Source organism: Achromobacter sp. ACM02 (assembly GCF_014851605.1).
GTDB classification, from domain to species: Bacteria; Pseudomonadota; Gammaproteobacteria; order Burkholderiales; family Burkholderiaceae_B; genus Achromobacter; species Achromobacter aegrifaciens.
Genome location: NZ_JACUZY010000005.1, coordinates 113,033 through 563,908, shown reverse-complemented (window position 1 = coordinate 563,908; position 450,876 = coordinate 113,033). Strand labels below are relative to the sequence as shown.

Genomic DNA, 450,876 nt, shown 5'->3' with positions numbered 1-450,876 from the left:
CAGCTCCAGTCCGGTAGCGCCGGGCTCGGCCAACGGAAACGGCACGGCTTTGGCGGCGTCGTCGATCGGATTGTGATCGGAGCACAGCGCATCGACAGTGCCGTCGGCCAACGCGGCCTGGATCGCGTCGCGATCGCGCTGGCCGCGCAGCGGCGGGTTCAGGCGGAAGTCCGTGTTGAAGAAGCCGATGTCCACGTCAGTCAGGTGCAGACTGTGGACGGACACGTCGGCCGTGACCGGCAAGCCCTCGCGCCGGGCGGCGCGCAGCAGTTCCAGGCCAGCGGCCGAGGACAGCCGCGTCAGGTGCACGCGCGCGCCGGTGGCGCGCTGCAGTTCAAAAATGGTGTGCAGGGCCACGGTTTCCGCCTGCGGCGGCAGCCCTTCGAGGCCCAGGCGCTCGGCGTAGGCGCCGCTTGCGGCGACAGCCCCGCGCGCGAGCCACGGATCCTGTGGTCGCAGCCACAGCGCCAGGCCCATGCCGCTGGCGTAGCGCATCGCGCCCCAGAGCACGCGCGTATCGGCGATGCCTTGTTCGCCGTGCGTGTAGGCGAGGCAGCCCGCCTGCGCCAGCAGGCCCATCTCGGCCAGCGTTTCGCCGGCCAGTCCCACCGTCATCGCGCCCAAGGGATGGACGCGGCATTGCCCGGCCTCGGCGTGGCGCATCAAGGCCTCGGCCTTGCCGGGTTCATCCAGCGGCGCGCCAGGGTCCGGTGGCAGCACCAGCCGGGTGACGCCACCGGCAAGCGCCGCGCGCAGTTCGGCAGCGGCGAAGGCCGCCGCGCCCGGTTGCGTGACGCGCGCGGACAGATCGATCAGGCCCGGCAACACCACCAGCCCGCTGGCGTCCAGCGAGCGATCCGCTTGAAAACCGTCGGGCGCGCGGCCCACGGCGACGACGTGGCCGTCGGCGATGTAGAGGTCGTGCTGTCCGTCCACCGCGTTGGCGGGATCGATCAGCCGACCATTGGCGATATGCAGCCTCACGACGCGTCTCCGGTCAGCAATTCCAAGGCGGCCAGACGCAGATGCTGCTCGATATCCTCCAGCCGCGCCTCGATGGGCGCCAGGCTGGCCGACACATCGCCGTCGACCTCGATGCCGGGCGTCAACACGCCCGCCGGCAGCAGCAGGGCATCGGAGCGGGCCGCGGCCAGGGCATCCGGCGTCAGGCCGTAGGCCTGCGCGTATTCGCGTGCGGAAGGGAGTTGCGCGCCGCTGATGCCTTCCACTTGCAAGGGCAGCGCGATGATGACGTCTGCATCCTGCAAGCCCTCGCGCAGCGAGGCGCAGGCGCGCACGCCGAGCTGCGGCAGTCCGTCGGGCAACAGGGTGCGCGGCGCGGCGGCGCGGACTTCGGGCACGCCCAGCGTGGTCATGGCATGGATGACGGAACGCGCCACGCGCGAGTGGCGGATGTCGCCCACCAGCGTCACGGCCAGGTTGGTCAGGTCCTGCCGCGCGTCGAGCATGGCTTGCACCAGCGCCAGCGCGGGCAAGGGATCGGCGTGGCAGCCGTCGCCTGCGTTGAGGATGCGCAGGCCCGGCGCCGCGTGCGCGGCCGCGCAATGCGCCGCGCCGCTGGCGCCATGGCGCAGCACCAGCAGGCCCGGGGCTAGGCGCGAGACGGTTGCGGCCAGCGCGTCGCCGGCCTGCGGATCCAGCATGACCGCAGACAGCGACACGCGCTGCGCGGCGGCGGCAAAGGCATCGCGGTCTTGCGTGGACTCATCGGGCAGGCACAGGAATACCGGCATCGCGGACGACGGGCCGGCTGGCGCCTCTCCCGTTGTATCGCCGCGCGCCGCCCACGCGCGCGCCGCGTCCAGCAGCCGTTCGACGTGCCTGCGGGGCAGCCCTTCGGTGGTCAACAGATGTATCAGTTCGCCGCGGCGATCGAGTTGCGGATTGAGCATAGGCAGTCCGGACCGCGTGCATCAAGCCGCAGGCAGGGTGTCCAGGTATCGTTGCAGGATAACAGCCGCCGCCATCGCGTCGTCCGCCGCATGGGTGCCCAGCAGGCGCTGCGCCTCCATGCTGGAACCGCGTTCGTCGACCAGTTCGACGGCGAGGCCGAAGCGGCCGTGCAATTGATTGGCAAAGCGGCGGCAGCGCGCGGTGGCGGGTTGCTCGCCGCCGTCGGCGTCCAGGGCCAGACCCACCACGACACGGTGGGGCTGCCACTCCTGCAAGAGCGCCGCGATGCGGCCGAAGCGCGCCTCGCGGACTTCGCTGAAGATGATTTCCAGCGGACGCGCCTGGCGCGTCAGCGTATTGCCGATGGCGATGCCGATCTTCTTCTCGCCGAAATCGAAGGCAAGCAGGGTCTCTTCAGGCATGTCCGGCATCGCCCGCCAGCATCACCGGATCGATGCCCAGCAGCTTCAGCGCGGCCGGATAGCGTTCCTCGGGGGGCACGTCGAAAATGATGTCGTCGTCAGCGCCCACGCTGAGCCAGGCGTTCTGCGCCATCTCGCTCTCGAGCTGGCCCGCGCCCCAACCGGCATAACCCAGCGTGACCAGCATGCGGGCCGGCCCCTTGCCGTCGGCCACGGCCTGCAGCACGTCGCGCGAGGTGGTCAGCGCCATGTCGCCCAGCTTGATGCTGGAGCTGTAGTCGCCGGCCGGCGCGTGCAGCACGAAACCGCGGTCGGTCTGCACCGGACCGCCAAAGAAGACCAGGGTGTCCTTCACGGGACCGATCTCGAGCGTCAGGTCGATGCGCTCGAACAAGGTGCCCAGCGTCAGGTCGGTGGGCCGGTTGATGACCAGGCCCAGCGCGCCACGTTCGGTGTGTTCGCAGACATAGATGACCGAACCCGCCAGGCTGCCTTCCACCATGCCGGGCATGGCGATCAGGAACTGGTTGGCAAAATTGGCTGCCTGCGTCGCGGCGTCTTCGTGATGTTTTTCCGTCATGGCAACCCCTACATGGGTAATCTGAAAGAACCGTGGGGAGGCCGCGCGTATCCAGCAAGCATCATGCCTGGCGGCAGTCGGGTCCACGGTTGCGAGGGATGGGGCCTAGCCCCATCTTACGAGCCTTGGCGGAATATGTCGGCGCTATGGCCTCAGATTTCCATCAATTCGAAGTCCTCTTTGCGGGCGCCGCATTCAGGACAGACCCAGTTCGGGGGCACGTCTTCCCAGCGGGTGCCGGGCGCAATGCCTTCGTCGGGCAGGCCGGCCTCTTCGTCATAGACCCAGCCGCAAATCAAACACATCCAAGTACGCATAGTTCTCTCTTACATCAATCCAGGCCCTTGCCCGGCATCAGGGCAAAGGTGAGGGGCTTCCATTAGAATGGGGACAATCTTACCGAAACCCAATAGGGGTTCCCCTGATTCACCGCAAATGAGTCCGGGCGCCCCCCCACTCTAACGCTGTCCAAGTGGCCCCCGTTACTCCCCCTCTCGTTTTGGTCTTCGGTCCGCTCGATCCCTCGGGTTCCGACGGCTTGCCGGCAGATGCCGTCACTTGTGCCGGCCTGGGTTGCCATGGCCTCGCGGCCGTGACCGCGCTGACCGTGCGGGATACCGCCGGCATCGAAGAAATCCATCCCGTTACACCCGACCTGCTGGACGATCAGGCGCGCTGCCTGCTCGAAGACATGTCCGTGCAGGCCATCAAGGTGGGCGGACTATACACCGCGGAAACCGCCAGCGTCGCAGCGCAGATCGCCGCCGATTACAGCCAGGTGCCGCTGGTCCTGCATCTGGGCCAGCGCGCCCAGCCGCCGGCCGACGCCGCTGACGAGGACGATGCCGACGACCTGCTGGCCGCCACCCTGGAGCTGGTGCTGCCGCAGACGGACCTGCTGATCATCGAGCACCTGCGCCTGGCGCAGTGGCACGCCGACGGCGACATTGATATCGGGGACGCACCGACACCCATGCACGCCCTGCTGGCGGCGGGCGCGGAATGGGTCCTGGTTCTGGGCAGCCCGCAGCGGCCCGGCCACTACGCCAACATGCTGCTAGGCCCCAACGGTCAGACCGCCACCCTGCCCTGGCAGGCGCCCCCGGACCGCAACGGCGACGCCGGCGGCGTGGCCGCCACTGCCATCGCGGCCATGCTGGCTCGCGGCCTGGAAATGCCGGAAGCCGTGCGCCAGGGGCTGGCGCACGCCGACGCGGCACTCGCCGCCAGCTTCCTGCCGGGCATGGGCCGACGCATTCCCAACCGGATTCCCTCCCAATGAAAGCGCTGCGCTTCCCCACTGGCCTGTATGGCGTCACCCCCGAATGGGACGACACCGATCGCCTGCTGCTGGCGGTGCGCCAGGCCGCCGCGGGCGGCATGCGCTCGCTGCAGCTGCGCCGCAAGAACGTGCCTGACGCCGTGCGCGCCGCCCAGGCCCGCGCACTGGCGCCGCTGTGCCGCGAGCTGAGCGTAGTCTTCCTGATCAACGACGACTGGCGCCTGGCGCTGGAAGTGGGCGCCGACGGCGCGCACGTCGGCCGCGAGGACGAAAGCCTGGCGCGCATCCGCGCCGAGGCCGGTCCCGACCTGATCCTGGGCGGCTCCAGCTACGACGACCTGGGCCGCGCGCAGGAACTGCTGGCCGCGGGCGCCGATTACATCGCCTTCGGCGCCATGTATGCCTCCACCGTCAAGCCCGACACCGTGCGCGCGCCGCTGTCTGTGCTGACCGAAGCCCGCCGCCTGACGGACACCTGCGACGCCCCCCGGCCCGCGGTCGTCGCCATCGGCGGCATCACGCCCGACAACGCGCCGTTGGTGGCCCAAGCGGGCGCCGACGCCATCGCCGTCATCACCGCGCTATTCGAAGCGCCCAGCATCCGCGCCGCCGCGGCCGCATGCTCCGCGCCCTATTCCGCAAACCCCAACCGCAAGCCTTGAACGCCATGTCCAGTAACGCTCAGCTTTTCGAACGCGCCTGCCGCAGCATCCCCGGCGGCGTCAACTCGCCCGTGCGCGCCTTCCGCTCCGTGGGCGGCACGCCGCGCTTCATCAAGCGCGCGCAGGGCCCGTACGTGTGGGACGCGGAAGACAAGCAGTACATCGACTACGTCGGTTCCTGGGGCCCGGCCATCCTCGGCCATTCGCATCCTGAAGTGGTGCGCGCCGTGCAGGACGCGGCGGTCAACGGCCTGTCCTTCGGCGCTCCCACCGAAGCGGAAATCGAGCTGGCCGAAGTGCTGATCTCGCGCCTGCCCTCGCTGGAGCAGGTGCGCCTGGTCAGCTCGGGCACCGAAGCGACCATGACGGCCATCCGCCTGGCCCGCGGCGCCACCGGCCGCGCCAAGATCGTGAAGTTCGAAGGCTGCTACCACGGCCATTCGGACAGCCTGCTGGTGAAGGCGGGCTCGGGCCTGCTGACCTTCGGCAACCCCAGCTCGGCCGGCGTGCCGCCGGAATTCGTTTCGCACACGCTGACCCTGGAATACAACAACCTGGACGCCGTGCGCGAGGCTTTCGCCCAGCATGGCGCCGACATCGCCTGCATCATCGTCGAGCCGGTCGCCGGCAACATGAACCTGATCAAGCCGGCCCCTGGCTTCCTGGAAGGCCTGCGCGAGGTCTGCACGCAGCACGGCGCGCTGCTGATCTTCGACGAAGTCATGACCGGTTTCCGCGTCGGCCCGCAAGGCGTGCAAGGCCTGACCGGCGTCAAGCCCGACATCACCACGCTGGCCAAGGTGATCGGCGGCGGCATGCCGGTGGGCGCCTTCGGCGGCAGCGCCGAGATCATGAAGCACATCGCCCCGCTGGGCGGCGTCTATCAGGCCGGCACGCTGTCGGGCAACCCGGTGGCCGTGGCCGCGGGCCTGGCCACGATGCGCCTGATCGCCGCTCCGGGCTTCTACGACAAGCTGTCGGCCCAGACCGCCAAGCTGGCCCAGGGCCTGCAGGAACGCGCCCGCGCCGCGGGCCTGGCCTTCTCGGCCGACTCGGTGGGCGGCATGTTCGGCATCTACTTCAGCGATAAGGTCCCGACCTCGTTCGCCGAAGTCTCGGCCTGCGACACGGCGGCGTTCAATCGCTTCTTCCATGCCATGCTGGACCACGGCGTGCACTTCGCGCCGTCCGCCTTCGAAGCGGGCTTTGTCTCGGCCACGCACGACGACGCGGTGATCAAGTCCACCCTGGACATCGCCGAAAAGGTCTTCGCGTCCATGTAACGACGCCGGGGAGCCGGCCCGCGGCCGCTCCCCTTCAAGGCGCCTTGTAGTGCTCGTACAAGGCGGTCACATCCCGCACGTACGCCTGGGTCTCCGCATAGGGCGGCACGGCGTCATATTTGCGCACCGCCCCTTCCCCCGCGTTATAGGCCGCCAGCGCCAGATCCAGCCGGCCCGGATACTGGTCGATCAGCCGGCGCAGATGGCGCGAGCCCGCGTTCACATTGGTCGCCGGATCCACCAGCGCCGTCTCCACGTCAGCCACTGAAAGCAGCGGCGCCGCGGTGGCAGGCATCAACTGCATCAGGCCCAACGCCCCCTTGGGCGAACGCGCATCGCTGCGAAAGCCCGATTCGATTGCGATCACGGCCCTGAGCAAGGCCTGGTCCACGCCCGACTCCCGGGCCGCCCGGGCAATCAGCCCGTCATGCGCCTGCGGCACCTTCAGGTCTTCCCAACGCTGCGCGCGCGAGGCAGAGGCCAGCGTCACCAGGCGCGCGCCATCGCCGGACTTGGGCTCGCAGTCCAGACAGACCTTCATGCCGCTGCCGCGCCAGGCGGTCCTGGCCTGCGCCCGCTTGTAATACTTGGCGTAACCCGTGGGCACCTTCATCGACCGCCACACGCCATAGGGATCCTTGTAGCGATAGATGTCGGCCGCCTGGGCGGAACCGGCGGGCGCCAGGGCCAGAACGCCGCTCACCAGGGCCGCCAGCGCCGCCATGCCCGCGGCGCGCGCCGCGAAGGCGCGCAGGGCCGGCAGGACGGGACAGGGATGGCGGTGCATGGGCGGCTCCGGCGGCGTCCGAAGACGCGGAATCGAGCTCCTATGCTGCTGCGGCAACGCCCTTTTGTCGCTAGTACCGACGCCCTAGTCCTGCCCGGACGGTCGCCATCCCAGGGGCAAACAGGGGCAGAACTAGGGCATGCGGCGGAATTTGCCTCACCTACTTTCCAGTAGCCTATAACGCTTGGGATAGAATATGACTTAATATTTCCTATGATTACCAAATAATTTCACCTGGCAGAAACACCAGGCTGGAGAGAGGCAAGATGGACGCAGAAAACACGCTCCGGCTGACGCTGGACGCCACGACCAACGTCCTGACGGCGGTCTACACGCCGCCCGCGCGTCCCGACTCGGCGGATTCCGCCCTGGCGCCCGCCTCGCCAGCCGAGACAGACGGCGCAACCGCCCTGGACACCGAGGTCAGCGTCGCGGTCGACGACGACGAACCGCGTCCCAACGTCAATGCCGACCTGCCCAGCTGGGACACCCTGGCAGCGGCGGCCGTCGCTCAGGGCTGGGGTGCCGAGGCGCTGGACAGCCAGGCCGTCCTGACCTTCATCGACCTGTGCCGCCACGCCAACGAAACCGTGAAGGCCCCGGTCGGCCAGGTCATCGACGGCTCACTAGAGCTGGAACTGGACGCCGAGCGCATGTCCGCCCTGCTGACCCTGCTCCCGCCCAAGGGCGGCAAGCCCGTCACGTTGGAAGCCGTGCGCCAGGTGCTGGCCGAACGCGGCATTGTCCACGGCATCCTGGAACAGGAGCTGATCGACGCCGTCACGCAGGGCCGGCGCGAAACCACGCAGATCGCCCGCGGCACGCCGCCCACCCGCGGCACCCCGACGCGCTTCGAAAGCCTGCTGGACCGCCTCAAGCCCCGCGGCCAGGATATCGACGAACTGGCCCAGGTCGACTACCGCGACCTCGGCAGCCTGCTGCTGGTCACGCCCGGCATGCCACTGATGCGGCGCACGCCGCCCCTGCCCGGCGTGGACGGCAGCACCGTGCTGGGCGAACCGATCCTGCCCAACGAACTGCCTGACACGCCGTTCGCCAGCGACCTGTCCGGCGCCGCCGTCGACCCGGAAGATCCGCTGCTGCTGCGCGCCACCATCGCCGGTACGCCCACCCTGGTCAGCCACGGCGTGCAGGTCAATCCGCTGGTCGAAGTCGACGCCGTCAACCTCAGCACCGGCAACATCCATTTCGAAGGCTCGCTGCTGGTGCGCGGCGACATCGCCGCCACCATGGAAGTCCACGTGACGGGCGACGTGATGGTCAACGGCACCATGGAAGCTGCGCTGGTCGAGGCCGGCGGCAACGTCACGGTCAAGGGTGGCATCATCGGCCTGGCCGAAGCCCTGCAAGACGCCACCGCCGCCGCGCGCACCGCGCGCGTCGTCTGTGGCGGCGCACTGCGCGCCAAGTTCATCGAAAACGCCGTCATCAGTGCAGGCAAGGACGTAGACGTAGAGCGCGAAATCCGCCAGAGCAGCATCGCGGCCGGCGGCAGCGTCAACGTCGGCCCGCCCAACACCCAGCAAAGCGCCATCACCGGCGGCCAGACCCGCGCCATGCAGGCCGTACGCGCCGGCACCATTGGTTCGCCCTCGGGCATCCCGACGCTGGTGCAGGCCGGCCTGGATCCGCATGCCGACATCAAGCGTTCGGCATTGGCGCGCAAGCGCCAGAAGATGCACGAGGAAAAATCCAAGCTGGAGCAACTGCTGATGTTCCTGAAGGCCAATCCTCAACGCGCCCCGGGCGACGTAGCCGACCGCGCCCGCAACACCCACGTCAAGCTCAGCCAGGACCTGCTGGCGCTGGACGCGGAGGAAGCCCAGCTGGTGCTGGACCTGCAGCCCCTGGCCAGCGCCACCATCCAGGCCGCGCGCCGCTTCTGCGGCGGCGCGACGATTCAGGTGGGCAACAAGGTGCAGGAATTCCTGGAAGACCAGATCGGCGGCAAGGCCGCCGTCGAAGAAGGGCAGATCGTCATCCGCTGACCCTGCCCGCTGGCGCCCTCAGGGCGCCAGTTCCTTGAACCAGGCGCGCGGCGAAATGCCGCGGTCCGGCCCCAGGATGGAAAAGCCGCCGTCCACGGGTATGTCCACCCCCGTCATCCACGAGGCCGCGTCGGAGCAGGCGAAGCACACCGCCGCGGCGATCTCCTCGCCCGACCCTACCCGCCCCAGCGGATGGAAATGCGCTCCCACCGCGTCCGCCGCCGGACGCGAACCGCCCGACAACTGTTCCACCGACGGCGACCAGGTCCAGGCCGGCGACACCGCCAGCACGCGCACGCCGGCCGGCGCCAGCTCCACCGCGAAGTTCTTGGTGATCTGCAGCAGCGCCGCCTTGGACGCCGGATAAAGCGCGCGCCCGGCCGCGCCGAACTTGCCGCCGGTGCTGCCCATGTTCACCACCACGCCGCCGCGCGGCAGCAGCGGCGCAGCCAGTTGCGTGAAGATGGCCGCCGACACCAGGTTGGTGTCCAGCGTGTTGTGCCATTCCTCGCGCGACGAGGCCAGGCCCCGGTCCGCGTACTGGCAAGCGTTGTTGACCAGGATATCCAGCCGTCCGAAACGCGCCACGGCAGCATCGATGCAGCGCTGTATCTGCGCGTCCTGCCCGATGTCGGTTTCGCAGTACAGCGCACGGCCGTCCAGCTCGTCTTCGAGCTTGCGGCCGGCCTCGGCGTTGCGCCCGACCAGCACCACGTTGACGCCAGCCGCGGCCAGGCCGCGCGCGATGTCCGCGCCCAGTCCCTGGGTGCTGCCAGTGACGATGGCGGTCTTGCCGGCCAGCCCGGGAAAGCCTGTGAAATCCATGATGAATCCTTGATCAATGAGGCGCGGCGGCCCAGCGCACAGCTTCCGCCACCGGCCCGGTTTGCGCAATCAGGCGCATGCTGGCCAGCGACGCGTCGTGCACCGCCGGGTCGGCGGACGCGCAGGCGTCCTGCGCCACCATGACCTCGAAGCCGATGTCGGCCGCATGGCGCACCGTGCCCTCCACCACCGAATGCGTGGCGACGCCTGCCACCACCAGCCGACGCGCGCCCAAGAGCCGCAGGGTCTCTTCCAGCGGCGTGCCGTAGAAGGCGCTGATGCGGGTGTGCTTCACCACGAACTCGCGCGCGCTGCCGGCCAGCGGCTGCAGCCCCTCGTAAAACGCGCTGCCCCACTGCCCCTCCGGCACCGCGCCGATGGCGGCCACGTTGCGGAAGATGGGGCAATTGGCCATCAGGTCGGCGTAATCGGGCCGGAATGCGATGCGCACGTGCACGATGGGCAGATCATGCGCCCGCGCCCCCGCCAGCAGGGCCGCCGCGTTGTCCAGCAGGCGCTGGCGCGCCCCGCTGTCCGCATCCAGGCCGACACGGATCTTGCCCTCGGGATGCAGCACGTCGTTCTGGAAGTGCAGCGCCAGCACCGCGGCGTCGGTCGCAGTCACACGAACACCTCGAACACGTCGTGCACGTCGTCGCAATTGACCAGATCCACCCGCTTCATGCGGATACGCCAGCTGTCGCCCTCGGCGGCCAGCTTGTGGGTATAGCGGCCCGCCAATTGGCGCGGCTGGCGCTTGCGCCATTCGGTCATCTGGAAGGTGGAATGCACCACCAGATTGCCGCCGGCGTCCACGCCCTCGATCTCCACCGCGCCCACCAGCCGCGCGCTGCGCGTGGGCGGCTGCTGCGACCAGTTGCGCGGATGCTCCAGCCGGCGGATGCGCACGTCGCGCAGCATGCGGTCTTCCCAGAACAGCGAGATGTGGTCGTAGGGGCTCTGCTGGCCCGGCGTGCGCGGCATCCAGTACATGCCGTCGGCGGTCCACAGCGCCTGCCAGTCGTCGTAGCGGCGTTCGTCCAGCAGGCGGGCCTCGCGGTACAGGAACTGCGCGATGCGGTGATAGGCGTCGGCCGGGACCTCGGCCGGCGACAGGCCTTCCGTGCTCACGTCGAAATCAAGGTCTAGCAGCATGAGCGGTCTCCGGTGGCGGCTTCGGCGGCGGCGGGGCCGGCTTCCATATAGGTCTTCCAGGCGTCGAACTGGTTGCGCATGGGCAGCTCGCTGGTGCCGTTGACCGACACCAGGCCTTCGCTATCGCTGCGGTCGCTGCCGTGGTAGCGGTGCATGCTGACCCATTCACCGCCACGCGTGGCGTTACCTTCCTGGCAGCGGTTGTAGAGTTCGATGTCGTCCGGCATGACGTTGGACGAAGGCGAGTTGATGACGTTGGCGTACAGCATGGCGCGCTTGAAAACGCCGTCCGGCGCGCCCTTGCAGCGGAAGGTCTGGATCTCGATCATGGTGCGGTCGACGGCGATGGGTCGGATCACGCGGAACTGCTGGAACACCGTGTGGGGCGAGCCGCTGCCGTAGATCACCGTGTTGTGGCGGTTCATGCCCAGGATCTCGCGGGCGCGCGTCTCGCCATAGGCGGCGGTCAGGGTTTCGAAATGCGCCCGCGACACCGGGTCGCGCTCGGCCGCGCCCGGATTGAAGATGCCTTCCATGTAGCCGTGGCCGTTGGGATAGGCGCGCAGCTCCAGCTTTTCCCAGAATTCGTAGGGTTCGCCGTTGCCGTCCATGATGTGCAGCTCCAGCGGCATCTCGCCCATTTCCTTGGCTTCGTCGCGGGCCGCGGCATACGACGATTCATGCGTGACGCGGGCATGCATGGTGTCGTGCAGGTTCTCGTAGAACACCTTCCAGTTGGAACGCTGCATGACGCGGAAGATGCCACCGGCCACTTCCACCTCGCCCACCGGCGAACGGTCGCAGAGATTGTCGATCGACGAGCGCACGCCGCCCAGGAAGTCTTCCAGCGCCGGGCCGTCCTTGGCCTGGCTGGCGAACACGAAGCCGCGATAGCTTTCCACGCGCGCCACCCGGCGCATCGAAAAGGACGGATCGGCGGGATCGTAGGCCGTACCCTCCAGCCCCTGCTTCAACGGCACGCCCAGATGGCTGCCATCCAGCTTGAAGGTCCAGGCGTGGTAGGGGCAGCGGAAGAACTTGCCGACGCAGCCCTCGCCGTCGGCCACTACCTTGGCGCCCTTGTGCGGGCAGCGGTTGTACAGCACATGCACGCGGCCGTCGGTGGCGCGCACCATCAGCACGTCCTGGTCGCCCAGGCGCGTGGTGTGGTAGTCGCCCGTCTTGGGCACCTGGCTTTCGTGCCCCACGTAGATCCAGGCGCGGCCATAGATCCGCTGCATCTCCAGGTCGAAGATGGCGGGGTCGGTGTAGACGCCGCGGTGCACGCTGTCGCCGCGCACCATCGCGGCCAATTGCTCTTCGGTGTATGACATGTCCGGCTCCTACTTGTTCTCGCTTTCTTTCCAGCGCGCCATCAACGTGTTCGACGGCAGGGTCTCGTCCAGCAGCTTGGCCGCGGTCTCGCGACCGGCCACGGGCAGGCCCTTGGGGTCCAGCAGGCCCACCTGCACCAGCACGCTGGCCTGGTCCCAATAGATGTGCTCGTGATAGAGCTTGTCGCCGCGGAACTTGACGATGGCGATCAGCGGAATCTCCACGTACTTGCCCGTGGGCTTCACGCCCGGCAGCAGCCAGTCGATCTCGGTGGTGTGCGTGAAGCAGAACAGCAGCTCGTCCACGATCTGCGTCGCGCCCACCGTGCGCGACAGCGGCACCAGGCGCGTATCCGGCGGATTGCTGTTGACGAAGTGATGCTGGTAGAAGCGGCTGAGCTCCTTGTGGCCCACGCCCCCGGTCATGGTGGGGATGTGGTTAACGTAGGGTTCGGCGACCATGGTCGCCATGGTCGCCGCCACATCGCGCGTGCCGAATTCGTACTCGCAGTGCTTGTCCCACAAGTACGAATAGTCGAACTCCGGCCCGATGGCGCGCTGCAAGGCCGCCATGCTGCGCTGATGCGCCATCAGCGCCGAAGGCTTGTCGTAATGGTCCCCGCCCGTGCGCGCGAACGCATGGTCCATGCCCGGGTAGACGTAGATCTGCACCCCGGGCTTGTTGCCCAGCGCTTCCAGGATGCGCTGACGCGCCTCGGGCGGACAGAAGCCGTCCTGCTCGGCGATGTGCAGCACCAGCCGGCCGCGCAGTTGCGCCGCTTCGTCCAGGCTGTTCTCGATGCCTACGCCGTAGTAGCCGATGGCCACGTCCACGTCGGTGCGGCAGGCGGCCAGGTAGGCCAGCTTGCCGCCCAGGCAGTAGCCCAGCACGCCCACCCCGCCCTGCTGTTCAGGCAGCCCGCGCAGCGCGGCGATGGTGGACGCGATGTCCTTCAGGCCCAGCTCTACGTCGAATTTCTGGTAAAGCTCGAAGGCGCGCGGCATGTCGGCCGGGCCATCGGTCAGCTGGATGCCCGGCTGCTGGCGCCAGAACAGGTCCGGCACCAGCACCACATAACCTTCCTCGGCCAGCAGCTGCGCCGCGCGGCGCATGAAATCGTTCACGCCGAAGATCTCCTGGCACAGCACCAGGCCCGGGCCATGCCCGGACGCCGGCACGGCCAGATAGGCGCCGAAGGACTTGCCGTCATGCGAGGCCACCGTCACTTCGCGCGTCGTAATGTTCTGGGTCATACGTATCTCCTTGTTGCGGATGTCCGCCCTACTTCATCTGGCAGGCTGCGGCGAAAGGGTCCTGATACTGGGTCAGCACCGTGCCCGACAGCTTATTGGACAACTTGCCCCCCGCCCCGGCCTCGACGATGCGCAGGTAATAGTTCTGCACCGGATATTGGTTGCGGTTGAACTTGAAATCGCCGCGCACCGACTTGAAGTCCGCGCGCCGCAGCGCCGGACGCAGCGCGTCCGCCTCCAGCTTGCCGCCGGTCTGGCGCACCGCGCTGTCCAGCAACATGGCCGCGTCATAGCCCTGCGAGGCATACAGCGTGGGACTGCGGTTGTAGGTCTTCCGGAAGTCCTCGACGAACTTGCGGTTGGCGGGGTTGTCCAGGTCCGAGGCCCACTGCGAGGTATTGCGCATGCCCTCGATGGGCGCGCCCACCGCCGCGATGGTGTCCTCGTCGCCCGAGAAGCCCGGCGCCAGCAGCGCGATCTCCTTGGACAGGCCGGCGCCGTTGAACTGCTTGATGAAATTCACGCCCATGCCGCCGGGCAGAAAGAAGAACACCGCGTCCGGCTTGCTGGCGCGCAGGCGCGTGATCTCCACGCCATAATCCAACTGCCCCAGCTGGGTGTAGATCTCTTCGGACAGCCCGCCCTTGTACAGGCGCTTGAAACCGTTGAGCGATTCGCGTCCGCCCGGATAATCCGGCGCGATCAGCGCCACGCTCTTGTAGCCCTGGTCTGTGGCGTACTTGCCCATCGCGGCCGGGATGTCCTCGTTCTGCCATGCCACCGCGAAGAAATTCGGATTACAGCCTGCGCCCGCATAGTTCTCCGGGCCAGTATTGGTGCTCAGGTAGATGGTGCCCGACTGCAGGATGGCCGGCATCACCGGCAGCAGCACATTCGAGAACACGATGCCCGTCATGACGTTCACGCGGTCGCGCTTCAACAGCCGCTCCACCGCCTGGCGGCCCGTGTCCGCCTTCTGCTGGTCGTCCGCCACCACGACTTCCGCCGGCAAGCCGCCGAGCTTGCCGCCCGTATGTTGCAGCGCCAGGTTGAAGCCGTCGCGGATCTCGTTGCCCAGCGCCGCGCCCGGCCCCGACAGCGTGGTCAGCAAGCCGACCTTGACCTTGTCCGCCGCCGTCGCGCCCGCCGCCGCCGTCATGCACACCAGCGCAGCCAGCGCGCGCCGGCTCCATAGATTCCGATTCATGAGCCACCCCGTTATCCCCGCCTGGCCATGCCGGCGGAAAGCTGACAGAACCCGTCTGCCGTCGGTTAACGCATGCTGCCGAACAACGCCGCCAGCTTACGCGCCGCGGCGGCGCCCTCCAACCTGCACGCGAAGGGCCTGCCGGCTAGATTAGGCCGCGCCAGGGGGCCGCTCTATCCGGATTCCGTCAGCCTTATCCGGGAATCACTTAATTCCAAGTCCTTGACGTTTAAATTACCCTCGGCAGTGACACGGGAGCGTTCCCGTCCCGGAGGCATCCATGCACGGCTGGTCCCGACTTACGCTTGCGCCGCTGTTCAAGCGGCGCGTCTTCAGCTCCACCCAGCAGGACGAGACGCGCACCCTCGTATCTGAAGCCCTGAAGGAACACCGTCTCACCTGGAAGGGTGGCCGCGTCGATGCCGAACTGAACCGGGGCCGCTTCGGGTCGCTGACGGTCTGTACGCTGCGCTACGGCGCCGAAGTCCACATCGAACCCGACCGCCTGCAGGATTTCATGCTGGTCCAGGTCCCCCTGAGCGGCCGCGCCTGTATCGAATGCGGCAACGACCGCGTCGACGCCGACCCCGACTGCGCCGCGGTCATCGCCCCCAACCGCCCGCTCAAGCTGCACTGGGAAGCCGGCTGCGAACAACTGCTGCTCAAGATCCCCCGCGGCAAGCTCGAAGCCATCGGGCAGCGCGCATTCGGCGAAGCCGCCACCAGGCCGCTGGATTTCAGCCCCGCCCTGCGCCTGGACAATCCCGTGGGCGCCGTCTGGCGCAGCATGGTCGAAAGTCTGATCCACCTGCTGCCCACCCTGGACGACGGCGCCCCCCGTCCGCCCGCGGCCTGGCTGGAGCACCTGGAAGACACGCTGGTGCTGCACCTGCTCTACAACCAGCCCAACAGCTGGCAGGCGCACGCTGGCATCGCCCCCGCCGTCCCGCGCCGCCTGAGCGCCGCCGAAGCCTATATGCGCGACCGCCTCGCTGCTCCGCTCACCCTGGCCGACATCGCCCGTCACGCCGGCGCCAGCGCCAGCGCGCTGACGCGCCTGTTCCAGGAACACCGCAACACCACGCCCATGAATGCGCTGCGGGCGCTGCGGCTGGACGAAGCCAGAAACCGGTTGCGCACGCAGACAGGCGCCAGCGTCACCGAAGTGGCGCTGGGCGTAGGGTTCGGACATCTGGGGAGGTTCTCGGAGTATTACCGGGAACGTTTCGGGGAACTGCCGCGCGAGACGCGGCGGGTCATGGAGTGACGGGTGATGGAGTAACTCAAGCCACCCGCGCTCCTCCGATGGAAACCACCGTCGCGCTGAAGTCCTTCAGCAACGTCTCCCTGCGCGCCGCCACGCTCTCCATCGCGGCCTCCTTCACATGCCCGTACCCCCGGATGTCCTCGGGCAAGCTCGCCAGCGCCACCGCACGATCCAGATTCCCGCGATTCAATTTCGACAGGATCGCCGTGATCGTCTCCCGGTACTCGCGGATCAGTTCGCGTTCGGCGCGGCGCTCGGCCGTGTAACCGAACGGGTCCAGTTTCGTGCCGCGCAATCTCCGCATCCGCGCCAGCACCCGGAACACGCGCAACATCCCCGGGCCATAGCTGCGCTTGATCAGGCGGCCTTCCTGGTCGCGCCGCGCGAATAGCGGCGGCGCCAGGTGGAAACGCAGCTTCCAGTCGCCTTCGAACTGCGCTTGCACCCGTTTGAGGAACTCTCCGTCCGAATACAGCCGCGCGACTTCGTACTCGTCCTTGTAGGCCATCAGCTTGAAGTAGTAGCGTGCCACCGCCAGCGCCAGCCGGTTGGTGCCCGTGGCCTCGCGCTCGGCGCGCGCCACCTTGTCCACCAGTTCGGTGTATTGCAGGGCGTAAGCCTGGTTCTGGTAGTCGGTCAGGAAAGCCTTGCGCACCGCCACCACCCGCTCCAGTTCGCCGGTCGGCTTCTTCAGTTCCATCACCGGACTGGCGGCGCGCGGGCGCTTGAGTTCGATGATGCCTTCCGGCCGCGACGGCGCGCCGCCGTTGGCGATCAGGCGCTTCACGTCCGCCAGGTCGTGCGCGGCGCGGCGGCCCCAGGCAAAGGCTGCCAGGTTGTTCGGCACCTGCTGGCCGTTCAGTTCGATGGCGCGCAAGAGCGCCTGCTGCGACAGCGGGATCCAGCCCTTCTGGTAGGCGTAGCCCATCATCAGCGGATTCGAGTAGATCGCGTCGCCCAGCAAGCCCAGGGCCAATGCGGCGGCATCGACGGTGGCCAGGTGCTCCTTGCCGCAGGCGGACGCCAGGTCTGCAGTCAGGTTGGCGCCCGGCAGCGTCCAGTCCGGATTGCCGACGAAGGCCGCGGTCGGCGCGGTGTCGCTGTTGAGCAGCACGCGGGTGCGCTCCGGATTCACCCGCGCCATGGATTCGGCGCTGGTGGCCACGACCAGATCGCCTGCCAGCAGCAGGTCGGCCTCGCCCATGGCGACCCGCGTATTCAGCAGGCGGTCCGGCGTCTGCGCCAGCACCACGTGCGAGTACACCGCGCCGCCCTTTTGCGCCAGGCCCGCCATGTCCAGCACCGAACAGCCCTTGCCTTCCAGGTGCGCGGCCATGCCCAGCAACTGGCCTATGGTGACCACGCCCGTGCCGCCCACGCCAGCGATGAAGACGCCGTAGGGCTGATGCAGTTCGCGCGCCGCCGGATGCGGCACGTCGTCGTCGATGGCGCCGTCCTGCGCCAGGGCGTCCGGCTTCTTGAGCTTGCCGCCTTCCACCGTCACGAAGCTGGGGCAAAAACCCTTCAGACAGGAGAAATCCTTGTTGCAGCTGGACTGGTTGATCGTGCGCTTGCGGCCGAACTCGGTGTCCAGCGGTTCCACCGACAGGCAGTGCGATTTCTGTGAACAATCGCCGCAGCCTTCGCACACGCGCTCGTTGATGAGCACGCGGCGGGCCGGATCCGGGTAGGCATTGCGCTTGCGGCGGCGGCGCTTCTCGGTGGCGCAGGTCTGGTCATAGATCAGCACCGATACCGCGGGATGCTCGCGCAGTTCGCGCATGACCGCGTCGAGTTCGTCGCGATGCCGCACCGGCACGCCTGGGGCCAGTCCCTCGACATGCTTGTACTTGTCGGGATCGTCGGTGACGACGATGATTTTCTCGATGCCCTCGGCCGCCACCTGGCTGCTGATCATGGGCACGCTCAAGGGGCCGTCCACCGGCTGCCCGCCCGTCATCGCCACCGCGTCGTTGAACAGGATCTTGTAGGTAATGGGCACCTTGGCCGCCACCGCCGCGCGTATGGCCAGCAAGCCCGAATGGAAATAGGTACCGTCGCCCAGGTTGGCGAACACGTGCTTTTCCTCGGTGAACGGAGCCTGTCCCACCCAGGGCACGCCCTCGCCGCCCATCTGTGTAAAGACATCGGTGCTGCGGTCCATCCAGCGGACCATGTAGTGGCAGCCTATGCCTGCCATCCCGCGCGAACCTTCCGGCAGGCGGGTCGAGGTGTTGTGCGGACAGCCCGAACAGAACCAGGGCTTGCGCTCTTCGACCACGCGCGGGCGCGCCAGCGCCTGTTCGCGGCCGCTGATGAAGGCCAGGCGCGCCTCGATGCCGGCGCGCACGTCCTCGGGCAGTTCGAAGCGCAGCAGGCGCGCGGCGATGGCGCGCGCGACCATCGCGGGCGAGAACTCGTAGTGCGCCGGCAGCAGCCAGTTGCCCTGCGGCACCGACCATTCGCCGCCGTCCTTGTCGTCGAACTTGCCGACCACGCGCGGAATCTTCTTGCCGCTGCCGATCCAGCTGAACAGTTCTTCCTTCAGCTGGTACTCCAGCACCTGGCGCTTTTCCTCGACCACCAGGATCTCGTCCAGGCCTTCGGCGAAATGCTGCATGCCGGTGGATTCCAGCGGCCAGACCATGCCGACCTTGAACAACCGCAGGCCGATGCGCTGGCATACGGACTCGGACAGCCCCAGGTCGGACAGCGCCTGGCGCGTGTCCAGATAAGCCTTGCCCGAGGTCATGATGCCGAAGCGCGCATCGCGCTGCGGCACGTGCCAGAGTTCGCGGTTGAGCTTGTTGGCGCGGGCATAGGCCAGCGCGGCATAGAGCTTGTAGTCCAGCAGGCGGGCTTCCTGCTGTAGCGGCGTGTCGGGCAGCCGGATGTTCAGGCCGTCGGCCGGCAGCAAAAAGTCCTGCGGCAGCAGGATCTCCACGCGATGGGGATCCACGTCCACGGAAGCCGAGACTTCGACGATGTCGGTGATGCACTTCATGCCCACCCAGACGCCCGCGTAGCGGCTCATCGCCCATCCATGCAGGCCGTAGTCCAGCACTTCCTGCACGCTGGACGGAAACAGCGCGGGAATCATGCAGGCCTTGAGGATGTGGTCGCTCTGGTGCGGCAGGGTCGAAGACTTTGCGGGGTGGTCATCGCCCGCCACCACCAGCACGCCGCCGTGGCGCGAGGTGCCGGCCGCGTTCGCGTGCTTGAAGACGTCGCCGCAGCGGTCCACGCCAGGCCCCTTGCCGTACCACATGCCAAACACGCCGTCGTACTTGGCGCCGGGGAACAGGTTGACCTGCTGCGAACCCCACACCGCGGTGGCGGCCAGGTCTTCGTTGATGCCCGGCTGGAACTCGACGTGATGCGCCTTCAGGTACTTGGCCGCCTTCCACATGTTCTGGTCCACGCCGCCCAGCGGAGAGCCGCGATAACCCGACACGAAGCCCGCCGTATTCAGGCCGGCGCGCGCATCGCGCACGCGTTGCATCATGGGCAGGCGGACCAGGGCATGGATGCCGCTCATCCAGGCGCGCCCGGATTCCAGGGTGTACTTGTCGTCCAGCTGGACGGATTCAAGCGCGGCACGCAAGGCGGGCGAAACAGGAGCGTTCATGTCGACTCCAAGGGATCCAGGAACCCCGGCCGGCTACGCGCGACACCCTCTTGAAGCGCACGCGGGCGAGCAAGGGACGTGAATTGCGGGCGCTGGCGCGCTTCTGTTTCCATTGTTTGTAACCGCTAGCCCCAACCCGGGCAATAGGGCGATGCGATAATTGCCGCCATGGACTTCGCCCCTCGTATCGTCGACTGGCAGCGCCGCCACGGCCGCCACGATCTCCCCTGGCAAAACACCTGGGATCCTTACCGCATCTGGCTCTCCGAGATCATGCTGCAGCAGACGCAGGTGGCGACGGTCATTCCCTACTACGAACGCTTCCTGCAGCGCTTTCCGGACGTCGCCGCGCTGGCGGCGGCCGCGCAGGAAGACGTGATGCCCTACTGGGCCGGACTGGGCTACTACGCCCGCGCCCGCAACCTGCACCGCTGCGCGCAAGAAATCGCGCGCGACTGGGGCGGAAGTTTCCCGCCCACGGCCGAAGCCATCGCCACGCTGCCTGGCATCGGCCGCTCCACCGCCGCCGCTATCGCCGCGTTCGCCTACGGCGAGCGCTCGCCCATCCTGGACGGCAACGTCAAACGCGTATTCACGCGGCACTTCGGCATCGCCGGCGATCCCGCCAAGCGTGAAGTCGAACAGAGGCTATGGGCGCTGGCCGATGCGCAGGTCGAGGCCGCGCCCGGCCTGGACATGGCCGCCTACACGCAGGGACTGATGGACCTGGGCGCCACGCTGTGCACGCGCGGCAAGCCCGCCTGCGAGGCCTGTCCCGTGGCGGACAGCTGCGTGGCCAAGCGCGAGGGCCGCCAGGCCGAACTGCCCACGCCCAAGGCGCGCAAGGCGATCCCCGAACGCGAGACCTGTATGCTGGTCCTGCGGCACCAAGGCGCCTTCCTGCTGCAGCAGCGGCCCGAACCCGGCATCTGGGGCGGACTGTGGAGCCTGCCCGAGTTCGACGTGTCGCAAGACCCCGACAGCGCTTCCCGCGCGCTGGGCCTGGAGCCCGAACACCGCTTCGAGCTGGCGGCCTTCGCCCACACCTTTACGCACTACCGCCTGCACATCCGGCCCTGGCTGGTGCCGGTGCGCGCAGCCGGGCTGCGCGAGTCCGCAAGGCCGGAGCGCTGGGTGCCGGCGGATGAACTGCCGTCGATGGCGCTGCCGGCGCCGGTGAAAAAACTGCTGCAAGGACTGGTCGACGCCGGGATGCAGGACAGCCTGTTCAAGGGCTGATCTTTCAGGGCTGCGCGCCCCCGCCCAACAAGATCACCAGCTTCAGGTCCGGATGCGTCGCCAGCCGGAACGTGATCTGCTGGTAAGCCAGCTTGCCGCGGCCCGGATGCTGGAACTCACGCAGGCCGCCTTCGCGCTCGACCACCGCGTGGCGCGTCCACCAGTGGGCGAACACCGGGCTTTGCCGGTTCAGGTTGTCCAAGAGCGCCAGCACGGCCGGCTCGTCCAGATGCGCGCCGGCATCGGCGCGGAATTCCGCCACCACGCGGCGAGCGCGCTGGTCCCAATCCACCACCAGCTCGCGGGCGGCGGGGTCCAGGAAGATATAGCGCAGCAGGTTGGGCTCGGCATCGCGCACCGGCCAGTTGTCGAACAGGTCGCGCAGCGGCTCGTTGTAGGCCAGCACGTTCCAGGCCCGGTCCAGCACATAAGCCGGAGCGTTGACCGCATTGACGCATTCCTGCAAGGGCCCCGGCGCGCCGGCGTCGTCGCGGCCGTGCTGCGGATCGGCACAGTCGGCCAGGTCGAACAGGTAGGCGCGTTCGGCGCGGGCCAGTTGCAGCACGCCCGCGATGCGCGACCAGACCGAGGGCGATACCGACACTTCCCGCCCCTGTTCGATCCAGGTGTACCAGGTGACGCTGATGCCGCAAAGCTGGGCGACTTCCTCGCGCCGCAGTCCGGGGGTGCGGCGGCGCATGCCTTCGGGCAGGCCGGCCATCTGGGGCGTGATGCGGGAGCGGGCGCTGCGCACGAATTCGCCCAGCGCCTGGCGGCGCAGGGGGGAGCCTTCGTGACCGGCGGCGCCGGCTTGGGGGGAAGTAGTCATACCAGGATGAGCAATGGACTTGTACGTGTATGGGCGGCCGCCTATCTTAGCGCCTGGGCCGCCGCTTCCAAATGCTTTCCGCCCCTGTACCGGCCCCAGCCACCCAAGGATTCCCATGACCGCCAGTACCCATGACGCCGCCGTCGACCGCCAATTCAGCCCGCGCGCGACCGCCTATCTGACCAGCGCCGTACACGCCCAGGGCGAAGACCTGCTGCAGATGGCCGACATCGCCGCGCAGCATCCCGAAGCCCGGCTGCTGGACCTGGGCTGTGGCGGCGGCCACGTGAGCTTTCACGTGGCGCCGCAGGTCAAACACGTCACCGCCTATGACCTGTCGCAGCAGATGCTGGACGTGGTCGCCGGCGAGGCCGCCAAGCGCGGGCTGGCCAATCTGGCCACCCGCCAGGGCAAGGCGGAGTACCTGCCCTTCGGCGACGGCGAGTTCGACCTGGTGATGTCGCGCTACTCCACCCACCACTGGCAGGACGCCGGGCGCGGCCTGCGGGAAGCCTTCCGCGTGCTGAAGCCGGGCGGCATCGCCGTGTTCGCCGACGTGGTGTCGCCGGGCGAGCCGCTCCTGGATACCTGGCTGCAGACCATCGAGGTGCTGCGCGACACCTCGCACGTGCGCGACTACTCGGTCGCCGAGTGGACCCGCATGCTGACCGAGGCCGGCTTCACCCTGCAGGGTCTGACGCCGCGCCGCCTGCCGCTGGAGTTCCAGTCCTGGGTTGTGCGCATGCGCACCCCGGAGACGCTGGTGGCGGCGCTGCGCCACATGTTCGGCATCGCGCCGGACGTGGTGCGCGCGCACTTCGAGGTGCAGGACGACGCATCCTTCACCAGCGACACGGCGACCATCGTGGTGAGAAAGCCGGGCTGATTCCTGCAGCGGCGGCGGGACCTGCTCGACAGCGCCCGCTTCCCCCTGTATAGGTACGGATTCGACAGAATCCCGCACAGGTAAGGAAGCGTCATGTCCGATACGTCCAAACAGTCATTGCCCGCCGCGTCCCCTGCGGACCTGACCGTCACCGAGGCCGCGGCCCTGATCCGGCAGGGCCGCCTCACCAGCGTTGCGCTGACCCAGGCCTGCCTGGACCGCATCGAGGCGCGCGCCGATCTCAACGCCTATCACCGTGGACCGCGCAGGCGCGCTGGCCCAGGCCCGCGCCCGGGATGCCGCCCGCGGCCAGGCGGACCAGGCCGCGCTGCCGCTGGCGGGCGTGCCCATCGCCATCAAGGACAACATCCACGTTGCCGGCCTGCCCAACACGGCCGGCACGCCCGCTTTGAAGAATTTCCGTCCGGCCGAGGACGCGCCGGTGGTGCGCCGCCTGCGCGAGGCGGGCGCCGTCATCGTGGGCAAGACCAACATGCATGAACTAGCCTTCGGCGTGTCGGGGTACAACACCGCCTTTCCCGGCGCGCACGGCGAGGGCACGCGCAATGCCTATGACGCGCGCCTGATCGCTGGCGGCTCGTCCTCGGGCAGCGGCGCGGCGGTGGGCGCGCACCTGACGCCGGCCGCGCTGGGTACGGACACGGGCGCCTCGGTGCGCCTGCCTGCGGCGGTGAACGGCGCGGTGGGCTTTCGCCCGTCGGTGGGCCGCTACGACGGCGCCGGCATCACGCCGATCTCGCACACCCGCGATACGCCGGGGCCCATCGCCAACAGCATGGACGACATCGTGCTGCTGGACGCGGTGCTGACGGGCGACCGCCAGCCCTTGTCCGCCCTGCCGCCTGCCGGCATGCGCCTGGGCCTGTGCGACTACTTCTGGAAGGACCTGGATCCGCAGGTGCAGGCCGTCACGGATGCCGCGCTGGCCAAGCTGCGCGCGGCCGGCGTGCAACTGGTCGAACTGGAAATGCCGGGCCTGGAAGCCAGCAACGCCGCGGTCGGCATGCCGGTCTGCCTGTACGAACAGAAGGGCGACCTGACCGACTATCTCAGCCGCTACGGCACGGGCCTCAGCTTCGGACAGGTGGTGGCGCAAATTTCCAGCCCGGACGTCAAAGGAATTTTCGACGGCCTCATCGTGCCTGGCGTGCTGCCCCTGCCCTCCGGCGAGGCGCTGCCTCTGCAGCCGCTTTATGAACGCGCCATGGCGACGCACCGCGACGAGCTCATCGGCGTGTACCGCCGCGCGTTCCAGGAGCATGCGCTGGACGGCCTGCTGTTTCCCACCGTGCCGATCCCGCCGATGGCCGCCACGCCCGAGGCCAGCAGCTTCGAGAGCTTCGGCCGCCTGGCGCGCAACGTCGATCCGGGCAGCAACGCCGGCCTGCCGGGGCTGAGCGTGCCTGCGGGCTTGGCAGCGGACGGACTGCCGGTGGGATTGGAAGTCGACGGGCTGCCGGGCGAGGACCGCAAGGTGCTGGCGGTCGGGTTGGCGCTGGAAAGCGTGCTGGGGCGCTTGCAGGGGCCGGGACGTTCCGGCGGCTGAGAGGCGCCTCATGCAAAAAAAATCGCCAGCCGGTTCACGGGCTGGCGATTTTCTTCGCGAGATGACGCGTGGCGTCGGAATCAGCCTTTCAGGCAGGTGCTCATGAAGGTCTTGCGCTTGTCGCCGGTCAGTTGCTGCGAGGTGGCCTTGGCGTTGCAGTCCTTCATCTTCTGCTGCTGCGGCGTAAGCTCCTTGGCGGGCGCGGCGGTTTCGCCCTTCAGGCAGCTGCTCATGTAGGCCTTGCGGTCGTCGCCCTTCTTGCCTTCAGCGGACTTGTTGCAGTCGGCCATGCGCTGCTGTTGCGGCGTAGGCGTCTTGGCGGTGGCGGGAGCTGCGGGGGTCTGGGCAAGGGCTGCGCCAGCAAAACAAGCGGTCAACAGAAAGGCCGAGGCCAACTGGCTGGTACGGGAAAGCATGGGTTCCTCCCTTGGCGCCCGCGCGCCTGGACTCAGTCGCAAAGGCGGGCCGCACGATCCGCCGGCCCAATCGCCGGCCCGGTCATGATCGAACAAACCCGAACCCTGCGCAAGAGTGCGGAAAGTCAAGAATCGCCAAGGCCTTACATGCCCCTGAAACCACCGGCCGCTTCCCTCGTGGACAGGCCATCCACGCAGGCGAATTTGCGACCAATCCAAGCACCCTGTTACCCATTCATCCCTTTGCCCCGTTGTGTACACGGCGGGAAAGGTGTGAGATAAGCATGCCCCCAAGGTAGAGGAGGCATTGACCGCCCTGCGGACCCGAACGGCGTCCGACTGCGCGGCTGCACAGGAGACCATGATGAAACTTGCCCTTGCTTCGTTCGCGCTGCTTGCCGGCCTGTCCGGCGCCGCCGGCGCGCAGAGCCTGGTCTACGGCGTCACGCTGGGCAATGTCCAGGCCGTGCGCGACGTCAACCAGAACGTGTCGGCCATCACCGGCCTGCTGTCCAACCAGTCGGCGCGGCACATCAACAGCGCCATGCTGACCTTCGTGCTGTACGACTCGCAGGGCCGCGAGATCGGCCGCGTTCGCGACGACGTCATCGGCCCGCTGGCGCCCGGCCAGATCAAGCAGATCCGGGCCGTCACGCCGCTGCAATTCGCCCGCGTCACCGCGCTGGACGTCGACGCCCGCTAGGCGCCCGGCAGGCGCCCGTTATGGCCCGCCTGCCGGAAAAAACCCTGATTACTTCAGGGTTTAGACAGCGTGGCGCAAGGTCAAATATGGGAAAATTCCGTTCGTCGACTCAATAAAAGGGGCTTCCACACGAAGCCCCTTGTTGCGTGCGCCGACGCGCCAGCACGCCTGGCTCCAGCTACGAGGAAGAAAAGATCATGTTTCCAAAAAGACTTACCGAAGGCTATCAATCTTTCCTGGGGGGCCGTTTCCCTTCGGAAAGCAGCCGATACCAGAAGCTGGCCGAATCGGGGCAAAACCCGGAAATCCTGATCATCGGGTGCTGCGACTCCCGCGTGTCGCCTGAAGTCATCTTCGACGCCGGCCCCGGCGAAATGTTTGTCGTGCGCAACGTCGCAAACCTGGTCCCGCCCTGTGACCCTGACTCGGAATCCTCGTACCACGGCACCAGCGCCGCGATCGAATTCGCGGTCAACGGCCTGAACGTCAAGCACATCGTGGTGCTGGGCCATGCTTCCTGCGGCGGCATCCGCTCGTTCTTCGACGACGCCAAGCCCCTGACCAAAGGCGATTTCATCGGCAAGTGGATGTCGCAGATCGAACCCGTGGCCGAACGCCTGGGCCCCGGCACCGGCGACCGCCAGGCCAACCTGAAGCGCCTGGAACTGGCCGTGGTCGAGCACAGCCTGAACAACCTGATGACCTTCCCCTCCATCCGCCGCCGCGTCGAAAAGGGCGAACTGGAACTGCACGGCACCTACTTCGGCGTGGCCACCGGCCTGCTGTACCTGCGCGACCCCGCCACCGGCGAATTCAATCCCTGCCTCGAGGCGCCTGCGGCCGCAGCCTGAGGTTGGACCGCGGGCGGGCCTTACACCCGGTACGCCTGCGCCAGCCTCTCGTAGTTGTTCTTCAGGATGATGCCCGCGTAGTACACGTGTTCGCGCATCAGGTCCTCGGCCCGCGCGCCGTCGCGGGCGATGATCGCATTGACGATGCGGTGATGGTCGTCATGCGATCGCAGGATGATCCCGTGGTCTTCCCACAGGATGATCCGGTCCGAGGCGTAGGGGATAGCCTGCGCCTGCGTCGCGAAGCGCCGCACCCAGGGGTTGCCCGCCGCTTCCAGGATGCCGTTATGCAAGGTGATGTTCACCTGCTGATACGGCAGATGATCCTCGGCCAGCAAGACCCCCTTTCCCAGGATCCGGTCCCCTTCGTCCAGGCAATTCTTCAGCACCGCCACGGCGTCGTTCGATAGCCCGCGCAAGGCCGCCTGCCGGCAGGCCAGCCCTTCCAGCGCCGCGCGCACCTCGTAGGCCGCCACGATTTCGCCGATGTCGTAGGCGCGCACCGTGTAGCCGCGCTTGGGCAGATGCTCCAGCAAACCTTCATTGCCCAGCGTCGCCAGCGCCGCGCGCACCGGCGTGCGCGACACCCCCAGTTTTTCCGCCAGCGGGATTTCTTCCAGGCGGGCGCCAGGGCTGAACTTGCCGTGCAGCACCCAGTCCCGCAGCGTGTCGGTAACGTGTTGAGATAGCGTGTCCATAGCCGCATTGTATACATGAAGAATACATAGGGCGTCATACGCCTTATTAGTTTTCGGAACATCTCCGTAAAACACGATGTAAATCAAGCAACACTCCGGGTAAGCCCCTATACCTGCGAATCATCCATGTATACATAATCGCAAAAAATTCAAACCAGCGGCCAGGTCCCACCCTAGGCGGACAGCACGCTACCAGGAGACAGCATGTCCAATGTATCCACGCCGGCCGGCAAGGGCCCGGCTCCCCGTCTTGCGCTCGTCACGGGCGGCGGCGGCGGCATAGGCGCCCGCATCTGCCAGGAACTGGCCAGCGCCGGCTTGCGCGTCGTCGTCTCGGACGTGGACGCCGGGCGCGCCCGCCGCGTGGCCGACGAGCTGGGCGCGCCGCACGCGTCGCTCGCCTTCGACGTCAGCGATGAGTCCTCGGTCGAAAACGCGTTCGAACAGATCGAAGCGCAGCACGGCCCCATCGCCGTGCTCGTCAGCGCCGCCGGCCTGCTGCTGTTCCAGGAAAACGGCGAACGCCCGCTCATCAAGGACACCTCGCTGGACATCTGGGAACGCAGCTTCGCCGTCAACGCCCGCGGCGTGTTCCTGTGCGGCCGCGCCTACCTGCGCCGGCGCGAGGCCGCGCCGCTGGCGCACGGCCGCATCGTCACGTTCACCTCGGTTGCGGCGCAGCTGGGCGGCTACCGCTCCAGCGCGTCTTACATCGCGGCCAAGTCCGCGGTGCTGGGCCTGACCAAGGCCATGGCGCGCGAATCCGCGCACCTGGGCGTGACGGTCAACGGCATTGCCCCCGGCCTCATCGACACCGACATGCTGCGCAGCACCGTCACAAGCAGCGGCGCGCTGGCCGCCGCGGCGCAGGCCATTCCGCTGGGCCGCATCGGCACCGTGGACGATGTCGCGGCCGCCGTGCGCTTCCTGGCGTCCGAAGAAGCCGGCTACATCACCGGCAGCGTCATCGACGTCAACGGCGGCTACCGCATGCAGTAAGGCATTCCGGCGGCCAGGCCGGCAACGCAGCAAAGCGCCACACCCAAACAAAGGCGCGCAACAAAAAAGAACGGGAGACAAAGATGAAGAAAAGCAGTCGCTACGCAGCCGCCGCCGCGCTATGCGCATGGGCGCTGAGCACGGGCGCGCAGGCGCAGCAGGAACCGGGCATCACCGACAAGACCATCAAGATCGGTCTGTTCGCGCCCTTGTCCGGCAGCGGCATGGCCTACGGCTTTGACGTGCTGAACGCCGCCAAGATGTGGTACGCCAAGGTCAACAAGGAAGGCGGCGTGCACGGCCGCCAGATCGAACTGGTGATCGAGGACGACCGCTGCAACGCCAACGACCTGGTCGCCGCGGTGAAGAAGCTGAACGAACAGGACAAGGTGTTCCTGCTGAACGGCGGTTCCTGCTCGGCCGCGGTGGTGGCCTCGCGCGAATACGTGGAACGCGAAAAGGTGCCGCTGGTCATGCTCAACGCCTCGGGCGACGGCGCGCTGTATCCGCCGTCCAAGTACATCTACGGCGCCTTCTCCATCTCCCAGCACGCCGTGGGCGGCTCGATGGTGCAGTTCGCCGCCGAGCACCTTAAGGCCAAGAAGATCGGCTACATCAACCATGACGACGCCTACGGCGGCTGGAACCTGGAGGCCGCGCAGGCCCAGGTCAAGCAGCTGGGCGACGCATCGCTGCAAGTCCAGTCGGTGAACCCGAACATCACCGACGTGACCGCGCCCATGCTGAAGATCCGCGCCGCCAACGCCGACGTGCTTCTGCTGACGACATACGCCCGCCCCGCCGCGCTCATCATCAAGAAGGCACAGGAACTGGGCTGGAACAAGCCTATCGTCCTGGCGGTGAACGGCACGGCCGACCTGAAGCAACTGGTGGAAAACGTGGGCAACAAGGACGCCTTCAAGAACGTCTACATCCAGGAAGTGCTGTCCGACGTGCCGGGCGGCGCCAAGCTGACCTGGGTGTACGACATGTACAAGCAGGCCTACCCAGACCTGGCCGCCAAGCCGGGCCATCCGCAGACCTACATGCCTTACGGCCTGCCGCCCGCGATGGCGGTGGTCAACGCGCTCAAGGCCGCCGGCCCGCAGCCCACCCGCGAAAAAGTGCTGCAGGCGCTGGAAACCATGAAGTTCGACTCCGGCGTCATGGCCGGTCCGATCGAGTTCGGCCCGAACGACCGCGCGGCGCAGGAATCCGCCATCTACATCAAGTTCGACGGCACCAACATGTCGCTCGTGCCCGGCGCCTTCAAGAGCGTCTGGCAGTACCAGAAGTAAATCAGCGGCCCGCCTGGGGCCTGGCCCGCGCGCTGGCGCAGCAGCGCGCGGGCTGCCGGAGAACATCATGAGCTTTGCCGATATCTGGCTGTTCCTGCAGCAGGGGGTGCTGTCGGGACTGGTGACGGGCAGCGTGTACGCGCTGCTGGCGGTCGCCGTAGTGATCATTTTCAAGACCACCGACGTGCCCAATTTCGCCCAGGGCGAGATCTTCATGGTCGGCGGCTACATCGCCCTGTTCCTCACCCTGGTGATGGGCTGGCCTTATCTCGTCGTCATTCCCATCACGCTCGCCGCCGTGGCCATCCTGTCCGGCCTGTTCCAGCGCGTCGTGATGGAGCGCGTCATCGCCTCCAAGGGCGTAGGCGTGCAGATGGTGATCGCCACGCTGGGCCTGGCCTATGCGCTCAAGGGCCTGGTGCGCCAGACCGGCCTGGGCGACACGCCGCGCTCGTTGCCGCCGCTGGCATCAACCGACGCCATCATCATCGGCGACGCGGTGCTGACCCAGCTGGACCTGGTGATCTTCGCGGTCGCCGTGACGGTGATGCTGCTGCTTTTCGGCATGTTCACCTATACCCGGGTCGGCCGCGCCATGCGCGCCGTGGGTATGAATCCCAAGGCCGCCCGGCTGGTGGGCGTGAACCTGACCCGCATCCGCATGCTGGTGTGGGCGCTGGCCGGCCTGATATCGGCGGTCGCGGCGCTGCTCATCACGCCCAAGATCCTGATCACCCCCGACATCGGCCACATCGCCATCCTGGCCTACGCCGCGGCCATCGTGGGCGGCATCACCAGCCTGCCTGGCGCGGTGGTCGGCGGCTTCGTGATCGGTGTGGCCGAGAACCTGGTGGGGCTGTTCATTTCGACCAATGCCATCGTGGTTGCGCCTTTCGTGGCCATCATGGTCGTGCTGCTGCTGCGTCCGCAAGGGCTCTTGGGCGGCAAACTGCAGGTGAAGAAAGTATGAGCAAGAAAATAGACCATGCGCTGCTGGCGCTGATGGCCATCGTGCTGGCGATCCTGCCCTTCGCGGCCAGCGGCTATGTCATCTACGTGGTGAACCTGCTGATGGTGTTCGTGGTGTTGGCGCTGGGCCTGCATCTGGTCATCGGCGAAACCGGACAGTTCGCGCTATCGCACGCCGCCTTCTACGGCGTGGGCATCTATACCGCGGGCCTCATCAACAATCTGTGGCATCCGCCCTTCTTCATTTCGATCATCGCGGGCGGGCTGCTGGCCGCCGTGCTCGGCTATGTGATCGGCGCGCTGGCGCTGCGCATGCGCGACATCTACCTGGCGCTGTCCACCTTCGCCTTCGGCGAAGCGATGCAGTGGGTGTTCCTGAACTGGCAATCGGTCACCAACGGCTCGAACGGCTTCCGGATCTCGCCGGCCACGCTGTTCGGCTACGAACTGGTGTCGGACGCCAAGGCCTATCCCTTCGTGGTGCTGATCGCCGCGCTGTTGCTGTGGGCCACCATTGCGCTGTCGCGCTCGCAACTGGGCTCGGCCTTTCGCGCCGTGCGCGAGAGCGACGTGGCGGCCCAGGCCATGGGCGTGAACGTCAACGCCATCAAGCGCACGGCCTTCACGTTGTCCGCGGCCTATGCCGGCATCGCCGGCGGCATGTACACGACCTTCGCCTCGTTCATCCACCCGGAGAGCCTGGGCTTTCAGACCACCATCCTGATCCTGACGATGGTGGTGGTTGGCGGCATCGGGTCGGTGCGCGGCGCCATCGCGGGCGCGTTGGCCTTCGGCCTGATCTCCGAGCTGCTGCGCCAGGCACTGTCGTTCCAGGAAATCATCTACGGCGTCATTCTGATGGGCTTCATGATGTTCGCGCCCAAGGGCTTGTTCGCCGGCCGCGGCGCGCGCGGGCGGGCACCGGCGCCGGCTGCGCCCTTGCCTTCCGCCATGCGCCCGGCTGCGGCCAAACCGACCCAAAGGAGCGCCGCATGAGCAGCCATCCCTATCTGGACGTGCAAGGCCTGACCGTCAAGTTCGGCGGCCTCACCGCCATCAACGGCCTGTCCATGCAGGTCGAGCGCGGCCGCATCCACGCGCTGATCGGCCCCAACGGCGCGGGCAAGTCCACCACCTTCAATTGCATCTCGCGCTATTACCGTCCCAGCAGCGGCAGCATCCGGTTCGACGGCGCGGACATCACCCGCAAGAAGCCGCATGAAATGGCGGCGCTGGGCGTGGCCCGCACCTTCCAGAACCTGGAGCTGTTCGGCGCGCTGAGCGTGCGCGAAAACGCCCTGCTGGGCACCTATGCGCATGGCGCCGACAGCGCAGGCAAGCTGCTGCGCCCCGCTGCCGCGCAGACGCGCGAGCGCGTCGAGCACCTGCTGGAGCGCGTCGGACTGGCCGACTTCCTGGACACGCCGGCGTGCAGCCTGGACTTCGGCCGCCAGAAGATGCTGGAGCTGGCGCGCGCCCTGGCCATATCGCCCAAGCTGCTGTTGCTGGACGAACCGGCGGCCGGCCTGCGCAACCGCGAAATCGAAACGCTGGACCGCCTGCTGACCGAACTGTGCGAACGCGACGGCATCACGGTGCTGCTGGTGGAGCACGTCATGCAGCTGGTGATGTCGATCTCGCATCGCATCACCGTCATGTCCTTTGGCGAGAAGATCGCCGAAGGCACGCCTGCCGAGGTGCGCAGCAACCCGCGGGTCATTGAAGCCTATCTGGGCAAGGGAGCGGCCGGTGGCTGATTATTTGCTTGAAGTCGATGCGGTATCGGCCGCCTACGGCAATATCCGCGCGCTGCAGGACGTATCGCTGAAAGTGCCGCAGGGCGCCATCGTGGCGCTGCTGGGCGCCAACGGCGCGGGCAAGTCCACCACGCTGAACGTGATCTCGCGCCTGGTCGCGCCCACCGCGGGTAGCGTGCGCTTTGCGGGCGAACCCATACACCGCCTGGCAGCGGACGCCATCGTCGGACGCGGCATCGTGCAGGTGCCGGAAGGCCGCGAGATCTTCCGCGAAATGAGCGTGCGCGAGAACCTGGAGATGGGCGCCTACCTGCGCACCGACCGGGCCGCGGTGCGGCAGGACCTGGACATGGTGTGCGACACCTTCCCGCGCCTGCGCGAACGCTACGAACAGAAAGCCGCGACGCTGTCCGGCGGCGAACAGCAGATGCTGGCCACGGGCCGCGCCATGATGGCGCGCCCGCGCATGATCTTGCTGGACGAACCCTCGATGGGTCTGTCGCCGCTGGTGGTCGAACAGATCTTCGACATCGTGCTGCGGCTGAACCGCGAGCAAGGCATCACCATCCTGCTGGTGGAGCAGAACGTGAAGCTGGCGCTGTCGGTGTCCAGCTACGCGTACATCCTCGAAAACGGCGAGATCGCGCTGGAAGGCGAGTCCGCCGCGCTCGCCAGCGACGAAGGCGTGCAGCGCGCCTATCTGGGCGCCTGACGCGCCGAAAGGACCGACCATGATATCGATGCAAGACAAGCGGGTGCTCGTGACGGGCGCGGGCCGCGGCCTGGGCGCGGCCATCGCACAAGGCTTCGCCAGGCAAGGCGCTGCCGTCATCGTCGCAGATGTGGATGCGGCGCTGGCCGCAGCCACGGTGCAAGCCATCCGCGCCGCGGGCGGCAAGGCCGCCGACGCGGTGCTGGACGTGACGGATGCCGCCGCCGTGCGCGACTTTGCGCAACGGTCCGCCACCGAACACGGCAATCTGGACATCCTGATCAACAACGCCGGGATTTCGGCGCGCGCCCCGTTCGACGATCCCAAGACGCCCGAGATCTGGGACCGTCTGATGAGCGTGAACCTGCAAGGCACGTTCAACGTCACCCACGCCTTCGTCGAACAGCTGAAAGCCACGCGCGGCGCCATCGTCAATCTGTGCTCCATCGTGGCCTACGGCTGCAGCATCTCGACCGCCGGCTATGTGGTGTCCAAGGGCGGCGTGCGCTCGTTCACCGAGGTACTGGCGCGCGACCTCGCGCCGCATGGCGTGCGCGTGAACGCCGTGGCTCCCGGCCTGATGGAAACCGAGATGACGGCGGGCCAGCGCGCGCAGGCGCAGGGCACGGACTGGTACATGCAGCGCGCGCCCATGGCCCGCGCGGGGCGGGCCGACGAGATCGTGGGTCCGGTCCTTTTCCTGGCCTCGGACATGGCCAGCTACGTGAACGGCGTGGTGCTGCCCGTGGACGGCGGCTACCTGGCCGTGTGAGGAAACATCATGAATCTGGGCACGGCATTGGTTACGGGCGGCGCTAGCGGCATGGGTCTTGCGATCGTGGAGCGGCTGGCGCGCGATGGCTTTCGCGTCGTGATGGCCGACCGCAACGCGGAACTGGCCGAAAAGGAGGCCGACGCGCTGCGGGCGCAAGGGCTGGACGTGGAACACCGCGTGGTGGACCTGACGGACGAAGCCGCCACGCGCGCGCTGGCGCGTTCGCTTGCGCCGCTGGCCGCGCTGGTCAACAACGCGGGGCTCTTCGACGAGCGCAAGTTCTTTGAGGTGGACAGCGCCGACTACCGCCGCGCCTTTGACGTCAACCTGCTGGCGGTCGCGACCTTGACGCAGGAGGCCGCGCGCGACATGGCGCCGGGCGCCAAGATCGTCAACATCGCCTCGCGCGCCTACCTGGGCGCAAAGAACCACCCGCACTACGTGGCCTCGAAAGCGGCCTTGGTCGGCTACACGCGCGCTTCGGCCATGGAACTGGCCCCGCGCGGCATCCTGGTCAACGCCATCGCCCCCGGCCTCATCGACACCCCGCTCTTGCGCAACCTCACGCCCGAACGCCTTGCGGCGCAACTGGCCCTGCAGCCCACCGGCCGCGCGGGCCAGCCGCAAGACATCGCCTATGCCGTGTCCTTCCTGGCCGCGCCGCACATGGACTTCATCACCGGCCAGGTCATCTTCGTGGACGGCGGAAAATCGCTGGGCGGCTCGGGAGCATAGGCAGCATGGAAGGCATTACTTGGGACAAGGAAGTCGACGCGCTGGTCGTCGGCTCGGGCGCGGGCGGCATGGCCGCGGCGCTGACGGCGCGCGAGGAAGGACTGGACGTGCTGCTGGTGGAAAAGACCGGCCGCATCGGCGGTTCCACCGCGATCTCAGGCGGCGCGCTGTGGATACCGCTGAACGCGCAGACAGAAGCCGCCGGCCATCCGGACAGTTTTGAAAAGGTCTGGACCTATCTGGAACAGACCGTGGGCGCGGCGGCCCCCGACGACATGAAGCGCGCCTATCTCGAAGCCGGCCCGCGCATGATGGATTACCTGGTGTCGCGCGGCATCCTGGATCTGGCGGCGCGCACGGCCTCGCCCGATTACTACCCCGACCTGCCCGGCGCCGCGATGGGCGGCCGTTCGCTCGACCCGCTGGAGTTCGACGGCCGCAAGCTCGGCGGCGATTTCCGTTTCCTGCGGGATCCCCTGAAGGAATTCACGGTGCTGGGCGGCATGATGGTCAACATCACCGACGTGCGCCATCTGCTGCGCGCCACGCGTTCGTTCGCGGCCTGGCGCCACAGCATGAAGCTGGTGCTGCGCTATGCCGCCGACCGCGCGCGCGGCTATCGCCGCGGCACCCGGCTGCTGCTGGGCAATGCGCTGGCCGCGCAGCTGTTCCACGGCATGCTGGCTCGCAAGATCGAATACTGGCTGGACACGCCGGCGCTGGCGCTGCACCGCGATGCAGCGGGCCGCGTGCTGGGCGCCGCGGTCCGGCGCAATGGCAAGTCGTTGAACATCCGCGCGCGCCGCGGCGTGGTGATGGCCACGGGCGGCTTTCCCTGGGATCCGGCGCGCCGCGCGCAGAGCTATCCTCAGCCCACGGGTCTGTGGTCCATGTCGCCGCGAGACAACGCCGGCGACGGCATCCGCCTGTCGGAAGCCGCCGGCGCCGCGCTCGGCTCGGGCCACGCCAGCCCCGCGTTCTGGGCGCCGGTCTCGCTGCTGGAATCCGCGGACGGCAAGCCCCTGCATTACCCGCACCTGGTGTGGGACCGGGCCAAGCCGGGCCTCATCGCGGTCAATGGCGCGGGCCGGCGTTTCGTGAACGAATCCGCCTCGTACCATGAGTTCGTGCAGGCCATGTACCGCAGCCATGGCACGACGCCCAGCATTCCCGCTTTCCTGATCTGCGACCAGCGCTTCATCGACACCTGGGGCCTGGGCCTGGCGCTGCCAGGGGGCCGGCCGCGCCAGCATCTGATCGACGCCGGCTACCTGCTGCAAGCCGACACGCTGGCGGCCCTGGCGGCCCGGCTGGGCGTGCCCGCCGATGCGCTGCAGGCCACGGTGGAACGCTACAACACCCACGCCGCCCAAGGCCAGGACCCGGACTTCGGCAAGGGATCGACCGCCTACAACCGCTACCTGGGCGATCCGGAACACGCTCCCAATCCCTGCCTCGCGCCGCTGGCGGCGGGCCCCTACTACGCCGTCAAGGTCTATCCCGGCGACATCGGCACCGCTTGCGGCATCGCCGCCAATCCGCATGCCCAGGCCCTGGACGCCACGGGCGCGCCCATTGCGGGCCTCTACGTGGCCGGCAACGACATGCAGTCGGTGATGGGCGGCGCCTATCCCGGCCCCGGCATCACGCTTGGTCCCGCCCTGACCTTCGGCTGGATCGCTGGACAACATCTGGCCCATGCACAACACTGACGCCTCTCCACCGACAAGGATCCCCATGAAAATCTTCTACTCGCCCGCCTCGCCCTTCGTGCGCAAATGCATGGTCATCGCCCATGAGCTCGGCCTGGCCGACCGCATCGAGAAGCTTCCGAGCGCGGCCGGCCCCGTGGCCCGCGACCAGACCATCATCCCCACCAATCCGCTGGGCCAGGTACCCACCTTCATCACGGATGACGGCCAGGCGCTGTACGACAGCCGCGTGGTCTGCGAATACCTGAACGACCTGGGCGGCGGTTCGCTGTTCCCGTCGGGCAAGACCCGCTGGCAGGTGCTGACGGAACAGTCCATGGCCGACGGCATGCTGGGCGCGGCACTGCTGGCCCGCTACGAAACCGTGCTGCGTCCGGAAGCGCTGCGCTGGGACGGCTGGGTCGAGGGCCAGCTGGGCAAGGTCCGCGACGGCCTCGCGCTGGTGGAAAAGAACGCCGCCGCGCTGGCAGGCCGCCTGGACATCGGCACCATCACCATCGGCTGCGCGCTGGGCTATCTGGACTTCCGCTTCCCCGACCTGGACTGGCGCGCCGAACATCCGGCCACCGCCGCCTGGTACGAGACCTTCAGCCAGCGTCCGTCCATGCAGGCCACCAAGCCCTGATCCGGTTTGGGCGGGCGCAGGGCCGGGAGAACCCGCCGGGCTCCCTGGCCATCACCTGCCCTGGTACGGCGCGGCCCCGAGCCGCGTCGCTAGGCCCCTGACGCGTGCAGGGGCCTTTTTTTCGCCCGGATCGCCCCCAGCTGTTACAGTGAAGTCGGCAGGCGGGCCGATCCGCCGGCCATCACCAGAAGGGGCCCAGCATGAACGTCGCTGCGATCTCCGCCATCCACCGGGCTGATGCGCCCTATCCCGCGCGCTCGGCCGCGCTGGACGCCACCCGCGCATTTCCCGAAACCCAACGCGTGGCCCACGTCCACGCGGCCCGGGCAACGGCTGCCGCCCACGCGCTGCGCGTCGAACGCGACCGCGACAGTCTGCCATTGGCGCTGGCCGTCTTTGACGCCTCGAATGCGGACGCGCTACGCGACCTGCACGCTGCATCGCGCATGCGCCGCGCCGTTGAGGATTTTGCCGCGCAGCCCGACCCCGCGGCCCAGCGCGCCGGCTCCGCCAACGACCTGGGCACCATCGAAGGCCTGATGCCGCTGCAGGCCTACCGCGTCGCGATGGGCAATCCGCAAGTGCAGGAACTGCAGACCGCAGTCGCCATGAAGGCGGCGGGCCTGGGCGTTCCCAAGGTCGCCAACATCGGCGCGACCGAGAATGTCACTGACAACGCGCGCTACCGACCAGGTTTCGCGCCCTGACCAAAAAAAACCGCCTGACGCATCAGGCGGTTCTTGATTCGGGAACGAACGGCGATCAGTGGAAGAATTCCGCGATCATGGTCGCGCCCAGGAAGGTGCCGGCGTTGGCGGCCAGGGACACCACCACGATCTTCCAGCCCAGCTTGCGGAACGCCGGCAGGTCCTTGAGGATCGACAGGCCGGCCATGGCCAGGATCACGGTCGTGAACGGCAGGAAGTTCACCTTGCCTACCATGGCGATGATCTGGTCCGAGTACGGCAGCACGCCGGGGCAGCCCGCGGTCATGGCGATCAGCGACAGCACGAACACGGCGGGCAACTTGGGCACCACGCGCAGCACCAGGTCGGTGATGACGACCAGCAGGATGATGATGCCCATGCCCGGCAAGGCGTCGGCAAACGGCACGTTGTAGCCCAGGCGGTTGCCCACCAGCGCGAACAGGCCGCAGATGACATAGGCGGTCAGGCGATCGCCGAAGCCCATCTTGACGCCGTGCGCGGGCGCGTCCTGCGTGACCTCGTCATCAGCGGCGACGGTCTCGGCCTTGCCGCGCGAGAAGCGGCCCAGCACCGGTTCCAGCTTGCCGTACAGGAAGATGGTGGTCGGCAGCGAAATGAACAGCGTGAAGTACACGCCCACCACCGTGGTCAGCAGATTGGCGGCGGCGGCCAGCGCGGCCACCTGGTGCGCGACTTCGGGCGTCTGCTGGGATGCGATCGCGCCCACGCCGGCGGCCATCATGCTGCCCGAGCCCACCCCGGCGCCCATGGCGAGCGAGCGCGGATCGAAGATGTTCAGGCTGGTGATGAAGCCGGCCATCAACGCCACGAACAGCGCGCCGATCACGGTGCCGGTGATGTACTCGGCCATCACGCCGCGGCCTTCGGGCGAGTTCATGCCGTAGCGTTCGCCGATGATGGCCAGGCTGGGCTCGCGGCCCACCGAGAAAGTGGCGCCGATGGCCTCGCGCTTGATGCCCAGCAGCAGCGCCAGCGGCAGGCCGACGGCCATGGTGCCGAAGAAGTGGCCGAATTCCTGGAACACCAGGGCCCAGCCGGCTTCGCGCACCTGCGGCAAGGCGCCGCCCACCATCAGGCCCAGCTTGGCCAGGAAGGGCAGCAGCGCGTATTGCAGATAGCCGCTGATGCGGGTCTGCATGGCGGTGTCGATGTTCAGGCCCGCCGGCAGGCGCTGGCCCAAGGCGGCCACGATGGCGCCGATGAAGATGGCCCACAGCATCGGCTGCAGGATGATCTTGCCCGGGCCTACGTTGAAGGTGGCGCTGCCGATCGCCTCCGAAACGACGACCACCAGCAAAATGGCGGCGAGCATGCGGATGCGCCCGGATAGCGGCATGGAGGGCGCGGCCAGGCTTGCGCTGGCATGAGACATCGGATTCCCCTGATGAACGTGAATAGTCGTCGTGGCTGCCCGCCGCAATCCCGGCCGGCCGGCGCCCGTAATGGGCGTCGCAGCGCGGCGGCGGCGACGGCGCGCGCAGCAGGGCCGATTTTCGCCGGGGGCCCGGCGCGCAACCATGACAGGGCTGGCGCATAAACGTTGCGTAAAATGCAACGGACAGGCTTTTCCAGGGAAAATTTTGCATGATCTCGATTCATGCAAGGGTAAACCCTAGATTGTATCTGTGGATCTGCCGCCGCACTCCCCGCCACGGAGCCCCGCCATGGACGAAAAACTCGACGCCCGCCGCACCCACTATTTCATGCAGGTCATGAGCCGCGGCTCGGTGCGCGGCGCCGCCGAAGTGCTGGACATGGACCCGTCCGCCGTCAGCCGCGCCATAGCCGCCCTGGAACGCGACTGCGGCATCGCCCTGTTCGAACGCCGCGGACGGGGCGTAGTGCCGACCGACGCGGGCCACATCCTGGCGCGCTACATCAAGCGCCAGCAGGACATCCAGGAGAGCTTCTTCTCCGAGATCGACAGCTTGCGCAAGGCCGAACGGGGACACATAGACCTGGTGCTGGGCGAGGGCTTCGTGGAGCTGATGTTCGAACGCGTGCTGCCGGACTACTGGCGCAGCCACCCGGAGGTCACGCTGGACATCGACGTCGCGCGCACCTCGGAGATCGTGCAGCGCATCGTCGATGACCGCGCCTACATAGGGCTGGTGTTCCAACCGCCCAACGACGCGCGCCTGCGCACCCATTATTCGCGGCCCGAACCCATCCGCGCCATCGTGCGCGAGGACCACCCGCTGACGCTGCTGCGCCGTCCCCTGCTGCTGACCGACCTGGCCGAGTATCCCGGCGCGTCCATGCAGGAGGGGTTCGGCGTGCGCCAGCACATCCAGGCCGCCGAAATCAGCGAACAGGTCAGGCTGCGCAACGTGCTCACCACTTCGTCCTTCAAGGCACTGTGGCAATTCGCCGCCGCCGGCATCGGCTATGCGCTGACGCCGCCCATCGCGGTCACGGCCGACCTGCGCGCCCAGCGCCTGGCCAGCCTGCCGCTGGCCAATCCCATCCTCAATCAAGGCAGCCTGCACGTACTGAGCCGCGCCGGCCGCCATGTGTCCCCCGCCGCGCGCGAACTGCTGGACCACATCGTGCGCGGCATCGGCGCCCCGGCCGGTTCGGCGTCTGATACGGTCAGGTAAGGCGGATCTGCATCTGTTTCCCCGACGTCCGGCAGCCTACATTGGCGCTATCCGCCACGACGCCAGGAGAGACAACATGCTGAGTTTCTTGCGCACGGTCAAATCCGTGCTGTGGGGATTCTTCGGCGTGCGCCGCGGACGGGGCTACGATGCCGACATCGCCAACAACAAGCCGGCGCCATTGATATTGACCGGGCTGCTGATGGCGGCTTGTCTGGTGGTCATTCTGGTGCTGGTCGCGCGCTGGGCGGTGAACGCCGCGTTGTAAATCCACCGTCCCGCAAAAATGGCCGTCCCGCCGCCGGGCCGTCCCAAGGCGGGACAGCCCCCTCGGGGGGCAGCAAGCGCGCGCAAGCGCGTGCAGCGTGGGGGCCCCATTACCTTATTACCAGAATGACTTAGACGGTCGCGGCGGCTGCCTGTTACGGTTATGAACCCCTTTCTCCTGCCGCATTGCGCCGGGCGACCGCCGGGATCCAGACCGAGAAGACTTCAAGGGCAGTAGACATGTACGTGTATGACCCCGTCGACCAGCAGCTAGTCGAGCAACGCGTGGCGCAATTCTCCGACCAGACGCGCCGCTTTCTCGATGGCCAACTAACGGAAGATGAATTCCGCGTTTTGCGCCTGCAGAACGGCCTGTACATCCAGCGCCACGCGCCCATGCTGCGCGTCGCCATTCCCTACGGCATCCTGGCGTCGCGCCAATTGCGCACGCTGGCGCACATCGCCCGCAAATGGGACCGCGGCTACGGCCATTTCAGCACCCGCCAGAACATCCAGTTCAACTGGCCCAAGCTGGAAGACGTGCCGGCCATCCTGGCCGAACTTGCCACGGTGCAGATGCATGCCATCCAGACCAGCGGCAACTGCATCCGCAACACCACCACCGACCACTTCGCCGGCGTCGCGCCGGACGAGCTGGTGGATCCGCTGGTTTGGTGCGAGATCATCCGCCAGTGGTCCACGCTGCACCCGGAGTTCGCCTTCCTGCCGCGCAAGTTCAAGATCGCGGTCAGCGGCGCCGTGCAGGACCGCGCGGCCGTGGGCGTGCACGACATCGGCCTGCAAGCCGTCGAACGCGACGGCAAGCTGGGCTTTCGCGTCTGGGTGGGCGGCGGGCTGGGCCGCACGCCCATCGTCGGCAAGCTGATCAATCCCTTCGTCGAATGGCAGGACCTGCTGACCTATCTGCAGGCCGCGCTGCGGGTCTACAACCTGCACGGCCGCCGCGACAACAAGTACAAGGCGCGCATCAAGATCCTGGTCAAGGACCTGACGCCGGAAGTCTATGCGCAGCAGGTGGACGAACAGTGGCAGCTCATCAAGGGCGGCCCGGACACCATCACCCAGGAATTCGTCGACAGCATCAAGGCCCGTTTCGTCTGGCCGCAATACGATGCCGCTGCCGCGCAGGACGTGGACAACACCGCCGCGCTGGCCGCCACCGATCCGCGCTTTGCGCGCTGGCTGCGCACCAACGTGCACCCGCACAAGGTGGCCGGCTATGCCGCAGTCACCGTGTCGCTCAAGCCCACCGGCGTGCCCCCGGGCGACATCACCGCCGACCAGATGGACGCGGTGGCCGACCTGGCCGATAACTATGGCTTCGGCGAACTGCGCGTCTCGCACGAGCAGAACCTGATCCTGGCCGACGTGCGCCGCGCGCGCCTGCACGATCTCTGGACCACGTTGCAGGCGCTGAACCTGGCCACGCCCAACATCGGCCTGCTGACCAACATCATCGCCTGTCCGGGCGGGGATTTCTGCGCGCTGGCCAATGCCGTCTCCATCCCCGTGGCCGAAGCCATCCAGCGCCAGTTCGACAACCTCGACTACCTGTTCGAGATCGGCGAGCTGGACCTGAACATCTCGGGCTGCATCAACTCCTGCGGCCACCATCACGTGGGCCACATCGGCATCCTCGGGGTCGATAAGGCCGGCGAAGAGTGGTATCAGGTCACCATCGGCGGACGCCAGAACGGCGCCGCCAAACCGTTGCCCGATATCGAATCCACGCGCGGCGGCGGCGCCGCCATCGGCCGCATCATCGGCCCGTCGTTCGCACGCGAGCAGGTCGCTGGCGTGGTGGACCGCCTGATCCGCACTTACCTGGGCCTGCGCGACAGCGAAGAGGAACGCTTCATCGACGTGGTGGACCGGGTCGGCATCGACCCCTTCAAGCAGGACGTCTACTCCGATCCCGCCTTCGCCAAACCCGCGCAGCAAGCCGAGGCCGCCCATGTCTGAAATCTATCCGCACGACGCCCCCGGCCCGCACCTGATCCGCAACGGCCGCCTGGAAGCCGACGCCTCGCGCGTCTTCACGCCTGAACCCGAGGTCCCCGCCGAAGGCCAAGTGCCTGGCGACGCGCCGGGCTGGATCGTGCCGCTTTCCGTCTGGAAGACCTCGCGCGCCACCTTGCGCCGCCACCAGCATCCGGTCGCGGTACTGCTTGACCCCGACGCCGACCTGCGCGACCTGGCAGAAGCCGACGGCACGCTGGACCCCGCCGGCATCGCCTTCATCGCCGTCGACTTCCCGGTCTACACCGATGGCCGAGGCTATTCGCTGGCGCAGCTGCTGCGCACGCGCTACCAATGGCAAGGCGAACTGCGCGCGGTCGGCGACGTGATGATCGATACCATCCACTACCAGGCGCGCGTCGGCTTCGACAGCTTCCTGGTCAAGCCCGGCCACGATCCGCACAAGGCCCTGGACGCGTTCAAGACCTTCACGGTGCATTACCAGAAGACCTACCGCGTGCCGACGCCGGCAGCCGCCTAAGCCGCGGGAAACCCCGGCAGCGCCCAGCGCTGCGTCCTGACCTCATCCTGCGCCAACTGGGCGCGGATCAGGTCGGCGATATTGCGCTGGCGCGCCGCCTGCATGCGGCCGATCAGGCTGGACACGCTGACGGCCAGGCGCGGATATCCGCCCGCGTCGCACAAGGCCACGCCCACCCCCAACACGCCCGGCACCGCCGCGTTGCCCACCACCGACCAGCCGCGCCCGCGCGTATTCTCCACCAGGCGCCGCATCTGCGCCACCGTCATGCCGCCGTAGGCGCGCAGCGCCTGCTCGTTCTGCGCAATCACCTCTTCCGACTCGTCCGGCGGCAGCGCGGCCAATAGCGCCAGCCCGGCCGCCCCCACGCCCAGCGGCTGGCGGTGACCCACCGTGACCGCCAGCACCTGCACGGGATAATTGCCCACTTCACGGTGCAGGCAAAGCGAATCGTTGCCCGCGCGGCAGATGAGAAAAGCGGAATCGCCGCTGACGTCGCTGATCTGGCGCAGCACCGGCCGCAGGTCGCGCACAGCCTGCGCATGCGGATCGCCCGCCATCATCACGCCCAGCTCGGCCACGCGCCAGCGCGGCGCCTCGGACTCGCGCAAGGCGTAGCCCTCCTGCACCAGAACGTCGAGATAGCGATAGGCCGTGGTCCGCTGCATGCCCGCAGCGCGCGCGATGTCGACCACGTGCATGCCCGCCGCCCCCGCCTGCCGCAGCACGCCCAGCACGCGCAGCCCGCGGCGCAATACGCGCGGCCCCGAGCCTTCGGATTCTGGTTTGTTCATTTTTTGGACAGCTTGCGTTGATGAGGCCCCTATCAAAGCCCAATATGGATCCGGGCAGACGCAGAGCTGTCCAAATATTAGACAAACAGGACGGAGACAACAATGAAGATGCAAAGCAAGCGGTGGGCCGCCGCGGCGGCCGCCCTGGGTGCGCTGCTCGCGGCCCCGGCCCTGGCGGCCAAGCCCTATCCCGAGCGTCCCGTGACGCTGGTCGTCGGCTACGCGGCGGGCGGCGCCACCGACATCGTGGCGCGCCTGATGGCGAAGTCCCTCTCGGAAGAATTGGGCCAGACCATCGTGGTGGAGAACAAGACCGGCGCCAACAGCAACATAGGCGCGGAAATCGTCTCGCGCGCCGCGCCAGACGGCTACACGCTGTATGTGGGTTCCATCGCCAACACCATCAACCGCACGCTGTACAGCCAGCTCAACTATGACTTCGTGAAGGGCTTCGAGCCCGTGGGCCTGCTGGCGACCATTCCGAACATCCTGGTCGTCAACCCCAAGCTGCCGGTCAAGACCGTGCAGGAATACGTGGCCTACGCGAAGAAGAATCCGGGCAAGCTGACCTGCGCCTCTTCCGGCAGCGGCTCGTCCATCCACCTGTCGTGCGAGCTGTTCAAGATGCAGACCGGCACCGACATCCTGCACGTGCCGTACCGCGGCAGCGGCCCGGCCGTGGCCGACCTGCTGGGCGGCCAGGTGGATTCCATGTTCGACAACCTGCCCTCGTCGCTGCCGCACGTGCAGGCCGGCAAGCTGCGCGCCATCGGCGTGACCTCGCCGCAGCGCCTGCCCTCCGCGCCCGACACGCCCACGCTGGCCGAATCCGGCCTGCCCGGCTTCGAGGTGGAATCCTGGTTCGGCGTGATGGCGCCGGCTGGCACCCCCAAACCCGTCGTCGAGCGCTTGAACCAGGCCATCAACAAGGCGCTGGCCAGCCCGGCGCTGCAGGCGTCCTACCAGCAATCCGGCTTCTACGCGCCGCAGCAGCCCAACACCCCCGAGACCTACGCCCAGAAGATCGCCAGCGAGATCGACAAATGGGGCAAGGTCGTCAAGAGCGCCAACCTCAAAGCCAACTAGGAACACCAGGATGTACCCGATAGATTTCTTCTTCCGCGCCGCCGAGCAGTATCCGGAGCGCATCGCGCTGGACGGTCCCGAAGGCCAGGTCACTTACTCGCAATTGGCCGCCGATACGCGGGCGCTGGCCGCGGCCTTGCAAGAACTGGATCCCGCGCCGCAGACGCGGGTGGCGATCTGCGCCGGCAACTCCGCGCGGCACATCCTGGCGCTGCTGGCCGTGCTGGCCAGCGGCAAGGTGTGGGTGCCGCTCAACTACCGCAGCACGGAACGCGAGATCGGGCGCATCCTGGACGCCACCGAGCCGTCCATCGTGATCGTGGACGGCGTGGGCGCGCCGCTGGCGCCTCCGGCCCAGGCGCCGCAAGGCCGCCGCCACATCCATCTGGACGACGCATCGGCGCCGCTGGCGCTGGATGAGCTGCTGGCCCGCTGCGCCGGACGCGAGCCGCAGCGCCACGCGCTACCGCGCGACGCCACCCAGGCCATCAAGTTCACAGGCGGCACCACCGGCCTGCCCAAGGGCGTGATGCAGCCCTACCACGCGTGGAACGCGGGCATCATCAACCAGATCATGAGCTGGGGCCTGACCCACGAAGACCGCTATGTGGTGGCCGCCCCCATCACGCACGGCACCGGCACATACCTCTTGCCGGTGCTGGCGCGCGGCGGCGCCCATCTGCTGTTGGATGGCGTCACGCCGGCCAGCATAACCGCCGCCTTCCGCGAGCGCGGCGGCACGCTGAGCTTCATGCCGCCTACCCTGATCTACATGATCATGGCGCAGCCCGGCGTCTCGCGCGCCGACTTCCCGCGGCTGCGCAACCTGATCTACGGCGGCGCGCCCATGCCCGTGGAAAAGATCGATCGGGCGCGCGAATTCTTCGGCCCTGTGCTGGGCACCACCTACGGCCAGACCGAGGCGCCGCAGATCATGACGGTGCTGCGCCCCGCCGACCTGGAAGCGCCGGAGAACCGCGCCTCGGTCGGACGCGTCACCTGGCTCAGCGACGTGGCTATCATGTCGCCCGACGGCGCGCTGCTGCCGCGCGGCGAGATCGGCGAGGTCGTGGTGCAGGGCGACCTGGTCATGTCGGGCTACTGGCGCCTGCCCGAAAAAACCGCCGAAACGGTGGTGGACGGCTGGCTGCATACCGGCGACACCGGCCTGATCGATGCGCGCGGCTATCTGTTCCTGAAGGACCGGCTGCGCGACGTGATCATCACCGGCGGCTTCAACATCTACCCGGTGGACGTGGAGAACGCGCTGTCCGCGCATCCCGCCGTCTACGAGTGCTCGGTGTTCGGACTGCCCGACGACAAGTGGGGCGAAGCGGTCCACGCCGCCGTGCAGTTCCATCCCGGCGCGCAGGCCAGCGCGGACGAGTTGAAGGCGCACGTGCGCGCCCTGCTCGGCCCCGTGGCCACGCCCAAGCAATTCCACATCCATGACAGCCTGCCGCGCTCCAGCGTGGGCAAGGTACTGAAAAACGCCGTGCGCGACGCGGCCCTGAAGGAGACCTCATGAAAACGCCCGAAACCCGCCTCTGCGCGCATCACCTTACCGGCATGTCCTACCGCGACGTGGATCTGGTCGAAGACCTGATCGGCAAGAAGACCTTCACCGAAGTCATGATCATGCAGATCCTGGGCCGCGAGGCGCGCCCGGTGGACCTGCGCATCGTCGACGCGGTGCTGGTCACGCTGATGGAGCATGGCCTGACGCCCAGCGCCATCGCCACCCGGCTGATCTACATGAGCGCGCCGGAAAACCTGCAGGGCGCGGTGGCGTCCGGCCTCATGGCGGTAGGCAGCCAGTTCGTCGGCACCATGGAAAACTGCTCGCGCCTGCTGGACCGCATCCGCCAGGCCGACGACGGCCGCGCAGAAGCCCTGGCGATCGCCCGCGAGTTCCGCGAATCGCGCAGCGCCCTGCCGGGCTTCGGCCACCATCTGCACAAGCCCGACGACCCGCGCTCGATCAAGCTGCTGGCGCTGGCCGAGGCCGAACCGGAACTCAAGGGCGACTCGCTCAAGGCGCTGCGCCTGCTCTCGGCCGCGATCGACGAGACCTACGGCAAGCACATCACCATCAACGCCACCGGCGCGGTGGCCGCGTTGCTCAGCGAGATCGGCGTGCCGACCGAACTGATGCGCGGCTTCGCCGTCATTTCGCGCGCGGCCGGCCTGGTGTCGCACGTGGCCGAGGAACAGCAAAGTCCATCGGGACGCTACATCTGGGAAACCATAGACCAGGCCATTCCCTATGTGGGCAAAGGCAAGACGCATCAAGACGGAGAGCAGGCGTAACGGCGCAGCCGCATGGACGGGGGAATGGCCAGCGAGTACGCCTGACCGCTCCCCCCGCAGCGCTCAACCCAGGTTCGGCGCCAGGGTACGCTTCAGGTCTTCGATGCTGCGGCCACTGCGGGCGGCGTAGTCCTGCAACTGGTCTTCGCCGATCACGCCCACGTTGAAGTACTGCGACTGCGGGTGGCTGAAGTAGAAGCCGGACACGCTGGAGGCCGGGTACATGGCATAGCTGTCGGTCAGCATCATGCCGATATCGGCGCCGTCCAGCACGCGGAACATGTCGGTCTTGATGACGTGTTCGGGGCAGGCCGGGTAGCCGGGCGCGGGGCGGATGCCCACGTACTTCTCAGCGATCATGTCGTCATTGGACAGGGCTTCGTCGGGCGCATAGCCCCACAGATCCTGGCGCACGCGGGCATGCAGGCATTCGGCGAAGCCTTCGGCCAGGCGGTCGGCCAGCGACTTCAGCATGATGCTGGAGTAGTCGTCCAGCGCCTTTTCGAATTCCGCTTCCTTCTTTTCGATGCCCAGGCCCGCCGTGACGGCGAACATGCCGATGTAGTCCAGCTTGCCGCTGGACTTGGGCGCGATGAAATCGGACAGGCACTTGTTGCTGACGCCTTCGCGCTTGGCGCCCTGCTGGCGCAGATTGCGGTAGGTGAACAGCACCTCGCTGCGGGTCTCGTCCTTGTAGACCTCGATGTCTTCGTCGTTGATGCTGTTGGCCGGATAGAAGCCCACCACGCCGTTGGCGGTGAGCCAGCGGCCTTCGATGATGCGCTTCATCATGGCCAGGCCGTCGGCGTAGACCTTGCGCGCCTGCTCGCCCACGACCTTGTCGTCCAGGATGGCGGGGAACGGGCCGAACAGGCTCCAGGTCTGGAAGAACGGACCCCAGTCCACGTACTTGGCGATTTCGGCCAGGTCGTAGCTCTTGAAGGTGCGGCGGCCGATGAACTTCGGGCGCGGCGGCGTGTAGTTGTCCCAGTCGATCGCGGGGCGCGAGGCGCGCGCGTCCGCCAGCGGCAGGATGGGCGTGGCCTTGCGGTTGGCGTGGCGGCGGCGCACCTCTTCGTATTCCTCGGCCAACTCCGCCAGATACGTTGCCGACTGGTCCGACATCAGGTTCGTCGCCACGCCCACGGAACGGCTGGCGTCCGGCACGTAGATCACCGGGCCTTCGTAGTTGGGCGCGATTTTGACGGCGGTGTGCACGCGGCTGGTGGTGGCGCCGCCTATCATCAGCGGCAGTTTGCGGCTGCGGAAGTACTCGTCGCGCTGCATCTCGCTGGCCACATAGGCCATTTCTTCCAGGCTGGGCGTGATCAGGCCGGACAGGCCGACGATGTCGGCGTTCTCTTCCTTGGCCTTTTCCAGGATCTGGGCGCAGGGCACCATCACGCCCATGTTCACGACTTCGAAGTTATTGCACTGCAGGACCACCGATACGATGTTCTTGCCGATGTCGTGCACGTCGCCCTTGACGGTGGCGATGACGATCTTGCCCTTGGCGCGCACGTCGCCGCCCGCGGCCGCGATCTGGCGCTTTTCTTCCTCGATGAAGGGAATCAGGTGGGCCACGGCCTGCTTCATGACGCGGGCCGACTTCACCACCTGCGGCAGGAACATCTTGCCTTCGCCGAACAGGTCGCCCACCACGTTCATGCCGTCCATCAGCGGGCCTTCGATCACTTCGATCGGACGGCCGCCGCGCGCGGCGATCTTCTGGCGCACTTCCTCGGTGTCCTCGACGATGAAGGCGGTGATGCCGTGCACCAGCGCATGCGACAGGCGCGCCTCGACCTCGGCATTACGCCAGGTCAGGTCCTCTTCCTTCTTGGCGCCAGAGCCCTTCACGCTGTCGGCGAACTGCACCAGGCGCTCGGTCGGGGTGCGCTCGTCGTCGGCTTCCGTCTTGCCCACGGGCTCGGCGCGGTCCAGCACCACGTCCTCGACCAGGTCGCGCAGCTTGGGATCCAGGTCGGCGTACACGCCCAGCTGGCCGGCGTTGACGATGCCCATCGTCATGCCTTCCTTGACGGCGTAATAGAGGAACACCGTGTGGATGGCCTCGCGCATGGGCTCATTGCCGCGGAACGAGAAGCTGACGTTGGACACGCCGCCCGAGATGCGGGCGTAGGGCAGGTTCTCGCGGATCCAGCGCGTGCCTTCGATGAAGTCCACGGCGTAGTGGTTGTGTTCGTCGATGCCGGTGGCGACCGCGAAGACGTTGGGATCGAAGATGATGTCTTCCGGCGGGAAGCCTTCTTCCTCGACCAGGATCTTGTAGGCGCGGCCGCAGATTTCCTTGCGGCGCTCCAGCGTGTCGGCCTGGCCCTGTTCGTCGAACGCCATCACCACCACGGCCGCGCCGTAGCGGCGGCACAGGCGCGCATGGTGGCGGAAGGGCTCCAGCCCTTCCTTCATGGAGATCGAGTTCACCACGGGCTTGCCCTGCACGCACTTCAGGCCTTCTTCGATGACTTCCCACTTGGAGCTGTCGATCATGATCGGCACGCGCGCGATGTCGGGCTCGGAGGCGATCAGGTTGAGGAAGCGCCGCATGCAGGCCACCGAATCCAGCATGGCCTCGTCCATGTTGATGTCGATGATCTGCGCGCCATTCTCGACCTGCTGGCGGGCCACGGCCAGCGCCTCGTCGTATTTCTCTTCGCGGATCAGGCGGGCGAACATCTTGCTGCCCGTCACGTTGGTGCGTTCACCGACGTTGACGTACAGCGTGTCTTCGTCGATGTTCAGCGGCTCCAGGCCCGACAGGCGGGTCTTGACCGGAATGTCCGGCACGGCGCGCGGAGTCAACGACATGACCTTGGCCGCGATCTCGCGGATGTGGTCCGGGGTGGTGCCGCAACAGCCGCCCGACATGTTGACCAGCCCGGCGCGGGCGAATTCCTCCAGCAGCGCCGAGGTATCGGCCGGGGTTTCGTCAAAGCCGGTCTCGGCCATGGGATTGGGCAGGCCGGCGTTCGGATAGACGCAGACGTAGGTGTCGCAGATGCGGGCAAGCTCGGCCACGTAGGGCCGCATCAGCGCCGCGCCCAGCGCGCAGTTCAGGCCGATGGTGATGGGGCGCGCGTGGCGCACCGAGTTCCAGAAGGCTTCCACGGTCTGGCCGGAAAGGATGCGCCCGGACGCGTCGGTCACCGTGCCCGAGATCATCACGGGCAGGCGCACGCCGCGCGCCTCGAACACTTCCTCGGTAGCGAAGATGGCCGCCTTGGCGTTCAGGGTGTCGAAGATGGTTTCGATCAGGACGATGTCGATGCCGCCGTCCAGCAGGCCGTTGAGCTGCTCCACATAGGCGACGCGCAGTTCCTCGAAGGTGACGTTGCGCGCGCCCGGATCGTTCACGTCCGGCGAGATCGACGCGGTCTTGGGCTGCGGACCCAGCGCGCCGGCCACGAAGCGCGGCCGCTCGGGCGTGCTGTAGGCGTCACAGGCCTCGCGCGCCAGGCGCGCGGACACCAGGTTCAGTTCGTAGGCCAGTTCCGGCAGTTCATAGTCGCCCTGCGCGATGGTGGTGGCGCCGAAGGTGTTGGTCTCGATGACGTCGGCTCCGGCTTCCAGGTACTGGCGATGGATCTCGGAGATCACGTCCGGACGCACCAGCGACAGCAGCTCGTTGTTGCCCTTGACGTCCTTGCCGTGGCCGGCGAAGCGCTCGCCGCGGAAATCCGCCTCGCCCAGCTTGTAGCGCTGGATCATGGTGCCCATGGCGCCATCCAGGATCAGGATGCGCTTGCCCAGCAGGCGGGCGAATTCGCTGCCGTGGGTATAGGCTTCGGGCGGGTAAGGCAGGCGGGGATACGACACGGGCAGGTCCGGATGGAGTTGGCGATGGCGGCGCTATGTGGCGAAAAAGCGAAAAACGCCGCAAAAACAAGCCCTGATCGTAACAAAATGGGCCTATCCGCGCCTCCCGGTGATACAGTTTCGGCCCCGAACCGGTGCTTTCGGCGCACTAGGCAGGCAAGAACGCAACACTTGCCAGCCGCGCGCGAAAGGTAAACGGGAAACAGGAAGAACCTCCCAGGACTGCCGCCCCACAAGGCGCCGGCAAACCCTGGCTCCAGCCTGTGCTGCCCCCGCAACGGTCCCCATGCGCGCAATGCGCCCATGGCAGCCCGATACCGGCCTGTTCGATCGCCAGGAAGTCCATGCATTGCCGCCAGGCCTACACCGGCCCGCCGCGGCTTGGGCATCCTCCCCATCGTGAATGGCCTGCGGGGTCGCGGGTCGCATCGAGGTTACGTAGATGAAAACCCGCTCCATCCGGCGCTATGCCGGCGCCCTGCTCTGCTCCGCCCCGGCCATCGCCGCCGCCCAGCAAGCCGCCCCCGACACTCCCCAGTTCGACGCCATCACGGTCACCGCCCAGCGCGTGCCCACCGACGGCCGCACGCTGCCGGTGTCGATCTCGATCATCACCGCCGAGGACATCGCCGCGTCCAGCGCCCGCACCATGCAGGATGTGCTGTCGACCCAGGCCGGCATCCACCTGATCAACACCAGCAGCTCCAGCGACAACTCCATCGTCGACCTGCGCGGCTTCGGCATCACCGGCGCCAGCAACACGCTGATCCTGATCGACGGCGTGAAGCAGAACACCAATGACCTGTCGGCCCCCAGCCTGGGCGTGGTGCCGCTGGACCAGGTCGAGCGCATTGAAATCGTGCGCGGCAGCGGTTCGGTGCAATATGGCGGCGGCACCACCGGCGGCGTGATCAACATCATCACGCGCCCTGATTTCGCCAAGGAACCGGTAAGCGCCCGCGCCACCGCCACCTTCGGCAGCTACGGCCTGCGCCAGTATGACGCCGCCGTGGCCATGAACAATGAAAAGGTCGGCGTCGACGCCTACATGCAGTCGCTGCACAGCGACGGCTACCGCGATCACAGCGGCGAGCGGCGCGAGGGCGGCGGCGGCGGCATCACCTTCCGCCATGACGACGGCTCGATCCGCCTGTACGGCCGCACCACCACCCAGAAGCTGGAACTGCCCGGCCCGCGCACGATCAACCCCAAGACCGGCCTGAACGAATACCAGGACGATCCGCGCGGCTCGAAGAACGACGTCGATTACGTCAAGACCACCACCACCACCTTCGGCCTGCAGCTCGAGCAGGCCATCGGCGCCGGCACCTTGTACGCCGACCTGTCGACCCGCGAAAAGAAGCTCGATGGCCTGACCTACGACGGCTTCGGCGACATCCTGCGCGACCAGAAGCTGGAAGAGAACATCGCCAGCGTGCGCTACCGCCTGCCGATCAATGGCGGCCACAGCATCGTCTTCGGCGCCGACGGCCAGGAAGCCAAGACCACCGCCAACCAGAACGCCTACTACGACTTCCAGCCCTCGAAGTGGCAGTCGCGCCAGCACCAGTACGGCCTGTTCGCCGAAGGCCAGGTACGCGCCACCGATACCACCTACGTGACGGCCGGCGTGCGCCGCCAGTACGCCTCCGACGACCTCGACGTGATTTCCGGCTCGGGCACGGCGTCGGACCGCAGCAACCACCTGACCGCCTGGCAGCTGGGCGTGCGCCAGGACCTGCCCGCCGGCTTCGGCGTGTATGGCAAGGTCGGCCGCAGCTTCCGCCTGCCCAACGCCGATGAACTGCTGTCGGTGCAGACCCCGCTGGCGCCGCAGACCTCCACCGACAAGGAAATCGGCGTGACCTGGCAATCGGCCAGCAGCAGCGCCCGCCTGTCGTACTTCCGCTATGACCTGACCAACGAGATCCAGTACAACCCGCTGGCCGACGGCATCTGGGGCCCGGGCACGGGCGCCAACACCAACCTGGATCCGACCCGCCGCCAAGGCATCGAACTGGAAGGCCACACCGCCATTTCCAGCAGCGTGTCGCTGGACGCCAACCTGACCTGGATGGAAGCGCAATTCCGCTCCGGCACCTACGCCGGCGTGGACCTGGCTGGCAAGACCGTGCCGCTGGCGCCCAAGTGGCTGGCCAACGCCGGCGTGACCTGGCGTCCCACCGATGCGTTCCTGTGGAACGTGACGGCGCAATACGTGGGCAAGTCGCGCATGGACAACGACCAGGCCAACCAGTTCGCCAAGGAACTGGACGCCTACGTACTGTTCAACACCAAGGTGGCGTACAAGTTCACGCGCAACATCGAAGGCGCCATCGGCGTGAACAACATCTTCGACCGCCAGTACGCCACGTACGGCATCCGCGGCGGCAATGCTTCGTTCGAGATGCTGGGCCCGGTCGCCAACTACAGCCTGTACCCCGCGCCTGGCCGCAACTTCTACGCGTCGCTCACGCTGCGCTACTGATCGCGGCATTCCGATATAGTCGGCGTTCCCCGCTGGCTATATCGGTCTCCTGCATGACCCGCGCACGCACCCTCCCTCGCATCGCTCCGGGGCTGTTCCTGGCCCTGGGCGCGCTGCTGTCTGCGGGACCCGCCGCGGCAAGTTCCCTGGCAGGTCCGGCAACCCGTGCCGCGGCCGGCGCGGCCATCCAGGTCCGCGACGACCAGGGACGCCAGGTCTCGCTGGCCGCCCCCGCGCAACGCGCCGTCACCCTGGCCCCGCACGCCACCGAACTCGTCTTTGCCGCCGGCGCGGGCGACCGGCTCATCGCCACCATCCGCGGCAGCGACTATCCGCCCGCCGCTCGCCAGCTGCCCGTCATCGGCGACGGCACCCAGCCCGATCCCGAACGCGTGGCGGCCGTGCGCCCGGACCTGCTGATCGCCTGGCAGCCCGCCGCCGCCGCGCCGCTGGCGCGGGTGATGGACAAGCTGGGCGTGCCGGTGTTCTACAGCGATCCGCAGACCCTGGCCGCCATCCCCGATGCAGTCGAACGCATGGGTGCCCTGTTCGGCACCGAAGCGCAGGCGCGGCCCGCGGCCCAGGCCCTGCGCGCGCGGCTGGACGCCCTGGCCGCCCGCTATGCCGGCCGCCGCCCCGTGCGCGTCTTCGTGCAGGCGGGGCTGGATCCCATCTACACCCTGAACGACAGCAGCATCGTCAGTGACGCCCTGCGCGTCTGCGGCGGCGTCAATGTCTTCGGCCAGGCCCCCGTGGTGGCGCCCCAGGTCACGCTGGAAAGCGTGCTGGCGGCGCGGCCCGAGGCCGTGCTGGCCGGCACGTCCCGACCCGAGGACGGCGCCCGCAACCTGGCAGCCTGGCAGGCGCTGGGGCTGCCCGCCGCGCGGCTGGGGCGCGTGTACGGCGTGGACGCCGACGCCCTGTACCGCCCGGGTCCGCGCCTGATCGACGCCGCCGAGGCGATCTGCGCCGATCTGGACCGCCTGCGCTGAACCGCGTCCGCGCCGCGATCTGCAAATAGTGGAACGCTACATTTCACCGGACGGGTCTGCCGCGCGGCGCCGTGCTTTATCATTCGTCCAACGAATCGCCAGTCCCCGCGGGTCTCGCATCGTGCGCACCCGCCCTTTGAACCTCCGCCATGACCACTCAAGACACCCTCACCATCGCCGGCCGCGCCTACTCGTCGCGCCTGCTCGTCGGCACCGGCAAGTACAAGGACTTCGAACAGACCCGCGCGGCGTTGGACGCCAGCGGCACCGAGATCGTCACCGTCGCCATCCGCCGCACCAATATCGGCCAGAACGCCGGTGAACCGAATCTGCTGGACTACGTCCCTCCGTCCAAATTCACGCTGCTGCCCAACACCGCCGGCTGCTACAGCGCCGACGAGGCCGTGCGCACGCTGCGCCTGGCGCGCGAACTGCTGGACGGCCATGACCTCGTGAAGCTGGAGGTGCTGGGCGACCCGCAGACCCTGTTCCCCAACATGCCGGAGACGCTCAAGGCCACCAAGACCCTGGTGGACGAAGGCTTCAAGGTCATGGTGTATTGCACCGACGATCCCATCCAGTGCCGCATGCTGGAAGACCTGGGCGCGGTCGCCGTGATGCCGCTGGCCTCGCTGATCGGCTCGGGCATGGGTATCCTGAATCCCTGGAACCTGCGCCTGATCATCGAACAGGCCCGCGTGCCCATCGTGGTGGACGCCGGCGTGGGTACCGCGTCGGACGCCGCCATCGCCATGGAACTGGGCTGCGACGCCGTCCTGATGAACACCGCCATCGCCGGCGCGCGCGATCCCATCCTGATGGCCAGCGCCATGAAGAAAGGCGTGGAAGCCGGCCGCGAGGCCTTCCTGGCCGGCCGCATGCCCAAGAAGCTGTACAGCGGCGCTCCCAGCTCGCCCAACGAAGGCCTGATCACGGCAGGCGCCCCCAAATGAACGGTCGCCAGCAGGCCGCCAGCGGCCGTCCCATCCCCAACGCGTTGACCATCGCCGGCGTCGACCCGTCCGGCGGCGCCGGCATCCTGGCCGACGTGAAGGCCATGAGCGCGCTGGGCGCCTACGGCTGCGCGGTGATCGCCGCGCTGACGGCGCAGAACACCCAGGGCGTCACCGGCATCTCTGCGGTGCCGCCCGCTTTCGTCGGCCAGCAGATCGACACGCTGTTCGCGGACGTGCGCATCGACGCGGTCAAGATCGGCATGCTGGGCCAGCAGCCGGTGATCCAGGTGGTGGCCGAGAAGCTCGCCAAGTGGACCCCCGCCCACGTGGTGCTGGACCCGGTCATGGTGGCCAAGAGCGGCGACCTGCTCCTGGAGCGCGACGCCGTGGGCGCCATGCGCGAAGCCCTGCTGCCGCAGTCCACCCTGCTGACGCCCAACCTGCCCGAAGCCGGCGTGCTGCTGGAAGAGCGCCCGGTCGAGACGGTCAAGGAAATGCGGCGCGTGGCCGAACGCCTGCGCAACAAGCTGGCCCATTCGGGCGAGCGCTGGGTGCTGGTCAAGGGCGGCCACCTGCCCGGCAACGAGACCATCGACCTGCTGCACGACGGCGACCGCATGATCGAGCTGCCCGGCCACCGCATCGAAACCGCCAATACCCACGGCACCGGCTGCACGCTGTCGGCGGCGCTGGCCGCCCTGCTGCCGCAAACCGGGGACGTGCCCGAGGCGGCGCGTCGCGCCAAGGCCTACCTCACGGAGGCCATCCGCCACGCCGAGCGCCTGTCGGTGGGGTCGGGCCACGGCCCGGTGCACCACTTCCACGCCTGGTGGTAGATCCGGACGTCTGAAACATCTGTCGGCGGGGCCGGGCGTCACAGTACGCTACGAATCGGTACAATGGTCTGTTGATTCCTCTGTTTTTTCTGACCGTCATGAACGCTTCGACCCTGCCCGACGTAGAACAAGCCCGCTTCAACATGGTGGAACAGCAGATCCGCCCGTGGGACGTTCTGGACGCCAACGTGCTGCAAGCGCTGTTCGATGTGCGCCGCGAACAATTCGTTCCGCCGGCCCTGCGAGCGCTGGCGTTTTCCGACCTGGAACTGCCGCTTGAGATCAACGCGGTCAACACCCGCCAGAACATGCTGGCGCCCAAGGTGGAAGCCCGCCTGGCGCAAGAGCTGCAGTTGACCAAGTCCGACTGCGTGCTGGAGATCGGCACCGGCTCCGGCTACCAGGCCGCGCTGCTGGGCTACCTGGCGCAGCAGGTCACCTCGGTCGAAATCGATAGCCGCCTGGTGACGTTCGCGCAGCAGAACCTGCAGATGAACAACGTCACCAACGTCAAGGTCGAAACCGGCGACGCCCGCAACGGCTGGGGCTCCACCGAATACGACGCCATCCTCGTCACGGGTTCCGTGCCGACCGTCCCCGACGCGCTGAAGTACCAGCTGCGCGTGGGTGGCCGCCTGGTCGTGATCGTGGGCCAGGCGCCCGTCATGACGGCCTGTCGCATCACCCGCACCACCGCGGCCAGCTTCGAAACGGTGAACCTGTTCGAAACCGTCATCAAGCCGCTGCGCGGCGTCACGGTCTCCCAGTTCAAGTTCTGATCCCCAACCCTGCCGCCCGGCGCCTGCCTCCTTGACGGGGCCGCCGCGCCCCGGGCGGCCCGGCGTATCGTTGACCACCATGCGTTTCCGATTGCTAACGGCTTTACTGGTTTTTACCTGCGCCGCAAGCGTCGGCCCGACGCTTGCCCGCGCGCAGAACCTGATCCAGATCTGGCAATCGGCGCTGGGCAATGACCCGATCTACGCCGCAGCGCGCGCCAACTATCGCGCCGGCCTGGAAAAAGAGCCCCAGGCCCGTTCGCTGCTCCTGCCCTTGATTTCCGCCGAAGCCGGCGGCGCCTACCAGGAAACCCGCAGCACTCGCGGCATGGGCATCGCCTATAGCGGCGGCCGCGGCGTCTGGGATTTGTCCCTGACCCAGCCGCTGTTCGACTGGGGCCGCTGGCAGAACTTCGAGCAGTCCAAGCTGATCGTCGCCGACGTCGAAGTGCAGCTGCAACAGGCTTACCAGGACTTGCTGCTGCGCGTGGCCGATGCCTATTTCAACGTGCTCTACGCCCAGGACACGCTGACCGCCACCGAGGCCGAGAAGGCCGCCGTGGCCGGGCAGCTGGAATCCGCCAAGCGCAACTTCGAACTCGGCAACGCCACCATCACCGACACCTACGAGGCGCAGGCGCGCTACGACCTGGTGGTGGCGCAGGAACTGCGCCTGCAGAACGATCTGGAAGTCCGCCGCGATGAACTGGCCAAGATCATCGGCACGCCGCCCGGCGCCTTGTCCGAACTGCCCTATGGCGTGCAACTGCCCGCGCCGCAGCCCGCCCGCGTGGCCGACTGGAGCAACCAGGCCGAGTCCTCCAGCCTGGACGTGCTGCGCGCGCAGCTTCTGACGCGCATCGCCGGCCGCGAGATCCAGATCGCCAAAAGCGGCCACTATCCCACCCTGAACCTGCGCGCCAGCAGCGGCAGCGCCAGCGACGCCGTGATGCGCAATGCCGCGCCCGGCAAGCCCATCGACAGCACCATCGGCGTGGTGCTGTCGATCCCGCTGTACTCGGGCGGCGGGGTGTCGTCGCAAGTGACCGAAAAGGTCCAGCTGGAACAGAAGGCGCGCCATGACTATGAGGCAGCGCGCCGCCAGGCCGTGCAGGCCGCGCGCCAGTACTACACCGGCGTCACCAGCGGCCTGGCCCGCATCCAGGCGCTGGAGGCAGGCGAAAAATCCAGCCGCGCCGCGGTCGAGGCCAACCGCACCGGCTACGAGGTCGGCGTGCGCATCAACCTGGACGTGCTCAACGCCCAGCAGCAGCTCTATGCCACCCAGCGCGACCTGGCGCTGGCGCGCTACAGCACGGTGCTCGCCAGCCTGCGCCTGAAGGCCACCAGCGGCATCCTGGCCGAAGCGGACCTGGAAGCAATCAACCGCCTGCTGCGGGAACCGCGCTGAGCCGCTACGGGGCCCGGTTTACTTGTTCTGGATTTTCTTCACGAGCGCCGTGGTCGAGCGCTCGAACTCGAATGGAATCGCCACCGCGCGGCCGCCCCAGCTCTTGACCAGGGCGGTCTCGGGCAGCTTTTCCATGTCGTAGTCGCCGCCCTTGACGATCAGGTCAGGCTTGAGCTGGCCGATCAGGGCTTCGGGCGTGTCTTCATGGAAGGACGTGACCACGGTCACGAAGCCCAGCGCCGCCAGCAAGGCGGCGCGGTCTTCCATGCGATTCAGCGGACGCTCGGCGCCCTTGCCCAGGCGCCGCACCGACTCGTCGGTGTTCACCGCCACCACCAGGGTCGCGCCCAGTTGGGCGGCCTGGTCGAGGTAGGTCGCGTGGCCCCGGTGCAGGATGTCGAAGACGCCGTTGGTGAACACCAGCGGCCGCGGATAGCGGCCGTCGGCGACGGCAGCGACGCATTCGTCGCGGGACAGGACCTTGGATTCGAAACGGGCGGCAGGCATGCGGCGATTGTATCGCCCCGGCTCAGGCGCCGCCCAGGATGATCTGCTTTTCCTTGGGCACGATCAGGGCCGTCATTTCCTTGCGGTAGCGGTTCAGGTCCTTCACCGTTTCGAAGCTGCGGTCCATCAGCTTGGACAGGATGTGCAGGATACGGGTGGCGACCTTCTGCTCCCACACGCCGTCAAAGCGGATCTGCGTGTCCAGCCAGTGCTCCAGCCAGCCGGGTTCCGGCAGGCGCGACTGCACCGTGTCGTTGGGGAACAGGTCCTTGTTCACGTGCAGGTTGGTCGGATGCAGGGCCTGCTGCGTGCGGCCGGCCGACGCCATCAGCACGCCGATCTTGGAGAACGCCAGGCGCGCCTGCTCGCTCGTGTCCTGGCCGCGGTCGTGCAGCGCGCGGCGCATGTACTGCAGGTAGGCGCCGGCGTGGCGGGCCTCGTCCTGGGCCACGGTCTTGTAGATGGCCTTGATGACCGGTTCCGTGTGCCATTCGGCGGCGCGGCGGTACCAGTGGTTCAAACGGACTTCGCCGCAGAAATGCAGCATCAGGGTTTCGAGTTCGGGCGCGGCGTCGAACTCGAAGCGCACGTTGTGCAGCTCTTCCTCGGTGGGCACCAGGTCCGGACGGAAGCGGCGCAGGTATTCGATCAGCACCAGCGAATGCTTCTGCTCTTCAAAGAACCACACCGACATGAACGCGCAGAAATCGCTGTCGCCGCGGTTGTCGCGCAGGAACATTTCGGTGGCCGGCAAGGCGGCCCATTCCGTGATGGCGTTCATCTTGATCGTGTGTGCCTGCTCGTCCGAGAGCTTGCTGCGATCGAAGTCGCCCCAGGGAATGTCATGCGCCATGTTCCAGCGCACGGCTTCCATGGTCTTGAAGAGTTCAGGATAAAGCATGGTCTGCCCTTGTATTCGTCCCGCTAGTGGGGCTATAGATATAGAGATTAAGAATGGCGCGCGCGCTGCCGGCGAGGGCGCTGCATTCATCCACCGCAGCGCTATTTTTCGCCGTGTACCGCGAAGCTATGATGACCGTTTCATGAATGAAACATGACAGATACCGTCTAGATCATCGCGCCGCCTATCGGGTCAAGGCCCATATCGCGACCCCGATGGCAACCGCGGCCACCCCAACCAGCGCTGCAACCAGCCGGTTGTTCTGTTCCTGGGCCCGCCGCAACTGGATCATCTCGGCCAGCAAGGCGGGCGAGACGTTGGGACGGCTCAGGTGGTCATGGACCAGCCTGGGCAAAGCAGGCAGCATTTGCGACCACTGCGCGGCTTCTTTTTCCAGGCTCTGCCGCAGCCCCTTGAATCCGACGCGCTGACGCATCCAGCGTTCCAGATAGGGCTTGGCGGTCTTCCAGAGATCCAGGTTGGGATCGAGCTGGCGGCCCAATCCTTCAACGTTCAGCAGGGTCTTCTGCAACAGGACCAGCTGCGGCTGGATCTCCACATTGAACCGGCGCGAGGTCTGGAACAGCCGCAAGAGCACCTGCCCCAGCGAGATCTCCGACAATGGCCGGTCAAAGTACGGTTCGCAGACGGCGCGCACGGCGCCCTCCAGTTCTTCTTCGCGCGTATCGGGCGGCACCCAGCCCGATTCAATGTGCAGTTGCGCCACGCGGCGGTAATCGCGGTGGAAGAAGGCCAGGAAATTCTGCGCCAGGTAATTCTTGTCGAACTCGGACAGCGAGCCCACGATGCCGAAGTCCAGGGCGATGTAGCTGCCCAGCGTTTCCGGACGGTCGGACACGTAGATGTTGCCCGGGTGCATGTCGGCGTGGAAGAAGCCGTCGGTGAAGACCTGGGTGAAGAAGATCTCCACGCCGGTGCGCGCCAGCGTCGGGATGTCGATGCCGGCCTCGCGCATGCGCTCCACCTGGCCCACCGGCATGCCGTACATGCGCTGCATGGTGAAGACCGTGGATGCCGTGTATTCCCAGATCACCTCGGGCACGATCAGCATGTCGCCGCGGCCGGACTCGGGGCCGAAGTTGCGGCGCAACTGGCTGCAATTGGACGCTTCTCGCACCAGGTCCAGCTCGTCGTGCAGGTACTTGTCGAATTCGGCCACCACTTCGCGCGGTTTCAGGCGGCGGCCGTCGGCGCCCAGGCGCTCGATGATGCGCGCCACCACTTTCAGCAGCGACAGGTCTTTCTCGATGATGCTGAGCATGCCCGGGCGCAGCACCTTGACCGCGACCTCGCGGCCGTCGTGCAGCACGGCAAAGTGCACCTGCGCGATCGAGGCCGAGGCCACCGGATCCACTTCGAACTGCGCGAACAGCTTCTCGGGCGGCGCGCCCAGCGCCGCCTCGATGCAGGCCGCGGCCTGCGCCGAGGGGAACGGCGGCACGCGGTCCTGCAAGAGCGCCAGTTCGTCGGCGATATCGGCGGGGATCAGGTCGCGGCGGGTGGACAGCACCTGTCCGAACTTCACGAAGATGGGGCCCAGCGACTCCAGCGCCAGGCGCAGCCTCAAGCCGCGCGGCTTGCGCGGACGCGTGCCCAGGCGGATGACGCGCAGCAGGCAGGTGGCCAGCGGATGGTTCAGGCTGGAGAGCACCAGCTCATCCAGGCCATAGCGCAGCGAAACCAGAATGATGCGGAAAAGGCGCAGCAGGGGAAACATGTATCAGGCGCCCCGCTTTGCGCTGGCGGATGCCAGGCGGGTTTGCAGCGCGGCGGCCGAACGGGCCAGCGCCTCGGCGCGGGCGTTCAGCTCGGCCAGGTCCAGCCGCCACTGTTCCAGCGCCGGTCGGCTGGCCAGCATGCCGCTTTCCTCGGACAGGTACTCGGACACGTTCTCGGCCAGTCTCAGGCTGGCCGTGCGCGCGCCGCCGCCGGCCGCGCGCGCCCCGCCCACCAGGCGCAGCGCGGCGATGTCGCCCACCACCCGGGCCAGCGCGTCCTCCGGATCCCAGCGCAGCTGCTTGGACAGGTCCGACACCACCTGCGCCAGCGCCGCGTCGCCTGAGATATGGGTGGCCTCGGCGAAATCGGGGCGCTCGCGGTCCGCGCCCAGGCGCGGCAGCGGCAGTTTTTCAGGCGCGACCGTCAGGGTCACGTCGGGCACCACGGCCGCATCGGCCTGGGCCGCCAGGCCTTCGCTATCGATGGTAAGGCCCAGGCTGAAGCCGCCCAGCGCGAAACGCACCGTCTTGCCCGCATGCCGGACCAGGCGCGCGCGCGCCCAGTCCTCGCGCCGCAACAGGGCGTTGAGCGCGCTTACAGCCAGTCGCGAGGGGGTGGGCAGGAACGGAAGAGGCAGCATGGCGGTCTGCAACGGCCCCGATTGCGGGGGTTGCGGAAGTTAATGGGTAAATCGGGAGTGTAACGGGTTAGATGGCTGGGTGTTTTGCGCAAGCACATGGAAAAACCGGCCCTGTAAGGGCCGGTTCAAACAGATGCCTTGCGGCATCCGCAACGGAGGTGGGGATCGGCCCCGGCCGGCCAGGCTTAGCTGGCGAGATCCACCGGGATCTGCTGGATGCCTGCCAGCAGCCAGCCGCCATTGGCGGGCTTGAACAGGTTCCAGACTTCCTCGAAGCGGAAGGCCTCGGCGCCCGGCGCTTCGCGCAGCATGCCGGAGAAGCGCACGCTGGCCAGGTGGCCGTCGGACACGGTTTCGATGCCCAGCATTTCAGCGTTCAGCAGGACCACTTCGGTCTTGTTGGGCGCCGCGCCGCGCTCGGCCAGCTGCGGCTTGAGCTCGGTGATCAGGTCGTCGGTCAGGAACTCGCGCAGGCCATCGGTGCTGCCGCTGTCCCAGACGGCCTGGATGCGCACGAACTGCTCCTTGGCCTGCTTCAGGAAGTTGGGCGTATCGAAGTCACCCGGCACGAACCAGTTGTTGTCGTCGCCCATCTTGGGCATGGCGGCCGGCGCCGCGGCGGCGGCAACCGGAGCCGCTGCCGCAGGAGCCGCCGGCTTCAGCGTTTCACGCCACATCGGCTGCTGTTGCTGCTGGCCCGGCGCGTTGTTGGCGCCACCGAACGCGCCCTGCGTGGCAGTGCGCGGACCGGCGCCGCGCAGGCGGCGGATGATGAACATGACGGCGAACACGACCGCGGCGATCAGCAGCGCGGAGCCGAGGAACTCGGCGAAAGCGCCCGACAGGCCCATGCTGGAGAGCAGCGCGGCGATACCCAGGCCAGCGGCGATGCCGGCGATGGGGCCGAGCCAGCGCGAAGCGCCGCTCTTGGCGGCGGCGCCCGCAGTGGCAGCGCCGGCCGTGGCCGCGCCGGCGGCTGCCGGAGCGGCGGTAGCGCCCGCCGTGTTGCTGGCGGCGGTCGGCGGCGTGGTCGCCTGGCGCTGCTGGGTCACGTTGGAGGATTGTCGGCCGACGCTGCTGCCGCCGCCCGCACGGCGGGCTTCGGCGTCAAACGACGCCGTCACCAGTGCCGCGCCGGAAACGGCGATCAGCGCCGCGGCGACAAACCGCGAAAGACAGAATTTGGACATAGGTTTGCTCCCTCGTACTCGCGCTCCTGCCGCCCCGAGCAGCAGGAAGTCCCACGGACCGCGGGACCTTCGTCGCGACTTTTCTTACATTAATCTGAATACCGTAAGAATAACGGACAAGACGCCGCCCCACAAGTTCCCGCAGGGCGGCGAAAAATCCGGATGGCCGGGGCGGATCAGCCCAGCTTCACGCCTTCGTGCAGAGCGGCGATGCCGGCGGTCAGGTTGAAGTACTGCACCCGTTCCAGCCCGGCCGTGCGCAGCATGTCCGCCAGGGTTTCCTGGTCGGGGTGCATGCGGATGGATTCGGCCAGATAGCGGTAGCTGGCTTCGTCCTTGGCAACCTTCTTGCCCAGCCAGGGCAGCACATTGAAGGAATACCAGTCGTAGGCGGGGGCCAGCGGCTTGGCCACGCGCGAAAATTCCAGCACCAGCAGCTTGCCGCCCGGCTTCAGCACCCGGGTCATTTCAGCCAGGGCGCGGTCCTTGTGGGTCATGTTGCGCAGGCCGAAAGCCACGCTGACGCGGTCGAAATGGCCGGTGGGGAACGGCAGGCGCTCGGCGTCGCACACGGCGGTGGGGACCAGCAGGCCGGCATCGGTCAGGCGGTCGCGGCCCACGCGCAGCATGGAGTCGTTGATGTCCGTGAGCCAGACCTCGCCCGTGGGGCCGGCGCGCTTGGCGAAGGCCTTTGCCAGATCGCCCGTGCCGCCCGCAATGTCCAGCACCTTCATGCCGGGGCGGATGGCGGCGCGGCCGATGGTGAACGCCTTCCAGACGCGGTGCAGCCCGGCCGACATGAAATCGTTCATGACGTCGTAGCGCTGGGCGACCGAATGGAAGACTTCGGCGACTTTGCGGGCCTTTTCGCCTTCCGGCACCGTCTGGAAGCCGAAATGGGTCGATTGCGAGGCGGAATCCGCGGAATGTTGCGATTCGGAGGGGTTTTGCATGGTGAATTCCCGATATATCGTTCAATGGTAGCCTATCGGGCTCCCGCGGGCGGCCGGCGGACGCGGACGATGACGCCCGGCGGTCACATACCTGAAATATTGCGGCCATACTATCGCAATGTTCGCGCCGCGCCGGCGCTCAGAAGTGTGCCCAATCCGCCATGTCCAGCACCATCCTCGTTGTCGAAGACGAACCCGCCATCCAGGAACTGATCGCCGTCAACCTGTCCTTCGCCGGACACAAGGTGCTGCGCGCCTTCGACGCCGACCAGGCCCAGACTCTGATCCGCGCCGAACTTCCCGACCTGATCCTGCTGGACTGGATGCTGCCCGGCACCTCCGGCCTGGCCATGGCGCGCAAACTGCGCAACGACGAGCGCACCCGCGCCGTGCCGGTCATCATGCTGACCGCCAAGGGTTCCGAGCAGGACAAAGTCGACGGCCTGGAAGCCGGCGCCGACGACTACATTACCAAGCCCTTCTCGCCCAAGGAGCTGATGGCGCGCATCAAGGCCGTGCTGCGCCGCCGCGCCCCCCAGCTGACCGACGACGTGATCGACGTGGGCGGCCTGAAGCTGGATCCGGTGACGCATCGCCTGTCGGGCAACAGCCAGTCGCTGCAGATCGGCCCCACCGAATTCCGCCTGCTGCACTTTTTCATGACGCACCCCGAACGCGTGTTCTCGCGTTCCCAGCTGCTGGATCAGGTCTGGGGCGACCACGTCTTCGTGGAAGAGCGCACGGTCGACGTACACATCCGCCGCCTGCGCAAGGCGCTGGAACCCAGCGGCCACGACGCGCACGTGGAAACGGTCCGCGGCAGCGGCTACCGGTTTACTGCCCAGCTCCCGACGCGGTAAAAACTCCCGCACGATGATCTGGCTGCGCACTCTTTTCCTGGTCGCCCTGTGGGCGGTTGCCGCATTACTGGCCCAATGGCTCATAGGAGACCCGGCGGGCTGGATACTGTTTTCCTTCGCGCTGGCCGCCATGCTGCTCTGGCGCAGCTGGCGCCTGCACCTGGTGTCCCACTGGGCCAACCACCCCGATACCTCGCCGCCCGCTTCGGTCGGTCCCTGGGACGACATCCTCGCGCCGCTGTACCGCTACACCCGCGCCCGGGCCCGCGAACTGAACGAAACCCAGAACACCATGCAGGGCATGCTGGCCGCGGCGCAAGCGCTGCCGGACGGCGCGGTGACGCTGAACGAGGATTTCCAGATCGACTGGTGCAACCGCATGGCGCGCCAGCACCTGGGCCTGCGCCTGCCGGCCGACCGCGGCCATAACCTGCTGAACCTGCTGCGCGCGCCCGAATTCGTCGAATATGCGCACCGTCCGTCCTGGCCCGAGCCCATACTGGTGCGCCTGGGCCAGCAAGGCCAGGAGCGGCTGATGATGATGCAACTGACGGCCTACGCCAGCAACCAGCGCCTGCTGATCACGCGCGACGTCACCCAGATCGAACGCCTGGAAACCACGCGCCGCGACTTCGTGGCCAATGTCTCGCACGAATTGCGCACGCCTCTGACGGTACTGGCGGGTTTTCTGGAAACCCTGCGCGACATGCCCGCCGACGCCCTGCCCGCCGAACAACGCGAGCAGTACATCGACATGATGCACGAGCAGGCCCAGCGCATGCAGGCCATCGTCGAAGACTTGCTGACCCTGTCCACGCTGGAATCCTCGCCGGGCAGCGACCCGCGCGCGGTCAACATGGGCGCGCTGCTGCAGAAGGCGCGCCAGCAGATCGAGGCCCTGTCGGGCGGCCGCCACGTGCTGGAGTGGCACATCGATGAATCCCTGGACGTGCTGGGCGCCGAAACCGAACTGACCTCGGCCCTGTCCAACCTGCTGACCAACGCGGTGCGCTACACGCCGGACGGCGGCACCATCACCGTGCGCTGGGAGCGCGAGGAAGACGGCGGCGCGCGCTACAGCGTGCAGGACACCGGCATCGGCATCCCCGCGCGCCACCTGCCCCGCCTGACCGAGCGTTTCTACCGCGTGGACCGCGGCCGTTCGCGCGCGGTGGGCGGCACCGGCCTGGGGCTGGCGATCACCAAGCACATCGCCATGCGCCACGACGCCGAACTGCTGATCACCAGCGAACCCGGCAAGGGCAGCGTGTTCGCCCTGCGCTTTCCGCCCGACCGCATCGCCATCGACAGCCCGGCCTGAGCCGTCCGCCGGACCTGACGCAGCGCGGATGGTAAATTTCCTGCCATGCGCATCCTGGTCATCGAAGACGAACCCAAACTGGCCGACTACCTCAAGAAGGGCCTGTCGGAGCAAAGCCACGTCGTGGACCTGGCTCGCGACGGCGTGGACGGCCTGCATCTGGCGCTGGAAGGCGTCTACGACCTGATCGTGCTGGACGTGATGCTGCCGGGCGTGGATGGCTTCGGCGTGCTGGCCGCGGTGCGCGAACAGAAGGACACGCCCATCCTGATGCTGACCGCGCGCGACGCCGTCGAGGACCGCGTGCGCGGATTGGAAGGCGGCGCCGACGACTACCTGGTCAAGCCTTTCGCCTTTTCGGAACTGCTCGCGCGGGTGCAGGCGCTGCTACGCCGCGGACGCTCTCAGGAACCCACCCTGCTGCGCCTGGCCGACCTGGAACTGGACCTGGCCCGCCGGCGCGCCCAACGCGGCGGCCGCCGCCTGGACCTGACCGCCAAGGAATTCAATCTGCTGGCCCTGCTGCTGCGCCGCCAGGGCCAGGTGCTGTCGCGCACCACCCTGGCCGAGCAGGTCTGGGACATGAACTTCGACAGCGACACCAACGTCATCGACGTGGCGGTGCGGCGGCTGCGCAGCAAGCTGGACGACCCCTACGACACCAAGTTGCTGCATACAGTGCGCGGCATGGGCTACGTGCTGGAATCGCGCCCCGCGGATAGCCGCCCGGCATGAAGCCGCTGCGCATGCGTTCCATGCAGGCGCGGCTGACGCTGCTGCTGGGCGCCATCGCCCTGCTTGTGTCCAGCCTGGCGGGAGCCACGCTGTTCTGGGCGCTCAAGCGCGAAGTGGAACGGCAGGAAATCACCGAAGTCAGCGGCAAGCTGGAATTGATCGATCACCTGATCGACATGCAGAACAACGCCCGCGGCCTGAAAGACCTGGCCGCCACCTTCGACGAGATGCGCGCGGGCGAAGGCCAGCTGGGCATCTGGATCGTGGATGCGCACGGCCACTCCGTGTACGGCGGCCCCGCTCCCGAAACGCTGGCGACCGGCGACGGCAGGCAGGTCGTGCTGCAGACCGCCGACGGCGGCCGCATGCGCGGCCTGCGGGTCGCCATGAACGACCGCATCCTGCCCGGCGCGCAACTGACCGTGGCGGTCAGCACGCGCACCAGTTCGCAGTTCCTGTATGCCTATGGCACCGCGCTGGTGCTGATCTGCGCGCTGTGGGTCGGCGCGACCGTGGTGTTGGCGGCCTGGGCCGTCAGGCGCAGCATGGCGCCGGCGCGCAGGCTGTCCGAGCAGGCGGCCAGCATCCAGCCCGACAATCTGGCGCGGCGCCTGCCGCTGGAAGACACCGACCGCGAATTGCACGAGCTGGTCCGTTCCTTCAACCGCACGCTGGAACGCCTGCAGGCCGCCTACCAGCAGATGGAAGGCTTCAATGCCGACGTGGCGCACGAGCTGCGCACGCCGCTGGCCACGCTGATCAACGGCACGCAGGTCATGCTGTCGTCGCCGCGCGACGCGGCAGAACTGCGCGATGCGCTGGAATCCAACCTTGAAGAGCTGGAAGACCTGAAGACCCTGGTCAACGACATGCTGTTCCTGGCGCGCGCCGACCGCGGCGAACGGGCCGCGGACCTGGCGCCAGTATCGCTGGCCGCCGAAGCGCGACGCGTGGCCGAATACTACGAAGCCACGCTGGAAGAAAGCGGCGTGCATCTGCGCTGCGCAGGCGACGCCACCGTGGCCGCCAACGCCGGGTTGGTGCGGCGCGCGCTGGCGAACCTGATTTCCAACGCCATCAAGGCCACGCCCCGGGGCGGCGAAATCGTGCTGACCTGCTCGGCTTCGCCCGCGGGCGCGCGGGTGGAAGTGCGCAACCCAGGCCCGCCCATCCCGCCGACGGACCTGCCCCGCATCTTCGACCGCTTCTTCCGCTCCAGCCAGGCGCGCGCGCCGCGCAGCGAAGGCCACGGCCTGGGCCTGGCCATCGTGCGCGCCATCGCGCGCATGCATGGCGGCGAGGTCGACGCGGCCTCGGGCGCGCATGGCACCGTGGTCGGCATCACGCTGCGCGCGCCGGAGGGCCATGCCACCGCGGACAACATTACAAAATCGTAATGTGCGGGACAGAATGGGGTCACCCCCGTTCCTCTACAGTACGCTTGCAATCACATCGTCCCGCAACGGAGCATCATGAACCTTTCCCGTCTTACGCGCCGCCTGGCCCTTGCCGCGGCCCTGTGCGCGCCCGTTTTCGCCACCGCCCAGACGCCCGTCAAGGTCGAGGTCTGGAAGACCCCGACCTGCGGCTGCTGTGAAGACTGGGTCAAGCACATGCGCGACAACGGCTTCGCCGTCACCACCCACGACGTCCAGGACACTGGCCCCATCCGCCGCAACGCCGGCATGGCCAACTACGGTTCGTGCCACACCGCGGCCGTCGAAGGCTACGCGATCGAAGGCCACGTCCCGGCCAGCGACGTGCGCCGCCTGCTGCTCGAAAAGCCCGACGCAGCCGGCCTGGCCGCGCCAGGCATGCCGCTGGGCTCCCCCGGCATGGACGGCCCCGAATACGGCGGCCGCAAGACGCCGCATGACGTGGTCCTGGTGGACAAGCAGGGCGGCGCCAAGGTGTTCCAGGCCTACCGTTAACGCGCGAACCTTCAGGTTCTGTCCGGGCATCGCTCTTTGTGGCGATGCCCGTATCGTTTGTGCGCCTGAAACAATTCATCCATGCCGCCTCAATGGCTACTCCTTGCACTGCAGCAAAAATGGGCCACAATCAATAAAACGGATTCCTCACCCACCCCTCAGGCTGTCATGGCACAAATCGTCCTGTTCGAGAACATCCACCCGAGCGCCCGCGCTGTTTTTGAAGCCGCCGGCTACTCCGACATCGTCACGCATGCGGCCGCCTTGCCGGCGTCGCAATTGAGCGACGCCCTGCGCGGCGCTCAGGTGGCGGGGATCCGTTCTCGCACTCACCTGGATGCCGCCCTGCTGTCCGGCAACCCCGACCTGCGCGTCGTGGGCTGCTTCTGCATCGGCACCAACCAGGTCGACCTGGATGCGGCCATGCAGCGCGGCATCCCGGTGTTCAACGCACCGTTCTCGAACACCCGCTCGGTGGCCGAACTGGTGCTGGGCGAAGCCATCCTGCTGCTGCGCCGCATTCCCGAAAAGAACGCCCGCGTGCACCTGGGCCACTGGGACAAGAGCGCCGCGGGCGCATTCGAGACCCGCGGCAAGACGCTGGGCATCGTGGGCTACGGCAACATCGGCTCGCAGATCAGCACGCTGGCCGAAGGCCTGGGCATGCGCGTCGTCTATCACGACGTCGAAGCCAAGCTGCCGCTGGGCAATGCCCGGCCCGCCGCCACGCTCAACGAGCTGCTGGAGCAGGCCGACGTGGTGACCCTGCACGTGCCGGGCGGCAAGACCACCGAAAAGATCATGAACGCGGAAACCATCGGCCGCATGCGCCGTGGCGCCATCCTGATCAACGCCTCGCGCGGCACGGTGGTGGATATCGACGCGCTGCATGCGGCGCTGAAATCCGGCCATCTGGCCGGCGCCGCGCTGGACGTGTTCCCGACCGAGCCCAAGGGCGCGGACGAGCCGCTGGCCAGCCCGCTGATCGGCCTGCCCAACGTGATCCTGACCCCGCACATCGGCGGCAGCACGCAGGAATCGCAAGAGAACATCGGCCGGGAAGTGGCCGAGAAGCTGGTGCGCTTCCTGCAGGCCGGCACCACCAAGGGCGCGGTCAACTTCCCCGAGCTGCCGTATCTGGAGCCCGCCGGCGGCACGCGCATCCTGCACGTGCACCGCAACGCCCCGGGCGCGCTGGGCACGCTGGACAACCTGATGGCGCAGCATGGCCTGAACATCGTCAGCCAGACCCTGCAGACCCGCGGCCAGATCGGCTATGTGATCACCGACGTGGAAGGCGAAGTCAACGACGTCGTGATGTCCACGCTGCGCAGCCACCCCATCACGGTCCGCTGCGACCGGCTGTAAGCCACCGCCGCCATGGCGGGCAGCGCGTCATGCGCCGCCCGCCAAACGGCTCAAGACTCTGCCGCGGCGGCCGCCAGGCATTCCGCCATCTTCTCCTGCACGCTGCCGGCATCGAACGGCAGCCGGCCTATCAGGCCGATCTCGCGGTGGAACGCCGCCTCCCCCAGCGGCAACAGCCGCAAGCCGGTCATGTCCAGCCGCCGCAGCTGCGGCAACAGCGCCACGCCCAGCCCCAACCGCACCATGTTGGCGATGGCGTCGATCTCGTCCAGCTCCACAGCCTCGCGCACCGGGATGCGCTGCTTCTTCAGGAACAGGTCCACCACGCGCCCGCCGAATGACGCGCGGTCGTAGCGGATGAAGGGCTGGCTTGCCAGCAGCTCGCGCCAGGGCGCGATGGGCATGGAAGCAGGCATGGCCAGCATCACCGGTTCACGCAGCAGGGGCTGCCAGCCGAGTTCGGGCGGCAGAGCGAAGGGCGGCTTGATCAGCATGGCCATGTCCACCTCGCCCGCATCCACCTGCCCCAGGAGCGACAGGGACACGCCTGGCACGATGCGCACCCGCACATCCGGATAGACCGCGCGAAATCCGCCCAGCGCGCGCGCCAGCAGGTCCTGCTGCACCGACGCGATGGCGCCGATGCGCAGCAAGCCGCTGACATGGCCCGCCCCGCCAGCGGTAATCATCCGCTCGGCCATGGCGACCAGTTCTTCCGCCTGCGGCAGCACTTCGCGGCCGTGCGCATTCAGCACCGCGGCGCGCGCGCTACGGTCGAACAGCGGCCCGCCCAGGTAATCCTCCAGGCGCTTGATCTGGGCGCTGACGGCAGACTGGGTCAGGCCCAGCCGGGCGCCGGCGCCGGTAAAGGTGCCGTCCCGCGCCACGGCGATGAAGGTCTTGAACTCTTTGATCACGATCAATTATTTCGATGCTAAGTAGCAAAAAATATCGTTTTTCAATCAAAAAAACAATACCTAAACTACCCATCGATGCTAGGCCGTCCAAGCTTGCGATGGCTCGCAATCTGACTGATCATTTTTTCTTTGCCTGACCCGGAGCCTTCCATGACCGCTCAAACCAACCTGCCGCCGTTCCACCTCGCCTTCCCGGTCCGCGACCTGGCCGAAGCCCGCGCCTTCTATGGCGAAAAACTGGGCTGTCCGGAGGGCCGCAGCTCGCCCGAATGGATCGACTTCAACTTCTACGGCCACCAGATCGTCGCCCACCTGGCTCCCGGCGAATGCGGCCACAAGGCCACCAGCGCCGTGGACTCGCACAATGTGCCGGTGCGCCATTTCGGCGCGGTGCTTTCCATGGAACAATGGGAAGCGATGGCGAAGCGTCTGACCGACGCCGGCACCGAATTCGTCATCGAGCCCTACATCCGCTTCAAGGGTGAAGTGGGCGAACAAGCCACCATGTTCTTCCTGGATCCGTCGGGCAACGCGCTGGAATTCAAGGCGTTCAAGAACCTGGATTCCCTGTTCGCCAAGTAATCCGTCTCTACAGGTTTCGTGTCGTTGAACGCAAATTCAGAACCTCCTTCTCCGGCCGAAACCTCCTGGCGCATCCTGCCCCAGGGTGACCGCTGCCTGATCGTTTCCTTTGGCGACCAGATCGACGCCGATGTCGGCAGGACCTGTCTGGCCGCGGCCGGCAAGCTGCGCGACGCGCGGCTTGCCGGCGTGACCGATGTGGTGCCTTCCTTCGTCGCGGTGGCGGTGCATTACCGCCCCGGCGCCAGCGGCGGCCCCACCTACCCGCAACTGGCCGAGCGCATCGGACAACTATTGTCCGAAGGCATCGCCGCGGACGCCCTGGGCGGACGCGAGATCGACATCCCGGTCTGCTACGGCGGCGAACATGGCCCCGACCTCGCCGAAGTGGCCGACGCCGCCGGCCTCACTCCCGAAGGCGTCATCCAGCTGCACAGCCAGCCGCGCAGCATGGTCTTCATGCTGGGCTTCGCGCCCGGCCACGCCTATCTGGGCGTGCACGACGAAAAACTGAATATCCCGCGCCGCGCCTCGCCGCGCACCGCGGTGCCGCCCGGCGCCGTGGCGGTCGCCAACCGGCAGACCGTGATCTACCCGAACCGCCTGCCCGGCGGCTGGAACATCATCGGCGCCACGCCGCTCACCATGTTCGACCCGGCCCGCGAACCCGCCGCCCTGCTGCAACCCGGCGACTCGGTCCGCTTCGTGCCCATCAGCCCCGAAGAATTCAACCGCATCCGGGGAACCCGGCCATGAGCGTGACCGTGATCAAGCCCGGCATGCTGTCCAGCTTCCAGGACCGCGGCCGCGAGGGCTACCAGCATCAGGGCATCCCCGCCGCGGGCGCCATGGACGAGCGCGCGCACCGGCTGGCCAACGCGCTGGCCGGCAATCAAGACGAACACGCCACGCTGGAAATAACCCTGACGGGTCCTACCCTGCGCTTTGACGCCGCGGCCTGCTTCGCGCTGGCTGGCGCCGACCTTGGCGCCACGCTCAACGGCCAGGACATTCCCGTCCACCGCCCGCTGGTGGCGCGGACGGGCGACACCCTGGCCTTCGGCGCCAGGCCGGCCGTGGGCGTGCGCGGCTATCTCGCGGTGCACGGCGGCTTTGCGCTGCCGCGCGTCATGGGCAGCGAAAGCACCTACCTGCGCAGCGGCTTCGGCGGCTTCCAGGGACGCGCGCTGGCCAAGGGCGACCAGGTGCCATTGCATGCGCCGCTGGCCGCTGGCCGCGACCTCGACGCCTTGCAGGAAGCGCTGTGGAACCAGCGCGTCTACCTGCCGGCGGCGCTGGGCGCCAAGCGCCGCGAGTTCATCCGTTTCCTGCCCGGCATGCACTGGGAGGAATTCTCCGAGGCCACCCGCCAGGCCTTTGGCGGCGGCGCGGAGTTCCGCATCAGCCCGCAGTCCGACCGCATGGGCTACCGCCTGCTGGGCCCCGCGCTGGCCATGAGCCAGCCGCGTCAGATGCTGTCGGAAGCCGCGTGTTTCGGCACCGTGCAGGTGCCTTCGGGCGGCGAGGCCATCATCCTCATGGCCGACCGGCAGACCACCGGCGGCTACCCCAAGATCGCGCAGATCGCCACGGTGGACCTGCCCGTCCTGGCGCAGTGCGCACCGGGCCAGACGCTGCGCTTCCAGCTGATCGAACTGGAAGAAGCGCAGCGCCTGGACGGCGAACGCGAGCGCGCCTTCACGCAATTGCAGGACGCGCTGGCGCCGTTGCGCGCGCTCCTCGCCTAGAAAGGAATTTGCCATGACCACCCGCATCGACATGAACTGCGACATGGGCGAAAGCTATGGCGCCTGGACCATGGGCAACGACGCCGCGGTGCTGCAGTTCGTCAGCTCCGCCAATATCGCCTGTGGCTTCCATGGCGGCGACCCGGCCACCATGCGCAAGACCGTGGCGGCCGCGCTGGCGCGCGGCGTGGCGCTGGGCGCGCACCCCAGCCTGCAGGATCTGGCCGGATTCGGACGCCGCGTCATCCAGATCAGCCCCGACGAAGCCTACGACATCGTGGTCTACCAGATCGGCGCCTTGGCCGGCGTGGCCGCCTCGCAAGGCGCGCGGCTGCACCATGTGAAAGCGCACGGCGCGCTTTACAACATGGCCGCCAAGGACGAAGGGCTGGCGCGCGCGATCTGCCAGGCCGTCAAGGACGTGGACGCCTCGCTGATCCTGTACGGACTGGCCGGCAGCAAACTGATCGACGCGGCCCGTTCCATCGGCCTGGCCGCCGCCAACGAGGTCTTCGCCGACCGCTCCTACCAGGACGACGGCTCGCTCACGCCGCGCAGCCGCGCCGGCGCGATGATCGAAGACCTGGATCAGGCGGTGGCGCAGGTGGTGCGCATGGTGCGCGAAGGCAAGGTGCGTTCGGTGGACGGCAAGGACGTGGCGGTGCAGGCCGACACGCTGTGCATCCATGGCGACCAGCCGAACGCGCTGATCTTCGCCGACGGCATCCGCAAGGCGCTGGAACAGGCCGGCATAGAAGTCCGCACCCCACCGAGGGAATAGGCGCGGCTGGCTAGGCGCGGCCGGCGAGGCGCGGCCGGCTCAGGCGCGTGCGTAGCGCGGCTGCGGTTCTTCCGCGTCCTGCAGCGCGGCCTGGCGATACGCCTGCGCCACGCTGGGCAGCACGTCCGCCAGATAGCTGCGCGTCAGATTGGCAGCACGCTCGACGTCGCGGCCGGCCAATGCTTCGATGACGCCGCTGGTGCAGGCCTGGATGCCGGTGAACGGCAGCGCCTGCCTGGCCAACAGGTAGCGCAACGGTTCGATCTGCTCGTAAAGCTTGCTGAGCATGCCCGCAAGCGGGGTATTGCCCGTGCTGCGGGCCGCAGCCAGATAGAACGCGCAGGCCGAGGCAATGGCGGCGCGCCCATCGCCCGACGCCAATGCCGCCCCGATGGCGGCGTCATGAAGGCGCAGCTCGGCCAGCAGCGGCGCCTGGTCGGCCGCTTCCGCCGCCTGGCGGATGCAATAGGCCTCGAGTTCGGCGCGCAGTTGGTACAGATGACGGATTTGCGCCTCGGTGTACAGGGTGACCCTGAAACCCTTGCGCTGGATATGGGTGACCAGGCCGCTCAGCTCCAGCAGGCGCAGCGCTTCGCGGATCGGGCTGCGGCTGGTGCCGAAACGCTGCTCCAGCTCCTGTTCGCGCAGCGGCTGGCCGGGACGGATGGTGCCGTCCACGATCAATTCACGAATCTGTTCCTGCAGGAAATACGGAATCGTGGCGGGCGCTTTGACGTCCAATCGGCTCCCCTTGTACTGCGCAATGCATGGTATGAGACTTCGTGAAGATACTAGAAATCTCTTGAAACATAAATAAGAAAATTGTTGCAGAGCGCCCTGCCGCCCTGCTTCAGTCCCAGTCGTCCCGATACACGAACTTCGGCATCTGCCAATTGAAGCGCAGGGCCAGCAGGCGCACCGCCAGGCCCGCGGCCAGCGCGATCGGCACCGCGGCGTTGGCGGACAGGCCCAAGGCCTGCGAGCCCAGGTACAGCCCGCCGGTCACGAAGGACACGCTGGCATAGAGCTCCTTGCGGAACAGCAGCGGCACCTCGTTGCACAGCACATCGCGCAGCACCCCGCCGGCGCAGCCGGTGATCATGCCGCTGATCAGCACCACGGTGATCGGCAGCTGCATCAGCTGCGCCACCTGGCAGCCGATGACCGTGAACGCCACCAGGCCCAGCGCATCGGCCAGCAGGAACAGGCTGCGCAGGCGCCGCATGACGGGCGCGATCAGGGCCGTAAAGATCGCCGCGCCCGCTGTCATCCAGAGATACTCGGGATGGACCACCCAGGTCAGCGGGTAATGCCCCAGCAGCACGTCGCGCAGGGAACCGCCGCCCAGGGCCGTCACGCAGGCAATGATGCAGACGCCCATCCAGTCCATGTCGCGCCTGCCGGCCGAAAGCGCCGCGGTCATCGCTTCCGCCACGATGGCGACAAGATACAGCGTGTGCAGCAAGGCGGGAGACAGATCCGGAAACATGGGCAGGCAGGGAGTTGAACTGGCCCCATTGTATTAAGGCGGCGGGGTAGCGGACGGCCATTGCCTGCGCGCCCGCCATCCCTTACCCTCGACTTTGCGTTGATATCTATCAAGTCCCCTTCCGCGCAGCCGCGCGAGAATGGGGATAAGGCCCGCGAGGGCGGAACGGCTGGAGCGACGCACGCGGGAGTCGGCGGTCCAACCACAACCGGGAGAGAACGTATGACACAGCAAACTGGCCCCATCCTGTTGGCGACCGACCTGAGCGCGCGCGGCGACCGCGCCCTGGACCGCGCGCTGCAGCTGGCCAAGGAACTCAACACCAAGCTCATCGTCCTGCATGTCATGGAATCCCATGCCACGCCGGCTCGCCTGACCACGCCCGTGTGGCGGCGCCTGTCGACGGACCACAAGGCGCTGGCCGAGCGCGAGCTGGCCGAGGACCTGGCCGCCGCCGACGTGGCGACCGAAGTGGTGGTGGTCAGCGGCGATCCGCTGGTCCGCATCATGGAAACCGCCGACAGCTACGGCTGCTCGCTGATCGTCACCGGCACCGCGCGCGATGAAACCCTGGGCCGCCTGCTGCTGGGCACCACGGTCGAAAAGCTGGCCCGCCAGGCACGCCAGCCCGTACTGGTGGTCAAGACCCGTCCGCGCCGGCCCTACCGCGACGTGCTGGTCGCCACGGACTTCTCCGCCGGCTCGCGCCAGGCGCTGCGCGCCGCGCTGCACCTGGTGCCGAACGCGGACCTGACCTTGTTCCACTCCTACGACGTCCCCTTCCAGGGCAAGAACACGCCGGATGACGCCATCACGCGCAGCTTCTACAAGGCGGCCGAGCAGAGCGCCCAGGACTTCATCGCCGAAACGCCCGAACTCGCCCAGGTCGCCGCACCCAAGGTGGTGCTGGAATGCGGCCAGCCGGAAACCGTGCTGTCGGAATACTCCTTCAACCACCGTTCCGATCTGGTCGTGACGGGCACCCATGGCCGCACCGGCATCCTGCGCACCGCCATCGGCAGCGTGGCCGAACGGCTGCTGGAGTCGCTGCCCAGCGACGTGCTGATCGTCAGGTTGCTCGGCGAGGAATAAACCCCGGTCCGGCCATGAAAAAACGGCGCCTCGGCGCCGTTTTTTTTTGGACCCGCCGGCTTCAAGCCGGGGCCTGATCGCCCTGCTTCTCCATGGTTTCTATCGTGCCGCGCAGCAGATGCAGCAGCACCAGGCCCGGCAACGCGATGGCCACGGTCAGCAGGAAGAAACCCGGCCAGCCCATGGCTTCCACCAGCGGCGGCGTGAGAGGGCCGGCCAGGTAGGTCCGGCCCACCGCCGACAGCGCCGACAGCAGCGCGAACTGGGTCGCCGAAAACTGCTGGCGGCACAACGCCATTAGCAGGCCAACGAAGGACGCCGTGCCCAGGCCGCCGCACAGGTTCTCGATTCCCACGCCCGCGGCCATCAGCCAGAGGTTCTTGGGACTGACGGCGATCAGCCAGTACGCCAGATTCGACACCGCCTGCAGCAGCCCGAACGCCATCAGCGACCGGTACAGGCCCCAGCGCGACATGAGCGACCCGCCCGCCAGTGCGCCGATGATGGTGGCGGCCAGCCCCAGCACCTTGTTCACCGTACCCACTTCCGTCGGCGTGAAGCCCGCGCCGCGGATCAGGAAGGTGGTGGACAAAGCCCCCGCGAACGCGTCGCCCAGCTTGTACAGCACGATCAGCAGCAACACCGCCAGCGCGCCGCGCCGCGTGAAGAATTCCCGCAAAGGCTCGCCCACGGCCTCGCGCAGCGTACGCGGCGGTCGGGCGACGTGCTCGGGTTCGGGCGCCCAGAAGGTCGCCAACGCGCACAACAGCATCAGCCCGCCCATCAGCACATAGGTGTTGCCCCAGCCTATCCACTGGTCCGCCAGGATCAGCGCCAGCCCGCCCGACACGATCATCGCCAGCCGGTAGCCCATGACCTTGATGGCCGCGCCGGCGCCGCGCTCATCCTTGCGCAGCACGTCCGTGCAATAGGCGTCGAAAGCAATGTCCTGCGTGGCCGACAGAAACGCTACCAGCACGGCCAGCAGAGCCAGCGTCTGCAAGGCGGACGAAGGCGACAAGGCGCCCATCGCCATGATGGCCACGGCCAGCAGCAACTGCGTCAGCAACATCCAGCCGCGCCGCCGCCCCAGCAAGGGCGGCGCATAGCGGTCCACCAAGGGAGCCCACAGGAACTTGAGGGTATAGGCGCTGCCCACCAGGGTCAGGAAACCGATCTGCTGCAGCGGCACGTTTTCCACCGTGGCCCAGGCCTGCAAGGTGCCGCTGGTCAGGGCCAGAGGCAATCCGCTGGCGAATCCCAGGACCAGCAAGGGGGCCACGCGGGGGCTGGTATAGACGTTGGATGCAGCGGTAATGACGGTCTCCTAAAACAACGCGCCAGCGCACCGCTGGCGGCCGCAGGCTTGCGGCATTTTAGGGCCTATGCGCCCGCGCCGCAGGCAGCAGGCGTGTCGGAATGTCAGGGCGACGCGAAGCGGTACACCGCCAGGGTGCTGCGCCAGCTGGGCAGCAGCTTGACCTCGCGTCCTTCGTTGAAGGTGGCGCGTTCCAGGATGGACAGGCGCAATTCGCCGGCCAGCTGCTCGAAGTCGCGCAGCGTGCACAAGTGAATGTTCGGCGTGTTGTACCACTGGTAGGGCATCTGGCCCGTCACCGGCATGCGGCCGCGCAGGATGGCCCAGCCGTGCGGCCAGTAACCGAAGTTGGGAAACGACACCACGCCGTAGCGCGCCACCCGCGCCATTTCGCGCAGGATGTGCTCGGTGCGGTGCATCGATTGCAGGGTCTGCGACAGCACCACGGTATCGAACTGCTTGTCGTCGAACAGCGCCAGCCCGTCTTCCAGGTTCTGCTGGATCACTTCAACGCCGCGCCGCACGCAGGCGATGACGCAGTTGTCGTCCAGTTCCACGCCCGCGCCCCGCACCTGCCGGTGGTCGCGCAGATGCGCCAGCAGCGCGCCGTCGCCGCAGCCCAGGTCCAGGACGCGGCTGCCGGGCTCGATCCAGCTGGCGATGCGCGCCAGGTCGGGCCGCAAGACGCTGTGCGCGGGTCGGGGAGTCACGGGAGTCATGCGGAACGTCCTTCGGTCTGGGCGGCAACGCCGAGCCCGAGCTCGCGCGCGATGCGTTCGTAATAGCCGCGAACCACGGCATGGTAGCGCGCGTCTTCCAGCAGGAAGGCGTCGTGGCCGTGCGGCGCGTCGATCTCGGCGTAGGTCACGGGGCTGGCGTTCTTCAGCAGCGCCCGCACGATTTCGCGCGAACGCTCCGGCGGGAAGCGCCAGTCGGTCGAGAACGACACCAGCAGGAAATCGGCCTTGGCCGGAGCCAGCGCGCGGGCCAAATCGCCGCCGGTGGTGCGCGCCGGGTCGAAGTAGTCCAGCGCGCGCGTAATCAGCAGATAGGTGTTGGCGTCGAAATAACGGGTGAATTTCTCGCCCTGATAGCGCAGGTACGACTCCACCTCGAACTCGACGTCGTAGCCGTAGTGGTACGCGCCGTTCTCGGCCGGCGCGCGCTGGGCGCGGCCGAACTTCTCGGCCATGTCGTCGTCGGACAGGTAGGTGATGTGGCCAAGCATGCGCGCCACCGACAGGCCGCGGCGCGGCACGGTGTCCTGCGCGTAGTAGTCGCCGCCGTGGAAATCCGGATCGGTGATGATGGCGCGGCGCGCCACCTCGTTAAAGCCGATGTTCTGCGCCGACAGGCGCGGCGTGCTGGCGATGACCACGCAATTGGCCACGCGGTCGGGCAACGTAATGGCCCAGCTGAGCGCCTGCATGCCGCCCAGCGATCCGCCCATCACGGCGGCGAAACGTTCGATGCCGAAGTGGTCCGCGACCCTGGCCTGCGCCCTTACCCAGTCCTCGACGGTCAGCACCGGAAAAGCGGCGCCCCAGGGCTTGCCGGTTTCCGGATTGATACTGGCCGGGCCGGTCGAGCCGAAGCAGGAGCCCAGGTTGTTGACGCCGATGACGAAGAAGACGTTGGTGTCCACCGCTTTGCCGGGCCCCACCATGTTGTCCCACCACCCCACGTCGCTGGGATTGTCGGCCGCCTGCCCCGCCACGTGGTGCGAAGCGTTCAGCGCGTGGCAGATCAGCACCGCGTTGCTGCGCTGGGCATTGAGCGTGCCGTAGGTTTCGACCGCCAGTTCGTAGGCAGCCAGCGACTGGCCGCTCTGCAGGGACAGGGGCTCATCGAAACGGATGAAGGTGGGGGCAACGAGACCGACCGAACCGGGATCAGCGGAAGCGGAAGTCGTGACGGTTGCGGGTACGAACCCGCTGGCCGAATCACCGGCCAAATTTTGGGCAGGAGTGGTCATACGGACCTCTTTAGCTGGATTTATTGGAAGGCGCCCGCAAGCGGATCAGGCAAATCGGCGCCGAAAAATTTTGTACTGCGGCAGGAATTCTAGCACTGCTGACGCGCGCCGCAACGGCGGGCGGCCCATCCGGCCCGCCTGGCGCGCGCGGCGGCCATTCAGGCGCCAGCCTCCCAGGGCTCCTGGCCCAGGTACTCGTAGCGTTCGGTGTTGACGCGCGAGATGCGCCATTCCACCGCCTGCCGCTTGTAGGAAAACGCCACGCGGCGGATCTCCAGCAAGGGGCTGCCTTCGGCCACGCCCAGCGCCCGCGCCTGCGTGCGTTCGGCCACGCAGGTGCGCAGCCGCTCGTCGGTGGCGATCACATTGACGCCGAATACGTCCTGGTACAGCGCATACAGCGTGCTGGCGCGGTCGCGCAGGTGCGCTTCGGTCATGCCCGGAAAGCATGCTTCCGGCAGGCAGATCTCATCCATCATCACCACGTCGCCGTTGAGCGACAACAGGTTGAGGAACTCGAACACCATGGCGCCAGCGGGCAGGTTCAGCTTCTCGCGCGCGATGGCCGAGGCCCGCACGCGGCGAAATCGCAGCAGCTCGGTCGCGGGATAGGACTTGTCGCCGTCCTGCCGCACGATGCGGAAGAACTTGAAGAAATGGTGGTTGCGCGTGTGCACGGCCACAAAGGTGCCGCGGCCCTGATGCCGCACCAGGATGTTCTCCGCAGCCAGTTCGTCGATGGCCTTGCGCAAGGTGCCGATGGAGACACCGAAGCGTTCCGCCAGCAGCTTCTCGGGCGGGATCGCCTCGCCCTGCTTCCATTCGCCCTGCGCCAGCGCGGCCAGCACGGCCTGCTTGACCTGCGCGTACAGAGGACTGCCCAAAGGCACGGTCGAGGACAGGCTGGTGTTCATGGGTGCATCGCAAAAATCAGGAGCCCACAGTGTAGCGGCGGGGACGGAACCTGCTCAAGTCATACAATTCATATATATGATTTAGTTGACACACATGAAGCACGGTCCTAAGATTTCCTGGCCGTAGCGATCCGCGCCCTGCCGCCGCACCAGCCGGGCGCCCCCAAGCCCAAGAGAGGAAGACAAATGATTCACGCCGTATTGCACGATGCCAAGGACACGGTGGCGGTCGCCGTCGTGGAAGGAGTCACCGCCGGAACGGAACTGAACGCCTGGATCATGGATGAAGACAAGATCATCCACGTGCGCGCATCGCAGGACATCCCCATCGGACACAAGGTGGCGATGAAGGACATGGCCGTGGGCGACACCGTCTTCAAGTACGGCGTCGACATCGGCCGCGTGGTGGAGCCCATCAAGGCCGGCCAGCACGCCCATGTGCACAACATCAAGACCAAGCGCTGGTAAGCCCCCCACCCCGCACAGGAATCCGCCATGTCCATCATCACCGCCTCGACCACCTTCCAGGGCTACCGCCGCGACAACGGCCGCGTCGGCGTCCGCAACCACGTCATCGTCCTGCCCGTGGACGATATTTCGAATGCCGCAGCCGAAGCCGTGGCCAACAACATCAAGGGCACGATGGCCCTGCCTCATCCCTATGGCCGACTGCAATTCGGCGAGGACCTGGAGCTGCACTTCCGCACCCTGATCGGCACCGGCTGCAATCCCAACGTCGCCGCAGTGGTGGTAATCGGTATCGAGGAAGGCTGGACCAAGCGCGTGGTGGACGGCATCGCCGCCACCGGCAAGCCGGTCATGGGCTTCAGCATCGAACTGCACGGCGACCACGACACCATCATGCGCGCCTCGCGCTGCGCCAAGGAATTCGTGCACTACGCCACGGCCCTGACGCGCAGCGAATGCCCCATCGCCGACCTGTGGGTGTCGACCAAATGCGGCGAATCCGACACCACCTCCGGCTGTGGCGCCAACCCCACCGTGGGCAACGCTTTCGACAAGCTGTACGCGCTGGGCTCCACGCTGGTCTTCGGTGAAACCTCGGAACTCACCGGCGGCGAACACATCGTGGCCGAGCGCTGCGCCAACGACGCGGTGCGCGAGCGCTTCATGTTCATGTTCAACCGCTACCAGGCCATGATCGACCGCTGGAAGACCAGCGACCTGTCCGAATCCCAGCCCACCAAGGGCAACATCGCGGGCGGACTGACCACCATCGAGGAAAAGGCGCTGGGCAACATCCAGAAGATCGGCAAGCAATGCCGCGTGGACGGCGTGATCGACAAGGCCGAGATCCCGGACGGCCCGGGCCTGTGGTTCATGGACTCGTCCTCCGCCGCGGCCGAAATGGTGACCTTGTGCGCGGCCTCGGGCTACGCCGTGCACTTCTTCCCCACCGGCCAGGGCAACGTCATCGGCAACCCGATACTGCCGGTCATCAAGATCTGCGCCAATCCGCGCACGGTGCGCACCATGTCCGAACACATCGACGTGGACACCAGCGGCCTGCTGCAGCGTGAAATCGACCTGAACCAGGCCGGCGACAAGCTGCTGGAATGCATGCTGGCCACCGCCAACGGCCGCTGGACCGCGGCCGAAGCGCTGGGCCACCGCGAATTCGTCCTGACCCGCATCTTCGAAAGCGCTTAATCGCGCCTGTCGTCCCTGGCAACGGCGCGTCCGCAAGCAGGATTGCGGACGCGCCGTCCTGCCGCCAGCATTTCCCCGCAGCATCGTCTCAGAACCACACCAGCAGACCCGGGCGACATCCGCCACGGCAGCACAGGCGGTTGCATTCCTACCCGGGCGTCCCCCAAGGAGGAAGACAGATGAACAGCGAACACGATCACCATCCCGACGCCGCGCAACGCCGGCGCCTGCTTGCCGCCCTGGGCGCCGCCGGCCTCTGTGCCCTGGCGCCCTGGCAGCGCGCGCTGGCGCAGAAAGCCTGGCCCGAACGTCCGATCAATTACGTGGTGCCCTTTCCGCCCGGCGGCCTGACCGACGTGGCCGCGCGCCAGGTCGGCAAAGCGCTAAGCGACGCCGAGCGCTGGAACGTGGTAGTGGAAAACAAGCCCGGCGGCAGCGCCAACATCGGCGCCGCCCACGTTTCCCATGCCGCTCCGGACGGCTACACCTGGCTGGCGATCACGCTGTCGCACGCCGCCAACGCGACGCTCTTTGCCGGCAAGGCGGGCTACGACCTGACGCGCGACCTCACGCCGCTGGCCGGCCTGGCTTCCTCGCCCATCATGGTGGTGGTCAACGCCAAGAGCGACATCAAGAGCATGGCCGATCTGGCCAAGGCCGCCCGCTCGAAATCGCTGTCGGCCGGCTCCAGCGGCAACGGCACGCCGCCGCACCTCACCCTGGCGCTGTACCAGAAGCTCACCGGCGTACCGATGATGCACATTCCCTACAAGGGCGGCGCGCCGTCCCTCACCGACCTGATAGGCGGCCACCTGGACGTGGTGTTCTCCAACTATCCGGAATCGCTCTCGCACGTGAAGAACGGCTCGTTGCGGGCGCTGGCCATCACCACCCGCGAACGCAGCGCGGACCTGCCCGACGTGCCCACCGTGAAGGAAGCCGGCCTGCCGGACCTGATCGTCGAGAACTTCACCGGCGTGCTGGCACCCGCGGGCACGCCGCCGGAGCTGGTGCAGCGCATCGGCGACGCCATCGTGCGCCAGGTCTCGCAGCCCGCCATGAAGCAGGCGCTGCTGCAGCTGGGCTTCGTGCCGCAGCCGCGCGGCCCCGCGGAGTTCGGCGCCTACCTGAAGTCCGAGGTCGACCGCTGGGCCAAGATCATCCGCGACGCCAACATCCAGATCGCCTGAGCACCGTGGAGTCCCAACCGATGCATATCCTCATTTCCGAGTTCATGGACGCGCCCGCGGTCGACGCGCTGCGCCAGCGGTTCAAGGTGCGGTACGAGCCCGAACTGGTGGAGCAGCGCGATGCCTTGCTGGCCGCGGCGGCCGACGCCGACGCCCTCATCGTGCGCAACCGCAGCAAGGTCGACGCCGCCCTGCTGCAGGCGGCCCCGCGGCTGCGGGCCGTGGGCCGCCTGGGCGTAGGGCTGGACAACATCGACCTGGACGGTTGCGCCGCGCGCAACATCGCGGTGATACCGGCCACCGGCGCCAACGCGCGCGCTGTCGCCGAGTACGTCGTGGGCGCCATGCTGATGCTGCTGCGCGGCGCCTACGGGTCGACGGCCGAGGTCGCGGCGGGCGCATGGCCGCGCAACGCGCTCTCGCAGGGGTTGGAGGCGCACAACCGCATGCTGGGCATCGTGGGCTTCGGCGGCATAGGCCGGCTGACCGCAAGCCTGGCGCAAGGACTGGGCATGCGCGTGGCCGGCTGCGACGCCGCGCTGCCGCCAGACCATCCCGCGTGGCGGGAGACCGGCGTCACCGCCCTGCCGCTGGACGAGCTGCTGGCCCAGGCCGATGCCATCACCCTGCACCTGCCGCTCACGCCCGGCACGCGGCGGTTGATGGACGCCGGCCGCATCGCGCGCATGCGGCCCGGCGCCGTGTTGATCAACACCTCGCGCGGCGGCATCGTGGACGAGGCCGCGCTGGCGGATGCCCTGCGCACGGGCCATCTGCGCGGCGCGGCGCTGGACGTGTTCGAACAGGAACCCCTGCCCGCCGGCAGCCCGCTGGCGGGCGCGCCCAACCTGATCCTGACGCCGCATATCGCCGGGCTGACGCAGGAAGCCAACACCCGGGTTTCCGACATGGTGGCCGCCGGGGTGACAATGGCGCTTACCGGCGGCGACCGATGAAGCCACACGGCCCGGCGCGCGCCCTTGAAGAGAAGGATATGGCTCACATCTATCTGGACGAACTGCAACTCCTGGCCGCGGCCGGCCTGGCCGCCGCTGGCGCCAACCCGGCCATGGCCGACAGCACGGCGCGTGCGCTGGTCTTCGCCGAAAGCCAGGGACTCAGCTCCCACGGCCTGTCGCGCGTGCCTTTCTATGCCGGACACCTGCGCGCCGGCCGCGCCATCGGTACGGCGGTGCCGCGCATCGTGCATGAGCGCGGCGGCGCCGCGCTGATCGATGCCGGGTCCGGCCTGGCCTTTCCCGCCTGCGCCATGGCGATCGAACAGGCCGGCCTGCGCGCCCGCGAGCATGGCGTAGCCTTCATCGGCGTGGCCAACAGCCACCACTTCGGCGAAGCCGGCTACCACCTGGAAGCCCTGGCCGACCTCGGGCTGGTAGGACTGGCGCTGAGCAACTCGCCCGCCGCCATGCCCGCCTGGGGCGGCAAGCGTCCGTTATTCGGCACCAACCCCATCGCCGCGGTCTTTCCGCGACGCGGCGGCGCGCGCCTGGTGATCGATCTGTCGCTGTCTCAGGTCGCGCGCGGCAAGCTCATGATCGCGGCCCGCGACAACCAGCCCATCCCCCTGGGCTGGGCGCTGGACGCCGACGGCCAGCCGACCACCGATCCCAAGGCCGGCCTGGCGGGCAGCATGCTGCCCGCGGGCGGCGTCAAGGGCGCGATGCTGGCGCTGATCATCGAACTGCTGGCTTGCGCGCTGACCGGCTCGCACTTCGGTTTCGAGACCGAGTCCTTCTTTGTCGACGAAGGCGGCCCGGCGCGGCTGGGCCAGGCCTTCATGGCGATCGACCCCGGCGCCCTGGCGGGCAACAACGCCTATCTGGATCGCGTCGAGGTCCTGGTCGACGCCATGCTGGAAGATGAAGGCGTGCGCCTGCCGGGTGATCGCCGCCGCAAGCTGCGCGACGAAGCGCTCAAGCATGGCGTGGAGATTCCCGATGCGTTGATGGCGCAATTGCGCGCGATGTCGGGCGCGGGGTAGGTCAAACCCCGCGGCTGAACCAAAGTATCACCGGGGCCAGCAACAGGAACGCCACGGTCGACACCAGCACCGCGCCAGCCGCGGTATCGCCCTGCGTCGTGTAGCGCTTGACGTACATGTAGCTCACCACGGCGCAGGGCATGGCCATCTGCAGGCTCAGCGCCCCGGCCAGCACCGGTTCCAGATCCAGCGCCCACACCACCGCCAGCCCCGCGCCCAGGCCCACGGCCAGGCGGATGGCGGCGACCTTGGCGCCGTCGCGCAAGCCGTTGGACGGAATCAAGGCCAGCGCGTGACCCAGGCTCAGCAGCATCAGCGGCACGGTTACCGCGCCCAGCATGCGCGAGGTCTCGATCAGCCATGCGGGCACCGGCACGTGCATGAGACGCAGGGCCACGGCGACCAGCGAAGCCAGCAAAATCGGACTCTTCCAGCTGCCCTTGGTGTTGACGCCCGGCAACAGGCGCACCGCGATGGTGTGCATGACAAAGGAACTGACCGCGAAGAACGCGACCGCCACCGACAGGCCCGCGTCGCCAAAGGCCATCTGCGAAATCGGCAGCCCGAGGTTTCCGGCGTTGGGCAGGAAGGCCGTGGGCAGCAGCGTACGCACGGGCAGCTTCCATGCCTTCAGCAACAACGCGCACACCAGGGCACACAGCAGCAGCGCCAGCAGGGTCGCCACCGCCACGTCGGCCAACGCGCGGTCGTCCAGGTGGGTGGTGACGAAAGTGTGGAACACCAGGGCCGGCGTGGTCACCGACGTCACCAGCATGGTGATGAAGGAACCGCCGAACGGCAGGTCCCGCTTGCCCCAATACACCCCTATGCCCGCGCAAAAGAGCAAAGGCAGCATCAGCACGATCGATGAAAAATAGAACTGCACGACGGCAGACATGCGCTTATTCCGTTAGAGATAAGAGGTTTGATGCATGAAGGCATCATCGCTTGCCGGGCAACGCGCCCGGGCGGCAGCATGGAGCAACTCGTCAATCGCCGGGCTTCTGCCCCCAACCGCCATGTCAGCCACCGCACATTCCGCCACGCCCCCGCATCTGGCCACACACGTGGCCACAAACCCGGCCGCGAATCCCACCTTGAACGCCGCGTCTGGTCCGGCCCGGCCCATCAAACCCCTGTCGGAACGCCAGGCCAGCTGCCTGCACTGGGCCGCCATGGGCAAGACCAGCTGGGAAACCGCCCGCATCCTGGGCGTCAGCGAAAGCACGGTGAATTTCCATCTGTGCAACGCCTGCGAAAAGCTCGGCGTGCGCGGCCGCCGCGCCGCAGTGGTCGCGGCATTGAGACTGGGCCTGATCGCGCCCGTCACGGCTTGATGACAACGGAACGCAGGAACTCATGCGCCCGCTCGGCCGGCAGGCTTTCCACGGTGCCGGCTGCCACGGCCTCGATCAACATGGTGTCGGTCACCCAGACCCTGGCGCGCAGCCAGCCCGGCTTGCCCATGGCCTTGCCCTGGACCTCGATGTCCTGCCCGTAGGCAGGCCATTCATTGGGCGGCGGCGATTGCATGTTGGCGTAGAGCGAATGCATCAGCGCCATGCCCAGCGCCTGCTTGGCGGCCGGATCCTTCGCGATGTCGGGCGGCAGCGGCGCCGATCCCACGGCGAAGACCGCCTCGCCCACGGTGGCGCTGGCCAGGGTAAAACGCAAGGTATGGGTATCCAGCTTCAGGTCGCGGGTGTCGGTCGTAACCCGGTCCGGAAACGCGGCGCGCGCGTGGCCGTCGGCCACGTCGACTTCGCGCCAGTTGTAACTGGGCGAGCAGGCCGTGATCAGCAGGGCCAGCGCGACAATTGCGCCGGCTTTCTTGAACATGAAACGAAACAGCGATGAAATCGTCATTACCCGAGGACCTGGACTGTCTATTCATTTCGAGGAAGCCAGAAATTGTCGCCGATTTCGATGACCCCCGCGCCCGACGGCACGCCACTGGCCAACTATGTGTGGCCAGCCGCGCCCAACGTGCCCCCGCCGATCGCCGGCCTGGGCACCCCCAGTATCTACCTGCTGCACGGACTTAGCGAGCATGCCGGGCGCTATGACCGCCTGGCGCGCTGGCTGACCGCGCGCGGCTGGACGGTGGGCGCCCATGACCACCGCGGCCATGGCCGCTCCGGCGGGCGGCCCGCCACCCTGAACCATGAGGACGATCTGGTCGTCGATGCGGTCGACCGCCTGCGGGCCTGGACCGCGGCCCATGGACGCCCGCCCATCCTGCTGGGCCACAGCCTGGGCGCGCTGGTCGCGGTGCGGATCGCTCTGCGCCGCCTGGCCGAGATCGACGGCCTGGTGCTCAGTTCGCCGCCGTTCGTGGTGCACGTGCCGCCGTGGGTGCGGCGCACCCTGACCTGGATGTCGCTGCATGCGCCCGACCTGCGCGTGCCCCACGGCCTGGCGCCCGCCCGCATTTCCCACGACCCGGCCGTGGTCAAGGCCTACCGCAGCGATCCGCTGGTGCGGCGCCAAATGACAGGACGCCTGGCGCGCTTCGTGGACGAAGGCGGCCGCGAGTCCCTGCGTGAAGCCCCGCTGCTGGCCTGCCGCACCCTGCTGATGGTGGCGGGCGACGATTCCATCGTCGCTGCCGAAGGCAGCCGCCAGTTCGCCCAGCGCGCACCCGCCGAACTGCTGACGCTGCGCTGGTACGACACCGCCTGGCACGAGATTTTCAATGAAACCGCCCCCATCGCCGATCCGGTCTACGCAGACCTGGACGAGTGGCTGGCGCGCACCGCTCAGGCATTGTCCCTGTCCCCAGTATTGACTCCCTCGGCACAGGAGGCCGGCACCCCGTAAAATCCGGCGACAGACCCAAACGAGAAGAACCCGTGACTGATACTGCCGCCAACCGCCTCTCCCGCCTGGAGGCCAACCGATCGCTGCTGACCCAGACCCTGCGGGGCATCGAAAAGGAAGGCCTGCGCGTGGACGAACAGGGTGTCCTGTCCCGCAAGCCGCACCCCGCCGGCCTGGGATCGGCGCTGACCAACGAACACGTCACCACCGACTACTCCGAATCCCTGCTTGAACTCATCACAGGCACGCACAAGGACGTCGACGCGCTGCTGGCCGAACTGACCAACACCCATCGCCACGTCTACAGCGTGCTGGACCATGAACTGATCTGGAATCAGTCCATGCCCGCCACGCTGCCGCCCGAAGCCGACATCCCCATCGCCTGGTACGGCAAGTCCAACACCGGCATGCTCAAGCACGTGTACCGCCGCGGCCTGGCCGTGCGCTACGGCAAGACCATGCAATGCATCGCCGGCGTGCACTACAACTTCTCGCTGGCCGAAGACCTGTGGTCCGTGCTGGACACGCAGCCGGGTAGCCCCCAGGACCGCCGTTCGCGCGGCTACATCGGCCTGATCCGCAATTTCACGCGCTATTCCTGGCTGCTGATGTACCTGTTCGGCGCCGCCCCGGCCTTGTCCAGCGACTTCCTGCGCGGGCGCGAACATCCGCTGAAAAAGCTGGATGACAGCACGCTGTACCTGCCCTACGCCACCAGCCTGCGCATGAGCGACCTGGGTTACCAGAACAAGGCGCAGTCGCAGCTCAAGCTCTGCTACAACGACCTGGACACGTTCCTGGGCCGCTTGTACGACGCCGTCAGCCAGCCCTGGCCCGACTACCAGAAGATCGGCACGCACCGCGACGGCGAATGGATCCAGCTCAACACCAACGTGCTGCAGATCGAAAACGAGTACTACTCCAGCATCCGCCCCAAGCGCGCCACCGGCCGCTGCGAACGCCCGATCACGGCGCTGGCGGAACGCGGCGTGCAGTACGTTGAAGTGCGCTGCCTGGATATCGACCCGAACTCGCCGGTCGGCATCGACGCCAGCACCAGCCGCTTCGTCGACGCCTTCCTGCTATTCTGCACCGCGTCCGACAGCCCCTTCTTCCCCGCCAACGGCTACTGTCAGCGCAGCGCCGACAACTTCTCGACCGTGGTCAAGGAAGGTCGCAAGCCCGGCCTCATGCTGGATCGCGAAGGCCAGCCCATCGGGCTGGCGCAATGGGGCCACGAACTGCTGGACCAGATCGCGCCCTACGCCGCGCTGTTCGACTCGGCCATGGGCGGCAGCGCCTATGCCGAGGCCCTGGCGGCCCAGCGCGCCAAGCTCGATCAGCCCGACTCCACGCCGTCGGCGCGCCTGCTGGCTTCGCTGACCGACAGCGGCCTGTCGTTCCATGACTATTCGCTGGACCTCAGCCGCAAGCATGCCGACGCGCTGCGCGCCCAGGCCTTGCCCGCCGACCTGGCGGCAGCCTATGAACAGGCCGCCGCGCAGTCCACGGCGGAACAGCTGCGCCTGGAGCAATCGGACACCGAGGATTTCGATACCTATGTGGCCCGCTACCACGCCGCGCTGAAGGCCCCGCGCAAATAAGGCGTATCGTTAGGGTTTTGATCCGCGCCGCCGGCCCTCCGGCCGGCGCGGACCGCTCTGTCACATCAGGAGGTTTCCCCCATGCGCCGCACCGCAACATTCCTGTTGGCCTTGGCCACCAGCGTGGCGGGGATAGTCCATGCCGCGCCGCCGCCCATGCAAACCGTGGAATCGGTGGACCTGAAGCGTTACGCAGGCATGTGGTACGAAATCGCAAATTTCCCCATGTTCTTCCAGCGCGACTGCGTGGGAGACACCACCGCCGAATACACCGCACATGCCGATGGCACGGTCGGCGTGAACAACCGCTGCCGCACCAAGGATGGCGACATCGATTCGGCCTCGGGCACCGCCACCGTGGTGGAAGGCAGCAACAACGCCAAGCTCGAAGTTTCGTTCTTCAAGCCGTTCAAGGGCGATTACTGGGTGATCGGCCTGGACCCCGAATACCGCTGGTCGGTGGTCGGCACCCCGGACCGGAAATACCTGTGGATCCTGTCGCGCTCGCCGCAGTTGCCCAAGGAAGAACTGGACAAGGCCCTGGATGCGGCCAAGGCCCAAGGCTATCAGCTGGATGAATTGCGGTTCACGCCGCAGAAATAAGACGCGCCGCAGCGCTTAGCCGGCGTAGTCCCGCGCCAGCCGCACCACCGTCACGCCCGGCTTCAGCTGGCGCAAGGACGGCATGACCAGCGTGCACTGATCGTACGGCGTCACGATGGGTTGGCCGTCGGCCCAGCCTATCGTCGATCCGGCGTGCTCGAACGTTTCCAACCCGGTCCAGGACTGCGCGAAGCGCAAGTCCATGGATGGCGCGACCACCGCGTCCGTCACTTCCAGCACGCGCTGGTTTTCGGCATCCGGCAACAGCCAGCCCGCCGGCACGTCCGCCGCATCCGCCACGCCCGACTCCAGCAGCATGCGCGCCACCATGTCGCGCGCCACGTCGCGCGCAGCCAGCTCGCCATGGAAACCGCATTCGATCAGCAAGGCGCAGGCGTCTTCTCGGGCGGGATCGCCGAACTGGCCGAAGTCGCGCATGCGCACGCCGTCCTTATGCCCCGCGTCCACGATCACGTGCTGCGGCGCCTTCAGGCGGCGCGCCAGCGCAATGTTGCGCGGCAGGACGCCGGTCAGCAGCAAGGGCGCACCCGGCTCATGCATGGAATGCAGGTCCAGCAGCCAGTCCGCGCGCTCCACCCAGGGACGCAGCTCGGCGCCGCGCCGGCGGTCCGGCGTCGTGGGATTGTCCAGGCGTTCGGCACTCCAGACGCGATTCATGTCTTCGGCGACGAAGCGCGAGGCGTCGTGGTTGGCGTGGTCGAAGCGGTCGAACGCATCCAGATTGCAGAATGCCAGCGTCAGGCTGCCGCGGCGCGGCCGCACGCCCGCCGCCAGCAGGTCCTTCAAGGCCCAGGCGCCGCACAGCTCGTTGCCGTGCACCAGCGCGGACACCATCAACGCGCGCCCCGGAAGGCCTGAATCGAAATGCCACACGCCAGGGGTGCCGGTATTGCCGGCGCGCTCGGCGCTCAGGTCGGGTACGGGAAGCTTGAATTCCATGGATGTCGTCCGCTGCGGTACTAGGGTGTTGCGATGATCCGGTTTCGGATCACTGGGCTTCGATCTTGGCGGCCTTGACCAGCGCGCCGTATTTCCTGGTTTCCTCGGCCTGATAGGCCGCCGGGTCCAGGCCCGGTTGCGACAGCACGCCGCCGGCTTCCTGCATCTTGGCGCGGAACTGCTCCGACTTCAGCGTGTCGGCCAGCGCGCTGCGCAGCTTGGCGGCCACCGGCTCCGGCAAGCCGGCCGGGCCATAGAGCGCGAACCAGACGCTGATGTCCACGGACTCGAACCCCGGGGTTTCCGCCAGGGCCGGCAGGTCCGGCGCCACCGGCGAGCGCTTCTTCTCGGTCACGCCCAGCGCCACGATCTTGTCGGCGCGCACTTGCGGCAGGCCCGAGGACAGCACCAGCATGCCGTAGTCCAGTTGACCGCTCATCAAGTCCGTTACCAGCGGCGCCACGCCGCGGTACGGCACGTGCTCGGCGCGCGTGCCGGTCGACTGGTTGATCATCTCGCCGGCCAGGTGCAGGGTCGTGCCCACGCCGGAAGAACCGTAGTTGAAGCTGCCGGGCGCGGAGGCGCGCAGCTTCTGCAGGTATTCGGCGGCGGTCTTCACGCCGGAATTCTTGCTGGCGGCCAGCAGCATGGGCTGCGAGGCGATCACGCCCAGCGGCGAAAAGTCCTTCACGCTGTCGTACTTGACCGCGTTGTTGATCATGCTGGCGATGACCATCTCATTGGTCGAGCCCAGCAGCAGCGTGTAGCCGTCAGGCGCGGCGCGCGCCACGCGCTGCGCGCCGATGGTGCCGCCGGCGCCGCCCACGTTCTCGACCACCACGCTCTGGCCCAGGCGCTTGGCCAGTTCTTCGCCAAACAGGCGGGCGGTCAGGTCCACGCTGCCGCCCGCCGGGTAGCCGACCACCAGAGAAATGGCGCGTTCGGGATACTCGGCGTGGGCGGAAGGCGCCGCGGCCAGCGCCGAGACGGCACAGATAGCGGCGAGCGCGCCGCGCAATGGATGCAGGACGGATTTCATGTTTTCTCCCTGGGGTGCTGAGGCGGACGGCGGCGCCGTCTCATTTAATGTTTCGGGAGCTATTCTCGGGCGTACACCAGGGATATTTCGTGCTGAATCGACACATGGCCGTGCGGATTCGGCACACGCCGGACGCGCGGCTGACGGATTTCACGCCTTGCGACTGGCGGTCGCTTCCCAGGCCGCTTCGGCCAGGTCCGCCAGGCGCGCCCGCGAACGGTACAGCCGCACCTCGAACGAGATTTCCTCGCTACGGCCGCCCAGGGCTGCCAGCGCGCCGCGGCGGCAGTCCGCCGCCACCATGGACCACGGCAGCCAAGCCACGCCCAGCCCCTTGGCGACCGCGCCATGCGCCGCGTCCAGCGAATCGCTGCGCAAGAATGGCGCCAGGGCGTACGGCGTGGCCTCCAGGCGGTCGCCCACAATGCGTTCCATCGCGAGGCCGCCCGCATAGGTGATCAAGGGCACGGACGGACCGCCTTCCTGCAGCACGTAACGGGGCCGGCCGCGGGAATCCGCCTGGCTGACGGGCACGAGCTTGTCTGTGCCCAGGGTCATGTAACGGTAGCGCCCCGGGCTCAGCTGCACCGACAGGGCCGGATGCTCGTAGCAGCACAGCAGGTCCACCCGGCCCTGCTCCAGCCGCGCCGCCATGTCCTGCATCATGCCGGTGGACAATTCGACCTGCGTGCCCTCGGTCAACACCTTGGGCGTGCGGTGGCGCAGGCGCGCGATCCAGTCGGCCACCAACGTGCGGGCCAGGCTGCGGCCGGTGGCGATGCGCAGCACCGCCTCCCCGCCTGCGCCGAAACTGCGGATGCGATGGCGCACCTGCCCCATCTGCTCCACCACCTGCGTCGCGGTCTTGAGCAAGGCCTCGCCTTCGGCGGTCAGGACCACCGGCAGGCGCTGGCGTTCGATCAACGGCGCGCCGGCCCAGGCCTCCAGCGCGCGGATGCGTCGGCCGAACGCCGGATGAGTGACGTGGCGCAGCTCGGCCGCGCGCACGAAGCTGCCGGTCTGCGCCAGGGCAATCAGGTCTTCAAGGAGTTTCAGGTCGGCCATGGACGTCAAGCTTACGCCATCGGCCGGCCGTTCACTTGGCGCCCAGCCCCATCATCGCCAGGGTGGCGCGGGTCAGATCGCTGTCCGGATTTTCCAGTTCATTGACCAGGTCAAAATGATTGCAGTGCGGCGTCGGAATACGGGTGGAGGCCAGCCCCGCAGCATTCCACGCCGCTTCGTACGCCGCCGTCTGGTTCTTGAAACCCTGCGTCTCCAACCCGCCCACGGCCAGCAGCATCGGGCCTGCACGTTCCGGCAGATGGAAGATCGGGCTTTGGTGCGCGGCCTGCTCTGGCGTCAGCTGCAGCCAGGTGTTGGGCAGGATATCGCACAGCGGCCGCAGATCGAACAGCCCGCTCAATGCCAGCGTGCCCTTGATCACGTCGTCCGGCACGCCGTAGCGTGCCTGCCATTCGGGCGCGACCAGCATGCCGGCCAGATGGCCGCCCGCCGAGCTGCCGCTGACGTAGATCCGTTCAGGGTCCACGCCATAGGCCGCCACGTTGCGGTACAGCCAGGCCACGGCGGAGCGCACTTCGCGTACCACTTCGCCCAGGGTCGCCTCGGGCACCAGCGTGTATTCCAGGGTAGCCACGGCGGCGCCCGCGGCGTTGAAGGCCTCTGCCATCACGGGTGCGTCTTCCTTGCGCTGCGCGCGCCAATAGCCGCCGTGGATGAACACGAACAGCGGCGCCCGCGCCTGCGAGGCGGCGGGCAGGAACAGGTCCAGCCTTTCATCCTGGCCCATGCCGTAGCGCAGGTCCAGCACGCCCGGGCGGCGCGTGCGCACCCGCGCCGAGGACTCGGCATAGCGGCGCACGCAGGCGTCGAAATCCGGCACCGATTCGCGCGCGTTGTATTGCACCTCGCGCTCGGCGATGGTGGGAAAGAAGAGATCGATGTCGCTGTTATGCATGCCTGGCCTGCGATGTTGGCTGCGATTGGGGCTGGGAGATGATGCGTTCGATGAACTGCGCGGTCTTGCGGTAGTGCGCGGCGAGCATGGCGACCGAGCCTTCCACGTCGCGCGAGATGGCGGCGTCCAACAGCTGGCGGTGCTCGTCGTCGACGTTGCGTTCAGGCCCGTAGGCGGTCGCGCCGGCGCGCGCCGGACGGCGGTAGCGCTCGGTCTGCGCGTAGAGCTGGGTGGACAGGTCCAGCAGCCAGTTGGAACGGCACGCGCCGATCAGCGCGTGGTGGAACTCCAGGTGGCGCGCCTCCAGCAGCTCGTCCAATTCTTCCGACGGCTCGGCGGCCTGGTCGGCCCGCTGCGCGGCCAGCGTCAGCGCATGGTACGCGCCGACCAGGCGCGTTTCCCAGGCGTCGTCGGCGTTGGCCAGCGAGCGGCGCAGCGCGTCGCAGTCGATCAGGATGCGGGTTTCACAGGCGTCCCACATTTCTTCGACCGACAAGGGCGCGATGCTGAAGCCGCGCGACGTGGTGCTGATGACCATGCGCTCGCTGCGCAGGCGGTTGAGGGCTTCGCGGATGGGAGAGAAGCTGCTGCCGTAGCGCTGCTTCAGCAATTCCAGCCGCAAGGACTGGCCCGGCGCGAAGGCGCCGCGCATGATGTCGCGCCGAAGCAGGCGGTAAACCTGCTCGGACAGCGTGATTTCCTCTATGCCGGCGCTCCCGTCCGATCCGGGATCGTCCTGGCGGGAAGCTTTTATTCTAGGCTTCAAGATGGTCTCCAGATGTCAGCGGCCGGGGCGCGTATCCGCGCACAGGCGGCTCATTCTACCCGCGCGGCCTGTTCATATGCCCAGGTAGCGCTGCGCCAGCTCGGGCTGGGCGGACAGCTCGGCGGGCTGCCCCGACCAGGCCACCCGGCCCTTGTCCACGATGTAGTGGCGGTCCACCAGCGTCGCCATTTCGGGCAGGTTCTTGTCGATCACCAGGATGGTCTGGCCTTCGGCCTTCAGCGCCCGCAGGCAACGCCAGATCTCCTGGCGGATGAGCGGCGCCAGTCCCTCGGTGGCTTCGTCCAGGATCAGGAGCTTGGGGTTGGTCATGAGGGCGCGCCCCACCACCAGCATCTGCTGTTCGCCGCCCGACAGCGTGCGCGACGACTGCCCGCGGCGCTCTTTCAAACGCGGGAACAGCGTGTAGACCCGCTCCAGATCCCATCCGCCCGGCGCGGCGCGCGAGGTCGCAACCAGGTTTTCCTGCACCGTCAGCGAACCGAACACGCGCCGGCCCTCCGGCACCAGCCCCACGCCCAGCCGCGCCACGCTGCTGGGCGCGGAGCGGCCCAGCGTGCGGCCGCGAAACTGCACCGCGCCGCCGGTGGCGGGCAGCATGCCCATCAGGGTCTTGATCGTGGTGGTCTTGCCCATGCCGTTGCGCCCGATCAGCGAGATCACCTCGCCTTCACTGGCCTCGAACGACATGCCGAACAGGACCTTGCTGGACCCGTAGCCGCCAGTCAGCCCTTCAACCTTCAACATGTTCTTCTCCCAGATACGCCGCGCGCACCTCCGGATGGCGGCGCACCTCCTCTGGCGAACCACTGAACACCACGCGGCCGTAGACCAGCACGCTGATGCGGTCGGCCAGCGCGAAGACCGCGTCCATGTCGTGTTCCACCAGCAGGATGCCGTAGTCGCCCTTCATGCCTTGCAAGAGCCGGGTCATGCGCGCCGATTCCTCCGGCCCCATGCCGGCCATGGGCTCGTCCAGCAGCAACAGCCGCGGCGAACGCGCCAGCGCCACCGCCAGCTCCAGCTGCCGTTTCTCGCCGTGCGCCAGGTCCGCCGAACGCACGTGGCGACGGTCCTCCAGCCCCACGTGCGTCAGCCACTGCATGGCCTCGGCCTTCAACGCCGCGTCATGACGCGGATTGGACCAGGCCTGGAAGGCGCGGCCGCTCTTGAGCATGCGCGACAGGATCACGTTCTCCAGCGCGGTGTACTCCTGGCACAGCTCGGTGATCTGGAACGAGCGGCCCAGCCCCAAGCGGGCGCGCTCGAAGGCGCGCAGCGCGGTCACGTCCTGCCCATCCAAATGGATGGTCCCGGAGTCCGGCCGGATCTCGCCGCAGATCTGCGCGATCAGGGTGGACTTGCCCGCGCCGTTGGGGCCGATGATGGCGTGGATCTCGCCGGCGCGCACGTCCAGGTCCACGCCGTTGGTGGCCACCACCGCGTCGAAAGCCTTGCGCAGCTGCGTCAGGCGCAACAGGCTGGCGCTTGCGTCAGTCGGCATGGCGCGTCTCCAGCAGCTTTCCGAACAGGCCCTTCTGGCCCCACAGCACCACCAGCACCAGGATCGGCCCCATGTACAGCAGCCAGTGCTCGGTCAGGGACGACAACATCTGCTCCAGCCCCAGGAATACCGCCGCGCCCGCGATCGGCCCGAGCAAGGTGCCCACGCCGCCCAGGATGACGATGGCCATGAGTTCGCCGGACTTGGTCCAGGCCGCCATGTCGGGCGTCACCAGCCCGGCATAGTTGGCCCACAGCACGCCGGCCAGCCCCGTGCCCACCGCCGACAGCACGAAGGCGCTGAGCCGGTACGGCGTGGGCGCCACGCCCAGGTTGATGGCGCGCCGCTCGCTCTGGCGCAGCGCCTGCAGCACCATGCCGAAGCGCGAGTTGGTCACGCGGATGCACAGCAGCGTCCAAAGGGTCAGCAGCGCCAGGCACAGGTAGTAGAAAACCATGGGGCTTTCCAGATTGATGCCCGGCAGCTCATTGCGCTGCGGAATCATCAGGCCATCGTCCCCGCCGTAGAACTGCAGCGACACCAGCACGAAGTACACCATCTGGCCGAACGCCAGCGTGATCATGATGAACTGCACGCCGCGCGTGCGCAGCGCCAGATAGCCGAACAGCCAGCCGGCCAACGCGCACACGATGAGCGCTATCGGCCACACCACCAGCGCCGCGTTGCTGCCAGCCCAGCCGAAGATCGGACCGGCTTCCGAAGTATGGAAGGCGATGATGCCGACCGCATAGCCGCCCAGCCCGAAGAACATGGCATGGCCGAAACTGACCATGGCGCCATAACCGATCACCAGGTCCAGGCTGACCGCGGCCAGGCCGTAGATCAGAAAGCGCGTCACCACGCCGATCAGGAACGGCGAACCCGAGGCCAGCGCCGCGGCCGGCAGCAGGATCAGCACCGCCAGGCCGCCCAGCCCCCAGCGGGCGCGGTTCGTAAGTGTGTATGCCATCTTCATCCTCGCGCCGGGAACAGCCCGCCCGGCTTGGCGATCAGCACGATCGCCATCAGTACATAAATGCTTGCCGAAGCCATGCCTGCGGCCAGCGGGTCCGCGGTGGCGGGCGAGAACATCGTCGACAGCAGCTGCGGCAGGAACGCGCGCCCCAGGCTGTCCACCATGCCCACCAGCAAGGCGCCAGCCAGGGCGCCGCGCACCGAACCGACCCCGCCGATCACGATGACCACGAAGGTGGTGATCAGGATGCGTTCGCCCATGCCGATTTCCACCGCCAGCAAGGGCGCGGCCATCACGCCGGCCAGCCCGCACAGCAAGGCGCCCAGGCCAAACACCAGCGTGTAGAGCTTGCGGATGTCTATGCCCAACGCGTCGACCATCTCGCGGTCGTCGGCGCCCGCGCGGATCAGCATGCCGATGCGCGTGCGGTTGACCAGCCACCACAGGCCCACCGCCACCAGCGCGCCAATGGCGATGAACGACAGGCGGATCAGCGGATACTGGAATCCCGGCGCCAACGTCACCGCGCCTTCCAGGAAGCTTGGGATGCCCACCAGCGGCGGACGCCGGCCGAAGATCAGGCTGACCGCTTCGTTCGAGAACAGCAGCAGGCCGAAGGTGGCCAGGACCTGGTACAGGTGATCGCGCTTGTACAGCTTGCGTATCACCACCACTTCGACCGAAATGCCGTACAGGCCCGCCCCCAGCAGCGCCGCCAGCACGCCCGCGAGGAACGAGCCGGTGGTGCCGATGGCGTACGCCGCGCAGTAGGCGCCCACCATGTAGAACGAGCCATGCGTCAGGTTGACCACGCCCATGATGCCGAAGATCAGCGTCAGTCCGGCCGCCAGCATGAACAGCATGGCGCCGAACTGCAGCCCGTTGAGCAGCTGTTCAAACAGGAGCGTCATGACGGCATCTTGCAGAGTTGCGCGTAGGCGTCCTTGTCATCGGACACCAGCTTGCGGACCAGCTTCGGCGACAGGCTGCCGTCGCTGCCTTTCTCGATGCGCATCAGGTACAGATCCTGGATCGGATGCTGGTTGGTGTTCATGCTGAACTTGCCGCGCAGCGACGTGAACTCGGGCTTGCGCAGCGCGGCTCGAAACTCAGCCGCCTTGGACAGGTCGCCGCCGGTAGCCTTCAGGCCCGCGCCAATCAGCTGCGCGGTGTCGTAGGCCTGCATGGCGTAGTCCGTCGGCACACGGCCATAGGCGTCCTTGAACGCTTGCACGAAGGCCTTGGATTGCGCGTTGTCGAAGTCCTGCGACCAGATGCCGGTGATGTAGGCGCCGGCCGACGCGTCACCCGTGGCCTGGATCATGCGCGCATCCATCGAGAAGCTGGGCATCAGCATCGGGATGCTCTTGTTCAGCCCGGCCGCCGCGTACTGCTTGACGAAGTTGATGCCCGTGCCGCCCGGATGGAACTGATAGATGGCGTCGGGCGCCAGCGAACGCAGGCGCGCCAGCTCGACCGAGAAGTCCGACTGGTCGAGCTTGGTGTAGATTTCGGCGACCACTTCGCCCTTGTAGGTGCGCTTGAAGCCTTCGATGGCGTCGCGGCCCGCCTGGTAGTTGGGCGCCAGCAGCACGACCTTCTTGTATCCCAGTTCGTTGGCCGCCACGCCGCCGGCCGTATGGAAGGCGTCGTTCTGGTAGGACGCCACGAAGTAATTGGGATCGCACTTTTCGCCCGCGAAGTTCGACGGGCCGGGATTCAGGCTGACATAGAAGGCGCCGGACTTCACCACGCTGGGCACGACCGCTGCCAGCACGTTGGAGAAGTTCACGCCGGTATAGAGCTTGACGCCCGATTGCAGCAGGCGGTCGGCCGCCTGCTTGGCGTTGGCGGGCTTCAGGCCGTCGTCCTCGATCACCAGCTGCACGGGCACGCCGCCCAGCTTGCCGCCGCCCTGCTTGATGGCCAGGTTGAACGCATCGCGCTCGTCCTCGCCGATGTAGCCCGCTGGCGTGGACAAGGTGGCGATGAAGCCGATCTTGACCGGTTCCGCGGCATGGGCCGCTCCCATGGACGCCGCGGCGCCCAGCGCGACGGACAACGCGCCGCCCAGTATCTGTTTCTTGATCATGTTTTTCCCCTTGGAGACTGCGTTGCCCGCCGCGGCGCGGCCAGGCGTTTTCTAGACCGCCACCACCGGATGGCGCAGCGTGCCGATGCCTTCGACGCAGGCCACCACCACGTCGCCCGGCCACAGCCATTCCTGCGGCTTGCGGCCCGCGCCCACGCCTTCAGGCGTGCCGGTGGCGATGATGTCGCCCGGCTCCAGCGTGATGCCCGCGCTGATGTCCGAGATCAGGAACGGCACCTTGAACAGCATGTGGCGCGTGTTCGAGCCCTGCTTCTTCTCGCCATTGACCGTCAGCCACAGATCCAGCACCTGCGGATCCGGGATCTCGTCGGCGGTCACGATGCACGGGCCGAAGGGCGCATAGGTGTCCTGGCCCTTGGAATAGATCCACTGGCCGGCGCGGCGGCAATCGCGCGCGCTCATATCCAGCATCACGCTGTAGCCGAACACATAGGACAGCGCATCGGCTTCGGCCACGCGCGAGGCGCGGCGGCCCATGATCACGGCCAGCTCCACTTCCCAATCCAGCTGCTGCGTGATCTTGGCGTTGTGCTCGATGGCGTCGCCCGGGCCGATGACGGTGGTGGGCGGCTTGGAGAAGATCACCGGCTGCTTGGGCAGGTCGGCCGAGGTATCCAGCGTACGGCTGGATTCCGCCACGTGCTCCACGTAATTCAGCCCGATGCCGAAGATGTTCTTGCGCGGACGCGGAATCGGCGCCAGCAGCTTGACGTTTTCCTGCGGCAGCGCGCTGCCCACGGGCCAGTTGCCGCGGTAAGACTCCATCAGCTTGCTGGCCTGCGCCACCGCCACGGGGCCCAGGTCGATGAAAGCCAGCATGTCGTCGGGCAGGTCCACGCCGCCTGCGCGGCCCAGCAGGGCCAGGTCAATCACATAGCCTTCGGCCAGCGCGCCCAGGCGGGCAGCGGCGGTGGGATGGGCGCGAAAAGTTACCAAGCGCATAAGAACTCCATAAATTCAGGACGAGTTGAGTCAGGCGCGCGGGCCCGGCCCGCGCGGCGGATGAAAAATTCAAGAGGGATCGGGCAGCGCTAGATCAGCACTTGATGGCCGTCGTTTTCCTTGACCGCTTCTTCGCGGTAAAGCGCCAGCGCGCGCATCACGGGCAGGTCGTTGAAGCTGAACAGGCAGGCGTCGTCGTTCGATGAAAGATTGACGTGTTCATGGATGGCCCACGAGGGCACGCAGAAGATGTCGCGTTCGGTCCAGTCGTAGCGCTTGCCGTCGATGATGGAATAGCCGCTGCCCTTGGCCACCTGGTAGATGAAGCTGCCGGTATGGCGGTGGGCCTTGGTGTGCTCGCCGGGCCGCAGCAGCTGCATGCTGGCGCCGATGGTGGGCATGACCGGGCCGCCCGTGGCCGGGTTGACGTATTCGAGCAGGATGCCGTCGTAGGGGCTGCCGGCGGTAGTGCGCGCATAGCGGCGCAGCGCCTCGTAGGTGGGCTCCCATTCGTACTTGAAGAGCGGCGAATACGGCTTGGTCCAACCGGACACCTGAGGCCTTAGCGCCGGGTTGGCCCAGGCGGCGGTAGTGTCGTCCACCGGATAGGTCACAGTCTGGTTCAGGTCCGGATGCACGGCATAGAAACCGGCCTCCATGGCGTTGACCAGCGGAATGTCCAGGCCGTCCTGCCAGATGCAGGTAGTGCCGTCTTCGGCCACGCCGTGCTCGTGCCAGGTGCCATTGGGCGTCAGCACGAAATCGTTCGCGCCCAGTGTCATCTTGTGGCCGTCGACCACGGTGAAGGCGCCCCGCCCTTCCATGATGAAGCGCAGCGCCGAATGCGAATGCTTGTGGGCGGAAGCCAGTTCGCCCGGCTTCATGACCTGCAGGCCCGAATACAGCCAGCCCACGGCGGCGGCCACGTCGCGCCGGCCCGGGTTGTTCAGGTAGATCACGCGCCGGCCTGCCTCTTCGGGCGAAACCAGCTCGGAAGAACGCAGCACGTGGCCGCGCAGGTCCTGGTAGCGCCACACCACCGGCACCGAGGCCGACCGCGGCGCCCACGGTTCGATCTTGTTCGCCACCGTCCACAGGGCGCCGGTCTCCAGGCGGGCCAGCTCCTGGTAGTAGGCGATGAGCTCGGGCGAGTCGGCCACATTGGCGCGGCCTATGGTGTCCTCGCGGTACGCGTCATAGCGGTTCGCTTCCATCCCTTGCCTCTTTTTATAAAAATTTAAATATTTTCGAAAATAATAGAGGCCGGCGGAAAATCGGGCAATGAATGCGCGCTAGGGGTTTTCCCAGGCTGATTGAAAATTGTTGGCGCGGTGTCAAACAATACTGTACAAAAACACAGTACAACGTGATACATTTCGCTCGCCCAAAAACTGTCGTCCAGGAGAACCCTGTGTCAGAAGCTGCCCATCTCGTTCAGTACATCGTCGTTCCCTACCGCGCCGCCGCCGATGGCGTCGCGCCTGGTGAAATCCGCGCCGCCAGCAGCGAGTTCGGCGCCATCCGCATCGCCAACTCCATGGCCTCCAAGTTCGCCGGCGTTGCCGCCTACGAAGTGCTGGTGGACAAGGAAACCGGCGACATGGAATCGCCGCGCATCCTCGCCCAGATCGGGACCGTACCGGCGTTGGACGATTGAACGCGTATCCGCCGTGCCGGGCCCAATTCGGCCCGGCGACGACGCCTGCTCGTCAACGAGTCAGGTTATGAATTTTCTTTGATTTGAATAAGTATTTTCTAGCTTCATTAACGCAAGGATGTCCGGCAGCATGCGGGGTTGCGCGCAATTCGCCCACCCACTCTTGCCACCAAGAAGCAGCATGATCCGCCGACTCCCCTTGCACGGTTCCGCCATTGCCGGGCTTCTGTTCCTTGCTTGCGCACTGACGCCCGCTGCGCACGCGGCCGAATCCCCCGACTGGCCAAGCAGACCCGTGACGCTGGTGGTGCCTTTCCCCCCCGGCGGCGGCAATGATGCAGTGGCCCGGCAGATCGCCGGCCCGGTGGGCCAGGCACTGGGCCAGCCGCTGGTCATCGAAAACCGGCCGGGCGCGGGAGGCACTATAGGCTCGGCGACCGTCGCCCGGGCACGCCCCGATGGATATACCCTGCTGCTCTGCTCCACCAGCAGCCTGGTCATGGCGACAGCGCTTTATCCCGGCTTGCCGTACCGCGTCGAGGATCTGGCTCCCGTCGTCCACATCGCCGATACGCCGACGATCTGGGTGGCCGATCCGGCCGTATCTGCCAACAATCTCCAGGAATTCATCGCGGCGGCCAAACAGGCGCCCGGCAAATACGGCTACGCCTCGGGCGGCAAGAACACCATGCCCCACCTTGCGGGCCAGACAGTCAGCGCGCGCAATGGCCTGGACATGCTGCATGTGCCCTACCGCGGATCCACGCCGGCTTATGCGGATCTGGCCACGGGGCGCGTGAACGTGATGATGGACAGCATCATTTCAGCGTTGCCCTTTATCGAGTCTGGCCGTGTCAAGGGTTTGGCCGTCAGCACGGACCAACGCCTGCCGCAGATGCCGTCCGTACCGACCTTGGCCGAACAGGGCCTGGACGATTTGGGCTTCGAAGGCTGGGTCGGCATTTGCGCGCCGCGCAACACGCCGCCCGAGATCAGCGCCAAGGTCGCCCGCAGCGCGCAGCTGGCCTTGGCCCAACTCGCGTTGCGGGAAACATTCGCCAGGCAGATTGCGGAACCGGTAGGAGACGGCCCCGAAGCGTTTGCGCAGACGATACAGCGCGATGCCATCGCGTGGCGGCAGATCATCGCGGCGTCCCCCAACGAACCGGACTGAGGGGCAGACAGCGCAGACCGAAGCGCGGCTGCGCTCAGGCGGCAAAAGTTGTCTCGTCCGCCACGCCATCCGAGACCAGCCGCGCTACCTCGCAAATGCAGTCGGCCATGGCTGCGCGCAACGGAATCGCAGGCTGGTCGACATAGGCGGCGAAGTAGGTCTGCTTCGGAAAGGGCCTGGGGAATGGCAGCCGCACCAGCTTTCCCGAATCGAGTTCGCCGCGGATGAGTTCGAGCGGCAGTACCGCGTAGCCCGCACCCGCAACGGCCAGCCGCAGCATGACCGTCAGCGACCTCACGACGATCAACTTGAAGCCTTGCATCTGCGGAGATGAGAAATAGCTGGCAATCGAGGAGTACAGCAGCGAATCCACCGGATAGGACAGCAGAGGCAGCCGCTTCAACTGATTCATCGACGGCTCGACCTCGCCGCGCATCAGGCTCGGGCTGCAGACCCAGACGTAATCCAGCCCCAGCAATTGCCGGTTGACCACCGTCGGCTCTTCGATGCTGCCCAGCAACAGTCCGATGTCGAGCGCCCCCCCAAGCAATTGCTGTCGTATATCCGTACTGGTCAACGATTGCAGGTGCACGGTGACGTTCGGCCATTGTCTGCTCAAGGCGGCGGCCATAGGCTCGAGTATGGCTTCCGCGACGGTTCCGCTCAGGCCGATGCTGATCTGGGTAAGCCGTACGTCCGTGGTCGCGAACCGGCTGGTGAAGGCTCTCGCATGAGCCAGCAGTTCTTCCGCGGGTCCAAGCATTTCAGCGCCGACTGGCGTCAAGCTCAGTTGCTTGCCCTTCTCCCGCACAAAGACCCTCACCCCCAGTTCTTCCTCGAAGGCTGCGATGCGGGCAGAGATGGCCGCCTGGGACGCGTGCAGTTCTTCCGCGGCCAAGGTCATTTTCTTGAGCCTGGCGGCTCGGACAAACGTTTCCAGAAACCGGAGATTCATGCGTGGATATCCTAAGCCTGAGACGCAACCCAAGCCCCCGGCCGGCATCAGGACAATCCGCCAGGAATGGGATAGGCCATCAGAATCAGAATCTGCAGGGAGCTGGGCTTCGTTGTTGCGATGCTGCAATGCATCAAAATGCTGACTGGATTAGCCAGCAAACGCTGATTCCAGAAAAAAATACGGCCGGTCAACCCATTTTTTTCGTGGACCGCAGACGCGGGTGGCGACCTGCGGATCTGAACACAAAGCGGGAGACAAGGCTCCCGCTCATAATCCCAAGCAATTGATTTTAACGAATTTTCCGAGTTTTCCACATAAATGGACCCTATCAGAACTTCGTGTTTTTTTGTGTGCTTCAACCTTGTAAGAGGTTGCCAATCGACGCGGGATCAGGATGCTGGATAATCGAAATATTCCGCGTGTTTCACTGCAACAAAATTAATCCACATTGCCGTCGTCCAGACGGGCGCATACCTGGTCAGATCCAGTACCTGCGGGTAGACAGCCGCGTATGGCGCTGGAACGTCTGCACAGGATCGGTTGTTCAAATTGTGAAGAATCGGCAATAAACAATCGTTGCCTGAATTTGAAATCCGCCACGCGCAGAGGCAATCAAACGTTTCCGATCCAGCGCCTGCCATCGTCCGCCCGCGTTCTGCCAGGCAGTGAAGATCCAGTTAAGTCAGCGCGATGCCGCCGTCGACGCGCAGATTGACCCCGGTAATGAACCCGCCGTCGTCCGAAGCGAGAAACAATGCGGCGCGCGCCAATTCCGCAGATTGCGCCAGCCGCCCAAGCGGAATCAATGAGGCCATGCCCTGTTCGAATGCGGGCCGATGCGCCGCGCCCACGCCCAGCTTTTCCAGAATGGGCGTATCCGTAGGACCGGGGCTCAATACGTTGAAACGAATCTTGCGCGACTTGAATTCCAGCGCCCAGGCGCGCGCAAACGCCTCGATGGCGGCTTTGGAGCCGGCATAGACCGCATGGTTTTCCAGCACTTTGGCGCTGGCGATGGAGCCAGTGATGATGATGGAACCACCGTCGCGCACCAGCGGCAGGACCTTGGTGACGCCGAAGAACACGGCGCGCGTGTTGGTGTCGAACTGGACGTCATAGCTGTCCACGCTTACCGCGGTCGAAGGCTCGATGTTATTCATGCCGGCGTTGGCCATGTAGATGTCGACGGCGCCGAACCGTTCACGGACTTCTGCCGCCACGCGGTCATGCGTGGCCAGGTCGGCAACGTCCCCAACCATGCCGAAGGCGGACGCTCCAAGTTGCGCCACCGCCGCGTCGACGGCATCTTTCCTGCGCCCGAGGATGGCCACGCGCGCGCCTTCGGCAATGAAGGCCTCGGCCGCGGCATAGCCTATGCCGCTGTTGCCGCCGGTGACGACGGCAGTCTTGCCCAACAGTTTTTTCATGATGATGTTCCTTCGTACAGGTAAGACGCCGGCCGACGCGACAGGCCTCGTCGGCCGGCATCGGCGCGCTTAAAAGTCCCAGATGACCGGCACCCAGCGGAACGCGTCGCCGTCGACCGCCACACGGCCCAGGGACGGGAACGGCAGATGGGCGGCGACCAACAGCCCGCGGTTCTGCGCCAGCTCCTGGAACAGACCGAGGCGGACGCGGGCCGATTCCTCGGGGTCGTGCTCGAAACCGTTTTGCCATTCGGGATGGTCGAACGCGACCGGGAACATGGCGTCGCCAGCAAACGTCAGCCTTTCGTCGCCCGAGATCAGGTCGACCACGCTGTGCCCGGGAGTATGGCCGCCGGTCATGCGCACGATGACGCCCGGCGCCACCTCATGCCGATCGTCGAAGAGGCGCAGCCGGTCGCGGTACTCGTTGTAGAAGCTGGTAGCCGTCGACTTCAATACCGCAGGCACAGGCTTGGGCATGACGGTGTGCGAGAAATCCGGTGAGGTCCAGAATGCCACTTCGGTCGCGGACACGTGGATGCGCACGTCGGGACGCAAGCGCTCCTTGACGTCCGGCACGAGCAGCCCGCCCACGTGGTCCATGTGCATGTGCGTGATGATCACGTCGGTCACGGATTCCAGCGCGATGCCGGCGGACTCCAATCTCTGCGGGAACATCCCGGCGCGCGGAAAGCCCGCGAACTGCCCGCCCAGCCCCGCATCGATGAGGATGGTCTGGTCGCCGCTGCGGGCCACCATCACGTTCAGCGGCCAGTCGAACGCGTCCGGAGGCATGAACATGTGTTCCAGCCAGGCAGCGAGATCGGCAGGATCGGCATTGGTGGCCATGGTCGAAGTCGGCAGCGGCAGCACGCCGTCGCTCACGACCAGGGCGTCGATGTCGCCGATCTGCAGCGCGTAGCGCGACGGGACCAGGTCGAGGGATTCGGTGTTTTCAATGGCAAACATGGCGGTATCTCCAGGTAGGTGCGCCGTTCAGGCGGTGGCGCGGATGAAGGCGAGCAGGTCGTCGTTGATGCGGTCCTGCATGGTGGCGGTCAGGCCATGCGGCGCGCCGGGGTAATAGATTTCCCTGGCGTTCTTGACCAGGCGCGCGGCCTTCTTCGCCGAGTCGTGCACCGGCACGATCTGATCGTCTTCGCCGTGCATGAACAGGGTCGGGACGTCGATCTTCTTCAGGTCCTCGGTGAAGTCGGTCTCGGAAAACGCCTTGACGCATTCGTAGGCGTTCTTCTGGCCGCTTTGCATGCTCCACAACCAGAACTGGTCCAGCATGCCTTGCGAGACCTTGGCATCGGGGCGATTGGCGCCGTAGAACGGAACCGCCAGCTCCTTGTAGAACTGTGAGCGGTCTCCCGCCACGCCCGCGCGGATGCCGTCGAAGACCTCGACAGGCAGGCCTTCGGGATTGGCAGCGGACTTCAACATCACCGGCGGCACCGCGCCGATAAGCACCGCGCGGGCCACGCGCTTGCTGCCGTGGCGGCCGATATAGCGCGCCACTTCGCCGCCGCCGGTGGAATGGCCAACCATGGTGATGTTCTTCAGATCGAGCGCCTCGATCAACTGCGCCAGGTCATCGGCATAGCCGTTCATGTCGTTGCCGGCAGACGGCTGCGAAGAACGGCCATGGCCGCGCCGATCATGCGCGATGACGCGAAAGCCATTGCGCGCCAGGTAGTGCATCTGCCCGTCCCAGGCATCCGCGTTCAGCGGCCAGCCATGCGAAAAGGTGACCACGGGGCCCTGGCCCCAATCCTTGAAGTAGATCTGCGTACCGTCGTTGGTGGTGAAGGTATTGCGGGTCATGGTCGTGCTCCGGTTGGATTGCGCGTTGCTCTGCGCGGCTGCTTCGGCGCGGATGGCGAATGCCCCCGTCGCCAGGACGGCGCTGCCGGCAAGAAGACTGCGGCGGGCCGGGTTGTGCGAGTCGTTCATGGGAACTCCTGTTTCGGCAAAGTGAGTGAGGGCATGGTAGGTATGCGGTCTGGTCCGCGGTAGGCACGCGGCGGGAAGCACGCTGTTGCGCGACGGGCACCAATGCGCCGCGGCATGGACATGACGCGCGCCACACAGGCCCACGTCACGCGGGCCGCACTTATTCGGAAGGAGAAACGATGATTGGTGTCGCGCCGGCAACACCATGCGTCCTTGCATGGCCCTACCGCGTCACGCGCGACGCTCTTAGGATGAGCGCACCCACACACACCAGACGCGCCGCTGCGCGCCGACCGGGGGGCCGACATCATGCATCTGGGAAAATCCTATCGCCTGGGCGAGTTCATCATCTGGACCCGCAGGAAGATCTACGTCCTGCTGGCGCTGGGCTTCGCGCCAGTGCTGCTCCATCAGCTGGCTGGCCTGAAATGGCTGACCTTGCCCTTGTCGGTGGTTTCGCTACTGGGCACCGCCACCACCTTTGTCGTCGGCTTCAAGAACGTGCAGACCTACGCGCGCACGGTCGAAGCGCAGAAGGTCTGGATGAGCATTGTCAGCGCCAGCCGCTACTGGGGCGTGATCAGCCGCAACTACGTCGGCGACGCCGAACGCGGCACGGCCTTGGTGCAGCGGCATCTGGCTTGGTTGACGGCGTTGCGCTACCAGCTGCGCGAGGCCCGCGTATGGGAGACCGTCGGCAACCGTCCCAATGCCGAATACCGCAGGCAGTACGTGATCCCGGAACGCGCCGAGCCCCTGGAGTCCGCGCTTTCCCGCTACCTGCCGGCACAGGACATTGCCGGTTTGATGCAGACGGATGACAAGGCCGCGCAAATGCTGGCAATGCAAGGCCGGGCGGTCCGCGGACTGCTGGATGCAGGCGCCATCACCGCGGCGGAATACGCCGAGCTCAACAGCCGCATCCGGGAACTGCTGGATCTGCAGGGACAGGCCGAGCGCATCAAGAATTTTCCGTATCCACGCCAGTACGCCATCATCAACACCTTGTTCGTGCGCTCTTTCTGCGTGGCGCTGCCGTTCGGACTGACGGGCCAATTCGCCCAGCTGGGCCAGGATATCGGCGGCTACATGCAAGGCCAGATGGCGTGGCTGGCGGTGCCGTTCAGCGTAATCATCTCGTGGATCTACACCTCGCTCGAGCAGGTGGGCGAAAGCACGGAGAATCCCTTCGAGGGCAGCGCCAACGACGTACCCATCAGCCGCCTGAGCGTCATGATCGAAAGGGATCTGAAGCAGATGGCAGGCAGCGCCAACCTGCCCGCGCTGCCTGCCTCGGTGATCGCGCTGTAGCGCGCGCGGCACGCGGCGCGCCCCTCCGCCCGGGACTGGCTGGCAGAGGCTTGCGCAGCTTGTCCTGCCCGGGCCGCTGCGGCAAAATACCCTGCCCTCCCGCCCCCCCCCATTTCCGCTAGGCATTGGCCCATTCCATGACCGGCTCCGTGACCCTGTTCGACCGCCATCGCCCGCGCCTCTACGCGATCGCCTATCGCATGCTGGGCTCGGTGGCCGAGGCGGAAGACGTGGTGCAGGATGCGTGGCTGCGCTGGCATGGCGCCGACCGCTCCACGCTGGAGAACCCCGAGGCCTGGCTCGTCACCGTCACCACCCGTCTGGCGATCGACCGCCTGCGCGCTGCCCGCACGGAACGGGAAAACTACGTGGGCGTCTGGCTGCCGGAACCGATGCTGATGGCCGCGCCTTCCACGCCCGAACAGATCCATGAACTGGCCGACGATGTGTCAGTGGCATTTCTGTTCATGCTGGAGCGCCTGTCGCCGGACGCCCGCGCGGCCTTCCTGATGCGCGAAGTGTTCGACGCCGACTACGAGGACATCGCGCAGACCCTGGACAAGACCCAGGCCGCGGTCCGCCAGCTGGTGCGGCGCGCCAAGCAGCAATTGCGCCAAGGCACCCCGCGCGAGGCCGTGCCGCGCGCGACGCTGCATCGGCTGCTGCTGACCTTTGCCGATGCGATGGACCGCAGCGACTTCCACGGCCTGCATGCGCTGCTGAGCGACGATGCCGAACTTATCGGCGACGGCGGCGACAAGGTCACCGCCTTTGCCAGCCTGGTGGGCGGCAAGCGGCTGGCGCAGCTGTTCTACGCCGGCAAGCGCCGCTACCGCGACGCGTTGCGCACCGAGGTGGTCCAGGTGAACGGCCAGTGGACCTTGCTGCGCTTCATCGATGGCGATCTCGAATCGGTGCAGTCCTACGAAACGGACGGCAAGCGCCTGACCCGGGTGCTGGTGCAGCGCAATCCGGACAAGCTGGCCCGCATCGCGGCCGCCCTGGCGCAACGCTGAGACCGCCCGCACCGGCGTTGGTGCATCGCGGGCAACATGGTGGTCCCTTGCGCGGACCTACCGCCGCGCCGCCCTCGCTTCTACGATGGACCTGTCACCACTCCACTCAGGACAGGCCATGCCGAAACTCACCAAACTCGCGTTGTCTTTCATCGCCGCCGGCGCGCTGCTGGGCCAGCCCGCCCATGCCGCATCGCACCACGGCGCGCCCGCCGGCAAGCCGGCCGATCCGATCGTCACGGAAGTGATGAGCAAGGACCTGCCCGACATTCCCGGCCGGGATGCCGTCATGCTCGTCGTCGACTACCCGCCCGGGGCCGCCGACCCCTTGCACCGCCATGACGCCTCGGCCTTCGTCTATGTGCTGGAGGGCAGCATCGTCATGCAGGTCAAAGGCGGCAAGGAAGTGACGCTGACCCCGGGCCAGACCTTCTACGAAGGGCCGGATGACATCCACACCGTGGGCCGCAACGCCAGCCAGACCAAGCCGGCCAAGTTCGTGGTCGTGCTGATCAAGAAAAAGGGCGCTCCCGCCCTGATCCCCGTTCAATAAGGGACGGATATTTATCCCTTCCTGGCCATCCCCGGGTGTCTCCCCGCCCGGGGATGGCCATTTTTTTCAAGGAGGCGTCACAAAACCGTCCAGCGCAACGTCTTAGCAGGTAGGATCAACCAACTTGCGGCGCTGCCACCATGCCTACCCCTATCCCAGCCTCCCCGGTCACCCCTCCCGCGAACGGCCCGGACTCCCTGGCCGACAGCTTTGCCACCAGCTATGCCGGCGTCATGGCCTTCCTGGCGGTCGCCGCCGAGGGCAACTTCGCCAAGGCCGGCGACCGGCTGGGCATAGGGCGTTCGGCAGTCAGCCGCAGCGTGCAGAAACTCGAAGACCAGCTGGGCGTGCGGCTCTTCGTGCGCACCACGCGCAGCACCTCGCTGACCGCGGAGGGGCAGCGCTTCTACGAGCAATGCCATCCCGGCGTGGAACGGATCATCCAGGCACTGGACAACATGCGCGACCTGCGCGAGGGCCCGCCTTCCGGCCTGGTGCGCGTCTGCTCCACCGTGGGTTTCGGCCGCAAGGTCGTGGCGCCCCTGCTGAAGGCGTTCCGCGAAGCGCATCCGAACATCTCGGTGGAGCTGTTGCTGGATGACGGCCCGACCGACTTCACCACGGACCGCGTCGACGTGTCGTTTCGCAATGGCCGCATGGAAGACAGCCAGGTGATCGCCAAGAAAGTCATTCCCATGCAGATGATCCTGTGCGCCTCGCCCGACTATGCCGCCAGGCACGGGCTGCCGCTAAGCGTCGACGAGCTGTCCGGCCATAGCTGCGTGAACTTCCTGCTGGCGTCCGGCCGCGTATTCGAATGGGAATTCAAGGTCGGCGGCCATCTGCGCAAGTTCGCGCCGCCCGCCATGCTGACCTTCAACGATGCCGACCTGGTCCTGCAGGCCGTGCTGGACGGCCATGGCATCGCGCAGATGGCGGCGTACCAGGTCTGCGAGCATCTGCGCGCAGGCACGCTGGTCGCCTGCATGCCGCAGTACTCGCCCGACGACCGCGGGCACTACCTGTGCTTTCTCAGCCGCCAGCACCTGCCCGCCCGCATGCGGGTCTTCATCGATTTCATGACCGAGAGCATCCGCGCGCAGGACCTGCTGATCATCGACAGCCTGCTGCCGAAACAGGCCTGAGCGCTATTGGGTCAGGGCCACGACGCTCTGGATCCCGCCCTGGGCCATCTTGGCGTAAGGACACAGGCGTTCCGTATTGCGCACCAGCTCTTCCGCGATGGGCGTGGGCACGCCCGGAAGGTGGATATTGACGTCCGCCGTCAGCGCGAAAAAGCCGTCGACGGGGTCCCGGCCGAACGAGATGGTGGCCGTCACGGAAGCGTCCGGGATGGCCAGGCCGGCGCGTTCGGCCAGCATGCTGAGCGCGCCGTGGAAGCACGCCGCATAGCCGGCGGCGAATAGCTGTTCGGGGTTGGTGCCCCCGCCCGTGCCGCCCAGCTCCACCGGCAGGCGCAGTTCCACGATCAGCTCGCCATCGTCCGAAATGGCCATGCCGGAGGCGCGTCCATGCGCGGCCTCCCCGCCGCGCACCGTCACGCTGGTGGTGTACAGGGGATGGAAATCCTTCCCCCGGTACTTGTCCAGGAGACTCTGGGGAGGAGGCCGCAGTTTGCTCATGAGGGTCCTTGCGCCTGCCGCTACTTTCTTGCGCCCGAACGGCTGAACCAGGTTTCGAAGCCGATCTGGCCCAGGCGCGGGCCGGCTCCCGGAACCAGCGTGTCGTCATCGAGCAGCGCGCCGAAATAGCGCGCGCCGGTGTCCGCCCGCACGGGGCGCGCGTCACCGATCTTGGCCATGTAGCGCTGCACCAGCTCGGCCAGGCGTACCCGCTCGGGGCCAGCGATTTCGACGATGCCGTTCACCGGCGGCGCCAGCGTGGCGTTGGCCATGGCCAGGGCGACGTCGTCCGACGCAATGGGCTGGACGTAGGCGGGCGACAGCCGCACTTCCGCCCCTTCGGTCCCCGACTGCACGATACCGCCCAGGAATTCGAAGAACTGGGTGCTATGCACGATGGTGTACGGGATTCCAGCAGCCACGATCAGCGCTTCCTGCGCGATCTTGCCGCGGAAGTAGCCGCTTTCGGCCAGGCGCTGCGTGCCGACCACCGACAGCGCGACGTGGTGGCGCACGCCGGCGCGGGCCTCCGCCGCCAACAGGTTGCGCCCCGAGGTCTGGAAGAACTCCAGCACGGCGCGGTCTTCGAACGACGGCGAGTTGGCGACGTCGACCACCGTGTCGACGCCGGCGAGCGCGGCGTCCAGGCCCTCGCCAGTCATGGTGTTGACGCCCGTGGCGGGCGATGCGGCAATCGCCTCATGGCCGCGCTCAGTCAGCAGTTTGACGAGTTTGGAGCCGATCAGGCCCGTGCCGCCGATAACCAGGATTTTCATGGTAGTCCCTTAGTTGAACTTGGCCTTATCCAGGCCATATGCCTTGTCGGCAGAACCCGGCACGGTGCGGAAGCCCACGTTCAGGCGGTTCCAGCCATTGATCGCCATGACGGCGAAGCTGAGGTCCGAGATTTCCTTTTCGGACAGTTGCGTGCGGACGCGTTCATAGATCTCGTCGGGCACGCCCTGCGCACCCAGCGTGGTCAGCGCTTCGGTCCAGGCCAGGCAGGCGCGTTCACGCGGCGAAAACTCGGTCGATTCGCGCCAGATCGCCACGTGATGCAGGCGCAGTTCGCCTTCGCCGTGGATCTTGGCATCCTTCACATGCATGTCCAGGCAGAAACCGCAGCCGTTGATCTGCGAGGCGCGGATTTCGACCAGGCGCAGGATCGATTGCTCGATCGCGCCGGACTTCAGGAGCATGCCGAACTCGACGAATTTCTTGAACAGTTCGGGCGATTGCGCAAAGGCATTCAGACGTTGACTCATGGTGACTTCCTCGATGGGTTGAACGACGCCCAAATCGTAGGTCTGCCGGCAAAACGGCAGTAGGCCCGCGGAGGGGACCATGATGTTGCCGCGGCGGCAACAATCGTCAGCGCGCGCTGACGGCCATGTTCAGGTTCAGGATTTCGGTTCGATCCCGAGTTGTTTCATGGCCCGGCCGATGGCCTGGGGCGCGTAATCGTCCCAAGGCTCGTTGCCCGCATCCAGGCGGGTGTGGATGTTGGCGATGGTCCATTGCGCCGAGCCTTTCAGCCCGTCCAGTTCGTCCCAGCGGACCGGTACGGACACGCCCAGGCCGGGCCGGGCGCGGGCCGACCAGGCCGCCACCGTCGTGGCGCCGAAGCCGTTGCGCAGGTAATCGGCGAATATCTTGCCCACGCGGTTCTTGGGCCCGCTTTTGGCGACGAACAGCTTCGGCAGCGTTTGCGCCAGATGGCGCACCATGGCTTCGGAAAAGTCCTTCACGGCGTCCCAGCCGTATTGCTTGCGGATCGGCACGACCACATGCAGGCCCTTGCCGCCGCTGGTCTTCAGCCAGCCGCGCAGGCCTAGCTCCTGAAGCAGCACGCGCACCAGCTCCGCGCCCTGCTGCACGGCAGGCCAATCCACCCCTTCTCCAGGGTCCAGGTCGAACAGCATCCGGTCCGGCTTGGCGATCGAGGTCTTGATCGCATTCCAGGTATGGAACTCCACCACGTTCAGTTGGGCGGCAGCGAGTATCGCTGCTTCGTTCGAGATTTCCATGAGCGGCGGATGCTCTGGGTACAGGCGTTCAGGCAGCGCCAGCACCCCCGCGATGGGTGATTCCGAGTGCCGCTGGAAGAAGTGCTGACCCTGGATCCCCGCGGGCGCCCTGACGAAGGAAACCGGGCGGCCGCGCAGGTGCGGCATCATCAGTGGCGCCACCAACCCGTAATAGCGCGCCAGATCGAGCTTGGTCGCTCCCGAAGAGGGATCTATGACGCGGTCGGGATTGGACAGTTTCATTCCCTTCGGCGGCGTTGCCGCGCCCTCTTTCAAGGCCTTGGCGGGGCGTTCGCGGGTGGATATCTTTTCAGCCGGCATGGCAACCTCGCGCGTGATCTTCTTGGGGGGTTTGTCGGTCCGCAGCCCGCGGAAGGTCGAATGGCGCACATGGCCGTCGCCAGTCCATTCGCCGAACGAAACCTCTCCCACCAGCGTAGGCTGGACCCAATGGACCTGCTTGAGGGCGCGCGGCTTGCCCTGGGTCAACGCGCTGGTTTCTTGTTCAATGCCGGCCAGCTTGCGATGCAGGTCCAGCAGCGTCCTGTCGTCGAAACCCGTGCCCACATTGCCGGCGTAGCGCAGCCCGCCATCCGGCTCGTGCACCGCCAGCAGCAGCGCGCCAAAGCCCTGGCGGCTGCCCTTGGGCTCGGTGTAGCCCACGATGACGAATTCCTGGCGCTTGGTGCACTTGAGCTTGATCCAGTCGTCCGTGCGGCGCGACACATAGGGCGCGGACAGACGCTTGCCGATGATCCCCTCCAGGCCCAGCTTGCAGGCCGAAGCGACCAGGTCTGCCGGCGGCTTATCGAAGGCCTCGCTGAACTTCACGTGCTGGCCCTTGCACCTGGCGATGACCTGCCGCAGCAGGTCCCGCCGCAGCCTGAGAGGCTCGTCGCGCAGGTCGCGTCCCGCGACGTAGGGCAGGTCGAAGGCGTAGAAGACGATATCCGCCGTGCTCGCGGCATCGAAGGCGTTCTGCAAGGCCTGGAAGCTGGGCACGCCTTCGCGCGTCAGCACGACGATCTCGCCGTCGATCCAGGCATTGGCGATCTCCAGTGCCGCCAGCTCCTGGGCCAGCCGCGGAATCCTGGCTGTCCAATCGTGGCCGTTGCGCGTGTACAGCTTCGCGCTGCCGCCATCCAGCCTGGCCAGGATCCGGTAGCCGTCGAACTTCATTTCATAGGACCAGTCGTCCGCGCCCCGCGGCACGCCGTCGACCAGGGTGGCCAGCTGAGGCTTGAGCGACACGGGCAGGGGAGCGGCCTTGCCCGGCAAGGCCGCGGCGGATTCTGTTGCATTCACGGCGCGGGCTTGCGGTTTGCTGCGCACAGCCGCCTTCTTCTTCGTGCGCAGCGGCACCACGCTGTCCGGCATCTCATCCACGACGCTGAAATCCCGGTCTGGCCGCGCGTACTCGTCGTTTTCCTTGATCAGCAGCCAGGGCGGCTGGCGATCGCTCTCTTTGCCCTTCATGCGGATCAGCGCCCAGCGCCCGCGCAGCTTCACGCCGTCGAGCGTGAACTTCAGATGGCCTGTCTTGTATCCCTTGCGCGGATCGCCTATAGGCGTCCAGCGCCCCTCGTCCCAGATGATCACCTTGCCGGCCCCGTACTGCCCCTCGGGGATGGAGCCTTCGAACTGGTTGTACGCGATGGGATGGTCTTCGACCTGCACCGCCATGCGCTTGACGGAGGGATCGAACGACGGCCCTTTCGGCACCGCCCAGCTTTTCATCGCGCCATCCAGCTCCAGGCGGAAGTCATAGTGCAGGCGGCTGGCCCAGTGCTTTTGTATGACGAACACCAGGTCTGCGCCGCCTGATTCACCGCCTTCCGCCGGTTCCGGCGTGACGGCGAAATTGCGCTTCTCGCGGTATTTCTTCAGGCTGTCCGCCATTTTCAGGCCGCCTTTTTCGCCTGCCTGGCGCTCTTGGCGGCCTTCTTCGCGGGCGCCTTTTTCACAGCGGAACTACGCGGCACGGCTTTCTTGGCGGGCTTGGCCTCGGCCTTGGCGCGCCCCTTGGACGCGCCGCCGCGCAAGCTGCGCTGCAACAGGTCCGTCAGATCGATCACGTTATCCGCATACGCAGGCGCTTCCTCCTGCGGCGCGATCACGGTTTCGGTCTTGCCCGCCTGGGCCTTCTGTTCCACCAGCCCCATGATGGCCGCCTTGAATTCGTCCTGGTATTCGGCCGGATCCCACTCTGCCGACATTTCGTCCACCAGCATCTTGGCCATCTTCAATTCGGACGCGCTGGGCGACATGCTCTTGGCGCCTGCCTTGGGCAGATCCAGTCCCTCCACGGACTTCACCTCGTCGCCCCAACGCATCAGATTCAGGACCAGCGCGTCTCCCATGGGAATCAATGCCGCCAGATGCTGCTTGGTCTGGATCACGACCTTGGCGATGCCTATCTTGCCGCTTTTCACCAGCGTGTCGCGTAGCAGCGCATACACCTTCTGCCCCTTGTTGATCGGGGCGATGTAATACGGCCGCTCCAGGTATACGAACGAGACTTCGGCCGATTCGACAAATTGCTGGATTTCGATGGTTTGCGTCGTGCGCGGATAGGCCTCCGCGATCTCCTCGGGGGAGATGATGACGTACTGGCCATCCTCGTATTCGACCCCTTTGACGATGTCCTTGGATTCGATCTCCTTGCCCGTGCGCTTGTTGATGCGCTTGTAGCCGACGGGGTCCATCGACCGGCGGTCCAGCCAATCGAAATCCACGCCCGATTCCGTCGTGGCGGTATGCAAGCCCACGGGGATGTGGACCAGGCCGAAGGTGATCGCGCCCTTCCAGATGGTTCGCGTGGCCATGAGAATTTCTCCTAGGTGATGTGCACGCGCTCTCGCCGCGGCTTCGGATGCCACAACAACGGCAGCCATCGCCACGGCGGAAAACGCAGAGCAGCAACTTCCATGCCCGACGCCCGGCCCGCGCCTGACTGCGCCGCCGCCGGCTCCCCGGACCGCGATTCCTGCACAGGCACGCCGCTTGCTGAGTTGCCTGCCATGACATCCCTACCCGATTCCCGCTCGGAAGGCATCGTGGCGGCTTTTCCCCGGCGCGCGCGGGCCTCCGAACACGAGGTGGCATCACTCGATGCCCAAGCCGCCCGACTGGCCGCGTTGCTGGGCAGACGCTACGTGCCCGATTACCGACCCAGCCGCCACGGCGGCGGGGTGGTTCCCTATTATGTGCCTGATCGCACCATCATAGGCGCCAGGCGCGCCGCCGTGCTGGGCATCGTCAGCGAGACAGACCTTTACGGCGGCGTGGCGCCGCATGCGTTCGTGGCCACCAAATCCATCAGCCACGGACTGGTGGGGCCGCAGGCCTCCCGCCCTGCCAGCTGGTCCATGGCACTGGCGGACATGCTGGGCGACGCCGTGCTGGAAGGCTATACCGCCTTTTGCCCCGAAGACGCCCTAGCCGCAGGACGACGCTTGCTCGCACGCGGCACGGTACGCGTGAAGCCCGCGGACGCCACGGCGGGTCGCGGACAGGTCGTGGTCAGGAGCCTGGATGCGCTGCGGGCTGCCCTGGCCGAGCAATCCCCGCGCTTGATGCAGCGCCTGGGTCTGGTGCTGGAAGAAGACCTGGAAGAAATCGAAACGTATAGCGTGGGCTGGTCGAAAGTGGGCCAGATGGAGATCGCCTACGTGGGCACCCAATCGCTGACCGACGACAATCAGGGCTGCCAGGTGTACGGCGGGTCCGAGCTGCGCGTGGCGCGCGGCGGTTTTGACGCCCTGCGCGCGCTGGATCTTCGCGCGGATGAGCGACGCGCCATCGAGCTGGCGTGCCGTTATGACACGGCGGCCTGGGCCGCCTATCCGCAATTGATCGCATCGCGGCGCAACTACGACGTGGCGATCGGGCGCGCGGCGGACGGCGGCGCGCGCGCCGGCGTGCTGGAGCAATCCTGGCGCGCTGGCGGCGCCAGTCTGGCCGAACTGGCCGCCATGCAGGCCTTCGCGCTGTCACCGGCGCTGATGGAAGTGCGCGCCGAGACCCGCGAACGCTACGGCGCCGGCGAACCCGTGCCAATCGCGCAACGGCTGGTGTTCCACGGGGTCGACAGCGCCATCGGCCAGATCAGCAAATCGGGAGGCATCCTGGAGGCGCAAGATGGCGGCGCATAGCACCCCTACCGCTCTGGAAGTCGACGACGTGTCGCTCGAGGCGACCTTTCTCACTCCGCAGGACAAGGTCCCTGGCGTGCTGTTTATCCACGGCTGGGGCGGCAGCCAGGAATTTGACCTGTCCCGGGCCAAGGGGATCGCCGCGCTGGGCTGTGTCTGCCTGACCTTCGACCTGCGCGGTCATGCAGGCACCCGGGCCCAGCAACTACAGGTGACCCGCGAGGACAATCTGCGCGACGTGGTGGCGGCCTACGACAGGCTGTCGCTCCACCCCGCGCTGGACTCCGGTTCCATCGCCGTAGTGGGCAGCAGCTACGGCGGCTATCTGGCCGCCCTGCTCTGCACGCTGCGCCGGGTGCGCTGGCTTGCGTTGCATGTCCCCGCCTTGTATCGCGACGACGAATGGCTGGTGCCCAAGAACCAGCTCAACCGCGACACGCTGCGCGCCTACCGCAGCGCCTACGTGCCGCCGGAAGAAAACCGCGCGCTGAAGGCTTGCACGGAATTCTCCGGCGACGTGCTGCTGGTGGAAGCGGAGCACGACATCTATATCCCGCACTCCACCATCATGAGCTACCGATCGGCCTTCCGCCGTTCGCACTCATTGACCCACCGCATCATCGACGGCGCCGATCACGCGCTGACGGAAAAGCCGGCGCAACGCGCGTATACCTCGATCCTGGTCAACTGGGTGACGGAGATGGTGACGGGCGCGCGCATGGGCGAGGGCCGGGCGAGCTTCTGAGCGCAAGCGCAATCTCCCTGCCGGCCAAAGACCGATGCGCACGCACCGCGCGCGTGATCGTGGCGCATCGCCCCGACACGATTGCGACGGCCGGGCGCGAGATCTCGCTGGTAGCCGGCAAGGTGGCCAGCGACAGCGGGCAGCCGCCTATGCCGGCTTCCCGAACACGCCGCCGCGCCGCGCCACTAGCGTCGCCTGCGTACGATTGAGCACGCCCAGGGTGCCCAGAATGGCCGACACATGCGTCTTGACGGTCTTTTCGGTCATGTTCAGCCGTTCCGAGATTTCCTTGTTGCGCAGTCCGTCGCACATCAGGCATAGCACCTCGACCTGGCGAGGCGTCAGCGCGCGCAGCAAGGCTGCTTCGTCCTGGTCGCCTGCGGACAGCGCGCGGCGCTGCGGCGGCGCCGCCTCGTTGACCGCTTCCAGCGCGGCGGCCAGCTCCTGGCAGCTGGCGGACTTGTTCAGGAAGCCCTGCGCGCCGGCCTCCAGCGCGCGGCGCATGTCCTCGGGATCTTGCGAGGCCGACAGCACCAGGATGCGCAACTTCGACCGGCGCTGACGCAAGCGTTTGAGCAAGTCGGCGCCAGCCATGTCGGGCAGGTAGAAATCCATGATGACGTGCTGGATCGCCGTATGCCGATCCAGTATCTCCAGCGCTTCCTGGCCGCTGGCCGCGGGATGGATCTCCAGGCCGGCCACGCCCTGGCCCAGCGCCATCACCAGCGCTTCGCGGAACATGGCGTGGTCGTCGACCAATAACACTGCCGTCATTCGGCATCTCCGGGAAGGGGCGCTGCTTCCCTGGCATGCAGCAGGCCCGTCACGTGCTCGCGCAAAGCCTGGACTTGCACGGGCTTGTGCAAGAGCGGCACGCCGCGCGCGGCAGCCTCGGTCAGGCGCGCCGGATCGGTATCGCCGCTGACCAGCAAGGCAGGCAGATCGGGATCGTTGTATTCCTCGCGCAGCCTTTCGATTACGTGAATGCCGGTCTCGTGTTCGCGCAGCCGGTAATCCGTGACGATCAGGGCCGGCGTTTCAGCCAGCGGCAGCACGCGCTCGAACAGTGCATTGCCGCTGGTCGCGGCGATGACGCGGCAGCCCCAGCTTTCGAACAGCATCGACAGGCCCGCCAGGTTCTGCGCGTCGTCGTCCACCAGCAGCGCCAGCTTGCCGCGCAGGCTGTCTTCACTTGCAGGCGCCCGGGGCAGTCCCACATTGGCATCCGTGATCGAAAGGCCTGCCGCGGCCGGATCCGACAGCGGCGCCGTGACCGCGAACACCGTGCTGCGGCCTTCTTCCGAGCGCAGCGCCAGTTCGTGGGCCAGCAGCCTGGCGGTGCGGCGCACGATGGCCAGGCCCAAGCCCAGGCCCTTGCTGCGGTCGCGCTCGGGATTGGCCAGTTGATGGAACTCCCAGAAGACGCGCTCCTGCTCGGCCTTGGGAATCCCCGGGCCGTTGTCCCAGACCTCGATGCGCAATCGGCTTCCGCGCCTGCGGCAGCCCACCAGGACGCGGCCGCCGTCGGAGTGCACGATGGCATTGCTGATCAGATTGCGCAGCATGCGCTCCAGCAGCACGGGATCCGACCGCACGCTGGCCGCGCACGCGCGCACCCGCAGCCGTATCCCCTTCTCGCTGGCCTGCGGCGCGTATTCGGCCTTGAGCTGGTCCAGCAGCGGCTGCATCCTGAACGTCTCGAAACGAGGCTCGATGACGCCGGCGTCCAGCCGCGACAGATTCAACAGCGCGTCGAACAGATGGCCCATCGCCGACAGCGCGCTGGTGATGTTGTCGACCAGATAGCGCCCGTGCCGGGACAGGGGTTCGTTCGCCAGCAAGCCCAGGAACAAGTTCACCGCATGCACGGGCTGGCGCAGGTCGTGGCTGGCCGCAGCAAGAAAGCGGGACTTCTCCAGATCGCTGCGTTCGGCCGCTATCTTCTCCTGGCGCACCTGTTCCAGCAGCGCCAGGTTTTCATAACCCAGCCGCAACGCGTCCAGGTGGGTGCGGTTCATGCGATGGATGAAGGCCAGGGTCGCGACCAGATATGCCAGGCCGCCCGTCACCAGCGCCAGATGGATGGCGGAAGGCTGCGCCGCCAGCGCGATGAACATCGGCGCGAAAGCCGGCACTTCGAACGCGTACATCACCGGCAGCATCATGTAGTTCGAATAGATGGCGCCCGTACCCAGTCCGAACAGGATGACGATGAAGAACAGCTGGTACTCCAGCGGGACGAAAAACGTCCAGTAGGCCAGGGGCAGTCCCCACAGGATGCCGGAGCACAGATTCCCGGCCAGCATGCGGCGCACCCAGCGCTGCGCCGCTGACGGGTCGGCGCGATGGCGGTCGTACGCCACCACGGCGGCCCAGCGCAGCACGCCCACGGCCAACGTGGCGCCCAGCCACAGCAGGATCTCGTGGTGGGGCAGCACGCCGACCAAGGCGAATGCGGAAAAACAGGCGCTGATCAGCGACCCGGCCAGGGCGAACGGAAAGCTTCGGCGCAATGCGTCGACCTGCACCTGATGGATGCGGGCGGCATAGGACGAACTTGGCGGCGTGGAAGCTGAAGTCTGACCGATGGTTGGCTGCAATGGCGTGGGGATGTTACGTGCGAGGGACCTGCCGCTTGCGCAGGGGCGGATCGAAACGTGTGCGGATTTTAGACCCATCGTGCGGATTTCCGCAGGCGCTGCGCGATTTTCGTTCGGCATTGACATTCCAACGGTGGAAAACCCCAGGATTTCCGCCTTGGCCCCGGGCGTATGCGCTCCCTGCCCGCTTTCCTGCGGCCGGCACCACGCCCGAGGCGCGCAACCCGTCAGACTCAATCCGACGGCCCGATCCGCGACGACTTGGTGGAAAGATCCGATGAAACTACCCGCATCCAGGCAAGAGCTGCTGTGTAACCTCCGCGACCGGCACAGGCAATTCCGCGTCGAGGCGGCCACCATACGCGCAAGCCTCTACCGAAGGACGGCCGAGGTGGGACATGCTTATCTCATGCCTATCGATGCCGCCACCGTGTTGGTCGACCTCATTCTTTGGAACACGATGATCCTGCAGTTCGCCGCCGCAGGGGCAGGAGATGCCGGCTCCCCCTTCTACAGCAGGGAAGCGATGCTGGACAGATTCTGCCGCCTGACCCACGGCTTCCGACGCGACTTCAACGGCAGCAGCCTGCACAGGCTGCATGAACTGACCCGTCTGGGGCAGGAACGCGTGGTCAGCAGCGTAGCGCGGCATACGGACGCCGCCCTCTTCGCGCCCTCGGGCGCAGGAACTGGAACCTTGGGCGGCCAACTCCAGATTCTGACTTGCATGGCTTATGCCAATGGGCTGTCGAAATTGCGCGCCTGGAAGCAGGCCGTGTAGCAGCATCGCTGCCCGGTCGCCGCGGACAAGGCTTGGGCCGCCGCTTTGACGCGGCGGCCCAAGCCCGGGGACTGGCTATGTCCTCCAGGGCCTGGCGATATTTGGCGGACCCTATGCCCCGGCGGGCATGCGCGCCGAATGCTCGGACCAACCTCCACCCAACGCCTTGTAGAGGTCGATCAGGTTGTTCAGGCGCGTCAGGCGCGTGCGCACCAGGATCTGTTGCGCGCCGTATAGCGAGCGATAGGCCTCAAGCAAGGTGAGATAGTCGTCCACGCCCTCCTGAAACCGCAGTTCCGCCAGCTCATAAGCGCTGCGGCTTGCCGTCACCGCCAACTGCTCCGAACGGATCTGGTCGTCAAGCGTGCGCTTGCCCGCCAAGCCATCGGCCACCTCGCGGAATGCCACCTGAATGGCCTGCTCGTAGTTGGCGATTTCCACCCGCTTCTTTACATGCGCCACGTCCAGGTTGGCCAACAAGGCGCCTCCCCGAAAAATGGGCAGCGTGATGTGCGGCAGGAATGCCCAGGCCCGCGACCCGGAGTCGAACAAGCCGTCCAGAGAGGCGCTGGCGGTTCCCGCCGAGCCCGTCAGGCTGATCGCCGGCAGGAAAGCGGCGCGCGCCGCGCCGATATTGGCATTGGCGCCGCGCAGCATCTGCTCCGCCGCGCGTATGTCGGGCCGTCGGACCAACAACTCGGAGGGTAGTCCGGTCGGTAAATCCGATGGAACGATACCGTCTGGCAGCGTCGTTGCCGCGTCCAGCTGGCTGGACAACTCGGGCGTCAGCGGCTGTCCCAGGAGCAGCACCAGCGCGTTGCGGTCCCTGGCTACTTGTCGCGTGTAGGCGGACCGGTTGGCCTCCGCATTACGCAACGCAATCTCGGCCAGACGCAGGTCGAGCTGCGTCGAGTTGCCGGCCGCAGCCAGATCGGCCGTCAGATCATACGAACGCTTTTGCGTGGCCAGCGTGTCTTCCGTCAGCCGCAACAGTTCCTGGTCGGCGCGCAGCGTGAGGTAGGCATTGGCCACTTCGGCAACCAGGCTCAGCTGCGTGGCGATCCGGTTCTCCTCCAGTGCCAGATATGTGGCCAGGGCCTGATCGCTGAGGCTGCGGATACGGCCCCAAAGGTCCAGTTCCCAGGCGGTCGTCACGCCGGCCACGTCATAGCGCTTCGAGACCTGGCCGTCCTGCGTGGCGCCAAGGTCGCCCGGAATGTGCTCGGATGCGCCACTGGCCGAGACGCTCAGGTTCGGCAGCATCGCGGCGCGCTGGATTCGGTACAGCGCCTGCGCCGCTTCGACGTTGAGCGCGGCGCGGCGCATGTCCCGATTGTTGTGCAGCGAGATTTCTATCAATTGCTGCAAGAGCGGATCCCGGAAAAAGTCGCGCCATCCTATGTCGGCCGCGGCCATCGCATCGGGCTTGTGCCGCGCATCCTCGGCATCCGAAGAATAGGTCGCGTCGACTGGCGCAGCGGGGCGTTCGTACGTCGGCGCCAGGGAGCAGCCGGCCAACGCGGCCGCAAGCGTCAGCGGCGCGAGCTTCAGGCAGCGCCGGGAGCGGGTGTAAAGATGCTTCATGTCGTTATTCCTCCTGGCCATCATGCGTGTTGCTTGGCCGAGCGGGTCGCGGCCCGGCGGGCTTCCCGTCGCAGCGCCAATTTGCGCACCACGACGTAGAACACGGGCGTGAGCAACAGGCCGAACAGGGTCACGCCAACCATTCCCGCAAACACTGCGATACCCATGGCATGGCGCATCTCCGCCCCGGCGCCTGTGGCCAGCACCAACGGCACCACGCCGGCGATGAAAGCGAACGAGGTCATCAGGATGGGGCGCAGGCGCAACCGGGCAGCCTCCAGGACCGCCGCCAGCGGATCGGCGCCTTCGTCCTCCTTGGTGCGGGCGAATTCCACGATCAGGATGGCATTCTTGGCGGCCAAGCCGACCAGCACCACAAAGCCGATCTGCGTGAAGATGTTGTTATCGCCGTTGGACAGCCAGACCCCGCCTATCGCCGAAAGCAATGCCATGGGCGCGATGAGCAGCACGGCGAACGGCAGCGACCAGCTGTTGTACTGGGCGGCAAGAATGAGGAAGGCCAACAGCACCGCCAATGGGAAGATGTACAACGCCGAGTTCCCAGCCTGCTTCTCCTGGTAGACGAGGTCCGTCCACTCGTAGACCATGCCTTCGGGCAAGGTCTCGCGGACGATGCGTTCTATCGCGTCCGTCGCCTGCCCCGAGGAATATCCCGGCGCGGGACCGCCGCTGATATCCGCCGACGGAAAGCCGTTGTAGCGGATGACCCTGTCCGGCCCGGACCCGCGCGTCAGCGTCACAAAGGCGCTCAGGGGAATCATTTCGCCACTGTCGTTGCGCACCTTGAGCATCCCGATGTCGTCGGCCTGCATGCGGAACGGCGCGTCGGCCTGCGCCATGACCCGGTAGGTGCGCCCGAAGCGGTTGAAGTCATTGACGTAGAGCGATCCCAGATTGATTTGCAGAGTCTCGAACACGTCCGTCAGCGATACCCCCAGGGACTTGGCCTTGACGCGGTCGATGTCCACCTGCAACTGCGGCGCGTTGGTCTGGAAGCTGGCCAGCATGTTCGCCAGCTCGGGAGCCTGCATGGCCTTCGCCATGATCTGACCCTGCGCCTGCGCCAGCGCCTCGAACCCCAATCCGGCGCGGTCCTCTATCTGCAGCTTGAAGCCGCCCATGGCCCCCAGGCCCGGCACGGGAGGCGGCGGGAAGATACCGAGGAACCCGTCCGGAATCTGACTGAACTTGCCCATCAGCTTTCCGGCGATGGCGTTGGCGGAAAGCGAAGGATCCTGGCGTTCATCGAAGGGTTTGAGCATGGCGAACATCAGCGCCGAGTTCGGCACGTTCACCGGACCGTTGACCGAAAGCCCGGGGAAAGCAACCACGCTCTCCACGCCCGGTTCGGCCAGCGCGATCTCGGACATCTGCTTCACCGCCGCCTCCGTCCTGTCGAGCGAAGCGCCGCTGGGCAACTGTGCGATACCCACCAGGAAGTACTTGTCCTGGGCCGGCACGAATCCGTTCGGCACCTGGTGAAAGCCCAGCCAGGTCAGGCCGACGAAGCCGGCGTACAGCAGCAGCACGATGGCACTGCCGCGCACCGCCCGGCGCACCGTTCCGACGTAGGCATTCGAGGCGCTGTCGAAGAAGACATTGAAGCGCCGGAAGAAGCCGCCCAGCGCCCGGCCCATGATGCGCGTAAGCCAGTCGGCCTTGGCCGCGTCGTGATGCGGCTTGAGCAGGATGGCCGCAAGCGCGGGCGACAGGGTGAGCGAGTTGATGGCGGAGAGTATGGTCGAAATCGCGATGGTCAGCGCGAACTGGCGATAGAACTCGCCCTGCAGCCCGGACAGGAAGGCCGACGGAATGAAGACTGCCGCCAGCACCGAGGTGATCGCAATAATCGGCCCCGTCACCTCGTCCATGGCCTTGATCGCGGCCTGCCTTGGGGATTCGCCCAGGGCCATGTGCCGCTCCACGTTTTCAACCACCACGATGGCGTCGTCCACCACGATGCCGATCGACAGGACCAGGCCGAACAGCGACAGCGTGTTGAGCGAAAAGCCGAACATGTGCATCAGCGCAAAGGTCCCCACCAGCGACACGGGCACGGCCACCAGAGGAATGATGGACGCGCGCCAGGTCTGCAGGAACAGCACTACCACGATGACGACGAGAAGGATGGCCTCCAGCAGCGTGACCGCCACCGATTGCAGCGAGGCGCGCACGAACACGGTGGGGTCGTAGGCGATCCGGTATTCCACATCCTGCGGGAAGCTCTGCTGCAGCTCCTGCATCTTGCCGCGCACCGCATTGGAGACGTCGATGGCGTTGGCGCCGGGACTCTGGATGATTTGCAGAGCGGGCGCCGATTCGCCATCGATCAGGCTGCGCAAGGTGTAGGCATCCGCCCCCAGCGAAACGCGGGCAACGTCGCGCAGCCGGGTAACCTGGCCATCCGCGCCCGTCTTCACCACGATGTCGCCGAACTGCTCCGCGCTGGTCAGACGCCCCAGCGTGTTGACCGTCACCTGGTAGGCCGCCGTGGTATCCGGCTGCTGCCCCACCGACCCCGCGGCGACCTGCACGTTCTGCTCCCGCAGGGCCGCAACCACGTCGCTGGCGGTCAGGCCGCGCGCGGCGACGCTGGTGGGATCCAGCCAGACGCGCATGGAGTACTCGCCGGCGCCCCAGACCAGCACGTCGCCCACGCCGGGCAGGCGCGCGAGTTCGTCGCGCACCTGCCGGATGGCGAAGTTCGATAGATAGAGCGAGTCGTAGCGTTTTTCCGGCGAAACCAGGTGCACCACCATCAACACGTCGGGTGAGGTCTTCTGCGTGACCACCCCGATGCGCTGCACTTCCTGCGGCAAGCGCGGCAAGGCGCGCGAGACCCGGTTCTGCACCTGGATCTGCGCCATGTCCGGGTCCGTTCCCTGCTTGAAGGCAATGGTGAGCACCATCTGGCCGTCGACGGCCATCTGGGAACTCATGTACAGCATGCCTTCCACGCCGTTGATCACCTGTTCCAGCGGGGCCGCCACGGTATCGGCGATCACTTCCGGATTGGCGCCGGGATAGCTTGCCGTCACCTGTACCGTGGGCGGGGTGACGGCGGGATACTCGCTCAGCGGCAACTGCCAGAACGCGATGCCGCCCGCCAACAGCATCAGCAACGACAGGACGATGGCGAAGATTGGCCGCGCAATGAAGAAATGAGGGAACTTCATGGGCGGGCCTCCGCAGCGGCTACCTGTTGCATAGGCACCATACGCGGCGTGACGCTCATGCCGGGGCGTACCAGCCCCTTGATGATGATCCTCTCACCAGCCTGCAAGCCGGAACTGATCATGCGCAGCCCATCCACCATCTGGCCCAGCTGCACCGCGCGGTACTGGGCCTGATTGTCGGCACCCACGACCAGGACGTAGTTTTTCCCCTGGTCCGTGCCCACCGCCAGATCATCGACCAGAATGGCTGCGCGCTCGGCGCCGGTCGTCAGCCTGGCACGCGCGAACAGCCCCGGGGCCAACAGGCCATCGGGATTCGGCACGACGGCGCGGGCGCGGATGGTGCCTGTGCCGCGGTCGATCTGGTTGCCCACGAAATCCAGCGTGCCCTTGTGGGGAAAGCCCTGGTCCGTCGCGAGCGCCACGGCGACCGGCAGCGACGCCTTTCCGCCCTGGGAGTCTGGCCGGGCCAGCCTCACGGCGTTGAGGTAGGTCGCTTCGTCTATGTCGAAGTACACGTGCACCGGGTCGATCGAAACGATCGTGGTCAGCAGGTTGGCCGCGCCCCCCGCCCCGCCGTTGACCAGATTGCCTTCGGTCACCATGATCCGGTCGACGCGACCTGATATCGGGGCCGTGATGCGCGCGTAGGACAGATCAAGCCGCGCCGCCGCCACGGCTGCCTTGGCCACCAGGATCTCCGCCTGGCGGGCGTTGCGCGCGGACACGGCGTCGTCATAGGTCTTGCGCGACACCGCGCCGGTCGCCACCAGCCGCTGGGCGCGGTCGAAGTCAGCCTGGGCCTGGCTGGCCAGCGCCTCGGCCTGGCGCAACTGCGCCGCGGCCGTGTCGAGCGCCACCTGGAATGGCCGCGGATCGATCTGGAACAGCTGCTGTCCTTTGCGCACCAGGCTGCCCTCGGGAACGCTGACGGCATCTACCGCGCCGCTGACCCGCGAGCGTAATTCGACGGATTCCGGAGCCGCCAGATATCCGGTGAAGTCGGTCGATGGCGCGATGACACGCTGGATCACTTCGGCGACCGGAACCTGAGGCGCCATCGGCGCGCCCGCGGAAGGCGGCGGCTTGCTTTCATCTCCGGACGCATCACCGGCCGCCCACGCAATGGTTCCGGCCGCCGCGATGGCTCCAGCCACGACAACGATTCTGAATTTTCGACGCATCGACATGCCCCTTCTGTACGGCAGGGCTTCGGCCCTTCCGAAGCGCTCTGCAGAAATTCGGCAAGGCTAGGGATTCCAACGACAGGAAGGTCAAGCATGCCCTGGCGGATGCGGCGGGCTATTGACCTTGCAACTGTTGGAAGCAATAGATTGGGACCGCCGTCTGAACGGCAGAGGGCATTTCGATGCCGTTCCATACCAACCCGAAGTATCTGGAGCAACCCAATGAGCAGTAGAACGGTGGACATCCGGCAGGCGCGAGCCAGGCTGCCGGTTCCGGACGGCCAGACCATACTCGAAGCAGCACTGCAGAATGGCGTTGCCTATCCGCACGGCTGCCGATCGGGCCGCTGCGGCAGCTGCAAATCGCGCCTGATCGAAGGCGCAGTGGAAATGCTGCCGCACTCGCGCTACGCGTTGACGGAAGAAGAAACGCGCTGCGGCTTCATCCTGGCGTGCCGCGCGGTTCCGAAGAGCGATGTGGCGGTGGCATGGCTGGGCAACGACGAAGCCGCCGCGGCGCCAATCCAGAATGTGGAAGGGACCGTCGTTGCCATGGACGAACTGACGCACGACATCATGCGCGTAAGGATCCGACCTGAAGCAACGAATACCTTGCCGTTCGCCGCCGGGCAGTATGCCGACATCAGGTTCGGGCCGTCGCCGGCGCGCAGCTACTCGATGGCCAACAGGCCAGGCGATCGCGAACTGGAATTCCACATCCGCCGTGTTCCGGGCGGGGTCGCGTCGGGCTATGTCCACTCCACGCTGCAACCTGGTGAACGCGTGGCGCTGCGCGCGCCGCTCGGCTCCTCGCATCTGCGCGATGGACATTCCGGGCCGATGCTCTGCATCGCGGGAGGTTCGGGATTGGCCCCCATCAACTCAATTGTCGAAACCGCGCTCGCGCACGGCATGAGCCAGCCGATTCATGTCTACTTCGGCGCGCGCACGGAACGGGATCTTTACTTCGTCCAGCATTTCGAGGCGTTGGCACGCCGCCACGCCAACCTGAGCTTTGTGCCCGTGTTGTCCGAGGCGCATGCCACGCCATACCGGACCGGCTTCGTCACGCAAGCCGCCGGCGCAGACCTCGCGGACTTGAAAAGCTGGAAAGCCTATGTCGCCGGCCCGCCGGCGATGGTGGAAGCGGCGATGGCTCTGGCGTTCGAGCGCGGACTGAACGTCCAGGACATGCACGCCGATGTTTTTTTTACGCCACAGTAACCAGCCGGACCGGCCCCTCCCCGGCCGGCGGCATGCTTGACCTTCCCATGTTGGAAAGCTCTAGTCTTCTCTCATGCCTCTACCCATTCCTTTGAGCGAGGAGACTCCCATGAACATCGGCGAAGCGTCCAAGACCTCCAAGGTATCGGCAAAAATGATCCGCTATTACGAGCAGATCGGCCTGATACCCGTGGCGCAGCGGAACTCGTCCGGCTACCGCGCCTACAGCCGGATCGATGTTCACCGGCTGCACTTCATCCGCCGTGCCCGCAACCTGGGCTTTTCAGTCGCCGAGACCAAGGATCTGCTGAGCCTCTGGCACGACCAGTCGCGCCAGAGCGCGGACGTCAAGCACGTAGCCCAGGAACACCTGGCTGAACTGGACCGGCGCATCGAAAGCATGCGGCAGATGGCCGACACGCTCGAGGCGCTGATCCGCTGTTGCGCGGGCGACGATCGGCCGAATTGCCCCATCCTGCACACCCTTGAGCAGCCGGACGAAAAAGAACAGGAGCCCGCCGCGCGCGGCGGCGCCGTGCTGCGGAGCGCTCGCAAGGAATCGCCGGCAAAACCCGCATCAGCTTGCTGAGCGCCTGGAATCCGATATGCCAAAAATCACCGTACTCCCGCATGCCGAGCTTGCGCCCGAAGGCGCCGAGCTGGAGGTGCGGGCTGGCACCACAATTTGCGAGGCCCTGCTGGCCAACGGCATTGAAATAGAACATGCATGCGACATGAGCGCCGCCTGCACCACCTGCCACTGCATCGTGCGCAAGGGTTTCGAATCCTTGAACGAAGCGAACGAGTCCGAGGACGACCTGCTCGACCGCGCCTGGGGGCTGGAAGCCCAATCCCGCCTGAGCTGCCAGGCGATCGTCGCGGAAGAGGACCTTACCGTCGCCATCCCCAAATACACGATCAACCATGCGAAGGAAGAGCATTAGGATCTGGCTGAGGTGTCAGGAACTTCGGCCGATGAGCCTTGCATCCTGTCGGCCGCCTGCCTCGTAGATGTCCCATGCCTGTCCGGCGCTGGCGTCATCATGGATCATGGCCATCAGCGCCCGCACCACCGATGACGGATCGGCGTGTTGGTAGACATTGCGGCCATACACCAGCCCCACCGCCCCTTCATCGAGCAACTCGCGCGACCGCTCGAAGACCTGCCGCAGGTCCTCCCGGCCACCGCCGCGCACCAGCACCGGGCAGCGCGCCGCCTGCACCACGCGGTGGAAATCGCGCGTGGCGGTCGTGGGGTCGGCCTTGACGATGTCGGCGCCCATTTCGCGCGCCAGCCTGACCAGCGTGACGATCTTCTCCGCATCGCCATCGACCATATAGCCGCCGCGCGCGGAATGCGGCGCCATGACCAGGGGTTCGATCATCAGCGGCATGCCATAGCGGTCGCAGTCCGCGCGTACCCGCGCGATGTTGGCGACGCACTGGCGGAACAGGTCGGGCTCGTCCGGCAGCATGAACAGGTTGACCACCACGCAGGCCGCGTCCATCTGGACCGCAGGCAGCACCGGGTCCTGCTCGTTCTGCAGCACGGCCCACATGACGCGGTGGGTCGTGGCGTTGTAGGGATTGCCCATGTCCAGCCGCATGACCAGCGCGGGTTTGTCCCGGCCTGGCCGTTGCTGGAGCAGGTCGGCCTGGCCATAGTTCAGCTGGATGGCGTCGGGGCGCGCGGCGGCCAGTTGTTCCATCACGGCCGGCATGTCCTCCAGTCCGGACAGGAAGCTGGGTTCATTGCAGACGCCGTGGTCGACGGCGATGTCCAGGCAGCGGCCGCCGTTCAGCAGGCGGTTCAGGCGCGCTTCTTTTCTGTGCAGCATGGAGATTCCTTGTTCAATCCAGTGTTTGCAGATGACGCCCGGCTGCCAGGTCGATGGCGGCAATGTCTTCAGGCGTAAGTTCCAGCGCGGCAGCGCCGGCGTTCTGCCTGGCCTGCTGCGGCGTGCGGGCGCCGCATAGCGCCACGGTGACCCCGCCTGGGCGCGTGGTCCAGGCGATCATCAGTTGCGAAGCCGAGCAGTCCAGCCGCTGGCGCAGCGGTTCCAGTTCCGCGAAGAAGCCTTGCAGCCGGCTGCGATTGGCGACGCTGAAACGGGGGTTGTCGGCGCGCTGGTCGTCGCCGGTAAAGCGGCGCTCCGGATCGATGGGTCCGGCCAGCAGGCCGAGCGCCAACGAGGAATACCCGAGGATGCCAACGTTGTGGCGGCGGCATAGCGGCATCAGCGTGGCTTCGATCTCGCGGTCGATCAGGCTGTAGCGTTCCTGAATGGCGTCCACCGGGCCATGGCGCAGGTATTCGGCCAAAGTGCCGGGATCCACGTTGCTGACGCCGATGGCGCGGATCTTGCCTTGCCGCTTCAGATCCAGCAAGGCGTCCATGGTCTCGGCGACGGGCGTGCCGGCGTCCTGCCAATGCGTGATGTAGAGGTCGATGTAGTCCGTCTGCAGCCGCGCCAGGCTTTGCTCTACTTCGTGGAAGATGGAAGCGCGGCCCAGGTGGCGGTGCACGGCCTGGCCTTCCTCGTCGAAGAAATGCTCGCCTTGGCGTGTATGCCAGACCAGCCCGCACTTGGTGGCGATGACGGCCTGCTGGCGGCGCCCCTTGAGCGCCTGGCCGACCAGGCTTTCGGCGTGCCCCAGGCCATAGGCAGGCGCGGTATCGATAAGCCGCACGCCCGCGTCCAGGGACGCCTGGATGGCGGCAACGGCAGCCGCATCGTCCCCGCCGCCCCACATCCAGCCGCCCATGGCCCAGGTGCCCAGGCCGACGGATTCGCAGGCAATGCCGGACGCGCCCAGTGTTGTTGTCTTCATCGTGAAACCTTTTTGACGTTCATGAGATGGTCGACGGTGACCGCGGCCAGCAGGATCAGCCCCTTGACGACGTCTTGCCAGTAGGGCGACACGTCCAGCAGGATGAGCGAGCTGGTGACGACCGACAGCAAGGCCAAGCCCAGCACCGCGCCCAGCACGGTGCCCGAGCCGCCCTTGAGACTGGCGCCCCCGATCACCACCGCCGCGATGACGTTGAGCTCCATGCCCACGCCGAAGTTGGGCGTGGCAGCGCCGAAGCGGGCCGTGTAGACCACCCCTGCGACGCCGGCCAAGGTCGAGCACAGCACAGTGACCCAGAACTTCACGCGGCCGGTGCGGATGCCGGCATAGAGCGCCGCCTTTTCATTGCTGCCGGTGTAGAACACCTTGCGCAACAGGGCGGCGCGGCGCAACGCGAAATCGCTGATGACGACGATGGCGGCGAAGATCAGGATGACGGCGGGTATGCCCGCGATGGATCCCTGCCCGATGAACTTGAACTGCGGCGGCAAGGAGAACAGCGATTGCGGCGTGCCCTGGGTGATGGCCAGGCACAGGCCGCGCACGATCACCATGAACGCCAGCGACGCGATGAAATGGCTGAGGCCGATGCGGGTGACGCAGCCGCCGATGAGCGCGCCCACCATGGTGCAGACGGCGATCGCGGCCAGGCTGGCGGTCCATGGGTCCAGTCCCATCAGGAAGAGCTTGCCGGTGATGACCATGGCCAGGCAGACCACCGAGCCCACCGACAAGTCGATGCCGCCGACGATGACCAGTATGGTCATGCCGACCACCACGATGCCTTCGATGGAAAACGACAGCAGCATGGCGCGCACGTTTTCCCAGGTCAGGAAATGCGGCGACGCGAAGCTCATGACGACGCACAGCGCGGCAATGATCAGCAGCAGCCCCGCTTCGCGGAAGCTGCCCAGCCGGCGTCCCGGGCGGGCCCCCGTCGGCAGGCCGGTGGCCGGAGGCATCAGGACTGCTTGCGCCGCCGGCTGGGCTTTCAGGTCGCTCGTCATGTCGCCTCCTCGGCGGACAGGCCGGAGGCCAGCCGCAGCAATTTTTCTTCCGTCATTTCGCTGGCCGCAAGCTCTCCGGCGAGCCTGCCATTGCGTATCACCAAGGCCCGGTCGCACAGGCCGATGATTTCCGGCAGCTCGGACGAGATCACCACCACGCCCACGCCCTGGTTGGCCAGGTCGCGCAACAGGTGATGGATCTCGGATTTGGCGCCGACGTCCACGCCGCGCGTCGGTTCGTCCATCAGCAGCACCGAGGGGCGGGTCGCCAGCAGTTTGGCGATGGCCACCTTTTGCTGGTTGCCGCCCGACAGGCAGCTGGCGTCGATCGCCACGCCGTCCGACTTGAGCCTGAGCCGGGCGCCCAGCTCGACGGCCAGGCTGCGTTCCGCCGTGCGTTTGAGCAGGCCGAAGCGCGAGCTGATGCGGCGCAGCGCCATCGAAGACACGTTCTGTTCGATAGGCATGTCCAGGAACAGGCCGGCTGCCTTGCGGTCTTCGCTCAGGTAGGCAATGCCATGGCGCAGGGCGTCGGCATAGCGGCGCAGCCGCAGGGGCTGGCCGCGCAGCCGCACGGCGCCTCGCCGCGCGCGCCGCAGGCCGCACACGGTTTCGGCCAGCTCGCTGCGGCCCGCGCCCATCAGGCCGGAGATGCCCAGGATTTCGCCTCGGCGCAGCGTGAACGAGATGCCGTGGACTGCGGCGCCGTCGGCAAGGTCCTCGACTTCCAGCAGGGTCTCGGTCGGCGCATCGCCAGCCGCCTGCCGGGGCGGGTAGTAATTGCCCAGATCGCGCCCCACCATGCAGCGCACCAGCGCATCCGGAGAAAGCGCCGCAATATCGCCGCTGTGCACATCGCGGCCGTCACGCAACACCGTGACGCGGTCGCAGTGCTCGAAGATCTCTGCCATGCGGTGGCTGATGTAGACGATGCCGATGCCCTGGGCCTTGAGGTCATGCAGGACGCGGAACAGCGCCACGGACTCCACTTCCGTCAACGCGGCGGTGGGTTCGTCCAGGATCAGCACCTTGCAGTCCAGCGTCAAGGCGCGGGCAATCTCGACCAGCTGCTGGCTCGATATGCCCAGCGCATCCACCCGCAGGCCCGGGTCGATGTCCTGGCCCAGCCGCCGCAGCACGGCCGCAGCGCGCTCTTGCAGGCCGGCATAGTCCATCCAGGCCTGCGCGCCGGCGCTGATCATGGGCATGAAAATGTTCTCGGCCACGGTCGCATCGCCGCATAGCGAGATTTCCTGGTGCACCAGGCCGATGCCCAGGCGCATCGCATGGGCCGGCCCGTTGATGACCACGCGCTCGCCTTCCAGGTAGATGTCGCCGCTGTCGGGCTGGTGGATGCCGTCGATGATCTTCATCAGCGTCGACTTGCCAGCGCCGTTCTCGCCGCACAAGGCATGGATTTCGCCCCGGCGCAGCGTGAAGCGCACGTCGGCCAGGGCTTTGGACGCGCCGAACTGCTTGCTGATGCCTTGCAGTTCCAGCAGCGCTGCGGGCGCCTTCATTCGTTGATGCCCTTGGTGCCGCGACGCGCCAGGTACTTGTCCCAATAGAAGTCGTCGGCGTTCGCCTTGCTGACGATGGACAGGCCGTTGTCCAGGAACGGCACGGCCATGGGGTTGGTGCCGTTGCGCTTGGCGTCATTCATCGGGTCGATCAGTTGCTGGTTGCGCGCCAGGAACAGCAGCATCATGCCCATATAGCCCTGCACGCCCTGGTTCGGGTTGACGGAACCGAAGACCTCGCCCGACTTGATCATGTCCAGGATCTTGGCGTTCACGTCGCAGCACAGGACCTTGATGTTCTTCTTGGTCTCGATGGAGGCCTGCGCCGCGCCCAGCGCCGAGTTGGCTTCGGGCATGAACAGGGCGCCCAGGCCGGGGTTGGCCTGCGCCAGGCTCAGCGTGGCCTGGTAGGCCTTGTTCGGATCCTGGTTGCTGGCCGCGCGGCCCACCAGCTTCATGCCGGGATGCTGGGTCTTCATGCGGTTGATGAAGGCGGCGACGCGGCGGTCATGGTTGTCCTGGCCGGGGTTTTCCAGCACCGCGTATTCGCCCTTGCCATTGAGCGAGGCCGCGATGGCGTCGGCGGCCTGCGCGCCTTCGCGGTCGTTGTCGGACGTGACAAAGGACACGCGCTTGGAATTGGGCGAGTCGGCCGCAAAGGTCACCACCGGGATGCCCATGGCCGCGGCGCGGTTGATGGGTTCGATGAAGGGGTCGGGGTTCATGGGATGCAGCAGGATGCCGGCCGGCTTGCGCGCCAGTTCCTGCTCGAACGAGGCCAGTTGCTTGTTGACGTCGTATTCGGGCGTGCCCGAATAGCGGGTGCGCACGCCGAGCGAATGGCCCAGCTGCTTCATCATTTCGTAGACAGGGAACCAGTACTCCACCCCGGACACCATCACGTTCATCACGTAGACGTCGTTGGCGTTGCCGCGCAGGCCGGGGGCTTGCGGAGTGTTCTGCGCAAAGGCGTTGACGCTCGCCAGGCCGGCGCCCGCCGCCGCTACGGTCTTCAAGAAATCTCGTCTCATGTTCCGCTCCTTTTTTCGCATCGTTCCAAGAACCCTGCAGCCCTCGGTGCCTGTTGTTCAACCTTGTTTTGGTCGAATCGTTGTTATGACATCGATGAACTATATTGCAGCCGGATTTTTTAGATTACTAGGGGAAACACTGCTATTCTGCGGAAAATATCTGTAGACAATGTTATGACATGAAAACAGACATCTACCTGGGCATAGACATGGGCTCCACGGGCTTGAAGGCGGTTGCCTTCGAGGCCGGGAGCGGGACCACACTGGCCGCATCGGGCGGTGCGCTGCCCTATCGGCTACTGGCGCAAGGCGGTTGCGAACTGCCCGCGGACGCCATCCAGACGGCGCTGGCGCGGGCCTTGCAAGGCGTGGCAACCCAGTTGGGTCCGCGCGTGGCCCACCTGCGCGCGCTGTGCTGCACCGGCCATGGCGCCGGCCTGTATGCGCTGGATGCAAGCGGCCAATTGCTGGAAGGCCGCGCGGTGGCATCGACCGACCAGCGCGCCGCCGCGCGCGCCCGGGCGCTGGGCCGCAACATGGGGGACGCACTGTATGACGAAGTCGGTTGCCGGCCGTGGTCAGGACAGTCGTCGCTGATCGCTGCAGAACTCTACGGCGCGGACGCCGCTCAACTCCGCCGCATCCGCCACCTGCTGTTCGCCAAGGACTATCTGGGATTCCTGTTGACCGGCGAAATCGCCACGGACGCCAGCGACGCCAGCACGGCCGGCCTGCTGTCGCTCAACACGGGGACTTGGTCCACGATAGCTTTCGAGGCCGCCGGCCTGTCCGGCCTGGCCGCCACGGCGCTGGCGCCCATCGCGCCCAGCGGCGCCGTGATCGGCCGGCTGCTGCCGGCCCAGGCGGCCGCTTTCGGTTTGCCCGCCGGCCTGCCCGTGGCGCTCGGCGCAATCGATCTGCTCGCCTCGCTGAAGGCGGTGAACGCGGAGCGCCAGGGGCACGCCGTGGCCGTGCTCGGCACCTGGTGCGTGAATGCCGTGGTGGCGCCGGCCCGCGAACCGAAGCCGGAGGTGGGCGCCATCGTCAGCTTCGGCGATCCGGACCGCAGGCTTTATCTGGAAAACAGCCCCTCATCGATGGCGAACGTAGCCTGGCTGGCGCGCACCTTGCAGTTCCAGGATGCGGCCGCGGCGGTGGATTGCGCGATGGGCGTGCCCCTGGGCGCCGACGGTCTGCGTTTTCTGCCCTTCATCAATGGCGGCAGCTGGCCGGCGGGAGCCTGCGCGGGTTACGTCGGCCTGCAAGGCCATCACACCCGCGCGCACATGGCGCGTGCCGTGGTGGACGCCGTGGTAGCGCTGCACGCGCGGCACCTGAAGCGCCTGGCGGCGCTTGGACTGGGCGTGCCAGACAAGGTAGCCGCGCTGGGCGGCGGCGCCCGGGACTTGCGTTTGGCGCGCCTGCTGGCGGGCTTTCTGGGCCACGCCGTGGAACGCTGCGGCGACGACGAAACCGGCGCGCGCGGCGCTGCGCTGTATGCCGCGCTGTCGCAGAACCCTGGCGACGGCGACTTGCTGCCCGCCCCATGCGAACGGGTCGAACCCTTGGCCACCGAAGCGCAGGCGCACGCCGATTTCTACGCCAGCTTCCATGGCCTGGTGGACAGCATGGCCCCGGCTTTCGGCCATCTTGCGGGATCCGCGCGATGACTCCTCGCACATCCGCTTTCATGCGCCCGGCTTCGTTGGCGGGACGCCATTTTTCGACGGTGATCGTAGGCGCGGGCATCAACGGGGCTGGCGTGTTCCGCGACCTGTCGCTGCAGGGCGTGGATTGCCTGATCGTGGACAAGGACGATGTGGCCGCCGGCGCCAGCAGCGCGCCATCGCGCATGATCCACGGCGGCTTGCGCTACCTGGAAAGCGGATCATTTTCCCTGGTGGCGGAGGCCACGCGCGAACGCAATCTGCTGCTGCGCAATGCGGCGCATCTGGTGCAGCCGCTGGAAACCGTGGTGCCGCTATCCAGCCGCTTCGGCGGACTGTGGGGCAGCATGCTGCGCTTTGCCGGCCTGAACGCCTCGCCTGGCGCGCGGGGACTGTGCGTGGTGGGACTGGGCTTGCGCCTCTATGACAAGCTGGGCCGCAACCAGCGCGTCATGCCGGAACATCGCATCGAGCGCCTGCCGGCGGCGGACAACGCGCTGTTCGGCGCGGCGGTGCGCTGGACGGCCACGTATTACGACGCCTGGATACGGCATCCGGAATGGCTGGTGCTGGAGCTGATCGACGATGCGCATCGCGGCCACCCGGCCTCGGTCGCGTCGAACTATTGCAGCGTGACGGCTTGCCAGGGCCGCGCCATTACCCTGCGCGATGCGCTGACCGGCGAATCCGTGCAAGTGACTGCCGACACGGTGGTCAACGCAACGGGCGCCTGGCTGGACCGCGCGGCTGGCGCCCTGGAAGGCGACGGCTCGCGCGTCATGGGCACCAAAGGATCACACCTGATCCTGGATCACCCCGCACTGCGCACCGCGCTCCAGGGACGCATGGCGTACTTCGAGGCGTCCGACGGCCGGGTGTGCATCGTCTACCCGTTCCTGGACCGAGTGCTGGTGGGATCCACCGACATTCCGGTGGATGATCCCGACCTCGCCGCGACCGAACCGGCGGAGATCGACTACCTGCTCGATGTATTGCATGAGGTGTTTCCCCGCCTGGACTTCAGCCGGAAGGACGTGGTCTACACTTACGTGGGCGTCAGGCCGCTGGCCCTGTCGGATGCCGACAAACCCGGGCAGATATCGCGCGACCACGCGGTGGTGATCGACCCGCCCAACTCGCGCCGCGAGGTGCCGATGGTGTGCCTGGTCGGCGGAAAATGGACGACGTTCCGTTCGCTAGCGCAACTGGCGGCCGACGCGGTGCTGCAGCAACTGGGTCGCGCGCGGCGGCAGTCGACCGAGCAGGTGGCGATCGGTGGAGGCGCGGGCATGCCCGCCGATGCGGCGGGACGGCAACGCTTTCTGGACAGCATTCAGGCCGCCACCGCGCTGGACCGCGGGCGCGTCGCCGAACTGTTCATGCGCTATGGTGCGCGGGCGGGCGCCGTGGCGGCGGATTTCGCCGCGGCGGGCGATAAGCCCTTGCGCCACGCGCCAGATCATTCAACGGCCGAGATCCGCTATCTGTGCCGCGAAACGTCTGTGCAGCACTTGGCCGACCTGGCGATCCGGCGCACCTTGCTGGCCATTCGCGGCCATGTCACGCCGGCACTGCTTGCGGAACTGGCGGATATCGCCGCAGCCGAGCTGGGCTGGAGCCCGGCGCGCCGGCAAGACGAGTTACGAGCCTGCACCGCGACGCTGCGGGACCGGCACTGTGTTCAACTTCCTCCAGACGAGGCGCCCTGGGCAGAGCCCGCCGATTCCGCCTTGGCTACAGGTTCGATTTCAAACTCTTTGACGACATGAGCAGCCCCATCTCCACCGAAGCCATATTGGACCGCAGCGCCGGCGCCCCGCTCTGGACACAGTTCCGCGACGTGGTGCGCGGCAAGATCCTGCAAGGCGAACTGGCCGTGGGCGACAAGCTGCCCACCGAGGCCGAGTTCGGCGAGCAATATGGCATTTCGCGCATCGTCGTGCGCGAAGCGCTGGCGGACCTGGTACGCAACGGCCTGATCTACAAGATACGCGGCCAGGGCGCCTTCGTGTCGGCGCGCGAGCGCGACGAAGACTTCGTGTCCACCGTGCTGGGCTTTTCGGACGAAATGGAGCGCAAGGGCCGCACGGTGCGCACCCAGGTGCTGCTGCAGGAACTGCGCGCGCCCACGGCGCACGAGGCCAGTTCGCTAGGGCTGACCGAAGACAGCCAGGTCGTGGCGCTCAAGCGGTTGCGCAGCGTCGACGGCGAACTGCAGTTGCTGGTGGAAACCGCCGTGCCCGCGGACCTGGTGCCGGGCCTGCACCGCACCCGCCTGGAAAACCGTTCGCTCTACGACGTGCTGCGCAGACAGTACGGCCTGCGCATCGTGCGCGCGGAACGTTGGATAGACGCGGTGCAACCGGACGCCCAGACCTGCGAATTGCTGGGCATGAAAGATCCCGAACCCATGCTGCGCATCGAGTCCATCGCCTATGGCGCCAACGGGCGGGCGCTGGAGCACTACCGCGCCTTGCACCGCTGCAAGTCCAGCCGGCTGCATGTGCAGACTACTACCTGAGACGGCAGGAGGCTGGCCTGTTTGGCGATCAAATTGACAGGATTACTGCGCGACTGCTGTCGAAGTCAACGGCCTAACGGGCGGCTGCTCATGCTGTAGCGCCTGCCACAGATCATAGTTAGCCTGCATTGCGCCCCAAGCCTGGGCAGTACTGGCCCCGGCATGCTCCAGACGGACGGCAAGATCCGGGCTGATGCCCGCCTTGCCGTTGAGAACTCGTGAAAGCGCCACGCGCGACATGGCCAGCCTGTCGGCAGCCTCGGTCACCGATAGCCCCAAGGGAACAATTACATCGTCCCGAAGAATTTCACCCGGATGCGGAGGGTTGTGCATCATGATTGGCCTTGAACGGCTGCTGGACATGCAATATGTCAGCCAAAACCTTCTGCGACAAGCCTCGTGTCTACCGCAGTTCTTGAAGTGGCATATCCTGAAGCATCCGTCCACGCAGATGGGCGCAAGACGTCAAGATGCTCTTCGAGCGCTACTCGAAGTGGATCGACAAGATGGCAAATCAGCCAGGGGAGAGACACGATGCGGCGGCTTGCTGCGCGGCATCTTCGGGCGAGGCCAATCAGGCCTTCTGAACCGGAATCGGAACAGCCACATTCAGGCCCAGTGCGGACCCAAGCCATTCCTTAGTCTTGGATTTGGTGGCGCGCCCGACAGGAATCGAACCTGTATCAAGAGCTTCGGAAACTCTCATTCTATCCATTGAACTACGGGCGCAGCGCAAGGAGGCGGTATTGTACCCAGTTTTCGCTGAACTGCATGAACGGGATCAAATCTTCCGGCAAACTCAGCGAAAACCCCGTCGGTTGCATTGGACTCGTGTCTATGACACCGTTATATAATCCAGCGTTTGCTTGCAAGGCGGGCTCTTCATGCCGCCGACTTGTGCAGTACTGATTTTCTGTTGCCGCCGCCAGGCGCCCCCGGTACCCGTTAGCAGGATTTGGTCATGAGCAACGAGCAGGAACACATAGAAGAGCACTCCTCCCCCATCAAGACCCCGAAGCAACTGATCGTCACGATCGTCCTGTCTTTCGTGATCCCGATCGCCATCATCATCCTATTGGTGAACATGGTGGTCTCGGGCACCAAAACAGGAGCGGGTTCGGACACGCTGTCCCAAGAAGCTGTCGCCAAGCGCATTGCCCCGGTCGCGGGTTTCCAGCTGGTCGATGCAAATGCCCCCAAGGTCTTCAAGACCGGCGAACAGGTCTTCGCCGCCGTCTGTACGGCCTGTCATACCGCCGGCGTGGCTGGCGCACCCAAGGTGGGCGATAACGCCGCCTGGGCGCCCTTCATCACCGCGGGCTACGACGCCATGATGAACGTGGCCCTGCACGGCAAGGGCGGCATGCCCGCCAAGGGTGGCAACCCCACGCTGTCCGACTACGAAGTCGCGCGCGCCGTGGTGTACATGGCAAACAAGTCGGGCGCTTCGCTGCCCGAACCCGCCGCTCCGGCCGCGGAAGGCGACAAGAAGGAAGCCGCTGCCGCTCCCGCCGCAGCGCCTGCAGCGCCCGCCGCTGCCGCCCCCGCTGCGGCAGCCCCGGCACCGGCCGCCGCCGCGCCTGCTCCCGCTCCGGCAGCCCAAGCCGCCGCGCCGCAAGCAGCGGCAGTCAATCCGGCTGGCGAAAAGCTGTACAAGAGCGTCTGTTTCGCCTGCCATGCCACCGGCGTGGCCAACGCCCCCAAGTTCGGCGACAAGGCCGCCTGGGAGCCCTACATCAAGACCGGCATGGACGCCATGGTGAAGGTCGCCATGCAAGGCAAGCCGCCGATGCCCCCGAAGGGCGGCGCGGCCAACGCCTCGGAAGACGACATCCGCGCAGCGGTGCAGTACATGGTGGATGCGGCCAAGTGAAGTAAGGCTCGCGGCCCATGATGAATAAAGCCCCTTGATCTGATCAGGGGGCTTTTTCTTTGCGCCAGACCGCGGGCGCGACTCGATTGCGAAGTCTTGTGCTGGCGCTCAGGCGCGCGCCACCCAGGCGCCTTCCACCTCGGCCAACTGGCTGCTGATCTGGCCGGCGGCCTCGATGACCGCCGCGCGGAACGGCTCGAGACGGCAATGCTCGGCGCGCACGATCAGGCTCAGCCCGGCCACCACGCGTTGCTCCAGAAAAATCGGCGCAGCAATGCCTATGGTCCCCGGCGTGATCTCGGAATCGCTGACGGCGACGCCCGCCTCGCGGATGGCATCGAGTTCCAGGCACAGGTCCTTCAGGCTCTTCCAGTGCGAAATGGCGCGCACTTCCTCTTCGTGGGCCAGGTACATGCGCTCCAGGGCGCGGCGGCTCTGGTGCGCCAGGATGACTTTGGAGGTGGCGCCGCGGAACATCGGCATGGTGGCGCCGCGTTCGTAGCGGCCCACGCGCGCGGCCGGGTCGCCGATTTCCTGGTGGATGCACATGACCTTGTCCTGGTAGCTGCGCGTGAGCACCGAGGCCGACGAGGGCGTGGTGGCCTCCACCAGCCGCCGCATCAGCGGCTCCGCCACCTTGAGCAAGGGGTCGCCATGGCGCATCAGCAGGTCGAAATGGGCAAATGTAGGTCCCAGCACGTAGCGCGCGCCCATCACCGGGGTCAGGAAATCCGCGCGCACCAGTTCCTGCACGTCGCGATAGGCCGAGCTGACGGACACATCCATTTCAACGGCGATTTCCTCCACCGACCATGCGGCGCTCCTGTCATAGAGCTGCAGGATGTGCAGTATCCGGTTGCGCGTCCTGATTTCACCCGCCACGTCGCCCTCTCTTTGTTGTTGCGCCTTTACGGCCCGCAATTTCGCATCCATTGCGAAATTTATTTTCTCCGCGATTCTAGCAGCGTCATCCCTCCCTCTGCCCCGGGGCTGTGGCGCGAAATCGCGGGGGACTTGCCAAAGCGTCAACTCGATGCAAAAATTCATTTAATCGCAATGGTTGCGAATTTAATGTTTTTTGCAAAGGCGCATCATGGCAATCGATGGAACCTCCGAAACACGCATTCCGGTCACCTTGCTGACGGGATTCCTGGGCAGCGGCAAGACCACTCTGCTGAATCACTGGCTGCGCGATCCGGCGCTGGCCGATGCGGCGGTCATCGTCAACGAGTTTGGCGAGATCGGCATCGATCACGCGCTGATCGCCAGCAGTAACGACAACACCATCGAACTGAGCACGGGATGCCTGTGCTGCACCGTGCAGGGCGATCTGGTCGAGACGCTGCGCGATTTGCGCGCCAAGCGCAGCGCTGGCCAGATTCCGGCCTTCGACCGCGTCCTGATCGAGACCACGGGCATGGCCGACGTGGTGCCGGTCATCCAGGCCTTGATGACGTTTCCGGTGGCGCGCTCGTTTCGCCTGAACCGCGTGCTGACCGTGGTGGATGCCGTCAACGGGCCAGGCACCCTGGCGGCACACCCGGAAGCCATCAAGCAGGTGGCTGTGGCCGATGCCTTGATCGTCACCAAGACCGACCTGCCGGACGCGCGCGCCACGGCGCTTGTGGACACGCTTGCGCAAGTCAACCCCGGCGCCACGCGCCTGGTCTGCGACCCCGCCGCCCGGCCGGACGCCACCGTGCTGGACGGAGCCGACGTCTATGACGTGGATGTGCGCCCGGAGCAGGCGCGGCAATGGCTCAATGCCGCGCCCTACGCGGACGGGCATGGGCATGGGCGCCACCATGAACACACGCATGCGCATGACCATGCGCGCATCGACAGCTTCTGCCTGGACTTCGCCGCCCCCCTGCACTGGTCCCAGGTCAGCGCCTGGCTGGATGCGCTGGTCATGGCGCATCCCGACGAGCTGCTGCGCGTCAAAGGCATTCTGCACATCGCCGGCCACGAACGGCCCATCGTGCTGCAAGCGGTGCAGCGCCTGTTCCATCCGCCTGTCGAGTTGCCGCAATGGCCGGACGCGGACCGGCAATCCCGCATGGTTTTCATTACCAAAGGCCTGAGCAAGGACTACGTCATGCAGGTCTGGGACACGGTGCGCGAGCGCGCCCTCCCGCCTGCCGCCTGCGCGGCCTGATCGTTTCGGCATTCCCCATCACAAGGAAAACAGCATGGACACTTTGATCAAGAACGGCCTGGTGGTCACTCCCCAGGGACAGGTGCGCGCCTCTATCGGCATCCGCGACGGCAAGATCGCCGGCTTGTACGAGGCAGGCAGCGAACCCGAGGCGCGCAACGTCATCGACGCCAGCGGCCTGGCCGTATTGCCGGGCGCGATCGACATGCACTCGCACCACCGCCAGGGCTCGCAGAAGGGGTTCGAGTACAAGGACACCATCCTCACCGCCACGCAGCAATGCGCCGCTGGCGGCGTTACCACCAGCGTGGGCATGCCCAACGTCAATCCGCCGCCCAACTCGCTGGACCTGCTGGAAAAGCAGTTCGCCATCTACCGCAGCGATGCCGTGGTCGACTGGAACTTCAACCCGGCGCCGACGATAGAGTCGGAAATGGAAGCCATGACCGCCACGGGTATCGCCGCGTTCAAGATCTTCATGGTGGTGGACACGGGCCGAGACTACCCGCACATGCCCGGCATCGGCGTGCATGATCACGGCAAGCTGCTGCGCATCATGCAGCGCTGCGCCGAACTGGACGTGCCCTTGATGGTGCATCCCCACGACCAGGCCCTGATGGACGTGATCGAACAGACCTACTGGGACCGGGGCGAACGCGACGCTCTCGCCTATGCGCGCGCCTACGCCGCCCACGATGGCGTGATCTGGGAAACCGCCATTGCCACGCTGCTGCGGCTGCAGAAGGCGGCCGGCTGCCACCTGCACATCCTGCACACCCAGACCGCCGGCAGCGTGCAGCTCATCCGCGAGGCCAAGGCGGCAGGCCAGAAGGTCACCTGCGAAATCAATCCCTGGGCCCTGTTCCTGGGTTGCGAATGGTCGGCCATCCAGCGCCTGGGCTCGTATGCGCTGTCGTACTGGGTGCCGGAGAAGAACGTGCCCGGCTTGTGGGAAGGCCTGAACGACGGAACGATCGACATCATCGCCACCGACCATGCGCCGCACACGCGCGAAGAAAAGGAAGTGGGCTGGACCGATGGCTGGAAAGCCCATACCGGCACGCCATCGACGCAGTTCTACCTGAGCATGTTCCTGACGGCGGCCCAGGAAGGCAAGATCAGCCTGGAGCGCGTGGCCGAGGCATGTTCGGCCAAGCCCGCGGAATTGTTCCGACTGCGCAGCAAGGGTGAAATCCGCGCGGGCCTGGACGCCGATCTGGTGCTGGTCGATCTGGAGACGGAATACGAGGTGCGTGACGAGGACGTGCTCAGCCTGGTGGGCTGGAGCCCCTATGCCGGCCGCCGCCTCAAGGGCAAGCCGGTGCACACCATGGTGCGCGGCGCCACGGTATATGCGGACGGTAAAGTGGTCGGCGCCAAGGGCGGCGGCCAGATGGCTGCCGCGGTACGCTGAAGCCCAGGCCGCGCATCACTACGACACAAGGGGAAAACATCATGAATCGTCGTCAGTTCTCGCGGCTGTTGGCTTCTGCGCCATTGCTGCTGCCCACGTTGGTCCGCGCCCAGGACGGGACCGCCATCACGTTGATCGTGCCGTACCCGCCGGGCGGCAACACCGACTATGTGGCGCGCATTACCTCCGATTCGCTACGCCGCACCCTGGGTTCATCGGTCGTCGTGAAGAATCAGGCCGGCGCAGGCGGCACTATTGCCACCGATGCGCTGATACGCTCGCGCAACGACGGCAACACGCTGATGGTGGGCTCCATCGGCCAGGTTTCGCTGGTGCGGTTTTTGTTCAATGTGCGTTACGACCCGTTGAACGATCTGGTGCCGGTCGCCAACATCGCCAGCAATCCGCTGGTGCTCACGGTGCCGTCCAGTTCGCGTTTCCAGAGCCTGGCGCAACTGATCGAGTATGGCCGGGCCAAGCCGGGCGCGCTGACCGTCGCGCACGGCGGCGAAGGGTCGATGTCGCACATGTCGGTGCTGGTGTTTCTCAAGCGCGCGGGTGTCGAGGCGACACTGATCGGCTACCGGGGCGGCGCGCCCGCCCTGCTCGACACCATGGGCGGCACGACCGATCTGTACTCGGCCAACATCTCCGAAATCCTGCCGTACAAGGACAGCGGCCGCATTCGTTTCCTGGGCGTGTCCAGCCGCCAGCCCGTGCCTCAGTTGCCCGGCGTGCCGGCCATCGCCGACACCATCTCCGGACACGAGATCGAAACCTGGAACGGCCTGTTCGCGCCCCCTGGCACGCCCGCCGAAGTGGTGGACAGGCTGGCCGACGCCGTGCAGGTCATGCTGCGCGACCCGGAGGTGCTCAGTAAATTCGACGCGTCCGGCAGCCAGCCGCGGGCAGGCGAAGTAAAGGAGAAGTTCGCCCGGCGCATCCGCGACGACATCGCGCTATGGACGCCGCTGGTGTCCCTGATCGGGGTCAAGCCGGCGAACTGAGGCGGCCGGCGTCGCGAAAAAAAGCCCGCAAGACATGATGTCTTGCGGGCTTTTTCGCATGCCAGGGCGGCGCCTGCCATGCTCATCGCGTCACTCTTCGCCAGCCGCCTTGGTCAGCGACATGCCCAGCTGCACGCGGCGCTGCAGCCACAGGCTGGGGCGATAGCGTGGATCGCCGGTCACGCGCTGCATGCTCTTGAGGATTTCCAGGATGCGGTCGGCGCCGAGCTTGTCGCCCAGGGCCAGCGGGCCCACCGGATAACCCAGGCCCAGCGTCACCGCCAGGTCGATGTCCTTGGGCGTGGCGATCTGCTGCTGCGCGATGTCGCTGGCGATGTTGACGATGGTGGCGACGATGCGCTGGGCGATGAAGCCAGGCGAATCCTCGATCACCGTGACGGGCATGCCGTCCGCAGCCAGCAGCGCGTGCGCGGCGTCGCGCCACTTGGCTTCGGTGGCGGGCGACACCATGATGGTGCGGCGCTTGGCGCTGTCGAAGGCGTAGAGCGTGTCCAGGCCGACCGTGCGGGCCGCGTTCAGGCCTTGCGCGGAAACGGTGGTGGAGACGTCTTCGCCGTAGGGCGTGACCAGGATGAGCGCGTCGGCGTCGGGCGTGGAACCGGTCACCAGCGTGGCGCCCAGCTTTTCGACCAGCGCGGCGGCGCGGGCGTAGCCTTCACCGTGCTTGGGGCTGACCCAGACCTTCAGGTTTTCGGGCAGCGCCGGCACGGGCGGCTCGGCCGGCACCTGCTTCTGGCCGTCGGCGTAGACGTAGAAACCTTCGCCGGCCTTGCGGCCGATCAGCCCGCCTGCCAGGCGCACGGTGGTGATGGGCGAAGGACGGAAGCGCGGCTCGTCGAAGAACTGGCGGTAGATGGACTCCATGACGGGGTGCGACACGTCCAGCGCCGTCAGGTCCAGCAGTTCGAACGGACCCATGCGGAAACCGGCCTGCTCGCGCATCACGGCGTCGACCTGGGCGAAGGTCGCCACGGCTTCCTGCGCCACGCGCAGGCCTTCGGTATTCATGCCGCGGCCAGCGTGGTTGACGATGAAGCCCGGCATGTCCTTGGCGCGCACGGGCGTGTGGCCCATGCGGCGCGCCAGCTCGGCCAGCGCGTCGCCGACTTCGGGCGCGCTGCGCAGGCCGTCGATGACTTCGACCACCTTCATCAGCGCGACCGGGTTGAAGAAGTGGTAGCCGGCCACGCGCTGCGGCCGCTTGCAGGCGGCGGCGATGGCGGTGATCGACAGCGACGAGGTGTTCGACGCCAGGATGCAATCTTCGGCCACCACGCCTTCCAGCGCGGCAAACAGGTCACGCTTGACGTCCAGGCGTTCGACGATGGCTTCCACCACCAGCTGGCAGTTGGACATGTCGGTCAGCGCGGTGGCGGATTCCACGCGTTCCAGCGCGGCCTGCGCGTCGGCCGCGCTCAGCTTGCCCTTCTGGGCCAGCTTGTCCCATGTCTGGCGCAACGATTCGCGCGCAGCCGCCACGGCATCGGCGCTGGTGTCGTACAGGCGCACGCGCAGTCCGGCCTGCGCCGCGATCTGCGCGATGCCGCGCCCCATGGCCCCGGCGCCGACGACGCCGATGGTTTGAATCTCCTTCATCAACACTCTCCTGCTTTTATTGGATGGGGTTCAGGCCCGGCTTTGCGCCAGCGCCAGGATTTCTTCGGCCGACAGGCCCAGCTTCTCGGACAGCACCTGTTCGGTGTGCTCGCCCAGCATGGGCGGCGGACGACGGTACTCGACCGGGCTGTCGGAAAACTTCAGCGGGCTGGAGGCAATGGGCACTGTGCCCGCGGTCGGATGCGGCATTTCGCGCTTCATGCCGCGCGCCAGGACCTGCGGGTCTTCGTAGACCTGGTCCAGCGTGTTGATGGGGCCGGCGGGAACGCCCACGCCTTCCAGCGCGGCCAGCCAGTGGTCGCGCGCGCCGGTGGCCATGCGTTCGGCCAGGAGCGGCACCAGTTCGGCGCGGTTCTTCACGCGCTGCGGATTGGTGGCAAAGCGCGGATCGGCCGACAGCTCGGGCAGGCCGATCGCGCCGCAGTAGTTGCGGAACTGGCTGTCGTTGCCGACCGCCACGATCAGGTGGCCGTCGCTGGCCGCGAAGACCTGGTAAGGCACCAGATTCTGGTGCGCATTGCCGGCGCGCTTGGGCGCCACGCCCGAGGTCATGTAATTGAGGTTCTGGTTGGCCAGCATGCTGACCTGGCAGTCCAGCAGCGCCATGTCGATGTGCTGGCCCAGGCCGCTGCGCGAGCGCTCGTGCAGCGCGGCCAGGATGCCCACCGTGGAGTACATGCCGGTCATCAGGTCGGTCACCGCCACGCCCGCTTTCTGCGGCCCGCCGCCGGGCAGGTCATCGCGTTCGCCGGTGATGCTCATCAGCCCGCCCATGCCCTGGATCATGAAGTCATAGCCGGGGCGGCTGGCGTAAGGGCCGGTCTGGCCGAAGCCGGTGATGGAGCAGTAGATCAGGCGCGGGTTGAGCTCCTTCAGGCTTTCGTAGTCCAGGCCGTACTTGGACAGGCCGCCCACCTTGAAGTTTTCAACCAGGATGTCGCTTTGCAGCGCCAGTTCGCGCACCAGCTCGGCGCCGCGCGGCGAGGCGATGTCCAGCGCCACCGACAGCTTGTTGCGGTTGGCGGACAGGTAATACGCAGCTTCGGTGGTGTCGTTGCCCGCCTCGTCCTTCAGGTACGGAGGCCCCCAGGCCCGCGTGTCGTCGCCCGCGCCGGGGCGTTCGATCTTGATGACCTCGGCGCCGAGGTCGGCGAGGTTCTGGGTGCACCAGGGACCCGCCAGGACGCGGGTGAGATCCAGCACGCGTATGCCGGTAAGGGGAGCGGGACGTTGCGACATTAGTCTTTTCGCTAGAAGAGAAATGAAAACGTCCGGCTTGCGGCGGCGCGCAAGCCAGACTGGAATTCCGTCATGCCGGCGGCGCGCGGCCGCTGGCGCGTCATATGCCGGCGCGGCCATGGGCCGTGCGCCGGATCACCGTCAGTCATGCAGGATATTAGCCTCTTGCGCCGGGTCCGCGCTCAGGAATGCGCCTTGATGGTTTCGCGGGCGATCACCAGCTGCTGGATCTGCGAAGTGCCTTCGAAGATGCGGAACAGACGCACGTCGCGGTAGAAGCGCTCGACCGCGTACTCCGACATGTAGCCGGCGCCGCCGTGGATCTGCACCGCACGGTCAGCCACGCGGCCCACCATTTCGGTGGCGTACAGCTTGCAGCAAGCGGCCTGCATGGTGGTGTTCTCGCCGCGGTCGCGCATGCGGGCGGCGTCCAGCACCATGCAGCGCGCGGCGTAGAGTTCGGCCTGGCTGTCGGCGATCATGGCCTGGATCAGCTGGAATTCGGCGATGGGTTGGCCGAATTGCTTACGCTCAATGGCGTACTTCACGGCATCGCTCAGCAGGCGGTCGGCGATGCCCACGCACAGCGCCGAGATATGCAGGCGGCCCTTGTCCAGCACCCGCATCGAGGTGCGGAAACCGTTGCCCTCTTCGCCGCCCAGCAGCGCGCTGGCCGGGACGCGGCAGTTGTCGAACACCACGTCGCTGGTCAGGGCGCCGGCCTGGCCCATCTTCTTGTCGGGCTTGCCGATGGTCAGGCCCGGCGTGCCTGCTTCGACCAGGAAGCACGAAATGGAATTGGCGCGGCGTTCCGGCGCGGTGCGGGCCATGACAGAGAACAGGCCGGCGATGGGCGCGTTGGTGATGTAGCGCTTGGTGCCGTTGAGCACGTAGCTGTCACCATCGCGCACCGCGGACAGGCGCAGCGCCATTGCGTCGGAACCTGCGTCGGGTTCGGTCAGCGCGAACGAGCCGATCAATTCGCCGCTGGCCAGCTTGGGCAGGTAGCGGGCGCGCTGCTCGTCGGTACCGGCCAGCACGATGGCCTGCGAGCCGATGCCGATGTTGGTGCCGGCCAGCGAACGGAACGCGGGCGAGGTCTGCCCCAGTTCGAAGACCACTCGCACTTCCTCTTCCATGGTGAGGCCCAGGCCGCCATGGTCGGGCGAGATGGACAGGCCGAACAGGCCCAGGTCGCGCATCTCGTTGACGATGTCGGGCGGCACCTGGCCGCTTTCGGCGAGTTCGTCTTCGGCGGGGATCAGGCGTTCGTGCACGAAGCGGCGCACGGCGTCCAGCAACAGGTTCAGGGTTTCGGTATCGAGGGCCATGGTGGGAGTCTCAAGAAGATACGGGGCAAGCCGGGGACAGCCGCGCCTCAGGCGCGCATGCCTCCGACCAATAGATCGAAATAGCCGGCGGCGATGGCTTCGGCGCTGTCGCCCTGGCCGGGCTTGTACCAGCGCACCATCCAGTTCAGCATGGACAGCACGGCGCGGCCCGCGGCGGCCACGTCCAGCGCGCGGAACTCGCCGGCGGCGACGCCTTGCGCGATCAGTTCGCGCAGGCGCTTCTCGTAGCCGTCGCGCAGCCGGGCGGCGTCTTCGCGTTCGGTCAGGGCCATGCCGGAATAGCCGATCAGCATGGTGACGAATTCGGCGTGGTGCTGCTCGAAGTAGCGCGCGTGGCCCACCATGAAGGCGCGCAGCCGGGCCGTGGCGCCCTCCGCCCGCGCCACATCCTGGGCGACGGCCTGCGTCAGGCCGCTGAGCACGGCCAGGATGATGGCGTCGTAGATGTCCTGCTTGGTGGTGTAGTAGTGGTAGATGGCCGCCTTGGACACGCCGAGCGCGCCGGCCAGGTCGGACACCGAGCTACCGTCGTAGCCGCTTTGGGCGAAGAGCTTGGCGGCTTCTTCCAGGATGCGTTCGCGCGGGGCCGCCACGGTGGGCGGCCGGCCGGCGCGGGCGCGTTTCTGGGCGGGAGGGGCGGAGGTCGCCATGGCAGCCTTTGCAGGGGCCGCGCCGCAGCTGCCGGAGGGACTCGCGTACCTCCATTGACAGCGCTTCAGCGCATGCCGTTTAATAAGGATTAATTAATTACCGGACGGTCGGTAGGTAATTATAGGCACACCCGCCAACGGTGTTCAAGTCCCGATGTTCAAGTTCTCCCGTGACCTTTTTCCGCGACGAAGCCATGCCCCACTCTCTCGTGACTGATTTGTACGGCCAGATGTCCCTGCCGGTCATCTGCGCCCCGATGTTCATCGTGTCCAATCCCAAGCTGGTGGTGGCGCAGTGCACCAGCGGCATCGTGGGGTCGTTCCCCGCGCTGAACGCGCGTCCGCAGAGCCTGCTGACCGACTGGCTGGACGAAGTCCAGGCCGGCCTGGCGTCGCACCGCGAGGCCAACCCCGGCGCGACGGTGGCGCCGTTTGCGGTCAACCAGATCATCCATCAGTCCAACGACCGGCTGGAGCAGGACCTGGCCGTGTGCGCCAGCCACCGCGTGCCGCTCATCATCACCAGCCTGCGCGCGCCCGGCGACCTGGTCAAAGGCATCCATGACTGGGGCGGCAAGGTGTTCCATGACGTGACCACCATCCGCCACGCCGAAAAGGCGCTGGAAGCCGGCGTGGACGGCCTGATCCTGGTGTGCGCCGGCGCTGGCGGCCATGCGGGCACGCTCAGCCCCTTCGCGCTGGTGTCCGAAGTGCGCCGCTTCTATGACGGCCCGCTGATCCTGTCGGGCGCGATCACCTCGGGTGCGCACATCCTGGCCGCGCAGGCCATGGGCGCGGACTTCGCCTATATGGGTACGCGCTTCATCGCCAGCGAGGAAGCCAACGCCAGCGAAGGCTACAAGTCCGCCATCGTGGACGCCAGCGCCTCGGACATCCTGTATACCCCGTTCTTCACCGGCATTCCCGGCAACTACCTGAAGGCCAGCATCGCCGCCGCCGGCCTGGACCCGGCCAACCTGCCGCAGCCAGACAGCGGCGCGTCCAATTTCGGCTCCACCCGGGTCAAGCCCTGGAAGGACATCTGGGGCGCGGGCCAGGGCGTAGGCGGCATCGCCAGCGTGCTGCCGACCCGCCAGATCGTGGACACGCTGCGCAGCGAATACGCGGACGCCAAGTCCCGCCTGGCCAACGGTTTCGGCGCATGAGCGCCGGCCTGCAGGTCAGCCGTGACGGCGCGATGCTGACGCTGACCATCAATCGCCCGGACCGCCGCAACGCGCTGGATACGGCCACTTATGCCGCCCTGACCGAGCAGATCACTCTGGCATGCGCCGACACGGCGTTGGCGGCAGTGGTCCTGACCGGCGCGGGCGAGCATTTCACGGCGGGCAATGATTTGCGCGACTTCCAGGCGGAACGCGGCGCAGGCGACAGCGCCGCCTTGACCTTCCTGCGGGCGCTGGTCATGGCGGACGTGCCGGTCATCGCCGCAGTCGAAGGCTATGCCATCGGCATCGGCGTGACCCTGTTGCAGCACTGCGATTTCGTCCACATCGGCGAAGGCGCCACCTTGCGCATGCCGTTCGTGGCGCTGGGGCTGTGCCCGGAAGGCGCTTCCAGCCTGCTGATGCCGCGCCTGGCCGGCGCCCGCCGCGCCGCTGAATGGCTGTTGCAGGGCAAGGCCTTCACGGCGCAGGACGCCTGCGACGCCGGGCTGGCCACTTCGGTCACGCCCAAGGGCCAGGCGCTGGCGGCGGCGCAAGCCACCGCCGCCGACCTGGCGCGCCAGCCGCCGGCCGCGCTGCGCCTGACCAAGGCCATGCTGCGCCGCCCGGACCGCCAGGCGATCCAGGACACGCTGGACTATGAAGCCCAGCAATTCCGCATCCGCCTGCAATCCGAGGAAGCGCAGGCGGCGTTCGCGAAGTTCTTCAAGAAGTAGGAAAGCCGGATTGCGCGCCCTAGCCTGGCGCGCGTAATCCGTCGCCTCAGAACGGCGAATCCGGCCGGAAGTTCGGGGCGCGGCGTTCGCGCAGGGACTGGATCCCTTCGCGCACGTCCGGACCGCCAAAGCCCATGAATTCCAGCGCCAGCGACGTATCGAAGCTGGGTCCGGCCATGCGCAGCCAGTTGTTCAGCGAGTACTTGGTCCAGCGGATGGCGGTCTGGGAACCGGCGGCCAGCTTGTTGGCGACCTCGAAGGCGCGGCCGATGAGTTCAGCCTCGTCCACGCACAGCGACACCAGGCCGATGCGCTCGGCTTCCTCGCCGGTCACGGTTTCGCACAGCATCAGGTAGTACTTGGCGCGCGCCATGCCGCAAAGCAGCGGCCAGACGATGGCGGCGTGGTCGCCGGCCGTCACGCCCAGGCGGGTATGGCCGTCGATGATGCGCGCGTCGCGCGCCGCGATTGAGATGTCGGCCAGCAGGCCGGCCACCAGGCCCGCGCCCACGGCCGCGCCATGCATGGCGGACACGATGGGCTTGTTGCAGTTGATGATGTTGTAGACCAGGTCGCGAGCCTCGCGCCAGACGCGGGTGCGCACGTCGAAGTCGTCGGCCATCTGCTGCACCAGGTCCAGGTCGCCCCCGCCCGAAAAGCCCTTGCCCTCGCCGCGGATCACCACCACCCGGGTGTCCGGGTCGGTGTCGATATCGCGCCAGATGTCGGCCAATTCGCGGTGCATGCGGTCATCGGCGGTGGACAGCTTGCCCGGCATGCCGCCCTTGGCGCCCATGATCACCTCCAGCACCCCGCCGGGGTGCCGGCGCAGTTTCAGGGACTCATAGGCGGAATAGTGTTCCAGCGTGATGTCGCTCATGTTCGTCTCCACGTAATCTTGTCTTGAGGCCGGGCCGGATGCCGGCCGGTTTGGGCGCACTATAGTAGATACGCGCTTTCGCGCCACGCCGCCATCCCCAGGAGCCTCAGCCCATGAACACTACCGCCCCGTCCGCCGGCGGCGCCATCGACCGCGCCGCCCTGCCCGCCCTGTTCGCGCCGCGCGGCCAGGACACCCACAAGGGCAGTTTCGGCACAGTGGGCGTTGTGGGCGGCGGCCCGGGCATGACGGGCGCGGCGCTGCTGGCCGCGCGCGCCGCCCTGAAGACCGGCGCCGGCAAGGTGCTGGTCGGCTTCGCCCAGGACGCCGCGCCGCTGGCCTGCGATCCGCTGCAGCCCGAACTGATGCTGCGCGACGCCCGCTCGCTGCTGGAACAAGACTGGGGCGTCACCGCCTGGGTGGCGGGCTGCGGCATCGGCACGGACGCCCTGGCGGCCAACGCCTTGTCCGAACTGTTCGTGCTGCGCCGCGGCTCGCCCCTGGTGCTGGACGCGGACGGCCTGAATCTGCTGGCCCGCGGCGACATCCAGCCCAACTGGGGCGAGGGCGCCGTGGTGCTGACGCCTCACCCGGCCGAGGCCGGGCGGCTGCTCGGCATGGACACGGCCGAGGTGCAGGCCGACCGGCCGGCCGCCGCCAGGAAACTGGCCCAGCGCTACCGCGCCTGGATCGTGCTGAAGGGCGCGGGCACCGTGGTCTGCTCCCCGGATGGCGATCTGCGGGTCAATACCAGCGGCAATCCGGGGCTCGCCACCGCCGGAACCGGGGACGTATTAGCGGGCATGCTGGGCTCGTTGATCGCCCAGAAGCTGCCGCTGGAGCAGGCGGTCGCCGGGGCAGTCTGGCTGCACGGCGCGGCCGCCGACGCGCTGGTCGCCCAGGGTGTCGGCCCCATCGGACTGACCGCCGGAGAGCTGGCGGATGCCGCCCGCGCCCTGCGCAATGGCGGCTAAGTCCCTGCGGCATAAACATTTTTACAACATATAGGGGTTTACCCTAGAAATGGCATTGCTTTTGTTCTAGGGTTATCCCTATAATGGTTTACCCCAAGACGAAACGGACTGGAGCAAACCATGAGCGAACTGACCCTGAACCACACTGCCCGCCTGACCGACGCGCTGGAGCGTGACCTGCTCCGCGGCGCCCTCGAGAACCAACCGAATTCCCATCCGCTGACCAGCCTGAAGAAGGCCGGCCAAGCCGTAGTGGCAGCTGTTGCCGCCGTGTTTTCCTTCATCGACGAAGTGAACGAGTCGATGAACAAGGCCCGCGCCGCCAGCTCGCGCTTCTCCGGTTCGCAGTGGTAAGCCCTGCCGCGCCGGCCTGAGTCGCGATCGATCTCCCGCGATTCAGCCCGGCGCGACCCCGCCGCAACGCCCGCCGGTTTCCCGGCGCCCCTTGCGGCGGTTCTTCGGCGCCCAGCCCCTCACCCGGGCGCCATCGCGCCGCGCAGGCCTCCAGACGAGGCAGCGCGGCGCCCTCTTTCCCCCTCCCTCTCCGCGTTTTCCCTAGCGCCGCGCTTGCCATTGCGCATTGACAGTGCGCGAAGCCCCTACCGATAATCGGCCCCTTGCCGTCGTGCCCGGCGCCAAAACCCCCTGAGCCCCTTCCAGGCGAGGCCGCCCGCGCGGCTGGCGCAGGCCGGTTTACACGCAGGCGCGATCCGGTTCGTTCCCCATCCGGAGTTGTCACCATGAAGTTGCGTACCACCCTGGCCCTTGCGGCCGCCGCCATTCCCCTGGCCGCCGCCCAAGCCCAGACGCTGAAGATCGGCCTGTCGGCCGAGCCCACCTCGGCGGATCCCCACTACCACAAGATGACGCAGAACGACGCCTTCTCTGCGCACGTCTACAGTTCCCTGGTGGGCCGCAGCGCCGACATGAAGCTGGTTCCGGCCCTGGCCACCTCCTGGAAGACGCTGGACGACCAGACCTGGGAATTCAAGCTGCGCGACGACGTCAAGTTCTCCAACGGCAAGCCGTTCACGTCCGAAGACGTGCTGTTCACCATCTGCCGCACGCTGAACAACGAAACCAACGTGTCGCAGTCCTATATGGACATGACCAAGCGCATCACCGACGTGCAGACGCCGGACGCGCACACCGTCATCATCAAGACCGGCGAACCCTTCCCGCTGATGCCCGCCGAACTGGCGCGTTCGCTGCCCATCGTCTGGAATGGCATCGTCGAACACGGCAAGCTCACGTTCGACCCCAAGAAGGGTTGCGGCGTGACCGGCCCCTGGCCCACCGTGGCCGACTTCAACAACGGCAAGGACGCCATCGGCACCGGCCCGTACACCCTGAAGTCCTACGTCAAGGGCACCGGCATCGAGCTGGTCCGCAATGAAAACTACTGGGGTCCCAAGCCGTACTGGAAGGAAGTGAAGTTCGTGCCGGTGCCGTCGGCCGGCCCGCGCCTGACCGGCCTCTTGTCCGGCGACTTCGACATGATCGAAAACCCCGCCGCCCGCGACCTGCCGCGCCTGAAGGACAACCCCAAGTTCGGTTTCGTCGCCACCCCGTCGACCCGCCTGGTGTTCTTCCAGCCTGACGTGGGCCGCAACCCGAGCCCCTTCGTCAAGAGCGCCGACGGCAAGAACCCGCTGCAGGACCTGCGCGTGCGCAAGGCGATTTCGATGGCCATCGACCGCAAGACCATCACCGCCCGCATCATGGACGGCATGGCCACGCCCGCCTTCCAGTACATGCCCGACGGCATGTTCGGCGCGCTGCCCCAGGCGCCGGAAATCAAGTTCGACCCGGAAGGCGCCAAGAAGCTGCTGGCCGAAGCCGGCTACCCGAACGGCTTTGAACTGACCCTGTCGTCGACCAACGACCGCTACGTCAACGACGGCCAGGTGGCGCAAGCCGTGGCCCAGTACCTGGCCCGCGTCGGCATCAAGACCAATGTGGACGCCATGACGGCCTCCATCTATTTCCCCAAGCGCGCCAAGCGCGAGTTCAGCTTCTCGATGGGCGGCTGGCCGGCGGAAACGGGTGAAGCCTCGGCCCTGTTCCAGCTGTGGGTGGCATCCCTGGATTCCCCCAACAGCCTGGGCACCAGCAACTACGGCGGTTTCAGCAATGCCGACTTCGACAAGGTCTACAAGGAAGCCATCGTGACGGTGGACGCGCCCAAGCGCGAGAAGCTGCTGCAGCAATCCACCCAGATCGCGCTGGACAACGTGCCGCTGATCCCGCTGCACTTCGAAAGCAGCATCTGGGCCTTCCGCAAGGGCATCACCTACGAAGGCCGCCGCGACCAGTACACGCTGGCCACTTCGGTCACGCCCGAAAAGAAGTAATCAGGTCCGCCTGAACGAAGAACGGCTGCCCCAGGGCAGCCGTTTTTTTGCCTGGGCGGAGGACTTCAGCATCCTTGGCGGACTATGCGGCCGCCCTGCCTTGCAGCGCGTCGTCCAGCTCCCGCGCCAGCAATTCGACAAAGGCCTCGGCCGCTGGCGGCAGCACCCGGCCCGGCATGACCTGGATCTGCAGGGTGCGCGATTGCAGCTCGGCATTGGAAATCGGCACGGCGATCAGCTCGTCGCGCCGCAGGCTCCAGGCCACCGAGATATAGCCGCTGAGCATGATGGCGTCCGACCCGAAGACGAAGCCGTGCAGGGGCGAGGAATCGTTGCAGGTCAGCGCTGGCTCCAGCTGCACCGACTCCAGCGCGCAGCCCATCTCGAACAGCTGGCGCGTGGTGGTGCCCGGCCCGGTCAGCGCCAGCGGATACTGGCTGAGATCCTGCAGGCTGACGCTGGCGCGCCCCGCCAGCGGATGGTCGGCCGCCATCACCGCATGCACCGGCGCGCGGCGCGAATAGCGCGGACTGACCCCGCCGATGCGTTCGGCAATGAAGACCATGCCCAGTTCCACGCTGCCTTCGGCCACCCGGCGGCTGACTTCGGCCGGCGACCCCACGTGCAGGTCGAAGCGGATGTTGGGCCAGTCGCGACGAAAACGCGCCATCACCGAGGGCAGGAAGATCCGCGCCACGCCCTCGACAGAGGCCACCCGGATCTCGTTGCGCGCGGCGCCCTTGATGGCGGCGATTTCCTGCAGGACGGAATCGGCTTCCAGCATGGTGCGGCGGGCATGCGCCAGCAGCAGCTGGCCCGCTTCGCTCAGGACCATGCCGCGTGCGGCGCGCTCGAACAGCGGCGCGCCCGCCTCTTCCTCCAGCTTGGCGATCTGCCGGCTGATGGCCGACACCGCCACATGCAGGCGCTCGGACGCGCCGCTCAGGCTGCCCGCCTGGGCTACCTCCAGAAAATACTTCAAGGCGATGCCGTGCACGTCAGCCCTCGCGGTTCTCAGAGAATGGGAATGGGGAACAAGCTTTGCCTTTTCTGCAAAGCTCGAGATAAATATTCTAATTGTAGAGAAAGCAGCCAAGCTCCTAGAATTCGCCCAATACTCAAAGGCGGCGCGCGCCTGACGCGCCCTATATATAAGGGAAAACCCGTGCTAGCAGCCTGTTTCAGCGCCCGTCGCGCCGCGGCGCCCGCTCATGCCGGCCGCTAGCCGCCCCCCCAGCGCCATCGCCTATACAATCCCGTCGCTTCATCGGAGTTCCCATGCCCACGTCCGCCCCCGCGTCCACACCGCGTCCATTTCTACTTGCCTGTCCGAACTTGTCGGCAGAGCGGGTGGGCAACACGGATACCCCGGGGGTCTGGCATTTCGATTCGGGCGTGCCGGGCAAACGCGTCATGCTGAGCGCGCTGATCCACGGCAATGAACTCTGCGGCGCCTGGGCGCTGAAGGACGCGCTGGCGGCGGGCCTGCGCCCGCGCCGCGGTTCGCTGACGCTGGCGTTCTGCAACCTGGCGGCATTCGATCGCTTCGACCCTGCCAATTACGCGCCCGCGCGCTTCGTCGACGAAGACATGAACCGCGTCTGGAGCGACGACAAGCTGAGCGTGCCGACCAGCCAGGAACGCCGCCGCGCAGCCGAGATCCAGCCCTGGGTCGAGCAGGCCGACTGGCTGCTGGATTTCCATTCGATGAGCAATTCCGACGTGCCGCTGCAGCTGACCGGCATGGAGCAACGCAATATCGACCTGGCGCTGGCCCTGGGCAACCCCGCCACCATCATCGCCGACGCCGGCCACGCCGCGGGCGTGCGCATGCGCGACTACGGCCGCTTCGGCGAAGCCGGCGACAACGGCACCCGTTCCCTGCTGATCGAATGCGGCTTCCATGGCGCGCCCGAAGCGCGCGGCGTGGCTGTCGACCAGCTGGCGCGCTTCCTGGTGGAAGCGGGCACGGTGGACCGCGGCGACCTGCCCGCGGATTGGTTCGCCCCCGCCGCGTCCACGCAGCGCGCACTGCGCGTGACGCATGCGATCGCCGCCAAGAGCGCCGATTTCCGCTTCGCCCAGCCCTGGAAGGGCCTGGAAACGCTGGCCCGCGCCGGCGACCTGATCGGCTGGTCCGAGGGCGAGCCCGTCGTCACGCCTTATGACGATTGCGTGCTGATCATGCCTTCCACCGCCAATCTGCGGCCCGGCGTGACCGTCGTCCGGCTGGCGCAGCCCATCGCCTGAAGACCCGCGGCGGCCCGCCAGGAACGCCGCCCCGCAACACCATAACCAATACAACAAAGGGACAAAATCCATGTCTGCCCAGACGCTCTACCGCAGCATGCTCACGGCCTTCGCCATGGCCGCCTGTACCACCGCGGCCATCGCCCAGGATGCCGCCGGCGTTCTGCGGATCGGCCTGTCGTCCGAGCCGACGTCGATGGATCCGCACTACCACCAGGCCACGCCGAACGATGCGATGACCTCGCACATGTTCGAGACGCTGGTGGGGCAGGATGCCAAGATGAACCTGATCCCGCGCCTGGCCACGGCCTGGAAACCGGTGGACGACACGACCTGGGAATTCACGCTGCGCGATGGCGTCAAGTTTTCCAACGGCCAGCCCTTCACGGCGCAGGACGTGCTGTTCACTTTCTGTCGCGTGGTCAACAACGAGCAGTCCATCAGCAGCTCGTACCCCTCCATCGTGCAGAAGTTCGCCGACGTGCAGGTGCGCGACGGCAACACGCTGGTGATCAAGACGCGCCAGCCCTATCCGCTGCTGCCCAACGACCTGACCCGCATGGGCATGCTGTGGAACGGCATCGCAGAACATGGCCCGATCAGCTTCGACCTGAAGAACAAGTGCGGCGTCACCGGCTCCTGGCCTACCGTGGCCGACTTCAACACCGGCCGCTCCGTGATCGGCACCGGGCCCTACACGCTCAAGAGCTACGTCAAGGGCACCGCCATCGAACTGACGCGCAACGACGCCTACTGGGGCGCGAAGCCGGCATGGAAGGACGTAAAGCTGGTGCCGGTGCCTGCCGCTGGCCCGCGCCTGACCGGCCTCTTGGCGGGCGACTTCGACCTGATCGAAAATCCCGCCGCGCGCGACGTGAAGCGCATTTCGGAAACGCCGGGTTTCGGCCACGTCATCACCCCGTCGGTGCGCGTGGTGTATTTCCAGCCCGACGTGGCGCGCAATCCCAGCCCTGGCGTGAAAGCCGCGGACGGCAAGAACCCGCTGCAGGACGTGCGCGTGCGCCGCGCCATTTCCATGGCCATCGACCGCAAGACCATCGCCGACCGCATCATGGACGGCGCCGCCACGCCGGCCAACCAGTTCCTGCCTGACGGCATGTTCGGTACCCTGCCCAACCCGCCCGCGCTGAAGTACGACCCGGCCGCCGCCAAGAAGCTGCTGGCCGAAGCCGGCTACCCGAATGGCTTCGAGCTGACCGTCTCATCGACCAACGACCGCTACATCAACGATGCGCAGGTCACGCAGGCAGTGGCGCAATACCTGTCGCGCGTGGGCATCAAGACCACCGTCGACACCATGACGCGCTCGGTCTACTTCCCCAAGCGCGCCAAGCGCGAGTTCAGCTTCGCCATGGGCGGCTGGTCGTCGGAAACCGGCGAGGCCTCGTCCTTCCTGCAATACTGGGTCAGCGCGTTCGACAAGGAACACGGCCTTGGCACCAGCAACTACGGCGGCTATGACAACCCCGAGTTCGACCGCGTGTTCAAGCGCGCCCTCGTCACCGTGGACCCGGCCGCGCGCGAAAAGCTGCTGCAGGAATCGCTGACGCTGGCGTTGGCCGACCTGCCCAGCATTCCCCTGCATTTCGAAAGCAGCATCTGGGCGTTCCGCAAGGGACTGACCTATGAAGGCCGCGCCGACCAGTACACCCTGGCCATGTCGGCCAAGCCCGCCAAGTAAGACCCTACGCGGCGCCCGCAAACCCTGAGCCCACCAAGGAAATAATCTCGTGGCCTTGTTCATCCTACGCAGACTGATACAGAGTCTGTTCGTGCTGCTGGCCGTTTCGGTCGTGGTCTTCTTCGCGGTCTATGCCGTGGGCGATCCGATCGAACTGCTGGTCAGCCCCGAAGCCAGCCAGGCCGCACGCGAGGCGATGATCGCCCGCCTGGGCCTGGACCTGCCGGTATGGCAGCAATACACAGGATTCCTGTGGCGCGCGCTGCACGGCGACCTGGGCACATCCTTCGTGCACGGCATCCCCGCCATCGAGCTGATCGTGCAGCGCATCCCCGCCACGTTCGAGTTGGTGGTGGTCGCCATCATGCTGACCTGTGTGTTCGGCATTCCGCTGGGGCTGATCGCGGGCCTGTACCGCGACCAGCCGCTGGGCCGCGGCATCATGGCCACTTCGGTGCTGGGCTTTTCGCTGCCGAACTTCTGGCAAGGCATGATGCTGATCCTGCTGTTCGCGGTATGGCTGGGCTGGCTGCCCGCCACCGGCCGCGGCGACACGGTCACCGTGCTGGGCGTGCCGCTGTCCATCCTGACTGCCGATGGCTGGTCGCACCTGATCATGCCGGCGATCAACCTGGCGCTGGCCAACATCGCCCTGGTGCTGCGCCTGACCGCGTCCGGCGTAGTCGAGGCCCGCAGCCAGGACTACGTGAAGTTCGCGCGCGCCAAGGGCGTCAAGCCCGGCCGCATCGTGCGCCGCCACATCCTGCGCAACATCCTGATCCCCGTGGTCACCGTGATCGGCATGGAATTCGGCACCCTCATCGCCTACTCCACCATCACCGAAACCGTGTTCGCCTGGCCAGGCATGGGCAAGCTGCTGATCGACAGCGTCTACCAGCTGGACCGCCCGGTCGTGGTGGCCTACGTGATGCTGGTCACCCTGATCTTCGTGATCATCAACCTGGTTGTGGACATCCTGTACGCCACGCTCGATCCGCGCGTGCAGCTCGTGACTCCCGCTCAATAATCCGCCATGGCTCAAACTCCGAATCCCGGCCGCACCCGCACCGTCCAGCCCCTGGCTGAGACGCCCCAGCGCGCCTCCATCCTGAAGAAACTGCACGCGCGCCCGACGGTGCGCGGCTCCGTCATCGCGCTGACCATCCTGATCGTCCTGGTGGTCTTCGCGCCTTTCTTCGCGCCGCAGAATCCCTACGACCTCGCCAACCTTTCGCTGATGGACGGCCGCCTGGCGCCGCGCCAGGCGCTGATGGACGGCAGCATCGCCTGGCTCGGCACCGACGACCAGGGCCGCGACATGCTCAGCGCCATCCTGTATGGCCTGCGCATCAGCCTGATGGTGGGCCTGTCCGCCGTGGTCCTGGCCACCGCCGTGGGCGGCGCCATCGGCCTGGTGGCCGCTTATGTCGGCGGCGTGGTCGATACCGTGCTCATGCGCATCGTCGACTTCATCCTGGGCTTTCCGACCATCCTGGTGGCGCTGGTGCTGCTGGTGGTGCTGGGGCGAGGGGTCGACAAGGTGATCCTGGCGTTGGTGCTGGTGCAGTGGGGGCATTACGCCCGCATCATGCGCAGCCGCGCCCTGCAGGAACGCCGCAAGGAATACGTGGAAGCCGCCGCCAACCTGGGCTTCCCCGCCTGGCGCATCATGCTGTTCCACCTGCTGCCCAACTGCCTGGGCCCCGTCATGGTGTTCGCCACCATCCAGATCGCGACCGCGATCGCGCTGGAAGCCACGCTGTCGTTCCTAGGCGTGGGCGTGCCCATCACCGAACCGTCGCTGGGCCTGCTGATTTCCAACGGTTTCCAGTACCTGCTGTCGGGCGACTACTGGATCAGCCTGTTCCCGGGCATCGCCCTGCTGGTGCTGATCCTCTCCATCAACATCGTGGGCGACCGCCTGCGCGAAAGCCTGGACCCGAAGAGATGAGGCCCACCCCCGAAGCGCTGCGCGCTTCCCCCTCAAGGGGGCATGCCTGCGGACCGGCAAAGCCGGCTCCGCGGCATCCCGATGGAGCTATCTCCATTACATGCGCCGCGGTTGGCGCAATGGGCAACTGAAATGAGCGAAAACATTCTTGAGGTGCGCGGCCTGCGCACCGCATTCCATACCGAAGCCGGCGCGTGGCTGGCGGTCGACGGCGTCGACCTGACCGTGCGCCGCGGCGAGATCGTCGGCCTGGTCGGCGAATCGGGTTCCGGCAAATCCGTCACCGGCTTTTCGCTCCTGGGCCTGATCGACCCGCCCGGGGAAGTGGTGGACGGCGAAGTGAAGTTCAAGGGCACGGACCTGCGCAAGCTGAGCGAAGAGCAGATGCGCCAGTTGCGCGGCAACCGCATCGCCATGATCTTCCAGGATCCCCTGATGACGCTCAATCCGGTGCTGCGCATCGGTGAGCAGATGATGGAAGCCATCCTGACCCACGAAGACGTGCCGCGCGCCGAAGCCGAGGAACGCTGCCGCGAGGCGCTGGCCATGGTCGGCATTCCTTCGCCCGAAAAGCGCCTGAAGAGCTATCCGCACGAATTCTCGGGCGGCATGCGCCAGCGCGTGGCGATCGCGATCGCCATGCTGAACAAGCCCGACCTGATCATCTGCGACGAGCCGACCACGGCGCTGGACGTCACCATCCAGGGCCAGATCCTCTACCGCATGCAGGAGATCTGCCGCGAGCACAACACCGCGCTGATCTGGATCACCCACGACCTGGGCGTGGTGGCTGAACTGGCCGACCGCGTGGCCGTGATGTACGCAGGCCGCATCGTCGAAAGCGGCCCGGTCGAAGAAGTGCTGGACGCGCCGCGCCACCCCTACACCAAGGGCCTGCTGGATTCGATGCCCGGCGCCACCCAGCCCGGCGCGCGCCTGCACCAGATCAACGGCATGGCGCCCAGCCTCGCCGGCCGCCCCTCGGGCTGTCCGTTCCGCCCGCGCTGCACCAGCGCGGTCACGCGTTGCACCGAACAAGCCCCCACTGTCACCACCGAAGGCGCGCGCAACTACCGCTGCTACGTGCCGATTACCCGCGAGGCCCAGCCGGTATGAGCCAAGCCGATACTCCCGTCATCGAGCTCAAGAACGTCCACAAGCGCTTCGAGCAGCGGCCCGACCTGGCCCAGCGCATCCTGGCCCTGACCGGCCGTCCCATCGACCGCCGCACCGTGTATGCGGTCAACGGCGTGGACCTGTCCATCAAGCGCGGCGAAGTCGTGGGCCTGGTCGGCGAATCCGGCTGCGGCAAGTCCACGCTGGGCCGCGTCGTTGCCGGCCTGCATGGCCAGACTGAAGGCCAGCTGCTGTACCAGGGCCAGGAAGCCCGCCGCCTGCGCGGCGCCGACAAGCTGGCCTATACGCTGGGCGTGCAGATGATCTTCCAGGATCCGCAGGCCTCGCTGAATCCGCGCCAGCGCCTGCGCCAGATCCTGGGCGAATCGCTCAAGGTCCACAAACTGGCGCCCGCCGCCCAGATTCCCGCGCGCATCGACCAGGCGCTGAAGGAAGTGGGCCTGGACCCCGAGTACCGCGACCGCTTCCCGCACCAGATCTCGGGCGGCCAGCGCCAGCGCATCGGCATCGCGCGTGCGCTGATGGTGGCGCCGAAGTTCCTGGTCTGCGACGAGCCCGTGGCCGCGCTGGACGTGTCGATCCAGGCGCAGGTGATCAACCTGTTCATGGACCTGCGCGAACAGCACGGCTTCACCTACCTGTTCATCAGCCATGACCTGGGCGTGGTCAAGCACATCTCCGACCGCGTGGCGATCATGTACCTGGGCAAGATCGTGGAAATCTCCACGTCGGCCGAGATCTTCGCGCGCGCCAACCATCCCTACACCCAGGCCCTGATGGCCGAGGTGCCGGACGTGGGCCGCCGCGGCCGCAAGTTCACGCCGATCAAGGGCGAGATCCCGTCGCCGCTGAATCCGCCGCCGGGCTGTACCTTCAATCCCCGCTGCCCCCACGCCATGCCGCGCTGCCGCGAGCAGGCGCCGGTCCTGAAAGAAATCTCGGCAGGCCATTGGTCGGCCTGCCACCTGAATGAGGCGAACGCCTGATGAAACCCTCCGAGATGTCCAACGTCGACCGCATCGCCATCGAACTGGGCCATGCCGGCCGCAACGCCATCCTGTATGTGGACGAGGACCGCAACTCCGACCGCCCCTTCAAGCTGCAGACCTACCGCCCCTACGGCTACACGCCCGACATGCCGGTGGTCATCGTGCAGCACGGCGTGCTGCGCAACGGCGACGAGTACCGCGATTTCTGGGTGGAAGCCGCCGACAAGCACAAGCTGCTGATCGTGGCGCTGACCTTCTCCAACGAGATCTGGCCCGGCGTGGAAAGCTACAACAACGGCCGCGTGTTCTCGGCCGGCGGCAATCCGCGCCACATCGACGGCTGGACCTACGCGTTGGTGGGCAATGTCATCAAGGACCTGATCGCCGGCGAAATCACCGACGGCCAGAACGTCTACCTGTTCGGCCACTCCGCCGGCGGCCAGTTCGTGCACCGCCTGATGAGCAGCCAGTCGCACGCGCCGTTCAAGGCCGTGGCTGCCGGCAACCCGGGCTGGTACACGCTGCCCACGTTCGACTATCCCTTCCCTGAAGGCATGGACGGCGTAGGCATGACGGAAGACCACCTGGTGAAGCTGCTGGCCTATCCGATGACCATCCTGGCGGGCGACCAGGACATCGCCACCGACGACCCCAACCTGCCGTCCGAACCCGCCGCCATGCGCCAGGGCCCGCACCGTTTCGCACGCGCGCAGAACTACTTCGAGTTCGGCCGCAAGGAAGCCGAGCGCCGCGGCGTGCCGTTCGGCTGGAAGCTGCAGGTCGTACCGGGCATCGGCCACGACGGCCGCGCCATGTCCGCCGTCTGCGCCAGCCTCTGGTTCGACGGCAAGATGCCCGACGCCGCCGAACTGGCCCGCCTGGCCGGCCAGCAGGTCGCCTGACCGCCCCCACTTTCTTCGTTGCAGATATCCGATACCGTCATGTCCAACACCCAGAGCACTGAACAGATCGTCGCCGGCATCAAGAGCTGGCTGCAATGCGAATCGCCCTCGAACTTCCCCGAGGGCATCGCCGCCATGGCGCGCATCATCGCCGACTACGCCGCGGCCGCCGGCCTGACGGTGGAGCTATCGTCCCTGGGCCCGACCACGGGTCCGCTGCTGTACGCGACCAACCGCGCCCCCGGCGACACGCGCCCCGGCATCCTGATCCTGGCGCACATGGACACGGTGCATCCGGTGGGCACGCTGCTGGAGAACCCGGTGCGCATCGAAGGCGACCGCCTCTATGGGCCGGGCGGCTACGACATGAAGGCCGGCATCTACCTGGCGCTGACGGCGCTGTCCGGCCTGGCGCGCCCCGGCGCGACCCAGCTGCCGGTGGACTTTCTGGTGGTGCCCGACGAAGAAACCGGCAGCCACGCGTCGCGCGCGCACATCGAGCGCTTTGCCGCCAACGCCAAGTACGCGCTGGTCTGCGAACCCGCCCGCCCCAACGGCGGCAAGTGCGTCACGGCGCGCAAGGGCACCGGCATGCTGAACCTGAACGTCAAGGGACGTCCGGCCCATGCCGGCATGCAGCACGAGAAAGGCCGCAGCGCCATCCGCGAAATGGCCCACCAGGTGCTGGCGCTGGAAGCCATGACCGACTATGACCGCGGCATTACCGTCAGCGTCGGCACCATCGCCGGCGGCACCGTGACCAACACCGTGCCGGCGCTGTGCCGCTGCGTGGTCGACTTCCGCGTGCCCGACATGGGCGCCGCCGAAGACGTGCTGCGCCGCATGCGCGAGCTGTGCGCCGTGGGTCCGGACGTGGAACTGGACATCGACGTGGAACTGAACCGCCCGCCCATGGTGAAGACCGAAGCCGCCGCCGATCTGCTGGCGCTGGTGCAGGGCTATGCCGAACGCGCCGGCTTCCTGCTGGAAGACGCGCCCATGACGGGCGGCGGCAGCGACGCCAACTTCACGTCCGCCATGGGCATCCCGACGCTGGACGGCCTGGGCGCCGACGGCGACGGCGCGCACACCTTGAACGAGTACATCCTGGTTTCGACGCTGGAACAGCGCATGAAATTCTGGGAACTGCTGCTGAAAGAACTGGCGTAAACAGTCCTTGCCGCCACCGATAGCCGTGCGCCGGCGGCTGCTGGCGCCGGCGTTCGCCATGCAGGTCCTGTTCGCGGCTGGCGCAGCGCACGCGCACGCCGGACAGGCCGAACCGGACCGCAGCCTGCTGGCCGACCGTCCGGCCCGTCCCGCGCCGGCCCAGCCGGGCTGGCTCGTCGTCGTCGACAATTGGCAGACGCTGGAAGGCGGCGCCAACACGGCCCGCATCAAGCAACGCACCACCGGCCTGTATGGCGGCGGCGAATTCGACGCGGGCGCCGGCTGGCGGCTGGGCGGCGCGCTGGGCGCTACCCGCAGCCGCGTCCGCATCGACGCGGCCAATGCGCGGGTGGACGTATACAGCTATACCGCGGGGCTCTACGGCAAGAAGTCGTTCGACGCCGGCCCCGGCAAGCTGAACCTGCTGACGGCCGCCTCCTACACCTGGCACGACATCGACACCCGGCGGCATTTCGAGATGCCCGGCATCGCCCGGCAGACCTTGACCGCCGACTTCAGCGCCTACACCGCGCAGGCCTTTTCGGAACTGGGCTACGAGCTGCCGCTGTCGGAAAGCGCGACCATCGAGCCATTCGCGGGCCTGGCGGTGCGCAACGTGCGCACGCGCAGCTTCAGCGAATCGGGCGGATTCACCGCGCTCTCGGCCGATGCGGGACGGATCCGGCAGACCACCACCACGCTGGGCCTGCGCGGCCAGACCGGCTTCGCGCTCGGCCCCACCTTCGGCAGACTGCACGCGACACTGGGCTGGCGCCGCGCCTTTGGCGACGTACAACCGGAAACCACCCTGGTGCTGGACGGCGGCAGCGTGCTGACGGTCGCCGGCGCGCCCATCGCCCGGTCCGCCGCGCTGGCGGGCGCCGGCCTGGAAATCGCCGTGTCGCGCTCGGCCGTCATCGGCCTGGCATACGGCGGCCAGTATGGCGGCGGCAACCGCGAACACACCGGGTCGCTGAGCCTGCGCTGGGCCTTCGGCAGCCTCTGAAAACCGCGGCCCTTTCGCCTTAGAATTACGCACCCAGACTGCGCACTTCCTCTTTCATCATGGCCGATTCCCCCAAGCCCCTCAGCGCCATCGCCTATGGCGTCGCCACGCTGGCCGCCGACGGCGCCATCCTGGATACCTGGTATCCGCGTCCCTCGCTGGCCGACAACTCGCCGGCCACCGGCACCCGCCACCTGTCGCCCGAGGAAGCCCGCGCCGCGCTGGGCGAACATGTGCCCACCGCCCTGGTCCGCGACACCCGCCGCAAGGTCGACATCGTCGCCGTGCGTACCGCGATCTCGTCGCTGGACGAACCGCCGGTCGATGCGCACGACGCCTATCTGCGCCTGCACCTGCTCAGCCACCGGCTGATCCGTCCGCACGACGCCAACCTGGACGGCCTGTTCAACGTGCTGGCCAACGTCGCCTGGACGTCGGCCGGGCCCTGCGCGGTGGATCAGGTGGATGCGCTGCGCTGGCATCTGCGCGCCTCCGGACAGATCCTGGAAATCCGCGGCGTGGACAAGATTCCCCGCATGACCGACTACGTCATGCCCAGCGGCGTGCGCATCGCCGACACCGCGCGCGTGCGCCTGGGCGCGCATCTGTCGCCCGGCACCACGGTGCTGCATGAAGGTTTCTGCAATTTCAACGCCGGCACGCTGGGCGCGTCCATGGTCGAAGGCCGCATCAGCGCCGGCGTCATCGTCGACGACGGCAGCGACATCGGCGGCGGCGCATCCATCATGGGCACCATGTCCGGCGGCGGCAAGCAGGTGGTATCCATCGGCAAGCGCTGCCTGCTGGGCGCCAACTCGGGCATAGGAATTTCGCTGGGCGACGACTGCGTGGTGGAAGCCGGCTGCTACGTCACCGCCGGCACGCGCGTGCTGACGCCGGAAGGCGCGGTGGTGAAGGCCACCTCGCTGGCGGGTCAGCAAGGCCTGCTGTTCCGCCGCAATTCGCAGACCGGCGCCGTGGAGTGCCTGGTGCGCACCGCTGCCTGGGGCACGCTGAATCCGGCCCTGCATACGGGCCACTGAAGCCCGGCCCGGCTCAGGCCCCCGGCGGCACCGGCACGAACGGATAGTGCGCCACCGTGCCGCCGCCCGCGATGATGGCGGTGGCTTCGGGCACTTCCTCCCAGGCGCCGGGCATCTCGGTCAAGGGCTCCGACAGCAGCAGGAATGCGTCGTCATCCAGCGCCGCGATCTGCGGATTGTCGGGATATAGCTGGCGCAGATGGCGCACGCAGGTGTTGTGGAACAGCGTGCGTGAATCGGCCTCGCTGGAATAGCGCACGGCGATCAGCCGCTGGCCGTCCAGCGCGCACACCGTCATGTTGATGGGCTGCGCCACGCCATGCCGCCTGCCCGTCTCTTCCACCGCACCCACCATGCGGGCCAGCGCCGCCAGCGGGTCTTCCTCCAGGCCGAAGCTCAAAGCCAGCAGGAACATCACCTCGGAATCCGTCGACCCTTCCAGCGAGCCGAAATAGGCCGGCGCGATCATCAGCATCAGGTCGCGCCTGAGCAACGGATAGTCGCGGATGACGCCGTTGTGCACGAACAGCCACTGGCCGTGGCGAAACGGATGGCAGTTGGTTTCCTGCGCGGGCGTGTCGGTGGCGGCGCGGATGTGCGCCACGAACAGCGGCGCGTGGATCGCGCGCGCCGCTTCCCGCAGATTGCGGTCGTTCCAGGCCGGATGCACGCTGCGGTAGCGGAACGGCGGCTCCGGCGGCCGGCCTTCGTGTTGACGGCCATACCAGCCCAGCCCGAAGCCGTCGCCATTGGTGGTGGTAGCGCCCAGCCGCGAGTGCAGGCTCTGGTCGATCAGGGAGTGCTTGGCCTTGAACAGCACGCTCTCCATCTGTATGGGACTACCGGTATAAGCCAGCCAGCGACACATGGCGCGCTCCTTCGATCCACGGAATTGCCGCGCCCCGGACGGCGGGGCGGGCGCAGTCCAGTGTAGGAGCAGGCCGCGGCTTTCCACAAGCCGCCGCCCCGCCCCTATTTCTTCAGCAACGCCTTGAGCATGGCCATGCGCTCCTTGGGATTCATTGCAGCGGTGGCCGCGTCTTCCTGCATGCGCACATCGCCCAGGCCCATTTCCTCGATGAAGCGCGAAGGCTCGCGCACCAGGTCTTCGCGCGCGCGGCGGCGGCGCTTGCACCAGCTCAGGTTCAGGCTGCGCTGCGCGCGCGTGATGCCCACGTACATGAGCCGGCGCTCTTCCTGGATGCGCGAAGCCAGGTTCTCGGCCGCGCGCGCCGGATCGCCGACCTCGTCATCCTTGCCCAGGTGCGGCAGCAAGCCTTCCTCGACGCCCGCGAGGTACACGTGCGGATACTCCAGCCCCTTGGAAGCATGCAGGGTGGACATCTTCACCGCATCGGGCTCTTCTTCCTCGCCGCGCTCCAGCATGGTGACCAGCGCCACATGCTGCACCAGGTCGAAGAGCGTCATGTTGTCTTCTTCGGCCTTGCGCTTGAGCCATCCGGTCAGCTCCAGCACGTTCTGCCAGCGCGTCTGCGCGGGCCGCTCTTCGAACAGCTCGTACAGATGGCGTTCGTACTGGATGGCTTCCAGCAGATCGTCCAGCAGCACGCCCGCGGGCTCGGACGGCGCGGCGTCCTTCGCATCGGCCGCGCCACGGCCGGCGCGCCATTGCATGCGGCGGATGAACTCGGTGAAGGTGCGCAGCGGCTCCAGCTGCCGTGGCGCCAGCAGGCTTTCCAGGCCGGTCTCGGCCACGGCCGCCAGCAGCGACAGCTCGCGGCTTGCGGCGTACTGCCCCAGCGTCTGCAAGGTGGCCTGGCCGATGCCGCGCTTGGGCGTGGTGGCCGCGCGGATGAAGGCCGGATCGTCGTCGTCGTTGGCCAGGATGCGCAGATAGGCCAGCACGTCGCGCACTTCGGTCTTGTCGAAGAAACTCTGCCCGCCCGAGATCGTGTACGGGATCTTCAGGTTGCGCAGCGCCTGTTCCAGGATGCGCGACTGATGATTGCTGCGGTACAGGATGGCAAAATCCTTCCACTGCGCCTGGCGCTCGAAGCGCGAAGCCGACACCTTCATGGCGATGGATTCGGCCTCCTGCTCCTCGCCGTCCATGGCCGATACCAGGATGGGTTCGCCCACGCCCAGATCGGACCATAGCTTCTTGTCGAACAGCTTGGGGTTCTTTTCGATCACCTGGTTTGCGGCCGCCAGGATGCGCTGCACCGACCGGTAGTTCTGCTCCAGCTTGATGAGCTTGATGTTGGGGTAGTCGGTGGTCAGCTTGGCCAGGTTCTCGATGGTTGCGCCACGCCAGGCGTAGATCGCCTGGTCGTCATCGCCCACCGCCGTGAACATGGCGCGCGAACCCGTCAGGAGCTGCACCAGGCGGTACTGGCACACGTTGGTGTCCTGGTATTCGTCCACCAGCAGATAACGCACGCGGTTCTGCCAGCGGGTGCGCACTTCTTCGTTGTTGGCCAGCAGCAGCGCGGGGATGCGGATCAGGTCGTCGAAGTCCACCGCCTGGTAGGCGGCCAGCGTGGCGGCGTAGCTGCGGTAGACGTTGGCCGCCTCCACGTCGGCCGGCGTGATGGCTTCGCGCGCGGCATCGTCCGGCTCCATCAAGCCGTTCTTCCACAGCGAGATGATGCCCTGCACGTGGCGCAGGCGGGCCTTGTCGGTCGTGTTCAAGAGTTCCTGGATGATGGCCATGGCATCGTCGGCGTCCAGGATCGAAAACGTCGGCTTCAGGCCCGCGTTGCGCGCCTCCTCGCGCAGCATCTTCACGCCCAGCGAATGGAAGGTGCTGATGATCAGGCCCTTGGACAGCTTGCGATCCACCAGGGTCTTCACGCGTTCGTCCATCTCGCGCGCGGCCTTGTTGGTGAAGGTCAGCGCCACCACGTTGCGCCCCATATAGCCGCACTCGCGCAGCAGGTAGGCGATCTTCTGCGTGATCACGCGCGTCTTGCCGCTGCCGGCGCCGGCCAGCACCAGGCAGGGGCCGTCCAGGTACAGCACCGCTTCGCGTTGAGCGGGGTTCATGCCTTGGGCTATAGGTTCGCTGGCGGACATTCGAGTCAGGTGATCATGCATCGCGGCGGCCGCATTGAAGCTGCGGCCAGCAAGCACGGAGCTTGCGGCCGCCCGTCAGCGGGCCGGTAACACGCGAGAAAAAGGGGACGGGCGCAGCCGCCACGGCGGGCCTGCCGCGCCGGCGCGATAGAGGAGAAAGATCATAGAACAATCGGATCGACGGCGCATTGGCCCCGGCCGCAGCCGATCAGATTTCCAGCGGATCGACTTCCAGTTGCCAGCGCACGCGGGCCTCGTTGGCCAGGTACGGCAGGTGGTGCGACCAGGACGCCAGGAAGGCCTGCAAAGCCGGACGGCTGCTGCTTTCCGCCAGCAATTGGGCGCGCTCGATATTGGCCACGCGCACCACGCGCAGCGGCACCGGGTCGTACAGCATGATGGCGTCCAGGCCTGGAAAATCGGCCGCCCATTCACCCTCGGGCAAGGCCCGCGCCCGCTCCAGGAATTCCAGCGCCACCTTCAGCTCGCGCGCCTCCGCGGTCAGCAGGGCCTGGTAAACGAAAGGCGGCAGGCCGGTGCTTTCCCGCTCGTGCAGGGCATGGCGGGCAAAGCCCGCGTAGTCATGCCGCAGCAGCGCCTGATAGACCGGCTGCTCGGGGTAGTTGGTCTGTATCAGCACCTCGCCGTTGCCTTGATGGCGGCCGGCGCGGCCCGCCACCTGCATCAGCTGCGCGAACAGGCGCTCGGGCGCGCGGAAGTCATGCGCGAACAACATAGAGTCCGCATTCAGCACACCCACCAATCCCAGGCGCGCGAAGTCGTGGCCCTTGGCCACCATCTGCGTGCCCACCAGGATGTCCACCTCGCCGGCATGCACCGAGGCGAACAGCGCTTCGGCGCTGCCCTTCTTGCGCGTGCTGTCGGCGTCGATGCGCAGGATGCGCGCCTCGGGAAACAATTCCGCCAGATGTTCTTCCACCCGCTGCGTGCCGCGCCCCATGGGCGCCAGGTCCTGGTCGCCGCATTCGGGACAAGCGCGCGGCACCGGGGCCTGGTAGCCGCAGTGATGGCACTGCAGGCGATGGCCGCGGCCGTCGGTACGGTGCAGGACGGTAAATGCAGTGCAGCGCGGGCAATTGCTGACCCACGCGCAGGACTGGCAATGCAGCACCGGCGAATAGCCGCGGCGGTTCAGGAAGATGAGGGACTGTTCCTTGCGTTCCAGGCGCTGTCCGATGGCATCCAGCAGTTGCGGCGACATGCCCTGCTTCAGTTGCAGGCGCCGCGTGTCGATCAGGCGCATGGACGGCAGGCTGCTGGCGCGCGCCCGGCCCGGCAGGGTCAGGCGCAGGTAGCGCCCGCGCTCGGCATGCTGCCAGGTCTCCAGGGACGGCGTGGCCGACCCCAGCACTACTGGAATATTCAGGTCATGGGCGCGCCACACCGCCAGGTCGCGCGCCGAATAGCGCAAGCCGTCCTGCTGCTTGTAGGACGCGTCGTGCTCCTCGTCCACCACGATCAGGCCCAGCTGGCTCAAGGGCGCGAACACCGACATGCGCGTGCCCAGCAGCATGCGGGCCTCGCCGCGCTGGGCGCGGGTCCAGGCCTGCAAGCGTTCGCCATCGGACAGGCCGCTATGCATGACGGCCAGACCGTCCGGTCCAACGAGTGCCTCCAGGCGCGCGCGCAGCGCGCCTTCGAGCTGCGGCGTCAGGTTGATTTCGGGCACCATCAGCAACACCTGGCGTCCCGCCGCCAGCACCCTTTCGGCCGCGCGCAGGTACACCTCGGTCTTGCCGCTGCCCGTCACCCCGTGCAGCAACACGGGCTTGAACCCGTCCAGCGCGCCTATGGCGTCCACCGCCTCGCGCTGGGCGTCGTTGAGCTCCGGCGGCTGGTCGGCCTGGGCCGGCGCGCGCGCCGTCTTGCGCTTGCGCCCGTCCAGGCGCGCCACGGGGCCGCCCGCCGAGCGCTTGCCCTGGTAGGCCGTGGGCTTGCGCAGCGGCGGCGGCAGCGTGGGCAGCATCACCTCGCCCAGCGGCCGCTGGTAGTAGTCAGCGGCAAAGCGGGCCAGGCGCAGCCAGTCCTCGTCAAAGGGCGGCAGGTCATCCAGCACCTCTTCGATCGGCCGGATCTGCTTGGGGTCGAAGGACGGCTCCGCCGGGTTGTCCACCACCACGCCGATCAGCTTGCGGCGGCCGAACGGCACGATGACCCGCAGGCCCACCGTCACCGGCGCGTCGCTGCGGTAGTCGAACGGACCCGGCAGGGGCACGTCCAGCGCCACCCGCACCCAGCAGACCGCGGGGGTCGTGTTCGACAGCGTTTCAGACATGGGTGCTAGGACGGAGCATGTAGAAGGATGATCCCGGATGATGCCGGCGCGCTCCATTTTCCGCCTGTGGATAACTTTGGGGAAAAGGCAGGAGCAACATCGGAAATTGGAATTTGACAAGATTGCGCAAACTTGCGAAATCTTGTTGAAAACTCTCATTTCACCATTTAAAACAATGACTTATGAGAGCTTCCGAGATTGTAAACTAGCATCTAAAGGGTTTTCCCCGAGGGCAATCTTGCTGTGCACAAGTGTCATCAGGGACCCTCCTGCTCCGGCCCTGTAGACCGAAGCGTCCACTCACTTACCCTCGCAGCGAACGGCTGTGCTGGTGGACTTCATCAACCAATTCGGCTACGGCTTCTGGCGGAGTAAAGCGGGATATGCCGTGGCCCAGGTTGAACACGTGGCCGCCCTTGCCGACCGGTCCGAACGCGTCCAGCACGCGCCGCGCCTCGGCACGGATGGCGGGTCCGCCACCGAACAAGGCCATGGGGTCGAGGTTGCCCTGGAACGCGACCGAGTCCCCGGTGCGGCGCCGCGCGGCGGCCAGATCCACCGTCCAGTCCAGGCCCACGGCATCGGCGCCGCAAGCGGCGATCTGTTCCAGCCACTGGCCGCCGCCCTTGGTGAAGACGATGGCCGGCACGCGGCGGCCTTCGTGTTCGCGGGTCAGCCCGGCCACGACCTTGCGGGTGTAGGCCAGCGAGAACTGCTGGAACAGTCCGTCGGCCAGCACGCCGCCCCAGCTGTCGAACAGCATCACGGCTTGGGCGCCGGCGGCGATCTGCGCGTTCAAGTACTGCAGCGTGGCTTCGGCGTTGATTTCGAGGATGCGGTGCAGCAGGTCGGGACGCGCATACAGCATCGTCTTGATCAGGCGATAGTCGTCGCTGCCCTGGCCTTCCACCATGTAGCAGGCGATGGTCCAGGGACTGCCGGCAAAGCCGATCAGCGGCACCTTGCCGTCCAGGTCGCGCCGGATCGTGCGCACGGCATCGAATACATAGCGCAGCTTGTCCATGTCCGGCACTTCCAGGCGCGCCACGTCTTCTTCGGTACGCACCGGACGGGCGAAGCGCGGGCCCTCGCCTTCGGCGAAGTCCAGGCCCAGGCCCATGGCGTGCGGCACCGTCAGGATGTCCGAGAACAGAATGGCCGCATCCAGGTCGAAACGCTCCAGCGGCTGCAGCGTGACTTCCGAGGCGTAGTCCGGGTTCTGAGCGAGGCCCATGAAGGAACCTGCGCGGGCCCGCGTCTGGCGGTATTCAGGCAGGTAGCGGCCGGCCTGGCGCATCAGCCAGATCGGGGTATAGGGCACGGGCTCGCGCAGCAGCGAGCGCAAGAACACATCGTTCTTCAGTACGGAAGCAGACACGACTATCCTCGATGATCGGAAGCCGTGATTTTACTTCCCCTGGCTGACAAGTCGCAGCCAGGCTCTGCGCCGGACTTGCCCGCGCGCAAGCGGGGCGCTTTCAGGGGCAAGGCGGCGCGCGCGGCGCCCCGCCCGCTGGCCGTGCGTCGACCGACCGCCGGCAGGTCCGTCGCTTCAGGCCCCCCGCTCCTGCGCGGCCTGCCGGTACGGCGCCGCCTCGATGCCGTGCTTGCGCATCAGCGCCCAGAACGCCCGCCGGTGCTTGCAGCAAGCCCGCGCCGCCTGCGCCACGTTGCCGCCATGGCGCGACAGCGCAAGCCGGATATAGTCGCGCTCGAAGCCGTCCACCACCCGCGCCTTCGCGATGCGGAAGGATTCATGCGCAGGCCGCGGATGCGGTTTGCGCATGCCCGACAAGGTTTGCTCTACCAGATCCTGTGGCACCCGGGCGTGCAACGCAGCGAGCCTCGGCGCCCCGTCCGCGCCCAGTTCCATCCGCGCCTCGCGATAAGCCGTCGTGGGCTCGCGGATATCCGCCCGCGCCGCGCCACGCCCGTGCGCCGCGCCGGCCAGGCGGCCAAGCCGCACCCGCATGCTTTCCAGGCAGGCCGGCTGCATGATGAAATCCGACGCGCCCAGGCTCAGCAGGTCTTCGATCGCGGGCGCCTTCACATCGGAGATCAGCAACAGCACCGGCGTGCTCAATGCGCTGCCCGCCTGTTGCAGCGCCATGCGCGTCCAGGCGAGCGATGATGGCGCCACCGGCAGGATGCAGCAGTCGTAGCGCCTGAGCGCCACCGCCAGCCGGGCCAGCGCCTGCACGTCCGCTTCCTGGCTGTCGGCCTGCGCGTCGGCGTCGGTCTGCGCGCCTGACACGGCATCGCGCGCCGCCATGCCCGCGGTCGCATAGCGCACCGGACTCAGCGACACCAGATGGAGCCGCACGCGCGTCTGCCTGGCCGGGTGCAGCGCGACCAGATCGCGCATCGGCCCATCATGGCCGGGCGCCAGCAATACCCCGCAATCCAGGACTTCTCGCACGCTTCCCCCTACGCTTGACTAGGAAGATTGAAGGCTACTGTTGCAACCGGCGTGCAGCTATTCGTAGTGATCGCATTGCGGCCCGCACAAAGGACGGCGGACCTTCACTCGGCAATGAAAAAAACAGGTATGAAAAAAGCGGCCCTGAGGCCGCTTCTTTCGATTCCGGGGCGAACCCCGGGGCACAGCTTCGCCGCTTAGTGCGAACGGCCGCCTTGGCGCAGCTTGCGCGCCGCGATGGCTTGCGCAGCCAGCATGGCGAGTTCCGCTTCGACCACGGCGATGTCCGCCTTGTCCTTGGCGTTGGCCAGGGCCTGTTCGGCCTTCTGGCGCGCTTCCAGGGCGCGGGCTTCGTCCAGGTCGGCGGCACGGATAGCCGTGTCGGCCAGAACCGTCACGCTGCCCGGCTGCACTTCCAGAATGCCCCCGGCGACGAAGATGTTTTCCTCGCCTTGGTCGGCACGAACGATCTTGACCGTCCCGGGGCGTATGCGCGAAATCAGCGGGGTGTGGCCGGGCAGAATGCCCAGTTCACCCGCTTCGCCAGGCAGCACCACGAACTTCGCCTCACCGGAGAAGATCGCTTCCTCTGCGCTGACGACATCCACATGCAGGGTAGCCATATCGGTTCCTTATTGCAGTTTCTTGGCCTTCTCGAAGGCCTCGTCGATCGAGCCGACCATGTAGAAGGCCTGTTCCGGCAGCGCATCGCACTCGCCGTTCACGATCATCTTGAAACCACGGATGGTTTCGGCCAGCGGAACGTACTTGCCGGGCGAACCGGTGAACACTTCTGCAACGTGGAACGGCTGCGACAGGAAGCGCTGGATCTTACGGGCGCGGGCCACGGCCTGCTTGTCTTCCGGCGACAGTTCGTCCATGCCCAGAATCGCGATGATGTCGCGCAGTTCCTTGTAGCGCTGCAGCGTTTGCTGCACGCCACGGGCCACGGCGTAGTGCTCTTCGCCCACGACTTGCGGGTCGAGCTGGCGGCTGGACGAATCCAGCGGGTCCACGGCCGGGTAGATACCCAGGGCGGCGATGTCACGCGACAGCACGACGGTGGAGTCCAAGTGCTGGAAGGTCGTGGCAGGCGACGGGTCGGTCAAGTCGTCCGCAGGGACGTACACGGCCTGGATCGAGGTGATCGAGCCGGTCTTGGTCGACGTGATGCGCTCTTGCAGCTTGCCCATTTCTTCGGCCAGCGTGGGCTGGTAGCCCACTGCCGACGGCATACGGCCCAGCAGTGCCGACACTTCGGTACCGGCCAGGGTGTAGCGGTAGATGTTGTCCACGAAGAACAGGATGTCGCGGCCTTCGTCGCGGAACTTCTCGGCCATGGTCAGGCCGGTCAGCGCCACGCGCAGACGGTTGCCCGGGGGTTCGTTCATCTGACCGAACACCATCGCAACCTTGTCCAGAACGTTCGACTCTTCCATTTCGTGGTAGAAGTCGTTGCCTTCGCGGGTACGCTCGCCCACGCCGGCGAACACCGACAAGCCGCTGTGCTGCTTGGCGATGTTGTTGATCAGTTCCATCATGTTGACGGTCTTGCCCACGCCGGCGCCGCCGAACAGGCCGACCTTGCCGCCCTTGGCGAACGGGCAAACCAGGTCAATAACCTTGATGCCGGTTTCCAGCAGTTCCACCGACGGCGACAGCTCGTCGAAACGGGGAGCCGCTTGGTGAATGCCACGCTTTTCGTCGTGCTGGATCGGGCCGGCTTCGTCGATGGGACGACCCAGCACGTCCATGATGCGGCCCAGCGTGCCGGTGCCGACGGGCACCGAGATCGGGGCGCCCGTGCCGGTGACCTTCATGCCGCGGCGCAGGCCGTCGCTGGAGCCCAGCGCAATGGTACGCACCACGCCGTCGCCCAGCTGTTGCTGCACTTCCAGCGTCAGACCCTTTTCGGCGAACGAGGAACCCTCGTCGGCCAGGGTAAGCGCTTCGTAGATCTTGGGCATTTGATCGCGGGGGAACTGAATATCCACCACGGCGCCGATGCACTGAACGATGGTTCCGTTGCTCATGTCGATTCCTTGCTTGATAGCTTTTGACGGGATGCTGCCTGCCTCAAACGGCGGCAGCGCCCCCTACGATTTCCGAAATTTCTTTGGTGATCGCGGCCTGACGGGTCTTGTTGTAGACCAGTTGCAGATCGCCGATGACCTTCTTGGCGTTGTCCGACGCCGCCTTCATGGCGACCATCCGGGCCGACTGCTCCGAAGCCATGTTCTCGGCCACGGCTTGGTACAGCAGGCCTTCAACGTAACGCTGCAGCAGGTCGTCGATCACGCTACGGGCGTCGGGTTCGTAGATGTAATCCCAGCTGTAGTCCGACTTCACTTCCGAGGTCTTGGCCAGGCTATCAGCGCCCGTCTGGTACGGATCATCCAAACCGCTGGCCAGAGGCAGCAGGCGCAAGAACAACGGCTCCTGCTTCATCGTGTTGACGAAGCGGGTCGAGGCCACGTACAGCGCGTCGATGCGGCCTTCCAGGTAGGCGTCCAGCTGCACCTTGATCGCGCCCAGCAGGCGGTCGAGTTGCGGCTTGTCGCCCAGTTGCACTTCCTGGGAAACCAGTTTGGCGCCGATGCGGGTCAGCACGCCCACGCCCTTGTTGCCGAAAGCGGTCGCTTGCACGGCGATGCCGTTCTTCTCGAACTCTTTCAGCTTGCCCAACGTCACGCGGGTGATGTTGGTGTTCAAGCCGCCGCACAGGCCCTTGTCGGTCGTGACCATGATCACGCCGACCGCCTTGACTTCGCGTTCGACCAGGTACGGGTGGCTGTACTCGGGGTTGGCCTGCATCAGGTGCGCAGCAATCTCGCGCACCTTGGTGGCATACGGACGGCCAGCACGCATCCGCTCCTGCGCCTTGCGCATCTTGGATGCGGCGACCATTTCCATCGCCTTGGTGATCTTGCGCGTGTTTTGCACGCTCTTGATCTTGGTTCGGATTTCCTTAATTCCGGGCATTGCGCTTTCCTGTGAAGACTGGCCGATGGGTTCCGCTGGCGCCTCATCCATCCGGGAAGGATGGGTGAGGCGTCGCGGACGCCTAACCCATCACTTTCTTAAAAAGCACCGTGCTTCTTGAATTCCTGGATGGCGGCGGCCAATTCGGCTTCGTCATCCTTGGACAGTTCCTTGGTGTCTTCGATGCGCTGGATCAGGGCCGCATGCTTGGCCTTCAGTTGATCCTTCAGCGACTTCTCGAACGACAGCACTTGGGCCACGTCCACTTCATCCAGGTAGCCGTTGTTGACCGTGTACAGCGTGACGGCCAGTTCCCACACTTGCAGCGGCTGGTATTGCGGCTGCTTGAGCAGTTCCACCACGCGCTTGCCGCGTTCCAGCTGGCGACGGGTCGCGTCGTCCAGGTCGGAAGCGAACTGCGCGAAGGCGGCCAGTTCACGGTACTGCGCCAAGTCGGTACGGATACCGCCGGACAGCTTCTTGACGACCTTGGTCTGAGCAGCGCCACCCACACGCGACACCGAGATACCGGCGTTGATTGCGGGGCGGACACCGGCGTTGAACAGGTCGGTTTCCAGGAAGATCTGGCCGTCGGTGATCGAGATCACGTTGGTCGGAACGAAGGCCGACACGTCGCCTGCCTGGGTTTCGATGATCGGCAGCGCGGTCAGCGAGCCGGTCTTGCCCTTGACGGCGCCGTTGGTGAACTTCTCGACGTACTCTTCGTTCACGCGGGCAGCGCGTTCCAGCAGGCGCGAGTGCAGGTAGAACACGTCGCCCGGGTAGGCTTCACGGCCCGGCGGACGGCGCAGCAGCAGCGACACTTGGCGATAGGCCCAGGCTTGCTTGGTCAGGTCGTCATAAACGATCAGGGCGTCTTCGCCGCGGTCGCGGAAGTATTCGCCCATCGTGCAGCCGGCGTAGGCGGCCAGGTACTGCATGGCGGCCGAGTCGGAGGCCGAAGCGGCCACGACGATGGTGTATTCCATCGCGCCGTGCTCTTCCAGCTTGCGCACCACGTTGTTGATCGTCGAAGCCTTCTGGCCGATAGCGACGTACACGCAGGTGACGCCCTTGCCCTTCTGGCTGATGATCGTGTCGACAGCGACGGCGGTCTTGCCGGTCTGGCGGTCGCCAATGATCAGTTCGCGCTGGCCGCGGCCGATCGGCACCATCGAGTCGATAGCCTTGATGCCGGTTTGCAGCGGCTGCGACACCGAGCGGCGGGCGATAACGCCAGGCGCCACTTTTTCGATGATGTCGGTGGCCTTGGCGTTGACCGGGCCCTTGCCGTCGATCGGCTCGCCCAGCGTGTTGACCACGCGGCCTTTCAGTTCGGGACCGACCGGAACTTCCAGAATGCGGCCGGTCGTCTTGACCTGGTCGCCTTCGGAAACGCCGGTGTAGTCGCCGAGAATAACGGCGCCGACGGAATCACGCTCGAGGTTGAGCGCCAGACCGAAAACGTTGTTGGGGAATTCGAGCATTTCGCCCTGCATCACGTCGGACAAGCCGTGGATGCGGGTAATACCGTCGGTCACGGACACGACGGTGCCCTGAGTACGGACATCAGCCGAAGCGCCCAGGCCCTCGATGCGGCTCTTGAGCAGTTCGCTGATCTCGGAGGGATTGAGTTGCATATTGACTCCTGGAATCCTGTTAGTTGCCTTAAGCGGCGAGCTGATCGCGCATGCGGGCCAATTGGGCTTGTACGGAAGTATCGAGCACCTGGTCACCGACGGCCACGCGCACGCCGCCGATCAGCGACGGATCAACGGTGACGCTGGGCTTGAGCTTGAGGCCGAATTTTTGTTCGAGCGCGCTGACCAGTTCTTTGACCTGGGCATCGCTCATTTCGAACGCGCTGGTAATTTCCGCCTGCGCCGTGCCGTCGTGACGATTCCGCAGCACCGCGAATTGCGCGGCGATGTCGGGCAGCAGCAGCAGCCGGTCGTTTTCGACCAGCAGCTCGATGAAATTGCGGGCGGCTTGAGGCAGTTCGGCCTTTACCAGGCCGGAGAACAGCTCGACGCGCTGCTTGTCGCCCAGACGCGGGTCGGCCATGGCCTCGCGCACGTCGGGGTTGGAGGCGACCTGAGCCAGTTCGCTGACCAGATCGGACCAGGCCGGCAAGCCGGCGCGGTCGTCGCGCGCCGCGCTGAAGAGCGCTTCAGCGTAGGGCCGGGCAACAGTGGAAAGTTCAGCCATGACGGTCCCGGATTAAAGCTGCGCGCGGAGCTGGTTGAGCAGCTCGGCGTGTGCGCGGGCGTCAACCTCGCGCTTGAGGATCTGTTCAGCACCCTTGACGGCCAGCGCAGCGACGTCGTCGCGCAGCAGGTCGCGGGCGCGCTGGACTTCCTGCGCGGCATCCTGGGCAGCCTGCGCCACGATACGGGCGCGTTCGGCTTCCGCTTCACGGCGGGCCTGCTCGATCAGGGAGGCGGCTTGCTTCTCGGCCTCGATGATGCGGGCGTGGTTTTCGGACTTGGCAGAAGCCTCGATCAGACTGACGCGCGCCTGGGCTTGAGCCAAATCGGCTTTGCCCTTCTCGGCGGCGGCCAGGCCGTCGGCGATTTTCTGGCGGCGCTCGTCCATCGCCTTCGTCAGGGGAGGCCACACGAATTTCATCGTGAACCAGCCAAGAACGAAGAACACGAGCATCTGGAAAATGATCGTCGCGTTCAGATTCACGGTCGTTCCTTTAACACCTTGCGGCTCCGACCGCACCCGGAAAGGGGCGTCACGGAGCACTCGATACTTTGCTAGTCGGCGACGGAGCTTGCACCCACATCGCCGCCAGCGTCATGACCCGCCTTTTCGCCGGCGGGCGGTGCCTTAGCCGACGAACGGGTTGGCGAAGGCGAACAGCATGGCGATACCCACGCCGATCAGGAATGCCGCGTCGATCAGGCCAGCCAGCAGGAACATCTTCGTTTGCAGAGCGTTCATCAGTTCAGGCTGACGAGCCGAGGCTTCCAGATACTTGCCGCCCATCAGTGCGATGCCGATGCAAGCGCCGATAGCGCCCAGACCGATGATAAGACCGCAAGCGAGGGCAACGAAAGCGACGTTGGTCATGACAACTCCTTGGTTAGAAATCTGAAGTCAAAAATTGAAAAATAAGGGGTACTGCTCAATGCAAGATAATCTTGCTATCCCATGCTGGCCGGGTGGCCAGCATGGGAAATTCGGGGGATCAGTGGCCTTCGTGAGCCTGGCCGAGGTACACCAGCGTCAGCATCATGAAGATGAAGGCCTGCAGCAGAACGATCAGGATGTGGAAGATCGCCCAGATGGAGCCGGCCAGGATGTGGCCGATGCCCAGGCCGATGCTGGCGCCGTTGAAGCCGGTCCAGGCGCCGCCCAGCAGGGCGATCAGCATGAAAATCAGTTCGCCGGCGAACATGTTGCCGAACAACCGCATGCCCAGCGACACGGACTTGGCGGCGTATTCGATCAGGTTCAGCAGCAGGTTGAACGGGGCCAGCACGATGGCGCCGATGCCGTGCGCGTGGAACGGCGCGGTGAACAGTTCCTTGACGAAGCCGCCCGGGTGCTTGATCTTGATGCCGTAGTAGAACATCAGCAGCAGCACGCCCAGCGACATGCCCATCGGCACGTTCAGGTCGGCGGTCGGCAGAATGCGGTGGTAGTAGAGCGGATCGCCGTGCTCAGCGCCCAGGCCGGTCAGGCGCCAGATGGAGGGCAGCAGGTCGACGGGCAGCAGGTCCAGCGCGTTCATCAGGATGATCCAGAGGAACACGGTGAGCGCCAGCGGGGCAATGAAAAGACGGCTCTTGGCGTTGTGGACGATGCCCTTGGCCTGGTCGTCGACCATGTCGACGATCATTTCCACGAAGGCCTGGAAACGGCCCGGCACGCCACTGGTGGCGCGGCGCGCAGCGCGCCACAGGAAGAAAATGACGATCAGACCCATCAGGCCCGACCAGAACAACGAGTCGTAGTTGATGATGTCGAACTGAGCGATAGCGCTCTGTTTCTCACCCGTATTGTTCAGATGCACCAGGTGGTGCTGAATATACGCGGACTGAGGCGACACGTCGCTGGCAGCAGCCATTTGAATCCTACCCTATTTGCTGTGCCCGGCCCTTGCGAACCGGACGATTCCACGATTTCGTTTGCCGTAAACCTGCTCGGCGCTATGACAACTTGCGGAACATCAAGAGCAGGAGATAGCCCTTCAATGTGAGTATCAGACCGAGCAACGCGGCAGGCCATACGAGGCTATCCTGCGTCACACGCGAAAGCAGCCACAACAGCAGCGCCGTTGCGAACAACTTGATCAACTCACCAGAGAGAAAGGTAAAGGGACTGGCCTTACCGGCCCGTACGCTGACAGCCAGGCGCAATGCGAACAACGCATTGGGAATGAAATACGCTCCCGCCCCCGCCAGCGCCGACCAACCTGCCGCCGCCCCTCCGACAACCCCCGCAATTACTGCTGCTGCGAGCCCCATGGCACCTTGCGCTGCCAATGCCAACAGGAGCCCGCGGCTAGCTTGAGCATTCAGCGCCGCGCGATCCGCGTCACTGAGAACCAGAACTTTATCCGTCATGTCGTGGTCAAACATTGCTTGCTGCTGACCCTGACCGTCAACCGGACCCTGCCGCACTTCATGCTGCATGGAGTTCTGTTGCATCAAACTTCCTCGCTTTGCTTCTTTGCCCCTATCAGAACCGGCGCGTCTCGCTGCCCGTAGCTGCCCCCATAGCCGGCGCCAAGTCGTTGATTTCAAAAGGCTCATCAACACCGTGCCCGCTACTTGTCAGCCGCTACGTGTTCTTATCCCGCAAGCGTCAAACCCGCAGAGTATAGCGTGATTCTTTTTGCCCTAGCAAATGAACTTTCGGCCGTTTGTAAGGCGCAAACAACGCTTGGATCGGCCGAAATTAGGGACGCGAATCACCCCTCGCAGCATGCTGCGCAAACCCTGCTCAATGAACCGCGGCCTCCGTCATGGAGGCCGCGCTTTATACCATCAAACCAGGATCAATCCTCCTTGACCGGCGGCGGCGCCCACAGTCCGTCCAACGCCGTATCCTGCGACGAGTACAGGCGCATGCTGAGCAGGAACGGCGCATCGGCGGCCGGGGTGGCGATCCAGTTCGAGCGCTTGCGCTCGCCGGGATCGCGGCGCTGGATGTAGATGTCCAGCGAACCGTCGGCGTTGTACTTCAGCCCATCGGTGCTGCGCAGTACGTAGCGGTTGGCCGGATTGTCGGCGAAGCCGTGCTTGTCGTCATAGACGTGCAGCGACCAGAAAGCGTTGACTGGCGGCAACTGCCCCTTGTCGAAGTGCAATACATAGTCTTCATCGGAATTCAGCGCGCGGCCCTTGGAGTCGGACACCGTGACTGGGTACAGCACGTCTTCCGGCGTCGGCGCGCCCAGGCCGGCATAGGCGATGGCGGCGCGGCGCGTGTAGTCGGTGCCATAGGTACCGATGCCGGACAGCACGGTGCTCCAGCCGTTCATGGGCGTACCCAGGCGCGACACGCCATCAGCGATGCGCCTGCCGGCCAACGGCTGGGCCTGCGCCAGCGCCTGCTGCACGGCCGGACTCAGGCGGCCATACGAGAACGGCTGGCGACTGTCCAGGCCGATGCGGCGCATGCGGTCCAGAATGGGCGTGTCGTTGGCGTGCGGCGGGTTGTTGCGCATCACGTCGAAGAACAGCGTGAAGAACGAGGCGGCGTCCATGCCGGCCGCCTGTTCGGCCGGCGTGCCGTCGGGCACCGTCACGGGCATAGGCGGCGGCAGGTCGCTGCCGATCGGCGCCGAACCCACGCCGGGCCCCGTTTGCGGATAGGCGCTGCGGGAACCGCGGTTGGCAGCGGGCCTGGCGAGCACAGGCGCGGCCATCGGGCTGGCGGTCATGCCGGCCTGGATCTGATTGACGGCCGCGTAGTCCTGCGGGCCGCCCGCCTGGGTCCAGCCGATCAACCAGCCGGTGGCCGTAGGGCTGTGGATCACGTCCATGCCGGGGGGCACGCTGCCCTGCCAGCCTGGGCCGACGATGGCGAACGACTGAGCGCCGTTGCCGTTGGTGCGCGTGCCGCGCGAGGCGAATACGTCGCTCCACATGTCCAACGCCGACAACACCATATAGCGGTCGCCGGTCGCGGGCAGGTTCACGATCAGCGGGGCGCGCGACACGTCGAACCAGAGGCTGGAATAGAGCGCGTCGGCGCTGGGCCAGGGCACGTCGCCCGCGCGCGGATCGGGGAAGGCGGCCTTGTGGCCGAACTGGTTCACCGGCGCCTTGCCGTCCAGCGGCGTCTGCACGGCGGTGGCCTTGCGGCGGGCCAACTCCATCAGCACCATCGGATAAGCATAGACATAGGCGTCGATGGCGATGTCGCGCAGCTCTTGCTCGCTCATCTGCGCCGCGGGCGCGGAGGCGGCCGGGTACGGCGTCTCGGACACCAGGCGCAAAGTAGGCCGCGGCGATTGCGCCTGGGCGGTGGTGACGAAGCAGGCGCTCAGTGCGCCAGCAAGGACCGCGGCGGACCAGCGGCGGGTAGCGATGGATGTACGCATGCAAGGCTCCTTATTGATTTTGTCTGCAAGCGAGCCGCCGCGCCGGGCTTGCCAGTTCGGGCAAGCCTCTCTGGCGCGGCACCTCGCGGTGACGCTTTTTCAGGATAGGGCCGAACTCTGCAACAAGGTGCTGCCGAACCGTTTCAAGGCGCAACTCTGCTCATGGGCCTGGAAGCGCGCAAAAAAACGCGCCCTGGGAGGGCGCGCGGGGCGGATCCTGGTGCACCCGGACAGGCCGCCCGGGCGTAACAAGGATTAACGGTGTTTGAAGTCCGGTTTGCGCTTCTCGGTGAAGGCGGCCATGCCTTCCTTCTGGTCTTCGGTCGCAAACAGCGAATGGAACACGCGGCGCTCGAACAGCAGGCCTTCGTTGAGCGAGCCTTCGAAGGCGCGGTTGACGCATTCCTTGGCCATCATGACCGACGGCAGGGACATGGAGGCGATGACGGTGGCCGCGTCCATGGCTTCTTCCATGAGCTTGTCGGCCGGAACCACGCGCGACACCAGGCCAGCGCGTTCCGCTTCCTCGGCGCCCATCATGCGGGCGGTCAGCGCCAGGTCCATGGCCTTGGCCTTGCCCACCGCGCGCGGCAGGCGCTGGGTGCCGCCCGCGCCCGGAATCACGCCCAGCTTGATTTCGGGCTGGCCGAACTTGGCGGTGTCGGCGGCGATGATGATGTCGCACATCATGGCCAGTTCGCAGCCGCCGCCCAGGGCGTAGCCGGCCACGGCCGCGATCACGGGTTTACGGATGCGCTTGAGGGTTTCCCAGTTGCGCGTGATGTATTCGCTGCCATACACGTCCATGTAGGACCAGTCTTTCATGGCGCCGATGTCGGCGCCCGCGGCGAAGGCTTTTTCGCTGCCGGTGATGACCACGGCGCCGATATCGGCGTCCGCTTCGAACGCCAGCAGGGCCGCGCCGAGCTCATCCATCAGTTGATCGTTCAAGGCGTTCAGGGCCTTGGGACGGTTCAGCGTCAGCAGGCCGACGCGGCCCCGGGTTTCGACCAGCACAAACGACTCGCTCATTGATGTCTCCGAATAAGTATGAAAGTAAGATATGGCCATGGAAAAAGACTACGCTTTGCCGCTACTTTACCGCCTCGCGCCCCATGATCCGGCCGGACACCGCTACCGGATAACCCTAAGCATCGCCGCGCCCTCCCCCGACGGCCAGCGCCTGTCGCTGCCGGCCTGGATTCCGGGCAGCTACCTGATCCGCGATTTCTCGCGCCAGATCGAATCGCTGACGGCCTATTCGGGCACGCGGCGCGTGCCTGTCGAGAAGATCGACAACCACACTTGGCAGGCCGCGCCCTGCGAGGGTCCGCTGCGGGTGGAGTACGAGGTCTACGCCTGGGACCTGTCGGTGCGCGGCGCGCATCTGGACGAAACCCACGGCTTTTTCAACGGCACCAGCGTGTTCCTGCGCGTGCATGGCCAGGACCATCTGCCCTGCCTGGTGGACCTGGCGCCGCCGCGCTCGATCCAGGGCTGGAAGGTCTACACCAGCCTGCCTGAAGCGCGCGGCCACAAGGGCGCCGCGCGCCGCCACGGTTTCGGGCTGTACCTGGCGCCGGACTATGACGCGCTGATCGACCATCCGGTGGAGATGGGCACGCCACAGGTTTCGAGCTTCGTGGCGCATGGCGCCGAACACGAACTGGTGTTCACGGGCGTTGCACCCAATCTGGACCTGGCACGGATCACGGAAGACGTGCGCAAGATCTGCGAAACGCAGATTGCGTTCTTCGAGCCCCGCAGCAAGCGCGCGCCGTTCCTGGACAGCTCGGACCGCTATGTGTTCATGACCATGGTGACGGGCGACGGCTATGGCGGCCTGGAGCATCGCGCCAGCACCGCGCTGATGACGGCCCGCAAGGATCTGCCGGTGATGGGCCAGCAAGGCCAGGGCGAAGGCTATCGCGGCTTTCTGGGCCTGGTAAGCCATGAGTACTTCCATACCTGGAACGTGAAGCGGATCAAGCCGGAAGCCTTCGTGCCCTACGATCTTTCGCAGCCCGATCTGACGCGTCTGCTGTGGGTATTCGAAGGCTTCACGTCCTATTACGACGATCTGCTGCTGTTGCGCTCGGGCGCGATCACGCAGCCTGACTATCTGCGGCTGCTGGCCAAGACCATCACCAGCGTGGCGCGTACGCCGGGCCGGTTGAAGCAGTCGGTGGCGGAGAGTTCGTTCGATGCCTGGACGCGCTATTACAAGCAGGATGAAAATTCGCCGAACGCGCTGGTCAGCTATTACACCAAGGGCGCGTTGGTGGCACTGGGACTGGATCTGCTGATCCGCCGGGAAACGGGTGGCGCGCACTCGCTGGATGATGTGATGCGCTTGCTTTGGAGCCGCTATGGACGCGATTTCTATCAGGGCAAGCCGCAAGGGTTGCCGGAAGATGGACTGCCGGCGCTGATTCGTGAAGCCACTGGCGTGGATACGCGGCGCTTCATCGCGCGCCATGCCTATGGGACGGCGGATGTGCCGCTGGCGGAACTACTGGAGCCGCAGGGCATCAAGCTGCAATGGAAGACGGCGGCCAATATTCCTTCGCTGGATGTGCGTACGCGCAAGCAGGGGGAATCGCTGGTGCTGGCGACAGTGCTGGAGGGCGGCGCGGGGCATAAGGGCGGGTTGTCCGCCGGGGATGTGCTGGTGGCGGTGGACGGCTTGCGGGTGGATGCGCCGGCGGGGTTGGAACTGTTGCTGGCGCAGTACCGGGTGGGGGATCGGGTGACTGTGCATGTGTTCCGGCGGGATGAGTTGAGGGAGTTCCGGGTGCGGTTGGGTGCGCCGGAGGCTTTGGATTGTGTGTTGACGGGCTGAGTGCTTTCTTTGTTCGTCTTTGGGGGCCGTCTATTTGGGACGGCCCTTTTTGTTTTTTAAGGCCGCCTGGCGCGGCGGCCCGGCCGGTGGCGCGGGGCAACGATTGCGGTCCGGAGCGTTCGCTCCGGACTTCCCCTGCGTCATCCTCGTCCGCCTTCGGCTCCCTACGGATTCCCTTGGGCTTATCGACGCCCCGCGCCACCGGCCGGGCCGCCGCGCCAGGCTGTGCTGTCTGAATCTCGGCGGGCGCTGGGAAGAGTTGCTTGCTTGGGGTTCTCGCCTCGGTCTGGGTGGGTGGCGAGATCTTGCGGGGTTCGCCCCAGGGCGGCCGCGCGGGCGGCCTTCTGGGGCTTATGCGGTGTCTTGCGATTGGTGATGGCGCTGCGCGCAGCAGGGGGCTGGCTTGCTTTGACTGTCTCGCAGCGCATGCGATGGCCGCATGGTCGTCATCATTCGTCTTTCATCTGCGCCGCCGTCTGCAGAAACGTATCCAGCGCGCGTCTCCTGCCTTGCCGGCGCGTGACGGCGTAGACCATGGCGCGGGAGATGTCGGCGGGCAGCGTGCAAACGGCAATGCGGTCGGTTGCATGGCGGCATGTGGAACGCGGCACCAAGGCCACGCCCAGACCCGCGGCGACCAGAGCCAGCTGGGCCGGGACTTCGGCGACTGTTTGAGCGGCGGACAGGGGCAGGCCAGCGCGGGCGCAGGTTTCGGCCAGCGTGCGGGCGAAGGCGGAGGTGTCCTGGCGCAGCATGACGAAGGCCTCGCCGGCGAGGTCGCCGAGCGCCAGCCGCTTGCGGGCGGACAGAGGGTGGCCCTTGGGGAGCACGGCCACGACGGGATCGGGCCATAGGGGCATGGACTGTAGTTCCTCGTCGTCGACGGCGGTGCGGGAGATGCTGACGTCGATGCGGTGGCCGCGCAGCGCGTCCAGTTGCGCGGCGGGGTTCATTTCGTTGAGCAGGACTGAGACCTGGGGGTGGGAGGCCTTGTAGCGGGCGATCAGCGCGGGTACCGGGCCCATGAAGTGCGAGCCGGACAGGCCGACCTCGATGCGGCCGGCCAGGCCCTGGTCCACGGCGCGGGCTCGGACGGTGGCGTCCTTCAGGCTGGCGAGGAGCGCACGCACGTCGTTGAGAAAGGCTTCGCCGGCTTCGGTCAGGGTGACGCGGCGGTTGTTGCGGTCGAACAGCTTGACCTCGAGTTCGCGCTCCAGCTGCGCGATCTGCAGGCTGAGCGGCGGTTGCGAGATGTGCAGGCGCGCGGCGGCCCGGGTGAAGTTCAGCTCTTCGGCCAGCACGGCGAAATAACGGAGTTGGCGGATTTCCATGGCGGCCAGTTATTTGGGAAAGATATCAAACCAGATAAAAACTATATTGGAAAATATCGTTCCCGGCGACCAGAATAAGCCTTGCCGATAGAGCACACGACAAACATCCGGGGACCTGCCATGAGACCAGCGCTCACCGCCGCAGGCACTGCCACCGGCTGACATCCGTATTCCGCATTGCCGGGTTCCCGCGCGCCGCCGCGGGCCGGCCCTCTTACGCCTTTCGAGGAGCATCGCCATGACCGCATCCCCCCGCGCCCTGCGCATCGGCCAGATCGTCCCCAGTTCCAACACCACCATGGAAACGGAAATCCCGGCCATGCTGCGCCTGCGCGAGACCATCGCGCCGGAGCGTTTCACTTTCCATTCCAGCCGCATGCGCATGAAGCAGGTGACGGCGGCGGAACTGGCGTCGATGGACCGGGAGTCGGACCGTTGCGCACAGGAACTGTCCGATGCGCGCGTGGACGTGCTGGGCTATGCCTGCCTGGTGGCGATCATGAGCCAAGGGCTCGGCTATCACCGCGTCTCGCAGGAACGCCTGCACCAGGCCACGGTGGACAACGGCGCGCCGGCGCCGGTGATCTCCAGCGCAGGCGCGCTGGTGGAGGGCCTGCACGCCATCGGCGCGCGCAAGGTGGCTATCCTGACGCCCTACATGAAGCCGCTGACCAAGCTGGTGGTGGACTACATCGAGAACGAAGGCATCGAGGTGCAGGACAGCCTGTCGCTGGAGATTCCCGACAACCTGAAGGTTGGCGCGCAGGATCCGATGGCGCCGGCCAGCCACGTGGAACGCCTGAACACGCGCGGCGTGGATGCGGTGGTGCTGTCCGCCTGCGTGCAGATGCCGTCCCTGGCGTCGATTCAGCCGGTGCAGGACCGCCTGGGTCTGCCGGTGGTGACGGCGGCCGCGGCCACCGTCTATCGCATGCTGAAGGTGCTGGACCTGGAAGCGCGCGTGCCCAACGCGGGCGAGTTGCTGACGGGCAAGTACTGAAGCTGCGCGGCGCGCCCTACTTGCCCAGCGAAAGGATTTCGTTGGCGTTGACGATGGCGCCCGCGATTTCTTCAGTAGTGACGCGCTTGTTCATGGCCTGCTCGCGGATCAGGTCGTAGGCCTGGTCCTCGGTGACGTTGCGCGTGCGCATGAGGATGCTCTTGGCTTCCGCGATGCGGCGCACGCCCAGGAGTTTTCCCTCCAGCTTGCGCAGGCGCCGGGCATGCGACTTGATGTCGTCGTAGACCTGGCGCGCCACCACCAATGAAGACAACAGGCCGAACGAGCGCACGGGCGAAGGCAGCACTGCTTTCGCGCCGATGCGCAGCACGGCCTCGACGATGGTCGGATTCTCGTAGGTGACGATGGCGATGACCATGGGCGCGTCTTCGCTCTTGGCCCATTCGAAGCCCAGGTCGATCACATCTGGCCGCACGGCCAGGAACACCGCGTCCAGCCCTTCGGGCAAAGTGGGCGCCGGAGGCCAGAAGGTCTGCACCTGACAGCCGATCCGTTGCAGCTGCTGCGTCAGTTGGCGGCCGTCGGCGTCGTCGGGATGATAGACGGCGATCCGCAGCGTACGCAGGTCCTTGAGCAGGGATGGCGTCGCGCGCTCCGCGCGCTGGCGGCTGGCGGTATCGCCCATCAGATATCCAGCGAACTCAGGGTGGCCGTCCAGTCGCCCAACGAATGGGTGACCAGGTACGGATCGGGATGCACGGGCCGCGTGGCCTCGCGCACGATGGTGAACTGGCCCTTGCCGTTGACCCGGCCGACGCGCGGATACAGGCAGGTGTGGTGGTTGGTAGGGTCGATGCGCACGCGGCCCTGGGGCGCCTGGAATTCGCTTTGCAGCACGCGCGGCAGGATCTGCGCGATCTCGTCGGTGCCGGTGTCGCGGAAAGCGTTGGCGAAGATGTGCATCTGGAAGTACGCCGCTTCCCAGCAGAGATTGGGCACGCAGTCATGCCCGAAGCGCCGCCGCAATCGTTCCAGGCAGCGCCGGTTGATGTCGGAATCGATGGATTGGAAATACGGCGCGGAAGTGAAGTGGCCGGCGGCGACCTCGGGCTCCATCTGGGAGATCTCCGCTTCGGACGTCGTCAGGCTGGCGATGGGCATGGTCTTCGGATCGAAGCCCGCGTCCGCGTAGGCGCGGTACAGGCAGGCCGTGGAATTGCCCACCACCGTGGAGAAAATGAAGTCCGGACGCTTGTTGCGGATGTCGTCCAGGATCTCCCGGTAGTCGCGTTCCGTCGCGGTCAAAGGCACATAGCGTTCGCCCAGCTTGGCGCTGTCCTGCCGCTGCAGCACGAGTTCGCCCATGATGCGGTTGGACTCGTAGGGATAGATGTAGTCCGAACCGATCAGGTAGACCCGCGCGCCGAAGTTGGCGGTCATGAATTCGGCCAGTTGCACGCTGTTCTGGTTGGGCGCGGCGCCGGTGTAGATGATGTTGTTCGAAAACTCGAACCCTTCGTACAGCGTCGGGTAGAACAGCAGGCGGTTCCATTTCTCGACCACCGGCAGCACGGCCTTGCGGCTGCTGGACATGTAGCAGCCGAATATGACGTTGACGCGGTCTTGCGTGATGAGTCTTTCAGCCAGCACGCTGTAGGTGGCGGGGTCCGATCTCGGGTCGTAGCGCACCGGCACGATCTCGCGGCCGTCGACCCCGCCCGCCTCGTTGATCTCGTCGATGGCCAGCAAGGTGCCATGCAGCTGGGACCGGCCTATGGTCGATGTGGCACCTGTTTCGGAAAACAGCACGCCTACGCGGATAGGATCTTTGTTTGCCATGATCGGGAGGCCCGCTGGCGCGGACATCCATCCTTTGTCGAGTTCATCAGTTTCAGCACAGCCGCAGCCGCCGTCAACACGTGGATTCCTGGGGTGGTCATGGCGCGGTCCTGGCATAGGCGCGAACCAGCGCCTGCGGCAATGCCGCCGGGTTCGTCACGATCCGGTAACCGCGAAAGCCGAACATCGCGCGCAACTGCGGTTCGGCCTGCGCGTCCAACGCGACGCAATGCACGCTGACGCCTCGCCCGCGCAGTTCCAGCACCGCCTCGCGCGCATCGTCCACCAAATAGCGCGGGTCGTGCACATCGACATCGGAGGGTTCGCCGTCGGTGACGACGATGATGGCGCGCCGCTCTCCCGGCGCCTGCAGCGCCAGCGCGCCGGCATGCCGCAGCGCCGCGCCCAGGCGCGTTGAATAACGGGCCTGGGCGCCGCCTATGCGGCCCAACGCCGCCGCGACCGGGGCGCCGGATTCAAGCAGGCGGTAGTAGTACACCGCCGCCCGCGTGTCCGAACAAAAGCCGTGCACGGCGATCAGGTCGCCTTCGCCTGATGTGGCCTGCGCCAGCAGCATCGCCGCCCGCTTCTCCAATTCCAGCACTGTCGCCCCTGCGTCGGACGCCAGGTCGTTGGCCGAGGCCGACAGGTCCAGCAGCACCAGCGTGCTGCTGGCGCAGGGCTGGCTGCCCGGGCGCATGAAGAAGCGGGCGTCGGGCGCCAGGTCCAGGCGCCGGTCGATCAGGACCTCGATCGCGGCGTTCAGGTCGATGTCATCGCCCTCCCATTGGCGCCTCAGACGGCGCGCGCGGCTCAGGCGGCGCGACTGCGGCAGGGCCAGGCGCTGCGCGGGTCCGGCGGGCGCGGGCGGCGGCATGCCGGTCCAACCCGGCAGCTTCTCGATCACGGTGCACCAGTCCGGCCGGCTTCGGTCCAGCTTGTAGTCCCATTCGGGATAACGGTAGCGTCCCAGTTCCGTTTCGCTGGCCGCTCGCGCGGGCTGCTCCTGGCCTTGCGGCGCGGCGTCGCGCCGCTCGGGCGCCACACCCTGCGACCCCAGGGTCAGCTCAGGCGGCGGCTCTGCCGCGTCGCCGTAGTCCCACAGATAGGCGTTGTCGTCGCGGTAGGGCACGGGTACGGCGTACTGCTGTGGATTGAAGCGCACCCGCATCTGGCCCAGGTCATTCGCCAGCACCGACGCCAGGCGACGGAAGGCCGCCGTGTCACGCAGGTCGGCGGCCTGCGCCTCGAATAACGTGCGCGCCTTGTTCACCCAATGGTTGTCGTCGTGCAGCGACGGATCCATCAACAGCCGGCTCATGCGCTGGATCAGGGCCGCGAATCCCAAGTCCGCCGGATCGGGCGGCGGCGGCACGAAGGACAGGAACCAGCGCCGCACGCCGGGATAGTCGGCCGCCAGCAGCCGCTCCACCCGCGCATCCTCTATGGCGGATACCACCGCCACGCCCATGGGCTTGAGGCTCAGTACCGGCTGCGCCGCTGGCGAGTAACGCAGATGGGCGGCCGCATGCGCCACCGCCGCGCGGTACAGCGCCCAGCGGTCGGCGCCGTCCAGCACGGTGTAGCTGTCCGGCACCAGCAGGTGCGAGGGCGCGAGGATGGGGCGCGACGGCGGGCCGTCCAGCGCCGGACGCCGCAAGGCTTCGACCGCCATGCCCCTGCCCGACAGGCCGCACAAGAGCCACGCCAGCCTGGCCTGCGCGGCTTCCAGTTCCGGCGCGCCTGCTTCGCCGTTCAAGGCCTCGCGGGCGTAGGCGTCGCGCAGTTGGAAATATGCGCGCAGAGGACCGGGCTGGCGCTCGTAGCGCCGCAGGCCCGCCAGCATCCAGCGCCCCAGCCCGCCGGCCGTCAACTTCGCCATCAACTGGTCGAACCGCTCTGCCACCGCGGCAGCGCAATCGGGGTCTTCGCCGTGCAGCGCGTCGATCCAGCGCCGCGCTTGAACCGCCTGGTCCTCGCCGCTGCGCGCAGCCAGCCGGCGCAGCTTGTCATCCAGCGTCCCGGCCAGGCCTGCGCCGGCGCCAGCCCCTTCCCCCGCGGACAGGACGGCTCGCATGTTCATTCCAGGTTCGCGTCGACCAGCGCCCGCAGCGCCGCGGCCATGTCGGGGTCGTCGGTCAGCGCGCGCGTCATCGTCATGTCGCAGCTCTCGGCGGGGCTGACGCCGTCGCGGATGAGGATGCCGGCGTAGATCAGCATGCGGGTGGACACGCCCTCGTCCAACCCATGGCGCTTGAGTTCGCGCGAACTGTGCGCGATCCGCACCAGCCGCTGCGCCAAGCCGGTGTCTATGCCGGCCTCGTGCGCCACGATCTCCGCTTCGCGCCCGGGCTCCGGATAGTCGAAATCCAGCGCCACGAAGCGCTGCCGGGTAGAGGGCTTGAGATCCTTGGCGCTGCTTTGGTAGCCGGGGTTGTAGGACACCACCAGTTGGAAGTCGGGATGGGCCCGCACCACCTCGCCCTTCTTGTCCAGGGGCAGGATGCGCCTCGCGTCGGTCAACGGATGGATGACCACCGTAGTGTCCTGGCGCGCTTCGACGATCTCGTCCAGGTAGCAGATGCCGCCATGGCGCACGGCCTGCGTCAGCGGGCCGTCGTGCCATGCGGTGCCGTCAGCGTCCAGCAGGTAGCGGCCCACCAGGTCGGAAGCGGTCATGTCCTCGTTGCACGCCAGCGTGACCAGCGGGCGTCCCAGCTTCCAGGCCATGTACTCCACGAAGCGCGTCTTGCCGCAACCGGTGGGGCCCTTCAGGATCATGGGCAGCCGGTGCGCGTACGCATGTTCGTACAGCGCGGTTTCCCGCCCGGAGGGACGGTAGAAGGGTTCTTGCGCAATCCGGTAGGTTTCGAGCGGAGACGGCACGGTTCATGTCCTCGGGAATCGTCCGTCCGGCGCGGCGGGCCGGACGGACCGGATGGTCGGCAGGCACGCCTAGCGGTGCTTGGCGTCCTCGTTGGGGATGCCGTCCATGGGGCACTCCGGCGTACCCACGGTGGACCGGGTGAAGGATTCGACCATCTTGCGCGTGCCCTCCGGATCATTGATCCAGTTGGCGTAGAAGTTGTACGGGCATGCCGCCACGCCGGTGGCCTCTTCGCCGGAATTGATCTTGCCGGTGTAGCCGCGGTGCACCAGCTTGAACAAGTGGTTCTGCGACTGCATGTTCTTGCGCGCGTCGCGGATCAGGCTGGTGGAGAGCTCGGCGTACTGCACGCCCATGTCTTCTTCACCGCATTCGCCCAGCGTGCGGCCGTCGAAGCCGATGATGGCCGAATGGCCGAAGTAGGAATACACGCCGTCGAAGCCCGCGGCATTGGCCACCGCCACGTAGACGTTGTTCATCCACGCCATGGCCTTGGACACCATGACCTGCTGGTCCTTGGCCGGGTACATATATCCCTGGCAACGCACGATCAGCTCGGCGCCGCGCATGGCGCAATCGCGCCAGATCTCGGGGTAATTGCCGTCGTCGCAGATGATGAGGCTGATCTTCAGTCCCTTGGGGCCTTCCGACACATAGGTGCAATCGCCCGGATACCAGCCTTCGATCGGCACCCAGGGCATGATCTTGCGGTACTTCTGCACGATCTCGCCCTTGTTGTTCATCAGGATGAGGGTGTTGTACGGCGCCTTGTTCGGGTGCTCTTCGTGGCGCTCGCCCGTCAGCGAAAACACGCCCCATACGTTGGCCTTGCGGCAGGCGTCGGCGAACACAGCGGTCTCTTCGCCCGGAATGGCCGAAGCGGTTTCGTACATTTCCTTGGCGTCGTACATGATGCCGTGGGTGGAGTACTCGGGGAAGATGACCAGGTCCATGCCGGGCAGGCCGCGCTTCATGCCCACGACCATGTCGGCGATCTTGCGGGCGTTCTCCATCACCTCCGCGCGGGTATGCAGCCGCGGCATCTTGTAGTTCACGACGGCCACGCCCACGCAATCGTTGCTGCTGGAGATATCTCCGTGTCTCATGACAATGCTCCTCGGTGGTTGACGGTCATACCGTCAGGAAAGATCTGACTTTGTCCTGGTCCAGGCTCTCGCGGCAGGCCTCGTGCACGATGCGGCCCCGGTCTATCACCAGGAAGCGGTCGGCCAGGTCCAGCGCGAAGCTCAGCATCTGTTCCGACACGACGATGGCGAAGCCGCGCTCCTCGCGCAGCGCGTTCAGCACCCGTGCGATGTCCTTGATGATGGAAGGCTGGATGCCTTCGGTGGGCTCGTCCAGGATCAGCACGCGCGGATCGGAAATCAGCGCGCGGGCGATCGCCAGTTGCTGCTGCTGCCCGCCGGACAGGTTGCCGCCCTTGCGCCGGCGCATCTCGTGCAGCACCGGGAAAAAGCGGTACAGGTATTCCGGCACGGCCTTCAGGCCGCTGCGCTCCGCGCCGGTCAGGATGTTCTGCTCCACGGTCAGGAAGGGAAAGATCATCCTGCCTTGCGGCACGAAGGCCAACCCGTTGCGCACGCGCTGGTAGCTCTCCATGCCGGCCAGCTCCACGCCGTCCAGCCGGATGCTGCCCGAGCCCGACCGCAGCATGCCGATCAGCGCCTTGAGCAAGGTTGTCTTGCCCATGCCATTGCGGCCCATGATGGCCACGGATTCCCGGGGCGCAACTTCGAAGCACACATCGTGGACGACGTGCGATTCGCCGTAACTCACGTTCAACCTGTCGATCCGGAACATGGCGCGTCCTCCTCTCAATGGCCCAGGTACACGTCCAGCACACGCGGGTCGGCCTGCACTTCGCCCACCGTGCCTTCGCTCAGCAAACGTCCCTGGTGCAACACCGTGACCTTGTGCGCGATGCGCTTGACGAAATCCATGTCGTGCTCGATGACCACCATCGACTTGCCGCGCGAGATGCGCGCCAGGAGCTCGGCCGTCTGTTCACGTTCGCGCGGACTCATGCCGGCCACGGGTTCATCCAGCAACAGCAGCTGCGGGTTCTGCATCAGCAGCATGCCGATCTCCAGCCATTGCTTCTGTCCATGGCTCAGGCGGCCAGCCTTCTCCGCCAGGCGGTCCTGCAGGAAAACCTGCGCGGCCATGTCCTGGATGCGCTCGCGGATTTCCGCCGTGCGCCGGAACCGCAGCGAGCGGACCACCCCGTGCGCGTTCGGCAGCGAGATCTCGAAGTTCTCCAGCACCGTCAGGTCTTCATAAACCGACGGCGTCTGGAACTTGCGCCCGACGCCGGCCCGCACGATATCGAATTCCGCCATGCGCACCAGATCGCGGCCCTGGAACATCACGCGGCCCGCCGATGGCCGGGTCTTGCCGCAGATGATGTCCAGCAGCGTGGTCTTGCCCGCGCCATTCGGGCCGATGATGACGCGCAGCTCATCCTGCGCCACGCGCAGGCTCAGGCCGTCCACTGCGCGAAAGCCATCGAACGAGACCGTCAGGTCCTCGACGCTCAGGATGGCGCCGGGCGCCGGGCGGTCGCTGCTCATTTCCATGCTGGCGGGCTCCTGCAGGTCCAGGGTGGCACTCATCGCGCGCTCCCCGCGGCGCGGCGCGCCTGAATCTGGCCGAACACGCCGGCCAGGCCGTTGGGCATGACCACGACGACCGCGATGAAGATGGCCCCCAGGAAATACAGCCAGACTTCCGGAAACGTCTCTGACAGGTAGGACTTGAGAAAGCCGATCAGCAAGGCCCCGACCACGGCCCCGGGAATCGACAGCCGGCCGCCGACGGCCGCATAGATCACCATCTCGATCGACGCCACCACGCCAATGGCGCCCGGAGAGATCAGGCCTACCTGCAGGGTGAAGAAGGCGCCGCCGATGGAGGACAGGACCGCCGCCACGCAAAAGATGCAGGCCTTTACGTGCGCGGTGTCGTAACCCGAGAACCGCACGCGATCTTCGCGGTCTCGGATGGCGATCAGGATCTTGCCCAGCCGGCTGCGCACGATGGCCAGCGCCGCCAGCATCGCCACGACCAGTGCGCCGGCTTCGATGAAGTACAGCGCCTGCTTGCCTTCGTCGCCGACGATGTCCCAGCCCAGCAGCGTGCGGAAGTCGGTAATGCCGTTGGCGCCGCCCGTGTCCCCCTGCTGGCCGATGATGAGCACGGTCAGCGTCATCGCCAGGGCCAGGGTCACGATGGCGAAATACACGCCGCTGACCCGCTTGCGGAAGATCGCCAACGAAAACAGGTACGCGGCCAGTCCCGGCAGGACCACGATCAGCAGCAGCGTCAAAGTCAGCGAGTGGAACGGTTGCCACCAGACAGGCAGGCTCTCCACGCTGCTCCACACCATGAAGTCGGGCAGCTCCGGCGCGGACGCCTCCAGCTTCAGGAACATGGCCATCATGTACCCGCCCAACCCAAAGAAAATGCCTTGCCCCAGGCTCAGCACGCCGCTATAGCCCCAGGTCAGCACGATGCCTATCGCCACGAAGGCGAACGCCATGTACTTGCCGACCAGGTTCAGCCGGAACGGATCCAGCGACAGGGGCAGGACGGCCAGGATCAGCGCCGCGACCAGCAGGATCGCGATCTCTTCGGTTTTCCGATGCAGGGTCTTCATCGCATCACCCCCGAGTCTTGTTGGCGAACAGCCCGTTCGGGCGGAAATAGAGGACCAGGATCACCAGGACGAGGATCGTGACCTTGGCCATCGAACCGCTCATCAGGTACTCCAGCGTGGTCTGCGACTGTGCGATCGCAAGGCCGGAGAACGCAGTTCCCAGCAAGCTCTGCACGCCGCCGAACACCACGACGATGAATGAATCCACGATGTAGAGCTGGCCTGTGCCGGGGTTGGTCGATCCGATCATGGTGAAGACGCAGCCCGCGATGCCCGCCAGGCCGGAGCCCAGCGCGAAGGTCAGCGCATCCACGCGCCGCGTGTTGATGCCGACGGCGCCCGCCATCGCGCGATTCTGGGTGACGGCGCGCACGCGCAGTCCCCACGCGCTGCGGTAAAGCAGCAGATACACGCCCACCGCCACCAGCAGCGTCAGGCCCAGGATGAAGATGCGATTCAGCGGGAACTGCAGGTCGGGCGTGGGCTCCCACGCGCCGCTGAGCCAGGAGGCCAGCGGCACGCTGACCTCCTGCGCGCCGAACAGCGAGCGATAGGCCTGCTGCAGGATCAGGCTCAGGCCCCAGGTCGCCAGCAGCGTGTCCAGCGGACGGTTGTAGAACCAGCGGATGAAGCCGCGCTCCAGCCCATAGCCGAATGCGAAGGTGACCAGGAACGCCAACGGAATGGCCGCGAACAGGTAGACGTCCATCCAGCCCGGCGCCCAACGCTGGAACGCCACCGAGACCAGATAGGTGGTGTAGGCGCCCATGGCCATCAGCTCGCCGTGCGCCATGTTGATGACGCCCATCAGGCCGAACACGACGGCCAGGCCGATCGCCATCAGCAGAAGGATGCTGAACAGGCTGATCCCGTTGAATAGCTGCATTGCCGCGATGTCGATATTCATGGTCACGTTCCTGGCTGCGCCGGCGGCAAGGCCGCCGGCCAAGGGCTTGCGCGCATTGGCAAGCGCGGGCTACAGCTTCGGGAAGGGATTGGGCTCGATCAGGTCGGCCGATTCCCAGACGACGTCGAACTGCCCGTCCGGCCTCGCCCGGCCCACCCGCACCTTCTTCCAGACGTGATGGTTGGTCTCGTGCACGCGCACGGTCCCCTCCGGCGCCTGCAACGTCAGCCCGGCGGACGCCGCGATCACCTTGTCGGGATCGAACGAACCGGCCTTCTCCACGCCGAGCTTCCACAGATACACGCTGTTGTAGGCAACCTCCATCGGGTCGCCGATGACCCGGTCCTGGCCGTACTTGGCCTTGAAGGCCTTGACGAATTTTTCGTTGGCCGGATTCTGCAGGCTCTGGAAGTAGCCCATGCAGGCGTAGTAGCCCGCCGCGTTGTCCTTGCCGATGCCTTCGATCTCGTTTTCGGACACCACGGTGGACAGCAGCACGACGCGCGTGCCGTCCAGGCCGGCCGCGCGCAGCTGCTTGTAGAACGCCACATTCGAGCCGCCCACCACGGTGCTGTAGATGCACTCGGGCTTGGCGGCCTTGATCTTGTTGATGATGGAAGAGAACTCGGTGTGGCCCAGCGGCGCGTACTCCTCGCCCACCACCTTGGCATTCATGCGGGCGATGGCCGGCTTGGCGATCTTGTTGCAGGTGCGCGGATAGATGTAGTCGGAGCCGACCAGGAAAAAGGTCTTGCCCTTCTCCCGCGCCATCCACTCCACCGCCGCGATCACGGACTGCGTGGCTTCCTGCGACGGATAGAACACCCGCGCGTCCTGTTCCTGGCCTTCGTAATAGGTGGGGTAGTAGAGCAAGCCTTTGCTGCGCGCGAGCACCGGCAACAGCGCCTTGCGCGAAGCCGAGGTATAGCAGCCCACGATGGCGGCCACCTTGTCGCGGTCGAGCAGCTTGCGCGCCTTCTCGGCAAACACGGCATTCTCGCTCGCGCCGTCTTCTACCACGGGCTCGATCTTGCGCCCCATCACGCCGCCCGAGGCGTTGATCTCTTCGATCGCCAGCTTCTCCGCGTCCACCAGCGACGCCTCGGCGATGGCGATGGTGCCGGACAGCGAATGCAGCAGGCCCAGTTTGACTGTGTCTTGGGCATAGGCCTGGCGGGGCAAGGCTGCCATCCCCGACGCGGCGCTCAGTAGGACCATGGAGCCGCTGTGCTGCAGAAAGCGGCGGCGGTTGTATACGCTCATCGTTGCGCTCCTGTGCGTTTCTGAAGGCAAGCCTCCGGCTGGGGCTTGCACGCAAGCCCTGAACTGCCCGGGATTGGGCAGGCGCCTTTGCCCACCACATCACGACGACTGCCGTCCGCCCGCTGCCTGCCACGTTTCTTCAGGCAAAGCTGCGCCCACGGCGCAGCGAAACGCCATTCGAAGAAAAGCGATGGACAAACGGAAAACGAAAAGGCCCGAGCCGGAAATTCCGGCTCGGGCCTTTTTGCCCTACGCCTGACTGGCAACACTGGCAGTCGGCGAAAATTTGAAGACGAACTTGCGTCTGGAAGGCATTCTGAAGAAGCGTGTGGCGCTATGCCATGCGTATTTTCCCTTAGCGGCTGCGGCTCGCTGCCAAGGCGCGGCGCAAGGCTGGCGCAGCATTCTGCAGGTAGCGCCACAAGCGGTTCGAGACCGGGCCTTGCGCGCGGTCCGTGCGCCGCGCCGCGACCAGTTCTTCGACGCTGCCCGGCAGATGGCGGTTGGCAATCGAGATCAGGCGACCGTCGCGCAGTTCCTCATCGACGAGAAAGCGCGGCATGTGGCCCCAGCCCATGCCTTGCAGGATGATTTCCTTCTTCATCAGCTGGTCCGCCACCGTACACTGGCGCGCGCCTTCCACGGTGAAGTAATCCTGCGGCGGCGTATGCCTGGCGGTGTCGCGCATGACGCATTGCGTGTAGTCGCGCATCAGCGCGGGCTTGATAGCACGCGGCACGGGCTCACGCAGAAAGCCGGGCGCCACCACGGGCACGAAAGGCACCTTGGCCAGGTCGACCCATTCAATGCGGGCATCGTTCTTGTCGACGCGATGCAGGATGAGGTCGGCCTCGCCGTCGTAAAGGCGTTCCAGCGGCCCGGACACGGCCTCGAAGTGCAGGTCCAGGCGCGTGGCCTGGCAGTCGGCGAAAAAGCGGCTCAAGAGACCCAGCACATAAGGGCGCGGACAGAAGTCGCCGATCACGATGCGCAGTTCGGTTTCCTCGCCCATGGCCAGTTGCTCGGCGTGCGCGCGCAAGGCGGTCAGCTCGCGCAGCAGCGATTGCGCACGCGTATGGAAGGACTGCCCCGCAGCCGTCAAGCTCACGCGGTAGCCGCTGCGGTCCAGCAAGGCCAGACCCAGCTGCCGCTCCAGCTTGGCCACGGCGGCGAACACCGCCGGGTGCGAGCGGTGCAGCGTTGCCGCGGCCGCCTGGAAGCCGCCGTCGCGCGCCACCGCGTCGAAGCATTGGAGATCGTGCAGCGTGAATTCGCTCATGTCTATTTTTCCGACAATGATTGTGCGAACTTTGTAATTTTTTCTTTAACGACGCGCAACTACGATTTGCCTTACACCCATCACCCAGAGGCGAATCATCATGCAAGACATCTCCTACTACACCGCCGGCGACGGCGCCCGCATCGCCTACCGCTACGATGGCCGCGCGGACCTGCCCACGCTGGTGCTGGCGAACTCCATCGGCACCACCCTGCACATGTGGGACGCGCAGATTCCCGCGCTGACACGCCACTTCCGCGTGCTGCGCTACGACTACCGCGGCCATGGCGCGTCCACCGTGCCGCAAGGCCCCTACTCTCTGGACCGCCTGGGCCGCGACGTGCTGGAGCTGATGGACGGCCTGGGCGTCGAACATGCGCATTTCCTGGGCTTGTCGCTGGGCGGCATCGTTGGACTATGGCTGGGCCTGCACGCGCCGCAGCGCATCGACCGCCTGGTCCTCAGCAATACCTCGGCCTATCTGGGACCGGCGCCGCAATGGGACGAGCGCATCGCCGCCACGCTACAGGCAGAGAACATGTCGGAAACGGCCGAGACCTTCCTGAAGAACTGGTTTCCCGCGGCCTGGCTGCAGCAGAGCAATCCCGCCGTCGAACCGTTCCGCGCCATGCTGCTGAACACCGACAAGCATGGCCTGGCGGGCGCATTCGCCGCGGTGCGGGACTTCGACCTGCGCCGCACCATGGCGCTGATCCCCAATCCGACGCTGGTCATCGCCGGCCAGCACGACACGGTCACCGCGGCCAGCCACGGCGAGCAGATCGCCGCAACCATCCCCGGCGCCAGGCTGCTGACGCTGCCGGCCGTGCATTTGGCGAACATCGAACTGCCCCAGGCCTTCGAGGCCGCGGTGCTGGAGTTCCTGCTCGAAGGCTGAATAGCTAGTCCGCGCCGCGCTCCCAACGGCGCTGGATGGCCTTGGCCGCGACCACGCCGTCGGCCATGGAGGTCACCACGCAGGGATGCATGCGGTGCGCCACCTCGCCCACGGCGTAGATGTCGGGCACGCTGGTCTCGGCGGTGGCGAAGTCCGTGCGGATGTAGCCGCGCTCGTCGCGGGCCAGGTGCAGGCTGTCGGCAAAGCCGGCCTGAGGCTCCCAGCCGTAGAAGACCAGGATCAGGTCGTACTGCTTGCCGTCCACGCTGCGGGTGGCGGGGTCCACCTTGTATGGGCCGATATGCACGCCTTCGCGGCCGGCGCGCGTCACCCATTGCTGTTGGGCACGGACGCTGCGGGCATAGAGATGCACGCTGCGGGCGCCGCGGTTGCGCACGTAGACGTAGTTTTCGAAGGCGTTGTCGCCCCCGCCCAGCACCGCCACCGACAGGCCCGAATAGTCCTGCGCCACGATGGGCGAGCCCGGGCCGATCAGCACGCCGGGCCAGGATGCGCCCGGCGGGTGGTCCGGCAGCCCCTTGGCGCGCACGCCCGAGGCGATCACCAGGGTGCGCCCGCGCACCAGGGATTCGGCGCCGTCTGCGTCTGCCAGCGTCGCCTCGATGCCGCCTTTGCAGGGACGCACCCCGGTTACGCGGGTTTCCAGGCGCAGCGGCACGCCGGCCGCGCGCACGCTGGCGTCGATGTTGGCAGCCACCTGCTGTCCGGTCACGCCCGGCAGCACCGCGATCCAGTCGTCGGCGAAGGGATTGTCATTGCCCAACCCGCCCAGCCGGGGGCCAGCCTCGACCAATAGCGGGGACAGGCCCAGGCGCGCCAACCACAGGGCGCAGGAAGCGCCGGCCGGGCCGCCGCCTACAATGACCGAATCGTGCATCTGTTGCATTTCACCCCTTATTGACTGCGCCGGCGCCTCACGGACGCCCGGACATGGCCGGATTGTAGCCAGCGCGCCGCCCCCGTTCCGCTGTCGCCTTACAATTCCGGGCTACCCCACCCAGGTTTTCATCATGCCTACACGCCGCATCATTCTTTCCGGGCTTGCGCTCGACGCCCGCATCGGCATCCTCGAGCACGAGCGCCGCGCCACCCAGCCCCTGCATGTCGACGCCGACTTCGACGTGGACATCCAGCGCTCGGTCGACGACCACGACATCCACAGCGTGCTGGACTACCGCCGGCTGCGCGAGGCCATCGTGGAAGAATGCACGCAGGCGCACGTGAACCTGATCGAAACCCTGTCGGAGCAGGTCGCGGCGCGCCTGCTGGCCGACTTCCAGGAAATCCGCGCGCTGCGCCTGCGCATCAGCAAGCCCATGGCCTTTTCCGACTGCGCGGCGGTAGGCGTGGAAATCCAGATCACGCGTTGACCATGAACGATATCGCTACCCCTGAGGTGCGCTTTCGCACCGAGGCCGAAGAAAAGGCCCGCCACGAAGGCAACAAGCTGACCAAGCGCCTGGCCCGCGAAACCACGCGCGCCCTGTCCGACTACAACATGATCGAAGCAGGCGACCGCGTCATGGTCTGCCTGTCGGGCGGCAAGGATTCCTACGCGCTCCTGGACATCCTGCTGCAGCTGCAGAAGCGCGCCCCCTTCAAGTTCGAGCTGATCGCGGTCAACCTGGACCAGAAGCAGCCGGGCTTTCCCGACCACATACTGCCGCAGTACCTGACGGAACTGGGCGTGCCCTTCCACATCGAGACGCAGGATACGTATTCCATCGTCACGCGCGTGCTGGAAGAGGGCAAGACCATGTGCTCGCTCTGTTCGCGCCTGCGCCGCGGCATCCTGTACCGCGTCGCCTCTGAACTGGGCGCGACCAAGATCGCGCTGGGCCATCACCGCGACGACATCCTGGGCACGTTCTTCCTGAACCTGTTCTACGGCGGCAAGGCCAAGGGCATGCCGCCCAAGCTGGTGTCCGATGACGGCCGCCACACGGTGATCCGCCCCCTGGCCTATGTGCCGGAAACCGACCTGATCGCCTACGCGGAGCTCAAGCAGTTCCCCATCATTCCCTGCAATCTCTGCGGTTCGCAAGAGAACCTGAAGCGCAAGGAAGTGGGCCGCATGATCAAGGAATGGGACAAGCAGCATCCGGGCCGCTCGTGGAACGTGTTCAACGCGCTGTCGCGCGTGGTGCCTTCGCACTTGATGGACCGCGACCTGTTCGACTTCGTGGGTTTGAAGCCTACTGGCCAGCCGGACGCCAATGGCGACACGGCGTTCGACGCCGAGGATCCGCAGGAAGATGCTGGCGAAGCCTGTGGCGATACGCCGCAAGCGCTGGAGCCCGGCGCCATTGTCGAAAAGAAGGTGACGTTCACGCGCAGCTGAAAACTGCGCGCAGAAATGAAAAAGGCTGCCCTGCGCAGCCTTTTTCATTTGCAGGCGCTACGCCTACGCGTTCAGCACGCGGATGGGCTTGCCGGCTTTCCACGCCTTCACCGCTTCCAGCGCATTCTGATAGAAGGCTTCGAAGTTCTCGCGGCTGACGTAGCCCAGGTGCGGCGTCAGGATCACGTTGTCCAGGTCCCGCACGGAATCCGTGGGCGACAGCGGCTCTTCGGGATAGACGTCCAGGCCGGCGCCGGCGATGCGGAACTTCACCAGCGCGTCCATCAAGGCTTCCTGGTCCACCAGGCCGGCGCGCGAAGTGTTGACCAGGTACGCGGTCGGTTTCATCGCGGCCAGCGCGGCCGCGTCGACCACATGGCGGCTGCGCTCGGACAGGATCAGATGCAGGCTGACCACGTCGGACGTGGCGAAGAGTTCGTGCTTGTCCACCCGCTTCACGCCCGCCGCCTCGGCGCGCTCGTCGGTCAGGTTGGGGCTCCAGGCCACCACGTCCATGCCGAAGGCCAGGCCTGCCTTGGCGACCGCCGCGCCCAGCTTGCCCAGGCCCAGCACGCCCAGGCGCTTGCCTGCCAATGGTTCAGGCATGGCCGTCTGCCACATGCCGCGGCGCATGGCCGCGTCTTCGGCCGGCAGGTGCTTGAACAGGCCCAGGATGTGCGCCCAGGCCAGTTCGGCCGTGGCGGTGTTGGCGTCGGCGCTGCCGGGCGCGCCGCAGACGATGATGCCCTGCCCGGCGCAGGCCTGCATGTCGATAGCGTTGTTGCGCATGCCGGTGGTGACCAGCAGACGCAGGTTCGGCAGGGCGCGGATCCGCTCCGCGGGGAACGGCGTGCGCTCGCGCATGGCGACAATCACGTCGTAGGGTTCAAGCGTGGGCTCGACCTGTTCTTCGGGAATGAAGTTGTTGAAGATCTGCACCTCGGCGTCACCGCCCAGCGAGGTCCAATCCGCATAGCGCTTGGCTACGTCATGGTAATCGTCGAGTATTGCGATTTTCAAAAGCTGTCTCCGGGGGCTTGGCGCCTGTGGCGCCAGCCTCCCGGCCGGCGCCGCGCGCCGGTCAGTTCAAGCGGGCTTTGAATTGCTCCAGCGGCAAGGCGCCGCTGACGCGCGAGCCGTCTGCAAAGAACGTGGTCGGCGTGCCGCGCACCATCAGCTTCTGGCCCAAGGCCAACAGCTTGTCCTCGGGCACGTCGCAATTGGCGGTGGCGGGCTTCTTGCCGCGCAGCATCCAGTCATCCCAGGTGGCGCCCGGGTCCTTCGAGCACCACACATCGCGCACCTTGTCCTTGGAATCGGGCGACAGGATGGGATAGAGGAAGGTGTAGACGGTGATGTTGTCGACGTTTTCCAGCGTCTTGCGCAATTGCTTGCAGTAGCCGCAGTTGGGGTCTTCGAAGATAGCGACCTTGCGCGAACCGTCGCCCTTGACCTGCTTGATGGCGAGATCCAGCGGCAACTGGTCGAACGACACGGCGCTCAGGCGTTCCTGCGTTTCGCGGGTGACGTCGCGGCGCGTCATGGCGTCGATCAGCGGACCTTCCATGACCCACGTCACTTTTTCATCCGTGTAGATGAGGTCCATGCCCAGCTGCACTTCGAACAGGCCGTAGGGCGTGCGGCGCACGGCCGTGACGTCCATGCCGTCGAAACGCTGGCGGAAACGCTCCTTGACCGCGTCCGCCACGGGATCGGCCGGCGCCACCTGGGTGGTGGAGTAGCTCTTGTCGCCCTTGGCGGGCTGCCCCACGGACTGGGTGGAGACAGACTTGTCGCCCTGGGCCGCCGCGCCGGCGGACATGCCCAGGCCCGCGGCCAGGAAACAAGCCGCCAAGGTGGCGGATATGCGGAAATTCATCGGTACTCCTGTACTCATCTATCGTGTTCTTGTGCGGAAAGGGTAACCGATCCGCGCCTGGGCGAATCCGGTCTGCGGGCAGGCGCCCCCTAAGGATCAGACAATCCGCCCGCGGGCGAGGTTCCGCGGGACGGATCCGGCCCTAGTTGGCCGAGGCCCCGGTTATCAGGCGGCGCTTGATCAAAGGCGCCCGCTCTACCCAGTGCATGCCGGCATTGCGCAGCCAGACCAGCGGCGTCGCCCGCGACGCGAACAGCTTGTGCAAGCCGTCAGTGGCCAGGCGCATGGCCAGCACCGGCTCGGCGCGCGCGCGCTGGTAGCGGTGCAGCACGCGCAGGTCGCCCGCCGAGCGATAGGCTTCGCGGCCCGCGACCACGCGGGCCAGCGCCTCGACGTCGCCCAGGCCCAGGTTCAGCCCCTGGCCCGCCAGCGGGTGCAGGCGGTGGGCCGCGTCGCCCGCCAGCGCGATACCCGGCGCAACCATCTGGGCGCGCTCCAGCGTCAAGGGAAAGCCATGCAGCTTGCTGCGGACCTTCAGCGCGCCCAGGCGGCCTTCGGCGGCGTCGGCCAGCAGGGTTTCGAGGCGAGCGGCCTGCTCCTCGGGCGGCAGGGCCAGCAGTGCCTGGGCCAGCTCGGTGCGCATGGACCAGACCATGGAAACCTGCGGACCGGCAGAGGTATCGGGCAGCGGCAGCAGGGCCAGCACGCCGTCGTCTCGGAACCACTGGAAAGCGGTGCCCTGGTGCGGACGCTCAGCGTCCAGGTGCACCACCAGGCCCGTGTCGTCGTAGGACACGGATTCATGCTTCAGGCCGGCGGCCTCGCGCAGCGGCGACGCCGCGCCATCGGCGCCCACGAACAGCTCGGCCTCGATGCGCGCGCCGCTTTCGGTGTCGATGGCGCCGTCGCGGTAACCCGTGCAGCGGTCCTCCAGCCACGGGATGCCGAACATGCGGACTGCCTGGATCAGCACGCGCTCGATTTCGCCGGACTCGACGATCCAGGCCAGCTGCGGCAGCGCCGCCTGCCAGGCGCTCAGGTTCACCTGGCCGTCGGCGTCGCCGTGGATTTCCATAGCGTTGACCGGCGTCAGCCGGGACGCGGGCATGGCGTCCCACACGCCGAGCTCGGCCAGGAAACGCTGGCTGGCGGGTGAAATGGCGTAGACGCGCGGGTGGTAGCGGTCGGGATCGGCCGGCGGCACGCTGGCGCGCGGCGCCAGCACGGCCACGCGCTGGCCGCGGCGGGCCAGCGCCAGGGCAGTGGACAGGCCGACGATGCCGGCCCCGCAAACGACGATCTGATGGCTCATCTTGCGCTCGGCTCCCCGGCCTGTTTCGGCCACAGCACCCACATCTGGCCGCGTTGCTTCATGCGGCCGGCCTGCTGGCCGGCGTCGTCGCCGTAGCCCCAGTAGAAGTCGGCGCGCGCGGCGCCGCGGATGGCCGTGCCCGTGTCCTGGGCCAGCACCAGGCGCTGCAGCGGCCGGTCGGACGCCGGATAGGTCGTGGCCAGGAACACCGGCGTGCCCAGCGGCACGAAACCCGCGTCGACCGCGATCGAACGCATGGGGGCCAGCGGCACCGCGTAGGCGCCCTTGGGACCTTGTTCCGGATCGACCACCGCCTCTTCGCGGAAGAACACCACCGCCGGGTTGGCGTTGAGCATTTCCGGCACGCGCTTGGGATTGCGCTGGGCCCAGGCGCGGATGTTCTGCATGGAAGCCTGGTCGGCCGACAACTCGCCGCGGTCGATCAGCCAGCGGCCGATGGAGGCGTAAGGCTGGCCGTTGTGGTCGGCATAGGCCACGCGGATGGTCTTGCCGGAATCGGGACCGTCGGTCAGCTGCACGCGGCCCGAGCCCTGCACCTGCAGGAAGAAGTTGTCGACGGGGTCATCCACCCACACCAGCACAGGCGGACGGCGGCCGGAGGACTCGATGGCGGCGCGCGAGTCATAAGGCACCACCCGCTTGCCGTCCAGCTTGCCGCGCACGCGCTTGCCCGCCAGTTCCGGATAGATCGAGCCCAGGTCGATGGTCAGCAGGTCCGCGGGCACGGTGTACAGCGGCCATTGATGGCTGCCGCCCTGGCGGCGCGAGCCGCGCACCAGGGGCTCGTAATAGCCTGTCACGGTGTTGGTGGCCGGCTTGCCGTCGGCGGCGTTCAGACGCCAGGGCTGCAGATAGGTCTGCAGGAAGCGGCGCACGCCCTCGCCATCGCCCGCGGCAGGCGCGCGGGACGGATCCGCGGCGGCCGCGCAGACCGGCTGCCAGGCCCGCGGCGTGGCGCGCGCGGGCGCGGCCAGGTTGCCGCTGGTCGGCCGCATCAGGCCGCGGCAATTGCGCAGGAACAGAGGCCAGAAGCGCGACAGGTCATCGTTGGTCCAGCCGGGCATCTCGGCCCAGTTGGCCGCCTTGTACTTGCCAGCCAGCGCGCGCGGCGGAGTATCGGGCAAGGACGCCAGCGACGGCACCACCAGCGGGCCGTCGGCCGCGGGCGCGGACGGGCCGGGGATGCCGGCCGAACCGGAGTCGGGAGGAATGTCAGAGGGGGTGGAACATGCCGCCAGCAATACGGACAGCACGGACAGACTGAGAATGCGCTTCATGAGCAAATGAAAAAACGTGCGACGGATGGCCGGGCCATTCAATGCAGGGTACGCGGCATGGCCAGGACGAATTCGGAGATCGGCACTTCGAACGGTATGCCGTTCTCGCCGACGCAGTGGTAGGTGCCGCGCATCGTACCCACCGGCGTGGGCAGGGGACAGCCGCTGGTGTACTCGAAGGTTTCGCCGGGCGCGAGCAAGGGCTGCTGGCCCACGATGCCCAGCCCGCGCACTTCCTGCACGCGCTGGTTGCCATCGGTGATGATCCAGTGGCGGCTGATCACCTGGGCGGGATGCTCGCCGGTATTGGTGATGCGGACGGTATAGGCGAACACGAACTGCTGTTCGCCAGGATCGGACTGTTCAGGCACGAAGCGCGGAGAGACAGAGACGCTCAGGTCGTAAGGTTTCACAGTCCTTCCCTGTGTGGTGCTGGCGGGCGGCCGTGGTACGGCGCCGGACGCTGGAAAAGACGCGGTTCCCGGACCCGCCGGGCCGGGCCATTCCCGGTACCGCGCCTCAAACTGCAATAATGGCACATTATGCCCTCCCCGATCCCGAACATCATGTCTACCCAACAGGCTTCCACCCGCATCACCCCCAGCATCCTGTCGGCCGACTTCGCCCGCCTGGGCGAGGAAGTCCGCAACGTCGTCGCCGCCGGCGCCGACTGGATCCACGTGGACGTGATGGACAACCACTATGTCCCCAATCTGACCATCGGCCCGATGGTGTGCGCGGCCATCCGCCCCCACGTCCAGGTGCCGATCGACGTGCACCTGATGGTGGAACCGGTGGACGACCTGGTGCCGATGTTCGCCAAGGCCGGCGCCGACTACATCAGCTTCCACCCTGACGCCAGCCGCCACGTGGACCGCACGCTGTCGCTGATCCGCGAAAACGGCTGTAAGGCCGGCCTGGTGTTCAACCCCGCCACCCCGCTGTCCTACCTGGACTACGTGATGGACAAGATCGACCTGATCCTGATCATGTCGGTGAATCCGGGCTTCGGCGGCCAGAGCTTCATCCCCGGCGCGCTGACCAAGCTGCGCGAGGCGCGCGCGCGCATCGACGCCTGGACGCAGGCCGGCGGCCAGGAAATCGTGCTGCAGGTCGACGGCGGCGTGAAGATCGACAACATCGCTGAAATCCGCCGCGCCGGCGCCGATACCTTCGTGGCCGGCTCCGCCATCTTCGGCAAGCCGGACTATGCCGGCATCATCAAGTCCATGCGCGAACAGATCGCCATCGGCGAAACCACCGCCATCTAAGCTCCGGGAACCGACATGACCGCTTTTCGCGCCGCGCTGCTGGACCTGGACGGCACCCTGCTGGATTCGATTCCCGACCTGGCCTTCGCCGCCAACGCCATGCGCGTGGAGCTGGGCATGTCGCCGCTGCGCGAAGACGTGGTGGCCACCTTCGTGGGCAAGGGCGTGGACAACCTGGTGCGCCGCAGCCTGGCCGGCAGCCTGGACGCGGCCGCCCCCACCGCCGCCGAGTTCGATGTCGCCCGCGCCGCCTTCTATCACCATTACCACCTGTCCAATGGCGAAAAAGCGCAGATCTACCCTGGCGTCATCGACGGCCTGAAGCTCATGCGCGAGCAAGGGCTGAAGCTGGCCGTCGTCACCAACAAGCCCACCGAATTCACCCTGCCGCTGCTGCAACGCACGGGCCTGGCGGGCTTTTTCGATGCCGTGGTCTGCGGCGACACCTGCGAGCGCCGCAAGCCCGATCCGGATCAGGTGGTGCATGCCTGCGACCTGCTCGGCGTCGCTCCGCACGAAGCCGTGACCATCGGCGATTCCGTCAATGACGCCCAGGCGGGCCGCAGCGCCGGCACCCAGGTCCTGGTCGTGCCTTACGGTTACAACGAAGGCCGGGACGTGCGCGAGCTGGATGTCGATGGTATAGTTGACACGCTAGTCGCCGCCGCCCAGTGGGTCGCGCTCTGGAATCAAAACCAGAACGCGGCAAAAACAGGCTCCTGAACAACGGCGGCTCACCGCGAATTCAATACTGAACAAAGCTCAATGAACGTTTCCATCCAGAACCAAATGCTCGGCGCCTCGTGGCGCTGGTGGCGTTTGTCTTCCGGGTGGCGATGATCCCTCCCGGCCCTGGACGCGTATGCCGCCTAGTGCCGTAGCTGTGTAAACACAGAGCCAAGCCCGGAACCAGTAACCTGGACCGGGCTTTTTTGTTGCGCGCCTGGTCCGATAGCAGATAAATCGCTCACGAGACCCGACATGACCGAAATCGAATTCAAGGCCCTCGCCGCACAAGGCTACAACCGCATCCCGCTGGTCGCCGAAACCTATGCCGACCTGGACACCCCGCTGGGCATCTACCTGAAGCTGGCGCACGCCGGCCCCCAGGGCGGGCGCATGACCTGCCTGATGGAGTCGGTGGTGGGCGGCGAACGCTTCGGCCGTTATTCCTTCATCGGCCTGCCGGCCCGCACGGTGATCCGCGCCAGCGGCACCCGCACCGAGGTGCTGCACGACGGCAAGGTCGCCGAAACCCATGACGGCGATCCGCTGGCCTTCATCGAGCAATACCAGAGCCGCTTCAAGGTCGCCCTGCGTCCCGGCATGCCGCGCTTCTGCGGCGGCCTGGCGGGCTACTTCGGCTACGACACCGTGCGCCACATCGAGCCCTGCCTGGGCCCGGCGGTCAAGCCGTTCCCCGCCGGCATGGAAGGCGGCACGCCCGACCTGATGCTGATGCACGTGGACGAGCTGGTCATCGTCGACAACCTGGCCGGCCGCATCTACCTGATGGTCTACGCGGACCCGGGCCAGCCCGAGGCCTACAGCCGCGCCCAGCAGCGCCTGCACGACCTGCGCGCCCGACTGCGACGCCCGGTGGAAATTCCCTACAGCCACGCCAGCATGCAGACCGAAGAGCGGCGCGACTTCAAGAAGGAAGACTATCTGGCGGCCGTGCACCGCGCCAAGGAACACATCGCCGCCGGCGACCTGATGCAAGTGCAGATTGGCCAGGTCATCGCCAAGCCCTTCCGCGATTCCCCCCTCTCCCTCTACCGCGCCCTGCGGTCGCTCAATCCCTCCCCCTACATGTACTTCTGGAACTTCGGCGACTTCCAGGTGGTCGGCGCGTCGCCGGAAATCCTGGTGCGCCAGGAACGCGTGGTGGAAAACGGCGAACCCAAGTCGCAGATCACGATCCGTCCCCTGGCCGGCACCCGCAAGCGCGGCGGCACGCCCGAGGAAGACGCCGCCCTGGCCGCCGAACTGAAGGCCGATCCCAAGGAAGTGGCCGAACACGTGATGCTGATCGACCTGGCGCGCAACGACGTGGGCCGCGTGGCCCAGGTGGGCTCGGTCAAGGTCAGCGACACCATGGTGATCGAACGCTATTCGCACGTGATGCACCTGGTGTCCAACGTCACCGGCACGCTGAACCCGGGCATGAGCAGCATGGACGTGCTGCGCGCGTCCTTCCCCGCAGGCACCCTGACCGGCGCTCCCAAGGTCGAGGCCATGAAGATCATCGACGAACTGGAACCCGTGCGCCGCGGCATCTACGGCGGCGCGGCCGGCTACCTGAGCTACGGCGGCGAAATGGACGTAGCCATCGCCATCCGCACCGGCGTCATCAAGGACGGCACGCTGTACGTGCAGGCCGCCGCCGGCATCGTGGCCGATTCCAACCCTGAAGCCGAATGGGCCGAAACCGAAGCCAAGGCCCGCGCGGTGCTGCGCGCAGCCGAACAGGTGCAGCACGGCCTGGACGAGCCCATCTGAGGCCCCGCCCCCACCGGACATATCCGGGCCGCCGGGCGGCCCCACAGGAGAATTAAATGCTGTTGATGATCGACAACTACGACTCTTTCACCTACAACCTGGTGCAATACTTCGGTGAACTGGGCGAAGACGTGCGCGTGGCGCGCAACGACCAGATCACGCTGGAAGAGATCGCCGCCATGAACCCGGACCGCATCTGCGTGTCGCCCGGCCCCTGCTCGCCGGCCGAGGCAGGCATCTCGGTGCCCGTGATCCAGGCCTTCGCGGGCAAGAAGCCCATCCTGGGCGTGTGCCTGGGCCATCAGGCCATCGGCGCGGCCTACGGCGGCGACATCGTGCGCGCGCAGCAGATCATGCACGGCAAGACCGTGCAGATCTCGCATACCGGCACGGACATCTTCACCGGTCTGCCCACCCCGTACACCGTGATCCGTTACAACTCGCTGACCATAGACCCCGCCACCCTGCCCGACTGCCTGGCCGTGACGGCGACCGCGCCGGACGGCGACATCATGGGCGTGCGCCACAAGACCCTGCCGCTATACGGAGTACAGTTCCATCCCGAGTCGGTGCTCAGCGAGCACGGCCATGCCCTGCTCCGCAATTTCCTGAACCTCGCCTAAGAAGGACGCATCGTGACTATTTCCCCCGCCGAAGCGCTGACGCGCTGCATTGAACACCGCGAAATCTTCCACGACGAAATGCTGCATCTCATGCGCATGCTGATGCGCGGCGAAATGTCGCCGCAGATCGCAAGCGCCTTGCTGATGGGCCTGCGCGTGAAGAAAGAGACCATAGGCGAAATCACCGCCGCCGCACAGGTCATGCGCGAATTCGCCACGCCCGTGGTCACGCCCAACCCCGCCGACCTGCTGGACATGTGCGGCACCGGCGGCGACGGCAGCCATACCTTCAACATTTCCACCACCGCCATGTTCGTGGCGGCGGCGGCCGGCGTGCCGATCGCCAAGCACGGCAACCGCAGCGCCTCGTCGTCCAGCGGCAGCGCCGACGTGCTGGAAGCCCTGGGCGCCAACCTGGTGTTGACACCCGAACAGGTGGCCGAGTGCATCCAGGCCACCGGCATCGGCTTCATGTTCGCGCCCGCCCACCATGGCGCCATGAAGAACGTGGCCGCCGTGCGCAAGGAACTGGCCGTGCGCACCATTTTCAACATCCTGGGCCCGCTGACCAATCCGGCCGGCGCCGCCAACCAGTTGATGGGCGTGTTCCACCCCGACCTGGTCGGCATCCAGGTGCGCGTGCTGGAACGCCTGGGTTCGCGCCACGTGCTGGTGGTGCACGGCAAGGACGGCATGGACGAGGCCTCGCTGGGCGGCGCCACCCTGGTCGGGGAACTCAAGGACGGAAAGGTCCTCGAATATGAGATCCATCCCGAGGACTACGGGCTATCCATGATGTCCAACCGCAGCATCAAGGTGTCCAATCGCGAACAATCGCGCGAGCTTGTCATCGAGGCGCTCGAAAATGTCGAGGGCACCGCCCGCGACATCGTCGCGCTCAATGCGGGACTCGCCATTTATGCTGGCAATAAGGCCGATTCCATTCCCGAGGCATTGGCTCTAGCATTTGAACTTATCTCCACCGGCGCGGCGCGAGCCAAGCTGGAAGAATTCTGCGCATATACCCGGAAATTCCTGAAATGAACGATATTCTCGCGAAGATCCTCGCCGTCAAGGCCGAGGAAGTCGCCGCCGCTCGCCAGATGCGCAGCGAAGCCGAAGTCCTGCGCGAAGCGCAGGCGCGGCAGGACGTGCGTGGCTTTGCCCAAGCCATCGAAGACAAGATCTCGCAAGGCAAGCCCGGCGTCATCGCCGAAATCAAGAAGGCCTCGCCGTCCAAGGGCGTGCTGCGCGACCCTTTCAATCCCCCGGAAATCGCCGCCACCTATGCGGTGCACGGCGCGGCCTGCCTGTCGGTGCTGACCGACGTGCAGTTCTTCCAGGGCTCCCACGACCATCTGCGCCAGGCGCGCGCGGCCTGCTCGCTGCCGGTGCTGCGCAAGGACTTCGTGATCGATCCCTATCAGATCATCGCCGCGCGCGCCATGGGCGCGGACTGCGTGCTGCTGATCGTGGCCGCGCTCAGCCCGGCGCAACTGCGCGACTATGAAACGCTGGCGATGGAACTGGGCATGGACGTGCTCGTGGAAGTGCACGACGCCAAGGAACTGGACGTCGCGCTGACCATGAAGACGCCGCTGCTCGGCGTCAACAACCGCAACCTGCGCACCTTCGAGACCAGCCTGTCGAACACCCTGGACCTGCTGCCCCGGATTCCCGCGGGCAAGCGCGTCGTGACCGAAAGCGGCATCCTCAAGCCGGAAGACGTGCAGCTGATGCGCCAGCACAAGGTCGACGCCTTCCTGGTGGGCGAAGCCTTCATGCGCGCCAAGGATCCGGGCGCGGAACTTGCGCGCCTGATGGGCTGACCGGCCGGCCCGGGAGCCCATGGACACCACCTTCCTGCTCAATTTCATCCAGGTCATCGAGCAGGGTTCGATCGCCGAGGTTGCGCGCAAGAACGGCCTGACACCGGCGGCGGTCAATCAGCGCATCAAGAAGGTCGAGGACGAACTGGGTTTCAAGCTGGTGGTGCGTTCCGGCCGCACCGTCAAACCCACGGTCGAAGGCGCGCAGATCCTGGCGCAGGCCAAGCACGTCATGGAAGAGGTGCGCAACCTGAAGGCCGCGTCCCAGGGGCCGGTGGTGTTCGGCCACCTGACCCTGGGCGCGTTCGATTCGGCCATGACCACGCTGATGCCCACGCTGCTGGCGCGTCTCATCGACCGGCATCCCAATCTCGAAATCAGCCTGGTCAAGGGCTATTCCGTCAATCTCTACAGCAAGATCTGCGACGGAGAGATGGACGCGGCACTGATACTGCAGCCGCAGTTCCAGATGCCCAAGAACCTGGAATGGCGCCGGGTGCGTGACGAGCCGCTGGTGGTGCTGGCGCCGGCCTCGCTCGCCGAGACCGACCCGCACCAGCTGCTGCGCGCCAATCCGCTGATCTGCTATGACCGCAAGCTGTGGGGCGGGCAGCTCGCCGCCAACTACTTCCGCCAGCACAGCATACGGCCCAAGATACGCATCGAAACCGCTTCCATCGAGGTCATCGCGCTGCTGGTAGGCCAGGGACTGGGCGTGTCCCTGGTGCCGGACGGCGCAGGCGAACTGCGCCCGGACTCCGGGCTGCGCAAGATCCCCCTGCCGGACGACGAGCACTTCCGCAGCGTCGGCCTGCTATGGAACCGGCAATCGGTCCGCGCCGCCCTGATCGAGGAAATCTACGAGATCGCGCGGGCCGCCTGAGGCGGGGCCTCAGCAGGTTCCCTCGGCGCCCAGGATGACCGTGGACTGGCTGGACAGCGTGCCGCCGTTGCCGTGCGCCAGGGCCAGGCGCGCATCCCGGACCTGGCGCTCGCCCGCCTGGCCGCGCAACTGGCGCACCGCTTCGATCACCAGGAACACCCCGTACATGCCCGGATGGACGCAGGACAACCCGCCCCCGTTTGTGTTCACCGGCAGCCTGCCACCCGGCGCAATGCCGCCGCCGCGCACGAAGGCCCCGCCCTCGCCCTTGGCGCAGAATCCCAGGTCTTCGAGGAACAGGATGGTGTTGATGGTGAAGGCGTCGTATAGCTGCGCCACGTCGATGTCGGCTGGACGATAGCCGGCCATTTCGAACGCCAGCGCGCCCGACTGGCGCGCCGCGGTGGTGGTCAGGCTCTCCATCGCGGATATCTGGCGGTTCCATACGGCGGTCGCGCTGCCCAGGATGTAGGCGGGAGGCTGTGGCAGATCCCGGGTGCGGTCGGCCCGCGTCATCACGAAGGCGCCCGCGCCATCCGTCACCAGGCAGCAATCGCGGACAGTCAGCGGATCCGATACCCGGCGCGCGCTCAGCACCTCATCAATTGATAGTGGATCGCGCGAATATGCTTCGGGATTGAGTTGCGCCCAGCGGCGCGCCGCCACCGCAACTTCGGCCAAATCCTCGCGCCGGGTGCCAAACTCGTGCATGTGGCGCCTGGCGGCCAGCGCGTAGGCGCTGGGCGGATTCAAAGGTTCATACGGCATTTCGTAGGGCTGAGGGTCCAGCGCCTTGCGCGTGGCCGCAATCGCCGAGCGTCCGACGGCAGCTGTCTTCTGCGCGCTGCCGTAGCAGACCAGCACGGCATTGCACTGCCCCGAATCCAGCGCATGGGCCGCGGCCAGGATGTATGACATGAAGCTGGAGCCGCCCAGGCAGGTTCCATCGATGTAGGTGGGGCGGATGCCCAGGGTCTCGATGACGGACATAGGCCACATGCTGGCCGCCACGCTGGAGGTCGCGATGCCGTCGATGTCGCGCATCTGCAAGCCCGCATCCCGCACCGCCGCATGGGCGGCCCGCACCAGCAGCTCCATGTCCGTGTAGCCCGGCGCCTGGCCGAGGCCGAAGTGGCCAACGCCGGCGATGACCGTCTTACCCCGCAATTGCCGGTAGTTCATTGCTGCGCCTCCTCGAACAACACGGCGGCGGCGCCGTCGCGTTCGCCGATTACGGCCCTTACGGCCATGCCGATGCGCACCTGGTCAGGCGGCATGCCCACGACGTTGGACATCATCCGCACGCCCTCCTCCAGATCGAGCAGCGAAACGTTGTAGTCGCCGCCGGCCTCGGGCTTGCGCGCGACAGTGGTGCAACTGTAGACAATGGCCCGCCCCGTCGGTGCGACCCAGGTCAGCGCCTCCCTGCCGCAATGTGGGCAGATTTCGCGCGGCTGGAACACGTGCCGCGCGCAATCGGCGCAGCGCTGGATCAGGAAGCGGCCCTGCGCCAGGTGGTCGAAGTACTGCTTCTGGGTGCCTGCATTGGCGGCTGCGCTGTTCATCGCGATTCTCCCTGGCTTGCGGGCTGCTGCAGCGCCGCGATTTCAGTGTCGCTGCATCCGAGCCTGGCGCTCAGGACGCTCTGCGTATCGGCTCCCAGCAAGGGAGCCGCGTTGCGGTAGGCGACCGGGCTTTCCGAGAAACGCATCGGACTGCGGACCTGCGGCACGCTTCCGCAGACTGGGTGCGGCAACGAGAATTTCAGGCCGCGGGCGCGCACCTGCGGATCCTCATGAACCTGGGCGATGTCGTTGATCACGCCTACCGGCACGCCTGCGGCATCCAGCAGGCCGACCCATTCGTCGCGGCCTCGCGTGAGAAACAGCCGCTCGAGTTCGGGAATGAGCACGCCCTTGGCGAGCACGCGCCCGGTATTGGTCAGGTAGCGCTCATCTTCAGCCAGATCGGGCCGGCCCGCCGCGGCGCAGAATTTCTGGAACTGACCGTCGTTGCCAACGCCCAGCACCACATGCCCATCCGCCGCCTCGAACACCTGATAAGGGGCCAGGTTGACATGCGCGTTGCCTTCACGGCGGGGCACCTCGCCCGACAGAAAGTAGTTGAAGTTCTGCACGCCCAACGCCGCCACCTGGCAATCCAGCATGGAGATATCGATGTGTTGGCCCAGGCCGCTGCGGCCGCGCTCATGCAGCGACGCGAGGATGGCGCTGGTGGCGTACATGCCCGCCATCAGGTCGGCGGCGGCGTTGCCGGCCTTCTGCGGACCGCCGCCAGGCAGCGCGTCCTTTTCCCCAGTGATGCTCATCAGACCGCCCAGCGCCTGGATCACGAAGTCATAACCGGGCTTTTCCGCGTAGGGACCGTCCTGCCCGAAACCCGTGATGGAGCAATAGATGAGCCTCGGGTTCAGCTCCCGCAGGCTGGCGTAGTCCAGGCCGTACTTGCGCAGGCCGCCCACCTTGAAATTCTCGACGAAGATGTCGCATCCGGCTGCCAGCCGGCGCACCGCGTCCGCGCCAGCCTGGGTTGCGATGTCCAGGGCCAACGACTTCTTGTTGCGGTTGGCGGCCAGGTAATACGCCGACTCCTGCGTGCGCCGGCCTTCGGCGTCCATCAGATTGGGCGGCCCCCAGCCGCGGGTGTCGTCGCCCGATAGCGGGCGTTCGATCTTCAGTACTTCGGCGCCCAGGTCGGCCAGGTTCTGCGTGCACCAGGGACCCGCCATGATGCGGGTCATGTCCAGCACGGTGATGCCGCTAAGCGGAGGTTCTCTGTTAGACATAGGATGTGTGTACGTGGATGACGGAAGGGAAAGCCTCAGCGAGGGTAAAAGCCGCCGCCGTCGCGCGCCTGGGCGAGCAGCAGCGGCGCGGGCGTCCAGTACTGCTCGCCTGCCAGGCTGGCGTAATGGCGGATGCGCTCGCAGAGGCGCGCCGCGCCGATCTGGTCCGCATGGAACATCGGGCCGCCGCGGAACCGCGGAAAGCCGTAGCCGTTGAGCCAGATGGTGTCGATGTCCTCCGGCCGGCTGGCGACGCCCTCCTCCAGGATCAGCGCCCCCTCGTTGATCATGGCGTAGAGGCAGCGCTCCAGGATCTCTCCGTCGGAAATCTCGCGCCGCCTGATGCCGCGCCGTTCCGCGTTGCGCACGATCAGTTCGGAAATGGCCGGGTCCACCGACCGTTTGCGCTGCGCATCATAGGTATAGAACCCTGCGCCGGTCTTCTGCCCCAGCCGTCCCTCCGCGACGATCTCGTCCAGGATGTTGCAGGCCACCTCGCGTGGGCTCAAACGGTCCAGCCGGCTTTGGCGGTTGCGCCAGGCCACGTCCAGGCCCGCCAGGTCGTTCAGCTGGAACTGTCCCATCGGAAAGCCGAACTCGCACAGCACGCGGTCGACCTGCTCGGGCAACGCGCCTTCCTCCAGCATGAAGTAACACTCGCGGGTGCGTCGCGCCAGCATGCGGTTGCCGACGAAACCATCGGACACCCCCACCATTACCGCCACCTTACCCAGGCGCTTGCCCAAGGCCTGGATCGTGGCCAGCGCGCGCGGCGAACTGCGCGCGCCGCGCACGTTTTCCAGCAGCTTCATGATGTGGGCAGGGCTGAAGAAATGCATGCCGACGACGCTCTCCGGGCGGCGCAGGTCCGCCGCCAACGCATCGATGTCCAGGAACGAGGTGTTGGTGGCGATCAGCGCATCCGGCCGCAGGTTCTCTTCGATGCTGGCCAGTACCTGCCGCTTGACGCCCATGTCCTCGAAGACGGCCTCCACCACAAGGTCGCAGTCGCACAGCGGCTCGTATTGCTGCGTCGGCGTCAGCGCGCCGTTCCGCGCACGCTGCGTGGCTTCGGTGATGCGGCCCTTCGCCACATCGTTGCTATAGGTCTTGCCTATGGTCTCGACGCTGGACGCCAGCACCTTTTCGTTCTGCTCGACCAGCACGACGGGGATGCCCGCATTCAGAAAGCACATGGCGATGCCCGTGCCCATGGTGCCGGCGCCGACCACGCCGGCCTTGCGCACCGGCGCCGCGTCCTCGGCGGGCAGGCCGGCGGGCTTGGTCGCGATGCGCTCGGCGAAGAACGCGTGGCGCAAGGCTTGCGCCTGCGGCGACGCCACCAGTTCCCGGAAACGCTCACGGCCATAGACCACGCTGTCCTCGAAACTCGAAGCGACGCTGCGCATGGCCACGTCGATGCAAGCCTGCGGCGCCAACTGGCCTCGATGGCTGACCTGGAACCTGGCGCGTGCGGCCTCGAACAACTGAGGTTCGCAGGCCGGAACCGGCAATTCCCGCGTGCGCCGCGCGCCCTGGCCCTCCGCCAGCAAGCGCTGGGCGTACGCAATGGCGGCGGCCCGGACATCCTCCTGTGCTAACGCGTCCGCCAAACCGGCTTCCAGCGCCTCGGCCGCGTCTATTGGTTTGCCGCCCGCAGCCATGTCCAGCGCCTTCTCGACGCCCGCCAGGCGCAGCAGCCGAGGAATACCGCCCGCCCCGGGGATGATACCCAGGGTGGACTCGGGCAGGCCCAGGCGGGCTCGCGCATCCACCACCCGGTAGTGGCAGCCCAGGGCCAGTTCCAGCCCCCCGCCCAGCGCGGAACCGTGGATCGCCGCGACCACCGGCTTGGCGCTGGATTCGATGGCGTGTATCACCTGCGACAGGTGCGGGTCCAGCGGCGGCTTGCCGAACTCCTTGATATCGGCCCCGGCCACGAAGGTAGCGCCGGCGCAGGCAATGACGATGGCCCGGGTATCGTCATCGCCTGCCGCCTGCTCCATGGCATGCAGCAGGCCGGCGCGCACCGCCTGGGACGTGGCATTGACCGGAGGGTTATCGATGACGATGACGCGGATGTTTCCGCTAAGCGTGGAAGTTACGGCTTGCATGGTTGTCCTGGAGTGATGGCGGCCTCGCCGCCGGTGTTCAGCGCGATGCCTGCAGCGGCACCTTGGCCGTCTTGATGACCTGGGCCCACTTGTCCTTTTCCTGGCTGATGTAACGCCCGAAGCCCTCGGGCGTATCGGTCTGCGGCTCCATACCCTGTTGCCGCAGCCATTGCGTGAAGTCGGGCTTGTCCACCATCTCGCGCAGCGCCGCGTTGAGTTGCGCGACGATCGGCTGCGGCGTGCCGGCGGGCGCGAGCAGTCCATACCAGCCTGCCGCCTGGAATCCCGGATAGCCGGATTCGGCCACGGTTGGCACCTCGGGCAGCGACTGGATGCGCTGCGCGGTTTCGACCGCGAGAGGCACCAATTGCCCCGACTGGATCAGCGGCACCAACGTGATCGCGTTGTCGCTGACCGCGGAGATCAGGCCCGACTGCACGTCGACCAGCGCCGCCGAACTGCCCTTGTAAGGCACGTGCAGCATGTCCACGCCCGCAGTCGACTTAAGCAGTTCCATGGACAGATGCTGCGTCGATCCGGTGCCGGCCGACCCGAAGGTCAGCTTGCCAGGATCCTTCTTAGCCAGGGCCAGGAATTCACCCAGGGACTTCGGTCCGAGCTTGGGACTGACGGCAATGACCAGGGGCGAGACCGCCACGATGGTGATGGGCGCGAAGTCCTTGACCGGGTCATAGGGCAGTTGCTGGTACAGCGAAGGATTGATGGACATCGCGCCCGAGAAGGTCATGCCCAGGGTGTAGCCGTCGGCGGGCGCCTTGGCGATGGCGGACATGCCCACGATGGCGGCCGCGCCGGGCTTGTTCTCGATGACCACGGGCTGGCCGAATTTCTCCGTCAATCCACGGCCTATCATGCGCGCCAGCGTATCGGCGGCGCCGCCGGCCGCGGCCGGCACGATCATGCGGATAGGCTTGTCGGGATACGGCGCGGCCCAGGCGGCCGTCGCGGCCATGGCCGCGCAAGAGAGGGCAAGGCTCTGCAGGATGCGTTTCAAGATTGTCTCCTTATGCTTGTTATGTGTTGCGGCCGGGTTCAGCCGCGGCGGCGGGTGATGGTTCCCACCTGGACCTTCTTTCCGTCAGCCAGGGTGCAGGCGTAGGCCAGCTCCAGCCATCCGGGTTCGCTGCGGGTCACTTCGAATGCAACGTCCACGGCCTCCCCCGGCCGCGTGAACGCCACGAACTTCGCCTCGATCTCACTGCCGTCGAGCCACGTATCGCCAAGCAGATCGGCGGCCATGTCGAGAACTGGCGCCATCACCAGCGCCCCCTGCACGATGACTCCGCCGAAAACGCTGTTGCGCGCATATTCGGGATCGGTGTGCGTCCTGCCGGTGGTACCGTGCAGCGCGCCGAAGCGGTTGATGTCTTCCTGTTCCGCGCCGCGCGCAACGCTACGGAACTTGTCGCCTACCTTGAATTCCATGCCGGCCTCCTCAGTTGGGCCAAACCAGGCTGCGCTCCGCCACCAGAGCGACGCGCGCGTTTTCCAGCTTGCGGACGGTGATCTCCAGCACCACGAAGCGCTTGTCGTTCTTCAGGTACTTGTCCTTCACCAGCACGCTGGCCTCCAGCTCCTCTCCTGGATACACGGGCGCCAGCAGACGGACTTTCTCGCGGGCGTGCAGCACGCCAATCGGCCAGGCAAAGGCCGCGTGCTGCGGTTGAAAGCTGCCGACCAGCACCGGATGCACGCTGCGCACGGGCGCGCCGCCTTGCGCCAATACGGCGCGGCCGCTGCCGTCGAGGACCGGAGTGTGTTCGAAGGTGCCGATGAAAGCGTCGCTGTCTGCGGCGCCGATGCTGTAGCGGCTGGGAGGAAAGAGACGGCCTATTTCGAAGTCGTCGTAGAACAGCTCGTTGCTTGCCATGTCATCACCTGGGTTGAAGGGGATGCGGGCATCGTAAGCAGTTCTTCCCGTGTGCTGGGATAGTTAACCTATCTTCAAAAGATAGTTTTTGTGCACGCCTTGCGTACACGTGGCAAACACCGGCGCAGCGCCGCGCGCAAGGAACGGAAAATTCCGCTAGGCCGGACGCGGCAGGCGGCGATAAAGCGTGCTGCGGTGTACGCCCAGCGCGCGCGCTGCGCGGCTGACATTGCCGCCGTGGGCGGCCAGGGCGTCGCGGATCGCGGCGTCCGTCATGGCTTGCAGATTGGTCGGGTCATCGCCGCCCGCAGCGGGCGGCGGTGGCGCCGCGCCACGGATATCGGCAGGCAGCATGTCGGCCTCGACGACACCGGCAGGTCCCGCCAGCACGTGCAGCGTGCGCAGCACGGCCACCAGTTGCCGGTAATTGCCGGGCCAGGCGTACGCAACCAGGGTTGCTTCGATGTCGGGCGGCAGGACCGGCCCCGCGCCTTGCGCCGCCCACAGGCCGCGCAGCAGTTCCAGGCGGTCGGCGCGCGCGCGCAGCGGTTCCAGCGTGACGGTGTATTCGGCGATGCGGAAATACAGGTCCGGGCGCACCGGCGCATCGGGCCCTTCATGGGCCAGCGGCCGGTGCGTCGCGCATACCAGCGCAAAGTCCACGGCCACCGGCCTCGCCGCGCCCAACGGCGAGACTTCGCGCGTCTGCAGCACACGTAGCAGGCGCGATTGCAGCATCAGCGGCATGTCGCCGATCTCGTCGAGGAACAGCACGCCGCCGTGCGCCTGGCGCAGCAGCCCTTTGCTGCCCTGGCGCCGCGCGCCGGTGAAGGCGCCGTCTTCGTAGCCGAAAAGTTCGGATTCGATCAGGCTCTCGGGCAACGCTGCGCAGTTCACCGCCACGAACGGCCCGCAGGCGCGCTTGCTGCGCGCATGCAGCTGACGCGCGAACACTTCCTTGCCGACGCCGGTTTCGCCTTGCAGCAGAATCGACACACCCGCATCCGACAAGTGCACGGCGCGCGCCAGCGCGCCCAGGGTTGGGGCATCGAAACTCGGCGCAGCGGGGCGCGAGCCGGCCGCGGGCGGCAGTGACGGCGCCTGCGGGGCGCGCGAGCGCGGCCAGCGCAAGCGCGCGTGGTACACGACGCCCGAACGCGCCTGCACCCGGCCCGCCGCGTCGGGGCAGCGTTCCATGTCGCCGTCGAACACGTCGCCGTAGCGGTACACGCCCAGAGCCGTGGGCGCCAGGCCGAGCGCCTGCAAGGCGCGGCGGTTGGCGCCGATCAGCAGGTCGCCCTGGAAGGCCAGCAAGCCCTCGCCGGGCGCGCCCAGTCCGGAGCGATCCACATGCAGCCGCAGCACGGCGTGCTGCTCGTAGGCTTGTTCGAACAAGCGGTGCTCGATCAGGTCGACGGCGGCGCGCACCAGTTCCAGCACGTCGGGCCGCAGGTCGCGCGCCGGGCTGGACAGGTCCAGCACGCCCAGCGTGCGGCCCTCGCTGTCGGTAATGGGGACAGCAGCGCAGGTCAGGATGCGGTTGGGTTCGAAATAGTGTTCCGCCCCGTGCACGGCGATGGGCCGGCCTTCCACCAGGGCGGTGCCGATGGCATTGGTGCCTGCCGCCGCTTCGTCCCAAGGCGCGCCGGGCATCAATGCCACGCGCGAGGCGCGCTGGGCGAAACCGGTGTCGCCGTCGGAATCCAGCACCAGGCCCTGGGCATCGGACAGGATCACCAGGCCGCCGCTGCCGCCAGCCTGACGGCGCAGCATGGACATAGCGGGTTCGGACAGCCGGCGCAGCGCCTCGTTGCGCTGCTGGGCCTCGCGCAGCTCGCCCTGGGTCATAAGTTCGGCGCGGCGCACGCCGCGCATGTCGAAGCCCAGGTCGGCGCAGCGCCGCCAAGACCGCAGGATGGGCTCGGCGACCACGCCGCCGGGCACCGCGCCTTGCTGGTTGAACAGCAGGCGCGCTTGCGTCAGCGCATGCTGACGGGATTGAGTGGCCATGCATGTCTCCTGGGACAGGCGTTCTGCGACACCTGTTCCGCGACGATGTCGCAAAAAGCGACAGGGAAGGCCCCCACGCCGCACCCGCTACGCGGGCTTGCTGCCCCCAAGGGGACTGGCCCGCCTTGGGACGGCCCGGCGGCGGGCCGGCCCTCGAGGGGCTCTACTGCATATTGCCCGTTCTGAAACCTACTTTCGCATGCAAGCCGCGGGCTGTCCAGCGGGGAAGCACCGACTGGCACGCTCCTTGCTTGATACGGGACAGGCAGCCGACTGCCGCACCCCCACAATACCGGAGACAAGCATGGACATCGCGACCCGCATCACCCCCGACTCCTACGGCACCCGCCTGGACCTGAAAACCCAGTACGACAATTTCATCGACGGCAAATGGCAGAAGCCCGCCGACGGCGAATACTTCGACAACGTCACGCCGGTCACGGGCCAGGTGCTGACGCGCAATGCCCGCTCCAAGGAGCGCGACATTGAACTGGCGCTGGACGCCGCGCACCGCGCCGCGCCCAAATGGGGAGCGACCCCGGCCGCGCAGCGCGCCCGCATGCTGATGCAGATCGCCGATGTAATGGAGGCGAACCTGGAACGCCTGGCCACGGCCGAAACCTGGGACAACGGCAAGCCCATCCGCGAAGCGCGCGCCGCCGACATTCCGCTGGCAATCGACCACTTCCGCTATTTCGCTTCCTGCATCCGCAGCCAGGAAGGCTCGCTGTCCGAGATCGACCACGACACGGTCGCCTATCACTTCAACGAACCGCTGGGCGTGGTCGGCCAGATCATTCCTTGGAACTTCCCCATCCTGATGGCGGCATGGAAGCTGGCGCCGGCCCTGGCCGCAGGCAACTGCGTGGTGCTCAAGCCCGCCGAGCAGACGCCGCTGGGCATTCTGCTGCTGATGGAACTGATCGGCGACATCCTGCCGCCCGGCGTGGTGAACGTGGTCACGGGCTTCGGCCTGGAAGCCGGCAAGCCGCTGGCGTCCAACAAGCGCATCGCCAAGATCGCCTTCACCGGCGAGACCACCACCGGCCGGCTCATCATGCAGTACGCCTCGCAGAACATCATCCCGGTCACGCTGGAACTGGGCGGCAAGTCGCCCAACCTCTTCTTTGCCGACGTGGCCGCGCAGGACGATGACTTCCTCGACAAGGCGGTCGAGGGCTTCGTCATGTTCGCGCTGAACCAGGGCGAGGTCTGCACCTGCCCCAGCCGCGCGCTGATCCAGGAATCCCTGTACGACAAGTTCATGGAACGTGCGCTCAAGCGCGTGGCCGAGATCAAGCAAGGCAATCCGCTGGACGCGGACACCATGCTGGGCGCGCAGGCATCCACCGAGCAGCTGGAGAAGATCCTGTCGTACCTGGACATCGGCAAGCAGGAAGGCGCCGACGTGCTGGCCGGCGGCTCGCGCGCGCAGATGCAGGGCGCGCTGGAAGGCGGCTATTACGTGCAGCCCACGGTGTTCAAGGGCCACAACAAGATGCGCGTGTTCCAGGAGGAAATCTTCGGGCCGGTGGTGGCCGTGACGACCTTCAAGGATGCCGACGATGCGCTGGCCCTGGCCAACGACACGCTCTACGGCCTGGGCGCGGGCGTGTGGTCGCGCGACGCCAACACCTGCTATCGCATGGGCCGCGCGATCAAGGCCGGCCGCGTGTGGACCAACTGCTATCACGCCTATCCGGCGCATGCGGCGTTTGGCGGCTACAAGCAATCGGGCATCGGACGCGAGAACCACAAGATGATGCTCAACCACTATCAGCAGACCAAGAACCTGCTGGTGAGCTACTCGCCGAAGAAGCTGGGTTTCTTCTGACCCCGCCATGGCCTGGCGCCGGGCCGCGAGGCCCGGCGCGCCTCAAAGGAGCCTGACATGGCAGAGCAAACGCCGCGCGTGGTCGCCACCGACGAGGCGCGCAGCCTGATCGAGACCCTGCGGGCCAAGCATGGCCCGCTGATGTTCCACCAGTCCGGCGGCTGCTGCGACGGCAGTTCGCCCATGTGCTACGCCCAGGGCGAATTCATGGTGGGCGGTTCGGACGTGCTGCTCGGCGAACTGGAAGGCTGCCCGTTCTACATGGGCGAGGACCAGTTCGCGTACTGGGAGCACACCCAGCTCATCATCGACGCCGTGCCCGGCCGGGGCGGCGCGTTTTCGCTGGACAGCGCGGAAGGCAAGCGCTTCCTGCTGCGTTCGCGGCTGTACTCGGACGAGGAGTGGGCGCGGGTGGCGCCCGTCAGCAAGGGCTGACTGGCCCCTGCCGGCGTTTGGCGCGGGGCCCTAGCGGCCCCGCGAGCCGCCTTGCGGACTCCCCTTGTCCGGCATGCCGACTGCTGCGGCCTGTTTCCACTGGAACGACACGCGCCGGATGCGCGCGGCCCGGAATTGCGTGAACGAACGGCCGCCCGGCATGGGCGCGCCGCGATAGGCACTGCTGGCGTTTTTCATTGCTGAAGTTGGGTTGACGAAAAAACTTGTTTGGGCGGCGCTCAGGCGCGCGTGGCCGATGCATTCCAGGCGCTGGCGGGCGCCTCGCGGCGGGTCCATTCCAGCGCGTCTTCCAGGCGGTCGTTGCCCCAGAACATCTCTCCGTCCACAAAGAACGTGGGTGCCCCGAACAGCCCCAGGTTGCGGGCACGGTCGACCTGGCGGCGCAGCGCCTCCTTGGCGGCTTCGGACTTGCCGCGGGCGATCAGGGCCGCGGCGTCCAGCCCCAGGTCCGTCAGCAGCCCGTGCACCACGTCCTCGGACTGGATGTCCAGGTCGTGCTGGAAATTGGCGCGGAACACCGCCACGCAGAAATCGCGGCCCCAGGGCTCGTCCTGCCCCAGCAGCGCGATGCGGGCGGGCAGCACGCTCATGCGCGGAAACAGGCGGGGACGGTTGTAGACCAGCCCGTACTTTTCGGCCAGGCGGGCGATGTCGCGCATCATGTAGGCGCCCTTGCCCGGAAACAGCCGGAAAGGCGTGTCGTTCCAGCCTTGGGCCTGGAAGATAGGACCCAGCAGGAAAGGGCGCAGATCGACCCGCACCCCGGCCTCTTGTGCCAGGGCGTCGATGCGTTCGATGGCCAGATAGCTGTACGGGCTGGCGAAATCGAACCACATCTCGATGCGGGGCGTGTCGGGCAGGGACGCGGTCATGACTGGAGCTCCGGGGCAAGCTGCTACGAAATTAGCGCGACCTGCGCATCCGGCAGGCCGCTGAGAACGACATCGCGATCGCTGCCGACGGTGATGGAATCCCCGGCTTGAAGCACGCTGTCATCGAAGCGCCGGTACTCGGAGAGCCACAAGGTGCCGGCGTGACACACGATGCGGACGCCCGAGGCGTGCTTGAGCAGCATAGTCGAGCCGCCGGCCAAACGGAATGACATTCCCGCAGTGCAACATACCTGGATCATGGCGTACCCCTGGGCCGCGGCGGCGGCGATCGCGGCGGATTGCCGGGCTTTGCGCCCTTACACCCGTCGTCTGAGTCCTATTGAACGCCCTGGAGGTACTATTGCTCAAGCGACATTTCCGTCCGATACGCATGAGTTTTACGAATGCCATATCCGCTGGCCAAACTCCCGCCGCTTGATCTGGTCCGAGGCTTCGTGGCCGTCGGCCGCCGCATGAGCATCACGCTGGCCGCGCAGGATCTGCATGTGACCCAGTCGGCCGTGAGCCGCCAGATCCGGGCGCTGGAGGCCCACCTGGGCGTGGCCCTGCTGGTGCGCGGATTCCGCAGCGTGTCGTTCACCTCCGAGGGCGCGCAGCTGTTCCGAATGGCCGACGTGTGGCTGAGCCAGCTGGGCGACCTGACCGAGCAGCTGCGCGCACCCGAGCGCCGCACGCCCGTTACCGTCACCACGACCATCGGGGTGGCCTCGCTGTGGCTGTTGCCTCGTCTGGGGGACTTCCAGGCGGCGCATCCGCACATCGACGTGCGCGTGGCGGCCGACAACCGGCTGATCGACATCGACCGCGAAAGCGTGGACATCGCCATTCGCTACAGCCTGCGCGATGGCGTGCCAGACAGCGCGGCCTGGCTGTTCGGCGAGGCGGTGGTGCCGGTGGCCCACCCCTCGCTCAAGGCCCGCCTGCTGGATGCCGAGGAACTGCAACGCCATGTGCTGCTGGAATTCGACGACCCGACGCGCCCCTGGCTGCAATGGTCGGAATGGCTGAATGCGCGCGGCCTTGCCCGGGTGCCCGCCCGGGGCATGCTGCGCTTCAACCAGTATGACCAGATCGTGCACGCGGCGCTGGCGGGCCACGGCATCGCGCTGGGCCGGCTGGCGCTGATCGCGCCGATGCTGGCGGACAAACGGCTGGAGGCCGTCGGCGGCCAGGCCGCCAGCGCCACCGAGCACGCCTATTGGCTGGTGCGCAATACACGCCGCGCCACGCCGGACGCCGAGGTCGTCACGCGCTGGCTGATCGAACAGGCCGAAGCCACCGCGCGCGACCTGACCGTGTAGGCGCCGCGCCGCGCTACAAAATCCATACAGATCTTCATAACTTGGGATGGCTGCTCCGGTAGATTGCGGCGCTGGTCCGTAACCCTGCTCCCAAGATGTTGATTAGGCTTTTCCGTCCGGCGTTCGGGTGGCAAGACTGGTTCGTCAATTTTCAACGATCCTTTCTGGTCCTGCTGGCCCCCTGGCTGATCAGCGTCCTGGCGCAAAGCGCCGGGCGCGGCTACCTGCTGCTGCGCTATGCCGCGCCGGGGACTTATGACGCGTTGCCGCAGGACGTGCGGCGCACCCTGGCGACAGGGCTGCTGTTCGACATCAAGGTCGCCAGCATCGCCTGTTCGGCGCTGCTGCTGCTGTCCATGGCAGCGGCGGCCAGACCCGGCCTGCAACGGCGCTGGCAGCGCCATCTGCCGGGGCTGGGCGCAGCCATGGCGACGCTGTTCGCGGCCATCACGATCATCAGCGTCTTCTACTTCGCCACATTTTCCCGTTCGATCGACATCTTCGTGTTCGGGCTGGTGGACGACGACACCCAGGCCATCCTGATGACCCTGTGGCATGGCTACCCGCTGGCGCAGGCTGGCCTGCTGCTGGCGGCGGTGCTGGCGGGAACCTGGTGGCTCGGCCGCCGTTGGCGTGGCTGGGTGCAAGGCATGCTGTTCAAGCGCCGCGCGTTCATCCCCAGCCTGTTGCGGTTTGCGCTGATCATAGGCGTCACCGTGCTGGCCTGCAGAGGATCGCTGGGCAAGTTTCCGCTCAACAAGGACGACACCAGCATCTCGTCGCTGCGCCTGCTCAACGACATCGCGCCCAATGGCGTCTCTGCCTTTTCCTGGGCCCTGTCCGACCGCGGCAACGACAAGCGCTTCGAACCCGTCACCTTGCGAGAGGGGCGCCAGCTCTATGAGCGCTTCCTGGGCTGGCCGGATGTTGGCCTGCGGCCCTTCATGGCCGCAACCGGGCCCCATCCGGCGGCTGCGGCGCGGCCTCCGCACGTGGTGCTGCAAGTCATGGAGAGCATGGGGGCACACCTGAACTCGTATGACCGTCCGGGGCGCGACGTGCTCGGCGCGCTGCGTCCGCACTGGAGCGAGGACTGGGTGTTCGAGCGCTTCGTGGCCGAAGGCAACGGCACCATCGAATCATTGAGCCTCCTGCTGGTGCGTAGCCCCATTGCGGCCGTCGGCCAATCGTCGGCGGTGGACGCGCCATTCGCCAGCAATGCCTTCACGCCCTTTTTGCAGCGCGGCTACCGGGTCGTCTTCGTTACGTCCGGCGCCGCCACATGGCGCAACCTCGGCGTCTTCGCCACCAAGCTGGGCGCACATGAATTCGTGGACCAGCAGACCCTCAAGGTGCGCTATCCCCAAGCACGGACCGGAACCTGGGGCGTACCGGACGAGTACATGTTCCGCTATATCGAAGAACGGCTGGCGCAAGGCACTCAGGACAGCCAGCCGCTCTTCATCATCGCCTTGTCCACCACTCACCATCCGCCGTTCATCGTGCCCGACGGCGGGCAGCGCGGCGGCCTGCCCCTGGACGATGTGGCCAGCCTGCCCTACTTCAAGACCTGGGATGCGCTGGCTGCCGCATTCGACACGCTGCGTTACGCCAACGATCAGCTGGGTCGCTTCCTGACGCGCCTGAAGGCATCGGACTATGCGTCCCGGACCATCGTCGCCGTGACCGGCGACCACAACATCCTGGGTATCGATTATCAGGACCCGAAGGACGCGGCGCTGGCGCGCGCGGTGCCGTTCTACCTGTACGTGCCGCCGGCCTACCGGGCACAGGCGCGCTACGACCCGGCGCGCGTGGGCAGCCACAAGGACATTCTGCCCACGCTGTATCACCTGAGCCTGCCGCAAACAGCCTACTTCCGCAGTGGCTGCGACCTGCTGGCCGCCCAGCCCGATCCGGCCTGGTGCTTCGGCTTCAACAGCAAGCACGTGCTGCTGACCGATGAAGGCGTATTCCGGCCGGACAAGCCCGGCCGCATCCTGCCCTGGGCAGGTCCATCAGGGCTGGCGCTGGAGGAAGAGCAGGACGCGACGGCGGAACAATGGGCGGAGCAGGTTCGCCTGAACGCCTACACGGAGCTGCTGCACTGGCAGATCAACTACCAGGTGCAGGAATTGGGCCGCGCCGGCCAGGCGCGCTAGCGCCCAGGCCAGCCAGGGGCCTTCAGTCGACGCGCACTTCCGGCTCGCCCGCCCGCATGTCGCCGATGATGGCCGCCTGCTCGAAGCCGTGCTGGCGGAACAGGTCCAGCACGGCCTGCGCGGCGTCCGGCGAGCAAGCCACCAGCAGTCCGCCAGCGGTCTGCGGATCGGTCAACAAGGCCCGCTCCGTGTCGCTCACGCCCTCGCCCAGGCGCACGGACGCGCCATAGGAAGCCCAATTGCGGCCGGACGCGCCGGTGATGACGCCGTCCGCGGCAAAGGCCTGCACGCCGGGCAGCCAGGGCAGCGCATCGCGCCGCACATGCGCCGTCAGCTGCGCGCCGCGCGCCATTTCCAGCGTATGTCCCAACAGGCCGAAGCCCGTCACATCAGTGATGGCGTGCACGCCTTCCATGGCGGCCAGCGCAGGCCCCGGCCGGTTCAGACGCGTGGTCTCGGTGATCATGGCGCGGTAGCCGGCGTCGTCCAGCCGGTTCTTCTTCAGCGCGGCCGACAGGATGCCCACGCCCAATGCCTTGCCCAGGATCAGCACGTCGCCAGCGCGCGCGTCGGCATTGCGCTTGATGCGGCCGGGATGCACCAGGCCCATCGCCGCCAGGCCGTAAATGGGTTCGACGGAGTCGATGCTGTGGCCGCCGGCCACCGGAATGCCGGCGTCCTTGCAGACCGATTCGCCGCCGCGCAGGATGTCGGCAATGACGCTATGCGGCAGCACGTTGATCGGCATGCCCACGATGGCCAGCGCCATGATGGGCGTGCCGCCCATCGCGTAGACGTCCGACAGCGCATTGGTCGCGGCGATGCGGCCGAAGTCGTAGGGGTCGTCGACGATGGGCATGAAGAAATCGGTGGTGGCGATGAGCGCCTGCTCGTCGTTCAGCCGATAGACCGCCGCGTCGTCGGCCGTCTCGGTGCCCACCAGCAGATCAGGGTAGCTGACCGCCGGGCCGAAGCGCTTGAGCAGCTCGGACAGCACGCCGGGTGCGATCTTGCAGCCGCAGCCGCCGCCGTGCGAAAGCGAAGTCAATCGCGGCACCGCCGCGCTGGCAACATCCTGGGTGGTCATCTGAATCTCCATAGGTCAGTGGAAAAGGATAGCACCGCCCCCGGGATTGGCCCTATGATGATCCGGCAGCACGCAGCAACGGACGGCCGCCCGGCCCCGGGCGCACCGACAGCCAATCTTCACCGTGAGTGAGGGCTATATGGATCGCCGACATTTCCTCCGTTTCTCGGGCGCCCTGTGCGCCGCCAGCGCGGCCCTGCCCAGGGCGGCGCACGCGGGACTCGCCCCTGTCAGCGCCGGATGGCGCGCCTTCGAACTGACCACCGACATCACCGTGCAGGATCCGGGCGCGCATGCGCGCATCTGGATCCCGGTACCCTACGCCACTGACACCGCCTACCAGCGCGGCGCGCAGAGCGCCTGGCAGGTCAGCGGCGGCGGCGTGGCCCAACTGACCCAGGCGCCCGGCTACGGCGTGCAGATGCTGGCCGTGCAATGGCCGGACGCGCAGGCGCCGCGCCAGGTCACGGTCACCAGCCGCTTCCAGACCCGCAACCGGCGCGTGGACCTGAGCCAGCCGCCCGCGGCCGCCGTCCCCCGTGAAAGCGCGGCCGCGCTACGCGAATTCCTCCAGCCTACCGCGCTGCTGCCTACCGACGGCATCGTCAAGAGCACCGCCGACCGCATCACCCGCGGCCACCGCGGCGATCTGGCGCAGGCCCGCGCCATCTACGAATGGGTGGTCGAGAACACCTGCAGAACCGCGTCCACCCGCGGCTGCGGCGTAGGCGACGTGCGCTACATGCTCACGGCCAATGATCTGAACGGCAAGTGCGCCGACATCAACTCCCTGTTTGTCGCACTGGCCCGCGCCGCCGGCATACCGGCCCGCGATGCCTATGGCCTGCGGGTGGCGGACTCCGAGTTCGGCTACAAAAGCCTGGGCAAGGCGGGCGACGTCACCAAGGCGCAGCATTGCCGCGCCGAGTTCTATGCCGCGGGCTACGGCTGGGTGCCGGTGGACCCTGCCGATGTGCGCAAGGTCATGCTGGAAGAGCCGCCCGGCGAACTGCCGCTGACCGATGCCAAGGTTCGCGCCGCGCGCGTCATGCTGTTCGGCGCCTGGGAGATGAACTGGGTGGCATACAACCACGGCCACGACGTGGTCCTGCCGGGCGCTGCCCACGGTCCCGTGCCTTTCCTGATGTATCCCAACGGCGAAACCTCGGACGGCCGGCTGGACAGCCTGGATCCCGCCAGCTTCAGCTACAAGCTCAGCGCCAGGCCGCTTTCCCTCTGAGTCCGCCTGCTGCCCACCCACGGGGACCGCCATGATCAGCCGCCGTCTACTCCTGCAGTCCGGCCTGTCGCTGGCGGCCCTGCCCTGGTATGCCCGGGCCGCCAGCGACGATGCGCTCAAGAAGGCCACCGGCCCGGACTGGGCGCCCTGGACCGCATCCACGCCGCCGCTGGCCCTGCCCGATCTGGCCGGCCGCGAAAAGAAGCTCGCCGCCTGGCGCGGCAACGTGATCATCGTCAGCTTCTGGGCCACCTCGTGCGACCCTTGCCGCGATGAAATCCCCATCATGTCCGCCATGGCCAAACGTCACCGCGAAGAAGGCCTGCGCCTGGTGGCCGTGAACGTCGGCGATTCGGCGGCCAGGATCAACGCCTTTCTGGCGAAATGGCCGGTCGCGGGTACCGTGCTGCACGACAGGAACAGCACGGCGTCAAAGCAATGGGATGCAGTCGGCCTGCCCGCAAACTATCTGGTGGACCGCGGCGGATCCGTCCGATATTGGCATCTGGGACAACTGGACTGGAAATCGGACCGGGTAGGCGGCGTGGTGACAGGGATGCTGCGGGCTTAGCGCGCCGCACAAGGGATGGCGGAAGGCAGCAGGAGTCGAACCTACCTGGGAACGTCTGACGCCCCCAACTGGGTTTGAAGCCCAGCCGTGCCACCGGGCACGAATGCCTTCCACGGTGGCCGCCCATGATACCGGGTTACTGCGCCTGCCGCGGGCTTCCGTAGGCGCTTTCCTGGCGCAACACGTGCGTGTCGCGCAAACGCCGCGTGTACCCCACGCGGTCGAAGAACTCCAAGATCTGGATCGCGCGCTTTCTGCCCAGGCCCGTGGCGTCGCGGAACGACGCGGCGTTCAAGCCCGCGGGCTGCGCCGCCAGGCCTTGCGCAAGCACTGCCAACGCCGCCACCTGGTCGCGGTGATAGAACAGGTCCTTCACCACCTGGGCCACTTCGCCGCGCCGCAGCAGCTTGCGCAGCAGCTGCCGCATGCGGTCCTCGGGCTCGCCCAGCGTGCGGGCGAGATCCCGCACCCAGGGCGGGTCGAAGGCGCCGGCCGCCAGCAGGGGCAGCACGCGCCCGGCCAGCGCCGACTCCTCGGGCGCCAAGGTTGCGCTATGACCCGGCAGGTGCAGCCAGGGACCATTGCGCACGATGCGGCCATCGCGCTGCAGATCGTCCAACGCCGCCTGCCACAGCGCATCCGGGCCGACGGGCATGGCCATGCGGCGCAAGCGCGGGCCGTCAGGGCCCGGCTCGTCGGGCGCGCCTTGATGGAAGGCCGCCAGCGCCTGTTCCACGCGCGCGCGCAGCGCGTCCCAATGGACCGTCAGGATCAGGGTGCGCGGCGCCTGCGGCGTGCGCGCCTCCAGCCATACCGCAGCGGGCGGCGCAGCGATCTCATTTACAGGCTTGCCCGTCAGGCGCTGCAAGGCGTCTTCGTCCAGCCCCAGCGCAGCGTGCTGCAGCACGGGATGCAGGCCGGCGCCGTCCAGCATGGCCGCCAGCGCCTGCAGCCACTGCATGCGCGCGGCGGACCGGCGCTTGCGGTCAGGAGCGTTCGGGTCCAGCACCCGGCCGCCGCCGACCGTGCGCGTGGCCTGCGCGTTGCGCACAATGTAGCGGTCGCCCGGCATGACGCAGACGGGTTCGTCGAACACCAGCTGCACCCAGCCGGACTGTCCCGGGGCAAGCGATTCCGCGCTCAGCGGCACCACGTGCGCCACGTGACGCGCGGCGCCGATGTGCACATGCAGCGGCGCCCATGCGCGCACCGGCGCGTCGGCGGTTGCCAGCAGCGCCAGCGCCACGTCGACATGGCGCGACGGCAAAAAGCAGCGCGCATCCGCGATCCAGTCGCCGCGCGCGATGGCGTTCTTGTCCATACCGGCGAGATTCAAGGCGCAACGTTGGCCGGCCGCGCCGGTTTCGCTGCGCTGGTTCTGGGCATGGATGCTGCGCACGCGTACGCGTGTGCCGGCAGGCATCAGCCGCAGGTCGGCAGCGTCGTCGTCCGCGCGCGCGAGTCCGGCATGGACCGTGCCTGTCACCACCGTGCCGTGGCCGGCCAGGGTGAACACGCGATCGACGGCCAGCCGGAACAGGCCCGCGCTGTCGCGCTGGCGCAGGGCTTGAGCCTCGCCGTGCAGATAGTCTTTCAGTTCCGCCACGCCCGGGTCGCCGGCCTGCGACGCGCATACGGCGTATAGCGGCGCATCCTGCAGGAAGGTGCCCGCGGACAGTTCGGCAATTTCCGCGCGCACTGCCTGCAGCCGCCCGGCATCGGCGCGGTCGGTCTTGGTCAGCGCCACCGCGCCGCGTTCCACGCCCAGCAGGGTCAGGATCGCCAGGTGTTCGCGCGTCTGCGGCATGACGCCGTCGTCCGCCGCCACCACCAGCAGGCCGAAATCAATGCCGCTGGCGCCGGCCGCCATGGTGTGCACAAGCTTCTCGTGCCCGGGCACGTCGATGAAGCCCAGCACGTCGCCGTTGGGCAACGGGGTGTAGGCATAGCCCAGCTCGATGGAAATCCCGCGCGCCTTCTCTTCCTTGAGCCTGTCGGTATCGATGCCGGTCAGCGCCCGCACCAGCGTGGTCTTGCCGTGGTCGATATGGCCCGCGGTGCCGATGATCACGCCAGGCGCTCCGCGAGTTGCGCGGCGAAGGCCGGTTCGTCGCGCGCTTCCAGGCAACGCAGATCCAGCCATAGGGCGTCGTCCGCAATGCGGCCGATCACGGGCACGGGCAGGCGGCGCAATTGCGTCTCCAGTTTGTCCAGGTGCCGGCCGGCGCGGCCGCTGCCGGTGTAGCGCGCGGCCAGGCCGTAGCTGGGCAGCTGGTCCACGGGCAAGGCGCCGCTGCCGATCTGGCTGAACATGGGCACGGCCTCTACCGCGTAGTGCTCGCCCGCCGCATGCGCCAGGACGCCGCGCAGGCGCTCGGCCTGCGGCTGGATGTCGCGTTGCGGGCGGGTCAACAAGCGCAGCGTGGTCAAGCGATCGGCCAGGAATTCGGGCGCGCGGTACAGGCCCAACACCGGCTCCAAGGCCGCCAGCGTCAGCTTGCTGACGCGCAGCGCGCGCTTGAGCGGATTCTTCTTGATCTTGCGGATCAGGTCCTTGCGGCCCACCAGCAGGCCGGCCTGCGGGCCGCCCAGCAGTTTGTCGCCGCTGAAGGTGACCAGGTCCGCGCCGGCCGCGATGGTTTCGCGCACGGTGTCTTCCTTGGGCAGGCCGAACTGGGTCAGGTCGACCAGCGTGCCGCTGCCCAGGTCCACGGTAGCGGGCAGGCCGCGCGCGTGCGCCAGCGCCGCCACCTCGGCCACGCTCACGCTCTTGGTGAAACCGGTGACCGCGTAGTTGCTGCAATGCACCTTCATCAGCATGGCGGTACGCGGGCCGATGGCGTTTTCGTAATCGGCGGCATGGGTGCGGTTGGTGGTGCCGACTTCGACCAGCTTGGCCCCGGCGCGCTTCATGATGTCCGGAATGCGGAACGCGCCGCCGATCTCGACCAGTTCGCCCCGGGACACCACGACTTCGCGCCGGTCTGCCAGGGCATTGAGCATCAGCAATACGGCGGCCGCATTGTTGTTGACCACGGTGGCGGCCTCGGCCCCCGTCAGGTCGCACAACAGTTCGTCGATCAGGTCGTCGCGGTCGCCGCGCCCGCCGGTGTCCAGGTCGAACTCCAGGTTGGCGGGGGTGGTGAGGGCGCGCAGCACCGACGCCACCGCCTCGTCGGGCAGCAGCGCCCGGCCCAGATTGGTGTGCAACACCGTACCGGTCAGGTTGTACACGGCCCGCAGCTTGGGCTCGGCGGCGCGGGCCAGGGCCGCGGCCACGCGCGCCGCCACGGCGTCGGCCTCCAATTCCTGGCGCGGCAACCCGCCGGCCAGCGCGCGTTCGCGCATCGCGTCCAGGTCGCGGCGCAGGGCTGCCACCACCTGCGTGCGGCCGTGCCCGTCCAGCGCGGCGCGCATGGCCGGCGCATTCAGCAACCGGTCCAGCGACGGGATCTCCGAGACCGCGGCCACGCCGCCTGCGGGCGCTGGCGCGGCCATTACTGCTCTGCTCCCGGCTCCGATCCGTGCCACAGCAACGGATTGCCGCTGGCCCGCGAATAGCCGGCCTCGCCGACCAGCACGTCCAGCATCAGGCTGGCCAGGTCGTCGGCCACGGGCTCCACCTGCAGGTCCTTGTCCTGGTAGAAGATCTTGCGATAGGTGTGGCAGTGGTCGCAGGTTTCGGCCTTGATGGCGGGCGTGCGGCCCTCGATGGCCTGGTAGGCCACCGATTCCACGTCTTCGCAATGCGAGCACTTCACCCGCACCATGTGCCACTGGGTCGCGCACAGGCTGCAGCACAGGTAGCGGTAGCCTTCGAACTGCCCGCCCACGCGGACCACGCTGGCCACCGGCAGGCTGGCGCAAACGGGACAGACGCCGAAGGGACTGGCCACTGGCAACTGCTTTTCGTCGAAACGGCTGGCCAGATCGGTCCAATAGACTTGCAGGGCCGCCATCACGAAGGGAGCGGCGGCGCCGTCCACGCCCTGGTCCTGCTCGGACAGCACGGCCTCGGCCAGATCCTCCAGCGACTCCGGGGACTCGGTCAGCGCGCGGCGCAGGCCGGCGCAGACTTCGATGGCCTCGGCCGGCACGTCCTTGGCGCTGGCGACGTGGTCCAGCAGCTGGCCCAGGATGTTGCGCCACAAGGGGTCGCGCGGCCAGCCCACGGCCTGCAGGGGCGGCATGCCATGCGCCTGCGCCAGCGAAATGCGCTCCTCGGAGGCCGCGGGCGCGGCGCAATCCTGCAGGGCGCGGTGCTGGGCGTCGACCAGATGCGCCATCAGCAGCAGGTAGTCGGCCACCGGGCTATCCGCCGCCAGCTGCCGCAAGCGGGCTGCACGCGTGGCAAAAACCGACGCGCGGTCCGGCAGGCTGACTTGGGGAATGCGGTTATGGTCTAGCGCTTCGATCTCGCCGCGCGGAAGAATTCGCTGCACTTGCGTCTCCAGATAAAAAAACACGGCTGCCAGCCTTCAAGGAGAAGGATAGCAGCCGTTGGGCGGATGCGTGGGCGCCAGGAGAGGCCCATTTGCCGCAGAGCAAGCGGGACGCGCCTGCCAGCGCGCCCCGTCAGCTTTATTTTCTGATTTGTTCGCGGAACCAGGCGCGGTGATGCTTCCACGCCCAACCCGCCGTCACATACCCGCGCAGCATCGCGGTCAGCGAACCCTTGACCCAAATGGCAGCGTAGATGTGCACGATGATGGCGCAGATCAGCACCAGCGCGCTGACGGCATGCACCACCGAGGCGGCGCGGATGATCCAGATCGGGAAGTAGAACGCGAAGTACTCGCGCCAGATCACGATGCCGCTGACGAACAGGCCCAGCATGCAGAGGATCAACACGTAGAACAGCAGCTTCTGGCCGGCGTTGTACTTGCCGACTTCCGGGAGCTTTTCCTCGCGGTTCTCGACCACGTCGTTCAGTTGCCGCATCCACTGGCGATCGGCCTTCGTCATGAGGTTGTGCCGCCACATGTGGCCGGCGAACACGACGAAGCAGACGAACATCACGATCCCGATGAAGGGATGCAGGATGCGCGTCCAGGGACCGCCCCCGAACAGGTTGGTCAGCCAGTACATGGACGGGTGGAACAACGCCAGCCCGGACAGTGCCAACAGGATGAACGTGAAGGCGATGATCCAGTGGTTGGTGCGCTCACCTGGCGTGTAGCGCTTGATCCGGCGGTGATGGCGGTCTTCACTCATGGCGCACCTCCTCTTCGGCACGGCGTTCGTCTTCCTCGGACACCTCGTTGCGGCCAACGCGGGCGTAGTGGAAGAAGCCCGCCAGCGCGGTCAGGGCCATGGCGGCCACGCCCAGCGGTTTGGCCAGGCCCTTCCACAGCGAAACCATGGGGCTGATCTGCGGGTCCTTGGGCAGCCCGTGGTACAGCCCGGGCTGGTCGGCGTGATGCAGCACGTACATGACGTGGGTGCCGCCCACGCCCTGCGGGTCATACAGGCCGGCCTTGTCGAAGCCGCGCGACTTGAGGTCGACGATCCGTTCCTCGGCGTGCTGCGTCATGTCTTCCTTGGTGCCGAAGACGATGGCGCCGGTGGGACAGGCCTTGACGCAGGCCGGCTCCTGACCGACGGCCACTCGGTCGGAACACAGGGTGCACTTGTACGCCTTGTGGTCCTTCTTGGAGATGCGCGGCACGTTGAACGGACAGCCAGTGATGCAGTAGCCGCAACCGATGCAGTTCTCTTCGTGGAAATCCACGATGCCGTTGTTGTACTGGATGATGGCGCCCGGCGAGGGACAGGCCTTCAGGCAGCCCGGGTCCTCGCAGTGCATGCAGCCGTCCTTGCGGATCAGCCATTCCAGGTCGCCTTGCGGATTCTCGTATTCGGAGAAGCGCATGACGGTCCAGGAATGCTCGGTCAGGTCGGCAGGGTTGTCGTAGACGCCCACGTTGGTGCCGATCTCGTCGCGCAGATCGTTCCATTCCATACAGGCGCTTTGGCAAGCCTTGCAGCCGATGCACTTGGAGACGTCGATCAGCTTGGCCACCGAGCCCGTGACGGGCTCGCGGATGCCCGGCGGCGGCGTGGTGGTGGCGGAGCGCCGCTTGATGTCTAGGGATTGCATGGACATGTCGGTCTCCTTAGGCCTTCTCGACCTGCACCAGGAACGACTTGAATTCCGGCGTCTGGGAATTCCCGTCGCCCACGAACGGCGTCAGGGTGTTGGTGAGGAAGCCGGGTTTGGCCAGGCCCACGAAGCCCCAGTGGATGGGGATGCCCACGTGGTGCACGGTCTTGCCCTCGATGGTCAGCGCGCGCAAGCGCTTGGTGACCAGCGCCACCGCCTTGATGTAGCCGCGGTTGGACGACACCTTCACGCGCGACCCGTTGGCAATGCCCAATTCCTTGGCCAGCGCCTCGCCGATCTCCACGAACTGCTCCGGCTGGAGGATCGAGTTGATGCGGACGTGCTTGGTCCAGTAGTGGAAGTGCTCGGTCAGGCGGTAGGTCGTGGCCACGTAGGGGAACTTGTCCACGGTGCCCATCGCGGCCAGGTCGTCCTTGAAGACCCGCGCGGCCGGATTGCTGGTGACGCCCTTGGCCTTCGGATACAGCGGGTTGTAGCCCAGCGGCGTCTCGAAGGGTTCGTAGTGCTCGGGGAACGGCCCTTCGGCCATGCCCGCCCGCGCGAAGAAGCGCGCCACACCCTCGGGGTTCATGATGAACGGACCCATGCCGCCGTCGGGATTTTCATCGCCCTTGAAGTCGGGGATGTCCGCGCCGGTCCAGAACTTGCCGTTCCAGGAGATCAGGCTGCGGCGCGGATCGAAGGGCTTGCCCGCCACGTCACAGGAGGCGCGGTTGTACAGGATGCGGCGATTGGCCGGCCACGCCCAGGCCCAGTTCAGGGTCTGGCCGATGCCGGTCGGGTCGCTGTTGTCGCGCCGCGCCATCAGGTTGCCGCCAGGCCCCCAGGCGCCCGCGAAGATCCAACAGCCGCTGATGGTGGAGCCATCGTCGCGCAGTTCCGCGAAGCCGGCCAATTGCTCGCCGGCCTTGCGGGTGACCTTGGACGGATCCTTGGGGTCGGTCAGTTCCACCAGTGCCTTGCCGGTGTATTCCTTGGCCAGCTCTTCGGCGGTGGGATTCTGCGGATTGGAGTACGGCCACGACAGGTTGACGATGGGATCGGGATACTTGCCGCCCTCGTCCTGGTACATCTTGCGCAGGCGCGTGAACAGCAGCGCCATGATCTCGATGTCGCTCTTGGCTTCGCCCGGAGGCTCCGCGCCCTTCCAGTGCCATTGCAGCCAGCGGCCGGAGTTCACCAGCGTGCCGTCTTCCTCGGCGAAACAGGTGGTCGGCAGACGGAAGACCTCGGTCTGGATCTTGGACGGATCCACATCGTTGGCCTCGCCCGCGTTGCGCCAAAACTCGGAGGTCTCGGTGACCAGCGGATCCATGATGACCAGGAATTTCAGCTTGGCGAAACCGGCGTTCAGCTTGGCCTTGTTGGGCGCGGCCGCCAGGGGGTTGAAGCCCTGGGCGATGTAGCCATTCATCTTGCCCTGGTTCATGAGCTCGTAGACCTGCAGCATGTCGTAGAGCTTGTCCAGCTTGGGCAGGTAGTCGAACGCCCAATTGTTTTCGGCCGTGGCGGACTTGCCCCACCAGGCCTTCATCAGGCTCACGTGGAACTTGCTGTAGTTCTGCCAGTAGCTAAGCTGATTGGGCCGCAGGGGTTTCTGCGTGCGCGACTCGATGTACTTGCCGTAGTCCTGCTCGGGCTCGTTGGGCAGGGTCATGTAGCCGGGCAGCAGGTTCGACATCAGGCCCAGATCGGTCAGGCCCTGGATGTTCGAGTGCCCGCGCAGCGCGTTCATGCCGCCGCCGGCGATGCCGATGTTGCCCAGCAGCAGCTGCACCATCGCGCCCGTGCGGATGATCTGCGAACCGATGGAGTGCTGCGTCCACCCCAGCGCGTAGAGGATGGTCGCGGCGCGGTTGGTGGTGGCGGTGGAAGCCAGCATCTCGCACACCTTCAGGAACTTGTCCTTGGGCGTGCCGCAGACGCGCTCGACCATGTCTTCGGTGTAGCGCGAGTAGTGCTTCTTCAGCAACTGGTAGACGGTGCGCGGATGCGCCAGCGTCGGATCCGTCTTGACGTAGCCGTCGTCGCCGCGCTCGTAGTCCCAGCTGGCCTTGTTGTAGGTGCGCTTTTCGGCGTCGTAGCCGGAATACAGGCCTGCGTCGAACGCGAAGTCCTCGCGCACGATGAAGGAAAAGTCCGTGTAGTTGCGCACGTACTCGTGCTGGATCTTGTCGTTGTCCAGCAGATACTTGATGACGCCGCCCAAGAAGATGATGTCGGTGCCGGTGCGTATGGGCGCGTAGAAGTCCGCCACGGATGCCGAGCGCGTAAAGCGCGGATCCACGACGATCAGCTTTGCCTTGTTATGGGCCTTTGCTTCCGTGACCCATTTGAACCCGCAAGGGTGGGCCTCGGCGGCATTGCCGCCCATGATCAGCACTACGTCCGCGTTCTTGATGTCGACCCAATGGTTCGTCATCGCTCCACGGCCAAACGTCGGGGCAAGACCTGCCACCGTCGGGCCATGTCAGACACGGGCTTGGTTATCGAACGCCAGTATCCCCATGCTGCGCACAGTCTTGTGCGTGATGTAGCCGACCTCGTTGCTGCTTGCCGAGGCCGCCAGCATGCCGGTGGTCAGCCACCGGTTGACGGTCTTGCCGTCCGCGGTCTTCTCGACGAAGTTCGCGTCGCGGTCCGCCTTCATGAGCTTGGTGATGCGGGTCAGGGCGTCGTCCCACGACATCCGCACCCATTTGTCCGAACCTGGAGCCCGGTATTCCGGGTACTTCAGGCGGTTGGGGCTGTGGATGAAGTCGATCAGGGCAGCGCCCTTCGGACAGAGCGTGCCGCGGTTGACGGGGTGGTCGGGGTCGCCTTCGATGTGCATGATGCTGGCACGGGCGTTCTTGGAGCCGTCGCCCAAGCCGTACATCAGCAGTCCACAGGCGACCGAACAGTAGGGACAGGTGTTGCGCGTTTCAGTCATGCGCGCAAGCTTGTACTGGCGGACTTCGGCCATGGCCGTGCCGGGGGCTGCCCCCAGCAAAGCCAGGCTGGAGCCTGCCAGCGTCGCACCGGTCACCTTGAAGAACTGGCGGCGATTCATGTTGACCATGAAACACTCCTCTCCTGGTGAAATGGAGGAAGCCGTTGGCTGGCCGAAGCAAAAAGCCCTACGGTTTCCAAGGATATTTTTCCAAGTATAGGCTTTGCGGGACGGACGCGCCATGGCATCCGGCCCCAAAGAGACCTTCCTTATGTCTGAAATTTGGCGGCGAAATAGGGTTTTTTCGCAGATTTTGGATGATCCTGCGGCTGCTACCATTCCCGGCTGCCTGGACTGGCCCCCACGCTCCCCATTCGGGGACGCCGCGCCTCCAGCCTTCCCTCCTGTTTTCCGCATGACCGTAGGAGCGCCGATGCGCCGCCTTGTTGCCCTGGCCCTGTCCATCACCGCCGCGCTCGCGCCCGCCACGCTGACCCGCGCGGCCCCGGCCGCGCTGACTCCCGCGGCGGCGGCCACCGAGGCCGCCCACCAGGCGGGCATGGAAGGCTATCTGTACTTCTATCCGCTGGTCACGATGGACCTGACCCGCCGCCAGTTCACCCATCCGTCCCGCGGCAACGACGGCGCGCCGGCCAACACCTTTCTGCACGCGCGTGCGCTGCCGCAGCCGGGCGCCGCCACGCCCTGGGCCAACCCCGACATGCTGCGCAGCGTCGGCTGGCTGGACCTGACGTCCGGGCCGGTGGTGCTGTCGGTGCCGGATACCCAAGGCCGGCTCTATACGCTGACGCTGCTGGACATGTGGACCGACGTGTTCGCCACGCTGGGTAAGCGCAGCACCGGCACGGCCAAGGGCAATACCGTGATCGTTCCACCGGGCTGGAACGGCGTGCTGCCCTCGGGCATGGCGCGCATCGATGCGCCCACCGCCTATGTTTGGGCCAAGAATCTGATCCAGGCCGATGGGCCTGCCGATTACCCCGCGCTCCACGCCTTGCAGGACGGCTTCCTGGTGACGCCGCTGGCGCAATGGAACCTGCCCGCGCAGGCGCAGCGGTTGAAGGCCGATCCTTCCCTGAATCTGCGCATCCCCGTGCGCGAGCAGGTCGAATCCATGCCGACCGACGCCTACTTCGAATATGCGGCGGAGCTGCTGCGCAAGAACCCGCCGCATGCCACCGACCAGCCGGTGCTGGCCAGGCTGCGCGGCGCCGGGCTGGTCGCCGGCCGGCCATTCGACTTCGCCCAGCTCGACCATCCTGCCAAACAGGGCTTGCGCCGCGGCCTGCGGGCGGCGCGCGAGCGCATGACGGCGGCAGCCGGCGCCACGGTGCGCAGCGTCAACGGCTGGCACCAGGAAACCGCCAGCATCGGCGTCTACGGCAATTCCTATCTGCGGCGCGCCCTGGCGGCGCAGGCGCAGCCGGGCGCGGGCCTGCCCGAAGACCTGAGCGTGCTGCTGCTGGCGGCCGACAGCCAGGGCGCACCGCTGGATGGCGCGCATGGCTACACGCTGCATTTCGAAAGCGGCCAATTGCCGCCCGCCGCGGCGCTGTGGTCGCTGGCGGCCTATGACGCGCAAGGCATGCCGTCGGCCAATCCGCTGAACCGCTACGCGCTGGGCGACCGCGACCCGCTGCGCTACAACGCCGACGGTTCGCTGGACCTGCGCATCAGCCATGCGCCGCCCGCGCCCGAGGAACAGTCCAACTGGCTGCCGCTGCCTGCCGCCGGCGCGGTCAGCGTGCTGCTGCGCGTGTATGCGCCGGAACCCGCCCTGCTGGACGGATTGTGGACGCCCCCCGCCCTGCTGCGCGACGCCCCTCCCGAAGAAGCGACGCAAGAAACCCCGGAAGCCGCTGAAAAGACGCAGCCATGACAGGCGCCTGCCGCTACCATAGGCGTTTTATCCAAGATTGAACGCCCGCCATGGACGAAGCCTTTAGCCACCAATTGTCGATGACCATCCTGATGACGCCGGACATGGCGAATTTCTCAGGGAATGTGCACGGCGGAACCATCCTCAAGTACCTGGACCAGGTGGCCTACGCCTGTGCCAGCCGGTACGCCGGCCAATATGTGGTGACCCTGTCCGTGGACCAGGTCGTGTTCCGCGAACCGATCCACGTGGGCGAACTGGTGACCTTTCTGGCGGCGGTGAACTACACCGGCCGCACGTCCATGGAAATCGGCATCAAGGTCGTCACCGAGGACATCCGCAAGAAGCTCGTGCGCCACACCAACAGCTGCTATTTCACGATGGTTGCGGTGGATGATCAGGGCGCGCCGACCGCGGTGCCGCCGCTGGAACCGCGCAACCTGGAAGAGAAGCAACGCATGGAAGCCGCCCGGCTGCGCCGCGAACTGCGCCAGGAAATGGAACGCCGGCACGGCGAGATCAAGCGCGAAACCACGCACGACGCGCAACCCTGAAACGGAATTCCCTGCCCGCCCAAAACAAAACGAGCCCAGCGGGCTCGTTTTTTCATGCGCGGCCTTTGAGGCCAGGCCGCTTTCAGGCGCGTTCAACCGAGGCCGGCGGCGACGGCGGCGCGGCGGCGGGTTCGCGGTCGCGGCCCACCATGCGTTTCAAGCCCAGCCACTGCTGCGACCAGAAGCCGCGGCCGTAATCGCGCCCGCCCAGTTCCGCCTGCTGGTCATGAATGCCCGTGGGGCCGTAGCCCACGCCGAAGCGGGCGGTGCGGAACAGTACGTCCCAGATGGGAAACAGCGCCGCAAAGTTGTAGCCGCCCACCGGACCCGGCGTGGAGGCGTCGTAGGCGATGGAATGGTGGTGGCGGTGAAAGCGCGGACTGACCAGCAGGCGCTCGCCGATGGCGCCGAAATGCATGCGCAGATTGGCGTGCGAGAAACTCTGCGCCAGCTGAGTGATGGCCACCACCATGACGAACTGCGCCGGCGGCACGCCCACCAGTTGCGACACGAACACCACCAGCACGTCGCGCAGCATATCGTCCAGCAGGTGGTTGCGGTCGTCGCTCCAGATGGTCATCTGGCGCTGGCTGTGATGCACGGCGTGCAAAGCCCAGAGCCAGCCGAAACGGTGCTGGGCACGGTGGTAGATGTAGTCCACCGCGTCGAACAGCAACAGGTAGATGATCAGGCTGACCCAGGCCTTGTCCGTCACGCCGGGCCAGTACTGGTCCAGCTGGAAAGGCGCGAAACCCCAGACGTGCAGCTGACCAAACACGCTGTCCCACAATGGGTCGATGGTGAAGAACAGCAGCAGGCGGAAAGCGCCCAGCCGGTGGATCAGCGTGTACAGCACGTCGATGCCGATCTGGCGACGGTCGGTAACCGCCTCCACGGGGCGCAGGCGCTGCAGGGGACCGAACACCAAAACCAGCACGACAATCTGCAGCAGGCCGACCAGCAGCCACATGGTGGCGTCGTAGCCGTCCTCGATGAAGTTGCTCATGCCCAGGTGGAACAGCGCGGGCTGAATCGCCGTTTCGAAGAGCCATTGCTGGCACTCTCCGAACAATTGACTAAGCGTATCCATGATCAGTGATGATTAGCGATCCAATCGCGATAGGACGGGTGCGTGTCCAAGGTAGCAAAACAATAGCCCTTGCGCTGCAAACCTTCAATCAGCGGCTCCAGCACGGCTGGCGCCCACGGATCCTGGCGCGACCAGATGCCCAGGTGGGCCAGCAGGATGTCGCCGGGCTTGATGGTGCGCAGCGCCTGGTCCAGCAGGCGGGCGTTGGGGTATTTATCACTGGGCAGTTCATCGCCCAGGAAGCCGGCGGGCGCCCAGCCCACGTGCTCGAAGCCGCAGGCCTTGGCCGCCTTCAGCAGCGCAGGCGAGGTCTTGCCGCCCGGCGCGCGGTAGATCGGCAGCATGTTCTTGCCCGTCATCTGATGGAAACGGGTGACGGACCGCTTGATCTCGGCGCAATACTGCTCGGGCGTCCATTCGGCGCGCTTGCCCGCGTCCGGGCCGGCGCTGGGCTTGACGCGGAACTTGCCGCCAGGAAGATCCGCCTGCCAATAGACGTGGTCATAGGTGTGCGAGCCGAAGACATGGCCTTCGGCCGCGCGCGCCTTCCACCAGGGCGCCCACACGTCATCCAGGCTGGAGCCGTCGGTCAGCGTGCGCTCGTTGGCCAGGAAAAAAGTGACCTTGACGTTGTGCCGGGCCAATACGTCCGCGATCAGCGGGGCCACGCCCATGTGGCCGGTATCGAACGTCAGGTAGACAGGCTTGTCGCAGGTCGCTGGCGCTGCCATTCCCATGCTGGGAAAGGCCAGCGCAAGCATCACCGCGGCGTGGACGCGCTTATCTCGTAGGAGCATGGTTCAGCGTCCAGACGCCGTGAGGCGACTTGCCCACCGGCACCTGATTGACCACCTTCTTCTGCTCCAGGTCCACCACGGTGAGCTTGCGGGCCCAGCGCGAAGTGACCAGCAGGGTCTTGCCATCGGCCAGCACGTCCATGCAGTCGGGACCGCCGGGCACCGGGAAGGTGTCGGTGACGGCCAGCGTCTGCAGGTCGATGCGGCTGATGGAGTTGGCGGTGCGGTTGCTGACGAACAGGTGGCGGTGGTCGCCCTGCGCGCGGAAGGCGTGGGCGCCCGCGGCGGTCTTGATGCGCGTCACCAGCTTGGCCGGGCCGTTGCTGACGTCGTAGGCCTCGACGTAGGAGTCGCCGGTCAGCGCCACCAGCAGGGTTTTCTGGTCGGGCGTCAGGAATACGTCCGCAGGCGTCTTGCCCACCGACACCGTCCATTTCGGCGTCTGCGTGGCCAGGTCGATGGCGATGAGCTGATCGCTGTCCTGCAGCGTCACGTAGGCCGTGGTGCTGGCCTTGTCGATCATGATGTGGCTGGGCGTCTTGCCGGCCTGGATGCGCTTGACCAGTTTGAGGTCGAAGCCTTTTTCCAGCGGATGCCAGGAATAGATGTCGATGTGGTCCAGGCGGTTGGCCGCGGTCACGAACCACTTCATGTCCGGCGAGAACTGCAACTGGTAGGGATCGACGATGCCGGTCAGCGTGCGCTGCACTTCACCGGTCTTGGGATCCATCAGCGTGATCGAATCGCTGGTGGCGTTGGCCACCATGAGCGACTTTTCGTCGGGAGTCAGGTACAGGTGATGCGGCTCCTTGCCCGTGGGCACGCGCCGCAATTCCTTGTAGGTGGCCGGATCGACAATGCTGACGTTGGCGTCCAGGGAGTTCAGGACGAAAATCGGGGCCGAGGCCGCCGCGGCGCTAAGCGCCATCCCTACGCCGAAGAGGGCGTAGCGGACAAAATGCATGGGGTTCAATTTCTAGGTCCGGCAAAGGGGTATCGGGCAGGGTCCCGGTGCTCGCCATTTTAGGCACAGCGGCCTGACAAAAGGGCGTCGCGCTACCCGATGCGGACAAACGGACACGCCTGTTGCGACCCAGCAACAGGCGTGTCCCGATTACTCTTCGGAAGCCGGAAAAATCATTTGCTGCCAACGGGTTGCGCGTCGGCGTCGGTCCAGGTTCCGGCACTGATATCGCGTTCCCGCAAGGCCGCGGCGCGTGCCGCGGACGCGGGTCCCAGGTCGGCTTCCAACACGCGCCCGTCGGGACCGACGACGAAGGAGTCGATGCCCGTCTGCCCGTAGCGCGCCGGCCAGGCCACGATTCGGTACGAGCCTCCGTCCGCGCCCGGTATCACCTTGTACCGGTAGCCGTAGTAAGCGTCGTCCAGCGGCACCTCCGGCCCCATGCTGAGCGCGTCCAACCCGTAGGCCTGCTGCGGTGCGCCCGGCACCTCGGGCCAGTACAGCCCGTCGCGTTGTCCCGGACGGCTGACCAGGCGGCTCGCGTAGCGTCCCTGGCCCACGCTGTCCTTGTATCGCCCCTGCGCGGCCTGCAGCTCGCGCAGCGTTTCGATGGCGGTCAGTTCGTTGCGGCCGATGGCGCGGCGGCGGATTTCCGCCGTGCCCGCCGCCGGGTCGAAACGCCAGCCCTGCCCGGCGCGCACGATGGGTACGGGCAGGGTCCAGCCCGAATCCCCGACCGCCAGCCAGGAACGGCCGCCATCGGCCACGATCTCGTGCTTGCGCGACCAGGCCGCCAGGAAACGGTAGATGTCGTCCTGCGCCACGCCGCCCGGCACGATCTTGCGATGATTCGGCCCCAACACCTTGGCCAGTTTGTCGAGGTCACTGGTGGCCATGGCGTCGACGAAGGCGTCGGCGGCGGCCTGCGGACTCGGATAAAGGCTTTGCGCCGCGGCGGGGGCCGCAAGGCCCAGCGCCAGCAGCGACGCGGCGCCCAGCGCGCGCAAACGAGCAATGGTCATGAGAGTTCCCTTGTCCATGATGCTTATCTCCGGCCGCCGAAATGTCCGCCGCCGCCACCGCCGCGTCCGCCGCCCCCATGTCCGCCGCCGCGCGGGCCGCCACCGCCGCCGCGGCTCATCTCGCTGCGCGTGTGCTGCTGCCGCATCTGGTCGCCGTTGCCGGCGCCGCTCAGCGCGTTGGCGCTATTGGAAGCGCGGCCGCGGTCGCGTGCGGCCACTTCGTCGGCGCGCTGGCGCTGGGCCGCGGCCTGGCGGTCCTGCGTGGACACGCTGGAGGCAGGCCGGCTGTGCTGCGCCTGCCCGCCGCCCTGCGCCCGGTCGCGGGCGCCTTGTCCGCCCTGCCCGCCTTGTCCGGCCCGCTGCCCTTGTCCCTGCCCGCGATTGGCCGCGGCGTCTCCCCTGCCCGCCCCCTGGCCGCGCCCCGCGCCCGGTTCGGAATGGCCGGGTATGGACTGCCCGGTACGGCCTTCGAACGACTGCGCCGCGCGCTGGCGCGCGGCATCGCGGGAGTTCGGCGCTGCCGCTGCGCCCGGCGCGCGGCCCCCCTGCGCCCGGTTCTGCACGCCGGCCTGACGCTGGCTGTCGAAGCGCTGGCGGCTGGCCTGGTCGGCATACGGCGTATTGCCGCGGTTGGCCGGGTTGTGCTGCCAGGTCGTTCTATTGTTGTTGATGTTGTTGCGGTCGATGCGCTGGTTGACGTTGATGTTGTTGTAGCGGTTGACGTCGATGTCGACGTCGTTATGCCCCCAGTCGAACCCGCCCCACATGGAGTTGACCGCAGCCACGCCCAGGCCGAAGCCGATGCCGGCCACCAGCGAGGTGGCGAACACCGAGCCCGGAGGCGGCGGATAGTAGTAAGGCGGATAGGAGGGATAGGCCCAGGTGCCGTACACCACCGTCGGGTTGTAGCTGGGCACGTACACCACCTGCGGATCGGCCGGCTCGATCACCACGACGGTCTTGTCGTTGGTGGTGCTGGAGGTGACCTTCTGCTGCGGCGTGCTCTTCAGGTTGCCGGCCTTCTGCGCCTGGACGCGCAGCCGCTGGACCGAATCCATGACGGCGTCGGGCTGCGCCAGGAAGGCGTCGCCCACGGATTTCACCCAGTCAGGCTGGCGGCCCATCATGTCCATGACCGAGGGGAAGGCCACCAGGGATTTGACGCTGGGATCCCAGGACTCGCCCTCGACCGCCTTGACGGCCTGGTCTCCGGATTCCGAGGTGTGGGCGGCCGACCATTTGGCGGCCGCCGCGACATCGTCGGGGTAGGTCGCACCCATGAGGATTTGCGAGAGCAGCGAATCCGGATACAGCGCCACGGGCGCCATCAACTGATCCAGTTGCGCGTTGTCCAGCTTGGTCTGCGCCGTGGCGGGAAGGCAGACCGCCAACCCCAGGCATAACCAGCCGATGAACCATTGTTGCAGTCGACGCATTTTCCGTTCTCCGTGTATCGCCAAGCGTAAAGCCACAAGCCAGGAGGAACTGCCGGATATCGCGCTGACAATATATGCCTAACCCCGGCGCAGGGGAAGCGCCGGCGTGGGTCTGCCTCGGTTCACAGTTTGGCGACGGAAACCTCGGTCGCCTTGACGAAAGCCAGCACCTCGGTGCCGACCTCCAGGCCCAACTCCTTGACCGACCGCGTAGTGATCACCGAGGTCACGATGCCGGCCGGCGTATCCACGTCCACCTCGGACACCACCGGACCCAGGATGATCTCCTTGATCTTGCCGCGGAACTGGTTGCGGGCGTTGATGGATTGAATGCTCATGGTCTTGCTCCTGGGGTAAAGGGCGGCGTCATGCCGCCCATGGGGGAATCGCCGGGCGCGGTTTCAGACCGCCAGCCTCAGGTGCCGGATCTGGAGGACGGGTGCCAAGGGCCGGCCAGCGTCCGGCGTGTCTTGTTGACGCAAGGCGGCGCGCAGCACGCGGGCCTCCAGGGCGGCGACAGCGGCCGAACCGCGCACGCGGGGACGCGCCAGGCCGACGCGCTCGTCCAGCGCCACGCCGCCTTCGTCCAGCACCAGGATGCGGTCCGCCACCGCCACGGCCTCGGCCGCGTCGTCGGTCGCCAGCACGGCGGTAAAGCCCTGCTGGCGCCAGAGATCCTCCAGCAGCCGCTGCGCCTCGATGCGGCTCAGCGAATCCAGCTCCTGGAAAGGCTCGTCCAGCAACAACAAGCCGGGACGGCGCGCCAGGGCCCGGGCCAGCGCCACGCGCTGGCGCTGCGGTTCGGATAGCTGCGCGGGCCACTCGCCGCCGCGGCCGTCCAGTCCGACCTGCCGCAACGCTTCGGCCGCCGGCCCCGTGCCGGGCAACCCCAGGGCGACGTTGTGCAGCACGGTCTTCCAGGGCAAAAGGCGTGAGTCCGACAGCAAGAGACGCACGCGGGCGTCGGGCTCCCAGACGGGAAAGTTGTCGAACAGCAGCGGCGGACGGCCCGGCTCGCCACCTTGCTCGCCGCTGGGCACAAGCTTGCCGGCCAGCAGATGCAGCAAGGTGCTCTTGCCGCTGCCGGCGCGCCCGACCACGGCCACGAACTCGCCGGCCGCGATCTCCAGGTCCAGCGGCTGCAAGGCAATGCGGTCGCCGTGGCGCTTGGCGAGCTTGCGCAAGGTCACGCGCAGCGCAGCCTGCGGCTCGGCCTCGGGCGCTTCGTCCGGCTCCGTCGGCTGGCGCACGTCCAGGTGCTGCAATAGCTCGAATTCGTTGGGATTGATGAACATCATCGCGGCCTCCAGCGCAGCAGCCAGCGCTCCAGCGCGCTTACCAACGCCCCCGAGCCCACGCTGAGAGCCGCGTAGAGCGCAATCGCCAGCAACAGCGTCGTCGCACCCGGCGGACCGCTGCCCAGCCATTGCGGAATTCCCAATCGCGTCGGCGTCGCGAACAGTTCCAATGCGATCAGGGTCAGCCATAGAAGTCCCAGCCCCTGCCTCAGGCCCGTCAGGATGAACGGCAATGCGCCCGGCAGCAGCACATGCCAATAGAGCGCCCAGCCGTTCAAGCCATGAGACCGACCGGTTTCGACCAGCGCCGGATCCGCCGCGCGTATGCCGCGCACCGTCTGGTACAGGAGCGGCGCAAGCAGGCTCAACGCCGGCAGCGCCGGCCTGGCCGTCTCGCTGCCGCCCAGCCAAAGTGCGGCGAGTAGCGCGCCTCCCAGCCAGCGCAGAGCCGGGGCGTCGGGAGCGTTGCGGGCGTGGGCGCGGCGCATCGGTCAGACGCTGAAGGCGCCCGCCAACGCGAGCCGGCCCAGATCGTAGGATGGGCTGGAAACGGCGACGCGCGGCAAGACCAGCTCGGACAGACGCTCCACCGAGTCATCCAGCCGCCGGCTGACCTCCCCGTCTATCTCGCGCGCGCCGAATTCGTCCAGGCGAACCTGCGTATCGGTGGCGTAGACGCCCGCCAGGATGTGGCGCGCGCCCAGCGCTGACAGCACGGGCTTCAAGCCATACTCCAGCGCCAACAGATGCGCCGGGCTGCCCCCCGTGGCGATGGGCAACACCACCTTGCCGGCCAACGCCTTGGGATCCAGCAGGTCCAACACCGCCTTCAATCCGCCGGAAAAGGAAGCCTGGTAGACCGGCGAGGAAATCACCACCGCGTCTGCCGCCGCCACGCGTGCGCGCAGCGCGTTGGCCGCGGGGCCGGCGTAGTTGCCTTCTATCAGGTCTTCGGCGGGGATATCGCGCAAGCCCAGTTCTCCCACGCTCAAGCCCCGCCGCTGCAGGATCCCGGCGGCGTGCCGCAGCAGCACCGAGGAACGGGAGCGCTGCGATGGACTGCCGGCGATGGCAAGGACGCGGGCGTGAGCCTGGTGACGTGGCGATGACATGAAGGGTTGTTTCCGGCGGTGGGTTCAAGGAGTCGAACCGATTCTGTCATCGCCGCGCGGCGCCGAAAAATACTTAGTCGATATGAGGTTATGTTGAAGCGCGGGTTCGGCCGCTTTGGGAAATATGCGAAGACTGCCGCCCGGGCGCCTCGTCCGTATGCAGGACTGGCTTGCACCTGGCGGCGAGCCTATACTGGATTGGCTAGTTGCTCCCGATTCCTTTTCCTAAAGGAGAGGCAACATGTATAAGCACCTGCTCGTCGCCGTGGACGGCTCCCTGCTGTCTGAATCGGCTTTCAAGCGCGCTCTTGTTTTCGCCAAGGAAATGGGAGCCACCGTCACGCTCATCCGCGCCATTCCGGAGGACCATCTGCTGGTCTACCAGGCCGAAATGCTGGGCACCACGCAGGCGCACCACACCGACCAGGCGCGCAAGAATGCGCAAACCTACCTGGACAACCTGGAAATGGAAGCGCGCCACGCGCTGGTGCCGTGCAATGCCGTGGTCACGGTCAACGACCATCCGCACGAAGCCATCGTCGAGGCGGCGCAGAACCAGGGCTGCGACCTGATCGTCATGGGTTCGCACGGCCGCCACGGCATGACGGGCTTCCTGCTGGGCAGCGAAACCCAGCGCGTGCTGGCGCGCACCAAGCTGCCGGTGCTGGTGTACCGCTAGGCGCGGCCGCTCAGGCCGCGGCCAGCGCGTGCTGGAAGGTGAAGCTGTCGGAGTACATGTGATCCAGGCTGGCGCCGCGCGCGGCCAGCAGGCTCTTGGCTTCGTGGATCATGTCCGGCGCGCCGCACAGGTAGAAGGCGTGCTCGGACAGATCCTGGTGGTCCTCCAGGACCGCCTGCTGCACATGGCCGCGGCGGCCCTGCCAATCGGCGCCCGCGCGCGACAGCACCGGCACGAAGTTGAATTCGTACAGCCGCCCCGCCCAGCTTTCGATCTCGTCGCGCAGATACAGGTCTGCTTCGGTGCGCATGCCCCAGTAGAGCGTGACGGGCGGGCAGTCCTCGTTGTCCAGCAGCGATTCCAGGATGGCCTTGATCGGCGCGATGCCGGTCCCCGTGGCCATCATGATGAGCGGCCGCCAGTCTTCCTCGTGGTAGCTGAATACGCCCAGCGGCGCTTCGATCTCCATGCCGGCGCCGGCTTGCGCCTGGCCCAGCCACTGATCGGTGTAACGGCCGCCGGGAATGCGACGCACATGGAAATCCACCAGGTTGCCGGCGGGCGCCGAAGCCATGGAAAAGCTGCGCGTCTCGCCGTCGGGCAGCACCACGTTCATGTACTGGCCCGGCACGTACTCCAGGCCCGCTTCTGGCAGCGCCAGCGTCAGGTGGATGACGTCATCGCAGAAGCGCTCGATGCGGTGGATGGTGGCGGGCAGGCGGCGCGGTTCGGGAAACGACTGCCGGCTGCTGGCCACGCTGATGCAAAGATCGCCCAGGGGCCGGGCCTGGCAGGCCAGCGCGTAGCCTTCGGCCGCTTCTTCGGTTGTCAGGGCCATGGGGAACTCTTCGTACTCCACGGCGCCGGATTCCAGCTTGATGCGGCAGGTGCCGCAGCCGCCGAAGGTGCACTCGTGCGGCAGCTTCACCGCCGAGCGTTCGGCGGCCTGCAGCACGGATTCGCCTTCTTCGACCTGGAACGACTCGTCGGTTTGCAGGATATGCACGCGGTATGCCATGGCCGGCCTCGCTTATTTCTTGATGTCAGCCTCGACCAGCACTTTCATGCCGCGCGGCTCCAGCAGCGTCGCCAGTGCCGCAAGCGCGGCCAGACCAGCCTTGGTGTCCTGTTCGCCGTTGCCGCCGCTCAGGCCCACGCCGCCGATCACTTCGTTGTTGACCACAATGGGAAAGCCGCCGACAAACACGGCGAACTTGCCGTCAAAGCTCCACTGGATGCCGAACGCTTCGTTGCCGGGCAGCGCGGGACCGTTGGGCGGCGTGTTGAACAGATGCGTGGAACGCTTGTGCCCGGCCGCTGTGAATGCCTTGTTCCAGGCAATCTGCGGGCCGGTGATGCGGGCGCCGTCCATGCGTTCCAGCGCGATGGGATAGCCGCCGTCGTCGACGATGCAAATCGTCTCCAGCACGCCGATCTCTTCCGATTTGGCGATGGCCGCGCGCACCATCACGCGCGCTTCTTCAAGTTCCAGACGATAGACCTGCTTCATGGGGATGACCTCCTTTGCTTGCGTGTAGGGACCGCAGCCTCAGCCGGCGCGGTAGACAGTCTTGATCTGCGTGTAGAACTCCAGTCCCACGCGCCCCGATTCGCGGAACGTGGAAGTGCTGGAGTGCTTGAGTCCGCCGAACGGCGCGTTGATCAGGTTGCCGGTGGTGGTCCGATTGATCTTCACGGTGCCGGCCTGGATGTCGCGGGCGAAACGGTGGGCATAGCGCGCATCGGTGGTGGCGATGGCGGCCGACAGGCCGTATTCGGTGTCGTTGGCGCGGGCAATGGCGTCTTCGTAGCCGTCCACTTCAATCAGCGCGATCACCGGGCCGAAAATCTCTTCACGGGCGATGCGCATCTGCTGCGTGACGTCGGTGAACAGCGCGGGCGACACGTAATAGCCGCGCTCGAACCCGGCACCCGTCAGGCGGTCGCCGCCGTACAGGTGCGTGGCCTCCTGCTTGCCGACCGCCACGTAGCCCAGCACGTTGTCCAGCTGCTTGGCGGTGGCCAGCGGCCCCAGGTCGAAGTTGCCGTCCAGGCCGTTGCCTATGGTCAGCGTCTTGATGCGGGCCAGCAGCTTGTCGGTGTAGGCCTGGCGCACGCGCTTGTCCACCAGCACCCGGCTGGTGCCGGTGCAGGCCTGGCCGCTGAGCGAAAAGCCGCCCTTCACAGTCAGGTCCACGGCGCGGTCCAGGTCGGCGTCCGCCAGCACGATCAAGGGATTCTTGCCGCCCAGTTCCATCTGCGTGCGGGTGGTCAGGCCGGCGGTCCGGTGTATCTGCTCGCCCGCGGCGGTGGAGCCTGTAAAGGAAATCGCCCGTACCGCGCGCGCACCGGTGATGGCCTCGCCCACGGCGCCGGCCGGGCCGGTCAGGAAGTTCAGCACCCCGGCCGGCAGGCCTGCCTGCACGAAGGCTTCGGTCAGCCGGTAGCCCGACATGGGCGCGTCGGACGAGGGCTTGAACACCACGGTATTGCCCGTGATGAGCGCCGGGGCAATCTTGCGGGCGGGGATGGATATAGGGAAGTTCCAGGGGGAAATCACCGTCACCACGCCCAGCGGTTCGCGCTGGCTGTAGACCACCATGTCCGGATCGTCGTTGGGATAGGTTTCGCCCGTGAATGACTGCCCTTCCACTGCGTAGAAGCGGATCGTCTGCGCCGAACGCAGCACCTCGTCCCGGGCCAGGTTCAGGCTCTTGCCCTCTTCGCGGGTCAATTCGCGCGCGATGTCGTTGGCGTGGTCTTCCAGGTACTGGGCCGCGCGGAACAGGATGGCGGCGCGCTTGGAGATCGGCGTATCGCGCCAGCCGGCGAAGGCGGCCTCGGCGGATGCCACCGCCTGGCGGGCGTCTTCGGCGTCCGACACCTGGAAACGGCCCACGATGTCGCTGGTGTCGGCCGGGTTGATGTTGGGCGCCGTCTTGCCGGTGCCGCTGGGCACCCAGCTGCCGCCGATGTGGTTCAGGAATGTTTGCTGCGAGAGATCGTCCACGGAAGCTCTTCCTTAGTCTGCGCCCGTCTGGCCGCAAGTGCCTGGGCGGGTTGGCTTATGAACATTGTATACTTTAATCAATATGGATCGATACGTGTAAACCCCTGCTCCGGACAGGTCGCCACCTGGAAAAAAGGGTCCCCGCAGGGACCCCCAAAGCAGCGCCACAAACAGGTATCAGCTCCAGATCAGCACGGCGCAGATCGTGGAGACGAACAGCGCCAGCAGCACCGGCACCAGCAAGGCGCGCACCAGCGACAACACGTTCACCCGCGCAAAGCCCGCCACCGCGATCAGCGAGGACCAGGCGATCAGCGTGCCGCCGCCCGTCCAGACCGCGCCCATCTGGCCCACTGCCGCCAGCGTCGCCGGGTCCACGCCCACTACAGGGCCCAGGGCGCCGGACAGGGTGCCGGTCAGGGGCAGGCCGGCGAAGCCCGATCCGTCGATGCCGGTGATCATCCCGACCAGCAGCACGCCGAACGCCACGAGGAAATGGTTTTCGGGGATCAGGTGCTGGCCGGCGGAGATCACCTCGAACAGCAGGCCCGGCGCCTGCGCTTGCGGCACGCCCAGGATCTGCGCGGCGGTTTCATTGGCGCCCACGAAGAAGAAACCCGCGATCGGCAGCACCGAGCCCATGGCCTTGAAGGCGAACACGAAGCCGTCGGTGACGTGTTCCGGACAGACGTCCAGCATCTTGCGCGGGCCTTCCGCGGCCAGGGTCACCAGCATCATCACGACAAAGGCCACGCCGCCCACCAGCGCCGCCGCATCGCCGCCGCGCAGCGCGGGCAGGGACGGGAACAGGCGCGGCAGCACCATGACCGCGATCACCGCGAGAAAGGCCAACGGCGTCACCACGGCAAAGGTCTTGGACCAGCGCACGCGGCGGCGCTCTTCGTCGCTCAGGGCCGGGCCGCTGGGCAAGGCAGGGTCCGCGCCCATGGTGCCCCGGGCCAGCTCGGCCTTGTCGAAGGAGCCGGACTGTTCGATGCGCGCCAGGCTGCCGTCCTGCGCGCGGGCCTGCCAGGCGGACAGGAGCCCCGCATCGGCCGGCACGATGTGCTTGCGGATCAGCAGGTAAGCGGCCACCAGCGCGACCCCGCCGGTGATGAGCGATAGCACCAGCGCGCGGTCCGCGACCACGGCGGCGCTGACCGCCGCCCCGGCAGCCTTGGCGCTGATGCTGGGCGCCACGCCGATCACGTAGTCCGAGGACAGCGCCATGCCCTGGCCGGCGATGGCGATGGCCATGGCGCCCGCCAAGGGTGGCAGGCCCGCCGCGATGGCCGCGGGCAGCAGGATGGCGGACACCAGCGGCACCGCCGGCGTCGGCCAGAAGAACAGCGAGATCACATAAGTACAGAGGGCGATGATCAGGAAGGACGAATGCCCGCCCCGCATGACGCGGCGAAACGGCTGCACCATGCGCACGTCCGCCTGCAGGGTTTTCAGCGCATTGAGCAGCGCCGTCATGAAGGTGATCACCAGGAAGATGTTGAAAAGCTCCTTGGCCGCCACGAAGCTGGCCGAGAAGATGCCTATCAGGGCGCTGATCGGATTGCCCGTGATGGCCAGCACCACCAGAAAGGTGCCGATGACCGACGGCACCACCACGTTGGCCCGCAGAATCATCGTCAGGATGATGGCGGCCACGCTGATCAGGTACATCCAGTGAGCAGCGTTGAGCACTACGTCCGCTTGCATGTGCTATTCCCCTTGTATGCGTGGCAGTTATGTCGCCACGTTCGGTATACTATATTTCGTTTGTAGTCATACCAATCAAAATATGCAGCGCCTAGGGAAAGCGATAATTCTGAAAAATCCATGAATAGCGCCGAAAAATCAGGGGATTACCCTAGTTTTTGAAGCACTTCATGAAATTCGGAAAAATCCTGGATAGACTATCGTATACATAGTAAAGACTACTCCAGGCATGCCATCCTCCCTGCCGTATCCCGATCTTCTGCAGTACGCCACCATGGCCGCCGTGGTGTTCGGCGCCGCGATCGCGCAGGGCGTGGGCGGCGTGGGCTTCGCGATGTTCGCCGCGCCGGTGGCGGCCATGTTCTTTCCGCAGTTGGCGCCGGGGCCGCTCTTGACGCTGGGCGGCTTCATTTCGCTGCTGACCGCATTGCGCGAGCGGGCCGCCATCGACTGGCCTTCGGTGTCCTACGCGCTGGCGGGACGCGCCGTCGGTACGCTGATCGCGATCTACGCCATGACGCGCTTCGCGCCGCAGGCGCTGGGGGTGCTGTTCGCCGCCCTGATCCTGGTGGCCGTGGCGCTGAGCGCGGCCGGCCTGCACTTTTCCGCCACGCCTGGACGCGTGTCCGGCGCGGGCGTGGCCTCGGGCATCATGGGCACCATGACCTCGGTGGGCGCGCCGCCCATCGCCATCGTGATGCAGCACGCGGCGCCGCCGCGCCTGCGCGCCACGCTCGGCATGGTGCTGTTCCTGGGATCGATCTTCTCGCTGGCCATGCTGGCATGGGCCAAGCGGTATACGGGCTATCACGCCGGACTGGCGCTCAGCCTGGCGCCTTTCCTGCTGGCCGGTTTTGCGGTCTCCAACCGGCTGCGCCACCGTCTGCCGCCGCGCGCGGTGCGCGGCGTGCTGCTGGCGGTATGCGCCTTGGGCGCGCTGGGCGTACTGGCCAAGGCTTTTTGGGGACACTGATGCGGTGCGCCCCCCAAGCCATGCAGCTACACCCGGTAATACAATGGAGACTGTATCCATTAAGCCAAACCTGCTCGCCATGACAACCTCACCCGTCAGCCCGCAAGCCGCAGCAACGCAGCATTCCGCCTCGCTGAAGATCGGCGAGCAGCATCCGCAGTTGTTTGCCGTCATCCGCGACAAGCTGCGCGAGCGCATCCTCAGCGGCGAGTTCACGCCCGGCGACCGCCTGGTCGAGGGCCGCCTGTCCGAGGAAATGGGCGTCTCGCGCATCCCCGTGCGCGAAGCGCTGCGCGCATTGGCCGCCGAAGGCCTGGTGACCATCGAGCCGCGCCGCGGCGCGTCCGTGTCGGTGCTGTCCGACGCCGTCGCCTACGACATGGTGGAGGTGCGCGCCACGCTGGAAGGCCTGAACGCCAAGCTCGCGGCGCAGCGCCGCGATGAGAAAACCGTGGAACGCCTGCAGGCCTTCCTGCGCGAAGGCACGGAAGCGGCGCGCGGCGAACAGCTGGACAAGTTCCTGGCGCTGAATTCCCAGTTCCACGAAATGCTGGCCACCATCGGCGGCAACGTGGTGCTGACCGACCTGATGCGTTCGTTGCGCGACCGTACGGCGCTGCTGTTCGCGCCCAGCAATATGCTGCGCGCCAAGCAGAACTGGGATGAGCATTCCCAGATCCTCAACGCCGTCATCGCCGGCAACGGCGACCTGGCCGCGCTGCTGGCCAGCCAGCACGTGCATAACGCCGCCAAGGCCTATACGGAAGCCCAGCAGCAGCCGCACGCGTCGGTGGCCTGAACGGGCCTACCGCGCCTGAAACTCATCACACCGAGCCGGCCGCGCGGCCAGGAGCCAGCGCCGGTCGGCCAGGGCCTTGCAGCCCTCAGGTCGCCGCTTCCACGGGATCGGACGCCGCGCCGACCACCACGCCCTTGCCGTTCTGGATCACCCACGACACCTTCACATCGCCATTGACGAAGGTCTGGCAGGCCATGCGGTAGCCGGCCTCGAAGTCTTCGGGACGCAGATGCTTGCGCTCCTTCGGCTTGATGGCGTCGGTGTTTTCCAGCCCTTCCTCGATGCGGCACTTGCAGGTGCCGCACAGGCCGCCGCCGCACTTGAAGGGAATGCCGCCCTTTTCCTTGAGCGACACGCGCAGCAGATTGCTGTTCTCGGGCGCCGTGGCGACCTTGCCGCCATTGGAGATGAATGTGATCTGGACCATGTTGTTCAGTGCTCCGCGGCGACCGCGCCGGAGCGCAGCGTCAAGGTCGATTCCATGCTGCCAAAGCGCGTCAGGTGGGCCAGTTCCTTGCGGGCGGCTTCCACCGACGCGAACTTCTCCAGGAATTTGGAGGGCACGCGGTTCACCACGTAGGGCGGCGTTTCCTCGGTGACGATGAGCTTGGTGTCGCCATGCAGGCGGGCGATGCGGTAGACGGCCAGCGCGCGGCCGTAGAACGCGTAATCGTAGGTTTCAAGGATATCCACCGCGCCATCGTCCGCTTCCGTGCGGAATACGCCGGGCTTGGTGGTCAATATGACGTATACCGGGTCCATTGCCGCTACGCCTCCACGTCCTGGACCAGCTCGATATCACTGGTAAGCCAGAGCTGGCACGCCAGCCGGTAACCCTGGTCGATGCGTTCGCCCAGCTGCTTTTTTTCCTTCCAGTTCACCGGCGGCAGATGCTCGGCCCCGGCCAGCACGCGGCAAGCGCATTTGGCGCACTTGCCCATGCCGCATTCGTAGCGCAGATGCGGATACGGAAACTGCTTGATGCCGGCCCGCACCACCAGGTTGGTGTTGTCCTTCACCACGTCGGTGTAGGTCTGGCCGCCCTTATGAAACACGATGGTAGGCATGGATACTCTGCTCTGGGGTCTGCGGGGCCGCGGCCGTCCGGCGCGAAAGCGCCAGACGGCCTTGCGGTGTGCTCAGGCGGCAAGGCCCAGTTCGGGCAGCGTGATTTCCTGCTGCACGTAGTCGGTGTAGAGCGCGGTCGTGTACAGCAGCCGCATCTGCGCGCCGATCTCGCAGATCTTCAGGCAGCGCTGCTGCAGGTCCACCGTGTTGGCGTGCTCCAGCACGATCTGGTAGCCGCGTTCGCCGTGGATTTCGTCGGACACGATGTGCAGGTCGAAGAACTCCACTTCCTCGTCGGTGAAGCCGTACTTCTCGCGCAGGGTCGGGGTCTGCTTGCGGTAGATGGACGGCACTTGCGATTCCAGGCCCACCACCAGCCCGGCCACCGCCACGATGGGGTCCTCGCGCATGGCCACGGCGTAGCACCAGCTTTGCAGGGCGCGCGTGGTGGGCGACATGTTGTCGGGGTTGGTGACGCGTTCGCGGGTGGTGCCGCAGGCTTCGGCAAAGCGGATCAGCAGGTCCGTGTGGCGGTCGCCCCCGATTTCCTCTTCATACATATTGGCCAGCAGGAAGTCCTTGGCCTCGGTGTAGGAATCGGGCGTGCGGGCGTACAGATAGCCCAGGTAGTCGGCGAACGGGCCCACGTAGTGGTAGTGGTTCTCGGCCCAGCGCTGCAGATGCTGGCGGCTGAGCTTGCCTTCTGCCCAGGCGATGGAAAAGGGCGAAGCGTTGGCGCTCTTGCCCTTGATCGCGTTTTCCAACGCGGTACGGAATTCATCTCGGTTCATCAGTTCAGCCATGACTCGCTCCAGGTCCATTGGTGAGGATTCCAGGCTGGTCTAAGCCCGGGTATGTTGAACATTGTATACCGTCTACTATTTTGAACTGCTAGGGCAATCCCGGAGATTGGTCAAACGCTGCCCAATAAACAGGGACAGTCTTTATGGATCAATGACTTGGCGTGCGCACGCGGGGGCTGGCCGGAATGCGCGCGCACTGGTACAATGAATACACTTTCAATGCAATACGGAAATACCATGAATACCCGCCATCCCCTGGGAGACGCCCCGATCGGCCAACAATTGCTGACGCATTACGCCCGCCGCGACGCCGTGCGCCACGCCACCCCGCTGTTTCCTTCGTCCTGGGCCGAGCTCTTCGCGCCGTTCCGCAACGCCCGCCTGCAGCCGCTGCGCGCAGCCAAGCCCGCCGCGCACGCGCACGACGACGCGCCGGTCTGCCAGGCAGGCTGATTCCCTGATGGAAGCCCGGCTGATTCGGCCGGGCAGAAAGACGAAAAGCGCCTAGGCGCCGCGCAACGCGGCGCCCCGCCGCCGGTTCCAGGCGGCCAGCGCCAGCACCAGGAAGAACCCCAGCGTATAGGCCAGCATGTCCCACCAGTCGGGCACGCTGCCCAGGATCACGCGCAATACCGGCTGCTCCAGCCGCCAGCCGAAATACCGGGCCAGGTACTGCCCCAGTTCCACCGCGTAGCCGGTGAACAGCGCGGCCAGCGCCAGCGGCAGCACGCCCGCGCCGATGAAGCTGCGATACACCAGATAGGCCCAGCCCACCGCCACCACGTCGCCCACGAAGCCCCGCAACAGGGGATAGGGCGCGCCCAGGGTGGCGATCAGCGCTTCCAGCGCGGTTACGGCCAGCAGCGCGGCAAAGGCGCGCTTGTTGAAGGTCAGGGTCATCGGTGCGAAAAACGCGGAAATTGAAACGGGCAGCGCGGACGTTAACGCATTTGTCAGGCCGCCGCGCGTAGGCTCGTCTGAACGCGCCGGGGCAGGGCGCTGACAAGAACGAGGAGACACCAAGATGAGCACATCCGACCCGAATGGGCGCCGGCGCTTCCTGCGCCAGGCCTGTACGCTGGGCGCCACCGGCACGCTGGCCGGCCATGCGCTGACCAGCCTGGCGGCGCCGGCCACCGTCACGCTGCCGTTCGCCAACGGCGAGCGCGACCTGATCGCCTATCCGCAAAAGCGGCCCCTGATCCGCCAGACCTCGCGCCCGCCGCAGCTGGAAACGCCGTTCGCGGTCTTCAATGAGAACATCATCACGCCCAACGACGCGTTCTTCGTGCGCTACCACCTGGGCAACATCCCCACCGCCATCGACCTGAACACCTACCGCATCAAGGTCAGCGGGCTGGTGGACAAACCCCTGGAGCTGTCGCTGGCGGACCTGAAGCAGCAGTTCGGCAAGCCCGTGGAACTGGTGGCTGTCACCCAGTGCTCGGGCAACAGCCGCGGCTTCTTCGCGCCACGCGTGGGCGGGGGGCAACTGGGCAACGGCGCCATGGGCAATGCCCGCTGGCTGGGCATCCCGCTCAAGCGCGTGCTGGAAAAAGCCGGCATCCGCGCCGGCGCGCGCCAGGTGACGTTCGAGGGCATGGACCGCCCGGTGCTGCCCGGCACGCCGGAGTTCGTCAAGGCGCTGGACGCCGCCCATGCCCTGGACGGCGAAGTCATGCTGGCCTACGCCATGAACGGCGCTGACCTGCCCATGCTCAACGGCTATCCCGTGCGCCTGGTGGTGCCGGGGTACTACGGCACCTACTGGGTCAAGCACCTGGCCGACATCAAGGTGCTGGACAAGGAGTTCGACGGCTTCTGGATGCAGAAGGCCTACCGCATTCCCGACAATGATTGCGCCTGCACGCCGCCGGGCAAGGCGCCGGAGAAGACGCGCCCCATCGGCCGCTACAACGTGCGCAGCTTCATCACCAGCCTTGCCGAAGGCGCCCGCGTCGCCCGCGGCAAGCCGGTACAGGTGCGCGGCATCGCCTTCGATGGGGGCAAGGGCATACGCGAGGTCCAGTTCTCGTCGGACGACGGCAAGACCTGGCAGGCCGCCAAGCTCGGCCGCGACCTGGGCCGCTATTCCTTCCGCGAATGGCACGCCGATTTCACGCCCAAGACCGCCGGCGACTACACGCTGAAGGTCCGCGCCACCAACACGGCCGGCGAAACCCAGCCGCTGGACCCGCTGTGGAACCCGGCCGGCTACATGCGCAACGTGGTCGAAACCGTCCGCGTCACCGCCGCCTGAGGAGAGCGCCATGAACCGCCTTATCCGTCGCTGCCTGCCGGCGCTCGCGCTGGCCTGCGCCTGTCTCTCCCCGGCCGCCCAGGCCCTGGAAATCAAGCTGCCCCAGGAAACCGCCACACTGCATTCCGGCACCGGCGCGGGGGCCCAGCATGCGGCCCTGTGCCTGATGTGCCATTCGGTGGACTACGTATCGTCGCAGCCGCCCATGCCCCTGGGCTTCTGGGACGCCGAGGTCAAGAAGATGGTGGGCACCTACGGCGCCCCCATCCCCGCCGACCAGGTGCCGTTGATCGTGGAATACCTGAACCAGGCCTATCCGCCGGCCCCTGCGCCGGCCCCGGCCGCCAAGCAATAGGCGGCCTCCCTGCAGCAGCCCCGGGGCGGCGCGCGACCGCCCCGCAGCGCCGCGCGCGCTCCCTTCGATCGCTGGCTTAGGCGTACCATTACCCGACCCAGACTACGTCCGAAAGGAGCGCCCGCGCGGCGCCCCGGAAGAACCCCATGCTGCAACCCGTTTCGGCCAACACCGATCTGCCCGCGGACGCGCCAGCCGCCCCCGCCCCCGTGCTGCAGGTCAGCACGCTATCCCCCTTCGCGTTTCCGGCGTTCCGCATCATCTGGATCGCCAACCTGTTCGCCAACCTGGGCACCTGGGCGCAATCCGTCGCTGCCGCATGGATCATCACCACCGAGCAAAGCAGCCCGCTGATGGTCGCCATGATCCAGGTAGCCGCCGCCTTCCCGCTGGTGGCGCTGTCCATCCTGACCGGCGTGCTGGCGGACAACTACGACCGCCGCAAGGTCATGCTGACCGGCATGCTGCTGGAGCTGACGGGCGGCGTCTTCATCACCATCCTGGCCTTTGCCGGCCTGCTGCATCCCATCACGCTGATCGCGTCGGTGTTCTGCATCGCCATCGGCAGCGCCATCGTCACGCCAGCCTGGCAGGCCGCCGTAGGCGAACAGGTGCCGCGCGCGCATGTCGGCAGCGCGGTACTGCTGAACAGCGTCAACTTCAACGTGGCGCGCGCGGTCGGCCCGGCCATCGGCGGCCTGCTGCTGGGCGCCATGGGCGCGCCCTGGGTGTTCCTGCTGAACTGCTTTTGCTACGGCGGCCTGATCTGGGCGATCTGGCGCTGGAAACGCGACCTGCCCGTGCGCCGCCTGCCGCCCGAAGGCATCCTGGAAGGCGTGGTCGCCGCGCTGCGCTACACCCAGCATTCAACCGTCACCCGCGTCGTGATGCTGCGCTCGTTCGCCTTTGGCCTGTCGGCCAGCGCGCTATGGGCCTTGCTACCGCTGCTGGCGCACGAACACGAAGGCGGCAGCGCCCTGCTGTACGGCTACATGCTGGGCGCACTGGGCCTGGGCGCGATCCTCGGCAGCGCCGTGGTGCGGCGGGTCCAGGCGACCTTGGGCGCGAGCGGCCTGATCAGCGTGGCGGCGGCCCTCCTGGCCGCGTGCCTGCTGGCGCTGGGCCTGGCCGGCACCCTGTGGGTGGCTTTTCCCGCGCTGCTGCTGTCCGGCAGCTGCTGGATCGGCGTGCTGGCCACCTACAACACCACCGTCCAGATGCTGGTGCCGGACTGGGTCAAGGCGCGCGCGCTGGCGCTGTACCAGACGGCCATCTTCGGCGGCCTGGCGGCTGGCTCCTTCATGTGGGGCCATTTCGCCGGCACCATGGGCGTTTCCGGCGCCCTGGCCACCGCCGGCATCATGCTGGACATCACCGTCGCGCTGATGTACCGCTCGCGGCTGCCCGAACATCTGGACACCACGTCGCTGGCGCGCGCGGACGCCACCGAGCCGGCGATGGCCGCGGTCGGCTTCAACACGCAGCACGGCGCGGTGCTGGTCGCCGTGGAGTACCTGATCGAAAAGGAAAAGCTGTCCGCGCTGATCGGCGCGGCGCATCCGCTGCGCCTGATGCGGTTGCGCAACGGCGCGCAGCAATGGCAGCTGTTCCGCGACCTGGAGCGCGAGGGCGTCTGGCGCGAAGTCTTCCTGGTGGAAAGCTGGATGCAGTACCTGCGCATGATCGACCGCATGACGCTGGAGGACAAGATGGTGCTGGACAAGGTGCGCGCGCTGCACGCCGGCGACAAGCCGCCGGTGGTGTCGCGCAACGTCAGCTATCTGGCCATGAACGAGGCGCAGGGCTTCTCGCTGCGCCGCGATCCGGAATCCCTGTAAGCGCCGCGCCGACGGGCCTGCCGGGCTTCAGGCGGCCGTTTCGGGCGCCCAGCCCGCGGCCGTGCGGCGCATGCGCGGCGACTCGAACGCACAGGCCACCGGAATCGGCGCGCCATCCGCGTCCACCAGCCGCTCGCGCCAGCGCTCGCCCTGGCACATGGCCACGACGATGCCCGCCACTTCCGCGCCGCAGCGCGCCAGCAGTTCCAGCGCGGACAGCATCGTCTGCCCCGTGCTGACGGCGTCGTCCACCACCAGCACGCGGCGCCCCGCCAGGCTGCCCGCCAGATTCGGATCCACGTACAGCAGCTTGCCGGCATCCGGCGTGGTCAGCGACTGTACCGGCACGGCCAGGCGTTCGTCGTACCAATACTTGCGCGAATAACCGAAGGGCACGTAGCGCGTGAACCCCAGGCCGCGCGCCACCATGGGCGCGAAAGCGAGGCCCAGCGTCGGCAGGCCCACGACGACCTCGGCCTTGAAGGCGCGCGCGCGCTCGGCCATGAAGCCGGCCAGGGCATCGACCACCTCCAGGCTGGCATGGTTGGCGATCAGCGAGGCCACGCAGCGATCAGGGTCGCCGGGCACGCCGCGCAGCGGCAGCACCAGGTAGCGGCCGTCAGGCAGCCGTGCTGGATAGCCGCGGGAATAGGGCGGACCCACCGGCAGCGCCAGCGCATCGGCGCTGACGATCTCCTGCCAGTAGTCGGTGGTGGCGTCGAAGGCCGGCGCGCCGGCGGCAATCGGGTCGTGTGAGGCAGTCATGCGTCGCGGAAAAGTAGCGGCTGCCGGTCAGCGCGCGCCGGCGGCCAGATAGGCTTCCGCCAGCGTCACCCAGTAGCTGGCCGTGACCGGCAGGATGTCGTCGTTGAAATCGTAATCGGGGTTGTGCACCATGCAGCCGCCTTCGCCCTCGCCATTGCCAACGATGAAATAGCTGCCGGGCACCTGCTCCAGCATGAAGGCGAAATCATCGCTGGCCTGCAACGGCTCCAGGTCAGGGATCAGCAGGTGTTCGCCCAGCCAGCCGCGCGCGACCTCGGCCGCGAACTGCGTGGCGGCGCGGTCATTGACCACCGGCGGATAGCGCCAGCGGTAGTCCACGTCGACGCTGGCGCGGTGCACGGCGGCCTGCGCCGTAGCGATCGCCGTGATGCGCTGGCGCAGCAGCGCGCGCGTTTCAGGGCGGCGTGCGCGCACCGTCAGGCGCAGCTCCACCGACTTGGGAATCACGTTGGGCGCGTCACCGCCGTGGATGGCGCCTATGGTCACCACCGCCATGTCGTTGGGATCGATCTCGCGCGAGACGATGGTCTGCAAGGCCAGCACGATGCTGGCCGCCGCCACGATGGGGTCCACCGCCACGTGCGGCATGGCCCCATGGCCGCCCACGCCGCTGACGGTCAGGATTACCGTGTCGGACGAGCTGTACATCACGCCGGAGCGGAAGCCGAAATGGCCGGCCGGATAGCCCGGCTCGTTGTGGAAGCTGTAGACGGCGTCGCAAGGAAAGCGTTCGAACAGGCCGTCGGCAATCATCTTCTGCGCGCCGCCATGGCCTTCCTCGGCGGGCTGGAAGATCAGGTGCACGGTGCCGTCGAAACGGCTGCGTTCGGCCAGCGCGCGGGCCGCGGCCAGCAACGTGGCCGTGTGGCCGTCGTGGCCGCAGGCGTGCATCTTGCCGGGATTCTGGCTGGCGTAGGGCAGGCCGGTGGTCTCATGGATGGGCAGGGCGTCCATATCGGCGCGCAGGCCCAGCCGGCGCGCGCCGCTGCCCCGGCGCAAGGTGCCCACCACGCCGGTCACGCCCAGGCCGCGATGCACTTCGTAGCCCCAGGCCGCCAGCCTTTCGGCCACCAGTTCGGCCGTGGCGACCTCCTGATAGGCCAGTTCGGGATTGGCGTGGATGCGATGGCGCAGCGCCACCATCTCTTCCTGGATGGCCTGGATCTCGGGCAGCACGGGGGGTGTATTCATGGCATGGCTTCCTGCAAAGGGGCAGGCCTATTCCTGCTGGATGTTGGCGCTCTTCACGATGTGCGCGTACAAGGCTTTTTCCTTCTTCAGGAAAGCGGCGAAATCCTGCGGCGTGCCCTGTCCGGGCATGGCGCCGCCTTCGGCCAGGCGCTTTTGCACCTCGTCCATGCGCAGCACCGCATTCAGCTCCAGGTTCAGCCGCTCGACCACGGCGGGGTCGGTGCCAACCGGCACGAACACGCCGGTCCAGGTGTTGAGTTCAAAGCCCTTGAGCGCCGGCGTCTCGCCAAACGCCTGCACCTGCGGCAACGTGTCCACGCGCGCGGCGGACGTCACGCCCAGCGCGTGCAACTTCTTCTGCTGCACCAGCGGCGTGGCGCTCGTGGTCACCAGCAGGCCCAGGTCCACCTGGCCGCCCATGACGTCGTTGGTGATCTGCGCGCCGCCGCGGTAGGGCACATGCACCAGTTTGACCTTTGCCTGGTCCTGCATCACCTCCATCGCCAGATGCAGCACGGTGCCCACGCCCGACGAAGCGTAGGTCAGCGTGTCGGGTTTCTCGCGCGCCAGCGCGATCAGCTCGTCCATGTTCTGCACCGGCAGGCCCGGACGCGCCAACAACACCACGGGCGCGGTGGTCACCAGCGCCACCGGCGCGAGATCGGCTTCGGCGTCGTACTTCACGGCCGAGTTGATCAGCCGGGCCACGCTGATCGGGCCGTCAAAGCCCATCACCAGCGTGTAGCCGTCCGGCTTGGCATGCACGGCCTTGGCCACGCCCAGCACGCCGCCCGCGCCCGCCACGTTGTCGACGATGACGGACTGCTTGAGGCGGTCCGACAGCTTTTGCGCCACCAGGCGCGCCGTGGTGTCGACGTTGCCGCCCGGACTGAACGGCACGATCAGGGTCAGGGGCCGGGCGTCGGGCCAGGTGTCGGCGCCGGCCGCGGGGGCAAGGCACAGCGCGGCGGCCAGCGCGGACACGGACAGGAACAGGCGTTTGAACATGGAAGGAGCGGGGTCGGAGCGAGGAACGCGCGTGGAACCGGCAGCGCGGAGGAGGGCGACGGCGCCATCCTAACCAGATCCCGGTGATAACTGAAATGCTATATTTTTATAGATTCATCAGGCAAATCTATGACCAAGCGCCCTGCTTCCGATGGCCACGCTGCCCCCGCCCGCCAGCCCACGCTACGCCAGCTGCGCGGTTTCAAGGAAGTGGCCCGCCACGCCAGCTTCAGCCGCGCCGCCGAGGCCCTGGCGCTGAGCCAGCCGGCCCTGTCCGCCGCCATCCGCGAGCTGGAAACGCTGATGGGCGTGGCCCTGTTCGAGCGCAGCACCCACCATGTGCGCCTGACGCCCGCCGGACAAGCGGCGCGCGCGCAGATCGAATGGCTGCTTAACAGCTATACGCAGGGCGCCGAAGACCTGCAGCGCCTGCTGGACACGCAGGCCGCCACGGTGCGCATCGGCTGCATTCCGTCCACCATGCACCTGCTGGCGCCGGTGGTGGCGCAATGGCGCCTGCGCCATCCCGAAATCGTGCTGATCCTCAGCGACCACCTCAACGACGAACTCATGGCCGCGCTGGGCAATGGCGAACTGGATATTGGCCTGGGCCTGGACTTCGGTCTCACGCCCGGCGTGGCCGCGGCTTTCGTGGCCGAGGACGACCTGGTCGCGGTGCTGGCCGATACGCACCGGCTGGCGCGGCGCCAGGCGGTGACCTGGCAGGATTTGAAGGCGGAGCCATTGGCTGTGCTGTCGCGCGGCAGCACCTACGAAATGATCGTGGCCACGCTGCGCCAGCTGGGCTCGGACCTGGCCGCGACCGACACCCTGAATTACACCGACACGCTTTACAGCCTGGTGCGCGCGGGATTGCGCGTGGGCCTGATCTCGCGCCTGTACACGCAGGGGCAGCGGCAGGACGGCCTGGCCATCGTGCCATTGCAGCGTCCGCGGCTCACGCGGCGCATCTGCCTGATGATGCGCGCGCCCGAACAGCAGGCCCGCGCCGCGGTGCGGCTTTGCCACGCCGAACTGGCCCAATTGCTGCGCGAACGCGCAGCCATCCGGACACCCTAGAAAGCCGGACGCGGGCGCTCAGCCTCCCGTCCGCGCACGCCAGGCCACGGCGCGTTCGGCCCAGGCCTGATGGATCGCGTTCATGTTGCGCGCCAGCGTGGCGGCATCGCCGAAATTCACACGCGACCCCTGCAAGTGCAGCTGCATGCGGACTTCCTCCGATTCGAGCGCCCGCGCCACCTGCTGCTGCAGTTGCTCGACGCGGGCCGGCGCCACGCCGCGCGGCGCGAACAAGCCGGCCACACCGCCGCGCTCCAGTCCCGCGAAGCCCTGCTCGGCAAAGGTGGGAACATCGGCCAGATCGGCATGGCGGTCTGGACCCGAAATCGCCAGCAGGCGCAGCCGCCCGGCGCTTGCCGGCTCCCGCAATTCGGCCAGGGATGTCAGGCCCAGCGCCAGATAGCCGGCCTGCAGGTCGGTCACCAATGGCGCGCCGCCGCGATAGCACACTGCCGTGGCCGCCACGCCGAAACGCTCGGCCAGCAGCTCCACGGCCAGCTCCGGCACGCTGCCGGGCGCCGGCACGCCCACCGGCAGCGGCCCCTCGTGTCCGCGCAGATCCTGCAGCTTCAACCAAGGCGAATCCGCCCTGACCGCCAGCGCAATGGCGCTCTGGTCGGTCGTCTGTGCCACCGCCGCGAAATCATCCGGCGACGCAAAGCCGGCCTGCGCCACGATATGCGGCAAGATGGCCAAGGTGTGCTCGTTGGTGAACAGCAGGGTATGCCCATCCGGGCGCGCGGCCAGCAGCTCCTGCGCCGCCAGCAAGCCCCCCGCGCCGGGCCGATTTTCGACCAGCACCACCTCGCCCAGGCCGGCCTCCAACTGCCGCGCCAACAAACGGGCGATCACATCCACCCCGCCCCCCGGCGGAAAGCCGACCAGGATGCGAGTCAGAGGCACGGCCCCAAGACGCCCTGCCGCCGCAGCGCCCAGAACGCCCAGCGCGAGCGCCGGCAAGAGCCGGCGACGGCGCTGGGATACGCCAAATTGCATGGTCGACCACTCCTTGGAAACACGGCCGGGTGCCGCGCAGGCGGCAGGATAAGGAGAAACGCCCTGCAAGGAAAGCCTGCTCTCCACCCGGTCCGCGGGCTGGATCCCTTAACACGTTCTAGAATCAGTGATCGCAGCTTCCGGCCCTCTGTCCGGACGCGTTGCCCCCCGTGGTCCCGTACATGCTCTCGTTCTCCCGCAATACCGTCTATCCGGCCGGCGTCGGCCTGCCGGCAGCCGAACGCCCGGGCGCGCTCCTGGCCGTCATGCTGGCCCTGTGCATGGCCAGCCTGGACACCGCCATCGCCAACACGGCGCTACCCACCATTGCGCGCGACCTGCAGGCCAGCGATGCCGGGTCCATCTGGATCGTCAGCGGCTATCAGCTGGCCATGGTGGCGGGCCTGCTGCCGGCCGCGGCGCTGGGCGAAATCCTGGGCCACCGGCGAGTCTATATCGTGGGGCTCGCCATCTTCATCCTGTCTTCGCTGGCCAGCGGCCTGGCGCCGTCCTTGCCCACGCTGGTGATCGCGCGCGTGCTGCAAGGCCTGGGCGCGGCCGGCGTCATGAGCGTCAATGGCGCGCTGCTGCGCTTCATCTACCCCTCGCACCTGTTGGGCCGCGGCCTGGGCCTGAACGCCATGGTGGTGGGCATCTCCTTCGCGGCGGGGCCGACCGTGGCTTCGGCCATCCTGCTGCTGGGATCCTGGCACTGGCTGTTTCTGATCAACGTGCCCATCGGCCTGCTGGCTTTCGCGCTGGGCCTGCGCAAGCTGCCCGGGACCGCGCGCGCGCCGCATCGCTTCGACGGCCTGGCCGCAGTGCTGTGCGCCCTGACGCTGGGCCTGTTCGTGCTGGGGTCCAACGAATTGGCGCACGCCGCCCCCTGGCCGCGCGTGGCGCTGGAATGGGGCATCGCCGCAGCCAGCCTGTGGCTGCTGATGCGCCGGCAGGCCGGCCACCCCGCGCCCATCCTGGCGGTGGACCTGTTGCGCCGTCCCTTGTTCGCGCTGTCCGCAGCCACAGCCGTGTGCGCGTTCGCGGCGCAGGCGCTGGCCTTCGTGTCGCTGCCGTTCCTGCTGCAAGCCACGCTCGGCTACAGCCAGGTGCAGACCGGCTTTCTCATCACGCCCTGGCCGGTAGTGGTGGCGATCATGGCGCCGATAGCGGGACGGCTGTCGGACCGCTATGCGGCCGGCGCCCTGGGCGGCGTGGGTTTAGCCCTGCTGGCGCTGGGCCTGGCCTCAATGGCGCTGATGCCGGCCTCGCCATCAGTCTGGGACCTCTGCTGGCGCATGGCGCTGTGCGGCGCCGGCTTCGGCTTCTTCCAGTCGCCCAACCTGCGCGCCATCATGATGTCGGCGCCGGCCTCGCGCGCCGGCGGCGCCAGCGGCATGATAGGCACGGTGCGGCTGCTGGGCCAGGCCTCGGGTGCGGCCCTGGTGGCCGCCTGCTTCAACATTTCCAGCACGCACGGCGCCATTGCCGCGCTGTGGCTGGGTTGCGTGTGCGCCGCGCTGGCCTGCGTCGCCAGCTTTTCGCGGCTGCGCTTTGACGCGAGCGAGCCGGCGCAGGCCGGCTCGACGCGCTAGCGACGCGCTAGCGCCGCGCTATTCCCGCACGTAGCACGGGTACTGCGACTGCTGCGCGCGCGCACGCGCCGGATCCACCTCGATCACCACGATGGATTCGGTATCGCTGGTTTGCGCCAGGGGTTCGCCATCCGGCTGGAACGCGAATGCCGTCCCCCCGAATACCTGCCCCGCCGCCGTGCGCCCCGCTCGGTTCGAGCTGACCACATAACAGCCCGACACCAGCGCCGCCATGGCGCCCGCCGTCAGCCAGCGGCGCGTCGACGCGCTACTGGCTCGCGGCGCCACGATCAGCTCGGCGCCCGCGCGTCCGTAGGCGCGCGAGCGCTCGTTGAACATCAATTCGGTGCATAGCTGCACGCCCAGGCGTATGCCGCCCACCTCGAATACCTCGAAGCCGTCCATGGCGGCATGGAACCAGGTCGCTTCGAAATAGCCCGGTTCCTCCGGGAAGTACTGCTTGTGGTGCAGCCGTGTGTAGTGCCCGTCCTGCAAGGCGAACGCCTCGTTGGCCAGCCGTCCACCCGCATGCACCGGCCGCGACGACACGACGGCCGGCACTCCCAGCGCCGCCAGCGCACCCAGGCCCGCCTCGTGGATGCGCACCGACGCTGCCGCGCGATCCGCGTCGTATTGCGGGTCCGCGGCCACCCAGGGGCCGAACGGCATTTCACTGGTCACCAACAGATCCGGGGCCAGCTCGCCGATGCGTTCGGCGATGCCTTCCCAGGTCGCGCCCTTGGGCTCCAGATCGGCCGGCCCTTCCATCATGCATATCCGCATACCCACATCCAATCTGATCGCGCGCTCCGGGATGGGCGCGTCATCCACGGATGGTAGACCGCCTGCGGCGACTGCGGACGCGCGCGGGTCCAAGCCGTCCGTTGCGGGCGCGATCCTGTCCGGATCTGCCCGCTTCAGGCAAGCGTTGCGGCGTCGACCAGCGCGCCATGCCGGACCACCCGCTTGGGCAGATCGCCGCCTATCCAGTAGGCCAGTTCGGCGGGATGCCGCACCTCCCAGGCGACGAAGTCCGCATACTTGCCGGCTTCCAGCGTGCCATGCGTGGCCTGCAGGCCCAGCGCTTTGGCCGCATGCGCCGTCGCCCCCGCCAACGATTCTTCGGGCGTCAGGCGGAACAGCGTGCAGGCCATGCTCAACATCAGCCGCAGCGACAGAGCGGGCGAGGTGCCGGGATTCAGGTCGCTGGAGATGGCGATGGGTACGCCATGGCGGCGCAACAGGTCGATGGGAGGCAGCTTGGTCTCGCGCAGGGCGTAGAACGCCCCAGGCAGCAGCACCGCCACCGTGCCGGCCTGCGCCATTGCCAGCACGTCGCTTTCGGTCAGGTATTCCAGATGGTCCGCCGACCAGGCGCCATAACGTGCGGCCAGCGTCGCGCCGTGCAACGAAGACAGTTGCTCTGCATGCAGCTTCACGGGCAGCCCCAGTTCACCCGCGGCCTGGAACACCCGTTCGACCTGCGCCGGCGTGAATGCCAGATGCTCGCAGAAGGCATCCACCGCGTCGATCAGGCCCTCGGCCGCCAGTACCGGCAACATGCGGCGCGCAACTTCATCGACGTAGTCGTCGGCCCGCCCGGCATACTCGGGCGGCAGCGCGTGCGCGGCCAGGCAGGTCGCGCTGACGGTCAGCGGCAAAGTCTGGCCCAGGCGCCGCACCACCCTGAGCATCTTGCGCTCGTTGGGCAGGTCCAGCCCATAGCCCGATTTCACTTCCAGCGTGGTCACGCCGTCGCGCATCAGATGCAGGGCGCGCCTGCGCGCGCTGGCGTAGAGTTCGTCCTCGCTGGCGGCGCGGGTGGCGCGCACGGTGCTGGCGATGCCGCCGCCTTGCGCGGCAATGGTGGCGTAGTCCACGCCTTGCAGGCGCTGCTCGAACTCCAGGCTGCGATCGCCGCCAAACACCAGATGGGTGTGGCAATCGATCAATCCGGGCGTGACCCATGCGCCGCCCAGGTCATGCTCGCCCGCAACGTCCGCTGGCGGCAGCGTTGCCTCGGGACCGATCCATTCGATACGGTTCTCGCGCGTGACGATGGCGGCCCGTTCGATCACGGAGTATTTGCCTTGCGCCATCGTGGCTGCGTGGCAATTGCGCCAGACCTGTCTCATGCGTAGGCTCCTGTTGCGCGCCGGCGTTAAAGACTGGGCAACAGGCCCGCCGGCACCAGCGCCGTCAGACCCTGGCCCGCGATGAGCAGACTCGCCGCCTCGATGTCGGGTGCGAAGAAGCGGTCCCGCTCATAATGCGCCACTTTCTCGCGCAACAGGCCGCGCGCACGCTCCAGCTTGGGCGCGGTCTTCAGGCCCTGGCGGAAATCCAGGCCCTGGCAGGCGCCCAGCCATTCGATCGCGAGGATGTCGCGCACGTTCTCGGCCATGGGCCAGAGCCGCTTGCCCGCATTCGGCGCCATGGACACGTGGTCCTCCTGGTTGGCCGAAGTCGGCAGGCTGTCCACGCTGGCCGGGTGCGCCAGCGCCTTGTTGTCGCTGGCCAGCGCCGCCGCGGTCACCTGGGCAATCATGAAGCCGGAGTTCACGCCGCCGTTGCTCACCAGGAACGGCGGCAGCTGCGACATGTGCTTGTCCATCATCAGCGAAATACGGCGCTCGGACAGCGCGCCGATCTCTGCCAGCGCCAACGCCAGGTTGTCCGCCGCCATGGCCACGGGCTCGGCATGGAAGTTGCCGCCCGACACCACGTCGCCCTGCTCGGCAAACACCAGCGGATTGTCCGAGACCGCGTTGGACTCGATCTCCAGCACCTGGGCCGCATGGCGTATCTGCGTCAGGCAGGCGCCCATGACCTGCGGCTGGCAGCGCAGCGAATAGGGGTCTTGCACCTTGTCGCAGTTTGCGTGTGAATGCCCGACCTCGCTGTCCTCGGTCAGCAGATCGCGGTACACGGCCGCCACGTCGATCTGGCCAGGCTGACCACGCGCGGCGTGGATGCGGGGATCGAACGGTGCGCGCGATGCCAGCATGGCTTCCACGCTGAGGCTGCCGCAGACCAGGGCGGCAGCCAGCAGATCCTCGGCCTCGAACAGGCCGCGCAGCGCATAGGCCGTCGAAACCTGCGTACCGTTCAAGAGCGCCAGACCTTCTTTGGCCGCCAGCGTCAGGGGTTCCAGCCCCGCCTGGGCCAGCGCTTCGCGCGCGGGCAGCCAGGCGCCGCGATGGCGCGCCTTGCTCTCGCCCAGCAGCAGCAGGGACATGTGCGCCAGCGGCGCAAGGTCGCCCGACGCGCCCACCGATCCCTTCAGCGGAATATGCGGATAGACCTCGGCGTTCACCAGCGCGATCAACGCGTCGATGACCTTGCGGCGGATGCCCGAATAACCCCGCGCCAGGCTGTTGATCTTCAGCACCATGATCAGCCGCACCATCGCGTCGTCCAGCGCCTCGCCCACTCCGGCCGCGTGCGACAGCACCAGCGAACTCTGCAGGGCTTCCAGGTCCTCGCGCGCGATCCGCGTCGTGGCGAGCAGCCCGAATCCGGTGTTGATGCCGTAGGCCGTGCGGCCTTCATCGATGATGCGTTCGACGCAGGCCACGCTGGCCTCGATCGGCCCGGCGGCAGCCGGGTCCAGCGTCACGCGCGCCGGCTGCTGATAGACGCGCCGCAGGTCCGCCAAGGTCATGTGGCCGGGTGTCAGATGCAATTCCATTGTTGTTCTCCTAGGCGAGTGCCGGCGTCAAAGCGTATGGGTGGCGCGGGCGGCGCCGCGAGGTTGCGGTACGGCATCCCGGCGCGCGAACAGGTAATACAGGATGCTGGGCACGACCAGGCCGATGATCCACGAGATATCCACCCCGCCCAGGCGCTCGACCATCGGACCCGTGTAGAGCTTGGTCGAAATGAAGGGCATCTGCACCAGCACCCCGAACAGATATATCAGGATCCCTGGCCAGTTCCAACGGCCATAGCGCCCATTCGGATCCGACAGCGCTTCCACGTCGTATTGCTCGCGGCTCACGAAGTAGTAGTCGACCAGATTAACCGCGCTCCACGGCACGAAAAACGCCAGCAGGAACAGGATGAAGGACTTGAACGCGTTCAGGAAGGAATGCTGCCCGATCAGCGCCACCGCCGTGGCCGCTGCGACGATCACCAGCACCAGCAGCGCGCGCTGCCGGCGGGAAATCTCCACATGTCCGCGAAAGCCGCTGGCGATGGTCGCGATGCACATGAAGCTGCCGTAGGAGTTCAGCGTCGAAATCGTGACCTTGCCGAACGCGATGGTGAAGTACAGCAGCGCGGCCATGGCTCCCGTGCCGCCCAGCCCGACGATGTAGGCGACCTCGCGCCCGGCAAACTGGCCGGCCGCCATGGCCGCGGCCAGCACGCCCAGCACCATTGCAATCTGCGCGCCCAGCACCGAACCCAGCCCTACCGCCAGGAAGGTCTTGAACGACGAGGTCCGGCTCGGCAGATAGCGCGAGTAGTCCGCGACGTAAGGCCCATAGGCGATCTGCCACGATGCCGCCAGTGACACCGACAGCAGGAAGGAACTCCACGTGAAGTGGCGGATCTGCAGCAACTGGCCCACGTCGCCCAGCGCGATCACGCGGCTGAACAGGTAGAAGAAGGCAATGATGCCCAGCACCGTCGCGATCCGCCCGATGATGTGGATCATGCGGTAGCCGAACAACGTCACCCCGGCGATCACGGCGGCGAATATCAGGATGCCGGCCGTATCGCTCACGCCGAACAACTGGCCCAGGGCCTGCCCCGACAGCACCGTGCCCGTGGCCGTGAATCCCAGGTACATCAGGCACACCAGCACGATGGGGATCGCCGCGCCATAGACGCCGAACTGCACCCGGCTGGAGATCATTTGGGGCAATCCCAGCTTGGGTCCCTGGGCCGCATGCAGCGCCATCACCGCGCCGCCAAAAACCTGGCCGACGAACAGCCCGATCAGCGACCAGAAAACGTCTCCGCCCAGCACCACCGCCAAGGCTCCGGTGATGATGGCCGTGATCTGCAGATTGGCGCCCATCCACAGCGTGAACTGGCTGTAGAGCTTGCCGTGGCGCTCCGTTTCGGGAATGAAATCGATCGAGCGCCGCTCGATGAGCGGCCCTCTTGCTGCCTGGCTGTCCTGAGTCATTGCGTAGTCTCGGTCATGGCGTATGGACGGGCGCGGTCGCGGCCCGCAGGTATGGGCGGCGCGGTATCAGCGCTTACCCGCAAGCATGGGCAGATTCAGGCCCTGCTCCTGCGCGCATTCAATGGCGGCTGCGTAGCCCGCGTCGGCATGCCGCATGACGCCCGTGCCCGGATCGTTGGTCAGCACGCGGGCGATGCGCTCGGCCGCCTCGTCCGTGCCGTCGCAGACGATGACCATGCCGGCATGCTGCGAAAAGCCCATGCCCACGCCGCCGCCATGGTGCAGCGACACCCAGGTCGCGCCGCTGGCCGTGTTCAGCAGTGCGTTCAGCAGCGGCCAGTCGGATACCGCATCCGAACCGTCGCGCATCGATTCCGTTTCACGGTTGGGGCTGGCGACAGAGCCGGAATCCAGATGGTCGCGGCCGATGACGATGGGCGCCGACAGCTCGCCCGTGCGGACCATTTCATTGAACGCCAGGCCCAGCTTGGCGCGCTGGCCCAGGCCCACCCAGCAGATGCGCGCCGGCAGGCCCTGGAAGCTGATGCGTTCGCGCGCCATGTCCAGCCAGCGGTGCAGGTGTGCGTCGTCCGGGATCAGTTCCTTGACCTTGGCGTCGGTCTTGTAGATGTCTTGCGGATCGCCCGACAGCGCGGCCCAGCGGAACGGGCCCACGCCGCGGCAGAACAATGGCCGGATGTAGGCGGGCACGAAACCCGGAAAATCAAACGCGTCCGCCACGCCTTCTTCCTTGGCCATCTGGCGGATGTTGTTGCCATAATCGAAGGTCGGAACGCCCTGGCGCTGGAAGGCCAGCATGGCCTGCACATGCACCGCCATGGACTGCTTGGCGGCCTTGATGACCGCGGCCGGTTCGCGCTTGGCGCGCGCGCGATAGTCCTGCCAGGTCCAGCCGGCCGGCAGATAGCCGTTCAGCGGATCGTGCGCGCTGGTCTGGTCCGTCACCATGTCCGGGCGCACGCCGCGGCGCACCAGTTCCGGCAGGATCTCGGCGGCGTTGCCGCACAGGGCGATGGAAACGGCGCGGCCTTCCTGCGTGTACTTGGCGATGCGCGCCAACGCGTCGTCCAGGTCGCGCGCCTGTTCGTCCACATAGCGGGTGCGCAGGCGGAAATCGATGCTGGTCTGCTGGCATTCGATGTTCAGCGAGCAGGCGCCAGCCAGCGTGGCCGCCAGCGGTTGCGCGCCGCCCATGCCGCCCAGGCCGGCGGTCAGCACCCAGCGCCCTTTGAGGTTGCCGCCATAGTGCTGGCGGCCCGCCTCGACGAAGGTCTCGTACGTACCCTGCACGATGCCCTGGCTGCCGATGTAGATCCAGCTGCCCGCCGTCATCTGGCCGTACATGGCCAGGCCCTTGGCATCCAGTTCGTTGAAGTGTTCCCAGGTGGCCCAGTGCGGCACCAGGTTGGAGTTGGCGATCAGCACGCGCGGCGCGTTGGCATGGGTCTTGAAAACGCCTACCGGCTTGCCGGATTGCACCAGCAGGGTTTCGTCTTCGTTCAGGTTCTTGAGCGATTCGACGATCTTGTCATAGCAATCCCAGTCCCGGGCGGCGCGGCCGATGCCGCCGTAAACCACCAGTTCCTTGGGGTTCTCGGCCACGTCGGGGTCCAGGTTGTTCATCAGCATGCGCAAGGGGGCTTCGGTCAGCCAGCTCTTGGCGTTCAGTTGGTTGCCGCGCGGTGCGCGGATGACCACGTCGCGGTATCGGTTCGAGTTGTCCAAGAGGCTCTCCTTGATCGGTTCGGTTGCGCGCCTGCGTGGCGCTGCGCTTGTCTGGATCATAGGATGCCTATGCTTGTATATACAAGTCAATATGAGTCGATTTTTCTCAGGGATTACCCGAATAAAAAAGCCGAGGCGACAGCACCCCGGCTTTCATCGGCAACAACGGAATACGGCCGCTCCAGGCGGCCGCGCAATCAGACGCTACGCGGCAACAGTTCGATCACGCAGGCGTCCAGCGGCGCTTCGGCCTCCAGCCGGTACTCGGCCAGGCAGTCCATGGACTCGGCATGCAGGCAGTCGTAACGCGACGGCAGCACTTGCGGCTTGCCGTCGATGCGCACCGTAAGCGCGCCGCCCGCCGTCAGCACCAGCACATCGCGCGCGGCGCTGTGGAATGTCCATGGCCCCGCGCCCGCCACCCACTGCAGCCGGGCATGCCAGCGCGCCGGCGCGTAGATCAGGTTGAAGTCGCGTATCGGCCCATCCAGCAGACGGCACTGCACTTGGGCCTCGCCTGCGAAGGCATAGGCTTGGCGCGGCGTGAGCGGCGTCTGCAGGCTGCCGTCCACCGTCAGCTGGATGCCCGAGCCCTCCAGTACCGTGATGATGCGCTGATAGCCCGTGAACGCGGAAAAGCCGCCGTCCTGTGCCACATCGGCGATGGACAGGCGCCAGTCGAACCCGGCCGCGCTGCCGCCGGGATTGCAGACGACTTCCTGCGTGGTGCCGCCGCCGTTGCGCCAGGGCATGCGCGGATAGTCGGCGGCGCGATACAGATGGACTTCGGGTTGCTTCATGAGGTGAACTTGCCTTCCAGGCGGTGCCGGGAACCAGGGTGAATCAAACGGGCCAGGGTGACGGCGCGATCGCCCGACCAGGTGCGGCGGCTGATCAACAGACAGGGCTCGTCGCGCTCGATCTGCAACAGCTGGCATTCGCGCGGCTTGGCGAGGATGGCCTCGACCACGTGCTCGCCTTCGCTCAGCGGCGCGACGCGCGTCAGGTATTCGTACGGCGTGCTATGCGTGAAGTCCTGCTTCAGGTAGTCCGGCGCCAGGCCCACATTGACGTAGCGGTCCTCCAGCTGGATCGGCAGGTCGTCTTCGTAGTGCACGATGATCGAGTGGTACACCGGCTGCCCGGCGCGGATATCCAGCGCCAGCGCCTGTTCGGCGCCTGCAGGCTCTTCGGCCAGACGCACCACGCGGCTGTGGTGGCGATGATTGCGCGCCGCGATCTCGTCGGCGATGTTATTGACGGCGAACAGCGCCGAGCGCGCCTTGGGCTGGGCCACGAAGGTGCCCACGCCCTGCATGCGCACCAGCAGTCCCTCGGCCGTCAACTCGCGCAAGGCGCGATTGATGGTCATGCGGCTGAACCCGAGCTCATCGACCAGTTCGCTTTCCGACGGCACTCGGTAGTGTTCCGGCCAAGCGCCGCTGCGGATCTGCTGCGCGATCATTTGCTTGACCTGCGCATAGAGTGGCGCAGGCGGCGCATTGGCCTGGACGGGCAATTTGGGGGGATTGGAAGCCATGGGAGATCCTGTAATGCGGCGCCAGGCGACTGATGGCGGTCAGCGCCTAGTATAGACAGGTACAGACGGCTCGCGGATCCGCAGACCCCGCGCGGCCCCGGCTTGTCGCCCGCGCCGCGCCTAGGCATGGTCCCCGGCGCGGGAGTACCGTAGTGGACGTGGGCAGCCAGATTTTCTATACTCCCCCCCTGTATTCATCGGAGCCTGCCGTGCCGCACTCCCCGGAAGAGAAAAAACGCGTCGTCACCCGCTTGCGCCGCATCCAGGGCCAGGCGCTGGCGCTGGAGCGGGCCGTGAACGAAGGCACGGAATGCGGCGCGCTGCTGCAGCAGCTGGCCGCCTTGCGCGGCGCCGCCACCGGCCTGATGGCCGAGGTGCTGGAAAGCCATCTGCGCGAAACCTTCCTCCAAACCGCCCAGGGCGGCCGCCAGGACGCCACGATCGAACCCGAAGCCGAGATCGATCTCTTGATGCGCCTGGTCCGTTCCTATCTGAAATAACGCCATCTGACATACGTGGAGCCCTAACTATGAAATCACGCGCAGCAGTCGCATTCGGACCCGGCAAGCCGCTGGAAATCGTTGAAATCGACGTCGCCCCGCCGCAGCACGGCGAAGTGCTGGTGAAGATCACCCACACCGGCGTCTGCCACACCGACGCCTTCACCCTCAGCGGCGACGATCCGGAAGGCCTGTTCCCCGCCGTGCTGGGCCACGAAGGCGCGGGCGTGGTGGTCGAAGTCGGCGAAGGCGTGACTTCGCTGAAGCCCGGCGACCACGTCATCCCGCTCTACACGGCCGAATGCCGCGAATGCAAGTTCTGCCTGTCCGGCAAGACCAACCTGTGCCAGAAAGTGCGCGCCACGCAGGGCAAGGGCGTCATGCCCGACGGCACCTCGCGCTTCAGCTATGAAGGCAAGCCGCTCTACCACTACATGGGCTGCTCGACCTTCAGCGAATACACCGTGGTCAACGAGATCTCGCTGGCCAAGATCAATCCTGCCGCTCCGCATGAAAAGGTCTGCCTGCTGGGTTGCGGCGTCACCACCGGCCTGGGCGCCGTGCACAACACCGCCAAGGTCAAGGAAGGCGACACCGTCGCCGTGTTCGGCCTGGGCGGCATCGGCCTGGCCGTGATCCAGGGCGCGGTGCAGGCCAAGGCCGGCCGCATCATCGCCGTGGACACCAACCCCAACAAGTTCGTGCTGGCCAGCGCCATGGGCGCCACCGACTGCGTCAACCCCAAGGACCACGACAAGCCTATCCAGGACGTGATCGTCGAAATGACCGACGGCGGCGTGGACTTCTCGTTCGAGTGCATCGGCAACGTTCACGTCATGCGCGCCGCGCTGGAATGCTGCCACAAGGGCTGGGGCGAGAGCATCATCATCGGCGTGGCTGGCGCCGGCCAGGAAATCAGCACGCGCCCGTTCCAGCTGGTCACGGGCCGCGTCTGGCGCGGTTCGGCCTTCGGCGGCGTCAAGGGCCGCACACAGCTGCCGGGCATGGTGGAAGACGCCATGAGCGGCAAGATCGACCTGGACCCGTTCGTGACCCACACGCTGCCGCTGGAACGCATCAACGAAGCCTTCGACCTGATGCATGAAGGCAAGTCGATCCGCACGGTGATCCACTACTAAACCCGCGTCTTGCGGCAACGACGGGCCCGGCGCGACATGCGCCGGGCCCGTTGCTTTTGCATGACAGGCTTGCGACATGTCGTCGCGCAACATGACAGCACTGTCATTCATTTCGGCGTCATCTTGACCCGCGACCATTCGCCCTCCGATGACAGAGGGGTACACGCGAATGAACACGTGGAAGAGGAACGCAGGCGCGGCCATGCTGAGCGCACTGGCGCTGCTGGCCGGCTGCGGCGGCGATGACGATGACGACAAGCCCGTCGAACAACCCGAGCAGCCGGCTCCCGGCCGGCCGATGGAACTGACGATCCTGCACATCAACGATCATCACTCCAACCTGGATAGCAAGAAGAAGGACCTCAAGCTCAAGAACGCTGCCGGCGCGCGCGTCGCCGTGAACGCCGATACGGGCGGCTTTCCGCGAGTGACGGGCGCGATCAACGCGCTGGCTGCGCAATCCGCCAACGTGCTCAAGCTGCACGCGGGCGACGCCACCACCGGCACGCTGTACTTCAACCGCGCGGGCGAACCGGGCGAGGCCGACGCGGCCATGATGAACACCGTCTGCTTCGACGCCATGACCCTGGGCAACCATGAGTTCGACAAGGGCGACAGCGGCCTGAAGCGCTTCATCGAACTGCTGCACGCGGGCGCCTGCCAGACGCCCGTGCTGAGCGCCAACGTCACGTTCGCCGCCGGCTCGGCGCTGAATCCCTCGCGCGCCCCCGGCATGGTCAAGCCCGCCGTGGTCCTCAAGCGCGACGGCCAGGATATCGGCCTGGTGGGCCTGACCATCGCCGCCAAGACCCAGCAGTCCTCCAGCCCGGACGCCGGCACCGTGTTCTCGGACGAGACCATCGCCGCGCAGCAGCAGATCGACGCGCTGCGCGCGCAGGGCGTCAATAAGATCGTGGTGATGAGCCACATCGGCTACAGCTATGACAAGCAGGTGATCGCGCAGCTGAGCGGCGTGGACGTGGTGGTGGGCGGCGACTCGCACACGTTGCTGGGTCCCGCTTCCATGGCGGACTATGGCGTGGGCTCGCCCGCGGGCGCCTATCCCACGGTGCTCCAGGACAAGGACGGCAAGCGCGTCTGCCTGGTGCAAGCGTGGGAATACTCGCAGGTGGTCGGCGAGCTGAAGGTGAGCTTCGACGCCAACGGCGACGTCACCGCCTGCGCCGGCACGCCGCATGTGCTGATGGACGGTCCGCTGAAGGTCGCCGGCGCCGCACCCTCGGCAGCCGACGAGGCGGCGATCCAGACCGACATCCAGGCCAGTGGCTTCCTGCGCATGCAGACGCCGGACGCGCAGGCCGCGGGCGTGCTGCAGCCGTTCAAGGCCAAGGTCGACCAGTTCAGCCGCAGCCTCGTCGCTTCGGTGCCGCAGGAACTATGCTCGCGGCGCGTGCCGGGCGGCCCCGGTTCGCGCGACTACAGCCGCTCCAGCGCCGCCTGCAACACGCTGGGCAGCGTCAGCCTGCGCGGCGGCGACATCCAGCAGCTGGTGGCCCAAGCCTACCTGGACGTGGCCAACGCCAGTTATGGCGGCGCCGACATCTCGCTGCAAAGCGGCGGCGGCGTGCGCGTGCCGCTACTGGGCAACGTAACGGCGGCCAACGTGATCGAAGTGGTGCCTTTCGGCAATATGCTCTGGCGCCTGGATGTGACCGGCGCCGAGGTCAAGAGCATGCTGGAAGACGGCATGCAGGCAGTCTACGGCGCGGGCGGCTCCACCGGCCCCTATCCTTATGCCGGCGGCCTGCGCTGGGACGTGAACGCGGCCCAGGCCCAGGGCAGCCGCGTGTCCAACATCGAAGTCCGGGATCAGGCCAGCGGCAACTGGCTGCCGCTGGACGCGGGCCGCAGCTACAAGCTGTTCGTGCTGAGCTTCAACGCCACCGGCGGCGACGGCTACAAGACCCTGGCCAACGTGCCGGCCTCGCGCCGGCAGGACATCGGCGTGCTGGATGCCGACGTGCTGCAGGCCTACATCGACAAGCAGGCCAAGGACCCGGTCAGCGGCCTGCCGGTGCTGAATCTGCTGCCCGTGAGCCTGTACAGCACCAAGACGTACAGCGAGTAGCGGCAGGCGCCGGGCGCGGCCATCAGGCCGGCTGCGCCCGGCTTTCGCGGTAGACGCGCTCGGTATTGCCGACGAACGTCGTCAACGAGAACTCCCGCAGCGCGGTGCTGCGGGCCTCGGCGCCCATCACGCCCAGGACCTCGCGGTTTTCCAGGATCTTCGACAGCGCTTCGACGATGCTGTCCACCGAGGCCGGCGGCACCACCCAGCCATCGCGGCCATCGGTGACGTTCTCGGGCAGCCCGCCCACGGCGCTGACGATCACGGGCTTGCCTGCGGCCATCATCTCGCGGCAGGCAAAGGAAATCGTCTCCAGCTTGGACGACAGCACAAAGCCCACGTCCAGCGCCGACAGGAAGGGGCTGACGTCCTCCATCAAGCCCGTAAACACCACCTGCTCCGACATGCCCAGTTCGGCCACGCGGCGCATCTGCTCCGCATCGGGCAGCTTGCCCGCAATCAGCACCACCACCTGCCGCCGCTTGTTGTCGGGCAGCATGGACACGGCGGTCACCATGTCCAGCCAGTTCTTGTAGACCGCGGTGCCGGCATTGCTGCCGATGACCAGCCGACCCTGCATGCCGTCGGGCAACAGGCTGCCGCGCGCCTGCGCCGCCTCCCGGCGCGAGGCCGGACTGCACTTTTCCGTATCCACCCCGTTGTGCACCACCCGCAGGTCCTCGTTGCGGAAGACCGACTGCTTCATGCGGCGAAACGTATGAGTGCACACGCAGATGACGCGGTTGGTGCCCCATTTGGCGCGCACCCGCGCACCCAGGCTGTTGGCGCTGCGGTCGGTGTGCTGCGTATAGACCATGAAGGGACGCCGCGCCCCCATGCCCACGGTCGCCAGCATGCACAGGCGGTGGTCGGCCGAGCCGTTGACGTGGACCACGTCGAACTGTTCGTCGCGCAGCAGGGCGCGCAGACGGCGCAGCGCGCGCAGCTGCTGCAGCGGACGGCCCTTGAATTCCAGGGCCAGCGTGCGAACGCCGGGCAGGGCCGCGGCCTCGGCCAGCAGGCGGCTGCTGGCGGGCGCGGCCACGGTCACCTGCGACTTCTCGCACAGGATGCGCGCCAGCGACATCACGTAGGTGGTGTGGCCGCCGCCATCGCCTTGGTGGAAATTGGTGTACAGAATCTTCATGGGGTCATACTCGAAAACGGCTGCTCGGGCAGCAGGCAGCTCCAGTCGCGCTTCTCGAACACGTCATCCCCCAGCCGGCTGGCGGGCGACAGGTTGTAGACCTTGATGCCGCGTTCGCCGAGCAGCCGGCTGGCTTGCCGGAAGGCGGGTTCGATGTGTCCGGAGAATTGCCGGTCCAGCGCGGTGGACAGCTGCGTTGCCGCGCTTTCATAGAATCGGGGTCCCGCCGCAGCCGTCAGGTCCAGGCCGTGCAGGTATATGGTTTTCGCGCCCAACCACGCCAGCAGCTGCAAGCCCGTATAGGCCACGGTGCCGCCGCCGAACAGGCCGCGCGGCGGGTCCAGGCTGAAGCCGTGCGCATGCACCGGGTTGCGCGCGTCGAACAGCACCAGTCCGGGGTCGTCGGCCAAGCGCGCTTCCAGCTGCTCGGGGCGCGCGCGCGGCTGCAGCGCGCGCTGGTGCACTTCTTCGAACAGCGCGATGCGGCAGCGCACGTCCTTGCGGTCGAACAGGAAGCCTATCCAACGGTAGACCTCGGGCGTGACGAACAACATCAGATCCTGCGCCAGCACTTGCGCCACCAGATCGCGCCTGCGGTTGACGAAACCGGCATCGAGCATGGCGTAGTAGTCAAAGCGCAGGGTAGGGTGCTGACGCCGCAGCGCGATCGAGCCGTTGACGCCCATCGTCACATCCAGCCGGCAACGCGCGTAGTCGATCTGAGCCACCGAAGGGCCGCTCAATATCAGATGGGCGTCGGCTGCGATGTCGCGCGGCAGTTGATCCAGCGGGGTGGTGGCAGGGCCTTGCACGCCGCGCAGTTCACATCCTGTCAGCCGCTCCTGCCCACCGCGCTGAACCGTCACAAAGGGCCACAAGGTTTCGTTGTGCCGGTATGCGGCGGGCCGGGTGTGGCGATAGAAGTAACGCAGGCCCTTGGTCAGCGGACGCGAACACAGCAAACGTGGAATGAGCCCGGGACTAGGCATGAGCAATGTTGCGCGGAAGCCGCGAAATAACCTTGTAAGCGGCGAATTCTACGCAGGCGGACCTGTCGAAAAAGCGAGTGAACCCTTGAAGATGTAACGCTTTTATGGAAACTCCAAAACGTCCCTAAATTTGTTGCCGACGCTTTCCACAGAGCACGGCATCGCGGCGCCCCAAAACTTTCGATTACGTTTTGCCGCAAAGATTAGCCTGCTGGGCACAGCCATGCGCTAGCTGCGGGGCCGCGCCTGCGGCCTTCCGCTACGATGCGGGTATCGCAATGTCCCGATTCAAGCAATCAACCCTGGATAGGAAGAATTTCGATGTCTACGACCGCCACCCTGAACACGGCTGCCGCCCACGCACCCCGCCTGAGCGTGCCCGCGTTCCGCGCGCGCAAGCGCCAGGAGCCGCTGGTGATGCTGACGGCCTACACGGCGCGCATGGCCGAACTGCTGGACCCGCATTGCGACGCCCTGCTGGTGGGCGACAGCCTGGCCCAGACGATCTACGGACTGCCTTCCACCGTGCCCGTCACGCTGGACATGATGATTGCGCACGGCGCCGCCGTGGTGCGCGGCTCGCGCCGGGCGCTGATCGTCGTCGACATGCCTTTCGGCAGTTATGAGGAAAGCCCCGAGCAGGCCTTCCGCTCCGCCGCGCGCATCATGAAGGAAACCGGCGCGGGCGCGGTCAAGCTCGAAGGCGGCCAGAGCATGGCGCCGACCGTCGCCTATCTGTCCGCGCGCGGCATCCCGGTCATGGGCCATGTCGGCCTGACGCCGCAAGCCGTGAATATCCTGGGCGGCTACGGCGCGCGCGGCCGCGGCGAAGCCGAATACGCCCGCATCGCCGCCGACGCCGCCGCCGTCGCGGACGCCGGCGCCTTCTCGCTGGTGATCGAAGGCGTGGTCGAGCCGCTGGCGGCGTCGATCACCGAGGCCGTCGCCTGCCCGACCATCGGCATAGGCGCATCCGCGCGCTGCGACGGCCAGGTGCTGGTGGTGGACGACATGCTGGGCATGTTCGAGCGCACCGCGCGCTTCGTGAAGCGCTACGACGACCTGGCCGGCCGCATTCAGCAGGCGGCGCAGACCTATGCCACCGAAGTCCGCGCGCGGACCTTCCCCGAATCGGCCCATCTCTACGGCGTGGCGGGCGGCGCCTGATGGCTGCGCGCGTTTCTCGCTAGAATCTTCCCCATGCCTTTCTACGCACACACCTCATGAGCACGCCCCGCATGGACACGCCCCAATTGCAGGACGCCATCGCGGACGCCATCAGCACCGCCACGCGCGGCGCCGGGCGCGTGAACATCCTGGTCGCGGGCAAGACCGGCGTGGGCAAGAGCACGCTGATCAATGCCGTATTCCGCGGCGACCTGGCCAAGACCGGCGCAGGCAAGCCCGTCACCCAGTCGACCCAGGAATTCACCCGGGCCGGCCATCCGCTCACCATCATCGACACGCGCGGCCTGGAGGTCGGCGACTACGAGCGCTCGCGCCAGCAGCTGGCGGACCTGATCCAGGAACGCTCCGCCGCCGACGACCAGGACCGGCACCTGCACGTGGCCTGGCTCTGCATCCAGGACAGCAGCCACCGCGTCGAAGACGCGGAAATCGAACTGTGCAACATGCTGTCCGATGCCGGCATCCCCGTCGTGGCGGTGCTGACCAAGGCGCGCAAGAACAGCCCCTTCGTCGACGAAGCGCGCAAGCTGCTGCCGCGCGCCAAGCAGGTGGTGGCGGTGCGCGCGCTACCGGAATGGATCGAGGAGCTGGACGCGGAACTGCCGCCCATGGGCCTGGACAACCTGATCGAGGCCACCGCCCTGCACATCCCCGAGGCGCAGCAGCGGGCCTATGCCAACGCGCTGTCCACCCGCAACAAGAAGGCCCTGGAAGTAAAAAAAAAGCGGGCTGAGATAGAGGTCAACGTGGCCGCGGGGCTGGCCGCGTCGGCCGCCGCCGCGCCCATCCCGTTCTCGGACGCCGTTGCGCTGGTGCCCATCCAGGTCGGCATGATCGCCAAGATCGGCATCACTTTCGGCATGGAACTGAATACCGCCGCCATCACCACGCTGGTCACCTCCACGCTGGGCGCGTCCGCGGCCACCCTGATCGGGCGCTCGGTGGTCTCCGGGCTGCTGAAATTCATCCCCGGCGCGGGCAGCGCAGTGGGCGGCACCATTGCCGCCACCACCGCCGGCGCCATCACCAAGCTGCTGGGTAATGCCTACGTGGCCGTGCTGTACGACTTCTGCCTGAAGCATCCGGGCAAGGATATCGACATCGCGATGATCGCCCAGGCCTTGAAGCAGCGCGTCAGCTTCTGAAGCCCGCTGCGGCCGCACTCGTATCCAAGCACTAGCGCCCGGTGGCATCTGCCGAATTGCGCCGCGACTGCGGCGTCGGATCTATACTTTTCTGACCGCCCCCGCCGCTGCGACGCGCCAGCGGCCCGGACGTCCCGCGCCGCGCGCCGGATGCTCTTGCGCAGGCCCAGGCAGCCTGCGCGCAGGGAGACGTTCATGACTCGCAAATACATCGATTGCCGCGAATACCCCAGCGCAATGAACTGCACGGTGGCGCTGGCGGCGGATTCCGAAGGCGAATTGCTGGAAGCCGCCGTGCAGCATGCAACCACGGTGCACAAGCATGCCGACACCCCCGAGTTGCGTACGCAGCTGAAGTCGCTGTTCCACGACGGCACGCCGCCAGTTGAAATACCCAGCCGCACATGAGGCGGCCGCCATTGGCGCCGGCGTGGTTCGCCACGCCGGCGCTTGCGCCCATCAAAGCGTCACGGAAGCGTCCCGGTTTGCGCGGACGGCTCCGCGCGCGCCGGCATCAGGCCCGGGCCGCAACAGGTTGAGCGGCCCGCACCGCTTCGAACAGATTCTTCGGATCGGGCAGTTGCGGCGCAACCTCGATGCGGGCGCCCACGCCATGGCGCACGGCGGCGTCGCGCAGCCAGCGCAAGGCCGAGAAGTCTTCCAGTGCAAAGCCCACCGAATCGAAGATGGTCACGTCGGCTGCGTTCTTGCGTCCGGCGGACTGGCCCGTCAGCACCCGCCACAATTCCGTCACCGCGAAGTCGGCAGGCATCTGCTGCAGGTCGCCCTCGATGCGTGTCTGCGGCTCGTATTCCACGAACACCGGGCCCGCGCGCAGCACGTCCGCATGCAGTTCCGTCTTGCCCGGGCAGTCGCCGCCGACAGCGTTGATGTGCATGCCAGGCTCGACCATGTCCGCGGTCAGGATGGTGGCGTAGGCCTTGTCCGCTGTCACCGTGGTGACGATGTCCGTGCCCTTGACCGCCTCTGCCGCACTATCGAAGCGCACCACGCGCAAGCCGGGCACTGAAGCCAGATTGCTTTCAAGCTTGCGTGTGGCGCCTGCGTCCACGTCATAGACGTGCAGCGTGTCGACGCCGAGGATGTAGTGAAAGGCCAATGCCTGGAACTCGCTCTGCGCGCCGTTGCCGATCAGCGCCATCCTGCGCGAGTCCGGCCGCGCCAGCGCGCGCGCCGCCAAGGCGGAGGTCACGGCCGTGCGCAGCGCGGTGGTCAAGGTCAGCTCGCTGATCAGCAGCGGCTCGCCCGTGCTGACCTGCGCCAGCGCGCCGAATGCCATCACGGTGGACAGGCCGGCCTGCGGATTGCCCGGGTGGCCGTTCACGTATTTGAAGGTGTAGTACTCGCTGTCGGCGGTGGGCATCAGTTCGATCACGCCGGTTGCCGAATGGCTGGCCACCCGCGCGCTCTTGTCGAATTCCTGCCATCGAAGAAAGTCCGACAGCAGATAGTCCAGCAGACCGGAAAAGACCTGTTGCGGGCCTTGCAGGGCCACGATTTTGGCCACGTCGGAAGTTGAAAGCAGCGTCGTCAATTTGTTCTCCCCGAGTTATGGAACAGAAATTCTGGGGGATGGGCAAACCAATTAATAGTGACAACAATCAACACAAAACGCTAAGATTCTGCCACTCTGACAGCAATAATTAGCACTTTTCACAATGGACACGCTAGATCAGAACCTGCTCGGCCTGCTGCGCGCCGATGCCCGCATGTCGGTCGCCACGCTCGCGAAGAAGCTGGACGTCTCGCGCGGCACCATCGACAACCGCATCCGCAAACTGGAAGAGCGCGGCATCATCCGCGGCTACACCGTGCGCCTGCGGCCAGAGGTGGAAACCGAAGATATCGTCGCCTGGATGAGCATTGCCGTCGAAGGCCACGAAACCCGCAAGATCGTGAGTCTGCTGATGGGCGAACCCGCCGTGGCGGGCCTGCACGACACCAACGGCCGCTGGGATCTGCTGGCCGAGCTGCGCGTGCCCACCATCGACCAGCTGTCCGAAGTGCTGGACCGCCTGCGCACGCTCAAGGGCATCGCCGCCACCGAAACCAGCATCCACCTCAAGACCTTCAAGGCGCTTTGAGCGCCGGCATACGGGGAAACCCGATATAAAACTTTGCATGGGCCCCATGACGCCGCGTTATGCATAAGGTCGCGGCGGCTTGTGTCCGCCCGACCGAATTCCCCGCCAGATCATCGTCTTAGCGTAGCGCCCCGCGCAATTTCCCTGGCTCGCCGCCAGTCGCCACAGCGGTTCCGGATTTCCGCCCGTGCATGCATGCTTGCGCCTTCAGCCTGGAGATCCACATCGTGAGTAATGCATACCCCGCCCGCAAGATGGGCCTGGCGGTCGCCCAGATGGGCGCTGTGAACCTTGCCGATTCCCGCGCGGCCGTGGTCCGCCGCCTGGTCGAAATGATGCGCGAGGCCGCCGCCCGCCGCGCGGAGTTTGTCGTTTTTCCCGAGCTGGCGCTGACCACGTTCTTTCCGCGCTACTGGATGGAAGACGCCGAGGCCGTCGAGCGCTACTTTGAAAAAAGCATGCCCAACGCCGACGTGCAGCCGCTGTTCGACACCGCGCGCGAGCTGGGCATAGGCTTCTACCTGGGCTACGCCGAACTGACGCCCGAAGGCCGCCAGTTCAACACCGCCATCCTGGTGGACCGCAGCGCCAGAATCATCGGCAAGTACCGCAAGATCCACCTGCCGGGCCACTCCGACCACAAGATCGGCGCGCCGTTCCAGCACCTGGAGAAGAAATTCTTCGAAGTCGGCGACCTGGGCTTCGGCGTCTGGGAAACCAGCGACGTGAAGATCGGCATGTGCCTGTGCAACGACCGCCGCTGGCCCGAGACTTATCGCGTCATGTCGCTGCAAAGCGCCGAGCTGATCGTGCTGGGCTACAACACGCCGTCCCTCAACATCCACTGGAACGAGCCCGCGCACCTGCGCACCACCACGCATGAGATCGTGCTGCAGGCCAGCGCCTACCAGAACGCGGTGTGGGTCGGCGCGGCCGCCAAATGCGGCCATGAAGACGGCCACCACATGATAGGCAGCTCCATGATCGTTGCGCCTTCCGGCGAGATCGTGGCGCGTTCCAGCGGCGAAGAAGACGAGGTGATCACCGCCCGCATCGACCTGGCCATGGGCCAGGCCTTCCGCGACCATGTGTTTAACTTCGCCAAGCACCGCAATCCGCAGCATTACAAGCTGATCGTCGAGCGCACCGGCGCGGGCGATCCGCTGCCCACGGCGGCCATCGACTGAAGGTGACGCCTGCCCGCGGCGCGGGCGGGCGCCCTCCGCGCTGCTAGACTGCCTGCTGGCCCACAGACCGACCCGCAGCAGGCAACAACCATGCGCTTCATCGACACCGAACAAACCCGCAACGCCCTGTCCTTCGACGCCGTCATTCCCGCCTTGCGGGAGGCCTTCCGCGGCAGCGCCACCGTGCCGCCGCGGCATGTCCACGCCATCCAGTCGGGCAATGCGCACGGCACTTCGCTGATCATGCCCGCCTGGAGCGACCGCGGCTATTTCGGCGTGAAGATCATCAACATCTTCCCCGAGAACACCCACCAGGGCCTGCCCGGCCTGCACGCCACCTACAACCTGTACAGCGCCACCACCGGCGTGCCAATAGCCCAGGTCGACGGCGACATCGTCACCGTGTACCGCACGGCGGGCGCGGCCGCGTTGGGCGCGGATTACCTGGCGCGCGCCGACGCCAGCACGTTGCTCATCGTGGGCTCCGGCCGCATCGCCGGCCTGGTGGCGCAGGCCATGCGCACCGTGCGCCCGATCCAGCGCGTGTTGGTGTGGAACGTGCGTGCGGCCGGCGCCGAGAAGCTGGCGGGCGAGCTGCGCGCGCAGGGCTTCGATGCCGCGGCCGCCTCCGACCTGGAAAGCGCCGCACGCCAGGCCGACATCATCAGCTGCGCCACGCTGTCCACCGTACCGCTGATCCACGGCGCCTGGCTGCGTCCCGGCGTGCACCTGGACCTGATCGGCAGCTTCAAGCCCGAAATGCGCGAGACGGACGCGGCCTGCTTCGACGGCACCTCGGTCTACGTGGACACCGGCGAAGCGCCCACCAAGTCCGGCGACCTGCTGGCCGCCTTCGAGGCCGGCGCGCTCAAGCGCGAGGACATCCGCGGCGACCTGCACCAACTGGCTGCCGGTGAGCTGCCAGGCCGCCGCGACGACCAGGAAATCACCGTGTTCAAGGCCGTGGGCAGCGCGCTGGAAGACCTGACGCTGGCGACACTGGTGTACGAATCGGTCAGCGGCGAACGCGCCTGAACGCGCAGCGTCCGCGCCCCTATTCGAAGCCGCGCGGGCCCAGCGCCTGGACCATGTAGTCGATGAAGGATTTGATGCGCGAAGAGATCGCGGTGTTGCGGTAGTACACCGCGTTGATCGGCTGGCGCACGTCCTGCGTCTGCTTCACCAGCAGCTGCTGCAAGGCGCCGCTGGCGCGGTCTCCGCGCGTCATGAAATCCGACAGGCAGACGACGCCGCCGTCGTTCAAGGCCAGTTGCCGCAGGGTTTCGCCGCTGAACGCGCGCACGTGCGGCTTGATGTGCAGGGCCTGGCCGTCGGCCTCCAGCAGAGGCCATTCGTTCAGCGCTTCCAGCTGGCTGAAGCCCAGCAAAATGTGCGCAGCCAGATCGGCCACGCGCCGCGGCGTGCCATGCGCGTCCAGATAACCGGGACTGGCCAGCACGCGCACGCGGCTGTGGCCCAGCGGCACCGCATGCAGCGATGAATCCTTCAGGCGTCCGATGCGGATGGCCAGGTCGGTGCGGCGCTCCAGCAGGTCGATGTTGCCTTCGTTGCTGTTCAGTTCCAACTCCACCTGCGGATAGCGCTTGCGATAGCCCGGAACCAGCGGCGCGATCACATGCAGCATGAAAGGCGAGGCTGCGTCCACCCGCAAGCGCCCGGCCGGCTGGTTGCGGCGCAGGCTCATCAGTTCCTCGCTTTCTTCCACCGCGGCCACGATCTTGCGCGCCTGCTCCAGATAGGCGCGGCCTTCCTCGGTCAATTCCAGCCGCCGCGTGGTCCGGCGCATCAGCGTGGTCTGCAACTTCTCTTCCAGCCGGCTCATGGTCCGGCTGGCGGCGGAAACGGTCTGTCCCAGCACGTCTGCGGCAGCGGTGATGGAGCCGCTGTCCACGATGGCGATAAAGACCTGCATTTCATCGAGGGTCGTCTTCATTCTTGCATTTATATCAAAAGTCTTTCGTGCATACCGGACTTTTTCCGCAAGTATCCGACGGGCACACTGCAGGCATTCCCGGGTATCTGCGCCCGGATCCGCGAACCCATCAGGAGTTACCCATGAACATTCCCGCCTTCGGCGTCGGCACCTTCCGCTTGCAAGGTCAAGCCGTCATCGATTCCGTGCGCAACGCGCTGGATCTCGGCTACCGCGCCATCGACACCGCGCAAATCTACGAAAACGAAGCCGAGGTCGGCCAGGCCATCGCCGAATCCGGCGTGCCGCGCGAGGCACTATTCGTCACGACCAAGATCTGGGTGCCCAACTACGCCCGCGACAAGCTCATCCCCAGCCTGAAGGACAGCCTGGCCAAGCTGCGCAGCGACTACGCGGACCTGACCCTGATCCATTGGCCCGCGCCTGGCAACGGCGTGTCCATCGAGGAATTCATGAGCGCGCTGGCCGAGGCCAAGACGCAAGGGCTGACCCGCCAGATCGGCATCTCCAACTTCCCCATCGCCGAAACCCGCGCCGCCATCGCCGCCGTGGGCCGCGAGCAGATTGCCACCAACCAGATCGAACTCAGCCCCTACCTGCAAAACCGCAAGCTCGCCGCCTTCCTGCAGGAACAAGGTATCCCGGTCACGTCGTACATGACGCTGGCCTATGGCAAGGTGCTGAAGGATCCGGTCATCGGCCAGATCGCCCAGCGCCACGACGCGACGACCGCGCAGGTCGCGCTGGCCTGGGCGCTGCAACTGGGCTATGCCGTCATTCCTTCGTCGACCAAGCGCGAGAACCTGGCCAGCAACCTGCTCGCCCAGGACCTGCGGCTGACGGACGAGGACATGGCGCAGATCGCGGCGCTGGAGCGCAATGGGCGCGAAGTCAGTCCCGAGGGCCTGGCGGCGCAGTGGGATTAAGCCGCAACTAGTGCAAATGCACCATTGCAAATCCAGGGACTAATACTTTCAGATACTAGCGAATCGGCTTAGGCGCGCCTATATATCGCACCTACGGGCGCAATCTTCACTGTCGTCATGTCGTCTTGCCTCAAAACGCCGCCCTCGCGCTGAAAGCCTGTCTCCACTGGAGTATGCCATGGCTGCAAAGAAGCAAGCGGGGCGCGCCGCCCCGGCACGCAAGACGGCGGACAAAAAAAGGCAGGCCGCCACAGTCAGCACGGCGGCGGCCAAGACGCCCCGGCCCGCAGCGAAGCGCAAAAGCCGCAAGCCGCCGCCAGCGCTGCCGTTTCGCCGCACCGCCAAGCCCGACGCCTTCGACGTCCGCGACCTGCCGTTCCGCCCCAACATCTCGGTCACGCCCAAGACCGAGATGATTCCCGCAATGGGGTTGACGGTGAAGCACCAGGAAGACACCTCGGCCTGCACCGGCTTCGCCTTGTCCACCGTGGTCGAATACCTGCTGCGCAAGTCGGAGCGCGAACCGCGCCCGGCCATTTCGCCATTCATGCTGTACTCCATGGCCAGGCGCTATGACGAGTTCCCGGGTTCGGTCGACGATACGGGATCGAGCCTGCGCGGCGCACTCAAGGGCTGGTTCAAGCACGGCGCGTGTTCCCAGGAATTGTTTCCGGCCCTGGCCATGCCAGCGGCGGCCAACGAGACCGCCGACGACTGGTGGCTGGACGCCGTCAAGCGCCCGCTGGGCGCCTACTACCGCATTGACACCCGCAACATCGTCGAAATGCACGCGGCGCTCAACGAGGTCGGCATCCTGTACGCCAGCGCGGGCTGCCACGCCGGCTGGGACGATGGCCATGGCGTCACCCCGCAGAAGGCGCCGTCCACGCCGGGAGCCCAGCCGTTCTGGATCATCCCGCCCGACAAGCAGGACGCCGCCACCGACGGCCATGCCTTCGTCATTGTTGGCTATACCCAGGACGGCTTCCTGATCCAGAACTCCTGGGGCGAGGAATGGGGAACCCATGGCATGGCGGTGCTGACCTACGACGACTGGATGCGCAACGCCATGGATTGCTGGGTGGTGCAACTGGGCGTGGTCACGCACGAGCACACCAAGATATCGAACAGCATCACGCTGCGCACCGACGGCAAGAGGGTCACGCTGGCGGCGGGAACCGTGTTGCGCAACCGCGAGATCTCGCCCTTCATCGTCAACGTGGGCAACAACGGCAAGCTCAGCAACAGCGGCACGTTCCGCACCACACCCGACGATCTGCGCGCCATTGTCGACGTCCATATGAACGCCGCGCGCGAGAAGTGGGGCTTGAAGGACAGGCCCATGGACGTCTGCGTCTATGCGCATGGCGGCCTGGTGGGTGAAGAAGATGCGGCGGAAGCCGCCGCCGAATGGATACCGCTGCTTTACGAGAAGCAGATTTTTCCAGTCTTCCTGATGTGGGAAACGGACTTCATCACCACCGTGAAGAACATCATCCAGGACGCCGCCCACAGCGTGCCGCGCACCACAGGCGGCCTGGGCGAGCGGCTGGAGCGCTGGTGGAACCAGCGCCTGGAACGCTGGCTGGCCAGGCCTGGCACCGTGATCTGGGGCGAGATGAAGCAGAATGCCCAGGCCATGAGCGAACCGGCGCCCAAGGGCATGACGCAGGAAGAAGCCGCGATGATCATGCTGTACAAGCACTTCAAATCGCATGTCAGCGAGGGCCGTGTGCGCCTGCACATCGTCGGCCATTCGGCCGGCGCCATCGTCGCCAGCCACTTCGTGCACCGCTTGACGGCGGACGGCGGCAAACTGGAGTCGCTCAACCTGATGGCCCCGGCAGTCACGCTGGACACCTTCCAGAAACTGGTCGTGCCGCACCTGAAGACGCGGGTAAAGCGCTATCAGCAGTTCCATCTTTCCGACCGTGCCGAGGAAGACGATCCCACCTGCGGCCCGTACCGCCGTTCGCTGCTCTATCTGGTGAGCGAATCCTTCGAAGGCGGCACCACCACGCCGCTGCTGGGCATGGAGCGCTATTTCCGCAATGCCGGCATTCCTTGCGACGCCGTGCATATATCACCCGCGGGCAGCCCCGCGCCCGGCTCGGCCAATCCGCCCGTGGCGGCCAGCACGCACGGGGGCTTTGACAATGACAAGGGCACTCAGCAGCAGATCATTGCGTTCATCAAGCGTTGAGGGCAGGGACCAACCGGTCGCTATCTCAACTCCAGCGTCGCACCTATGACCTTCATCGTCGGCATCAGCTGGCGCCACGCATCCTTGGACATGGACGATGGCCGTCTGAGCTCGGCCGCGGCGGGATCGTCCAACAGGTCGCCCTTGCAGGCGAACACGATGCTGTTGGTCATGTCGTCATCCACCACCTCGAACATGGACGAACCGAACGAGGCCCGCACCCGGTCCATGTAGTCATGATGGTCCGGGTGATTGACGTGGAAATTGATCACCAGGATGCCGTCCTCGCGCAAAGCGCGGAAACAATCGGCGTAGAACTCCGCCGAGCACAGCGGGCCCGGAATCCCGCCGATGCCGAACCCGTCCAGCAGGATCACGTCGGCATGGTCCGACAGGCCGCGCATATGGTCGGCCGCGTCGGCCTGCAGCACGCGGAAGCGGTCGTCGTCGCGCGGCACCATGAAGGCTTCGCGCAGGGCAATGACTGCCGGATCGATTTCCACCACGTCGATAGCGCTGTCCGCCAGATAGCGATGGCAGAACTTGGGCAGCGAGCCGCCGCCCAGCCCCACCATCAGGATGCGGGCGGGAGCCGGATTGAAAAGCACGAAGCCCATCATCATCCGCGTGTACTCCAGTTCGAGCGCATCGGGGTTGAGGGTGGACATGCTGCTCTGGATTTCCTGCTGCGTGAAATGCAGGGTGCGGCGGGTGCCCGAGTTCTGGATAAAGGGCCGGGGAGCGGCCGCTTGCGGCTCTGCAGGCGGGAAATCTGAGGAGGTTTGGGCGTCGTCGGGCATGAAACGGAGTGGCGTGCAGGAAAATGGGAAAAGATACCACTGCGCCGCGCACCCACCCAGCGATGTAGTCTCTTTGGCTGATACCGACGTCCATGATTGCAGCGTAAGCTCGCCGTGCAGGAAGCTGAGCGCCCGGCTTCGGAACGCGGACCCATGGCAATGGCTGGCATACATACCCATTACGACACGCTCCAAGTTTCGGAAAATGCCAGCGATGAAGTCATCCGCGGCGCATACCGCTATCTCTCGCAGAAATGGCATCCGGACAAGAATCCTGACAGTCCCGAGGAAGCCAAGCGCGTCATGGCGCGCCTGAACGAGGCCTACGCGGTGCTTTCCGATCCGAAACGCCGCCAAGAGCATGACGCGTGGATCGCCGAGCAACGCGCCGCCGGCGCGCCCGGCGGCAACGGTGGCGGGACGAACGGGAAAGCGCCGCCGGATTCCGGATCCACCGATACGCTGCGCGACTATTACGCCACCGAAATCGCCAAGGGACGCAATTTCTGGATATGGCCGCTGGCCTTCATCGGCTGCGCCATGGCGTTGGGCCTGGCCGCCAACCTCGTTCCATCGCTGGCCAGCCTGCTGATGAAATACCGCTACCTCACCCTGCTGCTGCTGCTGGCCGGGGCATCCGCGGTGACGACCTCGGCCAGGAAAAAACACCGCGATCAACTGCTGCAACAGCACGAGACCCGGATTCTGGAGCAACGGTACACGGAACACATGCGGCAAAAGACCGTACGGCAGGTGGTCATCGGCGTCTCGGCCGTATTGGCAATCGGCGGCCTGCTTGCCTATTACGGCATGGGCTGGAATGAACGGCAAGACCAGCTCCAGGCCGCCAAGCCGGACAGCAAGAAGCCTGCACCGGCCAAGCCTGCGTCCCTCCAGATCGAGAACGCCTGCGGCCGGGACTTGAGATTCGCGGTGCACTATCTGCCCGACGGAGGCGAATGGCGCACCGAAGGCTGGTGGAACGTGGAAGCCAACAGTTCCACCGGCCTGCGCGGCGACCTGGGATTGATCGAATCCACCAACGCCATCTTCTACTACTACGCCGAATCGCTGGATCGGAAAATAGTCTGGCAAGGCCGCGACGACGACGAGACCGACGCAACCTATGCGTTCAAGGGGCGCAACTATCGCTTCGACCGGGTTCGCCTGGCCCGCGACGCCGATGGCAGCTATCAGCTCAAGCTCACCTGCTAGCGCATCAGCCGCGGACGTTCAGATCAGCAGCACCGGACAAGGCGCGTGGGCAATGACCCGCGAACACACCGACCCCAACAATGCGTCCAGGAACGGCGCCCGATGGTGCGACCCCATCACGATGGCCGTGGCCCCCACCTTGACCGCATGCGCCACGATCTTGTCCGGCGTGTGGCCCGTAAGCTCGTGGCACTCGAAGCCGACCTGGCCCGCGCGCAGGATCTCGACCACGGACTTCATTGCCTTGTCGCTCTCTTCGTGGTGCCAGGCGTCGATGTCGGCCTGGCCGATGAAGGCTTTGACGTCGCCCGTCACGTCGGGCTCGCAATGCAGTACATGCACCGTGAAATCCCGGTTCAGCAAAGGGCCGTCAACCAGATAGCGCGCCGCGGCATCGCTGTGGCTGGACCCATCGGTGGCAAGAATGATCGTGTTCATGACAGATCTCCGGTTCGTGGGACTCATCCCTTATGGCGCGCAGCCCTGGCCGCGGCCCGTCTGGGCAGGATCAGGCTGGCGCCCACGGATGCCAGCAGGATAAGGCCTACCGCCCCTAGCGACCACTGCACCGGCACATGGAACCATGGCGCGGCCAGCATCTTGCCGCCGATGATGATGAGCACCGCGGCAAGTCCGTGCTTGAGGTAGCGGAAACGTTCGCGCATGTCGGCCAGCAGGAAGTACAGCGCCCGCAGGCCCATGATGGCGAAGATGTTGGAAGTAAAGACCAGGAACGGGTCGGTGGTGACGGCGAAGATGGCGGGAATGCTGTCGACCGCGAACACCACGTCGCTCGCCTCTATCATCAGCAGCACGACGAACATGGGCGTGGCATGCCGCAGGCCGCCGATGCGCACAAAGAACGACTCGCCGTGATAATCCTTGGTGATGCGCATCGACGAGCGCAACAGGCGCACCAGCGGATTGCGGGCAATGTCAGGCTGATGGTCCGCCCGGGCCAGCATCTTCGCTCCCGTCGCCACCAGCAGCACGCCGAACACATAGAACAGCCAGTCGAATTTCGACAGCAGCCAGACGCCCGCCAGGATCATGCCGACCCGCATCACGATGGCGCCCAGCACGCCGTACAGCAGTACCCGGCGCTGCAATTCCAGCGGCACCACGAAATAGCCGAAGATCAGCGAGAACACGAACATGTTGTCCACGGACAGGGACAGTTCGATCAGGTAGCCGGTATAGAACTCCAGCGTTTTCCGGTGCGCAATGTCGCGCCCCAGGGTGGCATCCAGATACCACCACATCAGGGCGCCGAACAACGCGGCCAGCGCCATCCATACGCCCACCCAGAACAACGCTTCGCGGGGCCGCACGCGGTGCGCATGGCGGCCTCCCAGCACGTAGAGATCCAGCGCCAGCACGACCAGCACAAAGCCTACGAACCCCGCCCACATCGGCAGGGTGGCAAAGGTCTCGACCCGATTCATCAGGACCTCCCGCCGTCGCTGCAAAACCGCTATGCGACAGCCAGCGGTACACAATGCATGTACGAATTCAGTCTAGAACTTCGGGAAGCGCCGAACAATTCGCCTGGATCGAACTGACGCTCAGGTTTTTCGGAACCGCGCTCCTGGCTCCTGCTCCGGTTCGATGTGGCAAGCGCTTCCGATCCAGAATATTGACGCCGTCCCTATTTGATCGGAAACTAAACGACATGCGACGCTCGTCGCTTTGCCCGTGCTGGTCACTTTTGAACTGTACTGAAACGCAAGGAACGAGGTCGCACCGCTATGTTGTGGACGGCAGTGGCTTCCCGCGTTCCTGTTCGTGGAGACCGTATGCGTACTGCCCGCCGCACATGTCCGCCCGTCCTGGCCCTGGCCGCCCTAACCCTGCTGACCGCCTGCGCCGGACCGCCGGAGCGCCCCGGCGCCTACAAGATGAGTACGCCGACGCCACCGCAGATACTGACGCCGGCCAAGGTCGACACCCGTATCGGCCGCCTGGATTTCTTCGACGGCGTGCCTACTCCGGAAACCGCCCGCAAGGTCTATGACAACCTGGATTTCCTGCGCGGGGTCGAGGCGTTTCTGAACGGCATCCCCGGCGCGTCCATGGTCTCGATCCGCGCCGGCCTGCGCGAGGCAGGCGCCACCGGCAGCACCGTCGGCATCTTCGAAACGTTGATGGATTCGCATTCCCTGTTCCTCACGGCCAACACCGAGACCGTGTACTTCTGGAACTGGATGGACCTGAAGGACGGCCCAATGGTCGTCGAAACCCCGCCCGGCATCCTGGGCGTGGTCGACGACTTCTGGTTCCGCTATGTGACCGACATGGGCAATGCAGGGCCGGACAGGGGCAAAGGCGGCAAGTATTTGTTCGTGCCGCCCGGATACAAGGGCCCACTGCCGGCGCAAGGCTATTTCGTGCAGCATTCCCCCACCTACGGCAACCTGCTGTTCGGCCGGGCCTTCATGAAGAACGGCGATCCCGCGCCCGGCGTACAGAGCGTCAAGGCCGGCCTGCGCGTCTATCCCTACAGTCAGGCTGGCGCGCCGCCTCCGACCCGCTTCATCAACCTGTCCGGCAAAGTGATGAACACCATCCATGCCAATAACTTCACCTTTTTCGACGAGGTGAACCAGATCATCCAGGAAGAGCCGGCAGGCGCTTATGGCCCAGACATGACCGGCCTGTATGCCGCGATCGGGATGCGCAAGGGGCAAGCGTTCTCGCCGGACGCGCGCATGAAGGCCATCCTGACCGACGCCGTGGCCGTGGGCAACGCCACGGCGCGCGCCATCGATTTCGCCAACCGTGACCCCGCCACGCGTATCTACCCGGATCGGCACTGGAACACGCCCTTCGTGGGCGGCAGCTATGAATGGCTGAACGACGGCGCGCGCAATTTTGACGCCCGCACCATGTTCTTCTATGCCGCGACCATAGACACGCCGGCCATGGCCGTCGCCATGCCCGGCATCGGCTCGCAATACGCCGCGGCCAACTATGACGCGCAGGGCAAACCGCTGGACGGAAGCCGCCAGTACGTGCTGCGTGTCCCGCCGAATGTGCCCGCCAAGGATTTCTGGTCAGTGGTGGTCTACGACACGCAGACGCGCTCCATGCTGCAGACGGACCAGCCGTTCCCCAGCCTGTCCAGCGAAAAGCAGCTGCATGCCAACGCGGACGGTTCGGTCGATCTTTACTTTGGCCCCAAGCCCCCTGCGGGCAAGGAACAGAACTGGATCCAGACCATTCCCGGCAAGAGCTGGATGGTGATTTTCCGACTCTACGGTCCCATGCAGCCCTGGTTCGACAAGACCTGGAAGCTCAACGATATCGAGTCCGCGCGCTAAAGAATTTTCACCCCGAACCACGACCGTCCCTTTCGTCCCCAACCTGAAGTCCGGAGACCGGAGCACCATGATGAACCGTACCCTGACCGTCGCACTGGCATTGGTTTGCGCGGGAGCCGCGCATGCCAAGGATGCCGCGCCCTATCGTTTCGAACGCGGCTATCCCACGCCGCAGACCTCGCAGCAAGTGCGCGCCGACCAGACGCTGCAGCGCGCCTTGATCGCCTATCGGTATTGGTACCCCACCGTTTCGGTGGAGGGCATCTTCAACGGCAACCGCGCTGCCGGCATCGAAGACGGCAAGCAGTGGGGCATTGCCGCCACCGGGCCGCGCCAGGTCGGCTTTACCCTCAATTCAGACACGCCTTACGGCTCGGCCGTGCTCGACCTGAGCCAGGGGCCGATGGTCGTCGAACTGCCTCCTGGCGCCTACATAGGTCTGGTCAACGACCACAACCAGGGCTGGGTACAGGACCTGGGGCTGCCGGGACCCGACGCGGGCAAGGGTGGCAAGCATCTCATCCTGCCCCCCGGCTACGAAGGCAAGACGCCCGAAGGCTATTACGTAGGCCGCTCCCCCTCGCTGAAGAACCTGCTCGCCGTGCGCTCCATGCCGGTCGGCGGCGACTTGCCCAAGGCGCTCGAAGCGCTACGCGCCGTCAAGATCTACCCCTGGAACGAACAGGGCGCGGCCGGCCAGCCGCTGGCCCCTATCGACACCAGCCGCATCGCTTTGGACAACTCGTCCCTGAAATGGGAGGACAACTTCCGTTTCTGGGAAGTGCTGAACAAGGTCGTCCAGGAAGAACCCGTCGCGGCCGGCGCGCGCCCGATGTACGGCTTGCTGGCCGAGCTGGGCATAGAGAAAGGCAAGCCCTTCAAGCCGGATGCCAAGCTGAAAGAAACACTGACCCAGGCCGCACGCCTGGGCCGCGACCAGATGCTGGTAGCTGCGTTCGACAGCGACCGCGCCGACCGCAAGGCCTGGCCGGACCGCCAATGGGAATGGGTGGGCCTCGTACCCGGCAGCGCCCAATTCGAGACGCCCGCCGGCGTAGACCTGGATGCCCGCGACCGCTGGTTCGCGCAGGCCATCGTGACCTCGCCCGCCATGTTCCGCCGCGACCCTGGCGCCGGCTCGCTCTATTGGCTGGGCGCACGCGACGCGCAGGGCGCCTATCTGGACGGCGGCAAGCAGTACACCCTGGTCGTGCCGCAGCCCGTGCCGGGCAAGCTGTTCTGGTCGGTCACGCTGTACGACAGCAAGACCCGCTCACAGGTGCAAACCGACCAGGACAAGGCCGCGCTGCGCTCGCTGTTCGAACTGAAGGACGTCGATCAGGGCAAGCCGCTCACGCTCTACTTCGGCCCCAAGGCGCCGGCGGGCCAGGAGAATCGCTGGATCAAGACCAATCCCGGCCAGGGCTGGTTCGCCTATTTCCGCATCTACGGTCCCGAAGCGGCCGCCTTCGACAAGAGCTGGAAGCCTGGCGACTTCCAGCGCAGCGGCAAATAGAGCGGCAAGACTCCGATCGCGCCAACGGCCATGGCGCGATCGGCAACTCAGCCCAGGTATTCCACGTTGCCGCAGACGGAAATGCTTTGGCCGCTGATGATGGCGCCTTCGTCTGAACACAGATACGCCACCTGATTGGCGACGTCCTGCGGGCTGGTCATGCGGCGCAACGACACCTTGTCCACAAGCTGCTCGCGCATGGCGTCGTTGCTCACGCCGCCGGCCGCGGCGCGGGCCGCGATGACCCGCTCAACCCGGTCGCCCGACACCACGCCCGGCAGCACGGAATTGACGCGGATGTTCGACGGCCCCAGCTCCATGGCCCAGGTCTGCGTCAGGCCAGCCAACCCGAACTTGCTGGCGCTATAGGGCGTGCGCAGCGAAAAGCCCAGCCTGCCCGCGACGGACGAGATGTTGACGATGGACCCGCCGCCTGCCGCCCGCAGCAGCGGCACGGCGCTGCGCGCGCACAGGAAGGTTCCGGTCAGGTTGACATCCAGCGTGCGCTGCCACGCGTCCAGCGCGGTTTCCTCCAGCCGGTTGGTCGGGCCGGCCACGCCAGCATTGTTGACCAAGGCATCGAGCTTGCCCCATTTCCGGGCCAGTTCGCCGAACATGGCTTGGACCTGCGCTTCGCTGGATACGTCCGTCACGCTGACGCCCAGGCTTGGATGCGCTGCGGCAGCGGCCTTGCAAGCCGCTTCGTCCACGTCGCAGACGTGCACCTCGGCGCCCTCCTCCAGAAACTTGCGTGCGATCGCCAAGCCTATGCCTTGCGCGCCCGCGGTGATGAGGACGCGCTTTCCTTGCAGTGAATTGCTCATGGCTTTTCCTGGTCAGAGCGCGAACTCGGGCCGGATTCCGCTCTTGAGCGGCAGTCCCAGGATCTCGCGCGCTTCGGCTGGCGTGGCGGGTTCCATGTCCATTTCACGGATGATGCGCACGATGCGCTCGGTCAATTGGACGTTGGTGGCCAGTTCGCCGTGGCGGTAGTACAGGTTGTCTTCCAGGCCGACCCGCGCGTGGCCGCCCAGCAGCAGGGCGGCCATGTTGGCCTCCAGCTGCGCGGGGCCGATGCCGCTGACGCAGAAGATGCTGTTCCTGGGCAGCAGGTCCACCATCATCTGCAAATGCCGCACCGAGAACGGCATGGCATTCTGGAAGTTGCGGTGCACGTTCATGACCAGGTTGATGAAGTGTGGCCCTTCGTCCAGCCCTTCTTCGATCAGCGTCGTGGCGTCCTGCAGGATGTGCGTGGGGCTGAAGACTTCCCATTCGGGCTTGATGCCGCGCGCCTGCATGCCGGCGGCCAGTTCGCGGGCCTTGGTGAGCGGCGTGTTCATCAGGTATTCGCGGTCGCCGAACGCAAGGTTCAAGGTCGTGGCGTCCAGCGTGCACATCTCGGCGCCGGCGTCCATGCCCTTGAGCCGCTCCTCCCACAGGATCTCCCACGTGCCGGGAGAGGTTTCCTTGACCATGTCGCCATGCACGCCGCCGCCGGTGGAGTTGTTCAGCACGATGTCGCAGCGGTCGCGGATGAGCCGGTTCATTTCCCGGTACACCGAAGCGTCGCAGGTCGCCTGGTCGTCGGGACGGCGCGCATGCAGCGCCACCACGCTGGCGCCCGCGTTATAGCAGCGGTACACGTCCTCCGCGATTTCCAGCGGCTGCGTGGGCAGGTGCGGATTCTGGCTTTTGAATGCCATGCCCCCGGTCGGGGCGATGGTCACGATGACTTTACGTTTGCTCATGAGGGTTACTTCCAGAGCGCGCAGCGGCTCTCTTCCTTGGTGGTGAATGCCTGGTTGCCGTCGATGGTCTGCACGACGTTGAAGTAGTCCCAGGGCTCCTTGGATTGTTCCGGCGTCTTGACCTGCAGCAAGTACATGTCGTGCACGACGCGACCATCCGGCCGCACCACGCCGTTCTTGATGTAAACGTCGTTCAGCTTGTTTTCGCGCAGATAGGCCAGCACGCGGTCGGCATCATCCGTACCCGTGGCCTTGACCGCGCGCAGGTATTGCAGCGCCGCCGAGTAGTCGGCCGCCTGCAACGAGGAGGGCATGGCCTTGCGTTTTTCAAAGAAGGCGCGGGCCCAGGCGCGGGTCTCGTCCGACGCATTCCAGTACCAGCTATCGGTCAGGTACATGCCTTGCGAGGCGGGCAGCCCCATGGCGTGGATATCGTTGATGAACATGATCAGGCCGGCCAGGCGCATGGTCTTGGTGATGCCGAATTCGTTGGCGGCCTTGATCGAGTTGGTCGCGTCCGCGCCGGCGTTCGCCAGGGCCAGGATCTCCGCCTTGCTGCTTTGCGCCTGCAGCAGGAACGAAGAAAAGTCGCTGGCCGATAGCGGATGCTTGACCGATCCCACCACCGTGCCGCCGCCGGCCTGGACCACCTTGGTCGTGTCCGCCTGCAATGCGTGGCCAAAGGCGTAATCGGCAGTCAGGAAGTACCAGCTCTTGCCGCCTGCCTTGACCACGGCCGCGCCCGTACCGCGCGCCTGCGCCACGGTGTCGTAGGCGTAGTTCAGCGTGTAGGGCGTGCATTGTTCATTGGTCAGCGCCGGCGCGCCCGCGCCCACCACGATGATGGGCCGCTTCTTGTCAGCGGCGACCTTGGACATGGCCAGCGCCGTACTGGAATTGGTGCCGCCGATCAGCATGTCCAGACCTGCCTGGTCAAACCATTCACGCGCCTTGGCCGAGGCGATGTCCGCCTTGTTCTGATGGTCGGCCGTCAGCAGCTCGATCTTCTTGCCGTTGATCTCGCCGCCCATCTCCTGGATCGCCATCTTGATGGCCTCGGCGCCGCCGGGGCCATCCGGCCCCGAGTACACGCCCGACATGTCGGTGATGAAGCCGATTCGAATAACATCGTCTGAAATCTGCGCCTGGACCGCAGGGGCGTGCAGCAGCGTCACGGCCAGGCCGCAGGCCAGGGCGCTGCGGGACATCATGCCTTGCATGGGCAACATGCTTGTCTCCTCTTGTGGATTTTGGCGTCTGGCACCTCGGCTATTCTGGTGCCGGCCCCAGACCGCGGACAGTCATCATGGTGACAAAGCGCCCTAGGGTTTACCTGAGCGGCGCCACAACGGCTAAGAAGGAGGCACACATGGGCGAACGGCTTGCCGACGCCGGCGACGAACCCTTGAGCGCACGGCGGCGGCGCGCGCAAGGCGCGGTGGACAAGATGCTCGACGTCGTCCCTTGGTACAAGGGCCTGCCGGAACTCGAACGCGACCTGATCCGCGCCGAATTGCGCGTGGTGACCCTGGCCGCGGGCGAGTTCCTGTTCCGCGCGGGCAGCCGTTCGCCAGGATGGTACGGCGTGGTGCAAGGCCTGGTGAAATGGTCCTCGCCCGGCGCGGACGGCAAGTCCCTGTCCCTGGCCGGCTTCAGCACCGGCAGCTGGTTCGGCGAAGCCACCATGATCCGTCGCGAGCGGTTCGAGTACGAGGTGGTCGCGCTCCGGCCCAGCCAGATCGTGATATTGCCGCGCGAGACCTGTGAACGGCTCTGGAACAACAACATCGAATTCACCAAGGCGCTGATGATGCATCTAGCGCAGCGCGTGGACTGGCTGATGAGCAGCTTCACGTCCAACGTGCTGCTCGACGTCGACACGACGGTGGCGCGCGCAGTCGCCGCGCAGTTCAACGCGGAAAGACATTCCGGCACGAATGGACGACTGAAGGTCTCCCAGGAAGAAATCGCCGGCTTGTGCGGCATTTCGCGGCAACGCTGCAATGCAGCGCTTGCGCGACTCGCCCGCGCGGGCGTGCTGGAAACCTACTATGGCGGGCTGGCCATCCTTGATGTGGACGAGTTGCACCGGCTTGCCAATGTCAAGAAGAGCGCCTAGGAAGCTGGCGTCGACGGTACAAGAAAAGATGCCAGTCAGAACAGAAATTCTGTCTTTGCGCCTGTTGGGGACAACTCTATAGTTGCCGCGGAAAAAAACCAACCGCTTATCCGCACTTGAGGAGTTCCCATGAAAGCCCCGTCCGCGCCCTCTGTTTCGCTCCTGGAGCCCTATGCCGGCGCTGAGGACCTGCCCCTGTACACGACCACCGTCTCCGTAACCGGCGGCGCCTCCGGACACGGCAGATCGTCCGGCAGAGCGGTCTCCAACGACGGCGAACTGGAACTCGAACTCAGGCTACCCAAGGAGTTGGGCGGCAATGGCGGCGGCACCAATCCCGAGCAATTATTCGCAGCCGGCTTTGCCGCATGCTTTCATGGCGCCATGAAGCTGGTCGCCACGAAGAACCGCGTCCCGCTGCCGGCGGATTTCGCCATCCACTGCACCACGACTTTCGCGCGCGAAGCCTTCGACGGCCTGTTCTGCATCAAGGCCAGGCTGGAGATTTCCTTGCCCGGGCTGCCCAAGGACGTCGCCCTGGCGTTGGTCCACGAGACGGAATCGATCTGCCCGTACTCGAAGATGGCGGACCAGGGGATCGCGTCGTCGGTGCATCTCAGCTGAAAGCCAGGCACCCTCGCTCGAACGGGACCGGATGCATCAATGGCAGCGGTCCTGTCACCGACCTTCGACTTGCCGCGTCTTCGTCACATACGTGATCGCTGCAAGCGCCGCACACCCGCCCAGCAACACATCCAGCCTTTGCCCTCGTCCGGCAAGGACCAGCCCAACTCCAAGCAGGTTGTAATAGACCAGGCTCAGGATCGCGCCAGCAGTCCCCGCGACATGCACATAGGCGCATAGTGCATGCGCCAAGACGTTGGGAATCGCGATCGCGTAGGCCGCCGCGATCAAGGCCATTCCGATGAGAAACGCGGAACTCCCGATAAGCGCGGCGACCAGCGCCGCACCTAGCGCCATCAGACCGATACCCAGCAGGACGAGGCGTTCGGACGCTACCCCCCGCCGCAGCAACGCCGTGTTGAGGGCTGCGCCGCACAGCGATGCCGCGGCCAGCGCCAGGCCGCTTTCACCGAAACCCAACCAGGCCTCCTGCGAGCGGGCGAAAAGAAAAGGACCCAGCTGGTAATAGCCGAAGATCGCCAGGTTGAAAATGGCGATCAGCGTCGCGCTGCGCCAGATCGCCCGGTCTTGCAGCATGGCGCGCAGCGTCGGCCAGAAGGGCGCCGCCGTGTGCGGCAGAGGCCGAGTTTCCGGCCAGCGCAACGCGCTGGCCCCCAGCAGCGCCACCGCGAGCAGGACAAGCGCGAGGAAAACGCCCTGGACCCCGCCGGCCGCCGCGATCTCTTGACCGGCATACATGCCGACGGCAGGGCTCGCGGCCAACGCCATTCCCAGAATCGAGAAGACGCGGGCCAACGCCGGACCCTGATAGCTATCCCGCAGCGCCGTCTGCGTTACGATTGAGCCCGCGGCCGCGCCGAAGGCGCAGATCAATCTGGCCGCGAGCAACTGCGTGAAATCGCCCGCCGCCATGGCCCAGCCCGCGCCCAGCGCATATAGCGCCAGCCCTGCCAGCAGCGCCGGCCGGCGGCCCCTGGAATCACATAGACGGCCCCAAACCACCACGCCGAAGGCAAAAGCCACAAACCAGAGCGACAGCGTCTGCGCAGCTTCCTCTGGTGTGGCTCGATAGGCAGTTGCGATCAACGGCAAAGCGGGGCTGTACATCGTCTCGACGATCTGCGGAAAACTCAGCAGCAGGATAACGAGCACAAGAGGCGGACGGCGGAACATGGCGGTATCGGTAAACGTAGAGCCCGTTTTTTAGCCGGGCGCTGCCGTCGCCGTTGTAGCCAGGAAGACAAAAAACATCGGAACTCGGACAAATGGCCAGGCTTGCACCCACCGACGCATTCAACCCCGACGCCATGGCCCAGCCGGTGACGGGCATCGCGTCGCGCCTGATACGGCACGATTCCGGCCCGCATAGCCACGGCCGGGGCCAGCTGCTCTTCGCCCACGCCGGCTCCATCCGCCTCGCAATGCCGGGGTTGATCGCGGTGCTGCCTCCGATCCGCGTGGCGTGGATACCGCCAGGAACCGAGCACCGCGTCCTGATCCGCAGCGAAGTCGAGTACCGCTCGATCTATCTGGACCTGGCGCGTGTCGCGGCGCCGGCGGCCGCCGCCGCCATACTCTCGATGACGCCGCTATTGCGCGAGGTCTTCGAGCGCATCAGCCTGGAACCCTTCGACACCGACTGGTCCCAGGGCGCGCCGCGCAACCTGCTGGCCGTCTGCATGGACGAATTGCGCGCGGCAAGACGGGAACCCATGCTGCTGCCCGTACCCACGGACCGCCGCCTGGCCGGTCTGGACCTGGAGGAACTGCCGCCCGAACTGGAAACCCTGTCGCAACGCGTCGGCGCGAGCGCGCGCACCATTACACGCATCTTCCAGCGTGAGACCGGCATGAGCTATCAGGCCTGGCGGCAACTCTGGCGCCTGCTGCGCGCCGTGGATCTGCTGGTTGCGGGCCAGAGCGTGACCGCAGTGGCGTTCGATCTGGGCTTTTCCAGCGACAGCGCGTTCATTGCGTACTTCCGCCAGATGACGGGGGAAACGCCGGGGCGGTATGTACTCAATGAGCGATGAATTGCAGTAGCCGCTACGCACGCGGCAAAGCTACGCGGCGAGCCTGTCCGCCGCCGCCTGCAAGCCGCCGAGTATGCCGTCTGCCACCGCCTGCGGAAATCCGGGCGGCAATCTGGCGCGGACCATGCGCACCGCCTCGGGCGTGCGCGCGATCAGATCGTCCACGACGAACTGGACTCCCTGGCCGTCCGGCGTCACGACGCCATGTCGCGCGCCCACCGTCAGCCAGTGGCGCCGCTGGATGTCGCGCATGCGCCAATGCGGGTTCTTCGAACGCACCGCCATCGCCATCTTCGCGCGGACGGGCGACAGTTTGCCTGGCCCTTCGCCCAGGATCGGATAAGCGGACAGCACGTCGTATAGCGGCGTAAGTTCGTAGGCCCCGCCAGGCCGCAGGAACAGGCTGAAGTTCTTCGCGTGGCCGTCCGTTGCGCACAGCATCCAGAACAGGACCTGGGCCTGGAAAAACGTCCGCCGGTCTTGCTCTGCGTGGCGCGAGGTTTCGAGCAGACTCATGATGCGGTCGATGCCGGGTCCGCCGTCCGCCTCGTACTTCAGGTGCGGCGGGGTGCCGGTGGCCTGGCACATGTCTTCCTGCGGCAGGCGGATGAGACTACGCTTTCCGTTTTCGGCGTCCTGCCAGCGGCGGTCGAAACGTTCGACGGCGAGCACCTTCACGTCTTCGAAGCTGAGTACTTCCGTGCGCGCCACGGGCATGCCGTAGGCAGCCAGGATCTCCGAGCACAGCCATTCGTTTTCCACCGATTCGCTCAGGTCGAACTTCATATTGCCGACCAGCCCCAACGGCAACTTGAGGATGTGAGTCGTCGGCGTGGCGCCTTGGGGCAAGCACCATTGCCCGTCCATCCGCAGCAAGGCGGTCTTCTCTTGCGCACCTGCGATGGAAATGCGGAAATCATTCTCAGCGATAGCCAGGCCGCCGAGAGGCGCCGGCGCCAGCACGCTGCGCAACAGCTGCGCAACCTGGGCATCGTTCAAGGGCGAGGCTTGCACCGACGTCACGTCGGCAGGCGCTGTTCCCGCAGGCAGGATCTGCAAGGCGCCCGCGCAATCGCGGCCGATCTCGGCAAGCAAGGCGAACGCGTCGGTCGAGCCTGCCCGAAACCGGCGCGCAACCCGTTCGCGGATTTCCTTGCTGTCGGGCAGCAGGTTTTCGAAGTATGCGCGGACGACGTCGCCGCGATGCGGGCCATTGCCCGGCGTGAAGGGCAGGGACAGCGACAAGGGCCTGCCCGGCGCGGAGGCGACCCAGTCCTTGTCGTACTGCAGGACCTCGCCAGCGTGGGGTCGATTGCTCCACTCTCCGACATAGGTGCCATTCATCCATAGGCCCAGGACCTGCGTGTGTGAACGTCGCCCCATGGCTTTACCAGCTGGGTTCGTATGTTGTTTCGGGTCCCGACTGCGCCCCTTGCTGGCGCAAGACCATTTCGACCCCCAGGATGCTCAACAGCTGCAGCAGCCGGTCTGCGCTGACCTTGTCGGCATTGCGCTCCAGGGCGGACAAGGTCTGTTGTGTGACCCCAAGGCGCAAGGCCGTGGCCGCCTGGGTCAAGCCGGCCTCTTTGCGGAACCCCTGGAGCAGGGCCGGCAATTGTGTCGCGGTGCGTACGGTGAAATCCATAATACAAATCCCAAGCTGTATTTCAGATATACAAAGTCTAGGCTGTAAACCTGAAATACACAACGTGATTTGTGGTTCTCTTACAGCCTATGATTTGTATTTCTTAAAAACAAATCATAGGCTGTATTTCGCGGATAACGCCAGGCTTCAACCGGCATGGTCCGGCTCCGCTTCTGCGAACCGGGCGACTACCGGCCTGCTGATCCCCCGCAACCCGTCCCGATCCTGGACACCGGCAACGGCGTATCGCCGCCCGTATTCCCCGCGTACTTGCGGATCTTCTCCGCCAGCTCCGTCGTAGGCTTTTCGTAGCCGTAGCAATAGGGCGGCGTCGGCGCAGCCTCGGGCCTGTAGTCCTGCAACACCGGCTTCGCATCGCCCAGGTACAGATTGTCCTTCAGGCGCAGGAAGGCCTTATAGTCCCGCGTGTAGCCGTGTTCGTCCTTCCGCGTTTCATAGGCTCCGCGGTCCGATTCGCCGTTTTCCAGCGCGCTGCGCTTGGCGGCGATGGGAATGTAGTGGCAGTAGTTCACGTTGATGCCTTCCACCGTCGGGAAGAACTCGGGCTCCACGCATTTGCGCTGCGTGGAGTTCTTGAAGATATTGCCTTCGACCAGCGCCTTGGCCTCCAGGCTGAAACTCATGCCGTAGAAATCCCAGTCTTCCAACAGATTGTTGAAGAGATGGAAGGTGCCGAATTGCCCGCGCGGATTGCGCTGCACGGTGTTGAGGAAGTAGTTATGGTGCAGCGTCACGCGCGCGATCGAATCGCGGTCGTAGTTTGCGTAAAGGTTCTTCGAGGTGATGTTGTTGAGCAACATGACCTTGTTGGAATTGTGGAACTTGGTCCATGAGATCGTCACATCGGTCGAACCGTTCTTCACGTTCAGCAGCCGGTCCGACATCCGCGACAGATCCATGTGGTCCACCCATACGTCGCGGCTGTTGTTGGCCACGTTCACCGCTTGCGTCAGCCGCGACAAGCGTCCGTCTATGGTCAGGTGCGTGAGGATGACGTTCTTGCTGCCATATACGCCCAATCCGTCGTCGATCAGGGTCACGCGCTTGCCGCGCCCGTCGATGGTCGTGTTGGACGGCACGCGCAGCTGCTTATCCAGGACGATGGTCATGTCGGAGGCGAAGCGTATCCAGGTGGGTCCCTTCTTTGCCTGCGCGAGCGCGGCGCGCAGCGTTCCGGGACCCGAGTCCTGATCGGACGTAACGTCGATGAACTTTCCGCCCAGGCCGCCCGTGGCCTGGGCGCCGTAGCCCTCGCGCTGCTGCAGCAGCGCGGCGACGGACGGACAATGCTCGTCCGGACTTTTGCATGCGTCGGCGGCGGCCGCAGCCCCGCCGTACGACATGGCCAGGACAAGCAGCCAGCGCGCGGTCTTGATTGCAGCCTTCATCGGCATTCGCTCCTATTGCTGCGCGGACTTGTCCGCGGCCGTGACGTGGCGCCAGATGCCGCCGCTCAGGCGCAGGTTTTCCGGAGGACCGGCAAGATGCTCCCTGAGCCGTTCGAAATAGGCCTGCTGCCAACGCAGGGAATACGCCTCGGCGTCCTCGCCAGGCTTGGGCGCGGGCAACATCTCCAGCGTATAGGCGACGCGACCGTTCTCCCAGCGCGGTGCGTAGAACACCGAGGGCACGCCCATGCGATGCGCGAGGTGGGCCGCGAAGCCGGAGTACGTCACGTCCTGTCCTTCGAAGGTGGTCCGTGGCGCCGCCGGATTGGCCGCCCCGTCTATCGCCAGGCATAGCACATAGCCCGAAGTCAACGCGCGCATGCAGGCCTTGGCGACCTGCGCCTCGGTCTGGTCGGCAGTGGAGATCAGGGCTGCGGAGTAGCTGCTCTGCGCGATGCTGGGCGCGGTCGCCAGCCAACGCGACGGAATGCCCACCAGTTCCAGCGCCATCAACCCGGCGTACATGGGACCGACGTGCGCGGTGGCCACCACCACGCCCTTGCCCCCCGCCAGCAGCGGCGCAAAGAAGCGTTCGCCGGTATCCAGCTCTCCCAACACCTGCATGGCTTCTTCGACGCTCTCCTCGCGGCATTCGAGCCAGTCGAACAGCAGGTGGTCCACCAGGTGGCCCCAGCGCGCACGGCGCTCCCATTGCGCGCGGTCGATACTGGTGTCGCCGCGCATCGACCAGGCCCAGTCCAGGCGCGCCTGCGGGATCGGGGCGGTGTGCAGCCGTTCCTCCAGCTGCGCCATGGCCTCGTCGAAGGTCGCCGGCAGCCGCTGGCCGCGTTGCGCCACGTACTGTCCAAAGAGCGCCTCGGCCTCCTGCTTGCGCCCCGCCTGCGACAGCGCGCTGATGGCCGCGCGCTGCCAGAGCTGCTTTTCGGGCGACTTCTCCAGCAGATGCATCATCTGGTCGGCCGCCGCGTCGTACTGCAGCGTGTAGCGCAGCGCGCGTGCGTAGAAAGCCCGCGTCTGTTCCAGGTCCGGCGCCAGGTCGATGGCCTGCTTCAACGGCGCCAGGGCTTCCTTGTAGCGTCCGGCGCGCAGCAGGGTCTCGCCATGCAACGTCAGCAGCCTGACATCCGCGGGCGCCGCGCTCAGGCCGGCCTCGAAGTGCGCCAGCGCATGCACCTTGCGGTCATCTTCGTTGCCGCGCCGCAGATGCGCCAGGCCCAGGGACGAGCGCAGGACCGCGCAGTCGTGGCCCGCGTCCAGGGCTGCGCCGCCAAAGCGGATCGCCGCCTCCACCCTGCCGTCATCCAGCAAGGCGCGCACCGCCATCGTCGCCACGCGCTCGTTGGGCAGTTCTCGCGGGTCCAAGGCGGCAGCCATGCCGGCCGCCTCGGCAGTATCGCCGTTGCGCACGAAAGCCATCAGCCAAGGGTAGGCTTCGCCGGGTTCGTTTTCCGCCAGGTTCCGGGTCGCGCGTGCGACCTCGGCTGCCTCGGCCACACGGCCGGCCTGCACCCGCAACTGGATGCGCGCCGCATGCAGCGCCGCCGCGCCGGGTTCGATGCCGGCGGCGGCATCCGCCTCGGCGATGGCGCGGTCCCATTGCTCGGTGCGTCCGAACAGGCTGGCGAGCAGGCGGCGCTCGTCGGCGCGCGCGGGATAGACCGCGACCATGATCTCCAGCGCGGCGATCGCGGCGCCTAGCTTGCCTTCCCGCACCAGGGGCGCAACCAGCAAGCGGCGGGCGTCGCGCCAACCGTCCGCGGCCTCGCGCAGCGCCGGCTCCAGCATGGGCATGTCGTTCAGCGGCTCGGCCGCGGAATGAATCTGCTTGATCACGTCACGCAAGCGTGCCGTGGCATCAGTGCCGGCGGGACGATCCGCAATTGCCGTATCAACCATGACGCAATCCCCTCAACAACGCCAACGCCACCCGAGCGATGAACATCAGCACAAAGCCCAGCGCCAGCGCCTGCAGCAGCAGGATTCCGGTACGCGGACTGCTCGGGCGGTCCGTGGGTACTGGCTGCGCGATGATGGACAGGTAGCGTTGCAGCCGCAGCGTGTCCGTCATGGCCTGCTGGTAGGTCTGCTGCGCCAGGGTCAGGTTCGAATCCGCGAACGCCTGGGCGTTGCGCAGCGCTTCATAGGACTTGAGCTGCTTCGCTTCCGTGTTGCCCGCGCCGCTCAGGCGCTGGCGCACGGCCGCGATCCGCTTCTTCAGGGAAGCCACCTGCATCTCGGCGGGCCGCAGCATGAAATGGTCCTTGTTGCCCAACGCGCGGATCTTGTCGAGATTGATCTGCGCGGTGTTGAGCTCCCCTTCGAGCTGGCTGGACAGGTTCAGCAGCATCGTCACCGTGGCGGTGGGATCGATGTTGCCGTGCGTGGTCCGCCACGCTGTCAGCGTTTCCCGGGCGGCCAGCGCCTTCTGCTCCGCGAGCTTGACCGCCTCCTCGCTCACTTTCAGCTTGTCGGCGACGCCTTTCTCGTTCATCGAGCTGACGAAGCTCTCGGCCAGCTCGATCAACGCCCGGGACAGCAGCGCGGCATCCTCAGAGGAAAACGCGCTCACGCGCAATACGTCGATCTGTTCCAGCGCGTTGAAGGAGACCTTTACCGAGGCCTGGTAGGCGCGATAGAGATCGTCCTCGCTTGAGTCCTCTGCAAGATGATTCACAGGGTCCATGCCCGCGCGGATCAGGTACTGGCGCAGGCCGACCTTCTTGTCGAGCTGCTGCATGGCATCGCGCGACTTGAGGAAATCGGCGACCGCCCAGCCATCCACGAAGCCGCCGAGCATGCCGCCCGCGTTGCCCGTGGTCAGCAGGCTGGCCGCAGCCCCCCCGCCGCCTTGCTGCCCGGAGGCCGACTGCACGAAAAAGCGCGATTCCGCCTCGTAGCGGGGCGTGGCGAAGAGCAGCAGATACGCCAGGGCGCACGCGACCGGCGCCAGCACGATGAGCGTGTTGATCCAGCGGTGACGGCGCCGCTCTCGCAGCGCCGATTGCCGCTCGCGGCGGCGGCGTTCGATTTCGGACCTGCCCTCAGAGGCCGATTCCGCCCTCATCGAAGCCGCCTCCGAGGACGTCGTCGCCTGTGCCGGATTCGCTCCTTGATCGTCGCGGGGGGAACCTGCGGATGCACTGGTCGAGGTCGTCTTCGATGCTGAGTGCGCTTCGTTCATAAATCAAACCCTTGAAGCAATAGTCCGCCAACTGATTCTGGCGGTAACTGGAAAGAATGAGTGTCCGGCCGACCAGGCGCTCTTCGAACAGAGCCAGCCACAGGCGGGTGAAACGGCAAGGCTCGAAAGGGATGGCCCCTTCGATCACGTAGACATCGAACGCCGGCGCCAGCGCCAGCGCGAAGGAAAACTCCTGCCGCGCGTAGAGCGGCCAATGCTCCATGGGCTTGGCCAGGGTCCTGGGATCGCTGACCAGGTCCGCGACCAGTTCATGCGTGGCATCCGCGTCGATCTCGTACATCTCGCTGACGAAGTCGATCATGCTCAGGCCGTTGGCCTTGCCGCGGATGAATCCCTGGCGGCCTATCGCCCAGGACACGTTGCCATCGTGCTTGACGAAGCCCTGGCGCGGCGGCCGCAGGCCGCACAGCACATCGACGATCTGGCGATGCAATTCCGGCGCGGGCGACAGCAGCGCATAGCGCCCGACCGGAATATCGAGATCGACATTGGAAAGCAGCGCTTGCCTGCTTCCGAATGCATAGGGCTCGTCAGTGACGCCATTGAAATGGATCATCCACTTCCCTCACATCGGCTGGACGTTGGGACGGGCCAGCCGCTCGGCCGCCAACGCAAGCACCATCAAGAAAACCAACGAGGTCAGGAAGTATCCCAAGCTCGCATCGTGCGAGGCGTAAGCCTCGAAATACGCGGAGCGCAGCAGCTGCATGCCGTGCGCCAAAGGCAGCCACAGCATCCAGGGCCGCAGGTTCTCTGGCAACTGTTCCGAAACAAAGAACACGGCCGCGAAGATCTGCAGAAACCGTTCAATGATCGGCGCGAGCCTGAGAAAAAAATGCCAGTAGGTCGCGATCGATCCGAACAACACGCCCAGCGCAGCCCCGAAGCATCCCATCAATACGACGAAAAGCAGAAAGCCGGACCAGCTTTTCGGCAGCGTCACGAGTTCCAGCGCATGGCCCGCGCTGATCAGCACCAGGAACACCACCAGATATACCGACACATAGATGAACGCCTGCACCAGCGCGCACATCAAGGGAGTAACGCCCTGGAAGTTCAGCAAACCGCGGGCAGATACGTAGGCCGTGCTGCTCCGGAAGGCGATCTGCCGGAACATGATCCAGGTCGTCGCGCCCAGCAGCGAGAACGTCTGCACGTCCATGCCCATGATGTAGTGCGTGCCCATCAGGATGTACAGCGACGAAATCAGCGTCAACAGCACGACCGGGCCCACCAGCGCCCATACCAGGGCGATCCGGCTCTCGCCATGCATCACGCGCAGCTGGTAGATGAACATCGCCAGCAGCGTGCGGCCGACCGGCCGGACCTTCACGGAATGGCTCGGATCATGTCCTTCATGCAGGTCCTGCAAGCGGGCCCGCAATATCGCGAGATCGCCGGCCTCGTCCTGCGGCACTTCGACTTCCAGCGCAATGTCGTTGCGCGAGGCGTGGCGGCGCGCTTCGCGCGCCTCGTCCTGCTTGCGGCGATCCACGCGGCGCGCATGCGCCGCGGCCAGCCGCTCGTCTTCCGCCACCAGCTTGGCTGGCATGTAGCCGGGCGCGAACACTTCGACGCCGTCGCGGATATCCATTTCCAGCAGGCGCACGATGACGCGCAGGCGCCGGCGCGAAAAATCCGCCAGCGTCTCATCGACGTTGCTGCGCGCGATCTCCGCGTCCAGCTCCGCCTGCACCGCCTCGTACACCGCCCGCCGGGCAGCCACGGAGTCGTGCGGCTCGCCCTGCAGGCGCGCGACCAGGGGCTTGAGCAGGACGGCCGGCGTGGCCTTTGCTTCAAACAATGCCGCCGGATCCAGGCGCCAGGCCGCGACGCCGGATCCTACTGCGTAGCTACTGTCCTTACGGCGCGAACGCCAGCCCTTGATCCTGTCCTCGTTACTCATCGACACGCTATTGGCTTATGCCGGACGAGCCGCCCGAGTCGCTGTCAATGGCGCGCGTGGCGCTGAAGCCGGCGCTCATCGTGACGCGGAACGCGGACAACACCTTCTGCACCTGCGTGAACGGCGCATCCGAGATATAGATGGCCTGGCCTTCCTGCACGGTGAATTCGCGCGCCAGCGCCACTTGCTCCGGACGCGTTAGATCGAACTGATAGACCACCGGCAGCAGATCCGGCTTGCCCTCGGCGCCGGCCTTCGCAGGCGTGAACAGGAACACGGAACGCGGGTCCGCCAGCTTGTCGTCCAGGCCGCGGGAATCCGCCAGCGCATCCAGCACGCTGTAGTTGCGCTTGCTGATGGCCACGCGCCCCTGGGTGCCGGCCGCGCCCAGCACGGTCAGGTACTCCTTCGAGTCATAGGCGGTGATGACATCGCCCGCGCGCAGCAGGATGTCGTTGTTCTGGTTGCGGTAGATATCCGACAGCCGCACCGACGCCACCTGGTTGTCGCGGCGCAGGCTGATGACGAGCTGTTCGGGGTTCGTCTGCACCGGCGCGGCCTGGGCCAGCGCGCTGCTCAGGCGCTGCGAGGTCTGGGTGATGGGATACATGCCGGGCTTGGTCAGGTTGCCCTGCACCGTCACCATCTGGCCGCGCGCGTCCGCGGCGCGCGTCACGCTCACGTCGGCGCCGACAACCAGCCTGGCCAGACGAGCGACGACGGCATCATGCAGCTGCGCCAGGGTCATGTTGGCGGCGTGGAACTTGCCGAGGATGGGAAACGTCACGTTCCCTGCCGGGTCGATCTCCTGGTTGCCCAGGTCGCTCACGCCGGAGGGGTCCGCCGCGAACACGCCCAGCCCGCCGCGCTCCCAAACCTTCACATTGATGCCGTCGCCGGGAACCAGGCGGTCGAATCCGGCCTGCGTGAGATCGCGGTAGCGCACGGGAAAATCGGCCACATCGGGCACCCGGCTGGCCTGCACCAGTTCGCGCGAGACGGGCATCACGATGACGTCCTTGTCATCGTGCGCGCCCGTCATTTCGCTCAGCATCGGGCCGGAACGGGGCAGCTGGCACCCCGCGAGAGTCAACGTGGCAAGAACCACCATGGTCAGGGCTGCCTTGCGTCGCAGCCCTGAACCCGGGACGTACATATGCATAAGATCCTTTCGTTTCCGCAGCTTGATCGGTTGGACGCCAATCAGGCTTGCATCAGGCGCATGGGTTCGATATCCATGCGTTCGTCGTTCTCGGACACCACGGGCATGCACAGGCCCATGAACTTGGTCAGCATGGCGTCAAGCGAGAACAGCTTCTGCGCGCGGTGACGGCTGTGCTGCCTGAGCTGCTCGTTGCTGCGCACCTGGTCGACCATGGATGCGACTTTCTCGCAGGCCTCGTGCAGATCCGGGTGATCCACGCAACTGAGCAGATGGCCGGTTTCGTTCTCCACAAAGCACTCGCCAGCGCCGCCAGCCGGAGTCGAGATCACCGGCACTCCCACCAACTGGGCTTCGATCAGCACGTTGGGCAAGCCTTCGTAGCGCGACAGCAGGACGCTGGCATCCATTTGCGAATACCAATAGCCCACGTGGTTGGAAAGACCGACCAGCAAGAGCCTGTCCGTCACGCTCAGCTCTTCGGCCAGGGCCTCGATGTTCTCGCGCAGCCGTCCGTCTCCAACGATGACGAAGCGCGCCTGCGGCCTGTCCTTCAGGTACATCGCCGCCAGCTTGATCCACAGCTGCGGCCGCTTGTCCGGTTCCAGGCGGAACACGCCGCCTATCGTCTCGGTGGCGTCGTTCGTGCTTTCCTGAAAGGCCTTCCACTTTTCCTCATCCACGGCCGAAGCGTCCGTCGACAAATCGGGCACGCCGTTGTAAAGGATGTGAAAGCGCGTGATCGGGATGCCCAGCCATTCCGAGTAGGCTTCCGCGGCCTTGCAGCTGTTGCTGACGAAAACCACCCCCGGCACCTGGGCCAGGGCCTGGTACAGCTCGGGATATTCTTCGCGGAAGCGGTCCTTGCGGATGTTCGGCGGCAGTCCGCGGAAGACCAGGTGTATGGTCGGGGCGCCAGCCAAAAGCGCCGCCAGCGCGCCGAACAGGCAGGTTCCGTCCTGCCACAGGCTCACCACGTCGAACGGGTTCTCGCGCAGCACAGGCGTAAGCCGGGTCACGCCGTAGTGCACCGGAGGCGGCAACTGTTCCAGCAGACGGCTCAGGCTGCCCTCGGGCATGGATTGATGGGACACCGACACGGCCGGCAGCTTGTTGATCTCCGTGACCGGAATCTGCGCCTTCACCAGCACCGGCAGGAAGAAATCCAGTCCCTGCTTCTTGGTGGAGCCCGCGGGCTCGGTGTGCTGCTTGACCATAACTTCGACTTTCTTCGGCATCATGATCACGTCTGCCGGCCGGCGCTCGGGCGACTCCGCCAGGCGGGTCAGTTCGCCCGCAAGCCGCGTCAGCTGGCGCTCGGCGCCGCCGGGGCCAAGACTGCCCGTGACCAGCGCCACCGACACCGGCTTCTCCGCCGACTGCTCGACGATCTTGCGGTCGCGGAAGTGCAGGATCGCATGCTTCATGGACACGATCCTGACATCCTTGCCCACCAGCCCCTCTTCCGACTCGAAGCGTTGGTAGAAGGCGTAGTCGCTGGCCAGGTCGTTGGCCAGCTCGGCCGCCTTGCTGCCGGGCGTCAGGTGCTTCATGACGGGCGCGATCGCGTCGAACGCGTCGGCCAGCAGCCCGCGCTTGCGCAGGCGCTTGGCGAACTCGACGCGCATGTTGCGGTCGGTGTTCTCGGAAATCAGCCGGCGAAAGAGTTCGTCGGACTGCTCGTGCGCGCGGATGTCGCTAAGCAGCTTGGCCCGCGCGAACAGGCGGTTGGGATTCTGCGTCGAGGGCGGCAGATGATGGTCGACCAGGGCCAGGGCCTCATCGATCTTGCGTTCCTTCACCAAGCGCGTCGCGCAGTAGCGGACGATCAGGAAATCGTCCGGGCACTCCTGCAACAGCGTGGCCCACTGCTCGGCCATGCCTTCGTTCAGGCCCGCCGCCTCCTTCAGCCTGAGCAGCAGGAAGCGGACCTTGGAGTCTGCCATGTGGTCGCGCGCCAGTTCCTGGGCGCGGGACAGGTTTTCCTGGGCGACTTGAACCCGCACCGACGCCGTGACGATCTCTTCCAACCGGGCTTGCACCGCTTGCAGATCGGATGCAGCCTCCGCTCGCTCGGTAGTCAATGGGGGATTCATGCTGCCTTCCTCCGGTTGATCTTCTCGATCCACACGAGGCAGCGTTCGATGTAGTGATCGAACTGCGCCGGATTTTCGGAACGTTCCTGCAACTTGCGCCAGTACGGCAGGGCCTGTTCGAAGCGATGCAGTCGCATGGCGCCCACGGCGGCCAGGCGCAGGCCGATGGGGTCTTCCGGAACCAGCTTCAGGATGCGCTCGCCCAACGCCAGGCGTTCGGTCGTGCTGGCCGAATCCAGCGCACGCGCTTCGGCGTACAGCACGGCGATGATGCGCCGCTTTTCATGGTCGACTTCCGACATGCCGGGCCAGGACTGCGCAACACGCTCCAGCAGGTTCCAGGCCGCCTGATGATCGCCGGAGGAAAGGATCTCGCGCGCGCCTCGGATGGCGCGGGGTCCCAGCCTGCCTAGCTGGCGCTGCGCTTCGTCCTTGGCGCCCTGGTCCGCGCCGGCATGGTCGAGCACGGTCTTGTAGGCGTCGATGGCCTCGCCATACCAGCCGCCGTGGAAGGCTACCCGCGCAAAATGCAGCTGGGTGCTGAACGAGGCGGAATCGCCGGCGGCAGCTTGCTCGAGGTGCCGCATGGCGGTCTTCTTGTCGCCTAGCGCGTCGGCCGCGCGGCCGCGCATGGCATGCAGTTCCGGGAAATCGATCTGGCTGTCCAGCGCGATGTCGGTAAGGTCGATGACTTCCTTGTGATTGCCCGCCACCAGCGCGGCCCGCACGCCCAGGCGCATCGCACGCTCGAAGGCGCGCTGGGCGCGCACGCCGGCCAGCGCATCCGGAGTCAGCAGGCGGTGCGCGCAGATGCGCTCCGCGGCATCGCGCAGGCGTCCTTCCTCCAGCGCGCGGTTACCTTCCTCGGCCCAGGCCTGCGACTGCGAATTCAGCCAGGCGACGATATCCTCATGCTCGCTGCTTGCCAGCTTGCACGAGACCGCCAGCGTGGCCGCGGCCATGATGCTGCCGCGCCACGAGGCTTCCTTGACCAGCTCCAACGCGTCGACATCATTGAGCACGGGCGACTCGGACGCCAGGTTGCGCAGTCCGGCGCGATCGCCGGCCAGCAGCCGGTCGCGCCACAGCATGGCGAAGCCGCGGCCATACGCGGGCATGGCCGCGCGGACCTCGTGGACCCAGCGTATGGCGGATTCCATATCGCCGCTGGCCTGCAGCAGCGCCAGCACGGTGTCGGCGGCTTCCACCGCGACCGCGTCTTCCGGGGACGAGATGCGGAACAGCTGCTTCCAGTTGCCCAGGGTCTCGTCCACATAGCCCAACTGGCCCGCGGAAATCGCCGCGATTCGCACGATTTCGGGGGTTTCGATCTCATCGCCCAGCAAGCCCGCGGCCAGCGAGTACGCCACGTCATGGCGTCCCAGCTTGAACTGGTTGCGCATCAGGATCTGCTCAGCCTTGCTGCCGGACGCCACCGCGCCGTCGGCGCTGCCCAGAAGCGCCAGCGAACCTTCGTAGTCGCCCAGCTCTTCCTGGATGCGCGCAAACAGCAGCGTGTGGTCGGGCAGGCCGGGATGGCGGCGCAGCACCTCGCGCACGCGGCGCGAGGCTTCGCGCAGTTCGCCCGAATCCCACAGCTTCTCGATGCGGTCGGCGCTTTCATCGGCGGAGAGCTTGGGCGCGGCGGGCTGCGTCGTCGACGCATCCAGGCGCGGACGCATGAACGTCTTGAACCACTCTGCGCACAGGCGTTCGGCGAAAACCGGCGTGTAGTGGGTCAGGTCCAGTCCGCCATTTTCCATGGCCTCGGCCTGGCCGATCTTGTTCATCAGCGGCGTCGGGTCGTAGCAAGGCACGCCGATGCGCTGCGCGCTGGCGAGCACCGCGGCGATCAGTTGCTGGCGTTGCTCGATGGGCGCGTTGTCCGGCGTCATGGCATTGACGTGCGTGACGAACACCACTTTGTCGCGGCCCAGCAGGGCGACCAGCTGGTTCATTTCCTGCTCGATCTCCTCATCCGTCTGGTCACGCTTGACGATGCGGGCGAGCAGGTTGCGGTCGTCCGGCGTAAGCGCCTTGAAGACCGGATCCTGGTCCAGCAGCGCGCGGCGCTCGGCCAGGCGGTCGGCGTGGGCCATGGACCAGAACATCCGGGTGCGCGTGCGGTCGGCGAAGAACTCGCTGAAGTAGCGCACCAGGTAGTTGGACTGTATCGGGTAGCCGTCTATGGTCAGCAGCTTGCGCGAAGACAGTTCGACCACGTAGAGGTCAGCCGGCTTGTGGGCGCCTTTGCGCGCCTGCTCGCCATTCGAAGGCCGGAAGATCACGCGCTGGACGTCGGCAGGGATGTCGCCCTGGCCGAACATGAATCGCGCCTGCTGCAGCGCCTCGGCGCTGGTGTGCACGAAACCGTAGTTGCGCCCGAGTTGCAGCTTGATCGGGTAGCGGCCCACGGCATCGCGCAGCGGCGTATGGATGCGGCAGGTTCCAATCGGAGCGGTGGTAAAAGCAGCCATTCGGAGGCTCTCCTCTAGTGATCGATAGTGAGCCTGAACTTAAAGAGTCCAGTACAGGAGGTCGGACTGAAGCCGTTTGCTGTCGAGCACGGACTTCAGGTCGCACACCATGCCGTCGCTCTTGACCAGCGTCGGCAGGTCGTCCCAAAAGGTGTTCATGGTTTCGCGGTGCGGCACCGCCAGGATCAGCACATCCATGTCGCGGAACTGGTCGCGCTCGACGAGCTTGATGCCGTACTCGTGCTCCATCTGTTCCCGATCGGCCATCGGGTCGCACGCGACCGGGGTGATGCCGTAGGCGCCCAGGGCGTTGTAAAGATCGACCACCTTGGAGTTGCGGATGTCGGGCACGTTTTCCTTGAACGTCATGCCCAGGATGCCGACGCGGGTCGTGGCATTGAGGCGGCCGTTGCGGGCCAGGGTCTGGACCACTCGCGAAGCGACGTGGCTGGCCATGCCGTCATTGATGCGACGGCCCGACAGGATGACCTCGGGGTGATAGCCAAGCTCCTGCGCCTTGGACGTCAGGTAGTACGGATCGACGCCGATGCAGTGACCGCCCACGAGACCAGGCGAAAACTTCAGGAAGTTCCACTTGGTGCCGGCGGCTGCCAGCACTTCCGAGGTGCGGATGCCGACCAGATCGCAGATCTTCGACATTTCGTTCATCAGCGCGATGTTGATGTCGCGCTGCGTGTTCTCCAGCACCTTCGCCGCCTCGGCGACCTTGATGGAGGAGGCGCGGTGCACGCCGGCGTCGATGATTTTCTCGTACACGCCGGCAATGACTTCCAGCGATTCCTCGTCCTGGCCGGACACGATCTTGACGATCTTCTCCAGCGGATGCTCGCGGTCGCCCGGATTGATCCGCTCGGGGCTGTAGCCCAGCTTGAAATCGACGCCGCAACGCAGGCCGGACACCTTCTCCAGCTCCGGTCCGCAGATTTCCTCGGTGGCGCCGGGATGGACGGTGGATTCAAAAACCACGATGCAGCCGGGGCGCAGCACGGGGCCGATCGAGCGGCAGGCGCGCACCAGCAGAGAAAAATCCGGGTTGTTCTTTTCGTCGACGGGGGTCGGTACGGCCACGACGAAGAAATCGCAGCCTTCCAGTTCCGAGATCTGGTCGGTGAACTGCATCGGGGAGGCAAGCAACACGTCGCGTTCGATCTCGCCGGTCCAGTCATCACCCTCTTTCAGCCGTGCGATTCTCCGCTTGTCCACGTCAAAGCCGATGACATCAAAGCGCTTGGAAAATGCGACGGCTACGGGCAGGCCGACATATCCAAGGCCACACACTGCGATTCTCTTTACCACGGGGGACCTCACTGTTTTCGTCGTGTCGAAGACACTAGAAATTGACACCCGGGGGCACGAAATCGATGCAGAATCGAATATGTTTGCCCCGGTTCGGGCGGGCGTATTGCTTAAGAATATTTACAGCTCGATACTTGATTAGGCGTACCAAGCGGCGAGCCAACGAATCGTATAGGTGGCAAACAGCAAAATTCTTTCTAAATATTTTTATTGCTGTGCAAGTAAGTCGGATTCGTCGCAATAAACCCCGGGAAATCCCTCAAACAATTACATTCATTACATAAACCGCAACATGGCCGGCCAACGAGATTGTTAACAAATATATAAAAGGGTTTTTGTTGGTCCGGTTTAACCAAAATGAAAAAACATAATGGCGGCGCGGGGTTATTTATTAATAGCTCGGCGCAATGTCATATTCAAAAACAGCCTGGCTACAGTCATTATTCAGAAATAACAAAGCCTGACTCCCGCTCCCCGGACAAGTAAGTATTCGCACACGCGCCGCCCCAAAAAGCAAAAAGCCCACCGGGCGGGTGGGCTTTTTGCTCGATATGGCAGCGACGGTCCGGCCTTACTCCACCGTCACGCTCTTGGCCAGATTACGCGGCTTGTCCACGTCCGTGCCCCGCGCGCACGCCGTGTGGTACGACAGCAGCTGCAGCGGGATGGTGTGCAGGATGGGCGAAAGCTTGCCGTAGTGCTCGGGCATGCGGATCACGTGCATGCCTTCGGCGCTCTGGATCTTGCTGTCGGCATCGGCGAAGACATACAGCTCGCCGCCGCGCGCGCGCACTTCCTGCATGTTGGACTTCAGCTTTTCCAGCAGTTCGTCCTTGGGCGCGATGGTGACCACGGGCATGTGCTCGGTCACCAGGGCCAGCGGGCCGTGCTTGAGTTCGCCGGCCGGGTAGGCTTCGGCGTGGATGTAGCTGATTTCCTTGAGCTTGAGCGCGCCTTCCAGGGCGATCGGGTAGTGCATGCCGCGGCCCAGGAACAGGGCGTTTTCCTTGGAGGCGAAGCGGTCGGCCCAGGCCATGATCTGGGGCTCCAGGGCCAGCACCGAGCCGATGGCCACGGGCAGGTGGCGCAGCGCCTTCAGGTGTTCGGCTTCCTGCTCTTCGGTCAGGTGGCCGCGTACCTGGGCCAATGCCAGGGTCAGCAGGAACAGCGCGGTGAGCTGGGTGGTGAAGGCCTTGGTGGAAGCCACGCCGATCTCGACGCCGGCACGCGTGATGTACGAGAGCTTGCACTCGCGCACCATGGCGCTGGTGGACACGTTGCAGATGGTCAGCGTGTTTTCCATGCCCAGCGAGCGCGCATGCTTGAGCGCGGCCAGGGTGTCGGCGGTTTCGCCGGACTGCGAGATCGTGACCACCAACGAGCGTGGGTTGGGCACGCTGTCGCGATAGCGGTATTCGCTGGCGATTTCCACCGCCACGGGGATCTTGGCGATGGACTCGATCCAGTACTTGGCGGTCAAGCCGGCGTAGTAGCTGGTGCCGCAAGCCAGGATCAGCAGGGAATCGACGTCCTTGAAGATCTTGTAGGCCTGGTCGCCGAAGAGTTCGGGCGTGATGGCTTCGATGTCCTGCAGCGTGTCGCCGACAGCGCGCGGCTGCTCGAAGATTTCCTTCTGCATGTAGTGGCGGTAAGGGCCGAGTTCGGCCGCGCCGGTATGCACGTGCACGGTGTGGACTTCGCGGTCCACGTTCTTGCCGTTGGCGTCCACGATCCAGACGCGCGAGAGCTGCAGGTCGACGACGTCGCCGTCTTCCAGGTAGATGATCTGGTCGGTGGTGCCGGCCAGGGCCAGCGCGTCGGAAGCCAGGAAGTTCTCGTTCTGGCCCACGCCCACGACCAGCGGCGAGCCTTGGCGCGCGCCGACCACGCGGTGCGGCTCGTCGCGGCAGAACACGGCGATGGCGTAGGCGCCATGCAAGCGGCGCACGGCGTTCTGCACGGCTTCGAACAGGTCGCCGGCATACAGGTGGTTGACCAGGTGCGCGATCACTTCGGTATCGGTCTGGCTTTCGAAGACATAGCCCACGGCCTGCAGCTCGGCGCGCAGTTCGTCGTGGTTCTCGATGATGCCGTTGTGGACCAGCGCAATGCGCGGCTCGTCGTTGCCCAGGCGCGAGAAGTGCGGGTGGGCATTGTGCGTGGCCGGCACGCCGTGGGTAGCCCAGCGGGTGTGGGCGATGCCGGTGAAGCCGCTGACCTTGTCCTGCGCAACCTGTTCGGCCAATTCGGCCACGCGTTGCGTGCTGCGCGTGCGGCGCAGATGGCCGTCGGCGTAGACGGCGACGCCGCAGGAGTCGTAGCCGCGGTACTCAAGGCGCTTGAGGCCTTCAACGAGGATCGGGGTGATGTCGCGCTGGGCGACGGCGCCAACAATGCCGCACATAGGAGAGTGCTCCGGTAAGTTCGTGTACCGACGCATTGTGCTCGTCCCCGCAAGAAATTTGATTTCTTTATGCGGTTAAAAATGGAAGTTAATTCCCTTACATGATTGTGATTAAATAATATTTCTTCTAGATCATTTTTTTGAAATTAATCATGCAAAACGCACAGATTTCCCTGCCAGAGCTGGATGATCTGGACCGGCGCATTCTTGAACAGTTACAAGAAGACAGCTCGCTGACCAACCAAGAGCTGGCGCAACGCGTGCATGCCTCGCCTCCGACCTGCCTGCGGCGGGTGCGGCGGCTGGTGGATGAAGGGGTGATAGACAGGCAGGTGGCCATCCTGGCGGCGGAAAAGCTGGGCAGCACGCTGACCGCCATCGTCGAGATCACGCTGGACGTGCAGGCGGCTGAGAGCCTGGACGCGTTCGAGCAAAGCATGCTGGCCGAGTCCGCGGTGCTGCAGTGCTACCGGGTCTCGCCCGGGCCGGATTTCGTGGTGATCGCGCAGGTGAAGGACATGCCGGCCTATCACGCGCTGGTGCACCGCGCTTTCACCGCGCAGGCCAACGTGCGCAATGTGCGCACGTTCTTCTCGGTGCATCGCGCCAAGTTCGAGACCCGGATAGACCTGCGGACCTGAGGCAGGTCGGATCAGCGGCGGGCGATCAGGCGCTCGAACTGCGCCAGGTAGCGGTTGCCCATCTTCTGCACGTCGTGCTCGTCTCGCACGTAGGCATAGGCGCGCTCGGTGACTTCCTGGCGGAAGGCCGCGTCGTCCAGGCAGCGCGCCATGCCCTGCGCCATGGCCTGGAAATCACCCACGGCGCACAGCACGCCGCGTCCGTCGGCCAGGCTTTCCTTCAGGCCGCCAGCATCGGTGGACACCACAGGCACGCGTTGCAGGAAAGCATCCAGCACGCTGCTGCCCAGGGCCTCTTCCTCGGAGCTCATGACGAACACGTCGAGGATGCTGTAGAAATCTTCCACGCCCTTGCGAAAGCCGGCGAAGCGATAGACGTCCTCGATGCCGAGCTTGCGCGCCTCATCCTTGGCCTGCTGCTCGCGGTCGCCGCCGGCGCCGAAGTGCAGGAACACGAAGTCGCGGCGCGTCTTGGCCAATTCGGCCACGGCGCGCACCAGCGTGACCGGGTCCTTGTCGCGGATCAGCGCGGCCGACGTGGCCATGACCTTCCTGCCGGCCAGATCGAATTCCCGCACCAGCTGGGCGACATTCTCGGTGTCGATCTGGTGCGGCTCGACGGCGCTGCGGATGATGACGGGCTCGATCCCCAGGCGGCGCGGCTCGCCGGCGGCCATCTCGCTGATCGCCACGAACAGGTCGGCGTGGCGCCACTTGAAGCCGGTCTTCCATTCGTCGCCGGGTTTGACCACGAAGGACGTGCGGCGGGAAAACGCTACCGGCCGGCGGTGCAGCCATTTGGTGAGGACCGCCCAGGTGATGGTGTTGGCGGTCTGGGCATGAACTATGTCGTAGCGGCCGGCGCCGGCCAGGAAGGCCAGCTGCCCCGGCACGTTGCGGCAGGTATGGGCCACGAAGCCCTCCTGGCGCGCGCGCTCGGCCAAGGGCGCGCCTTCGCGGCACATCACTTCGACGTCGTGGCCAGCCTTGCGGAATGCGCGCATGCAGTACAGCGTCTGCCGTTCGCCGCCGCGCCAGCCCTTCTCGAAGTTCAGTTGCAGGATCTTCATGCGCGGCCGATGCCCGAGTACTCGAAGCCCAGGCCGCGCACGTCCGCGGGCGTGTAGAGATTGCGGCCGTCGATGATGAGCGGGGTCTTGAGCAGGGCTTTGACGCGATCGAAGTCGGGCGCGCGGAAGACCTTCCATTCGGTCGCGATCAGGAGCGCATCGGCGCCGTCCAGCGCGTCGTACATGTCGGTGGCGAAGCTGATGCCGGGCTTGCCGGCCAGCGCGCGCGCGGCCTCGTGCATGGCGACGGGGTCATAGGCGCGCACCTCGGCGCCGCGGCGCGTCAGTTCGGCGATGACAGTAAGGCTGGGCGCTTCGCGCATGTCATCGGTGTTGGGCTTGAAGGACAGGCCCCACAGCGCGATCTTGCGGCCCTTGAGGTCTTCGCCGAAACGCGCCACCAGTTTTTCGGACAGGCGGAATTTCTGCGCGTGGTTGGCAGCCTCGGCGGCCTCGATGACGCGCATGGGCAAGGCGTTCTCGGCGGCTGTGTTGACCAGCGCCTGCACGTCCTTGGGGAAGCAGGAGCCGCCGTAGCCCGCGCCGGGATACAGGAAGTGATAGCCGATGCGCGGGTCGGCGCCGATGCCGCGGCGCACTTGTTCGATATCCGCGCCCAGGGCTTCAGCCAGGTTCGCCATTTCGTTCATGAAGGAAATGCGCGTGGCCAGCATGGCGTTGGCGGCGTACTTGGTCAGCTCGGCCGAACGCACGTCCATCACCATCAGGCGGTCGTGGGTGCGCTGGAAGGGCTCGTAGATGCGACGCATGACGCCGATGGTGTAGTCGTCGTCCGCGCCGACCACGACCCGGTCCGGGCTCATGAAGTCGTTGATGGCGGCGCCTTCCTTCAGGAACTCGGGGTTGGACGCCACGCTGAAGGGGATGTCCACGCCGCGTGCGGCCAATTCACGCGCCACGACATCGCGCACCTTGTCGGCCGTGCCCACCGGCACGGTGGACTTGTCCACGATGAGCTTGCGCGACGTCATGTGGCGAGCGATGTTCTGGGCGGCGGCCAGCACGTATTTCAGGTCGGCCGAACCGTCCTCGCCGGGCGGGGTGCCGACGGCGATGAACTGCACGTCGCCGAAAGCCACGCTCTGCGCGACGTCGTCGGTGAAATGCAGGCGGCCCGCCTGCACGTTGCGGCGCACCAGGTCTTCGAGGCCCGGCTCATAGATGGGAATGCCGCCCTGGCGCAAGAGGGCGATCTTCGCCGCGTCCACGTCCAGACACATGACGTCGTTGCCCATGTCGGCCAGGCACGCCCCCGACACCAACCCCACGTAACCGGTACCCACGACCGTGATCTTCATGCCTGAACGCCTTCAAAATAGGTAATCGTTGCGCCAGATGACTCAATCCGGCGCCGGCCGTCATTATAGAAGCGGCCGGGGGCCCAAGCCCGCCGGCGCCACAATGGCGGCCTCGCGGGACCGCCCTAGGGCCGCAACTTGCTGAAGCGAACCGTATTGACCACCACCGCCAGCCCGGCGCAGATGGTCCCCAGCACCAGCGCCAGGCCAGGGCCATGGGCCAGGCTGATGCTGAACGCGATCGCGACCAGCGCCGTGCCGAAGCTCTGGCCAAAGACCCGGGTGGTGGCCTGCAGGCCGCCCGCCGCGCCGCTGCGCGAACGGGGCGCGGCCGACAGCATGGCGCGGTTGTTGGGCGTCTGGAAGAAGCCGAAGCCCATCCCCGCCACGAACATGCCCGCGATGATGGGCCAGTTCGACACCGTAGCCGGCAGCGCCGCCAGCCACAGCATGCCGACCACCATCGCCGCCGCGCCCATGCCGCTGAGCGTGGCGGCCGAATAGCGGTCGGACAGCCGCCCCGCGAGCGGGGCGATGATGGCGGTGCCCACGGGCCAGGCGCCCATCAGCATGCCCACTTCCAGATACGGCCGCCCCAGCACCTGCTGGAAATAGAACGGCAGGGACACGTAGGACGCCATCTGCGCGGCGAAGGTGCAGGCCGAGGCGCCTACCGCAAAGGCCAGCGGACGGATGCGCAGCAGATCCACCGGCACCAGCGGCGCTGGCTGCTTGCCCACGCGCCGCACCAGAACCAGGCCGATGACCGTGGCGATCGCCACCAGGCCGATGCCGCGCAGCAGGTCCATGCCCATCATGTCCACGCCCGAAATGAAGACGCCCAGGGTCAGCATGCACAGCAGCGCGCTGATCCAGTCCAGCTTCACGTTGTTGCGCGGTACTTCCGGCAGATGCCGCAGGCCCAGCATCGTCAGCGCGCAGATCGGCAGGTTGACGGCGAAGATCCAGGGCCAGGGCGCCACCGACAGGATGGCCGAGCCGATGGTCGGTCCCAGCACCGACATGATGGCCACGGTGGTAGCGTTGATGCTTATCCCGCGCCCCAGCAGCTTCAACGGGTAGATGTTGCGCACCAGTCCGCCGAACATGCACATGAGCGACGCCGCGCCTATGCCCTGGAACACCCGCGCCGCGGTCAGCTGCCACAGCGTGCCGGCCAGGGCGCAGCCCAGCGAGGCCAGGGTGAACAGCATCAGGCCGAAGGTGAACATGCGGCGAAAGCCGATGCGCTCGGCCAGCGCCGACAAGGGCAGCAGCATCATCACCACCGCCAGGTTGTAGGCGTTCACGATCCAGACCGCCTGGGCCGGCGACGCGTTGAGGTCGACGGCGATCGTGGGCAGCGCCACGTTGGCGATGGTGGTGTCCAGGACCGACAGGCTGATGCCTGTCATCACGGTGGCCGCCGCCCAGTAACGGCGCGGCGTCGGCAGGCCGTCGGGCGGCGCGGGCTTGGCGCCGTTGGCCGGCGCCTCTCCGCTCTGCCCCGTCACGATTTCTTGACCGGGCGCTGCCATCCGTCGACGGTGACCTGCTTGGCGCGCGACACCGTCAGTTTCTCGGCCGGCGCGTCGCGGGTCAGGGTGGTGCCTGCGCCCAGCGTGGCGCCGCGGCCGACGCGCACCGGCGCCACCAGTTGCGTGTCCGAGCCGATGAAGGCGTCGTCCTCGATGACGGTGCGGTGCTTGTTCACGCCGTCATAGTTGCAGGTGATGGTGCCCGCGCCCACGTTCACGCGCGCGCCGATGTCGGCGTCGCCGATGTAGGCCAGGTGGTTGGCCTTGCTGTCCTCGCCCAGCACGCTCTTCTTGATCTCGACGAAGTTGCCGACGTGGCTGCGGTCGCCGAGTTCGGCGCCCGGACGCAGACGGGCGTAGGGGCCGACGCGCGCATCGCGGCCGACCTGCGCCTGCTGCAGATGGCTATAGGCCTCGATGTGCGTGCCCGGGCCAACGCTGACGTCGCGCAGCACGCAGTGCGGGCCCACGCGCACGCCGTCGGCCAGCGACACCTGGCCTTCGAACACGCAGCCCACGTCGATGAACACGTCGCGTCCGCAGGTGAGCGAGCCGCGCACGTCAAAGCGCGCGGGGTCGGCCAGCGTGACGCCGGCTTCCAGCTGGCGGCGAGCCTGCTCGGCCTGCCAGCGGCGCTCCAGTTCGGCCTGCTGCACGCGGCTGTTCACGCCCAGCGTTTCCCAGGACGCACCGGGCTGGGCCGCGCCCACCGGCACGCCGTCGACCACCGCCAGGCCGACCACGTCGGTCAGGTAGTACTCGCCCTGGGCGTTGTTGTTGTCGATGCGGGACAGCCAGTCCTTCAGCTTCGCGGTCGGCGCGCTGAGGATGCCGGTGTTCACTTCCTTGATCTCGCGCTCGGCGTCCGAGGCGTCCTTGTGTTCAACGATGCGGCACACGTTGCCGCTGGCGTCGCGCACGATGCGGCCGTAGCCGGTGGAATCCGCCAGCACCTCGGTCAGCACGGCGGCGCCAGCGCCGCGCGCGTCCAACAGGCGCTGCAGGGTCTCGGGCTGCACCAGCGGCACGTCGCCGTACAGCACCAGGGTCACGTCGTCCTTGCCATCGCCTTCAAGCAGCAGCGGCACGGCCTGCTGCACGGCGTGGCCGGTGCCTTGCTGCGGCTGCTGCAACACGAAGTGCAGGTCCGCCTGGCCTTCGTAGGCCTGTTTGACGCGGTCCGCACCGTGGCCGACCACAACGATGATGCGCGCCGGCTTCAGTTGGCGCGCGCTGTCCAGCACGTGGCCCAGCATCGGCTTGCCAGCCAGCGTGTGCAGAACTTTGGGGAGATCGGACTGCATGCGTTTACCCAGTCCGGCGGCAAGAATTACTACGTTAAGCATAGGTTCCAGTATGTTGAGTGGCGGTCGAGAGGCCTTGCGGCCGTCTCGCCCGACGATTTAAAGAGAGGACCGACGCTAGTTGGCGTCCGGTCCGGTTTTCTTGGCGGCCTTGCGGGGCGCGGCGGACTTGCGGGCCGCCGGTTTGGACGCCTTGGCTGCGGGCGCGGCCGCGGCCTTGGATTCGCCCGGCTTGGGCTTGGCCGCGGCATCGGCGCCGGCAGCGGCAGGCGCGGCCGGCATGGAAGCCGCAGTGGCAGCGGCGATCTGGTTGAACTGCTGCTGCAGCAGGTCCCACCAGGCCTTGGAAGCGGATTGCGCCGCGGCGCCCATTTGTTCGCTCATGCCCGGCGCGGCGGATTGCTGCTGCCCTGCGGGCTCTTCGCCCTTGGCCTTGCCGCTTTCGGCGGCAGGGCTGGAGGCCGTCGTCTTGGCCGCGGACTTGGGGCCGGGCTTCAAGCCCAGCACGACTTCCAGCGGCGAAGCCGCGCCGCTGTCCTGGAAGGCGCCCATGTCCAGATTAGCGGCGCTGTCCACGAAGGCGCGCAGCGTGCTGATGGTGGAGCGTTGGACTTCCATGCCCTGGATCGTGCTGGACAGCATGGACAGGTTCATGCGCAGCCAGTTTTCCACGGAGCGGAGTTCCGCGATGCGGCGGTCCAGGTCTTCCAGGTTCATCGGGGGAGCCATGGGCAGGCTGCTGGCCAGGCCTCCAGGTCCGGTCAGGCCCGCCCAGGCCTGGCGCATCATTTCCATGCTGGCCAGGAGCGGGTTGCCCGACAGGTCGGAATGCTGGCCCATGCCGGGCAGAACGAACGGGTTCGTGTGTTGGTCGCTCATTCCTGGTCTCCCCTAAGACAGATGTCGCCGGCAGACGGGATCATCCGCGCAGCAGCTGATTGTTCTCCACGCGCACATGATCGCCCGACGCAAAAGCGAACGGCTGCGCGCTGCGGAATTGGCGCGTGCTGCCGTCATTCATGCGCACCGTGAGTTCATAGTGCGTCACCGTTTGTTGCTGTCTGATATTACGCTCAACTTCACGGCCTGCCAAAGCGCCGCCCACCGCGCCCAGCACGGTCAGGGCCGTCTTGCCGCTGCCGCCGCCGAACTGGTTGCCCACGACGCCGCCGACCACGCCGCCGCCGATGGTGCCGATGAGGTGGTCGCTATTGTCCTTGACGGGTACCTGCACTTGTCGGACCGATTCCACCACGCCGCAGGTGGCGCAGGCTTGCGGCGCTGGCGATTGGGGCGCGGGGCGCTGGGCGGGAGCCGGCGCCTGGGCCTGAGCCTGGGGACGCGGCGCAGCGGACGCCTGCGCCCCTTGCGCGGGCGCGGGCGGCACGGCGGCCTGCGGCGCGGGCGCCAGGTTGGCGTCTTCGGGACCGGCCTCGGCCACGGGTTCGTCGGCATGCGGGTTGGCCGAAGGCGAGGGCAGCCAGCCCATCACGGCGGCCACGCCCACCGTACACATGACGATGACGGCGATCGCCGCGGCAGCGACCAGGGGATGGATGGCGCGGCGCGCAGATTCAATTTTGGCGGATGTATTCATGACGATGCTCCATCGTTACTAACCGGCAGTGGTATAGCACCCAGGCACGGTTTCGGCGTGTTGCGATGGTGACGCTTCTTTGCAGGACGCGGGCCGGTGGACAGCCATTCCCATTCGTGGACAATAGGCGGATGGATCCCATTACCCTGCCCCAGCTTGAACAGGCCATCAACTACTGGCGCAATATTTCGCCGTCGGTGGGCGACGAATCCCGCCTGTGTCCCGAGGCTGCCGCGCTGGCCACCCCTTACGCGCTCATGATCATGGCGCACCGGCGCGAGATCCCTGCCGCAGAACTGAGCGAACCGGCCCGCGCCGCGCTTGCCGGCTGGGCCGCCGCCGGCAAGTAAGCCAGCACGGCCTCCTGATCAGCCCTTGAGCAGGGCCTTGATATCCTGCGTCAGGGCTTCCACCCCGATGTTGTTGTTGGCCAGCACGCGCGATTCGCCCTTGCCGTCCAGCAGGTAGAACGCGGCCGTGTGGTCCATGGTGTAGCTGCCGTCCTTGGTCGGCGCCTTGGCGTAATAGGCCTTGAAGGATGCGGCGGCCTTCTTTACCTGGTCCGGCGTGCCGGTCAGCCCCAGGAAGCGCGGATCGAAGGCGGTGACGTACTGTTTGAGGACCTCGGGCGTATCGCGCTCGGGATCCACCGAAATCAGCAGCACCTGGACGCGGTCGGCGTCCGGCCCCAGCTTCTTCATGACTTCGGTCAGCTCGGCCAGCGAGGTCGGGCACACGTCCGGACACTGCGTGAAGCCAAAGAACACGACCACCACCTTGCCGGCGAAATCGGACAGCTGGCGCGTCTTGCCGTTGTAATCGACCAGCTCCATGCCGCGACCCAATTGGGTGCCGCTGATGTCGCTGCCCTTGAATACGGGCGCGCTGTCGCCGCAGGCGGCCAGGGCGGCGGTGAAAGCAGCGGCTGCGCCCAGGCGCAGGACCAGCCGGCGGCTGGTGGAAAACACGGACATCGACAACCTCCAGGGGATCAGCGCAGCAGGCCGACCCAGTGGTCCACCAGCAGGGCGCCGAACAGCAGCGCCAGGTAGAGAATGGAAAAACGGAACATGCTGCGCGCCAGCTCGTCGCTGTAGGCGCGATAGAGCCGCCATGCATAGGAAACGAACATGCCGCCCAGCACCAGCGCGGACACCAGGTAGAGTTCGCCGCTCATGCGGATGGCATAGGGCAACAGCGTGGTGGCGACCAGCGCCACGCTGTACAAGAGGATGTGCAGGCGCGTGAACTGGTTGCCGTGCGTGACCGGCAGCATCGGCAGCCCGGCCTTGGCGTAATCGTGGTTGCGGTAAAGCGCCAGCGCCCAGAAGTGCGGCGGCGTCCAGATGAAGATGATCAGCACCAGGATCCAGGCCTCGGCCGGCACCGAATCCGCCACGGTCGCCCAACCGAGCGCGGGCGGCATGGCGCCCGACAGGCCGCCGATGACGATGTTCTGCGGCGTACGCGGCTTCAGGATGACGGTATAGATGACGGCGTAACCCACGAAGGTGGCGAAGGTCAGCCACATGGTCAGCGGGTTGACCAGGTGATACAGCACGAACATGCCGGCGCCGCCCAGCAGGCCGGACATGCTCAGCACCTGGAAAGCCGAAATCGTGCCGCGCGCCGTGCCGCGGCGCGCGGTACGCAGCATGCGGGCGTCGATTTCCTGTTCGATCAGGCAATTGATCGCGAAAGCGGCCGCGGCCAGCAGCCAGATGCCCAGGGTGCCGAACAGCACGCGGCGCATGTCCGGAATGCCGGGCGCCGCCAGGAACATGCCGATCACGGCGCAAAACACCGCCAACTGCGTCACACGCGGCTTGGTGAGGACGAAATACTGGCGGAACAATCCGGGCTGGGGAGCGGCAATACTGGTCATAGTGGGCCCTATTTTAAACGCGCACCGAATTGGGGCCGTAGCCCCCGGCGGGCGCACGTCCAGCTGTGGACAAACGCACCATCAACACCACCGCGGCCAGGGTCAGGCCGGCGGCGCCTCCATTGTGCAGCACCGCGATCAACAGCGGCCACTGGAAAAAGATCGTGGTCAAGCCGGTCAGCAGCTGCGCGCCCAGCAGCGCCAGCATCAGCGTGGCCGGTCCGCGCAGGCCGGGCTCGGCGCGCAGGCGCCAGGCCAGTATGCCCAGGTACAGGAACACCACGAAGGCAAAATTGCGGTGGACCCAGTGGATCGCGGTCAGCGCCGGCTGGGAAATCATCTCGCCCGATGGCAATTCGCCCAAGGCCCGGATGATCGAATAGCCGCCATGGAAATCCATTTCCGGCACCCAGGCTCCGTGGCACATGGGGAAATCCATGCAGGCCAGCGCGGCATAATTGGTGCTGACCCAACCGCCCAGGGTCACCTGCACCAGCAGCAGCGCAAACCCCCCGGCCACCCAGGGTTTCCAGCGTGCGGCCGCAGCCGCCACGGCCAGGTGCGGACGCTCGCGCGCCGACAGCCAGGTCATCAGCGCCAGCACCGACAGGCCGAACACCAGGTGCGCGGTCACGACAACGGGCATCAGCTTGTGGGTCACGGTCCAGGCGCCGAACGCGCCCTGCACGCAAACCGCAATCAGCGTCACGACGGCCAACTTGGGCGAACGGCCCAGCTGGCCGCGGTAGCGCCACGCCATGTAGACGATGCCGATGATCAGCATGCCCAGGATGGTGCCGACATAGCGGTGGATCATTTCGATCCAGGCCTTGGACAAGGTGACCGGGCCGAAAGGCATGGCCTGCGATGCCTCGTGGATGTCGCCCATCGCGCCCAGCGGCGTCACGCTGCCGTAGCAGCCGGGCCAATCGGGGCAACCCAGGCCGGAATCCGTCAACCGCACGAAAGCGCCGAACATGATGAGGTCCAGCGTCAGGAACCAGGTAAAGAAAACAAGCTTGCGATAACGCGCTTTGATGCGTTCGATTTCCATAAACATCCAATCTGCAACGCCGCGCGCGATGCGCGCGACGCATTGAAACCATGCCAGCCCGAGGCTCAGCCTATTCTCGAGCTGTAGACCAGCTTGCTGATGTCCTTGCGCACCTTCACGCCATCGGCCTCGGCAGGGTACTGCATCATCAGGTTACCCAGCGGGTCGATCACCCAGATCGGCGCCTCCAGCCCGGGCTGGCCCGCCGCAGTATCGCGCGCCAGCAGGAACCGCGCCAATTGGTCTGGATTGGCGCGCACCATGACCGTGCCTTTGTAGGCTTCCAGCACCTTGTCCGGCACGGGCGCATCGTCGGTGATGAACCAGACGCGCGCCAGCCGGTCGACGTTCTTGCCCTGGCTGGCATGGCTGTTGCGCGCGATGAAGAGCTTGCGGGCGCAGCTTTCCGGGCAGGCGCCCCCGTCGGCGGCCACCAGCAACCATTTGCCCTTCAGGCTCTGCAGGTCGAAGGGCTGGCCGTCCAGCGTGGTCAGGCGCAACTCCGCGGCCGCGGGCATGGGCCGCTGCGGATTCAGGAGCGCGCCGTAATTGCTGGACTCATCGGGCCACCATTGCGGATTCATGTAGACCACGACCGCCGCGACGATGGGTGCGAGCGAGCACAGGAACACCAGCAGCATCGGCATCAGGGAGCGCTTGCGTGCGGGCTTGGTAGAGGAAAGGTCGCGAGCCACTTTGTATCCTGTCGTCTTGCGGGTTAAGAGTCGGCGTCCCGGTCAGGCGCCGGGCGCGTTCTGCGCGCGCCGCATGCGCCGGATGGCGCCCCCCAGCACCACCAGCCATGCGACGGCGGCAATCGAGGCAAAAGCAAACCACTGTACGGCATAGGACGTGTTCTGCTGAAAGTCCACGGACGGCTGCGGCCAGTCGCGCACCAGGCCATCGTCCGCGTTGCCCGCGGCCTGCGACAGCACCGTGGGCAGCAGGGCCAGACCGGTGGATTTGGCGTACGCGTCCAGCGGCAGGTTCTGCACCTGCGGCAAGACGCCGCCCGCCACGGGCAGCGAGGCCGGCAAGGCGGACTGCTCCGACCCTCCCAGCGACCAGATCTCGAACAGACGCGGCACGCGAGGCGACAGCTCGCCCGTCACCGTCTGCGGCCCTTCGGGCGTGACGGGCAGCGGCGGCTGCGAGGGGCCCTGGCCCTGAACCCCCATGACGCGCGGAATCCAGCCGCGCAGCACCAGCACGGCGCGGCGCGCATCGGCGTCCAGCAGCAGCGGCGTGGCCAGCCAATAGCCGGGCTTGCCGTCATGGTTGCGGTTGTCCAGCAGTACACTGAATTGCGGCAGCCAGACCCCGGTAGCCTGGGCCGAACGCCAGGCAGTCATATCGGCGGGGTCGGTAGCCGGGCTCAAGGGCAGCGGCGCTTGCTTGCGGCCCGCTTCGATAGCGGCCAGAATGGCGCGTCGCTCATCGCCGCGGCGCAATTGCCATTGCCCCAGCGATGCCAGGATGACCACGGCGGCACCCAGCAACAGCAAGGCGGCTACCGTGTATCGGGTTGAATGCGGTCGGGCCATATTTCTACAATAACTACTCTGATTCGTCCGGAGACCACCATGCGCGTTTTCGTCGTCCTGGCCTTTATCGGGATTCTGGCCAGCCTGGCATCGGCCCTGGTCTACCTGATGCGGGACAAGGGAACCACCAGCCGAACGGTCAACGCGCTGACGGTGCGCATCGGATTATCGGTGGCCCTGTTCCTGTTCGTGCTGTTCGCCCATCACATGGGCTGGATCGAAAGCACAGGCCTTAGATAGGCATACGGGCCGCGGGTTCCCGCAAGTGCACGATCGCAGATGAGTAAAACGCGCCAGTTCTCGCACAAGAACTGGCGCGCTTCATTGGTTCCGCGTAACGATCAGAACCAGTACACGAACAGGTACAGGCCCAGCCACACCACGTCCACGAAGTGCCAGTACCAGGCGGCGCCTTCGAAACCGAAGTGATGGTCGGCCGTGAAATGCCCGCGGATCAGGCGGATCAGAATGACCGTCAGCATGGTGGCGCCCAGCAGCACGTGGAAGCCGTGGAAGCCCGTCAGCATGTAGAACAGCGACCCGTAGGCGCCCGAATTGAACTTCAGGTTCAGTTCGGTATAGGCGTGGTGGTATTCGTATGCCTGACAGGCCACGAAGACGAAGCCCAGGACCACGGTGGCCAGCAGCCAGAAGATGGTCTTGCCGCGATGGTTTTCGCGCAGCGCATGGTGGGCAATGGTCAGCGTGACGCCGGAGCTCAGCAGCAGCGCCGTGTTGATGGTGGGCAGCCAGAACGGACCGACGGTCTGGAAGTGCTCGACCACGCCCGCAGGACCGAAGTTCGGCCACACGGCCTGGAAGTCGGGCCACAGCATCAGGCGGTGGTCCATGTCGCCCAGCCACGGCGTGGTGATGGTGCGCGTGTACCAGAGGGCGCCGAAGAACGCCGCGAAGAACATGACTTCCGAGAAGATGAACCAGCTCATGCCCCAACGGTAGGAACCGTCGATGCGCTTGCTGTTCAGGCCGATCTCGGATTCGTGGATGGCGTCGCCAAACCAGTAGTACAACACCACGATCAAACCGATGAAGCCCGCCAGCAGGGTCCACTTGGCCCAGCTGACGCCGTTGATCCAGGCCGCGGCGCTCAGGCCCATGAACAGCAGCGCCACAGCCGTACGCACGGGATGACCCGAGTCGGCGGGCACGAAGTAATACGGTGCCTCTTTACCTTGAACCGAGTGGCTTGCACTCATGGCTTTCTCCCTGGTACAGATTTATAGAATTAAGTGATTCAAGTCAGGCTGGAAACGGCCCAACGCACAATTAATACCAGCACAGTAACGAAGATAGCCGCTGCCAGCAGCCCCGCCACGATCACATGGACCGGGTTGAGCTTGGCGACGTCTTCCCGATGGCCCGCCCCCTTGCGCACGCCGAAGAACCCCCACGCCACCGCCTTCATCGTCTGAAGGAAACTCAGCTTGCGCTGGGAGGTTTCGCGCAGGTCGTCGCTCATGGCCCGCGCCTAACTGACAGCGACGCCCGACAGCAGGGCCGAGCCGCGCAGCACGGTCCAGGCAAACACGGCAATGACGAATGCCAGCAGGACCAGACCTGCGATCTTGTTGCGGCGGCGCTGCTCGGGTGTCATTGCTGTGCTACCTGAAACATGAAAGGCTGCCTTACTTCACTTCGGGCGGAGTTTCGAACGTATGGAACGGCGCCGGCGACGGCACGGTCCATTCCAGGCCTTCGGCGCCTTCCCACGGCTTGGCCGCGGCGGGTTCGCCCTTGCCCATGTAGCAACGCACCATCGCCCACAGGAAGATCAGCTGCGACAGGCCGAACCAGAATGCGCCGATGGTGGCCATCTGGTGGAACGTCGTGAACTGGCCCGCGTAGTCGGCGTAGCGGCGCGGCATGCCTGCCAGGCCCAGGAAGTGCATCGGGAAGAAAGTGACGTTGAACGAGATCAGCGTCGACCAGAAGTGCAGCTTGCCCAGCTTTTCGCTGTACATGCGGCCCGTCCACTTGGGCACCCAGTAGTAGGCGCCGGCGAAGAGAGCAAACAACGAGCCCGCCACCAGCACGTAGTGGAAGTGCGCGACCACGTAGTAGGTGTCGTGGACCTGGATGTCGATCGGGGCGACCGACAGGATCAGGCCGGTGAAACCGCCCATGGTGAACACGAAGATGAAGCCGATCGAGAACAGCATGGGGGTCTCGAACGTCATGGAGCCGCGCCACATGGTGGCGACCCAGTTGAACACCTTCACCCCGGTCGGGATGGAGATGAGCATGGTGGCGTACATGAAGTAGAGCTGACCCGTGACCGGCATGCCGGTGGTGAACATGTGGTGCGCCCACACGATGAAGGACAGCACGGCGATGGAAGCCGTCGCGTAAACCATCGAGGCGTAGCCGAACAGCTTCTTGCGGGCGAACGCGGGCACGATGGCCGACACGATACCGAACGCCGGCAAGATCATGATGTAGACCTCGGGGTGCCCGAAGAACCAGAACACGTGCTGGTACAGCACCGGGTCGCCGCCGGCGGCCGCGTTGAAGAAGCCCGTGCCGAAATGACGGTCGGTCAGCACCATGGTGATGGCAGCGGCCAGCACCGGCATCACGGCCAGCAGCAGGAAGGCGGTGATCAGCCAGGTCCAGCAGAACAGCGGCATCTTCATCAGCGTCAGGCCGGGCGCGCGCATGTTCAGGATGGTGACGATGATGTTGATCGCGCCCATGATGGACGAGGCGCCCATGATGTGCAGCGCGAAGATCGCCAGGTCCATGCCGGGGCCCATCTGCAGCGACAGCGGCGCGTACAGCGTCCAGCCGGCCGCGGTGGCGCCGCCGGGCACGAAGAACGAGGCGGTCAGCATGATCGCGGCCACCGGCAGCAGCCAGAAGCTGAAGTTGTTCATGCGGGCGAACGCCATGTCGGAGGCGCCGATCTGCATCGGGATCATCCAGTTGGCGAAGCCCACGAAGGCCGGCATGACCGCGCCGAACACCATGACGAGGCCGTGCATGGTGGTGAACTGGTTGAAGAGTTCGGGGCGGAAGAACTGCAGGCCCGGCTCGAAGAGCTCGGTGCGCAGCAGCAGTGCCAGCGTGCCGCCTTCCAGCAGCATGACAAACGAGAAGATGAGATACATCGTCCCGATGTCTTTGTGGTTCGTGGCGAAAAGCCAGCGGCGCCAGCCGGTGGGGATGGCGTGGTGGTGGTCATCGTGACCGTGGCCGTGGCCCGGCGACACGTGGTCTACAGTGACGCTGCTCATGATGGACTCCTTCCTGCTGAGTGCCGGGCCCGATCGACGGGGCCGGCAGGGTATCTCTAACTAAACGGAACCGGTTCTGCGAGGGTGTGGCGAGGCGCGCGCAATCAGCGCGCAGCCTGCACGTCCTTCGGTAGAACCGTCGGGTCCTGCCCCTTGCCTGCATTGCTCCAGGCATGGCGCGTATAGCTGATGACCGCTGCGATTTCGACATCGTTGAGCTGCCCGCCGAATGCCGCCATCGCGGTGCCGGGCTTGCCCTTCAGCACGGTGTTGATCTGTTCGGCCTTCGGGCCCAGAACAACCTTGTCTCCGTCGAGCGGGGGGAAACTGCCCGGGATGCCCTTGCCGTTGGCCTGGTGACAGGCAACGCAATTCGCCGCGAAAACCTTTTCGCCGCGGGCAACCAGTTCGGCTTCCGTCCACTCTTTATTGGGATCGTCGGCGTTTGCCGCCATCTTCTTCTTTTGGTCTTCAACCCACTTGTCGTAGTCGGCCTGCGCCATGACTTCCACGACGATGGGCATGAACGCGTGATCCTTGCCGCACAGTTCCGCGCACTGGCCGCGGTAAATACCGGGCTTGTCGGCGTTGAACCAGGTGTCGCGCAGGAAGCCGGGGATGGCGTCCTGCTTCACGCCGAAGTCCGGAATCATCCACGAGTGGATGACGTCGGCTGCGGTCAGCACGATGCGGACCTTCTTGTTCGCCGGGACGACCAGATGATTGTCCACTTCCATCAGGTAGAACTCGCCCTTGGGTTCGCGGTTCTCGATCTGAGCGCGCGGGGTCGAGAGCGTGGAGAGGAACTTGATGCCGGTGGCCGAGCCGTCGAGGTACTCGTAGCCCCACTTCCATTGGTAGCCGGTGACCTTCACGGTGAGGTCGGCGCTGGAAGTGTCTTTCATCGCAACCACCGTCTTGGTGGCCGGCAGCGCCATGGCGATGACGATGATGAACGGGATGACGGTCCAGGCGACTTCCACGCCCAGATGTTCATGGAAGGTCGCGGCCTTGTGGCCACGCGATTTGCGGTGCGCCCAGATGGAGTAGAACATCACTCCGAAGACGCCGATGAAGATCACGATACAGATCGTGAGCAGCATCCAATGCAACCACATGATGTCGCGCGAAATTGCCGTGACACCTTCATGCAGGTTGAGCTGATTGACCTTCGGGCCGCCGGGCATGTCTTGCACCTGAGCACCTGCCACGCTGCCAATCAGCATCGCACAAGCCCCCAGTATCCCTCTCCACTTCTTCATGCTTACCTCGAAACACGGCGCGAAGGTCCGTTCGCTAGTGGCGGAAGTCGCCGGAACCGGGCAACGCGCAATTATTAGATGGTAGGGCGTGACGGGGAGATAGAGCGGCCCCTGTCGTTCCCACTCGAAATCACAAAGAAACTGGCGGATTATAGCGGACGCGCAAACAGATGTAAGTTAGTGCCCTTGAATTCATCCGGCCCGCCCCCATCTGGCCGCGCCCCTTGACCACGCGCCGTAAACAGGGTGGCATAAAATCGTCGGCAACATCATCACCACGGTTTCACGATGCCCAAGCAGTTGTCCGACTTGTACGCCGACCTGCGCGCCCGCGCGCAAGAGCCCGCCCCGGAAGGCGCGCGCGCTTTATATATAGCGGGGCGTCGCTGCGGCTGGGCCACGCATGCGGCGTGCGATGCATTGCGCGATGCGCCCGGCATCGCAACGGACGGCGCGAGCCTGCGCATCGGCGCGGACCTGCAGCCCGGCGCAAACCTGAACGGCGTGCTTGAACAGGCCGCGCAACTGTTGCGCCAAGCCAACTGCCTACGCGGCTGGCGCGACGAATTGCTGGATGTTCTGGACGGCGACGAGCCGCTGGGCGTGATCGAACGCGCGGCGGTGCGGCCGCTGGGCCTGCTCACCAAGGCCGTGCATCTGAATGCGTGGACGCCGGACGGCCGCCTGTGGGTAGCGCGCCGCGCGCTCAGCAAATCCACCGATCCCGGTATGTGGGACACCTTGGTCGGCGGCCTGGCCGGCAGCCGCGAGGACCTGGAACTGGCGCTGGTGCGCGAATGCGGCGAAGAGGCGGGGCTGGACGCGCCCGACCTGACGCAGCGTTCGCCCCTGCGCACCATTCTGCGTATCCATCGCCGCCTGCCCGAGGGCTATCAGGTCGAGGATGTCCTGACCAGCACCTGCGTGCTTGCGGCTGACGTGCGCCCCGCCAACCGGGACGGCGAGGTGATGGAGATCGCCACCATCGACGCGGCCACGGCCGTGCGCCAGGTGGCGGAAGGCGAATTCACGCTTGAAGCAGCGCTGGTGATCGTCGAAGACATCATGCAGCGCCGCGCGGCCGGCGAGATCCCGGCCTGAGCCTCGCGGTCCGAGGCTGCGCAGGCAGCCCCGACCCCTGAATCAACGTGGAACGATGCCCGGCTCGCCCAACGCCGGGTTGTCCGTGACGTTGCCGGCGAGATTCCCGGGAAGGTCGCTTGCAGGCGGCGCATCCGCCCCCGCGGCCTCGCGCGCCGCTTGGGTATCAGTGCCGGACGCCGCGCCCGCCGCTTCCGCGGCTTCGGCGGCCTGTGCCGGGCTGGGCGCCGAAGCCGGCGCGGGGACCGGAGCGGGCGCGGCATTGGCCTGCGAAAACTGCTTCCACACTTCGATCGCGCGCAGGCGTTGCTTGGCCACGACCTGGATGCGTTCGCGCAGATGCTCGTCGCGCGCCAGCAGGGCGTGGAAATCGCGCGAGGACAGCATCAGCAGCTTGCTGTAGCCCAGCGACGTCACCTCGGGCATCAGCTGCTCTTCACCGAGCAGGCCAAGTTCGCCGAAGAATTCGCCGCTGCCCAGTTCGATCATGGTGTTGTCCGGCAGATGCACTGCCACGGCGCCCGAGGCCACGAAACACATCTCTTCGCCATGGCGGCCCTTGGTCAGCACGCGCTGGTCCGGCAACGCCAGTCGCGGCTTGAGCAGCTTGCTGATGGCCCGCAAGGAATCGGCGGACAGGCCTTCGAACAGCGGCACGCGTTTGATCAGGTCGGCCGCGCTCATTTCGATGTCCAGCGGCGGATGCTTGTCGATGTGGGCCCAGCGGCTCTTCAACTGCGCCATCAGGTCGGCGTAGACCTCGCCGCTGATCAGGAACTGCTCAAGCATGTCGCGGTAGCGGATGCGCTCCATTTCGCGGGCCACGCGGCCCAGGTAGCTTTCCTGCAGCCACTGGGCGTAGGACGGATATTGCAGGTTCAGAGCCTGCATGGCGTTTTCGATCAGGTCCAGGCGGCGCTGGTGCAGGGACACGATGCGCTGCGTGGCTTCCTCGCCCAGCAGGGGGGTGATCTGTTCGCGCGCGAAGGCAATCAGGCGCTGCGCGACCGACCGCTTGCTCATCAGGTTGGCGAAGCGCTGGCCCAGTTCGCGCGCCAGCCAGCCCTGGAAGCCGAACAGGTAATGCAGGCGCAAGGCCAGCCGGAAACCGGTGGAATAGCGCACGTCGGCGACGATGGCGCGCTCAAAGCCCGGAATGCCCCCCAGCCGGATCGCGTCCTCCAGCCGTTCGGCCCGGGCCAGCAGGGTTTCGGCCATGCGCCAGTCCACGATCTGCGCCTTCAGGATATCGAAGAACATTTCCTCTTCGCGCTGCGCCACGATGGCCAGTCCCACCGCCACGCGCTGGTCGTCCGTCATCTGGCTGACCTGGCCGTCGTGCACGCTGGTCAGGCTGGCGTCGAACACGGCGCGAATGCGGTCGCGGACCTCGGTGCCGATATGCTCGGTCTTGGCGACTTCTTCGGTCTTGCCCTGCAGGTCTTCCAGCGCCACGGCCAGGGCCTGGTTGCGGATGGTGCGCTCCACCGGGGACAACTGGTTCAGGCCCAGCATGCGGATCAGCGGCCGCAGGCTGATGCCGTTGATGAACAAGGTCAGCAGCACGTAGCTGGTGGTGGCCACCGCGATGAACTGGCGCGCCTCTTCGGCCACCCCGGTCTGCTCCGTCACGGCCAGCGCCAGCGCCAGCGAGACGGCGCCGCGCAGGCCGCCCCACAGCATGACGACCTTATAAGGATTGCTGACCTTGGTCCCCAGCCGGGTCAGCCCCAACAAGGGCAGCAGGCCGAAGACCACAATTGCGCGCGCAACCAGCGTGGCAACGAACACCACCGCCACCAGCGCCAGTTCCTGCCAGTCGGCGGCCGCCATCAGCTTGGGAATCAGCATGGCCGCGAACAGGAAGATCAGCGAGTTGGCCCAGAAGCCGAACTGCTCCCAGGCGCTGGACAAGTATTCGAACGTGGTGGGCGACATGCGCGTGCGGCCGGTGGAGCCCACCACCAGGCCGGCGATCACGGTGGCGACCACGCCCGACACGTTCAGGTAGTGCTCGGAAATGAAGAAGGATAGATAGGCCAGCGTCAGTGTCAGCGTGATTTCCGCGGTGGGAAAGCCGCGCAGCCAGGCGAACAGGAAGCAAGCCAGCCGGCCCATGGCGAAACCCGCCACGCCGCCGCCGATGAAGTGCACGATGAAGTCGTTGAAGATGCCGCTGGCGGTAAGTTCGCCATGGCCGCCCAGCACGGCCAACAGCACGGAGTACAAGGCAATGGAGGCCGCGTCGTTGAAGAGGCTTTCGCCTTCGACCAGCGTGGTCAGGCGCTTGGGCGCGCCCACTTCGCGGAAGATGCCCACCACCGCCACGGGGTCGGTGGTGGCGACGATGGCGCCCAGCAGCAGGCAGACCACCAACCCGTAGGGCGAAATGGCATCCAGCGTGACCCCGACCACCACGGTGCAGACGACCACGGCCACGATCGCCATCATGAGGATAGGGCCGATGTCGTCCATCAGGCGCCGCACGTTCATGGACAACGCGGTCTCGAACAGGAGCACCGGCAGGAACACCATCAGGAAGGTTTCGGACGAAATCTCGAAGCGTTCCAGCGAATCCAGGAAGTCACCGATCCAGCTGGGCGCCCAGCCGTGAACGTGCACGATGATGCCGAGCAGACAGCCGACAATGGCCAGCAGCACCGAATAGGGCAGCTTGAGGCGGCCGGCCAGGGGCGGCATGAAGCAGACCAGCGTCAGCAGACCTGCCAGGCCGAATACGAGAAAACCTACATCCATGTTCTGTGGGCGGAGCTTATGTGAAGTTCCACAAGAATAGCGGCTTTTTCCTCCGGGACCGGCGCAGGAACTGCCAGGAATCGAGGAGAATGCACGTTTCGTTACCCCAATGCGGACAAGCGATACGCGTCGCGCCATGTTTTTTGGGTAATGTGGAATCGCACAAACTTTGCAGGAGCGGCACTTGGCCCGGATCCATTCCCTGACCCGGCGCGACGATGCGCCCGCCATGCTGGTCCAGCTGACCGACAGCCATCTGTTTGGCGAACCTGAAACCTCGATGCTGGGCGTCAACACGGACGCCAGCCTGCGCGCGGTGCTGCGCCAGATCGAGGCGGACGGCAAGCACCCCGATCTGCTGCTGGCGACCGGCGACATGTCCCAGGACGGCGAGGCCGCGGCCTATCGCCGGCTGGCGCGCGTCCTGTCCGAGGCGCCCGCCCTGGCGCAGGCCAGCATCCGCTGCCTGCCAGGCAACCATGACCTGCCGGCCGTGATGCGCCAGGAACTGCCGCAATGGTCGGTTCCGGTGACGGACGTGGGCGCCTGGCGCGTGGTCGCGCTGGACACCACCGTGCCCGGTTCCAACGCCGGCCATCTGCCCGCGAGCCAGCTCGATCTGCTGGAGGCCGCGCTGGCCGAAGCTCCGGGCCGCCACACGCTGATCGCCATGCATCACAACCCCATGCAGATCGACAGCCACTGGCACGATTCGATGATGATCGACAACCCCCAGGCCCTGTTCAAGCTGTTGACGCGCTGGCCGCAGGTCCGCGTGCTGCTGTGGGGCCATGTGCACCACGAGTTCGACCGCCGCCGCCACAATCTGCGCATGCTGGCCACGCCCTCGACCTGCTTCCAGTTCAGCATCCGCGACGGCAAGCATGTGGTGGACAACATGGCGCCCGGCTACCGCTGGATCAAGCTGTACCAGGACGGTTCGATGGCAACGGGCGTGCGGCGCGTGCAGGACGCGCTGTGGCATGGCGCCAGGACGGCCGCGGACAACGCCCAGGCGGCCTAGCCAGGCCGCGCCTCTTGCTTCGTCAGCGCACGGCGTTTGCCGCTTGAGTCGACTGCAAGCGCGAACCGGACGCGCATAAAAAACGGGGCACCAGATATGCATGGTGCCCCGCAAGCATCCGTCTCATAGGGGAGGGGAAAGAGGAGAAGCCGAGACGGATGACAAGACTGCTAACCGAAGTTCGCGGTCTACATGAAGTTAGGCGGTGCGATCCTCATTAAGTTTCTCGCGCCGCGCAAAATTTCAGGCCGAATTTGTATCAATTTATTCATGCACTGCCGCGGCCCACCAGAAAAGCAAAAGGGCCGCTGATAGCGGCCCTTCGCATGGTTCGGCAACCGCCTCAAGAGGCAAGATTGCCGCGCATCTTCTTCAGGGCGGCCGCTTCGATCTGGCGGATGCGCTCGGCCGACACGCCGAACTCCTGGGCCAGTTCGTGCAGCGTGGCGCCGCCGTCGTCCTGCAGCCAGCGGGCTTCGACGATGCGGCGCGAACGCGGATCCAGCGCTTGCAGCGCGTCGGTCAGGCCAGCGCTTTGCAACTGGTCGCGGGCGGCGCGTTCCAGCACCCGGGTGGGTTCCTGGCGGCCCTCGTCGGACAGGTAGGCGATGGGCGCGTAGCTGTCGTCGTCATCGTCCTGGTTTTCAAGCGACATGTCGCGGCCGGACAGGCGCACTTCCATTTCGCTCACGTCTTCGCGGCGCACGTTCAGTTCGCGCGCGATGTGGTCGACCTGTTCCGGATCCAGCGTCTGGCCGTCGGGGCGCATGCTGCGCAGGTTGAAGAACAGCTTGCGCTGGGCCTTGGTGGTCGCGACCTTCACCAGGCGCCAATTGCGGATGATGTATTCGTGGATTTCAGCCTTGATCCAGTGCACGGCGAATGACACCAGGCGCACGCCGCGCTCGGGGTCGAAACGCTTGACGGCCTTCATCAAACCGACGTTGCCTTCCTGGATGAGGTCGGCATGCGGCAATCCATAGCCCAGGTACTGGCGCGCCACCGACACCACCAGGCGCAGGTGCGACAGAATCAGTTCGCGCGCGGCGCCCAGGTCTTCCTGGTCGCGCAGGCGGCGGCCAAGCTCGGTTTCACGTTCCGCGGACAGGACCGGCAGGCGGTTGACCGAGGAGATATAAGCGTCGATCGTGCCAAGTGCGCCCGGATTGGCAATGGCCAACGCCAGGGCGTTGCCGGAAGCGGCCAACGAGGTACTGGGTTGCTTCATAGCGGGGGTCTCCGGATGGCGAAGGGATAACGACATGGATTCGATGTTAGCACTCTAGTATTGGGAGTGCTAATTCGACTATTGCGGCGCGTCAAAGTTTCATTCGTCGCATTATGTCCCCGTTTATTTTTTAGAGTGGGGCGCCGCCGTGGGCAACCGAGCGCTGGCGGCAGATGGCCAGCCCCTGAATCCGGGCGCGGCCGCGGCTTGTCCTACCAACCCAGGCGCTTCAAGCCTTCGGCCGTAGCCTCGCCGTCGGGCCGCACGAACAGCGCCCCGCGCGGATCCATCAGCACCTGGTAGCGGGCGCCGTCGAACAGCGGCATGTACGCAGCGCTGCCAAATTGGACATCGACGAACGGGAACCAGTTCGGGAAATTCTTCTTCAACGATGCCAGGTCCGGCGCCGGCCAGTCATCCAGCGCGTGGACCGAGCGCGTGGCGGAGGCCTCGCGCGCCGCATCGCTATAACGGCCCGACAGGCGCTCCAGCCGGTATAGCGGCGGCACGCCGGCCATCAGCGCCGGCAGCCGCCAGCGCACGACCCGGGCATCGATCTGCCACTGGTCCCCATAGAGGACATACTGCTTGGTGCCCGTGCCAGGCGCGCTGGCGCTGACCTGGAACTGGCCGTCGGCCACCTGGCGCACTTCAACATGCGCCACCGGCTCGTCGGCCGTCAGGCGGAAGAATTGCACCAGCGAAAGGGCCAGCAGGCCCGACACGCATCCCAGCAGCACCAGCATCAGGCCGAACAGGCGGCGCACCGGCCGGAACTGGAACACCCTGCGGCCGCGCTCGTCGCGCGGGCCGCCGCGGCCCAGCAGCATGACGATGCCCGGCAGCAGGACGACGACGGCGCCCAGCAGTATCCAGACGAAGGGAGCGATTCCGTTGATCAAATCAGGCGTTCCTATTGAGCACAGACCGCAGGCGGCGCGCCGGGGCGCGCAAGCAGCCTGCCGCGGCAGGCCCGCCAGTATAGAAGCGCGCCCTCAGGGCGCCGGTTTTCCAAGCCGCTCGACGTGAAACCGGATGTGATCCTCGATGAACGTCGAGATGAAGTAGTAGCCGTGGTCATAGCCCGGGTGGCGCCGCAGGTCCAGCGGCTGGCCCGCAGCGGCGCAGGCGGCCTCGAATACCTCGGGATACAACTGTTCGGCCAGGAATTGGTCCGACTCGCCCTGGTCGATCAGGATGCCGGCGGGAAACGGGTTGGTGGCGCCGCGCATCAGCGCGGACGCGTCGTAAGCGGCCCAGTCCTCTGTCTTGTCGCCCAGATAGGCGCCGAACGCCTTCTTGCCCCAGGGGCATTGGCTGGGCGCGGCGATGGGCGCAAATGCCGACACCGAGCGGAACTTGCCGGGGTTGCGCAGCGCGAGCACCAGCGCGCCATGGCCGCCCATGGAATGGCCGAAGATGCCGGTGCGCGACGCGTCGCCGGGCAGGGCCTCGCCCGTGACGATGCCGTGCAGTTCCTGCGTCACGTAGCTGTACATGCGATAGTGGTCCCGCCAGGCCGGGGTGGTGGCGTCCAGGTAGAAGCCCGCGCCCGTGCCCAGGTCCCAGCTTTCGTCCTCGCCAGCCACGTTGGCGCCGCGCGGGCTGGTATCCGGGGCGACCAGCATGACACCGAGTTCCGCAGCCAGCCGCTGGGCGCCCGCCTTGATCATGAAGGTCTCTTCCGTGCAGGTCAGGCCGGCCAGATAAAACAGCACCGGGACCGGACCGTCTTCGGCCTGCGGCGGAATGTAGACGGAGAAGCGCATGGGCAGGCCGATCTCCGCGGACTCGTGGCGGTAATAGCGCTGCCAGCCGCCGAAGCAGCGATGCTGCGAAATGAGTTCCAGGGCGACTGCCATTGCTTTCCTCCGATCGGAATGATGCGAAAAAAACGTCTCGCGGATTAGGGGATATCCACGGTACGACGTTCCGTCGCCGAATGTTAACCTGGGCTTTATAGGGTACGAACGACAGAAAAAAAGCGATTTCCTGCCCTGACCATGATCACGGGACTTGACCAGCGCCCACCGTGGCACTATTTATATACCGTGAGCGAAGACAACCCGTTCTTCCAAATACGCAAGTCCTGACACTATGGCCCGTCTGCCCCGTCTGTACGCCCCTGGGCTGCCCCAACTGGTGCAGGCCAACTTCATCCAGCCGCTGGCGGCGCCGTCGCAACCCGCGCCGGCCGACATACTGAATCAACTGGCCACGTGGCTGGGCGAATCCGCCCAACGCCACCGAGTCTCGGTTCACGGCTGGCTGCTTGCCAACGACCGCATCCTGCTGCTGGCCACGCCCGCCGACGAGGAAGGCCTGCCGCGCCTGATGCAGACGCTGGGCCGCAACCTGGCGGCGCGCTTGCGCGGCGGCCGGGTCTTCGCCGGTCGCTACCGATCCGCCTTGCTGGAACCGGGCGCCTGGGTGCTGCCGTCGCTGGTCTGGCTCGAAACCTATCCGGTGCGCAGCGGCGCCTCGCAGGATCCCGATTCCTGGCCGTGGTCCTCCGCTTCCAGCCATACCGGCAACACCACCGCCGCGCCAGCGCAGTGGCAGTCGGACCACGCGGACTACTGGGCCTGTGGCAATACCCCGTTCGACCGCCAGGCCAATTACCGCAAGCGCTTGCAGGACGGTCTTTCGCGCGAGGAAACCCAGCGCATCGACCAGGCGGTCTCCGGACAATGGGCGCTGGGCGGTCCCGCTTTCATTGCCAGCCTGGCCCATACCGCCAGCCGCCGGGTTGCTCCCGGCCAGCGCGGACGTCCGCGCAAGAAGCCAGCCGCGGCGTCGTCCGATGCCGAACCCAGTTCTGCGCCGCCCACCACGACGCCCACGTCGACCTCTTCCTGATTACGAACCCGCCTGAACGGCGGGTTCTTCACTTTTGCGGGCCACGCCGTTCGGGCTGGCCTGCGCATTTGCGTTTCCGCAACGTCGACTCAGGCTCAGGCTGCTGAAAATCGCCAAATAATTAGGGACATATAATAAGAAAAACCGCGTTTTATCGGGCACGCACGCACCCTGCTGGTGCATACCCCCCTGGGGAGGCCCATTTCGTGCGGCTCTTGATGCGTCACCCAATTAAAGACCGATGACGGGTAACATCAAAAATAAGGGACACACCCTATTTATTCCTATTGCACCCTACTCATGTCGGGGGTATTGTCCGTCTCCTGCACTGCAACATTACGACGCAGGCCCACTGCGGAGCGCGCCATGCCCCAAATTACCCCGATCGACTCCTGTCCCCCGCCCAAGGCGACCCCCATCGATGCCAGCCGCATCGGACTGCCGTCTGCCCAGGGCCTGTACAACCCGAAGAACGAGCATGACGCCTGCGGCGTCGGTTTCGTCGCCCACATCAAGGGCAAGAAAAGCCACGCCATCATCCAGCAGGGTCTGAAGATCCTGGAAAACCTGGACCACCGCGGCGCGGTCGGCGCGGACAAGCTGATGGGCGACGGCGCCGGCATCCTGATCCAGATCCCCGACACGCTCTACCGCGACGAGCTCGGCCATCAAGGCATCACGCTGCCGCCTCCCGGCGAGTACGGCGTAGCCATGGTGTTCCTGCCGAAGGAAACGGCCTCGCGTCTGGCCTGCGAACAGGAACTGGAACGTTCCGTGCGCGCCGAAGGCCAGGTCGTCCTGGGTTGGCGCGACGTGCCGGTGGACGTCGACATGCCCATGTCGCCTGCCGTGCGCGCCTGCGAACCCGTGATCCGCCAGCTGTTCATCGGCCGCGGCGCCGACGTGATGGTGCCGGACGCGCTGGAGCGCAAGCTGTACGTGATCCGCAAGACCGCCAGCCACGCCATCCAGAACATGCATCTGGCGCACGGCAAGGAATACTTCGTGCCCTCGGCCTCGGTGCGCACCGTGGTCTACAAGGGCCTGCTGCTGGCCGACCAGGTCGGCCGCTACTACCGCGACCTGGCCGATCCGCGCACGGTGTCGGCCCTGGCGCTGGTGCACCAACGCTTCTCGACCAACACGTTCCCCGCCTGGCCGCTGGCCCACCCGTACCGCATGATTGCCCACAACGGCGAAATCAACACGGTCAAGGGCAACTTCAACTGGCTGCGCGCCCGCGAAGGCATGATGCAGTCGGCCGTGCTGGGCGAGGACCTGAAGAAGCTGTACCCCATCGTCTACGAAGGCCAGTCGGACACCGCCACGTTCGACAACTGCCTGGAACTGCTGGTGAACTCGGGCTACTCGCTGGCCCACGCCATGATGATGATGATCCCGGAGGCCTGGGAACAGCACACGCAGATGGACGAAAGCCGCCGCGCTTTCTACGAGTACCACGCGGCCATGATGGAACCGTGGGACGGCCCCGCCGCGGTCGCGTTCACCGATGGCCGCCAGATCGGCGCCACGCTGGACCGCAACGGCCTGCGCCCGGCCCGCTACCTGGTCACCGATGACGACATGGTCATCCTGGCTTCGGAAGCCGGCACGCTGTCCATCCCCGAAAACCGCATCGTCAAGAAGTGGCGCCTGCAACCGGGCAAGATGTTCCTGATCGACCTGGAACAGGGCCGCATCATCGACGACGCCGAGATCAAGCTGCAGCTGGCCAACAGCCGGCCGTACCGCCAGTGGATTGAACGCCTGCAGATCAAGCTGGAATCGCTGCCGGCGCCGCGCCAGGCCGCCGTCGCCACGCAGTCGTCCGTGTCGCTGCTGGATCGCCAGCAGGCTTTCGGCTGGACCCAGGAAGACTACAAGTTCATCCTGGAACCCATGGCCACGACCGGCGAAGAAGTCATCGGCTCGATGGGCAACGACGCCCCGCTGGCCGTGCTGTCCGACCGCGCCAAGCCGTTCTACAACTACTTCCGCCAATTGTTCGCGCAGGTCACGAACCCGCCGATCGACCCCATCCGCGAACAGCTGGTGATGTCGCTGGTGTCCTTCATCGGCCCCAAGCCGAACCTGCTGGACATCAACAACGTCAACCCGCCGCTGCGCCTGGAAGTGTCCCAGCCGGTGCTGGATTTCGCCGCCATGGCGCAGATCCGCGACATCGAGCAGGTCACGGGCAAGAAGTTCCGCAGCTTTGAGCTGGACATCACCTATCCCGCCGCCTGGGGTCCCGAAGGCATCGAAGCCCGCGTGGCCGCGCTGTGCGCGCGCGCCGTGGACGCGGTGCGCAGCGGCTACAACATCCTGATCGTGTCCGACCGCCTGGTCGACAGCGAGCGCGTGGCCATCCCCGCGCTGCTGGCGACCTCCGCGGTCCACCAGCACCTGATCCGCGCCGGCCTGCGCACCAACACCGGTCTGGTCGTGGAAACCGGCTCGGCGCGCGAGGTGCACCACTTCGCGCTGCTGGGCGGCTACGGCGCCGAAGCCATCCACCCCTACCTGGCGCTGGAATCGCTGGGCAAGATGAACGACCCCGAAAAGGCGGTCAAGAACTTCATCAAGGCGATCGGCAAGGGCCTGAACAAGGTCATGTCCAAGATGGGCATTTCCACGTACATGTCCTACACCGGCGCGCAGATCTTCGAAGCCGTGGGCCTGCAGACCGCGCTGGTGAACAAGTACTTCACCGGCACCGCCTCCAACATCGAAGGCATCGGCATCTTCCAGGTGGCCGAGGAAGCGCTGCGCCAGCACCGCGCCGCCTTCAGCACCGATCCGGTGCTGGCCAACGACCTGGACGCGGGCGGCGAATACGCCTATCGCGTGCGCGGCGAAGAGCACATGTGGACGCCGGATTCCATCGCCAAGCTGCAGCACGCTTCGCGTGCCAACAACTACCGCACGTACAAGGAGTACGCGCAGATCATCAACGACCAGAGCCGCCGCCACATGACGCTGCGCGGGCTGTTCGAGTTCCGCTTCGATCCGTCGCGCGCGATTCCGCTGGACGACGTCGAATCCGCCAAGGAAATCGTCAAGCGCTTCGCCACCGGCGCCATGTCGCTGGGCTCGATCTCCACCGAGGCGCACTCGGTGCTGGCCGTGGCCATGAACCGCATCGGCGGCAAGTCCAACACCGGCGAAGGCGGCGAGGACGAACTGCGCTACCGCGCCGAAATGCGCGAAGGCAAGAGCACCATCAAGGACGGCGACACGCTGGCCTCGGTGCTGGGCTCGGACCGCATCGAAGCGGACGTCGAACTGAAGAAGGGCGACTCGCTGCGCTCCAAGATCAAGCAGGTGGCCTCGGGCCGTTTCGGCGTGACCGCCGAATACCTGTCGTCGGCCGACCAGATCCAGATCAAGATGGCCCAGGGCGCCAAGCCCGGCGAAGGCGGCCAGCTGCCCGGCCACAAGGTGTCGGAATACATCGCCAAGCTGCGCTACTCGGTGCCGGGCGTGGGCCTGATCTCGCCCCCGCCGCACCACGACATCTACTCGATCGAAGACCTGGCCCAGCTGATCCACGACCTGAAGAACGTGAATTCCAAGGCTTCGGTGTCGGTCAAGCTGGTGTCCGAAGTGGGCGTGGGCACGGTGGCCGCGGGCGTCGCCAAGGCCAAGGCCGATCACGTCGTGATCGCCGGCCATGACGGCGGCACGGGCGCATCCCCGGTGTCGTCCATCAAGCACGTGGGCACGCCCTGGGAACTGGGCCTGGCCGAAACGCAGCAGACGCTGGTGCTCAACCGCCTGCGCAGCCGCATCCGCGTGCAGGCCGACGGCCAGATGAAGACCGGCCGCGACGTCGTCATCGGCGCGCTGCTGGGCGCCGACGAATTCGGCTTCGCGACCGCGCCGCTGGTCGTGGAAGGCTGCATCATGATGCGCAAGTGCCACCTGAACACCTGCCCGGTGGGCGTGGCCACGCAAGACCCGGTCCTGCGCAAGAAATTCCAGGGCAAGCCCGAACACGTCGTGAACTTCTTCTTCTTCATCGCCGAAGAAGTCCGCGAAATCATGGCCCAGCTGGGCATCCGCAAGTTCGACGACCTGATCGGCCGCGCCGACCTGCTGGACATGCGTTCGGGCGTGGAGCACTGGAAGGCCCAGGGCCTGGACTTCGCCCGCGTGTTCCATCAAACGCAATCCGACGCCGACGTGCGCCAGACCGAAGAGCAGGACCACGGCCTGGCCGGCGCGCTGGACCACCAGCTGATCGAGCGCAGCAAGCCCGCGCTGGAACGCGGCGAGAAGGTGTCCTTCATCGTCCCCGTGCGCAACCGCAACCGCACCATCGGCGCCATGCTGTCGGGCGCGGTGGCCGCGCGCTACGGCCATGAGGGCCTGCCGGACGACACCATCCACATCCAGTGCAACGGCACGGCCGGCCAAAGCTTCGGCGCGTTCCTGGCCCACGGCATCACGATGGACCTGGTGGGCGAAGGCAACGACTATGTCGGCAAGGGCCTGTCGGGCGGCCGCATCATCGTGCGCTCGCCCAACGACTTCCGCGGCTTCGGCCCGGACCACATCATCGCCGGCAACACCGTGCTGTACGGCGCGCTGGCGGGCGAGGCGTTCTTCAACGGCGTGGCCGGCGAACGCTTCGCGGTGCGCAACTCGGGCGCGGCCACCGTCGTGGAAGGCACCGGCGACCACGGCTGCGAATACATGACCGGCGGCACCGTCGTGGTGCTGGGCACGACCGGCCGCAACTTCGCGGCAGGCATGTCGGGCGGCGTGGCCTACGTGTGGGATCCGGAACGCACGCTCAAGCAGCGCGCCAACCTGTCCATGGTCGAACTGGAAAGCATCGTGCCGCACGCGGAACAGCTCGCCCAGAACAACATCGACGTCTGGCACAGCGCGCAGCGCGGCGGTGAACGCGAAACGGACGAAACCATCCTGCGCCGCCTGGTGGAAGATCACTTCCGCTACACCGGCAGCTTCCGCGCCCGCGAGATCCTGGGCGACTGGGAAGCCTCGCGCGGCAAATTCGTGAAAATCATGCCGACGGACTACCGCCGCGCATTGGGTGAAATGTGGCGTGCAGCCAACCCGCAACAACTGGCTGCGTGAGGGATACCATGGGAAAGATTACCGGCTTTATGGAATTTCAGCGTCTGCAGGAGGCCTCCGAGGCCCCGCAGAAGCGGCTGAAGAACTGGCGCGAATTCGTGCTGCACCTGAGCGACGATCAGGCCAAGCAGCAGGCGGCGCGCTGCATGGACTGCGGCATCCCGTTCTGCAACAACGGCTGCCCGGTCAACAACATCATCCCGGACTGGAATGACCTGGTGTACCGGCAGGACTGGAAGCGCGCGCTGGACGTCCTGCACTCCACCAACAACTTCCCCGAGTTCACCGGCCGCATCTGCCCGGCGCCGTGCGAAGCTGCCTGTACCTTGAACATCAACAGCGACGCTGTCGGCATCAAGTCCATCGAACACGCCATCATCGACAAGGGCTGGGCCGAAGGCTGGGTGTCGCCGCAGGTGCCGGCGCGCAAGACCGGCAAGAAGGTTGCCGTGGTGGGCTCCGGCCCCGCGGGCATGGCATGCGCGCAGCAGCTGGCCCGCGCCGGCCACTCGGTGACGCTGTTCGAAAAGAGCGACCGCATCGGCGGCCTGCTGCGCTACGGCATCCCCGACTTCAAGCTGGAAAAGCACCAGATCGACCGCCGCATCTCGCAGATGGAAGCCGAGGGCGTGGAATTCGCGCCGTCGACTTACATCGGCAATCCCAGCGACCCCGTGGCCGACGGCCTGACGGTGCGCACGCCGGAATCGCTGCTGGCCGAGTTCGACGCGGTGGTGATGAGCGGCGGTTCGGAAACCCCGCGCGACCTGCCGGTGCCCGGCCGCGAGCTGTCGGGCGTGTACTTCGCCATGGACTTCCTGCGCCAGCAGAACAAGGCGGTGGCGGGCGACCGGCTCACCAACCAGACGCTGGCCAAGGGCAAGCACGTGGTGGTGATCGGCGGCGGCGACACGGGTTCCGACTGCGTCGGCACCAGCAACCGCCATGGCGCGGCCTCGGTCACGCAGTTCGAGCTGATGCCCCAGCCGCCGGAAAGCGAGAACAAGACCATGACGTGGCCGTACTGGCCGCTGAAGATGCGCACCTCGTCCTCGCACGAAGAAGGCTGCGAACGCGACTGGTCCGTGACCACCAAGCTGCTCCAGGGCAGCAATGGCAAGGTCGAAAAGCTGATCGGCGCACGCGTCGAATGGTTCAAGGACGAAGCCACCGGCCAGATGAAGATGCGCGAAGTCGAAGGCTCTGAATTCGAGATCAAGGCCGACCTGGTGCTGCTGGCCATGGGCTTCGTGTCGCCCGTGCAGACGGTACTGGACGCCTTCGGCGTGGACCGCGATGCCCGCGGCAACGTGCGCGCCAATACCGACGACTACCGCACCAACGTCGAGAAGGTCTTCACGGCCGGCGACATGCGCCGCGGCCAGTCCCTGGTGGTCTGGGCCATCCGCGAAGGCCGCCAGTGCGCGCGCTCGGTGGACGCCTACCTCATGGGCAGCAGCGAACTGCCGCGCTGATCGCCACGATCAGGCCGGGCCGGATCGCCGCCGAGCGCATTGCGCCGGCGGCGATTTTTTTTCCCGCGCCCCCGCCTGTTGCAACATAACCACTTTTCGATTGCGGTCTTTTCACGATTTGACACACATCAAGCGGGCCGGCCGCCAGGTTTGAGAACCTGTCGTCTCACCCAATGGAAAGATCGGAGAAGAGAATGTTTTCGCTGAACGGCCGTATCCGCGCCACCGCCATCGCCGGCCTGATCGCCGCTGGCACGCTCGCCGCCCCCGCGCATGCCCACGAAGCGGGCGACGTGCTGTTCAAGGTCGGCGTGACGCAGGTCCGCCCCTCGTCCAACAATGGCACCGTGCTCAACGGCAGCGTCGGACTCGACGTCAACAACAACGTACGCCCGAGCTTCACGCTGACCTACATGGCCACGCGCAACATCGGTATCGAACTGCTGGGCGCCTGGCCCTTCCAGCATGACGTCAGCGGCAGCGGCCTGGGCAAGATCGGCTCGACCAAGCAATTGCCGCCGACGCTCAGCCTGCAATGGCACATCCTGCCCGACAGCATGATCCAGCCGTACATCGGCGTGGGCATCAACTACACCCACTTCTTCGACACCAAGGCGGAAGGCGCGCTGAAGGGTTCGGACCTGAAGCTGGGCGATTCCTGGGGCGTGGCCGCTCAACTGGGCGCTGACTTCAAGATCAACGAGCGCTGGTTCATGAACGCAGACATCCGCTACATCGACATCCGTTCCAAGGTGAAGCTGGACGGCCAGCACATCGGCACCGCGCGCATCGATCCGTGGGTCGCGACGATCGGCGTCGGCTACCGCTTCTAAAGGCAAAAGGGCCGCGCGCCAGGCGCGGCCTTCCTCAGCCTTGCGGCGCCTCCAGCTTGTGCCGCAGGGCCTGCAACGCCGGCGTGTCGTCGTCGGCGCGCCAGACCAGCTGGGTCAGGGCCCGGCCATGCGAGCCGGACAGGGCGCCGATGCGCACCGTGTGCTCCGCCCCCAGCACCGCCAGCACCGAACGCGGCACAATCGCCACGCCCGAGCCCGCCGCCACGCAGGCGACGATGGCGTGGTACGAGGCGAACTCCATCACCTTGCCGGGCGCGATACCTTCCTGGTTGAGCCAGGATTCCAGGATGCGCCGGTATGAGCATCCCGACGCGAAGGCAATCACGCTGCGGTCGCCCAGGTCCTTGGGACTGTCGATCGGATCCCAGGCCAGCGGCGAGATCAGCGCCAGTTCTTCCTTGAACGCGTCCATCGTGGCCAGGCCATCGCCCGGAAAGGGCTGCGCCACGAACGCGGCCTCGATTTCGTAGTTGCGCACCTTGGCCGCCAGCGCGGCCGACGTGCCGGTCACCAGTTCGATCCGCACCTGCGGCCAGGCCGCGTGATAGGCCGCCAGAATCGGCGGCAGGCGCGCGGCCGCCGTGCTTTCCATGGTGCCGATGCGCAGCACGCCCTGCGGCGAGCCGTCGCGTACCGCGGCCTGGGCTTCGTCCGCCAGGCGCAGCAGTCGGTCGGCGTAGGACAGCAGCACCCGCCCCTGGTCAGACAGCACCAGCCGGCGGTTCTGCCGCCGGAACAGCGGCGCCTCCAGCGAGGCCTCCAGCTGCTTCAGGCGCGTCGACACGTTGGACTGCACGCGGTTCAGATGGGCAGCGGCGCGCGCCACGCCGCCCTGGTCGGCAACCGCCTTGAAGATCTGCAGCGCATCCAGGTCCAAGTTTCTCATTTTGAGAACTCACTATCTTAATAATTCACTATTAATGATATTAGTACAGCCGTAGAGTAAGGGCCATGTCAACGCCCAATTACCCTTCCTCGTCACGCAGCGCTGCCGCCCTGGCATGGCCGGCGGCTCTGGCCCTGGCCGCCGCCATGGGGATAGGCCGGTTCGCCTTCACGCCGGTCTGGCCCCTGATGGCCCAGGAAGCCGGCCTGTCGCTATCCCAGGGCAGCTGGCTGGCTTCGGCCAACTACGCGGGGTATCTGCTGGGCGCGCTGGCTGCGGTCGCCTGGCCCATCCGCCGGCTGCGGGGCACGCTGGCGGCCAGCCTGCTGGCGGTGGCCCTGCTGACGCTGGCCATGCCTGTCTGGCATGGCATGGCGGTCTGGTGCGCACTGCGACTGGCCGCCGGCTACGCCAGCGCCAGCGCCTTCATCTGCGTGGCGGCGTGGCGGGCAGTGGCCGCGGGCGATCCGCGCGAGGCGGGCGCGTCCGCAGTGACCTACGCCGGCGTGGGCGCGGGCATTGCGCTGACGGGGCTGGCCTGCCTGGCGCTGGCAGACTGGGACGCGCGCGCCGACACGGTCTGGTTCGCGCTGGGGGGGCTGGCGCTGGCCCTGTCCGCGATCGCCTGGCCGGGGTTGCGCCGCCAGGCGGCGCCAATGCCAGCGCAATCGGCCAGCGCCGCCGCACCCGCCGCCCGGCTGCCACGCGACATCCCCGCGCTGGCGCTGCACTATGGCGCGTTCGGCGTGGGCTACATCATTCCGGCCACCTTCCTACCGGCGATGGCGAAGGAAATCATTCCCGACCCGGCCATCTTCGGCTGGGCCTGGCCCCTGTTCGGCATGGCCGCAGCGGTGTCCTGCCTGCTGGTGCCCCGCCTGGCACGGGGCCGCGACAGCGTGCAAGTCTGGCGCGCCGCCCAGGCGCTCATGGCGCTGGGCATGCTGGCCGTGGCGCTATGGCACCACATCGCCGCCGTGATCGTGGCCGCGGTGCTGGTGGGCGGCACCTTCATGGTGATTACGCAGGCGGGAATGCTGGCCGCCAGGCGTTCGGCCGGCGCCGCCGCGCCGCGCGCGGCGGCCCTCATGACCGCGGCTTTCGCCGCCGGCCAGATCCTGGGACCGCTGTTGGCGTCCTGGGCGGCGCATTGGGGCGCCGGGCTGCCGCAAGTGCTGGCGGCCAGCGCGGCACTGTTGGCGTTGTCCGCATGGCGTTTGGGAAAGATCACGACAGATGACGTGGCCGCTGGGCATAATGCGATCGGCCCGCGGGCCCGTTCACATTAAAAAAACAAAACCAGGAGTCATCTGTATGAAAGCATTGCGTCCCCTTATTGCCGCCCTGGCAGCCACCGCCGCCTTCAGCGGCGCCGCCCAGGCCCAGACCGCCGACTGGCCGGCCAAGCCCATCACCATGATCGTGCCCTACGCGCCGGGCGGCTTCGCCGACACCCGCGTGCGCCTTTTGGCGCGCAAGCTGGGCGACACGCTGGGCCAGCCCATCGTGGTCGAGAACAAGGCAGGCGCCGGCGGCGTGGTCGGCACCAACCTGATCGCGCGCGCGGCGCCGGACGGCTACACCATCGGCACCGGCAATCTGGCGCCCATGGCGGTCAACCCGACGCTGATGAAGGACATGCCCTACGATCCGCAAAAGGATCTGGCCCCGATCATCCTGATCGAAAACAGCCCGCTGGTGCTGAGCGTGAACAACGAACTGCCGGTGAAGACGCTGGCGGACCTGATCGCGCTGGCCAAGAAGCAGCCCGGCAAGCTGTCCTTCGGCTCGTCCGGCGTAGGCGGCGCACACCACCTGTCCGGCGAAATGTTCCGCGAACAGGCCAAGATCGACATCGTCCACGTCCCGTACAAGGGCGGCAGCCTGGCCGCGACGGACCTCATGGGCGGCCATATCTCGATGATGTTCGAAATGGGCTATTCCGCGTTGCCCGCGATCCAGGGCGCCAAGATCCACCCCATCGCGGTCACGTCCGCCAAGCGCCTGGCCGTGCTGCCCGACGTGCCCACCATGGCCGAATCCGGCCTGCCGGGCTTCGAGTCCTACAACTGGCAGGGCATCGTCGCCCCCGCCGGCACGCCCGCGCCCATCATCGCCAAGCTCAACGCCGAGTTCAACCGCATCCTGAAGGAACCGGACGTGCAGAAGGCCATCGCCGACACCGGCAGCCAGGCGGGCGGCGGCACGCCCGAGGAATTCGGCGCCTTCATCAAGAGCGAAACCGAGAAGTGGGCCCACGTCATCAAGGCTGGGAACATCCAGCTTCAGTAACCTTCCAGGAGTAATTCCATGGCTACCCGTCTGATTGATCTGCTCAAGCTGCACCATCCCATCGTCCAGGCCCCCATGGCCGGCGGCGCCACGACGGTGGAGCTGGTTTCCGAAGCATCGAAGGCGGGAGTCCTGGGTTCGCTCGGGGCGGCCTATATGAGTCCCGAGCAGATCGAGGCGGCGGCGCGCGACATCCGTGCTCGCACGCCGCTGCCCTTCGCCATCAATCTGTTCGCATCGGTGCCGGAAGAACCCATGCGCGGCGACGCCAGTCGCATGCTGGCGCTGATGGCGCGCTACCACCAGCAGCTGGGCCTGCCGGCGCCCGCCGCGCCCGGCCCGCAAGCCGATCCGCTGCCGCAGCAGATCGAAGCCATCCTGCGGGTGCGTCCGGCCGTCTTCAGCTTCACCTTCGGCCGCATGCCGGCCGCGGCCATCGCGCGCTGCCGCGAACTGGGCATTCTGACCGTGGGCACCGCGACCACCGTGCGCGAAGCGGTGGCCCTTGAAGCGGACGGCGTGGACGCCATCGTGGCGCAAGGCGCCGAGGCCGGCGGCCACCGCGGCACCTTCCTGGACGGTTTCGAGGAATCGCTGATCGGCACCATGGCGCTGGTGCCCCAGGTGGTCGACGCAGTCTCTGTCCCTGTTATTGCATCTGGCGGCATCATGGACGGCCGCGGTATCGCCGCCGCCTTGGCCCTGGGCGCCGATCTGGCACAAATGGGGACGGCTTTCTTGACGACCGAGGAATCCGGCATCAATGAAGCCTACAAGGCGCTGCTGCCCGCCTCCCGGGCGGAACAGTCGCGGGTGACCCGTGCGTTTTCGGGCCGGCCTGCCCGCGGCATCGAAAACGCCTTCATGCGCGAGGCCGACGCGATTGCGGCCGACATCCTGCCTTACCCCCTGCAGAACGCGTTGACGCGCCCCATGCGCACGGCGGGCGGCAAGGCCGGCAACACCGACATGCTGTCCCTGTGGGCCGGCCAGGGCGCGCCGCTCGCGCGGCGCGAGACCACCGCCGACCTGGTCGCGCGGCTGGCCCGGGAGACCGCGGCGGCGCAGGCGCGCCGCTGAGCATATTGTTCCCTGAACCGAAAACACTGTTCCACGCGCGGGCTCTCGCGTTGTGATTACAAAGCGTCGGGCTACAATGGCGCCTCGCCGCCGGGAGCCCAGGCCCGACCTCGCCCCCGGCATATGAGTAACAGGGCGCTTCCCGACGCCGCCTGTCTTCGCCGCGCCGGCCATGAATTTTGCCGGTCGCATCGACCGGACAGCAGGGCAAGCTCCGCCGCCGAAACACCCTTTCGTTGCCCATGCCCGCTCAAACCAGCAAGACCCCGGAATTCGCCCTGCGCCTGGAAGGTGTGGCGCTAGGCTATGGTGATTTCACCGTCTTGCGCGACATTTCCATGGACGTGCGCGCCGGCCAGGTGGTCGCCATCATGGGCGGCTCGGGTTCGGGCAAGACCACGCTGTTGCGCGCGGCCACCGGCCAGCTCACCGCGCAGCGGGGCCGGGTGCTGGCCTTCGGCCAGGACATGGCCCACGTCAGCCGCACCGAACTGCAATCGCTGCGCACGCGCATGGGCGTCCTATTTCAGCAGGGCGCGCTTTTCACTGACCTGAACGTTTTCGAGAACGTGGCCTTCCCGCTGCGCGAACACACCAAACTGGCGGAGCCCGAAGTCACCGAGCGCGTGCTGGACAAGCTCGACGCCGTCGGCCTGCGCGCAGCCGCGCACCTGAAAGTGGCGGAAATCTCCGGCGGCATGGCCCGGCGCGTGGCGCTGGCCCGCGCCGTCGTGCTGGAACCCGAACTCATTCTGTATGACGAGCCGTTTGCGGGGCTGGACCCGATCTCGCTGGGCATTACCGCCCGCCTGATCCGCAACCTGGCCGACCGCCTCGGCTGCGCCTCGGTGCTGATCACGCACGACGTGCATGAATCGTTTGCCATCGCGGACCAGGTGTACCTGGTCGGCCAGGGCAAGCTTGCCGCGGCCGGCACCCCCGAAATGCTGTCGGCCTCGCAAGACCCCTACGTGCAACAGTTCCTCAAAGGGGAGCCCGACGGCCCCGTCGCGTTCCAATATCCCGAGACGCCCGCTTTCAAGAAGTGGCTTTCGCAACAGGAGGGCCGCCGCGCATGAGCGGATCCAACAACGCCATCGGCGCGCTGGGCGGCTGGGTGCGCAACCGCGTTTCCGGCATCGGCTACTTCACCCGGTTCTTCGGCGCCATGCTCGCTCGCAGCGGCATTGCGCTGTCGCGTCCGCGGCTGGTGTCGCAGCAGGTCCATTTCATCGGCAACTACTCGCTGCTCATCATTGCCGTTTCCGGCATGTTCGTGGGCTTCGTGCTGGGGCTGCAAGGCTATTACACGCTGAACCGCTACGGCTCTGAAGAAGCGCTGGGCTTGCTGGTGGCCCTGTCGCTGGTGCGGGAACTGGGACCCGTGGTCACGGCGCTGCTGTTCGCGGGCCGTGCGGGCACCTCTCTCACGGCCGAAATCGGCCTGATGAAAGCCGGCGAGCAACTCGCGGCCATGGAAGTCATGGCCGTCGACCCCATCCGCCGCGTGCTGGTGCCGCGTCTGTGGGGCGGCATCATCGCCATGCCCATCCTGGCGGCGGTGTTCTCCATGGTGGGCATCCTGGGCGGCTGGGTCGTGGGCGTGCTGCTGATCGGCGTGGACGCCGGCGCGTTCTGGTCGCAGATGCAAAACGGCGTCGACGTCTGGAAAGACGTGGCCAATGGCGTCATCAAGAGCCTGGTCTTCGGCGTCACCGTGACGCTGGTCGCGCTCTATGAGGGCTGGCAAGCCAAGCCCACCCCCGAAGGCGTTGCCCGCGCGACCACGCGCACCGTGGTGGTGGGCTCCCTGGCGGTACTTGGGCTGGACTTCCTGCTCACCGCCTTGATGTTTGGAAATTGATACGGATCGATCATGTCTCGCGAAAAAACCGACTTCTGGGTAGGCCTGTTTGTATTGCTGGGCGCGGTCGCGCTGGCGTTCCTGGCGTTGCGCGCCGGCAACTTGAGCACCTTTTCTTTCGCCCCGACCTATACGCTGACGGCCAACTTCGATAACGTAGGCGGCCTCAAGGTGCGCGCGCCCGTCAAGAGCGCGGGGGTCGTCGTGGGCCGGGTTGCCGGCATCTCGTTCGATGACAAGACCTTCCAGGCGATCGTCTCGGTCAACCTGGAAACGGCCTATCAGTTCCCCAAGGACACTTCGGCGTCCATCCTGACGTCGGGCCTGCTGGGTGAACAATACCTGGGCCTGACTGCGGGCAGCGAAGAGGAAAACTTTGTCGACGGCGGCAAGATCCGCTACACGCAAAGCGCCGTGGTGCTTGAACAACTGATCAGCCAGTTCCTGTACGGGTCGGCCGAGAAGCAAGGCTCGAGCGCGCCGGAACCCGCCGCGAAAACGCCAAATTAAAGACAATGCGACAGACGCGGTAACAGCAGCGCGTCCAAGGTACGCAATATCATAAGAATCGTTGATAGGGATGCCCTGATCATGAATAAGAAAACCATTTGCAGGATTGCCACCGTTGCCGCCGCGGGCGCGCTGATGGCAGGCTGCGCCGCGCCGCAGAACCCGGATCCCCGCGATCCCTGGGAAGGCTTCAACCGGGGCGTCTACAAATTCAACGACACCGTCGACCGTGCCGTCTTCAAGCCGGTGGCGCAGGCCTACACCTTCGTCACGCCGCAGCCGGTGCGCAGCTGCGTGCACAACATCTTCAGCAACGTCGGTGACCTCTGGTCCGGCGCCAACAGCTTCCTGCAGGGCCGCGGCCACGACTTCGTCAACACGCTGGGCCGCTTCCTGTTCAACACCACCATGGGCGTGGGCGGCTGCTTCGACGTCGCCTCGGCCAACGGCGCGCGCCGCATCCCGAACGACTTCGGCACCACGCTGGGCGTGTGGGGCTTCAGCCAGGGTCCGTACCTGGTGCTGCCGTTCTTCGGCTCGTCGTCGGTACGCGACGGCGCTGGCCTGATCGGCGACTACGCGGGCACCACCTACGGCTACATGGGCGTCGATTCCATCGACAACGTGCGCCTGCGCAACTCGCTGTGGGGCCTGCGCGTGGTGGACACCCGCGCCAGCCTGCTGAGCGCCACCGACACCATCGACCGCGTCGCGCTCGATCCCTACAGCTTCGTGCGCGACGCCTATCTGCAGCGCCGCGCCGCCATGGTGCTGGGCCAGAAGGTGGACGACGAGTCCTCGCTGCCCAACTACGAAGACGACGAGGACGACGCCGCCCCCGCCGCGCAGCCGGCGGCTCAACCCGCGGCGCAACCTGCGGCCAAGTAAGCCGCGGGGTGCGCCCCAGTACAAGTAAGGAGTTTTGATGCGAGTTTCCTTTGTTTCCCTGCTGCAGCGTCTGGTTTTCACGGGCCTCGTGGCCCTGGGCCTGAGCGCCGGCGCGCAGGCCAAACCCGACCCCAACGGTTCTCCCGACCAGTTCGTGCTCGCCGCGGCCAACGAGGCCCTGGACGTGCTGAAGGCCGATGGCGCCGTCAAGGCGGGCAACACCGCCCGCATCAACCAGGTCGTCAACGAGCACATCCTGCCCTACGTCAACTTCCAGAAGACCACGCGCCTGGCCGCCGGCCGCTACTGGCGCCAGGCCAACGATGTGCAGAAAAAGGAACTGGCCGAGGCCTTCCGCGGCACGCTGGTGCGCACCTACAGCGGCGCGCTGACCCGCGTCACGTCCAGCACCACGGTGCGCGCACTGCCGTTCCGCGGCGACCCCAAAGCCGACGACGTGGTCGTGCGCACCCTGATCTCCCAGGGCAACGACCAGCCGGTGGGCGTCGACTACCGCCTGGAAAAGACGGCCCAAGGCTGGAAGATCTATGACATGAACGTCGAAGGCATCTGGCTCATCGAGAACTACCGCAACCAGTTCGCGCAGCAGATCAACCGCGACGGCATCGACGGCCTGATCAAGGCGTTGAACCAACGCAACCAATGATCGGCCTTGCGGCTGTCGCGGCCCGGCGCGCCCCAGTGGCCCGCCGGGCCGATTCTTTTAGGGACAGACCAGCCGGATACCCGGGGGAATGCCAGGGCTACCGGCCGGAACGGCAGCGACGCGCTTATATAATGATCAATTCGCTCTTTTCGGGCCATCTCCCGCCGTCATGTCCGCCGTCAGTCTAGAAAACGTCTCCAAGGTCTACTCCCCGCGCCAGCGCGGCTGGCAGAAGCTGCTCGGGCGCGCGCCCGCCGCCGGCTTCCAGGCGCTGGACAATGTCAGCCTGAATATCGAGCACGGCGAATTCTTCGGCCTGCTCGGCCCCAATGGCGCCGGCAAGACCACGCTGATCTCGATCCTGGCCGGCTTGGCGCACGCCAGTTCGGGCCGCGCCACGGTCTGTGGATACGACGTCGTGGCCGACTACAAGTCGGCGCGGCGGGCTTTGGGCGTGGTGCCGCAAGAGCTGGTCTACGACCCGTTCTTCACGGTGCGCGAGACCCTGCGCATCCAGTCCGGCTATTTCGGCCTGCGCAAGAACGACGACTGGATCGACGAAATCCTGTTCAACCTGGGGCTGGCCGACAAGGCCAACTCCAATATGCGGGCGCTGTCCGGCGGCATGAAGCGCCGCGTGCTGGTGGCCCAGGCGCTGGTGCACCGCCCGCCCGTGATCGTGCTGGACGAACCCACCGCCGGCGTCGACGTGGACCTCCGGCGCACGCTGTGGGAATTCATTTCGCGCCTGAACAAGGCCGGCCACACCATCATGCTGACCACCCACTACCTGGAAGAAGCGGAAGCCCTGTGCGGCCGCATCGCCATGCTCAAGCGCGGCCGCATCGTGGCGCTGGACACCACCCAGGCCCTGATGGCCCGCGTCGGCGGGGTCGACCTGGAAGACGCCTTCGTGCGCATCATGCACGAAGGCGACGAGCAACCCGCGCCCGCCCTGCAACCCGAAGAGATCTCGTCATGACCCAGCCCGCCGCGACCGCCAGCCAGCCGCTGGTGCAGCCCCGCCTGGATGCGGGCTCCGGCTTCCCGACCTTGCTGCGCAAGGAATTGCTGCGCTTCTGGAAAGTCAGCTTCCAGACCATCGCCGCGCCCGTCATCACCGCGCTGCTGTACCTGCTGGTCTTCGCCCACGTGCTGGAAGGGCGCGTCATGGTGTATGGCAGCGTGCCCTACACGGCGTTCCTGATTCCCGGGCTCATGATGATGAGCATGCTGCAGAACGCCTTCGCCAATCCCTCGTCGTCGCTGATCCAGAGCCGCATCACGGGCAACCTGGTCTTCATGCTGCTGCCGCCGCTGTCGCACCGCGACATCTTCGCCGCCTATGTGCTGGCGGCGATCGTGCGCGGCCTCGCGGTCGGGCTGTGCGTGTGGGTGGTGGCGCTGTTCTTCGTGTCGCTGATTCCCACCCACCCGCTGTGGCTGGCCGTCTTCGCCGTGCTGGCCTGCGGCATCATGGGCGTGCTGGGCCTGATCGCGGGCCTCTGGTCCGAAAAATTCGACCAGCTCGCGGCCTTCCAGAACTTCCTCATCATGCCGGCCACCTTCCTGTCCGGCGTGTTCTATTCCATCCACACGCTCCCCGCCTTCTGGCAGGGCGTGTCCCATTGGAACCCCATCTTCTACACCATCGACGGCTTCCGCTACGGATTCTTCTCGGTGTCGGACGTCTCCCCCTGGCGCAGCCTGGCGGTGGTGACGGGGGTGTTCCTCGCGCTATCGCTCTATGCGCTGCGGCTACTGGCCAGCGGCTACAAACTCAGGAACTGACGTCCATGCTTCCCACTCCCGCGCAAGTCCGCCAATACATCGCGGACGGCCTGCCCTGTGAACACCTAGACGTGCAAGGCGACGGCTCGCATTTCGACGCGGTCATCGTCAGCACTGCATTCGAAGGCAAGCGCCTGATCCAGCGCCACCAGCTGGTCTATGCCGCGCTCGGCGACCGCATGAAGGCCGAGATCCATGCGCTGTCCATGCGCACCCTGACTCCCGCCGAATACCAGCAAGCAGGCAAGTAATGGACAAGCTACGCATCACCGGAGGTTCGCGCCTGCAAGGCGAAATCTCCATCTCCGGCGCCAAGAACTCGGCCCTGCCCATCCTGTGCGCAGGCCTGCTGACCGCCGACGTGCTGACCCTCAGCAACGTGCCGCACCTGAACGACACGGCCACCATGCTGCGCCTGCTGGGCCGCATGGGCATGCGCGCCGAGCGTGACGCGGACGGCACGGTCACGCTGCAGGCCAACCAGGTCGACAAGCTGGAAGCTCCCTACGATCTGGTCAAGACCATGCGGGCGTCCATCCTGGTGCTGGGCCCTCTGCTGGCGCGCTTCGGCGAAGCCCGCGTCAGCCTGCCCGGCGGCTGCAGCATTGGCCAGCGCCCCGTGGACCAGCACATCAAGGGCCTGGCCGCGCTCGGCGCGGAAATCAGCATCGAACACGGCTTCGTGGTGGCGCGCGCCAAGCGCCTGAAGGGCGCCTCCGTGCGCACCGACATGGTCACCGTCACCGGCACCGAGAACCTGCTAATGGCCGCCGTGCTGGCCGAAGGCCGGACCGTGCTGGAAAACGCCGCCTGCGAACCGGAAGTGGTGGACCTGGCCGAACTGCTCATCAAGATGGGCGCTCGCATCCAGGGCCACGGCACCAGCCGCATCGTGATCGACGGCGTCGAGCGCCTGCATGGCGCCGAACACCGCGTCATCTCCGACCGCATCGAAGCCGGCACCTTCCTGTGCGCTGTCGGCGCGGCGGGCGGCGACATCGTCCTGCGCAATACCGACGCGGACATCCTCGGCGCCACGCTGGGCAAGCTGACCGAGGCCGGCCTCACCATCGAGACCGGCCCCGACTGGATCCGCTGCGCCATGTCCTCGCGCCCTCGCGCCGTGGGCTTTCGCACGCTGGAGTACCCCGGCTTCGCCACCGACATGCAGGCCCAGGTCATGGCGCTGAACGCCGTGGCCGAAGGCACCTCGGTCGTCGTCGAGACCATCTTCGAAAACCGCTACATGCACGTGCAGGAACTGCGCCGCATGGGCGCGGACATCGACATCGACGGCCACACCGCCATCGTGCGCGGCGTGCCGAAGCTGTCGGGCGCCACCGTCATGGCCACCGACCTGCGCGCCTCGGCCAGCCTGGTCATCGCCGGCCTCGCGGCCGAAGGCGAAACCCTGGTCGACCGCATCTACCACCTGGATCGCGGCTACGACCAGATGGAAGTCAAACTGCGCGCCCTGGGCGCGAACATCCAACGCGTCACCAAGGAACAGGCATGAACGATGCCACCGTCATCCCCCCCTTGACCCTGGCCCTGTCCAAAGGGCGCATCTTCGAAGAAACCATGCCGCTCTTGGCCGAGGCCGGCATCGAAGTCCCCGAGAATCCCGAAAGCTCGCGCAAGCTGATCCTGCCCACCAGCGACCCCGGCCTGCGCCTGATCATCGTGCGCGCCTCGGACGTGCCCACCTATGTGCAGTACGGCGCGGCCGACCTCGGCATCGCGGGCAAGGACGTGCTCATCGAGCACGCCAAGGAGCAGCCCGGCGGCCTGTATCAGCCGATCGACCTGAACATCGCCAAGTGCCGCCTGGCCGTGGCCGTGCGCAAGGGCTTCGACTACGAAGGCGCCGTCCACCAGGGCGCGCGTTTGCGCGTGGCCACCAAATACGTGCAGTCAGCCCGTGAACACTTCGCGGCCAAGGGTGTGTACGTGGACATCATCAAGCTGTATGGTTCGATGGAACTGGCGCCGCTGGTGGGACTGGCCGACTGCATCGTGGACCTGGTGTCCACCGGCGGCACCCTGCGCGCCAACGACCTGGTCGCGGTGGAAGACATCATGCCGATCTCCTCGCGCCTGATCGTCAACCAGGCCGCGCTGAAGACCCGCGGCGCCCGCCTGCAACCGCTGCTGGACGCCTTCGAAAGAGCCGCTGCCCGCAACGCCTGACCCTCGCCCGCCGCGACGCCGCGGCGGCCGTTACCTGCTTGCTCCATGACGCCATGGCCCTGATCAATCGTCTCGACTCCCGCGATCCCGGATTCAAATCCGCCCTGTCCACGCTGCTGGCCTTCGAAGCCACCGAGGACGAATCCATCGACCGCGCCGCGGCCGGCATCCTGGCCGACGTGCGCGCCCGCGGCGACGCCGCGCTGGTGGAATACACGCAGCGCTTTGACCGCATGCCCGGCGCATCGGCCCAGACGCTGGAGATCCCCAAGGCGGACTGGCAGGCGGCCCTGGCCGCGCTGCCCGCCGCTCAGCGCAACGCGCTGGAAGCCGCCGCCGACCGCGTGCGCAGCTACCACGAACGCCAGCGCGCCGAGACCTGGACCTATACGGATGCCGACGGCACCATGCTGGGCCAGCAGGTGACTCCGCTGGACCGCGTGGGCCTGTATGTGCCCGGCGGCAAGGCCGCCTATCCGTCCTCGGTGCTGATGAACGCCATTCCGGCCAAGGTCGCGGGCGTGCAGGAACTGGTCATGGTCACGCCCACGCCGGACGGCGTGCGCAATCCCATCGTGCTGGCCGCCGCGGCCATCGCCGGCGTGGACCGCGTCTTCGCCATCGGCGGCGCGCAGGCCGTGGGCGCGCTGGCCTACGGCACCGCCACCGTGCCGGCCGTGGACAAGATCGTCGGCCCGGGCAACGCCTACGTCGCCGCCGCCAAGCGCCGCGTGTTCGGCGTGGTCGGCATCGACATGATCGCCGGCCCCAGCGAAATCCTGGTCATCTGCGACGGCAAGACACCGGCCGACTGGATCGCCATGGACCTGTTCTCCCAGGCCGAGCACGATGAACTGGCGCAATCCATCCTGCTGTGCCCGGACGCCGCCTTCATCGAAGAAGTGCAGGCCTCGATCGAACGCCTGTTGCCCACCATGCCGCGCGCCGACATCCTGCGCGTCAGCCTGGCCAACCGCGGCGCGCTGATCCTGGTCCAGGATCTCGAAGAAGCCTGCCGGATCGCCAACGACATCGCGCCCGAGCACCTCGAGATCTCCACCGAGAACCCCGAAAAATGGACCGCGCAGATCCGCCACGCAGGCGCCATCTTCATGGGCCGCTTCAGCTCCGAATCGCTGGGCGACTACTGCGCCGGTCCCAACCACGTGCTGCCGACCTCGCGCACTGCGCGCTTTTCCTCGCCGCTGGGCGTCTATGACTTCCAGAAGCGCTCCAGCCTGATCCAGGTTTCGCACCAGGGCGCCCAGAAGCTGGGCCGCATCGCCGCCGAACTGGCGCTGGGCGAGGGCCTGCAGGCGCATGCCGCCAGCGCCCAATACCGGATCGACCAGCCATGAGCGTGCCGGGCCGCATCGCCGGCACCGTCCGGGCGGACATCCGCGAGCTGGCCGCCTATCCCGTGGCCCATGCCGAGGGCTGCATCAAGCTCGACGCCATGGAATGCCCCTACGAACTGCCCGAGGCGGTTCGCGACGACATCGCCCGCGCCGTGCGCGACACGCCGCTGAACCGTTACCCCGCGGCTGACCTGTCGGCGCTGCAAGCGGCCGTGAAAACGGCCTTCGGCGTGCCGGATGGGGCAGACGTGCTGTTCGGCAACGGCTCGGACGAGCTCATCCACATCGTGGTGCAGGCCTGCTGCAATCCGGGTGACACGGTGCTGTCGCCCTGGCCGTCGTTCGTCTACTTCGACATGGCCGCGCGCTTCGACCACGCCCGCTTCGTCGGCGTGCCGCTGACGGCCGACCTGACCCTGGACTTGCCGGCCATGCTGGCCGCCATCCAGGAACACCAGCCCAAGGTGGTGTTCCTGGCCGTGCCCAATAACCCCACCGGCGGCCTCTGGTCCGATGAGGATGTAGCGGCCATCATCGCCGCCGCCCCCGGCCTGGTGGTGCTGGACGAGGCCTACCAGCCCTTCGCCGGCCACACCTGGATGCCGCAGGTGCTGGACGCGCCGAACGTGGTCGTCATGCGCACGGTGTCCAAGATCGGCCTGGCCGGCCTGCGCTTCGGCTACCTGGCCGGCCACCCAGCCTGGATCGCGGAACTGAACAAGGTCCGCCCGCCCTACAACCTGGACGTGCTGACCCAGGCCACGCTGTCGGCCGTGCTGCGCCACAAGCCGGTGCTGGACGAACAGGCCGCCCGCCTGCGTGCAGACCGCGAACCGCTGGCCGCCGCCCTGGCCCAACTGCCCGGGGTGCGGGTATTCCCTTCCGCCGGCAACTTCGTTCTTGCCCGCTTTTCCGGCAAGCTGGACGGCAACGCCGTGCATCTTGCCCTGAAAACGCGCAAAATATTGATTCGCAACTTCTCCAACGCCCATCCGCTGCTGGCCAACTGCCTGCGCATCTCGGTGGGCGCCCCGGCCGAAAACGCCGCCTTGCTATCCGCCCTGCAAGAGATTTTGAGTGCTTAACATGCGTACCGCTGAGATCACCCGCAACACCAACGAAACCCGCATCCGCGTGGCCGTCAATATCGACGGCACCGGCAAGCAGACGATCGACACCGGCGTGCCGTTCCTGGACCACATGCTGGACCAGATCGCCCGCCACGGCCTGATCGACCTCGACATCAAGGCGGAAGGCGATCTGCACATCGACGCGCACCATACGGTGGAAGACGTGGGCATCACGCTGGGCATGGCCATCGCCAAGGCGGTCGGCACCAAGGCCGGCCTGCGCCGCTACGGTCACGCCTACGTGCCGCTGGACGAAGCGCTGTCGCGCGTGGTGGTGGACTTCTCCGGCCGCCCGGGCCTGGAATACCACATCCCCTTCACCCGCGCCCGCATCGGCGACTTCGACGTGGACCTGACGCGCGAATTCTTCCAGGGCCTGGTCAACCACGCCCTGATCACGCTGCACATCGACAACCTGCGCGGCGTCAACGCCCACCACCAGGCGGAAACGGTCTTCAAGGCCTGTGGCCGCGCCCTGCGCATGGCCATGGAAGTCGATCCCCGCATGGGCGACGTCGTGCCCTCCACCAAGGGCGTGCTGTAACACCTCCGCCATCCACCCGCAGCAGGCAGAAAGAAGTGACCACTATCGCCATCGTCGACTACGGAATGGGCAATTTCCATTCCGTCGCCCGCGCCCTGAAATACGCCGCCCCCGATGCCGACATCCGCATCTGCAGCCAGCCCCAGGAAATCGCCGCGGCCGACCGCGTCGTGTTTCCCGGCCAGGGCGCCATGGCGGACTGCATGCGCACCCTGAACGAATCCGGCCTGCGCGAGGCCGTGGTGCGCGCCGCGCGCGAGAAGCCTCTGCTGGGCGTCTGCGTGGGCGAACAGATGCTGTTCGATTCCAGCGAGGAAGGCGGCACCTCCTGCCTGGGGCTGTTCCCCGGCGTGGTGCGCCGCTTCTCGGGCCCCGGCTTTGCCGATCCCGTCAGCGATGACGCGGCCTGCCTGACCGACGCCGGCGGCGCCGGACTGGCCGACACCCGCCCCGAGCGCCTCAAGGTCCCGCACATGGGATGGAACAAAGTGCGCCAGACGCGCTCTCATCCTATCTGGGCCGGCATTCCGGACGAAACGCACTTCTATTTCGTCCATAGCTACTACGCCGACCCGGAAGATCCGGACCTGACTGTTGGTGAAACCGAGTATGGCCTTGCCTTTACCTGCGCGGTGGCGGCAGCTAACATTTTCGCGGTGCAGTTTCATCCCGAAAAGAGCGCCGAGCACGGTTTGCGCCTGTATCGCAATTTTGTAGACTGGCAGCCGTAGGCTCCGAGCCCACGCCCGCCAGCCCTTTCAACCCATATATTTTTTCGCTGCCCACCATGCTGCTGATCCCCGCCATCGATCTCAAAGACGGGCGCTGCGTGCGCCTGCGCCAGGGTGACCTGGACGATGCAACGGTGTTCTCTGAAGACCCCGCCGCCATGGCCACACGCTGGCTCGACCAAGGCGCTCGCCGCCTGCATCTGGTCGACCTGAACGGCGCCGTCGCCGGCAAACCCAAGAACGAAGCCCCCATCAAGGCGATCCTGGACGCTGTCGGCGACGACATCCCCGTGCAGATCGGCGGCGGCATCCGCGACCTCGACACCATCGAACGCTACCTCGACGCCGGCATCTCCTACGTGATCATCGGCACGGCCGCGGTCAAGAATCCCGGCTTCCTGCAGGACGCCTGCGGCGCCTTCCCGGGCCAGATCATCGTCGGCCTGGACGCCCGCGACGGCAAGATCGCCACCGACGGCTGGAGCAAGCTGACCCGCCACGACGTGCTCGATCTGGCCAAGAAGTTCGAGGACTACGGCTGCGAAGCCATCATCTACACGGACATCGGCCGCGACGGCATGCTGTCCGGCGTCAACGTCGAAGCCACGGTCCGCCTGGCCCAGCACGTGCGCATCCCGGTCTACGCATCGGGCGGCATCGCCGGCATCCAGGACATCGAAGCTCTCTGCGCCGTCGAGGAAGACGGCGTCGAAGGCGCCATCCTGGGCCGCAGCATCTACGAAGGCACGCTCGACTTCCAAGCGGCGCAGGCACGCGCCGACGAACTGGCAAAATGACCACCTCCAGCAGCACCCCCGCGGCCGGCGCGCCCGTGCAAAGCGCGCTGACCCGCCGCATCATTCCCTGCCTTGACGTCACCGCGGGCCGCGTGGTCAAGGGCGTGAACTTCGTCAACCTGCTCGACGCGGGCGACCCCGTCGAGATCGCCCGCCGCTACAACGAACAGGGCGCCGACGAACTCACCTTCCTCGACATCACCGCCACCAGCGACGGCCGCGACCTGATCCTGCCCATCATCGAGCAGGTGGCCTCGCAGGTCTTCATTCCGCTGACGGTGGGCGGCGGCGTGCGCCAGGTGTCCGACATCCAGCGCCTGCTGAATGCCGGCGCCGACAAGATCAGCATCAACAGCGCCGCCGTGGCCAATCCGGAACTGGTCCGGGCCGCCTCGGACTACCACGGCTCGCAATGCGTGGTGGTGGCGATCGACGCGCGCCGCGTCTCGGCCGCGGGCGAACCCGCCCGCTGGGAAGTCTTCACCCACGGCGGCCGCAAGGCCACCGGGCTGGACGCCGTGGCCTGGGCGCGCCGCATGGCCGCCTACGGCGCCGGCGAAATCCTGCTGACCAGCATGGACCGTGACGGCACCAAGTCCGGTTTCGACCTGGAACTCACCCGCGCCGTCTCGGACGCCGTGCCCGTGCCCGTCATCGCCTCCGGCGGCGTGGGCAACCTGCAGCATCTGGCCGACGGCGTCACCACCGGCCGCGCCAGCGCGGTGCTGGCCGCCAGCATCTTCCACTTCGGCCAGCACACTGTGGGCGAGTGCAAGCGCTTCATGACTGAGCAGGGCATCCCGGTCCGGATGTAGCCCCCCCGAAGCGCCTGCGGCGCTTCCCCCCAGGGGGCGCCGCAGCGGACCGGCAGAGCCCGGCTCCGCGCGGCCCCGTTTGTGTGGCGCCTCGAATTGCATAGGCCGGATTGCTTGGCACGCATTGAAAAACCCAGCTCGGCTGGCCTGGATTGGGGATAGTCTGGATCAGTTTGGGAAGCCCCTCTCAGGCGTGCAACAAGGTATTGCCGTAAGATTATGAGTCCCCACGCGCCAGTGGCGGCCTGCAAGGCGCCGCGCGAGGACAACGGATGAATGAGATGAGCAACGAACCCGCCTGGATGGCCGATGTCGTCTTCGACGAAAACGGCCTGATACCCGCCATCGCGCAGGACGCCGAAAACGGCCAGATCCTGATGGTGGCCTGGATGAACCGCGAATCGCTCGCCGAAACGGCCGCCACCGGGCGCGCCGTTTACTGGTCGCGTTCCCGCCAGCGCCTCTGGCGCAAGGGCGAAGAGTCCGGCCATGCCCAGGAAGTCCATGAACTGCGCCTGGACTGCGACGGCGACGTGATCCTGCTCAAGATCCACCAGCAAGGCGGCATCGCCTGCCATACAGGGCGCGCCAGCTGCTTCTACCGCCGCCTGGAAGGCCAGACCGACCAGGCATCCTGGATCACGGTGGACCCCGTGCTGAAAGACCCCGAACTGATCTACAAATGACCGCTCAAGCCGCAAGCGCCGCCGAAATCCTCGCGCGCATCGCCGATACCCTGGAAACCCGCCGTCCCGAAAACGGCGGCGATCCCCAAGCCTCCTATTCCGCCAAGCTGCTGGCCAAAGGCCCGGACGCCTTCCTCAAGAAGATCGGCGAAGAAGCCACCGAACTGGTCATGGCCGCCAAGGACGGCGTGCCCGACCGCATCGTCAGCGAAACCGCCGACCTGTGGTTCCATTGCCTGGTGGCCTTGACCCATTTCAAGCTTCGGCCCGAAGACGTACTGGCCGAACTGGCTCGCCGCGAGGGCCTGTCCGGCCTGGTGGAAAAGGCAAGCCGCCCGCAAGATTGAACACGGAACCCGGAAAAATGAGCAACAACTGTATTTTCTGCAAGATCGCCGCTGGCGACATCCCGTCCAAGAAAATCTACGAGGACGAGGACTTTGTTGCGTTCCACGACATTAATCCGGCCGCGCCGGTACATTTATTGCTGATCCCTCGACGTCATGTCACATCCATGCAGGATATTAAGGGGGAGGACGCAGAATGGTTGGGTAGAATGATGTCGTTAGCGCCGCGGTTAGCCGCTGAAAACGGTTGCAATCCGGGCCCTGATGGCGGATTTCGCATCATGATCAATTCTGGCGTCGAAGGCGGCCAGGAAGTCCCGCATCTGCATTTCCACATCATCGGCGGCTCGCGACCCTGGAAAGGGCGCGTGGCCCCCAACGCGTAATTCGGAGAAACATCATGGGTAGTTTCAGCATCTGGCATTGGTTGGTTGTCCTGGTCATCGTGGCGCTGATTTTCGGCACCAAGAAGCTGCGCAACATCGGCTCGGACCTCGGCGGCGCGGTCAAGGGCTTCAAGGAAGGCATGAAGGACGCCAACGGCGGCGACAAGCCGGCCGAACCGATCGCGCAACAACGCGTCTCCGGCGACACCATCGACGTGCAGGCCAAGGAAAAATCCAACTCCTGAGCGCCTGCTCGGCTCCCGGGCCGTCCTGAACAGGCCGGCCCTTATTGCATCCACTCCCGAGCGGCCGTCGAATGTTTGATGTCAGCTTCACTGAACTGATGGTGATCGGCGTCATCGCCCTGATCGTCATCGGCCCCGAACGCCTGCCCAAGGTTGCCCGCACCGTCGGCCACCTGCTCGGGCGCGCGCAGCGTTACGTCAATGACGTGAAATCCGATATCCAGCGCGAAATCGAGCTCGACGAACTGCGCAAGTTCAAGAGCGAAATGGAAGATGCCGCCCAGGGCGTGCAGAAGTCGCTGAACGAAACCCAGGCCTCGCTGCAGGAACCCGTCCAGCAGTTCCGCGCGGAACTCGACGAAGTCGCGCGCGAAGCCAACATCAAGGCCGAACCGGCCGTGGCCAGCGAAACGCCTGCCGATCCCGAACGCAGCATCGCGCCGCCGCCCGGCCAGAACCACAGCCTGGACCTGGATCTGCCGCCGGTGGCTGCGCCTGCGCCTGCCGCAACCCAACAACCCGCGCCCAGCGCGCCCAAGGCCGACGACGCCGCGCCCGCCGCCAAGCCCGTTGCGCCCTCCGGAACCCCGACGTGACCCAGGACGCCTCCCAAGAAGAAGGCCAGCAGGAGACCTTCATCTCCCACCTGGTCGAGCTGCGCACCCGCCTGCTGCGCGCCGCCGCCGCCGTGATCGGCATATTCATCGTGCTGTTCATCTACCCCGGCGCGTCGGCCATCTACGACGTGCTGGCCCAGCCGATGCTGGCTTCGCTGCCCGAAGGCACGCGCATGATCGCCACCGGCGTCATCACGCCGTTCATGGTGCCCGTCAAGGTCACGATGATGGCTGCGTTCATCCTGGCGCTGCCTGTGGTGCTGTACCAGGCCTGGGCCTTCGTGGCGCCCGGCCTGTACCGGCATGAAAAGCGCCTGGCGCTGCCGCTTATCGTTTCCAGCACTTTTCTGTTCATCGCGGGCATGGCGTTCTGCTATTTCGTGGTGTTCCGCACGGTGTTCCACTTCATCGCCACGTTCGCGCCGCAGTCCATCACGCCCGCGCCGGACATCGAGGCCTACCTGAGCTTCGTCATGACGATGTTCATGGCCTTCGGCATCACCTTCGAAGTGCCCGTGGCCGTGGTGCTGCTGGTGAAGATGGGCGTGGTCGAACTGTCCAAGCTGAAGGCAGCGCGCGGCTACGTGGTGGTGGGGGCCTTCATCATCGCCGCCGTGGTCACGCCGCCCGACGTGGTCAGCCAGTTCATGCTGGCAGTGCCTTTGTGCCTGCTGTATGAGGTCGGGCTGATCTGCGCCCGGCTGGTCACGCCCAAACCAGAAGCAGAGAGCGAGGCCGGTTCGGACTCGCTGACAGAACGCCACTGATCCCTTCGGACGGTCCTGCCCACAAAGCAGGACCGTTTCACCTTGTGGGCGGCCTGCGGCAACTCTACATTGCCCTTATGTCACTCGCCCAAAGACTGCATACCCTGATGCGCTGGCGCGGCATCAAAAGCCAGAACCAGCTGGCGCGCATTTCCGGCGTGCCGCAATCGTGCATCCATCGGATCCTCATGCGCGAAGACTGCTACTCGCCGTCTCGCGCCACCTTGCTGCGGCTGGCGCGGGCGCTGGACACCAGCGTGCCGTGGCTGACCGACGGCGTGGGGCCGGGTGGGGATACACCGCAAGACAGCGCATTCCCCCCGGACCATGCCCCGGACGGCTATTGCACGGAAATATGGGCGCTGCTGCGCACCCAATCCGAAAGCACCAAGAAAGCCATCCTGTCGGCGGTGCGCCTGATGGCCAAAGACCCCGCCGCGACCTGAGCTCCGTTCGCGGACCCGGCCCCGTCCTAGCGCGGCTTGCCCGGGCGCGTACCCACCACCACGGCCAGCTCGGCCGGCTTGCCGCTGCGCAATATTCCCAGCTTGGCGCTCTGGCCCGGCGGCAGCTGCGCGATCTCCGACAGCAGGCTGGCGGTATCCATCATCCGCTTGCCGTTGACCGACTGCACGATGTCGCCCACCCGCAGGCCGCCGCGCGCCGCCGGCCCGTCGCGCATCACGCCAGCGATGATCACGCCGGTGGTGTCGCGGTCCAGCCCAAAGGCGCGTGCCAGCTCCGGGGTCACGTCCTGCGGCTCCACGCCCAGCCAGCCGCGCTTGACCGCGCCGGTCTTGACGATCTCGTCCATGACCTTGCGCGCGATCTCGATGGGGGTGGCGAAGCCTATGCCCATCGACCCGCCTGATTCGGAATAAATGGCGGTGTTGATGCCCACCAGATTGCCGGCGGCGTCGACCAGCGCGCCGCCGGAATTGCCGGGGTTGATCGCCGCGTCGGTCTGAATGAAGTTCTCGTAGGTGTTCAGGCCCAGTCCGTTGCGGCCCAGCGCCGACACGATGCCCAGCGTGGTGGTCTGCCCCACGCCGAACGGATTGCCGATGGCCAGCACCACGTCGCCCACGCGCAAGCCCCGGTCCGGCGCCAGCGTGGCAGCGGGCAGGGCGCGCAAGGTGGCCAGCTTCAGCACGGCCAGATCGGTGTCCGGATCCGCGCCCACCACTTTCGCGGTATCGCGGCGGCCGTCGGACAGCGCAACCTCGATCGCTTCCGCGGCCTGCACCACGTGGTAGTTGGTCAGCACGTAGCCGTCCTGGTTCACGATCACGCCGGACCCCAGGCTGGTCGAGGCCTGCCGCCGGGTCACGCCGGGCACCTGGCCAAAGAACTGGCGCAGCACCGGATCGTCGGGCAGCGGAATCAGCGGCACGTTAACGTGCTTGGTGGTGTATACGTTGACCACGGAAGGAGCCGCGCGGGCCACGCCCTCGGCATAGGACGCCGTGGCCTGGGTGCGCGCAGCGGGCGGTCTTGCGGCGGCCGCTGCGGACTGCGGCCCCGCCGCAGGTCCGGCCAGCCGCAGCAGGTCGGGCCGCAAGGTCGTCACGACGAATAGAATACCCAGGCAGACCGTGACGGCCTGAGCAAAGATCAGCCAATATCGGCGCATGATTCTGATAGGACTAGCTATGAGTAAAGTGGACTCCCACGTCCTGGCCAACTGGCTGGACGACACCCTGCAAGCGGCGCGCTTCAAGGACTATTGCCCCAACGGGCTGCAGGTGGAAGGCCGATCCGAAATCGCACACATTATCGCCGGAGTCACGGCCAGCGAAGCCCTGCTGCGCGTGGCGGTCGAGCGCGGCGCGGATGCGGTGCTGGTGCACCACGGCTGGCTCTGGCGCAACGAGGACCGCCGCGTCATCGGTACGCGCCGCGCGCGCATGGCCCTGGCCCTGAAAAACGACCTGAACCTGTACGCCTACCATCTGCCGCTGGACGCGCATCCTACGCTGGGCAACAACGCTCAGCTGGCGCGCGTGCTGGGCCTGACGCCCGCGCTGCGCGACGATGGCGCGCCGCAAACCTGTGGCCCCGACAACCTGGTCTGGCTGGGCGCCGCGCAAGGCGTGGCGACGCTGGGCCAGTTGGGCGAGCGCGTGGCCGAGCGCCTGGGCCGCCAGCCGCTGGTGGTGGGCGACCCGGACATGCCGCTGGCGCGCGTGGCCTGGTGCACGGGCGGCGCGCAAGGCATGCTGGGCGATGCGGCGGACGCAGGCGCCAGCGCCTACATCACGGGTGAGGTCTCCGAATCCACGGTGCACCTGGCGCGCGAAACCGGCGTGGGCTTCATCGCCGCAGGCCACCATGCCACCGAACGCTACGGCGCGCAGGCGCTGGGCCAGGCGGTCGCGGAACATTTCGGTATCAAGGTCGAATTCGTCGACATCGACAACCCAGCATAACCGGCAGCGCCCCCAAAGACACGCCCCCGCAAGGGGGCGTTTTCATTGCACGGCGCGCTATGGCCGTGCGCGCCGCTCGTGCCCGAATCGGCAGGACTCGGCTAGGGGAAAACCAGAGGGCGCGATCAAGGCGGCGCCTGTGCGTCGCATCTGGTCAATCGCGGTTCTCTCCCTGTCAATTCCGCACGCAGTCCACAGCCCTAGCATTCCATGCAGCCGCCCGCTGCCGGCCCCTTCCGGCCGGGCCTCCTACACACGGAGCCATTGAATGCTGACCCTCTACGACCACCCGCGCTCCGGCAACTGCTACAAGGTGCGCCTCTTTCTTGCGCTCATCGGCCGGGACTACCAAAGCCGGTTCGTCGACGTGCTGGCCCGCAAGAACCAGACCGCGGAATTCGAGCGCGTCAGCGCCTTCCAGCAGATCCCCGCGCTGACCGATGGCGACACCGCCATCTGGGACAGCCACGCCATCCTGCTGCATCTGGCGCATCACTACGCCCCCGAATGGCTGGCGCCGCTGCCGCGCATCGGCGCCATGCATGCCTGGATGTCGGTATCCGCCAACGAGATCGCCAACAGCCTCCAGCCGCTGCGCCTGACACACGTCGTCAGCAACGCCGAAGCCGCGCACCACCTGGGCGTAAGCGAGGCCTTGCTCGACGTGCCTGGCATGCAGGCCCGCACCGACCGCGTGCTGCAACGCCTGGACCAGCGTCTTGCGGGCCACACCTGGCTGGCGGGCGGCGATGCGCCGACCGTGGCCGACATTGCCTGCTACGGCTACCTGGCGCTGGCCGAGGAAGCCGCCGTCGACATCGACGCCTATCCCGCCATCGCGGCGTGGCGCAAGCGCATACAGCAGTTGCCGGGGTATGTGCCACCGGGTCCCTGAGGCCCGCGCACAACGACAAAAACCACTATTACAAGACAAGAGGGAACGACATGGACGCCATCCAGGCCGCGCAGCCTATAGCCCAATCACACAAGAAACCGAATCTGTTCCGGGTCGCCGTTGCCACGGTCATCGGCACCGCCGTGGAAGCCTTCGACTTCCTCGCCTACGGTACCGCCGCGGCGCTGGTGTTCAACAAGATTTTCTTCCCGCAGTTCGATCCCGCGACCGGCACGCTGGCGGCCTTCGGAGCCTTCGCCAGCGGCATGCTGGCGCGGCCCATCGGCGGCATCCTCTTCGGCCATTTCGGCGACCGCATCGGCCGCAAGTCCATGCTGACTCTCAGCCTGCTGCTGATGGGCATATGCACGGTGCTCATCGGACTGCTGCCGACCTATGAACAGATCGGCATCTCGGCGGCGGTGCTGCTGGTGGCGCTGCGCATCGGCCAGGGGCTGTCGTTCGGTGGCGAAATGGGCGGCGCCATGCTGATGGCGGTCGAACACGCGCCGCCCAAATGGAAGGCATTCTTCGGCAGCCTCCCGCTGGTGGGCGCGCCTCTGGGCATCCTGCTGTCGGTCGGTTCCTTCGCGCTGGTGACGCGGCTGCCGGAAGAGGACTTCCTGTCCTGGGGCTGGCGCCTGCCGTTCCTGGCCAGCGCCGTGCTCATCGTCGTCGGCCTGTTCATCCGCCACGGCATCGACGAATCGCCTGAATTCGAAGAGGTCAAGCGCGAGAAGGCGCGCAACAGACAGTCCGTGCAAGACAAGATGCCCCTGGGTGAACTGCTGCGCGCGCACGGCAAATCGCTGCTGCTGTGCATAGGCTGCAAGATCGCCGAGGTCACGCTGATCTACACATTCCTGGTGTTCTCGGTTTCCTACGCGGTGTCCAAGCTCGGCTTCAGCCGCGCCGACGCGCTGCATGCCTTGCTCTACGGCGCCGGCGTGCTGATGTTCACCATTCCGCTGTTCGGCGTGCTGGCCGACCGCATCGGCGCGCGCCGCGTCTGTGGCTGGGGCGGCATGCTGCTGGGACTCATGGCCATTCCGATCTTTCTCGCGGTGGGCAGCGGTTCGTTGATGGCATACAGTCTCGCCGTCTTCGTCGCCATGGCCTTCAACTACGCGATCATGATCGCGCCGCAATCCAGCCTCTACAGCGCGCAGTTTCCCGCAGAGCTGCGCTATTCCGGATTGTCCATCGGGGTCCAGTTCTCGGCCGCCATCGGCGGCGGGCTGGCGCCGCTGATCTCGGCCACGCTGGTGCAGAAATTCGACAGCATTCTTCCCGTCGGCGTCTATCTGGCCTTCCTCGGCATCGTGGCCGGCACCTCGGCGTTTCTCATGAAGCCCACGCCGCAGGACCTGCGCCGCGCCTGACGCGCAGGCACGGCAAGAGCAGGCGGCGCGACGCTACGCGCCGCCGTTGCCGCTTCTGGCAGTCTTGCGGTACAAGGCCGGCGACATGCCGAAGCGTTCATGGAAGCGGCGGATGAAATGGCTCGCGTGCTGAAAGCCGCAAGAGGCCGCGATCTCCTTGACCTCGACATGCGCACGCCGCGGATCCTCCAGCGCTTCCCTGGCCAGCTGCAGACGGCGTTCACGCACGTAGCTGGTGTATTGCAGCGAGCGCATCTTGAACAAGCGGTGCACCCAGCGCGTGGTCACGCGCAGCACATCCGCCACCGCCTGCACCGACAGTTCCGGATCGGTGATGTGGGCATCGATGTAGCTGGCCAGCACCTGCCAGTTGTCGGCGGGCCCGCGCGCATCGCCCGGTATCTTCTCCAGCGCCTGGCTGGTGTAGATCGAAGCCAGCAGCGCCAACAGCGCCTGTTCGGCAAACAGCGACGACGTCGGGTTCGATTCCGCCTTGTCGAAGAACACATGATGCAGGCACCGATGGGCGGTCTGCACCATGGGCAGGACGGCCACGCCGCGCTGCGCGGTGAACTGCGACATCGCCAGGCTGTGCGCGCCCAACAGGCGCGACAGCGGCCCCTTGACCACCACAATGCGCGAATCGGTGTACATCCGGATTTCCGATGGCAGCGCGGTCGTGCGGAAGATGATGTCGCCGGGTTCCAGCGGCAGCGTCGCATCGTTCTGCACGATGACGCCGTGTCCGGCAATCACAAAGCTCGCCAGGAACTCCGCATGCTCCAGATCGGCCGCATGTTCCGCGCGGTGCTGCACGCTGATCGGCGTGGACTCCAGACTCACCACCAGCCCGCCCGCGCGCAGCCTGCAGGCCTGCAATAGCAGCCTGGGCGGTTCGGTCAGGGCCCTGAATTCGCCCGGCAGCACCAGCTTGTCCAGTTCGCGCTCGTAGCCTGCGATCTCCTGCGCATAGAAAGGGCGGAACTGGGGCGCAAAGTTCAGATCCGCCTCGGAACAGGCGGGCCGGGCGGATGGATTCACTGTCTGGCGGGCGCGTGGCATGCTCGGAACACTCAGTCGGGTCGGCCAACACTGGCCGAAAGGCGCCGGCCTTCCTGTCGCATTGAGTCAACCCTCGTTCGTGATCGGTCAATCGCTGGCGGCGGAGGCGGGCGTGTAATGGAGCCATTATCCCAAGGAGACCCCATGCTGGAAAAACAAGCCCATGCCGACGCCTTCTTTGCGCGCTCCGCGAACAAGCTCGACTTCGGGAACTGGAGCGAAGAAGAGAAGGTGGCCCTGAGCTGTCGCATTCTCGCCAGCGAAGGCCATTCGGAAACGCTGGCGGGCCAGATCACCGTACGCAAGGAAGACGGCACGTTCCTGACGACGCCCTTGGCCCAGGCCTTCGACGAGATCGTCCCGGCCTCGGTCATCCGCATCAACGACAACATGGAAGTGCTCGACGGCCCCGGCACGCCGAACCCTGCCGTGCGCTTTCACTTCTGGGTCTATCGCCAGCGTCCCGACGTGCAATGCATCATCCACACGCACCCGCCCCATGTATCGACGCTGTCCATGACGGGCCAGCCGCTGGTCGTCGCGCACATGGACGCGACGCCGTTCCACAACGACTGTGCTCATCTGAAGGAATGGCCCGGCCTGCCCATCGCCGACCAGGAAGGCGAGATCATCTCGGCGGCGCTGGGCGCCAAGCGCAGCATTCTGCTGGCCAACCATGGCTTTCTGGCGGCCGGCTCATGCATCGAGGAAGCGCTGTACCTGTCGGTGCTGATCGAACGCGCCGCCCGCAATCAGCTGCAGGCGGCCGCCGCCTATGGCGAGGTGAAACCGGTGAACGATGCGCTGGCCGCCGAATCGCACGACTTCCTGCTCAAGCCCAGCATCGTGCGCGCAAGCTTCGCCATGTTCGCTCGGCGCGTCGAACGGCAAATGGCTGCGGAACGGGACTAGGGGAAGAAAACAGGCAGCGGATCGTTCAGCGGGGGCCGGCGTGCGCCGGCGGGAACGTCCGCCAGCCGCCGCCCGGATCCGCGTCTGCGTGGATTCCGGGCCTGCGGCAGCATCGGATCAGGGCTTTTTGAGCAGATCGCGGATTTCGCGCAGCAGCGCCACGTCTTCGGGCGTCGCAGCGGGCGCCGGCGCTTCCTCGGCCTTGGTGCGGGCCTTGTAGATGGCCTTGACCATCCAGAAGATCACGAACGCCAGCAACACGAAGTTGATGATGATCGTGACGAAATTACCCCACGCAAAAACGTTGGCGCCAGCCTTGGTCAGGTCGGCGTAGGTCATGGGGCCGTTGTAGCCGGCCGGCATCGACAGAACCAGGAACTTGTTCGAAAAATCGACCGAGCCTCCGAGGATGAAGTTGACCAACGGCATGACGATGTCCTTGACCAGCGAATCGACGATCTTGCCGAACGCCGCGCCGATGATGACACCGACCGCCAGGTCCACTGCGTTGCCTTTGACAGCGAAATCTCGGAATTCTTTGACGAAACCAGTCGCTTTGCTCATAAAAGCACTCCCTTCGTGATACGCCCGTGAGTGGGCTGGCGCTATAATACGCGGTTGCTATGTTGTTACAAATTCCCGCGAACCCGATGCCGCAGAAGTGATGCTACTCGTAGAGCGGGCGCATCAACAAGGATAGGAAGATGAGTCAGGATACGCTGGTGCACGATGATGACGGTGCGGTTGATCCCAACCTGCCACCTGATCCTTCGCGACGTTTCTGGGTTACCACCGCCTGTGCTGTGGGTGGCGTAGCAGGTGTCGCAACGGCAGTGCCGCTTGTGAGCACGTTTTCTCCCTCCGAAAAGGCCCGCGCTGCCGGGGCTCCCGTTGAAGTGGACGTCGGCGACATTCCCGTCGGCACCATGAAGACGGTTGAATGGCGCGGAAAACCGGTCTGGATCATCCACCGGTCGCCTGAACAACTCGCTGGTCTCAAGACCCAGGACGCCTTGCTGGCCGATCCTGATTCCAAGCGCCCCGGCTTCACGCCCAAATACGCCGAAAACGAAGGCCGCTCGCGCAAGCCCGAGCTCTTCGTCTGCGTCGGCATCTGTACCCACCTCGGCTGCTCGCCCACGTCCCACTTCGAGAAAGGCGGCAGTCTGGGCGCCGACTGGCAGGGCGGATTCCTCTGTCCTTGCCACGGCTCCACGTTCGATCTGGCCGGCCGTGTCTACAAGAACAAGCCCGCTCCCGACAACCTCGAAGTCCCGCCGTACCAATATCTCACCGACACCCGCATCATCGTGGGCGTCGATGAAGACAACAAGGCCTGACGCGCGCGTCGCGCTTTTTTCCCGAATTACGTAAGTAAAACAAATACGCCACGTATTAGAGAAGGAGCCGTTACATGGCTGGCGAGAAAACCGTCGAGACGACAGGCCTGTTGGGCTGGCTGGACCGGCGCTTCCCGGTGACCTCCACCTGGAAAGCCCATCTGTCCGAGTACTACGCACCGAAGAACTTCAACTTCTGGTACTTCTTTGGCTCACTGGCCCTGCTGGTGCTGGTGCTGCAGATCGTGACCGGCATCTTCCTGGTCATGCACTACAAGCCGGACGCCGAACGCGCGTTCCAGTCCGTCGAATACATCATGCGCGAAGTCCCGTGGGGCTGGCTGGTGCGCTACATGCACTCCACCGGCGCGTCGATGTTCTTCGTCGTCGTGTACCTGCACATGCTGCGCGGGCTGCTTTACGGTTCCTACCGCAAGCCGCGTGAACTCGTGTGGATCTTCGGCGTCGCGATCTTCCTCTGTCTGATGGCGGAAGCCTTCTTCGGCTATCTGCTGCCCTGGGGCCAGATGTCCTACTGGGGCGCGCAGGTGATCGTGAACCTGTTCGCAGCCATTCCCTTCATCGGCCCTGAGCTGTCCATCTGGATCCGCGGCGACTACGTCGTGTCGGATGCCACGCTGAACCGCTTCTTCGCCTTCCACGTCATCGCCATCCCGCTGGTGCTGGTGGGCCTGGTCGCGGCCCACCTGGTGGCGCTGCACGAAGTCGGCTCGAACAACCCGGACGGCATCGAGATCAAGCAAGGCCCGAAGGACAAGTACGGCCGCCCGAAGGACGGCATCCCGTTCCACCCGTTCTACTCGGTCCACGACCTGATGGGCGTGGCCGGCTTCCTGCTCGTGTTCGCGTTCATCGTGTTCTTCGCGCCGGAAATGGGCGGCTACTTCCTCGAGTTCAACAACTTCATCCCTGCTGACTCGCTGAAGACGCCTCCGCACATCGCGCCGGTCTGGTACTTCACGCCGTTCTACTCGATGCTGCGCGCCACCACCGACGAGTTCACCTGGGTGCTGGCGGGCGCTTCCGTGCTGGGCGCCATCGCGCTGCTCGTCAAGAGCAACCTGAAGGGCTTCATGCGCATCGCCGTCCCCGGCATCCTGATCGTCGTGGCCGTGCTGCTGCGCGTGATCGACGCCAAGTTCTGGGGCGTGGTCGCCATGGGCGGCACGGTCGTCATCCTGTTCTTCCTGCCGTGGCTGGACCATTCCCCGGTCAAGTCGATCCGCTACCGCCCGACCTGGCACAAGTGGATCTACGGCATCTTCATGGTCAACTTCCTGGTGCTCGGCTACATCGGTACGCAGCCGCCCAGTCCGCCGTTGAACATCACGTCGCAAATCGGCACGCTGCTGTACCTGGCATTCTTCTTCCTGATGCCGGTATGGAGCCGCCTGGGCACTTTCAAGAAGGTGCCCGACCGCGTCACGTTCCACGCCCACTGAGCCCACCAGATAACGGATTAACCATGATCAAGAAGCTGATTGGTGCCGTGGCCTTGATGCTCACGTGTACCGCCACCCTTGCCGCCGGAGGCGGCTACCCCCTGGACAAGGCCCCGTACCGCGTCAACGACATGTCGTCGCTGCAGAACGGAGCCAAGCTGTTCGTCAACTACTGCCTGAACTGCCATAGCGCGTCCTCGATGCGCTACAACAAGCTCAAGGACATCGGGCTGACCGACCAGCAGATCAAGGAAAGCCTGCTGTTCACCGGCGAAAAGGTCGGCGACATGATGAACGTCGCCATGACCCCGAAGGACGCCAAGCAGTGGTTCGGCACGACGCCCCCGGACTTGTCCGTGATCGCGCGCGCCAAATCCGTGAACGCCGGCCCCTCGGGCGCCGACTACATCTACACCTACCTGCGCACCTTCTACCGCGACACGGCGCGTCCCACGGGCTGGAACAACCTGGTCTTCCCGTCGGTGGGCATGCCCCACGCGCTCTGGGAAGTGCAGGGTCCGCGCGAACTCACGACCGTCGCCATGCACGAGGTCGAAGGCAAGGCGGGCGCCCCCAAAACCTGGGAACGCGTCACCACGGTGTACGATGCACAGGGTTTTTCCACGGTCAAGGCCGAACCGGTAGCCAACTACCACGGCCATGCCACCTTCGATGCCAAATTCAAGGCCGCTAACCCGGCCCAAGTCGCAACATACGACAACGACGTCGCCGACCTGACTGCGTTCATGTCCTGGATGGCCGAACCCGTCCAGACATTCCGCGTCCGTCTCGGCGTCGGTGTCATGTTGTTCCTGCTGCTGTTCTTCCTGGTTACCTGGCGCCTCAACGCCTCGTACTGGAAACACGTGCGCTAACCGCAACGCCCCGCCAGGTTTTTATCCGTCCCTGATTGCAAATAGGGACGGCATCGGCGGATAGGGCTGTACGCCTATCCCGCCTGGCAATTGGGGCCAGCGCCTGCTAGATTAAGGCGCTGGCCTTTCGTTTTTCAATAAAGGACTTACCGCCATGATGGTGCTCTATTCCGGAACCACGTGTCCGTTTTCGCAACGCTGCCGCTTCGTGTTGTTCGAAAAAGGCATGGATTTCGAGATCCGCGACATCGACCTGTACAACAAGCCCGAAGACATCTCGGTGATGAACCCGTACGGTCAAGTGCCCATTCTGGTCGAACGCGACCTGGTCCTGTACGAGTCGAACATCATCAACGAGTACATCGACGAGCGCTTCCCGCATCCCCAGCTGATGCCCGCCGACCCGGTCATGCGCGCCCGCACCCGCCTGTTCCTCTACAACTTCGAGAAGGAACTGTTCGTCCACGTCTCGACGCTGGAAGACCGCAGCGCCAAGCCCGACGAAAAGAAGCTGGCCAACGCCCGCCAGAACATCCGCGACCGCCTGGCCCAGCTGGCCCCCATGCTGCTGAAGAACAAGTACATGCTGGGCGAGGAATTCTCCATGCTCGACGTGGCCGTGGCTCCGCTGCTGTGGCGCCTGGACCACTACGGCATCGAACTGCCCAAGAACGCGGCTCCGCTGCAAAAGTACGCCGAACGCATCTTCTCGCGTCCGGCCTACATCGAAGCGCTGACGCCTTCGGAAAAAGTGATGCGTCGCTAAGGCTGTTGCGTGATGGGTGAAACTTCGACCAAACCGTACCTGATCCGCGCGCTGCACGAATGGTGCACCGATAACGGCTATACGCCCTACATCACCGTGCAGGTCGACGAGCACACCATGGTGCCCGTCGCCCATGTGCGCGACGGCCAGATCACGCTGAACGTGGGCACGCTGGCCACCAACCGCCTGGTGCTGGGCAACGAATTCATCGAATTCCAGGCCCGCTTCAGCGGCGTGACCGAAAACGTCTACGTTCCCGTGGGCGCCGTCAGCGCCATCTATGCGCGCGAAACCGGCGCCGGCATGGGCTTCGAAGTGCAGCCCTACGAACCGCCGGAAGCTGGCGCCCAGGGCGCGACGGCCACCGCCGCGCCCGAGGGCTCCGACGCCGACGCCGCCCCCGGCGACGACGGCGGAGACGACGACGAACCCAAGCGTCCGCGCCTGACCATCGTCAAATAAGGCATCCCCGCAAGGTCTGCATTTTTTTCATTACAATGCAGCCCTTCGCGTGCCCCAGGCACGCAGCGCCGGTGTAGCTCAGTTGGTAGAGCAGCTCACTTGTAATGAGAAGGTCGAGGGTTCGATTCCTTTCACCGGCACCAGATTCCAGATGCAGATCCGTCCTGAGACGATCTCAAAAACCCGCTCCGGCTATGACGGCGCGGGTTTTTTATTGCCTGCGTCATGAACGGAAAGCGTGAGGCCAAGCCAGCCCATTGCGCTTTGTCCTATTTACGCTGTCCCGAGCCCCGAAAACCGGCCTTTCCGCGAAATCGCTGCCTACAATCGCGCCAAGTTCTGGCCTCAGGAGGCGCGGTTCCCCATGCAGACAAATCATCTCCCCGGCGTGCGGCAAAAACGCCTCTGGCAAAAGAGGTGGCCTAGAGAAGTCCTGTTCAATGGCCCGCCACTCCTCGTCGCCGGTAGCGCCGCGGTGAAGAGCTGGCGCGAACCGCTGTTTGAACCCTGGATGTTCGGTCTGACGGCCGCCACGAGCGTCTGGCTGATTCTGGCAGCCCTGGTTCGCGTGGCTGCTGCACGCGCCGACGACGAGATGGATGGACCGGCCGCCGTCCACGAAGGTCTCGATGCAGCGGTCTCCACCATGCACACCATGCTTGCCGAATGGTGCGACAAGCGCAATTGTGGAACCGACCTGCGCACCACCTTCCACCGGGTCGTGCCTCCCGTTCATGAACCGCAGGAAATCGAGCAGATCATCAACTACGCGGGCGCTGGGGGCGAGGGTGCAGGACGAACCTTTCCCGTGCACACCGGCATCGCGGGCAGAGCTGTCCGCAGCAAGACACCGCTGGTGATGTCCAGCCAACACAGAACGGAAGATCAACTCCGCTCGGCACTAGTGCTTGAATGGGGGTATACCGCGGCCCAGGCCCGCCGTCTTGGACCCGGCCGCTATTCGGCTATGGCGGTGCCCGTCCTGGACCGTTCAGGCCAGCATCCCATAGGCGTGATCTACCTGGACTCGAGCGACCATGCGCTTTTCGAACGCAACGACGTTGCGGAAATCGTAGGCGCCGGCGCCAAAGCGATCAGCGACTTCGTCAGCAAAAGGTATTGATATGAACGCTGCCACCAACAAGAAACCTGACGCATTCTTCAAGGGATCCCGGCTTATTTCCAGGCCGGGCGCGGTAATCCAGGTTCGGGAACTGATGCTCACCGAATACGGGTTGCGTGCCATTACCAGTGCAAGCACGGGTATCCGGCAAGGGGCCATTGAAGAAGCTGGCCCACCGTCGCCGCTGAGAGGAATGGCTCCTGCCTGACCCCATTTGTACTGCGCCCGGTTTGGCTGCTTTTCGATACCGCAGATGGTCGCCGCATGCACTCGTGTCCTGGTGAGAAAGGCAAATATTCAGCGCGTCGACCCGTTACGCCTGGCCCGTTTTGCATTCTTCCGTTTTTTTGTGCATAATTCGCCCCCTCTACCTGTTCCCCGATAGCTCAGTCGGTAGAGCGACGGACTGTTAATCCGCAGGTCGCTGGTTCGAGCCCAGCTCGGGGAGCCAAAGAATGCAGTACTGAAGGGCCCGCAACTTGTTGCGGGCCTTTTGCATTGGGACGCGGTGCGCGCGCGCTGTTTGCCGGGCCGCGCGCGGCGTACGATGATGCGCATTCCCTCATCACCACATCGCCTGCCTCCATGCGTTCCGCGCGATCCCTGCCTGCCCTGGTTTCCCTGCGCGCCTTTGAAGCTGCCGCGCGGCGCATGAGTTTTTCCCTGGCTGCGCAGGAGCTCTTCGTAACGCAAAGCGCCATCAGCCACCATATCCAGCGACTGGAAGCCGAACTGGGCGTGGCCCTGTTCGAGCGACTCACCCGCGCCGTGGCGCTGACTGCGGCGGGTCAGGCCTATTACGAGCGCGTACATGCGGCCTTCGAACTGCTGCGCCTGGGTACCGACGAGGTCCGTGCGCCCGAGACTGTGCGGCAGACGCTGCGCGTCGGGCTGCTGGCCTCGTTCGCCACGCGCTGGCTGGCGCCGCGCCTCGCGGCGTTTGCCGCCGCCCATCCCGACATCGATCTCCAATTGCAGCCCGACATCGGCCTGGCGGACGTGGCGGGCGGCGAGGTCGACGTCGCCATCCGCTACGGGCGCGGCGTGTGGCCAGGCGTGCGGGCTCGGCTGATCATGGCGGAGCGGCTGTCGGTAGTCTGCTCGCCCGCCCTGATCGCGGGCAGGAAACGGCCGCGCACGCCGCAGGATCTGCTGCGATTCCCGCTGCTGGCCTCGCATGCCCGCCATCCCTTCGAATGGGACGCCTGGGCGCGACATCACGGCGTGGACCTGGGCGGCGTGCGGCCCGTACGCCTGCATGACTACAACATCGTCGTGGAAGCGGCGCTGGCGGGGCAAGGCATGGCGATGGGCCGTCACCGCCTTATCGCCGCCCAGCTCGCCAGCGGCGCGCTGGTGGAGGCCCTGCCGAACGCCGCGCTCGAAGCTCCTCGCATCGGCTGGTGGTTCGTGACGCCGCGCGGCGCGCTTGGCGAAGCGGCACAGCGCTTCCACGCATGGCTGGCGCAGGCGGCCACGGAGCGGGGCGACACACATTAGTTTTACTCATGTGTACTGCGCGAAAATTGATTGGTCAGGGCCGGCAGCGGCCGATAGCATGAGGCTTGCCCATACTTTCCCTGTTCAGGAGTCCCTCATGACCCGCTCGATCTCCGGCCGCGTGGCCGAACTTGGCCTGACCCTCGAAGCCGCCGCCGCTCCCGCCGCCAACTACGTGCCCTTCGTGCAGGAAGGCAACCTGCTGTATATCTCGGGCCAGATCTCCCGCAAGGACGGCAAGGCCGCCTATCTGGGCCGCCTGGGAGACCAGGTTTCTGACGCCGATGGCGTGGCAGCGGCGCGCCTGTCGGCGCTGGGCCTGCTATCGCAGATCGCCGCCGCCACCGGCGACAAGCTGGATCGCGTGGCGCGCGTCGTGCGCCTGGGCGTGTTCGTGGCCAGCACGCCGGACTTCAACCGCCAGAGCGCCATTGCCAACGGCGCCTCCGACCTGATGGTCGAGGTGTTCGGCGACGCCGGCCGCCATGCTCGCAGCGCCGTCGGCGTGGCATCCCTGCCGCAGGGCGTGGCGGTCGAGATCGAAGCCGTTATCGCGCTTACGCAAGCCTGATCCCTGCCGGAGCCGCCATGTCCGCCCCCTTGACTCCCAGCGCCGTGGAAGCGTTGCGCGCCCAGACCCCTGGCGCGCACACCACCGTCCATTTCAATCACGCCGGCGCGTCGCTGCCCTCGGCCGCCACGCTGCATGCCATCCACGCGCACCTGCAACGCGAAGCGACGCAAGGGCCCATGGAGGCGGGCGTGCGGTCGCGGGAGCTGATCGAGCAGGCTCGCACACTGGCGGCCCGGCTGCTCAACGCGGACCCGACCGAGATCGCACTCACCGGCGGCAACTCGCCCGGCTGGGGCGCGGCTTTCGCGGCGATGGCGCCGTGGCGCGCCGGCGACCGCATCCTGGTGGGTCGCCACGAATGGGGCGGCAACCTGGCCGCCATGCGGCTCAAGGCGCAGCGTGCTGGCGCCACGCTGGAGACCATTCCCTCGGACGACAGCGGCTGCGTCGATCCGCAGGCACTGGAGGCCATGCTGGATGAGCGGGTGCGCCTGATCGCACTGACCTGGCTGCCCGCCAACGGCGGCCTGATCAATCCCGCCGCCGCCATCGGCAGCGTCGCGCGCCGCCACGGCATCCCGTATTTCGTGGATGCGGCACAGGCGGTCGGCCAGTTGCCCGTGGACGTCGCGCAGATCGGCTGCGATGTGTTGAGCGGGGCCGGACGCAAGGCGTTGCGCGGCCCGCGCGGCACAGGCCTGCTGTACGTGCGGCGCGACTTCCTGGACCAGCTCACGCCCGCCTTCGTCGACACCCATTCCGCCCCCCTGGGCGCCGACGGCGAGCCGGTGCTGCGCCAGGACGCCGCGCGCCTGGAATCGGCGGAAGCCTCGCTGGCGCTGCGCTGCGGCCTGGCCAACGCCTTGCAGGAAGCCCTGGACATCGGCCTGCCAGCCATCCGCGCCCGCATCGCCGCCACGGCCCAGGCCCTGCGGACCGAACTGGCGGCCATCCCCGGCATCACGGTGCTGGACCAGGGCCGCGAACGCTCGGGCCTGGTGTCCTTCAACTTCGCCGATCAGGACGCCGTATCCGTGCAACGCGCCATGGCGGCACAGGGCATCACCATCGGCAGCAACGGCGTGCCCTATACCCCGCTGGACATGCAGGCGCGTGGCCTGGCGCAGATCGCGCGGGCCTCGGTCAGCTATCTGACCAGCGACGCGGAAATCGACCGCCTGCTGGAAGGGCTGCGTGCCCTGGCCCGCTAGGGCTTGCCCGGCCCTGGGCCAAGTTCAAGCCGCCGCGCGAAGGGCGTCCACTTGGTGAAGACCAGCAGGTTGCCCAGCATTACCAGCGCCAGGCCCAGCAGGGCCGGCGCCGTCCACTGATAGCCTTCGGCGAAAGTAGACACGCTCAAGGCCACCACCGGAAACAGCACCGTGCAGTAGGCGGCCCGCGCCGGGCCCATGCGGCCCACCAACGTCAGATAGGCGGTAAAACCGATCACGGAGCCCGGGATGGCCAGATAGAGCAGGGCGCCGACGTAGGAAGCCGAGGTATCGAATTCGAACGGCAGGCCCGCCGCCAGACAACCCGCCAGCAGGATGGCTGCGCCATAAAGCATGCTGTAGGCGTTGCCGGTCAAGGGCCGGATGCCGGCGCGCTGTTGCAGCGACGACAGCATGTTGCCCGTCGAAAAGCAGAACGTACCCAACAACGCAAAGCCCAGGCCCAGCAGGGTTTCATGGCTGGCCTCCTGCCCCGCCAGTTCGGGCCAGAACAGCAGCACCAGGCCGGAAAAGCCCAGCGCGCCGGCCACCATCACGCGCGGCGCGACGCGGGTGCCGAACCACAGGCGGGCATTCAGCGCATTCCATAGCGTCGCCGCCGAAAACACCACCGACACCAGGCCGCTGGGAATCCACTGGGTTGCCGTGTAGAAGCACAGGAAGTTCAGGCAGAACAGGCACAGCCCCTGGCCCACGCACAGCCAGTGGCCGCGTCGGTCCATTTTCTGCAGCTTGCGGGTCAGCGCCAGGACCGCGAACAGAACCAGGCCCGCCAGCGCGAAGCGGTAGAAGATGGAGACGGGAATCGCCACCACGCCCAATTGCAGCTTGATGGCGATCCAGGTTGTGCCCCAGATGACGACTGTGAGGAAATACAGGAAGAGGTTCACGATGCGATGCTGAAACAGGGACGCGGTAAGGCGGTCCGCAAGACCGCCGGGGAATCCAGTTTGCGCCTCCCTGGCCCGCAAGAATTGCCGGTTCTTGCGGTTTTCTTCCCCGCGCGCACGCGCCGCGCGCGAGATCGCAGTAGCATTCCACTCATATGGCTACCGTCGCCTCGGCCCCGGCCGATTTCTCCGTCTTCCGCACCCTGGCGGGCTCCACCGCGACGTTGGGACGCGCCGCCGCGCTGGGCGAGGGCATCGCCATCTCGCAATGGTCACGCAGCGCCCACGAAACCATGGGCTACGACAGTCCGGGCCATCACACCCTGTCACTCTATCTGCGCGGCGGCGACAAGTCGTTCCGCCTGGGCCAGGACAGGCTACATGGCGGCGCCGGCAAGTTCTGCGTGCTGCCCTCGGAGCACTACTCGCGCTGGAGCATGAACGACAGCGTGCAATTCCTGCATCTGTACATCGCTCCGGAACGCCTGGCCCGCGAAGCCGTCATGCGGTTGGACTGCGAGCCCCGCACGCTGGAACTGCGCGACCGCACCTACATCCACGACGACTCGCTGATCGACGTCTGCCGGCAGCTGCTGGACACCGACTGGAACCAGCCCGCCGACCGGCTGGCGGCCAGCAGCGCGGCCGAAACAGTCCTGCACCATCTGCTGAACCAGGGCGTGGCGCGCAAGCCCGCGGCAACGCTGCGCGGCGGCCTCGCGCCCGCCGTGCGCCGGCGCATCATGGACTATGTTGACGCGCACCTGGCCGAGCCGCTGACGCTGGACGAACTCGCAGGCGTGGCGGCGCTATCCACCTACCACTTTGCCCGCATGTTCCACACCTCTTTCGGCGAGCCGCCGCATGCCTGGGTACGGGCGCGGAGGCTGGCGCATGCGCGCAAGCTGCTCGCAGCCGGCAAGGGCGACCTGGCCGGCATCGCCCAGGCCAGCGGCTTCGGCAACGCCAGCCACTTGGCGCGGGTCTTCCGCGACGCCGTCGGCGTCACGCCCGGACAGTACCGCAGCACCCGCGCCAGGCACTGACGCGTGGGGCTGTGGCCCCGTTTCCCGTCCCGCCCGGTCTACAATGGTCCACCGCCCCCAGGGCCTGACCGTACCGCCGCCCGACGCGATGCCGTCTACGACCTCTCGCGATTCCATCCCCCCGGCTGAACCCCTCGGCGCCGGCCCCGTGCGCGCGCACTGGCTGGCGGAGCTGATACGTCTGCGCGAAGCGCATTGGGGGCCGCTGGAAGACGCAGCCGCAGTGCGCCGCGTACGCCAGCAGGACGCCGATCTGCCCGCGCGCATCCTGGCTCGCGCCGCGTTGCTGGCGCAGCGCGAGAATCTCATCCCCCTGATCGACACATGGCGCCGCAGCGCGCTCGCCATGTTGGCCGCGTTGTTCCTGCTGGCCGCCATTTCCGGCGCAGGCGCCGCGCTGGGCGCGCTGGGTGACGGCTCGCGGCCAGTCAACGTGCTGTGGGCGCTGGGCGCCTTGCTGGGCCTGCATGCGCTCACCTTCCTGCTGTGGCTGGGCAGCTTCCTGCTGCGGGCGTCCTCCGTCACGGGACTGGGGCGTCTCTGGCTCTGGGCCACGCGCAAGCTGGCCCGCGGCCCCGACAGCGCGCTGGTACCGCAGGCTTTCCTCAACCTGCTGGCCCGCGCGGGCGCCTTGCGCTGGCTCTTCGGCAGTGTCAGCCACCTGCTGTGGCTGACGGCCCTGTGCGCAGCGCTGGCGGTGCTGCTGGCCGTGCTTTCCACCGCCAGCTACCGCTTCATCTGGGCCACCACCTTGCTGGCGCCCGACACATTCGTCGGGCTGACACAGGCCTTGGGCTGGCTGCCGTCCCTGCTGGGCTTTCCGCTGCCGGACGCAACCATGATCCGCGCCAGCGACGGCGCCCAGGCCCTGCCCGCCGAGGCGCAGGCGCAGTGGTCGCTGTGGCTGATCGGCGTGCTGGTGGTCTACGGCATCCTGCCCCGTCTGCTGGCCGGCGCCCTGTGCGTGGCGGGATCGCTGCGCGCCTTGCGCCGCCTGCGCATCGATCCCTCGCTGCCCGGATTCTCCGCCTTGCGCGATCGCCTGGAGCCGCCCGCCCTGTCCACTGGCATAGACCGCCCGGCCGATCCCCTGCACGAACCGCGCGTCGGCGCGCCGCCGCTCGCGGGCCTGGGCGGCCAGCCGGTGCTGCTGGGGCTCGAACTGCCGCCGGACCTGGCCTGGCCACCCGCCGATATGCCCGCGGGCGTCCAGCAGGCCGGCAATCTGGATACCCGCGAAGAGCGCAACCGCGTGCTGGATGCGCTCGCCGGCCAGGCCGCCACGCGCATGCTGATCGCCTGCGATGCGCGCCAGACGCCGGACCGCGGAACGCTGTCGCTGATCGCCGAACTGGCCGCGCACGCGGAACAGACGCGTGTATGGCTGGTCACGCCGCGCGCGGACGCCGAGGCTCCCGCCACCCGCGCCCCGCTATGGCGCGAACGCCTGCTGGCGCTGGGCCTGCCCGCCGATGCCGTGCTGCAAGCGCCGCTGGCCCCGCTCGCCTGGCTGGAGTCCGGCCATGGCTGAAGACCTCATCAAGATTGCGCTGGTCGGCCATACCAACACCGGCAAGACCTCGTTGCTGCGCACGCTGACGCGCGACACCACCTTCGGTGAAGTCGCCGACAGCCCTGGCACCACGCGCCACGTCGAAGGCGCGCGCCTGCGGCTGGAAGGGCGGGCCGTGCTGGAATGGTTCGACACACCGGGCATGGAAGACAGCATCTCGCTGCTGGAGTACCTGGAAAAACTCGACAGCCCGCAAGAACGCCTGGACGGGCCGGCGCGCATCCGCCGCTTCCTCGACACGCCCGAGGCGCATGGCCGCTACGAGCAGGAGGCCCGCGTGCTGGCCAAGATGCTGGACTGCGACGCGGCGCTGTACGTCATCGACGCGCGCGATCCGGTGCTGGGCAAGCACCGCGACGAACTCGCCATCCTGGCCGCCTGCGGCCGGCCTCTGCTGCCTGTGCTGAACTTCGTCAACGCGCCCGCGCATCGCGCCGACGAATGGCGCGCCGCCATGGCCCGGTTGGGCCTGCACGCGGTCGTCGAGTTCGACACCGTCGCGCCGCCGCTGGATGGCGAACAACAGCTCTATGCCAAGCTCGGCGTGCTGCTGGACCGCCACGCCGCCGCGCTGGCCCGGCTGTCCGCCAATCTTGCCGAGCAGCGCCGCGCGCGCCGTGGCGCCGCCTACGAACTGCTGGCCGACCTGCTGGTCGACGTGGCGGCCTTGCACGTCTCCAGCGCCAGCGACGACGCGGCGCTCACGGCCGCCTCGGGCGCGCTGCGCGACCAGGTGCGCCAGCGCGAGCAGGCCTGCGTCAACGCATTGCTGGCGCTCTACAACTTCCGCGCGACGGACTTCACCGATGATGCGCTGCCCCTGCAGGGCGAGCGCTGGGGCATGGACCTGTTCCATCCCCAGGCCCTGAAGGACATGGGCGTGCAGGTGGGCATGGGCGCCGCCGCGGGCGCCATGGCCGGCGCGGCGGTGGACCTGTTCAGCGCCGGTTTGAGCCTGGGCACCGGCATGCTGATCGGCGCGGCCGCCGGCGGCCTGTGGCAAGGCGTGGAAAAGCTGGGCAAGCGCGTGGCGGGCAAGCTGCGCGGCTGGCGCGAAATCAGCGTCGACGACGCGGTGCTGCGTCTTTTGGCCCTGCGCCAGCGCCAACTGATCGAAGCGCTGGAGCGCCGCGGCCATGCCGCGCGCGAGCCATTGAGACTAGACCATCCGGACGACGATGCCTGGCGCAAAGGGCCCCTGCCCGAAGCGTTGAAAGAGGCCCGCAGCCGGCCCGAATGGTCGGCCCTGGGCGAGCACTACGAAGACAGCGACCGCCGCAAGCGCGTGGTGCGCGAATTGGCGAAAACCCTTGCCGACGCGCCCCCGCCCGGCGCCTGAGCGCAGAGCCGCCAGCCTTGCCGCACGCACCATTCCACGCCGCCGGCAAGCAAGTACTAACCCCAATCCAAACCGATTGACGCTTAAACGAATGCGTCGATAAGATTCGTCCTACATCGATGCGGGTCCGTCCCCGTCATGATAATCACAAGGGGTTGGGTCTATCGTGAAGTCGAAGTCCTACGCAGTGATTCCCGGCAGCGCCATCACCGGCGCACGCGCAGCTCGCGCTACGTCCCGCCAGACCCCAATCCGTCTTTCGTCGTAAGCAGCAACGCCATGCCCCGGATCCCCATGGGGCCGGGGCCCTGTCACTTCTGTCGCGCTATCCGCGCACCACACGGAGCATGAGGGCTATGCGTACTTTTCCCCACCTGAAGCAAGCTGCGCTCGCCGCTGCCATCGCCGCATCACTGGCTTTCAGCGCCGGCGCGGCCGCCAAGACCTTTCACTGGTCCTATCAAGGCGATGCGACGTCCATGGATCCGATGGCCCTGAACGAAACGTTCACGCTGGGCTTCCAGGGCAACATCTACGAAACGCTTGCCGGCTACGACGGCAACCTGAAACTGACTCCGCTGCTGGCGGAAAGCTGGGAGAACCCCGAACCCACGAAGTGGGTGTTCAAGCTGCGCAAGGGCGTGAAATTCCACGATGGTTCGCCGTTCACGGCGGACGACGTCATCTTCTCCTGGAAGCGCAGCCTGACCCCGGGCTCCGACATGAAGGGCTACGGCGCCAAGGCCTCCGACATCAAGAAGATTGACGACTACACCATCGAAGTCACCACGCCCACGCCCAACCCCATCCTGCCGCGCGAATGGGTGTTCCTGTACATCATGAGCAAGTCGTGGTCGGAAAAGAACAAAACCACCGAAGCCACCAACGTCAAGGGCGACAACCAGGGCAACTATGCCAACCTGAATGCCAACGGCACCGGCCCCTTCATGCTGGCCTCGCGCCAGCCCGACGTGAAGACCGTGCTCAAGCGCTATGACGGCTACTGGAACAAGAACATCAAGACCAACGTCGACGAAGTCATCTTCCAGCCCATCACGCAGGAAGCGACGCGCGTGGCCGCGCTGATCTCCGGCGAAATGGACCTGGTGCAGCCTGTACCGGTGCAGGACTGGAAGCGCCTCGAAGACGCCAAGGGCGTCAAGCCGCTGACCGCGCCGGAAGCGCGCGCCATCTTCATCGGCATGGACCAGGACCGCGACGAACTGCTGTTCTCGGACGTGAAGGGCAAGAATCCCTTCAAGGATCCCAAGGTGCGCGAAGCCGTGGTGCTGGCCGTGGACACCAAGGCCATCAACGAGAAGATCATGCGCGGCGCTGCCAAGCCGCTGGGCTCGCTCATCGCCACCGCCATCAATGGCTATGACGATTCCTTCGGCGCGCCGTACAAGCCGGATCCCGAGCGCGCCAAGAAGCTGCTGGCCGAAGCCGGCTATCCCAAGGGCTTCACGGTCACCATGGACTGCCCGAACGACCGCTACGTCAACGACGAAAAGGTCTGCCAGGCCGTGGCCGGCATGCTGGCGCGCGTGGGCATCAAGATCAACCTGCTGGCGCAGACCAAGTCGAAGTACTTCGGCAAGATCCTGCTGCAGGCCGGCAACCAGACCAGCATGTACATGCTGGGCTGGACGCCCAGCTCCACCGACGCGCACAACACGCTGCTGAACCTGGCCTCGTGCCGCAATGCCAAGACGGCGGCGGGCCAGTTCAACCTGGGCGGGTACTGCAACAAGAAGGTCGACGAGCTCACCGACAAGATCGGCGTCGAAACCGACCAGGCCAAGCGCAACGCCATGATCAAGGAAGCCTTCGAGATCGTGCGCAACGACTATGGCTACCTGCCGCTGCACCAGCAGCCCATGTCCTGGGGCGTGAAGGACAACATCCAGGTCATCCAGCGCGCCGACGACGTGCTCGACCTGCGCGACGTCGTCCTGCCGTAATCCGGCGACGCGAGCCCCGGGCGGCACCTGCCGCCCGGGCGCGCCCGGCCCAGCCCCGGTTCCCGCTACCCGAGGGAAACGCGGCCCGGCGTCATCTGAATCCGAGGGCTCCCGATAATGCTTTCCTTTGTTGCGCAACGGCTTATCCAGTCGGTGCTGGTGATGTTGACGGTGGCGCTGATCGCGTTCTCCATGTTCCGCTATGTGGGCGATCCGATAGCCAGCATGGTGGGCCAGGACACCACCCCTGAACAACGCGCGGAACTGCGCAAACAGCTGGGCCTGGACGATCCCTTCGTGGTGCAGTACGCGCACTTCGTGGCCAACGCCGTGCGCGGCGACTTCGGCATATCGTACCGGCACCGCCGACCCGTCAGCGAACTGCTCGAAGAGCGCATGCCGGCCACGCTGGAACTGTCCTTCGTGTCTGCCGTGATGGCGCTGGCCCTGGGCATACCCATGGGCATCTATACCGCGCTCAAGCGCCACGGCGTGCTGTCCAAGGCCTTCATGGCGATCTCGCTGGCCGGCATCTCGCTGCCCACCTTCCTCATCGGCATTCTGCTCATCCTGTTCTTCGGCGTGCAGCTGCGATGGCTGCCCAGCTTCGGGCGCGGCGACGTGGTCAGCCTGGGATGGTGGACCACGGGCTTTCTGACCAAATCAGGCTGGCTGGCGCTGATCATGCCGGCCATCACGCTGGCGCTGTTCCAGATGACGCTGATCATGCGGCTGGTGCGCGCCGAAATGCTGGAAGTGCTGCGCGCCGACTTCATCAAATTCGCGCGCGCCCGCGGCCTGCCGGAACGGCTGATCAATTTCCGCCATGCGTTGAAGAACACCATGGTGCCCGTCATCACGATCACCGGGCTGCAACTGGGTTCCATCATCGCCTTCGCCATCATCACGGAAACCGTGTTCCAGTGGCCCGGCATGGGCCTGCTGTTCATCCAGGCCATCAGCATGGTGGACATCCCCGTCATGGCGGCCTATCTGGTGCTGATCGCCTTCATGTTCGTGCTCATCAACCTGGTCGTGGACCTGCTGTACTTCGCCGTGGACCCGCGTCTGCGTGTGCAGAGCAAGTAAAGGACTCATCATGATTGCTCGCATCGCTCCCTTCTTCGCCCGTGCGGCCGACAGCGACCTCTGGCACAGCTTCAAGCGTTCGCCCGGCGCCATCATCGCCGCTATCGTCACGCTGGCCATCCTGCTGGGCGCGCTGTTCGCGCCCGTCGTCGCGCCGCACAACCCCTTTGACCTGGCATCCTTGAGCATCATGGACGCCAACACGCCGCCGGCCTGGGAAGAGGGCGGCAGCCCAGACTTCCTGCTGGGCACCGACGACCAGGGCCGCGACATCCTGTCGGCGGTTCTGTATGGCTCGCGCGTGTCGCTGCTGGTGGGTTTCGCGTCCGTGCTGTTCTCGATGGTGCTGGGCGTGAGCCTGGGCCTCATCAGCGGCTATGCAGGCGGACGCGTGGACAGCTTCATCATGCGCATCGCCGACGTGCAGCTGTCGTTTCCAGCCATTCTGGTGGCGCTGCTGATCGACGGCGTGGCGCGCGGCCTGCTGCCGCGCGACATGCACGACCAGCTCGCGCTGTATGTGCTGATCTTCGCCATCGGCATCTCGGGCTGGGTGCAGTACGCCCGCACCGTGCGCGGCTCCACACTGGTGGAACGCAACAAGGAATACGTGCAGGCGGCCCGCCTCATCGGCATCGGACCCATCACCATCCTGCGCCGGCACATCCTGCCCAACGTGATGGGACCGGTACTGGTCATCGCCACCATCCACCTGGCCATCGCCATCATCACCGAAGCCACGCTCTCGTTCCTGGGCGTGGGCGTACCGCCCACGGCGCCGTCGCTGGGTACGTTGATACGTATCGGCAACAGCTACCTGTTCTCGGGCATGTGGTGGATCTCCATCTTCCCCGGCATCGCGCTGGTGGCGCTGGTGCTGTCGGTCAACCTGCTGGGCGACTGGCTGCGCGACGCGCTCAACCCCAAGCTGCGCTGAGGACGCCATGGCCCTGTTGAACATCGAAGATATCCGCATCGAATTTCCCAGCCGCCGCGGCACGCTGGTGGCCGTGGACGGCGTCTCGCTGTCCCTGGAAAAAGGCGAGATCCTGGGCGTGGTGGGCGAATCCGGCGCCGGCAAGTCCACCATCGGCAATGCCGTGATCGGCCTGCTGGAGGCGCCTGGCCGCCTGGCGGGCGGCGCCGTGCTGCTGAACGGCGAACGCATCGACACGCTGACTCCGGCGCAGCAGCGCAAAGTTCGCGGCCGCCGCATCGGCATGATCTTCCAGGATCCGCTGACCTCGCTGGACCCGCTGCAGACGGTGGAAAGGCAGCTGGTCGAAACCATGCAGGTGCACCTGAACCTGTCCCAGGCCGAGGCCCAGAAACGCGCCGTGCAGCTACTGACGCAGGTCGGCATCGACAAGCCGGAACTCCGCGTCAAACAATACCCGCACCAGTTCTCGGGCGGCATGCGGCAACGCGTGGTGATCGCGCTGGCGCTGTGCTGCGAGCCCGAAGTCATCATCGCCGACGAACCCACCACCGCGCTCGACGTGTCGATCCAGGCGCAGATCCTGGAACTGCTCAAGAAGCTGTGCCGCGAAGAGCAGGTTGGCATGATCATCATCACGCACGACATGGGCGTGATCGCGGACGTGACGGATCGCGTGGCGGTTCTTTACCACGGCAAGCTGGTCGAACAAGGCCCGACCTCCAAGATCCTGGGCGACCCCGACCACCCCTACACGCGCAGCCTGATCTCGGCCGTGCCGCGTCCCGACATCAAGCTGCGGCGCTTCCCGCTGGTGACCTACATCGAGGACGTGAAAAAGCCGGCGCAGCCGCTGGACCTGGCCACCCACTGGCTGGGCCAGCGCCGCGACTTCGGCGCGCGCACCGGCGGTCCGCTGGTGCAAGTCAACGACCTGAGCATGCGCTTCGTGTTGAAGAGCGCGCTGCTCAAGCGCAACCAGCGCACGCTGGATGCCGTCAAGCGCGTCAATTTCTCCATCGGCGAAGGCGAGGTCTTCGGCCTGGTGGGCGAGTCCGGTTCCGGCAAGTCCACCGTGGCGCGGCTGATCTCCGGCCTCTACACGCCGAGCGAAGGCTCGGTCAATTTCGGTGGCACGGACCTGACCGCGCTCAAGGGCGAGAAGCAGCTGAACCCGTTCCGGCGGCAGATCCAGATGATCTTCCAGGATCCGTTCTCCTCGCTCAATCCGCGCATGCGGGTGCTGGACATCGTGGCCGAGCCGATCCGCTTCCACAAGCTGGCGGCCAGCGAAGCAGAGACGCGCCGCATCGTGGCCGACCTGCTGGACGTGGTGGGCCTGGGCGATCGCGCCGCCGAACGCTTTCCGCACGAATTCTCGGGCGGCCAACGCCAGCGCATCTGCATCGCGCGGGCGCTGGCCACGCGCCCCCGCTTCCTTATCTGCGACGAACCGACCTCGGCGCTGGACGTGTCCATCCAGGCGCAGATCCTGAACCTGCTGAAAGACCTGCAAGAGGAACTCGGGCTGACCATGCTGTTCATCAGCCACGACCTGCCGGTGATCCGCCAGATGTGCGACCGCGTGGGCGTGATGCGCTATGGCGAACTGCTGGAAGTGGCCAACACCGAAGACCTCTTCGAACGTCCGCAGCATCCCTACAGCCAACACTTGCTTGGCCTCATGCCCCGCCTGCAATCCATGTCCCGCGAGGGCCTGGAAGTGGCGGAGTAACGCCAGGCGCAACCCGGAGCGAGACATGACGGCGACACGACAGACCCTGTTTACAGGCGGTCAGGTTTTCGACGGCAAGGGCAAACTGCTGCCCAGCCACGGCGTGCTGGTCGAAGGCCGGCACGTGGTGCGCGTGGCGCCGGCCGGGGAGTTTTCCGGCTACGCCGGCGCGACCGTGCGCACGGACGGCATGACGCTGATGCCCAGCCTGGCCGACTGTCACGTCCATCTGGTCTACACCGGCGGCGCCGATCCCAACGCGCAACTGAGCAAGCAAGGCCCTGCGCAGATCACGTTGACGGCGCTGGAGAACGCACAGGCCAGCCTGCGCGGCGGCGTCACCGCGCTGCGCGATTGCGGCGGCAAGGACTACCTGGAATTCGGCGTGCGCGACGCCATCGCGCGCGGCGTGTTCCCCGGCCCCACGATCAGGGCCTCGGGCCGCATCATCTGCATGACGGGCGGCCACGGCAACCGCATCGGCCGCGTGGCCGACGGCTGCGAGGACGTGATCAAGGCCGTGCGCGAACAGGTCCACGCCGGCTGCGACCTGGTGAAGATCATGGCCACGGGCGGCGTCATGACGCCCGGCGTCAGCCCCATGGACGCGCACTACAGCTTCGACGAAATGAAGGCCGGCGTGCACGAGGCCAAGCGCTTTCGTAAAAGCACCGCCAGTCATGCGCAAGGCACGCTGGGCATCCTGAACGCAGTGCGCGCCGGCATCGATTCCATCGAGCACGGCATCTTCATGGACGACGAATGCCTGCGCGAGATGCTGGACGCCCAGACCTATCTGGTGCCCACCATCGCCGCGGTGCGCAACATCATCGCCAACGCCGACAACGGCATCCCCGCCTACGCGGTCGAGAAGGCGCGCGCGGTGGAGCAACGCCACCGCGAATCGTTCCAGATGTATTACAAGGCGGGCGGGCGCATTGCGCTGGGCACCGACGCCGGCACCCCGTTCAACCTGCACGGCGAGAACGCCATGGAATTGGCCTACATGGTCGAGTTCGGCATGACGCCCGTGGACGCGCTCATCGCCGGCACCTCGCGCGGACACGACCTGATGGGCATGGACCAGCACGGCGCCATCGCCGAGGGCAACGTGGCCGATCTGCTGCTGGTGCAGGGCGATCCCACCGAAGACATCATGAAGGCGGCCGACAAGCGCTTCCACGTTGCGGTGCTGCGCAACGGCGAAGTGGCCGCCGGCGCCTTGCCCCTCTGAAACGCGACGATTCCCAGCCCGCAATGAAAAAGGCCGCCGCGCCCTGGGCGCGGCGGCCTTTGTACAGCTCGAGTCGAGTGGTGCGCCGGCTTAGCGGGCGCCGCCCATCGCGCCGCTCATGACCATCATCAGGAACTGCTCGACCGGCATCTTCTTGCCGTTGAAATCGACCTGGCCATCGGCGTAGTTCAGGTACGTCACGATGTTGTTGTTTTCGACCTTGGCCATGCCCATGGCGGTAGCCATGGTGCCAACCATTTCAGCCTGGCCCTTGGCGGTCTGCTGAGCCTGCTCGGCCGGCACGCCGCGCACCTGGGGCTCGATGGCCATCAGGTCGCTCAGGTTGCCCTTGGACAGCACCAGCTTGGCATTGAGCTTGCGGATCGTCTGCTTCAGCGTATCGGCGAACTCACCGTCCAGCGATGCCGGCTTGGCCATGTCCAGGTCCAGGTTGAAGGTCGACGTGCCGTTGGCGGTACGCACTTCCAGCGGCGACACTGCCAGCGTCGGGTTGCCAGCCAGCAGCAGCTCGACGTTGGTCTTGAGGACCTGCTTTTCTTCATCCGTGAACTGGGGCGACTGCTCTTCGCCCTTGCTCTGCATCATGCGGCGCGAAGCGGCTTCATAGACGTCGTTCAGCGCCTTGAACGCCTTCGAATCCAGCTTCTGCGCGTCCAGCACCAGCTTCAGGCCGGCCATGTCCTTTTCCTGCACGTTGATCATGCCGAAATCCATGGCCATCTTCACGCCCATGAGCGAGTTGGCTTCGGTCATGTCGACGGTAATCGCGGTGTCCTTGAGCTGGACCGGCGGCTTTTCCTTGGACGTGATGGTCCAGTTCTTGAGCGCGACCTTCTGGCTGCCCACGTACATGTCGTTCGAAGCCGGCGTCATGTCGCTGGTCAGGGTCAGGCCGGTCATGGCCATGCTGACGATGTCGCTTTCTTCGGACTCGCCCGCCAGCGTCAGGCTGTCGGCCTTCAGCGCGACCGTGCCGTGCTTGCTGGCGGTGGCGTAGGTCACGTCGCCCTTCATGCCCGAGAACTTCAGGCTGTTGGCGTCCTTGGCGAACTCGACGGGAGCCATGTCGAAATTGCCGCTTATGTTCTTGGCGTAGCTGACGCTATAGGCGCCGGACAGGGGCACCGCGCCCTTGGCGGCGGCGAACCATTCCTTGACCAGGGGCGTCTCTTCCAGCTGGAAGCGGCTGGCCACCATGGCGGGCGCAAACGAGCCCGACTTCAGGTTGGACAGCGGGAAGGGGCCGTGGTCCAGGTGCTCGAGGAACACGAGTTCGTGGTCGACGGCCGGCTTGCCGTCGGCGGCCGGCTCGGTGAACTTGACGCGGTAGCGCTCGGTGGACGAAAACACGCCGCGGTCGAAGGAGACCAGCTCAACCACAGGGGTCACACCCCATTTTTCGCCGACCTTCTTCAGTTCAAGGTTGGCCTGCTCGATCGATTGCTTGACGAAAGCCTCGGCCTTCTGGCCCGTATACCAAGCCGTGCCGGTCCATACTGCGCCCAGCGCGACGACTACGCCCACAATTGCCGATTTTTTCATTGCGATCCTTTATTCTTCAAATGGATGAAAGCGGACGGATTATAGGGATTGCAGCCTAGGGAAAACACTTATTTCGTGCAAAGGCGCTGCAATGTGTTGCTTATTGATACAGAACCAGCCTTCCCGGGCGGTGCTGCAGCGCCACATCAGCTACAATCCTTCGGTGCGTTTTGCCAATCTGCGCACGTCCGCTAGGCCCTTCGCTGCCAAGCTTCGCCCGTCAGGGCGCTTCCCTTTTCTCCTTTATTCGTCCGCCTGGATTGGAGTCTCTCAACTTGAGCGACGGGCTGCCGCTGGAGTTGTTTTGACTACCTCTTCCCCTTTTGCCGACCTCGGGCTGGCTGATTCCCTGTTGCGCGCCATTGCCGAAACCGGCTACACCGCGCCCACTCCCATTCAGGCCCAGGCAATTCCCCAGGTCCTCAAGGGTGGCGACCTGCTCGCCGCCGCACAGACCGGCACCGGCAAGACCGCCGGCTTCACGCTGCCCATCCTGCACCTGCTGATGCAGAAAAAGCCCGAGCAGCGCAAGCCCGGCCGCCCGCGCTGCCTGATCCTGACCCCGACGCGTGAGTTGACCGCGCAGGTCGAGGAATCGGTGCAGACCTATGGCAAGTACACGCCGCTGTCCTCCATGGTGATGTTCGGCGGCGTCAACATCAACCCCCAGATCTCCGCGCTGAGAAAGCCGCTGGACATCCTGGTCGCCACCCCCGGCCGCCTGCTGGACCACTGCGGCCAGAAGACCGTGGACCTGTCCGGCGTCGAGATCCTGGTGCTGGACGAAGCCGACCGCATGCTGGACATGGGCTTCATCCGCGATATCCGCAAGGTCCTCGCGCTGCTGCCCAAGCAGCGCCAGAACCTGCTGTTCTCGGCCACCTTCTCCGACGAGATCCGCACCCTGGCGCGCGGCGTGCTGAACAACCCGGGCGAAGTCTCGGTCACCCCGCGCAACACCGCCACCGAACTGGTCACCCAGACGGTGCACATGGTGGAACAGCACCACAAGCGCGACCTCATCAGCCACATCATCCGCGAAAGCGGCTGGCACCAGGTGCTGGTGTTCACCCGCACCAAGCACGGCGCCAACCGCCTGGCCGAAAAGCTGGTCAAGGACGGCCTGACCGCCGCCGCCATCCACGGCAACAAGAGCCAGTCGGCCCGCACCCGCGCGCTGGCCGGCTTCAAGGACAGCACCGTGACGGTGCTGGTGGCGACCGACATCGCCGCCCGCGGCCTGGACATCGACCAACTGCCCCAGGTGGTGAACTTCGAACTGCCCAACGTGCCCGAAGACTACGTGCACCGCATCGGCCGTACCGGCCGCGCCGGCGCCACCGGCGCCGCGGTCTCGCTGGTCGACAACAGCGAAATCAAGCTGTTGAAGGACATCGAGCGCCTGATCAAGAAGACCATCGAGCGCAAGCCCGTGGAAGGCTGGACGCCGCCGGCCACGACCGCGGCGGCCTACGACCGCCAGGAGCGCGACGAAGACAACCGCAGCCCGCGCGGCGGCGGCGGCCGTAATGGCGGCCGCAGCGGCAATGGCAATGGCAATGGCGGCCGTTCGCGCCAGGGACAAGGCCAGGGCCAGCCCCGCGCCGCGACCGGCAACCGCGCCCCCGCGCCGGCCCGTGCCGGCGGCGAAGGCCGCGCCAGCCATGGCCCGCGCGACGGCAAGCCCGCCGACCGTCCGGCCCACGCCGGCCGCAACGAAGGCCGTCCGCAGCAGAACCATCGCCGTCCGGAGGGCTCCGGCCGCCCGGCAGGCAATGGCGGTTCCGGACGCCCCTCGGGCGCGCCGCGCGCCGCGTTGCTGAGCAAGTAATATCACCGCAACCGCTACCCACGGACCCGCGCCATGCCCTTATCTACCTGGTTGACGTTCTTCCTGGCCTCCTGGGCCATTTCGTTCTCGCCTGGCGCGGGCGCGATCTCGGCGATGTCCTCCGGCCTGAAGTACGGCTTTGCGCGCGGCTACTGGAACACGGCTGGCCTGATCATGGGCATCCTGTTCCAGTTCGTGGTGGTGGCCGTGGGGCTGGGCGCGGTGCTGGCCACCTCCGAGGTGGCCTTCAACGTGGTCAAGTATCTGGGCGTGGCCTACCTGATCTACCTGGGCGTGCGCCAGATCCGCACGGATGCGGCGCCCGTCACGGTGGATTCCGGCGATCCCAAGCGCGCCACGATCCGGGAACTGGTGCTGCGCGGCTTCCTGATCAACACCATGAACCCCAAGGGCACGGTGTTCCTGCTGGCCGTGGTGCCGCAGTTCGTGGATACCGCGCTGCCGCTGACGCAGCAGTATGCGGCGATCGCCGCCACGCTGGCGTTCACCGACCTGGTGGCCATGGGCGTGTACACGCTGCTGGCGGCGCGCGTGCTGCGCCTGCTGCGCAGCGCCAAGCATATCCGCTGGATGAACCGGACCTTCGGTTCGCTCTTCATCCTGGCCGGCGTGTTCCTGGCTTCGTTCCGCCGCCATTCCTGAACCCCATGCGCGGGGCATGCGCTGGCGACGGCGCATGCCCCGCGCGTTTTTCATGCCCGATACCGGACCGCGCCGGGCCCAAAAGCGGCGCCAAGTAAAATCCTTCCGATCATGAACATCCCTCACGAAGTAGCGCGGCGCCGTACGTTCGCCATCATTTCCCACCCCGACGCGGGCAAGACGACACTGACCGAAAAGCTGTTGCTGTTCGCAGGCGCGATCCAGATCGCCGGCAGCGTCAAGGCGCGCAAGGCTTCGCGCCATGCATCGTCCGACTGGATGGAAATCGAAAAGCAGCGCGGCATTTCCGTGGCGTCCTCGGTGATGCAGATGGAATACCGCGATTGCGTCATCAACCTGCTCGACACCCCGGGCCACGCGGACTTCTCCGAAGACACGTACCGGGTGCTGACGGCCGTGGACGCCGCACTCATGGTGATCGACGCCGCCAACGGCGTGGAGCCGCAAACCATCCGCCTCTTGCAGGTCTGCCGCGCGCGCAACACGCCCATCATTACGTTCATCAACAAGATGGACCGCGAAGTGCGCGAACCTTTGGAACTGCTGTCCGAAATCGAAGGCCACCTGGGCATGGACGCGGTGCCGTTCTCCTGGCCGGTCGGCATGGGCAAGGCCTTCGGCGGCGTATTCGACATCCGCCAGGACCGCATGCGCGTGTTCCGCCCCGGCCAGGAGCGCCGCTCGGACAAGGACGACTTCATCGAAGGCCTGAGCAATCCCGAAATCGCCCGGCGCTTCGGCTCGGCGTTCGAGCAGGCCAGCGGCGAGATCGAACTCATCAACGAAGCCGCGCCCGCCTTCGACCGCGAACAATTCCTGGCCGGCAAGCAGACGCCTGTGTTCTTCGGCTCCGCCATCAACAACTTCGGCGTGCAGGAAGTGCTGGACGCGCTGGTCGAACAGGCGCCGCCCCCGGGCCCGCGCGAGTCCATGCAGCGCCTGGTGCAGCCCGTGGAACCCAAGTTCACCGGCGTGGTGTTCAAGGTGCAGGCCAACATGGATCCGGCCCACCGCGACCGCGTCGCGTTCGTGCGCGTAAGCTCCGGCCGCTTCGAACGCGGCATGCGCCTGAAGGTCGCGCGCACCAACAAGGAAATGCGCCCCAACAACGTGGTGTCCTTCCTGTCACAGCGCCGCGAGCTGCTGGACGAGGCCTATGCCGGCGACGTGATCGGCATTCCCAACCACGGCGTGCTGCAGTTGGGCGACGTGCTGACCGAAGGAGAGACGCTGCAGTTCACGGGGCTGCCGTTCTTCGCCCCCGAGCTGTTCCAGGCCGTGGAAGTGAAGGATCCGCTGCGCACCAAGCAGTTGCGTACCGGTCTCACCCAATTGGGCGAGGAAGGGGCCATCCAGGTGTTCCGTCCCGAGGCTGCCGGCGGCTCGCTGCTGCTGGGCGCGGTCGGACAACTGCAGTTCGAAGTGGTCGCCCATCGCCTGAAGACCGAGTACGGCGTGGACGCGCGGATGCTGCCTTCCCGCTACACAATGGCACGTTGGATTACGTCTGAAAACCCCAAGGCGCTGCGCAAGTTCATGGATGCCAATGCCGCCCATATCGCCTATGATGTTGTGGATGCGGCGGCGTTTTTGATCGGTTCTCCCGCGCAATTGCGCGTGGCCGAGGAACTGTATCCCGATGTGAAATTCCATGCCATGCGCGAGCACGGCGGCAAGGTTTTCGGAGACAAAGCGTAGACCCGTTCGGGTTCCGCACGGCAGATGAGGGTAGCAATGTCTTGGCGTTTCTTATTCGCAACGCTCCTGATCGCGCTTGGCGCGTCGGCCTGGGGCGGTATTCAACTGGGTGATTGGCTGGTGGCGCATGCGCCGGTGGCCGCGCCCGCTCCTGGCCAGGATGCCGCGGCATCCCAGCAGCCCGTACTGGATGCCAACGGCCGTCCTTACGTGGCCCAGCCTCCGCAGCCGCGCATCGACGGTACCTTGGGCGTGCCCGACAAGCCCGCCGACCGCGAATGGCAGGTCAACACCGTTTCGCTGTTCGACAGCGTCAGCGACCCTGCGGTGAAGATCTCGCGCGAACGCATCAGCCCGGACCAGGCCCGCGAAATCGCGGCAGCTTCGCAAGTGCCGCTGCCTTCGGGCACTTCGGACGTCAGCACCCTGGATCTGCAGGCTCCCGGCACGTCCACCGCCATCAACGGCGGCCAGGTCCAGGCAGGCGGCTACGGCACTCCGCAGATGGTGCAGGCGCCCCCGCCGCCCCCGAACACCGCGCAGGCGCCCGGCGCCCTGGGCTGGCAGGACGCGCTCAAGCGCGAACTCGCGCATTGCGCCACGCAAGGCTTCTTCGAACGCCCCTCGTGTTCCTGGGCCGCGCGCAACAAGTACTGCGGACCCAACCGCGCCTGGGGCACCATGGCCGAGTGCCCGGCTCGCCCGAACTGAAATGTTGGCGCGCGGCATGCGCCGCATGACACCGACAAAAAAATGGCGCCCCGCAGGGCGCCATTTTTATGACCGGAACATTACTCCGGCACGGACATCTGGCTTTGCAGATAATTCTGGATGCCGACCTTGTCGATCAGGTCGATCTGCGTTTCCAGGTAGTCGATGTGCTCTTCGGTGTCGTCCAGGATGTCCTGGAACAGATCGCGCGAGACATAGTCGCGCACCGATTCGCAATGCGCGATCGCTTCCTTCACGGTCGCCTGCGCGCCTTGCTCCAGCTTCAGGTCACAGGCCAGCAATTCCGGCACGTCTTCGCCGATCAGCAGCTTATGCAGGTCCTGCAGGTTGGGCAGGCCGTCCAGCATGAAGATGCGCGCGATCAGGCGATCCGCATGCTTCATTTCGCCGATGGACTCTTCGTACTCGTGCTTGCCCAGCTTGTCGAAGCCCCAATGGTTCAGCATGCGGGCATGCAGGAAATATTGGTTGATGGCCGTCAGTTCGTTGGTCAGTTGCTTGTTCAGAAACTGGATGACGGTTTTGTCGCCTTTCATGATGGACTCCTTGCAGTCAGGCGCGACGCAGATGCATCGCGACAAAGGAGCGCACGATGCCGCGCGTACGCAACCCCGGCAGACTACCACCTGGCGCGGGGCCGCGCCTAGCCTTGCGCTGCATTTGGTAAACCGCTTTAGGAGCGCTACAAGAAAGCGACACGCCAATGAGAATGAGTATGCGTGCGTGATGCCTTGCATGCCGGCATCAGCAACGATGCGGCCTGACGGCGCGCGATGCCGCCGAATCCGCCGCGCGATCCACGCGATCGCTGGCAACGATGCGTCCCTCGACCGCATGAAACGCGCCGGCTCGTGGCCGGCGGCATTTCGTTGCGGATCGGCAACCCCGGCTGGGGCTGCGCGTTACTCGGCGCGCCGCGTGGCCAGCCAGATGCCCAACGCGATCGGGACGATGCCCAGCAGATCCAGCCACGATACGTGCTCGCCCAGCACCAGCCACCCGAACAGCAGGCCCAGCGGCGGCATCAGGAAGTGCAGCGCGCTTGCCGCAGTAGCGCTGGCGCGGCCGAGAATCATGAACCACAGGTAGTAGCCGCCCATCGACACCGCGACAATCATGTAGGCCATGCTCCAGAACAGGCTGGCCGTCATGCGCGCATCGCCGATGTTCTCGTGTATCAACGCGAAGGGCAGCAAGGCTACGGCGCCGGCCATGGACTGTATGCCCGTGGACGTCCACAGGCCGGAGGACGGCTTCAAACGCTTGTAGAGCAGCGTGCCGGCCACCAGCGCCACCAGGCCGCCCGTCACCAACAGCGTGCCATGCAGGTCCTCCTGCATGCCCGACAAGCGTGAACGCAGCACCAGGGCCACGCCCGCCAATCCCAGGCACAGGCCCAGCAGTTTGCGCCATCCCAGCCGTTCGCCCAGCACTGGGCCGGCCAGCACGCCGATGAGCAGCGGGTTGGTGCTGATCAGCACCGCGGTAAACGCCGACGACACCGTCGTCATGCCCGACCAGCTCAGGCCGAGGTACAGCGCGTTGTTCAGCACCCCCAACAGGATCAGCGCGGCCAGATCGCGCGCGCTTGGCATCTTCCAGCGGCCGCTCGCCGCCGCCAGGCCCAGCATCAAGGCTCCCGCGATCACGAAACGGATGGTCAGCAAGGTCAGCGGCGGACAGTCCCGCACGGCGATCTTGGCCGCAGCGAACGCCGAGCTCCACAGAAAGCAAAAAGCTGCGATGGGCGCCCAGCTGATGCCCGGCGAGGCTTGAGCTGGAATGGCGGCGGCGGAAAGGGTCGAGGTGGCCTTCATGATGAGTCCGGAAGGTGGCGCTAAGCCGCAGTGGCGGCGGATGGACGAATTCTGCGCGGCCGCCCATCCATTGACAAACTCTTTATTCGGATCGAAAGTATTTAAAAAATGAATGCATGGAGCCGGCGATGCCTGACCTCGATCTTTTGCACAGCTTCGTGTCCGTCGTGGATGCCGGCGGCTTCACGGCGGCGGGCGAACGCGTACACCGCAGCCAATCCACGGTCAGCCAGCAGATCCGCAAGCTGGAGGAATCCCTGGAATGCGCGCTCTTCATCCGCGAAGGCCGCCAAGTCTTGCTGACCGAGGACGGCGAGCGTCTCCTGGGCTATGCCCGGCGGATGCTGGCCTTGTCGACCGAGGTCCGTGAAGCCGTCAGCGGGCGCAAGCGCGTGGACGTGATCCGGCTGGGCATCCCGGACGACTTCGCGGCTGACGCGCTGACCATTCTGGTGTCGGAATTTGCGCGGACCCGCCCAGGCGTGCGGCTATCGGTCCGCTGCGACCTGACTTCGGCGCTCACGCGCGCACTGGAGCGGGGCGACCTGGACGTGGCGCTGCTCAAACGCGAGCCCGGCGCGGGTGCCGCGTTGGCCGCCTGGCCCGAACACTTGCATTGGATCGGCGCACCCGGAATGGAACTCGCGTCCGCCGAGCCGGTGCCGCTGGTCGCGTTTCCGCAAGGCTGCATCTACCGCAATCGCGCCATCCATGCCCTGGAAGCTTCGGGCCGGCACTGGCGCATCGCCTACGAAAGCCCGAATCTGATGGGCCTGCAAGCGGCGTTGACAGGAGGGTTGGGCGTGGCGCTGCTGGAGCGGCGTTGCCTCTTGCCGGACCATCGAATCATCGACGCAGGGCTGCCGTCCGTGCCGTCGACCGAATTGGCGTTATGCCTGGCCGATACGCTGCGCGAACCTGCGCGCCAACTGGCGATGACTATCCGGGAATTTTGCGAGAAAGAAGCAACGCGGCCCGCTGCGTGACGGCAGCGAGCCGGAAAGAGACGACCGTCCTCAGGCGATGGCGACCAGGGGAATCGGAAAGCTGCTGTTGGCAGCAGGCGCGCCCGACTCGACCATAGCGGCCGGAGGATTGACCGGAACGGCTATGGAACGCACGTCGCATACGCTGGAACAGCGTCCGCCCGGCAGGTATTCGGTCGCGGTAGCCGCGCAGCAGCCGCAGCACGTGGCCACGCCCAGCTCGAATTGCAGGTCGGAAAGCGTCGTCGCGCCCGCGTCCACGCTGGCGCGGACTTGGCGTTCGGTGATGGCATTACATACGCAAATGTACATGAGAATAATTATCGAAAATTATTCCGCTACTGACAAGCCCCGCATGCAAATAAATTTGCAACCAAAGTGTCACGCAAGTCTTTGAAATTAGGGACGAATTTTCATAACCCCGTCCCTCATTTCATGACCCGACTCAGCGGGCTGCCGCCTGCGCCTTGCGCAACGCCGCCGGGGCTATCCGCAGCGCTTCGCGGTACTTTGCCACCGTCCTTCGGGCGATGACTATCCCCTGATCGGCCAGCTTTTGCATGATCTGGCTGTCAGACAAAGGCTTGGCCCGGTTCTCTTCGGCCACCATCTGGCGGATGAAAGTCTGCACTGCCGTGGCCGAGGTGGCATCCCCGCCGTCCGTCGAAACCCCCGTGCCGAAGAAGCGCTTGAGTTCCAGCGTGCCAAACGGAGTGAGCATGTACTTCTGTGTTGTGGCCCGTGAAATGGTGGATTCATGCAAACCGAGCTCGCCGGCGATGTCCTTCAGGATGAGCGGCCGCATGGCGGCCGGCCCCTGGCTGAAGAAGGCCGTCTGGTGCTGCACGATGGCCTGGGCCACCCGCAGGATGGTGTCGAAGCGCTGTTCCACGTTGCGGATCATCCAACGGGCCTGCTGCAGCTGCGATTGCAGGCCCGCATGCGCGGATTCCTTCTGGTTGCCCAGCATCTGGGCGTACAGCCCGTTGATCTGCAGCTTGGGCACGGCGGCGCTGTTGAGGGTGACCTGCCAGCCGCCGCGCGTCTTGCGTACGATGACGTCCGGCACCGCGTAATCGGCCGCGGGCACGGTCCAGGCACGCCCCGGGCGGGGCTCCAGGCGCAGGATCAGGGCATGGGCGGAGCGGAACGTGGCTTCGTCGCAGCCCACGGCCGCGCACAGGCGCGCGGCGTTGCCCGTCGCCAGCAAGGCCAGGTGCTGCGCGCAGATCTGGCGCGCGCAAGCCAGGACCGCGGCATTCGCGGCTTCAGGCAGTCGATCCAGATCCGGGTTGCGTAGCTGCAACAGCAGGCATTCCGCCATGTCGCGCGCGCCTATGCCGGGCGGATCGAAAGACTGCAAAAGCGACAAGGCCGCCTTCAGCTCGTCGATGTCTGGTTCCAGTTCGGGCGGCAACCAGTCCAGGATTTCCTCCAGCGGTGATCCCAGGTAGCCGTTTTCGTCCAGCTCGTCGATCAGAAGACCGGCGAGCGCGGCGTCGCGCGGCGCGGCGCGCGTCAACATCAGTTGGCCCAGCAGGTGCTCGCGCAGCGTATCCGGCCGAGCGGCCTCGGGCCGGCTGGAGTCTTCGTCGGGGTAGACCCCGCCCGAACCCGGCATTTCATCCACCGGCGAGTCGCGTTCGGCGGCGGGCTCGTCATCCTGCACCGAGGACTCGCGGTCGGACTCGGCCGGCGCCTCGGCCGACGGCGCTTCGTCCTGCCGCTCCAAGAGCGGGTTCTCCGCCAGCACTTGCGAAATCTCGGCTTCGAGGTCGAGCGTGGACAGCTGCAACAATCGGATCGATTGCTGCAGTTGTGGCGTCAGCGTCAAATGCTGACCTGGTCGCAGTTCTAAAATTGGACGGGTCATAGGTACAATATTTTGCATGATGAATCTGACTTCGCCCGCAAGCGTCCGCCAGGACTGCCGCCTCATTGGCCAGACCCTGCTCAAACTGGCGCTTCCCCGACTCGTAATGCGTGCGATCGTCATCGCCGTCGCTGTGGTCATCTGGTATCTCGCCGCCAATTGGATACTGAATTTCGGCCGCACCGTGAACTACGAGTTCCTGCATTCCCTGGGGCAGCCGACCGTGGACATGGTGCAGAAGGTCAACCCCTACATCTGGTGGGTGGTGGCCGGCATCTGGACCCTGATCGTGTTCTTCACGCTGCGCGCCTGGCTGTCCGCCAGCCTGGCTTCCGGCAGCGCCACCCCGGTCGAAACCAGCGTGCTGGCCGACCTGGCGCCCAACCTGACCGAAGAAACGCTGGGCGTGCTGCGCTGGACCTGGGGCGATCGCCAGGAGCCCTTCACGGTGGGCGATCTGCGCCGCTCCCTGTCTGAAATCCGCCACAACCGCGCCGGCAAGATCGCCATGGTCGCGGAACAGGCCCGCATCCTGGAGTCGTCCGACCGCCAGCCGCGCGATCCGCGCGACGAGGTCCGCCGCGAAGCACGCAGCGAACGCTACGTGGAACCGCGCATCGGCCCGGCCCGGTAAGCCCGTCCGTCCTCCCTCCATTGCCATAGCAGGCCGCCGACAGGCGGCCTGTTTTTTTTGCTTCAACCGTACGCCTGGCCTGGCAACCCCGTAGCGTGCCTCCCGCCCCCCGTCCAACCTCGTTTTGCCGAATATTCTTCAGCAAAATGCGTTGCCACCAGCATATATTTCACCCCAACACAAAAGAGTGTTCAGTTGCGCATTCGGCAAAAATGTGTTTGACTAGCAACCTATGGCCGCTCACCGCACCCCCTTCGCGATTGCCACCGGACGCTACGACGCTCCGGTTGCCGGCCTGCGCGCTCGTTTCTCCTCCTACGCGCTATCGCTATACCTACCGATCGGTTGCCGGGCCTAGTGTCCCCGTGGTAGCTCGGCAACCACGCTTGCCACACGCGATTTCCCCCTTTTATCTCTGAATCCTGCCGGTCAATCACGGCAAATCCTGGCGCAAGACCGCAATCCGGTCGCGCAGCCGCCTAGGGAAGCATTCCCGGGATTCAAAAGAAACCGATCGAGGTGTAGTAATGATGCTTGCCAACCCCGCCACCAAATACGTCCCCTTCGCGCCCTTTACCCGCGACTTTTCCGAACGCACCTGGCCCAGCCGCCGCATCACCAAGGCGCCGATCTGGATGAGCACGGACCTGCGTGACGGCAACCAGGCCCTGATCGAGCCGATGAGCGTCGAGCGCAAGCTCCGCTTCTTCGAACAGCTGGTGAAGATCGGCTTCAAGGAAATCGAAGTGGGCTTCCCGTCCGCTTCGCAGACCGACTTCGATTTCGTGCGCAAGCTCATCGACGAAAAGCGCATTCCTGACGACGTCACCATCATCGTGCTGACCCAGTCGCGCGAAGACCTGATCAGCCGCACGGTGGAATCCGCCGCCGGCGCCAAGCAAGCCATCGTCCACCTGTACAACGCCTGCGCCCCGGCGTTCCGCAAGGTCGTGTTCAACATGAGCAAGGACGAAATCAAGAACATTGCCACCACCGGCACGCGCCTGGTGAAGCAGTACATGGCGCAGCACCCGGAAACGCAATGGCGCTACCAGTACTCGCCCGAAGTCTTCAGCACCACCGAACCCGAGTTCGCGCTGGAAGTCTCCAACGCCGTGGCCGACGTATGGCAGCCCACGCCCGAGTGCAAGATGGTGCTGAACCTGCCCGCCACCATCGAGGCCACCAGCCCCAATCTGTACGCCGACCAGATCGAATGGATGCACAAGAACCTGGCGCGCCGCGACAGCATCGTGCTCAGCGTGCACCCGCACAATGACCGCGGCACCGCCGTGGCCGCCGCCGAATTCGCCGTGATGGCCGGCGCCGACCGCATCGAAGGCTGCCTCTTCGGCAGCGGCGAGCGCACCGGCAACGTCGACCTCGTCACCCTGGCCTTGAACCTCTACACGCAGGGCGTGCATCCGGGCCTGGACTTCTCGGACATCGACGAAGTGCGCCGCTGCGCCGAGTACTGCAACCAGTTGCCCGTTCACCCGCGCCACCCGTACGCGGGCGACCTGGTCTTCACCGCGTTCTCGGGCTCGCACCAGGATGCCATCAAGAAGGGCTTTGCCCAGCAACAGGCCGACGCCGTCTGGGAAGTGCCTTACTTGCCGATCGACCCGGCCGACCTCGGCCGCAGCTACGACGCCGTCATCCGCGTGAACAGCCAGTCGGGCAAGGGCGGCGTGTCGTACCTGCTGGAACAGGAACACGGCCTGGTGTTGCCGCGCCGCCTGCAGATCGAATTCAGCCGCGCCATCCAGCGCGTGACCGACGAAACCGGCCGCGAAGTCACGGCCGACGACGTGCACACCATCTTCAACCGCGAATACCTCGAGCAGAAGTCGCCGTGGAAGCTGGTGCGCCACCGCATCGACGGCAATCCGTCGGCCGGCGAAGGCCAGCACTTCAGCATCGAAGCTGAATTGGAATACAACGGCGAACGCCGCATCGTGACGGGCAAGGGCGACGGCGCCATCTCGGCCTTCGTGGCCGCGCTGGACGTGCCCGTGCGCATCATGGACTACCACGAGCACGCCATCGGCACCGGCACCGACACGCGCGCCGCTTCCTATGTCGAACTGCGCGTCGGCGAATCCAGCACGGGCTTTGGCGTGGGCATCGACCGCGACATCGTGACGGCTTCCTTCCAGGCCGTGCTGAGCGCCGTCAACCGCCACATCAATGCCGGCGCCGTGACCGCAACCGAGCAAGAAACCGCCGAAACCGCGTGATCCGCAATCCGGCGTAAAAAAAGCCAGCCTTATCGGGCTGGCTTTTTCTTTGGACGCGCGCCGCGCTTATCCGCGTGGCCAGATGTCGGCCGCGCCGATATCTGGCGCGGTGGCCGCAAGGAGCCGCTGATGGACCCAAGCGGCGATTGCCAGCGTGCGGTGGTCGCTATAGCGCGCGCCGACCAGCTGCAACCCGACGGGCAAGCCCTGCGGGCCGGTGGCGAAAGGCAGGCTGAGGGAAGGATGGCCGAATACCGTCCACGCGCGCGAGAACTGCGGATCGCCCGTGCCCAGGTCCGCGAACGGCGCCTCGCCGCTGGCGCTGGGCGCAAGCAGCACGTCGTATTTGTCGAACCACGTGTCCACGCGCGCGCGCGACTCGGCGACGCGCATCAGGTTCTTCTGGTGTTCTTCAGCGGTGATGCGCGAGCCCGCTTCCAGGATGGCCTGGATCTTGGGACTGAGCTGCGCCGCATGCTCCAGGCGCTCGTAGGCCAGCGCCTGCGAAGCTTCAAACGCCATGATGTCCGCATGCAGCTGCACCAGAACGCAATGCTCGGGCGGCAGCGGCAATTCTTCGACCAAGGCGCCGGCGCGCGACAGGATGGCCGCGGCCTGCGCGTAGGCTTCCTTGGTTTCGGGCAGCGCATGCCGCCATTGCAGGCTGCGGTACATGCCGATACGCGGCTTGCCGTCATAGGCCAGATCAAGCATGCGCGGATCGCGCATCAGGACGGAAGCAAATAATGCCACGTCCGGCACCGAACGCGCGAAACCGCCGATGGTGTCCAGGGACTCCGCCAGGCTTTTGACGCCCGCGCGGGAAATGCTGCCAAAGGTGGGTTTGAAGCCCACGATGCCGCAATAGGAAGCAGGGCGGATGATGGAAGCCGCGGTCTGCGTACCCAATGCGAAGGGCACCATGTCGTCGGCCACCGCCGCGGCCGAACCGCTGGACGAACCGCCGGGCGAGTAGGCTTCGTTGCGAGGATTGCGCGTGGGGCCTGCCAAATAGGTGGCGAATTCAGTCGTCACGGTCTTGCCGACGACGATCGCGCCTGCGCCCCGGCACAGCGCCACCGAGGCCGCGTCCAGGCCCGGATGGTGGCGTTCATAGATGGGCGAGCCATAGCGCGTGGGCAGGTCGACGGTGTCGAACAGGTCCTTCACGCCCATGGGCAGGCCATGCAGCACGCCGCGCAGCGCGCCGCGGTCCAATTCCTGCGCGCGATCCAGCGCGGCCTGCTTTTGCAGCGCGGTCCAGGCGTGGATGGTGCTTTCGCGTTGCTCGATGCGCGCAAAGCATGCGCGCACCAATTGCTCTGCAGTCAATTCGCGCCGTTGCAGCTTGCGCGCGGCTTCCAGCGCGCCAAGTCTGTTCAAGGCAGTAGACATGGTCCTTTCCTCTTTACCGGTACCGCGCGTGTCGCACGGCAGCTAAATACGCACCCGGTCCCCTTTGACCGAGGATCCGCCTTTATGCGCGGCATATTGCCGCGCAGTTCGGATGGACCGACTCCAGCCATTGTGCGCGCTACGTCAATTGGGATAAACACCGAAAAAGCCGCTTTTTCCCGGGAAAATCGCATGCCGCGCCATGGCAATTTATTGTTGCGTCGGCATCAGCATAGCGCAAACCCGTGCAATACAAAGGTCATATTTGTCGAGTAATATGAAATCGTTTTCACGAATCCGGCAGCACTCCCGCCATGGCCTCGCGCTCGTCGCCCCGCTTTTCCATCATTGAAGTGGCCCGCAAGGCCGGGGTGTCCCCGGCAACGGTTTCGCGCGCGTTCAACCAGCCCGAGATCGTTCATCCCGACACGCTCGCGCATATCCGCAACGTCGCCAAGCGCGCGGGCTTCCGGCCCAATCGCGTGGGCCGCAGCCTGCGTTCAGGCAGCACGCGCACCATCGGCCTGATACTGCCCACGCTGTCCAATCCCGTGTTCGCCGAGTGCTTCGAAGGCGCGGAACGGCGCGCGCGGGAATCGGGCTACAGCGTCATGCTGACCGCCACAGGCTACGATCCTGCGGTGGAATCCGCCGCGGTCCAGGGCCTGATGGACCATCAGGTCGACGGCCTGATCCTGACGGTCGCCGACGCCGCCAAAAGCGCCACGCTGGATGACCTGGACCATGCCGGCATACCCTACGTGCTGGTCTACAACGAGTCCGGTGCCCATCCCTTCGCGTCGGTCGACAATCGCGCCGCCGCCAGCGACATGGTGGCCCACCTGGCAGCGCTGGGCCATCGCCGCATCGCGCTGGTCACGGGTCCGCTGACTGCATCGGACCGCGCCCGCCGCCGGCTGACGGGCGCGCGCGCCTGCGCCAAGCGCCTGGGCCTGGACGACATCCAGCACATCTCCATGAGTTCGCACACAGGCAGCGACCTGGATGCCCTCAAGGCTGCGCTGCGCGGCAAGCAGGCGCCCACCGCCTTGTTCTGTTCCAACGACCTGCTGGCCACGGCCGTCATCGCGGACTTGGTGGGCCTGGGGCTGTCCGTGCCCGCCGATATCTCGGTGTGCGGCTTTGACGGCATGCGCTTTGGCGCCTTGCTGACGCCGCCCCTGACCACCGTAGCCCAGCCCAGCGACGGCATTGGCGAGACGGCCTGCTCGAACCTGCTGGCGCAGATCCAGGGCCAACCGCCGCATTCGGACCGCCTGCCGCACTGCATCGTCGTAGGCGGCACCGCCGCGCCGGTGCGCCGCTGAGGTCTTTTCCTACAACACTATTCTTCGGTACATGCGTCATGCTCATCGCACAAATCACCGACCTGCACATGCGCACCCCGGGCGACAAGGCCTACGGCATCATCGATCCGGCGGCGTTCCTGGCGCCCGCGGTGCGCGCGCTCAATGCCCTGACCCCGCGCCCCGACTGCGTCCTTATCACGGGCGATCTGACTGACCTGGGCCGCCCGCACGAATACCAAGTTCTGCGCGACCACTTGCAGGCGCTGGAGATTCCGTATTTCCTGCTGCCCGGCAACCACGACGACCGCGCCCAGCTGCGCGCGGCCTTCCCCGACCACGGCTATCTGCAAGGCGAAAGCCCGTTCATCCAATACGCCATCGAGACCTATCCGTTGCGCATGCTGGCGCTGGACACGGTGGTGCCCATGAAGAGCCATGGCGAACTCTGCCAGGACCGCCTGGACTGGCTGGCCGCGCGCCTGGCCGAACAGCCCGACCGGCCCACGTTGGTTCTGATGCACCATCCGCCTTTCCTGACGGGCATCGAGCATATGGACGCCATTGGCCTGCTGGCTGGCGCGCCCGAGCTCGAACGCATCGTGGCGCGCTTTCCCAACGTGGAGCGCGTGCTTTGCGGCCACCTGCACCGCACGATCTTCCAGCGCTTCGGCGGCACCATCGCGTCCACCTGTCCAGGCACCGCGCATCAGCTTGCGCTGGAACTGGGGCCGCGGCCGACGCTGCAATACATCATGGAACCGCCGGGTTATCAGTTGCATTGGTGGCAAGGCAAGAACCTGGTCACGCACCACGCGGTCATTGGGGAATACCCCGGCCCGTACCCCTTTGCCTGAGGCCCTAGACTACGAAAGTTTGTCCTGCCATACATCCGTCATGTTTGCGCTGCACAATGAAAAGGTTTTCATAACAGGCAACAATGCGGATCTAACTATTAGATCTTCGAGACAGCATGTCATCCATCGTTCTGGATAATCTCACCAAACAATATGGCAACGCCGCCGCGATCCATGGGGTGAGCTTCACGGTTCCCGCCGGCAGCTTCACGGTCCTGCTTGGCCCGTCCGGCTGCGGCAAATCCACCACCTTGCGCATGATTGCCGGGCTGGACACGCCGACCTCTGGCACCATCCACATCGGCGACCGCGACGTCACCCAGCTGCCGCCTGCCAAGCGCCGCATCTCGATGGTGTTCCAGTCGTACGCCCTGTTTCCGCACCTGTCGGTGCGCGAGAACATCCTGTTCGGTCTCAAGGTGCGCAAGGAGCCCGCGCGCGACTACGACCGCCGCCTGCAACGCGTGGCTGGCCTCTTGGGCCTGAACCATCTGCTGGACCGCAAGCCCTCGCAATTGTCGGGCGGCCAGCAGCAGCGCGTGGCGCTGGGCCGCGCCGTGATCTCCGAAGCGCCGGTGTGCCTGATGGACGAACCGCTGTCCAACCTGGACGCGCAGCTGCGCCATGAAATGCGCCGCGAGATCCGCGCCTTGCAGCAAGACCTGGGCATCACCATGGTCTACGTGACGCACGACCAGACCGAAGCCATGAGCATGGCCGATCAGGTAGTGCTGCTGCGCGGCGGCAAGATTGAACAGCACGACACGCCCGACGGCCTGTATGCGCGGCCCGCCACCGAATTCGCCGCGCGCTTCATCGGCACGCCGCCCATGAACCTGATCGGCCTGAGCTCCGCGCAGGGCGCCACCATCATCGCCGGCACGCAGAGCCGCGCCATCGCCGGCGCTCCCGCGGGCGCCGTGAAGCTGGGCGTGCGTCCCGAACACATCCGCATCGACGCCAACGGCGTTCCCGCCACCGTGGAAAGCGTGGAGTACTTCGGCGCGGACTCCATCGTGGTCTGCCGCGTGGGCGACACCAGCGGCGTGGCCGTGCGCGTGGGCGGTCACTTGCGCGCCGGCACGGGCGAAACACTGGGCCTGTCCTGGCAGGACGGCCAGCAGCACTTCTTTGCCGCCGATTCGGCGGTCATCAACTCCGCTGGCCGCTAGGGCCCGTACACAGGAAAGGAAACCAACATGCGTCGCATCGTACTGAAAACCCTGGCCGCCAGCCTGGCCGCCGCCTGCCTGTCGCTGCCTGCGCAGGCGCAGAACAAGCCCGTCGAGGTGGAGTTCTATTACCCCGTCGCGGTCGGCGGCCCGATCACCAAGATCGTCGACGACATGGTGGCGGATTTCCAGAAGGAAAATCCCGACATCAAGATCAAGCCGATCTACGCGGGCTCCTACCAGGACTCCATCGCCAAGGCGCTGACCGCGCTCAAGGGCGGCACGCCGCCGCAGCTGGCGGTGCTGCTGTCCACCGACATGTTCACGCTGATCGACGAGGACGCCATCGTCCCGATCGACAGCCTGGCCAAGAGCGACGCCGACAAGAAGTGGCTGGGCGGCTTCTATGACGCCTTCATGCAGAACAGCCGCACCGGCGGCCATACCTGGGGCGTGCCGTTCCAGCGTTCGACCATCGTCATGTACTACAACAAGGACCTGTTCAAGGCCGCGGGGCTGGATCCCGAGCGCGCGCCGGCGACCTGGGCCGAACTGGTCGAATACGGCAAGAAGCTGACCAAGCAGGACGCCTCCGGCAATACCACGCAGTGGGGCATCGAGATCCCCTCGGGCGGCGCCTTCGCCTACTGGCTGTTCCAGGCGCTGACCACGCCCAACGGCGCGATCCTGATGAACGAGGCCGGCAACGAGGTCTACCTGGACAAGCCCGCGGTGGTGGAAGCCGCGCAGTTCTGGCGCGACCTCTCGGCCAAGCACAAGATCATGCCGACCGGCACCATCGACTGGGGCACCACGCCCAAGGACTTCCTGGAAAAGAAGGCCGCCATGGTCTGGACCACGACAGGCAACCTGACCAACATCCGCAAGAACGCGGACTTCCCGTTCGGCGTGGCCATGATGCCGCAGCAAAAGCGCGGCGGCAGCCCGACCGGCGGCGGCAACTTCTACATCTTCAAGAGCGGAACGCCGGCGCAGCAGCAGGCCGCGCTGAAGTTCGCGCAATGGGTCACCACGCCCGAGCGCGCCGCCGACTGGAGCATCGCCACGGGCTACGTGGCCGTGACCCCGGCCGCCTGGCAGACCGAAAAGATGAAGAAGTACGCGCAGGAAGTGCCGGCCGCCGCGGTCGCGCGCGACCAGCTGGAAGTCAGCGTGGCGGAGTTCTCCACGCATGAAAACCAGCGCGTCACCAAGACCCTGAACGACGCCCTGCAGGCTGCCCTGACCGGTTCCAAGACGCCGCAACAGGCCCTGACCGACGCGCAACGCGAGGCCGACCGCATACTGCGTCCCTACAAGTAAAGCCGACAAGCACGATGAGCCGCTCTTTAAACGCGCTTTATGGCTGGCTGCTGTTGCTGCCAGCCATCGTGCTGCTCGCCGCCTTCACGCACTACCCGGCGGTGGCGACGCTATGGCACAGCTTTTTCTCCACCCCCAAGGGCGCGCGCCCCGCGCGCTTCGTGGGGCTGGACAACTACGCCGTCATGCTCGACGACCCGGTGTTCTGGCAGTCGCTGTGGAACAACCTGTGGTTCGCGCTGGGCACCATCCCCACGTCCATCGGCATCGCGCTGATCATGGCGCTATGGGTCAACCGCAACCTGAGCGGTCGCGGTTTCCTGCGCATGGCCTACTTCACGCCCACGGTGCTGCCCATGGTCGCGGTGGCCAACATCTGGCTGTTCTTCTACACGCCGCAGTACGGGCTGATCGCCCAGGTGATGCAGCTGTTCGGCTCGCCAGGCCCCAACTGGCTGGGCAACCGCGAGACCGCGCTGCCCGCGCTGATGCTGGTGACGGTCTGGAAGGAGTCCGGCTTCTTCATGATCTTCTACCTGGCCGCCCTGCAGACAGTATCGCCGTCGCTGCGCGAGGCCGCGATGCTGGAAGGCGCGTCGCGCTGGCAGTACTTCCGCCGCATCCTGTGGCCGCTGCTGATGCCCACCACCCTCTTCGTGCTGATCAATGCCCTGATCAACGCGTTCCGGTTGGTGGACCACGTGGTGGTCATGACGCGCGGCGGACCGGATAACGCCAGCACGCTGCTGCTGTACTACATCTACCAGGTGGGTTTCAGTTTCTGGGACACGGCTTACGCCGCCACGCTGACCGTCGTGTTGCTGGTGGTGCTGGCGCTGACCGCGCTGGTCAAGTTCCGCTGGCTGGACCGCAGGACGCACTATCAATGAAAGACAAGCTCGATACCCTGGGCGCCTGGGCGCTCGGCCTGCTGTGGATCCTGCCCCTGGCCTATGCCATGTGGGCGGCGTTCCATCCGCCCGCCTACGCAACCCGCTTCGACCTGTTCGCCCCGCTGACGCTGGACAACTTCGTGCGCGCCTGGCACGCGGCGCCGTTCCCGCGTTATTTCCTCAATACCTTCCTGCTGGTCACCATGGTGCTGGCGGCGCAACTGGTGCTGTCGACGCTGGCCGGCTACGCCTTCGCGCGCTTCGAGTTCCGCGGCCGTGATTTCGTCTTCATGCTGGTGCTGCTGCAGCTGATGATCATGCCGGACGTGCTGCTGGTGGAAAACTACCGCTCCATGAGCCAGCTGGGCATCCGCGACACGGTGTTCGCCATCGGCCTGCCTTACTTTGCATCCGCCTTCGGCATCTTCCTGCTGCGCCAGACCTTCAAGACGGTGCCTCGGGAACTGGAAGAAGCCGCGCGCATGGAAGGCGCCAACGCGCTTCAGGTGCTTTGGAAGGTTTATGTACCGCTGGCCAAGCCGATCTACGTGGCCTACGGGCTGGTATCGGTCAGCCACCACTGGAACAACTTCCTGTGGCCGCTAATCATCACCAACTCGGTCGAATCGCGGCCGCTGACGGTGGGCCTGCAGGTGTTCTCGTCCACCGACCAGGGCATCGACTGGTCGGTCATCACGGCCGCAACGCTGATGTCGGCGGCGCCGCTCCTGATCGCCTTCCTGCTGTTCCAACGGCAGTTCGTGCAATCTTTCATGCGGGCTGGCATCCGCTAGTCCCGCCTTGCGGGACCGGCTCAAATGAAAACTGCCCCTACGGGGGCAGTTTTGCTTGAGGATGAGGCCGGGTCGCTCAGTAACCTACCGTCAGCCCCGGCAAATCCACCGTGATGCGCGGGCGTTCCAGCGCCAGCGCCAAGTGCTCCGCGAACTCGCGAGCCTCTTTTTCGTCGGTGGACAGGGTGTCGTAGCCCAGCGCGTCGGCCACGCCCAGCACCTTGTCCAGCAGCAGGACCTTGCCGCTGGGACGCAGCGGTTCGCAACCCAGCGTTTCCCAGGCGCTGTCGAACCAGTCGCGCGCATCGCTCTGGCGCTGCGGCGAGGGCTCGACGCTGGCCGAGAGGTCAAGCGAACGGCGGGAGTCGAAAACGATGGTGATGTCGCTGCGCATGTCAGGGTTCCTTGGGGTGGCGTCAGGCGAGTAGGGTAGGCAAAAAACGCCGGGCAGATTGTCCGCCCGGCGACATTGGGCTCGCCGGCTTACCAGCCGCGCGACACCTCCCAGGTGACTTCGGCGTTTGCCGCCAAGGACTGGCGCATCATGTCCAGCAGGGGAAAGGCGCGTTCCTTCAGGCCCACCATGCGGGCCATGGGCGAGGCCGGGGCCTTGTCCTCGTCTTCTTCCTCGGAGCCGTCATGGGCGCTCTGGTATTCGTCGATCGCGCGCTCGATGCCGCTGATGGCCGGCCCCAGCTGCTCGACGGTGAAAACGCCGCGCTCCGGGATCTTGTCCTTGAAGGACTTGCCGGCCGCCAGCAGCAGCGCGCCGGCATGGTCGGTCAGCATCAGAACCTCGGCCACGACCTTGGAATGAAAGGTGATCAGCATATTCCAGTCTCCCACATTGATTACTTACATACACTACCGCAACACCAGGGGGCTGCCAACTGGCCCGGGGCAGCAGGCCCGATGGACCGGCCCCATCCGTCCCCCCGGACCTGCCGCCGCCGCGTCCGCGCCCCTGGCGCAGGCCGGTCCGATGGCCAAATCAAGCTATGATTCAGGAGATTCCCGTGACAGCGGGACCTGACGCGGCCATGAATCCGGCGCGCGCGGTCCGCCCGGCTACGCCGCCCCTGTCCGCTCCGCCCGACAGGTCCGGCCTGTGCGGGCGCGTCCGTCACTAACTCAGAACTTCTCCAGACGCCCATGCTCCTCGAGCAACAAAAACAGCTTATCTCCCTGATCCAGGCCGCCGTCGCGCAAAGCCTGCCCGACGCCGTGGCAAATGTGCTGCTGGAGCGCCCCAAGGTCGCCGCCCACGGCGACGTCGCCACCAACGTGGCCATGCAGCTGGCCAAGCCGGCCCGCCGCAACCCGCGCGAACTGGCCCAGGCCATCGTCGACGCCCTGATGGCGCAACCCGGCGCCGCCAGCCTGATCGAGTCCGCTGAAATCGCCGGCCCCGGCTTCATCAACCTGCGCATCACCGCCGCCGCACGCCAGGCCGTCATCGCCGCCGTGGCCGAGCAGGGCGCCGCCTTCGGCCGCGCGCCGCGCAACGGCGAGAAGATCCTGGTCGAATTCGTGTCGGCCAACCCCACCGGCCCGCTGCACGTGGGCCATGCCCGCCAGGCCGCGCTGGGCGACGCCATCTGCCGCCTGTATGACGCCATCGGCTGGGACGTCACCCGCGAGTTCTATTACAACGACGCCGGCAACCAGATCCAGAACCTGGCCATCAGCGTGCAGGCCCGCGCCCGCGGCCTGACGACCGATTCCCCCGAGTGGCCCGCCGACGGCTACAAGGGCGACTACATCGCCGACATCGCGCGCGACTTCCAGGCCGGCGCGACCGTCCACTCCGATGGCGTGGACGTCACCGCCACGGGCAACGTCGACAACCTGGACGACATCCGCGTCTTCGCCGTGGCCTATCTGCGCCGCGAACAGGACCTGGACCTGCAGGCCTTCGGCCTGGCATTCGACAATTACTACCTGGAAAGCTCGCTCTACACCTCCGGCCGCGTCGAAGCGACCGTCAAGGCGCTGATCGCCGGCGGCCACACCTACGAGGAAGGCGGCGCGCTTTGGCTGCGCACCACCGAACTGGGCACGGGTGACGACAAAGACCGCGTCATGCGCAAAAGCGAAGGCGGCTACACCTATTTCGTGCCGGACGTGGCCTACCACAAGGCCAAATGGGAGCGGGGCTTCCATCGCGCCGTAAACATCCAGGGCAGCGACCACCACGGCACCGTGGCGCGCGTGCGCGCCGGCCTGCAGGCGCTGGAAGAGGGCATTCCCAAGGAGTACCCGGCCTACGTGCTGCACAAGATGGTCAAGGTCATGCGCGGCGGCGAAGAGGTCAAGATCTCCAAGCGCGCCGGCAGCTACGTGACCATGCGCGACCTGATCGACTGGGTGGGCCGCGACGCGGTGCGCTACTTCCTGATCCAGCGCCGCGCCGACACGGAATTCGTGTTCGACGTGGACCTGGCGCTGTCCAAGAGCGACGAGAACCCCGTTTATTACATCCAGTACGCGCACGCCCGCATCTGCTCGGTCATCAACAACGCCGCCATGCCGCCCGCCGACGTGGCCCAGGCCGACGCGGCGCTGCTGACCGCGCCGACCGAATTCGCGCTGATGCAGCGCCTGGCCGAATTCCCCAACGTGGTGGCGCTGGCGGCGCAGGAACTGTCGCCGCACCACATCGCCTTCTGGCTGCGCGACTGCGCCTCGGATTTCCACGCCTGGTACAACGCCGAGCGCGTGCTGGTCGACGACACGGCCCTGAAGCTGGCCCGCCTGCGCCTGGCCTCGACCACGCGCCAGGTGCTGGCCAACGGGCTGGAGCTGATGGGCGTATCGGCGCCCGAGCGGATGTAACATCGGTTCATGGCAACCAAGCGCAAAACCACCCGCCGTTCCTCCGGCGAAAGCGGCAGCACCCTGTACGGCGCGCTGGCCGGCTTGCTCATCGGCCTGATCGTGGCCGCCGTCGTCGCCTTCTACGTCACCAAGGCGCCAGTGCCCTTCGTCGACCGGGCCAGCCGCCAGGGCGACAACGGCAAGCTGCCGGACCCGCGCCAGGCGCCGGACCCCAACGCCGGCCTGTACGGCCGCGACGGCGGCGCCGGCACCCCTTCCACCGGCCCGACGGCCACGGCGCCCGCGCCGCTGCCTGGGGCCGGCACGGGCCAGGCCAGCGGACCCGCCGCCTCCAAGGGCGATGACACCCCCGCCAAGCTGGACGACCTGGGCGCGCTGATCGCCACCCTGCCTACGTCCAAGGCGCCCGCCGCGGCTTCGGCCGCGCCGTCCGCCGCCCCCAGCCAGGCGCCCACGCCTATCTCCAAGGCCGCCCCCGCCGCTGCGCCCGCGCCGGCTCCCAAGCCGGCCGCCACCGCCTCCGCGGCCAACGGCACGTATTACCTGCAGGCTGGCGCCTTCCGGGGCGAGAACGACGCGGAGTCCCTCAAGGCCCGCATCATCCTGCTGGGCCTGCCGGTGGCGGTGCAAAAGGCCGAAGTGAACGGCAAGCCCATCAATCGGGTCAGGGTGGGGCCCTTTGCCCGCCTGGACGACATGAACCGGGCGCGCGGCCGCCTGGGCGAGAACAAGATCGAAACCGCGGTGGTGCGCCAGTAATGTGGGCCGCCGCGCACGCAAGCATTGAACTTATCCGGCCCCGGGCCTGTCTGTAACTTTTTACTCAGGAACCTCTCATCCATGCTGTCCCCCAAGATAATCCGCATCCTGGCCGCGGCCGCGCTGACCGCCACGGCATTCTTCAGCCCGGCAAGCCACGCGCAAGGTACGCAGCAGTCCATCGCCATCAATCCGCCGCTGCCGTCGGACACCCCGGGCAAGATCGAGGTCCTGGAATTCTTCGCCTACACCTGCCCGCACTGCGCCGCCATGGAGCCCATGGTTGAAGACTGGGCCAAGACCGCGCCGCCGGACGTGGTGCTCAAGCAGGTTCCGATCGCGTTCAACGCCGGCATGAAGCCGTTGCAGCAGCTCTATTACACGCTGCTCGCCCTGGACCGCCCGGATCTGCACCCCAAGGTCTTTGCCGCCATCCACGGCGAGCACAAGCGCCTGTTCGACAAGAAGGCGATGGGCGAATGGATCGCCACGCAGGGCGTGGACCGCGAGAAGTTCGACTCGGTCTTCGATTCGTTCAGCGTGCAGACGCAGGTGCAGCGCGCCACCCAGCTGGCCGACGCCTACCGCATCGACGGCACTCCGTCGTTCGCCGTCGGTGGCAAGTTCATGACCTCGCCGGTCATGGCGGGCAACAGCTACGAAGGCGCGCTGAAGGAAGTGACCCGCTTGATCCCGCTGGCGCGCAACTGATACTTTCCAGCCGGAATTCCGAACGCCCCGAGCCTGCCGGCCGGGGCGTTTTTCTTTGCGGTTCCCGCCCGAGCCCGCGCTACACTTTCCGCACAACAAATCGCCGCAACAGCGGCACACAATGGGTGGAAGACAAATGAAGCAGCGATTCCCGCGCAAACGCGCGATGCTGGGCCTGTGCCTGGCGCTGGCCGCCGGCCTGGCGCAAGCCAACGAAACCGACGGCGTGAAGATCGGCGTACTCACGGACATGGCGGGCGTCACCGCCGACGCCACCGGCCGCGGCTCGGTCGAAGCCGCCCGCCTGGCCATCGAGGAAATGGGCGGCACCCTGCTGGGCAAGCCGATTTCGCTGGTCTCGGGCGACCACCAGCACCGGCCCGACATCGGCAGCGGCATGGCGCGCAAGTGGTACGACACCGACGGCGTGGACGTGATCGTGGACGTGCCCAACTCGTCGGTCGCGCTGGCGGTGCAGGGCATCGCGCGCGACAAGAAGAAACTGGTGCTGTTCTCCAGTCCTGGCACCACCGCGCTGACCCAGGCGCAGTGCTCGCCCTACGGCGTGCAATGGACCTACACCACCTACGCGTTGTCGCGCGGCACCGCGACCGCCGTGGTCAACGAGGGCAACAAGCGCTGGTTCATCCTGGCGTCCGACTACGCCTTTGGCAAGCAGCTGGCGGCCGACACCGAGGCCGTGGTCAAGGCCAACGGCGGCGAGGTCGTCGGCACCGTCTACCACCCGCTGAACGCGTCGGACTTCGCATCCTTCCTGTTGCAGGCGCAGGCCTCCAAGGCGCAGATCATCGCCATCGCCAACGCGGGCGGCGACACCATCTCGGCCATCAAGCAGGCCGCGGAATTCGGCATCGGCGGCGCGCAGCAGCTGGCGGCCATGCTGCTGCTGATCACCGACGTGCACAGCCTGGGCCTGCAAGCCGCGCAGAAAACCTACCTGACCGTGCCGTCCTACTGGGACATGAACGACGGCACGCGCGCCTTCGCCAAGAAGTTCGAGGCCCGCGTGGGGCGTCCGCCCACCTTCCTGCAGGCAGGCGTCTACGGCTCGGTGCGCCATTACCTGCAAGCCGTGAAGGCGGCAGGCACGGTGGACGCCGATGCCGTCATGGCAAAGATGAAATCGCTGCCCATCGACGACCCGTTCAGCCTGAACGCACGCATCCGCGAAGACGGCCTGGTGGTGCGCGACATGATGCTGGCACAGGTCAAGACGCCGGCGCAGTCCAAGGCGCCCTGGGACTACTACAACATCGTGCGCAACATTCCTGGCGCGGCGCTGGCCTGGCCCTTGTCGGAAAGCCAATGTCCTCTGGTCAAGCCATGACGCAAGCGCCGCCCGAGGCAGTGGCCCTGGCCGACTTCGGCAGCTTCTACGCGGGCGGGCGGCAGGTGCGTATCGACGGCCTGCCGCCGCGCGAGATCGCCTTCACGCAGAGCGCATCGCTGGCGTATGACCCCAACGGCCTGTATCACTTCGAGCAGGCCTACGTGCAGTACTTCATCCCGGCGCGCCTGGCGCATCCGCTGCCCATCGTGCTGCTGCATGGCGGCGGCATGACGGGCGCGATGTGGGAGCAGACGCCCGACGGCAGGCCCGGCTGGATGCAGCACTTTCTGCGGCAGGGACATGCGGTGTACGTCGTGGACAACGTCGAGCGTGGCCGCGCAGGCTGGGCCCCGTTCACACAGGTTTGGCCCGAGCCGCCCATCATCCGCAATGCCGAGGAAAGCTGGACGCTGTTCCGCTTTGGCCGCGCCGAAGACTACGCGGCGCGACGCGCGTTCGAAGGGCAGCGCTTTCCGGTCGCCGCGTTCGACGAATTCATCCGCCACGCGGTACCGCGCTGGCTGGGCAATAACGATGCGGCCCTACGGGGATTTTGCGCGGTGCTCGACCGCGTCGGACCGTGCCTGGTGATGGCGCACAGCCACGGCGGCGAAGTCGCCTACCGCGCGCTGCATGCGCGGCCGGACCTGGTGCGCGGCGTCATCGGCATCGAACCCTCGGGCTACTCGTCCGAGGTGACGGCCCAAGCCGTGGCGGACAAGCCCTTTCTGTTCGTCTATGGCGACTACCTGGACGCGACGCCGCTATGGGAAAAGCTGTGCGCCACCGGCCAGGCCTATGCCGATGAGCTGGCGCGCCAAGGCGCCCGCGTGCAAACCTGGCGCCTGGCCGACATGGGCATTGCCGGCAATTCGCACATGCCCATGATGGACGACAACAGCGACGACATCGCCGCGCGCATCGGCGCGTGGATACGTAGCGCGGCCGCCTGAGGCCGCCGCGCCTTGCGTCGTTTAGCCCTGGACGGCCGCGGCTTTTTCCAGCGCCTGGGTCAGGTCGGCAATGATGTCGTCCGGCGATTCCAGGCCGATATGCAGCCGCACCAGGGCGTTGTCGCCTTCGCCCCAGTAGCGGTGCTTGGCCAGGTCCTTGCCCGACACCAGCTGCACCAGGCTTTCGTAGCCGCCCCAGGAAAAGCCGATGCCGAAAAGCGTCAGTGAATCCACGAACACGCGCGCCGCCGCCGGCGACAGGCGCAGCTCGACGGACAGCATGCCATTGGAGCCGGTGCAATCGCGCTGCCACAGGGCGTGGCCGGGATCCTGCGGCCAGGCCGGGTGGAACAGGCGCACGGTCTCGGGACGGCTCTTGAAGAACTCGCACACCTGCAAGGCATGGCGCGCATGCTGGGCCATGCGGATGGGCATGGTGCGCACCCCGCGCAAGGCCAGCCAGGCGTCGTCAGCGCTGATCGAATAGCCCATGGCGTACTGCGTGCGGTTGAGCTTGCGGGCTATCTGTTCGTCATTGGTGACTACGGCGCCCAGCATCAGGTCCGAATGCCCGCCCACGTACTTGGTGCCGGCGATGACAGACACCTGCGCGCCCAGCGTCAGCGGACGGTAGATGTAGCCCGAACCCCAGGTGTTGTCGGTGGCCAGCACCAGCCCGTGGCTCTGCGCGAAAGCGGCCATGGCGCCCATGTCCAGCATCTCGAACAACAGCGAGCCCGGCGACTCCACGTACAACAGCTTGGTGTTGGGACGCACCAGCGCTTCGAGATCCTCGCCAGCCGCGAAGTAGGTGATCTCGATGTTCATGCGCTTGAGCACCGCGTCGTCGAGTTCGCGCATCGGACCATAGACGCAGTCCGAGATCAGTGCGTGGTCGCCGGCCGAGCACAGGGCCATCATGACCATGGTCATCGCCGACAGGCCCGAGGACGCCAGGTAGCAATGCGTACCGCCTTCGAGCTGGGTGAAGACTTCTTCCAGCGCCGCATGCGTGTCCATGCCCATGCGCCCGTAGGTGGAGGCGCGGCCGCCTGCCGCCTTGTCGCGCTGGGCCTTTTCAAGTGCGGCGAGGTTCTCGAAGCGCACCGTGCTGGCCCGCATCGGCGGCAGGGGCACCGGCGCCGTGCCGGTTTCAGGGTTGAACGGGGCGGTGCCTGCGTGCTGCAGAAGCGTATCGATGTGTTTGGTGGGCATCTTCAGTGGACTGCTTGCGTATGGACAGGGGCGGAATAAAAGCGATCAGGATGAACCATATCAGGCCAGGCGCAGCCTGTCCCTATTCGCCGATCCAGGTAACGGTTTCGGATTGCGGGGCGCGGCTGGTGCGATAGCTGTTGGCGGGGTGCGCCGTGTCGGCATAACCGAAGGAAATGCCGCAGACCACGCGGCGGTCCGCGGCGATGCCGAGTTCCTCGCGCAGCACTTCCGGGTACATGGCCAGGGATGCCTGGGCGACGGTCGCCACGCCATTGGCCTGGGCCGCCAGCAGGAAATTGGCCACATAGCCGCCGCAATCCATCGCGCCGTATTCGCCCAGCGCCTCGTCGGTGGTGATGATGGCCACGTGCGGCGCGTCGAACAGCTGGAAATTGCGCATTTCCTGGCGGCGGTATGCCTCGCGGTCGCCGCGCGCCACGCCGACCGCGCCATACAGCTGGAAGCCTGATTCGCGCCGACGGGCCAGGTACTCGCCCTGATACTCGCGCGGAAACGGAAAATCCGGCGTAAAGCCAGACTGCTCCGCGCGGCGTTGCAGCGCGTCGCGCAGGCGTTCCGTACCCGCGCCTTCGGTGATCGTCACCTGCCAGGGCTGGCAGTTGCACCAGGACGCGGCGCGCTGCGCCAGATCCAGGATGCGCTCGATGGTGCCGCGCCCGACCGGTTCGGGCAGGAAGGCGCGGCAGCTGTGGCGCGCATGCAGCCACGCCTCGAGCGCGGCATCGGGGCGTGCGTCGGCGGCCTGCAAGGGCTGCGGGGAATGCGGCATGGCGGATGGTGGCATGGCGGTTGTCTCTCCTGATCGGGTCGCACACGCCCCGCCAGGGACGCATGCGGCATGCATGATGGGCACGTCTTTCCCTTTATGATGCCACTTCCGGCCTTCCGAAGCCGGTCGAACCGTTCCAGGCGACCCCCATGCTGCCCATCGACACCCTGATCGCATTCTTCGGCATTGCCGTCCTGCTGGCCCTGACTCCAGGGCCGGACAACCTGTTCGTGCTGATGCAATCCGCCATCTGGGGACGCAAGGCCGGCATGTTCGTGGTGCTGGGGCTGTGCACGGGGCTGCTGGGGCATACGGCCGCCGTGGCCGTTGGGCTGGCGGCCGTGTTCGCGGCCTCGCCCATGGCCTTCACCGTGCTGAAGCTTGCGGGCGCCGCCTACCTGGCCTATCTGGCATGGCAGATCCTGCGCGCGCCGGTCGAACCCGAGGACGGCAAGCGCCCCGAACCCATGAAGCCCGGTGCGCTGTATCGCCGCGGCATCGTCATGAACCTGACCAATCCCAAGGTCCTGCTGTTCTTCTTCGCCTTCCTGCCGCAGTTCACCTCACCGGCGCTGGGCCGCGTGGGCTTGCAGACCATGCAGCTGGGCGCGGTGTTCATGGTGTCCACGCTGCTGGTGTTCGGCGCCATCGCGTTCTTCTCGGGCGCGTTCGGGGAACTGCTGCAGCGTTCGGTGACGGCCAAGCGCTGGTTGAACCGGATCGCCGCGCTGGTGTTTGTCGGGTTGGCCGTGCGGCTGGCGACCGCCTCGCGTTGAAGAGGCGGCGAAAACCCTTCCCGACCCACCTGCGCTGCGCGCGCCCTGTGTATTTCCCATATGTACATGCGGAATTTGCAGTTTGCGGACCGGCGCCCACAGTCCAAGATTGCCGCACCGCCCCAACACAGGCCTAGGCATGGACGCCGATAGCCACCTCTTGCGGCGCAAGGAGAGTGGCCATGAAGCAAAACAAACATTTGTACTGGAAACCCGCTGCCCAAGCGCTGGCGGCGGTTGCCACACGGGTCGGATTGCTTGCCGCCGCGCTGGCTATCCTGCCCTTGTCCGCGCGCGCCCAGACCGACTATCCAACCAGGCCCTTGCATCTGATCGTGCCTTACCAGGTCGGCGGGCAGGTCGATACCATCGCACGCTCGGTTGCCGAAGGCCTGGGCAAGCGGCTCGGCCAGCCCGTGCTCGTGGAGAACAAGCCTGGCGCAAGCGGCATCATCGCGACCAATTACGTCGCCAAATCAGCCCCGGACGGCTACACCCTGCTGTTGACGCTGGCCTCCCCGATCACCGCCAACCTGGTGCTCTTCAAGAAGCTGCCCTACGATCCGCGCACCGAGTTGCGGCCGGTCTCCGATGTCGCCAAGGGTACGGGAGTGATCGTGATCAACAGTGCGTTACCCGTCAGGAACATCGATGAGCTGATCGCGTATGCAAGAAAGGAACCAGGCGCGCTCCGAATGGGATCGTGGGGACCAGGCTCCACGCCGCACCTCATTCAGCACTACATGAACAAGACCTACGGCATCGACATCCTGAACGTACCCTACAAGGGCGAGCTGCCGATCATGACGGCGTTGCTTGGCGGCCAGATCGACGTTGCCCTGGCCTCCGTGTTCACGCTCAAGCAGCCCCTTGCCACCGGCAAGATACGGGCCCTGGCCGTACTCGGCAGCAAGCGGATCAGCAGCCTGCCGAACGTCCCAAGCATGGCCGAATCGGGCTACGACGATGACGCTTACCGGGCCATTGCACCGACGACGCTACTGGCCCCGGCCCAAACGCCCGCACACATCGTCGAGCGGCTGGGTCGCGAGGTCAGCGCTACGGTGCAGAGCCCCGAGGTCCGCGACAGGCTGCTCGCGATGGACCTGGAACCGATCGGGAACCTGCCCGACGAAGCCCTGGCCGAGTACCAGACCTATCTTCCGATCATCCTCAAGCTGAACGCCGACACGGGCGTAACGCTGGACTGAGACGGCGCTCAGGCAGCCGAAAACCGCATGATGCCGTCCGCGCCCAGCGCGCGCTTGAGCTTGCCTTCGAAATACAGCGCATGCAGGTGCGCCAGCGCTTCGCCCATGGCGAAGGTCAGCTGGTGCAGGTCCAGCTTGCGCTTGAACAACACCGGCACGATGTCCGTGGTCGATTGCGGCTGGACCGCACAGGCTTCCAGCACCTCCGCCAAGCGGTCGCGATGGTGTTCGTGCTGTTGCGCGATGCGCTCGTGCAGGCCCTTGAAAGGGCGGCCATGCGAAGGCAGCACCAGCGTGTCCTCGGGCAGGCCGGCGTAGCCGTCCAGCGAGCGCAGGTACAGCGGCAGGGGATTGGCGTCGGGCTCGTAGTCGAACACGCTGACGTTGGTGGATATGCGCGGCAGCACCATGTCGCCGGAGATCAGCACGCGCAGGTCGGCGGAATACAGCGACGCGTGTTCAGGCGCGTGGCCATAGCCCACGATGACGCGCCAGTCGCGCCCGCCGATGCGCACCGCGTCGCCATGCAGGATGCGGGTGTAGCGCGCGGGCACGGCCGGCACCAGGTTGGGGTAGTAATTGGCGCGCTGGCGGATCTGCTCCTGCGCGTCGAGGTCAGTCAGGCCATGGCGCGCGAAGTGGTCCACCGCCGATTGGCCACCCGGGCCGCCGCCGGCTTCGCCACGGCGCGAGGACCACAGCGAGGCCACCATGAAGTCCGTCATCGTCATCCACAGGGGCGCATTCCAGCGTTCGCACAACCAGTGCGCCAGGCCGATGTGGTCGGGATGCATGTGGGTGACGATCACGCGCAGCACCGGCAGGCCTTCGAGTTCGGTCTCGAATACCCGTTCCCACAGCGTCTTCACTTCATCGCGGGTGATGCCGCAGTCGACGATGGTCCAGCCGTCGCGGCCGTCGATGTTGTCGCACAGCAGCCAGAGGTTGATATGATCCAGCGCGAACGGCAGAGGCATCCTGATCCACTTGACCCCATCCGCCACCACGTGCGAACGGCCGGCTTCGGGCTGGAAATCGGCCCAGGGGTACTGCAGTTTCTGTTCGTTCGGATTCATTGCCTCTCCTCCACGCTTGACGATTGGGTCAAGTCATCATAATTTACGTTTACGTAAACTGCCACACGCCGCATGTCCCCGTCAACCTGGACCATCTCTGAACTCTCGCGCGAGTTCGACGTCACGCCCCGCACGATCCGCTTCTATGAAGACCAGGGGATCGTCAGCCCGGCGCGCGAAGGACGCAACCGCATCTTCGGGCCGCGCGACCGCACACGCCTGAAGCTGGCCCTGCGCGGCAAGCGCCTGGGCCTGCAATTGTCCGAGATCCTGACCTTGATCGACATGTACGACGGGCCGGGCGACACCGCGGTTCAGCTGCGCCAGTACCTGAGCGTGCTGGAACAGCACCGCTCCACGCTGGAACAACAGCGCCGCGACATCGAGGATACCCTGCGCGAGATCGCGCAGCAGGAACAGCAATGCCGCGAGCTGCTCGCGCAAAAGCCCTAGCGGGACGCGCATGGGCGCCCTGCAAACCCTCGCGCTGTTCATCCTGACGGCGCTGGCCGAGATCGTCGGCTGCTATCTGCCTTATCTTTGGCTGCGCAAAGGCCATTCCATCTGGCTGCTCGCGCCGGCGGCCGCCAGCCTGGCGCTGTTCGCCTGGCTGCTGACGCTGCACCCCACGGCTTCGGGCCGCGTCTACGCGGCATATGGCGGCGTCTATATCGGCATGGCGCTGCTGTGGCTGTGGGCCGTGGACGGCGTGCGGCCCAGCATGAGCGACTGGCTGGGCGTGGGGCTGTGCCTGGCCGGAATGATGGTGATCATGTTCGGGCCGCGCAGCGCGTAGGCTGCGGCAAGCCTCTCGAAGCGTCCGCGGTCTTGGGCCGGCTCAAAAAAAAAGCGCGCCTAACCCCCAGGGGTCGCGCGCTTTTTTGCCAGGCAGAGCTTATTCGGCCTTGATGTTGCCTTCCTTGATGACTCGCGCGTTGTTCGCGAATTCCGCCTGCACCTGCTTGGCGAAGGCCTCGCCCGTGGCGGTGCCCGGTTGCAGGTAGGACTTGGCCAACAGGTCCTGGAATTCGGCGCTGGCCACCGCCTTGGCCAAGGCGGCCTGCAGCGGCTGCGCGACGGCCGGCGGCAGATTGGCCGGCGCGAACACGCCGAAGTTCGAGTAGTACTGCGCCTGCGGCATCTTCAGTTCCGCCATGGTGGGCACGTCCGGCCATGCGGCCAGGCGCTCGGGCGCCATCACGGCCAGCGGCTTGAGCGCACCGCTGGCGACGTGCGGCAGCACCACGTCGCTATTGACCACCAGCAGCTCGACCACGCCGCCCAGGCCGTCGGTCAGCGCCTGGCTGTTGCCGCGGTAAGGCACGTGCAGCATCTTGGTGCCGGTCTGCGCCGTGACGGCCGACATGCCGATGTGGGCCACGGTGCCCTGGCCCGGCGTGCCGTAGCGCACGCCGTCGGGATGCGACTTGGCGTAGTCGATCAAGCCGGCGAAGTCCTTCACCGGCAGCGCCTTGGTGGCGACGATGGCAACGGGCGCTACCGCCACGCTGGCCACGGGCGTCAGGTCCTTCATCGGGTCATAGTTGGTCTTGGCCAGATGCGGGAAGATCGTCAGCGGGCTGGTGGAAGCCAGCAGCAGCGTGGTGCCGTCCGGCTGTGCGCGCGCCACGAAGTCGGTGCCGACGGAGGCGCCCGCACCCGGCTTGTTCTCGACGATGACGGTTATGTTGCTTTCCTTGCGCAGGACGTCGCCCAGGCGGCGTCCGATCGCATCGGCGCTGCCGCCGGCGGTGTAGGGCACGACCAGCGTCACGGGCTTGGCCGGCCAGTTCTGCGCCATGGCGCCGCTGGCCATGATTGCCAAGGCCGCCCCCGCGGCCTTGATCAGCAATGTCTTCTTTTTCATATCGTCCTGGTAATGTTGCGTGGCACTGCGTCAGATAAAACGAAAGGCGTGAAGCACATCAGGCCAGATAGCGTTGCGCCAGGCGTACCCAGTACGACGCGCCAGCCGGAATCAGGGAGTCATTGAAGTCGTAGCTGGCGTTGTGCAGCATGCAGGGACCCAGGCCGTGGCCGGCCATGCGGTGCTCGCCGTCGCCGTTGCCCAGGAACACGTAGCAGCCGGGCTTTTCCTGCAGCAGGAAGGCGAAATCTTCCGAGGCCATGGCCGGCTCGATCACCATTGCCTTGTCCTCGCCCACGACCTCGCGCATGACTTCCATGCAGAACTCGGTTTCAGCCACGGTGTTCACCAGCGCCGGATAGCGGCGTTCGAAGAACACGTCGGCCTCGCAGCCGTGCGCGGCGGCGATGTTGCCGGCGATCTCGTTCATGCGGCGTTCAATCAGGTCGACCACCGCGGTGCTGTAAGCGCGTACCGAGCCACCCAGCCAGGCGCTGTTGGGGATGACGTTGATCACGCTGCCGCCGGCCTGCACCTGGGTGATCGACAGCACGGCGGCGTCCAGCGGACGCTTGCTGCGCGTGAGGATGGTCTGCAACGACTGGCCGATGGCGAACAGCGCCGGCACCGGATCGCTGCAGTCCTGCGGCGCGGCCGCATGGCCGCCCTTGCCGCGCACGGTGATCTTGAAACCGTTGGCGGCCGCCATCATCGGGCCGGAACAGACGCCGATGGATCCGGCGGGCAGCCCCGGCCAGTTGTGCAGGCCGAACACGGCTTCGCAGGGGAAGCGCTCGAACAGGCCG

At 66.4% G+C, this 450,876-nt stretch carries 428 protein-coding genes, 4 tRNA genes, 1 pseudogene and 1 riboswitch (2 of these 434 only partly in view); of the genes and pseudogenes, 216 read left to right on the top strand and 217 right to left on the bottom strand.

The window, feature by feature from the left end; translation table 11 throughout:
- From IB258_RS18610 to IB258_RS18590, 5 genes are all read right to left on the bottom strand, one after another.
- Nucleotides 1-984: the 5' portion of a dihydroorotase gene (locus IB258_RS18610; protein ID WP_192352995.1), read on the bottom strand. The gene continues 306 nt to the left of window position 1, outside the view; only the first 984 of its 1,290 coding nucleotides appear in the window; it begins with the start codon at nt 982-984; its stop codon lies off the left edge, out of view.
- Nucleotides 981-1,913 carry an aspartate carbamoyltransferase gene (locus IB258_RS18605; RefSeq protein WP_054459388.1) on the bottom strand — a complete coding sequence of 311 codons (933 nt, stop codon included), beginning with the start codon at nt 1,911-1,913 and terminating at the stop codon, nt 981-983. Before IB258_RS18605 ends, IB258_RS18610 begins: the two co-directional genes overlap by 4 nt.
- Nucleotides 1,914-1,934: 21 nt before the next feature.
- Nucleotides 1,935-2,336: a Holliday junction resolvase RuvX gene (gene ruvX / locus IB258_RS18600; RefSeq protein WP_054459420.1), complete on the bottom strand. Its 402-nt coding sequence runs from the start codon at nt 2,334-2,336 to the stop codon at nt 1,935-1,937.
- Nucleotides 2,329-2,916: a YqgE/AlgH family protein gene (locus IB258_RS18595; protein ID WP_054459390.1), complete on the bottom strand. Its 588-nt coding sequence runs from the start codon at nt 2,914-2,916 to the stop codon at nt 2,329-2,331. Before IB258_RS18595 ends, ruvX begins: the two co-directional genes overlap by 8 nt.
- A gap of 152 nt (nt 2,917-3,068) precedes the next feature.
- The gene (locus IB258_RS18590) at nt 3,069-3,233 is read right to left on the bottom strand and encodes a rubredoxin (protein WP_003814980.1); all 165 of its coding nucleotides are present in this window, start codon (nt 3,231-3,233) and stop codon (nt 3,069-3,071) included.
- 155 nt (nt 3,234-3,388) lie between these two features.
- On the opposite strand from IB258_RS18590, the gene IB258_RS18585 reads away from it, so the two are divergent.
- From IB258_RS18585 to hemL, 3 genes are read left to right on the top strand one after another with little or no spacing between them, the layout of a single operon-like run.
- Nucleotides 3,389-4,198: a bifunctional hydroxymethylpyrimidine kinase/phosphomethylpyrimidine kinase gene (locus tag IB258_RS18585; protein WP_192352994.1), complete on the top strand. Its 810-nt coding sequence runs from the start codon at nt 3,389-3,391 to the stop codon at nt 4,196-4,198.
- Nucleotides 4,195-4,860: a thiamine phosphate synthase gene (gene thiE, locus IB258_RS18580; protein ID WP_192352993.1), complete on the top strand. Its 666-nt coding sequence runs from the start codon at nt 4,195-4,197 to the stop codon at nt 4,858-4,860. Before IB258_RS18585 ends, thiE begins: the two co-directional genes overlap by 4 nt.
- A 5-nt stretch (nt 4,861-4,865) precedes the next feature.
- Nucleotides 4,866-6,143, top strand: a complete 1,278-nt coding sequence (gene hemL, locus IB258_RS18575; protein WP_054459395.1) for a glutamate-1-semialdehyde 2,1-aminomutase — start codon at nt 4,866-4,868, stop codon at nt 6,141-6,143.
- 34 nt (nt 6,144-6,177) lie between these two features.
- Here hemL and IB258_RS18570 read toward each other — a convergent pair whose 3' ends face one another.
- Nucleotides 6,178-6,930, bottom strand: a complete 753-nt coding sequence (locus IB258_RS18570; protein WP_192352992.1) for a lytic transglycosylase domain-containing protein — start codon at nt 6,928-6,930, stop codon at nt 6,178-6,180.
- Nucleotides 6,931-7,196: 266 nt separating this feature from the next.
- On the opposite strand from IB258_RS18570, the gene IB258_RS18565 reads away from it, so the two are divergent.
- Entirely contained in the window at nt 7,197-8,939 is a 1,743-nt protein-coding gene (locus tag IB258_RS18565; protein ID WP_119452195.1) for a DUF342 domain-containing protein, read from the top strand.
- Between the two features lie 18 nt (nt 8,940-8,957).
- Here IB258_RS18565 and IB258_RS18560 read toward each other — a convergent pair whose 3' ends face one another.
- The 6 genes from IB258_RS18560 to IB258_RS18535 are packed head-to-tail and all read right to left on the bottom strand — an operon-like array spanning nt 8,958 to nt 14,714.
- Nucleotides 8,958-9,764 carry an SDR family oxidoreductase gene (locus tag IB258_RS18560; RefSeq protein ID WP_054459400.1) on the bottom strand — a complete coding sequence of 269 codons (807 nt, stop codon included), beginning with the start codon at nt 9,762-9,764 and terminating at the stop codon, nt 8,958-8,960.
- A gap of 13 nt (nt 9,765-9,777) precedes the next feature.
- Nucleotides 9,778-10,389, bottom strand: a complete 612-nt coding sequence (locus tag IB258_RS18555; protein WP_054459402.1) for a cysteine hydrolase family protein — start codon at nt 10,387-10,389, stop codon at nt 9,778-9,780.
- The gene (locus IB258_RS18550; protein ID WP_054459404.1) at nt 10,386-10,919 is read right to left on the bottom strand and encodes an aromatic-ring-hydroxylating dioxygenase subunit beta; all 534 of its coding nucleotides are present in this window, start codon (nt 10,917-10,919) and stop codon (nt 10,386-10,388) included. The genes IB258_RS18555 and IB258_RS18550 overlap by 4 nt, the downstream gene beginning before the upstream one ends.
- On the bottom strand, nt 10,910-12,253 hold the full coding sequence (locus IB258_RS18545; protein WP_054459406.1) for an aromatic ring-hydroxylating dioxygenase subunit alpha: 1,344 nt from the start codon (nt 12,251-12,253) through the stop codon (nt 10,910-10,912). Before IB258_RS18545 ends, IB258_RS18550 begins: the two co-directional genes overlap by 10 nt.
- A 9-nt stretch (nt 12,254-12,262) precedes the next feature.
- Complete coding sequence (locus tag IB258_RS18540) at nt 12,263-13,507, bottom strand: dienelactone hydrolase family protein (RefSeq protein ID WP_054459407.1); 1,245 nt, start codon at nt 13,505-13,507, stop codon at nt 12,263-12,265.
- 28 nt (nt 13,508-13,535) lie between these two features.
- On the bottom strand, nt 13,536-14,714 hold the full coding sequence (locus IB258_RS18535) for an ABC transporter substrate-binding protein (protein ID WP_054459409.1): 1,179 nt from the start codon (nt 14,712-14,714) through the stop codon (nt 13,536-13,538).
- Between the two features lie 280 nt (nt 14,715-14,994).
- On the opposite strand from IB258_RS18535, the gene IB258_RS18530 reads away from it, so the two are divergent.
- Nucleotides 14,995-15,981 (top strand): AraC family transcriptional regulator, encoded by a 987-nt coding sequence (locus tag IB258_RS18530; protein WP_119452194.1) that lies wholly within the window; start codon nt 14,995-14,997, stop codon nt 15,979-15,981.
- A 16-nt stretch (nt 15,982-15,997) separates the two neighbouring features.
- Here IB258_RS18530 and IB258_RS18525 read toward each other — a convergent pair whose 3' ends face one another.
- Nucleotides 15,998-19,609 (bottom strand): indolepyruvate ferredoxin oxidoreductase family protein, encoded by a 3,612-nt coding sequence (locus IB258_RS18525; protein WP_192352991.1) that lies wholly within the window; start codon nt 19,607-19,609, stop codon nt 15,998-16,000.
- A gap of 168 nt (nt 19,610-19,777) precedes the next feature.
- Between IB258_RS18525 and mutY the strand changes: the two genes are divergently transcribed.
- Nucleotides 19,778-20,848, top strand: a complete 1,071-nt coding sequence (mutY, locus tag IB258_RS18520) for an A/G-specific adenine glycosylase (RefSeq protein ID WP_192352990.1) — start codon at nt 19,778-19,780, stop codon at nt 20,846-20,848.
- Nucleotides 20,849-20,852: 4 nt separating this feature from the next.
- Here mutY and IB258_RS18515 read toward each other — a convergent pair whose 3' ends face one another.
- Nucleotides 20,853-21,677, bottom strand: a complete 825-nt coding sequence (locus IB258_RS18515; RefSeq protein ID WP_192352989.1) for a helix-turn-helix transcriptional regulator — start codon at nt 21,675-21,677, stop codon at nt 20,853-20,855.
- 115 nt (nt 21,678-21,792) lie between these two features.
- On the opposite strand from IB258_RS18515, the gene IB258_RS18510 reads away from it, so the two are divergent.
- Both IB258_RS18510 and iaaH read left to right on the top strand, forming a co-directional pair.
- A complete protein-coding gene (locus IB258_RS18510; RefSeq protein ID WP_054459418.1) occupies nt 21,793-22,563 on the top strand; it encodes a class I SAM-dependent methyltransferase in 771 nt (256 codons plus the stop codon).
- A gap of 93 nt (nt 22,564-22,656) precedes the next feature.
- A pseudogene (gene iaaH / locus IB258_RS18505) lies at nt 22,657-24,130 on the top strand (indoleacetamide hydrolase).
- Between the two features lie 80 nt (nt 24,131-24,210).
- On the opposite strand, the gene IB258_RS18500 reads toward iaaH, so the two are convergent.
- On the bottom strand, nt 24,211-24,546 hold the full coding sequence (locus tag IB258_RS18500) for a PsiF family protein (RefSeq protein WP_059377545.1): 336 nt from the start codon (nt 24,544-24,546) through the stop codon (nt 24,211-24,213).
- Between the two features lie 364 nt (nt 24,547-24,910).
- On the opposite strand from IB258_RS18500, the gene IB258_RS18495 reads away from it, so the two are divergent.
- Both IB258_RS18495 and IB258_RS18490 read left to right on the top strand, forming a co-directional pair.
- Entirely contained in the window at nt 24,911-25,249 is a 339-nt protein-coding gene (locus IB258_RS18495) for an FxLYD domain-containing protein (RefSeq protein WP_119452189.1), read from the top strand.
- Between the two features lie 197 nt (nt 25,250-25,446).
- On the top strand, nt 25,447-26,100 hold the full coding sequence (locus IB258_RS18490; protein WP_054455866.1) for a carbonic anhydrase: 654 nt from the start codon (nt 25,447-25,449) through the stop codon (nt 26,098-26,100).
- 20 nt (nt 26,101-26,120) lie between these two features.
- Here IB258_RS18490 and IB258_RS18485 read toward each other — a convergent pair whose 3' ends face one another.
- Nucleotides 26,121-26,798: a GntR family transcriptional regulator gene (locus IB258_RS18485; RefSeq protein WP_013391284.1), complete on the bottom strand. Its 678-nt coding sequence runs from the start codon at nt 26,796-26,798 to the stop codon at nt 26,121-26,123.
- A 204-nt stretch (nt 26,799-27,002) separates the two neighbouring features.
- Here IB258_RS18485 and IB258_RS18480 point away from each other — a divergent pair, with 204 nt between their 5' ends.
- The 11 genes from IB258_RS18480 to IB258_RS18430 all read left to right on the top strand — a co-directional run bounded on the left by IB258_RS18480 (nt 27,003) and on the right by IB258_RS18430 (nt 37,087).
- On the top strand, nt 27,003-27,797 hold the full coding sequence (locus IB258_RS18480) for an SDR family NAD(P)-dependent oxidoreductase (protein ID WP_054454930.1): 795 nt from the start codon (nt 27,003-27,005) through the stop codon (nt 27,795-27,797).
- Nucleotides 27,798-27,880: 83 nt separating this feature from the next.
- A complete protein-coding gene (locus tag IB258_RS18475) occupies nt 27,881-29,095 on the top strand; it encodes an ABC transporter substrate-binding protein (RefSeq protein ID WP_054454932.1) in 1,215 nt (404 codons plus the stop codon).
- Between the two features lie 67 nt (nt 29,096-29,162).
- Nucleotides 29,163-30,065, top strand: a complete 903-nt coding sequence (locus IB258_RS18470; RefSeq protein WP_054454934.1) for a branched-chain amino acid ABC transporter permease — start codon at nt 29,163-29,165, stop codon at nt 30,063-30,065.
- Nucleotides 30,062-31,060 carry a branched-chain amino acid ABC transporter permease gene (locus IB258_RS18465; protein ID WP_192352988.1) on the top strand — a complete coding sequence of 333 codons (999 nt, stop codon included), beginning with the start codon at nt 30,062-30,064 and terminating at the stop codon, nt 31,058-31,060. The genes IB258_RS18470 and IB258_RS18465 overlap by 4 nt, the downstream gene beginning before the upstream one ends.
- Complete coding sequence (locus IB258_RS18460; protein WP_054454939.1) at nt 31,057-31,821, top strand: ABC transporter ATP-binding protein; 765 nt, start codon at nt 31,057-31,059, stop codon at nt 31,819-31,821. Before IB258_RS18465 ends, IB258_RS18460 begins: the two co-directional genes overlap by 4 nt.
- Nucleotides 31,814-32,533, top strand: a complete 720-nt coding sequence (locus tag IB258_RS18455) for an ABC transporter ATP-binding protein (protein ID WP_119452187.1) — start codon at nt 31,814-31,816, stop codon at nt 32,531-32,533. The genes IB258_RS18460 and IB258_RS18455 overlap by 8 nt, the downstream gene beginning before the upstream one ends.
- Before the next feature lie 19 nt (nt 32,534-32,552).
- The gene (locus tag IB258_RS18450; RefSeq protein WP_119452186.1) at nt 32,553-33,305 is read left to right on the top strand and encodes an SDR family NAD(P)-dependent oxidoreductase; all 753 of its coding nucleotides are present in this window, start codon (nt 32,553-32,555) and stop codon (nt 33,303-33,305) included.
- A 9-nt stretch (nt 33,306-33,314) separates the two neighbouring features.
- Complete coding sequence (locus tag IB258_RS18445; RefSeq protein WP_054454945.1) at nt 33,315-34,043, top strand: SDR family NAD(P)-dependent oxidoreductase; 729 nt, start codon at nt 33,315-33,317, stop codon at nt 34,041-34,043.
- A gap of 5 nt (nt 34,044-34,048) precedes the next feature.
- Nucleotides 34,049-35,755 carry an FAD-binding protein gene (locus tag IB258_RS18440; protein WP_054454947.1) on the top strand — a complete coding sequence of 569 codons (1,707 nt, stop codon included), beginning with the start codon at nt 34,049-34,051 and terminating at the stop codon, nt 35,753-35,755.
- A 25-nt stretch (nt 35,756-35,780) separates the two neighbouring features.
- Entirely contained in the window at nt 35,781-36,380 is a 600-nt protein-coding gene (locus IB258_RS18435) for a glutathione S-transferase (RefSeq protein ID WP_054454949.1), read from the top strand.
- 200 nt (nt 36,381-36,580) lie between these two features.
- Nucleotides 36,581-37,087, top strand: a complete 507-nt coding sequence (locus IB258_RS18430; RefSeq protein ID WP_054454952.1) for a hypothetical protein — start codon at nt 36,581-36,583, stop codon at nt 37,085-37,087.
- A gap of 55 nt (nt 37,088-37,142) precedes the next feature.
- Here the strand turns inward: IB258_RS18430 and IB258_RS18425 are convergent, their stop codons facing one another.
- Nucleotides 37,143-38,480, bottom strand: coding sequence for a DUF3100 domain-containing protein (locus IB258_RS18425; RefSeq protein ID WP_054454954.1), 1,338 nt, complete (start codon nt 38,478-38,480; stop codon nt 37,143-37,145).
- A 292-nt stretch (nt 38,481-38,772) separates the two neighbouring features.
- Between IB258_RS18425 and IB258_RS18420 the strand changes: the two genes are divergently transcribed.
- The 4 genes from IB258_RS18420 to IB258_RS18405 all read left to right on the top strand — a co-directional run bounded on the left by IB258_RS18420 (nt 38,773) and on the right by IB258_RS18405 (nt 42,496).
- On the top strand, nt 38,773-39,708 hold the full coding sequence (locus tag IB258_RS18420; RefSeq protein WP_192352987.1) for a LysR family transcriptional regulator: 936 nt from the start codon (nt 38,773-38,775) through the stop codon (nt 39,706-39,708).
- Between the two features lie 76 nt (nt 39,709-39,784).
- Nucleotides 39,785-39,976 (top strand): DUF2970 domain-containing protein, encoded by a 192-nt coding sequence (locus IB258_RS18415; RefSeq protein ID WP_013391270.1) that lies wholly within the window; start codon nt 39,785-39,787, stop codon nt 39,974-39,976.
- Nucleotides 39,977-40,215: 239 nt separating this feature from the next.
- Nucleotides 40,216-41,958: a nitrite/sulfite reductase gene (locus IB258_RS18410; protein ID WP_192352986.1), complete on the top strand. Its 1,743-nt coding sequence runs from the start codon at nt 40,216-40,218 to the stop codon at nt 41,956-41,958.
- The gene (locus IB258_RS18405; protein WP_054454960.1) at nt 41,951-42,496 is read left to right on the top strand and encodes a DUF934 domain-containing protein; all 546 of its coding nucleotides are present in this window, start codon (nt 41,951-41,953) and stop codon (nt 42,494-42,496) included. Before IB258_RS18410 ends, IB258_RS18405 begins: the two co-directional genes overlap by 8 nt.
- Here IB258_RS18405 and IB258_RS18400 read toward each other — a convergent pair.
- Nucleotides 42,493-43,290 (bottom strand): IclR family transcriptional regulator, encoded by a 798-nt coding sequence (locus IB258_RS18400; protein WP_054454964.1) that lies wholly within the window; start codon nt 43,288-43,290, stop codon nt 42,493-42,495. The genes IB258_RS18405 and IB258_RS18400 overlap by 4 nt on opposite strands.
- Nucleotides 43,291-43,392: 102 nt before the next feature.
- Between IB258_RS18400 and IB258_RS18395 the strand changes: the two genes are divergently transcribed.
- Genes IB258_RS18395 through IB258_RS18385 form a run of 3 tightly spaced genes read left to right on the top strand, consistent with a single transcriptional unit; the run spans nt 43,393 to nt 46,686 of the window.
- Nucleotides 43,393-44,376 (top strand): tripartite tricarboxylate transporter substrate binding protein, encoded by a 984-nt coding sequence (locus IB258_RS18395; protein WP_175180443.1) that lies wholly within the window; start codon nt 43,393-43,395, stop codon nt 44,374-44,376.
- Between the two features lie 10 nt (nt 44,377-44,386).
- Nucleotides 44,387-45,904: a class I adenylate-forming enzyme family protein gene (locus IB258_RS18390; RefSeq protein WP_192352985.1), complete on the top strand. Its 1,518-nt coding sequence runs from the start codon at nt 44,387-44,389 to the stop codon at nt 45,902-45,904.
- On the top strand, nt 45,901-46,686 hold the full coding sequence (locus tag IB258_RS18385; protein WP_054454971.1) for a citryl-CoA lyase: 786 nt from the start codon (nt 45,901-45,903) through the stop codon (nt 46,684-46,686). Before IB258_RS18390 ends, IB258_RS18385 begins: the two co-directional genes overlap by 4 nt.
- A 63-nt stretch (nt 46,687-46,749) precedes the next feature.
- Here the strand turns inward: IB258_RS18385 and metH are convergent, their stop codons facing one another.
- Nucleotides 46,750-50,523, bottom strand: a complete 3,774-nt coding sequence (metH, locus tag IB258_RS18380) for a methionine synthase (RefSeq protein ID WP_192352984.1) — start codon at nt 50,521-50,523, stop codon at nt 46,750-46,752.
- A gap of 442 nt (nt 50,524-50,965) precedes the next feature.
- On the opposite strand from metH, the gene IB258_RS18375 reads away from it, so the two are divergent.
- The 6 genes from IB258_RS18375 (at nt 50,966) to IB258_RS18350 (ending at nt 57,985) form a co-directional block, all read left to right on the top strand.
- Nucleotides 50,966-53,011, top strand: coding sequence for a TonB-dependent receptor (locus IB258_RS18375; protein ID WP_192352983.1), 2,046 nt, complete (start codon nt 50,966-50,968; stop codon nt 53,009-53,011).
- A gap of 53 nt (nt 53,012-53,064) precedes the next feature.
- Complete coding sequence (locus IB258_RS18370) at nt 53,065-54,003, top strand: cobalamin-binding protein (protein ID WP_192330445.1); 939 nt, start codon at nt 53,065-53,067, stop codon at nt 54,001-54,003.
- A gap of 149 nt (nt 54,004-54,152) precedes the next feature.
- Nucleotides 54,153-54,956 (top strand): thiazole synthase, encoded by an 804-nt coding sequence (locus IB258_RS18365; RefSeq protein WP_054454980.1) that lies wholly within the window; start codon nt 54,153-54,155, stop codon nt 54,954-54,956.
- Nucleotides 54,953-55,795 (top strand): bifunctional hydroxymethylpyrimidine kinase/phosphomethylpyrimidine kinase, encoded by an 843-nt coding sequence (gene thiD, locus IB258_RS18360; protein WP_054454982.1) that lies wholly within the window; start codon nt 54,953-54,955, stop codon nt 55,793-55,795. Before IB258_RS18365 ends, thiD begins: the two co-directional genes overlap by 4 nt.
- 98 nt (nt 55,796-55,893) lie before the next feature.
- Complete coding sequence (locus IB258_RS18355) at nt 55,894-56,574, top strand: protein-L-isoaspartate O-methyltransferase (RefSeq protein WP_054454984.1); 681 nt, start codon at nt 55,894-55,896, stop codon at nt 56,572-56,574.
- Between the two features lie 79 nt (nt 56,575-56,653).
- The gene (locus IB258_RS18350) at nt 56,654-57,985 is read left to right on the top strand and encodes a TolC family outer membrane protein (RefSeq protein WP_175180440.1); all 1,332 of its coding nucleotides are present in this window, start codon (nt 56,654-56,656) and stop codon (nt 57,983-57,985) included.
- Between the two features lie 18 nt (nt 57,986-58,003).
- Here IB258_RS18350 and rfaE2 read toward each other — a convergent pair whose 3' ends face one another.
- The 6 genes from rfaE2 to ubiE all read right to left on the bottom strand — a co-directional run bounded on the left by rfaE2 (nt 58,004) and on the right by ubiE (nt 63,916).
- On the bottom strand, nt 58,004-58,492 hold the full coding sequence (gene rfaE2, locus IB258_RS18345; protein WP_054454986.1) for a D-glycero-beta-D-manno-heptose 1-phosphate adenylyltransferase: 489 nt from the start codon (nt 58,490-58,492) through the stop codon (nt 58,004-58,006).
- Nucleotides 58,493-58,514: 22 nt separating this feature from the next.
- Nucleotides 58,515-59,393 carry a ferritin gene (locus IB258_RS18340; protein WP_054454988.1) on the bottom strand — a complete coding sequence of 293 codons (879 nt, stop codon included), beginning with the start codon at nt 59,391-59,393 and terminating at the stop codon, nt 58,515-58,517.
- Between the two features lie 184 nt (nt 59,394-59,577).
- Nucleotides 59,578-61,131, bottom strand: coding sequence for a ubiquinone biosynthesis regulatory protein kinase UbiB (gene ubiB / locus IB258_RS18335; protein ID WP_054454990.1), 1,554 nt, complete (start codon nt 61,129-61,131; stop codon nt 59,578-59,580).
- Nucleotides 61,132-61,134: 3 nt separating this feature from the next.
- Nucleotides 61,135-61,773 (bottom strand): SCP2 domain-containing protein, encoded by a 639-nt coding sequence (locus IB258_RS18330; protein ID WP_192352982.1) that lies wholly within the window; start codon nt 61,771-61,773, stop codon nt 61,135-61,137.
- Nucleotides 61,774-61,958: 185 nt separating this feature from the next.
- The gene (locus tag IB258_RS18325; protein ID WP_119452176.1) at nt 61,959-62,963 is read right to left on the bottom strand and encodes a Tim44 domain-containing protein; all 1,005 of its coding nucleotides are present in this window, start codon (nt 62,961-62,963) and stop codon (nt 61,959-61,961) included.
- 176 nt (nt 62,964-63,139) lie between these two features.
- Nucleotides 63,140-63,916: a bifunctional demethylmenaquinone methyltransferase/2-methoxy-6-polyprenyl-1,4-benzoquinol methylase UbiE gene (ubiE, locus tag IB258_RS18320; RefSeq protein ID WP_054454995.1), complete on the bottom strand. Its 777-nt coding sequence runs from the start codon at nt 63,914-63,916 to the stop codon at nt 63,140-63,142.
- Between the two features lie 161 nt (nt 63,917-64,077).
- Here ubiE and phoB point away from each other — a divergent pair, with 161 nt between their 5' ends.
- From phoB to serA, 6 genes are all read left to right on the top strand, one after another.
- Nucleotides 64,078-64,776, top strand: coding sequence for a phosphate regulon transcriptional regulator PhoB (gene phoB, locus IB258_RS18315; protein WP_006227196.1), 699 nt, complete (start codon nt 64,078-64,080; stop codon nt 64,774-64,776).
- A 13-nt stretch (nt 64,777-64,789) separates the two neighbouring features.
- Entirely contained in the window at nt 64,790-66,097 is a 1,308-nt protein-coding gene (phoR, locus tag IB258_RS18310) for a phosphate regulon sensor histidine kinase PhoR (RefSeq protein ID WP_054454997.1), read from the top strand.
- Nucleotides 66,098-66,142: 45 nt separating this feature from the next.
- Nucleotides 66,143-66,832, top strand: coding sequence for a heavy metal response regulator transcription factor (locus IB258_RS18305; protein ID WP_054454998.1), 690 nt, complete (start codon nt 66,143-66,145; stop codon nt 66,830-66,832).
- On the top strand, nt 66,829-68,229 hold the full coding sequence (locus IB258_RS18300; protein WP_119452175.1) for a heavy metal sensor histidine kinase: 1,401 nt from the start codon (nt 66,829-66,831) through the stop codon (nt 68,227-68,229). The genes IB258_RS18305 and IB258_RS18300 overlap by 4 nt, the downstream gene beginning before the upstream one ends.
- A 75-nt stretch (nt 68,230-68,304) precedes the next feature.
- The gene (locus tag IB258_RS18295; protein ID WP_054455004.1) at nt 68,305-68,763 is read left to right on the top strand and encodes a DUF411 domain-containing protein; all 459 of its coding nucleotides are present in this window, start codon (nt 68,305-68,307) and stop codon (nt 68,761-68,763) included.
- A 168-nt stretch (nt 68,764-68,931) separates the two neighbouring features.
- Nucleotides 68,932-70,131 (top strand): phosphoglycerate dehydrogenase, encoded by a 1,200-nt coding sequence (gene serA / locus IB258_RS18290; protein WP_054455006.1) that lies wholly within the window; start codon nt 68,932-68,934, stop codon nt 70,129-70,131.
- A gap of 50 nt (nt 70,132-70,181) precedes the next feature.
- On the opposite strand, the gene IB258_RS18285 is transcribed toward serA, so the two are convergent.
- Nucleotides 70,182-71,048, bottom strand: a complete 867-nt coding sequence (locus IB258_RS18285; protein ID WP_054455868.1) for a LysR family transcriptional regulator — start codon at nt 71,046-71,048, stop codon at nt 70,182-70,184.
- Nucleotides 71,049-71,198: 150 nt separating this feature from the next.
- On the opposite strand from IB258_RS18285, the gene IB258_RS18280 reads away from it, so the two are divergent.
- Genes IB258_RS18280 through IB258_RS18265 form a run of 4 tightly spaced genes read left to right on the top strand, consistent with a single transcriptional unit; the run spans nt 71,199 to nt 74,159 of the window.
- The gene (locus IB258_RS18280; RefSeq protein ID WP_054455008.1) at nt 71,199-71,630 is read left to right on the top strand and encodes a VOC family protein; all 432 of its coding nucleotides are present in this window, start codon (nt 71,199-71,201) and stop codon (nt 71,628-71,630) included.
- A gap of 24 nt (nt 71,631-71,654) precedes the next feature.
- Nucleotides 71,655-72,386 carry a 5-oxoprolinase subunit PxpB gene (pxpB, locus tag IB258_RS18275; protein ID WP_192352981.1) on the top strand — a complete coding sequence of 244 codons (732 nt, stop codon included), beginning with the start codon at nt 71,655-71,657 and terminating at the stop codon, nt 72,384-72,386.
- On the top strand, nt 72,383-73,378 hold the full coding sequence (locus tag IB258_RS18270; RefSeq protein ID WP_054455012.1) for a biotin-dependent carboxyltransferase family protein: 996 nt from the start codon (nt 72,383-72,385) through the stop codon (nt 73,376-73,378). Before pxpB ends, IB258_RS18270 begins: the two co-directional genes overlap by 4 nt.
- A gap of 13 nt (nt 73,379-73,391) precedes the next feature.
- Nucleotides 73,392-74,159 carry a LamB/YcsF family protein gene (locus IB258_RS18265; protein ID WP_054455014.1) on the top strand — a complete coding sequence of 256 codons (768 nt, stop codon included), beginning with the start codon at nt 73,392-73,394 and terminating at the stop codon, nt 74,157-74,159.
- 39 nt (nt 74,160-74,198) lie between these two features.
- Here the strand turns inward: IB258_RS18265 and IB258_RS18260 are convergent, their stop codons facing one another.
- Both IB258_RS18260 and IB258_RS18255 read right to left on the bottom strand, forming a co-directional pair.
- On the bottom strand, nt 74,199-74,900 hold the full coding sequence (locus IB258_RS18260; protein ID WP_054455016.1) for a GntR family transcriptional regulator: 702 nt from the start codon (nt 74,898-74,900) through the stop codon (nt 74,199-74,201).
- A 109-nt stretch (nt 74,901-75,009) separates the two neighbouring features.
- Nucleotides 75,010-75,648: a trimeric intracellular cation channel family protein gene (locus IB258_RS18255; protein WP_054455018.1), complete on the bottom strand. Its 639-nt coding sequence runs from the start codon at nt 75,646-75,648 to the stop codon at nt 75,010-75,012.
- 222 nt (nt 75,649-75,870) lie between these two features.
- Here IB258_RS18255 and IB258_RS18250 point away from each other — a divergent pair, with 222 nt between their 5' ends.
- Nucleotides 75,871-76,740 (top strand): universal stress protein, encoded by an 870-nt coding sequence (locus IB258_RS18250; protein ID WP_054455020.1) that lies wholly within the window; start codon nt 75,871-75,873, stop codon nt 76,738-76,740.
- Between the two features lie 61 nt (nt 76,741-76,801).
- On the opposite strand, the gene IB258_RS18245 is transcribed toward IB258_RS18250, so the two are convergent.
- From IB258_RS18245 to IB258_RS18230, 4 genes are all read right to left on the bottom strand, one after another.
- Entirely contained in the window at nt 76,802-78,058 is a 1,257-nt protein-coding gene (locus tag IB258_RS18245; protein ID WP_119452172.1) for a muropeptide transporter, read from the bottom strand.
- Nucleotides 78,059-78,162: 104 nt separating this feature from the next.
- Complete coding sequence (metW, locus tag IB258_RS18240) at nt 78,163-78,777, bottom strand: methionine biosynthesis protein MetW (RefSeq protein WP_054455023.1); 615 nt, start codon at nt 78,775-78,777, stop codon at nt 78,163-78,165.
- Complete coding sequence (locus IB258_RS18235; protein WP_181953334.1) at nt 78,774-80,033, bottom strand: homoserine O-acetyltransferase; 1,260 nt, start codon at nt 80,031-80,033, stop codon at nt 78,774-78,776. The genes metW and IB258_RS18235 overlap by 4 nt, the downstream gene beginning before the upstream one ends.
- Nucleotides 80,023-80,104, bottom strand: a riboswitch (SAM riboswitch). (Overlaps the previous gene by 11 nt.)
- An 87-nt stretch (nt 80,105-80,191) precedes the next feature.
- Entirely contained in the window at nt 80,192-80,947 is a 756-nt protein-coding gene (locus tag IB258_RS18230; protein WP_054455025.1) for a GntR family transcriptional regulator, read from the bottom strand.
- 186 nt (nt 80,948-81,133) lie between these two features.
- Here IB258_RS18230 and IB258_RS18225 point away from each other — a divergent pair, with 186 nt between their 5' ends.
- The 5 genes from IB258_RS18225 (at nt 81,134) to IB258_RS18205 (ending at nt 85,810) form a co-directional block, all read left to right on the top strand.
- On the top strand, nt 81,134-81,415 hold the full coding sequence (locus IB258_RS18225; protein ID WP_042795507.1) for a UxaA family hydrolase: 282 nt from the start codon (nt 81,134-81,136) through the stop codon (nt 81,413-81,415).
- Between the two features lie 27 nt (nt 81,416-81,442).
- Nucleotides 81,443-82,618: a UxaA family hydrolase gene (locus IB258_RS18220; protein ID WP_054455027.1), complete on the top strand. Its 1,176-nt coding sequence runs from the start codon at nt 81,443-81,445 to the stop codon at nt 82,616-82,618.
- A 179-nt stretch (nt 82,619-82,797) separates the two neighbouring features.
- Nucleotides 82,798-83,808 (top strand): tripartite tricarboxylate transporter substrate binding protein, encoded by a 1,011-nt coding sequence (locus IB258_RS18215; protein ID WP_054455029.1) that lies wholly within the window; start codon nt 82,798-82,800, stop codon nt 83,806-83,808.
- A gap of 20 nt (nt 83,809-83,828) precedes the next feature.
- The gene (locus IB258_RS18210; protein WP_054455031.1) at nt 83,829-84,764 is read left to right on the top strand and encodes a hydroxyacid dehydrogenase; all 936 of its coding nucleotides are present in this window, start codon (nt 83,829-83,831) and stop codon (nt 84,762-84,764) included.
- 38 nt (nt 84,765-84,802) lie between these two features.
- Nucleotides 84,803-85,810, top strand: a complete 1,008-nt coding sequence (locus IB258_RS18205; RefSeq protein WP_054455033.1) for an Ldh family oxidoreductase — start codon at nt 84,803-84,805, stop codon at nt 85,808-85,810.
- 1 nt (nt 85,811) lies between these two features.
- Here the strand turns inward: IB258_RS18205 and IB258_RS18200 are convergent, their stop codons facing one another.
- Complete coding sequence (locus tag IB258_RS18200) at nt 85,812-86,708, bottom strand: AEC family transporter (RefSeq protein WP_054455035.1); 897 nt, start codon at nt 86,706-86,708, stop codon at nt 85,812-85,814.
- 199 nt (nt 86,709-86,907) lie between these two features.
- Here IB258_RS18200 and IB258_RS18195 point away from each other — a divergent pair, with 199 nt between their 5' ends.
- Nucleotides 86,908-87,147 (top strand): helix-turn-helix transcriptional regulator, encoded by a 240-nt coding sequence (locus IB258_RS18195; protein WP_082401106.1) that lies wholly within the window; start codon nt 86,908-86,910, stop codon nt 87,145-87,147.
- On the opposite strand, the gene IB258_RS18190 is transcribed toward IB258_RS18195, so the two are convergent.
- Entirely contained in the window at nt 87,137-87,676 is a 540-nt protein-coding gene (locus IB258_RS18190; protein WP_054455039.1) for a hypothetical protein, read from the bottom strand. The genes IB258_RS18195 and IB258_RS18190 overlap by 11 nt on opposite strands.
- Nucleotides 87,677-87,736: 60 nt before the next feature.
- Between IB258_RS18190 and IB258_RS18185 the strand changes: the two genes are divergently transcribed.
- The 3 genes from IB258_RS18185 to IB258_RS18175 all read left to right on the top strand — a co-directional run bounded on the left by IB258_RS18185 (nt 87,737) and on the right by IB258_RS18175 (nt 90,837).
- Nucleotides 87,737-88,630 carry an alpha/beta hydrolase gene (locus IB258_RS18185; protein ID WP_054455043.1) on the top strand — a complete coding sequence of 298 codons (894 nt, stop codon included), beginning with the start codon at nt 87,737-87,739 and terminating at the stop codon, nt 88,628-88,630.
- A 32-nt stretch (nt 88,631-88,662) separates the two neighbouring features.
- Nucleotides 88,663-90,234, top strand: a complete 1,572-nt coding sequence (gene gshA, locus IB258_RS18180) for a glutamate--cysteine ligase (protein WP_054455045.1) — start codon at nt 88,663-88,665, stop codon at nt 90,232-90,234.
- 81 nt (nt 90,235-90,315) lie between these two features.
- Complete coding sequence (locus tag IB258_RS18175; RefSeq protein ID WP_054455046.1) at nt 90,316-90,837, top strand: lipocalin family protein; 522 nt, start codon at nt 90,316-90,318, stop codon at nt 90,835-90,837.
- A gap of 15 nt (nt 90,838-90,852) precedes the next feature.
- On the opposite strand, the gene IB258_RS18170 is transcribed toward IB258_RS18175, so the two are convergent.
- The 12 genes from IB258_RS18170 to IB258_RS18115 all read right to left on the bottom strand — a co-directional run bounded on the left by IB258_RS18170 (nt 90,853) and on the right by IB258_RS18115 (nt 102,350).
- Nucleotides 90,853-91,797 (bottom strand): succinylglutamate desuccinylase/aspartoacylase family protein, encoded by a 945-nt coding sequence (locus IB258_RS18170; RefSeq protein WP_192330459.1) that lies wholly within the window; start codon nt 91,795-91,797, stop codon nt 90,853-90,855.
- Nucleotides 91,798-91,846: 49 nt separating this feature from the next.
- Nucleotides 91,847-92,836: a tripartite tricarboxylate transporter substrate binding protein gene (locus tag IB258_RS18165; protein WP_054455051.1), complete on the bottom strand. Its 990-nt coding sequence runs from the start codon at nt 92,834-92,836 to the stop codon at nt 91,847-91,849.
- 150 nt (nt 92,837-92,986) lie between these two features.
- The gene (locus tag IB258_RS18160) at nt 92,987-93,901 is read right to left on the bottom strand and encodes a LysR family transcriptional regulator (RefSeq protein WP_013391216.1); all 915 of its coding nucleotides are present in this window, start codon (nt 93,899-93,901) and stop codon (nt 92,987-92,989) included.
- A gap of 31 nt (nt 93,902-93,932) precedes the next feature.
- Nucleotides 93,933-94,817, bottom strand: coding sequence for an alpha/beta hydrolase (locus IB258_RS18155; RefSeq protein ID WP_054455052.1), 885 nt, complete (start codon nt 94,815-94,817; stop codon nt 93,933-93,935).
- Nucleotides 94,810-95,583, bottom strand: a complete 774-nt coding sequence (locus IB258_RS18150; protein WP_119452167.1) for a GntR family transcriptional regulator — start codon at nt 95,581-95,583, stop codon at nt 94,810-94,812. Before IB258_RS18150 ends, IB258_RS18155 begins: the two co-directional genes overlap by 8 nt.
- Nucleotides 95,584-95,655: 72 nt before the next feature.
- Complete coding sequence (locus IB258_RS18145; protein ID WP_054455055.1) at nt 95,656-96,348, bottom strand: ABC transporter ATP-binding protein; 693 nt, start codon at nt 96,346-96,348, stop codon at nt 95,656-95,658.
- Nucleotides 96,335-97,105: an ABC transporter ATP-binding protein gene (locus tag IB258_RS18140; protein ID WP_192352980.1), complete on the bottom strand. Its 771-nt coding sequence runs from the start codon at nt 97,103-97,105 to the stop codon at nt 96,335-96,337. Before IB258_RS18140 ends, IB258_RS18145 begins: the two co-directional genes overlap by 14 nt.
- A complete protein-coding gene (locus IB258_RS18135; protein WP_054455058.1) occupies nt 97,095-98,081 on the bottom strand; it encodes a branched-chain amino acid ABC transporter permease in 987 nt (328 codons plus the stop codon). The genes IB258_RS18140 and IB258_RS18135 overlap by 11 nt, the downstream gene beginning before the upstream one ends.
- The gene (locus IB258_RS18130; protein ID WP_054455060.1) at nt 98,078-98,992 is read right to left on the bottom strand and encodes a branched-chain amino acid ABC transporter permease; all 915 of its coding nucleotides are present in this window, start codon (nt 98,990-98,992) and stop codon (nt 98,078-98,080) included. Before IB258_RS18130 ends, IB258_RS18135 begins: the two co-directional genes overlap by 4 nt.
- On the bottom strand, nt 98,989-100,173 hold the full coding sequence (locus IB258_RS18125) for an ABC transporter substrate-binding protein (RefSeq protein WP_054455062.1): 1,185 nt from the start codon (nt 100,171-100,173) through the stop codon (nt 98,989-98,991). The genes IB258_RS18130 and IB258_RS18125 overlap by 4 nt, the downstream gene beginning before the upstream one ends.
- Nucleotides 100,174-100,224: 51 nt before the next feature.
- Complete coding sequence (locus tag IB258_RS18120) at nt 100,225-101,136, bottom strand: fumarylacetoacetate hydrolase family protein (RefSeq protein ID WP_192330467.1); 912 nt, start codon at nt 101,134-101,136, stop codon at nt 100,225-100,227.
- A gap of 89 nt (nt 101,137-101,225) precedes the next feature.
- Nucleotides 101,226-102,350 carry a cupin domain-containing protein gene (locus IB258_RS18115; RefSeq protein WP_054455064.1) on the bottom strand — a complete coding sequence of 375 codons (1,125 nt, stop codon included), beginning with the start codon at nt 102,348-102,350 and terminating at the stop codon, nt 101,226-101,228.
- Nucleotides 102,351-102,547: 197 nt separating this feature from the next.
- On the opposite strand from IB258_RS18115, the gene IB258_RS18110 reads away from it, so the two are divergent.
- Together IB258_RS18110 and IB258_RS18105 are read left to right on the top strand one after the other, a co-directional pair.
- Nucleotides 102,548-102,793, top strand: coding sequence for a hypothetical protein (locus IB258_RS18110; RefSeq protein WP_054455066.1), 246 nt, complete (start codon nt 102,548-102,550; stop codon nt 102,791-102,793).
- 181 nt (nt 102,794-102,974) lie between these two features.
- Nucleotides 102,975-103,967 (top strand): tripartite tricarboxylate transporter substrate binding protein, encoded by a 993-nt coding sequence (locus IB258_RS18105; RefSeq protein WP_225590432.1) that lies wholly within the window; start codon nt 102,975-102,977, stop codon nt 103,965-103,967.
- Between the two features lie 34 nt (nt 103,968-104,001).
- On the opposite strand, the gene IB258_RS18100 is transcribed toward IB258_RS18105, so the two are convergent.
- The 4 genes from IB258_RS18100 to IB258_RS18085 form a co-directional block, all read right to left on the bottom strand.
- On the bottom strand, nt 104,002-104,922 hold the full coding sequence (locus IB258_RS18100; RefSeq protein ID WP_166738350.1) for a LysR family transcriptional regulator: 921 nt from the start codon (nt 104,920-104,922) through the stop codon (nt 104,002-104,004).
- A 680-nt stretch (nt 104,923-105,602) separates the two neighbouring features.
- A complete protein-coding gene (locus tag IB258_RS18095; protein WP_054455070.1) occupies nt 105,603-106,352 on the bottom strand; it encodes an SDR family NAD(P)-dependent oxidoreductase in 750 nt (249 codons plus the stop codon).
- A gap of 69 nt (nt 106,353-106,421) precedes the next feature.
- A complete protein-coding gene (locus tag IB258_RS18090) occupies nt 106,422-107,321 on the bottom strand; it encodes an MBL fold metallo-hydrolase (protein WP_192352979.1) in 900 nt (299 codons plus the stop codon).
- A 27-nt stretch (nt 107,322-107,348) separates the two neighbouring features.
- Entirely contained in the window at nt 107,349-108,182 is an 834-nt protein-coding gene (locus IB258_RS18085; RefSeq protein ID WP_217481772.1) for an alpha/beta fold hydrolase, read from the bottom strand.
- A 438-nt stretch (nt 108,183-108,620) separates the two neighbouring features.
- Here IB258_RS18085 and IB258_RS18080 point away from each other — a divergent pair, with 438 nt between their 5' ends.
- From IB258_RS18080 to IB258_RS18065, 4 genes are all read left to right on the top strand, one after another.
- Entirely contained in the window at nt 108,621-109,622 is a 1,002-nt protein-coding gene (locus IB258_RS18080; protein ID WP_175161160.1) for a bestrophin family protein, read from the top strand.
- Nucleotides 109,623-109,759: 137 nt separating this feature from the next.
- A complete protein-coding gene (locus IB258_RS18075) occupies nt 109,760-110,638 on the top strand; it encodes an RNA polymerase sigma-70 factor (RefSeq protein WP_054455078.1) in 879 nt (292 codons plus the stop codon).
- A 118-nt stretch (nt 110,639-110,756) separates the two neighbouring features.
- Nucleotides 110,757-111,191 carry a cupin domain-containing protein gene (locus IB258_RS18070; RefSeq protein WP_054455081.1) on the top strand — a complete coding sequence of 145 codons (435 nt, stop codon included), beginning with the start codon at nt 110,757-110,759 and terminating at the stop codon, nt 111,189-111,191.
- Between the two features lie 140 nt (nt 111,192-111,331).
- A complete protein-coding gene (locus IB258_RS18065) occupies nt 111,332-112,336 on the top strand; it encodes a LysR family transcriptional regulator (protein ID WP_054455083.1) in 1,005 nt (334 codons plus the stop codon).
- Nucleotides 112,337-112,339: 3 nt separating this feature from the next.
- Here the strand turns inward: IB258_RS18065 and IB258_RS18060 are convergent, their stop codons facing one another.
- The 5 genes from IB258_RS18060 to IB258_RS18040 all read right to left on the bottom strand — a co-directional run bounded on the left by IB258_RS18060 (nt 112,340) and on the right by IB258_RS18040 (nt 117,686).
- The gene (locus IB258_RS18060) at nt 112,340-112,834 is read right to left on the bottom strand and encodes an Ohr family peroxiredoxin (protein ID WP_054455086.1); all 495 of its coding nucleotides are present in this window, start codon (nt 112,832-112,834) and stop codon (nt 112,340-112,342) included.
- A gap of 20 nt (nt 112,835-112,854) precedes the next feature.
- A complete protein-coding gene (locus IB258_RS18055) occupies nt 112,855-113,610 on the bottom strand; it encodes an SDR family oxidoreductase (protein WP_192352978.1) in 756 nt (251 codons plus the stop codon).
- 9 nt (nt 113,611-113,619) lie between these two features.
- Nucleotides 113,620-114,099 (bottom strand): carboxymuconolactone decarboxylase family protein, encoded by a 480-nt coding sequence (locus tag IB258_RS18050; RefSeq protein ID WP_119452206.1) that lies wholly within the window; start codon nt 114,097-114,099, stop codon nt 113,620-113,622.
- A gap of 135 nt (nt 114,100-114,234) precedes the next feature.
- Nucleotides 114,235-116,760, bottom strand: a complete 2,526-nt coding sequence (gene ligD / locus IB258_RS18045) for a DNA ligase D (protein ID WP_192352977.1) — start codon at nt 116,758-116,760, stop codon at nt 114,235-114,237.
- 2 nt (nt 116,761-116,762) lie between these two features.
- Nucleotides 116,763-117,686, bottom strand: coding sequence for a Ku protein (locus IB258_RS18040; RefSeq protein ID WP_192352976.1), 924 nt, complete (start codon nt 117,684-117,686; stop codon nt 116,763-116,765).
- A gap of 195 nt (nt 117,687-117,881) precedes the next feature.
- Between IB258_RS18040 and IB258_RS18035 the strand changes: the two genes are divergently transcribed.
- Nucleotides 117,882-119,015: a DUF3182 family protein gene (locus tag IB258_RS18035; RefSeq protein WP_054455094.1), complete on the top strand. Its 1,134-nt coding sequence runs from the start codon at nt 117,882-117,884 to the stop codon at nt 119,013-119,015.
- Nucleotides 119,002-119,760 (top strand): S9 family peptidase, encoded by a 759-nt coding sequence (locus tag IB258_RS18030; RefSeq protein ID WP_054455097.1) that lies wholly within the window; start codon nt 119,002-119,004, stop codon nt 119,758-119,760. The genes IB258_RS18035 and IB258_RS18030 overlap by 14 nt, the downstream gene beginning before the upstream one ends.
- A 147-nt stretch (nt 119,761-119,907) precedes the next feature.
- On the opposite strand, the gene IB258_RS18025 is transcribed toward IB258_RS18030, so the two are convergent.
- Together IB258_RS18025 and IB258_RS18020 are read right to left on the bottom strand one after the other, a co-directional pair.
- Nucleotides 119,908-120,534, bottom strand: a complete 627-nt coding sequence (locus IB258_RS18025) for a response regulator transcription factor (protein WP_054455098.1) — start codon at nt 120,532-120,534, stop codon at nt 119,908-119,910.
- The gene (locus IB258_RS18020) at nt 120,531-122,360 is read right to left on the bottom strand and encodes a hybrid sensor histidine kinase/response regulator (RefSeq protein WP_054455100.1); all 1,830 of its coding nucleotides are present in this window, start codon (nt 122,358-122,360) and stop codon (nt 120,531-120,533) included. The genes IB258_RS18025 and IB258_RS18020 overlap by 4 nt, the downstream gene beginning before the upstream one ends.
- A 277-nt stretch (nt 122,361-122,637) precedes the next feature.
- Here IB258_RS18020 and IB258_RS18015 point away from each other — a divergent pair, with 277 nt between their 5' ends.
- Nucleotides 122,638-123,141, top strand: coding sequence for a ClbS/DfsB family four-helix bundle protein (locus IB258_RS18015; protein WP_192352975.1), 504 nt, complete (start codon nt 122,638-122,640; stop codon nt 123,139-123,141).
- A gap of 111 nt (nt 123,142-123,252) precedes the next feature.
- Here IB258_RS18015 and IB258_RS18010 read toward each other — a convergent pair whose 3' ends face one another.
- Genes IB258_RS18010 through IB258_RS18000 form a run of 3 tightly spaced genes read right to left on the bottom strand, consistent with a single transcriptional unit; the run spans nt 123,253 to nt 128,983 of the window.
- The gene (locus IB258_RS18010) at nt 123,253-124,725 is read right to left on the bottom strand and encodes an efflux transporter outer membrane subunit (protein ID WP_192352974.1); all 1,473 of its coding nucleotides are present in this window, start codon (nt 124,723-124,725) and stop codon (nt 123,253-123,255) included.
- A gap of 20 nt (nt 124,726-124,745) precedes the next feature.
- A complete protein-coding gene (locus IB258_RS18005) occupies nt 124,746-127,922 on the bottom strand; it encodes an efflux RND transporter permease subunit (protein ID WP_125471752.1) in 3,177 nt (1,058 codons plus the stop codon).
- On the bottom strand, nt 127,919-128,983 hold the full coding sequence (locus tag IB258_RS18000) for an efflux RND transporter periplasmic adaptor subunit (protein ID WP_280528335.1): 1,065 nt from the start codon (nt 128,981-128,983) through the stop codon (nt 127,919-127,921). The genes IB258_RS18005 and IB258_RS18000 overlap by 4 nt, the downstream gene beginning before the upstream one ends.
- A 348-nt stretch (nt 128,984-129,331) precedes the next feature.
- Between IB258_RS18000 and IB258_RS17995 the strand changes: the two genes are divergently transcribed.
- The 3 genes from IB258_RS17995 (at nt 129,332) to fdx (ending at nt 131,277) form a co-directional block, all read left to right on the top strand.
- Nucleotides 129,332-130,333 (top strand): 2Fe-2S iron-sulfur cluster-binding protein, encoded by a 1,002-nt coding sequence (locus IB258_RS17995; RefSeq protein WP_054455108.1) that lies wholly within the window; start codon nt 129,332-129,334, stop codon nt 130,331-130,333.
- 109 nt (nt 130,334-130,442) lie between these two features.
- Nucleotides 130,443-130,922 (top strand): Cu(I)-responsive transcriptional regulator, encoded by a 480-nt coding sequence (gene cueR, locus IB258_RS17990; protein ID WP_054455110.1) that lies wholly within the window; start codon nt 130,443-130,445, stop codon nt 130,920-130,922.
- 16 nt (nt 130,923-130,938) lie between these two features.
- On the top strand, nt 130,939-131,277 hold the full coding sequence (gene fdx, locus IB258_RS17985; protein WP_054455112.1) for an ISC system 2Fe-2S type ferredoxin: 339 nt from the start codon (nt 130,939-130,941) through the stop codon (nt 131,275-131,277).
- Between the two features lie 15 nt (nt 131,278-131,292).
- Here fdx and IB258_RS17980 read toward each other — a convergent pair whose 3' ends face one another.
- From IB258_RS17980 to IB258_RS17960, 5 genes are read right to left on the bottom strand one after another with little or no spacing between them, the layout of a single operon-like run.
- Nucleotides 131,293-132,171 (bottom strand): class I fructose-bisphosphate aldolase, encoded by an 879-nt coding sequence (locus IB258_RS17980; RefSeq protein ID WP_054455113.1) that lies wholly within the window; start codon nt 132,169-132,171, stop codon nt 131,293-131,295.
- Between the two features lie 13 nt (nt 132,172-132,184).
- Nucleotides 132,185-133,165: an aldo/keto reductase gene (locus IB258_RS17975; RefSeq protein ID WP_125471756.1), complete on the bottom strand. Its 981-nt coding sequence runs from the start codon at nt 133,163-133,165 to the stop codon at nt 132,185-132,187.
- Nucleotides 133,162-134,148, bottom strand: coding sequence for an ABC transporter permease (locus IB258_RS17970; protein WP_175161234.1), 987 nt, complete (start codon nt 134,146-134,148; stop codon nt 133,162-133,164). Before IB258_RS17970 ends, IB258_RS17975 begins: the two co-directional genes overlap by 4 nt.
- A 41-nt stretch (nt 134,149-134,189) precedes the next feature.
- Entirely contained in the window at nt 134,190-135,713 is a 1,524-nt protein-coding gene (locus tag IB258_RS17965) for a sugar ABC transporter ATP-binding protein (RefSeq protein ID WP_192352973.1), read from the bottom strand.
- Entirely contained in the window at nt 135,710-136,744 is a 1,035-nt protein-coding gene (locus IB258_RS17960) for a substrate-binding domain-containing protein (RefSeq protein WP_054455120.1), read from the bottom strand. Before IB258_RS17960 ends, IB258_RS17965 begins: the two co-directional genes overlap by 4 nt.
- A 179-nt stretch (nt 136,745-136,923) precedes the next feature.
- On the opposite strand from IB258_RS17960, the gene IB258_RS17955 reads away from it, so the two are divergent.
- From IB258_RS17955 to IB258_RS17945, 3 genes are read left to right on the top strand one after another with little or no spacing between them, the layout of a single operon-like run.
- Nucleotides 136,924-138,414, top strand: coding sequence for an FGGY family carbohydrate kinase (locus IB258_RS17955; RefSeq protein ID WP_192352972.1), 1,491 nt, complete (start codon nt 136,924-136,926; stop codon nt 138,412-138,414).
- Complete coding sequence (locus IB258_RS17950; RefSeq protein ID WP_192352971.1) at nt 138,411-140,180, top strand: glycerol-3-phosphate dehydrogenase/oxidase; 1,770 nt, start codon at nt 138,411-138,413, stop codon at nt 140,178-140,180. The genes IB258_RS17955 and IB258_RS17950 overlap by 4 nt, the downstream gene beginning before the upstream one ends.
- On the top strand, nt 140,177-140,932 hold the full coding sequence (locus tag IB258_RS17945) for a GntR family transcriptional regulator (protein WP_175180418.1): 756 nt from the start codon (nt 140,177-140,179) through the stop codon (nt 140,930-140,932). Before IB258_RS17950 ends, IB258_RS17945 begins: the two co-directional genes overlap by 4 nt.
- A 42-nt stretch (nt 140,933-140,974) precedes the next feature.
- Here IB258_RS17945 and IB258_RS17940 read toward each other — a convergent pair whose 3' ends face one another.
- Entirely contained in the window at nt 140,975-141,265 is a 291-nt protein-coding gene (locus tag IB258_RS17940; protein WP_225590448.1) for a HigA family addiction module antitoxin, read from the bottom strand.
- 321 nt (nt 141,266-141,586) lie between these two features.
- Nucleotides 141,587-141,661 (bottom strand) — tRNA-Arg (locus IB258_RS17935).
- Between the two features lie 232 nt (nt 141,662-141,893).
- Between IB258_RS17935 and IB258_RS17930 the strand changes: the two genes are divergently transcribed.
- On the top strand, nt 141,894-142,805 hold the full coding sequence (locus tag IB258_RS17930) for a cytochrome c5 family protein (RefSeq protein WP_175180417.1): 912 nt from the start codon (nt 141,894-141,896) through the stop codon (nt 142,803-142,805).
- A gap of 108 nt (nt 142,806-142,913) precedes the next feature.
- On the opposite strand, the gene IB258_RS17925 is transcribed toward IB258_RS17930, so the two are convergent.
- Complete coding sequence (locus IB258_RS17925) at nt 142,914-143,738, bottom strand: IclR family transcriptional regulator (protein ID WP_054455132.1); 825 nt, start codon at nt 143,736-143,738, stop codon at nt 142,914-142,916.
- A gap of 160 nt (nt 143,739-143,898) precedes the next feature.
- On the opposite strand from IB258_RS17925, the gene IB258_RS17920 reads away from it, so the two are divergent.
- Genes IB258_RS17920 through IB258_RS17910 form a run of 3 tightly spaced genes read left to right on the top strand, consistent with a single transcriptional unit; the run spans nt 143,899 to nt 147,384 of the window.
- Nucleotides 143,899-144,963 (top strand): GTP-binding protein, encoded by a 1,065-nt coding sequence (locus tag IB258_RS17920; RefSeq protein WP_192352969.1) that lies wholly within the window; start codon nt 143,899-143,901, stop codon nt 144,961-144,963.
- Entirely contained in the window at nt 144,944-146,377 is a 1,434-nt protein-coding gene (locus IB258_RS17915; RefSeq protein WP_255508603.1) for a dihydroorotase family protein, read from the top strand. Before IB258_RS17920 ends, IB258_RS17915 begins: the two co-directional genes overlap by 20 nt.
- Nucleotides 146,378-146,418: 41 nt before the next feature.
- Nucleotides 146,419-147,384 carry a tripartite tricarboxylate transporter substrate binding protein gene (locus tag IB258_RS17910; RefSeq protein WP_119452137.1) on the top strand — a complete coding sequence of 322 codons (966 nt, stop codon included), beginning with the start codon at nt 146,419-146,421 and terminating at the stop codon, nt 147,382-147,384.
- Between the two features lie 90 nt (nt 147,385-147,474).
- Here the strand turns inward: IB258_RS17910 and IB258_RS17905 are convergent, their stop codons facing one another.
- From IB258_RS17905 to IB258_RS17890, 4 genes are all read right to left on the bottom strand, one after another.
- Nucleotides 147,475-149,001 (bottom strand): 3-hydroxyacyl-CoA dehydrogenase, encoded by a 1,527-nt coding sequence (locus IB258_RS17905; RefSeq protein ID WP_125472729.1) that lies wholly within the window; start codon nt 148,999-149,001, stop codon nt 147,475-147,477.
- 30 nt (nt 149,002-149,031) lie between these two features.
- Nucleotides 149,032-150,261: a CaiB/BaiF CoA-transferase family protein gene (locus IB258_RS17900; protein ID WP_054455142.1), complete on the bottom strand. Its 1,230-nt coding sequence runs from the start codon at nt 150,259-150,261 to the stop codon at nt 149,032-149,034.
- 182 nt (nt 150,262-150,443) lie between these two features.
- Complete coding sequence (locus tag IB258_RS17895) at nt 150,444-151,592, bottom strand: acyl-CoA dehydrogenase family protein (protein WP_054455144.1); 1,149 nt, start codon at nt 151,590-151,592, stop codon at nt 150,444-150,446.
- Between the two features lie 47 nt (nt 151,593-151,639).
- Nucleotides 151,640-152,263, bottom strand: coding sequence for a TetR/AcrR family transcriptional regulator (locus IB258_RS17890; RefSeq protein WP_054455146.1), 624 nt, complete (start codon nt 152,261-152,263; stop codon nt 151,640-151,642).
- A 194-nt stretch (nt 152,264-152,457) separates the two neighbouring features.
- Here IB258_RS17890 and IB258_RS17885 point away from each other — a divergent pair, with 194 nt between their 5' ends.
- Both IB258_RS17885 and IB258_RS17880 read left to right on the top strand, forming a co-directional pair.
- Complete coding sequence (locus IB258_RS17885) at nt 152,458-153,429, top strand: nitronate monooxygenase family protein (protein ID WP_192352968.1); 972 nt, start codon at nt 152,458-152,460, stop codon at nt 153,427-153,429.
- The gene (locus tag IB258_RS17880) at nt 153,426-154,166 is read left to right on the top strand and encodes an enoyl-CoA hydratase-related protein (RefSeq protein ID WP_192352967.1); all 741 of its coding nucleotides are present in this window, start codon (nt 153,426-153,428) and stop codon (nt 154,164-154,166) included. The genes IB258_RS17885 and IB258_RS17880 overlap by 4 nt, the downstream gene beginning before the upstream one ends.
- Nucleotides 154,167-154,212: 46 nt before the next feature.
- Here IB258_RS17880 and IB258_RS17875 read toward each other — a convergent pair whose 3' ends face one another.
- Nucleotides 154,213-155,046: an enoyl-CoA hydratase/isomerase family protein gene (locus IB258_RS17875; RefSeq protein ID WP_054455150.1), complete on the bottom strand. Its 834-nt coding sequence runs from the start codon at nt 155,044-155,046 to the stop codon at nt 154,213-154,215.
- 113 nt (nt 155,047-155,159) lie between these two features.
- On the opposite strand from IB258_RS17875, the gene IB258_RS17870 reads away from it, so the two are divergent.
- The 3 genes from IB258_RS17870 (at nt 155,160) to IB258_RS17860 (ending at nt 158,374) form a co-directional block, all read left to right on the top strand.
- On the top strand, nt 155,160-156,020 hold the full coding sequence (locus IB258_RS17870; protein WP_192352966.1) for an NAD(P)H-hydrate dehydratase: 861 nt from the start codon (nt 155,160-155,162) through the stop codon (nt 156,018-156,020).
- Nucleotides 156,021-156,140: 120 nt separating this feature from the next.
- Nucleotides 156,141-156,374: a hypothetical protein gene (locus IB258_RS17865; protein WP_054455155.1), complete on the top strand. Its 234-nt coding sequence runs from the start codon at nt 156,141-156,143 to the stop codon at nt 156,372-156,374.
- A gap of 386 nt (nt 156,375-156,760) precedes the next feature.
- On the top strand, nt 156,761-158,374 hold the full coding sequence (locus tag IB258_RS17860) for an ABC transporter substrate-binding protein (protein WP_054455157.1): 1,614 nt from the start codon (nt 156,761-156,763) through the stop codon (nt 158,372-158,374).
- 82 nt (nt 158,375-158,456) lie between these two features.
- Here the strand turns inward: IB258_RS17860 and IB258_RS17855 are convergent, their stop codons facing one another.
- Nucleotides 158,457-159,371 carry a LysR family transcriptional regulator gene (locus tag IB258_RS17855; RefSeq protein ID WP_054455159.1) on the bottom strand — a complete coding sequence of 305 codons (915 nt, stop codon included), beginning with the start codon at nt 159,369-159,371 and terminating at the stop codon, nt 158,457-158,459.
- A 281-nt stretch (nt 159,372-159,652) separates the two neighbouring features.
- On the opposite strand from IB258_RS17855, the gene IB258_RS17850 reads away from it, so the two are divergent.
- From IB258_RS17850 to dapD, 10 genes are all read left to right on the top strand, one after another.
- Nucleotides 159,653-160,624: a succinylglutamate desuccinylase/aspartoacylase family protein gene (locus IB258_RS17850; RefSeq protein ID WP_192352965.1), complete on the top strand. Its 972-nt coding sequence runs from the start codon at nt 159,653-159,655 to the stop codon at nt 160,622-160,624.
- Between the two features lie 70 nt (nt 160,625-160,694).
- The gene (locus tag IB258_RS17845; RefSeq protein WP_119452134.1) at nt 160,695-162,326 is read left to right on the top strand and encodes an ABC transporter substrate-binding protein; all 1,632 of its coding nucleotides are present in this window, start codon (nt 160,695-160,697) and stop codon (nt 162,324-162,326) included.
- 49 nt (nt 162,327-162,375) lie between these two features.
- Nucleotides 162,376-163,353 (top strand): ABC transporter permease, encoded by a 978-nt coding sequence (locus tag IB258_RS17840; protein ID WP_054455165.1) that lies wholly within the window; start codon nt 162,376-162,378, stop codon nt 163,351-163,353.
- Between the two features lie 6 nt (nt 163,354-163,359).
- Nucleotides 163,360-164,277, top strand: coding sequence for an ABC transporter permease (locus IB258_RS17835; RefSeq protein ID WP_125473640.1), 918 nt, complete (start codon nt 163,360-163,362; stop codon nt 164,275-164,277).
- A gap of 132 nt (nt 164,278-164,409) precedes the next feature.
- A complete protein-coding gene (locus IB258_RS17830; protein WP_175161204.1) occupies nt 164,410-165,393 on the top strand; it encodes an ABC transporter ATP-binding protein in 984 nt (327 codons plus the stop codon).
- Nucleotides 165,390-166,400: an ABC transporter ATP-binding protein gene (locus IB258_RS17825; RefSeq protein WP_013391145.1), complete on the top strand. Its 1,011-nt coding sequence runs from the start codon at nt 165,390-165,392 to the stop codon at nt 166,398-166,400. The genes IB258_RS17830 and IB258_RS17825 overlap by 4 nt, the downstream gene beginning before the upstream one ends.
- Nucleotides 166,400-167,305, top strand: coding sequence for a hydrolase (locus IB258_RS17820; protein WP_054455171.1), 906 nt, complete (start codon nt 166,400-166,402; stop codon nt 167,303-167,305). Before IB258_RS17825 ends, IB258_RS17820 begins: the two co-directional genes overlap by 1 nt.
- A gap of 39 nt (nt 167,306-167,344) precedes the next feature.
- On the top strand, nt 167,345-168,475 hold the full coding sequence (locus IB258_RS17815; RefSeq protein ID WP_054455173.1) for a M20 family metallopeptidase: 1,131 nt from the start codon (nt 167,345-167,347) through the stop codon (nt 168,473-168,475).
- A gap of 7 nt (nt 168,476-168,482) precedes the next feature.
- On the top strand, nt 168,483-169,481 hold the full coding sequence (locus IB258_RS17810; RefSeq protein ID WP_225590431.1) for an autotransporter outer membrane beta-barrel domain-containing protein: 999 nt from the start codon (nt 168,483-168,485) through the stop codon (nt 169,479-169,481).
- A gap of 59 nt (nt 169,482-169,540) precedes the next feature.
- Nucleotides 169,541-170,524 carry a 2,3,4,5-tetrahydropyridine-2,6-dicarboxylate N-succinyltransferase gene (gene dapD / locus IB258_RS17805; protein WP_054455175.1) on the top strand — a complete coding sequence of 328 codons (984 nt, stop codon included), beginning with the start codon at nt 169,541-169,543 and terminating at the stop codon, nt 170,522-170,524.
- A 13-nt stretch (nt 170,525-170,537) separates the two neighbouring features.
- On the opposite strand, the gene IB258_RS17800 is transcribed toward dapD, so the two are convergent.
- The 15 genes from IB258_RS17800 to IB258_RS17730 form a co-directional block, all read right to left on the bottom strand.
- Nucleotides 170,538-171,392, bottom strand: coding sequence for a class II glutamine amidotransferase (locus IB258_RS17800; RefSeq protein WP_054455178.1), 855 nt, complete (start codon nt 171,390-171,392; stop codon nt 170,538-170,540).
- A gap of 104 nt (nt 171,393-171,496) precedes the next feature.
- On the bottom strand, nt 171,497-173,560 hold the full coding sequence (locus IB258_RS17795) for a UvrD-helicase domain-containing protein (RefSeq protein ID WP_054455179.1): 2,064 nt from the start codon (nt 173,558-173,560) through the stop codon (nt 171,497-171,499).
- Between the two features lie 208 nt (nt 173,561-173,768).
- On the bottom strand, nt 173,769-175,856 hold the full coding sequence (locus tag IB258_RS17790; protein WP_054455181.1) for a primosomal protein N': 2,088 nt from the start codon (nt 175,854-175,856) through the stop codon (nt 173,769-173,771).
- Between the two features lie 304 nt (nt 175,857-176,160).
- Nucleotides 176,161-177,234, bottom strand: coding sequence for a uroporphyrinogen decarboxylase (hemE, locus tag IB258_RS17785; RefSeq protein ID WP_054455182.1), 1,074 nt, complete (start codon nt 177,232-177,234; stop codon nt 176,161-176,163).
- A 174-nt stretch (nt 177,235-177,408) separates the two neighbouring features.
- The gene (locus tag IB258_RS17780) at nt 177,409-178,221 is read right to left on the bottom strand and encodes a helix-turn-helix domain-containing protein (protein WP_054455884.1); all 813 of its coding nucleotides are present in this window, start codon (nt 178,219-178,221) and stop codon (nt 177,409-177,411) included.
- A 251-nt stretch (nt 178,222-178,472) separates the two neighbouring features.
- Entirely contained in the window at nt 178,473-178,898 is a 426-nt protein-coding gene (locus IB258_RS17775; RefSeq protein WP_013391134.1) for a F0F1 ATP synthase subunit epsilon, read from the bottom strand.
- A 9-nt stretch (nt 178,899-178,907) separates the two neighbouring features.
- Nucleotides 178,908-180,308 (bottom strand): F0F1 ATP synthase subunit beta, encoded by a 1,401-nt coding sequence (gene atpD, locus IB258_RS17770; RefSeq protein ID WP_054455184.1) that lies wholly within the window; start codon nt 180,306-180,308, stop codon nt 178,908-178,910.
- A 43-nt stretch (nt 180,309-180,351) separates the two neighbouring features.
- Nucleotides 180,352-181,257 (bottom strand): F0F1 ATP synthase subunit gamma, encoded by a 906-nt coding sequence (atpG, locus tag IB258_RS17765; protein WP_054455186.1) that lies wholly within the window; start codon nt 181,255-181,257, stop codon nt 180,352-180,354.
- A gap of 98 nt (nt 181,258-181,355) precedes the next feature.
- A complete protein-coding gene (gene atpA / locus IB258_RS17760; protein ID WP_054455187.1) occupies nt 181,356-182,897 on the bottom strand; it encodes a F0F1 ATP synthase subunit alpha in 1,542 nt (513 codons plus the stop codon).
- A 28-nt stretch (nt 182,898-182,925) separates the two neighbouring features.
- Nucleotides 182,926-183,465: a F0F1 ATP synthase subunit delta gene (locus tag IB258_RS17755; protein WP_054455189.1), complete on the bottom strand. Its 540-nt coding sequence runs from the start codon at nt 183,463-183,465 to the stop codon at nt 182,926-182,928.
- Nucleotides 183,466-183,477: 12 nt separating this feature from the next.
- On the bottom strand, nt 183,478-183,948 hold the full coding sequence (locus IB258_RS17750) for a F0F1 ATP synthase subunit B (RefSeq protein WP_013391129.1): 471 nt from the start codon (nt 183,946-183,948) through the stop codon (nt 183,478-183,480).
- Nucleotides 183,949-184,092: 144 nt separating this feature from the next.
- Entirely contained in the window at nt 184,093-184,335 is a 243-nt protein-coding gene (atpE, locus tag IB258_RS17745; RefSeq protein ID WP_003815363.1) for a F0F1 ATP synthase subunit C, read from the bottom strand.
- A 118-nt stretch (nt 184,336-184,453) separates the two neighbouring features.
- Nucleotides 184,454-185,335 (bottom strand): F0F1 ATP synthase subunit A, encoded by an 882-nt coding sequence (atpB, locus tag IB258_RS17740; RefSeq protein WP_054455191.1) that lies wholly within the window; start codon nt 185,333-185,335, stop codon nt 184,454-184,456.
- Nucleotides 185,336-185,417: 82 nt separating this feature from the next.
- On the bottom strand, nt 185,418-185,834 hold the full coding sequence (locus IB258_RS17735) for an ATP synthase subunit I (RefSeq protein WP_367648175.1): 417 nt from the start codon (nt 185,832-185,834) through the stop codon (nt 185,418-185,420).
- Nucleotides 185,835-186,268: 434 nt separating this feature from the next.
- Complete coding sequence (locus IB258_RS17730) at nt 186,269-187,819, bottom strand: DUF1254 domain-containing protein (RefSeq protein WP_192352964.1); 1,551 nt, start codon at nt 187,817-187,819, stop codon at nt 186,269-186,271.
- Between IB258_RS17730 and IB258_RS17725 the strand changes: the two genes are divergently transcribed.
- On the top strand, nt 187,818-188,078 hold the full coding sequence (locus tag IB258_RS17725) for a hypothetical protein (protein ID WP_192352963.1): 261 nt from the start codon (nt 187,818-187,820) through the stop codon (nt 188,076-188,078). The two genes, IB258_RS17730 and IB258_RS17725, sit on opposite strands and share 2 nt — an antisense overlap.
- Here IB258_RS17725 and IB258_RS17720 read toward each other — a convergent pair.
- On the bottom strand, nt 188,075-188,851 hold the full coding sequence (locus tag IB258_RS17720) for an enoyl-CoA hydratase (protein WP_054455195.1): 777 nt from the start codon (nt 188,849-188,851) through the stop codon (nt 188,075-188,077). The two genes, IB258_RS17725 and IB258_RS17720, sit on opposite strands and share 4 nt — an antisense overlap.
- Nucleotides 188,852-188,882: 31 nt before the next feature.
- Here IB258_RS17720 and IB258_RS17715 point away from each other — a divergent pair, with 31 nt between their 5' ends.
- A complete protein-coding gene (locus IB258_RS17715) occupies nt 188,883-190,661 on the top strand; it encodes a M61 family metallopeptidase (RefSeq protein ID WP_370539839.1) in 1,779 nt (592 codons plus the stop codon).
- A 449-nt stretch (nt 190,662-191,110) separates the two neighbouring features.
- Here IB258_RS17715 and IB258_RS17710 read toward each other — a convergent pair whose 3' ends face one another.
- On the bottom strand, nt 191,111-191,992 hold the full coding sequence (locus IB258_RS17710) for a LysR substrate-binding domain-containing protein (protein WP_054455200.1): 882 nt from the start codon (nt 191,990-191,992) through the stop codon (nt 191,111-191,113).
- A 238-nt stretch (nt 191,993-192,230) separates the two neighbouring features.
- Between IB258_RS17710 and IB258_RS17705 the strand changes: the two genes are divergently transcribed.
- On the top strand, nt 192,231-192,992 hold the full coding sequence (locus tag IB258_RS17705; protein ID WP_054455202.1) for an aspartate/glutamate racemase family protein: 762 nt from the start codon (nt 192,231-192,233) through the stop codon (nt 192,990-192,992).
- A 16-nt stretch (nt 192,993-193,008) separates the two neighbouring features.
- On the opposite strand, the gene IB258_RS17700 is transcribed toward IB258_RS17705, so the two are convergent.
- From IB258_RS17700 to IB258_RS17650, 11 genes are all read right to left on the bottom strand, one after another.
- Nucleotides 193,009-193,638, bottom strand: a complete 630-nt coding sequence (locus tag IB258_RS17700; RefSeq protein WP_054455204.1) for an ANTAR domain-containing response regulator — start codon at nt 193,636-193,638, stop codon at nt 193,009-193,011.
- On the bottom strand, nt 193,638-194,792 hold the full coding sequence (locus tag IB258_RS17695; protein ID WP_054455892.1) for a transporter substrate-binding domain-containing protein: 1,155 nt from the start codon (nt 194,790-194,792) through the stop codon (nt 193,638-193,640). Before IB258_RS17695 ends, IB258_RS17700 begins: the two co-directional genes overlap by 1 nt.
- Nucleotides 194,793-194,889: 97 nt before the next feature.
- Nucleotides 194,890-196,869 carry a nitric oxide reductase activation protein NorD gene (locus IB258_RS17690; protein ID WP_225590430.1) on the bottom strand — a complete coding sequence of 660 codons (1,980 nt, stop codon included), beginning with the start codon at nt 196,867-196,869 and terminating at the stop codon, nt 194,890-194,892.
- A gap of 2 nt (nt 196,870-196,871) precedes the next feature.
- The gene (locus IB258_RS17685) at nt 196,872-197,678 is read right to left on the bottom strand and encodes a CbbQ/NirQ/NorQ/GpvN family protein (RefSeq protein WP_054455209.1); all 807 of its coding nucleotides are present in this window, start codon (nt 197,676-197,678) and stop codon (nt 196,872-196,874) included.
- A 69-nt stretch (nt 197,679-197,747) separates the two neighbouring features.
- A complete protein-coding gene (locus IB258_RS17680) occupies nt 197,748-198,785 on the bottom strand; it encodes an aliphatic amidase (RefSeq protein WP_054455211.1) in 1,038 nt (345 codons plus the stop codon).
- 25 nt (nt 198,786-198,810) lie between these two features.
- Entirely contained in the window at nt 198,811-199,500 is a 690-nt protein-coding gene (gene urtE, locus IB258_RS17675; protein ID WP_125473289.1) for an urea ABC transporter ATP-binding subunit UrtE, read from the bottom strand.
- Nucleotides 199,501-199,514: 14 nt separating this feature from the next.
- Nucleotides 199,515-200,276 carry an urea ABC transporter ATP-binding protein UrtD gene (gene urtD / locus IB258_RS17670; RefSeq protein ID WP_082401110.1) on the bottom strand — a complete coding sequence of 254 codons (762 nt, stop codon included), beginning with the start codon at nt 200,274-200,276 and terminating at the stop codon, nt 199,515-199,517.
- Between the two features lie 32 nt (nt 200,277-200,308).
- On the bottom strand, nt 200,309-201,355 hold the full coding sequence (gene urtC, locus IB258_RS17665; protein WP_175180407.1) for an urea ABC transporter permease subunit UrtC: 1,047 nt from the start codon (nt 201,353-201,355) through the stop codon (nt 200,309-200,311).
- 4 nt (nt 201,356-201,359) lie between these two features.
- A complete protein-coding gene (urtB, locus tag IB258_RS17660) occupies nt 201,360-202,262 on the bottom strand; it encodes an urea ABC transporter permease subunit UrtB (protein WP_225590429.1) in 903 nt (300 codons plus the stop codon).
- A 69-nt stretch (nt 202,263-202,331) separates the two neighbouring features.
- Nucleotides 202,332-203,525: an urea ABC transporter substrate-binding protein gene (gene urtA, locus IB258_RS17655; RefSeq protein WP_175180406.1), complete on the bottom strand. Its 1,194-nt coding sequence runs from the start codon at nt 203,523-203,525 to the stop codon at nt 202,332-202,334.
- A gap of 355 nt (nt 203,526-203,880) precedes the next feature.
- Nucleotides 203,881-204,804: a LysR family transcriptional regulator gene (locus IB258_RS17650; RefSeq protein WP_192352962.1), complete on the bottom strand. Its 924-nt coding sequence runs from the start codon at nt 204,802-204,804 to the stop codon at nt 203,881-203,883.
- A 100-nt stretch (nt 204,805-204,904) separates the two neighbouring features.
- Here IB258_RS17650 and pcaD point away from each other — a divergent pair, with 100 nt between their 5' ends.
- Nucleotides 204,905-205,702 carry a 3-oxoadipate enol-lactonase gene (gene pcaD, locus IB258_RS17645; protein WP_119451203.1) on the top strand — a complete coding sequence of 266 codons (798 nt, stop codon included), beginning with the start codon at nt 204,905-204,907 and terminating at the stop codon, nt 205,700-205,702.
- A 4-nt stretch (nt 205,703-205,706) separates the two neighbouring features.
- On the opposite strand, the gene IB258_RS17640 is transcribed toward pcaD, so the two are convergent.
- Nucleotides 205,707-206,609 carry an NAD(P)/FAD-dependent oxidoreductase gene (locus IB258_RS17640; RefSeq protein WP_054455224.1) on the bottom strand — a complete coding sequence of 301 codons (903 nt, stop codon included), beginning with the start codon at nt 206,607-206,609 and terminating at the stop codon, nt 205,707-205,709.
- Nucleotides 206,610-206,733: 124 nt separating this feature from the next.
- Here IB258_RS17640 and folB point away from each other — a divergent pair, with 124 nt between their 5' ends.
- Together folB and ttcA are read left to right on the top strand one after the other, a co-directional pair.
- Nucleotides 206,734-207,093 carry a dihydroneopterin aldolase gene (folB, locus tag IB258_RS17635; RefSeq protein ID WP_008164827.1) on the top strand — a complete coding sequence of 120 codons (360 nt, stop codon included), beginning with the start codon at nt 206,734-206,736 and terminating at the stop codon, nt 207,091-207,093.
- Nucleotides 207,094-207,095: 2 nt separating this feature from the next.
- Nucleotides 207,096-208,064 carry a tRNA 2-thiocytidine(32) synthetase TtcA gene (gene ttcA / locus IB258_RS17630; protein ID WP_054455226.1) on the top strand — a complete coding sequence of 323 codons (969 nt, stop codon included), beginning with the start codon at nt 207,096-207,098 and terminating at the stop codon, nt 208,062-208,064.
- A gap of 63 nt (nt 208,065-208,127) precedes the next feature.
- Here ttcA and IB258_RS17625 read toward each other — a convergent pair whose 3' ends face one another.
- The 5 genes from IB258_RS17625 to apaG form a co-directional block, all read right to left on the bottom strand.
- Nucleotides 208,128-209,084, bottom strand: a complete 957-nt coding sequence (locus IB258_RS17625) for a D-2-hydroxyacid dehydrogenase family protein (protein WP_192352961.1) — start codon at nt 209,082-209,084, stop codon at nt 208,128-208,130.
- A 61-nt stretch (nt 209,085-209,145) separates the two neighbouring features.
- Nucleotides 209,146-209,943: a DsbC family protein gene (locus IB258_RS17620; RefSeq protein WP_125473353.1), complete on the bottom strand. Its 798-nt coding sequence runs from the start codon at nt 209,941-209,943 to the stop codon at nt 209,146-209,148.
- A gap of 142 nt (nt 209,944-210,085) precedes the next feature.
- Nucleotides 210,086-211,255 (bottom strand): UbiH/UbiF family hydroxylase, encoded by a 1,170-nt coding sequence (locus tag IB258_RS17615; RefSeq protein WP_054455232.1) that lies wholly within the window; start codon nt 211,253-211,255, stop codon nt 210,086-210,088.
- Nucleotides 211,252-212,553: a murein transglycosylase A gene (locus IB258_RS17610; protein WP_192330526.1), complete on the bottom strand. Its 1,302-nt coding sequence runs from the start codon at nt 212,551-212,553 to the stop codon at nt 211,252-211,254. Before IB258_RS17610 ends, IB258_RS17615 begins: the two co-directional genes overlap by 4 nt.
- Before the next feature lie 38 nt (nt 212,554-212,591).
- Nucleotides 212,592-212,966, bottom strand: coding sequence for a Co2+/Mg2+ efflux protein ApaG (gene apaG, locus IB258_RS17605; RefSeq protein ID WP_039882644.1), 375 nt, complete (start codon nt 212,964-212,966; stop codon nt 212,592-212,594).
- 129 nt (nt 212,967-213,095) lie between these two features.
- Between apaG and rpe the strand changes: the two genes are divergently transcribed.
- The 7 genes from rpe (at nt 213,096) to IB258_RS17570 (ending at nt 219,661) form a co-directional block, all read left to right on the top strand.
- A complete protein-coding gene (gene rpe, locus IB258_RS17600; protein ID WP_054455236.1) occupies nt 213,096-213,824 on the top strand; it encodes a ribulose-phosphate 3-epimerase in 729 nt (242 codons plus the stop codon).
- A gap of 15 nt (nt 213,825-213,839) precedes the next feature.
- On the top strand, nt 213,840-214,547 hold the full coding sequence (locus IB258_RS17595) for a phosphoglycolate phosphatase (protein WP_192352960.1): 708 nt from the start codon (nt 213,840-213,842) through the stop codon (nt 214,545-214,547).
- Nucleotides 214,548-214,805: 258 nt separating this feature from the next.
- Nucleotides 214,806-216,326, top strand: coding sequence for an anthranilate synthase component I (trpE, locus tag IB258_RS17590; RefSeq protein ID WP_054455241.1), 1,521 nt, complete (start codon nt 214,806-214,808; stop codon nt 216,324-216,326).
- Nucleotides 216,327-216,382: 56 nt separating this feature from the next.
- Entirely contained in the window at nt 216,383-216,949 is a 567-nt protein-coding gene (locus IB258_RS17585; protein ID WP_054455244.1) for an aminodeoxychorismate/anthranilate synthase component II, read from the top strand.
- A 12-nt stretch (nt 216,950-216,961) separates the two neighbouring features.
- On the top strand, nt 216,962-217,993 hold the full coding sequence (gene trpD / locus IB258_RS17580) for an anthranilate phosphoribosyltransferase (protein WP_054455246.1): 1,032 nt from the start codon (nt 216,962-216,964) through the stop codon (nt 217,991-217,993).
- The gene (trpC, locus tag IB258_RS17575) at nt 217,990-218,778 is read left to right on the top strand and encodes an indole-3-glycerol phosphate synthase TrpC (protein ID WP_192352959.1); all 789 of its coding nucleotides are present in this window, start codon (nt 217,990-217,992) and stop codon (nt 218,776-218,778) included. The genes trpD and trpC overlap by 4 nt, the downstream gene beginning before the upstream one ends.
- Nucleotides 218,779-218,797: 19 nt before the next feature.
- Nucleotides 218,798-219,661, top strand: coding sequence for a LysR family transcriptional regulator (locus tag IB258_RS17570; RefSeq protein ID WP_054455250.1), 864 nt, complete (start codon nt 218,798-218,800; stop codon nt 219,659-219,661).
- Nucleotides 219,662-219,670: 9 nt separating this feature from the next.
- Here the strand turns inward: IB258_RS17570 and IB258_RS17565 are convergent, their stop codons facing one another.
- The 8 genes from IB258_RS17565 to IB258_RS17530 form a co-directional block, all read right to left on the bottom strand.
- On the bottom strand, nt 219,671-220,843 hold the full coding sequence (locus tag IB258_RS17565; RefSeq protein ID WP_192352958.1) for a thiolase: 1,173 nt from the start codon (nt 220,841-220,843) through the stop codon (nt 219,671-219,673).
- Entirely contained in the window at nt 220,840-221,226 is a 387-nt protein-coding gene (locus tag IB258_RS17560; protein ID WP_192352957.1) for a Zn-ribbon domain-containing OB-fold protein, read from the bottom strand. Before IB258_RS17560 ends, IB258_RS17565 begins: the two co-directional genes overlap by 4 nt.
- Complete coding sequence (locus IB258_RS17555) at nt 221,223-222,467, bottom strand: CaiB/BaiF CoA-transferase family protein (protein WP_192352956.1); 1,245 nt, start codon at nt 222,465-222,467, stop codon at nt 221,223-221,225. Before IB258_RS17555 ends, IB258_RS17560 begins: the two co-directional genes overlap by 4 nt.
- 35 nt (nt 222,468-222,502) lie before the next feature.
- Entirely contained in the window at nt 222,503-224,581 is a 2,079-nt protein-coding gene (locus tag IB258_RS17550; RefSeq protein WP_192352955.1) for a 3-hydroxyacyl-CoA dehydrogenase NAD-binding domain-containing protein, read from the bottom strand.
- A 37-nt stretch (nt 224,582-224,618) separates the two neighbouring features.
- Entirely contained in the window at nt 224,619-225,596 is a 978-nt protein-coding gene (locus IB258_RS17545; protein ID WP_054455259.1) for a tripartite tricarboxylate transporter substrate binding protein, read from the bottom strand.
- Between the two features lie 38 nt (nt 225,597-225,634).
- Complete coding sequence (locus IB258_RS17540; protein WP_119451209.1) at nt 225,635-226,027, bottom strand: MaoC family dehydratase; 393 nt, start codon at nt 226,025-226,027, stop codon at nt 225,635-225,637.
- Nucleotides 226,028-226,037: 10 nt separating this feature from the next.
- Nucleotides 226,038-226,472: a MaoC family dehydratase gene (locus IB258_RS17535; RefSeq protein ID WP_192352954.1), complete on the bottom strand. Its 435-nt coding sequence runs from the start codon at nt 226,470-226,472 to the stop codon at nt 226,038-226,040.
- Nucleotides 226,473-226,628: 156 nt separating this feature from the next.
- Nucleotides 226,629-228,482, bottom strand: coding sequence for a sigma-54-dependent Fis family transcriptional regulator (locus IB258_RS17530; RefSeq protein ID WP_192352953.1), 1,854 nt, complete (start codon nt 228,480-228,482; stop codon nt 226,629-226,631).
- A gap of 304 nt (nt 228,483-228,786) precedes the next feature.
- Between IB258_RS17530 and adh the strand changes: the two genes are divergently transcribed.
- Entirely contained in the window at nt 228,787-230,316 is a 1,530-nt protein-coding gene (adh, locus tag IB258_RS17525; RefSeq protein WP_192352952.1) for an aldehyde dehydrogenase, read from the top strand.
- Nucleotides 230,317-230,373: 57 nt separating this feature from the next.
- Nucleotides 230,374-230,751 carry a DUF779 domain-containing protein gene (locus tag IB258_RS17520; protein WP_054455269.1) on the top strand — a complete coding sequence of 126 codons (378 nt, stop codon included), beginning with the start codon at nt 230,374-230,376 and terminating at the stop codon, nt 230,749-230,751.
- Nucleotides 230,752-230,781: 30 nt separating this feature from the next.
- Here the strand turns inward: IB258_RS17520 and IB258_RS17515 are convergent, their stop codons facing one another.
- From IB258_RS17515 to IB258_RS17505, 3 genes are read right to left on the bottom strand one after another with little or no spacing between them, the layout of a single operon-like run.
- A complete protein-coding gene (locus tag IB258_RS17515; RefSeq protein WP_166738452.1) occupies nt 230,782-230,949 on the bottom strand; it encodes a hypothetical protein in 168 nt (55 codons plus the stop codon).
- Nucleotides 230,950-230,990: 41 nt separating this feature from the next.
- Nucleotides 230,991-231,644 (bottom strand): 2-hydroxychromene-2-carboxylate isomerase, encoded by a 654-nt coding sequence (locus IB258_RS17510; protein ID WP_054455273.1) that lies wholly within the window; start codon nt 231,642-231,644, stop codon nt 230,991-230,993.
- Between the two features lie 23 nt (nt 231,645-231,667).
- Nucleotides 231,668-231,877, bottom strand: a complete 210-nt coding sequence (locus IB258_RS17505; protein WP_082401069.1) for a DUF2917 domain-containing protein — start codon at nt 231,875-231,877, stop codon at nt 231,668-231,670.
- Between the two features lie 171 nt (nt 231,878-232,048).
- Between IB258_RS17505 and IB258_RS17500 the strand changes: the two genes are divergently transcribed.
- On the top strand, nt 232,049-232,966 hold the full coding sequence (locus tag IB258_RS17500; RefSeq protein WP_054455278.1) for a LysR substrate-binding domain-containing protein: 918 nt from the start codon (nt 232,049-232,051) through the stop codon (nt 232,964-232,966).
- Nucleotides 232,967-233,061: 95 nt separating this feature from the next.
- Nucleotides 233,062-235,128: an LTA synthase family protein gene (locus IB258_RS17495; protein WP_125473343.1), complete on the top strand. Its 2,067-nt coding sequence runs from the start codon at nt 233,062-233,064 to the stop codon at nt 235,126-235,128.
- Nucleotides 235,129-235,150: 22 nt separating this feature from the next.
- Here IB258_RS17495 and selD read toward each other — a convergent pair whose 3' ends face one another.
- Nucleotides 235,151-236,215 carry a selenide, water dikinase SelD gene (gene selD / locus IB258_RS17490; protein WP_175180392.1) on the bottom strand — a complete coding sequence of 355 codons (1,065 nt, stop codon included), beginning with the start codon at nt 236,213-236,215 and terminating at the stop codon, nt 235,151-235,153.
- Nucleotides 236,216-236,354: 139 nt separating this feature from the next.
- Between selD and IB258_RS17485 the strand changes: the two genes are divergently transcribed.
- Nucleotides 236,355-237,455 carry a transglutaminase-like domain-containing protein gene (locus IB258_RS17485; protein WP_192352951.1) on the top strand — a complete coding sequence of 367 codons (1,101 nt, stop codon included), beginning with the start codon at nt 236,355-236,357 and terminating at the stop codon, nt 237,453-237,455.
- A gap of 31 nt (nt 237,456-237,486) precedes the next feature.
- Nucleotides 237,487-238,026: a TlpA disulfide reductase family protein gene (locus tag IB258_RS17480; RefSeq protein WP_054455285.1), complete on the top strand. Its 540-nt coding sequence runs from the start codon at nt 237,487-237,489 to the stop codon at nt 238,024-238,026.
- Nucleotides 238,027-238,042: 16 nt separating this feature from the next.
- Here the strand turns inward: IB258_RS17480 and IB258_RS17475 are convergent.
- The 7 genes from IB258_RS17475 to fdnG all read right to left on the bottom strand — a co-directional run bounded on the left by IB258_RS17475 (nt 238,043) and on the right by fdnG (nt 247,211).
- Nucleotides 238,043-238,138: transfer RNA gene (locus tag IB258_RS17475), tRNA-Sec, on the bottom strand.
- A gap of 24 nt (nt 238,139-238,162) precedes the next feature.
- A complete protein-coding gene (selB, locus tag IB258_RS17470; RefSeq protein WP_192352950.1) occupies nt 238,163-240,097 on the bottom strand; it encodes a selenocysteine-specific translation elongation factor in 1,935 nt (644 codons plus the stop codon).
- Nucleotides 240,094-241,524 carry an L-seryl-tRNA(Sec) selenium transferase gene (gene selA, locus IB258_RS17465; RefSeq protein WP_192330542.1) on the bottom strand — a complete coding sequence of 477 codons (1,431 nt, stop codon included), beginning with the start codon at nt 241,522-241,524 and terminating at the stop codon, nt 240,094-240,096. Before selA ends, selB begins: the two co-directional genes overlap by 4 nt.
- A complete protein-coding gene (gene fdhE / locus IB258_RS17460) occupies nt 241,524-242,468 on the bottom strand; it encodes a formate dehydrogenase accessory protein FdhE (RefSeq protein ID WP_054455896.1) in 945 nt (314 codons plus the stop codon). The genes selA and fdhE overlap by 1 nt, the downstream gene beginning before the upstream one ends.
- Nucleotides 242,469-242,607: 139 nt before the next feature.
- On the bottom strand, nt 242,608-243,240 hold the full coding sequence (locus tag IB258_RS17455) for a formate dehydrogenase subunit gamma (RefSeq protein ID WP_054455291.1): 633 nt from the start codon (nt 243,238-243,240) through the stop codon (nt 242,608-242,610).
- Complete coding sequence (gene fdxH, locus IB258_RS17450; RefSeq protein WP_054455293.1) at nt 243,233-244,132, bottom strand: formate dehydrogenase subunit beta; 900 nt, start codon at nt 244,130-244,132, stop codon at nt 243,233-243,235. Before fdxH ends, IB258_RS17455 begins: the two co-directional genes overlap by 8 nt.
- Before the next feature lie 10 nt (nt 244,133-244,142).
- Nucleotides 244,143-247,211 (bottom strand): formate dehydrogenase-N subunit alpha, encoded by a 3,069-nt coding sequence (gene fdnG / locus IB258_RS17445; RefSeq protein WP_147400263.1) that lies wholly within the window; start codon nt 247,209-247,211, stop codon nt 244,143-244,145.
- A 304-nt stretch (nt 247,212-247,515) separates the two neighbouring features.
- Between fdnG and IB258_RS17440 the strand changes: the two genes are divergently transcribed.
- Both IB258_RS17440 and IB258_RS17435 read left to right on the top strand, forming a co-directional pair.
- Nucleotides 247,516-248,982 (top strand): DUF1254 domain-containing protein, encoded by a 1,467-nt coding sequence (locus IB258_RS17440; RefSeq protein ID WP_192352949.1) that lies wholly within the window; start codon nt 247,516-247,518, stop codon nt 248,980-248,982.
- A 50-nt stretch (nt 248,983-249,032) separates the two neighbouring features.
- The gene (locus IB258_RS17435; protein ID WP_119451221.1) at nt 249,033-249,536 is read left to right on the top strand and encodes an acyl-CoA thioesterase; all 504 of its coding nucleotides are present in this window, start codon (nt 249,033-249,035) and stop codon (nt 249,534-249,536) included.
- Nucleotides 249,537-249,618: 82 nt separating this feature from the next.
- Here the strand turns inward: IB258_RS17435 and IB258_RS17430 are convergent, their stop codons facing one another.
- From IB258_RS17430 to ssuE, 9 genes are all read right to left on the bottom strand, one after another.
- Complete coding sequence (locus IB258_RS17430; RefSeq protein ID WP_054455301.1) at nt 249,619-250,626, bottom strand: sterol desaturase family protein; 1,008 nt, start codon at nt 250,624-250,626, stop codon at nt 249,619-249,621.
- A 2-nt stretch (nt 250,627-250,628) separates the two neighbouring features.
- Nucleotides 250,629-251,423, bottom strand: a complete 795-nt coding sequence (locus IB258_RS17425) for a polysaccharide deacetylase family protein (RefSeq protein WP_166738279.1) — start codon at nt 251,421-251,423, stop codon at nt 250,629-250,631.
- Nucleotides 251,407-252,387, bottom strand: a complete 981-nt coding sequence (locus tag IB258_RS17420) for a beta-propeller fold lactonase family protein (protein WP_054455303.1) — start codon at nt 252,385-252,387, stop codon at nt 251,407-251,409. The genes IB258_RS17425 and IB258_RS17420 overlap by 17 nt, the downstream gene beginning before the upstream one ends.
- A gap of 173 nt (nt 252,388-252,560) precedes the next feature.
- Nucleotides 252,561-253,427, bottom strand: coding sequence for a DUF2950 family protein (locus IB258_RS17415; protein ID WP_054455305.1), 867 nt, complete (start codon nt 253,425-253,427; stop codon nt 252,561-252,563).
- A gap of 5 nt (nt 253,428-253,432) precedes the next feature.
- Complete coding sequence (locus IB258_RS17410; protein ID WP_054455307.1) at nt 253,433-254,845, bottom strand: DUF3300 domain-containing protein; 1,413 nt, start codon at nt 254,843-254,845, stop codon at nt 253,433-253,435.
- Between the two features lie 122 nt (nt 254,846-254,967).
- Nucleotides 254,968-255,183, bottom strand: coding sequence for a molybdopterin-binding protein (locus IB258_RS17405; RefSeq protein ID WP_054455309.1), 216 nt, complete (start codon nt 255,181-255,183; stop codon nt 254,968-254,970).
- Nucleotides 255,184-255,246: 63 nt separating this feature from the next.
- Nucleotides 255,247-256,143 carry an ATP-binding cassette domain-containing protein gene (locus IB258_RS17400; RefSeq protein WP_192352948.1) on the bottom strand — a complete coding sequence of 299 codons (897 nt, stop codon included), beginning with the start codon at nt 256,141-256,143 and terminating at the stop codon, nt 255,247-255,249.
- A complete protein-coding gene (locus IB258_RS17395) occupies nt 256,140-256,631 on the bottom strand; it encodes an ABC transporter permease subunit (RefSeq protein WP_119449914.1) in 492 nt (163 codons plus the stop codon). The genes IB258_RS17400 and IB258_RS17395 overlap by 4 nt, the downstream gene beginning before the upstream one ends.
- 3 nt (nt 256,632-256,634) lie before the next feature.
- Nucleotides 256,635-257,255 carry an NADPH-dependent FMN reductase gene (ssuE, locus tag IB258_RS17390; RefSeq protein ID WP_054455313.1) on the bottom strand — a complete coding sequence of 207 codons (621 nt, stop codon included), beginning with the start codon at nt 257,253-257,255 and terminating at the stop codon, nt 256,635-256,637.
- Between the two features lie 241 nt (nt 257,256-257,496).
- Between ssuE and IB258_RS17385 the strand changes: the two genes are divergently transcribed.
- Nucleotides 257,497-257,934 carry a universal stress protein gene (locus IB258_RS17385; protein ID WP_054455315.1) on the top strand — a complete coding sequence of 146 codons (438 nt, stop codon included), beginning with the start codon at nt 257,497-257,499 and terminating at the stop codon, nt 257,932-257,934.
- A gap of 10 nt (nt 257,935-257,944) precedes the next feature.
- Here IB258_RS17385 and IB258_RS17380 read toward each other — a convergent pair whose 3' ends face one another.
- The 4 genes from IB258_RS17380 to IB258_RS17365 form a co-directional block, all read right to left on the bottom strand.
- The gene (locus tag IB258_RS17380) at nt 257,945-258,952 is read right to left on the bottom strand and encodes a 2Fe-2S iron-sulfur cluster-binding protein (protein ID WP_192352947.1); all 1,008 of its coding nucleotides are present in this window, start codon (nt 258,950-258,952) and stop codon (nt 257,945-257,947) included.
- Nucleotides 258,953-258,964: 12 nt separating this feature from the next.
- Nucleotides 258,965-259,444: a heme-binding protein gene (locus IB258_RS17375; RefSeq protein WP_013391063.1), complete on the bottom strand. Its 480-nt coding sequence runs from the start codon at nt 259,442-259,444 to the stop codon at nt 258,965-258,967.
- Between the two features lie 39 nt (nt 259,445-259,483).
- The gene (locus IB258_RS17370) at nt 259,484-260,944 is read right to left on the bottom strand and encodes an aldehyde dehydrogenase family protein (RefSeq protein WP_054455318.1); all 1,461 of its coding nucleotides are present in this window, start codon (nt 260,942-260,944) and stop codon (nt 259,484-259,486) included.
- A gap of 177 nt (nt 260,945-261,121) precedes the next feature.
- Nucleotides 261,122-262,654: a hypothetical protein gene (locus tag IB258_RS17365; RefSeq protein ID WP_175162036.1), complete on the bottom strand. Its 1,533-nt coding sequence runs from the start codon at nt 262,652-262,654 to the stop codon at nt 261,122-261,124.
- A 229-nt stretch (nt 262,655-262,883) separates the two neighbouring features.
- On the opposite strand from IB258_RS17365, the gene IB258_RS17360 reads away from it, so the two are divergent.
- On the top strand, nt 262,884-263,627 hold the full coding sequence (locus tag IB258_RS17360) for a sulfite exporter TauE/SafE family protein (protein WP_054455320.1): 744 nt from the start codon (nt 262,884-262,886) through the stop codon (nt 263,625-263,627).
- Nucleotides 263,628-263,706: 79 nt separating this feature from the next.
- Nucleotides 263,707-264,426 (top strand): GntR family transcriptional regulator, encoded by a 720-nt coding sequence (locus IB258_RS17355; protein ID WP_054455322.1) that lies wholly within the window; start codon nt 263,707-263,709, stop codon nt 264,424-264,426.
- Nucleotides 264,427-264,511: 85 nt separating this feature from the next.
- Here the strand turns inward: IB258_RS17355 and IB258_RS17350 are convergent, their stop codons facing one another.
- The 4 genes from IB258_RS17350 to IB258_RS17335 form a co-directional block, all read right to left on the bottom strand.
- Nucleotides 264,512-264,862, bottom strand: a complete 351-nt coding sequence (locus IB258_RS17350) for a 2Fe-2S iron-sulfur cluster-binding protein (RefSeq protein WP_054455325.1) — start codon at nt 264,860-264,862, stop codon at nt 264,512-264,514.
- On the bottom strand, nt 264,859-265,188 hold the full coding sequence (locus tag IB258_RS17345; protein WP_054455326.1) for a hypothetical protein: 330 nt from the start codon (nt 265,186-265,188) through the stop codon (nt 264,859-264,861). The genes IB258_RS17350 and IB258_RS17345 overlap by 4 nt, the downstream gene beginning before the upstream one ends.
- Nucleotides 265,189-265,193: 5 nt before the next feature.
- Complete coding sequence (locus tag IB258_RS17340; RefSeq protein ID WP_054455328.1) at nt 265,194-265,493, bottom strand: 2Fe-2S iron-sulfur cluster-binding protein; 300 nt, start codon at nt 265,491-265,493, stop codon at nt 265,194-265,196.
- A 72-nt stretch (nt 265,494-265,565) separates the two neighbouring features.
- Nucleotides 265,566-266,297, bottom strand: a complete 732-nt coding sequence (locus IB258_RS17335) for a TenA family transcriptional regulator (RefSeq protein WP_054455904.1) — start codon at nt 266,295-266,297, stop codon at nt 265,566-265,568.
- Between the two features lie 237 nt (nt 266,298-266,534).
- Here IB258_RS17335 and IB258_RS17330 point away from each other — a divergent pair, with 237 nt between their 5' ends.
- Nucleotides 266,535-266,750 (top strand): hypothetical protein, encoded by a 216-nt coding sequence (locus IB258_RS17330; RefSeq protein WP_054455330.1) that lies wholly within the window; start codon nt 266,535-266,537, stop codon nt 266,748-266,750.
- Nucleotides 266,751-266,801: 51 nt separating this feature from the next.
- Here IB258_RS17330 and IB258_RS17325 read toward each other — a convergent pair whose 3' ends face one another.
- A complete protein-coding gene (locus IB258_RS17325) occupies nt 266,802-267,197 on the bottom strand; it encodes a DUF2809 domain-containing protein (protein WP_119449909.1) in 396 nt (131 codons plus the stop codon).
- Between the two features lie 124 nt (nt 267,198-267,321).
- Here IB258_RS17325 and IB258_RS17320 point away from each other — a divergent pair, with 124 nt between their 5' ends.
- The 3 genes from IB258_RS17320 (at nt 267,322) to IB258_RS17310 (ending at nt 270,750) form a co-directional block, all read left to right on the top strand.
- On the top strand, nt 267,322-268,557 hold the full coding sequence (locus IB258_RS17320; RefSeq protein ID WP_192330554.1) for a molybdopterin-dependent oxidoreductase: 1,236 nt from the start codon (nt 267,322-267,324) through the stop codon (nt 268,555-268,557).
- 10 nt (nt 268,558-268,567) lie between these two features.
- Complete coding sequence (locus IB258_RS17315) at nt 268,568-268,912, top strand: hypothetical protein (protein WP_054455334.1); 345 nt, start codon at nt 268,568-268,570, stop codon at nt 268,910-268,912.
- A gap of 146 nt (nt 268,913-269,058) precedes the next feature.
- Complete coding sequence (locus tag IB258_RS17310; RefSeq protein WP_192352946.1) at nt 269,059-270,750, top strand: MFS transporter; 1,692 nt, start codon at nt 269,059-269,061, stop codon at nt 270,748-270,750.
- Between the two features lie 27 nt (nt 270,751-270,777).
- On the opposite strand, the gene IB258_RS17305 is transcribed toward IB258_RS17310, so the two are convergent.
- From IB258_RS17305 to IB258_RS17295, 3 genes are read right to left on the bottom strand one after another with little or no spacing between them, the layout of a single operon-like run.
- Nucleotides 270,778-271,515 carry a phosphoribosyltransferase gene (locus tag IB258_RS17305; protein ID WP_119449906.1) on the bottom strand — a complete coding sequence of 246 codons (738 nt, stop codon included), beginning with the start codon at nt 271,513-271,515 and terminating at the stop codon, nt 270,778-270,780.
- Between the two features lie 27 nt (nt 271,516-271,542).
- The gene (locus IB258_RS17300) at nt 271,543-272,727 is read right to left on the bottom strand and encodes a M20 aminoacylase family protein (protein ID WP_125470590.1); all 1,185 of its coding nucleotides are present in this window, start codon (nt 272,725-272,727) and stop codon (nt 271,543-271,545) included.
- 27 nt (nt 272,728-272,754) lie between these two features.
- Nucleotides 272,755-273,735 carry a tripartite tricarboxylate transporter substrate binding protein gene (locus IB258_RS17295; RefSeq protein ID WP_119449904.1) on the bottom strand — a complete coding sequence of 327 codons (981 nt, stop codon included), beginning with the start codon at nt 273,733-273,735 and terminating at the stop codon, nt 272,755-272,757.
- A gap of 129 nt (nt 273,736-273,864) precedes the next feature.
- On the opposite strand from IB258_RS17295, the gene IB258_RS17290 reads away from it, so the two are divergent.
- Nucleotides 273,865-274,815 carry a LysR family transcriptional regulator gene (locus IB258_RS17290; protein WP_175180383.1) on the top strand — a complete coding sequence of 317 codons (951 nt, stop codon included), beginning with the start codon at nt 273,865-273,867 and terminating at the stop codon, nt 274,813-274,815.
- 18 nt (nt 274,816-274,833) lie between these two features.
- Here the strand turns inward: IB258_RS17290 and IB258_RS17285 are convergent, their stop codons facing one another.
- On the bottom strand, nt 274,834-275,811 hold the full coding sequence (locus tag IB258_RS17285; protein ID WP_192352945.1) for a tripartite tricarboxylate transporter substrate-binding protein: 978 nt from the start codon (nt 275,809-275,811) through the stop codon (nt 274,834-274,836).
- A gap of 182 nt (nt 275,812-275,993) precedes the next feature.
- On the opposite strand from IB258_RS17285, the gene IB258_RS17280 reads away from it, so the two are divergent.
- Entirely contained in the window at nt 275,994-277,403 is a 1,410-nt protein-coding gene (locus IB258_RS17280) for an MFS transporter (RefSeq protein ID WP_054455906.1), read from the top strand.
- Nucleotides 277,404-277,421: 18 nt separating this feature from the next.
- Here the strand turns inward: IB258_RS17280 and IB258_RS17275 are convergent, their stop codons facing one another.
- The 7 genes from IB258_RS17275 to hutC all read right to left on the bottom strand — a co-directional run bounded on the left by IB258_RS17275 (nt 277,422) and on the right by hutC (nt 285,826).
- Entirely contained in the window at nt 277,422-278,174 is a 753-nt protein-coding gene (locus tag IB258_RS17275; RefSeq protein ID WP_225590428.1) for a carbon-nitrogen hydrolase family protein, read from the bottom strand.
- Between the two features lie 146 nt (nt 278,175-278,320).
- A complete protein-coding gene (gene hutI, locus IB258_RS17270) occupies nt 278,321-279,538 on the bottom strand; it encodes an imidazolonepropionase (RefSeq protein ID WP_192352943.1) in 1,218 nt (405 codons plus the stop codon).
- Nucleotides 279,539-279,564: 26 nt separating this feature from the next.
- Nucleotides 279,565-281,094, bottom strand: coding sequence for a histidine ammonia-lyase (gene hutH / locus IB258_RS17265; RefSeq protein WP_054455350.1), 1,530 nt, complete (start codon nt 281,092-281,094; stop codon nt 279,565-279,567).
- A gap of 27 nt (nt 281,095-281,121) precedes the next feature.
- Nucleotides 281,122-282,540 (bottom strand): cytosine permease, encoded by a 1,419-nt coding sequence (locus IB258_RS17260; RefSeq protein WP_119449898.1) that lies wholly within the window; start codon nt 282,538-282,540, stop codon nt 281,122-281,124.
- 66 nt (nt 282,541-282,606) lie between these two features.
- Nucleotides 282,607-284,286 (bottom strand): urocanate hydratase, encoded by a 1,680-nt coding sequence (gene hutU / locus IB258_RS17255; protein WP_175162015.1) that lies wholly within the window; start codon nt 284,284-284,286, stop codon nt 282,607-282,609.
- A 197-nt stretch (nt 284,287-284,483) separates the two neighbouring features.
- Complete coding sequence (locus IB258_RS17250; RefSeq protein ID WP_119449897.1) at nt 284,484-285,086, bottom strand: HutD family protein; 603 nt, start codon at nt 285,084-285,086, stop codon at nt 284,484-284,486.
- The gene (gene hutC, locus IB258_RS17245) at nt 285,083-285,826 is read right to left on the bottom strand and encodes a histidine utilization repressor (RefSeq protein ID WP_192352942.1); all 744 of its coding nucleotides are present in this window, start codon (nt 285,824-285,826) and stop codon (nt 285,083-285,085) included. The genes IB258_RS17250 and hutC overlap by 4 nt, the downstream gene beginning before the upstream one ends.
- A 209-nt stretch (nt 285,827-286,035) precedes the next feature.
- On the opposite strand from hutC, the gene IB258_RS17240 reads away from it, so the two are divergent.
- From IB258_RS17240 to IB258_RS17230, 3 genes are all read left to right on the top strand, one after another.
- The gene (locus tag IB258_RS17240; protein ID WP_054455908.1) at nt 286,036-286,326 is read left to right on the top strand and encodes a metal-sensing transcriptional repressor; all 291 of its coding nucleotides are present in this window, start codon (nt 286,036-286,038) and stop codon (nt 286,324-286,326) included.
- A gap of 29 nt (nt 286,327-286,355) precedes the next feature.
- On the top strand, nt 286,356-287,465 hold the full coding sequence (locus IB258_RS17235; protein ID WP_054455360.1) for an S-(hydroxymethyl)glutathione dehydrogenase/class III alcohol dehydrogenase: 1,110 nt from the start codon (nt 286,356-286,358) through the stop codon (nt 287,463-287,465).
- 169 nt (nt 287,466-287,634) lie between these two features.
- Nucleotides 287,635-289,554 carry a bifunctional UDP-sugar hydrolase/5'-nucleotidase gene (locus IB258_RS17230; protein WP_175212817.1) on the top strand — a complete coding sequence of 640 codons (1,920 nt, stop codon included), beginning with the start codon at nt 287,635-287,637 and terminating at the stop codon, nt 289,552-289,554.
- Nucleotides 289,555-289,576: 22 nt separating this feature from the next.
- Here IB258_RS17230 and IB258_RS17225 read toward each other — a convergent pair whose 3' ends face one another.
- Both IB258_RS17225 and IB258_RS17220 read right to left on the bottom strand, forming a co-directional pair.
- Nucleotides 289,577-290,701, bottom strand: coding sequence for a glycosyltransferase family 4 protein (locus tag IB258_RS17225; protein WP_054455364.1), 1,125 nt, complete (start codon nt 290,699-290,701; stop codon nt 289,577-289,579).
- A complete protein-coding gene (locus tag IB258_RS17220) occupies nt 290,698-291,690 on the bottom strand; it encodes a hypothetical protein (protein ID WP_054455366.1) in 993 nt (330 codons plus the stop codon). The genes IB258_RS17225 and IB258_RS17220 overlap by 4 nt, the downstream gene beginning before the upstream one ends.
- A gap of 321 nt (nt 291,691-292,011) precedes the next feature.
- On the opposite strand from IB258_RS17220, the gene panB reads away from it, so the two are divergent.
- The 3 genes from panB to IB258_RS17205 all read left to right on the top strand — a co-directional run bounded on the left by panB (nt 292,012) and on the right by IB258_RS17205 (nt 294,431).
- Nucleotides 292,012-292,857: a 3-methyl-2-oxobutanoate hydroxymethyltransferase gene (gene panB / locus IB258_RS17215; protein WP_125470602.1), complete on the top strand. Its 846-nt coding sequence runs from the start codon at nt 292,012-292,014 to the stop codon at nt 292,855-292,857.
- Nucleotides 292,858-292,913: 56 nt separating this feature from the next.
- On the top strand, nt 292,914-294,023 hold the full coding sequence (locus tag IB258_RS17210) for a YcjF family protein (protein WP_119449893.1): 1,110 nt from the start codon (nt 292,914-292,916) through the stop codon (nt 294,021-294,023).
- Nucleotides 294,024-294,218: 195 nt separating this feature from the next.
- Nucleotides 294,219-294,431, top strand: a complete 213-nt coding sequence (locus IB258_RS17205) for a DUF1059 domain-containing protein (protein WP_054455373.1) — start codon at nt 294,219-294,221, stop codon at nt 294,429-294,431.
- A gap of 106 nt (nt 294,432-294,537) precedes the next feature.
- On the opposite strand, the gene IB258_RS17200 is transcribed toward IB258_RS17205, so the two are convergent.
- Nucleotides 294,538-295,578, bottom strand: a complete 1,041-nt coding sequence (locus IB258_RS17200) for an ornithine cyclodeaminase (protein ID WP_125470603.1) — start codon at nt 295,576-295,578, stop codon at nt 294,538-294,540.
- Between the two features lie 124 nt (nt 295,579-295,702).
- On the opposite strand from IB258_RS17200, the gene IB258_RS17195 reads away from it, so the two are divergent.
- From IB258_RS17195 to IB258_RS17185, 3 genes are all read left to right on the top strand, one after another.
- Nucleotides 295,703-296,128, top strand: a complete 426-nt coding sequence (locus tag IB258_RS17195; protein ID WP_119449891.1) for an Lrp/AsnC family transcriptional regulator — start codon at nt 295,703-295,705, stop codon at nt 296,126-296,128.
- A gap of 254 nt (nt 296,129-296,382) precedes the next feature.
- Entirely contained in the window at nt 296,383-297,315 is a 933-nt protein-coding gene (locus IB258_RS17190; RefSeq protein WP_181953340.1) for an N-carbamoyl-D-amino-acid hydrolase, read from the top strand.
- Between the two features lie 90 nt (nt 297,316-297,405).
- On the top strand, nt 297,406-298,350 hold the full coding sequence (locus tag IB258_RS17185; RefSeq protein WP_054455379.1) for an ornithine cyclodeaminase family protein: 945 nt from the start codon (nt 297,406-297,408) through the stop codon (nt 298,348-298,350).
- A gap of 19 nt (nt 298,351-298,369) precedes the next feature.
- Here IB258_RS17185 and IB258_RS17180 read toward each other — a convergent pair whose 3' ends face one another.
- Complete coding sequence (locus IB258_RS17180) at nt 298,370-299,269, bottom strand: LysR substrate-binding domain-containing protein (protein ID WP_125470605.1); 900 nt, start codon at nt 299,267-299,269, stop codon at nt 298,370-298,372.
- A 122-nt stretch (nt 299,270-299,391) separates the two neighbouring features.
- On the opposite strand from IB258_RS17180, the gene dkgB reads away from it, so the two are divergent.
- Nucleotides 299,392-300,195: a 2,5-didehydrogluconate reductase DkgB gene (gene dkgB / locus IB258_RS17175; RefSeq protein WP_054455383.1), complete on the top strand. Its 804-nt coding sequence runs from the start codon at nt 299,392-299,394 to the stop codon at nt 300,193-300,195.
- 178 nt (nt 300,196-300,373) lie between these two features.
- Nucleotides 300,374-302,398 carry a hypothetical protein gene (locus IB258_RS17170; RefSeq protein WP_192352941.1) on the top strand — a complete coding sequence of 675 codons (2,025 nt, stop codon included), beginning with the start codon at nt 300,374-300,376 and terminating at the stop codon, nt 302,396-302,398.
- Between the two features lie 20 nt (nt 302,399-302,418).
- On the opposite strand, the gene IB258_RS17165 is transcribed toward IB258_RS17170, so the two are convergent.
- A complete protein-coding gene (locus tag IB258_RS17165) occupies nt 302,419-303,198 on the bottom strand; it encodes a fused MFS/spermidine synthase (protein WP_119449885.1) in 780 nt (259 codons plus the stop codon).
- A gap of 159 nt (nt 303,199-303,357) precedes the next feature.
- Between IB258_RS17165 and IB258_RS17160 the strand changes: the two genes are divergently transcribed.
- Nucleotides 303,358-304,413, top strand: coding sequence for a DnaJ domain-containing protein (locus tag IB258_RS17160; protein ID WP_192352940.1), 1,056 nt, complete (start codon nt 303,358-303,360; stop codon nt 304,411-304,413).
- A gap of 18 nt (nt 304,414-304,431) precedes the next feature.
- On the opposite strand, the gene IB258_RS17155 is transcribed toward IB258_RS17160, so the two are convergent.
- Together IB258_RS17155 and IB258_RS17150 are read right to left on the bottom strand one after the other, a co-directional pair.
- Entirely contained in the window at nt 304,432-304,851 is a 420-nt protein-coding gene (locus tag IB258_RS17155; RefSeq protein WP_054455392.1) for a universal stress protein, read from the bottom strand.
- A 23-nt stretch (nt 304,852-304,874) separates the two neighbouring features.
- Nucleotides 304,875-305,858: a TerC family protein gene (locus tag IB258_RS17150; protein WP_054455394.1), complete on the bottom strand. Its 984-nt coding sequence runs from the start codon at nt 305,856-305,858 to the stop codon at nt 304,875-304,877.
- Nucleotides 305,859-306,209: 351 nt separating this feature from the next.
- On the opposite strand from IB258_RS17150, the gene IB258_RS17145 reads away from it, so the two are divergent.
- Both IB258_RS17145 and IB258_RS17140 read left to right on the top strand, forming a co-directional pair.
- Nucleotides 306,210-307,733, top strand: coding sequence for a DUF1254 domain-containing protein (locus IB258_RS17145; protein ID WP_192352939.1), 1,524 nt, complete (start codon nt 306,210-306,212; stop codon nt 307,731-307,733).
- A 67-nt stretch (nt 307,734-307,800) separates the two neighbouring features.
- Nucleotides 307,801-309,249, top strand: coding sequence for a DUF1254 domain-containing protein (locus tag IB258_RS17140; protein WP_192352938.1), 1,449 nt, complete (start codon nt 307,801-307,803; stop codon nt 309,247-309,249).
- A gap of 47 nt (nt 309,250-309,296) precedes the next feature.
- On the opposite strand, the gene IB258_RS17135 is transcribed toward IB258_RS17140, so the two are convergent.
- The 3 genes from IB258_RS17135 to IB258_RS17125 are packed head-to-tail and all read right to left on the bottom strand — an operon-like array spanning nt 309,297 to nt 312,229.
- A complete protein-coding gene (locus tag IB258_RS17135; RefSeq protein WP_192352937.1) occupies nt 309,297-310,073 on the bottom strand; it encodes an SDR family oxidoreductase in 777 nt (258 codons plus the stop codon).
- Nucleotides 310,074-310,085: 12 nt separating this feature from the next.
- Nucleotides 310,086-311,000 carry a 3-keto-5-aminohexanoate cleavage protein gene (locus IB258_RS17130; protein WP_119449882.1) on the bottom strand — a complete coding sequence of 305 codons (915 nt, stop codon included), beginning with the start codon at nt 310,998-311,000 and terminating at the stop codon, nt 310,086-310,088.
- A gap of 5 nt (nt 311,001-311,005) precedes the next feature.
- Complete coding sequence (locus tag IB258_RS17125; RefSeq protein ID WP_370126395.1) at nt 311,006-312,229, bottom strand: ABC transporter substrate-binding protein; 1,224 nt, start codon at nt 312,227-312,229, stop codon at nt 311,006-311,008.
- Between the two features lie 140 nt (nt 312,230-312,369).
- On the opposite strand from IB258_RS17125, the gene IB258_RS17120 reads away from it, so the two are divergent.
- Together IB258_RS17120 and IB258_RS17115 are read left to right on the top strand one after the other, a co-directional pair.
- Nucleotides 312,370-313,119, top strand: a complete 750-nt coding sequence (locus IB258_RS17120) for a Crp/Fnr family transcriptional regulator (RefSeq protein WP_225588860.1) — start codon at nt 312,370-312,372, stop codon at nt 313,117-313,119.
- Nucleotides 313,120-313,248: 129 nt separating this feature from the next.
- The gene (locus tag IB258_RS17115; RefSeq protein WP_054455400.1) at nt 313,249-313,743 is read left to right on the top strand and encodes an Ohr family peroxiredoxin; all 495 of its coding nucleotides are present in this window, start codon (nt 313,249-313,251) and stop codon (nt 313,741-313,743) included.
- A 54-nt stretch (nt 313,744-313,797) separates the two neighbouring features.
- Here the strand turns inward: IB258_RS17115 and IB258_RS17110 are convergent, their stop codons facing one another.
- Nucleotides 313,798-314,937: an MFS transporter gene (locus tag IB258_RS17110; protein ID WP_192352936.1), complete on the bottom strand. Its 1,140-nt coding sequence runs from the start codon at nt 314,935-314,937 to the stop codon at nt 313,798-313,800.
- 92 nt (nt 314,938-315,029) lie between these two features.
- On the opposite strand from IB258_RS17110, the gene IB258_RS17105 reads away from it, so the two are divergent.
- Entirely contained in the window at nt 315,030-315,797 is a 768-nt protein-coding gene (locus tag IB258_RS17105) for a helix-turn-helix transcriptional regulator (protein ID WP_192352935.1), read from the top strand.
- 30 nt (nt 315,798-315,827) lie between these two features.
- Here IB258_RS17105 and IB258_RS17100 read toward each other — a convergent pair whose 3' ends face one another.
- From IB258_RS17100 to glmS, 12 genes are all read right to left on the bottom strand, one after another.
- Nucleotides 315,828-317,180 carry a type II toxin-antitoxin system HipA family toxin gene (locus IB258_RS17100; protein WP_192352934.1) on the bottom strand — a complete coding sequence of 451 codons (1,353 nt, stop codon included), beginning with the start codon at nt 317,178-317,180 and terminating at the stop codon, nt 315,828-315,830.
- Between the two features lie 4 nt (nt 317,181-317,184).
- A complete protein-coding gene (locus tag IB258_RS17095) occupies nt 317,185-317,445 on the bottom strand; it encodes a helix-turn-helix transcriptional regulator (RefSeq protein ID WP_192353051.1) in 261 nt (86 codons plus the stop codon).
- A 185-nt stretch (nt 317,446-317,630) separates the two neighbouring features.
- Nucleotides 317,631-318,851 (bottom strand): polysaccharide lyase family 1 protein, encoded by a 1,221-nt coding sequence (locus IB258_RS17090; RefSeq protein ID WP_054455409.1) that lies wholly within the window; start codon nt 318,849-318,851, stop codon nt 317,631-317,633.
- A gap of 12 nt (nt 318,852-318,863) precedes the next feature.
- Nucleotides 318,864-320,768, bottom strand: a complete 1,905-nt coding sequence (locus IB258_RS17085; RefSeq protein ID WP_192352933.1) for a Vi polysaccharide transport protein VexE — start codon at nt 320,766-320,768, stop codon at nt 318,864-318,866.
- A complete protein-coding gene (locus IB258_RS17080) occupies nt 320,761-321,936 on the bottom strand; it encodes a sugar ABC transporter (RefSeq protein ID WP_119449878.1) in 1,176 nt (391 codons plus the stop codon). Before IB258_RS17080 ends, IB258_RS17085 begins: the two co-directional genes overlap by 8 nt.
- Nucleotides 321,914-322,630 carry an ATPase gene (locus IB258_RS17075; RefSeq protein ID WP_054455412.1) on the bottom strand — a complete coding sequence of 239 codons (717 nt, stop codon included), beginning with the start codon at nt 322,628-322,630 and terminating at the stop codon, nt 321,914-321,916. Before IB258_RS17075 ends, IB258_RS17080 begins: the two co-directional genes overlap by 23 nt.
- 9 nt (nt 322,631-322,639) lie before the next feature.
- Nucleotides 322,640-323,980 (bottom strand): ABC transporter permease, encoded by a 1,341-nt coding sequence (locus tag IB258_RS17070; RefSeq protein ID WP_054455414.1) that lies wholly within the window; start codon nt 323,978-323,980, stop codon nt 322,640-322,642.
- Between the two features lie 7 nt (nt 323,981-323,987).
- Entirely contained in the window at nt 323,988-325,142 is a 1,155-nt protein-coding gene (locus tag IB258_RS17065; RefSeq protein ID WP_054455416.1) for a polysaccharide biosynthesis/export family protein, read from the bottom strand.
- A gap of 41 nt (nt 325,143-325,183) precedes the next feature.
- The gene (locus IB258_RS17060; RefSeq protein WP_119449876.1) at nt 325,184-327,238 is read right to left on the bottom strand and encodes a glycosyltransferase; all 2,055 of its coding nucleotides are present in this window, start codon (nt 327,236-327,238) and stop codon (nt 325,184-325,186) included.
- Nucleotides 327,235-329,715 (bottom strand): hypothetical protein, encoded by a 2,481-nt coding sequence (locus tag IB258_RS17055; RefSeq protein ID WP_192352932.1) that lies wholly within the window; start codon nt 329,713-329,715, stop codon nt 327,235-327,237. The genes IB258_RS17060 and IB258_RS17055 overlap by 4 nt, the downstream gene beginning before the upstream one ends.
- A 39-nt stretch (nt 329,716-329,754) precedes the next feature.
- Entirely contained in the window at nt 329,755-331,014 is a 1,260-nt protein-coding gene (locus tag IB258_RS17050) for a nucleotide sugar dehydrogenase (RefSeq protein ID WP_119449874.1), read from the bottom strand.
- A gap of 589 nt (nt 331,015-331,603) precedes the next feature.
- A complete protein-coding gene (glmS, locus tag IB258_RS17045) occupies nt 331,604-333,436 on the bottom strand; it encodes a glutamine--fructose-6-phosphate transaminase (isomerizing) (RefSeq protein WP_054455423.1) in 1,833 nt (610 codons plus the stop codon).
- Between the two features lie 152 nt (nt 333,437-333,588).
- On the opposite strand from glmS, the gene IB258_RS17040 reads away from it, so the two are divergent.
- Complete coding sequence (locus IB258_RS17040; RefSeq protein WP_119449873.1) at nt 333,589-334,077, top strand: Lrp/AsnC family transcriptional regulator; 489 nt, start codon at nt 333,589-333,591, stop codon at nt 334,075-334,077.
- A gap of 11 nt (nt 334,078-334,088) precedes the next feature.
- Here the strand turns inward: IB258_RS17040 and IB258_RS17035 are convergent, their stop codons facing one another.
- The 6 genes from IB258_RS17035 to IB258_RS17010 all read right to left on the bottom strand — a co-directional run bounded on the left by IB258_RS17035 (nt 334,089) and on the right by IB258_RS17010 (nt 340,905).
- Nucleotides 334,089-335,147, bottom strand: coding sequence for a glycosyltransferase family 4 protein (locus IB258_RS17035; protein ID WP_054455428.1), 1,059 nt, complete (start codon nt 335,145-335,147; stop codon nt 334,089-334,091).
- Nucleotides 335,144-336,466, bottom strand: a complete 1,323-nt coding sequence (locus tag IB258_RS17030; RefSeq protein ID WP_054455429.1) for a UDP-glucose/GDP-mannose dehydrogenase family protein — start codon at nt 336,464-336,466, stop codon at nt 335,144-335,146. The genes IB258_RS17035 and IB258_RS17030 overlap by 4 nt, the downstream gene beginning before the upstream one ends.
- Before the next feature lie 125 nt (nt 336,467-336,591).
- Entirely contained in the window at nt 336,592-338,004 is a 1,413-nt protein-coding gene (locus IB258_RS17025; RefSeq protein WP_119449872.1) for an MFS transporter, read from the bottom strand.
- Nucleotides 337,977-339,350 carry a bifunctional UDP-N-acetylglucosamine diphosphorylase/glucosamine-1-phosphate N-acetyltransferase GlmU gene (gene glmU / locus IB258_RS17020; protein WP_119449871.1) on the bottom strand — a complete coding sequence of 458 codons (1,374 nt, stop codon included), beginning with the start codon at nt 339,348-339,350 and terminating at the stop codon, nt 337,977-337,979. Before glmU ends, IB258_RS17025 begins: the two co-directional genes overlap by 28 nt.
- A gap of 75 nt (nt 339,351-339,425) precedes the next feature.
- Nucleotides 339,426-340,187 carry a PhaM family polyhydroxyalkanoate granule multifunctional regulatory protein gene (locus IB258_RS17015; protein WP_192352931.1) on the bottom strand — a complete coding sequence of 254 codons (762 nt, stop codon included), beginning with the start codon at nt 340,185-340,187 and terminating at the stop codon, nt 339,426-339,428.
- A gap of 40 nt (nt 340,188-340,227) precedes the next feature.
- Complete coding sequence (locus tag IB258_RS17010; RefSeq protein WP_119449870.1) at nt 340,228-340,905, bottom strand: glycine zipper 2TM domain-containing protein; 678 nt, start codon at nt 340,903-340,905, stop codon at nt 340,228-340,230.
- A gap of 131 nt (nt 340,906-341,036) precedes the next feature.
- On the opposite strand from IB258_RS17010, the gene IB258_RS17005 reads away from it, so the two are divergent.
- Nucleotides 341,037-341,255: a DUF3717 domain-containing protein gene (locus IB258_RS17005; RefSeq protein WP_054455439.1), complete on the top strand. Its 219-nt coding sequence runs from the start codon at nt 341,037-341,039 to the stop codon at nt 341,253-341,255.
- An 18-nt stretch (nt 341,256-341,273) separates the two neighbouring features.
- Here IB258_RS17005 and IB258_RS17000 read toward each other — a convergent pair whose 3' ends face one another.
- The 5 genes from IB258_RS17000 to IB258_RS16980 form a co-directional block, all read right to left on the bottom strand.
- Nucleotides 341,274-341,879, bottom strand: a complete 606-nt coding sequence (locus IB258_RS17000) for an SCO family protein (protein WP_119449869.1) — start codon at nt 341,877-341,879, stop codon at nt 341,274-341,276.
- 17 nt (nt 341,880-341,896) lie between these two features.
- Nucleotides 341,897-342,790 carry a heme o synthase gene (cyoE, locus tag IB258_RS16995; RefSeq protein ID WP_054455442.1) on the bottom strand — a complete coding sequence of 298 codons (894 nt, stop codon included), beginning with the start codon at nt 342,788-342,790 and terminating at the stop codon, nt 341,897-341,899.
- Nucleotides 342,791-342,803: 13 nt separating this feature from the next.
- Nucleotides 342,804-343,838, bottom strand: coding sequence for a heme A synthase (locus tag IB258_RS16990; protein ID WP_054455925.1), 1,035 nt, complete (start codon nt 343,836-343,838; stop codon nt 342,804-342,806).
- 71 nt (nt 343,839-343,909) lie between these two features.
- A complete protein-coding gene (locus IB258_RS16985) occupies nt 343,910-344,491 on the bottom strand; it encodes a hypothetical protein (protein ID WP_054455444.1) in 582 nt (193 codons plus the stop codon).
- Nucleotides 344,492-344,581: 90 nt separating this feature from the next.
- Nucleotides 344,582-345,388, bottom strand: a complete 807-nt coding sequence (locus IB258_RS16980) for an SURF1 family protein (RefSeq protein ID WP_054455446.1) — start codon at nt 345,386-345,388, stop codon at nt 344,582-344,584.
- 39 nt (nt 345,389-345,427) lie between these two features.
- Between IB258_RS16980 and IB258_RS16975 the strand changes: the two genes are divergently transcribed.
- Nucleotides 345,428-345,628 (top strand): twin transmembrane helix small protein, encoded by a 201-nt coding sequence (locus IB258_RS16975; protein WP_006224570.1) that lies wholly within the window; start codon nt 345,428-345,430, stop codon nt 345,626-345,628.
- Between the two features lie 101 nt (nt 345,629-345,729).
- On the opposite strand, the gene IB258_RS16970 is transcribed toward IB258_RS16975, so the two are convergent.
- From IB258_RS16970 to coxB, 5 genes are all read right to left on the bottom strand, one after another.
- Nucleotides 345,730-346,605, bottom strand: coding sequence for a cytochrome c oxidase subunit 3 (locus tag IB258_RS16970; protein ID WP_042795688.1), 876 nt, complete (start codon nt 346,603-346,605; stop codon nt 345,730-345,732).
- Nucleotides 346,606-346,643: 38 nt separating this feature from the next.
- Entirely contained in the window at nt 346,644-346,868 is a 225-nt protein-coding gene (locus IB258_RS16965) for a DUF2970 domain-containing protein (RefSeq protein WP_013390978.1), read from the bottom strand.
- Nucleotides 346,869-346,877: 9 nt separating this feature from the next.
- A complete protein-coding gene (locus IB258_RS30390; protein WP_013390977.1) occupies nt 346,878-347,003 on the bottom strand; it encodes a cytochrome oxidase small assembly protein in 126 nt (41 codons plus the stop codon).
- A gap of 31 nt (nt 347,004-347,034) precedes the next feature.
- Nucleotides 347,035-348,642 carry a cytochrome c oxidase subunit I gene (gene ctaD / locus IB258_RS16960; RefSeq protein WP_054455447.1) on the bottom strand — a complete coding sequence of 536 codons (1,608 nt, stop codon included), beginning with the start codon at nt 348,640-348,642 and terminating at the stop codon, nt 347,035-347,037.
- Nucleotides 348,643-348,746: 104 nt separating this feature from the next.
- A complete protein-coding gene (coxB, locus tag IB258_RS16955) occupies nt 348,747-349,904 on the bottom strand; it encodes a cytochrome c oxidase subunit II (RefSeq protein WP_054455449.1) in 1,158 nt (385 codons plus the stop codon).
- Nucleotides 349,905-350,192: 288 nt separating this feature from the next.
- Here coxB and IB258_RS16950 point away from each other — a divergent pair, with 288 nt between their 5' ends.
- Nucleotides 350,193-351,005 (top strand): NUDIX hydrolase family protein, encoded by an 813-nt coding sequence (locus IB258_RS16950; protein WP_054455451.1) that lies wholly within the window; start codon nt 350,193-350,195, stop codon nt 351,003-351,005.
- A 42-nt stretch (nt 351,006-351,047) separates the two neighbouring features.
- Here IB258_RS16950 and IB258_RS16945 read toward each other — a convergent pair whose 3' ends face one another.
- On the bottom strand, nt 351,048-353,762 hold the full coding sequence (locus IB258_RS16945) for a cation:proton antiporter (protein ID WP_054455453.1): 2,715 nt from the start codon (nt 353,760-353,762) through the stop codon (nt 351,048-351,050).
- A gap of 184 nt (nt 353,763-353,946) precedes the next feature.
- Between IB258_RS16945 and cpdA the strand changes: the two genes are divergently transcribed.
- Nucleotides 353,947-354,786 carry a 3',5'-cyclic-AMP phosphodiesterase gene (cpdA, locus tag IB258_RS16940; protein ID WP_054455455.1) on the top strand — a complete coding sequence of 280 codons (840 nt, stop codon included), beginning with the start codon at nt 353,947-353,949 and terminating at the stop codon, nt 354,784-354,786.
- 343 nt (nt 354,787-355,129) lie between these two features.
- Here the strand turns inward: cpdA and rpoH are convergent, their stop codons facing one another.
- The 3 genes from rpoH to fghA all read right to left on the bottom strand — a co-directional run bounded on the left by rpoH (nt 355,130) and on the right by fghA (nt 357,876).
- Entirely contained in the window at nt 355,130-356,014 is an 885-nt protein-coding gene (gene rpoH / locus IB258_RS16935) for an RNA polymerase sigma factor RpoH (RefSeq protein WP_054455457.1), read from the bottom strand.
- Nucleotides 356,015-356,226: 212 nt separating this feature from the next.
- Nucleotides 356,227-356,916 (bottom strand): hypothetical protein, encoded by a 690-nt coding sequence (locus IB258_RS16930; RefSeq protein ID WP_119449866.1) that lies wholly within the window; start codon nt 356,914-356,916, stop codon nt 356,227-356,229.
- A gap of 93 nt (nt 356,917-357,009) precedes the next feature.
- Entirely contained in the window at nt 357,010-357,876 is an 867-nt protein-coding gene (gene fghA, locus IB258_RS16925) for an S-formylglutathione hydrolase (RefSeq protein WP_054455461.1), read from the bottom strand.
- 235 nt (nt 357,877-358,111) lie between these two features.
- Here fghA and IB258_RS16920 point away from each other — a divergent pair, with 235 nt between their 5' ends.
- The 4 genes from IB258_RS16920 to IB258_RS16905 all read left to right on the top strand — a co-directional run bounded on the left by IB258_RS16920 (nt 358,112) and on the right by IB258_RS16905 (nt 366,287).
- Nucleotides 358,112-358,873, top strand: coding sequence for a hypothetical protein (locus IB258_RS16920; RefSeq protein ID WP_119449865.1), 762 nt, complete (start codon nt 358,112-358,114; stop codon nt 358,871-358,873).
- Nucleotides 358,874-359,239: 366 nt separating this feature from the next.
- A complete protein-coding gene (locus tag IB258_RS16915; RefSeq protein WP_054455466.1) occupies nt 359,240-363,979 on the top strand; it encodes a glutamate synthase-related protein in 4,740 nt (1,579 codons plus the stop codon).
- Nucleotides 363,980-363,987: 8 nt separating this feature from the next.
- Nucleotides 363,988-365,454 carry a glutamate synthase subunit beta gene (locus tag IB258_RS16910; RefSeq protein ID WP_054455468.1) on the top strand — a complete coding sequence of 489 codons (1,467 nt, stop codon included), beginning with the start codon at nt 363,988-363,990 and terminating at the stop codon, nt 365,452-365,454.
- 194 nt (nt 365,455-365,648) lie between these two features.
- Entirely contained in the window at nt 365,649-366,287 is a 639-nt protein-coding gene (locus IB258_RS16905) for an OmpW family protein (RefSeq protein WP_054455471.1), read from the top strand.
- Nucleotides 366,288-366,321: 34 nt separating this feature from the next.
- On the opposite strand, the gene IB258_RS16900 is transcribed toward IB258_RS16905, so the two are convergent.
- Nucleotides 366,322-367,194 (bottom strand): LysR family transcriptional regulator, encoded by an 873-nt coding sequence (locus tag IB258_RS16900; protein WP_054455473.1) that lies wholly within the window; start codon nt 367,192-367,194, stop codon nt 366,322-366,324.
- 65 nt (nt 367,195-367,259) lie between these two features.
- On the opposite strand from IB258_RS16900, the gene IB258_RS16895 reads away from it, so the two are divergent.
- From IB258_RS16895 to IB258_RS16770, 26 genes are all read left to right on the top strand, one after another.
- Complete coding sequence (locus IB258_RS16895; protein WP_192352930.1) at nt 367,260-368,483, top strand: YbfB/YjiJ family MFS transporter; 1,224 nt, start codon at nt 367,260-367,262, stop codon at nt 368,481-368,483.
- Nucleotides 368,484-368,508: 25 nt separating this feature from the next.
- Nucleotides 368,509-369,486: a tripartite tricarboxylate transporter substrate binding protein gene (locus IB258_RS16890; protein ID WP_054455477.1), complete on the top strand. Its 978-nt coding sequence runs from the start codon at nt 368,509-368,511 to the stop codon at nt 369,484-369,486.
- Nucleotides 369,487-369,504: 18 nt separating this feature from the next.
- Entirely contained in the window at nt 369,505-370,566 is a 1,062-nt protein-coding gene (locus tag IB258_RS16885) for a nitronate monooxygenase family protein (RefSeq protein ID WP_054455479.1), read from the top strand.
- 242 nt (nt 370,567-370,808) lie between these two features.
- Nucleotides 370,809-371,645 carry an ABC transporter ATP-binding protein gene (locus IB258_RS16880; RefSeq protein WP_054455481.1) on the top strand — a complete coding sequence of 279 codons (837 nt, stop codon included), beginning with the start codon at nt 370,809-370,811 and terminating at the stop codon, nt 371,643-371,645.
- Entirely contained in the window at nt 371,642-372,430 is a 789-nt protein-coding gene (mlaE, locus tag IB258_RS16875; protein ID WP_054455483.1) for a lipid asymmetry maintenance ABC transporter permease subunit MlaE, read from the top strand. The genes IB258_RS16880 and mlaE overlap by 4 nt, the downstream gene beginning before the upstream one ends.
- Nucleotides 372,431-372,442: 12 nt before the next feature.
- Nucleotides 372,443-372,940, top strand: a complete 498-nt coding sequence (mlaD, locus tag IB258_RS16870; RefSeq protein WP_054455485.1) for an outer membrane lipid asymmetry maintenance protein MlaD — start codon at nt 372,443-372,445, stop codon at nt 372,938-372,940.
- Between the two features lie 81 nt (nt 372,941-373,021).
- Nucleotides 373,022-373,828 (top strand): VacJ family lipoprotein, encoded by an 807-nt coding sequence (locus IB258_RS16865; protein WP_054455487.1) that lies wholly within the window; start codon nt 373,022-373,024, stop codon nt 373,826-373,828.
- Between the two features lie 37 nt (nt 373,829-373,865).
- Nucleotides 373,866-374,495: a phospholipid-binding protein MlaC gene (locus tag IB258_RS16860; protein ID WP_054455489.1), complete on the top strand. Its 630-nt coding sequence runs from the start codon at nt 373,866-373,868 to the stop codon at nt 374,493-374,495.
- Nucleotides 374,496-374,664: 169 nt separating this feature from the next.
- Nucleotides 374,665-375,477, top strand: coding sequence for an ABC transporter ATP-binding protein (locus IB258_RS16855; protein ID WP_054455490.1), 813 nt, complete (start codon nt 374,665-374,667; stop codon nt 375,475-375,477).
- Nucleotides 375,474-376,286, top strand: coding sequence for an ABC transporter permease (locus IB258_RS16850; protein ID WP_054455492.1), 813 nt, complete (start codon nt 375,474-375,476; stop codon nt 376,284-376,286). The genes IB258_RS16855 and IB258_RS16850 overlap by 4 nt, the downstream gene beginning before the upstream one ends.
- 5 nt (nt 376,287-376,291) lie before the next feature.
- Nucleotides 376,292-376,537 carry a BolA family protein gene (locus tag IB258_RS16845; RefSeq protein WP_013390953.1) on the top strand — a complete coding sequence of 82 codons (246 nt, stop codon included), beginning with the start codon at nt 376,292-376,294 and terminating at the stop codon, nt 376,535-376,537.
- Nucleotides 376,537-377,802 carry a UDP-N-acetylglucosamine 1-carboxyvinyltransferase gene (murA, locus tag IB258_RS16840; RefSeq protein WP_192352929.1) on the top strand — a complete coding sequence of 422 codons (1,266 nt, stop codon included), beginning with the start codon at nt 376,537-376,539 and terminating at the stop codon, nt 377,800-377,802. Before IB258_RS16845 ends, murA begins: the two co-directional genes overlap by 1 nt.
- The gene (gene hisG, locus IB258_RS16835) at nt 377,799-378,476 is read left to right on the top strand and encodes an ATP phosphoribosyltransferase (protein ID WP_054455497.1); all 678 of its coding nucleotides are present in this window, start codon (nt 377,799-377,801) and stop codon (nt 378,474-378,476) included. The genes murA and hisG overlap by 4 nt, the downstream gene beginning before the upstream one ends.
- Before the next feature lie 53 nt (nt 378,477-378,529).
- Entirely contained in the window at nt 378,530-379,834 is a 1,305-nt protein-coding gene (gene hisD / locus IB258_RS16830) for a histidinol dehydrogenase (RefSeq protein ID WP_054455499.1), read from the top strand.
- Nucleotides 379,831-380,919 carry a histidinol-phosphate transaminase gene (hisC, locus tag IB258_RS16825; RefSeq protein WP_192352928.1) on the top strand — a complete coding sequence of 363 codons (1,089 nt, stop codon included), beginning with the start codon at nt 379,831-379,833 and terminating at the stop codon, nt 380,917-380,919. The genes hisD and hisC overlap by 4 nt, the downstream gene beginning before the upstream one ends.
- Before the next feature lies 1 nt (nt 380,920).
- The gene (gene hisB / locus IB258_RS16820; RefSeq protein WP_013390948.1) at nt 380,921-381,508 is read left to right on the top strand and encodes an imidazoleglycerol-phosphate dehydratase HisB; all 588 of its coding nucleotides are present in this window, start codon (nt 380,921-380,923) and stop codon (nt 381,506-381,508) included.
- A gap of 35 nt (nt 381,509-381,543) precedes the next feature.
- Entirely contained in the window at nt 381,544-382,239 is a 696-nt protein-coding gene (gene hisH, locus IB258_RS16815) for an imidazole glycerol phosphate synthase subunit HisH (RefSeq protein WP_054455503.1), read from the top strand.
- A 56-nt stretch (nt 382,240-382,295) separates the two neighbouring features.
- Nucleotides 382,296-383,036, top strand: a complete 741-nt coding sequence (gene hisA / locus IB258_RS16810; protein ID WP_054455505.1) for a 1-(5-phosphoribosyl)-5-[(5-phosphoribosylamino)methylideneamino]imidazole-4-carboxamide isomerase — start codon at nt 382,296-382,298, stop codon at nt 383,034-383,036.
- Nucleotides 383,033-383,851: an imidazole glycerol phosphate synthase subunit HisF gene (gene hisF / locus IB258_RS16805; RefSeq protein ID WP_192352927.1), complete on the top strand. Its 819-nt coding sequence runs from the start codon at nt 383,033-383,035 to the stop codon at nt 383,849-383,851. Before hisA ends, hisF begins: the two co-directional genes overlap by 4 nt.
- Nucleotides 383,852-384,132: 281 nt before the next feature.
- Nucleotides 384,133-384,537, top strand: coding sequence for a phosphoribosyl-AMP cyclohydrolase (gene hisI, locus IB258_RS16800; protein WP_054455509.1), 405 nt, complete (start codon nt 384,133-384,135; stop codon nt 384,535-384,537).
- Nucleotides 384,534-384,884 carry a phosphoribosyl-ATP diphosphatase gene (locus IB258_RS16795; RefSeq protein ID WP_054455510.1) on the top strand — a complete coding sequence of 117 codons (351 nt, stop codon included), beginning with the start codon at nt 384,534-384,536 and terminating at the stop codon, nt 384,882-384,884. The genes hisI and IB258_RS16795 overlap by 4 nt, the downstream gene beginning before the upstream one ends.
- Before the next feature lie 17 nt (nt 384,885-384,901).
- On the top strand, nt 384,902-385,270 hold the full coding sequence (locus tag IB258_RS16790) for a histidine triad nucleotide-binding protein (protein WP_125471989.1): 369 nt from the start codon (nt 384,902-384,904) through the stop codon (nt 385,268-385,270).
- 14 nt (nt 385,271-385,284) lie between these two features.
- Nucleotides 385,285-385,515: a Sec-independent protein translocase subunit TatA gene (gene tatA / locus IB258_RS16785; protein ID WP_054455514.1), complete on the top strand. Its 231-nt coding sequence runs from the start codon at nt 385,285-385,287 to the stop codon at nt 385,513-385,515.
- 71 nt (nt 385,516-385,586) lie between these two features.
- Nucleotides 385,587-386,111 carry a Sec-independent protein translocase protein TatB gene (gene tatB / locus IB258_RS16780; RefSeq protein ID WP_054455516.1) on the top strand — a complete coding sequence of 175 codons (525 nt, stop codon included), beginning with the start codon at nt 385,587-385,589 and terminating at the stop codon, nt 386,109-386,111.
- Nucleotides 386,108-386,899 (top strand): twin-arginine translocase subunit TatC, encoded by a 792-nt coding sequence (gene tatC, locus IB258_RS16775; protein WP_054455518.1) that lies wholly within the window; start codon nt 386,108-386,110, stop codon nt 386,897-386,899. The genes tatB and tatC overlap by 4 nt, the downstream gene beginning before the upstream one ends.
- 77 nt (nt 386,900-386,976) lie before the next feature.
- Nucleotides 386,977-387,345 (top strand): helix-turn-helix domain-containing protein, encoded by a 369-nt coding sequence (locus IB258_RS16770; RefSeq protein ID WP_054455520.1) that lies wholly within the window; start codon nt 386,977-386,979, stop codon nt 387,343-387,345.
- A 26-nt stretch (nt 387,346-387,371) separates the two neighbouring features.
- On the opposite strand, the gene IB258_RS16765 is transcribed toward IB258_RS16770, so the two are convergent.
- Entirely contained in the window at nt 387,372-388,532 is a 1,161-nt protein-coding gene (locus IB258_RS16765; RefSeq protein WP_054455522.1) for a trypsin-like peptidase domain-containing protein, read from the bottom strand.
- 19 nt (nt 388,533-388,551) lie between these two features.
- On the opposite strand from IB258_RS16765, the gene IB258_RS16760 reads away from it, so the two are divergent.
- From IB258_RS16760 to IB258_RS16750, 3 genes are all read left to right on the top strand, one after another.
- A complete protein-coding gene (locus tag IB258_RS16760) occupies nt 388,552-389,328 on the top strand; it encodes a Nif3-like dinuclear metal center hexameric protein (protein WP_054455525.1) in 777 nt (258 codons plus the stop codon).
- 268 nt (nt 389,329-389,596) lie between these two features.
- On the top strand, nt 389,597-390,223 hold the full coding sequence (locus IB258_RS16755; protein WP_054455527.1) for a glutathione S-transferase family protein: 627 nt from the start codon (nt 389,597-389,599) through the stop codon (nt 390,221-390,223).
- Between the two features lie 50 nt (nt 390,224-390,273).
- Entirely contained in the window at nt 390,274-391,605 is a 1,332-nt protein-coding gene (locus IB258_RS16750) for an MFS transporter (protein ID WP_175180346.1), read from the top strand.
- A 33-nt stretch (nt 391,606-391,638) separates the two neighbouring features.
- Here the strand turns inward: IB258_RS16750 and IB258_RS16745 are convergent, their stop codons facing one another.
- Entirely contained in the window at nt 391,639-392,667 is a 1,029-nt protein-coding gene (locus tag IB258_RS16745) for an AraC family transcriptional regulator (RefSeq protein ID WP_054455530.1), read from the bottom strand.
- Nucleotides 392,668-392,811: 144 nt separating this feature from the next.
- Between IB258_RS16745 and IB258_RS16740 the strand changes: the two genes are divergently transcribed.
- The gene (locus IB258_RS16740; RefSeq protein ID WP_175163688.1) at nt 392,812-393,579 is read left to right on the top strand and encodes an aldolase; all 768 of its coding nucleotides are present in this window, start codon (nt 392,812-392,814) and stop codon (nt 393,577-393,579) included.
- A gap of 117 nt (nt 393,580-393,696) precedes the next feature.
- Here the strand turns inward: IB258_RS16740 and mscL are convergent, their stop codons facing one another.
- On the bottom strand, nt 393,697-394,143 hold the full coding sequence (gene mscL / locus IB258_RS16735) for a large conductance mechanosensitive channel protein MscL (protein ID WP_042795720.1): 447 nt from the start codon (nt 394,141-394,143) through the stop codon (nt 393,697-393,699).
- A gap of 140 nt (nt 394,144-394,283) precedes the next feature.
- Between mscL and petA the strand changes: the two genes are divergently transcribed.
- From petA to IB258_RS16675, 12 genes are all read left to right on the top strand, one after another.
- A complete protein-coding gene (petA, locus tag IB258_RS16730; RefSeq protein WP_054455534.1) occupies nt 394,284-394,919 on the top strand; it encodes a ubiquinol-cytochrome c reductase iron-sulfur subunit in 636 nt (211 codons plus the stop codon).
- Nucleotides 394,920-394,993: 74 nt separating this feature from the next.
- A complete protein-coding gene (locus IB258_RS16725; RefSeq protein WP_054455536.1) occupies nt 394,994-396,382 on the top strand; it encodes a cytochrome bc complex cytochrome b subunit in 1,389 nt (462 codons plus the stop codon).
- A 23-nt stretch (nt 396,383-396,405) separates the two neighbouring features.
- Nucleotides 396,406-397,257, top strand: a complete 852-nt coding sequence (locus IB258_RS16720; RefSeq protein ID WP_054455538.1) for a cytochrome c1 — start codon at nt 396,406-396,408, stop codon at nt 397,255-397,257.
- Nucleotides 397,258-397,411: 154 nt separating this feature from the next.
- A complete protein-coding gene (locus IB258_RS16715) occupies nt 397,412-398,023 on the top strand; it encodes a glutathione S-transferase N-terminal domain-containing protein (protein ID WP_006388039.1) in 612 nt (203 codons plus the stop codon).
- Between the two features lie 12 nt (nt 398,024-398,035).
- A complete protein-coding gene (locus tag IB258_RS16710; RefSeq protein ID WP_054455540.1) occupies nt 398,036-398,485 on the top strand; it encodes a ClpXP protease specificity-enhancing factor in 450 nt (149 codons plus the stop codon).
- Between the two features lie 67 nt (nt 398,486-398,552).
- A tRNA-Thr gene (locus IB258_RS16705) sits at nt 398,553-398,628 on the top strand.
- Nucleotides 398,629-398,849: 221 nt separating this feature from the next.
- Nucleotides 398,850-399,608, top strand: coding sequence for a GAF domain-containing protein (locus IB258_RS16700; protein WP_192352926.1), 759 nt, complete (start codon nt 398,850-398,852; stop codon nt 399,606-399,608).
- Between the two features lies 1 nt (nt 399,609).
- Nucleotides 399,610-399,816: a sulfatase gene (locus IB258_RS16695; RefSeq protein WP_082401081.1), complete on the top strand. Its 207-nt coding sequence runs from the start codon at nt 399,610-399,612 to the stop codon at nt 399,814-399,816.
- Between the two features lie 167 nt (nt 399,817-399,983).
- Nucleotides 399,984-400,059 (top strand) — tRNA-Asn (locus IB258_RS16690).
- Between the two features lie 134 nt (nt 400,060-400,193).
- Nucleotides 400,194-401,108: a transcriptional regulator GcvA gene (gene gcvA, locus IB258_RS16685; RefSeq protein WP_147400229.1), complete on the top strand. Its 915-nt coding sequence runs from the start codon at nt 400,194-400,196 to the stop codon at nt 401,106-401,108.
- Between the two features lie 97 nt (nt 401,109-401,205).
- A complete protein-coding gene (locus tag IB258_RS16680; protein WP_054455544.1) occupies nt 401,206-401,679 on the top strand; it encodes a RidA family protein in 474 nt (157 codons plus the stop codon).
- A 17-nt stretch (nt 401,680-401,696) separates the two neighbouring features.
- Nucleotides 401,697-402,893 carry an aminotransferase class V-fold PLP-dependent enzyme gene (locus IB258_RS16675; RefSeq protein WP_125470999.1) on the top strand — a complete coding sequence of 399 codons (1,197 nt, stop codon included), beginning with the start codon at nt 401,697-401,699 and terminating at the stop codon, nt 402,891-402,893.
- Here IB258_RS16675 and IB258_RS16670 read toward each other — a convergent pair.
- Nucleotides 402,890-403,804 carry an EamA family transporter gene (locus IB258_RS16670; protein WP_192352925.1) on the bottom strand — a complete coding sequence of 305 codons (915 nt, stop codon included), beginning with the start codon at nt 403,802-403,804 and terminating at the stop codon, nt 402,890-402,892. The two genes, IB258_RS16675 and IB258_RS16670, sit on opposite strands and share 4 nt — an antisense overlap.
- Nucleotides 403,805-403,959: 155 nt before the next feature.
- Between IB258_RS16670 and IB258_RS16665 the strand changes: the two genes are divergently transcribed.
- The 8 genes from IB258_RS16665 (at nt 403,960) to IB258_RS16630 (ending at nt 414,721) form a co-directional block, all read left to right on the top strand.
- Nucleotides 403,960-404,850 (top strand): helix-turn-helix domain-containing protein, encoded by an 891-nt coding sequence (locus IB258_RS16665; protein ID WP_192352924.1) that lies wholly within the window; start codon nt 403,960-403,962, stop codon nt 404,848-404,850.
- 88 nt (nt 404,851-404,938) lie between these two features.
- The gene (locus IB258_RS16660) at nt 404,939-406,381 is read left to right on the top strand and encodes a DUF2868 domain-containing protein (protein WP_225590442.1); all 1,443 of its coding nucleotides are present in this window, start codon (nt 404,939-404,941) and stop codon (nt 406,379-406,381) included.
- Nucleotides 406,374-407,762, top strand: coding sequence for a GTPase/DUF3482 domain-containing protein (locus tag IB258_RS16655; protein WP_192352922.1), 1,389 nt, complete (start codon nt 406,374-406,376; stop codon nt 407,760-407,762). Before IB258_RS16660 ends, IB258_RS16655 begins: the two co-directional genes overlap by 8 nt.
- Before the next feature lie 356 nt (nt 407,763-408,118).
- On the top strand, nt 408,119-409,726 hold the full coding sequence (locus tag IB258_RS16650) for an ABC transporter substrate-binding protein (protein ID WP_054455552.1): 1,608 nt from the start codon (nt 408,119-408,121) through the stop codon (nt 409,724-409,726).
- Between the two features lie 117 nt (nt 409,727-409,843).
- Nucleotides 409,844-410,815, top strand: a complete 972-nt coding sequence (locus tag IB258_RS16645) for an ABC transporter permease (protein ID WP_054455554.1) — start codon at nt 409,844-409,846, stop codon at nt 410,813-410,815.
- Between the two features lie 10 nt (nt 410,816-410,825).
- Nucleotides 410,826-411,752, top strand: coding sequence for an ABC transporter permease (locus IB258_RS16640; RefSeq protein WP_054455556.1), 927 nt, complete (start codon nt 410,826-410,828; stop codon nt 411,750-411,752).
- Between the two features lie 7 nt (nt 411,753-411,759).
- Nucleotides 411,760-413,487: an ABC transporter ATP-binding protein gene (locus IB258_RS16635; protein WP_192352921.1), complete on the top strand. Its 1,728-nt coding sequence runs from the start codon at nt 411,760-411,762 to the stop codon at nt 413,485-413,487.
- A gap of 25 nt (nt 413,488-413,512) precedes the next feature.
- On the top strand, nt 413,513-414,721 hold the full coding sequence (locus tag IB258_RS16630; protein ID WP_192352920.1) for an amidohydrolase family protein: 1,209 nt from the start codon (nt 413,513-413,515) through the stop codon (nt 414,719-414,721).
- Nucleotides 414,722-414,811: 90 nt separating this feature from the next.
- Here IB258_RS16630 and IB258_RS16625 read toward each other — a convergent pair whose 3' ends face one another.
- A complete protein-coding gene (locus IB258_RS16625; protein ID WP_192352919.1) occupies nt 414,812-416,284 on the bottom strand; it encodes a YdgA family protein in 1,473 nt (490 codons plus the stop codon).
- Between the two features lie 304 nt (nt 416,285-416,588).
- Here IB258_RS16625 and IB258_RS16620 point away from each other — a divergent pair, with 304 nt between their 5' ends.
- From IB258_RS16620 to IB258_RS16605, 4 genes are all read left to right on the top strand, one after another.
- Nucleotides 416,589-418,115: a DEAD/DEAH box helicase gene (locus tag IB258_RS16620; protein ID WP_175212858.1), complete on the top strand. Its 1,527-nt coding sequence runs from the start codon at nt 416,589-416,591 to the stop codon at nt 418,113-418,115.
- 33 nt (nt 418,116-418,148) lie between these two features.
- On the top strand, nt 418,149-418,778 hold the full coding sequence (locus IB258_RS16615; protein WP_054455566.1) for a LysE family translocator: 630 nt from the start codon (nt 418,149-418,151) through the stop codon (nt 418,776-418,778).
- Nucleotides 418,779-418,889: 111 nt separating this feature from the next.
- Nucleotides 418,890-420,497: a peptide chain release factor 3 gene (locus IB258_RS16610; protein WP_054455568.1), complete on the top strand. Its 1,608-nt coding sequence runs from the start codon at nt 418,890-418,892 to the stop codon at nt 420,495-420,497.
- A gap of 24 nt (nt 420,498-420,521) precedes the next feature.
- Nucleotides 420,522-421,208: a hypothetical protein gene (locus IB258_RS16605; protein WP_175164340.1), complete on the top strand. Its 687-nt coding sequence runs from the start codon at nt 420,522-420,524 to the stop codon at nt 421,206-421,208.
- 80 nt (nt 421,209-421,288) lie between these two features.
- On the opposite strand, the gene bfr is transcribed toward IB258_RS16605, so the two are convergent.
- Together bfr and IB258_RS16595 are read right to left on the bottom strand one after the other, a co-directional pair.
- Nucleotides 421,289-421,765, bottom strand: a complete 477-nt coding sequence (gene bfr, locus IB258_RS16600) for a bacterioferritin (protein ID WP_013390908.1) — start codon at nt 421,763-421,765, stop codon at nt 421,289-421,291.
- A 366-nt stretch (nt 421,766-422,131) separates the two neighbouring features.
- On the bottom strand, nt 422,132-423,046 hold the full coding sequence (locus IB258_RS16595; protein ID WP_192352918.1) for a DMT family transporter: 915 nt from the start codon (nt 423,044-423,046) through the stop codon (nt 422,132-422,134).
- A gap of 128 nt (nt 423,047-423,174) precedes the next feature.
- Here IB258_RS16595 and IB258_RS16590 point away from each other — a divergent pair, with 128 nt between their 5' ends.
- Complete coding sequence (locus IB258_RS16590; RefSeq protein ID WP_054455574.1) at nt 423,175-424,032, top strand: LysR substrate-binding domain-containing protein; 858 nt, start codon at nt 423,175-423,177, stop codon at nt 424,030-424,032.
- Between the two features lie 30 nt (nt 424,033-424,062).
- Here IB258_RS16590 and IB258_RS16585 read toward each other — a convergent pair whose 3' ends face one another.
- Together IB258_RS16585 and rpoN are read right to left on the bottom strand one after the other, a co-directional pair.
- Complete coding sequence (locus IB258_RS16585; protein WP_119449847.1) at nt 424,063-424,344, bottom strand: bacterioferritin-associated ferredoxin; 282 nt, start codon at nt 424,342-424,344, stop codon at nt 424,063-424,065.
- A gap of 133 nt (nt 424,345-424,477) precedes the next feature.
- Complete coding sequence (rpoN, locus tag IB258_RS16580; RefSeq protein WP_054455577.1) at nt 424,478-425,923, bottom strand: RNA polymerase factor sigma-54; 1,446 nt, start codon at nt 425,921-425,923, stop codon at nt 424,478-424,480.
- Here rpoN and IB258_RS16575 point away from each other — a divergent pair.
- Together IB258_RS16575 and leuA are read left to right on the top strand one after the other, a co-directional pair.
- A complete protein-coding gene (locus IB258_RS16575) occupies nt 425,922-426,539 on the top strand; it encodes a hypothetical protein (protein WP_054455579.1) in 618 nt (205 codons plus the stop codon). The genes rpoN and IB258_RS16575 overlap by 2 nt on opposite strands.
- Before the next feature lie 527 nt (nt 426,540-427,066).
- Entirely contained in the window at nt 427,067-428,779 is a 1,713-nt protein-coding gene (leuA, locus tag IB258_RS16570) for a 2-isopropylmalate synthase (protein ID WP_054455581.1), read from the top strand.
- Between the two features lie 66 nt (nt 428,780-428,845).
- Here the strand turns inward: leuA and IB258_RS16565 are convergent, their stop codons facing one another.
- Entirely contained in the window at nt 428,846-430,174 is a 1,329-nt protein-coding gene (locus tag IB258_RS16565) for an amidase (RefSeq protein ID WP_192352917.1), read from the bottom strand.
- A gap of 314 nt (nt 430,175-430,488) precedes the next feature.
- Between IB258_RS16565 and IB258_RS16560 the strand changes: the two genes are divergently transcribed.
- The 6 genes from IB258_RS16560 to IB258_RS16535 all read left to right on the top strand — a co-directional run bounded on the left by IB258_RS16560 (nt 430,489) and on the right by IB258_RS16535 (nt 436,520).
- Nucleotides 430,489-431,502, top strand: coding sequence for a LacI family DNA-binding transcriptional regulator (locus IB258_RS16560; RefSeq protein ID WP_088143668.1), 1,014 nt, complete (start codon nt 430,489-430,491; stop codon nt 431,500-431,502).
- Between the two features lie 38 nt (nt 431,503-431,540).
- Nucleotides 431,541-432,338 (top strand): phosphodiesterase, encoded by a 798-nt coding sequence (locus IB258_RS16555; RefSeq protein WP_175181659.1) that lies wholly within the window; start codon nt 431,541-431,543, stop codon nt 432,336-432,338.
- Between the two features lie 116 nt (nt 432,339-432,454).
- Nucleotides 432,455-433,510: an ABC transporter ATP-binding protein gene (locus tag IB258_RS16550; RefSeq protein WP_175181658.1), complete on the top strand. Its 1,056-nt coding sequence runs from the start codon at nt 432,455-432,457 to the stop codon at nt 433,508-433,510.
- Nucleotides 433,511-433,537: 27 nt separating this feature from the next.
- Complete coding sequence (locus IB258_RS16545; protein WP_054455591.1) at nt 433,538-434,833, top strand: ABC transporter substrate-binding protein; 1,296 nt, start codon at nt 433,538-433,540, stop codon at nt 434,831-434,833.
- Nucleotides 434,834-434,847: 14 nt separating this feature from the next.
- Nucleotides 434,848-435,723: a carbohydrate ABC transporter permease gene (locus IB258_RS16540; RefSeq protein ID WP_054455593.1), complete on the top strand. Its 876-nt coding sequence runs from the start codon at nt 434,848-434,850 to the stop codon at nt 435,721-435,723.
- Entirely contained in the window at nt 435,720-436,520 is an 801-nt protein-coding gene (locus IB258_RS16535; protein ID WP_042795754.1) for a carbohydrate ABC transporter permease, read from the top strand. Before IB258_RS16540 ends, IB258_RS16535 begins: the two co-directional genes overlap by 4 nt.
- Nucleotides 436,521-436,596: 76 nt before the next feature.
- Here the strand turns inward: IB258_RS16535 and IB258_RS16530 are convergent, their stop codons facing one another.
- Both IB258_RS16530 and IB258_RS16525 read right to left on the bottom strand, forming a co-directional pair.
- A complete protein-coding gene (locus tag IB258_RS16530) occupies nt 436,597-436,914 on the bottom strand; it encodes a hypothetical protein (RefSeq protein WP_054455595.1) in 318 nt (105 codons plus the stop codon).
- 89 nt (nt 436,915-437,003) lie between these two features.
- Nucleotides 437,004-437,351, bottom strand: a complete 348-nt coding sequence (locus IB258_RS16525) for a DUF1840 domain-containing protein (RefSeq protein ID WP_054455597.1) — start codon at nt 437,349-437,351, stop codon at nt 437,004-437,006.
- Between the two features lie 321 nt (nt 437,352-437,672).
- On the opposite strand from IB258_RS16525, the gene argS reads away from it, so the two are divergent.
- From argS to IB258_RS16500, 5 genes are all read left to right on the top strand, one after another.
- On the top strand, nt 437,673-439,355 hold the full coding sequence (argS, locus tag IB258_RS16520) for an arginine--tRNA ligase (RefSeq protein ID WP_192352916.1): 1,683 nt from the start codon (nt 437,673-437,675) through the stop codon (nt 439,353-439,355).
- A gap of 9 nt (nt 439,356-439,364) precedes the next feature.
- Nucleotides 439,365-440,117, top strand: coding sequence for an SPOR domain-containing protein (locus IB258_RS16515; protein ID WP_054455601.1), 753 nt, complete (start codon nt 439,365-439,367; stop codon nt 440,115-440,117).
- 81 nt (nt 440,118-440,198) lie between these two features.
- Nucleotides 440,199-440,828, top strand: coding sequence for a thiol:disulfide interchange protein DsbA/DsbL (locus IB258_RS16510; protein WP_054455603.1), 630 nt, complete (start codon nt 440,199-440,201; stop codon nt 440,826-440,828).
- A 136-nt stretch (nt 440,829-440,964) separates the two neighbouring features.
- Nucleotides 440,965-442,176 (top strand): ABC transporter substrate-binding protein, encoded by a 1,212-nt coding sequence (locus IB258_RS16505; protein WP_119449842.1) that lies wholly within the window; start codon nt 440,965-440,967, stop codon nt 442,174-442,176.
- Nucleotides 442,155-443,132: an alpha/beta fold hydrolase gene (locus IB258_RS16500; RefSeq protein WP_192352915.1), complete on the top strand. Its 978-nt coding sequence runs from the start codon at nt 442,155-442,157 to the stop codon at nt 443,130-443,132. The genes IB258_RS16505 and IB258_RS16500 overlap by 22 nt, the downstream gene beginning before the upstream one ends.
- Before the next feature lie 21 nt (nt 443,133-443,153).
- On the opposite strand, the gene metC is transcribed toward IB258_RS16500, so the two are convergent.
- Together metC and IB258_RS16490 are read right to left on the bottom strand one after the other, a co-directional pair.
- Nucleotides 443,154-444,347, bottom strand: coding sequence for a cystathionine beta-lyase (gene metC / locus IB258_RS16495; protein WP_054455607.1), 1,194 nt, complete (start codon nt 444,345-444,347; stop codon nt 443,154-443,156).
- Between the two features lie 82 nt (nt 444,348-444,429).
- On the bottom strand, nt 444,430-445,155 hold the full coding sequence (locus tag IB258_RS16490) for a nitroreductase (RefSeq protein ID WP_054455609.1): 726 nt from the start codon (nt 445,153-445,155) through the stop codon (nt 444,430-444,432).
- Between the two features lie 134 nt (nt 445,156-445,289).
- On the opposite strand from IB258_RS16490, the gene IB258_RS16485 reads away from it, so the two are divergent.
- Both IB258_RS16485 and IB258_RS16480 read left to right on the top strand, forming a co-directional pair.
- Nucleotides 445,290-445,916, top strand: coding sequence for a LysE family translocator (locus tag IB258_RS16485; protein WP_054455611.1), 627 nt, complete (start codon nt 445,290-445,292; stop codon nt 445,914-445,916).
- A 182-nt stretch (nt 445,917-446,098) separates the two neighbouring features.
- Entirely contained in the window at nt 446,099-447,127 is a 1,029-nt protein-coding gene (locus IB258_RS16480) for a tripartite tricarboxylate transporter substrate binding protein (RefSeq protein WP_192352914.1), read from the top strand.
- Between the two features lie 8 nt (nt 447,128-447,135).
- Here IB258_RS16480 and IB258_RS16475 read toward each other — a convergent pair whose 3' ends face one another.
- Nucleotides 447,136-448,203, bottom strand: a complete 1,068-nt coding sequence (locus IB258_RS16475) for an MBL fold metallo-hydrolase (RefSeq protein ID WP_192352913.1) — start codon at nt 448,201-448,203, stop codon at nt 447,136-447,138.
- A gap of 72 nt (nt 448,204-448,275) precedes the next feature.
- Between IB258_RS16475 and IB258_RS16470 the strand changes: the two genes are divergently transcribed.
- Nucleotides 448,276-448,656 carry a MerR family DNA-binding transcriptional regulator gene (locus tag IB258_RS16470; RefSeq protein ID WP_054455614.1) on the top strand — a complete coding sequence of 127 codons (381 nt, stop codon included), beginning with the start codon at nt 448,276-448,278 and terminating at the stop codon, nt 448,654-448,656.
- Nucleotides 448,657-448,666: 10 nt separating this feature from the next.
- The gene (locus IB258_RS16465) at nt 448,667-448,999 is read left to right on the top strand and encodes a YnfA family protein (RefSeq protein ID WP_054455615.1); all 333 of its coding nucleotides are present in this window, start codon (nt 448,667-448,669) and stop codon (nt 448,997-448,999) included.
- Nucleotides 449,000-449,098: 99 nt separating this feature from the next.
- Here IB258_RS16465 and IB258_RS16460 read toward each other — a convergent pair whose 3' ends face one another.
- Both IB258_RS16460 and IB258_RS16455 read right to left on the bottom strand, forming a co-directional pair.
- Nucleotides 449,099-450,070, bottom strand: coding sequence for a tripartite tricarboxylate transporter substrate binding protein (locus IB258_RS16460; protein WP_192352912.1), 972 nt, complete (start codon nt 450,068-450,070; stop codon nt 449,099-449,101).
- Nucleotides 450,071-450,128: 58 nt separating this feature from the next.
- Nucleotides 450,129-450,876, bottom strand: the 3' portion of a protein-coding gene (locus IB258_RS16455; protein ID WP_192352911.1) for a M20 aminoacylase family protein. The gene runs 428 nt beyond the window's last position; only the last 748 of its 1,176 coding nucleotides appear in the window; its start codon lies beyond the right edge, outside the window — the gene reads right to left on this strand; the stop codon is at nt 450,129-450,131.

Bases quoted from the DNA above. Each gene is read 5' to 3' on its own strand.
- thiD (WP_054454982.1), top strand. From the start codon at position 54,953: ATGAACGGTCGCCAGCAGGCCGCCAGCGGCCGTCCCATCCCCAACGCG.
- IB258_RS17405 (WP_054455309.1), bottom strand. From the start codon at position 255,183: ATGAGCATTCAATCCATCAACGCCCGCAACCAGTTCCGCGGCAAGATC.
- IB258_RS17860 (WP_054455157.1), top strand. From the start codon at position 156,761: ATGAAGTTGCGTACCACCCTGGCCCTTGCGGCCGCCGCCATTCCCCTG.
- fdx (WP_054455112.1), top strand. From the start codon at position 130,939: ATGCCAAAAATCACCGTACTCCCGCATGCCGAGCTTGCGCCCGAAGGC.
- hisF (WP_192352927.1), top strand. From the start codon at position 383,033: ATGACCACCTCCAGCAGCACCCCCGCGGCCGGCGCGCCCGTGCAAAGC.
- IB258_RS17145 (WP_192352939.1), top strand. From the start codon at position 306,210: ATGCGTACTGCCCGCCGCACATGTCCGCCCGTCCTGGCCCTGGCCGCC.
- IB258_RS17775 (WP_013391134.1), bottom strand. From the start codon at position 178,898: ATGGCTACCCTGCATGTGGATGTCGTCAGCGCAGAGGAAGCGATCTTC.
- IB258_RS17305 (WP_119449906.1), bottom strand. From the start codon at position 271,515: ATGACTGCCTCACACGACCCGATTGCCGCCGGCGCGCCGGCCTTCGAC.
- IB258_RS17640 (WP_054455224.1), bottom strand. From the start codon at position 206,609: ATGCAACAGATGCACGATTCGGTCATTGTAGGCGGCGGCCCGGCCGGC.
- IB258_RS17555 (WP_192352956.1), bottom strand. From the start codon at position 222,467: ATGTCTAACAGAGAACCTCCGCTTAGCGGCATCACCGTGCTGGACATG.
- pcaD (WP_119451203.1), top strand. From the start codon at position 204,905: ATGCAAGACATCTCCTACTACACCGCCGGCGACGGCGCCCGCATCGCC.
- IB258_RS17885 (WP_192352968.1), top strand. From the start codon at position 152,458: ATGCCCCACTCTCTCGTGACTGATTTGTACGGCCAGATGTCCCTGCCG.
- IB258_RS16510 (WP_054455603.1), top strand. From the start codon at position 440,199: ATGCTGTCCCCCAAGATAATCCGCATCCTGGCCGCGGCCGCGCTGACC.
- urtA (WP_175180406.1), bottom strand. From the start codon at position 203,525: ATGAGCGTATACAACCGCCGCCGCTTTCTGCAGCACAGCGGCTCCATG.
- IB258_RS16745 (WP_054455530.1), bottom strand. From the start codon at position 392,667: ATGCCACGCGCCCGCCAGACAGTGAATCCATCCGCCCGGCCCGCCTGT.
- IB258_RS16515 (WP_054455601.1), top strand. From the start codon at position 439,365: ATGGCAACCAAGCGCAAAACCACCCGCCGTTCCTCCGGCGAAAGCGGC.
- IB258_RS18280 (WP_054455008.1), top strand. From the start codon at position 71,199: ATGACCGCTCAAACCAACCTGCCGCCGTTCCACCTCGCCTTCCCGGTC.
- IB258_RS18385 (WP_054454971.1), top strand. From the start codon at position 45,901: ATGAAAACGCCCGAAACCCGCCTCTGCGCGCATCACCTTACCGGCATG.
- IB258_RS17850 (WP_192352965.1), top strand. From the start codon at position 159,653: ATGCCCACGTCCGCCCCCGCGTCCACACCGCGTCCATTTCTACTTGCC.
- IB258_RS16915 (WP_054455466.1), top strand. From the start codon at position 359,240: ATGCCCCAAATTACCCCGATCGACTCCTGTCCCCCGCCCAAGGCGACC.
- IB258_RS17415 (WP_054455305.1), bottom strand. From the start codon at position 253,427: ATGGACAAGGGAACTCTCATGACCATTGCTCGTTTGCGCGCGCTGGGC.
- trpE (WP_054455241.1), top strand. From the start codon at position 214,806: ATGACCGAAATCGAATTCAAGGCCCTCGCCGCACAAGGCTACAACCGC.
- IB258_RS16905 (WP_054455471.1), top strand. From the start codon at position 365,649: ATGTTTTCGCTGAACGGCCGTATCCGCGCCACCGCCATCGCCGGCCTG.
- IB258_RS17435 (WP_119451221.1), top strand. From the start codon at position 249,033: ATGGACGAAGCCTTTAGCCACCAATTGTCGATGACCATCCTGATGACG.
- IB258_RS18295 (WP_054455004.1), top strand. From the start codon at position 68,305: ATGAACCTTTCCCGTCTTACGCGCCGCCTGGCCCTTGCCGCGGCCCTG.
- IB258_RS16595 (WP_192352918.1), bottom strand. From the start codon at position 423,046: ATGAAGGCCACCTCGACCCTTTCCGCCGCCGCCATTCCAGCTCAAGCC.
- IB258_RS18300 (WP_119452175.1), top strand. From the start codon at position 66,829: ATGAAGCCGCTGCGCATGCGTTCCATGCAGGCGCGGCTGACGCTGCTG.
- IB258_RS17485 (WP_192352951.1), top strand. From the start codon at position 236,355: ATGGATCGCCGACATTTCCTCCGTTTCTCGGGCGCCCTGTGCGCCGCC.
- IB258_RS18100 (WP_166738350.1), bottom strand. From the start codon at position 104,922: ATGAATCTCCGGTTTCTGGAAACGTTTGTCCGAGCCGCCAGGCTCAAG.
- mlaE (WP_054455483.1), top strand. From the start codon at position 371,642: ATGAGCGGATCCAACAACGCCATCGGCGCGCTGGGCGGCTGGGTGCGC.
- IB258_RS16700 (WP_192352926.1), top strand. From the start codon at position 398,850: ATGCAGACAAATCATCTCCCCGGCGTGCGGCAAAAACGCCTCTGGCAA.
- IB258_RS16890 (WP_054455477.1), top strand. From the start codon at position 368,509: ATGAAAGCATTGCGTCCCCTTATTGCCGCCCTGGCAGCCACCGCCGCC.
- rpoH (WP_054455457.1), bottom strand. From the start codon at position 356,014: ATGAAGCAACCCAGTACCTCGTTGGCCGCTTCCGGCAACGCCCTGGCG.
- IB258_RS17700 (WP_054455204.1), bottom strand. From the start codon at position 193,638: ATGGGCGATACCGCCAGCCGCCAGCGCGCGGAGCGCGCGACGCCATCC.
- IB258_RS18410 (WP_192352986.1), top strand. From the start codon at position 40,216: ATGTACGTGTATGACCCCGTCGACCAGCAGCTAGTCGAGCAACGCGTG.
- IB258_RS16710 (WP_054455540.1), top strand. From the start codon at position 398,036: ATGGGTGAAACTTCGACCAAACCGTACCTGATCCGCGCGCTGCACGAA.
- IB258_RS17385 (WP_054455315.1), top strand. From the start codon at position 257,497: ATGTATAAGCACCTGCTCGTCGCCGTGGACGGCTCCCTGCTGTCTGAA.
- IB258_RS18445 (WP_054454945.1), top strand. From the start codon at position 33,315: ATGAATCTGGGCACGGCATTGGTTACGGGCGGCGCTAGCGGCATGGGT.
- IB258_RS18165 (WP_054455051.1), bottom strand. From the start codon at position 92,836: ATGAAATCCGTCCTGCATCCATTGCGCGGCGCGCTCGCCGCTATCTGT.
- IB258_RS17995 (WP_054455108.1), top strand. From the start codon at position 129,332: ATGAGCAGTAGAACGGTGGACATCCGGCAGGCGCGAGCCAGGCTGCCG.
- IB258_RS18120 (WP_192330467.1), bottom strand. From the start codon at position 101,136: ATGCGCTTGGTAACTTTTCGCGCCCATCCCACCGCCGCTGCCCGCCTG.
- IB258_RS17010 (WP_119449870.1), bottom strand. From the start codon at position 340,905: ATGAATACATCCGCCAAAATTGAATCTGCGCGCCGCGCCATCCATCCC.
- IB258_RS17795 (WP_054455179.1), bottom strand. From the start codon at position 173,560: ATGTCCGCCAGCGAACCTATAGCCCAAGGCATGAACCCCGCTCAACGC.
- IB258_RS18540 (WP_054459407.1), bottom strand. From the start codon at position 13,507: ATGACCCAGAACATTACGACGCGCGAAGTGACGGTGGCCTCGCATGAC.
- IB258_RS16470 (WP_054455614.1), top strand. From the start codon at position 448,276: ATGTCCCCGTCAACCTGGACCATCTCTGAACTCTCGCGCGAGTTCGAC.
- IB258_RS18160 (WP_013391216.1), bottom strand. From the start codon at position 93,901: ATGGCCGACCTGAAACTCCTTGAAGACCTGATTGCCCTGGCGCAGACC.
- IB258_RS18200 (WP_054455035.1), bottom strand. From the start codon at position 86,708: ATGTCTGCCGTCGTGCAGTTCTATTTTTCATCGATCGTGCTGATGCTG.
- IB258_RS16845 (WP_013390953.1), top strand. From the start codon at position 376,292: ATGCTTCCCACTCCCGCGCAAGTCCGCCAATACATCGCGGACGGCCTG.
- IB258_RS16945 (WP_054455453.1), bottom strand. From the start codon at position 353,762: ATGGATGTAGGTTTTCTCGTATTCGGCCTGGCAGGTCTGCTGACGCTG.
- glmU (WP_119449871.1), bottom strand. From the start codon at position 339,350: ATGCTTAACGTAGTAATTCTTGCCGCCGGACTGGGTAAACGCATGCAG.
- rpoN (WP_054455577.1), bottom strand. From the start codon at position 425,923: ATGCAAAATATTGTACCTATGACCCGTCCAATTTTAGAACTGCGACCA.
- IB258_RS18095 (WP_054455070.1), bottom strand. From the start codon at position 106,352: ATGAAAAAACTGTTGGGCAAGACTGCCGTCGTCACCGGCGGCAACAGC.
- IB258_RS16615 (WP_054455566.1), top strand. From the start codon at position 418,149: ATGCCCTTATCTACCTGGTTGACGTTCTTCCTGGCCTCCTGGGCCATT.
- IB258_RS16965 (WP_013390978.1), bottom strand. From the start codon at position 346,868: ATGAGCGACGACCTGCGCGAAACCTCCCAGCGCAAGCTGAGTTTCCTT.
- IB258_RS17365 (WP_175162036.1), bottom strand. From the start codon at position 262,654: ATGCAAGCGGACGTAGTGCTCAACGCTGCTCACTGGATGTACCTGATC.
- IB258_RS17880 (WP_192352967.1), top strand. From the start codon at position 153,426: ATGAGCGCCGGCCTGCAGGTCAGCCGTGACGGCGCGATGCTGACGCTG.
- tatA (WP_054455514.1), top strand. From the start codon at position 385,285: ATGGGTAGTTTCAGCATCTGGCATTGGTTGGTTGTCCTGGTCATCGTG.
- IB258_RS16465 (WP_054455615.1), top strand. From the start codon at position 448,667: ATGGGCGCCCTGCAAACCCTCGCGCTGTTCATCCTGACGGCGCTGGCC.
- IB258_RS17340 (WP_054455328.1), bottom strand. From the start codon at position 265,493: ATGCCTACCATCGTGTTTCATAAGGGCGGCCAGACCTACACCGACGTG.
- IB258_RS17115 (WP_054455400.1), top strand. From the start codon at position 313,249: ATGAAAGCCCCGTCCGCGCCCTCTGTTTCGCTCCTGGAGCCCTATGCC.
- IB258_RS17230 (WP_175212817.1), top strand. From the start codon at position 287,635: ATGAACACGTGGAAGAGGAACGCAGGCGCGGCCATGCTGAGCGCACTG.
- IB258_RS17030 (WP_054455429.1), bottom strand. From the start codon at position 336,466: ATGAAGATCACGGTCGTGGGTACCGGTTACGTGGGGTTGGTGTCGGGG.
- ruvX (WP_054459420.1), bottom strand. From the start codon at position 2,336: ATGCCTGAAGAGACCCTGCTTGCCTTCGATTTCGGCGAGAAGAAGATC.
- IB258_RS18065 (WP_054455083.1), top strand. From the start codon at position 111,332: ATGCCTACCCCTATCCCAGCCTCCCCGGTCACCCCTCCCGCGAACGGC.
- IB258_RS18395 (WP_175180443.1), top strand. From the start codon at position 43,393: ATGAAGATGCAAAGCAAGCGGTGGGCCGCCGCGGCGGCCGCCCTGGGT.
- IB258_RS17355 (WP_054455322.1), top strand. From the start codon at position 263,707: ATGACAACCTCACCCGTCAGCCCGCAAGCCGCAGCAACGCAGCATTCC.
- IB258_RS17510 (WP_054455273.1), bottom strand. From the start codon at position 231,644: ATGACCGCGTCCCTGCCCGACACGCCCCGCATCGAGATGTGGTTCGAT.
- IB258_RS18355 (WP_054454984.1), top strand. From the start codon at position 55,894: ATGAACGCTTCGACCCTGCCCGACGTAGAACAAGCCCGCTTCAACATG.
- IB258_RS18330 (WP_192352982.1), bottom strand. From the start codon at position 61,773: ATGCTGCCTCTTCCGTTCCTGCCCACCCCCTCGCGACTGGCTGTAAGC.
- metC (WP_054455607.1), bottom strand. From the start codon at position 444,347: ATGCCCACCAAACACATCGATACGCTTCTGCAGCACGCAGGCACCGCC.
- IB258_RS17150 (WP_054455394.1), bottom strand. From the start codon at position 305,858: ATGAATCGGGTCGAGACCTTTGCCACCCTGCCGATGTGGGCGGGGTTC.
- IB258_RS17515 (WP_166738452.1), bottom strand. From the start codon at position 230,949: ATGAAAAACGCCAGCAGTGCCTATCGCGGCGCGCCCATGCCGGGCGGC.
- atpE (WP_003815363.1), bottom strand. From the start codon at position 184,335: ATGACCAACGTCGCTTTCGTTGCCCTCGCTTGCGGTCTTATCATCGGT.
- trpC (WP_192352959.1), top strand. From the start codon at position 217,990: ATGAACGATATTCTCGCGAAGATCCTCGCCGTCAAGGCCGAGGAAGTC.
- IB258_RS17875 (WP_054455150.1), bottom strand. From the start codon at position 155,046: ATGAGCGACATCACGCTGGAACACTATTCCGCCTATGAGTCCCTGAAA.
- IB258_RS18590 (WP_003814980.1), bottom strand. From the start codon at position 3,233: ATGCGTACTTGGATGTGTTTGATTTGCGGCTGGGTCTATGACGAAGAG.
- IB258_RS16900 (WP_054455473.1), bottom strand. From the start codon at position 367,194: ATGAGAAACTTGGACCTGGATGCGCTGCAGATCTTCAAGGCGGTTGCC.
- IB258_RS18030 (WP_054455097.1), top strand. From the start codon at position 119,002: ATGGCGGCGCATAGCACCCCTACCGCTCTGGAAGTCGACGACGTGTCG.
- IB258_RS16675 (WP_125470999.1), top strand. From the start codon at position 401,697: ATGTCCGCCCCCTTGACTCCCAGCGCCGTGGAAGCGTTGCGCGCCCAG.
- IB258_RS16755 (WP_054455527.1), top strand. From the start codon at position 389,597: ATGCTGACCCTCTACGACCACCCGCGCTCCGGCAACTGCTACAAGGTG.
- IB258_RS17755 (WP_054455189.1), bottom strand. From the start codon at position 183,465: ATGGCTGAACTTTCCACTGTTGCCCGGCCCTACGCTGAAGCGCTCTTC.
- IB258_RS17680 (WP_054455211.1), bottom strand. From the start codon at position 198,785: ATGAGACACGGAGATATCTCCAGCAGCAACGATTGCGTGGGCGTGGCC.
- IB258_RS17090 (WP_054455409.1), bottom strand. From the start codon at position 318,851: ATGAAGGCTGCAATCAAGACCGCGCGCTGGCTGCTTGTCCTGGCCATG.
- hisC (WP_192352928.1), top strand. From the start codon at position 379,831: ATGAGCGTGCCGGGCCGCATCGCCGGCACCGTCCGGGCGGACATCCGC.
- IB258_RS17335 (WP_054455904.1), bottom strand. From the start codon at position 266,297: ATGGCTGAACTGATGAACCGAGATGAATTCCGTACCGCGTTGGAAAAC.
- IB258_RS17380 (WP_192352947.1), bottom strand. From the start codon at position 258,952: ATGGCATACCGCGTGCATATCCTGCAAACCGACGAGTCGTTCCAGGTC.
- IB258_RS18460 (WP_054454939.1), top strand. From the start codon at position 31,057: ATGAGCAGCCATCCCTATCTGGACGTGCAAGGCCTGACCGTCAAGTTC.
- IB258_RS16970 (WP_042795688.1), bottom strand. From the start codon at position 346,605: ATGAGTGCAAGCCACTCGGTTCAAGGTAAAGAGGCACCGTATTACTTC.
- hutC (WP_192352942.1), bottom strand. From the start codon at position 285,826: ATGGCTTCCAATCCCCCCAAATTGCCCGTCCAGGCCAATGCGCCGCCT.
- IB258_RS17620 (WP_125473353.1), bottom strand. From the start codon at position 209,943: ATGAATTTCCGCATATCCGCCACCTTGGCGGCTTGTTTCCTGGCCGCG.
- IB258_RS18005 (WP_125471752.1), bottom strand. From the start codon at position 127,922: ATGAAGTTCCCTCATTTCTTCATTGCGCGGCCAATCTTCGCCATCGTC.
- IB258_RS17520 (WP_054455269.1), top strand. From the start codon at position 230,374: ATGGCAGAGCAAACGCCGCGCGTGGTCGCCACCGACGAGGCGCGCAGC.
- IB258_RS17085 (WP_192352933.1), bottom strand. From the start codon at position 320,768: ATGGTTGATACGGCAATTGCGGATCGTCCCGCCGGCACTGATGCCACG.
- IB258_RS18500 (WP_059377545.1), bottom strand. From the start codon at position 24,546: ATGCTTTCCCGTACCAGCCAGTTGGCCTCGGCCTTTCTGTTGACCGCT.
- IB258_RS17820 (WP_054455171.1), top strand. From the start codon at position 166,400: ATGAAACCCTCCGAGATGTCCAACGTCGACCGCATCGCCATCGAACTG.
- IB258_RS17060 (WP_119449876.1), bottom strand. From the start codon at position 327,238: ATGAATCCCCCATTGACTACCGAGCGAGCGGAGGCTGCATCCGATCTG.
- IB258_RS17800 (WP_054455178.1), bottom strand. From the start codon at position 171,392: ATGTGTCGCTGGCTGGCTTATACCGGTAGTCCCATACAGATGGAGAGC.
- IB258_RS16855 (WP_054455490.1), top strand. From the start codon at position 374,665: ATGTCCGCCGTCAGTCTAGAAAACGTCTCCAAGGTCTACTCCCCGCGC.
- metW (WP_054455023.1), bottom strand. From the start codon at position 78,777: ATGACTCCCGTGACTCCCCGACCCGCGCACAGCGTCTTGCGGCCCGAC.
- IB258_RS16610 (WP_054455568.1), top strand. From the start codon at position 418,890: ATGAACATCCCTCACGAAGTAGCGCGGCGCCGTACGTTCGCCATCATT.
- IB258_RS16650 (WP_054455552.1), top strand. From the start codon at position 408,119: ATGCGTACTTTTCCCCACCTGAAGCAAGCTGCGCTCGCCGCTGCCATC.
- IB258_RS16625 (WP_192352919.1), bottom strand. From the start codon at position 416,284: ATGAAAAAATCGGCAATTGTGGGCGTAGTCGTCGCGCTGGGCGCAGTA.
- adh (WP_192352952.1), top strand. From the start codon at position 228,787: ATGGACATCGCGACCCGCATCACCCCCGACTCCTACGGCACCCGCCTG.
- IB258_RS17905 (WP_125472729.1), bottom strand. From the start codon at position 149,001: ATGAAGGAGATTCAAACCATCGGCGTCGTCGGCGCCGGGGCCATGGGG.
- IB258_RS17940 (WP_225590448.1), bottom strand. From the start codon at position 141,265: ATGCACAACCCTCCGCATCCGGGTGAAATTCTTCGGGACGATGTAATT.
- IB258_RS17375 (WP_013391063.1), bottom strand. From the start codon at position 259,444: ATGAAGCAGGTCTATCGTCTGGAACTTGAAGAAGCGCGCGTGATGGTG.
- IB258_RS16720 (WP_054455538.1), top strand. From the start codon at position 396,406: ATGATCAAGAAGCTGATTGGTGCCGTGGCCTTGATGCTCACGTGTACC.
- IB258_RS16910 (WP_054455468.1), top strand. From the start codon at position 363,988: ATGGGAAAGATTACCGGCTTTATGGAATTTCAGCGTCTGCAGGAGGCC.
- IB258_RS17000 (WP_119449869.1), bottom strand. From the start codon at position 341,879: ATGTCCGTGTTTTCCACCAGCCGCCGGCTGGTCCTGCGCCTGGGCGCA.
- IB258_RS16585 (WP_119449847.1), bottom strand. From the start codon at position 424,344: ATGTACATTTGCGTATGTAATGCCATCACCGAACGCCAAGTCCGCGCC.
- IB258_RS17705 (WP_054455202.1), top strand. From the start codon at position 192,231: ATGACCGCATCCCCCCGCGCCCTGCGCATCGGCCAGATCGTCCCCAGT.
- hisG (WP_054455497.1), top strand. From the start codon at position 377,799: ATGAACGATGCCACCGTCATCCCCCCCTTGACCCTGGCCCTGTCCAAA.
- IB258_RS17330 (WP_054455330.1), top strand. From the start codon at position 266,535: ATGAATACCCGCCATCCCCTGGGAGACGCCCCGATCGGCCAACAATTG.
- IB258_RS18080 (WP_175161160.1), top strand. From the start codon at position 108,621: ATGCATCTGGGAAAATCCTATCGCCTGGGCGAGTTCATCATCTGGACC.
- IB258_RS16715 (WP_006388039.1), top strand. From the start codon at position 397,412: ATGATGGTGCTCTATTCCGGAACCACGTGTCCGTTTTCGCAACGCTGC.
- IB258_RS17290 (WP_175180383.1), top strand. From the start codon at position 273,865: ATGACCAAGCGCCCTGCTTCCGATGGCCACGCTGCCCCCGCCCGCCAG.
- IB258_RS18135 (WP_054455058.1), bottom strand. From the start codon at position 98,081: ATGAAGATGGCATACACACTTACGAACCGCGCCCGCTGGGGGCTGGGC.
- IB258_RS17260 (WP_119449898.1), bottom strand. From the start codon at position 282,540: ATGACTCAGGACAGCCAGGCAGCAAGAGGGCCGCTCATCGAGCGGCGC.
- IB258_RS16950 (WP_054455451.1), top strand. From the start codon at position 350,193: ATGCCCAAGCAGTTGTCCGACTTGTACGCCGACCTGCGCGCCCGCGCG.
- IB258_RS16895 (WP_192352930.1), top strand. From the start codon at position 367,260: ATGTCAACGCCCAATTACCCTTCCTCGTCACGCAGCGCTGCCGCCCTG.
- IB258_RS17135 (WP_192352937.1), bottom strand. From the start codon at position 310,073: ATGAGCAATTCACTGCAAGGAAAGCGCGTCCTCATCACCGCGGGCGCG.
- IB258_RS17065 (WP_054455416.1), bottom strand. From the start codon at position 325,142: ATGCATATGTACGTCCCGGGTTCAGGGCTGCGACGCAAGGCAGCCCTG.
- phoB (WP_006227196.1), top strand. From the start codon at position 64,078: ATGTCCAGCACCATCCTCGTTGTCGAAGACGAACCCGCCATCCAGGAA.
- IB258_RS18125 (WP_054455062.1), bottom strand. From the start codon at position 100,173: ATGATCAAGAAACAGATACTGGGCGGCGCGTTGTCCGTCGCGCTGGGC.
- IB258_RS17040 (WP_119449873.1), top strand. From the start codon at position 333,589: ATGCAAAACGCACAGATTTCCCTGCCAGAGCTGGATGATCTGGACCGG.
- leuA (WP_054455581.1), top strand. From the start codon at position 427,067: ATGATGCTTGCCAACCCCGCCACCAAATACGTCCCCTTCGCGCCCTTT.
- argS (WP_192352916.1), top strand. From the start codon at position 437,673: ATGCTCCTCGAGCAACAAAAACAGCTTATCTCCCTGATCCAGGCCGCC.
- IB258_RS17055 (WP_192352932.1), bottom strand. From the start codon at position 329,715: ATGGCTGCTTTTACCACCGCTCCGATTGGAACCTGCCGCATCCATACG.
- IB258_RS17300 (WP_125470590.1), bottom strand. From the start codon at position 272,727: ATGAATACACCCCCCGTGCTGCCCGAGATCCAGGCCATCCAGGAAGAG.
- IB258_RS18010 (WP_192352974.1), bottom strand. From the start codon at position 124,725: ATGAAGCATCTTTACACCCGCTCCCGGCGCTGCCTGAAGCTCGCGCCG.
- IB258_RS18070 (WP_054455081.1), top strand. From the start codon at position 110,757: ATGCCGAAACTCACCAAACTCGCGTTGTCTTTCATCGCCGCCGGCGCG.
- IB258_RS17100 (WP_192352934.1), bottom strand. From the start codon at position 317,180: ATGGGGCGACGTTCACACACGCAGGTCCTGGGCCTATGGATGAATGGC.
- hisI (WP_054455509.1), top strand. From the start codon at position 384,133: ATGAGCAACGAACCCGCCTGGATGGCCGATGTCGTCTTCGACGAAAAC.
- IB258_RS17500 (WP_054455278.1), top strand. From the start codon at position 232,049: ATGCCATATCCGCTGGCCAAACTCCCGCCGCTTGATCTGGTCCGAGGC.
- IB258_RS17900 (WP_054455142.1), bottom strand. From the start codon at position 150,261: ATGTCGCAACGTCCCGCTCCCCTTACCGGCATACGCGTGCTGGATCTC.
- IB258_RS17835 (WP_125473640.1), top strand. From the start codon at position 163,360: ATGGCTCAAACTCCGAATCCCGGCCGCACCCGCACCGTCCAGCCCCTG.
- IB258_RS18015 (WP_192352975.1), top strand. From the start codon at position 122,638: ATGAAACTACCCGCATCCAGGCAAGAGCTGCTGTGTAACCTCCGCGAC.
- IB258_RS17735 (WP_367648175.1), bottom strand. From the start codon at position 185,834: ATGACGGATAAAGTTCTGGTTCTCAGTGACGCGGATCGCGCGGCGCTG.
- IB258_RS16665 (WP_192352924.1), top strand. From the start codon at position 403,960: ATGGCTACCGTCGCCTCGGCCCCGGCCGATTTCTCCGTCTTCCGCACC.
- IB258_RS16725 (WP_054455536.1), top strand. From the start codon at position 394,994: ATGGCTGGCGAGAAAACCGTCGAGACGACAGGCCTGTTGGGCTGGCTG.
- IB258_RS17550 (WP_192352955.1), bottom strand. From the start codon at position 224,581: ATGCAAGCCGTAACTTCCACGCTTAGCGGAAACATCCGCGTCATCGTC.
- IB258_RS17980 (WP_054455113.1), bottom strand. From the start codon at position 132,171: ATGCTGCACAGAAAAGAAGCGCGCCTGAACCGCCTGCTGAACGGCGGC.
- IB258_RS18525 (WP_192352991.1), bottom strand. From the start codon at position 19,609: ATGAACGCTCCTGTTTCGCCCGCCTTGCGTGCCGCGCTTGAATCCGTC.
- IB258_RS16525 (WP_054455597.1), bottom strand. From the start codon at position 437,351: ATGCTGATCACCTTTCATTCCAAGGTCGTGGCCGAGGTTCTGATGCTG.
- IB258_RS18495 (WP_119452189.1), top strand. From the start codon at position 24,911: ATGAAACTTGCCCTTGCTTCGTTCGCGCTGCTTGCCGGCCTGTCCGGC.
- dkgB (WP_054455383.1), top strand. From the start codon at position 299,392: ATGAACATTCCCGCCTTCGGCGTCGGCACCTTCCGCTTGCAAGGTCAA.
- IB258_RS16560 (WP_088143668.1), top strand. From the start codon at position 430,489: ATGGCCTCGCGCTCGTCGCCCCGCTTTTCCATCATTGAAGTGGCCCGC.
- ssuE (WP_054455313.1), bottom strand. From the start codon at position 257,255: ATGTCATCGCCACGTCACCAGGCTCACGCCCGCGTCCTTGCCATCGCC.
- IB258_RS18230 (WP_054455025.1), bottom strand. From the start codon at position 80,947: ATGAACACCAGCCTGTCCTCGACCGTGCCTTTGGGCAGTCCTCTGTAC.
- IB258_RS17325 (WP_119449909.1), bottom strand. From the start codon at position 267,197: ATGACCCTGACCTTCAACAAGCGCGCCTTTGCCGCGCTGCTGGCCGTA.
- IB258_RS17195 (WP_119449891.1), top strand. From the start codon at position 295,703: ATGGACACGCTAGATCAGAACCTGCTCGGCCTGCTGCGCGCCGATGCC.
- tatB (WP_054455516.1), top strand. From the start codon at position 385,587: ATGTTTGATGTCAGCTTCACTGAACTGATGGTGATCGGCGTCATCGCC.
- IB258_RS17275 (WP_225590428.1), bottom strand. From the start codon at position 278,174: ATGATGGAAGGGCCGGCCGATCTGGAGCCCAAGGGCGCGACCTGGGAA.
- IB258_RS17540 (WP_119451209.1), bottom strand. From the start codon at position 226,027: ATGGAATTCAAGGTAGGCGACAAGTTCCGTAGCGTTGCGCGCGGCGCG.
- IB258_RS16605 (WP_175164340.1), top strand. From the start codon at position 420,522: ATGAGGGTAGCAATGTCTTGGCGTTTCTTATTCGCAACGCTCCTGATC.
- hisA (WP_054455505.1), top strand. From the start codon at position 382,296: ATGCTGCTGATCCCCGCCATCGATCTCAAAGACGGGCGCTGCGTGCGC.
- IB258_RS17495 (WP_125473343.1), top strand. From the start codon at position 233,062: ATGTTGATTAGGCTTTTCCGTCCGGCGTTCGGGTGGCAAGACTGGTTC.
- IB258_RS17730 (WP_192352964.1), bottom strand. From the start codon at position 187,819: ATGCGTACATCCATCGCTACCCGCCGCTGGTCCGCCGCGGTCCTTGCT.
- IB258_RS16550 (WP_175181658.1), top strand. From the start codon at position 432,455: ATGTCATCCATCGTTCTGGATAATCTCACCAAACAATATGGCAACGCC.
- IB258_RS17920 (WP_192352969.1), top strand. From the start codon at position 143,899: ATGGCAATCGATGGAACCTCCGAAACACGCATTCCGGTCACCTTGCTG.
- IB258_RS18595 (WP_054459390.1), bottom strand. From the start codon at position 2,916: ATGACGGAAAAACATCACGAAGACGCCGCGACGCAGGCAGCCAATTTT.
- IB258_RS16500 (WP_192352915.1), top strand. From the start codon at position 442,155: ATGTCCTCTGGTCAAGCCATGACGCAAGCGCCGCCCGAGGCAGTGGCC.
- IB258_RS17205 (WP_054455373.1), top strand. From the start codon at position 294,219: ATGACTCGCAAATACATCGATTGCCGCGAATACCCCAGCGCAATGAAC.
- IB258_RS18450 (WP_119452186.1), top strand. From the start codon at position 32,553: ATGATATCGATGCAAGACAAGCGGGTGCTCGTGACGGGCGCGGGCCGC.
- mutY (WP_192352990.1), top strand. From the start codon at position 19,778: ATGGACTTCGCCCCTCGTATCGTCGACTGGCAGCGCCGCCACGGCCGC.
- urtE (WP_125473289.1), bottom strand. From the start codon at position 199,500: ATGTTCCGGATCGACAGGTTGAACGTGAGTTACGGCGAATCGCACGTC.
- IB258_RS17440 (WP_192352949.1), top strand. From the start codon at position 247,516: ATGCGCCGCCTTGTTGCCCTGGCCCTGTCCATCACCGCCGCGCTCGCG.
- IB258_RS17235 (WP_054455360.1), top strand. From the start codon at position 286,356: ATGAAATCACGCGCAGCAGTCGCATTCGGACCCGGCAAGCCGCTGGAA.
- IB258_RS17285 (WP_192352945.1), bottom strand. From the start codon at position 275,811: ATGCAATTTGGCGTATCCCAGCGCCGTCGCCGGCTCTTGCCGGCGCTC.
- IB258_RS17710 (WP_054455200.1), bottom strand. From the start codon at position 191,992: ATGGAAATCCGCCAACTCCGTTATTTCGCCGTGCTGGCCGAAGAGCTG.
- IB258_RS18175 (WP_054455046.1), top strand. From the start codon at position 90,316: ATGCGCCGCACCGCAACATTCCTGTTGGCCTTGGCCACCAGCGTGGCG.
- IB258_RS17015 (WP_192352931.1), bottom strand. From the start codon at position 340,187: ATGAGCGACCAACACACGAACCCGTTCGTTCTGCCCGGCATGGGCCAG.
- IB258_RS16770 (WP_054455520.1), top strand. From the start codon at position 386,977: ATGTCACTCGCCCAAAGACTGCATACCCTGATGCGCTGGCGCGGCATC.
- IB258_RS17220 (WP_054455366.1), bottom strand. From the start codon at position 291,690: ATGCCTAGTCCCGGGCTCATTCCACGTTTGCTGTGTTCGCGTCCGCTG.
- IB258_RS18060 (WP_054455086.1), bottom strand. From the start codon at position 112,834: ATGAGCAAACTGCGGCCTCCTCCCCAGAGTCTCCTGGACAAGTACCGG.
- IB258_RS16590 (WP_054455574.1), top strand. From the start codon at position 423,175: ATGCCTGACCTCGATCTTTTGCACAGCTTCGTGTCCGTCGTGGATGCC.
- IB258_RS16795 (WP_054455510.1), top strand. From the start codon at position 384,534: ATGACCGCTCAAGCCGCAAGCGCCGCCGAAATCCTCGCGCGCATCGCC.
- IB258_RS18535 (WP_054459409.1), bottom strand. From the start codon at position 14,714: ATGAATCGGAATCTATGGAGCCGGCGCGCGCTGGCTGCGCTGGTGTGC.
- IB258_RS17530 (WP_192352953.1), bottom strand. From the start codon at position 228,482: ATGGCCACTCAATCCCGTCAGCATGCGCTGACGCAAGCGCGCCTGCTG.
- IB258_RS16540 (WP_054455593.1), top strand. From the start codon at position 434,848: ATGAGCCGCTCTTTAAACGCGCTTTATGGCTGGCTGCTGTTGCTGCCA.
- selD (WP_175180392.1), bottom strand. From the start codon at position 236,215: ATGACCACCCAGGATGTTGCCAGCGCGGCGGTGCCGCGATTGACTTCG.
- hutH (WP_054455350.1), bottom strand. From the start codon at position 281,094: ATGGAATTGCATCTGACACCCGGCCACATGACCTTGGCGGACCTGCGG.
- cueR (WP_054455110.1), top strand. From the start codon at position 130,443: ATGAACATCGGCGAAGCGTCCAAGACCTCCAAGGTATCGGCAAAAATG.
- IB258_RS17595 (WP_192352960.1), top strand. From the start codon at position 213,840: ATGACCGCTTTTCGCGCCGCGCTGCTGGACCTGGACGGCACCCTGCTG.
- IB258_RS17975 (WP_125471756.1), bottom strand. From the start codon at position 133,165: ATGAAGACAACAACACTGGGCGCGTCCGGCATTGCCTGCGAATCCGTC.
- ligD (WP_192352977.1), bottom strand. From the start codon at position 116,760: ATGGCGGACAGCCTGAAGAAATACCGCGAGAAGCGCAATTTCGCCGTC.
- IB258_RS17790 (WP_054455181.1), bottom strand. From the start codon at position 175,856: ATGTCTGAAACGCTGTCGAACACGACCCCCGCGGTCTGCTGGGTGCGG.
- IB258_RS17615 (WP_054455232.1), bottom strand. From the start codon at position 211,255: ATGAGCCATCAGATCGTCGTTTGCGGGGCCGGCATCGTCGGCCTGTCC.
- atpB (WP_054455191.1), bottom strand. From the start codon at position 185,335: ATGGCTGCTGCCAGCGACGTGTCGCCTCAGTCCGCGTATATTCAGCAC.
- IB258_RS18490 (WP_054455866.1), top strand. From the start codon at position 25,447: ATGTTTCCAAAAAGACTTACCGAAGGCTATCAATCTTTCCTGGGGGGC.
- IB258_RS16630 (WP_192352920.1), top strand. From the start codon at position 413,513: ATGACGGCGACACGACAGACCCTGTTTACAGGCGGTCAGGTTTTCGAC.
- IB258_RS18370 (WP_192330445.1), top strand. From the start codon at position 53,065: ATGACCCGCGCACGCACCCTCCCTCGCATCGCTCCGGGGCTGTTCCTG.
- IB258_RS17930 (WP_175180417.1), top strand. From the start codon at position 141,894: ATGAGCAACGAGCAGGAACACATAGAAGAGCACTCCTCCCCCATCAAG.
- thiE (WP_192352993.1), top strand. From the start codon at position 4,195: ATGAAAGCGCTGCGCTTCCCCACTGGCCTGTATGGCGTCACCCCCGAA.
- glmS (WP_054455423.1), bottom strand. From the start codon at position 333,436: ATGTGCGGCATTGTTGGCGCCGTCGCCCAGCGCGACATCACCCCGATC.
- IB258_RS18515 (WP_192352989.1), bottom strand. From the start codon at position 21,677: ATGACTACTTCCCCCCAAGCCGGCGCCGCCGGTCACGAAGGCTCCCCC.
- IB258_RS17110 (WP_192352936.1), bottom strand. From the start codon at position 314,937: ATGTTCCGCCGTCCGCCTCTTGTGCTCGTTATCCTGCTGCTGAGTTTT.
- IB258_RS16460 (WP_192352912.1), bottom strand. From the start codon at position 450,070: ATGAAAAAGAAGACATTGCTGATCAAGGCCGCGGGGGCGGCCTTGGCA.
- IB258_RS17075 (WP_054455412.1), bottom strand. From the start codon at position 322,630: ATGATCCATTTCAATGGCGTCACTGACGAGCCCTATGCATTCGGAAGC.
- IB258_RS18155 (WP_054455052.1), bottom strand. From the start codon at position 94,817: ATGCATAACAGCGACATCGATCTCTTCTTTCCCACCATCGCCGAGCGC.
- IB258_RS18605 (WP_054459388.1), bottom strand. From the start codon at position 1,913: ATGCTCAATCCGCAACTCGATCGCCGCGGCGAACTGATACATCTGTTG.
- hutI (WP_192352943.1), bottom strand. From the start codon at position 279,538: ATGAGACAGGTCTGGCGCAATTGCCACGCAGCCACGATGGCGCAAGGC.
- IB258_RS16660 (WP_225590442.1), top strand. From the start codon at position 404,939: ATGCCGTCTACGACCTCTCGCGATTCCATCCCCCCGGCTGAACCCCTC.
- IB258_RS17650 (WP_192352962.1), bottom strand. From the start codon at position 204,804: ATGAGCGAATTCACGCTGCACGATCTCCAATGCTTCGACGCGGTGGCG.
- IB258_RS18565 (WP_119452195.1), top strand. From the start codon at position 7,197: ATGGACGCAGAAAACACGCTCCGGCTGACGCTGGACGCCACGACCAAC.
- IB258_RS18475 (WP_054454932.1), top strand. From the start codon at position 27,881: ATGAAGAAAAGCAGTCGCTACGCAGCCGCCGCCGCGCTATGCGCATGG.
- IB258_RS18265 (WP_054455014.1), top strand. From the start codon at position 73,392: ATGACCACCCGCATCGACATGAACTGCGACATGGGCGAAAGCTATGGC.
- IB258_RS16695 (WP_082401081.1), top strand. From the start codon at position 399,610: ATGAACGCTGCCACCAACAAGAAACCTGACGCATTCTTCAAGGGATCC.
- rfaE2 (WP_054454986.1), bottom strand. From the start codon at position 58,492: ATGCCTGCCGCCCGTTTCGAATCCAAGGTCCTGTCCCGCGACGAATGC.
- IB258_RS17315 (WP_054455334.1), top strand. From the start codon at position 268,568: ATGAACCGCCTTATCCGTCGCTGCCTGCCGGCGCTCGCGCTGGCCTGC.
- IB258_RS17950 (WP_192352971.1), top strand. From the start codon at position 138,411: ATGACTCCTCGCACATCCGCTTTCATGCGCCCGGCTTCGTTGGCGGGA.
- IB258_RS17960 (WP_054455120.1), bottom strand. From the start codon at position 136,744: ATGAGACGAGATTTCTTGAAGACCGTAGCGGCGGCGGGCGCCGGCCTG.
- IB258_RS17420 (WP_054455303.1), bottom strand. From the start codon at position 252,387: ATGCATTTTGTCCGCTACGCCCTCTTCGGCGTAGGGATGGCGCTTAGC.
- IB258_RS17185 (WP_054455379.1), top strand. From the start codon at position 297,406: ATGCGCTTCATCGACACCGAACAAACCCGCAACGCCCTGTCCTTCGAC.
- atpA (WP_054455187.1), bottom strand. From the start codon at position 182,897: ATGCAACTCAATCCCTCCGAGATCAGCGAACTGCTCAAGAGCCGCATC.
- IB258_RS17955 (WP_192352972.1), top strand. From the start codon at position 136,924: ATGAAAACAGACATCTACCTGGGCATAGACATGGGCTCCACGGGCTTG.
- IB258_RS17910 (WP_119452137.1), top strand. From the start codon at position 146,419: ATGAATCGTCGTCAGTTCTCGCGGCTGTTGGCTTCTGCGCCATTGCTG.
- IB258_RS17140 (WP_192352938.1), top strand. From the start codon at position 307,801: ATGATGAACCGTACCCTGACCGTCGCACTGGCATTGGTTTGCGCGGGA.
- IB258_RS18570 (WP_192352992.1), bottom strand. From the start codon at position 6,930: ATGCACCGCCATCCCTGTCCCGTCCTGCCGGCCCTGCGCGCCTTCGCG.
- IB258_RS16975 (WP_006224570.1), top strand. From the start codon at position 345,428: ATGCGCGTTTTCGTCGTCCTGGCCTTTATCGGGATTCTGGCCAGCCTG.
- IB258_RS17160 (WP_192352940.1), top strand. From the start codon at position 303,358: ATGGCTGGCATACATACCCATTACGACACGCTCCAAGTTTCGGAAAAT.
- IB258_RS17585 (WP_054455244.1), top strand. From the start codon at position 216,383: ATGCTGTTGATGATCGACAACTACGACTCTTTCACCTACAACCTGGTG.
- IB258_RS17845 (WP_119452134.1), top strand. From the start codon at position 160,695: ATGTCTGCCCAGACGCTCTACCGCAGCATGCTCACGGCCTTCGCCATG.
- IB258_RS17035 (WP_054455428.1), bottom strand. From the start codon at position 335,147: ATGAAGATCCTGCAACTGAACTTCGAGAAGGGCTGGCGCGGCGGCGAA.
- IB258_RS17105 (WP_192352935.1), top strand. From the start codon at position 315,030: ATGGCCAGGCTTGCACCCACCGACGCATTCAACCCCGACGCCATGGCC.
- IB258_RS17125 (WP_370126395.1), bottom strand. From the start codon at position 312,229: ATGTTGCCCATGCAAGGCATGATGTCCCGCAGCGCCCTGGCCTGCGGC.
- IB258_RS18000 (WP_280528335.1), bottom strand. From the start codon at position 128,983: ATGGCGCCTCAGGTTCCGGTCGCCGAAGTGATCCAGCGTGTCATCGCG.
- IB258_RS16850 (WP_054455492.1), top strand. From the start codon at position 375,474: ATGACCCAGCCCGCCGCGACCGCCAGCCAGCCGCTGGTGCAGCCCCGC.
- ubiB (WP_054454990.1), bottom strand. From the start codon at position 61,131: ATGTTTCCCCTGCTGCGCCTTTTCCGCATCATTCTGGTTTCGCTGCGC.
- IB258_RS17410 (WP_054455307.1), bottom strand. From the start codon at position 254,845: ATGCGTCGACTGCAACAATGGTTCATCGGCTGGTTATGCCTGGGGTTG.
- IB258_RS18545 (WP_054459406.1), bottom strand. From the start codon at position 12,253: ATGTCATACACCGAAGAGCAATTGGCCGCGATGGTGCGCGGCGACAGC.
- IB258_RS18435 (WP_054454949.1), top strand. From the start codon at position 35,781: ATGAAAATCTTCTACTCGCCCGCCTCGCCCTTCGTGCGCAAATGCATG.
- IB258_RS16565 (WP_192352917.1), bottom strand. From the start codon at position 430,174: ATGTCTACTGCCTTGAACAGACTTGGCGCGCTGGAAGCCGCGCGCAAG.
- IB258_RS17025 (WP_119449872.1), bottom strand. From the start codon at position 338,004: ATGGCAGCGCCCGGTCAAGAAATCGTGACGGGGCAGAGCGGAGAGGCG.
- IB258_RS18210 (WP_054455031.1), top strand. From the start codon at position 83,829: ATGCATATCCTCATTTCCGAGTTCATGGACGCGCCCGCGGTCGACGCG.
- IB258_RS17870 (WP_192352966.1), top strand. From the start codon at position 155,160: ATGAACACTACCGCCCCGTCCGCCGGCGGCGCCATCGACCGCGCCGCC.
- IB258_RS16505 (WP_119449842.1), top strand. From the start codon at position 440,965: ATGAAGCAGCGATTCCCGCGCAAACGCGCGATGCTGGGCCTGTGCCTG.
- IB258_RS18190 (WP_054455039.1), bottom strand. From the start codon at position 87,676: ATGACGATTTCATCGCTGTTTCGTTTCATGTTCAAGAAAGCCGGCGCA.
- bfr (WP_013390908.1), bottom strand. From the start codon at position 421,765: ATGAAAGGCGACAAAACCGTCATCCAGTTTCTGAACAAGCAACTGACC.
- IB258_RS16740 (WP_175163688.1), top strand. From the start codon at position 392,812: ATGCTGGAAAAACAAGCCCATGCCGACGCCTTCTTTGCGCGCTCCGCG.
- IB258_RS16790 (WP_125471989.1), top strand. From the start codon at position 384,902: ATGAGCAACAACTGTATTTTCTGCAAGATCGCCGCTGGCGACATCCCG.
- IB258_RS18235 (WP_181953334.1), bottom strand. From the start codon at position 80,033: ATGACCACTCCTGCCCAAAATTTGGCCGGTGATTCGGCCAGCGGGTTC.
- IB258_RS17120 (WP_225588860.1), top strand. From the start codon at position 312,370: ATGGGCGAACGGCTTGCCGACGCCGGCGACGAACCCTTGAGCGCACGG.
- selA (WP_192330542.1), bottom strand. From the start codon at position 241,524: ATGGCCGCGCCAGCGCCCGCAGGCGGCGTGGCCGCGGTCTCGGAGATC.
- IB258_RS16555 (WP_175181659.1), top strand. From the start codon at position 431,541: ATGCTCATCGCACAAATCACCGACCTGCACATGCGCACCCCGGGCGAC.
- IB258_RS17170 (WP_192352941.1), top strand. From the start codon at position 300,374: ATGGCTGCAAAGAAGCAAGCGGGGCGCGCCGCCCCGGCACGCAAGACG.
- petA (WP_054455534.1), top strand. From the start codon at position 394,284: ATGAGTCAGGATACGCTGGTGCACGATGATGACGGTGCGGTTGATCCC.
- IB258_RS17155 (WP_054455392.1), bottom strand. From the start codon at position 304,851: ATGAACACGATCATTCTTGCCACCGATGGGTCCAGCCACAGCGATGCC.
- IB258_RS17695 (WP_054455892.1), bottom strand. From the start codon at position 194,792: ATGGCAAACAAAGATCCTATCCGCGTAGGCGTGCTGTTTTCCGAAACA.
- IB258_RS16575 (WP_054455579.1), top strand. From the start codon at position 425,922: ATGATGAATCTGACTTCGCCCGCAAGCGTCCGCCAGGACTGCCGCCTC.
- IB258_RS18215 (WP_054455029.1), top strand. From the start codon at position 82,798: ATGAACAGCGAACACGATCACCATCCCGACGCCGCGCAACGCCGGCGC.
- IB258_RS17360 (WP_054455320.1), top strand. From the start codon at position 262,884: ATGCCATCCTCCCTGCCGTATCCCGATCTTCTGCAGTACGCCACCATG.
- fghA (WP_054455461.1), bottom strand. From the start codon at position 357,876: ATGGCAGTCGCCCTGGAACTCATTTCGCAGCATCGCTGCTTCGGCGGC.
- cyoE (WP_054455442.1), bottom strand. From the start codon at position 342,790: ATGACCAGTATTGCCGCTCCCCAGCCCGGATTGTTCCGCCAGTATTTC.
- IB258_RS18375 (WP_192352983.1), top strand. From the start codon at position 50,966: ATGAAAACCCGCTCCATCCGGCGCTATGCCGGCGCCCTGCTCTGCTCC.
- ttcA (WP_054455226.1), top strand. From the start codon at position 207,096: ATGAACGATATCGCTACCCCTGAGGTGCGCTTTCGCACCGAGGCCGAA.
- IB258_RS17720 (WP_054455195.1), bottom strand. From the start codon at position 188,851: ATGAGCGAGTCGTTTGTGCTGGTCGAAACCCGGGGCCGCGTCGGCCTG.
- IB258_RS17165 (WP_119449885.1), bottom strand. From the start codon at position 303,198: ATGCCCGACGACGCCCAAACCTCCTCAGATTTCCCGCCTGCAGAGCCG.
- IB258_RS16865 (WP_054455487.1), top strand. From the start codon at position 373,022: ATGAATAAGAAAACCATTTGCAGGATTGCCACCGTTGCCGCCGCGGGC.
- IB258_RS18325 (WP_119452176.1), bottom strand. From the start codon at position 62,963: ATGTCCAAATTCTGTCTTTCGCGGTTTGTCGCCGCGGCGCTGATCGCC.
- IB258_RS16980 (WP_054455446.1), bottom strand. From the start codon at position 345,388: ATGGCCCGACCGCATTCAACCCGATACACGGTAGCCGCCTTGCTGTTG.
- IB258_RS18105 (WP_225590432.1), top strand. From the start codon at position 102,975: ATGATCCGCCGACTCCCCTTGCACGGTTCCGCCATTGCCGGGCTTCTG.
- IB258_RS17560 (WP_192352957.1), bottom strand. From the start codon at position 221,226: ATGAACAGCGCAGCCGCCAATGCAGGCACCCAGAAGCAGTACTTCGAC.
- IB258_RS16880 (WP_054455481.1), top strand. From the start codon at position 370,809: ATGCCCGCTCAAACCAGCAAGACCCCGGAATTCGCCCTGCGCCTGGAA.
- phoR (WP_054454997.1), top strand. From the start codon at position 64,790: ATGATCTGGCTGCGCACTCTTTTCCTGGTCGCCCTGTGGGCGGTTGCC.
- IB258_RS17070 (WP_054455414.1), bottom strand. From the start codon at position 323,980: ATGAGTAACGAGGACAGGATCAAGGGCTGGCGTTCGCGCCGTAAGGAC.
- ctaD (WP_054455447.1), bottom strand. From the start codon at position 348,642: ATGAGCAGCGTCACTGTAGACCACGTGTCGCCGGGCCACGGCCACGGT.
- IB258_RS18025 (WP_054455098.1), bottom strand. From the start codon at position 120,534: ATGACGGCAGTGTTATTGGTCGACGACCACGCCATGTTCCGCGAAGCG.
- coxB (WP_054455449.1), bottom strand. From the start codon at position 349,904: ATGAAGAAGTGGAGAGGGATACTGGGGGCTTGTGCGATGCTGATTGGC.
- mlaD (WP_054455485.1), top strand. From the start codon at position 372,443: ATGTCTCGCGAAAAAACCGACTTCTGGGTAGGCCTGTTTGTATTGCTG.
- IB258_RS16480 (WP_192352914.1), top strand. From the start codon at position 446,099: ATGAAGCAAAACAAACATTTGTACTGGAAACCCGCTGCCCAAGCGCTG.
- IB258_RS16885 (WP_054455479.1), top strand. From the start codon at position 369,505: ATGGCTACCCGTCTGATTGATCTGCTCAAGCTGCACCATCCCATCGTC.
- IB258_RS17715 (WP_370539839.1), top strand. From the start codon at position 188,883: ATGGCCATGGAAAAAGACTACGCTTTGCCGCTACTTTACCGCCTCGCG.
- IB258_RS30390 (WP_013390977.1), bottom strand. From the start codon at position 347,003: ATGACACCCGAGCAGCGCCGCCGCAACAAGATCGCAGGTCTGGTCCTG.
- IB258_RS18255 (WP_054455018.1), bottom strand. From the start codon at position 75,648: ATGTTTCCGGATCTGTCTCCCGCCTTGCTGCACACGCTGTATCTTGTC.
- IB258_RS17190 (WP_181953340.1), top strand. From the start codon at position 296,383: ATGGGCCTGGCGGTCGCCCAGATGGGCGCTGTGAACCTTGCCGATTCC.
- IB258_RS17565 (WP_192352958.1), bottom strand. From the start codon at position 220,843: ATGAACTACCGGCAATTGCGGGGTAAGACGGTCATCGCCGGCGTTGGC.
- fdxH (WP_054455293.1), bottom strand. From the start codon at position 244,132: ATGTCCATGCAATCCCTAGACATCAAGCGGCGCTCCGCCACCACCACG.
- hisB (WP_013390948.1), top strand. From the start codon at position 380,921: ATGCGTACCGCTGAGATCACCCGCAACACCAACGAAACCCGCATCCGC.
- IB258_RS16490 (WP_054455609.1), bottom strand. From the start codon at position 445,155: ATGCCACCATCCGCCATGCCGCATTCCCCGCAGCCCTTGCAGGCCGCC.
- IB258_RS18115 (WP_054455064.1), bottom strand. From the start codon at position 102,350: ATGGAAGCGAACCGCTATGACGCGTACCGCGAGGACACCATAGGCCGC.
- IB258_RS17815 (WP_054455173.1), top strand. From the start codon at position 167,345: ATGTCCAACACCCAGAGCACTGAACAGATCGTCGCCGGCATCAAGAGC.
- IB258_RS16645 (WP_054455554.1), top strand. From the start codon at position 409,844: ATGCTTTCCTTTGTTGCGCAACGGCTTATCCAGTCGGTGCTGGTGATG.
- folB (WP_008164827.1), top strand. From the start codon at position 206,734: ATGCCTACACGCCGCATCATTCTTTCCGGGCTTGCGCTCGACGCCCGC.
- IB258_RS18220 (WP_054455027.1), top strand. From the start codon at position 81,443: ATGTCCATCATCACCGCCTCGACCACCTTCCAGGGCTACCGCCGCGAC.
- IB258_RS17945 (WP_175180418.1), top strand. From the start codon at position 140,177: ATGAGCAGCCCCATCTCCACCGAAGCCATATTGGACCGCAGCGCCGGC.
- IB258_RS18270 (WP_054455012.1), top strand. From the start codon at position 72,383: ATGAGCGTGACCGTGATCAAGCCCGGCATGCTGTCCAGCTTCCAGGAC.
- IB258_RS18340 (WP_054454988.1), bottom strand. From the start codon at position 59,393: ATGCTTTATCCTGAACTCTTCAAGACCATGGAAGCCGTGCGCTGGAAC.
- hisD (WP_054455499.1), top strand. From the start codon at position 378,530: ATGGCCCTGATCAATCGTCTCGACTCCCGCGATCCCGGATTCAAATCC.
- IB258_RS16760 (WP_054455525.1), top strand. From the start codon at position 388,552: ATGAGTAAAGTGGACTCCCACGTCCTGGCCAACTGGCTGGACGACACC.
- IB258_RS17925 (WP_054455132.1), bottom strand. From the start codon at position 143,738: ATGGATGCGAAATTGCGGGCCGTAAAGGCGCAACAACAAAGAGAGGGC.
- IB258_RS17455 (WP_054455291.1), bottom strand. From the start codon at position 243,240: ATGAGTGAAGACCGCCATCACCGCCGGATCAAGCGCTACACGCCAGGT.
- IB258_RS18480 (WP_054454930.1), top strand. From the start codon at position 27,003: ATGTCCAATGTATCCACGCCGGCCGGCAAGGGCCCGGCTCCCCGTCTT.
- IB258_RS18170 (WP_192330459.1), bottom strand. From the start codon at position 91,797: ATGGAATTCAAGCTTCCCGTACCCGACCTGAGCGCCGAGCGCGCCGGC.
- IB258_RS18530 (WP_119452194.1), top strand. From the start codon at position 14,995: ATGCACGGCTGGTCCCGACTTACGCTTGCGCCGCTGTTCAAGCGGCGC.
- IB258_RS17480 (WP_054455285.1), top strand. From the start codon at position 237,487: ATGATCAGCCGCCGTCTACTCCTGCAGTCCGGCCTGTCGCTGGCGGCC.
- IB258_RS18040 (WP_192352976.1), bottom strand. From the start codon at position 117,686: ATGGCCACGCGAACCATCTGGAAGGGCGCGATCACCTTCGGCCTGGTC.
- dapD (WP_054455175.1), top strand. From the start codon at position 169,541: ATGGCCGATTCCCCCAAGCCCCTCAGCGCCATCGCCTATGGCGTCGCC.
- IB258_RS17280 (WP_054455906.1), top strand. From the start codon at position 275,994: ATGCTCTCGTTCTCCCGCAATACCGTCTATCCGGCCGGCGTCGGCCTG.
- IB258_RS18090 (WP_192352979.1), bottom strand. From the start codon at position 107,321: ATGTTTGCCATTGAAAACACCGAATCCCTCGACCTGGTCCCGTCGCGC.
- IB258_RS17005 (WP_054455439.1), top strand. From the start codon at position 341,037: ATGGATCCCATTACCCTGCCCCAGCTTGAACAGGCCATCAACTACTGG.
- IB258_RS17780 (WP_054455884.1), bottom strand. From the start codon at position 178,221: ATGCGCGATCTGGTCGCGCTGCACCCGGCCAGGCAGACGCGCGTGCGG.
- IB258_RS17965 (WP_192352973.1), bottom strand. From the start codon at position 135,713: ATGAAGGCGCCCGCAGCGCTGCTGGAACTGCAAGGCATCAGCAAGCAG.
- IB258_RS16750 (WP_175180346.1), top strand. From the start codon at position 390,274: ATGGACGCCATCCAGGCCGCGCAGCCTATAGCCCAATCACACAAGAAA.
- IB258_RS18465 (WP_192352988.1), top strand. From the start codon at position 30,062: ATGAGCAAGAAAATAGACCATGCGCTGCTGGCGCTGATGGCCATCGTG.
- IB258_RS17225 (WP_054455364.1), bottom strand. From the start codon at position 290,701: ATGAAGATTCTGTACACCAATTTCCACCAAGGCGATGGCGGCGGCCAC.
- IB258_RS17570 (WP_054455250.1), top strand. From the start codon at position 218,798: ATGGACACCACCTTCCTGCTCAATTTCATCCAGGTCATCGAGCAGGGT.
- IB258_RS16860 (WP_054455489.1), top strand. From the start codon at position 373,866: ATGCGAGTTTCCTTTGTTTCCCTGCTGCAGCGTCTGGTTTTCACGGGC.
- IB258_RS16475 (WP_192352913.1), bottom strand. From the start codon at position 448,203: ATGAATCCGAACGAACAGAAACTGCAGTACCCCTGGGCCGATTTCCAG.
- IB258_RS17505 (WP_082401069.1), bottom strand. From the start codon at position 231,877: ATGTCATTCCGTTTGGCCGGCGGCTCGACTATGCTGCTCAAGCACGCC.
- IB258_RS16530 (WP_054455595.1), bottom strand. From the start codon at position 436,914: ATGCGCAGCGACATCACCATCGTTTTCGACTCCCGCCGTTCGCTTGAC.
- IB258_RS17180 (WP_125470605.1), bottom strand. From the start codon at position 299,269: ATGAAGACGACCCTCGATGAAATGCAGGTCTTTATCGCCATCGTGGAC.
- IB258_RS17825 (WP_013391145.1), top strand. From the start codon at position 165,390: ATGAGCCAAGCCGATACTCCCGTCATCGAGCTCAAGAACGTCCACAAG.
- atpG (WP_054455186.1), bottom strand. From the start codon at position 181,257: ATGCCCGGAATTAAGGAAATCCGAACCAAGATCAAGAGCGTGCAAAAC.
- atpD (WP_054455184.1), bottom strand. From the start codon at position 180,308: ATGAGCAACGGAACCATCGTTCAGTGCATCGGCGCCGTGGTGGATATT.
- IB258_RS17295 (WP_119449904.1), bottom strand. From the start codon at position 273,735: ATGTTCAAACGCCTGTTCCTGTCCGTGTCCGCGCTGGCCGCCGCGCTG.
- urtB (WP_225590429.1), bottom strand. From the start codon at position 202,262: ATGAATATCGACATCGCGGCAATGCAGCTATTCAACGGGATCAGCCTG.
- IB258_RS18430 (WP_054454952.1), top strand. From the start codon at position 36,581: ATGAACGTCGCTGCGATCTCCGCCATCCACCGGGCTGATGCGCCCTAT.
- IB258_RS18205 (WP_054455033.1), top strand. From the start codon at position 84,803: ATGGCTCACATCTATCTGGACGAACTGCAACTCCTGGCCGCGGCCGGC.
- IB258_RS18130 (WP_054455060.1), bottom strand. From the start codon at position 98,992: ATGACGCTCCTGTTTGAACAGCTGCTCAACGGGCTGCAGTTCGGCGCC.
- IB258_RS16545 (WP_054455591.1), top strand. From the start codon at position 433,538: ATGCGTCGCATCGTACTGAAAACCCTGGCCGCCAGCCTGGCCGCCGCC.
- IB258_RS18485 (WP_013391284.1), bottom strand. From the start codon at position 26,798: ATGGACACGCTATCTCAACACGTTACCGACACGCTGCGGGACTGGGTG.
- IB258_RS18075 (WP_054455078.1), top strand. From the start codon at position 109,760: ATGACCGGCTCCGTGACCCTGTTCGACCGCCATCGCCCGCGCCTCTAC.
- IB258_RS18415 (WP_013391270.1), top strand. From the start codon at position 39,785: ATGCTGAGTTTCTTGCGCACGGTCAAATCCGTGCTGTGGGGATTCTTC.
- IB258_RS18350 (WP_175180440.1), top strand. From the start codon at position 56,654: ATGCGTTTCCGATTGCTAACGGCTTTACTGGTTTTTACCTGCGCCGCA.
- IB258_RS16655 (WP_192352922.1), top strand. From the start codon at position 406,374: ATGGCTGAAGACCTCATCAAGATTGCGCTGGTCGGCCATACCAACACC.
- IB258_RS18140 (WP_192352980.1), bottom strand. From the start codon at position 97,105: ATGCCGACTGACGCAAGCGCCAGCCTGTTGCGCCTGACGCAGCTGCGC.
- IB258_RS17395 (WP_119449914.1), bottom strand. From the start codon at position 256,631: ATGCGCCGCGCCCACGCCCGCAACGCTCCCGACGCCCCGGCTCTGCGC.
- IB258_RS18225 (WP_042795507.1), top strand. From the start codon at position 81,134: ATGATTCACGCCGTATTGCACGATGCCAAGGACACGGTGGCGGTCGCC.
- IB258_RS17430 (WP_054455301.1), bottom strand. From the start codon at position 250,626: ATGGATACGCTTAGTCAATTGTTCGGAGAGTGCCAGCAATGGCTCTTC.
- IB258_RS17400 (WP_192352948.1), bottom strand. From the start codon at position 256,143: ATGATGTTCATCAATCCCAACGAATTCGAGCTATTGCAGCACCTGGAC.
- IB258_RS17425 (WP_166738279.1), bottom strand. From the start codon at position 251,423: ATGCTCCTACGAGATAAGCGCGTCCACGCCGCGGTGATGCTTGCGCTG.
- rpe (WP_054455236.1), top strand. From the start codon at position 213,096: ATGCCCTCCCCGATCCCGAACATCATGTCTACCCAACAGGCTTCCACC.
- IB258_RS18305 (WP_054454998.1), top strand. From the start codon at position 66,143: ATGCGCATCCTGGTCATCGAAGACGAACCCAAACTGGCCGACTACCTC.
- IB258_RS16680 (WP_054455544.1), top strand. From the start codon at position 401,206: ATGACCCGCTCGATCTCCGGCCGCGTGGCCGAACTTGGCCTGACCCTC.
- IB258_RS16640 (WP_054455556.1), top strand. From the start codon at position 410,826: ATGATTGCTCGCATCGCTCCCTTCTTCGCCCGTGCGGCCGACAGCGAC.
- murA (WP_192352929.1), top strand. From the start codon at position 376,537: ATGGACAAGCTACGCATCACCGGAGGTTCGCGCCTGCAAGGCGAAATC.
- urtD (WP_082401110.1), bottom strand. From the start codon at position 200,276: ATGGAAATGAGCAGCGACCGCCCGGCGCCCGGCGCCATCCTGAGCGTC.
- IB258_RS18425 (WP_054454954.1), bottom strand. From the start codon at position 38,480: ATGTCTCATGCCAGCGCAAGCCTGGCCGCGCCCTCCATGCCGCTATCC.
- IB258_RS18420 (WP_192352987.1), top strand. From the start codon at position 38,773: ATGGACGAAAAACTCGACGCCCGCCGCACCCACTATTTCATGCAGGTC.
- IB258_RS18400 (WP_054454964.1), bottom strand. From the start codon at position 43,290: ATGAACAAACCAGAATCCGAAGGCTCGGGGCCGCGCGTATTGCGCCGC.
- gcvA (WP_147400229.1), top strand. From the start codon at position 400,194: ATGCGTTCCGCGCGATCCCTGCCTGCCCTGGTTTCCCTGCGCGCCTTT.
- IB258_RS18440 (WP_054454947.1), top strand. From the start codon at position 34,049: ATGGAAGGCATTACTTGGGACAAGGAAGTCGACGCGCTGGTCGTCGGC.
- IB258_RS18550 (WP_054459404.1), bottom strand. From the start codon at position 10,919: ATGCTGCTAGACCTTGATTTCGACGTGAGCACGGAAGGCCTGTCGCCG.
- IB258_RS17320 (WP_192330554.1), top strand. From the start codon at position 267,322: ATGAGCACATCCGACCCGAATGGGCGCCGGCGCTTCCTGCGCCAGGCC.
- IB258_RS16485 (WP_054455611.1), top strand. From the start codon at position 445,290: ATGCTGCCCATCGACACCCTGATCGCATTCTTCGGCATTGCCGTCCTG.
- IB258_RS16920 (WP_119449865.1), top strand. From the start codon at position 358,112: ATGGCCCGTCTGCCCCGTCTGTACGCCCCTGGGCTGCCCCAACTGGTG.
- IB258_RS17610 (WP_192330526.1), bottom strand. From the start codon at position 212,553: ATGAAGCGCATTCTCAGTCTGTCCGTGCTGTCCGTATTGCTGGCGGCA.
- IB258_RS17890 (WP_054455146.1), bottom strand. From the start codon at position 152,263: ATGGCGACCTCCGCCCCTCCCGCCCAGAAACGCGCCCGCGCCGGCCGG.
- IB258_RS18085 (WP_217481772.1), bottom strand. From the start codon at position 108,182: ATGACCCGCAATACCTTCACCACCAACGACGGTACGCAGATCTACTTC.
- IB258_RS17865 (WP_054455155.1), top strand. From the start codon at position 156,141: ATGAGCGAACTGACCCTGAACCACACTGCCCGCCTGACCGACGCGCTG.
- IB258_RS18510 (WP_054459418.1), top strand. From the start codon at position 21,793: ATGACCGCCAGTACCCATGACGCCGCCGTCGACCGCCAATTCAGCCCG.
- IB258_RS18035 (WP_054455094.1), top strand. From the start codon at position 117,882: ATGACATCCCTACCCGATTCCCGCTCGGAAGGCATCGTGGCGGCTTTT.
- IB258_RS17535 (WP_192352954.1), bottom strand. From the start codon at position 226,472: ATGGCAAGCAACGAGCTGTTCTACGACGACTTCGAAATAGGCCGTCTC.
- IB258_RS16765 (WP_054455522.1), bottom strand. From the start codon at position 388,532: ATGCGCCGATATTGGCTGATCTTTGCTCAGGCCGTCACGGTCTGCCTG.
- mscL (WP_042795720.1), bottom strand. From the start codon at position 394,143: ATGAGCAAAGCGACTGGTTTCGTCAAAGAATTCCGAGATTTCGCTGTC.
- IB258_RS17210 (WP_119449893.1), top strand. From the start codon at position 292,914: ATGAGCACGCCCCGCATGGACACGCCCCAATTGCAGGACGCCATCGCG.
- IB258_RS17345 (WP_054455326.1), bottom strand. From the start codon at position 265,188: ATGGACCCGGTATACGTCATATTGACCACCAAGCCCGGCGTATTCCGC.
- IB258_RS17250 (WP_119449897.1), bottom strand. From the start codon at position 285,086: ATGAAGCAACCCGAAGTCCATCTGTATCGCGCCGCCGACTATCCGCGC.
- IB258_RS18365 (WP_054454980.1), top strand. From the start codon at position 54,153: ATGACCACTCAAGACACCCTCACCATCGCCGGCCGCGCCTACTCGTCG.
- IB258_RS17080 (WP_119449878.1), bottom strand. From the start codon at position 321,936: ATGAGGGCGGAATCGGCCTCTGAGGGCAGGTCCGAAATCGAACGCCGC.
- IB258_RS18390 (WP_192352985.1), top strand. From the start codon at position 44,387: ATGTACCCGATAGATTTCTTCTTCCGCGCCGCCGAGCAGTATCCGGAG.
- IB258_RS18145 (WP_054455055.1), bottom strand. From the start codon at position 96,348: ATGTTGAAGGTTGAAGGGCTGACTGGCGGCTACGGGTCCAGCAAGGTC.
- urtC (WP_175180407.1), bottom strand. From the start codon at position 201,355: ATGAAGACCCTGCATCGGAAAACCGAAGAGATCGCGATCCTGCTGGTC.
- IB258_RS17895 (WP_054455144.1), bottom strand. From the start codon at position 151,592: ATGGCCCTCGATACCGAAACCCTGAACCTGTTGCTGGACGCCGTGCGC.
- IB258_RS18050 (WP_119452206.1), bottom strand. From the start codon at position 114,099: ATGAGTCAACGTCTGAATGCCTTTGCGCAATCGCCCGAACTGTTCAAG.
- IB258_RS17970 (WP_175161234.1), bottom strand. From the start codon at position 134,148: ATGCCTCCGGCCACCGGCCTGCCGACGGGGGCCCGCCCGGGACGCCGG.
- IB258_RS18560 (WP_054459400.1), bottom strand. From the start codon at position 9,764: ATGGATTTCACAGGCTTTCCCGGGCTGGCCGGCAAGACCGCCATCGTC.
- IB258_RS16535 (WP_042795754.1), top strand. From the start codon at position 435,720: ATGAAAGACAAGCTCGATACCCTGGGCGCCTGGGCGCTCGGCCTGCTG.
- ubiE (WP_054454995.1), bottom strand. From the start codon at position 63,916: ATGCAAAACCCCTCCGAATCGCAACATTCCGCGGATTCCGCCTCGCAA.
- IB258_RS18470 (WP_054454934.1), top strand. From the start codon at position 29,163: ATGAGCTTTGCCGATATCTGGCTGTTCCTGCAGCAGGGGGTGCTGTCG.
- IB258_RS16635 (WP_192352921.1), top strand. From the start codon at position 411,760: ATGGCCCTGTTGAACATCGAAGATATCCGCATCGAATTTCCCAGCCGC.
- panB (WP_125470602.1), top strand. From the start codon at position 292,012: ATGTCTACGACCGCCACCCTGAACACGGCTGCCGCCCACGCACCCCGC.
- IB258_RS16985 (WP_054455444.1), bottom strand. From the start codon at position 344,491: ATGCCGATGCTGCTGGTGTTCCTGTGCTCGCTCGCACCCATCGTCGCG.
- IB258_RS17725 (WP_192352963.1), top strand. From the start codon at position 187,818: ATGCAAGGCTCCTTATTGATTTTGTCTGCAAGCGAGCCGCCGCGCCGG.
- IB258_RS17310 (WP_192352946.1), top strand. From the start codon at position 269,059: ATGCTGCAACCCGTTTCGGCCAACACCGATCTGCCCGCGGACGCGCCA.
- IB258_RS17830 (WP_175161204.1), top strand. From the start codon at position 164,410: ATGAGCGAAAACATTCTTGAGGTGCGCGGCCTGCGCACCGCATTCCAT.
- IB258_RS18055 (WP_192352978.1), bottom strand. From the start codon at position 113,610: ATGAAAATCCTGGTTATCGGCGGCACGGGCCTGATCGGCTCCAAACTC.
- IB258_RS17130 (WP_119449882.1), bottom strand. From the start codon at position 311,000: ATGAGCAAACGTAAAGTCATCGTGACCATCGCCCCGACCGGGGGCATG.
- serA (WP_054455006.1), top strand. From the start codon at position 68,932: ATGGCACAAATCGTCCTGTTCGAGAACATCCACCCGAGCGCCCGCGCT.
- hemL (WP_054459395.1), top strand. From the start codon at position 4,866: ATGTCCAGTAACGCTCAGCTTTTCGAACGCGCCTGCCGCAGCATCCCC.
- IB258_RS18185 (WP_054455043.1), top strand. From the start codon at position 87,737: ATGACCCCCGCGCCCGACGGCACGCCACTGGCCAACTATGTGTGGCCA.
- IB258_RS18250 (WP_054455020.1), top strand. From the start codon at position 75,871: ATGACACAGCAAACTGGCCCCATCCTGTTGGCGACCGACCTGAGCGCG.
- IB258_RS18405 (WP_054454960.1), top strand. From the start codon at position 41,951: ATGTCTGAAATCTATCCGCACGACGCCCCCGGCCCGCACCTGATCCGC.
- IB258_RS17690 (WP_225590430.1), bottom strand. From the start codon at position 196,869: ATGCGAGCCGTCCTGTCCGCGGGGGAAGGGGCTGGCGCCGGCGCAGGC.